406 protein-coding genes, 1 tRNA gene and 2 riboswitches (2 of these 409 only partly in view) are annotated in these 461373 nt (G+C 55.3%); of the genes, 190 read left to right on the top strand and 217 right to left on the bottom strand.

Annotation, left to right across the window (positions count from 1 at the left end):
* Both acnA and ONV78_RS02795 read left to right on the top strand, forming a co-directional pair.
* Positions 1 to 425, top strand: the end of a protein-coding gene (gene acnA / locus ONV78_RS02800; protein WP_279500916.1) for an aconitate hydratase AcnA. The gene continues 2248 nt to the left of window position 1, outside the view; 425 of the gene's 2673 nt are visible here — the last part of the coding sequence; its start codon lies off the left edge, out of view; the stop codon is at positions 423 to 425.
* A gap of 300 nt (positions 426 to 725) precedes the next feature.
* Complete coding sequence (locus ONV78_RS02795) at positions 726 to 992, top strand: hypothetical protein (protein WP_216736588.1); 267 nt, start codon at positions 726 to 728, stop codon at positions 990 to 992.
* Between the two features lie 138 nt (positions 993 to 1130).
* Here the strand turns inward: ONV78_RS02795 and ONV78_RS02790 are convergent, their stop codons facing one another.
* From ONV78_RS02790 to ONV78_RS02770, 5 genes are all read right to left on the bottom strand, one after another.
* Entirely contained in the window at positions 1131 to 1757 is a 627-nt protein-coding gene (locus tag ONV78_RS02790) for a PEP-CTERM sorting domain-containing protein (protein WP_216736589.1), read from the bottom strand.
* A 594-nt stretch (positions 1758 to 2351) separates the two neighbouring features.
* A complete protein-coding gene (locus tag ONV78_RS02785) occupies positions 2352 to 3692 on the bottom strand; it encodes a hypothetical protein (protein WP_279500911.1) in 1341 nt (446 codons plus the stop codon).
* Between the two features lie 130 nt (positions 3693 to 3822).
* Positions 3823 to 4584, bottom strand: a complete 762-nt coding sequence (locus ONV78_RS02780) for a M48 family metallopeptidase (RefSeq protein ID WP_216736591.1) — start codon at positions 4582 to 4584, stop codon at positions 3823 to 3825.
* 169 nt (positions 4585 to 4753) lie between these two features.
* Positions 4754 to 5353: a YigZ family protein gene (locus tag ONV78_RS02775; protein WP_279500908.1), complete on the bottom strand. Its 600-nt coding sequence runs from the start codon at positions 5351 to 5353 to the stop codon at positions 4754 to 4756.
* A 37-nt stretch (positions 5354 to 5390) separates the two neighbouring features.
* Positions 5391 to 6143, bottom strand: coding sequence for an SDR family NAD(P)-dependent oxidoreductase (locus tag ONV78_RS02770; protein ID WP_279500907.1), 753 nt, complete (start codon positions 6141 to 6143; stop codon positions 5391 to 5393).
* A 12-nt stretch (positions 6144 to 6155) separates the two neighbouring features.
* Here ONV78_RS02770 and ONV78_RS02765 point away from each other — a divergent pair, with 12 nt between their 5' ends.
* Positions 6156 to 6476, top strand: coding sequence for a hypothetical protein (locus ONV78_RS02765; protein WP_279500906.1), 321 nt, complete (start codon positions 6156 to 6158; stop codon positions 6474 to 6476).
* On the opposite strand, the gene ONV78_RS02760 is transcribed toward ONV78_RS02765, so the two are convergent.
* The gene (locus ONV78_RS02760; RefSeq protein WP_279500904.1) at positions 6452 to 7072 is read right to left on the bottom strand and encodes a class I SAM-dependent methyltransferase; all 621 of its coding nucleotides are present in this window, start codon (positions 7070 to 7072) and stop codon (positions 6452 to 6454) included. The genes ONV78_RS02765 and ONV78_RS02760 overlap by 25 nt on opposite strands.
* Before the next feature lie 133 nt (positions 7073 to 7205).
* Here ONV78_RS02760 and ONV78_RS02755 point away from each other — a divergent pair, with 133 nt between their 5' ends.
* Together ONV78_RS02755 and ONV78_RS02750 are read left to right on the top strand one after the other, a co-directional pair.
* Entirely contained in the window at positions 7206 to 7889 is a 684-nt protein-coding gene (locus ONV78_RS02755; RefSeq protein WP_279500901.1) for a Sir2 family NAD-dependent protein deacetylase, read from the top strand.
* Positions 7890 to 8055: 166 nt separating this feature from the next.
* A complete protein-coding gene (locus tag ONV78_RS02750; protein ID WP_279500900.1) occupies positions 8056 to 8823 on the top strand; it encodes an MBL fold metallo-hydrolase in 768 nt (255 codons plus the stop codon).
* Positions 8824 to 8842: 19 nt separating this feature from the next.
* On the opposite strand, the gene ONV78_RS02745 is transcribed toward ONV78_RS02750, so the two are convergent.
* Complete coding sequence (locus ONV78_RS02745; RefSeq protein WP_279500898.1) at positions 8843 to 9535, bottom strand: DUF4336 domain-containing protein; 693 nt, start codon at positions 9533 to 9535, stop codon at positions 8843 to 8845.
* Between the two features lie 147 nt (positions 9536 to 9682).
* Positions 9683 to 11104 carry a PEP-CTERM sorting domain-containing protein gene (locus tag ONV78_RS02740; RefSeq protein ID WP_279500896.1) on the bottom strand — a complete coding sequence of 474 codons (1422 nt, stop codon included), beginning with the start codon at positions 11102 to 11104 and terminating at the stop codon, positions 9683 to 9685.
* A gap of 595 nt (positions 11105 to 11699) precedes the next feature.
* Between ONV78_RS02740 and ONV78_RS02735 the strand changes: the two genes are divergently transcribed.
* On the top strand, positions 11700 to 11942 hold the full coding sequence (locus ONV78_RS02735; protein WP_127974222.1) for a DUF1653 domain-containing protein: 243 nt from the start codon (positions 11700 to 11702) through the stop codon (positions 11940 to 11942).
* On the opposite strand, the gene ONV78_RS02730 is transcribed toward ONV78_RS02735, so the two are convergent.
* Positions 11922 to 12665 carry a sulfite exporter TauE/SafE family protein gene (locus ONV78_RS02730; protein WP_279500893.1) on the bottom strand — a complete coding sequence of 248 codons (744 nt, stop codon included), beginning with the start codon at positions 12663 to 12665 and terminating at the stop codon, positions 11922 to 11924. The genes ONV78_RS02735 and ONV78_RS02730 overlap by 21 nt on opposite strands.
* Before the next feature lie 122 nt (positions 12666 to 12787).
* Here ONV78_RS02730 and ONV78_RS02725 point away from each other — a divergent pair, with 122 nt between their 5' ends.
* Positions 12788 to 13393: a DUF1287 domain-containing protein gene (locus ONV78_RS02725; protein WP_279500892.1), complete on the top strand. Its 606-nt coding sequence runs from the start codon at positions 12788 to 12790 to the stop codon at positions 13391 to 13393.
* Here the strand turns inward: ONV78_RS02725 and ONV78_RS02720 are convergent.
* From ONV78_RS02720 to ONV78_RS02665, 12 genes are all read right to left on the bottom strand, one after another.
* Complete coding sequence (locus tag ONV78_RS02720; protein WP_279500891.1) at positions 13378 to 15072, bottom strand: glycoside hydrolase family 9 protein; 1695 nt, start codon at positions 15070 to 15072, stop codon at positions 13378 to 13380. The two genes, ONV78_RS02725 and ONV78_RS02720, sit on opposite strands and share 16 nt — an antisense overlap.
* Before the next feature lie 21 nt (positions 15073 to 15093).
* The gene (locus tag ONV78_RS02715) at positions 15094 to 16059 is read right to left on the bottom strand and encodes an ABC transporter ATP-binding protein (RefSeq protein ID WP_279500888.1); all 966 of its coding nucleotides are present in this window, start codon (positions 16057 to 16059) and stop codon (positions 15094 to 15096) included.
* On the bottom strand, positions 16056 to 17054 hold the full coding sequence (locus ONV78_RS02710) for an ABC transporter ATP-binding protein (protein WP_279500885.1): 999 nt from the start codon (positions 17052 to 17054) through the stop codon (positions 16056 to 16058). Before ONV78_RS02710 ends, ONV78_RS02715 begins: the two co-directional genes overlap by 4 nt.
* Positions 17047 to 18012, bottom strand: coding sequence for an ABC transporter permease (locus ONV78_RS02705; RefSeq protein ID WP_279500883.1), 966 nt, complete (start codon positions 18010 to 18012; stop codon positions 17047 to 17049). The genes ONV78_RS02710 and ONV78_RS02705 overlap by 8 nt, the downstream gene beginning before the upstream one ends.
* Positions 18009 to 18995 carry an ABC transporter permease gene (locus ONV78_RS02700; RefSeq protein WP_279500882.1) on the bottom strand — a complete coding sequence of 329 codons (987 nt, stop codon included), beginning with the start codon at positions 18993 to 18995 and terminating at the stop codon, positions 18009 to 18011. Before ONV78_RS02700 ends, ONV78_RS02705 begins: the two co-directional genes overlap by 4 nt.
* Before the next feature lie 22 nt (positions 18996 to 19017).
* The gene (locus ONV78_RS02695) at positions 19018 to 20739 is read right to left on the bottom strand and encodes an ABC transporter substrate-binding protein (RefSeq protein ID WP_279500881.1); all 1722 of its coding nucleotides are present in this window, start codon (positions 20737 to 20739) and stop codon (positions 19018 to 19020) included.
* 40 nt (positions 20740 to 20779) lie between these two features.
* Positions 20780 to 21784 (bottom strand): LacI family DNA-binding transcriptional regulator, encoded by a 1005-nt coding sequence (locus tag ONV78_RS02690; RefSeq protein WP_279500879.1) that lies wholly within the window; start codon positions 21782 to 21784, stop codon positions 20780 to 20782.
* Positions 21785 to 22146: 362 nt separating this feature from the next.
* On the bottom strand, positions 22147 to 23241 hold the full coding sequence (gene ugpC / locus ONV78_RS02685; protein ID WP_279500877.1) for a sn-glycerol-3-phosphate ABC transporter ATP-binding protein UgpC: 1095 nt from the start codon (positions 23239 to 23241) through the stop codon (positions 22147 to 22149).
* Positions 23242 to 23294: 53 nt separating this feature from the next.
* Positions 23295 to 24611, bottom strand: coding sequence for a GH1 family beta-glucosidase (locus ONV78_RS02680; protein ID WP_279500876.1), 1317 nt, complete (start codon positions 24609 to 24611; stop codon positions 23295 to 23297).
* A gap of 38 nt (positions 24612 to 24649) precedes the next feature.
* Positions 24650 to 25489, bottom strand: coding sequence for a carbohydrate ABC transporter permease (locus ONV78_RS02675; protein ID WP_216736612.1), 840 nt, complete (start codon positions 25487 to 25489; stop codon positions 24650 to 24652).
* Positions 25490 to 25502: 13 nt separating this feature from the next.
* Entirely contained in the window at positions 25503 to 26504 is a 1002-nt protein-coding gene (locus ONV78_RS02670) for a sugar ABC transporter permease (protein WP_279500875.1), read from the bottom strand.
* Positions 26505 to 26562: 58 nt separating this feature from the next.
* Positions 26563 to 27801, bottom strand: a complete 1239-nt coding sequence (locus ONV78_RS02665) for an extracellular solute-binding protein (RefSeq protein ID WP_216736614.1) — start codon at positions 27799 to 27801, stop codon at positions 26563 to 26565.
* A gap of 319 nt (positions 27802 to 28120) precedes the next feature.
* Here ONV78_RS02665 and ONV78_RS02660 point away from each other — a divergent pair, with 319 nt between their 5' ends.
* Complete coding sequence (locus ONV78_RS02660; protein WP_127974236.1) at positions 28121 to 29173, top strand: substrate-binding domain-containing protein; 1053 nt, start codon at positions 28121 to 28123, stop codon at positions 29171 to 29173.
* Between the two features lie 23 nt (positions 29174 to 29196).
* On the opposite strand, the gene ONV78_RS02655 is transcribed toward ONV78_RS02660, so the two are convergent.
* A complete protein-coding gene (locus tag ONV78_RS02655; protein WP_127974237.1) occupies positions 29197 to 30201 on the bottom strand; it encodes a serine/threonine dehydratase in 1005 nt (334 codons plus the stop codon).
* A gap of 210 nt (positions 30202 to 30411) precedes the next feature.
* Between ONV78_RS02655 and ONV78_RS02650 the strand changes: the two genes are divergently transcribed.
* The 8 genes from ONV78_RS02650 to ONV78_RS02615 all read left to right on the top strand — a co-directional run bounded on the left by ONV78_RS02650 (position 30412) and on the right by ONV78_RS02615 (position 41858).
* Positions 30412 to 32004 carry a serine protease gene (locus ONV78_RS02650; protein ID WP_279500869.1) on the top strand — a complete coding sequence of 531 codons (1593 nt, stop codon included), beginning with the start codon at positions 30412 to 30414 and terminating at the stop codon, positions 32002 to 32004.
* A gap of 23 nt (positions 32005 to 32027) precedes the next feature.
* Positions 32028 to 32423: a hypothetical protein gene (locus ONV78_RS02645; protein WP_279500867.1), complete on the top strand. Its 396-nt coding sequence runs from the start codon at positions 32028 to 32030 to the stop codon at positions 32421 to 32423.
* A 79-nt stretch (positions 32424 to 32502) separates the two neighbouring features.
* Positions 32503 to 33237, top strand: a complete 735-nt coding sequence (locus tag ONV78_RS02640) for a response regulator transcription factor (RefSeq protein ID WP_279500865.1) — start codon at positions 32503 to 32505, stop codon at positions 33235 to 33237.
* A gap of 2 nt (positions 33238 to 33239) precedes the next feature.
* Positions 33240 to 34637 carry an ATP-binding protein gene (locus ONV78_RS02635; RefSeq protein ID WP_279500863.1) on the top strand — a complete coding sequence of 466 codons (1398 nt, stop codon included), beginning with the start codon at positions 33240 to 33242 and terminating at the stop codon, positions 34635 to 34637.
* A complete protein-coding gene (locus ONV78_RS02630) occupies positions 34634 to 36331 on the top strand; it encodes an amidohydrolase (protein ID WP_279500861.1) in 1698 nt (565 codons plus the stop codon). Before ONV78_RS02635 ends, ONV78_RS02630 begins: the two co-directional genes overlap by 4 nt.
* A 110-nt stretch (positions 36332 to 36441) precedes the next feature.
* The gene (locus tag ONV78_RS02625) at positions 36442 to 38481 is read left to right on the top strand and encodes a DUF3857 domain-containing protein (protein ID WP_279500859.1); all 2040 of its coding nucleotides are present in this window, start codon (positions 36442 to 36444) and stop codon (positions 38479 to 38481) included.
* Entirely contained in the window at positions 38478 to 39674 is a 1197-nt protein-coding gene (locus ONV78_RS02620) for a hypothetical protein (protein ID WP_279500857.1), read from the top strand. Before ONV78_RS02625 ends, ONV78_RS02620 begins: the two co-directional genes overlap by 4 nt.
* 396 nt (positions 39675 to 40070) lie before the next feature.
* Positions 40071 to 41858 carry a PKD domain-containing protein gene (locus tag ONV78_RS02615; RefSeq protein WP_279500856.1) on the top strand — a complete coding sequence of 596 codons (1788 nt, stop codon included), beginning with the start codon at positions 40071 to 40073 and terminating at the stop codon, positions 41856 to 41858.
* Positions 41859 to 41970: 112 nt separating this feature from the next.
* Here the strand turns inward: ONV78_RS02615 and ONV78_RS02610 are convergent, their stop codons facing one another.
* From ONV78_RS02610 to ONV78_RS02585, 6 genes are all read right to left on the bottom strand, one after another.
* Entirely contained in the window at positions 41971 to 42885 is a 915-nt protein-coding gene (locus ONV78_RS02610; RefSeq protein WP_279500854.1) for an AraC family transcriptional regulator, read from the bottom strand.
* A gap of 39 nt (positions 42886 to 42924) precedes the next feature.
* On the bottom strand, positions 42925 to 43770 hold the full coding sequence (locus ONV78_RS02605) for an SDR family NAD(P)-dependent oxidoreductase (protein ID WP_279500852.1): 846 nt from the start codon (positions 43768 to 43770) through the stop codon (positions 42925 to 42927).
* 376 nt (positions 43771 to 44146) lie between these two features.
* Entirely contained in the window at positions 44147 to 44458 is a 312-nt protein-coding gene (locus ONV78_RS02600; protein ID WP_279500850.1) for a hypothetical protein, read from the bottom strand.
* 337 nt (positions 44459 to 44795) lie between these two features.
* Entirely contained in the window at positions 44796 to 46004 is a 1209-nt protein-coding gene (locus ONV78_RS02595) for a ribonucleotide-diphosphate reductase subunit beta (protein WP_279500848.1), read from the bottom strand.
* Positions 46005 to 46032: 28 nt separating this feature from the next.
* Complete coding sequence (locus ONV78_RS02590) at positions 46033 to 48894, bottom strand: ribonucleoside-diphosphate reductase subunit alpha (RefSeq protein ID WP_279500846.1); 2862 nt, start codon at positions 48892 to 48894, stop codon at positions 46033 to 46035.
* Positions 48895 to 49018: 124 nt separating this feature from the next.
* Positions 49019 to 49241, bottom strand: a riboswitch (cobalamin riboswitch).
* A gap of 78 nt (positions 49242 to 49319) precedes the next feature.
* Positions 49320 to 49619 carry a hypothetical protein gene (locus tag ONV78_RS02585; protein WP_279500844.1) on the bottom strand — a complete coding sequence of 100 codons (300 nt, stop codon included), beginning with the start codon at positions 49617 to 49619 and terminating at the stop codon, positions 49320 to 49322.
* A gap of 246 nt (positions 49620 to 49865) precedes the next feature.
* On the opposite strand from ONV78_RS02585, the gene ONV78_RS02580 reads away from it, so the two are divergent.
* The 3 genes from ONV78_RS02580 to ONV78_RS02570 are packed head-to-tail and all read left to right on the top strand — an operon-like array spanning position 49866 to position 52331.
* A complete protein-coding gene (locus ONV78_RS02580; RefSeq protein ID WP_279500842.1) occupies positions 49866 to 50837 on the top strand; it encodes a pilin in 972 nt (323 codons plus the stop codon).
* Between the two features lie 3 nt (positions 50838 to 50840).
* Positions 50841 to 51821, top strand: coding sequence for a hypothetical protein (locus tag ONV78_RS02575; RefSeq protein WP_279500840.1), 981 nt, complete (start codon positions 50841 to 50843; stop codon positions 51819 to 51821).
* A 24-nt stretch (positions 51822 to 51845) separates the two neighbouring features.
* Positions 51846 to 52331, top strand: a complete 486-nt coding sequence (locus ONV78_RS02570) for a pilin (RefSeq protein ID WP_279500837.1) — start codon at positions 51846 to 51848, stop codon at positions 52329 to 52331.
* A 13-nt stretch (positions 52332 to 52344) separates the two neighbouring features.
* On the opposite strand, the gene ONV78_RS02565 is transcribed toward ONV78_RS02570, so the two are convergent.
* Together ONV78_RS02565 and ONV78_RS02560 are read right to left on the bottom strand one after the other, a co-directional pair.
* Positions 52345 to 52728: an MmcQ/YjbR family DNA-binding protein gene (locus ONV78_RS02565; protein WP_279500835.1), complete on the bottom strand. Its 384-nt coding sequence runs from the start codon at positions 52726 to 52728 to the stop codon at positions 52345 to 52347.
* Between the two features lie 20 nt (positions 52729 to 52748).
* Positions 52749 to 53363, bottom strand: a complete 615-nt coding sequence (locus ONV78_RS02560; RefSeq protein WP_279500833.1) for an FMN-binding negative transcriptional regulator — start codon at positions 53361 to 53363, stop codon at positions 52749 to 52751.
* A gap of 187 nt (positions 53364 to 53550) precedes the next feature.
* Between ONV78_RS02560 and ONV78_RS02555 the strand changes: the two genes are divergently transcribed.
* From ONV78_RS02555 to ONV78_RS02545, 3 genes are all read left to right on the top strand, one after another.
* The gene (locus ONV78_RS02555) at positions 53551 to 54066 is read left to right on the top strand and encodes a GNAT family N-acetyltransferase (protein WP_279500832.1); all 516 of its coding nucleotides are present in this window, start codon (positions 53551 to 53553) and stop codon (positions 54064 to 54066) included.
* Positions 54067 to 54177: 111 nt separating this feature from the next.
* Entirely contained in the window at positions 54178 to 54453 is a 276-nt protein-coding gene (locus tag ONV78_RS02550; RefSeq protein ID WP_216736635.1) for a PepSY domain-containing protein, read from the top strand.
* Positions 54454 to 54463: 10 nt separating this feature from the next.
* The gene (locus ONV78_RS02545) at positions 54464 to 54991 is read left to right on the top strand and encodes a cytochrome b/b6 domain-containing protein (RefSeq protein WP_216736636.1); all 528 of its coding nucleotides are present in this window, start codon (positions 54464 to 54466) and stop codon (positions 54989 to 54991) included.
* 24 nt (positions 54992 to 55015) lie between these two features.
* On the opposite strand, the gene ONV78_RS02540 is transcribed toward ONV78_RS02545, so the two are convergent.
* Positions 55016 to 55768 (bottom strand): transporter substrate-binding domain-containing protein, encoded by a 753-nt coding sequence (locus tag ONV78_RS02540; protein WP_279500829.1) that lies wholly within the window; start codon positions 55766 to 55768, stop codon positions 55016 to 55018.
* 214 nt (positions 55769 to 55982) lie between these two features.
* Between ONV78_RS02540 and ONV78_RS02535 the strand changes: the two genes are divergently transcribed.
* Together ONV78_RS02535 and ONV78_RS02530 are read left to right on the top strand one after the other, a co-directional pair.
* The gene (locus ONV78_RS02535; protein WP_216736638.1) at positions 55983 to 56855 is read left to right on the top strand and encodes a MaoC/PaaZ C-terminal domain-containing protein; all 873 of its coding nucleotides are present in this window, start codon (positions 55983 to 55985) and stop codon (positions 56853 to 56855) included.
* Between the two features lie 166 nt (positions 56856 to 57021).
* On the top strand, positions 57022 to 57963 hold the full coding sequence (locus ONV78_RS02530; RefSeq protein ID WP_279500825.1) for a GGDEF domain-containing protein: 942 nt from the start codon (positions 57022 to 57024) through the stop codon (positions 57961 to 57963).
* Positions 57964 to 58097: 134 nt separating this feature from the next.
* Here ONV78_RS02530 and ONV78_RS02525 read toward each other — a convergent pair whose 3' ends face one another.
* Genes ONV78_RS02525 through ONV78_RS02515 form a run of 3 tightly spaced genes read right to left on the bottom strand, consistent with a single transcriptional unit; the run spans position 58098 to position 64005 of the window.
* Positions 58098 to 59540 carry a TolC family protein gene (locus ONV78_RS02525; RefSeq protein ID WP_279500824.1) on the bottom strand — a complete coding sequence of 481 codons (1443 nt, stop codon included), beginning with the start codon at positions 59538 to 59540 and terminating at the stop codon, positions 58098 to 58100.
* Positions 59533 to 62706 carry an efflux RND transporter permease subunit gene (locus ONV78_RS02520; RefSeq protein ID WP_279500822.1) on the bottom strand — a complete coding sequence of 1058 codons (3174 nt, stop codon included), beginning with the start codon at positions 62704 to 62706 and terminating at the stop codon, positions 59533 to 59535. Before ONV78_RS02520 ends, ONV78_RS02525 begins: the two co-directional genes overlap by 8 nt.
* A gap of 12 nt (positions 62707 to 62718) precedes the next feature.
* Positions 62719 to 64005 carry an efflux RND transporter periplasmic adaptor subunit gene (locus ONV78_RS02515; protein WP_279500820.1) on the bottom strand — a complete coding sequence of 429 codons (1287 nt, stop codon included), beginning with the start codon at positions 64003 to 64005 and terminating at the stop codon, positions 62719 to 62721.
* 178 nt (positions 64006 to 64183) lie between these two features.
* On the opposite strand from ONV78_RS02515, the gene ONV78_RS02510 reads away from it, so the two are divergent.
* The gene (locus ONV78_RS02510) at positions 64184 to 65173 is read left to right on the top strand and encodes a LysR family transcriptional regulator (protein WP_216736643.1); all 990 of its coding nucleotides are present in this window, start codon (positions 64184 to 64186) and stop codon (positions 65171 to 65173) included.
* A gap of 28 nt (positions 65174 to 65201) precedes the next feature.
* Here the strand turns inward: ONV78_RS02510 and ONV78_RS02505 are convergent, their stop codons facing one another.
* Positions 65202 to 65759 (bottom strand): DUF1439 domain-containing protein, encoded by a 558-nt coding sequence (locus ONV78_RS02505; protein ID WP_127974268.1) that lies wholly within the window; start codon positions 65757 to 65759, stop codon positions 65202 to 65204.
* Between the two features lie 93 nt (positions 65760 to 65852).
* Entirely contained in the window at positions 65853 to 66293 is a 441-nt protein-coding gene (locus tag ONV78_RS02500; protein ID WP_279500816.1) for a GNAT family acetyltransferase, read from the bottom strand.
* A 60-nt stretch (positions 66294 to 66353) separates the two neighbouring features.
* On the opposite strand from ONV78_RS02500, the gene ONV78_RS02495 reads away from it, so the two are divergent.
* The 3 genes from ONV78_RS02495 (at position 66354) to ONV78_RS02485 (ending at position 70291) form a co-directional block, all read left to right on the top strand.
* The gene (locus tag ONV78_RS02495; protein WP_279500815.1) at positions 66354 to 66899 is read left to right on the top strand and encodes a DUF1439 domain-containing protein; all 546 of its coding nucleotides are present in this window, start codon (positions 66354 to 66356) and stop codon (positions 66897 to 66899) included.
* Between the two features lie 291 nt (positions 66900 to 67190).
* Entirely contained in the window at positions 67191 to 68690 is a 1500-nt protein-coding gene (locus ONV78_RS02490) for a trypsin-like serine protease (protein WP_279500814.1), read from the top strand.
* A gap of 350 nt (positions 68691 to 69040) precedes the next feature.
* Positions 69041 to 70291: an outer membrane protein transport protein gene (locus ONV78_RS02485; protein WP_279500813.1), complete on the top strand. Its 1251-nt coding sequence runs from the start codon at positions 69041 to 69043 to the stop codon at positions 70289 to 70291.
* Positions 70292 to 70367: 76 nt separating this feature from the next.
* Here the strand turns inward: ONV78_RS02485 and ONV78_RS02480 are convergent, their stop codons facing one another.
* From ONV78_RS02480 to ONV78_RS02460, 5 genes are all read right to left on the bottom strand, one after another.
* Positions 70368 to 70880: a M23 family metallopeptidase gene (locus ONV78_RS02480; protein WP_279500810.1), complete on the bottom strand. Its 513-nt coding sequence runs from the start codon at positions 70878 to 70880 to the stop codon at positions 70368 to 70370.
* 312 nt (positions 70881 to 71192) lie between these two features.
* Positions 71193 to 73175: an alpha/beta hydrolase-fold protein gene (locus ONV78_RS02475; protein WP_279500809.1), complete on the bottom strand. Its 1983-nt coding sequence runs from the start codon at positions 73173 to 73175 to the stop codon at positions 71193 to 71195.
* A gap of 599 nt (positions 73176 to 73774) precedes the next feature.
* Positions 73775 to 74245, bottom strand: coding sequence for a DUF2269 domain-containing protein (locus ONV78_RS02470; protein WP_216736651.1), 471 nt, complete (start codon positions 74243 to 74245; stop codon positions 73775 to 73777).
* A gap of 15 nt (positions 74246 to 74260) precedes the next feature.
* Entirely contained in the window at positions 74261 to 75571 is a 1311-nt protein-coding gene (locus ONV78_RS02465; RefSeq protein WP_279500805.1) for an NAD(P)H-binding protein, read from the bottom strand.
* Positions 75568 to 76047 carry a TetR/AcrR family transcriptional regulator gene (locus ONV78_RS02460; protein ID WP_279500803.1) on the bottom strand — a complete coding sequence of 160 codons (480 nt, stop codon included), beginning with the start codon at positions 76045 to 76047 and terminating at the stop codon, positions 75568 to 75570. The genes ONV78_RS02465 and ONV78_RS02460 overlap by 4 nt, the downstream gene beginning before the upstream one ends.
* Positions 76048 to 76144: 97 nt before the next feature.
* Here ONV78_RS02460 and trpB point away from each other — a divergent pair, with 97 nt between their 5' ends.
* Together trpB and trpA are read left to right on the top strand one after the other, a co-directional pair.
* Complete coding sequence (gene trpB / locus ONV78_RS02455; RefSeq protein WP_279500801.1) at positions 76145 to 77416, top strand: tryptophan synthase subunit beta; 1272 nt, start codon at positions 76145 to 76147, stop codon at positions 77414 to 77416.
* Positions 77406 to 78185 carry a tryptophan synthase subunit alpha gene (trpA, locus tag ONV78_RS02450; protein WP_279500799.1) on the top strand — a complete coding sequence of 260 codons (780 nt, stop codon included), beginning with the start codon at positions 77406 to 77408 and terminating at the stop codon, positions 78183 to 78185. Before trpB ends, trpA begins: the two co-directional genes overlap by 11 nt.
* 13 nt (positions 78186 to 78198) lie before the next feature.
* On the opposite strand, the gene ONV78_RS02445 is transcribed toward trpA, so the two are convergent.
* Positions 78199 to 78651: a YaiI/YqxD family protein gene (locus ONV78_RS02445; RefSeq protein WP_127974280.1), complete on the bottom strand. Its 453-nt coding sequence runs from the start codon at positions 78649 to 78651 to the stop codon at positions 78199 to 78201.
* Positions 78652 to 78823: 172 nt separating this feature from the next.
* On the opposite strand from ONV78_RS02445, the gene ONV78_RS02440 reads away from it, so the two are divergent.
* The 4 genes from ONV78_RS02440 to glpK all read left to right on the top strand — a co-directional run bounded on the left by ONV78_RS02440 (position 78824) and on the right by glpK (position 84069).
* Entirely contained in the window at positions 78824 to 79627 is an 804-nt protein-coding gene (locus ONV78_RS02440) for a flagellin (RefSeq protein WP_279500796.1), read from the top strand.
* 101 nt (positions 79628 to 79728) lie between these two features.
* Positions 79729 to 80505 carry a DeoR/GlpR family transcriptional regulator gene (locus ONV78_RS02435; RefSeq protein WP_216736658.1) on the top strand — a complete coding sequence of 259 codons (777 nt, stop codon included), beginning with the start codon at positions 79729 to 79731 and terminating at the stop codon, positions 80503 to 80505.
* A gap of 375 nt (positions 80506 to 80880) precedes the next feature.
* The gene (gene glpD / locus ONV78_RS02430; protein ID WP_279500794.1) at positions 80881 to 82410 is read left to right on the top strand and encodes a glycerol-3-phosphate dehydrogenase; all 1530 of its coding nucleotides are present in this window, start codon (positions 80881 to 80883) and stop codon (positions 82408 to 82410) included.
* Positions 82411 to 82563: 153 nt separating this feature from the next.
* Entirely contained in the window at positions 82564 to 84069 is a 1506-nt protein-coding gene (glpK, locus tag ONV78_RS02425; RefSeq protein WP_279500793.1) for a glycerol kinase GlpK, read from the top strand.
* A 63-nt stretch (positions 84070 to 84132) separates the two neighbouring features.
* Here the strand turns inward: glpK and ONV78_RS02420 are convergent, their stop codons facing one another.
* Entirely contained in the window at positions 84133 to 86070 is a 1938-nt protein-coding gene (locus ONV78_RS02420) for a sigma-54-dependent Fis family transcriptional regulator (RefSeq protein WP_279500792.1), read from the bottom strand.
* 357 nt (positions 86071 to 86427) lie between these two features.
* On the opposite strand from ONV78_RS02420, the gene ONV78_RS02415 reads away from it, so the two are divergent.
* The 6 genes from ONV78_RS02415 (at position 86428) to ONV78_RS02390 (ending at position 92506) form a co-directional block, all read left to right on the top strand.
* A complete protein-coding gene (locus tag ONV78_RS02415) occupies positions 86428 to 87516 on the top strand; it encodes an ABC transporter ATP-binding protein (RefSeq protein WP_127974286.1) in 1089 nt (362 codons plus the stop codon).
* 3 nt (positions 87517 to 87519) lie between these two features.
* Entirely contained in the window at positions 87520 to 88617 is a 1098-nt protein-coding gene (locus ONV78_RS02410; RefSeq protein WP_279500790.1) for an ABC transporter ATP-binding protein, read from the top strand.
* Entirely contained in the window at positions 88614 to 89483 is an 870-nt protein-coding gene (locus ONV78_RS02405; protein ID WP_279500788.1) for a sugar ABC transporter permease, read from the top strand. Before ONV78_RS02410 ends, ONV78_RS02405 begins: the two co-directional genes overlap by 4 nt.
* Positions 89484 to 89586: 103 nt before the next feature.
* Positions 89587 to 90387: a carbohydrate ABC transporter permease gene (locus ONV78_RS02400; RefSeq protein ID WP_305858151.1), complete on the top strand. Its 801-nt coding sequence runs from the start codon at positions 89587 to 89589 to the stop codon at positions 90385 to 90387.
* Between the two features lie 11 nt (positions 90388 to 90398).
* Positions 90399 to 90671 (top strand): DUF2160 domain-containing protein, encoded by a 273-nt coding sequence (locus ONV78_RS02395; protein WP_041599056.1) that lies wholly within the window; start codon positions 90399 to 90401, stop codon positions 90669 to 90671.
* A 74-nt stretch (positions 90672 to 90745) separates the two neighbouring features.
* Complete coding sequence (locus tag ONV78_RS02390; RefSeq protein WP_279500785.1) at positions 90746 to 92506, top strand: ABC transporter substrate-binding protein; 1761 nt, start codon at positions 90746 to 90748, stop codon at positions 92504 to 92506.
* A 47-nt stretch (positions 92507 to 92553) separates the two neighbouring features.
* Here ONV78_RS02390 and ONV78_RS02385 read toward each other — a convergent pair whose 3' ends face one another.
* Entirely contained in the window at positions 92554 to 93444 is an 891-nt protein-coding gene (locus ONV78_RS02385) for a transporter substrate-binding domain-containing protein (protein WP_216736666.1), read from the bottom strand.
* 246 nt (positions 93445 to 93690) lie between these two features.
* On the opposite strand from ONV78_RS02385, the gene exbB reads away from it, so the two are divergent.
* From exbB to ONV78_RS02370, 3 genes are read left to right on the top strand one after another with little or no spacing between them, the layout of a single operon-like run.
* The gene (exbB, locus tag ONV78_RS02380) at positions 93691 to 94128 is read left to right on the top strand and encodes a TonB-system energizer ExbB (protein WP_279500783.1); all 438 of its coding nucleotides are present in this window, start codon (positions 93691 to 93693) and stop codon (positions 94126 to 94128) included.
* Positions 94129 to 94135: 7 nt separating this feature from the next.
* Positions 94136 to 94516 carry a TonB system transport protein ExbD gene (gene exbD / locus ONV78_RS02375; RefSeq protein WP_279500781.1) on the top strand — a complete coding sequence of 127 codons (381 nt, stop codon included), beginning with the start codon at positions 94136 to 94138 and terminating at the stop codon, positions 94514 to 94516.
* Complete coding sequence (locus ONV78_RS02370) at positions 94513 to 95349, top strand: energy transducer TonB (protein WP_279500780.1); 837 nt, start codon at positions 94513 to 94515, stop codon at positions 95347 to 95349. The genes exbD and ONV78_RS02370 overlap by 4 nt, the downstream gene beginning before the upstream one ends.
* 91 nt (positions 95350 to 95440) lie before the next feature.
* On the opposite strand, the gene ONV78_RS02365 is transcribed toward ONV78_RS02370, so the two are convergent.
* The 5 genes from ONV78_RS02365 to ONV78_RS02345 form a co-directional block, all read right to left on the bottom strand.
* Positions 95441 to 96259 (bottom strand): GntR family transcriptional regulator, encoded by an 819-nt coding sequence (locus ONV78_RS02365; RefSeq protein WP_279500779.1) that lies wholly within the window; start codon positions 96257 to 96259, stop codon positions 95441 to 95443.
* An 82-nt stretch (positions 96260 to 96341) separates the two neighbouring features.
* Complete coding sequence (gene ugpC, locus ONV78_RS02360; RefSeq protein ID WP_216736671.1) at positions 96342 to 97493, bottom strand: sn-glycerol-3-phosphate ABC transporter ATP-binding protein UgpC; 1152 nt, start codon at positions 97491 to 97493, stop codon at positions 96342 to 96344.
* A 70-nt stretch (positions 97494 to 97563) separates the two neighbouring features.
* Entirely contained in the window at positions 97564 to 98448 is an 885-nt protein-coding gene (locus ONV78_RS02355; RefSeq protein ID WP_253938288.1) for a carbohydrate ABC transporter permease, read from the bottom strand.
* Positions 98449 to 98462: 14 nt separating this feature from the next.
* Positions 98463 to 99392, bottom strand: coding sequence for a sugar ABC transporter permease (locus tag ONV78_RS02350; protein WP_216736672.1), 930 nt, complete (start codon positions 99390 to 99392; stop codon positions 98463 to 98465).
* 144 nt (positions 99393 to 99536) lie between these two features.
* Positions 99537 to 100811 carry an ABC transporter substrate-binding protein gene (locus ONV78_RS02345; protein ID WP_216736673.1) on the bottom strand — a complete coding sequence of 425 codons (1275 nt, stop codon included), beginning with the start codon at positions 100809 to 100811 and terminating at the stop codon, positions 99537 to 99539.
* A 293-nt stretch (positions 100812 to 101104) separates the two neighbouring features.
* On the opposite strand from ONV78_RS02345, the gene nagB reads away from it, so the two are divergent.
* Genes nagB through nagA form a run of 3 tightly spaced genes read left to right on the top strand, consistent with a single transcriptional unit; the run spans position 101105 to position 103904 of the window.
* Positions 101105 to 101890, top strand: coding sequence for a glucosamine-6-phosphate deaminase (gene nagB / locus ONV78_RS02340; RefSeq protein WP_279500764.1), 786 nt, complete (start codon positions 101105 to 101107; stop codon positions 101888 to 101890).
* A complete protein-coding gene (locus ONV78_RS02335; protein WP_241566929.1) occupies positions 101887 to 102771 on the top strand; it encodes a BadF/BadG/BcrA/BcrD ATPase family protein in 885 nt (294 codons plus the stop codon). The genes nagB and ONV78_RS02335 overlap by 4 nt, the downstream gene beginning before the upstream one ends.
* On the top strand, positions 102765 to 103904 hold the full coding sequence (nagA, locus tag ONV78_RS02330; RefSeq protein WP_279500761.1) for an N-acetylglucosamine-6-phosphate deacetylase: 1140 nt from the start codon (positions 102765 to 102767) through the stop codon (positions 103902 to 103904). The genes ONV78_RS02335 and nagA overlap by 7 nt, the downstream gene beginning before the upstream one ends.
* Before the next feature lie 61 nt (positions 103905 to 103965).
* Here nagA and ONV78_RS02325 read toward each other — a convergent pair whose 3' ends face one another.
* The 8 genes from ONV78_RS02325 to pnuC all read right to left on the bottom strand — a co-directional run bounded on the left by ONV78_RS02325 (position 103966) and on the right by pnuC (position 113856).
* Complete coding sequence (locus ONV78_RS02325; RefSeq protein ID WP_216736676.1) at positions 103966 to 104892, bottom strand: glutaminase; 927 nt, start codon at positions 104890 to 104892, stop codon at positions 103966 to 103968.
* Between the two features lie 153 nt (positions 104893 to 105045).
* The gene (locus tag ONV78_RS02320) at positions 105046 to 106074 is read right to left on the bottom strand and encodes a hypothetical protein (protein ID WP_279500759.1); all 1029 of its coding nucleotides are present in this window, start codon (positions 106072 to 106074) and stop codon (positions 105046 to 105048) included.
* Positions 106075 to 106095: 21 nt separating this feature from the next.
* On the bottom strand, positions 106096 to 106563 hold the full coding sequence (locus ONV78_RS02315; RefSeq protein ID WP_216736678.1) for a CesT family type III secretion system chaperone: 468 nt from the start codon (positions 106561 to 106563) through the stop codon (positions 106096 to 106098).
* Positions 106564 to 106886: 323 nt separating this feature from the next.
* The gene (gene fusA, locus ONV78_RS02310; protein ID WP_279500756.1) at positions 106887 to 108923 is read right to left on the bottom strand and encodes an elongation factor G; all 2037 of its coding nucleotides are present in this window, start codon (positions 108921 to 108923) and stop codon (positions 106887 to 106889) included.
* A gap of 637 nt (positions 108924 to 109560) precedes the next feature.
* Complete coding sequence (locus ONV78_RS02305; protein ID WP_127974303.1) at positions 109561 to 110940, bottom strand: nicotinate phosphoribosyltransferase; 1380 nt, start codon at positions 110938 to 110940, stop codon at positions 109561 to 109563.
* 81 nt (positions 110941 to 111021) lie between these two features.
* Entirely contained in the window at positions 111022 to 112095 is a 1074-nt protein-coding gene (locus ONV78_RS02300) for a bifunctional nicotinamide-nucleotide adenylyltransferase/Nudix hydroxylase (RefSeq protein WP_216736681.1), read from the bottom strand.
* Between the two features lie 131 nt (positions 112096 to 112226).
* Positions 112227 to 113240, bottom strand: coding sequence for an AAA family ATPase (locus ONV78_RS02295; protein WP_279500755.1), 1014 nt, complete (start codon positions 113238 to 113240; stop codon positions 112227 to 112229).
* Positions 113227 to 113856: a nicotinamide riboside transporter PnuC gene (gene pnuC, locus ONV78_RS02290; protein WP_279500754.1), complete on the bottom strand. Its 630-nt coding sequence runs from the start codon at positions 113854 to 113856 to the stop codon at positions 113227 to 113229. The genes ONV78_RS02295 and pnuC overlap by 14 nt, the downstream gene beginning before the upstream one ends.
* A gap of 124 nt (positions 113857 to 113980) precedes the next feature.
* Here pnuC and ONV78_RS02285 point away from each other — a divergent pair, with 124 nt between their 5' ends.
* From ONV78_RS02285 to ONV78_RS02245, 9 genes are all read left to right on the top strand, one after another.
* Complete coding sequence (locus ONV78_RS02285; RefSeq protein ID WP_279500752.1) at positions 113981 to 114721, top strand: NUDIX domain-containing protein; 741 nt, start codon at positions 113981 to 113983, stop codon at positions 114719 to 114721.
* 15 nt (positions 114722 to 114736) lie between these two features.
* Positions 114737 to 115216: an NADAR family protein gene (locus ONV78_RS02280; protein WP_279500750.1), complete on the top strand. Its 480-nt coding sequence runs from the start codon at positions 114737 to 114739 to the stop codon at positions 115214 to 115216.
* Entirely contained in the window at positions 115194 to 115349 is a 156-nt protein-coding gene (locus ONV78_RS02275) for a hypothetical protein (protein WP_279500748.1), read from the top strand. The genes ONV78_RS02280 and ONV78_RS02275 overlap by 23 nt, the downstream gene beginning before the upstream one ends.
* Before the next feature lie 18 nt (positions 115350 to 115367).
* Positions 115368 to 115541 (top strand): hypothetical protein, encoded by a 174-nt coding sequence (locus ONV78_RS02270; RefSeq protein ID WP_279500747.1) that lies wholly within the window; start codon positions 115368 to 115370, stop codon positions 115539 to 115541.
* Positions 115542 to 115627: 86 nt separating this feature from the next.
* Positions 115628 to 118948, top strand: coding sequence for a DEAD/DEAH box helicase (locus tag ONV78_RS02265; protein ID WP_279500745.1), 3321 nt, complete (start codon positions 115628 to 115630; stop codon positions 118946 to 118948).
* Between the two features lie 11 nt (positions 118949 to 118959).
* On the top strand, positions 118960 to 119895 hold the full coding sequence (locus ONV78_RS02260) for an ADP-ribosylglycohydrolase family protein (protein WP_279500743.1): 936 nt from the start codon (positions 118960 to 118962) through the stop codon (positions 119893 to 119895).
* A gap of 28 nt (positions 119896 to 119923) precedes the next feature.
* Positions 119924 to 120688, top strand: coding sequence for an alpha/beta fold hydrolase (locus ONV78_RS02255; RefSeq protein ID WP_279500742.1), 765 nt, complete (start codon positions 119924 to 119926; stop codon positions 120686 to 120688).
* 269 nt (positions 120689 to 120957) lie between these two features.
* On the top strand, positions 120958 to 121827 hold the full coding sequence (locus tag ONV78_RS02250) for an RNA ligase family protein (RefSeq protein WP_279500740.1): 870 nt from the start codon (positions 120958 to 120960) through the stop codon (positions 121825 to 121827).
* The gene (locus ONV78_RS02245; protein WP_279500738.1) at positions 121824 to 122966 is read left to right on the top strand and encodes an AAA family ATPase; all 1143 of its coding nucleotides are present in this window, start codon (positions 121824 to 121826) and stop codon (positions 122964 to 122966) included. Before ONV78_RS02250 ends, ONV78_RS02245 begins: the two co-directional genes overlap by 4 nt.
* 68 nt (positions 122967 to 123034) lie before the next feature.
* On the opposite strand, the gene ONV78_RS02240 is transcribed toward ONV78_RS02245, so the two are convergent.
* Positions 123035 to 124882 carry an ABC transporter ATP-binding protein gene (locus tag ONV78_RS02240; RefSeq protein WP_279500736.1) on the bottom strand — a complete coding sequence of 616 codons (1848 nt, stop codon included), beginning with the start codon at positions 124880 to 124882 and terminating at the stop codon, positions 123035 to 123037.
* Between the two features lie 268 nt (positions 124883 to 125150).
* Here ONV78_RS02240 and ONV78_RS02235 point away from each other — a divergent pair, with 268 nt between their 5' ends.
* A complete protein-coding gene (locus ONV78_RS02235; protein WP_279500735.1) occupies positions 125151 to 125729 on the top strand; it encodes a class I SAM-dependent methyltransferase in 579 nt (192 codons plus the stop codon).
* A complete protein-coding gene (locus ONV78_RS02230) occupies positions 125726 to 127033 on the top strand; it encodes a DUF3883 domain-containing protein (protein WP_279500733.1) in 1308 nt (435 codons plus the stop codon). The genes ONV78_RS02235 and ONV78_RS02230 overlap by 4 nt, the downstream gene beginning before the upstream one ends.
* A 75-nt stretch (positions 127034 to 127108) precedes the next feature.
* Here ONV78_RS02230 and ONV78_RS02225 read toward each other — a convergent pair whose 3' ends face one another.
* Positions 127109 to 128269 (bottom strand): RNA ligase (ATP), encoded by a 1161-nt coding sequence (locus ONV78_RS02225; protein WP_279500731.1) that lies wholly within the window; start codon positions 128267 to 128269, stop codon positions 127109 to 127111.
* Between the two features lie 268 nt (positions 128270 to 128537).
* On the opposite strand from ONV78_RS02225, the gene pepQ reads away from it, so the two are divergent.
* Complete coding sequence (gene pepQ, locus ONV78_RS02220; RefSeq protein WP_279500729.1) at positions 128538 to 129854, top strand: Xaa-Pro dipeptidase; 1317 nt, start codon at positions 128538 to 128540, stop codon at positions 129852 to 129854.
* Positions 129855 to 129881: 27 nt separating this feature from the next.
* Here pepQ and mddA read toward each other — a convergent pair whose 3' ends face one another.
* The 3 genes from mddA to ONV78_RS02205 form a co-directional block, all read right to left on the bottom strand.
* Positions 129882 to 130646 carry a methanethiol S-methyltransferase gene (gene mddA, locus ONV78_RS02215; RefSeq protein ID WP_279500727.1) on the bottom strand — a complete coding sequence of 255 codons (765 nt, stop codon included), beginning with the start codon at positions 130644 to 130646 and terminating at the stop codon, positions 129882 to 129884.
* Between the two features lie 238 nt (positions 130647 to 130884).
* A complete protein-coding gene (locus tag ONV78_RS02210; RefSeq protein WP_279500725.1) occupies positions 130885 to 131412 on the bottom strand; it encodes an HD domain-containing protein in 528 nt (175 codons plus the stop codon).
* A gap of 39 nt (positions 131413 to 131451) precedes the next feature.
* Positions 131452 to 131967, bottom strand: coding sequence for a hypothetical protein (locus tag ONV78_RS02205; RefSeq protein ID WP_279500724.1), 516 nt, complete (start codon positions 131965 to 131967; stop codon positions 131452 to 131454).
* 139 nt (positions 131968 to 132106) lie between these two features.
* On the opposite strand from ONV78_RS02205, the gene ONV78_RS02200 reads away from it, so the two are divergent.
* Positions 132107 to 132991: a LysR family transcriptional regulator gene (locus tag ONV78_RS02200; protein WP_279500722.1), complete on the top strand. Its 885-nt coding sequence runs from the start codon at positions 132107 to 132109 to the stop codon at positions 132989 to 132991.
* Here ONV78_RS02200 and ONV78_RS02195 read toward each other — a convergent pair.
* A complete protein-coding gene (locus ONV78_RS02195) occupies positions 132988 to 135303 on the bottom strand; it encodes a CPBP family glutamic-type intramembrane protease (protein ID WP_279500720.1) in 2316 nt (771 codons plus the stop codon). The genes ONV78_RS02200 and ONV78_RS02195 overlap by 4 nt on opposite strands.
* 71 nt (positions 135304 to 135374) lie before the next feature.
* Positions 135375 to 136490 carry a cyclic nucleotide-binding domain-containing protein gene (locus ONV78_RS02190; protein ID WP_279500718.1) on the bottom strand — a complete coding sequence of 372 codons (1116 nt, stop codon included), beginning with the start codon at positions 136488 to 136490 and terminating at the stop codon, positions 135375 to 135377.
* Positions 136491 to 136611: 121 nt separating this feature from the next.
* On the opposite strand from ONV78_RS02190, the gene ONV78_RS02185 reads away from it, so the two are divergent.
* The 4 genes from ONV78_RS02185 to ONV78_RS02170 all read left to right on the top strand — a co-directional run bounded on the left by ONV78_RS02185 (position 136612) and on the right by ONV78_RS02170 (position 146649).
* Positions 136612 to 137496: a CPBP family glutamic-type intramembrane protease gene (locus ONV78_RS02185; protein WP_279500717.1), complete on the top strand. Its 885-nt coding sequence runs from the start codon at positions 136612 to 136614 to the stop codon at positions 137494 to 137496.
* Positions 137497 to 137506: 10 nt separating this feature from the next.
* Entirely contained in the window at positions 137507 to 137920 is a 414-nt protein-coding gene (locus ONV78_RS02180; protein WP_279500716.1) for a hypothetical protein, read from the top strand.
* 413 nt (positions 137921 to 138333) lie between these two features.
* Complete coding sequence (locus ONV78_RS02175) at positions 138334 to 144456, top strand: alpha-2-macroglobulin family protein (protein WP_279500714.1); 6123 nt, start codon at positions 138334 to 138336, stop codon at positions 144454 to 144456.
* A 9-nt stretch (positions 144457 to 144465) separates the two neighbouring features.
* The gene (locus tag ONV78_RS02170; protein ID WP_279500712.1) at positions 144466 to 146649 is read left to right on the top strand and encodes a transglycosylase domain-containing protein; all 2184 of its coding nucleotides are present in this window, start codon (positions 144466 to 144468) and stop codon (positions 146647 to 146649) included.
* Between the two features lie 23 nt (positions 146650 to 146672).
* Here the strand turns inward: ONV78_RS02170 and ONV78_RS02165 are convergent, their stop codons facing one another.
* Positions 146673 to 147314: a YopT-type cysteine protease domain-containing protein gene (locus ONV78_RS02165; RefSeq protein ID WP_279500711.1), complete on the bottom strand. Its 642-nt coding sequence runs from the start codon at positions 147312 to 147314 to the stop codon at positions 146673 to 146675.
* Between the two features lie 857 nt (positions 147315 to 148171).
* On the opposite strand from ONV78_RS02165, the gene ONV78_RS02160 reads away from it, so the two are divergent.
* Complete coding sequence (locus ONV78_RS02160; RefSeq protein WP_279500709.1) at positions 148172 to 149476, top strand: DNA cytosine methyltransferase; 1305 nt, start codon at positions 148172 to 148174, stop codon at positions 149474 to 149476.
* On the opposite strand, the gene ONV78_RS02155 is transcribed toward ONV78_RS02160, so the two are convergent.
* Both ONV78_RS02155 and ONV78_RS02150 read right to left on the bottom strand, forming a co-directional pair.
* The gene (locus ONV78_RS02155; protein WP_279500707.1) at positions 149432 to 150355 is read right to left on the bottom strand and encodes a hypothetical protein; all 924 of its coding nucleotides are present in this window, start codon (positions 150353 to 150355) and stop codon (positions 149432 to 149434) included. The two genes, ONV78_RS02160 and ONV78_RS02155, sit on opposite strands and share 45 nt — an antisense overlap.
* Positions 150352 to 152712, bottom strand: coding sequence for a sensor histidine kinase (locus ONV78_RS02150; RefSeq protein WP_279500705.1), 2361 nt, complete (start codon positions 152710 to 152712; stop codon positions 150352 to 150354). The genes ONV78_RS02155 and ONV78_RS02150 overlap by 4 nt, the downstream gene beginning before the upstream one ends.
* Positions 152713 to 153133: 421 nt before the next feature.
* Between ONV78_RS02150 and ONV78_RS02145 the strand changes: the two genes are divergently transcribed.
* Positions 153134 to 153256, top strand: coding sequence for a hypothetical protein (locus ONV78_RS02145; protein WP_279500703.1), 123 nt, complete (start codon positions 153134 to 153136; stop codon positions 153254 to 153256).
* A 562-nt stretch (positions 153257 to 153818) separates the two neighbouring features.
* Here ONV78_RS02145 and glmS read toward each other — a convergent pair.
* The 22 genes from glmS to rpmH form a co-directional block, all read right to left on the bottom strand.
* Positions 153819 to 155654 (bottom strand): glutamine--fructose-6-phosphate transaminase (isomerizing), encoded by a 1836-nt coding sequence (gene glmS, locus ONV78_RS02140; protein WP_279500701.1) that lies wholly within the window; start codon positions 155652 to 155654, stop codon positions 153819 to 153821.
* 111 nt (positions 155655 to 155765) lie between these two features.
* A complete protein-coding gene (gene glmU, locus ONV78_RS02135) occupies positions 155766 to 157124 on the bottom strand; it encodes a bifunctional UDP-N-acetylglucosamine diphosphorylase/glucosamine-1-phosphate N-acetyltransferase GlmU (RefSeq protein WP_279500699.1) in 1359 nt (452 codons plus the stop codon).
* A 225-nt stretch (positions 157125 to 157349) separates the two neighbouring features.
* The gene (locus ONV78_RS02130) at positions 157350 to 157775 is read right to left on the bottom strand and encodes a F0F1 ATP synthase subunit epsilon (protein WP_011400732.1); all 426 of its coding nucleotides are present in this window, start codon (positions 157773 to 157775) and stop codon (positions 157350 to 157352) included.
* 28 nt (positions 157776 to 157803) lie between these two features.
* A complete protein-coding gene (gene atpD, locus ONV78_RS02125; protein ID WP_127974366.1) occupies positions 157804 to 159183 on the bottom strand; it encodes a F0F1 ATP synthase subunit beta in 1380 nt (459 codons plus the stop codon).
* Between the two features lie 80 nt (positions 159184 to 159263).
* Positions 159264 to 160127 (bottom strand): F0F1 ATP synthase subunit gamma, encoded by an 864-nt coding sequence (gene atpG, locus ONV78_RS02120; RefSeq protein ID WP_127974367.1) that lies wholly within the window; start codon positions 160125 to 160127, stop codon positions 159264 to 159266.
* A 75-nt stretch (positions 160128 to 160202) separates the two neighbouring features.
* Positions 160203 to 161747: a F0F1 ATP synthase subunit alpha gene (atpA, locus tag ONV78_RS02115; RefSeq protein WP_011400735.1), complete on the bottom strand. Its 1545-nt coding sequence runs from the start codon at positions 161745 to 161747 to the stop codon at positions 160203 to 160205.
* Positions 161748 to 161808: 61 nt separating this feature from the next.
* Positions 161809 to 162345 (bottom strand): F0F1 ATP synthase subunit delta, encoded by a 537-nt coding sequence (locus ONV78_RS02110; protein WP_216736709.1) that lies wholly within the window; start codon positions 162343 to 162345, stop codon positions 161809 to 161811.
* Positions 162346 to 162357: 12 nt separating this feature from the next.
* Positions 162358 to 162828, bottom strand: coding sequence for a F0F1 ATP synthase subunit B (locus tag ONV78_RS02105; protein ID WP_011400737.1), 471 nt, complete (start codon positions 162826 to 162828; stop codon positions 162358 to 162360).
* 57 nt (positions 162829 to 162885) lie between these two features.
* Complete coding sequence (gene atpE, locus ONV78_RS02100) at positions 162886 to 163140, bottom strand: F0F1 ATP synthase subunit C (RefSeq protein WP_011400738.1); 255 nt, start codon at positions 163138 to 163140, stop codon at positions 162886 to 162888.
* 69 nt (positions 163141 to 163209) lie between these two features.
* Positions 163210 to 164040: a F0F1 ATP synthase subunit A gene (gene atpB / locus ONV78_RS02095; RefSeq protein ID WP_127974369.1), complete on the bottom strand. Its 831-nt coding sequence runs from the start codon at positions 164038 to 164040 to the stop codon at positions 163210 to 163212.
* Between the two features lie 29 nt (positions 164041 to 164069).
* Positions 164070 to 164573 carry a F0F1 ATP synthase subunit I gene (locus tag ONV78_RS02090; protein WP_279500690.1) on the bottom strand — a complete coding sequence of 168 codons (504 nt, stop codon included), beginning with the start codon at positions 164571 to 164573 and terminating at the stop codon, positions 164070 to 164072.
* A 246-nt stretch (positions 164574 to 164819) separates the two neighbouring features.
* On the bottom strand, positions 164820 to 165695 hold the full coding sequence (locus ONV78_RS02085; protein ID WP_279500689.1) for a ParB/RepB/Spo0J family partition protein: 876 nt from the start codon (positions 165693 to 165695) through the stop codon (positions 164820 to 164822).
* 29 nt (positions 165696 to 165724) lie between these two features.
* Positions 165725 to 166516 carry a ParA family protein gene (locus ONV78_RS02080; RefSeq protein WP_127974372.1) on the bottom strand — a complete coding sequence of 264 codons (792 nt, stop codon included), beginning with the start codon at positions 166514 to 166516 and terminating at the stop codon, positions 165725 to 165727.
* Complete coding sequence (rsmG, locus tag ONV78_RS02075) at positions 166517 to 167170, bottom strand: 16S rRNA (guanine(527)-N(7))-methyltransferase RsmG (protein ID WP_279500687.1); 654 nt, start codon at positions 167168 to 167170, stop codon at positions 166517 to 166519.
* A 2-nt stretch (positions 167171 to 167172) separates the two neighbouring features.
* On the bottom strand, positions 167173 to 169062 hold the full coding sequence (gene mnmG, locus ONV78_RS02070; protein WP_279500684.1) for a tRNA uridine-5-carboxymethylaminomethyl(34) synthesis enzyme MnmG: 1890 nt from the start codon (positions 169060 to 169062) through the stop codon (positions 167173 to 167175).
* Between the two features lie 524 nt (positions 169063 to 169586).
* Complete coding sequence (locus ONV78_RS02065) at positions 169587 to 170363, bottom strand: transporter substrate-binding domain-containing protein (RefSeq protein WP_279500683.1); 777 nt, start codon at positions 170361 to 170363, stop codon at positions 169587 to 169589.
* A 114-nt stretch (positions 170364 to 170477) separates the two neighbouring features.
* Positions 170478 to 170822 (bottom strand): multidrug efflux SMR transporter, encoded by a 345-nt coding sequence (locus ONV78_RS02060; RefSeq protein ID WP_279500681.1) that lies wholly within the window; start codon positions 170820 to 170822, stop codon positions 170478 to 170480.
* Between the two features lie 514 nt (positions 170823 to 171336).
* Positions 171337 to 172701 carry a tRNA uridine-5-carboxymethylaminomethyl(34) synthesis GTPase MnmE gene (gene mnmE / locus ONV78_RS02055; protein WP_279500679.1) on the bottom strand — a complete coding sequence of 455 codons (1365 nt, stop codon included), beginning with the start codon at positions 172699 to 172701 and terminating at the stop codon, positions 171337 to 171339.
* 98 nt (positions 172702 to 172799) lie between these two features.
* On the bottom strand, positions 172800 to 174503 hold the full coding sequence (gene yidC / locus ONV78_RS02050; RefSeq protein WP_279500677.1) for a membrane protein insertase YidC: 1704 nt from the start codon (positions 174501 to 174503) through the stop codon (positions 172800 to 172802).
* Positions 174504 to 174518: 15 nt separating this feature from the next.
* Positions 174519 to 174803 carry a membrane protein insertion efficiency factor YidD gene (gene yidD, locus ONV78_RS02045; RefSeq protein ID WP_127974378.1) on the bottom strand — a complete coding sequence of 95 codons (285 nt, stop codon included), beginning with the start codon at positions 174801 to 174803 and terminating at the stop codon, positions 174519 to 174521.
* On the bottom strand, positions 174766 to 175158 hold the full coding sequence (gene rnpA, locus ONV78_RS02040; protein ID WP_279500675.1) for a ribonuclease P protein component: 393 nt from the start codon (positions 175156 to 175158) through the stop codon (positions 174766 to 174768). Before rnpA ends, yidD begins: the two co-directional genes overlap by 38 nt.
* Before the next feature lie 31 nt (positions 175159 to 175189).
* Positions 175190 to 175324, bottom strand: coding sequence for a 50S ribosomal protein L34 (gene rpmH / locus ONV78_RS02035; protein WP_083769858.1), 135 nt, complete (start codon positions 175322 to 175324; stop codon positions 175190 to 175192).
* Between the two features lie 887 nt (positions 175325 to 176211).
* On the opposite strand from rpmH, the gene dnaA reads away from it, so the two are divergent.
* From dnaA to gyrB, 6 genes are all read left to right on the top strand, one after another.
* Entirely contained in the window at positions 176212 to 177615 is a 1404-nt protein-coding gene (gene dnaA, locus ONV78_RS02030; RefSeq protein WP_279501757.1) for a chromosomal replication initiator protein DnaA, read from the top strand.
* 102 nt (positions 177616 to 177717) lie between these two features.
* On the top strand, positions 177718 to 178821 hold the full coding sequence (gene dnaN / locus ONV78_RS02025) for a DNA polymerase III subunit beta (protein ID WP_279500672.1): 1104 nt from the start codon (positions 177718 to 177720) through the stop codon (positions 178819 to 178821).
* 130 nt (positions 178822 to 178951) lie between these two features.
* Positions 178952 to 180229 (top strand): AarF/ABC1/UbiB kinase family protein, encoded by a 1278-nt coding sequence (locus ONV78_RS02020; RefSeq protein ID WP_279500671.1) that lies wholly within the window; start codon positions 178952 to 178954, stop codon positions 180227 to 180229.
* A gap of 72 nt (positions 180230 to 180301) precedes the next feature.
* Positions 180302 to 180904, top strand: coding sequence for a MarC family protein (locus ONV78_RS02015; RefSeq protein ID WP_347815405.1), 603 nt, complete (start codon positions 180302 to 180304; stop codon positions 180902 to 180904).
* A gap of 15 nt (positions 180905 to 180919) precedes the next feature.
* A complete protein-coding gene (gene recF / locus ONV78_RS02010) occupies positions 180920 to 182047 on the top strand; it encodes a DNA replication/repair protein RecF (RefSeq protein ID WP_216739825.1) in 1128 nt (375 codons plus the stop codon).
* A 23-nt stretch (positions 182048 to 182070) separates the two neighbouring features.
* Positions 182071 to 184488 (top strand): DNA topoisomerase (ATP-hydrolyzing) subunit B, encoded by a 2418-nt coding sequence (gene gyrB, locus ONV78_RS02005; protein WP_279500666.1) that lies wholly within the window; start codon positions 182071 to 182073, stop codon positions 184486 to 184488.
* A 64-nt stretch (positions 184489 to 184552) separates the two neighbouring features.
* Here gyrB and ONV78_RS02000 read toward each other — a convergent pair whose 3' ends face one another.
* The 7 genes from ONV78_RS02000 to ONV78_RS01970 form a co-directional block, all read right to left on the bottom strand.
* Positions 184553 to 185080: an adenylate kinase gene (locus ONV78_RS02000; RefSeq protein ID WP_279500665.1), complete on the bottom strand. Its 528-nt coding sequence runs from the start codon at positions 185078 to 185080 to the stop codon at positions 184553 to 184555.
* A gap of 371 nt (positions 185081 to 185451) precedes the next feature.
* Complete coding sequence (locus ONV78_RS01995) at positions 185452 to 185778, bottom strand: hypothetical protein (protein WP_279500663.1); 327 nt, start codon at positions 185776 to 185778, stop codon at positions 185452 to 185454.
* On the bottom strand, positions 185754 to 186728 hold the full coding sequence (locus tag ONV78_RS01990) for an oligopeptide/dipeptide ABC transporter ATP-binding protein (RefSeq protein ID WP_279500661.1): 975 nt from the start codon (positions 186726 to 186728) through the stop codon (positions 185754 to 185756). The genes ONV78_RS01995 and ONV78_RS01990 overlap by 25 nt, the downstream gene beginning before the upstream one ends.
* Complete coding sequence (locus ONV78_RS01985) at positions 186725 to 188629, bottom strand: dipeptide/oligopeptide/nickel ABC transporter permease/ATP-binding protein (protein WP_279500659.1); 1905 nt, start codon at positions 188627 to 188629, stop codon at positions 186725 to 186727. Before ONV78_RS01985 ends, ONV78_RS01990 begins: the two co-directional genes overlap by 4 nt.
* Positions 188626 to 189573 carry an ABC transporter permease gene (locus tag ONV78_RS01980; RefSeq protein WP_279500657.1) on the bottom strand — a complete coding sequence of 316 codons (948 nt, stop codon included), beginning with the start codon at positions 189571 to 189573 and terminating at the stop codon, positions 188626 to 188628. Before ONV78_RS01980 ends, ONV78_RS01985 begins: the two co-directional genes overlap by 4 nt.
* A gap of 555 nt (positions 189574 to 190128) precedes the next feature.
* A complete protein-coding gene (locus tag ONV78_RS01975) occupies positions 190129 to 191697 on the bottom strand; it encodes an ABC transporter substrate-binding protein (protein ID WP_279500656.1) in 1569 nt (522 codons plus the stop codon).
* A gap of 288 nt (positions 191698 to 191985) precedes the next feature.
* On the bottom strand, positions 191986 to 192423 hold the full coding sequence (locus tag ONV78_RS01970) for a DoxX family protein (protein ID WP_279500654.1): 438 nt from the start codon (positions 192421 to 192423) through the stop codon (positions 191986 to 191988).
* 109 nt (positions 192424 to 192532) lie between these two features.
* Between ONV78_RS01970 and ONV78_RS01965 the strand changes: the two genes are divergently transcribed.
* Complete coding sequence (locus ONV78_RS01965) at positions 192533 to 193453, top strand: LysR family transcriptional regulator (RefSeq protein WP_279500652.1); 921 nt, start codon at positions 192533 to 192535, stop codon at positions 193451 to 193453.
* A gap of 81 nt (positions 193454 to 193534) precedes the next feature.
* On the opposite strand, the gene ONV78_RS01960 is transcribed toward ONV78_RS01965, so the two are convergent.
* Complete coding sequence (locus ONV78_RS01960) at positions 193535 to 194821, bottom strand: hypothetical protein (RefSeq protein WP_279500651.1); 1287 nt, start codon at positions 194819 to 194821, stop codon at positions 193535 to 193537.
* Here ONV78_RS01960 and ONV78_RS01955 point away from each other — a divergent pair.
* Positions 194820 to 194966 (top strand): hypothetical protein, encoded by a 147-nt coding sequence (locus tag ONV78_RS01955; protein WP_279500650.1) that lies wholly within the window; start codon positions 194820 to 194822, stop codon positions 194964 to 194966. The genes ONV78_RS01960 and ONV78_RS01955 overlap by 2 nt on opposite strands.
* A 130-nt stretch (positions 194967 to 195096) precedes the next feature.
* Complete coding sequence (locus tag ONV78_RS01950; protein WP_279500648.1) at positions 195097 to 195471, top strand: metalloregulator ArsR/SmtB family transcription factor; 375 nt, start codon at positions 195097 to 195099, stop codon at positions 195469 to 195471.
* Between the two features lie 43 nt (positions 195472 to 195514).
* On the opposite strand, the gene ONV78_RS01945 is transcribed toward ONV78_RS01950, so the two are convergent.
* The 8 genes from ONV78_RS01945 to glyQ all read right to left on the bottom strand — a co-directional run bounded on the left by ONV78_RS01945 (position 195515) and on the right by glyQ (position 205300).
* A complete protein-coding gene (locus ONV78_RS01945; RefSeq protein ID WP_279501756.1) occupies positions 195515 to 196864 on the bottom strand; it encodes a class II fumarate hydratase in 1350 nt (449 codons plus the stop codon).
* 46 nt (positions 196865 to 196910) lie between these two features.
* Positions 196911 to 197285, bottom strand: a complete 375-nt coding sequence (locus ONV78_RS01940; protein WP_279500646.1) for a hypothetical protein — start codon at positions 197283 to 197285, stop codon at positions 196911 to 196913.
* A gap of 80 nt (positions 197286 to 197365) precedes the next feature.
* The gene (locus ONV78_RS01935) at positions 197366 to 198922 is read right to left on the bottom strand and encodes a Na/Pi symporter (RefSeq protein ID WP_279500640.1); all 1557 of its coding nucleotides are present in this window, start codon (positions 198920 to 198922) and stop codon (positions 197366 to 197368) included.
* 91 nt (positions 198923 to 199013) lie between these two features.
* A complete protein-coding gene (locus ONV78_RS01930; protein ID WP_279500638.1) occupies positions 199014 to 201149 on the bottom strand; it encodes an SO2930 family diheme c-type cytochrome in 2136 nt (711 codons plus the stop codon).
* Positions 201150 to 201549: 400 nt separating this feature from the next.
* Positions 201550 to 201626 (bottom strand) — tRNA-Pro (locus ONV78_RS01925).
* Between the two features lie 51 nt (positions 201627 to 201677).
* Positions 201678 to 202253 carry a D-glycero-beta-D-manno-heptose 1,7-bisphosphate 7-phosphatase gene (gene gmhB, locus ONV78_RS01920; RefSeq protein WP_279500636.1) on the bottom strand — a complete coding sequence of 192 codons (576 nt, stop codon included), beginning with the start codon at positions 202251 to 202253 and terminating at the stop codon, positions 201678 to 201680.
* A gap of 19 nt (positions 202254 to 202272) precedes the next feature.
* Positions 202273 to 204348 carry a glycine--tRNA ligase subunit beta gene (glyS, locus tag ONV78_RS01915; RefSeq protein ID WP_279500634.1) on the bottom strand — a complete coding sequence of 692 codons (2076 nt, stop codon included), beginning with the start codon at positions 204346 to 204348 and terminating at the stop codon, positions 202273 to 202275.
* 4 nt (positions 204349 to 204352) lie between these two features.
* Positions 204353 to 205300: a glycine--tRNA ligase subunit alpha gene (glyQ, locus tag ONV78_RS01910; RefSeq protein WP_011394022.1), complete on the bottom strand. Its 948-nt coding sequence runs from the start codon at positions 205298 to 205300 to the stop codon at positions 204353 to 204355.
* A gap of 230 nt (positions 205301 to 205530) precedes the next feature.
* On the opposite strand from glyQ, the gene ONV78_RS01905 reads away from it, so the two are divergent.
* Positions 205531 to 206427, top strand: a complete 897-nt coding sequence (locus tag ONV78_RS01905; protein ID WP_279500629.1) for a lysophospholipid acyltransferase family protein — start codon at positions 205531 to 205533, stop codon at positions 206425 to 206427.
* 23 nt (positions 206428 to 206450) lie between these two features.
* Here ONV78_RS01905 and ONV78_RS01900 read toward each other — a convergent pair whose 3' ends face one another.
* Positions 206451 to 208115 (bottom strand): hypothetical protein, encoded by a 1665-nt coding sequence (locus tag ONV78_RS01900; protein WP_279500627.1) that lies wholly within the window; start codon positions 208113 to 208115, stop codon positions 206451 to 206453.
* Positions 208116 to 208389: 274 nt separating this feature from the next.
* Between ONV78_RS01900 and ONV78_RS01895 the strand changes: the two genes are divergently transcribed.
* Positions 208390 to 209340, top strand: a complete 951-nt coding sequence (locus ONV78_RS01895; protein WP_279500626.1) for an alpha/beta hydrolase — start codon at positions 208390 to 208392, stop codon at positions 209338 to 209340.
* On the opposite strand, the gene ONV78_RS01890 is transcribed toward ONV78_RS01895, so the two are convergent.
* The 5 genes from ONV78_RS01890 to def form a co-directional block, all read right to left on the bottom strand.
* Complete coding sequence (locus ONV78_RS01890) at positions 209315 to 210763, bottom strand: TrkH family potassium uptake protein (RefSeq protein ID WP_127967792.1); 1449 nt, start codon at positions 210761 to 210763, stop codon at positions 209315 to 209317. The two genes, ONV78_RS01895 and ONV78_RS01890, sit on opposite strands and share 26 nt — an antisense overlap.
* Positions 210764 to 210796: 33 nt before the next feature.
* Positions 210797 to 212170 (bottom strand): Trk system potassium transporter TrkA, encoded by a 1374-nt coding sequence (gene trkA / locus ONV78_RS01885; RefSeq protein WP_127967793.1) that lies wholly within the window; start codon positions 212168 to 212170, stop codon positions 210797 to 210799.
* 1 nt (position 212171) lies between these two features.
* Positions 212172 to 213515 carry a 16S rRNA (cytosine(967)-C(5))-methyltransferase RsmB gene (gene rsmB, locus ONV78_RS01880; protein WP_279500622.1) on the bottom strand — a complete coding sequence of 448 codons (1344 nt, stop codon included), beginning with the start codon at positions 213513 to 213515 and terminating at the stop codon, positions 212172 to 212174.
* A gap of 1 nt (position 213516) precedes the next feature.
* Entirely contained in the window at positions 213517 to 214473 is a 957-nt protein-coding gene (gene fmt, locus ONV78_RS01875; protein WP_279500620.1) for a methionyl-tRNA formyltransferase, read from the bottom strand.
* A 68-nt stretch (positions 214474 to 214541) separates the two neighbouring features.
* Entirely contained in the window at positions 214542 to 215048 is a 507-nt protein-coding gene (def, locus tag ONV78_RS01870; protein WP_279500618.1) for a peptide deformylase, read from the bottom strand.
* Positions 215049 to 215211: 163 nt separating this feature from the next.
* On the opposite strand from def, the gene ONV78_RS01865 reads away from it, so the two are divergent.
* The 8 genes from ONV78_RS01865 to ONV78_RS01830 all read left to right on the top strand — a co-directional run bounded on the left by ONV78_RS01865 (position 215212) and on the right by ONV78_RS01830 (position 222005).
* A complete protein-coding gene (locus ONV78_RS01865; RefSeq protein ID WP_279500616.1) occupies positions 215212 to 216240 on the top strand; it encodes a LysM peptidoglycan-binding domain-containing protein in 1029 nt (342 codons plus the stop codon).
* Between the two features lie 59 nt (positions 216241 to 216299).
* Positions 216300 to 217469, top strand: coding sequence for a DNA-processing protein DprA (gene dprA, locus ONV78_RS01860; RefSeq protein WP_279500614.1), 1170 nt, complete (start codon positions 216300 to 216302; stop codon positions 217467 to 217469).
* An 89-nt stretch (positions 217470 to 217558) separates the two neighbouring features.
* Positions 217559 to 218113 (top strand): Sua5/YciO/YrdC/YwlC family protein, encoded by a 555-nt coding sequence (locus ONV78_RS01855; RefSeq protein ID WP_216735259.1) that lies wholly within the window; start codon positions 217559 to 217561, stop codon positions 218111 to 218113.
* A 10-nt stretch (positions 218114 to 218123) separates the two neighbouring features.
* Positions 218124 to 219029, top strand: a complete 906-nt coding sequence (hemF, locus tag ONV78_RS01850; protein ID WP_279500611.1) for an oxygen-dependent coproporphyrinogen oxidase — start codon at positions 218124 to 218126, stop codon at positions 219027 to 219029.
* 48 nt (positions 219030 to 219077) lie between these two features.
* On the top strand, positions 219078 to 219890 hold the full coding sequence (aroE, locus tag ONV78_RS01845; RefSeq protein ID WP_279500610.1) for a shikimate dehydrogenase: 813 nt from the start codon (positions 219078 to 219080) through the stop codon (positions 219888 to 219890).
* Positions 219891 to 219999: 109 nt separating this feature from the next.
* Positions 220000 to 220788: a MotA/TolQ/ExbB proton channel family protein gene (locus ONV78_RS01840; protein ID WP_127967801.1), complete on the top strand. Its 789-nt coding sequence runs from the start codon at positions 220000 to 220002 to the stop codon at positions 220786 to 220788.
* On the top strand, positions 220785 to 221612 hold the full coding sequence (locus tag ONV78_RS01835; RefSeq protein ID WP_216735262.1) for a flagellar motor protein MotB: 828 nt from the start codon (positions 220785 to 220787) through the stop codon (positions 221610 to 221612). Before ONV78_RS01840 ends, ONV78_RS01835 begins: the two co-directional genes overlap by 4 nt.
* Positions 221613 to 221696: 84 nt before the next feature.
* Positions 221697 to 222005 (top strand): PA4642 family protein, encoded by a 309-nt coding sequence (locus tag ONV78_RS01830; RefSeq protein WP_279500609.1) that lies wholly within the window; start codon positions 221697 to 221699, stop codon positions 222003 to 222005.
* A 74-nt stretch (positions 222006 to 222079) separates the two neighbouring features.
* On the opposite strand, the gene ONV78_RS01825 is transcribed toward ONV78_RS01830, so the two are convergent.
* Positions 222080 to 222529, bottom strand: coding sequence for an Hsp20/alpha crystallin family protein (locus ONV78_RS01825; RefSeq protein WP_279500608.1), 450 nt, complete (start codon positions 222527 to 222529; stop codon positions 222080 to 222082).
* A 229-nt stretch (positions 222530 to 222758) separates the two neighbouring features.
* The gene (locus ONV78_RS01820; RefSeq protein ID WP_279500606.1) at positions 222759 to 223301 is read right to left on the bottom strand and encodes a gamma carbonic anhydrase family protein; all 543 of its coding nucleotides are present in this window, start codon (positions 223299 to 223301) and stop codon (positions 222759 to 222761) included.
* Between the two features lie 208 nt (positions 223302 to 223509).
* Between ONV78_RS01820 and prlC the strand changes: the two genes are divergently transcribed.
* A complete protein-coding gene (prlC, locus tag ONV78_RS01815; protein ID WP_216735266.1) occupies positions 223510 to 225543 on the top strand; it encodes an oligopeptidase A in 2034 nt (677 codons plus the stop codon).
* Positions 225544 to 225611: 68 nt separating this feature from the next.
* Positions 225612 to 225851 carry a YheV family putative zinc ribbon protein gene (locus ONV78_RS01810; protein ID WP_127967807.1) on the top strand — a complete coding sequence of 80 codons (240 nt, stop codon included), beginning with the start codon at positions 225612 to 225614 and terminating at the stop codon, positions 225849 to 225851.
* A gap of 37 nt (positions 225852 to 225888) precedes the next feature.
* Here ONV78_RS01810 and ONV78_RS01805 read toward each other — a convergent pair whose 3' ends face one another.
* Together ONV78_RS01805 and ONV78_RS01800 are read right to left on the bottom strand one after the other, a co-directional pair.
* Positions 225889 to 226536, bottom strand: a complete 648-nt coding sequence (locus tag ONV78_RS01805) for a hypothetical protein (protein ID WP_216735267.1) — start codon at positions 226534 to 226536, stop codon at positions 225889 to 225891.
* 93 nt (positions 226537 to 226629) lie between these two features.
* Positions 226630 to 227964: an MATE family efflux transporter gene (locus ONV78_RS01800; RefSeq protein ID WP_279500604.1), complete on the bottom strand. Its 1335-nt coding sequence runs from the start codon at positions 227962 to 227964 to the stop codon at positions 226630 to 226632.
* 247 nt (positions 227965 to 228211) lie between these two features.
* On the opposite strand from ONV78_RS01800, the gene coxB reads away from it, so the two are divergent.
* From coxB to ONV78_RS01785, 3 genes are read left to right on the top strand one after another with little or no spacing between them, the layout of a single operon-like run.
* Entirely contained in the window at positions 228212 to 229333 is a 1122-nt protein-coding gene (coxB, locus tag ONV78_RS01795; RefSeq protein ID WP_216735269.1) for a cytochrome c oxidase subunit II, read from the top strand.
* A 39-nt stretch (positions 229334 to 229372) separates the two neighbouring features.
* Positions 229373 to 230953 carry a cytochrome c oxidase subunit I gene (gene ctaD / locus ONV78_RS01790; protein WP_216735270.1) on the top strand — a complete coding sequence of 527 codons (1581 nt, stop codon included), beginning with the start codon at positions 229373 to 229375 and terminating at the stop codon, positions 230951 to 230953.
* Positions 230954 to 231006: 53 nt separating this feature from the next.
* A complete protein-coding gene (locus ONV78_RS01785; RefSeq protein WP_216735271.1) occupies positions 231007 to 231891 on the top strand; it encodes a cytochrome c oxidase subunit 3 in 885 nt (294 codons plus the stop codon).
* A gap of 75 nt (positions 231892 to 231966) precedes the next feature.
* On the opposite strand, the gene ONV78_RS01780 is transcribed toward ONV78_RS01785, so the two are convergent.
* Positions 231967 to 232170 (bottom strand): twin transmembrane helix small protein, encoded by a 204-nt coding sequence (locus ONV78_RS01780; protein ID WP_164887160.1) that lies wholly within the window; start codon positions 232168 to 232170, stop codon positions 231967 to 231969.
* Between the two features lie 132 nt (positions 232171 to 232302).
* Here ONV78_RS01780 and ONV78_RS01775 point away from each other — a divergent pair, with 132 nt between their 5' ends.
* From ONV78_RS01775 to ONV78_RS01755, 5 genes are all read left to right on the top strand, one after another.
* Entirely contained in the window at positions 232303 to 233037 is a 735-nt protein-coding gene (locus tag ONV78_RS01775; protein ID WP_279500595.1) for an SURF1 family protein, read from the top strand.
* A complete protein-coding gene (locus tag ONV78_RS01770) occupies positions 233015 to 233638 on the top strand; it encodes a hypothetical protein (protein WP_279500593.1) in 624 nt (207 codons plus the stop codon). Before ONV78_RS01775 ends, ONV78_RS01770 begins: the two co-directional genes overlap by 23 nt.
* A gap of 96 nt (positions 233639 to 233734) precedes the next feature.
* The gene (locus ONV78_RS01765; RefSeq protein WP_279500591.1) at positions 233735 to 234823 is read left to right on the top strand and encodes a COX15/CtaA family protein; all 1089 of its coding nucleotides are present in this window, start codon (positions 233735 to 233737) and stop codon (positions 234821 to 234823) included.
* A complete protein-coding gene (gene cyoE / locus ONV78_RS01760; protein WP_279500589.1) occupies positions 234820 to 235719 on the top strand; it encodes a heme o synthase in 900 nt (299 codons plus the stop codon). The genes ONV78_RS01765 and cyoE overlap by 4 nt, the downstream gene beginning before the upstream one ends.
* A gap of 116 nt (positions 235720 to 235835) precedes the next feature.
* On the top strand, positions 235836 to 237101 hold the full coding sequence (locus ONV78_RS01755; protein ID WP_279500587.1) for a serine hydrolase: 1266 nt from the start codon (positions 235836 to 235838) through the stop codon (positions 237099 to 237101).
* A 29-nt stretch (positions 237102 to 237130) separates the two neighbouring features.
* On the opposite strand, the gene ONV78_RS01750 is transcribed toward ONV78_RS01755, so the two are convergent.
* On the bottom strand, positions 237131 to 237487 hold the full coding sequence (locus ONV78_RS01750; protein WP_216735276.1) for a hypothetical protein: 357 nt from the start codon (positions 237485 to 237487) through the stop codon (positions 237131 to 237133).
* A gap of 301 nt (positions 237488 to 237788) precedes the next feature.
* On the opposite strand from ONV78_RS01750, the gene ONV78_RS01745 reads away from it, so the two are divergent.
* On the top strand, positions 237789 to 238028 hold the full coding sequence (locus ONV78_RS01745) for a hypothetical protein (RefSeq protein ID WP_127967819.1): 240 nt from the start codon (positions 237789 to 237791) through the stop codon (positions 238026 to 238028).
* Positions 238029 to 238045: 17 nt separating this feature from the next.
* On the opposite strand, the gene ONV78_RS01740 is transcribed toward ONV78_RS01745, so the two are convergent.
* The 3 genes from ONV78_RS01740 to ONV78_RS01730 form a co-directional block, all read right to left on the bottom strand.
* Entirely contained in the window at positions 238046 to 239134 is a 1089-nt protein-coding gene (locus ONV78_RS01740; protein ID WP_279500584.1) for an SMP-30/gluconolactonase/LRE family protein, read from the bottom strand.
* Between the two features lie 41 nt (positions 239135 to 239175).
* Positions 239176 to 240945: a hypothetical protein gene (locus tag ONV78_RS01735; RefSeq protein ID WP_279500583.1), complete on the bottom strand. Its 1770-nt coding sequence runs from the start codon at positions 240943 to 240945 to the stop codon at positions 239176 to 239178.
* Between the two features lie 442 nt (positions 240946 to 241387).
* Complete coding sequence (locus ONV78_RS01730) at positions 241388 to 242137, bottom strand: hypothetical protein (RefSeq protein ID WP_279500581.1); 750 nt, start codon at positions 242135 to 242137, stop codon at positions 241388 to 241390.
* Between the two features lie 98 nt (positions 242138 to 242235).
* Here ONV78_RS01730 and ONV78_RS01725 point away from each other — a divergent pair, with 98 nt between their 5' ends.
* Together ONV78_RS01725 and ONV78_RS01720 are read left to right on the top strand one after the other, a co-directional pair.
* Complete coding sequence (locus ONV78_RS01725) at positions 242236 to 243372, top strand: M14 family metallopeptidase (protein WP_279500580.1); 1137 nt, start codon at positions 242236 to 242238, stop codon at positions 243370 to 243372.
* A gap of 181 nt (positions 243373 to 243553) precedes the next feature.
* Positions 243554 to 245029 (top strand): FAD-binding domain-containing protein, encoded by a 1476-nt coding sequence (locus ONV78_RS01720; RefSeq protein ID WP_279500578.1) that lies wholly within the window; start codon positions 243554 to 243556, stop codon positions 245027 to 245029.
* 77 nt (positions 245030 to 245106) lie between these two features.
* Here the strand turns inward: ONV78_RS01720 and ONV78_RS01715 are convergent, their stop codons facing one another.
* The 3 genes from ONV78_RS01715 to ONV78_RS01705 form a co-directional block, all read right to left on the bottom strand.
* Entirely contained in the window at positions 245107 to 245493 is a 387-nt protein-coding gene (locus ONV78_RS01715; RefSeq protein ID WP_279500576.1) for a Spy/CpxP family protein refolding chaperone, read from the bottom strand.
* A 103-nt stretch (positions 245494 to 245596) separates the two neighbouring features.
* Positions 245597 to 246268: a response regulator gene (locus ONV78_RS01710; RefSeq protein WP_279500574.1), complete on the bottom strand. Its 672-nt coding sequence runs from the start codon at positions 246266 to 246268 to the stop codon at positions 245597 to 245599.
* A gap of 40 nt (positions 246269 to 246308) precedes the next feature.
* Positions 246309 to 247691 (bottom strand): ATP-binding protein, encoded by a 1383-nt coding sequence (locus tag ONV78_RS01705; protein WP_279500572.1) that lies wholly within the window; start codon positions 247689 to 247691, stop codon positions 246309 to 246311.
* Positions 247692 to 247928: 237 nt separating this feature from the next.
* Here ONV78_RS01705 and ONV78_RS01700 point away from each other — a divergent pair, with 237 nt between their 5' ends.
* Positions 247929 to 249269, top strand: coding sequence for an SPFH domain-containing protein (locus ONV78_RS01700; RefSeq protein WP_279500571.1), 1341 nt, complete (start codon positions 247929 to 247931; stop codon positions 249267 to 249269).
* A gap of 66 nt (positions 249270 to 249335) precedes the next feature.
* On the opposite strand, the gene ONV78_RS01695 is transcribed toward ONV78_RS01700, so the two are convergent.
* Positions 249336 to 249947 (bottom strand): LysE family translocator, encoded by a 612-nt coding sequence (locus tag ONV78_RS01695; protein WP_279500569.1) that lies wholly within the window; start codon positions 249945 to 249947, stop codon positions 249336 to 249338.
* Positions 249948 to 250073: 126 nt separating this feature from the next.
* Between ONV78_RS01695 and ONV78_RS01690 the strand changes: the two genes are divergently transcribed.
* The 3 genes from ONV78_RS01690 to ONV78_RS01680 all read left to right on the top strand — a co-directional run bounded on the left by ONV78_RS01690 (position 250074) and on the right by ONV78_RS01680 (position 253514).
* The gene (locus tag ONV78_RS01690) at positions 250074 to 251060 is read left to right on the top strand and encodes a helix-turn-helix domain-containing protein (RefSeq protein ID WP_279500568.1); all 987 of its coding nucleotides are present in this window, start codon (positions 250074 to 250076) and stop codon (positions 251058 to 251060) included.
* Positions 251061 to 251184: 124 nt separating this feature from the next.
* A complete protein-coding gene (locus ONV78_RS01685; RefSeq protein WP_279500566.1) occupies positions 251185 to 252153 on the top strand; it encodes a glutathione S-transferase family protein in 969 nt (322 codons plus the stop codon).
* A gap of 167 nt (positions 252154 to 252320) precedes the next feature.
* Positions 252321 to 253514, top strand: a complete 1194-nt coding sequence (locus tag ONV78_RS01680) for an ABC transporter substrate-binding protein (RefSeq protein WP_279500565.1) — start codon at positions 252321 to 252323, stop codon at positions 253512 to 253514.
* A 27-nt stretch (positions 253515 to 253541) separates the two neighbouring features.
* Here the strand turns inward: ONV78_RS01680 and hypE are convergent, their stop codons facing one another.
* From hypE to ONV78_RS01620, 12 genes are all read right to left on the bottom strand, one after another.
* Positions 253542 to 254570: a hydrogenase expression/formation protein HypE gene (gene hypE / locus ONV78_RS01675; protein WP_279500563.1), complete on the bottom strand. Its 1029-nt coding sequence runs from the start codon at positions 254568 to 254570 to the stop codon at positions 253542 to 253544.
* Positions 254570 to 255682: a hydrogenase formation protein HypD gene (gene hypD, locus ONV78_RS01670; RefSeq protein WP_279500561.1), complete on the bottom strand. Its 1113-nt coding sequence runs from the start codon at positions 255680 to 255682 to the stop codon at positions 254570 to 254572. Before hypD ends, hypE begins: the two co-directional genes overlap by 1 nt.
* Positions 255679 to 255945 carry a HypC/HybG/HupF family hydrogenase formation chaperone gene (locus tag ONV78_RS01665; RefSeq protein ID WP_279500559.1) on the bottom strand — a complete coding sequence of 89 codons (267 nt, stop codon included), beginning with the start codon at positions 255943 to 255945 and terminating at the stop codon, positions 255679 to 255681. The genes hypD and ONV78_RS01665 overlap by 4 nt, the downstream gene beginning before the upstream one ends.
* The gene (gene hypF, locus ONV78_RS01660) at positions 255936 to 258293 is read right to left on the bottom strand and encodes a carbamoyltransferase HypF (protein WP_279500557.1); all 2358 of its coding nucleotides are present in this window, start codon (positions 258291 to 258293) and stop codon (positions 255936 to 255938) included. The genes ONV78_RS01665 and hypF overlap by 10 nt, the downstream gene beginning before the upstream one ends.
* Entirely contained in the window at positions 258260 to 259009 is a 750-nt protein-coding gene (hypB, locus tag ONV78_RS01655; RefSeq protein ID WP_279500555.1) for a hydrogenase nickel incorporation protein HypB, read from the bottom strand. Before hypB ends, hypF begins: the two co-directional genes overlap by 34 nt.
* 128 nt (positions 259010 to 259137) lie before the next feature.
* Complete coding sequence (locus ONV78_RS01650) at positions 259138 to 259911, bottom strand: EAL domain-containing protein (protein ID WP_279500553.1); 774 nt, start codon at positions 259909 to 259911, stop codon at positions 259138 to 259140.
* Between the two features lie 65 nt (positions 259912 to 259976).
* The gene (locus ONV78_RS01645) at positions 259977 to 260849 is read right to left on the bottom strand and encodes a hypothetical protein (protein WP_279500551.1); all 873 of its coding nucleotides are present in this window, start codon (positions 260847 to 260849) and stop codon (positions 259977 to 259979) included.
* Between the two features lie 2 nt (positions 260850 to 260851).
* Entirely contained in the window at positions 260852 to 261466 is a 615-nt protein-coding gene (locus ONV78_RS01640) for a hypothetical protein (RefSeq protein ID WP_279500549.1), read from the bottom strand.
* A gap of 11 nt (positions 261467 to 261477) precedes the next feature.
* Positions 261478 to 262641 carry a glycosyltransferase family 4 protein gene (locus ONV78_RS01635; RefSeq protein ID WP_279500547.1) on the bottom strand — a complete coding sequence of 388 codons (1164 nt, stop codon included), beginning with the start codon at positions 262639 to 262641 and terminating at the stop codon, positions 261478 to 261480.
* 10 nt (positions 262642 to 262651) lie between these two features.
* Positions 262652 to 262936, bottom strand: coding sequence for a hypothetical protein (locus tag ONV78_RS01630; protein WP_279500546.1), 285 nt, complete (start codon positions 262934 to 262936; stop codon positions 262652 to 262654).
* Positions 262937 to 263066: 130 nt separating this feature from the next.
* Positions 263067 to 263918: a hypothetical protein gene (locus tag ONV78_RS01625; RefSeq protein WP_279500544.1), complete on the bottom strand. Its 852-nt coding sequence runs from the start codon at positions 263916 to 263918 to the stop codon at positions 263067 to 263069.
* Positions 263919 to 265097, bottom strand: coding sequence for a glycosyltransferase (locus tag ONV78_RS01620; protein WP_279500542.1), 1179 nt, complete (start codon positions 265095 to 265097; stop codon positions 263919 to 263921).
* 278 nt (positions 265098 to 265375) lie between these two features.
* Between ONV78_RS01620 and ONV78_RS01615 the strand changes: the two genes are divergently transcribed.
* Positions 265376 to 267001, top strand: a complete 1626-nt coding sequence (locus tag ONV78_RS01615) for a methyl-accepting chemotaxis protein (RefSeq protein ID WP_216735301.1) — start codon at positions 265376 to 265378, stop codon at positions 266999 to 267001.
* 69 nt (positions 267002 to 267070) lie between these two features.
* Here the strand turns inward: ONV78_RS01615 and ONV78_RS01610 are convergent, their stop codons facing one another.
* The 3 genes from ONV78_RS01610 to ONV78_RS01600 all read right to left on the bottom strand — a co-directional run bounded on the left by ONV78_RS01610 (position 267071) and on the right by ONV78_RS01600 (position 273567).
* Positions 267071 to 269449 (bottom strand): glycoside hydrolase family 9 protein, encoded by a 2379-nt coding sequence (locus tag ONV78_RS01610; RefSeq protein WP_279500539.1) that lies wholly within the window; start codon positions 269447 to 269449, stop codon positions 267071 to 267073.
* 112 nt (positions 269450 to 269561) lie between these two features.
* Positions 269562 to 271796, bottom strand: coding sequence for a glycoside hydrolase family 6 protein (locus ONV78_RS01605; RefSeq protein WP_279500537.1), 2235 nt, complete (start codon positions 271794 to 271796; stop codon positions 269562 to 269564).
* Positions 271797 to 271956: 160 nt separating this feature from the next.
* Positions 271957 to 273567 (bottom strand): cellulase family glycosylhydrolase, encoded by a 1611-nt coding sequence (locus tag ONV78_RS01600; protein ID WP_279500536.1) that lies wholly within the window; start codon positions 273565 to 273567, stop codon positions 271957 to 271959.
* A gap of 709 nt (positions 273568 to 274276) precedes the next feature.
* On the opposite strand from ONV78_RS01600, the gene ONV78_RS01595 reads away from it, so the two are divergent.
* From ONV78_RS01595 to ONV78_RS01580, 4 genes are all read left to right on the top strand, one after another.
* A complete protein-coding gene (locus ONV78_RS01595) occupies positions 274277 to 276469 on the top strand; it encodes a marine proteobacterial sortase target protein (RefSeq protein WP_279500534.1) in 2193 nt (730 codons plus the stop codon).
* Positions 276466 to 277089: a class GN sortase gene (locus ONV78_RS01590; RefSeq protein ID WP_279500532.1), complete on the top strand. Its 624-nt coding sequence runs from the start codon at positions 276466 to 276468 to the stop codon at positions 277087 to 277089. Before ONV78_RS01595 ends, ONV78_RS01590 begins: the two co-directional genes overlap by 4 nt.
* Positions 277090 to 277772: 683 nt before the next feature.
* Positions 277773 to 279380: an autotransporter domain-containing protein gene (locus tag ONV78_RS01585; RefSeq protein WP_279500530.1), complete on the top strand. Its 1608-nt coding sequence runs from the start codon at positions 277773 to 277775 to the stop codon at positions 279378 to 279380.
* Between the two features lie 13 nt (positions 279381 to 279393).
* Positions 279394 to 283749 carry a Calx-beta domain-containing protein gene (locus ONV78_RS01580; protein WP_279500528.1) on the top strand — a complete coding sequence of 1452 codons (4356 nt, stop codon included), beginning with the start codon at positions 279394 to 279396 and terminating at the stop codon, positions 283747 to 283749.
* A 52-nt stretch (positions 283750 to 283801) separates the two neighbouring features.
* On the opposite strand, the gene ONV78_RS01575 is transcribed toward ONV78_RS01580, so the two are convergent.
* The 4 genes from ONV78_RS01575 to udk form a co-directional block, all read right to left on the bottom strand.
* Positions 283802 to 284545 carry a hypothetical protein gene (locus ONV78_RS01575; RefSeq protein WP_279500526.1) on the bottom strand — a complete coding sequence of 248 codons (744 nt, stop codon included), beginning with the start codon at positions 284543 to 284545 and terminating at the stop codon, positions 283802 to 283804.
* On the bottom strand, positions 284532 to 285464 hold the full coding sequence (locus ONV78_RS01570; RefSeq protein ID WP_279500525.1) for a DUF692 family multinuclear iron-containing protein: 933 nt from the start codon (positions 285462 to 285464) through the stop codon (positions 284532 to 284534). The genes ONV78_RS01575 and ONV78_RS01570 overlap by 14 nt, the downstream gene beginning before the upstream one ends.
* A gap of 63 nt (positions 285465 to 285527) precedes the next feature.
* A complete protein-coding gene (locus ONV78_RS01565) occupies positions 285528 to 285890 on the bottom strand; it encodes a hypothetical protein (protein ID WP_279500524.1) in 363 nt (120 codons plus the stop codon).
* A 224-nt stretch (positions 285891 to 286114) separates the two neighbouring features.
* The gene (gene udk / locus ONV78_RS01560; protein ID WP_011394096.1) at positions 286115 to 286741 is read right to left on the bottom strand and encodes a uridine kinase; all 627 of its coding nucleotides are present in this window, start codon (positions 286739 to 286741) and stop codon (positions 286115 to 286117) included.
* Positions 286742 to 287052: 311 nt separating this feature from the next.
* Between udk and ONV78_RS01555 the strand changes: the two genes are divergently transcribed.
* The 4 genes from ONV78_RS01555 to ONV78_RS01540 all read left to right on the top strand — a co-directional run bounded on the left by ONV78_RS01555 (position 287053) and on the right by ONV78_RS01540 (position 291793).
* On the top strand, positions 287053 to 288363 hold the full coding sequence (locus ONV78_RS01555) for a hypothetical protein (RefSeq protein ID WP_279500520.1): 1311 nt from the start codon (positions 287053 to 287055) through the stop codon (positions 288361 to 288363).
* 697 nt (positions 288364 to 289060) lie between these two features.
* Positions 289061 to 289864 (top strand): rhodanese-like domain-containing protein, encoded by an 804-nt coding sequence (locus tag ONV78_RS01550; RefSeq protein ID WP_279500518.1) that lies wholly within the window; start codon positions 289061 to 289063, stop codon positions 289862 to 289864.
* Positions 289865 to 289991: 127 nt separating this feature from the next.
* Positions 289992 to 291308, top strand: a complete 1317-nt coding sequence (locus ONV78_RS01545) for a sulfite oxidase (RefSeq protein WP_279500517.1) — start codon at positions 289992 to 289994, stop codon at positions 291306 to 291308.
* A 155-nt stretch (positions 291309 to 291463) separates the two neighbouring features.
* Positions 291464 to 291793: a hypothetical protein gene (locus ONV78_RS01540; RefSeq protein ID WP_279500516.1), complete on the top strand. Its 330-nt coding sequence runs from the start codon at positions 291464 to 291466 to the stop codon at positions 291791 to 291793.
* 28 nt (positions 291794 to 291821) lie between these two features.
* Here ONV78_RS01540 and hypA read toward each other — a convergent pair whose 3' ends face one another.
* The 8 genes from hypA to ONV78_RS01500 all read right to left on the bottom strand — a co-directional run bounded on the left by hypA (position 291822) and on the right by ONV78_RS01500 (position 298791).
* Complete coding sequence (hypA, locus tag ONV78_RS01535; protein ID WP_279500514.1) at positions 291822 to 292163, bottom strand: hydrogenase maturation nickel metallochaperone HypA; 342 nt, start codon at positions 292161 to 292163, stop codon at positions 291822 to 291824.
* A complete protein-coding gene (locus tag ONV78_RS01530; RefSeq protein WP_279500512.1) occupies positions 292156 to 292632 on the bottom strand; it encodes a hydrogenase maturation protease in 477 nt (158 codons plus the stop codon). The genes hypA and ONV78_RS01530 overlap by 8 nt, the downstream gene beginning before the upstream one ends.
* An 18-nt stretch (positions 292633 to 292650) precedes the next feature.
* Positions 292651 to 294123 carry a Ni/Fe hydrogenase subunit alpha gene (locus ONV78_RS01525; protein WP_279500510.1) on the bottom strand — a complete coding sequence of 491 codons (1473 nt, stop codon included), beginning with the start codon at positions 294121 to 294123 and terminating at the stop codon, positions 292651 to 292653.
* Between the two features lie 11 nt (positions 294124 to 294134).
* Complete coding sequence (locus ONV78_RS01520) at positions 294135 to 294698, bottom strand: NADP oxidoreductase (RefSeq protein WP_279500508.1); 564 nt, start codon at positions 294696 to 294698, stop codon at positions 294135 to 294137.
* Positions 294695 to 295453: a 2Fe-2S iron-sulfur cluster-binding protein gene (locus ONV78_RS01515; RefSeq protein WP_216735319.1), complete on the bottom strand. Its 759-nt coding sequence runs from the start codon at positions 295451 to 295453 to the stop codon at positions 294695 to 294697. The genes ONV78_RS01520 and ONV78_RS01515 overlap by 4 nt, the downstream gene beginning before the upstream one ends.
* Positions 295450 to 297285, bottom strand: coding sequence for an NAD(P)H-dependent oxidoreductase subunit E (locus ONV78_RS01510; protein ID WP_279500504.1), 1836 nt, complete (start codon positions 297283 to 297285; stop codon positions 295450 to 295452). The genes ONV78_RS01515 and ONV78_RS01510 overlap by 4 nt, the downstream gene beginning before the upstream one ends.
* A 147-nt stretch (positions 297286 to 297432) precedes the next feature.
* Positions 297433 to 298110 (bottom strand): NAD-dependent deacylase, encoded by a 678-nt coding sequence (locus ONV78_RS01505; protein ID WP_279500502.1) that lies wholly within the window; start codon positions 298108 to 298110, stop codon positions 297433 to 297435.
* A 138-nt stretch (positions 298111 to 298248) separates the two neighbouring features.
* Positions 298249 to 298791, bottom strand: coding sequence for a glutathione peroxidase (locus ONV78_RS01500; RefSeq protein WP_279500499.1), 543 nt, complete (start codon positions 298789 to 298791; stop codon positions 298249 to 298251).
* A 209-nt stretch (positions 298792 to 299000) separates the two neighbouring features.
* Here ONV78_RS01500 and ONV78_RS01495 point away from each other — a divergent pair, with 209 nt between their 5' ends.
* From ONV78_RS01495 to ONV78_RS01480, 4 genes are all read left to right on the top strand, one after another.
* Entirely contained in the window at positions 299001 to 299771 is a 771-nt protein-coding gene (locus tag ONV78_RS01495; RefSeq protein WP_279500497.1) for a glutathione S-transferase N-terminal domain-containing protein, read from the top strand.
* A 407-nt stretch (positions 299772 to 300178) separates the two neighbouring features.
* Positions 300179 to 301108, top strand: a complete 930-nt coding sequence (locus ONV78_RS01490; protein ID WP_279500496.1) for a hypothetical protein — start codon at positions 300179 to 300181, stop codon at positions 301106 to 301108.
* Between the two features lie 103 nt (positions 301109 to 301211).
* Positions 301212 to 302096 (top strand): DUF3365 domain-containing protein, encoded by an 885-nt coding sequence (locus ONV78_RS01485; protein WP_216735325.1) that lies wholly within the window; start codon positions 301212 to 301214, stop codon positions 302094 to 302096.
* Positions 302097 to 302443: 347 nt separating this feature from the next.
* Positions 302444 to 303877, top strand: a complete 1434-nt coding sequence (locus ONV78_RS01480; RefSeq protein WP_279500493.1) for a serine/threonine-protein kinase — start codon at positions 302444 to 302446, stop codon at positions 303875 to 303877.
* 54 nt (positions 303878 to 303931) lie between these two features.
* Here ONV78_RS01480 and ONV78_RS01475 read toward each other — a convergent pair whose 3' ends face one another.
* Positions 303932 to 305296, bottom strand: coding sequence for a substrate-binding domain-containing protein (locus ONV78_RS01475; protein ID WP_279500491.1), 1365 nt, complete (start codon positions 305294 to 305296; stop codon positions 303932 to 303934).
* Between the two features lie 286 nt (positions 305297 to 305582).
* Between ONV78_RS01475 and ONV78_RS01470 the strand changes: the two genes are divergently transcribed.
* From ONV78_RS01470 to ONV78_RS01460, 3 genes are all read left to right on the top strand, one after another.
* The gene (locus ONV78_RS01470; RefSeq protein WP_279500490.1) at positions 305583 to 306338 is read left to right on the top strand and encodes a DUF1566 domain-containing protein; all 756 of its coding nucleotides are present in this window, start codon (positions 305583 to 305585) and stop codon (positions 306336 to 306338) included.
* 93 nt (positions 306339 to 306431) lie between these two features.
* The gene (locus ONV78_RS01465; protein ID WP_216735329.1) at positions 306432 to 307436 is read left to right on the top strand and encodes a serine/threonine protein kinase; all 1005 of its coding nucleotides are present in this window, start codon (positions 306432 to 306434) and stop codon (positions 307434 to 307436) included.
* A gap of 271 nt (positions 307437 to 307707) precedes the next feature.
* Positions 307708 to 310938, top strand: a complete 3231-nt coding sequence (locus ONV78_RS01460) for a DUF2339 domain-containing protein (protein ID WP_279500488.1) — start codon at positions 307708 to 307710, stop codon at positions 310936 to 310938.
* A 3-nt stretch (positions 310939 to 310941) separates the two neighbouring features.
* Here ONV78_RS01460 and ONV78_RS01455 read toward each other — a convergent pair whose 3' ends face one another.
* The gene (locus tag ONV78_RS01455) at positions 310942 to 311802 is read right to left on the bottom strand and encodes a dienelactone hydrolase family protein (protein WP_279500487.1); all 861 of its coding nucleotides are present in this window, start codon (positions 311800 to 311802) and stop codon (positions 310942 to 310944) included.
* 182 nt (positions 311803 to 311984) lie between these two features.
* Here ONV78_RS01455 and ONV78_RS01450 point away from each other — a divergent pair, with 182 nt between their 5' ends.
* The 4 genes from ONV78_RS01450 to ONV78_RS01435 all read left to right on the top strand — a co-directional run bounded on the left by ONV78_RS01450 (position 311985) and on the right by ONV78_RS01435 (position 317791).
* On the top strand, positions 311985 to 313901 hold the full coding sequence (locus ONV78_RS01450) for a PhoX family phosphatase (RefSeq protein WP_279500485.1): 1917 nt from the start codon (positions 311985 to 311987) through the stop codon (positions 313899 to 313901).
* A 176-nt stretch (positions 313902 to 314077) separates the two neighbouring features.
* Positions 314078 to 315037, top strand: coding sequence for a fatty acid desaturase family protein (locus ONV78_RS01445; protein WP_279500483.1), 960 nt, complete (start codon positions 314078 to 314080; stop codon positions 315035 to 315037).
* A 273-nt stretch (positions 315038 to 315310) separates the two neighbouring features.
* Entirely contained in the window at positions 315311 to 316930 is a 1620-nt protein-coding gene (locus ONV78_RS01440; protein WP_279500481.1) for an endonuclease, read from the top strand.
* Between the two features lie 168 nt (positions 316931 to 317098).
* The gene (locus tag ONV78_RS01435) at positions 317099 to 317791 is read left to right on the top strand and encodes a DUF2461 domain-containing protein (RefSeq protein WP_216735335.1); all 693 of its coding nucleotides are present in this window, start codon (positions 317099 to 317101) and stop codon (positions 317789 to 317791) included.
* A 20-nt stretch (positions 317792 to 317811) separates the two neighbouring features.
* Here the strand turns inward: ONV78_RS01435 and ONV78_RS01430 are convergent, their stop codons facing one another.
* Positions 317812 to 318603: an SDR family oxidoreductase gene (locus ONV78_RS01430; protein WP_279500479.1), complete on the bottom strand. Its 792-nt coding sequence runs from the start codon at positions 318601 to 318603 to the stop codon at positions 317812 to 317814.
* A gap of 38 nt (positions 318604 to 318641) precedes the next feature.
* Positions 318642 to 319265, bottom strand: a complete 624-nt coding sequence (locus ONV78_RS01425; RefSeq protein ID WP_216735337.1) for a LysE family translocator — start codon at positions 319263 to 319265, stop codon at positions 318642 to 318644.
* A 136-nt stretch (positions 319266 to 319401) separates the two neighbouring features.
* Between ONV78_RS01425 and ONV78_RS01420 the strand changes: the two genes are divergently transcribed.
* Complete coding sequence (locus tag ONV78_RS01420) at positions 319402 to 320142, top strand: hypothetical protein (protein WP_216735338.1); 741 nt, start codon at positions 319402 to 319404, stop codon at positions 320140 to 320142.
* Here the strand turns inward: ONV78_RS01420 and ONV78_RS01415 are convergent.
* On the bottom strand, positions 320139 to 320699 hold the full coding sequence (locus tag ONV78_RS01415; protein WP_279500476.1) for an RNA 2'-phosphotransferase: 561 nt from the start codon (positions 320697 to 320699) through the stop codon (positions 320139 to 320141). The genes ONV78_RS01420 and ONV78_RS01415 overlap by 4 nt on opposite strands.
* 19 nt (positions 320700 to 320718) lie before the next feature.
* Complete coding sequence (locus tag ONV78_RS01410) at positions 320719 to 321447, bottom strand: pyridoxine 5'-phosphate synthase (protein ID WP_279500474.1); 729 nt, start codon at positions 321445 to 321447, stop codon at positions 320719 to 320721.
* Positions 321448 to 321625: 178 nt separating this feature from the next.
* Here ONV78_RS01410 and ONV78_RS01405 point away from each other — a divergent pair, with 178 nt between their 5' ends.
* The 3 genes from ONV78_RS01405 to ONV78_RS01395 all read left to right on the top strand — a co-directional run bounded on the left by ONV78_RS01405 (position 321626) and on the right by ONV78_RS01395 (position 327101).
* Positions 321626 to 323389 carry a hypothetical protein gene (locus tag ONV78_RS01405; protein WP_279500472.1) on the top strand — a complete coding sequence of 588 codons (1764 nt, stop codon included), beginning with the start codon at positions 321626 to 321628 and terminating at the stop codon, positions 323387 to 323389.
* A gap of 18 nt (positions 323390 to 323407) precedes the next feature.
* Positions 323408 to 325180, top strand: coding sequence for a hypothetical protein (locus ONV78_RS01400; protein WP_279500470.1), 1773 nt, complete (start codon positions 323408 to 323410; stop codon positions 325178 to 325180).
* A 148-nt stretch (positions 325181 to 325328) separates the two neighbouring features.
* Complete coding sequence (locus ONV78_RS01395; protein WP_279500468.1) at positions 325329 to 327101, top strand: DUF4153 domain-containing protein; 1773 nt, start codon at positions 325329 to 325331, stop codon at positions 327099 to 327101.
* Positions 327102 to 327171: 70 nt separating this feature from the next.
* On the opposite strand, the gene ONV78_RS01390 is transcribed toward ONV78_RS01395, so the two are convergent.
* Both ONV78_RS01390 and ONV78_RS01385 read right to left on the bottom strand, forming a co-directional pair.
* The gene (locus tag ONV78_RS01390; protein ID WP_279500465.1) at positions 327172 to 327612 is read right to left on the bottom strand and encodes a hypothetical protein; all 441 of its coding nucleotides are present in this window, start codon (positions 327610 to 327612) and stop codon (positions 327172 to 327174) included.
* 2 nt (positions 327613 to 327614) lie between these two features.
* A complete protein-coding gene (locus ONV78_RS01385; RefSeq protein ID WP_279500463.1) occupies positions 327615 to 328043 on the bottom strand; it encodes a hypothetical protein in 429 nt (142 codons plus the stop codon).
* 319 nt (positions 328044 to 328362) lie between these two features.
* Here ONV78_RS01385 and ONV78_RS01380 point away from each other — a divergent pair, with 319 nt between their 5' ends.
* The 9 genes from ONV78_RS01380 (at position 328363) to ONV78_RS01340 (ending at position 337774) form a co-directional block, all read left to right on the top strand.
* Entirely contained in the window at positions 328363 to 328728 is a 366-nt protein-coding gene (locus ONV78_RS01380) for a hypothetical protein (RefSeq protein ID WP_279500462.1), read from the top strand.
* Positions 328729 to 328740: 12 nt separating this feature from the next.
* On the top strand, positions 328741 to 330567 hold the full coding sequence (locus ONV78_RS01375; protein ID WP_279500460.1) for a DUF4105 domain-containing protein: 1827 nt from the start codon (positions 328741 to 328743) through the stop codon (positions 330565 to 330567).
* Between the two features lie 82 nt (positions 330568 to 330649).
* A riboswitch (TPP riboswitch) is annotated at positions 330650 to 330754 on the top strand.
* 109 nt (positions 330755 to 330863) lie between these two features.
* Positions 330864 to 332795 (top strand): phosphomethylpyrimidine synthase ThiC, encoded by a 1932-nt coding sequence (thiC, locus tag ONV78_RS01370; protein WP_279500458.1) that lies wholly within the window; start codon positions 330864 to 330866, stop codon positions 332793 to 332795.
* Entirely contained in the window at positions 332785 to 333849 is a 1065-nt protein-coding gene (gene thiO / locus ONV78_RS01365) for a glycine oxidase ThiO (protein WP_279500456.1), read from the top strand. Before thiC ends, thiO begins: the two co-directional genes overlap by 11 nt.
* Positions 333839 to 334048: a sulfur carrier protein ThiS gene (thiS, locus tag ONV78_RS01360; RefSeq protein WP_216735350.1), complete on the top strand. Its 210-nt coding sequence runs from the start codon at positions 333839 to 333841 to the stop codon at positions 334046 to 334048. Before thiO ends, thiS begins: the two co-directional genes overlap by 11 nt.
* Before the next feature lie 47 nt (positions 334049 to 334095).
* Entirely contained in the window at positions 334096 to 334887 is a 792-nt protein-coding gene (locus ONV78_RS01355; protein WP_216735351.1) for a thiazole synthase, read from the top strand.
* A gap of 51 nt (positions 334888 to 334938) precedes the next feature.
* Entirely contained in the window at positions 334939 to 336402 is a 1464-nt protein-coding gene (thiE, locus tag ONV78_RS01350; protein ID WP_279500452.1) for a thiamine phosphate synthase, read from the top strand.
* A gap of 67 nt (positions 336403 to 336469) precedes the next feature.
* Positions 336470 to 336877, top strand: coding sequence for a DUF1330 domain-containing protein (locus tag ONV78_RS01345; RefSeq protein ID WP_216735353.1), 408 nt, complete (start codon positions 336470 to 336472; stop codon positions 336875 to 336877).
* A gap of 99 nt (positions 336878 to 336976) precedes the next feature.
* Positions 336977 to 337774: a transporter substrate-binding domain-containing protein gene (locus ONV78_RS01340; RefSeq protein ID WP_279500448.1), complete on the top strand. Its 798-nt coding sequence runs from the start codon at positions 336977 to 336979 to the stop codon at positions 337772 to 337774.
* 40 nt (positions 337775 to 337814) lie between these two features.
* Here the strand turns inward: ONV78_RS01340 and ONV78_RS01335 are convergent, their stop codons facing one another.
* The 4 genes from ONV78_RS01335 to ONV78_RS01320 all read right to left on the bottom strand — a co-directional run bounded on the left by ONV78_RS01335 (position 337815) and on the right by ONV78_RS01320 (position 342601).
* A complete protein-coding gene (locus ONV78_RS01335; protein WP_279500446.1) occupies positions 337815 to 339620 on the bottom strand; it encodes an ABC transporter ATP-binding protein in 1806 nt (601 codons plus the stop codon).
* Positions 339621 to 339817: 197 nt separating this feature from the next.
* A complete protein-coding gene (locus ONV78_RS01330; RefSeq protein ID WP_216735356.1) occupies positions 339818 to 340492 on the bottom strand; it encodes a hypothetical protein in 675 nt (224 codons plus the stop codon).
* Positions 340493 to 340654: 162 nt separating this feature from the next.
* Positions 340655 to 341911, bottom strand: coding sequence for an endonuclease/exonuclease/phosphatase family protein (locus ONV78_RS01325; RefSeq protein ID WP_279500443.1), 1257 nt, complete (start codon positions 341909 to 341911; stop codon positions 340655 to 340657).
* A gap of 267 nt (positions 341912 to 342178) precedes the next feature.
* A complete protein-coding gene (locus ONV78_RS01320) occupies positions 342179 to 342601 on the bottom strand; it encodes a DUF4399 domain-containing protein (RefSeq protein WP_216735358.1) in 423 nt (140 codons plus the stop codon).
* Between the two features lie 275 nt (positions 342602 to 342876).
* Between ONV78_RS01320 and ONV78_RS01315 the strand changes: the two genes are divergently transcribed.
* Positions 342877 to 343533 carry a DUF2959 domain-containing protein gene (locus tag ONV78_RS01315; RefSeq protein WP_279500440.1) on the top strand — a complete coding sequence of 219 codons (657 nt, stop codon included), beginning with the start codon at positions 342877 to 342879 and terminating at the stop codon, positions 343531 to 343533.
* 125 nt (positions 343534 to 343658) lie between these two features.
* On the opposite strand, the gene ONV78_RS01310 is transcribed toward ONV78_RS01315, so the two are convergent.
* On the bottom strand, positions 343659 to 343991 hold the full coding sequence (locus tag ONV78_RS01310; RefSeq protein WP_279500438.1) for a hypothetical protein: 333 nt from the start codon (positions 343989 to 343991) through the stop codon (positions 343659 to 343661).
* Between the two features lie 323 nt (positions 343992 to 344314).
* Here ONV78_RS01310 and ONV78_RS01305 point away from each other — a divergent pair, with 323 nt between their 5' ends.
* Positions 344315 to 344788 carry a thioesterase family protein gene (locus ONV78_RS01305; protein WP_279500436.1) on the top strand — a complete coding sequence of 158 codons (474 nt, stop codon included), beginning with the start codon at positions 344315 to 344317 and terminating at the stop codon, positions 344786 to 344788.
* 19 nt (positions 344789 to 344807) lie between these two features.
* On the opposite strand, the gene ONV78_RS01300 is transcribed toward ONV78_RS01305, so the two are convergent.
* From ONV78_RS01300 to ONV78_RS01285, 4 genes are all read right to left on the bottom strand, one after another.
* A complete protein-coding gene (locus ONV78_RS01300) occupies positions 344808 to 345224 on the bottom strand; it encodes a CBS domain-containing protein (RefSeq protein ID WP_127967898.1) in 417 nt (138 codons plus the stop codon).
* Positions 345225 to 345249: 25 nt separating this feature from the next.
* On the bottom strand, positions 345250 to 346692 hold the full coding sequence (locus ONV78_RS01295) for a dihydrolipoyl dehydrogenase (protein ID WP_279500433.1): 1443 nt from the start codon (positions 346690 to 346692) through the stop codon (positions 345250 to 345252).
* 82 nt (positions 346693 to 346774) lie between these two features.
* Positions 346775 to 347509, bottom strand: a complete 735-nt coding sequence (locus ONV78_RS01290; RefSeq protein WP_279500432.1) for a glutathione peroxidase — start codon at positions 347507 to 347509, stop codon at positions 346775 to 346777.
* 333 nt (positions 347510 to 347842) lie between these two features.
* A complete protein-coding gene (locus ONV78_RS01285; RefSeq protein WP_011394151.1) occupies positions 347843 to 348115 on the bottom strand; it encodes an RNA-binding protein in 273 nt (90 codons plus the stop codon).
* Positions 348116 to 348779: 664 nt separating this feature from the next.
* Here ONV78_RS01285 and ONV78_RS01280 point away from each other — a divergent pair.
* Positions 348780 to 350924 (top strand): ricin-type beta-trefoil lectin domain protein, encoded by a 2145-nt coding sequence (locus ONV78_RS01280; RefSeq protein WP_279500429.1) that lies wholly within the window; start codon positions 348780 to 348782, stop codon positions 350922 to 350924.
* A 166-nt stretch (positions 350925 to 351090) separates the two neighbouring features.
* Complete coding sequence (recQ, locus tag ONV78_RS01275) at positions 351091 to 352902, top strand: DNA helicase RecQ (protein WP_279500427.1); 1812 nt, start codon at positions 351091 to 351093, stop codon at positions 352900 to 352902.
* 5 nt (positions 352903 to 352907) lie between these two features.
* Here recQ and ONV78_RS01270 read toward each other — a convergent pair whose 3' ends face one another.
* Genes ONV78_RS01270 through ONV78_RS01255 form a run of 4 tightly spaced genes read right to left on the bottom strand, consistent with a single transcriptional unit; the run spans position 352908 to position 356813 of the window.
* The gene (locus tag ONV78_RS01270; RefSeq protein WP_279500425.1) at positions 352908 to 353642 is read right to left on the bottom strand and encodes an ABC transporter permease; all 735 of its coding nucleotides are present in this window, start codon (positions 353640 to 353642) and stop codon (positions 352908 to 352910) included.
* Positions 353642 to 354709, bottom strand: a complete 1068-nt coding sequence (locus ONV78_RS01265) for an ABC transporter ATP-binding protein (RefSeq protein ID WP_279500423.1) — start codon at positions 354707 to 354709, stop codon at positions 353642 to 353644. The genes ONV78_RS01270 and ONV78_RS01265 overlap by 1 nt, the downstream gene beginning before the upstream one ends.
* Entirely contained in the window at positions 354706 to 355839 is a 1134-nt protein-coding gene (locus ONV78_RS01260) for an ABC transporter permease (RefSeq protein WP_279500421.1), read from the bottom strand. Before ONV78_RS01260 ends, ONV78_RS01265 begins: the two co-directional genes overlap by 4 nt.
* A gap of 50 nt (positions 355840 to 355889) precedes the next feature.
* Positions 355890 to 356813, bottom strand: a complete 924-nt coding sequence (locus tag ONV78_RS01255; RefSeq protein WP_279500420.1) for an ABC transporter substrate-binding protein — start codon at positions 356811 to 356813, stop codon at positions 355890 to 355892.
* Between the two features lie 486 nt (positions 356814 to 357299).
* Between ONV78_RS01255 and ONV78_RS01250 the strand changes: the two genes are divergently transcribed.
* From ONV78_RS01250 to ONV78_RS01230, 5 genes are all read left to right on the top strand, one after another.
* Positions 357300 to 357536, top strand: coding sequence for a hypothetical protein (locus ONV78_RS01250; protein ID WP_216735369.1), 237 nt, complete (start codon positions 357300 to 357302; stop codon positions 357534 to 357536).
* Positions 357537 to 357857: 321 nt separating this feature from the next.
* The gene (locus ONV78_RS01245) at positions 357858 to 358202 is read left to right on the top strand and encodes a hypothetical protein (protein ID WP_279500417.1); all 345 of its coding nucleotides are present in this window, start codon (positions 357858 to 357860) and stop codon (positions 358200 to 358202) included.
* A gap of 71 nt (positions 358203 to 358273) precedes the next feature.
* The gene (locus ONV78_RS01240) at positions 358274 to 359011 is read left to right on the top strand and encodes a tetratricopeptide repeat protein (protein ID WP_279500415.1); all 738 of its coding nucleotides are present in this window, start codon (positions 358274 to 358276) and stop codon (positions 359009 to 359011) included.
* Positions 359012 to 359013: 2 nt separating this feature from the next.
* Positions 359014 to 359400, top strand: coding sequence for a 1-deoxy-D-xylulose-5-phosphate synthase (locus ONV78_RS01235; RefSeq protein ID WP_216735372.1), 387 nt, complete (start codon positions 359014 to 359016; stop codon positions 359398 to 359400).
* Positions 359397 to 359732: a hypothetical protein gene (locus ONV78_RS01230; protein WP_279500414.1), complete on the top strand. Its 336-nt coding sequence runs from the start codon at positions 359397 to 359399 to the stop codon at positions 359730 to 359732. The genes ONV78_RS01235 and ONV78_RS01230 overlap by 4 nt, the downstream gene beginning before the upstream one ends.
* Positions 359733 to 359800: 68 nt before the next feature.
* Here the strand turns inward: ONV78_RS01230 and rtcA are convergent, their stop codons facing one another.
* The 5 genes from rtcA to ONV78_RS01205 form a co-directional block, all read right to left on the bottom strand.
* Positions 359801 to 360802 carry an RNA 3'-terminal phosphate cyclase gene (rtcA, locus tag ONV78_RS01225; protein ID WP_279500412.1) on the bottom strand — a complete coding sequence of 334 codons (1002 nt, stop codon included), beginning with the start codon at positions 360800 to 360802 and terminating at the stop codon, positions 359801 to 359803.
* A gap of 49 nt (positions 360803 to 360851) precedes the next feature.
* Entirely contained in the window at positions 360852 to 362090 is a 1239-nt protein-coding gene (locus ONV78_RS01220; RefSeq protein WP_279500410.1) for an RtcB family protein, read from the bottom strand.
* 202 nt (positions 362091 to 362292) lie between these two features.
* Positions 362293 to 363882, bottom strand: a complete 1590-nt coding sequence (gene rtcR / locus ONV78_RS01215; RefSeq protein WP_279500409.1) for an RNA repair transcriptional activator RtcR — start codon at positions 363880 to 363882, stop codon at positions 362293 to 362295.
* A 176-nt stretch (positions 363883 to 364058) separates the two neighbouring features.
* Positions 364059 to 365423, bottom strand: coding sequence for a sodium:alanine symporter family protein (locus ONV78_RS01210; RefSeq protein WP_279500408.1), 1365 nt, complete (start codon positions 365421 to 365423; stop codon positions 364059 to 364061).
* A 226-nt stretch (positions 365424 to 365649) separates the two neighbouring features.
* Positions 365650 to 366900 (bottom strand): D-amino acid dehydrogenase, encoded by a 1251-nt coding sequence (locus ONV78_RS01205; protein WP_279500406.1) that lies wholly within the window; start codon positions 366898 to 366900, stop codon positions 365650 to 365652.
* 583 nt (positions 366901 to 367483) lie between these two features.
* On the opposite strand from ONV78_RS01205, the gene ONV78_RS01200 reads away from it, so the two are divergent.
* The 4 genes from ONV78_RS01200 (at position 367484) to ONV78_RS01185 (ending at position 370985) form a co-directional block, all read left to right on the top strand.
* Entirely contained in the window at positions 367484 to 368239 is a 756-nt protein-coding gene (locus tag ONV78_RS01200; RefSeq protein ID WP_279500405.1) for a nucleotidyltransferase domain-containing protein, read from the top strand.
* Positions 368240 to 368385: 146 nt separating this feature from the next.
* Positions 368386 to 369309: a GGDEF domain-containing protein gene (locus ONV78_RS01195; protein WP_279500403.1), complete on the top strand. Its 924-nt coding sequence runs from the start codon at positions 368386 to 368388 to the stop codon at positions 369307 to 369309.
* Positions 369310 to 369441: 132 nt separating this feature from the next.
* Positions 369442 to 370080: a hypothetical protein gene (locus ONV78_RS01190; protein ID WP_279500402.1), complete on the top strand. Its 639-nt coding sequence runs from the start codon at positions 369442 to 369444 to the stop codon at positions 370078 to 370080.
* Positions 370081 to 370187: 107 nt separating this feature from the next.
* Complete coding sequence (locus ONV78_RS01185) at positions 370188 to 370985, top strand: carbon-nitrogen hydrolase family protein (protein ID WP_216735381.1); 798 nt, start codon at positions 370188 to 370190, stop codon at positions 370983 to 370985.
* A 2-nt stretch (positions 370986 to 370987) separates the two neighbouring features.
* On the opposite strand, the gene ONV78_RS01180 is transcribed toward ONV78_RS01185, so the two are convergent.
* A complete protein-coding gene (locus tag ONV78_RS01180; protein WP_279500400.1) occupies positions 370988 to 372640 on the bottom strand; it encodes a phosphatidylinositol-specific phospholipase C domain-containing protein in 1653 nt (550 codons plus the stop codon).
* Between the two features lie 369 nt (positions 372641 to 373009).
* Between ONV78_RS01180 and ONV78_RS01175 the strand changes: the two genes are divergently transcribed.
* Positions 373010 to 373297: a hypothetical protein gene (locus tag ONV78_RS01175; RefSeq protein ID WP_279500398.1), complete on the top strand. Its 288-nt coding sequence runs from the start codon at positions 373010 to 373012 to the stop codon at positions 373295 to 373297.
* A 119-nt stretch (positions 373298 to 373416) separates the two neighbouring features.
* Here ONV78_RS01175 and ONV78_RS01170 read toward each other — a convergent pair whose 3' ends face one another.
* From ONV78_RS01170 to ONV78_RS01150, 5 genes are all read right to left on the bottom strand, one after another.
* On the bottom strand, positions 373417 to 374169 hold the full coding sequence (locus ONV78_RS01170; RefSeq protein WP_127967920.1) for a helix-turn-helix transcriptional regulator: 753 nt from the start codon (positions 374167 to 374169) through the stop codon (positions 373417 to 373419).
* Between the two features lie 143 nt (positions 374170 to 374312).
* The gene (locus ONV78_RS01165) at positions 374313 to 375473 is read right to left on the bottom strand and encodes a DUF1513 domain-containing protein (protein ID WP_279500395.1); all 1161 of its coding nucleotides are present in this window, start codon (positions 375471 to 375473) and stop codon (positions 374313 to 374315) included.
* Position 375474: 1 nt separating this feature from the next.
* Positions 375475 to 376587 carry an imelysin family protein gene (locus ONV78_RS01160; RefSeq protein ID WP_279500393.1) on the bottom strand — a complete coding sequence of 371 codons (1113 nt, stop codon included), beginning with the start codon at positions 376585 to 376587 and terminating at the stop codon, positions 375475 to 375477.
* A 12-nt stretch (positions 376588 to 376599) separates the two neighbouring features.
* Positions 376600 to 378024, bottom strand: a complete 1425-nt coding sequence (locus ONV78_RS01155) for a di-heme oxidoredictase family protein (protein WP_279500392.1) — start codon at positions 378022 to 378024, stop codon at positions 376600 to 376602.
* Positions 378025 to 378213: 189 nt separating this feature from the next.
* Complete coding sequence (locus tag ONV78_RS01150) at positions 378214 to 379593, bottom strand: imelysin family protein (RefSeq protein ID WP_279500391.1); 1380 nt, start codon at positions 379591 to 379593, stop codon at positions 378214 to 378216.
* A gap of 224 nt (positions 379594 to 379817) precedes the next feature.
* On the opposite strand from ONV78_RS01150, the gene ONV78_RS01145 reads away from it, so the two are divergent.
* Entirely contained in the window at positions 379818 to 380450 is a 633-nt protein-coding gene (locus ONV78_RS01145; RefSeq protein WP_279500390.1) for a flavin reductase, read from the top strand.
* Between the two features lie 16 nt (positions 380451 to 380466).
* On the opposite strand, the gene ONV78_RS01140 is transcribed toward ONV78_RS01145, so the two are convergent.
* The 5 genes from ONV78_RS01140 to ONV78_RS01120 all read right to left on the bottom strand — a co-directional run bounded on the left by ONV78_RS01140 (position 380467) and on the right by ONV78_RS01120 (position 384481).
* Entirely contained in the window at positions 380467 to 381045 is a 579-nt protein-coding gene (locus ONV78_RS01140) for an AAA family ATPase (RefSeq protein ID WP_279500389.1), read from the bottom strand.
* A gap of 50 nt (positions 381046 to 381095) precedes the next feature.
* Positions 381096 to 381437 carry a ParD-like family protein gene (locus ONV78_RS01135; protein ID WP_279500388.1) on the bottom strand — a complete coding sequence of 114 codons (342 nt, stop codon included), beginning with the start codon at positions 381435 to 381437 and terminating at the stop codon, positions 381096 to 381098.
* A gap of 102 nt (positions 381438 to 381539) precedes the next feature.
* Positions 381540 to 381902 carry a translation initiation factor Sui1 gene (locus ONV78_RS01130; protein ID WP_279500387.1) on the bottom strand — a complete coding sequence of 121 codons (363 nt, stop codon included), beginning with the start codon at positions 381900 to 381902 and terminating at the stop codon, positions 381540 to 381542.
* Between the two features lie 43 nt (positions 381903 to 381945).
* Complete coding sequence (locus ONV78_RS01125) at positions 381946 to 382962, bottom strand: alpha/beta fold hydrolase (protein WP_279500386.1); 1017 nt, start codon at positions 382960 to 382962, stop codon at positions 381946 to 381948.
* Between the two features lie 91 nt (positions 382963 to 383053).
* Positions 383054 to 384481, bottom strand: a complete 1428-nt coding sequence (locus tag ONV78_RS01120; RefSeq protein WP_127967930.1) for a PLP-dependent aminotransferase family protein — start codon at positions 384479 to 384481, stop codon at positions 383054 to 383056.
* A 199-nt stretch (positions 384482 to 384680) separates the two neighbouring features.
* On the opposite strand from ONV78_RS01120, the gene ONV78_RS01115 reads away from it, so the two are divergent.
* The 6 genes from ONV78_RS01115 to ONV78_RS01090 all read left to right on the top strand — a co-directional run bounded on the left by ONV78_RS01115 (position 384681) and on the right by ONV78_RS01090 (position 387929).
* Complete coding sequence (locus ONV78_RS01115; RefSeq protein WP_279500385.1) at positions 384681 to 384908, top strand: DUF1127 domain-containing protein; 228 nt, start codon at positions 384681 to 384683, stop codon at positions 384906 to 384908.
* Positions 384909 to 385104: 196 nt separating this feature from the next.
* Complete coding sequence (locus ONV78_RS01110; protein WP_279500384.1) at positions 385105 to 385719, top strand: LysE family translocator; 615 nt, start codon at positions 385105 to 385107, stop codon at positions 385717 to 385719.
* 130 nt (positions 385720 to 385849) lie between these two features.
* Positions 385850 to 386170 carry a hypothetical protein gene (locus ONV78_RS01105; protein WP_216735395.1) on the top strand — a complete coding sequence of 107 codons (321 nt, stop codon included), beginning with the start codon at positions 385850 to 385852 and terminating at the stop codon, positions 386168 to 386170.
* A gap of 39 nt (positions 386171 to 386209) precedes the next feature.
* On the top strand, positions 386210 to 386947 hold the full coding sequence (locus ONV78_RS01100) for a YafY family protein (protein WP_216735396.1): 738 nt from the start codon (positions 386210 to 386212) through the stop codon (positions 386945 to 386947).
* The gene (locus tag ONV78_RS01095; RefSeq protein WP_279500381.1) at positions 386940 to 387356 is read left to right on the top strand and encodes a hypothetical protein; all 417 of its coding nucleotides are present in this window, start codon (positions 386940 to 386942) and stop codon (positions 387354 to 387356) included. Before ONV78_RS01100 ends, ONV78_RS01095 begins: the two co-directional genes overlap by 8 nt.
* 3 nt (positions 387357 to 387359) lie before the next feature.
* Entirely contained in the window at positions 387360 to 387929 is a 570-nt protein-coding gene (locus ONV78_RS01090; RefSeq protein WP_279500380.1) for a class I SAM-dependent methyltransferase, read from the top strand.
* Here ONV78_RS01090 and ONV78_RS01085 read toward each other — a convergent pair.
* From ONV78_RS01085 to ONV78_RS01075, 3 genes are all read right to left on the bottom strand, one after another.
* The gene (locus ONV78_RS01085; protein WP_279500378.1) at positions 387909 to 389354 is read right to left on the bottom strand and encodes an LruC domain-containing protein; all 1446 of its coding nucleotides are present in this window, start codon (positions 389352 to 389354) and stop codon (positions 387909 to 387911) included. The genes ONV78_RS01090 and ONV78_RS01085 overlap by 21 nt on opposite strands.
* Complete coding sequence (locus ONV78_RS01080) at positions 389351 to 389791, bottom strand: hypothetical protein (RefSeq protein WP_279500376.1); 441 nt, start codon at positions 389789 to 389791, stop codon at positions 389351 to 389353. Before ONV78_RS01080 ends, ONV78_RS01085 begins: the two co-directional genes overlap by 4 nt.
* A 146-nt stretch (positions 389792 to 389937) precedes the next feature.
* Positions 389938 to 391359 (bottom strand): DUF6880 family protein, encoded by a 1422-nt coding sequence (locus ONV78_RS01075; protein WP_279500374.1) that lies wholly within the window; start codon positions 391357 to 391359, stop codon positions 389938 to 389940.
* Between the two features lie 123 nt (positions 391360 to 391482).
* Here ONV78_RS01075 and ONV78_RS01070 point away from each other — a divergent pair, with 123 nt between their 5' ends.
* Positions 391483 to 392058: a DUF924 domain-containing protein gene (locus tag ONV78_RS01070; protein WP_279500372.1), complete on the top strand. Its 576-nt coding sequence runs from the start codon at positions 391483 to 391485 to the stop codon at positions 392056 to 392058.
* An 18-nt stretch (positions 392059 to 392076) separates the two neighbouring features.
* On the opposite strand, the gene ONV78_RS01065 is transcribed toward ONV78_RS01070, so the two are convergent.
* A complete protein-coding gene (locus ONV78_RS01065) occupies positions 392077 to 393759 on the bottom strand; it encodes an alpha glucosidase (RefSeq protein WP_279500370.1) in 1683 nt (560 codons plus the stop codon).
* A gap of 328 nt (positions 393760 to 394087) precedes the next feature.
* On the opposite strand from ONV78_RS01065, the gene ONV78_RS01060 reads away from it, so the two are divergent.
* From ONV78_RS01060 to hspQ, 8 genes are all read left to right on the top strand, one after another.
* Positions 394088 to 394495, top strand: coding sequence for a glyoxalase superfamily protein (locus ONV78_RS01060; RefSeq protein ID WP_216735403.1), 408 nt, complete (start codon positions 394088 to 394090; stop codon positions 394493 to 394495).
* Positions 394496 to 394611: 116 nt separating this feature from the next.
* Entirely contained in the window at positions 394612 to 395889 is a 1278-nt protein-coding gene (locus ONV78_RS01055; RefSeq protein ID WP_279501755.1) for an ABC transporter substrate-binding protein, read from the top strand.
* 59 nt (positions 395890 to 395948) lie between these two features.
* Complete coding sequence (locus ONV78_RS01050) at positions 395949 to 396866, top strand: sugar ABC transporter permease (RefSeq protein WP_127974392.1); 918 nt, start codon at positions 395949 to 395951, stop codon at positions 396864 to 396866.
* 1 nt (position 396867) lies between these two features.
* Positions 396868 to 397713 carry a carbohydrate ABC transporter permease gene (locus ONV78_RS01045; RefSeq protein WP_216735405.1) on the top strand — a complete coding sequence of 282 codons (846 nt, stop codon included), beginning with the start codon at positions 396868 to 396870 and terminating at the stop codon, positions 397711 to 397713.
* A 54-nt stretch (positions 397714 to 397767) separates the two neighbouring features.
* Positions 397768 to 399390 carry an alpha glucosidase gene (locus ONV78_RS01040; protein ID WP_279500366.1) on the top strand — a complete coding sequence of 541 codons (1623 nt, stop codon included), beginning with the start codon at positions 397768 to 397770 and terminating at the stop codon, positions 399388 to 399390.
* 73 nt (positions 399391 to 399463) lie between these two features.
* The gene (ugpC, locus tag ONV78_RS01035) at positions 399464 to 400492 is read left to right on the top strand and encodes a sn-glycerol-3-phosphate ABC transporter ATP-binding protein UgpC (RefSeq protein ID WP_279500364.1); all 1029 of its coding nucleotides are present in this window, start codon (positions 399464 to 399466) and stop codon (positions 400490 to 400492) included.
* Positions 400493 to 400531: 39 nt separating this feature from the next.
* Positions 400532 to 401374, top strand: a complete 843-nt coding sequence (locus tag ONV78_RS01030; protein WP_216735408.1) for a helix-turn-helix domain-containing protein — start codon at positions 400532 to 400534, stop codon at positions 401372 to 401374.
* A gap of 74 nt (positions 401375 to 401448) precedes the next feature.
* Positions 401449 to 401760: a heat shock protein HspQ gene (gene hspQ / locus ONV78_RS01025; RefSeq protein ID WP_127967948.1), complete on the top strand. Its 312-nt coding sequence runs from the start codon at positions 401449 to 401451 to the stop codon at positions 401758 to 401760.
* Here hspQ and ONV78_RS01020 read toward each other — a convergent pair.
* The 3 genes from ONV78_RS01020 to yeiP all read right to left on the bottom strand — a co-directional run bounded on the left by ONV78_RS01020 (position 401757) and on the right by yeiP (position 405158).
* Positions 401757 to 403283 carry an ATP-binding protein gene (locus ONV78_RS01020; protein WP_216735409.1) on the bottom strand — a complete coding sequence of 509 codons (1527 nt, stop codon included), beginning with the start codon at positions 403281 to 403283 and terminating at the stop codon, positions 401757 to 401759. The genes hspQ and ONV78_RS01020 overlap by 4 nt on opposite strands.
* 28 nt (positions 403284 to 403311) lie before the next feature.
* Entirely contained in the window at positions 403312 to 404445 is a 1134-nt protein-coding gene (locus tag ONV78_RS01015) for an ABC transporter substrate-binding protein (protein ID WP_279500358.1), read from the bottom strand.
* A 143-nt stretch (positions 404446 to 404588) separates the two neighbouring features.
* A complete protein-coding gene (yeiP, locus tag ONV78_RS01010; RefSeq protein WP_127967951.1) occupies positions 404589 to 405158 on the bottom strand; it encodes an elongation factor P-like protein YeiP in 570 nt (189 codons plus the stop codon).
* 137 nt (positions 405159 to 405295) lie between these two features.
* Between yeiP and ONV78_RS01005 the strand changes: the two genes are divergently transcribed.
* Genes ONV78_RS01005 through ONV78_RS00995 form a run of 3 tightly spaced genes read left to right on the top strand, consistent with a single transcriptional unit; the run spans position 405296 to position 407707 of the window.
* Positions 405296 to 407140: a carbamoyltransferase gene (locus ONV78_RS01005; RefSeq protein WP_279500355.1), complete on the top strand. Its 1845-nt coding sequence runs from the start codon at positions 405296 to 405298 to the stop codon at positions 407138 to 407140.
* On the top strand, positions 407133 to 407555 hold the full coding sequence (locus ONV78_RS01000; RefSeq protein WP_279500353.1) for an SxtJ family membrane protein: 423 nt from the start codon (positions 407133 to 407135) through the stop codon (positions 407553 to 407555). Before ONV78_RS01005 ends, ONV78_RS01000 begins: the two co-directional genes overlap by 8 nt.
* Entirely contained in the window at positions 407555 to 407707 is a 153-nt protein-coding gene (locus tag ONV78_RS00995; protein ID WP_279500352.1) for a DUF5989 family protein, read from the top strand. The genes ONV78_RS01000 and ONV78_RS00995 overlap by 1 nt, the downstream gene beginning before the upstream one ends.
* 43 nt (positions 407708 to 407750) lie before the next feature.
* Here ONV78_RS00995 and ONV78_RS00990 read toward each other — a convergent pair whose 3' ends face one another.
* The gene (locus tag ONV78_RS00990; RefSeq protein ID WP_216735414.1) at positions 407751 to 408590 is read right to left on the bottom strand and encodes a pirin family protein; all 840 of its coding nucleotides are present in this window, start codon (positions 408588 to 408590) and stop codon (positions 407751 to 407753) included.
* A 131-nt stretch (positions 408591 to 408721) separates the two neighbouring features.
* On the opposite strand from ONV78_RS00990, the gene ONV78_RS00985 reads away from it, so the two are divergent.
* On the top strand, positions 408722 to 409618 hold the full coding sequence (locus ONV78_RS00985) for a LysR family transcriptional regulator (protein WP_216735415.1): 897 nt from the start codon (positions 408722 to 408724) through the stop codon (positions 409616 to 409618).
* Positions 409619 to 409677: 59 nt separating this feature from the next.
* On the top strand, positions 409678 to 411135 hold the full coding sequence (locus tag ONV78_RS00980; protein WP_279500350.1) for an aminoacyl-histidine dipeptidase: 1458 nt from the start codon (positions 409678 to 409680) through the stop codon (positions 411133 to 411135).
* 90 nt (positions 411136 to 411225) lie between these two features.
* On the opposite strand, the gene ONV78_RS00975 is transcribed toward ONV78_RS00980, so the two are convergent.
* Entirely contained in the window at positions 411226 to 411672 is a 447-nt protein-coding gene (locus tag ONV78_RS00975; protein ID WP_011394211.1) for a CBS domain-containing protein, read from the bottom strand.
* A gap of 255 nt (positions 411673 to 411927) precedes the next feature.
* On the opposite strand from ONV78_RS00975, the gene ONV78_RS00970 reads away from it, so the two are divergent.
* Positions 411928 to 412461, top strand: a complete 534-nt coding sequence (locus ONV78_RS00970; RefSeq protein ID WP_279500347.1) for an outer membrane beta-barrel protein — start codon at positions 411928 to 411930, stop codon at positions 412459 to 412461.
* 16 nt (positions 412462 to 412477) lie between these two features.
* Here ONV78_RS00970 and recD read toward each other — a convergent pair whose 3' ends face one another.
* Genes recD through recC form a run of 3 tightly spaced genes read right to left on the bottom strand, consistent with a single transcriptional unit; the run spans position 412478 to position 421175 of the window.
* Complete coding sequence (recD, locus tag ONV78_RS00965) at positions 412478 to 414415, bottom strand: exodeoxyribonuclease V subunit alpha (RefSeq protein ID WP_279500345.1); 1938 nt, start codon at positions 414413 to 414415, stop codon at positions 412478 to 412480.
* The gene (gene recB, locus ONV78_RS00960) at positions 414412 to 417957 is read right to left on the bottom strand and encodes an exodeoxyribonuclease V subunit beta (RefSeq protein WP_279500343.1); all 3546 of its coding nucleotides are present in this window, start codon (positions 417955 to 417957) and stop codon (positions 414412 to 414414) included. Before recB ends, recD begins: the two co-directional genes overlap by 4 nt.
* Entirely contained in the window at positions 417954 to 421175 is a 3222-nt protein-coding gene (recC, locus tag ONV78_RS00955) for an exodeoxyribonuclease V subunit gamma (RefSeq protein ID WP_279500342.1), read from the bottom strand. The genes recB and recC overlap by 4 nt, the downstream gene beginning before the upstream one ends.
* Positions 421176 to 421645: 470 nt before the next feature.
* Between recC and ONV78_RS00950 the strand changes: the two genes are divergently transcribed.
* The 9 genes from ONV78_RS00950 to ONV78_RS00910 all read left to right on the top strand — a co-directional run bounded on the left by ONV78_RS00950 (position 421646) and on the right by ONV78_RS00910 (position 432752).
* Positions 421646 to 424627: a M14 family metallopeptidase gene (locus ONV78_RS00950; protein WP_279500341.1), complete on the top strand. Its 2982-nt coding sequence runs from the start codon at positions 421646 to 421648 to the stop codon at positions 424625 to 424627.
* 447 nt (positions 424628 to 425074) lie between these two features.
* Positions 425075 to 425932, top strand: a complete 858-nt coding sequence (locus tag ONV78_RS00945; protein WP_127967962.1) for an outer membrane protein OmpK — start codon at positions 425075 to 425077, stop codon at positions 425930 to 425932.
* Positions 425933 to 426060: 128 nt separating this feature from the next.
* Positions 426061 to 426549, top strand: a complete 489-nt coding sequence (locus ONV78_RS00940; protein ID WP_216735423.1) for a GNAT family N-acetyltransferase — start codon at positions 426061 to 426063, stop codon at positions 426547 to 426549.
* Between the two features lie 108 nt (positions 426550 to 426657).
* Complete coding sequence (locus ONV78_RS00935) at positions 426658 to 427308, top strand: GTPase domain-containing protein (RefSeq protein ID WP_279500339.1); 651 nt, start codon at positions 426658 to 426660, stop codon at positions 427306 to 427308.
* A 24-nt stretch (positions 427309 to 427332) separates the two neighbouring features.
* Complete coding sequence (locus ONV78_RS00930; RefSeq protein WP_279500337.1) at positions 427333 to 428520, top strand: ATP-binding protein; 1188 nt, start codon at positions 427333 to 427335, stop codon at positions 428518 to 428520.
* Positions 428521 to 428527: 7 nt separating this feature from the next.
* Complete coding sequence (locus ONV78_RS00925; RefSeq protein ID WP_279500335.1) at positions 428528 to 430765, top strand: ATPase, T2SS/T4P/T4SS family; 2238 nt, start codon at positions 428528 to 428530, stop codon at positions 430763 to 430765.
* A gap of 502 nt (positions 430766 to 431267) precedes the next feature.
* Positions 431268 to 431582 (top strand): hypothetical protein, encoded by a 315-nt coding sequence (locus ONV78_RS00920; protein WP_279500334.1) that lies wholly within the window; start codon positions 431268 to 431270, stop codon positions 431580 to 431582.
* A 308-nt stretch (positions 431583 to 431890) separates the two neighbouring features.
* Positions 431891 to 432460, top strand: a complete 570-nt coding sequence (locus ONV78_RS00915; protein WP_279500332.1) for a peptidoglycan recognition family protein — start codon at positions 431891 to 431893, stop codon at positions 432458 to 432460.
* Positions 432441 to 432752 carry a hypothetical protein gene (locus ONV78_RS00910; protein WP_279500330.1) on the top strand — a complete coding sequence of 104 codons (312 nt, stop codon included), beginning with the start codon at positions 432441 to 432443 and terminating at the stop codon, positions 432750 to 432752. The genes ONV78_RS00915 and ONV78_RS00910 overlap by 20 nt, the downstream gene beginning before the upstream one ends.
* Positions 432753 to 432933: 181 nt before the next feature.
* Here ONV78_RS00910 and ONV78_RS00905 read toward each other — a convergent pair whose 3' ends face one another.
* The 6 genes from ONV78_RS00905 to ONV78_RS00880 all read right to left on the bottom strand — a co-directional run bounded on the left by ONV78_RS00905 (position 432934) and on the right by ONV78_RS00880 (position 437437).
* Positions 432934 to 433125: a hypothetical protein gene (locus ONV78_RS00905; protein ID WP_279500328.1), complete on the bottom strand. Its 192-nt coding sequence runs from the start codon at positions 433123 to 433125 to the stop codon at positions 432934 to 432936.
* 61 nt (positions 433126 to 433186) lie between these two features.
* A complete protein-coding gene (locus ONV78_RS00900) occupies positions 433187 to 433777 on the bottom strand; it encodes a hypothetical protein (RefSeq protein WP_216735428.1) in 591 nt (196 codons plus the stop codon).
* A gap of 195 nt (positions 433778 to 433972) precedes the next feature.
* The gene (locus ONV78_RS00895; RefSeq protein ID WP_216735429.1) at positions 433973 to 434305 is read right to left on the bottom strand and encodes a hypothetical protein; all 333 of its coding nucleotides are present in this window, start codon (positions 434303 to 434305) and stop codon (positions 433973 to 433975) included.
* A gap of 111 nt (positions 434306 to 434416) precedes the next feature.
* A complete protein-coding gene (locus ONV78_RS00890) occupies positions 434417 to 435553 on the bottom strand; it encodes an ABC transporter permease (RefSeq protein ID WP_279500325.1) in 1137 nt (378 codons plus the stop codon).
* The gene (locus ONV78_RS00885; RefSeq protein WP_279500323.1) at positions 435547 to 436476 is read right to left on the bottom strand and encodes an ABC transporter ATP-binding protein; all 930 of its coding nucleotides are present in this window, start codon (positions 436474 to 436476) and stop codon (positions 435547 to 435549) included. The genes ONV78_RS00890 and ONV78_RS00885 overlap by 7 nt, the downstream gene beginning before the upstream one ends.
* Complete coding sequence (locus ONV78_RS00880; protein ID WP_279500322.1) at positions 436469 to 437437, bottom strand: HlyD family efflux transporter periplasmic adaptor subunit; 969 nt, start codon at positions 437435 to 437437, stop codon at positions 436469 to 436471. Before ONV78_RS00880 ends, ONV78_RS00885 begins: the two co-directional genes overlap by 8 nt.
* 250 nt (positions 437438 to 437687) lie before the next feature.
* Between ONV78_RS00880 and ONV78_RS00875 the strand changes: the two genes are divergently transcribed.
* The 4 genes from ONV78_RS00875 (at position 437688) to ONV78_RS00860 (ending at position 441776) form a co-directional block, all read left to right on the top strand.
* A complete protein-coding gene (locus ONV78_RS00875) occupies positions 437688 to 438131 on the top strand; it encodes a hypothetical protein (protein WP_279500321.1) in 444 nt (147 codons plus the stop codon).
* Positions 438132 to 438203: 72 nt separating this feature from the next.
* Positions 438204 to 439244, top strand: coding sequence for a selenide, water dikinase SelD (gene selD / locus ONV78_RS00870; protein ID WP_279500319.1), 1041 nt, complete (start codon positions 438204 to 438206; stop codon positions 439242 to 439244).
* Positions 439245 to 440384 carry a tRNA 2-selenouridine(34) synthase MnmH gene (gene mnmH / locus ONV78_RS00865; protein ID WP_279500317.1) on the top strand — a complete coding sequence of 380 codons (1140 nt, stop codon included), beginning with the start codon at positions 439245 to 439247 and terminating at the stop codon, positions 440382 to 440384.
* A gap of 42 nt (positions 440385 to 440426) precedes the next feature.
* Positions 440427 to 441776, top strand: a complete 1350-nt coding sequence (locus ONV78_RS00860) for a hypothetical protein (protein ID WP_279500315.1) — start codon at positions 440427 to 440429, stop codon at positions 441774 to 441776.
* 1 nt (position 441777) lies between these two features.
* On the opposite strand, the gene ONV78_RS00855 is transcribed toward ONV78_RS00860, so the two are convergent.
* Positions 441778 to 442404, bottom strand: a complete 627-nt coding sequence (locus ONV78_RS00855; protein WP_279500314.1) for a YopT-type cysteine protease domain-containing protein — start codon at positions 442402 to 442404, stop codon at positions 441778 to 441780.
* A 571-nt stretch (positions 442405 to 442975) separates the two neighbouring features.
* Between ONV78_RS00855 and ONV78_RS00850 the strand changes: the two genes are divergently transcribed.
* Positions 442976 to 443404, top strand: a complete 429-nt coding sequence (locus ONV78_RS00850) for a hypothetical protein (RefSeq protein ID WP_279500313.1) — start codon at positions 442976 to 442978, stop codon at positions 443402 to 443404.
* 37 nt (positions 443405 to 443441) lie between these two features.
* Here the strand turns inward: ONV78_RS00850 and ONV78_RS00845 are convergent, their stop codons facing one another.
* Entirely contained in the window at positions 443442 to 444260 is an 819-nt protein-coding gene (locus ONV78_RS00845; protein WP_279500312.1) for a DUF1186 domain-containing protein, read from the bottom strand.
* A gap of 122 nt (positions 444261 to 444382) precedes the next feature.
* Positions 444383 to 444796, bottom strand: a complete 414-nt coding sequence (locus tag ONV78_RS00840; protein WP_279500310.1) for a hypothetical protein — start codon at positions 444794 to 444796, stop codon at positions 444383 to 444385.
* A gap of 7 nt (positions 444797 to 444803) precedes the next feature.
* Here ONV78_RS00840 and ONV78_RS00835 point away from each other — a divergent pair, with 7 nt between their 5' ends.
* Complete coding sequence (locus ONV78_RS00835; protein ID WP_279500308.1) at positions 444804 to 445193, top strand: hypothetical protein; 390 nt, start codon at positions 444804 to 444806, stop codon at positions 445191 to 445193.
* Positions 445194 to 445266: 73 nt separating this feature from the next.
* Here the strand turns inward: ONV78_RS00835 and ONV78_RS00830 are convergent, their stop codons facing one another.
* The 6 genes from ONV78_RS00830 to ONV78_RS00805 all read right to left on the bottom strand — a co-directional run bounded on the left by ONV78_RS00830 (position 445267) and on the right by ONV78_RS00805 (position 453948).
* Positions 445267 to 445842 carry a YceI family protein gene (locus tag ONV78_RS00830; protein ID WP_216735443.1) on the bottom strand — a complete coding sequence of 192 codons (576 nt, stop codon included), beginning with the start codon at positions 445840 to 445842 and terminating at the stop codon, positions 445267 to 445269.
* A gap of 453 nt (positions 445843 to 446295) precedes the next feature.
* Positions 446296 to 446919 carry a hypothetical protein gene (locus ONV78_RS00825; protein WP_279500304.1) on the bottom strand — a complete coding sequence of 208 codons (624 nt, stop codon included), beginning with the start codon at positions 446917 to 446919 and terminating at the stop codon, positions 446296 to 446298.
* 24 nt (positions 446920 to 446943) lie between these two features.
* Complete coding sequence (locus ONV78_RS00820) at positions 446944 to 447546, bottom strand: hypothetical protein (protein WP_279500302.1); 603 nt, start codon at positions 447544 to 447546, stop codon at positions 446944 to 446946.
* A 137-nt stretch (positions 447547 to 447683) separates the two neighbouring features.
* Positions 447684 to 451262 (bottom strand): pullulanase-type alpha-1,6-glucosidase, encoded by a 3579-nt coding sequence (gene pulA / locus ONV78_RS00815; protein WP_279500300.1) that lies wholly within the window; start codon positions 451260 to 451262, stop codon positions 447684 to 447686.
* Between the two features lie 321 nt (positions 451263 to 451583).
* Positions 451584 to 452843 (bottom strand): ABC transporter substrate-binding protein, encoded by a 1260-nt coding sequence (locus ONV78_RS00810; protein ID WP_279500298.1) that lies wholly within the window; start codon positions 452841 to 452843, stop codon positions 451584 to 451586.
* A gap of 517 nt (positions 452844 to 453360) precedes the next feature.
* The gene (locus tag ONV78_RS00805) at positions 453361 to 453948 is read right to left on the bottom strand and encodes a cysteine hydrolase family protein (RefSeq protein ID WP_279500297.1); all 588 of its coding nucleotides are present in this window, start codon (positions 453946 to 453948) and stop codon (positions 453361 to 453363) included.
* 155 nt (positions 453949 to 454103) lie between these two features.
* Between ONV78_RS00805 and ONV78_RS00800 the strand changes: the two genes are divergently transcribed.
* Together ONV78_RS00800 and ONV78_RS00795 are read left to right on the top strand one after the other, a co-directional pair.
* On the top strand, positions 454104 to 455093 hold the full coding sequence (locus ONV78_RS00800; RefSeq protein ID WP_279500296.1) for a helix-turn-helix domain-containing protein: 990 nt from the start codon (positions 454104 to 454106) through the stop codon (positions 455091 to 455093).
* A gap of 86 nt (positions 455094 to 455179) precedes the next feature.
* Entirely contained in the window at positions 455180 to 456736 is a 1557-nt protein-coding gene (locus ONV78_RS00795; RefSeq protein WP_279500294.1) for a PAS domain-containing methyl-accepting chemotaxis protein, read from the top strand.
* On the opposite strand, the gene ONV78_RS00790 is transcribed toward ONV78_RS00795, so the two are convergent.
* Both ONV78_RS00790 and ONV78_RS00785 read right to left on the bottom strand, forming a co-directional pair.
* Positions 456726 to 458150, bottom strand: coding sequence for an HDOD domain-containing protein (locus ONV78_RS00790; protein WP_279500293.1), 1425 nt, complete (start codon positions 458148 to 458150; stop codon positions 456726 to 456728). The two genes, ONV78_RS00795 and ONV78_RS00790, sit on opposite strands and share 11 nt — an antisense overlap.
* A gap of 116 nt (positions 458151 to 458266) precedes the next feature.
* Positions 458267 to 459169, bottom strand: a complete 903-nt coding sequence (locus ONV78_RS00785; protein ID WP_279500291.1) for an SDR family oxidoreductase — start codon at positions 459167 to 459169, stop codon at positions 458267 to 458269.
* 131 nt (positions 459170 to 459300) lie between these two features.
* Here ONV78_RS00785 and ONV78_RS00780 point away from each other — a divergent pair, with 131 nt between their 5' ends.
* The 3 genes from ONV78_RS00780 to ONV78_RS00770 all read left to right on the top strand — a co-directional run.
* Positions 459301 to 460227, top strand: coding sequence for a DMT family transporter (locus ONV78_RS00780; RefSeq protein WP_279500290.1), 927 nt, complete (start codon positions 459301 to 459303; stop codon positions 460225 to 460227).
* 162 nt (positions 460228 to 460389) lie between these two features.
* Positions 460390 to 461145 carry an RDD family protein gene (locus ONV78_RS00775; RefSeq protein WP_216735453.1) on the top strand — a complete coding sequence of 252 codons (756 nt, stop codon included), beginning with the start codon at positions 460390 to 460392 and terminating at the stop codon, positions 461143 to 461145.
* Positions 461142 to 461373, top strand: the beginning of a protein-coding gene (locus ONV78_RS00770) for a stage II sporulation protein M (RefSeq protein WP_216735454.1). The gene runs 734 nt beyond the window's last position; 232 of the gene's 966 nt are visible here — the first part of the coding sequence; the start codon lies at positions 461142 to 461144; its stop codon lies off the right edge, out of view. The genes ONV78_RS00775 and ONV78_RS00770 overlap by 4 nt, the downstream gene beginning before the upstream one ends.

Raw genomic sequence — 461373 nt, 5'->3', positions numbered from 1 at the left:
CCGCCTCACGCTACCGGGAGAATGGGACTCCGCTGATTGTCATCGCCGGAAAAGAATATGGCTCCGGCTCAAGTCGCGACTGGGCCGCTAAAGGGGTCAGTTTGCTTGGCGTGCGAGCGGTGCTGGCGGAAAGCTATGAACGGATTCACCGTTCCAATTTGGTTGGCTTCGGCGTTTTACCTCTCCAGTTCAAGCCCGGCGAATCAGCGCAGACATTGAACCTCGATGGAGAAGAAACATACTCCTTCGGTTCTCTGGAAGATTCACCCAAATCAATTACTGTCACTGCCGTAGATAAAGAAGGTTCGAAGAAGACTTTCGACATGGACGTACGCATTGATACGCCAACCGAGTGGGATTACTACCGCCATGGGGGAATTCTGCAATATGTGGTGCGAGATCTGGCCAGCAAGTCGACGTCCTGAAGCTCAAGCCACGTTCAAATCGCGTTAAGAGATTATCCAGGCCGCACAGCGACGCCGCGGCGGCCTGCTTGAACGTTCGCCTCTCCATGCTCGTGTTTTCGAACACTTAATAGCCAGTTTAAAAAATATTGATAACTTGATGTTTTTATATCATATTCATACAAGTGTTATTTACCGCGTCTTTATGGCCATAGCACTATTCCCTAACGCTGAGAGAGGCGGCATTGCAGCTAAGCTCGCCTGTTAAGTCTGGGAAGCTCTACTCAAAACCAACACTCAGCATGACCAAGTACGGTGAACATGACCACCAAGAAAACATCTCCGGAGTTTGAGCGACAGCTGTTTCGCATGGTGCGGGAAGCCAGGTGTATCGGGCGCTCTAATGGAGTTTTCAAAGTCGGCCCTGAATTCTCCACGAAACGAATTGAAAATGTGTTAAGCCGGCTGGGATACAGCTTCGCCTCACACCGCTCAGAGAAAGAAGACGGCGTTTACTGGGAGCTTTGCCTGATGGTTCCAGAGATACTGGAAGAAAGAATTATCCCGACGCATTTGCGTTCAATGTAACGAGACGTCGAAAAAGGAGCGAGTACTTCATGGGCGCTAACGCAGTAGCGCACTCTCGCGAAAATGGAAAGGGAGTTTTTGAGCTAACTCCTGGTTCAGGCCGACGTCTCCGCCGGCCTATTCCATCGGTTAGATCGATTACGCCTGAGAAGATCTCCTGCGCATCGACAAACCGAGCATGCCCAAACCTAGCAGTGCGAATACTCCCGGCTCGGGAACTTCGCTGGTCTCAGCCGCGTCTTTGTCCTTACCGGCGACTCCTGTGAAAAAGAGTTCGTCCAAGCTGTAAGTTTCAAACAGCGCAGCAAATGAGCCTTCCAGGAACTTGATCGAAGAGAAGCCTTGGTCCAGGGCGAAGCCCCAGAAAGTGCCGCTCAACGTCGGAGCCATTTCTTCGACAACCTTGCTGCCGTCCAGCAGCTCAATTTCCATCTTGATGCCAGTCCCCTCTCCTCCGGGGCCCGCCAAGTCCCAAATCCCGCCAAAAGAGGTGGCGCCGCCTTCAAAAGTGAAAACGGTGGGCGCATAGGTGTCGCTAACACGGTCATAGAACTTCCCGCCGCTGACCGTGGAGTGGCTCCATCCTGAAGAAATACTTAGTCCTGAGGTTAACGCGTCCCGGTCGAAACTTTCGACCTCATAGGCTCCTGTTGTTAACGCCCAAGCAGCTTGATCCGTGTAAATGTCTACAATGGCGGCTTGAGCAGACCCTACAAAGGCCACTGCACTACTTGCTAGAAACAATGCATTAATAACCTTGTGCATGGTTACTCCTTATAATTTTGATTTTGGAGTTACCCGAAAGGCACAAAGTATTCCCTGGTTTAAAAATATAATAAAAAACATATCGTTATATTTTTAACCAATATAAAAGTACATTTTCTCAGTAAAGTTAATGGACACGGCCTTTAGATATAGGCCTGACAAAATTTGATCAAACGAGCCTTTCACATTTAAATAGTCACAAAAAAAGATATAGGCCCTAATGAATAAGCCCTATATTTTCATGGATCACATACATAGACTTTTGGGATTATTCTTTAGGAACTATATTTTGGGTTCTATTCAATCAAACCTTTAAAAACAGATAAAAACCCAATAAAGATGACAATGTGCCACGTATTTTGATTAAGGATATCGCCGATTAAACATACAGTTATTCTCTGATGAGATTTCGCGGGAATAACGACACAAAAATCGTCAATATTTTTTACACTTGCAGTTTGCACACTAAAAACAAGTTCCTCTCGCCTTTTAACCTGCGATTCTGATCACAAAATCAGCAGTTAAATGGGGAATCTGCCGCGATTTTTCCCTCATTGGAAGCCTTGGCGACGATCGCGCGCAGCGAAAAACAGATCAAACCATGTCCAATGCAACAGGGAATCTGCGCAGATTTTCATCCAACGACTTTATCCGTTCCGGGCTATCGCCTCGGAAGTAACAGTAGAGTCTAGGCGTTTTATCCGCATTATCGCCTTCTAATTGATAAGGATTGCGAGAGGTCCCCTGGGGTGCGGAGAGGTAATCGCTGATGGCGTACAAATAGTGCTGGTTCAACAGATGTCCCCAGGCGTCGATATCCGTACGCAGGTAGAGGGGTCCGTCAATATCAATGATGGATGAACCGGATTCCCGCAATGGTGAGATGACGCCAAGGCGGGCGACCAGATCATACTGATTGGCGAAGTTTTCGATATAAGGCAGCGCGGTAACGCCACCGCCCATCTCAATGGGCATGTTTACTTTGGCGATATAGGTCATGGTATTGGCGCAATTGGCGAAGGTGTATACCTCAAGCTTCTTGAGCAATTTAATGGCGTAGGCGTTAAAGCCGCTCTTATCCATGAGGCCAAACTGATCCGGCGTAAGATGCGCCAACGCCAAACGGTCAATAAACTCCAGGTTCGCCCAATCATTGCATTCCGGGTTATCTTTCAGTTTCTGCAACGCTTTCAAAGCCCGACTGATTGCGCGTAACACATTGGCTGCGATGATGGTTCCCTGTGAATGGCAGAGTAGCACCACCCGCTCCAGCGCCGGATTTTTCATCGCCTCCAGCAACGCTATCGTCGCCTTAACGTCCGGTTCAGTCATGGTTTGCGGAATATCCAGATCCGGATCGATCTTGAAGCTTTTTCCGACTGCGCACTGAAACAAATCCAAGAGAAACGAGCTGGTCTGGTTGTGGATAACTGTCACCGGGCGCTGAAACATCTGGCTGATCAGCTGCGAGTTAAGCTCTGCAATAGGCTTGTTGGTTAGAATACCGTTGAGGAAAAACCAGCGTTCGTGACTGAATGAGGTGACGGAGTCAAAGGGGTCCGCCTGCTGGAAGTAGCCGCTTGGCCGCCAGAACAGCCGGTTGACGAAGGGCGGAAGAAAGGTCCGCGCCCATTTGTTGGGCAGATGGGAATAGGCGGGGATATTGGCGTCCGCCAGAAATCCGAGCGTACGCTTTAAACGCCAGAGGTCGAGTATGGTGTATTCCGACAGCTCACGATGCGGCGGCGGCCAGCTTGAAATTGGCCCAAAGATGGACTGCAGATAGAACGGCGGAAACATGTTCAACGCGCCGCGCACCACCTTGGCCAGATTGCTCCAGGCGTTTTCTTCAGGAAAGGGGAGAAAGTTGGGTTCGGTATAGCCGGAATCCGGTTCGGCTTTACTGATTACGGGGCTGATTGTTGTCGCGGCCATCACACACTCCCTGCGTCTGGTTGAGCTTTCTTAAGCGTAGTCCCGCTTCGCGGCGGCGCCAAACCGGCGTCCGCCGCACAGCTTGTCGACTCAGGCTGGGTCTTCCCTGCTCTGGGCCGAATCTTATCTTTTACAGACGTTTGATCTCTTCCTGGATTTTTTCCAGTCGCTTCTCATTGGACGGATGCGAACTCAGAAAGCTGGACTCGCCGCCGACTTTTTTCTGCAACGTTTCGATGGAGCGCTTCATTGCATAGGGATCTTTGCCCAGTCTGTGCAGTGATTTCACGGAATACGCGTCAGCTTCCAGTTCGTCCGCCTGAGAAAAACGCGCATTCACTGCCGCGTATGCGATTTGCCCCAATTGCGATTGGGTCAGCTCGCCTACTGTGCCGCCGGCTGAAACAACCGCCTGAAATGCTGCGTCCGTCAGCATTTTCTCACGCATCTGCTTGTAGCTGTGTTTGAGTTTGACGTGGCCAATCTCATGCTGCATGACCGCCAGAACCTGATCGTCAGGCATCACGTCCATCAGTCCGGAGTAGACCCGCACGGTGCCGTCCGCCATGGCGAAGGCGTTGATCTGATCCGACAAATAAACCTTGTAGTTCAGCGTCAGCCCGTCCGCATTTTTCAGATTGCGGGTAATGGCGTCCAAACGCTTGGCGTATTTGCTGCTGGACGGAGCCACTTTATTTTCTTTATCCATTTTGTCCGCCGCCTGTTGGGACACGGACACCACTTGATCTTCCGTGAGGGTGGTGGCCTGCAGCACGCCAGCTCCCAGCGTCAATGCGGAGTCGGTGTAGGCGCCGCTATTGGCGCAACCGGACACCAGGCCCAGGCTCAAAATAGGGGCGGCGACTAAAGGCAATAGATGTTTTCGCAACATTCTCAGGCTTCCTCAGCTATAGTTGAACGAACCCGCCCACAAGCAGGTCCGGATTAAATCATTCAGTCTGATTATCTATTCGGGCGCTAGCGCGACCATTAGAAATTATGCGGACGCCGCTGGCAACCATCCCATAAGCGCCGTCCGCAGGTTACAGCTGCTACTTTGTTTATTCCACAACCGTCAACGTCACTCCCAAGCCGGCGGAGAACTCCTGCAAAGCAGTCAGCTTATCCTGCGACAACTCAGCGCTGAGCATGACATGCTCGGCATATTCCGCAGCCACATTGCGGGCGCCATGTTGATCCAGCCATAAACGCAATACCTGCTCATGGCGGAAGTCACAGCTCAAGCTGATGCTGGCCAGAGTTTCGCGAAGCTGTACCGGCAGTTCCACCATCGCCTGCTGGGCCGCGCCGGAATAGGCTCTCACCAATCCGCCCGCTCCCAGTTTGACGCCGCCAAAGTAGCGAATGACGATCACCATGACATCGCCGACGCCCTTGTGTTGCAGCACGTTCAGTATCGGCTTTCCCGCCGTGCCGCTGGGTTCGCCATCATCAGACATCGCCGCGCTCTGTGCGGATTTCGGATTGCCTAACAGATAAGCCCAGCAATGATGTCCGGCGTCGGGGTAGTCCTGCTTCGCCTGGGCCAGCATCATCATCGCCGCCTCGCGGCTGTCCGCGTATCCGGCGCGAGTGATGAAGCGGCTTTTTTTCACTTCAGAGACAGTTTCCACAGCCGCCGCCGGGGCAAAATAAGACATCAGTCCTCACTCTTGGTATTCCAGTTCAACGCAACAATCAGGTAAGCGACAGGCCTCCGTCCACCACCAGCGTGTGGCCGACCACATAACTTGCACTCTCAGAGGCCAGCCAGACAATGGCTTCCGCCACTTCTTCAGGATCGGCGAAGCGGCCAATAGGCGCCGACGAGGCGGCTTGCTCCTGTTGTGGATTATGGCCGTCTTGCAACCGCGAGGTCCAGCGCGGGGTGCGGGTGGCGCCGGGAGCGACCGAATTGATGCGCACGCCCCGCGTAATATACGACAGCGCCAGAGAACGGGTCAGACTCTCCAGCCCCTGACCAGCGGCGGCGTTGAATGGGTCCGGTTGCAGGCGGAAGCGATTGGCGGAGCTGACATTGACGATAGCGCCGCCGCGCGACATGAGTTCAAGCTCATACTTGAGACATAGCGCCGGCGCCCAGAGTTCGTTTTCCAACGGCCCGCGCAATTGCTCTTCCGACATATCAGTGATGGCGCTCGTGGAGCCGGTTCCCGAGGCGGCGTTGTTCACCGCCATATCCAATGCGCCATAGCGACTCTCGATGTATCCGAACAGGCGGCGCAGGGAGCGGCGATCCGTCAGGTCGCAGGCGTAAAAATCCACCGCATCCAGATCTGGATGCACGGCCTTCGCCTCTTCCCAGTTGGCGTCGTTTCTACCGCAGGTGACCACGCAATCCCCCTGACGCAACAGTTTCTTCACCACGGCCAGTCCGATACCCTTACTACCTCCGGTTACTAACGCAATCCGAGCATTGTCTTTATCCATGAGATCATTCCTTTGCTGAGTAATAACGAACATCAAGACGCCATCGCGGCGCTGCAGGCTGCGATGAAAGAACTTTGGGACGCTTCCTATGCAGAACTGCTGCAGCGCGCCGGAAGCCACAGTGAAACGACTTTCATGTCGGCTGCCGGAAACCGCTATCTGATAATGATTGATATAGCGCGCCCCAATCAACTGGAATGCGCCGTAGAAGTCAGTGGATGTCTGGCGAAGATACAAGATGGCGTCGCGGTTAAAAGCCGTATCGGGGCCAGCTTTTACGTCACGCCGGATGATCTCAAAGTCGGTGACTATTTGGTCGCCAGCGCGCAGTAGAACGTCATTTGCCGGCGTTTTTCCTGCAATATTTCAATGCGGGAAAAGCCTGCCAGACGCAACAGCGCCATGACGCTGTCTTCAGAGCAAAGCGCATAATCAGGTCGTGAGAGCGGCTGCCCGTCGGGCGGATTCTCCGAACAAAACCCCAGCGCCAAAGTTCCGCCATTGGTCAGTACGCGAAACACCTCGCGAATATTCTCTTCCGGGTCCGGCCAGAGATGTAGCGTATTGGCGCTGCACACTTTGGTGAAAGCCGCATCATCAAAGGGAATGCTTTCAACGGAGGCGTTCACCAGCGTCACCCGGCCGGAGGAAATGAGTTTATGATTATTACGTGTCGCCCGGGACACCATGGCGGTCGAAGTATCAACGCCCGCTACCCCGCCGTTGGTGGTGATATGCGCCATTTCGCGAATCAGTTTGCCGGCGCCGAAGCCGATTTCCAGCACGCGGTCGGAAGGTTCCAGACACATGGCCTGTTTCATGAACTGATTCAGCTCGTCATGAGCGTTACTCATCCAACTGGCGAGCATTCTGCCTAATGATCCCTGCGAGTCCCTTAAGCGGCGCGCAACAAAAGCGTCGAAACTCATTGCCTCTCCTTGTGAACGATTGACGCTGGCGTAACTCCGCGTCAGGGATATTCCAGGTTGCCTGGACAGCGTATTGTTTGGCATGCTGATTCGCACGCTCAGTGCCCTTCTCCAATATTGAAGTACGTTTTTTATGAAGCATATCGTGGTAATTACAGGCGCCGGAATCAGCGCCGAAAGCGGCATTCAAACTTATCGCGGCGAGGACGGTCTGTGGCGCGAGACCGACTATAACGAGGTCGCCTCGCTGACAGGCTGGCGTAAAGATCGCGAGAAAGTGCTGACCTACTGGAACGCGCAACGCCGCATCATGGCCGCCGCTCAGCCCAACGCCGCGCACTACGCCCTGAGCCAGCTGGAGGAGTGTTATCTGGTGTCCATCATCACCCAGAATGTGGATAACCTGCATGAGCGCGCTGGCTCCAGTCAGGTGCTGCATATCCATGGCGAGTTGATGAAAAGCCGCAGCTCCGTGAACCCTAAGCTGGTTTACCAGCATGGCGATCGGGACATTAACATTGGCGATAAATGTGAAAAAGGCAGCCAGTTACGACCAGACGTAGTCTGGTTTGGCGAGCCGGTGCCTTTGTTCTCTCAGGCGCAGAAAATCGTCCACAGCGCCGATATCATGCTGGTGGTGGGGACGTCTCTGGAGGTGTATCCCGCCGCCTATCTGGTGGAGAAACGCATGCGCGGCGTCCCTATGTATATCGTTGATCCTAACGCCGACCCAGAGGCGCACGACGCAGTGGTGGTAAATGAACCCGCCACCCAGGGTGTCGTCACTCTGGTCGAACAGCTACTCGAACAGGCCTGAGCCCCCTATTTTCCTTGATATCTTTGTGGTTCAGGCCCTCCTAATCTCTCCATTTTGACCTATATCAGAGCCGCATCGGACTTGCCACGTACAATACGCCGCTTTCTTGTCAGGTTGTCTTATTTTTAACCGAAGGCGGCCGGCGCCGAATGGCTATGGAGGGAATATGAGCCAAAAAGCAATGAAGTTGTATGATAAAAACGGGCATGTCTGCCTGTTCCTGACCGGTCTGGTCGAAGGGGAAGCGATTCCCAGCAATCAATTGGTCATCGTTGATCATGGTGAAGCCGCGCTCTTTGACCCCGGCGGCGAACTGACTTACACGCCGCTTTCCATCGAACTGTCCAAACACATTTCCATCAAGTCCTCCCTGCGTTATGTCTTCGCCTCGCATCAGGACCCGGACATCATCACTTCCTTGCCGCGCTGGCTGATGCACACCGACTGCCAGGTAGTGACCTCACGTCTTTGGGCGCGCTTCCTGCCGCACCTGGTGTCGGAGTTCGTCTCCGGAAAAATGAATAAGTCTCTCAGTCACCGCATGGTGGAGTTGCCGGACGATGGCGCGCAGATCCCCTTGGGTAAATCCCAGATCCGCGCGGTGCCTGCGCACTTTCTGCATTCGGTGGGTAACTTCCACTTCTACGACCCGATCAGCAAAATTCTGTTCTCCGGGGACGTCGGCGCCGCCATGACTCCAGGCTGGGATCATGAACCCGTGCAGGATATGGCCAAGCATATCCCGTTAATGGAAGGTTTCCATAAGCGCTATATGGCTTCCAACAAAGCCTGTCAGGCATGGGTAAACCAAGTACGCAAACTGGATGTGGAAATGATGCTGCCGCAGCACGGCAAGCCGTTTTTCGGCAAAGACAAAATCGGCCAGTTCCTGTCCTGGTTCGAAGACCTGAAGTGCGGGGTCGACCTGATGTAGACGGCCCCGCGCCGACCGGCTATTTAAGCCAGGAAAAAGACCGCGCCAGAAATTCAGAGCCATGGCCGATCACACATTCGCCATGGGCAATGATAATGTTGTCCGGTCGCCACGCCTGCATTTTGCGCAGCGCGGCCCTGGCTTTCGACCTGCCGAATATAAAAGTAAGACGCCAGTCTATCGGCGTCTTACCATGAGGCGCGATAATCCCCGTCAGCAAAGCGACCCAGCGGCGCCAACCATGGAAGTGGTCCACTCGGAAGTTTTCGATCAAATCCCCGAGGATCAGAGTACGGCTGCTGCGGTGAAAGAAAACCGCTTCTTTCATGGCGAAACTGCCGCGAAACAAAGTCTGGTCCACATCCTTTTCCCACCCTGGCTCCGGATTCTCGCCCAGTAATCCGTCAAAAGAAATATCCTTACGTTTTTCCTGCAAGCCTGGAGTGCCGTAGCAGGCGGCGTCGGGAAAATGCGCCATCCATTGAGGCAAAAACAAATGATGAAGTTTATTCGGCGTCACCAGATATTTGACCGGACCCAACTCGGCGACTTCCCGGGCCAAATTTTCATCGTAACGCGTGGGAGAGTGAACAAGAATATCACCGTTGGACAAACGCACTACCGTCATACGGGTGGTATACGCCAACCCCAAATAAGGCACCGCTTCGCCGTTGTAGATCCAAAGGTTTTCCGCCATTGAGATGAGACTCATGCTTTCCTCCTTGTATGAGTGTTCAAACACTATCCAGACTTATCCTAAGCCACACCCTAACCCAAGCGCCAAAAAATTTTGTGGGCATAGCCCACTCATCAACCACATCTGACGAGCGAGCCATACTTGAAAGCGACTTGAGCCTAATTACACCGCTTTACGAAAACGCCTCGCGCCAGCGAATCCAGCCAGGCCGATGGTCATTAGAACCAGGGTGTAGGGTTCGGGCACGGAATGGCCTTCCACGACTTTCAGGCTGAACCTCTCTTCACCATCTTCGCTAGATTCGACCTCCTCGATTCCCCATGTCCAGGCAAGTCCTGTGTCTAGTTCCGGCAGTACAAAATTACTGAACATGCCTTCGAATCCCGCTCCTGCGAATATCAGCCTAAACTCATCACCCAGTTTCGGTTTGAAGCTCTCCCACAAATCGATCTTAAGCGTACCATCCAAAACAGCATCGCCCTCATGTAGGTAAAGCCTATCGTACCCAAGAAGATCTTCTTCCCCCAGGGTAATCTCCAAGGTGCTTGTAATGTCTTGGTCATAGCCTCCAGCGAAGGTGTATATTCCTTCTTCACCAATAGAGACAGTTCCATGATTTACATTCATCAAATGACCTTCAATCGCGCCAGATGCTTGATATCTGCCGCCATCCACCACTACAGGCCCTCCTGTCATCCACAAAACTCCATATCTGTCCTGATCCAGCACGCCACCGGAAAGCACAGTAATCGAATGGGCGTCAAAAATCGTTCCAAATCCTACAGACACATTGCCAGTTATTGTCACATCTTGAGCAAATACATGTGAGCTCATACCATCCATTTCCAAGTTTCCACTTATAGCTAAATCTCCCGTGTAAAAGTCACCGTTACTTAGAACAGACATATCGCCATTAATGACAGTGCGATGCTCAAAACCGTTCATATAAAAGGATCCACCATCCTCCACTACGACTTCACCATCAAATATAGTAACCCCGCCTCTGTCATCATTATCTCCTTCCAATGTTCCCGATACCCTTATGCTTCCTCCTTTCTCTAAAGTGATACCGTTGGAGAGCTCCAAATGGGATCCATCAGATATAACTATTTCGCCCTCATTTCCGATTAAGGCGGAATGCGCATTTACCCAAGCCCCCTCCAGAGCCAGACTGCCTTTTGCGCCAGACTCACTCGCGACCCAAATTGTTGCTTTCTCGGATCTTTCCCTGTCCCAAACACCATTTTTTAGGGTTAATCTACTATCTGTATGGCCATTTACGGAGATGCTCGATTGCGATATCAAATTATTTCCATTCAAATCAATAACGACATCGTCATTCTGGACTGAGACCTCATGAATACGCGTATCTTCAGACACGGACACGGTATAGGAACTATCCGCGTTCGTGTTAAAAGACGCCGTATCCGATGCGCCGGGAGCCGTCCCTCCCGCCCAATTTGCGCCATTATTAAAATCACCGCCGCTTGTATTGCTCCAATCAATGACTGTCGCATGCGCAACAGACGCACAACTTACAAACACTAATGAAGCTAAAATTCCCAGACCTTGAGTCGTCTTCACTGTTACACCCCTTGTGTACTGATTTGTTTTATATAACTCAGATATTTCATCTCTATTCGAGTCGCTCTATTTTTATAATCAATAAAACAAATCCATTTCAATCACTCGAAAGACATTTATTAAAATTATTTAAATTTATATAAATCAAATAGTTAATTAAAAACAAAACCATTAAGTAAACTTGCAAATAGTCACCTTATTACATGATTAATCTTCACGTTACATGTTCCGGCGGGCTAGCTCTAAATGGCGGCTCAAATAGCGAGATGAATGAACTGCTTTGTCGCTATATTTGTTGGAAAAAGAGGGTTATCCAGAAACAGAGAACTGCTTCTTCTGGTGAATGCGAGGGCGGTACGCTGATGTGAATCAGGTTGAAAGCGCAGATTGCATACTATTTGTCTGCAACGACAGGGCCTGCACTGATCAGTACCCTGTCTCCCGCGGCTAACCACCGCGCAGGCGCATCCATGCGCCTGATTATTAACATGCCAGTGCCATCACAATGTTAATAATGCGCTATTATTCCCCGCCAACAAGACAGCCGTCCATCACAGGGCTTGTCCATACAAAATGAGACTCAAAGGATTCCTGCATGCACTTACCCAAAGGCATCTACCAGCATTACAAAGGACCCCGCTATCAGTTATTGGAGGTGGCGCGGCATTCGGAGACGGAGGAGTGGTTTGTGGTGTATCGCGCGTTATACGGCGATTATGGCGTGTGGGTGCGGCCGTTGGCGATGTTTGATGAAACCATCGAGAAAGACGGGGTCAAAGTAAAACGTTTCGCCTATGTGGGCCCGGCGGACGCGGACTCAGAGCGCCCGCAGCAGTAGCCATAATCCCGCTACGCCAGTCATGATCAGGGCGATGCGGTTAAACCATTGTTGTGGTATCCAGACCAGAAAACGGCGTCCGGCGTAGGCGCCGAGCAACACCAGAGGAACTGTCGCCAGATAGCTCAGCAGGTAATAATCCTTGAGCACACCCAGATAGGCGTAGACCGGAACCTTAGTCAGATTGACCGTTAAAAAGAACACCGCCGCCGTACCGATAAAACCGTTCTTATCGATTTTCAGCAATAAAAAATACAGGGTGAGAATGGGACCGGCGGCGTTGCCGATGGTCGTCGCGACACCCGCCATGATCCCCGAGGAATAGCGCACGGCGTTCAGCCGCCGCATCGCCCAGGCGGTGATATAAGGCCGCAGCGGCTCCATCGCCACCAGGAACAGAATCAAGGCGCCGATGACAGGCCCCAGACTCTCGTTGTCCAGAAACTGCAACGCCAGAGCGCCAAGCCCAATGCCGATAAAGATGGACGGCAGCATCTTGCCCAGCTCACTCCAATGCGCCTGCCGCCAATATAGGCTGACAGCCACCACATCCCCCGCCAGCAGATACAGCAAGGTAATTCCCAGGGCGTCTTTGGGAGGAAACACCAGCGCCATGGCGGCGGAAATCAAACCGCCCAACGCCGGCACGCCCGCTTTGACGAAGCCAGTGAATATCGCCACGGCGGCGAGAAAAGCCAATATTGAGGGATCCAGGAGCGTCATAGAAAAGAGACTGTCCGACAGGCTGCGGCAAGCGTCGAATTATTCGCTGAAGTCGAATGGTTTTCCATTGCACTTTCCGCCATGCTGACGTCTGAATGAATTAAGAAGCAGATGTTATCCATATGGGTTGTATTGTCCATTGCAAAGCGCGCCTTTTCCTGTTCGCCACCATGACGTTCTGCTCTGCGTTGACGCAGGCCGATGGCGATTTTTCTCAACGCCTGTCCACCGCGGCGCTTGAGCGAACCAACCATCAGGTCGTGTATGACGGCCGCTATCGCTCAATTCCTTACCCCAACGGCGACGTGCCTGCGAACACCGGCGTCTGCACTGATGTGGTGATACGCGCCTACCGTCAATTAGGCGTGGATCTGCAAAAAGAAGTGCATGAGGACATGAGTCAGTATTTCTCGCTGTATCCGAAAATCTGGGGACTGCAGAAACCGGACGCCAACATCGATCACCGCCGCGTTCCCAATTTACAGACCTATTTTTCCCGTCACGGCCAATCGCTGCCCGTCACCGACAAGGCGGAGGATTATCAGCCTGGCGATCTGGTGACCTGGATGCTGCCGGGCAATCTGCCTCACATCGGCATCGTCGTGGATAAAAAACACTGGCTCAGCAGCCGACCGATGATCGTGCACAACATCGGACGCGGTCCCAAACTAGAGGACATGCTGTTCGACTATCCCATCACCGGGCATTATCGCTACGAAACACCCTGATCCTCCATGGAGAAGGCCAACAGCCACCAGGCGGCGTGGGGCAGCCATTGCTCGCTCCAGCGCCAGCTGTGCAGAGGGTCTTCCGTCTCCATCATGGCGACGTCCATTTCATCATGCAGGCTGGAGGTAATGCCGTTGCAAACCCCGCCTTTGGAAGCGGGATAAAGTTCGCTGTATTGCGGGTTGTCATGGCCCACGCCCTCCACCATGCAGCAATTGAACGGGTTAAGTCCCAATAGCCAATTCTGCAAATTCTGTTCGAATCCACGCAGCTCCGCCCGCAGGCGTTCGGGAACATCATTCTGCCGTCGATACCAGCGGGACGCCGCCGCCAGCGAGCCGAGTCGCGCATTCTCTCCCTGCCACCAATAGCCGGATTCATTGCTGTGAGGAAAGAAAAACTGCGCCCGCGGACGTTGTTTAAGGGGCTTCACCAGCTGCCGGGGATAGCCGAAAGGGTTGTCCACATCCCGGCTGATAGAGAGATAAAACTCCAGCCCACGGCGCACAAAGAACTGCAGCGGGATGTCGCTATCCATCACCTCCTGCGCTCTCAGCAGGGCGATGATGGGCAGCCCTTCATCGGAGGCGTGGAAGAATGGTCGGTCATTGTCTTCCTCCACCCGCCACCAGCCTTCGTAACCATGGCCGCAACTCTGTTTATTGACCAGATTGCGGACGCGCGCCGTGGCGTACTGGCTGTATCGCTCCTGTCCGGTTAACTGATACAGCTCCACCGCCGCCAGCAAGGCGCAATAGTCATCGATGATGTTTTCCTTGCCGTTATCCAGATAGGCGAGATTGTTTTCCTGCAGATGCGCGAAGGCGCGCTCAGCGATGCGCCGGTAGGGTTTGTCATATACGCCAAGCGCCACGCTATACTGCGCCGCCGCGGCCAATGCGGCGATGGCAATGCCGCCGCCCTGACGCAGGCTGGCCTCCCAGCGCTCGCTCTTGTAGCCTTTCTGCGTGGCGTAGTTGCAGATATTGCGCTGCTCGGGGTCCTTGCTCCAGCGGTCAAATACGATCTGATAAAAATATCCCTCGTCCTCGTCGAACATCCGGCATAGAAAGTCCGCGCCATATAACGCCTCTTCCCCCGCCAGAGCCTGAACAGCCTTGGGCAGACGCGGCGCCGCCGACAGCAGGCTCCACACCACCAGCGGCGTCTGTTGCGGAGACATGTAGTTGGCGTAAGAAAGATGACTCAAATATTTGCTGACATCTCCAGAGGCGTCGTACCAGCCGCCGCTGACATCGACGCGTCCGGATTTACGCTGGCCAAAAAACGGCAGATTGCGATCGTAGTCGTCATAGCGCCCCTGACACCGCACCAGCCGGAAATACTCCGTCATCAGGGGCGTCAGTCGTTGTCCGATTCTCGGATCTATGTCAAACCAGTGCGAGCGCACGCGACCGCCGTCCGCCTCACAGCCATCCATTTCAAAACGATAGCGGCCCGCTTCCGTAACCTGACTGAAGTCCAAAACGTAACAGTCGCCGGTATGCCAGCCCGCGACGCGCATGGGATCTCCCAAAGCGAATCTGGCCACGATCTCGCCGTCCTCACAGATCAGTTGCGCCATCGAACCGGTTAATCGCTCCCGGCTTTGGACGATGCACCGTTTGACGGCGTCACAGGAATAACCAAGATGGTTCACGAGCAAGCTGGTCGACATAAAAGCGTTCCGAAAATGAGTTCAATAAAGATGACAACGAATGGCGTGGTTATCCGCCAGCTGGCGCAACGCCGGCATGACTTCCCTGCATTCGGCGAGGGCTTGCGGACAGCGATGGACGAAAGGACAACCTTTGGCGTCCGGCTGACGCATAGGCGCGTCCGTCTGCGCCGGGGCGGTCGAGGGATCATCGCCCGCGCCGGGAATGGAGTTCAGCAGCAACCGGGTATAAGGGTGCTGCGGATTCTGTGTAATGGCCTCACTATCGCCCTGCTCCACCAATGAGCCGCCGTAAAGGACAGCGATGTCGTCAGCGAAATAGCGCGCCGAAGCCAGATCATGAGTGATGAACAGAAACGCAATGCCCTGCTCCTGCTTTAGATCCAACAGCAGATTCAGAATGCCGATGCGCACCGACACATCCAGCATGGAAGTGGGTTCGTCCGCCAGAATCACTTCCGGTTTAACCGCCAGCGCTCTGGCGATGGCGACTCGTTGACGCTGACCGCCGCTCAGCTCATGAGGCCGTTTCGCGGCGGTCTCATCGGCGGGATGCAGGCCGACCCGCTCCAGCAAGATGCGGGCTTGTCGGGCGGCGTCGGCCGCGTTGTCGACAACGCCGTTGGCCAGCAGGGGCCGCTCAATCTGATAACCGATAGATAACGCCGGATTAAGAGAGCTGAATGGGTCTTGAAAGATCATCTGCACGCTACGACGATAAGCCGCGGCCTCTTTGGATTTACGCTGCCCCAGACCCGCGCCGCGCCAATAGATATCGCCTGCCGTCGGCTGGTGCAGCCCGCTCAACAGACGCGCGCAGGTGCTCTTACCGCTACCCGACTCGCCCACCAACGCCAAGGCCTTTCCCGGCCGCAGAGACAGGCTGACCTCACGCAAGGCGCGCAAGACGGATCGGCGCCCCCATGTTCCGGTTTTAAAATCCAGGGACACATTTTCCATGCGCAGCAATGCAGATTCTGACGTCATGAGACCTCCGCGGTTTGCGTCGTCGCTACGAGCGGACGGGAAACTCTGGCGCAGGCGACGATGCGTCCTTCCGTTAAAGACGCCAACGCTTGCGTCTGGGTAAGACAAGTCGACTCCGCCTTCTCGCAACGGGGCGCAAAAGCGCAACCCGCGATCGATTCCGTCAGACGCGGCGGCGCGCCGGGAATGCCCTGCAGGCGTCTGCGAGGGCCGCGCAATGACGGAAAGGAGCGCAGCAGCGCTTGCGTATAAGGATGCGCCGGTTGCTCTCCGACCTGCCGCGCCGTTCCTGCTTCCACCAGTCGACCGGCGTACATGACCCCGATGCGGTCGCAAAACTCCAGCATCAATCCCAGATCGTGGGAGATAAACAGCACTGAGAAGCCAAACTCCCGCTGCAATGCGGAAATTTTGCCGATGATGTCGCGCTGCACCACCACATCCAATGCCGTGGTCGGCTCATCCATGATGATCAGCCGGGGCCGCAACGCCAGCGCCATGGCGATACAGATACGCTGCCGCATGCCGCCGCTGAATTGATGGGGATAATCGTCCAGTCTGCCGGGATCGATGCCCACCAGGGCAAACAGCTCCCTGGTTCGGGAGCGCGCCTGATCCTCATTCACACGCTGGTGGGCGCGAATGGCGTCGCAGACCTGTTCCGACACCCGAATCACCGGATTCAAGGCGTTCATGGCGCTCTGCAGAACAACGCTGGTCTGCGCCCAGCGAAACGCCCGCAGCCGTTTTGCGTCCATGCGCAACACGTCCTCCCCCTCGAACAGCACTTCACCATCAGAGACGAAGCCCGGCATGCGAATCAATCTGGCGATAGCGAAAGCAGTGGTGCTCTTGCCGCAACCGGATTCCCCCGCCAGACCGAATACTTCCCCCGCACGGATATCGAAACTGATCTCGTCCACAGCGCGGGCGACGCCTGCGTCCGTCAGGTAATCCACACACAGATTGCGAATGCTCAGTAAAACGTCAGTCATTGGCAGGCAATCCCTTCTTGCGCAGGTAGGCGATGACCGCTTTTTCCCCGCGCCGCTTACGCAGCAACGGGTTGGCGATTTCATCCACTGTGAAGTTGATCAATACCAGCGCCGCGCCGGTAAGCATGATGGCGAAGCAGGCGGGCAGAATTTCCCACCAGGCGCCGACTTGCAGCGCCGAATTCTGCTGCCCCCAAAACAAAATGGTTCCCCAGGTCACCGCGCTGGGATCGCCAAGGCCGATGAATTCCAGACCCGCCTCCGCCAGAATGGCGTAGATGGTGGTCAGCACAAAGCCGCTCACCACCAGAGACAGCATGTTGGGCAGGATATGCGCCGCCAGAATGCGCCACCAGGGCTCATTCAACAGTTGGGCGGCAAGGATGAAGTCTTTATGACGGATTTGCAGGGTCTGCGCCCGGATAATGCGGGCGGTCCAGCCCCAGCCGGTGGCGGCCAGCACCAATCCGATGACCATGGGACTGGCGCTGTCGACAAAGCTGGCGATCACAATAATCAGCGGCAGCGCGGGAATCACCAGCGCCACGTTGACGATGAAACTGATGACGTCATCCAGACGGCCGCCAAAATAACCCGCGCACATCCCGACGAATACGCCGATCAGCGTCGCCAGCGCCCCGGCCAGCAACCCCACTGTCAGACTGGCTTGAGCGCCATACAGCAATTGCGCGAACACATCCTTGCCCATGCGCGTGGTTCCCAGCCAATGGTCGCCGTCCGGCGGTAAGTGCGGCATGGCGCTCATGCGATCAGGGGGAAACTCCGTCAACCAGGGCGCGCCCAAAGCCGCCGCCGTCAGCAACAGTAGAATCAGCAGACCCGCAACGCCGCGCTTATCCGCCAGAAACACCCTTAGAGGCGCCGGCGCCCGATGAAGCAGCCCATCCGTTTGTAGGTTGTCCAGGCCCAGTTCGACCTGTAGATCATGCAGTTTCACGCTAATTCGCTCCTGTCGCGCAACCGGGGGTCCAGCAGCAGATTCAGCAGATCCGCAATCAGGTTCGCCAACAACACGGTGAATGTCAGCAACAACAGTTGTCCCTGAATGAAGGCGTAGTCTCTTTTCTCAATCGCCGCGAGGGTGAACTTGCCCAGTCCGGGATAGTTGAAGACCACCTCCGTGATCAAGGCGCCTCCCAGCACAAAGCCGAAGGTCAGGGCCAGTGACGTGATCTGCGGCAGCATGGCGTTGCGGGCGGCGTAGCGGAACAGAATACGGCGACCGCTGAGCCCTTTGGCCCGCGCCAGGGTGATGTAATCTTCGTTGAGCAGATTGATCATGGTGTTGCGCATGCTCAGGTGCCACCCGCCAATGGCGATGATCACCAAAGACGCCAGCGGCAGTACGCTGTGATACAGGACACTGCCCATGAAGGCCATATTCCATGCCGGTTCCAGATCAATGTCGTAGGCCCGTCCCAAGGGAAACCATTCCAGTTGCAGGGCGAAGCCGTACAACAGGAGCAACGCCACCACCGCCGGAGTAAAGGCGTTGAGCATGACATTCACTGGCGTAAACAGCGTGTCGAAGAAGGAGCCGCGCCGCCAGGCCGCCAGCATTCCAAATAAAATGCCCACGCCAAAACTCAACAAGGTCGCAACGCCCACCAGAAACAAAGTCCAGCCGGCGGCGTATAACAGCATTTCCGAAGCAGGCTGCGGAAAATTGACGGTGGAGACGCCCAGATCGCCATGCAACAGCCGGATCACATAGGCGACGAACTGATCCCACAGACTGCCGTCAAACCCATAGGCGGCGCGCATGGCGTCCAGGCTTTGCTGCGACATGCGCCCGCGCAGGCTGACGAACAGCGTAGCCGCCGGGTCCCCGGGCATCAGACGGGGGATAAAAAAGTTAAGGGTCAACGCCACTGCAAAGGCGGCGCAGTAAAACCCGAGACGGCGAAGAATAAAGCGCATCTGCACATCTCCCTGACGGACGCTATTGTCGCGCCACTTGCGCCGCCGCTTCTTTACGCAGAGACAGGTTCAACACATGCACGCCCCGCTCCGGCACCCCAAGATGCAGCATCGGCCGCACATAGGGATTGTCCTGGGTTACCCAGCCCTGAAAGCGGGAGTCGTTGTACTGATACCAGTCCGGGTTGGCGAACAGGGTGATGACCGGCAGTTTCTCCGCCACCTGTTTATGCACCTGCGTCAGCCATTTTTTCTGTTCGGCCCGATCCTGGGTTTGCGCAAATTTGTCCAACGCCTGATTGATCTCCGGGATAACCATGCCGTGCATGTTCTGCTCCAGCCGCCGCCCTTCCGCCAGCCCATCCGTGGCGAACATCAGACTGTAGGTTCCATGAGGCGTCGCAGAAGGTTTGGTCCACATGATGTAAACGTCGAAATCGCCCTGGGTGGTTCCCGCAAACCAGGTGCTTTCGTCCTGGGTGCTGAGATGGGCGTTGACGCCGATGTCGCGCAGGTTTTCCGACACCGTCATCATGGTGTTGACCCAATCCGACCAGCCGGAGGGCACCGCCAGTTTGAACTCAATGGGGGAGCCGTCCGGATTGTCGCGCCAGCCGTCGCCATCGCGATCAACAAATCCGTTATCATCCAACAGGGCCTTGGCGCGCTTGGGGTTGTACTCCATCAGGTAGCGATAGGGTTGCAGGGCCTGCGCGTCGTACCAGTCCTTGTACAGTTCGCCGGTGCCGATAGGAAACTGGGTTTCCGTGGTCAGGCCAAAGGTGGCCACATCCAGAATAAAGCGGCGGTTGAGCGCCATACTGAGCGCCTGGCGGAACGGCAGACTGTTGAACGGCGCTTTACGGGTGTTCAAATGCAAATTGGCGTTGGCGCCGGCGGGAAACCAGTATTTGTTATGCTTGTCGCCGTTGACGTAGGTTTTTTCCGGGTCCGACATGCCGTCTCCCAGCCAGTCGATTTTGCCGGCCCGCGCCGCCAGCATGGTCTGGTCATTGCCGGAATACTGCGGGAACTTCAGGCAGTCGATGTAGGGTTTGCCGGCGTCCCAGTATTTCTCGTTCCGGCATACTTTGAACTGGGACATGCTGAAAGAACGCACTTCCGTAAAGGGTCCGGTGGCCACCGGCTCCGGATTGGCGAAGGTCGTTGGGTCCTGCACGTCTTTCCAGATATGGCGCGGTAAGGGATACATCACGCCGATATGTTCGTGCGCCAGTGCGCTGGGCTTGCTCAGACGCGCCACAAAAGTGAGGTCGTCGATCTTTTCCATGCTGACGATCAGCCCGTTGGGGTTGCTGTCGGACTGGATGTCCAGACCAACTGGAAAAGCCGGGTGGGATTTCGCCAGTTCGAAGGTAAAGATCACATCGTCCGCGCTGAAGGGCTGACCATCCGACCATTTTACGCCTGGGCGCAGATGATAGGTGACGGAACGCAGGTCATCCGCAGTCTCGAAGGAGACGGCGAGACGGGGGAAGTCCTGGCCGGGATGGGCGATGTTGTAAATCCAAAGGGGTTCGTAGATGAAGTCCTGGGCGTAAAAAGCGCCGACGGAAAAATTATAGGGGTTGAAGTTACGCACATGGGCGTTGGTCTGGGTCGGGGCCAGCACCAGTTCGCCGCCGTGAATCCTGTTTTGATCCGCCTCCGCCGCCTGCACCGAAGCCGTCAGCGCCAAACAAGCGATTAAAGACCGCGTTTTTATTTTTGTCGTCGCTTTCATTCGTCTTCCCATTTCCTGTTTAAGTTGAACCCCTGACGATTCAGTTCAGATCCCTCACTGAATCCCGTTCGATCAGCTTGGGCTCCAACACAACGTGCTTCTCCGCCATGGTCGGATTCTCCAAGCGTTCAATGAGCAGTTTTACCGCCGCCTCGCCCATCTCCATTACGTCCTGCCTGACAGTGGTCAGGGCGGGACACATTAATTTGGCGTGGAAATTATCGTCATACCCCACCACCGAGATCTGCTCCGGTACGCTGACGCCCCGCTCGCGCAGGGCTTGATATACCCCCGCCGCCATATCGTCATCGCCGGCGCAAATAGCCGTGAAACGGGCGCCGCCATCCAGCAGCCGCAGGGTCGCCTGATAGCCGAACGTTTCTTCGTAGGGACCGGACAGAATCAGATAGTCGCGCTCGGTCAGGCCGTGCTCCGCCATGGCGCGCAGGAAGCCGTCCCGGCGCAGTCGAGCGTCCAGGTAGCTCTCCGGCCCCATCAGATGCGCGATGCGCCGGTGTCCTTTCTCCAATAAATAACGCGCCGCCAGATAGCCGCCATGCAGGTTGTCCACCCGCGCCGACCATTTGGAAATCCCCGGCAGCATGCGTCCCATGGTCACGATGGGATAATTGCCGGGATGTACGCCGGCCAGACGCTCCAACGGCACCTCGTTCTCCACGTACAGCAACAGACCGTCGCAGCGGCGATCCAGCAATGAGTTGATCACGGCGACTTCCCGGTCCAGATCGCCATAGCCGCTGGTGACCACCAGGTGTTTGTCGGAACCGGAGATGTAATCCTGTACGCCGCTCAGCATCTGCGCATAGAAGGGGCTGGCGAGGTTCACCACCACCACGCCGATGATGTCGGACTTGTTACTTTTCAGGCCCCGCGCGAAATGATTGGGACGGTAGCCCAGCTTGCGAATGGCGTCCTCCACCCGCTTACGCGCAGCGGGAGAAACAGACCCTTTGTTTGACACCACCCGGCTGACCGTGGACTTCGACACATGGGCCAGCTCCGATACATCGATAATTGTTGGCATGACAGGCTTCTACAGTTGGGAACGTCCCCAAAATCATGTTGCAGGGGGGTATTAGGGTCAAGGCTGCGGCGGCTTAACCAGGGCGTTATAAAGCAACAGTCTGTCACCCCGAGGTAAAACCCCGCTTACGCCAGAAGCCCGCAACAATAATTCATCTTATTGAAATAATTAATATTTTCAGATGGAAAAGAGCGTTTATACAGAGACTGAAAACAAGAAAGGCGACGATTCCCAATTTGTTCCCAAATTGACAACCGTCGCCAAGACGGGCCTATTCTGGCCGCGTCGATACGCAAATCGCCCCCAAAGCTCTCTGCGTACTTCGGGCTGTTCCCTGCCCCGCAATCGCGTCGGAAACAGGCTCAGCCCAAAGACAGGTTAACCCCTTGTTGATTGAACAGATGGCAGCACTCCAGCTCGGCCGCAACGCCGACCTGACCGCCTTCATAAAAACCCATGGCGGAGGAAGGCGTCTTCACCACCAGATGTCTTTCCAGCCCCGCCACATGCAGATAAGCCACCGCGACATCGCCCATTTCTTCAATAATGTCCACCCGCGCAGGAATCCCCTGATCCGGCGTCGTCAGACGCACATGCTCGGGCCGCACGCCCAGACACACCGGTTCGCCAGCCACACGACCGGAGGGCGCGGGAATCTGCAAGGGACGCGGCGATGAGCCTATCTGCACCGTCGCGCCCCGTTCACTGCTGGCCTGCACGCGACAAGGGAGAAAATTCATCTTCGGCGAGCCGATAAAGCCCGCCACAAATTGATTGCCGGGCCGCTCATATAGCTCCATGGGACGGCCGGTCTGTTCAATATGGCCGCCGTTAAGCACGACGATGCGGTCCCCCAGAGTCATGGCTTCAGTCTGATCATGAGTCACGTAGACCATGGTGGTTCCCAGTTGCTTGTGGAGCTTGGCCAGCTCCAGCCGCATCTGGGCGCGCAGCGCAGCGTCCAGGTTTGAAAGGGGTTCATCAAACAGGAAGATGCTGGGCTGGCGCACAATCGCCCGGCCGATGGCCACCCGCTGGCGTTGACCGCCGGACAGCGCTTTGGGTTTACGCTGCAGCAGGTGGGTGATCTGCAGCACTTCCGCCGCCCGCTCCACCGCCTGCGCCACCTGGGGTTTCGGCAAACCAGCCATCTTGAGAGAGAACCCCATGTTTTCCGCCACGGTCATATGGGGATACAGGGCGTAACTCTGGAACACCATGGCCACGCCGCGTTCGGACGGAGGCAGCCCTTCCGTGCGCTTGTCGCCGATCAGGATATGGCCCGCGGTAACCTCCTCCAGCCCCGCAATCATGCGCAGCAGAGTGGATTTACCGCAGCCGGAAGGGCCAACCAACACCACAAACTCGCCGTCCTCCACAAACAGGTCCAGCTTTTTGATGATGCTGACGCCGCCTTTGTAGCTCTTTTCAACGCCAAGCAATTGTAAGGACGCCATGCTGTTCTCCCCTCGTCCCGCGTTAGTGTTTCACTCGCTTGCGCCCACCGCAGCTAGGCGCGCTGGCGGGCAATAAAATCCCGATACCAATGGCCGCTGGCCTTCAAAGTGCGCTGCTGGGTGGCGTAATCCACGTAAGTCAGCCCGAAGCGCTTGCTGTAACCCCAGTTCCATTCGTAGTTGTCCGCCAGGCTCCAGTAAAAATAACCGCGGATGTCCGCGCCCAACTCCATGGCCTGATGCAGCGCCTGCAGGTGAGTCTCCAGATAATGAATGCGCGCCGGGTCCTGCACTTCGCCATTCTCCATGCGATCGGGGAAAGCGGCGCCGTTCTCGGTGATGTAAATCGGCGGCGGCAGGTAGTCGCGGGTGATTCTCACCAAATGCTGCGCCAAACCTTGCGGATAGACTTCCCACCCCATGTCGGTCAGCCCCATGGCCGCCGGCGCCGGGGTTTGTGGGTTAGCCTGGCTGAAGTAGCCGCGGGTGTAGTAATTCACGCCCAGGAAATCCAGCGGCTGCCTGATAATATCCATATCGCCGTCCGTGACCTTGGGCGCTTTGTCCCCCAGATAGGCCAACACATCCTGGGGGTAGGCGCCGCGGAAAATCGGGTCCATGTACCAGCGAATGTTGGTTCCATCGTCCAGACGCGCCAGTTGGCGGTCGGCTTCCGAATCCGGGTTGGCCGGATACGTAGGGGTATGGTTGAGCACGATGCCCACTGGCGTCTCGCTGTTCACCGCACGCATGCTCTGCAGCGCCAAACCGTGCGACAACAACAGATGATGAGACACCTGATAGGCCATCGCCTCGTCCTGATAACCCGGCGCGAACTGGCCGGTAGCGTGTCCCAGGGTGGCGGTGCACCAGGGTTCGTTATGGGTGGAAATCGTTTTCACGCTATCGCCGTAACGCCGCATGAACTCCGCCGCATAGTCGGCGAATCGATAACAGGTATCGCGATTGCGCCAGCCGCCCAGGTCTTCCAACGCCTGCGGCAGATCCCAATGATACAGAGTGACATAGGGCTGCAAGCCTTTGACCAGCAGCGCGTCGATCAAGCGACTGTAAAAGTCAAAGCCGGCTTCATTCCAGGCGCCTTTGCCGTCCGGTTGCACCCGCGGCCAGGCGATGGAAAAACGGTAGGCGTCCACACCCAATCCAGCAATAAGATCCACATCTTCCTGGTAGCGATGATAGTGATCGCAGGCGACGTCGCCGGTCTCGCCATTCACCGTCTTTCCCGGCGTATGAGAGAAGGTGTCCCAGATGGAAGGCCCTCTTCCGCCTTCATTGGCGGCCCCCTCAATCTGGTACGCGCTGGTCGCCACGCCCCAGGTAAAATCCTTTGCAAATTTCTGATTCATAAAATACAAGCCTCTTATTGCTTTCTAAATCGCCGCTTCTATCCCTTCAGCGCGCCGGCTGTCATACCTTCGATCAGCCTCCGCGACGCCAATATGAATATGACGAGAAGCGGCGCCACGGCGATGGAGGAGCCTGCGCAAATGGCGCCCCAGGGCACTTGCCCGGAGCCCTGTAGCGCGCGCAGCGCCAACGGAACCGTGTACATTTCCATGTCCCGCATGACCACCAGAGGGGTCATGAAGTTGTTCCAGGATGTGATAAAAGTGATCAGCCCAAGGGTGCCCATGGCGGGCCCCGTCAGCGGCAGCACGATATGACGGAAGGTGGCGAATTCGCCGCAGCCGTCCATGCGCGCCGCTTCCAGCAACTCCCGGGGAATCGCCGAGCTGATGTACTGACGCATCAAAAATACGCCTAAGGCGCTGCAAGCCATGGGCAGATACAGCGCCCGCGGCTCATTCATCCACCCGAACAGCGTCATGATCAGGGTGGTGGGTATCATGCCGAGAAACGGCGGGATGAGGAGCGTGCTCATGACAATCATGAACAACAGATTCTTGAAGCGGAACTCATAGGTGGCGAAAGCGTAGCCCGCCAGGGAACAGAAGAACAAATTCAACGCCGTGGTGATGATGGCCACATAAAAGCTCACCCCCAGGTTATTCCAGAAGTAAGGCAGTTTCTCCAGCAGCACCTGCACGTTCGCCACAAACTGACCGCCAAACCACACTGGCGGCGGCACGGAAAGAATATCCGTGTTGCTGTGAGTCGCGAAAACGAACATGAAGTAAAAAGGCCCCAACATGATCATCGCGCCAACCGCGACGACCATGAATGCGATCCACTGACCGGGGTCCAGGATGATACGTCTTTCCATTGCCTGCTCCCGCCTAGGATTTTTCTTTGAAGGCTTTGTTGTTGGCCCAGGTCATCATCGCGATGATCAGGAACAACAGCCATGCGACTGCGGACGCTGTGCCGAAATCGCTCTCGATATAAGCGGTGGCGTACATATGCATCGCCGCCGTTTTACCCGCCTGATCCGGCCCGCCGATACTGGTGCCGCCCGGTCCCAGCCCGCCAGTGAGAATAAAAGGCTCCTCGAAAAGCTGCAGGTTGCCGATGATGCTAAGCGTGATCGCCAGGAACATCATGGGCCGCAGCAACGGCACGGTGATATGCCAGAACTGTTGGCGGCGGCTGGCGCCGTCGATGCTCGCAGCTTCATACAGATCCTTGGGAATGGTCTGCAGCGCGGACAGGTACAACACCGTGTTCCAGCCCACGTAACGCCACCAGACCACGAAGGAAATCACCCACTTGGTGTAACCGGGATCGTTCCAGTCAATGTTCTCTGTTGGAAACACCCAGCTCAAAGGCCTGAGACCGGCGACTTCCCACTGTCCCATTTGCGTCAGCAGCACATTGATCAGCCCGTAGTCGCGAGAAAATAACGAGGTGAACACCAGGGAAATCGCCACCGTGGAAGTGATAAACGGCAGGAAATACAGCCCCACCACCGCATTGCGCCAGCGCGATAATCGGGTGTGCAGGAAAAACGCCAGCGGTATCGCCGCGAGGTGTTGGGGAACCCCACTCACCAGTGCGATCCAGAACGTGTTGTAGAGCGACTTGTGAAACCAGTCGTCCGTGAGCACGAACGTGAAGTTCTCAAAACCGACCCACTTCATGCCGCCCAAACCCGTGGACGGGTCCCAATAATGAAAAGACAGATAGATCGTGAACAGCAACGGAAACAGCCCGAATACTGCGAACAGGATGAAAAACGGGCTGATAAACACATAGGGCGCCGTTTTTCGGGTCAGCCATCTGCGTCTGCTTTTTACTGGCGCCGCCGCTGGCGTCTCCCGCCGCTCCATAACCGCCGACATTACCGGGCCTCCACTAAGTCTGACAGGGACTTTGGTTGTTCGCGCATCTCAGGCCCGCTCAGTAGCGGACCCTGCGTTTGATGAGCTTGTGCGCATCCGCCAGCGCTTCCTTGATATCTTTATCGTGCAGCAACACTTTATCCAGCTCGGCGTTGACGATCTCATCGGCGATGGTGTCGTACTTATTCACAGTAATGGCGGGAATGCGGTCGGCGGCTTCTTTCCACTGAACGCGGGCCTTTTGCCCCCCCAGAAATTCGATGGGCTGTTGCAGAAACTGATCGTTCTGCGCCGTAACCAGGGCGGGAAAAGCATCCAGCTTATGAAACGCCTCCAACTGCATACTCTTGTTTAACGCCAGAAAGCGGATAAATTCCCACGCCTCATGTTTGTGCTGCGCCTTGGCGGGAATGGCGTAAAAAGAGCCGCCCCAGCTGGCGTAGACATTGTCGGGCAGTTGCTTGCTGCGCCACAGTCCGGCGGACTCCGGCGCTATCCAGTTGGCGAGATGCCCCGCCACCCAGGAACCCATCATCTGCGTAGCGATCTGCCCCCGTCGCAACCCTTCCGTCCACTCGCTGGTCCAGGCTTTGACCTTGGCGTCTATGCCGGCGTCACGAGCCGCTTTCGCCACTTTGAACGCTTTTTCGAAGCGCGGACTGGTCACCAGGGAGTTGTTTTCCTTGTCAAAAAAGATGCCTTCACCGTCTTCCAGATCCGAACGGATGATGATGTCCTTCAGATCGCCGGCGTGCGCCACCATGTACGCGCCGGTTTTTTCCTTCACTTTTTTCCCCGCCTCAATAAAAGCGTCCCAATTATTTGAGAAAGCGCTTTCATCCACTCCCGCCTTTTGTAGCAGGTCCTGGCGGTAAAACAAAGCGCCCGGACCGATATCCACCGGAATCGCCGCCAGATTGCCTTCTCCGCCGGTGGCCTGCGGAAGGGTGAACCTGGCGAATTGATCCTGATATTGCATGGCGTTGTAGGGAGGCTTGGATAAATCTTCAATGCCGCCGGACGCGGCGAATTTGCCGATAAATCCGACTTCCACAGCCATGACGTCAGGCAGGTTGGAGCCGGTGGCGAGAGAGGTGGTCATCGCATTGTGGTGATCGCCGAAAGCCAGACTGACCAGCTTGATCTCCACGTCAGGATGCGCTTCCTGATATAACGGTATGGCGGCTTTAATGCCTCTGTCCAGATCTGGAAATGAAGCCACTTCCAGAGTCACTGTTTGCGCGGCGACGCTTCCCGACATGGCCGCGCTCAACAGAAGAGCATGCATGATCTTCATCTTATTATTCTCCTGGGCCGGAGCCCTTACATCGAGGTTGGTTTTTGTGCTTATTCTATTCATCAATGCGCTGTGTTATTTTGACAAAAACGTAATGAAAACGTTTTCAAACACAGCAATTTTATAACGTCGTGCAAATACGCTTGTCAATAAAAAAATGAAAATATCCGGAAATTTCATTTATTATCAGAACCGTACGAGCACACGCCGGGCACGAATCCGTTCTTATACGATTCAGCGGCCGCATGCGAAGTGAAGAGTGACGTATGCGCATATCTTCCAGGGAATGACAGGATTCGACGGGCTATGGGAGTTTAGCTTGGAACAGACAATCAGAAAAAATACAGTAAAGAAGAAGCGACTCGGCGCACAGCCGGCGGCCTCCACCGTCACCGAAGTGGCGAAGCGCGCGGGTGTTTCCGTCAGCACCGTTTCCCGTATTCTCAACGGCACCGCCCGGGTTTCCGATGACAAACGCAGATCCGTGGAGCGGGCGATTGAGGACCTGAACTTCAAGCCCAATGTGCTGGCGCAAAGCCTCAAAAGCGGCCAGTCCATGACGATTGGCGTTATCACTCAGGCGGTGGAAAGCCCCTTCTTCAACGAGCTGCTCAAAGGCATTGAGGAAGGTCTGCAGGGATCAGGCTACGCCTCACTGATGGCCAGCGGCCACTGGAACAGCCAGAGTGAAATAGAACGCATCCGTCTGCTGATCGCACGACGGGTGGACGGCATTATTCTGTTGACCGGCAATCTCAACAACGAACAGATACTGGATCTGGCCTCACAGACTCCCATCGTCGCCGTCGGGCATACCGCCCACTCGGATAACGCCGCCTCTATTTTTATAGACAGCCGCATGGGCGGTTATCTGGCGACCAAGCATTTGATCTCTCTGGGCCATCGCAGAATCGCGCATATTCAGGGCCCCCAGGAACAGCACGACGCCAGTAACCGGCTGCATGGCTACAAAATGGCGCTGGAAGAAGCGGGCATCGCCTTTGACGAAGACTTGCTGGCGCAAGGCGACTTTATCGAGCCCGGCGGCCTGATGGCGATGAACCGGCTGCTCGACAAAGGCGTTTCTTTCAGCGCCGTCTTCTGCGCCAACGATCAGACCGCCTACGGCGCCCGTCTGGCCCTGTACCGCCGCGGCATCCGCGTGCCTGAGGACATGTCACTGATCGGCTTCGACGATCTGCCCATGTCGTCCTACACCACCCCTCCCCTCACCACGATCCGGCAACCGGTTTATGAAGTCGGGCAAACCGCGGCGAAGCGGCTGCTGCGCCTGATTCGCGGCGAAGGCGCGGAGTCCGTCAATTTGAATGTGGAGCTGGTGATCAGAGAGTCCACGCGTCGCCTGGGCTAAAGGCCTAAGCGACGCGTTCGGCGTTAAAGCTCGAACTCATTGAGATAATTGTCCCGCCACAGCGCCGACATCATTCCCTGATCGACGTTGCCGCCGGTCAGGATCACCAGCAGGCGTTTTTTGCCGCTGCGGCCTTTCAGCCACTGGCGCACGGCGTCCATGGTCATGGCGCTGGTGGGTTCGATATGCAGCTTGAGCAAGTGCGTCAACCATTGCGTCCAAAACGCAATGCGCTGCTCTTCTACTTCATACAGGGCATCCAGTTGTCGAATATATTCAAAAGTGATGTCGCCCACCGCCAGGGTTCTGGCGCCGTCGGCCAAGGTGTCCGGAGTGGCGCTCAGGCGGTGAATCCTGTTTTCCCGCAGAGAAATCGCCGCATCATTGGCCTGTAAGGGCTCCGCCGCGATCATCTCCGCTTTCGGCGCAAGCGCCCGCGTCGCAATCAGTGTGCCGGAAACCAGTCCGCCGCCGCCGCAGGGCGCAAACACCGCGTCCACTTCCCCTAGTTCATGCAGCGCCTCATAAGCCGCAGTGCCCTGACCGCAGATGACCTGCTCGTGATTGTAGGGGGGAATCCAATACACGCCGGGGTCCTTGGCCGCTTCCAGCACACGCTCGTCCACTTCGGCGCGGGTCGCGCACAAGGCGACTTCGGCGCCATAGGACTCCGTGGCGCGGGCTTTAACGCGGGAGACATTCTCCGGCATGAAAATCGTCGATGGGATGCCAAACAAACTCGACGCCCAGGCCACCGCCTGCGCATGATTGCCCGAGCTGTTGGCGATGATGCGCTCTGGTCTGCGACCGTTCTCCAGCAGCCAGCGCACTGTGTTGCACCCGCCGCGGGCCTTGAACGCGCCTACTTTCTGCAGGCATTCAGCTTTGAAATAAACCTCATGTCCCAGCCACTGGTTCAGCAAAGACGAGCTGACTAACGGCGTTTCCAGGGTATACCCGTGTATTCTGCGTTTGGCTTGCGCAATGTCTGCGATGCCCAAAGTCCGATCATGCTCTAACGTCGTCACTATCCTGTCCACCTTAAATCAGCGTTACTGAATTCATTCCTGACAAGCGTCGCCCCACCGGCTCCCTCGTTCCTGTACGTTCTGATACAAAACCGAGATAGAGCTCTACATGGCCAGCCACTTAAATAGCGCCGTCGGTGGGCGCTGCCTCACCAACAAATTAGCTTACGCCGGGAAAAGCGTAAATCTGTTTTTGAAGTGGAGTTTGGAATGAGTCCTCATAAAGTTCTGTCCTTGAGCGCAATGCTTGGCATGGTCGCCCTGTCTCACGTCGCGCTTGCGAAGGAACCCGTTACGGCCAGAATCATCGGCGGCGATCAATCAGCCGGCGGCTATCCCTGGATGCTGTCTATCCAGAATTCGACCCTGGGCGATCATTTTTGCGGCGGCAGCCTGATCGCGGAACGTTGGGCGTTGTCCGCCGCGCACTGTATTGGCGACGAGCCGGCTGACTCGGTGTTCATCGTCGCTGGCGATTTTGATCTCAAATCGCAGGACAAAGGACAACAGCGCGTCGGCGTAAAACGCTTCGTGCATGCCTTGGGCGATCCTTATGGCGACCTGATGCTGCTGGAGCTGAAAGAAGCGGTCAAACATCCGGTCATTCCCCTTGCGGACGAAGCAACAATGGCCTCGCTAGCCCCTGATGCGACGTTTAAAGTCATGGGCTGGGGCAATATGTCCGCTGACGGCGCCGACTACCCTGACAAGCTGCGCCAGACAGAGGTTCCTCTCTACGATCAGGCCGGGTGCGCAACCGCCTATAGCGCAATAGGAGGAAAGATAGACAACACCATGGTGTGCGCCGGCTACCCAAAGGGGGGAAAAGATACCTGCGACGGCGACAGTGGCGGCCCCATGCTATGGGACAACCATGGCGTCCTGACTCAGGTTGGCGTAGTCAGTTTTGGCGAAGGCTGCGCCAAAGCTGGTTTTCCCGGTGTTTACGCCCGGGTCGCCACCTTTAATACGTGGATCAAAGAGCAAATGGCGCAGGCGGACGGTCTTGCGATCAGCCAGACAGACTTCAGACAGATCAGCGCCGGTTACAAGCTGCAGAAGACGCTGACGCTCACCAACAACAGCCAAAAAGATATGGTATTACAGGGGCTCAGCTTAACCGGAGACGGTGGCTATCAGATCGACGCCGCCGCCTGCGACAATGCGATGCTGAAACCTGGCGCCGTCTGTAATCTGGTCCTGACGCTCCAGCTCGCGGAAACCGGGCGTAAAACCACAAAGCTGACAATCAACAGCACGGACAGCGCGCATCCGAACTGGACCTACGTCTTCTCGGCGCAGTCCATCCACAGCGCCGACTTCAAGCTGGGGCAAAACGCCACCTTCGTTTGGGGACAGAGCCAGGAAGGCGACTGGACTCAACGCGAAGAAGACGGCAAACAGACGCTGACCGCAGAGTTGAGTGAGGATAAAAGCGAGTCGTTGCTGCTAACCCACTTTAGCGGCAAAGGCGTTTTCAGCTTCGAATGGAAAATCGATAATGGCGCCGCCGAGGACCTCAATTTATACATCGATGGCCAGCGCATATTTGACGCCAAAGCGGAAGGCGAATATAAGCGAATCAGTCACACCCTGAACGATGGCCAGCATACAGTGTCCTGGTCGTTCCAGGACGTCACCGAACAGACCTCGGGCGAAAACAAACGCGCCCATATTCGCGCCATCGCCCTGAACGCTTCTGACAGCCAAGGTAAAAAAGGCGGTGGCGGCGCCATGGGCTTTCTGTTGCCGGCTCTCGCCCTGCTATGGCTGGCGCGCCGCAGCCTGAGCAGCCATCGTTAATCCAAATGCAGGAGGTCGTCGCAATGAGCGATTGCTATTCTTACCAAAGAACGAAAGCGCACCGCAGAATAATATTAGCCCTGGGAATGACGTTATCTATGGCGGCGACGTCAGGATACGCCGAAGATACAGAGACGCCGCAAACCGGCGTTCCCCTGAGCCGACCCGCCGTGCTGCAGTCCGTGTCGATTCAACTGGATCAGTTGGTCTTCAGCGTTAAGAGCACGGGATGCACGCGGCGGGATGATTTCCGGCTTTTCTGGGAAGGTCCAGATCTGACAGTAGTGCGCTTGAAGCCGGATTTATGCCGCAAAAAGGCCCACTGGGCGACCTTTTCCTTACCCTTGACCGACCCGGAGCTACAGGAGTGGGAAAGCCTGTATATCAATAACCCTTTGGTTATCCACTCCGGGCCCTGATGCGAACGCGCGCCCGGTGACGACGCATAGCCCGGGCGTTGACCTGATGTCAGCGGAAATAGAATGGAGAAAACGAAGCATGAAAGTAACTGAGCGGCTGCTACTGGTGGATGACGACAAAAGCCTGACCCGGCTGGTTCGCCAGTTTCTGGAGCAGAACGGCTTTTCCGTCCATGTGATTCACGACGGAGAGTCCGCCGTGGCCTGGCTGGAGCGCAATCAGCCGCAACTCATTATTTTGGATGTCATGCTGCCGGGCATGGATGGTTTATCAGTGTGCCGGGAAGTCAGAACGCACTATAAAGGCCCAATCATTATGCTGACCTCCCTGGATGACGACATCGACGAAGTCGCTGGACTGGAGGTCGGCGCCGATGACTATCTGGCCAAACCGGTCAAATCCAGGGTACTGCTGGCGCATATCCGCGCTCAGTTGCGTCGCGTCGAAACCTACTCCGCACAGGATTCGGACGCCGCTGCGTCACAGGAAAGCGCAGCCGTTCATATCGGGGATCTGGTCATCAATCCCAACGCCAGAACGGTAGTCAAAGCCGGAAACGCCATCGACTTCACCACGGCGGAGTTCAACCTGCTTTATTACCTCGCCCGACAAGCGGGCTCAGTGATCTCACGCGACCTGGTGTATCGGGAAATATTCAACCTGGAATATGACGGACTTGATCGCTCTATCGACTTGCGCGTCTCGCGTATTCGCAAACGTCTTGGCGACGATCCCAAACACCCGCGCATGATCAAAACCGTCCGAGGAGAGGGCTATCTGTTTGTCGACAACGCCGATACAAGGGAGAGTTAAGCATGTTTCTGCGTTTTTACGCCGCCCTGGCGTTGTTGTTTTGCGTATGCTTTATCGCTTACGACTGGGCGTATCCCCTGTTGTGGTGGGAGAGCGCGCTTTCCGCCGAGGAATCCCGTCGCCATTCAGGAGAAGGCCTGCGGGAAGTCGCCGCGGAGCTGTCCGAGCAGGAAGCCACTGCGGCGGGCGACCGTTTGCTGGCCGCCGCCTCGGACCTGCTGGAAAGCGCGGACATAGCGCTGCAGCCCTCGTATGAGCTGATCGAATACTCCATTCTGGAGAACAAGGACATGAGTCTGACCCTTGATCAGCGTCGTCGCCTGATGGCGGGCGAATATCTGGTGACGGAGCGCAGCTCCCCGGATTCCTGGAGCGTGCAAACCGCCATCCCTGACAAAAATATGACGTTGGAGGCGGTATTCAAAGAACAAGGCGACGGCGGTTCTTTCTATAGCTGGCTGGCGGGCTACGTTGTTCTTTACCTGAGCCTGTTGGCGGTAGTCCTGTACCTGCTCCTCGCCAGCGTGAAGCGGCCATTACGGGAATCCATCTCCCAGGTCAGCGCCGCACTGCGTCGCATCAACGGTCTCTTCAATGGCCCCACCGGCCCCATTCAGTCCGCCGACGCGCCAGCGGAGTTGCTGAAGCAGGCGTCAACCGTGGAACGTCATATCGCCCGGGAAAAAGAAAGCCGCGCCCGCCACTATGACGATCTGCGCGACCTGCTGCATGGCGTCGCTCACGAGTTCCGCAGCCCGATGGCGCGCATCAGCTTCGCGCTGGATCTGGCGGATGACGAAACCACGAAAACCGCCCCGGATGCGGAAAATATCCGCACACTGCATCAGGAGATCAGCGGCGCGTTGGATGAACTGAGCGGCCTGGTGAAAGAAGTGCTCAGCTACTCCCGATTGGAGCATGGCCGCGGCGACCTGCAATGTGAGCCAGTCGCCGTATTGGATGTAGTAGAGGAGATTCTGTCCAAACAACGCAAAATGCATCCTCAGGTGGAGTTTGTTACGCCAGCGGAGCCGACCACACAGGAAATTCAGGTGTGGGCGGATCGACGCTTATTCTCCCGGGCATTGGTGAACCTGATCCGAAACGCCGCCCGCTTCGCCGACCACAGTGTCAGAATCAGCTGGCGCCTGACCGATACTCACTTCGAAATTCAGGTGGACGACGACGGCCCCGGCGTGCCGCCAGGCAAACGCCAACGCGTCTTCGAGCCATTCACTCGTCTCGACCCCAGCCGCTCACGGGATTCCGGCGGCGCCGGACTGGGTCTGGCGATTGTAAAAAGCATTTCCACGTTGCATGGCGGAACCGTAAGCGTAACCGACAGCCGACAAGGCGGCGCTTGCTTCACCCTATGCTGGCCCAAGGAGCAGACACAATGAATCCAATCCATAAATGCGCCCCGATTGCGCTGGCGCTTTCCTTATGCGCGGCAACCACTGAGGCGGCGACTTCCAACGACAGCGCAGCCGATCTGGCTTTCATTAACGCTGTGGTTTATACCGCCGACGCGCAGAAACCCATGGCGCAGGCGGTGGCGACGCGCAACGGCGTCATTCTCGCAGTGGGAGACACGGCGGAGATTGAATCGTTAATGGATGAGAATACACAGGTTATTGATATAAAAGGCAGGCTGCTGCTACCCGGCTTTATCGACAACCATAATCATGTCTTCGAGGCCGCTTCCTCCGCTGGCGGCGATTGCGAACTCGCCCCGGACCTGACGCCCAGCGAACAGCTGCCTTACTTACGCCAGTGTCGTGAAACCTCGCAGCCGGACCAGTGGGTGATCGGCTGGGGCCATACCATCGACGCCACCTTGGACGGAGAAGGCCCCACGCCCCTGCAAGTGATCGACAGCGTGTTCCCGGATCGCCCCGTGGTGATCATGGAGCAGACTTCACACTCCATGTGGGTTAACTCCGTCGCCCTGCGCCTCGCCGGCATCAATGCGGATACGCCTGATCCACAAGGGGGCAGGATCATGAAAGACCCGGAAACCGGCGAACTGAATGGCGTCATCGTGGATAACGCCGGCGATATCGTCATGGAGCAGGCCTGGAACAGTTTGCGCAACAAGTTTGAGGTCAGCTACGACGGCCTGTTAAGTGGTCTGGCGGAGGCCGCGCGTTATGGCGTCACCACCATCGGCGACGGTCGCCTGTACTGGAAGCGCGGCTGGTATGACGTGTGGCGCGCCGTGGCGGCGGATGGCGAGCTGACGGCCCGCGTCTCGCTGCGACCCTGGATTTACCCTCATGTGCCGCAACAGGAGCAGTTGGACTTTCTGAGTTCGATTTACAATCCAGACCCCAACGGGCTGTTGATCGTCAACCAAGTGAAAATGTACAGCGACGGCATTCTCGTCAATGGCACGGCGAAGACTCTGCAGCCTTATGATTTCACCTATTTTCCGCAGTCGCCCTATGGCCTTAACTACCTGCCCCAGGCGGTCATGCAGGACTGGCTGGTCAAGCTGGACCGCCTCGGCTATGGCGCGCATATCCACGCCATTGGCGACGGCGGGGTGCGCGAAAGCCTCAACGCAATCGGCGCCGCCCGTCAGGCCGGCTCACAACGCCGCTACAACATGACCCATCTGGAACTGGTGGACGCCAGCGATATGGACCGCTTCAAAGCGCTGCAAGTGGATGCGGATTTTCAGGTTGGCTCCGACTATATCGGCGCGGCGGACCATAGCTGGGCCGAGCCGCTTATTGGGAAGCAGCGGGCGCATCGTCTCATTCCGCTGGGAGAGGTATACGCCAGCGGCGCCAATGTCACGCTCAGCAGCGATTGGAACGTGAACCCGATCAATCCGATGGCCGCCATCGCCAATGCCGTGCAGCTTAAGGAACGTGGCTTGCCCAACGTCCGCGCCGCGCTCGACGCCTACACCATTAACGCGGCGAACGCCCTGGGACTGGAGGCGATCACCGGCTCCATCCGCGTCGGCAAGTCCGCGGATTTTGTCGTGCTGGATAGAAATATTCTCGATGCCGCCCCCCAATTCATTCGTCAGGCCCAGGTCATGATGACCTGGCTACGAGGAGAAGAAGTTTACGCCGCGGAATAACGCTCGACATTCTTAATTTGTTTACAATTTGACCACTCACATGCCGCCGGGTACGTGGTAAACTGCGCCGCCTACCCTTTTTTTGATTGATGTACTCACAAGGAAGACGAATGAATCGCTTCTCCGGCAGACTTTATGGCCTTCTCGCCACCCTGGGCGTTATGCTCGCCTGCCAGGCCAACGGCCAAACATTTAAATCCAATGGTTACGCCTACGACATCTCCGCCGCTCCGAAGTGGGTGGAGTCTGTGCAGGCGCCTGCCGCTCCTGAACACGACAACGGAGCGGTGGAGTACTTACTGGTGGACCGCCAGACCAGCGCCGCCACGCGCTCGCCTCAATACTTCTATCACTTTGTCGAACGCGCCAACAATCTGGACGGCCTGGAGGAAATTTCCCACCTCAAGGTCACCTTCAACCCAGACTTTCAGCAGTTGGTCTGGCACAAGCTGAACGTTATTCGCGACGGCAAAGTCATTGATCGTCTGGACCCGCAAAGCATCACTTTAATCAGAGAAGAAACTGAGCTGAACCAGGAAATGTTCAGCGGTTACGTCACCAGCGTGGTGTTCGTCAAAGGCACTCGCGTGGGCGACGCCGTGGACTTCAGCTACTCCATCGTCGGTCGTAACCCCGTCTTCGGCGACCATTACTTCCAGGGCATTTCCATGTCCTGGCAGGTGCCGGTGCATCGCCTTTATACCCGCGTTATTGCGCCGCCCAATCGCGAACTGCGCATGTCCGCCGTGAAATACGACACCCAACCCAGCATCAGCGCCTACGGTAAATCCAAAGCCTATGTGTGGGATGACGCCAATGTCGCCGCCTACTACAACGAAGGCGATTACCCTCTGGACTATGAGCCGGGCAGTTTTATCAGTCTGACGGATTTCCCGGACTGGGATGGCGTGATTCGCTGGGCGGAGCCTCTGTACGCGGCGCGTCCCATCAAATCCAAAGAACTGCGCGACCTGCGGGATGAGCTGAAAAGCATGCCCAAAGAGCAGGCGGTAATCGCTGCGCTGCAGTTCGCACAGGAACAAATCCGTTATCTGGGCATCGAGCTGGGTCAGAACTCCCACCTGCCCCGGGCGCCGGATACGGTCATCGAAAACCGCTACGGCGACTGCAAAGACAAAACCCTGCTGCTGGTGTCCCTGCTCAGAAGCATCGGCATCGACGCCTACCCCGCCCTGGTGTCCTGGGAAATCGCCTCCGGCATCGATAAGATCGCGCCCTCGCCCGGCGGTTTCGACCATGTCATCACCCTGGTGGAGCTGGATGGACAGCGTTACTGGCTGGACCCCACCCGTCGCTACCAGAAAGGCTCGTTGAGCACCCTGGGATACTACGATTACGGCAAAGCGCTGATCATCGGCCATCCCAGCGAACGGGAGCTGGTCAAAGTCGGTCTGCCGGAAGTGGCGGCGACTCCCAGCATGATCACCCGCGAGCGCTTCAAGGTAATTGATTACAGCGCGCCTGTGGAACACTTCATCACCACGGAATACACCGGTATTGAGGCGGATCGTATGCGCCAGCGTCTGGCCAATAAATCCATACGCGAGTTCAGCCAGGATATGCTGAATTACATGCAAAAACTGTATCCCGGCGCGGAACAGCTGGAGCCAGTTCAAATCACCGACGACAATGATAACAATCGCTTTGTTATTGATGAGCACTACCGCATCAATGAATTTTATGCGCCCGTGGACGACGTGCAGGCGACCCGCTTCTACGCCTACTCACTCTTTGAATACGTAAAAAGCCCGGCGGTGACGCGTCGTTCTGGGCCGCTGACGCTGCCGGGACCAATCAGGGTGGTGCACGATATTTCCCTGGAATATCCCTACAGTCTCAAATTTACCGATCAGGCCGCCAAGGTCAGCCTGAGCAACGACTACTTCAATTACTTCTATCAGGAAGATTATCTGGGCCGCACGCTGAACCTGCATCATGAGCTGGAATTCAAACGCGCAGCCATGCCTGCGGCGGAAACTCAGTCATTCCTGGACCTGAAGAAGCAGATCAACGATTCCGGCGAGCACTATTATCAGGTGACGCGCAGCGAGGAGACGGATAAGTCACGTTTTGCGGATTTCATCTCGTCCATTCAATCAATGGTTTATGGTTTGGAGACGCCGCAATGATCCGCTCCGCAAAATGGCTCGTTCAACACTGCGCGACGCTCGCCGTTCTGACGTTTTCCCTCTTCATCGTTGGTTGCGCCACGCAGTCCGCATCTACGGATGGCGCCGCCGCTGCGGAGGAGACGCCAGGGGAGTATCCTTCCCGTCCCATCAACGAGTTCGCCAAGCAATTGCGGGATCTTCTGAACCTGCGCAACGCCGACAAAATCGTCGAGATGGTGGACATGCGGGATCTGCTGGGCAAAGCCGTAGATCGCTCTGATCTGCCCGTCGCGTTTCGTCCCAGCGCCAAGAGTCGGCTCATTGATACGCAACTATCCAACTATCGCGCCATCGTCGCCGGCAGTCTTCTCGATATGCCGTCGGAGAACGGTTACTACGACATCGCCAGTATTAATCCTGAGCAGTCTCAAATTACCTATCGATTGGACGACGAAGCCTTGGGGTATTTGACGGTTTACTATCGCAGAGACGCATCAGGGGAATATCGGATTACCGATTTCCACAACTGGCTGTCGGTGTACGACCTGAGCTATCGCATCGCGCAAGGGCTGTCCTTGAGCTATCGCATCAATCTGCAGAGCAATCCCACCAAACAGGCATTACTCCTGCAGCTTGGCAAAGTCTCCAAGTCCGACGATATCGCAGAGATTCATCGCGTCTTTGAAGGCCTCGCAGACGAGCGCCGCAACGATGACTACCTCCAGTTGCTCTATGCAGAGGCGCTTCTCAACGCCAGCGATTATGCGGGATTTATAGAGCAGAGCGCCGTACTGAATGAGCGTCTGGGAACCTCCCCCAACTATCAGTGGCTGCTTTATTACCGCAGCCTGAACCAGGAAAACTACCAAGCGGCGGCGGAGCACTTGCAGGCGCAGATTGAACAGACGGGGCTGAAGGACGCAGGCATTCTGGACGAGCTGGCGCGAGTCAAACTGCTCAACGAAAAGTACGAGGAGGCGATTCGTCTTTCCTACGAAGCTATTCGCAGCGATTCTTACTATGAACCGAGTTATTCCACGCTGACCTTCGCCCTCATCAAGACTGACCGGCTCGATATCGCCTGGGAAACCCTGAAAGTCTTGAAGGAACGTTTCAGCTATGAATTTGATGAAGCCGCTTTGCGTGAAGACGGCCGCTTCGGCCCCTTACTGGAACGGGAAGATTTCCGTCACTGGCTGAAGCAAGGCTAAGGCCTCACACGCTCGTCATATCCACTGACAAAAGCGCGTTTCACGTCTTAACTTAAAACGCCGGCCGCTTGTATGAGCGGCCGGCGTTTTTGTATTCAGCGTTAGTGTCAGCAGGCCGGCGGAAGCCTGAAACCGGCCTCCACGCCATGTCGCATTCGACAGGTCGTTCAAGCCGCCGTTCATTCCTTTCGAGCATAAACGCCCCGCCCTTTAGACTAAATTGTAGAAAGTATCACTTCTTTTCTAACTGCTCGAATAAGTTGGCTATCCTGTACCATTAGAATACCAATAACTATAAATATTCCGTTTGAGTATATCCATTCACGTAAGAGGTAGGGTTAAAACCGCCGCTAAGGCTAGGAAAATGGAATTAACTATCTAATGTGAGAGGACCTTATGAAAACAAAAATAGCTTGGGTCGCCGGGCTTGCTTTGTCCTTAACACTATCCGCCAACTTGCAGGCGGCGTCAGATGACGCCATCGCAGCTCCCCAACCACCCATAACCATCGCTTCAGAAACGCCTTTCAAAGGGCTACTGACGGATGAGAGCCAGCTAAGGAGGGAAAGCGTCGCCGCCTATCAGGCGGTCAGTGATCGCCGTATAAAAATACACAAAGAAAACGCCAGCTTCATCAAAGTGCATTTCTCCCGTTTCGACATACCTGAGGGAAGCTACGTCGTGGTGCGTAACGCCCAGGGAGACATCGCGCATCGCTACGGCGGCGACAATCCATCACTGCATACGCTGCGCGAAGGCGATGATGGAGCCAGCTCTTTCGCCGCGCTTTCCGTCATTGGGTCAACCGCGATCGTGGAGTACTTCCCCGGCGTCAGCGGCCAGGCGTCTTACAGTATTGAAGTCGACTCCGTCATGGAGGGCTTTCCCCAGGAAGAGATCGACGAACTCATGAGTCAGCAAACAAGCAGGTTCTCCACCTGTGGCGTCAACGAAAGACGCGACGTGCAGTGCTGGGCGGACAGCCACCCGGAAGAGTACGAACGCACACGCCCGGTGGCGCGCATACTGGTCAACGGCTCCAGCCTGTGTACAGCTTGGCGCGTGGGTCCTGACAACCGGATTTTCACCAATAACCATTGCGTCTCTTCCCAGTCCGGCGTGGCCAACACGGAAGTCTGGTTCAACTATCAGCGCACCAGCTGCGGCAGCGGCTCGTTAGCGGGAACGAAGGTGGTCACCGGCGCCAACATGCTGGCCACCAACTATGAGCTGGACTACACCCTGTTTACCGTCAACAACTTCTCTTCCATCCAGTCATTCGGCTACTTCGGTCTGGACGTGCGTCCCGCCACCAATCAGGAACGCATCTACATACCTCAGCACGGCAGCGGCAATCCCAAGGAGCTTTCCATTGAGAGCGACCAGAACAGCGGCGGTTTGTGCCGGGTGGACCAGCCTTCCGTCAACGGCCGCGGAACCGGCACCGACATGGGCTATAACTGCGACACCATCGGCGGCAGTTCCGGATCGCCCGTCCTCGCAGGACAAACCAACCGCGTCATCGCACTGCATCACTTTGGCGGCTGTCCCAACCAGGGCGTGCTGATTCATAAGATCTGGCCGCAAGTGGCCAGCTACTTCAACAATCAGATTCCCGCCGGCGATAATGAAACGCCCAATGGCGACCCTGTCGCAGACTTCTCTTTCTCAGTGGATAAACTGGAAGTGCGTTTCAGCGACGAAAGCTCCGACAGCGATGGCGAAATCGTCAGCTGGCAATGGGATTTCGGCGACGGCAATTCCTCCATCTCGCGTAATCCGACCCACGCCTACACCAGCGCAGGAGGATATAGCGTCAGCCTCAGCGTAACGGATAACGATGGCAACTCCGCCAGTACAACGCAAACCGTCACTGTTGGCGACACCCCCAGAATCGAGGAAAAGAATCTCTCCGACAACACCGGCGACTGGAAGCACTTCAAGCTGTCCGTCCCCTCCGGAATGAGCAAACTCACCGCCACCATCTCCGGCGGCTCTGGCGACGCTGACCTATACGTCCGCCAAGGAGCTCAGCCCACCACCTCTCAGTACAGCTGCCGTCCCTACACCAACGGCAACAACGAAGTCTGCACCCTCAACAACCCCGCCGCCGGCGACTGGTACATCAGCATCCGCGCCTACCGCGATTACTCAGGGGTTGACCTAGTCGGCGAACTGGAGTGACTCGCTAGCTAACCCTCGCACCGTCTCAGTCGCCTGACGCAACAGGCCTGAGACGCAAAGAAGCCGACTGTCTCTGGACAGTCGGCTTTTTCATATAAATCAAACTAACCAACTACGGCAGCCAGTATTCGGAAGCCCCGGCGTTCTTTATGCGCGTCAGGTCTTTGGAGGGTGGAAGGCCGAACAGGCGGGCGTATTCGCGGCTGAACTGTGAGGGGCTGTCGTAGCCGACGCCATAACCGATGTTGGCGATGTCCTGGTCGCCCAAAAGCAGTTGCCGTCGCGCCTCCAGCAGCCGCAGTTGTTTCTGATATTGCAGCGGCGTCATATTGGTGGCGGCCCTGAAATGCTGGAAAAACGAGGACGCGCTCATGCAGGTAAGGTGCAGCAGCTCTTCCATGTCGAAAGGCTGATTAAAGGTGGATTTTATATGCTGAACGGCTTTGCTTATCTGTCGTAAGCGACTGTCACCGTTAGTGATTTCACGCAGAATGCCGCCCTGATCGCCATTCGCCAACCAATACAGGATCTCCTTTTCCGCCAACGGCGCCAGAACGGAGATGTCTTTGGGCTCGTCGTTCAGCAACGCAACCAGCCTGATCAATGCATCCAGCAGTCGTGGCGTCACCAGACTGACGCCGACGCTTTGCTGAGGCGCGTCGGCGCCTGCGGACTTGGCGTCCAACATCAGGTCGCCCAGGATGGCTAGATCCAGATCCAGCCGCATGCACAAATAAGGTTGTTCCAGCGACGCCTGCATCACCTGGCCAGCGATGGGCAGGTCCACCGACACTACCAGATAGTGGGCGGCGTCGTACTTGAATAGCTGTTCCCCGGAGATGACTTTCTTCGCGCCTTGCGCCACGACGCAGACCGCTGGCTGATGAACGGCGAGCACCGGCTCTGTAGGAGATGACGAGCGAATAAACGAGAGTCTGGGGATGTCGCTTTCATGCACGCCATCTTTAGGACAGTGCTTTTGAATCAGACCGGCTAATTCTTTAATTCGATCGAATATTTCCGACATACCCAGCATCCCGTTGAACTCGCGCGTCTGCGCGGCGACTTATTCCACAAGATCCGTCGAGACGGATAACGACGCCCAATTATCCAGCTCACTCAGTCGAACGTTGTACGCCTGGCTGAGGTACTGCACCGCGTCGGAACCTGCAGCGAATCTGAGCGGGCTGTTTTCCTCACGGGACAGCTTCACCAAAGCTTCGCCCAACTTGGCCGGGTCGCCAGCCTGTTGATGATTGCGACTGCGGTAGGCTTCCGCAACGGCGGCGGAATACTGCTCGTAATCGCCGATTCGCTGTTCGCCGTACTGGACTGAACTGTCATCCAGAAAGTCGGTGCGGAAGAAGCCGGGCTGAACGATGGTGACGCCAATGCCGAACTGCCCCACCTCTGCGGCCAGGCTTTCAGAAAAGCCTTCAACGGCGAACTTGGCGGCGCAATACGCCGATGCGCCCTCAAAGCCGATTACCCCACCGATGGAGGAAAGATTAAAAATCCGGCCCTGACGTTGTTGTCGCATATAAGGCAATATTGCCCGGGTTACCCCCATCATTCCAAATACATTGGTCTCAAACTGCGCGGAAATTCTCTCGGGCGCCACTTCTTCGAATACGCCCAACTGACCATATCCTGCATTATTCACCAGCACATCGACGCCGCCAAAGCGCGCCGCCGCCTGCTTTGCGCAATCCTCCGCCTGAGACTGACTACAGACATCCAGCGCCAGCAATAACAGGCGATCGTCAGACTCATAAACCTTACGCAGCGCATCCAGGCTACGCCCGGTCGCCACCACATTATCCCCCGCCGCCAAGGCCGCGACAGCGATCTGATATCCCATGCCGCGAGAGGCGCCAGTAATAAACCAGGTTTTGTTTTTTCCATCGGACATGTGCAACCTCCAAAATCTATTCAACTGTAGAAACTGAATATCAGAATGCAGGTTACAGCGTTCAAAGGGTTAGCAAGATCCTCTTAACTCTTTGCACAATACTCCGACCTTGTTGAGCAAAATAACTCATGCAGTCACTCGCGTATCGAGAAACCAAAACAGGAATTTATTTAGGCTAAGGCTGATATTAGAGCAAGCGGAATAGCGCGAGATTAAGCACGATAAGAAAGGTTTTCATAGGCAAAGGCTGAATCGGTAGCTATGCAGCTAACAGAAATCAGCCAGAACTATTTACAAGGCCGTAAAAGCAGAAAATGGCTTCCATTCAAAAACACAAAAGCAAGCTGAAGTAGGCTTTACTCTTGCGCCCTTATGCTCAGCCACCGTTATTTAGATCTTTACACTGGGAAGCTGCGCCTTCAAATTGACTCCCTTCGTAAATTTTCTTACGAATACACTGCCAATATTCCGCTGATTGGCCATTTTCGGTGCAAGCCGAAGCTATATCAGGCACTTTTCCTCGGGCAATTTGCTGTTTCTGCTCCTTTTGCGCTTCTTGCTCCTTGGCGTAATAAAGTCTCATCACACTTTCGCACTCTTTTATTGCCAGCTCCTGCTCGGCAGCCTGAGCAACCCCCAAAGAAGATAAAAATAATAAAAACGAAGCCAGCGTCAATCTAGTCTTCATTGTATCCGCCTCTTATATCAAACTGAAATGTTGTAAATGCTATCTATAACCAAACTTGATTGGAAGAGCGTGCAAGAAACAGCTTTCAGAAGTCAAATGAATAAAATTACGAACTTGAATTAAAGCTCCACAGGCTTACTCAATAGTATGAAATATAGCGAAGAAACGATCTGAGCACACATGCGTGAAAATTCTAATGGGGACCACGGCGTCACTGATTGAAGAAAGCCATTAGTTAATCGGGTATAAGCTATTTGTAAAAATATCGACCTCGTCATAATGACGAGGTCGCCTGCCGTTCAAACAGATATCTCTATTGCCCAATTTTTTGCCGAACTCACCACTGCAACGACGCCCCGGTCTGATATTCCGTCACGCGGGTTTCGAAGAAGTTTTTCTCTTTGCGCATGCTGGCCTGTTCGTCCAGCCAGGGCAGTGCGTTACCGGCGCCGGGGAATGGTTCGTCCAGTTTCAGCTGCTTGGCGCGGCGGTTGGCGATGAAGCGGAATTGTTCGATGTGGTCTTCCGCGGTATAGCCCAGGATCGGTTCTTTCAGCAGGAAATGGGCGTAGCCGGTCTCCGCTGCTTCCGCTTCTTCCCACAGCGTCTTGATGGCTTTGGGATCGAGGGTGACGCCTTCTTCCTTGATGATCTGTTTCACCACACGGATACCGAAAGCGCAGTGCATGACTTCGTCGCGCATGATGTATTGCAGCTGCTCGCCGGTGCCTTTCATCAATCCGCGGCGCTGCAAGGCGAAGATAGGGCTGAAGCCGTTATAAAACCAACAGCCCTCGAAAATACCGGCGAAGAAAATATACGCCATCACGAAGGTTTCCAGGTCGTCGCGGTTACGCAGATTGATATCCGGGCGCAGTAGCGCGCTGATACGCTCGTTGCCCATCTTGATCTTGCGATAGATCGCTGGCGTGACGCGGTAACGGTTATAGATCTCGCTCTGATCCAGACCAATGGTTTCGATACAGTGCTGATAGGTCCAGGTATGCAGGGATTCTTCGTATACCTGACGCGCCTGATAGATCTGCAATTCCGGCGCGCTCATTTTCTCCATCACCGCCAGACCGATATTACGCATGGCCAGAATGTCGGACGTGGTCAGATAAGCCAGTACGTTCTCATACACATGCTTTTCTTCCAGCGTCAGCTTGTGATGATAATCGTACACATCCTGGGACATGTTGATGTCCAGAGGCGTCCAGTGGTTTTTGTTGGCGTTGAGGAAAAACTCCCACGCCCAGGGATACTTGAACGGCGCCAGCTGGTTGATGTCGGTCATCCCGTTCACCACCCGCTTGTCGTCGGGATTGACCGGGTCCAGCTTTTGTAAAACCTGTTCTTCCATCGCCTCCTCCGCCAGGGCTGCGGGCTCCGGCTCGTTGTCAGGGGCTCCCCCGGCGGCGGGAGAGGTGGAAACGGGTGACTGCGGAGAAACAGCAGAGGATGTGGACACAGCAGGAATCGCCACCGCCAGAGGATCGTCCCAGTCCGACAAGGTCGCAGTCTGCTTCATCAGTTCGGTATTCATGGTCATAGCTCCTGGTTGTTATCGTCGCTTACTGACAGGCTTCACAGTCCGGATCGAGAATCGAGCAGAACTTCGGTTGCGGCTCCTGACTCTCAGTGTCGTCAACATCAGGTTTGGCGCTGTCGCTCTGGGAAGCGCCGGAAGAGATTTTCTCCATTTGCGTAGCGCCGAGAGAGCGCAGGTAATATGTCGTTTTCAGGCCGCGGGACCAGGCCAGCTTGTACAGGTTGTCCAGTTTTTTACCGGAGGGTTCAGCCATGTACAGGTTGAGGCTCTGCCCCTGATCAATCCATTTCTGGCGACGGGAGGCCGCTTCCACCAACCAGCGAGGATCAATCTCAAACGCAGTCAGGAACAGCTGCTTGACGTCTTCCGGAATACGGTCGATCTGTGCGACGGAACCATCGAAATATTTGAGGTCGTTGACCATGACGGAGTCCCACAGTTCCCGCGCCTTCAACTCCTGCACCAACCAGGGATTGATCACGGTGAACTCGCCGGACAGGTTGGATTTGACGAACAGGTTCTGATACGTCGGTTCGATGGACTGGGAAACGCCGACAATATTGGAAATCGTCGCTGTAGGCGCGATCGCCATGACATTGGAGTTACGCATGCCCTGCTTTTTCACCAGTTCACGCACCGGCGCCCAGTCCAGGCTGTGACCGCGATCCAGCGTGCAAAACTCCGCGCCGCGTTCCTGCTCCAGACGATCCAGAGAATCGATCGGCAGAACGCCCTGATCCCACAAGGAGCCTTCATAGGTTTCGTAGCGGCCGCGTTCTTTCGCAAGATTGGAGGACGCGGTGATCGCAAAATAGCTGATCAGCTCCATGGATTGATCGGCGAAGCGCACCGCTTCGACGCTGCTATAGGGCAGGCCAAGCTTATACAACGCATCCTGGAAGCCCATCAGACCCATGCCTACAGGACGATGACGCAGGTTGGCGTTGCGCGCCTGGGGAACCGCGTAATAGTTGATGTCGATGACGTTATCCAGCATGCGCACGGCGGTATACACGGTGTTGCGCAGACGGCCGTGATCGATTTCGCCATTGCGTATGTGGTTGACCAGATTGACTGAGCCCAGGTTACACACCGCAATTTCGTCCTGGCTGGTGTTCAGCGTGATCTCCGTACACAGGTTCGAGGAGTGCACCACGCCAACGTGTTGCTGCGGCGAACGCAGGTTACAGGGGTCCTTGAAGGTCACCCAGGGATGGCCTGTTTCGAACAACATAGAGAGCATCTTGCGCCACAAGTTCTGCGCAGACACTTTCTTGAACAGGGTGATAGCGCCGCTTTCCACCAGAGATTCATAGTGGGTGTAGCGCGCTTCAAAAGCGGAGCCGTATAAATCGTGCAGATCCGGCGCATCGCTGGGTGAGAACAGCGTCCACTCCTTGTCCTCAAACACCCGCTTCATGAACAGGTCAGGAATCCAGTTGGCGGAGTTCATGTCATGGGTGCGGCGGCGTTCATCGCCGGTGTTTTTGCGCAGTTCCAGAAACTCTTCGATATCCAGGTGCCAGGACTCCAGATAAGCGCATACCGCGCCTTTACGTTTGCCACCCTGATTCACCGCCACCGCCGTGTCGTTCACGACCTTAAGAAACGGCACCACGCCCTGGGACTTACCATTGGTGCCTTTGATGTGGGAGCCCAAAGAGCGCACCGGCGTCCAGTCATTACCCAGACCGCCCGCCCATTTGGACAGCAGGGCATTGTCCTTGATCGCGCCATAAATACCCTCCAGATCATCCGGCACTGTGGTCAGATAGCAGGATGACAATTGCGGACGGTTGGTGCCGGCGTTGAACAGCGTCGGCGTGGAGCACATGTAATCAAAAGAGGACAACAGGTTGTAGAACTCAATCGCGCGGGCGTTGGGATCATCTTCCTGCACCGATAATCCCATGGCGACGCGCATGAAAAACGCCTGCGGCAATTCCAGACGGGTCTCGCGCCAGTGGATAAAGTAACGATCGTAAAGGGTCTGTAATCCCAGGTAGGTGAATTGGCGGTCACGCTCAGGCTTCAGCGCAGCGCCCAGTCGTTCCAGATCGAATTCGAGCAGACTAGGCGACAGCAGTTCATGTTCGACGCAGCGTTCAATAATGGCGCGGAACGCAGTCGGATACAGTTCCGCCATTTCAGTTTCCGTGGCGGACGCTGCGATATTGAGATAGCTCAGCGATTCTTCACGCAAACCGTCCAATAACAAACGGGCGCACACATAGGAATAGTTGGGCTCTTCTTCGATCAGCGGACGCGCCGCCATGACCAGCGCAGCGTTGACGTCTTTGTGTTTGACGCCGTTGTACAGGTTTTTCAATGCGCCCTGCAGGACTTTCTCCTCGCTGACGCCGTCCAGATCCGCGCAGGCATCGCCAATCACCGTGCGCAAACGTCCCATGTTTAGCGGCGCTTCCGTGCCGTCGGCGAATTTCACATTGATATCAGGATGCGTCTCCCCCGCCTGCTCGCTTGGCGCTGGCGCACGCTGACGGGCATGTTCTTCACGATACAACACATAGGCGCGAGCCACTTTGTGGAAGCCGCCGCGCATCAGGCCCAATTCCACCAGATCCTGAATTTCTTCGATGTGCACCGAACCGCCTTCGGGGCTGCGGCGACGCAGACGCGCCACGATATCTTTAACCAGTTTTTCTACGGAATCCCGCACACGGGGCGAGCCGGACGCGGATTGTCCTTCCACCGCCAAAAACGCCTTGGTCACCGCCATAGCGATTTTGCGGTCGTCAAACGGCGCGGCCTGACCGGTGCGTTTGATCACCTGCAGCAGGGCGTTATGAGTGTGTGACTCGGATGATACAGATGGGGAGCTGGAGGCGCGCGCCTCGCTGGGGGACGAAAAACTGCCGGTCATGGAATTGTCCTCTATCGCGTGTTCTGGCCGAACCTCCACGATTAGGGACATAAAGCGACGCGCAGACAGGACGAAAATCGCCTCGCACAAAGCGGCGCTTTATCATTACCCTGAGTCGCGAAGGCATGAATAACTTCAGCATGGCAGGTCTTCGGACTCGGGGGCGTTTACACGTTTTTGCGAACCTACGGCGACCGCTTCCCATCCTCTTTCAGGACAGTGCGTGGGCGTTTCCACCCGCGTCGCTTTCGTTCCCCCACACCGCTGCGCGTCAGTACCGGACTCTCACCGGATTCCCTCTTAGCACAACCTTTGAACAGGCGTGAACCATAGCTGAGGCACAATATATTGTTTTGACTACTAAAAGTAAATACTAGATGTAGAGGCAACGCCATACAGCAAAACCGTGGGCGTATGGGGTGAAATCAGGCCAGAATGACAGCGAATAAGAACTTTTTCAGTAGCGCTTGGACGCCTACGCCGATGATGATAAGAATAAAAATCTCTGAATAGGCATCCGCTTTGGTAATCAGCTTCAACGCAACCAAATAGAACCCAATAGCGAGAAGAAAACCAGGCAATCCATAGACAAAGTGTACAATCAAAGCCGCCGTAAGAACGATCAAGAATGCCTCAATGAACGCCAGCGAGACTTTCAACAACTTGGCCGCAGCGAACAGGCAAGCGCCCTCTATCAAAGCGCCTATGATTAGATTCAAATCCATGAGAATTCCCAAAAGGCGGTCATTCTAAACAGTAAACCGACGCAGTCAATACAGCTAAGCCACACTGACATCCCTAACGGCGAAGTTCACACATCCACGATTTTCATGGCGGTCGAGCAGCCGAAGTTTGCCCAACCTCATTGTCATCCCCAGAAAATAAACAGGTAATTACCTGAATCAAAAGTAGTTCAGGATGCAAATCAGCTAAACTGCTAATAATTTTCTTCTTCGCATTAAGGACTGGCTTTGCCTGAACGCCGCCGCTTTTTCAAAGAAACACTGACGCCCTATTTTGCGCCGCCGATGTGGTTGCACTGTCTTTTGTACGTGTTAACGCTGGGCGTGTACGAACTATTCTGGCATTACATGAATTGGCGCAAGTATCGGCTTATATCGGGAGATCCTATCTGGCCGCCGCTGCGCGGGCTGTTCTTTTATTTTTTTATTCCTTCTCTGGTTAGTAATCTCGCGCGCAGTTCCTCCTTGGCGGGCCGCTCTGATCCTTTGCTTGGTCCATGGACCAGCGCGTTATATCTTGCGGTGGCGATAACCGCCGCTACGCTCGCACAAGCATTGAATCCTTTATTTATACTGCCCTCCTTCTTCTTCCTGACCTATTTGAATTGGCGGGCGCGGTGGATCAATCAGCAGTTCATAGCTGTTCCAGCCCAGTCGAGCGCCGACGTCTCTGCGCTCAGTGTCAGCTCACCACAGCAACCAAATGGCGCTTCCCTCGTTTTTAAACCGTCTTTTCAGGCTGTCGGTAGCTTTCGTTGGCTGGAGATTCTTACCTGTATCGCCGTGATTTGCATCGCTTTGACTGTCGCACTAGACGCCGGGCGTCACGCTACGATTAAAGCCCGCCTGACCGAAGCCTTTGGTTTATTGGAAGGAATCAGAGTGGACATGGCGGAAAAATACGCCTTCTCCGGGGCCTGGCCGGAGCGAGAAGAACTACATGCGCTGAGTAACGTCGAGGCGATCTACTTCCAATCAACGGAGCTCGATTCAAGCGGCGCCTTGCACTTCACCCTTTCCCCTCGAGCGGGAGAAGCGCCAAGGACCATCAGCTTTCGACCGGTCGTCAGCAATCCCGATGGCGCATTGCGCACCCTGGGATGGACATGCGCGTCAGCGCACTCGGGTCCACGCAAAATCTACGGCGACGACAAAAGCTCGCTGCCTCCGGAGCAACTCCCTTATATCTGTAGAGGTTAAACCGTGATCCTTATTTCTTCGCCAAACTCAAATCTGAGCCAATTGTTGCGACATTTGAACCATCAGGTCCAACAAGGGCTTTCTCTGGAACAGGCGCTGGCCAGACTGGAGCCTCTCCTGCCGGCTCACGCACAGCCTCAGGTTGAGCAACTGAAAAAAGTATTGCAGGGTGACGTCAGCCTACATGCGACGCCTTACCAGGACAGTCCCTTCTACGACATAAGTCGCCTCGCCGCCATTGTGCGCGCCAAAGGCGGCTCGCTTCCCGGTTTTCTGGAACGCTATATCACTCACTCTCACGCCATGGAAGTCTCTTGGCGAGGCGTTTGGGACGGATTGCAAAGTCTGCTTGGCTACGTCTTTGCTCTGCTAATCATCACCATCTTTGTTTTCAGCATCCTGCTCATCAAGGTGTTGCCTGGATTTCAAGCGTTCTACAGTGAAACAAACACGGAACTGCCAGCATTTACGATGGCGCTGATATCCGGCTTAGAGTCGTTTCAGTCGGTTTGGATCTTCGTATTGATCGGTTTGATTCCGCTATTTTGGATTGGATTCAAGACAGTCGGTTGTATTCGACGATTGAGGCCCATGCCGGATTTCATACAACGCCTCCCAGGCTTGTCCTCCATCGCCAAAGCCCATCTACGTTATCTCTGGCTCGCCAACGCCTATCTGCTTAACCGCTCCGGTCTGGATGCGGAAACGTCCTTACGTGAAGCGCTGCAGCTCTGTTCCAGCGCCAGCCTGGAAGAAACACTCTCACAACCAGAATACCTGGATCTGATGATCGCCCTGAAAACTGACGCGCTGGAACAGGAGTTGGAGTATCAGTTCGAGCGACTCAACGTCGCGTACGCCGCGGCGCTGGCGTCCTTCAAAACCAAATTCGTCGCAGGCGTCAGCACCCTCATCGCCATACTGGTGGGAGCGGCCATCATCGCCGTCTACCTCCCGATATTCGGCTTAGGATCCGCTATTTAACCGTTATTTATCAAAGGCAGAATTATGACTAACACAACGCAAAACGGCTTCACCCTCATCGAATTAATGATCGTGGTCGCCATCATCGGCATTCTGGCGTCCGTCGCCTTGCCCAGTTATCAGGTTTACGTCACGCGGGCGCAGGTCACCGAGGCGGTCACCATCGTGGGCGAACTGCGTGATCAGGTGAAAGAGTATTACAAATACAAAGGCGATTTTCCGACCGACAACGCCGCCGCGGGCATGCCTGCGCCCAACAAGTTATTGGGGAATTTTGTGAAGAACATCACTCTGGAGAACGGCGCCTTTCATGTTCAGTTGGGCAACAAGGTGAACAAAAGTCTGCAGGACAAATATCTCACCATTCGCCCCGCCATCGTGACCGGCAGCCCCGCCAGCCCAATGACCTGGTTGTGCGGACATAGCCCCGCCGTCGAGGGCATGGAGGCCGTCGGCGCCAACAAGACGGATATTGATCCGGCTTACCTGCCCTCCAACTGCCGGTTCTGAACGCCGAAAACGCTTAGGCGGGGAACAGGGTTTCCCTGCCGTAACGCAGCTCCAGCGCCTGACGCTCCGCCTTGGTGAGACCTTTAACCACCAGCGCGTAGGAATTATCTATCATCCGACCGATCTCTCCGAGCGGCACACCGCCATCCAGCGCCAACGTATTCCAGTGTTTTTTATTCATGTGATAGCCCGGCGTGACGGAGGGGAAGATATCCCGCAACGCCAGCGCTTCCACCGGATCGCACTTCAAGTTCATGCGTCCTTCGCCGTCTTCCATGCCAAGGGTCGCGAACATTTTGCCCCTGATCTTGAACACCGCCACCTCGGGTCCAAACGGAAAATCCTCAATGGCTTCGGGTTTACTTAAAAGCGCCTGTCTGGCCGCTGCGTAGTCCATATCATCGCCTCTGATTAAAGTCAGCTATCCTGCAGCAACTGCATCTGCTGCGCGATCACCCGGGAGTTTTCGTCCGGCTGCCTCGACAGCCCGGCGATCACCCCGGCCTGATCCTGCGGGTTACGATTCTGGCTGAGTTTGAACTTGCCGTTCAAGGTTTCGATATCAATGCTGAAACCGACAATAGCTTTCATCATCGCCTCCAGCCTGGCTGGCGGCACTTTACTCATTTTCCAGGGGTTGGCGAACGCCGCTTCGTGTTTGTCGCTCAACTGCTCCAGCAGCCAGGGCAGACGTTCAGGGGGCAATAATTCCGAGTGCCCCCGCGCCTCCACGCTCATGAAGTTCCAGGTAGGCACCATTCCCGTGCTTTCATACCAGTCCGGCGACACGTACGCATGCGGTCCCTGAAACAGAACCCGTGTTTCATCGGCGCCGTCCAGCTCCTTCCATTGATCGTTCTGGCGGGCCAGATGGCCATACAAGCGGTTATTCTGGCGGTCCAGTATAAAAGGGACTTGATTGACCTCCAGCACCCCGGCTTTCAGCGTCATCAAAACACCGAAGCTCCAACGGTCAATAAAATCCAGCATGGCGGAGCGGTCCTCCACCTTGAATGAAGCGGGCATGTACATAGTCGAAATATACCTGACTGCACGGACTGTGGGTAATACGTCGCGCCGGCTGGCGTCTAACGCATCGGATTGAATAATATAGCGTTTTTAACCCGCGCTGACACAGTTCGTCAGCGGGCTTTTCGAAAATAACGTTTTGCGCTATAACGGCTGGGCGTTTCACACATCTCATGGTTAAGGACCTCACATGCTTAACGCCGTCTTTGAGGATTTCCAGTTACGTCCCGCACAAGAGGCGGACCTGCAAGCCGTTGTCGATATCTATAATTCCACAGTCGCTTCCAGACAAGTCACGGCGGATACTGAAGAGGTTTCCACAGCGAGTCGCCAGGACTGGTTTTTGCGGCATACCGAAGAACGTCCCTTGCTGGTGGCGGAACGAGCGGGCCAAATTCTGGGCTGGATCAGCTTCGAGCCCTATCATTCTCGTCCTGCATATCGACACACGGCGGAATTGAGCATCTATCTGGCGCCGGAGCAGCGCGGCAAAGGCATGGGCGCACGCCTGTTGAGTCACGCGATAGCGTTGGCGCCGCAACTTGGGGTGACGGCCCTCGTCGGGGTGATTTTCTCCCACAATGCGCCCAGTCTCGCCTTGTTTCGCAAGCACGGCTTTCAATGTTGGGGAGAATTACCCAATGTCGCCGAAATGGACGGCGCGCTCTACAGTGTGACGCTGATGGGCCTGTCGCTGCCTCAATAAGCCCAACAAAAAATATTTTCTTTATCGTGCATTGACTTAAGCCTCCCTTAAGCTTCGCCCCTTAATCTGCTCCTTGTCGTTAAACAAGACATTCACACAAGGAACAGATTTATGAAACCAACCTCAATCGCCTTATTCGCCGCCGCTCTGAGTCTGACCGCAGCCACCGCGTTTGCAGACCCTACCTGCACCACAGAGCCCAAGTCCGCCTGGCAGGATCAGGACGTTTTCAAACAGTCGCTGCTGGACCAGGGTTACAAAATCAAGAAGTTCAAAGAGACAGACACCGGCTGCTATGAAATCTACGGCTGGAACAACCAGGGTCAGAAAGTGGAGATCTACTTCAACCCGGTTAACGGCGAAGCTGTCAAAACTGAAATAGATTAAGGAGTTTCCCATGCAAACCGTTCGTGTCTGGGACCCTCTGGTCCGCTTATTTCACTGGACGTTAGCCACAGCGTGCATTCTGAATCTGTGGGTACTGGAGGACGGAAGTTCCTGGCACGAATGGGTCGGTTATTACGCCGGAGGCGCGATTGCGATCAGAGTCTTATGGGGTTTTATAGGGACGCCCTACGCGCGCTTTCGGTCTTTTTTTCCTACGCCGACACGGCTTAAAAACTATGTAGGCGCACTCCTGTCCGGCAAGCCCACCGAAACGGTAGGCCACAATCCGATGGGCGGCCTGATGATTCTGGCGCTCATGTTCCTGGTGGCTGCGCTGGCGGTCAGCGGCTGGATGATGAGCCTCGACGCCTTTTGGGGCGAAGACTGGCTGGAGGAGATTCACGAGGGCTTGGCCAACGCATTAATGGCGCTCATGCTTATTCACATCGCTGCGGTGAGCCTGTATTCACGCTTTGGCAAAGAAAATCTTATCGCCGCCATGGTCACCGGCAAAAAGCAAATCAGCAAACCGGAATAATCACCAGACGAAGCGTCGTCAGGATTATTGATACTTCTTCAGCAAGGCGGCGTAAGTGCCGTCTTCCAGCATATGCCGCAGGGTTTCTTCCATCAGCTTGAGCAATTCCGGATCTTTGGCCAGCGGCGATTTTCTGGAGATAATCAAATGGGCGGGGGTATCCGATGCGACTTTTGTCGGCAGCCCTTCTATCTTCTCTTCCAGGCCCAGTTCCCGCGCCATGTAGTCCACTTCCAGGGCATTGCCAATCACAGCGTCGATGCGCTGCGCGGCAAGCAGACGCAGATTATGGCTCATGCTCTTCTCGATCACCTCAAAGCGTCCCCGTTTTTGCGCATGATCAAACTCCGGATTGATGGAAAAGCCCAGATTCTTGCCCAGTACCTTGCCGTCCAAATCCTCCAGACTATAAAAAACGATAGGCCGCTCCGGGTTAACAAACACGCAATAGGTGCTCAGGTGAATCGGCGGATCGAGAAAAATCGCATACTCCTCCCTTTCCGGCGTACGAAAAGCGGAAAAGCCGCCATCAATGGACCCCGCCGCCACCTCATGCAGCACTCTTTTCCAAGGATAGAGCTTGATATCGACCTTCCAGCCCAGACGACGCGCCATTTCTTCGACGATATCCACGTCCAGGCCTTTGACCTGATCGCCATCGCGCCATTCATATGGCTTGAAGTCCTCCTGTGAAGCCAGCACCAGCGACATTTCCGCCGCTGACGGCTGCATCAGTAGCGCGAGCAGCCCACTAAACACCCATACTGACAGTCTCATTTGGCCTTTTCTCCGCAATGATAATAGCGCCTTATCATCCTTTCGGCCGACCCTACCAACCCAAAAGCCTATTGTAGCTGATTCTTTTTTAATCTATTTATATAGCAACTTTACAAACGGTTACATATTTACAACAGACAACTTTATAACAGACAACCGGGATGTCACGAATGAGCGCATTCGACCACCGGCCGGCGGCGAGAAGAGAACAGTTATGCACGTAGTAAGCTACACCGAACCCCAACTCCCTGATTTACTGACGCTTTACGCAAAGACCTTGCTAAAGCGGGAGCTGACATACACTCGCCTGCCCGAATTATGTGTTGAGGTTTTCGATATCACTCTTTGCCGCAGCCATCTGGAAAAATATCTGCACTTCTTTGAGTTTAGTCCGCAATACCGACAAACTGAACGCGCGCCCCTGCCGTTTCTGTATGTTTTTACCCAAAAACCCCAGCTGACCCTGCTGACCCGGCCGGAATTCCCTCTCAAACTGCTGGGTCTGGTGCACCTGGGCGTCAAGTTTATCCAGCGCTTTCCAGTATGCGCCCAGGACCGATTGACTGTACGCGCGTATTTATCCGGTCAGGAAGAATGCGCGCATGGGCAAAGCTTCACGGTGACGACGGAAATCTGGACCCGCGGTCAGGTGGCGGTGGAAATGGTCAATCATTACCTGAGCAAACGCCCTGGCAATCATCGCCCCGCCCGTAACGGACCGCGCACGCCTTTTTCCGACGCGGCTCCGCAGACGACCTTCTATTTCGGCAGCGCCGATATTCGCCGTTATGCGCGACTGTCCGGCGACTTCAATCCGATCCACCTGTACCAGTGGACCGCGCGTCTGTGCGGCATGAAGAAACCGATAGTGCATGGCATGTATTCCGTCGGCAAAATCATGGGCTATCTGAGCAATCAGAATGAACGTGAGATTCGCCAGGCGTCATTTAAATTCACCCGTCCCGTCTACGTGCCCAATGACTTATCCTTGTGGACCCACGCTTTCGATAATCGCACCATGGTGACCCTGGGCAGCCGCTCCAACGCCCCCAGCGTCTCCGCCGAGATCGAATACAAGCTGGGCTGAACCTGCTCCGCCGCGTCCTGCGGCGGAATAATCCTGAAAAGTATGCTACTTAATTAATAGGCGTTATTTTTGATGCGCCGCATTGCGTCGCGCCGGCATCAACGGCGGAAAGCGCGCAACGCCTTATTCCAACTTATTTTTTGCACCCGCTGTGGAGCCTTTATTCATGTCCAGCGAAGTCAACGATCTGGCGCATACGCTGTTCGCTTTTATAGAAAGCAGCGACGAAGCTTACGCCCTCTTCAACGACCAGGATCTTCTTGAGTACTGCAACGCCGCTTTCGCCCGGCTTTTCAATGCTGAATGCGACTTTCTCGCCGGTTTCAGCTTTCGTCGTCTGGCGGAACGTTGCTACGACACCCGGCAAGGGATTCACATTGAGTCCGACGATCTTGAGGGGTGGTTGCGATACGCACAGGAATTACGTCGCACGCGCCAGTTCCGCAGCTATGAGGTGGAGATCAGCGGCGGTCGCTGGTTCTTATTCTCGGAGCAGATCGACAAACAGGGCCGCATGCTGGTGCGCGCCCGCGACCTCACCGCGCAGAAGCAACTGGAAGGCCGCATCAATCACGCCAACCAGAAGTTACGCCATATGGCGATGACGGATGAACTCACGCATGTCTCCAACTATCGCGGCTTTTTCGAAGCGGCGGAAGCGGAGGCGAATCGCTGCTGGCGCACCGGTGCGCCCATGACGCTGATGCTGCTGGACATGGACCATTTCAAAAAGGTCAACGACAACTATGGCTATCCGGTGGGTGACGCAATATTGCGCCGCATCGCGGAAATGACCCGGGACGCGTTGCGTGAATATGATGTGTTTGGACGTATCGCCGGCGAAGAATTCGCCATTTTCCTCAGTCAGGCCAATGATAAGGTCGGCATGCAGATCGCTGGACGCCTCATCGAATCCATAGCCGACATGGTCTTCACCGGGCCCGAGGATGGCGATCCGGAAGTACGCGTCACCGCGTCTATCGGACTGTGTATCGGAGAGTGCGATACGCCGTTCGAGCAGCTTTTCAAACAAGCGGAAGTGGCCTTGCAGCAGGCCAAAGATCAAGGCAGGAATCGTGTGGAGGTGTTCCACATGAAAAAAAACTGACAGAGGTTTTCCAGAATTAGAAAAAGGATCTGCGACCATCCGCCGTCAGTGTCGTGCCCCTTGCGCTTGTCATGAGATCGCAAAAAGGACCGCAAAGCGCGCGACGACGTCAGATGGCCGCAGAAAACAGGGGGCTAGCCTCGTGTGAACGCCTCCGAGCCGGTCGCGGCGACATTATCCGCCGACGCTTCCCAGCCGCCGCCCAAAGAGCGGTAAATTTCCACAACGCCTTTCATGATATCCGTCTCCGCCTGCATGGCTGCGTCTTCCGCCGCCAGACGGGTGCGCTCCGTGTCCAGCAACACCAGCAGGTCGATAAAGCCTTCCTTGTATTGCGCCTGGGCGATTTCCTGAGCCCGCGCGCTGCTCTCCACCTGCGCCTGCAAGTGCAGATAACGCTGTTGGCTCTGATGATAATTAACAAAGCTGAGCTGTGCGTCTTCCAAAGCCCGCAGAACCGTCTGTTGATAGTCTTCCAGGGCCGCTTCGTTCTGCGCCTCGGCCACTCGCACCCGCGCCTTCAGGGAAGCCCAATCCAGCACCGCCCAGTTCAGGCTGGGCGCCACGGACCATGCGCCGGAGGAGGATTTCAGCAGTTCACTGCCGGAGCCGGAAATAAAGCCCAGGAAGCCTGTCATCTCCACCTTGGGAAACAGGTCCGCCGTCGCCACGCCAACTCGGGCGGTGGCCGACGCCAAACGCCGTTCAGCGACGCGCACGTCAGGACGGCGACGCAACAAGGTCGCGGGGTCGCCAATAGCCAGCGCCGTGGCCACCTGGGGAATGGGCTGATAACTCAAGTCCATCGCCAGCTTGCCGGGCTCGGAGCCAGTCAGCACCGCCAGCCGATATTCATCACGGGCGATACGAGCCTCTAATGGAGCCAGAGTGGCTTGAGCGCCGGCATACTGCGCCTTACTGCGCACCACATCCAGCTCTGCGCCGACGCCCGTCTTGTACTTGGCTTCCGTCAGATCCACGACGGATTTCAGATTCTCCAGATTGCGCTGCGCCACTTGAATCTGCGCCTGGGCGCCGCGCAAGTCCGCATAGACGCGGACGACTTCGGCGATGATCTCCACCTGCACATTGCGTAACGCCGCGTCACTGGACAGCGCTTCCGCCTCCGCCGCTTCCATCAGCCGCGTCACGCGGCCGAAGAAGTCCAGATTCCAGCTCAGGTTGCCTCCAGCGGAATACTGCTCCACCTTGGCCGCGTCAGAGAAAGTCGGCGCCGACTTGGCGCGCGAGGCGCTGTAATCGGCGCCCACGCCGCCTTTCGGAAAGCGGTCGTCGCGACTGTCGTCAAAGGCGGCGTAAGCCGCCTTCACATTGGCCCGCGCCTTGGCGATGTCATGGTTGTCAGCAAGGGCGAGATCCACCAGTTTCTCAATACGGGGATCGTTGAATTGTCCCCACCAGTTTTCCTCCATACGCTGGAAGTCGAACTGCTGCTGATTAAACGTCTGCAATTGCGCCGCAGGCTGTTCCGGAGCCTGATAATCAGGCCCCACTGTCATGCATCCCGCCATAGCCAGAGTCAGCGCGGAGACCAGGAAAAACTTCGCCTTACGCATGAGCCGCCTCCCCTTGCGCTGCGTCCTGTGGATCGCGCTTTTTCACCCAGCGACGAATCAGGTGATAGAACAACGGCGTCAGCAACAATCCAAAGATCGTTACCCCGATCATGCCGGAGAACACCGCAACGCCCATGGCGTGACGCATTTCCGCGCCAGCGCCGCTGGAGTACACCAATGGAGCCACGCCCATGATGAACGCCAGAGACGTCATCAGAATCGGACGCAGACGCAGGCGACAGGCTTCCAGAATGGCGTCCATCAGACTGAGACCCGCATCCTGACGCTCCTTGGCGAACTCCACGATCAGAATCGCGTTTTTGGTCGCCAGTCCCACCAGCACGATAAGTCCAATCTGGGTGAAGATATTGTTATCGCCGCCGGACAGAATCACCCCGGTCATGGCTGACAACAACGTCATCGGTACGATCAGAATAATCGCCAATGGCAACGACCAGCTTTCGTACTGCGCCGCCAGCACCAGGAAGACCAGCAGAACAACCAGCGGGAAGACGAATATTGCCGTGTTGCCCGCCAGAATCTGCTGATAGGTCAGCTCGGTCCACTCAAAGGTCATGCCGTTGGGCAACTCGTCTTTGAGCAGCTTCTCAATCGCCGCCTGGGCCTGACCGGAGCTGTAGCCCGGCGCCGGCGCCCCATTGATTTCCGCGGTAGGGTAACCGTTGTAGTGCATGACCCGATCCGGACCCGCCGTATGAGTGACGTTCACAAAGGAACCGATGGGGATCATGTCGCCCTGGCCGTTGCGCACTTTCAAGCGGCTGATCTGATCCGCCTCCTGACGGAAGTCATCCTCCGCCTGCACATTCACCTGATAGGTGCGGCCGAACTGGTTGTAGTCGTTCACATACAGCGAGCCCATGTAGACCTGCATGGTTTCGAACACATCGTTCAGAGACACGTTGTGCGACTTGGCCTTCTCGCGATCCACATCCACATCGATCTGCGGCACGTTGACCTGGAAGCTGCTGAACAGGCCAGTCAGTCCTGGGGTCGCCCAGGCTTTCTGCACGATATTCTGGGTTTGCGCATACAGCTCGTTGTAGCCCATGCTGGCGCGATCTTCGACCTGCAGGCGGAAACCGCCGATAGTGCCCAGCCCCATGACCGGAGGCGGCGGGAATATCGCCACAAAAGCTTCCTTAATGGCGCTGTATTCGCCGTTCAACTGTCCTGCGATAGCGCCTGCGGACAGAGAGGGGTCCTTACGTTCTTCGAAGGGCTTCAGCGTCACGAATACGATGCCGCTGTTGGGGGCGTTCACAAAACCGTTCACGGACAAACCAGGGAAGGCGACAGCGGATTCCACGCCGGGATGCTTCAGCGCGATGGCGGACATTTCCCGAATCACGTCTTCCGTTCGATCCAGCGAGGCCGCGTCCGGCAACTGCGCGAAGGACACCAGATACTGCTTGTCCTGCTGCGGCACGAAGCCCACGGGCGTGGTCTGGAACTGATGATAGGTCAGGCCGATCAGACCGCCGTACACCACCAGGATCACCAGGCCGCCGCGAATGATGCGCTTCACGCCCCAGGTATAGGCATTGGAAGCCTTCGCAAAGAGCTTGTTGAAAGGCGCGAACAACCAGCGTCCCAGCAGGCCGTCGATCATGCGGCTCAGCAGATCTTTCTTGGCGCCATGCGGCTTCAGCAACACTGCGGACAACGCCGGACTCAGGGTCAGGGAGTTGATGGTCGAAATGATCGTGGAAATCGCAATGGTCAACGCGAACTGTTTATAAAACTGCCCGGTCAGCCCGGAAATAAACGCAGTAGGAATAAACACCGCGCTCAACACCAGAGAGGTCGCGATAATCGGACCAGTCACTTCTTTCATGGCCTGCTTGGTGGCGTCCACCGGCGTCATGCCCAGCTCGATATTACGCTCGACATTTTCCACCACCACGATGGCGTCATCCACCACGATGCCGATGGCCAACACCAGTCCAAACAAGGACAACGCGTTCAGAGAGAAACCGAACAGATACATTACTGCGAAGGTACCCACCAGGGATACCGGCACCGCCACCAATGGGATAATCGAGGCGCGCCAGGTCTGCAGGAACAACACCACAACGATAACCACCAGCAGAATGGCTTCCAGCAGGGTTTGCACCACCGCTTTGATAGAGCCTTTTACGAAAACGGTAGGGTCATAAACGATGGAGTAGTCCACGCCTTCCGGAAACGACTTCTTCAATTCCGCCATGGTGGCGCGCACGTTGTCGGAAATCTCAATGGCGTTGGAGCCAGGACGCTGGAATATCGGCAACGCCGCAGCAGGCTTGTTGTTCAGCAAAGAGCGCAATGCATAAGTGCTGGAGCCCAGCTCCACGCGGCCGACGTCTTTCAAACGGGTCATTTCCCCATTCGGGCCGACGCGGACAATGATGTTTTCAAACTCTTCCGTGGATTCCAGGCGGCCTTTCACGTTGATCAGCAACTGGAAATCACTGGCGCTGGGAGACGGCGGCGCCGCCAGGGTGCCCGCCGCCACCGCGCGGTTCTGTTCACGAATGGCTTGCAGCACGTCGCTGGTGGTCAGATTCAACGCAGCCACTTTTTCCGGGTCCAGCCAGATGCGCAGAGAGTAATCTCCAGCGCCGAACACACGTACTGCGCCCACGCCTTCAATCCGCGACAGCGCGTCTTTCACGTTCAAGGTGGCGTAGTTCGCCAGATAGAGCGTGTCGTAACGGTTATCCGGCGACACCATGTGCACAACCATGGTCAGGTCCGGCGAGGATTTCTCCGTCGTCACGCCTAGACGCTGCACTTCGTTGGGCAGGCGCGGCAATGCGCGACTGACGCGGTTCTGCACGTCCACCTGCGCTTCGTCCAGGTCTGTGCCCAGCGCGAAGGTCACCGTCAACGCCATGCGGCCGTCGGAAGAGGCCTGGGAAGACATATAGAGCATGTTCTCCACGCCGTTGATCTCTTGTTCCAGCGGCGAGGCGACAGTTTCAGCAATAACCTTGGGATTGGCGCCGGGATAGGTGGCGTTCACCACCACCGTAGGCGGAACCACTTCGGGGTATTCCGTAATAGGCAGCTCGAACACCGCCAATGCGCCGGCGATAAATATCATTATCGACAGCACGCCGGCCAATATGGGCCGATGGATGAAATATTGCGACAGATTCATAACTGCTTACCTTTAGCCGCGAGGCTGTTCCAGTGCGGCGTTGGGAGAGGCTTTCGCCGGGGCGGCCGCTTGCGCCGCTTCCAGACGGGCCTGCTCCGTCAAATACTTTTCCACGATCTGTTGTTGCGCGTAGAAACGCTCCAGCGCAGCGGGCTCCGCCATGGCGGTTTCCTGCGGCGTCACTTCAGCGCCGGGACGCACCCGTTGCAGACCATTCACCACGATTTTCTCGCCGGGCTGCAGCCCCTTGCGGATCAGACGCAGGCCATCCACTTTCGGACCCAGCTCCACTGGACGGTAGGTCACCTTGTTATCTTCGCCGAGCACCAGTACGAATTTGTTGCTCAGATCCGTATTGATGGCGCGATCGTTGATCAAGATGCCTTCATGACGGCCACTGGCGATAATTCTGACGCGGGCGAACAGACCCGGCGTGAATTCATCGTTCTGGTTATCGAACACCGCCCGTCCACGAATAGTTCCAGTCTCGGGATTTACCCGGTTATCCAGGAAGTCGATGTAGCCGGTATGAGAATAGTCCTGCTCGTTCGCCAGACTCATCAGCGCAGGGTTATCGCCGTCACGGGCGCTGGGACGATCGCCCCGGGCGACCTGATCGCGGTATTTCAGATACGTGCGCTCATCAGCGTCGAAATAGGCGTAAACCTTGTCCGTAGACACCAATGTTGTCAGCAGGCTCTGACCTGCCTGTACATAGTTGCCTTCAGTAATCACCGCGCGGGAGACGCGACCGGCAATCGGCGCCGTCACTTTGGTGAAGCTCAGATTCAACTTGGCCGATTCAAGCGCAGCCCGAGTAGACTGCACCTGGGCGCGAGCCTGACTCAACTGGCTCTCGCGGCTGTCCACCTGCTCTACGGAAATCGCGTTCTGCTTTTTCAGGCTTTGCGCCCGCTTCATGTCGCGATCGGCAAGTTCCAGGCGCGCCTCGGCGCTGGCCAGATCAGCGTTCAAGCGATTCACTTCCGCCTGAAAAGAGCGAGGATCGATTTCAAACAGCAGATCGCCTTTGTTGACTTGCGCGCCTTCTTCGAAGGTCACCTTATCGATGTAACCTGACACCCGCGGGCGCAACTCAACTGTTTGCGTCGCCTCCAGGCGACCGGTGAATTCGTCCCATTCCGTAACGGGCTCGTTCAGCACGGTGGCGACGTCCACCATTGGCGGCGCCATAGCGTGGCCTTGCTGTTGTGGAGGTTCAGCGGGCTGGCAGGCGCTCAACAGGACTGCCGCCGACACTGCCGCTCCGTATAGAATGAGAGATCTGGAAAATTTCATGACAAGCTCCTTTGACTGACAGGCGCACAATAACCGGCCTCTACTGACAACCTGCTGTCAGTAGCTCCGTTAGCGCCTCAGGTTTTTTGCGATGCTTGCATTCTGTTCGCAATCATTGATATCGTCTAATTTATATTTGATATTCGATACATCATTAATTTTTATATGAAGGCTCGATATGCGTAATATAGATTTGAATTTGCTCGTTATTTTCGACGCCATCATGACCGAGAACTCCATTAGCGGCGCGGCGGAGCGGCTTTCCATGACCCAGCCCGCGGTGTCCAATGCGGTGGCGCGTATGCGTCAGGTCTGGAACGATCCCTTGTTCGTGAAAAACGGGCGCGGCATCCAGCCCACCACCCACGCGCTCAGTCTATGGCACCAGGTGAGCGGCCCATTGATTCAACTGAAGGACGCCGTCAACCCGCAGGATTTCGACCCATCATCGACTCGCAGACGCTTCCGCGTGGGCATGAGCGATATCACGACGGATCTGATCTGGCTGCCCATGCGCAGAATGGTGGAGACGGAAGCGCCTAACATTGATCTGCATGCGGTTCCCGCCAACGGCAATAACTCGGAAAGCATCCTGACCAACGGCGAAGTGGATATTATCGTGGGCGTGATGCAGGAGTTCCGCACTTCGTTCCGCAACGATTTTCTGTTTGAAAGCGATTATGTATGCGCCATGCGCAAAGACCATCCATTGGCGGCAGAACCGCTGACCCTGGAGAAATATCTGAAGGCGGATCATTTGCTGGTGTCTTTAACAGGAGAAGCCACCGGTTTCGTCGATATTACGCTCAGCCAGCAGGGGTTGAGTCGTCGCGTGGCGATGACGGTGAATCATTTCGCCTCTGTGCCGGCGCTGTTGGAAGGCAGCGACCTGATTTCCGTCGTTCCCAATATGGTGATCGCCAAAGGCGCCAAATGCGGTTCGCTGCATGTCACCAAGCCGCCTCTGGAGATACGCCCCACCCCCGTATCCATGATCTGGCACGCCCGCCATGATCGTGACCCCGGGGTGCTGTGGCTGAGAGAGAAGATCAAGTTTTTCACTATCGCCGAGTGGCTTAAATACCTGCCAAGCTGTTGTCCGCAGGTGTGTCATTTACATCAATGGAATGATGTCGAGGCGGAAGGGGAAGCAGCCATCATGGACTGACCGCCGCAGGCGGCCAGTCCGACGGAAATTATTTGTCGGAAGGTACGAACACCAGCTTGCCCGGCGCCACTTTCAAATCCATATTGGTCAGAGACATAAACTGCCCCGCCAAGTTAGCGTCATCCAGGCGGTACACAGGCATGGTCTCCAGCATTTGCGCCAGGAAGCGCATGGCGTTGTCCGTCACAGGTTTGAAATCGCCCTTGAAGTAAGGGGAGTCGATACGGCTGTCCAGCAAGCGCAGGCGACGGATATACACCGCTTTCTCCTGGCTGTTGTAATAAGGCGCGCCCTCTACTTTCAGGAAAACGCCCACCGGCAGTTTCGCCATCAGCGCGTTGACCGCGACTTCTCCGTTCAGCTCCAACACCGCTACATCACGGCCTTCCGGCCCCAGGGTGACATCCACTTTATCCAGCGCCAATGACAGTGGCGACCCGGATTCCAGTTGCTGGCGGTCGTAGCGACTCACCTGCTCCTGCATGTAACTCTCCAGTGTGGCCTCGCTGATGCTGAAAGGCGATAACGCCGCACAACCACTCAACAGAGACATCAAAACCAATATCGGTAAAAACAGTTTTTTCATGTGGATTATTTCCAGAGTTCTTTGTCGTCCATCCTGCAATATGCCGACGCAGGGAGCAATAGCGTATAACCACGTCGCCCGCAGGGAGATGAATCAGTCCGGGATCAACCGCTTGCCCATGCTGATGGACTGATCCTCCAAATAGCCCAGGGCAGTATAAAACCCGATGGCGGCCAGATTATCCTTACGAATCTGTAAGTTTATTTTCGGACACCCCAGCGCCAGCAAACGCCTCTGCAGCTCATCCATCAATGCGCGCCCCCAGCCCAAACCCTGATGTTGAGGGTCCACCGCCAGATAATTCACCCAGCCGCGATGCCCTTCATAGCCGCCCATTACCGTCGCCGCCGGACGTCCACGCCACTCTCCCACCAGAAACAGATCAGGATCGACTTTAAGTTTGCGGTGAATATCCCTGCGCGGATCGTTCCAGGGGCGCACCAAGTCGCATTTTTCCCATAAAACGACGACCTCGTCCTCATCTTTCAACTGGAAAGTTCTTATTATCAGTTCAGACTCATTACTGGTTACCATGATCAAACGTCTCCACCGGGGATTGAACATGGCGCTTAAAACAACATAATCAGCAGCGGTATGCAAAATTTAAGGCTCGCGTGGACTTATAAAATCAGTCGCAGCATCGTCAGAGCGCTGGCTTACAGGCTGGCGCTGACCGAGCTGGATTTGCAGCGCTATCTCACCGCGCACTTCCCTATTGAAACCAGGAAATACCTGTTGGGAGTCAGACTGCATGATCCCTGGGTGCGCCTGGACGACGCCCGCAATCGCATCGCCGTGGGAGCGAGGGTGGAATTGCAACTTCCCGGCGGCTTTATCTCCACTGGCGTCGTGGAAATGGAGGGCGTTCTCTCCTACTCGCCGCAGGAAGGCGCGTTTTATCTCTTCGACCCGCAAATCACCGACCTACAGCTACATCCCATCCCCGGCCGCTACCTCAAACCGGCCCGCGCCGCCGTGCGTATTGCGCTATCCCGTTATGTCGCCGGCGCCCCGGTTTTCCAGTTCCGCATGGATAGCCTGCGCCACCGACTGGCGCGCGCTCTGGTGAAGAACGTAGAGGTGCGTCGCGGCAAGCTGCGCGTGCGCTTTCGGGCCTCACGACAAAACTACGAGACCTGAGTCAGCGGCGCCTAGGCTATACAGGTGATACATAGTCTCAAATTCACCGCTATATTGATTTGCAGGCCAAGCCGATAAGACCCTGACATAGACCCCTGAACCTAAGACATTCGACCGAATTGAAGGCATTCAGAGGTGGATGTATGGTTTATTATCTGAACACCAATAAATATAAAGGAGCCGCGGGAGCGCAGTCCCCTCTCGCCTTGGTGCACAGCCGACGGGGAGCAATCAGTACAACTAAGAAAAAGCTCTCTTTAATTAAAACAATCTCATGCAATGGAATCGACAATGAAACTGTGCAAAAAACCCCTGCTAGTAGGGATGATGACCGGACTGACGTTCGCCGCCAATGTCTACGCCAGCGGTCCCGACAATATTGAATCCTACCGTAGCATTACCGCGAAAATCGTGGGCGGAGAAGAAGCGTCTGAAGGCGAATTCCCGTTCATGGTGTACCTGCAGTACAACGGAGGACAATGGTGCGGCGCATCCGTAGTCAGCGACTACTATGTCCTAACCGCCGCCCACTGTACATCTGGACGCTCCGCCAGCAGCTTCAAGGCGGTTGTTGGTCTGCACCGTCAGAACGACATGAGCGACGCCCAGGTCATACAGGTGACGGAAGTCATCAACCACCCGGGCTATAACTCCAACACCATGCAAAACGATATTGCGTTGTTGAAAGTCGCGCAAAAAATCGACGAGAAATACACCCGCATCACGTTGGGCGCGCCCAACGATATCTACGACGGCCTCATGACCACAGTCATCGGCTGGGGAGATACGTCCGAAGGCGGCAATTCTCCCAACGCTCTGCAGAAAGTAGATGTGCCGGTCGTGTCTCTGGATGAGTGTCGCAGCGCCTACGGCAGCAGCAATATCCATGACCATAACGTCTGCGCAGGCCTCAAACAGGGCGGCAAAGATTCCTGTCAGGGCGACTCCGGCGGTCCGTTGTTCATCAACCAGGCGGGCGAATTCCGGCAATTGGGCGTCGTCAGCTGGGGCGATGGCTGCGCGCGGCCGAACAAGTATGGCGTCTATACGGCGGTGCCCAGCTTCGCCAGCTGGATCAACACTCATACCGGCGGGGATGACGGTGGAGACGACGGCGGCGATGATGGCGGAGATAACGGCGACGCCACCAGCCTGAGCAACGGCAAAGCCCTGACGGATCTGAGCGGTTCCGCTGGCAGCTCAAAATACTATGTGCTGGATGTGCCTGCTGGCGCCAGCGACATTTCCTTCAAAATTGCAGGCGGCTCAGGCGACGCCGACCTCTATGTGAAGGCGGGCGAGAAGCCGACTTCCTCCAGCTATGACTGCCGTCCCTACAAAAACGGCAATGATGAAACCTGCTCCGATCTGCCTGTTAAGCCCGGCAAATACTACGTCATGCTGCAGGGCTACAGCGCCTACAGCGGGCTGAGCCTGACCGGTTCATACAGCGGCGGCGGTGATGACGGCGGAGACAACGGAGACGACAGCGAAGGCAATGGCGTTGAAAGTGGTCTGAGCGGCGGTTCTGGCGAATGGCTGCATTTCAGCGACGTCATCCCAGAAGGCGTATCCACACTGACCGTTAAGATCTCCGGCGGCAGCGGCGATGCAGACTTGTACGTGCGCAAGGGCAGACAGCCCAGCGGCAGTCGTTTCCAGTGTCGTCCCTATAAAGACGGCAACAACGAGTCCTGTGACATTCCTAACCCTTCAGCCGGCGAATGGTTTATGAGCCTTCGCGGTTACACCGATTTCAGCGGCGTCACGCTGGAGTGGACCTCTCAATAATCTCTCTCAGGCGGCGCTCAAGCGCCGCCTTTTCTCCTCCATTTCTCATGTTAGCGCCCTGTTCCGATACGCAAGTTTGCGGGAAGAGTGCAGCCGTCCGCCCCTGCATCGCCACGTTTCAGGTAGTTCAAAAGGCGTAGTTAATAAAAATTAACAAAATTAATGTTTTAGCAAAACCCAGCAACCACGCGCCTTCTCGGGCAACACGCCTAAAAAACAAACAGCCACGGTAATTTACGCCAATTGGCGGAAGCGGGCCTCACGCCTACCCTGTATCCTCTCTTTTCAAGAGACGGGTAAATCGCCCGTTACACGACATCGTAAAAAATCTAAAAAAAGCGTGGAAATTGATGAAGCACTTTCAAGATAAAGTAGTTAGATCTCTAGTGACTGGCGCAGCGCTGGCGCTGAGTAATTCCGCCCTGGCGGCAGGTTTCCAACTTGTGGAGCACAGCGCGTCAGGTATGGGCCGGGCATACGCCGGCGAAGCAGCAATCGCCGATGACGCCAGTGTACTGGCGGCCAACCCGGCGGCAATGTCACTGATCGAAAAAACCACATTCAGCGGCGCATTGAGTTATATCGATCCTAACGTTGAGGTTGATGGCACTCGTAACTTTGGCGCTGGACCAAATCTGGATGCAGGTAAAGATAGCGCAGCCCCAAGTGCTCTAGTTCCGGCCGTTTATTTTGTACACCCCTTAAACGATCAGGTAACTCTAGGTATCGGCGCATTTTCCAACTTTGGTCTGGAAACTGAATACGGAAATGATTACGGCGCTAGTGATATCGCTAACAAAACGAGCATCAAAACTGTCAATATCAACCCCAGTGTTGCTTATAAATTGAATGATCAGCTCAGTCTGGGCTTTGGCGTTAACTACATTAGAGCTGAAGCGGAGCTTATTTCTTCTGTTCCAAAAACAAGCCCACTGTATTCTGGCGCAACTCTAGTAGACCTCTCTGGAGATGGAGATGCATGGGGTTGGAATGCGGGCGTGCTTTGGAACCTAAGCCAGAATACACGCTTGGGCTTGTCTTATCGCTCCAAGTTATCTGTGAAGCTGGAAGGCGACATGGAATCAGCTATCGTACCCGGCTACAACGATAGTGGGTCTTTAACAGTTGACCTACCTGATATCACCGAACTGTCTCTTTTCCAACGTATTAATGACCAGTTAGCCGTTCATGCCAGCGTCACTTATATGGGGTGGGAAAATTTCGACAAATTAGAAGTTAAGCTGAATGGCGGAGACGATATTGTCCTGAAAGAAGAGAATTGGGACGACTCCATCCGCTATGCTATTGGCGCCACTTACAACGTCGATAGCTACTTGACTTTAAGAGCTGGCTTAGCGCTGGATGAAACGCCTGTTGCGGAAGAAAACCGCAGCCTGAGCATTCCAGATGCAGATCGCATGTGGTACAGCATCGGCGCTACCTATAAAGTTAACGCCAATTTGAGCGTAGACGCGGGTTATACCCACCTGAACGGTGACAAGGTTTACCTTTCTGATGAATCTAATTTCCGTGGCGAATTCAATGGCTCGTCCGAAGGCGACGCCAATCTGTACTCCGTACAGTTGAACTGGGTAATGTAGTCCCTTCCTTCAAAGCGCCTGTCTCACAGGCGCTTTACCTCTTTCTCTCTAATTTTCGCTCTCTTGGACTGCAGCCTTACTTAACATCCAATACTTCATTGGGATCAAGGAAGAACATTTTCTTCCAGCCCTGGGTGGCGTCGTCCGCTCGCCATGGGTAAGGAAGCAATGTCACAGCCGAGTAGTGCAAATGCGGCGGCTTGCCTTTTGCGTTGCCGGTATCTCCCACAGATCCTACCTTCGTTCCCGAGCGCACCAGATAGCCGGGATAAACCGACTGATCTTTGAGGTGAGCGAAGTAGTGTATTCGCCATTTTGGCCCCAACACCGCCACGACTTTCCCGCCCAAACCGAGTTCGCCGCGGAACACCACCACACCATAGGTGGGCGACACTACCGGCGTTCCCGCATCGGCGAAGATATCAATCCCCTTATGCACGCCTGATTTACCCCAGGGCTCGTACCAGAAGGCATTGGGATGCCAGTCTTTACTGGTCGCTCCCTGCACCGGTATGGTCGGAGACTCCGGCGCCGCCATCCAGACAATGAATACTCCCAATAGAATTAACAGCGCGCGTTTCTTTTTCACAAGTCATTCCCGGTTACATTTAGGCGGCTTCACTGGCGATAGCCAGGGAACCTCTGAAAAACTTTGGCGAGGCCGCCAGTGCAAGGAAAAAGTCGGCGAAAAAGCGCAGTTTATCGTAAATAAATGAGCATTTTGAGCCGACTTTTGACGCAGCAATGGCAACGCAGGTAGTTTTTCAGAGGTTCCCTAGGTCGCGAAGCAGGATAGTAGCGCAGACCTTACAAAGTCCCTGGACCAGGCGCAACCGAAAGTAGAGAGCGTCAGAGTTAACGCCGCCGCAATACGGCGACGTTAAAGAGAGGAAGTTAAGACTTAAGGCCGTGAGCCAGAATCTTCGGCCTTGCCAAGAAACAGGGTGACGCCGGCGTCGCGGATCTGCAGCCCTTCAATGGTGATCAAACCATTTGGGTCCGCCTTTGCCAACCCGCTCTGATAGATTTCCGAGGGGTTGTCCGGATTGGTCGCTTTATACAGATAAACGCCTTTCGGTTCCGCCTCGAAACTCTGCAGACCACGTAAGCTGACATCCGCCGTCACAATGCTGGAAGGGGCGTTCGCCCTGCCCATCTGCAGGCACTCCCGCTCTGGATTAAAGCGAACGCACTTACGCAGGCTGCGCAGCTTCAACGTCATGCGAAAACGCACTGGCGTATCGACAATCGTATGCGTCTCCCACGTCAAATACCCATTGAGAACGCCCACTGCGTCGCCGTCCATTGGCGAACCGGAGCCAGGATTATCCGCGCCCTGTACATGGGTGAACACCGGGTAACTCTGATTCTTGCGATAGGCGTAAATTGTAGAGAAGTCGACCATGGGGTCCCACTCACCGCCCACGGGCGTATGGGTCTTACCGTTTTTGACGCGCTGGTCCCAAAAGAAATAGCCCAACTGCTTATTGGCTTCCATCGTCTGGTAGAACTCCGGTTTTTCATCCCAACTGACGACGTTATCGTTCTTACCATTGATGACATACATAATCGGTAAGTCTACGCGGGCATGATCCACCAGATAATTCAGGTTCAGACGGTCGTAAATCCATAATCCATCCGGGTCGACAAATACCGTACTGGAAGGCATATCCCCCCATAAATGATCGCCGTAGCAGCGCTCGGTTTCCCCAATATCCCATTGGTCGGACTGCTCGCTGTAGGAAGCGGAGAAATTGAATTTGGGCGCACTGGCCATGACCGCCGCAAAGACGTCCGGCGACGCCACCGCCGTAAACAAAGCGCCGATCCCCCCCATGGAATAGCCGCCCGCGTACACTCTATTAGGATCAATGACTGACTTCAGTTCGCCGTCGTTCTTGACCAATAACCCCTTCAGCCAGCCAATAATATGCAGCACCCGCTGGCGACTGTAATCGCGGATAATCACTTGTCCGTTGCTATTACGAGGCAGCTCCTGCGCGCTGCAATTACGAATGCCGAGGCGATCAGGATAGCCGTACCAGAAGTCATTCACGAACTCGACCGGTCCTCTTTCACAGGAAGGTTGAGTGTCGTCTCCGCCACAGGCGTCGAGCAGGTTAGTGTTGAAGTCTTCCGGATAGTAGACAATCTCATCCTCGGCAGGATTATCAAAAGAGCCTGGCTTCACTTCAAATTCAGGGGTCTTGGTCGGGTCCGCCCGGCGCGGGTGGAAGCCGACAAACAAAGGCTGGCCGGTCTTGCTGAGATCGCCTTCAATGCCAAAGGTGAATGGAGAGCTGGGCGTGTTGGAGAAGGCTTTCTGCACGGCGGTGTCATAGTGCGCGCCCCAATGAGTAAAGTATCGCACGCCCCCTACGTTTTCCTGCAGAAAAGGCACGGTTTTCGCGACGCTCTCATTACTGACCGCGCAACCGAAGGAGACGTCCTCTACAGACTCCAGGCGCTGACCGCCGCGATTGGGAAATACGGCGTAATAAGCGGTGGCGGTATCCTGCCTGATCGTGTGCACATACAGGCCTTCGCCTTTGGTCATCGGAAAGAACGGCGTGAGGTACGGTCGTCCCGACCTTCGCTTATTCAACCCTGAAGCGAAGGCGGCATCGCCGAGCAGCTCGGCGTCTCCCACTAATACAGTCTGTGAAGCTTGATCCACCTGAAACGGCTGCGTTCCCCGATATATCTGATAGCGGACGCTGGGATCGTTGATTTCATTCCATTTGAGAAAAGTCTGGCCATCGCCATAAGCGCAGACGAGGTCTGCGGCGAGAGCCGGGGCGGATATCATGGCGGTGATAAAAAAAGCGCCGACAACTTTCCTCAAAGCCAGACGTTCGCCTGACTTCTCCTGATCCATGTTCATAAATCATTCCCTTCTTGTTGTGATATGACATCATCGGTAAGACGCGTCGGAGATATCCAACCGTCTACAAAGGGAACGTAAACCGCAGACTGCGAACTTCTAACCTGGACCGGGTCGTCGCATCCATTACTACGTTAACAACTCATTCGTCACTGCTCAGTGGGCGGTCACAATATTACGTACGCATCCCACAGGGAGAGATTTCCTTCCTCCCCGGTCTCCGGGCCGTCGCCGTTCGCGTCCCCATCTGACCGACATCATGTTTCATTAACCAGGCAGACAAATAGCCTCCTTCTGTTTGTCTGCAACGACAGGGCCTGCACATGCCGGTCCTGTCTCCCGCGGCAAAGCGCCGCGCAGGCGCATCCATGCGCCTCACTATTAACAAGAAGCTGACTGCTGGGACTGTTCCTTCGCGCCATCCTCAACGATTGGAAGATGTCCCCAGCCTCATCGCAATTGTAACGGGGTAAAATGATAATTCCACTCTTTTCAAAAGCTTAGCAAAGATCAGACCGATATACGGAGACTCCGTGTTTTTTACCCAAGCATTGACCGCAATCCCTCGCCTTTTCACTCGTCAGCGCGCCAACGCCTTGTCACCAGCCCTGTTTGGTCACCATCAGATAGAAAATACCCATAACGGCGATAAAGGCCGGCCAACCCAGCGCATACCAGATACGCATGTAGGCGCGGTGGGGATAATTAAATCCTGTCCCCTCCCGCACCGCCGCTTCCGCTCCGCGGGCGACCTTTATCTGCAGCCAGACCACGGGCAGCCAACACAACCCCACCAAGACAAACAGCGCCAGACTTATCCCTATCCAGGGCGTGCTATATGGAATATTCAACCAATGCAGCATCAGAAAACCGGTCAACGGCTGGATGATCACCGCCGGAGTGGTGAACAGCCAGTCCGCCAGCACCACGTTGCGAGCCACTACGGCGATAACCCGCACATCGCCGCTACAGTCCGCCCGCCACATGTAGAACGCCGTCCCCAGCCCCGTACCAAACAGCAAGGTGGAGGAAAGAATATGAATCAGTTTGACCAGGGGATACCACTCCATACGACAACGCCTCTTTCAACGCAGCTTTTCCACCACCAGAAATACACTCAGCAGGCACAGCAGCGGTAAATTCTTCAACAACCCGCCCAGAGGCTCCAGCCATACAGCCGGCGCCAGCAGGCCCAGCGCCAGCGTATATCCCAACGTGCACGCCAACATCAGCTGCCCCGCCAACGCCATATGACGGCGGCTCAGCAAAAACGCCCCCAGCGCGAGATCCACTGCGCTGGTGAACCAGACCATAGGACGCCATAGGAATTCGGGTAAGCCCATCGCCTTCAATATAGGCGAGAATGTCTCGGGTTGAGCGACGAACCCCGCGACGCCGGACAGCAGCCACACCACAACCAGCGTCAACCATATGGGCTCCCGCAACAGGTACAGTCTGGCGTGCCAGCGGTCCTGCACAAAACTGGCGGACGTTTGCAAATATCCCTTTACTGAACACGGCGCATAGTCGAATTTTTCACAGGAACGTTCATAGGCTCCCGACTCGGCATAGTTACCCCGCTGCAGCATGCCCCATACCGTATCATTTAGCGGTCCGGCCCCTAGTCTGCGCCCAATCCATACCGCCAGCCCCACCAATGAAAGCGGAACCGAAACTATCCGCGAATCGGGAAACTTCAACCAGCGCCTCACCAAGGTAAGATACTCTTTCAGCGTAACGACTTCCGGCCCGACGGTATACGCCACGCCACTGGCTTGCTCCAGACTCTGCGCATCGCTGGCGCCGGTCGCCGCCTGTGCAACCACGTACGCCAGATCCTCCAGCAGGATCGGCTGAATCTTCTGGTCGCCATCGCCAGGAACGAACAGCGCACCAGGTAAAGCCGCCAACGCCCGCAACAGAGAGGTGCCGCCATATGAGCCTCTCTCTGACAACACTACGGATGGCCGCAACACCACCGCCGTGGGCAGCGCCCGCATCAGGTAATCATCAAACTTGTGCTTGGAGGTGATAAAAGCGCCATCCAGCTCCGTTCCCAGGGCCGAAATTTGCACAAATCGCTCTACGCCATTCTGTATGCAGGCTTCCGCCAACGCTTTCGGCGCATCAAAGTGCACCAGCTCGAAGTCGCCCTTGCGCGTCTCCCACAGGATGCCCGCACAGTTAATGACGGCGTCCACACCGCGCAGCATGGGGGACCAGTCTTCCATTCGGGTCAGGTTCTGCAAATCCGCCTGGATAAAACTGACTGCTTCAGATGCGGGAATGTTCGCACGCCGCCGCGCCACCGCCACCACCTGACATCCCTGTTCCAGGAGTTTCTCCAGAACGACACTGGCGATAAACCCGCCTGCGCCAGTTAAAAGAATTTTCATGACCGCTTTCCTCCGTCACTGAGCCGCGTCCACAATTCATGGCTGACTTTGGCTTGCAATACGTCGACTGCGTCCGCAGTAAAACTCTTACTTTTCCCGTATTTTCCTACATAATCACGCCATTTTGCGTCATATTCGCGCCAGAACCGCTGTGCAGCCTCATCGAAGCGCCAGCCTTCGCCAATAATCAATCGATACATGGCGATAGCTTCATCACGCCACCAGTTTTCGCTTAGCACGCACCACAGGGCGGATTCATCCTCACACTCCGGCATAACCGGGTTTTGCGCCCTGAGCCAGTCATCGATGACGGCGTCAATGAGCTGGGATTTGTCGGGAAAATGGTTGTATACCGTGGGTTTGGATACTTTGCAGGCATTGACCACCATATCGATCGATGTGCCCTTGAAGCCCTGCTCCAGAAAAATCCCTGTCGCCGTCTCAACAATAAAATCTCGCTTCGATGCTCTTGCCATGCTCAGAATTTCACTTTATTTTAACTAAACAGTTTAGTTTAATTTTAACTGTTTCCATTATGCCTTATGGGCCCGAATAATACAGGAGAAAATCGCCATGATCCGCAGCAACAACGGTATGTTCGGCAGCTTCGGCGGCCGTTACGCCCCGGAAATACTGACGCCCGCTCTGATGGAGCTGGAACGCCTATTTTTCAGTTTGCGCGACGATCCTGACTTTTGGCGAGAATATCAGACCCTGGCGCAGCAATTCAGCGGCAGGCCCACGCCTCTCACGCCCTGCGAACGCCTGTCTAAGGCGATTGGCGGCGCGCAAATCTGGTTAAAACGGGAAGACCTCAACCATTCCGGCGCCCACAAAGTGAATAACGTATTGGGCCAAGGCCTTCTGGTGCGGCGTATGGGCAAGCGCCGGGTAATCGCAGAAACCGGCGCAGGACAGCATGGGTTGGCCACGGCGATCATGGCCGCTCGCCTGGGTCTGGAGTGCCGCATTTATATGGGAGCGGACGACATTGAGCGTCAGTACGGCAATGTATTCTGGATGCGGCGCCTGGGCGCAGAAGTTATTCCGGTCGCCACCGGCGCTCGCACCTTGAAAGAAGCCATGGACGAAGCGCTGCGCGACTGGGCCGCCAGTTTCGAAGACACCCATTACGTGCTCGGCACCGCCTGCGGACCTGCGCCTTTCCCGGAGCTGGTGGCTTATTTCCAGAGTATTATCGGCAGAGAGCTACAGCAACAGGCTCTGTCCCAAATCGGTCGCAATCCTGACAGCGTCGTAGCCTGCGTCGGCGGCGGCAGTAACGCCCTTGGCGCGTTCGCGCCGTATATCGATCAAGGTGACGTCGAGTTGATAGGCGTAGAAGCTGGCGGACGCAGCCGCGAAGAAGGCCAGCACTCTATCCGGCTTCAGGAAGGAACCGGCGAAGACGGCATCGCCCAGGGCTTCAAAACACTTTTCTTACAGGACTCCGACGGACAACTTGGACACACGCACAGCGTAGCGGCGGGACTGGACTACGTCGGCGTATCGCCAATTCTGGCGGACCTCGCTCAACGCGGGCGATTAACGCCAGATTCCGCAACCGACGAGGAAGCCCTGACGGCGTTTGAGACATTACTGCGCCACGAAGGCATCATCCCTGCGCTGGAATCCTCCCACGCATTGGCGGGCGGGTTCCGCCGCGCCGCCCAGATGTCGCCCAGCGAACATGTGGTGATTAATTTGAGCGGACGCGGCGATAAAGACATTTTCAATGTGGCGCGCGCTTTCCCGCATCCGGATTGGTCCGCCTTCCTGCAACGCGAGCTGGCTCGCCAACCTGATTTCACAACGCAAGGGGAGAATGCCGCCGATGTTGCCTGAGAAAAAACCACAAGAACTGCTAGTCATGTCCCATGCGGTGGTGGGCTATCCCTCTCTTGAAGCCAACCTGCCTGCGATTGACGGATTGGTCGCCGCTGGCGTGAAAATGATCGAGCTGCAAATTCCATTCAGCGACCCGGTAGCGGACGGCCCAACACTGGCTCACGCCTGCCATGTCGCCCTCAAGAACGGCGGCGGCGTCAAACAAGCGCTGGCATTGGCGGAGCAAGTCTCACGACGTCACCCACAGGTGAGCTTTCTATTGATGAGCTACCTCAACCCTCTCTACCGTTACGGCCTTGACCGTTTATTCACCGATGCGGCCGAAGCTGGCGTAAAAGGGTTGATCATCCCCGACCTGCCCGTGGAGGCCCTGGAGCCGCACTTGCCACTGCTGGATAAGCTTGATTTGGCGCCGATCATGATGGTGACGCCCGTGACGCCTCCCGAGCGCCTGCAACGAATCAGCGCCGCCGCCCGGGGCATGGTGTATGTCGTAGCGCGCACTGGCGTCACTGGCTCACAAACCCGCTGGGACGCCGAGTTCGATGACTATATCGCGCGCCTCAAGCGCTACACGGACCTGCCTCTCGCCGTCGGTTTCGGCGTGCGCAGCGCAGAGGATTTGCGCCAGTTACGCGGACGCGTGGAGGTAGCTGCGGTGTGTTCCCGCTATATAGAATGGCAAGGAAAACTAGGCAGTGACGCCGCCGCGGAGCGCATGGCGGAGCTATGTGAGGCGGCGGGCGGAATGGAGGCGACGGCGTAAGCCGTCGCGCCGATCAAGGCTTACTCGCTTTCGCCAGAAAACGGTCCAGTTGATTGGCGAACTCCATGCGGTCGCCGTGATTGAACGCGGCAGGACCGCCTGTGTGCTCGCCGCTGCTGCGCATGGTTTCCATGAAATCTCGCATCATCAGGCGCTGGCGAATGTTTTCCTTGCTGTAAAACTCGCCCCTGGGATTCAACGCATGAGCGCCTTTGTCTATCACTTCCGCCGCCAGGGGAATGTCAGCGGTGATCACCAGCTCGCCCTGTTCGACATGCTGCACGATATGGTTATCCGCCACGTCAAATCCCGGCGCCACCTGCAAACTGCGGATATATTGCGACGGCGGCGTCTTAAGCGGCTGATTGGCCACCAGAATCAAGGGAACTTTCACCCTTTCCGCCGCCCGGAACAGAATCTCTTTGATGACGTTCGGGCATGCATCGGCGTCTACCCATATACGCATGATTATTTCTCTTCAGTAAAACGTTAAAACACAGAGTCTAAGCGATGCCGCTCAGAAACGGAAAAGAAAGCTGCGTGCGCATAAGGACGGGGCTCGTAACGATATAAGGTAGTCGCAATTGATTATTTATTGATCTAAAATGGCCTAAGGCTATGGATTATAGAGGTACTTCATGGCGATCTCGATTAACGGCCCGGCGCTACCTTCGCCGAACGACGCGCAAATTCAGCGGAGCTTCGCCCGCATCAGTTCCGGTTCGCGTATTAACAGCGCGGCTGACGACCCCGCCGGTCTGTCCATCGCCACCCGTATCAGCAGCCGTATCAGCGGTTTCTCCACCGCTATTCGCAACGCCGGCGACGGCATTTCCCTCTCCCAGACAGCTCAAGGCTCATTGGGTCAAGTGACCGACAATCTACAGCGTATCCGCCAGCTCGCCCTGCAAGCCAGCAACGGCGTATACAACGACAGTGACCGCGCCGCCTTGCAACAGGAAGCCGCACAGATTCTGGAAAGTACGCGTCAGTTGCTGAAGCAGTCCAACTTCAACGGCGTCAATCTGTTCGATTCCAGTGATGAGCACCGTTTCCAGGCTGGCGCAGAAGGTGGAGAACAGATCGTTCTGGAAGGCCGTAATCTGGTGCAGGAGTTGAGCAACTTCGGTTTGGAAAGCCTAGATATCTCCAGCCAACAGGGCGCCATCAGCGCCGTATCGGTCATTGACGACAGCCTGCAAGCGACGGTCGACCGGGCGGCGCAATTCGGCGCCTTATCGAACCGTTTCGAGGCTGGCATACGCGAACTGGAAACCGCGCATCTTAATGCGACCGAGGCGCGCAGCCGCATCGCGGATACCGATATCGCCGCCGAAAGCGCTAATCTGGCGACCCAAAAAATACTTACGCAAGCCCAGATAGCCATCCGCGCCCAGGCCAACGCGCAGGCGAGATTCGTTCTTAACCTGTTGTCCGGATAAGAATTCCCGCCTTTTCGAGGGAAGTACTATTACTGGTTTCGCCCTGGGTAATTTTCTACTAACATTTCGTTTTATCATTTGCGCACGAAAATAAAACGAACATGTCCGCTGACAAGCCTTTAAATGCGCGGCAAACCGCGATTCTCAAACTCATCGAAAAGAACGGCGTCGCCACTATAGACGAACTGGTGGAGGCCTTCGACGTCACTCCCCAAACGCTGCGACGGGATCTTAACCTGCTGGCGGATTACAATCTGATCCAACGCTTTCACGGCGGCGCCACCTCCATTACGTCTACGGAGAACTTGTCCTACCAGGACCGACAAATCCGCAATCTGGAGGAAAAGGAAGCCATCGCCCGGGAAATTGCGCTGCATGTTCCTGATCACAGCAGTATGTTCATCAATATCGGCACCACCACCGAAACCATCGCCAAAGCGCTGATGAACCACAAAGGTTTGCAGGTAGTGACCAACAATCTGCACGTCGCCAGTATGATGAGCCAAAAGGAAGACTTTCGCGTGATCGTCACCTCCGGCGAGGTTCGCGCGCGAGACGGCGGCATTGTAGGTGAAGCCACCATGGACTTCGTACAACAGTTTCGCCTGGACTTCGGCATCATCGGCATCAGCGCCATTGACGAAGACGGAGCCCTGCTGGACTACGATTATCGCGAAGTGCGCGTCGCCCAGGCGATCATCCAGCAAAGCAGACATGTGTTTCTGGCGGCGGACCACTCCAAGTTCGGTCGCAGAGCCATGGTGCGTCTAGGCAGCATCACCCAGGCCAACATGTTCTTCACCGATCAGCGTCCCAGTGAAGAAATAGAAACCATGATGAAGAATCACGACGTACGCCTGCATATCTGTACGCCTTAACAGCGTCACCCTGGAACGGGCCAGGGAACGCCCGCTCGCCATTACTGCTTTTACCACTCACAGACCTATCTTCGTTTTTTTTCTTTTCTCTCCGCATCACGTCTATTCCGCCGCCACAGAGCAATTAATCCACTTCCGACTATCGACCTGACGTTTTGTTTTCTCTTCCTCGAAGCAATTCGCAGTCTGTTTTTGAGGCCATCGCTAACTTGCTGAATTTAATAATTTATTTTCATTTCACTTCATAATGGCGCTCTAGAAAGTAGAAAATATTTAGAAACTGTCACAAAATAATTCGTAAATTTTCCTTTTATTTTCTTTTTTCTTTCGTTTAAACTTTAGTCAATTTTTAACCGCATGGAAAGGTTCCGAATAATGAGTGAGAAAATTTACGATCTTCTCGTAATCGGCGGAGGCATCAATGGCGTCGGCGTCGCCGTAGACGCCCAGGGCCGCGGATTGCAAACCGCCTTGGTGGAAATGCGCGATCTCGCATGGGCCACCTCTTCCGCAAGCAGCAAATTGATTCATGGCGGCCTGCGCTACCTGGAACATTACGAGTTCCGCTTGGTGAAAGAAGCGCTGAACGAGCGCGAAACGGTCTACCGCAAGGCGCCCCATATCGTAAAACCCATGCGGTTCCGCCTGCCTCATCGCCCTCACCTGCGTCCCGCCTGGATGATTCGCATCGGACTTTTCCTGTATGACATGCTGGGCAAACGAGACATTCTTCCAGGCAGCAAATTCATTCGTTTCAATCAGCCTGCCGCAGCGTTGAAACCAGAGATCACCAAAGGCTTCGAATACTCAGACTGTTGGGTGGATGACGCGCGTCTGGTGGTGCTGAACGCAATGCAATTTCGTTCACTGGGCGGAGATGTTTTCGTACAGACCAAATGCGTGGGCGTATCCCAGGAAAAAGGCCTGTGGCATGTACAATTGCGCAATGAAGTCACCGGCGAAGAACACACCATGAAAGCCAAAGGACTGGTAAACGCCGCCGGCCCCTGGGTTAAGACGCTGCTGACGAAAGAAATGCATCGCACTAGCCCGCGCGGCATTCGCCTGATCAAAGGCAGCCATATGGTGGTTCCAAAACTACATGACGAAGATGAAGCCTTTATTCTGCAAAACGAAGATGGGCGCATTGTGTTCGTGATTCCTTATCTGGATGAATTCTCCATCGTCGGCACCACGGATGTGGAGCACAAAGGCGCGCCGGAAACCGTCGCCATTTCCAATGAAGAAATAGATTACCTTTGCGACATAGTGAACGCTCACTTCAAGAAGCAGATTTCACCGGCTGACGTAGTGTGGACCTATGCTGGCGTACGCCCTCTGTGCGACGATGAATCCGACTCCGCCCAGGCGATCACCCGCGATTACACCGTCGAACTGGAGACTGAAGGCGAACTTCCGCTGCTCTCCATCTTTGGCGGCAAGCTGACCACGTATCGAAAACTGGCAGAGTCAGCTCTGAAAACTCTCAAGCCGTTCTACCCACAAATGGGCGCGCCATGGACTGCTGACAGCGTATTGCCAGGCGGCGACCTGCCCGGCACAGTCGCCAACTACAGCCAGGGGCTGCAGAATCGCTATCCGTTCCTGACCGCACGCACCGCAAAACGCTTCGCCACGACTTATGGCAGCCGCTGCGAGATGTTCTTGAAAGACGCGCAATCAGAAGCGGATATGGGTCAGAAGTTCGGAGAAGGCTTTTTCCAAAAAGAGGTGGACTATCTGCTAGAGTATGAGTTTGCGATGAACGCTGACGATATCCTGTGGCGCCGCACGAAGATGGGTCTGTTCCTGAATGAAGATCAACAGGCCGCCCTGGCGGAATACCTCGCGGGTAAGCGCCCCCGGGCCGCTGAGCCTTATCAGCCCATGCAAGCGAGCGCATGAGCGGGAGGACAAAACAGAGCGGATAAACGGAACTGACGGAAAGTAACGCAAGCGACCGAAAGGGTATTGAACAATAATAAGCAGACCGCGGCGGCCGGGTGTTAATTTCCAGACTGGCTTGCGTCGCCGTGGCCAAACATGAGAACGACGACTGTGAGCAAGTACATATTAGCAATCGATCAAGGCACGACCAGCAGCCGCGCCATTCTGTTTACCCGTGAAGGCCTGCCCGCATACAGCGTGCAACAAGAATTCGCCCAGCATTTTCCGAATGACGGATGGGTGGAGCACAATCCGCATGATTTGTGGGATACCGTCAAGCGCGTTTGCAGCGCCGTTATGAAAGAGGCCGGGATCTCCGGCCGCGACATCACCTGCATCGGCATCACCAACCAACGAGAAACCACCGTGGTGTGGGATCGTCACACCGGCGAACCCATTTATAACGCCATCGTCTGGCAGGACCGCCGCACCTCCGCTTTCTGCGCCGAGTTGTATGAAAACGGTCGCGAGTCCATGGTCCGCGAGAAAACCGGGCTATTGCTCGATCCTTATTTTTCCGGCACCAAGATCCGCTGGATTCTCGACAATGTGGAAGGCGCACGGGAAAAGGCGGAACGCGGCGACCTCCTGTTCGGCACCGTCGATACCTTTCTTATCTGGAAGATGACCGGCGGCTCTGTGCACGCCACTGACGCCACCAATGCTTCCCGCACGCTTCTTTTCAATATCCACAGTCAGCAATGGGATGATGAGCTGCTCGATATGCTCAATGTGCCCAGCACTATGCTGCCGGTGGTGAAAGACAGCTCCGACGATTTCGGTATGACGGAGCATCAGTTCCTGGGGTCGGAAGTCCCCATCACTGGCGTCGCCGGCGACCAACAGGCGGCCTTGTTTGGCCAGGCCTGCTTCGCGCCAGGCATGTGCAAGAGCACCTACGGCACCGGTTGTTTCATGATCATGAACACCGGCGATGCGCCACTGGAATCCAACAATAAACTGCTCACTACCGTTGGTTACCGGCTTAATGGAAAACCCACTTACGCAATTGAAGGCAGCATCTTTATGGCCGGCGCCACCATGCAATGGCTGCGCGATGGCATCAGTCTGTTGAAAAGCGCCGGTGAAAGTATAGGGCATGCGGAACAAGTCGGACCCGACCATTCCGTATATCTGGTTCCCGCTTTTACCGGCCTGGGCGCGCCCTATTGGGAACCCAACGCTCGCGGCGCCATCGTCGGTCTGACCCGGGACACCGGCATCGCCGAAATTGTCACGGCGGGCCTGCAGTCTGTGGCTTATCAGACTCGCGACCTGCTTGAAGCGATGAAGTCGGATGGCGTGGAAAATCTGGCGGCCTTACGCGTGGACGGCGGCATGGTGGTGAACGACTGGGCCATGCAATTCCTCGCGGATATTCTGGACGTGCGCGTGGATCGTCCCTTCGTCACCGAGACAACCGCTTTGGGCGCAGCGTTTCTGGCGGGTCTGAAAGCTGGCGTTTACTCGTCACTGGAAGAGGTGCAGGAACTTTGGCAATGCGAAAAGACATTCCCGCCAAGCATGGAAGAAGCCGTTGCCGACCGCCTTTACAAAGGCTGGCTCAACTCCGTGGAAGGCGTGCGCAATATGGCCAAGGCCGCCCACAAGAAATAATTTCTTCATCAGGGTCTGCTGACGTTTCCGCAAGCAGACCCTCGTCATCCGCTGGGCGCAAGCCTAGCGGATATATTTATACACAGTGTTGCGACTGACGCCCGCCGCTTTGGCGGTCTGGCTGACGTTGCCACCGTATTCTCTGTATAACCTCACGATTTTCGCCTCCAATTCTTCTTTCGGATTGCGTATCGCCGGTCCATCACCGAAACCATCGACATCTTCGTTCAGGCTATCTCCGTCCGGCTCCGCCAGACCAAGGCCATTGAGGTCGTCATAAAAATCATCAGGAATGTGCCAGTCTTCGATCGGGTAGCCATCCGCCATGGCCAGCGCCACGCTTAGAATGCTTATCAACTGGCGCACGTTGCCCGGCCAGGGGTGGTCCGCCAGCATCGCGAGCACGTCAGCGCTCAATGGATGATAGGTCTCCCCGGCGCTGCGAGTCAGTCTGCCATGCACATATTCGATCAGTCTGGCTTTATCCGCACGCTCCCGTAATGGCGGCAACTCCAGATTGAGGCCGGAAATACGGTAATACAGGTCTTCTCTAAACGCGCCCCGTTTGACTTCTTCTTTCAACACCCGGTTAGTGGCGGAGATCAATTTGATATCCACAGGGAAGGTTTCCGTGGAGCCCAATGGCGTCACGCAGCGCTCCTGCAGCACCCGCAACAGACGCGCTTGCACTTTGAGGGGCATTTCGCCGATCTCATCCAAAAATAATGTGCCCCGGTGCGCCTTGCGGATCAGTCCGATGGAGCCTTTGTTGCTGGCGCCGGTAAACGCGCCTTTTTCATATCCGAATAATTCAGACTCCACCAGTTCCGCTGGAATGGCCGCGCAGTTCACCGCCACCAGCGGAAACGCCTTACGGGAGCTGTGGTAATGCAGTGAACGTACGAAAATTTCTTTGCCGCTACCGGTCTCGCCATGGATCAGAATGGGAATATCTTTTTCCATGATGCGGTTGGCCTGTTTCGCCATCCGCGCCACCCGTTCATCGCCATGCTCCAGTTCATGAAAGGGAATGACATCGTCCGGCAGTTCTTCCTCCACTATTACCGGCGCTGGCTTTTCCTTCTTACGATAATCTGGAGCGATAATCGCCGCCTGAGGAGGGCGTTTAATCATCAAGTGCATGCGGTATTTGCCCAACGCGGAGACCTCCATCGGCATTCCCTCTGGATGATGCCGCAATTCCCTCAGCTTGCAATTGAAGATGTCTTCGATGTTCGCCAAAGCCAGATCATGGGCCAGCATCACTTCCGCGCGACGGTTGGCGGAAATAATGCGACCTTCTTCGTCGATCACGACCAAACCTGACCACGGGCTTTCCAACGCAGCGATATTCGTGTTGAAGGTGATCAACAGGTGTTCACGCTGGAAGGCGTTGTGAATCAACCGGTTCTCCACACTCAGGGTCATCAGCTTGACCATTCCCAGGGTATGATCCTGAGGCAGATAAGCGTCGGAAGAAATGTCCAACACGCCCACCATCTCTTTCTGCGTGTTGAATATCGGCGCCGCGGAGCCGACCATGAAACGATTGGCGCGCAAGAAATGTTCATCCCTGCCCACCTGCACCGCTGCGCCCGTGGCGATCGCAGTGCCAATGGCGTTAGTGCCCGCCCCCACCTCCGTCCAGCGGTTGCCCACTACCAGGCCATGGGCGCATTCCAACGGCGTAAAGCGCTGTTCGCCCCAGGTGTTCAGCACATGGCCGCGCCGATCCGCCAATACGATCAGGCAATTGGAGTTGGACAAAATATGGTCGTAATAAGGCAACACCTCTTTCTGCGTGGTGTTCACCAATAACTGATGCTCCTCCAACAGCGCTGACACGTCGCCTCTTCTCAACGCGCCGTATTGCGGGACGCTGTTATGAGTCAGCCCGTATTCTTTACAGCGACGCCAGGAATCCTCGATCAACTCCCTATGAGTTCGCGCCGTCCCCTCAGCGGCGAAGACTGATGCGTTTTTATTTTCATCTGAGTCCATAGGACCCTCGTCTTTCTGAATGGTGAGCTCGCATGAGTGTTCAATTCGGTGTTCAGGACAGTGTTCAACTGTTCACAAAACAGTCAACCTGTTCAATCATTGTTGTTAAGTGTGAACAGTTGTCAACACTTTTCGAAATGGAAAATTGTTGTCCAAGCGTTACCTTTCTTTCTCAGCGGCAGCGTTCGCCTCTGCAAATCATTGTTATACATATCTAATTTGTTCAAGTGGTGACAAACGACGGATTTGCAAAAAAGTTGGCCCGATGTTTGTATATATACCTACTCGAAAAAAACAAATTGTTCAAAAGAACATTTACGAACATATTCAAACAAGAACAAAGGTGGGATTAGCAAGATGTCCCTTGAGCTTAGAAATGTCAGTCGTATTGTTGACGGCGAGACCTGGATTAACGATGTGAACCTCACATTGAAACCCGGCTCCTTCAACGTACTCCTAGGCCGCACCCTCGCCGGTAAAACCACCCTCATGCGTTTGATGGCGGGGTTGGATAAACCCAGCAGCGGCAAAATCTTCATGAACGGCGTAGACGTTACCGGCGTGCCGGTAAAAGACCGCAATATCTCCATGGTCTACCAGCAGTTCATCAACTACCCCAACCTGACCGTCTACGAAAACATCGCGTCTCCTTTGCGCCTCGCCAATATGAGCGAAGCCAAGATCAAGGAGCGGGTGCGTGAGACGGCGTCGATGCTGCACATTGAACCCTACCTGGACCGGCTGCCTCTGGCGCTTTCCGGCGGACAGCAGCAGCGCACGGCGATGGCCCGCGCCCTGGTCAAGGACGCCAACATGGTTCTGTTTGACGAGCCGCTGGTGAACCTGGACTACAAGCTGCGCGAAGAGCTGCGCCAAGAATTACGGGAGCTGTTCAAAGAACGCAACACCATCGCTGTCTACGCCACCACTGAGCCCAACGAAGCCCTGGCTCTGGGAGGCACGACGACAGTTATTCATGAAGGGCGTGTTCTCCAACACGGTCCGACCGCGGAAGTTTACCACCGTCCGCAGGATATTCTCACTGCGGAAATGTTCAGCGAGCCGCCTATCAACGTAGTTGAAGGCCTGGTGACTGACGAAGAAGTCACCTTCGACGAAACTGTTCATTTCCCGCTGAATCAGGATTTGCGCACCCTGAAGCCAGGGCGCTACAAGTTCGGCGTCAGAGCCTCCCATATCGGGCTGGTGCCGCAGAACGACGATGACCTGGAGCTATCCGTCAATGTCGATCTGGCTGAAATCAGTGGTTCTGAAACCTTCCTGCACGTTCGCAACGATCATATGAGCCTGGTGATGCACCTGTCCGGCGTACACGCTTACGACGTTGATGAGAGCATCAATATCTATTTCCCCACTCATAAATTGTATGCGTTCGATATGAGCGGACATCTGGTGCAAGCGCCGGTAAGACGCGTTGGAGTTTAAGCCATGGCAGAAATCAGACTATCTCAGTTGGCGCATTCCTATGCGCCTGTCCCCCAAAGCGACGACGACTACGCCATCCGCAAGATGGACCACGTCTGGGAGCAAGGGGGCGCTTTTGCTCTGCTAGGCCCTTCCGGCTGCGGCAAGAGCACCCTGTTGAACATTATTTCCGGACTGCTGGCGCCTTCCGATGGCGACGTGCTGTTCGACGGTAAACGCGTTAATACGCTGCCGCCGGAAGCCCGTAACATCGCCCAGGTTTTCCAGTTCCCGGTGATTTACGACACCATGACCGTGTTCGATAACCTGGCGTTTCCCCTGCGTAACGTGAAAACGCCGGAACACAAGGTCAAAAGCAAAGTTCATGAGATCGCGTCCATTCTGGATCTGACGCCATTGCTGGATAAGAAAGCCAAGGGCCTGACCGCGGACGAGAAGCAGAAAGTCTCCATGGGGCGCGGCTTGGTGCGGGATGATGTATCCGCCATCCTGTTCGACGAGCCCCTGACGGTGATTGACCCGCACTTGAAGTGGAAACTGCGCCGCAAACTGAAGCAGATCCACGAACAGTTCAACATCACCATGGTGTACGTCACCCACGACCAGTTGGAAGCCTCCACTTTCGCCGACAAAATCGCGGTGATGTATGAAGGCCAGATCGTGCAGTTCGGCACGCCCCGCGACCTGTTTGAAGCGCCTAACCACACCTTTGTCGGCTTTTTTATCGGCAGCCCGGGCATGAATCTGGTCAGCGTGGAGCTGACGGAGAATGGCGTCACCTTCGGCGGCGTCGAATTGCCCCTGCGGCCGAAGCTGATGGAGCGTCTGAAACAGATCCGCAGCAACAACGTCAAAATCGGCATCCGCCCCGAATTCGTCCATGTCTGGGATGAAGCCAACGACGAAGCCATGCAGGTTAACGTCAGGTTTGTGGAAGATCTGGGCACCTACAAAATCATGACCTTTTACCTCGGCGGCGTGGAAATGAAAGCGCGCCTGCAGGAAGACCAGAAAGTGCCGCAAGGCGTCGCTTTCATCAGCTTCCCGGATCAATGGCTCAAGGTCTATGTGGATGAATTCCTGCTGGAGGGCGACCAATGAACAAGGTAGAAAACAATAAGGCCTGGTTTCTGGTATTACCGGTATTCCTGATTGTAGCTTTCTCCGCCATCATTCCGTTGATGACGGTGGTCAACTATTCCGTGCAGGATATTTTTGATCAGAACACCGCTTACTTCGTCGGCGTTGAGTGGTTCAAGCAAATGCTGAACGACGCGCGTCTACATGACGCCTTGGTGCGTCAGTTCCTGTTTTCCTTCGCCGTACTGCTGATTGAGATTCCCCTGGGCGTCGGCGTGGCGCTGCTGATGCCGACCAAAGGCAAGGCCGCTTCCCTGAGCCTGATTCTCATCGCCCTGCCTCTGCTGATTCCCTGGAACGTGGTCGGCACCATCTGGCAGATTTTCGGTCGCGCCGACATCGGCCTATTTGGCTGGGGCATCAACGCCATGGGCATTGACTATAACTACGCTGGCGACCCTGTTGACGCATGGCTGACCGTATTGTTGATGGACGTCTGGCACTGGACTCCGCTGGTGGCGCTGCTGTGCTACTCCGGTCTGCGCGCCATTCCTGAAGTGTACTACCAGGCTGCGCGCATCGACCGCGCCTCACGCTGGGCGGTGTTCCGCTTCATCCAGTTGCCGAAGCTCACCAACGTACTGATCATCGGCGTGCTGTTGCGGTTCATGGACTCTTTCATGATTTACACCGAGCCGTTCGTATTGACCGGCGGCGGTCCCGGCAACTCCACCACCTTCCTGAGTCAGTCGTTGACCAAGATGGCGGTTGGACAGTTTGACCTGGGTCCCGCGGCAGCGTTCTCCCTGATCTACTTCCTCATCATCCTGCTGGTTTGCTGGTTGTTCTACACCACCATCATGCACATCAGCCGCGACGACCGCTAATGAGGAGTAGGTAATGAGTCAACAAAACGTAAATCTGGCGGCCAACGTGGCCGCCGAAACAGGCGCCAGGGACTCCGCCAAAGCAACCAGAGGGGTAATGTCTATGTTCAGTCGCAGCAAATTCGGATTGGTGGCTTACATCGCCTTCGTGCTGCTACCGATCTACTGGCTACTCAATATGTCTCTGAAGACCAATGCGGAGATTCTGGGCGGTTTGAGCCTGTTTCCACAGGACATCACTTTTGACAACTACATCAAGATCTTCACTGATCCCAGCTGGTACATGGGGTACGTAAACTCCATTTACTATGTGTCTCTGAACATGATCATGAGCCTGTTGATCGCGCTGCCGGCGGCCTACGCCTTCAGCCGCTACAAGTTCATCGGCGACAAGCACATGTTCTTCTGGCTGCTTTCCAACCGGATGGCGCCGCCGGCGGTATTCCTGCTGCCTTTCTTCCAGTTGTATTCCTCTGTCGGCCTTTTCGACACCCATCTCGCCGTCGCGTTGGCGCACTGTTTGTTCAACGTGCCGCTGGCTGTGTGGATTCTGGAAGGCTTCATGAGCGGAGTGCCTCGCGAAATCGACGAAACCGCCTATATTGATGGGTACAGTTTTCCGAAATTCTTCATCAAAATCTTCATCCCCATGATCCGTTCCGGCATTGGCGTCACAGCATTCTTCTGCTTCATGTTCTCATGGGTGGAGCTGCTTCTGGCGCGGACGCTGACCTCTGTGGACGCCAAACCCATCGCAGCCGTCATGACGCGGACCGTCTCCGCATCCGGTATCGACTGGGGCGTGCTCGCAGCCGCAGGCGTTCTCACTATTGTTCCTGGCGTATTGGTGATCTGGTTCGTCCGTAACCATGTCGCCAAAGGCTTTGCTTTGGGTCGTGTGTAAGGGGGTTTTGTATGAACTGGATGGCGTGGACTGTACCAACGGCTAGCTTCTTCACCACCATCGTGCTCATTCTGATTGCGATGACGGTTTGGGAGCTGAAGTCACCAAGTATTGAACGTAGAGGTTTTCTGCCGCTTTTGACCACCCGTGGCGACCGTCTCTTTATCGGGTTGCTCGGCAGCGCCTATATCCACCTGGCATTTGTAGGCTTCACCAGCATGGCGGTGTGGATAGCGACGATCATTTCCCTTCTTTGGATGGGAATTGTAATGAGGTGGGGGTAAACCGCCCCCTGCGTCATAGGGATTCAAATGGACTTTGCATGGAAGCCAACCAACTAACAATTAGAGAGGTAGACATGAAAAAAAATAATAAGGTTAAACTGCCCACCGGACCAATGAAGCTACGGCTGGCCAGCTTAGCTGCGGCAGTGGCGATGGTCTCAAGTAGTGCGAGCTGGGCGGACCAGTATAGTGACGCAGCGAAGAAATGGGTGGATAGCGAGTTCACCGCTTCAACGCTGTCGAAAGAAGAACAGATGAAAGAAATGGCGTGGTTCACCGAGGCGGCGAAGCGTTTCCGCGGTATGGAAATCAACGTTGCTTCCGAAACCATCACCACTCACGAGTACGAATCCAAAGTACTTGCGAAAGCATTTTATGAAATCACCGGCATCAAGATTAACCACGACCTGATTCAGGAAGGCGACGTGGTCGAAAAACTGCAGACTCAGATGCAGTCCGGCCGCAACATCTATGATGGTTACATCAACGATTCCGACTTGATCGGCACTCACTTCCGCTACGGAAAAGTTGTCCCTATCTCCGACATGATGGAAGGCGACGGCAAAGACCTGACTCTGCCGACCCTGGATCTGCAGGACTTCATCGGCCTGTCCTTCACCACTGGGCCAGACGGTAAAATCTATCAGCTACCAGACCAGCAGTTCGCCAACTTGTACTGGTTCCGCTATGACTGGTTCCAGCGCGACGACCTGAAGAAAAAGTTCAAGGAAATCTACGGCTATGAGCTGGGGGTTCCCAAGAACTGGTCGGCCTATGAGGACATCGCTGAGTTCTTTACCGACAAGGTCAAAAACATCGACGGTCAGCGCGTTTACGGCCACATGGATTACGGCAAGAAAGACCCCTCCCTGGGCTGGCGTTTCACTGACGCCTGGTTCTCCATGGCGGGCGCGGGCGACAAAGGACTGCCTAACGGACTTCCCGTTGACGAATGGGGCATTCGAGTCGACGGTTGCCGTCCAGTGGGCTCCAGCGTAGAACGCGGCGGCGCCACCAATGGCCCGGCGGCGGTTTACGCCACCACTAAATACGTAGACTGGCTGCGTAAATACGCGCCGCCTGAAGCACAGGGCATGACCTTCTCTGAAGCCGGTCCGGTTCCTGCGCAAGGCAACGTCGCTCAGCAGATCTTCTGGTACACCGCATTTACCGCGGACATGACCAAGCCTGGTCTGCCAGTAGTTAACGCAGACGGCACGCCGAAGTGGCGGATGGCGCCATCTCCCAGAGGACCTTACTGGGAAGACGGCATGAAGCTGGGCTATCAGGACACCGGTTCCTGGACTTTCTTGAAGTCCACTCCGGATGATCGTCGTCTGGCGGCATGGTTGTACGCGCAGTTCACCGTAGCCAAAACCGTTTCTCTGAAGAAAACCCTGGTGGGTCTGACTCCTATCCGCGAGTCCGACATCCTGTCTGAAGACATGACCACTGTAGCGCCGAAACTGGGCGGTCTGATCGAGTTCTATCGCAGCCCGGCTCGTACTCAGTGGACGCCTACCGGCACCAACGTGCCTGACTATCCGAAACTGGCCCAGTTGTGGTGGCAGTTCATCGCGGAGGCCGCCAACGGCGAGAAGACTCCGCAGCAAGCCTTGGACGGTTTGGCGGAAGCACAAGACCGGGTACTGCAGCGCCTCGAGCGCGCCAATGTACAGGGCGAGTGCGGTCCCAAGCTGAACGAGAAGAAGGACCCGAGCTATTGGCTGAATCAGCCTGGTTCTCCGAAAGCCAAACTGGCTAACGAGAAACCTAAAGGCGAGACCGTCAGCTATGACGCTCTGATCAAGTCCTGGGAGGACGCACGCAAGTAATTGAAACCTGCCCTCAGCGTTTCAATATCCTGGGAGTTTGCCGCTTCTCACTTTGAGAAGCGGCTTTTTTTCGTTCTAAGGGAGGAAATTTCTGAGATATCGATGGCTGTGGCCTGTTTGCGCCATAGCGTCATATAGCGCTCCACCAGACTCTCCGGCGCTTTCTTATCCACCAGCTCACGCAGTCTCTTGTTAAGGAAATCAATCAGTTCCGGATTGTGACAAGGAGATTTTTTCGACACGGTGTAGTAAAGCCCTTCCGAGCTGATAGGGGTCGGCAAATGCTCGATCTCACCTTTGAACCCCCTGACCTCGCCGATAGCGTAGCCCTGATACAACTCATAGATCACATAGTCAGTGCGCCCCAGCAACAGGCGCTCAAATGCAAACTCAATTGAACGGACTTCTTCAATGTTCAATTGGCGCTCAGCGAATTCATCAAACTCCTGGCCAAAGCTGTTGTTGATCAGAGTATCGCCATGGCGATCTTTGAGGTCCAGCCAGCTGTTCATTGGAAAGGCTTTGCCTTTTTTTACAAAAATGACGTTGGGCATAATCATCATGGGCGGCTTGATATAGTCCATATAAGTCTGCCGCTCTTCGGTGATAAAGGCGCCGGTAAGCATATCCACCCGTCCCAGTTGCGCCTCCACCTGGGCCCGGGACCAGGGGCCGACATAACGTGATTCGACTGTGATGTTTTCCGGCTCCAGCGCGATCTCCAGCAACCTTACGGCTACTCCGATGAGCTGATCCGGGTTATCGCGATCCCGCCATAAAAATGGCGGATATTCGGGATTGCCGGTCACATTCAGCGTATCGCACACTCCCACGGAAGCGGCGGAGGCTGAGGTGGCGGACAACAACAGCGCTAACGCCAGACCGGCAAGGCGACGAGGCGTACGGCTATAGCGGTGAAAACGAGGTGGTGCGCCCATAATTCCCCAAATAAAGCCTTGATGATTTAATTAAATAGTAGTCGATAAATCCCATTCCCGCGTCGGACCTGGTTGGCCCCCCCAAAAGGACATTTCCACGCTATCGTCGCCTCAGCTACTTATTGATAATCATTTTCATTTGTGTATGATTATTGTTTTTCGTCTTTGATCCCCAAATTAGTCTTGCAGCCCGGCGATCCACTCCATCGCAACAGCGTTTCAGCGCCGGACGCAAAGGGAGGCGTAGTGGAACTTCTTTCTGAATACCTTGATCTCACCATTTTCGGCATCCTGGGCCTGATGAGCTTCACCGTCGTCTGGCTATCCATTGAGCGCTGGCTGTTCATGCGCGCCCTGTCGCTGCCGGATTACCAGAATTTCGATCGACTCACCGTCGACCTGACCAAGCACCTCACCACTATTTCCAGCATCGGGGCCAACGCCCCTTATGTTGGCCTGTTGGGCACCGTCGCCGGCATTCTGCTGACCTTTTATCAGATCGGCCAAGGCGGCAATGTGGAAGTGGGCGCCATCATGAGCGGTTTGGCGCTGGCGCTGAAAGCCACCGCCCTGGGCCTGCTGGTGGCGATCCCCACCCTGATGATTTACAACGCGCTGACCCGCAAAGTGGAAGTCACACAGGCGCTATGGCGCGCCGACAGAGATACCCGCCAGGGGAGCTAAGCCCACGATGAAAAAGTTTGATCAGATCAACGTCATTCCGTTTATCGACATCATGCTGGTGCTCCTGGCCATTGTGCTGACTACCGCCACCTTCGTGGTGCAGGGCAAAATCCCCATTGAGTTGCCCAGTGCGGAGAACGTTTCCAACAAATCCGCGCCGGAACACGCGGTGAATATCGTTATCGACAAGGAAAATCTTTACTACTACCAGGATGAAGCCGCGTCTCTGGAACAATTGGAAAATCGCCTGAAAGCACTGGGGAAATCCAGCCCGATCACTCTCAAGGTCGACAGTCAGGCGGATTTCAAAAGCTTTGTAGCGGTCGCCGACCTGCTGCAGAAATATTCACTGACCAATTTCTCCGTACTCGCCAGTCGTAACCAATGAAACGCCATATCATCGGAATCACCGTCGCTCTATGTCTGCACGTATCGCTCGCAGCCTGGCTGATTTCCGGCGTCTCCTCGCCAGCGCCGACTCCCATCGCCGCCGCGCCAGTGTCCCTGGTGCTGTCGCAAATGCGCATCGTCGAGCAACAGGTAGAGGCGAAGCAACCGGAAGCGGAGCCAGCGCCAGAAGTGGAAGAGGTGGTGGAAACCGAACAGCCGGACATTGAAGAGCCCGAGCCTGAAATCGTAGAGGAAACGCCTACACCGGTGGAGACGCCTCCCGAGCCCAAACCGGAGGTGGCCAAGGTGGAAAAGCCGGCAGAACCCAAGCAACCGGTTAAGAAAAAGCCTGAGCCGAAAAAAGTCGTCGAGAAGGTGAAGACGCCGCAGCCCACCAAAAAAGAGGAAGTCGCCAAAGTCGACCCTGAACCCAACAAGGAAGTGGCGGAAAACCCCGTTCCTTCACCAGACCCGCATACGGATATCTCCACGGCTCCAGCCATTGCGGAGCAGCTGCAGCTAAGCTCAGCGCAGATCGTCAGTATTGAACAGGCCTATATCAATGCGTTGCAACTGGCCTTGGAGAAGAACAAGAGATACCCACTGAGCGCCAAGCGCCGCCGCCAGGAAGGCACCAGCACGGTGGAGTTCACTATTACGAAAAGCGGCGATATTGCGGAAGTGCGTTTGCGGGACAGCTCCGGTATTTCCCGTCTGGACGAAGCCGCCGTCAAAGCGCTGGTCACCTTGGCCCAGTTCGAGCCTATTCCAGATGAGCTTGAGCGCACCCATTGGAAAATGGCGGTGCCGATTCGGTTTCAGTTGAATTGATTTGGCGTGATAAAAAATAAGGTGGAGCCGGCTACCGCCGTCCACCTTACTTCCACTCTGTCCGAGTTAAATACGACCCGACTCAGCGCGCTCAGTCCTCGTCGTACTCCTCAACGCCATCCGACTTGTGAAAGCCCACTGGCGCATAGTGAGATACGTTGCGAATCTCCGCGACGAAGTCATAAGCGTCGCCAGGGAAATAAGAACGCGTGAACTCGATGGGAACGCCATCTTCCAACAAGCCTAAACGCTCGATATAGAGAACGGCGCTGTCCACAGGAATATCCAGCAACTTGGCGCGGGTTTCATCAATGGAAATAGCGCGCAGACGCTGCAACGCTTTAACCGGACGCAGCCCTTTTTCCGCCAGCGCTTCATACAGCGACCCGGTGACTTCAAACGGATTGTCCAGAAACTGTCGCGGTATCGTCGCCACTTCCAGCCCCATGGGTTTATCATCCGCCAAACGCAGACGATGGAAACGCACTACTTCACTATCCACCGCCAGTTTCAGCGCCACGCGTTCATCTTCGTGGGGCACGCCAACGGAGCGATCCAGCCAGCGTGAGCCCGGCTTTTTGCCGCGCTCCTGCATGATCTCAGAGAAGCTCTTGAGATAGTTCAGCGGCTGTTCCACGCGCTCGGTCACAAATGTTCCCGCACCCTGGCGCTGGGTCAGCAGGCCTTCTTCCACCAGATCGTCGATGGCGCGCCTCACCGTGACGCGGGAAACTTTCATGGCGGCGGCGATTTCACGCTCCGCGGGCACCACATCGCCGGCGCGTAGTACGCCAGCGTCCACCGCCTCGCGGATCTTGGTCTGCAATTGCAGATACAACGGCGCGGAGTGCCGCGAGATTTGCTCCGGAATTCCGAAGATTTTGGTAATCAGACTGTCTGGTTTGCTCATAGCGTCTTGACGTAGGTTCTTAGCAGTAGATTTGCTTTTTGAGCTGCGAGAAGACGCTAGCATAGCAGAAACTTGAATAAAGTCAGGTATTTCCACCGGCTGCCTGCCTAATCATGGCAGCCGCCGGCGCATCGGCTTCCGCTGCCGTTAATCGTTTGAAAGCCAGTCCCTGCGCATTGAATACATGAACGTTCTGCGGTTGATAGTCAGCGTATATCTCTTCGCCCACTTTCACTTCCGTTTCGCCGTCTCCACGCACGACAACTTCAGATCCATCCGTCAATGTCATGTATATATAACTGACTTCACCCAAATGCTCGACCAGGTTAATTTTTCCTTTTAACCGGCCTTCGCCGTGAAGGCTTTCCTGCAAATGTTCAGGTCGCACGCCGACCGTCACTTCTTCGCCAACAGCAATGGCGCCGCTTTCCACGCGGGCTTCCACTTCAACGCCGTCAGCCAGTTTCACATAAATGGAGCCCTCTGTTTTTACAGAGACTTTCCCTTTCATGAAGTTCATTTTCGGCGAGCCGATGAAGCCGGCGACAAACTGCGTGCGAGGATGACGATACAGCTCCAGAGGCGAACCGCATTGCTCCACCCTGCCCTTGTTCATTACCACAATCTTATCGCCCAGTGTCATAGCCTCAACCTGATCATGGGTGACGTAAATGATGGTTGCGTCCAGGTCTTTGTGCAGCTTGCCGATCTCCACCCGGGTTTGCACCCGCAAGGCGGCGTCCAGGTTGGACAACGGCTCGTCGAACAGAAACACATTAGGATCGCGCACGATCGCGCGCCCTATCGCCACCCGCTGACGTTGACCGCCGGACAGTTCCCGGGGCAAACGCTCCAGCAGATGATCGATTTGCAGAATCTTGGCGGCGTGCTCCACTTTTTCCCGCACAAAGTTCTTGTCCTTGCCTGAGATCTTCAGGCCAAAAGCCATGTTCTTGAACACTGACATGTGCGGGTATAGAGCATAGGACTGGAACACCATGGCGATGCCGCGCTTGGCGGGCGGCTGATGATTCACCACTTTGTTGTCGATCAACAGTTCGCCGCCGCTAATGTCCTCTAAACCGGCGATCAGGCGCAGCAATGTGGATTTACCGCACCCGGACGCGCCCACCAACACCACGAACTCGCCGTGCTTGATGTCCAGATCTATGCCGTGCAGGACATTGACCTGGCCGTAACTCTTCTTAATCTGTTTAAGTTGTACGTCAGCCATTACTCACCTCTTGTCCGACATAGCCCCGCCGGTGCGCCGGAACGCAGGCCACGAATATAGTTTACGCCGCTCATTTCACCGCTCCCGCCGTCAGGCCGCGAATCAATTGGCGTGAAAAAACCAGATACAGCACCAGCACCGGCGCAATCGCCAGCGTCAGAGAGGACAACACCGCATTCCAGTCCGTCACGAACTGCCCGATAAACTGCTGCACACCCAATGTAATGGTCTGCGTGCTTTCGCCGGGAGCCAGAATCAGCGGGAACCACAAATCGTTCCAGATAGGAATCATGGTGAACACCGCCACTGTCGCCATCGCCGGACGAATCAAAGGCAGCACGATCTGGAAGAAGATTTTGTACTCGCTGACATTATCGCAGCGGGCCGCCTCTTTCAGTTCTTTCGGAATGGTGCGTATGAATTCCGACAGGATATACACCGCCAGCGGCAGCCCTTGCGCGATATACACCAAGACAAGGGAGGTGCGGGTGTTCACCAGATCCAGGTCCACCATCAGCTGCAGGATGCTCACCGTGCCCAGACGGATGGGAATCATGATGCCCATGGCGAATAGCGCCGCGATAAACAGCGCGCCGCGAAAACGGTACTCCGTCAACGCCCAGGCCGCCATGGCGCCGAACAACAACACGAAGAACAGCGACAACACTGTCACGATCAGGCTGTTGAAGAAAAACACATCGAACGAGGAGCGCGCCAGCACTTCCTCAAAACCGACCAGCGTGAAGCTGCTCGCGTCCGGCAACCCGAGCGGGTCGTTAAAGATCGCCTTACGGGTTTTGAATGAGTTGATCAGAATCACCAGAATCGGGAACAAAGCGATGACGGTGTAGGTCAGCAACACTGCGTGCACCATCAACTTTTTACCGAGATCCGGCTTTAACGTCAGTTTATTCATACCGCTCCAAGGCATAGTCAGCGTCATCTTGTTTAGCATAGTTCGCCTCCCCGTTACAGTTGGAAGCGCTGGATGCGCCGTTGTACGAAGAACAGGTAAATCGCCACGCCGATAAGGATGATCAGGAACATCAGCGTCGCCACCGCCGCGCCCATGGTGGGGCTACCCTGCTGCAGCTGGAAGCCGAAGAAGGTGCGGTAGAACAAGGTGCCCATGATGTCCGTGGAGAAATTGGGGCCCGCCAGCGCGCCTTTCACTGCGTAGATCAGTTCAAAGGCGTTGAAGTTGGCGACGAAGGTCAGTATCGACACCATGCTGATGGTGGGCAGCAACAAGGGCAGTTTGATATTCCAGAAGATCTGCCAGCTATTGGCTCCATCCACCACGCCAGCGTCATTAAGATCCTCAGGAATATTCAGTAGTGCGGCGTATATCAGCATCATGGGAATACCGACGAACTGCCACACGGAAATTAACGACAGCGTCACTAACGCCGTGCCTTCTTTCCCAAGCCAGGCGTCGAAATAATCGCCCAGCCCGATGTTGTACATGAAGTCTTCGGAAATCCCCCAAAGCGGGCTCAGCAATAACTGCCACACGAAGCCGACAATCACCACCGACAACATGGTCGGCATGAACAGCAGCGTACGATAGGTTCCGCTCAGGCGCAGCCGCGGCGAGCTCAATAGCAGAGCCAGCAACAGACCAATAGGGTTCTGCAGCAGCATGTGGATAACGAAGAACATTAAATTGTTTTTCAGGGCGTTCCAGAAAGGCTCCGACCAGACCTCGCTAAACAGGAGGTTGGCGTAATTCTGCATACCGACAAAAAAGGTGGCGCCGCTTTCGTCTTCACTAAAAAAGCCCAGTCTTAGCGTATCCAGCAACGGGTATACGCTGACAGTCAGATAAATCAGCAGTCCGGGTCCCAGAAAGACCAGGATGTGCCATGGAAAAGGTTTGCGTATATCAGAGTGAGTCATAATAGCTACACCAAGCCGGTGAGAGACGGAAAGCCCGCCCCGGTTTGCCTTTGCACAGGCGATAATGCGTCTGCGGCTGTGTTTATTATGCGCCCGGCGCTCCTTATCACGGAGCGCCGGGGCGGGATCTTCACTAACGGAAGATTACATGTGCGGCTGATACCAGGTTTTCAGGCCTTTTTCGACTTCTTCCGCCGCCGCTTTGGGCGCCATGGAGCCGTTCAGCACTTGCACGGTCACGTTCCAAAGCTGGTTTTCCATATTGGGCGTGCCGCGAGACAGAATCTGGTAAGAGTTGCGAATGGTCTGTTCGCACTGACCGCGCCAGCTCAGGAATTCGCTCGCCACAGGATCTTTGATGGAAATCTTGTGGTTGCCCAGCGGGAAGAAACCTGGCAGCTGGTTAGCATAAAGCTCCGCGAACTCCGGACCCGCCATCCAGGATAGGAAAATACGGGCTTCCTTCTTGTTGGCGGATCCTGCGTTCAGGCCCATGCCGATATCAGTGTGATCGCTGATGTAGCAGGTTTTCTGGCCATCTGGAGTTGGCGGAGGAAAGGCGCCGAATTCAAAGTCGGCCTGCTCGTTGAAGGTGGTGATATCCCAGGAGCCGGCGGGATAGATAGCGCCGCGTCCCAGGGTGAACAGGTTCTGCGAATCCGCATATTTCTGCGCCTGATAGCCCCGGCCCAGGAAAGGTTTCCATTTCGCCAGATGCTCCCAGACTTTCACGTACTCAGGGTCGGTCAGCTTCTCTTTGCCGTCGATCAGGGCCTTGCGTCCTTCTTCCCCTTTCCAGTAGTTGGGACCGACATTCTGGAAGCCCATGGTGGCGGCTTCCCACTGGTCCGCAGTGCCCATTACCAGCGGTGTATAGCGGGATTCATCCTTGATCTTCTCCAACACCTTGAAGAAATCGGACTCCGTCTTGGGTACGGACAAACCAAGTTCTTTGAAAATTTCCTTATTGTAGATATAACCGTGAATGACCGAGGCCATTGGCAGGCAGAATACATCTTTACCGTCGTCAGTGGACCATGCGGTTTTGGCGACTTCAGGGAAGTTATTCATGCCTTCAAGATCGTTCAACTTCTCCAGATTGCCCTTCTGATAAAGAGCCAGGGACACGTCAAACGGACGGCAGGTGATCAGATCGCCAGCCGTGCCCGCCTGAAGCTTAGCCTGTAGAGCCGAGTTGTAATCTGCGGGAGGTGTAGGGGTAAAAGTGACTTTGATATCGGGGTGACTTTTGTTGAAGGCGGGAATGATAACGTCGTTCCAGACTTTGGCGTCGTCGTTGCGCCAGCTTTCGATGACCAGCTTGTCGCCGGCTTCTGCAGTTAATGTCGTCAGGGCGAAGACGCCCAACCCGATCTTCGCCGCATGGCGAAACGCACCCTTTATTGTTAAAAAGCTCATCGCTTGTTTCTCCCATAGAGGTTGTTAGTGATTCAACAGCTCGTACTCAATACCGGAGAATAATTGGTATTTTTATTTGACAATACCAATATAAACCCATTGCAAAGTGGTAATCAAGCCTTCCTAGCGCTGAAATTTAATACCTTTGTCCAAAAATGGCGCCTTTATCTAAATTTGGGGCTGTTATTCGTCCGCATGTGCGCTTATTATATTAATGGTATTAAAAAGGTATTGTCTTCGATCGAACGTCCCGGATGCTTGCTTCAGAGGGCGTTGAATCAGCAGGAGATCTTATGCGCGTCATCATCGCAGATTCCCCGGAAGCAGTGGCCCGGATGGGCGCCGAACAGTGCATTCGTTTATTACAGGACAAACCGGCTGCGGTCTTGGGTCTCGCCACAGGCAGCACGCCCATTGCATTGTATGCACACTTGATTCAGCGGCGCCAGCAGGGAGAGGTGAGCTTCCGTCAGGTACGCACCTTTAATCTGGACGAGTACATTGGTATTGCCCCGCAACATCCGCAGAGCTACCGTAGCTTCATGCAGAAGCAGTTATTCGACCACATTGATATTCTTCCCGAGAATACTCATATCCCTAGTGGCATGGGCGATCCCATGGCGGAGTCCCGCGCCTATGAAGATAAAATCCATAGCGCCGGCGGCATTGATCTGCAGATACTGGGGCTTGGCCGTAATGGTCATATCGGTTTTAATGAGCCCACTTCCAGCCTGAGCTCTCGCACCCGCGCGAAAACCCTGACCCAGGAAACCATTCGCGATAACAGCCGCTTTTTTTCCGCTGACGAAGAGCAGCCGCATCTGGCCATCACCATGGGCATTGGTACGATCCTCGATGCGCGCAAAGTCATGCTGCTGGCGGCGGGCGCCGCCAAAGCGGATGCGGTCAAAGCCATGGTGGAAGGGCCAATCAGCGCCATGCACCCGGCTTCCGCCTTGCAGATGCATCCGTCCACACTGGTGATCGTGGACACGGAAGCCGCCTCCAAACTGGAGTTGATCGACTATTATCGTTGGGTGCAGAGCGAAACTTTACGCGTACAGGGGGCCTATTTGTGACGCAGCAACCTATGTATCTCGGCGTCGACGGCGGCGGCACCTCCTGTCGCGCCCGTCTCTGCGCCGCCGATGGCCGCCTCCTCGGCGAAGGCTTTGCAGGGGGCGCCAATCCGCGCCTGGGCCTTGACTTCGCCTACGCCAATATTATGCTGGCCACCCGTCAGGCGCTGACGGCGGCGAATCTGGATGACGAGGCGCTGCCTTATATTCACGCGGGCTTTGGTCTGGCTGGGGTCGCGCAGAAGAAAGAACGGGAACTGGTATTGAACCATCCTCACCCGTTCGCGGATCTGGCCCTGCTTACCGACGCTCATACCGCCTGTCTGGGAGCCTTCAATGGCGCCAACGGCGGCATATTAATCATGGGCACCGGATCCTGCGCCGTAGCCACCATAGATCATGAATTTCATATACTGGGCGGCTGGGGTTTCCCGGTATCGGATTGCGGCAGCGGCGCCTGGCTCGGCCTGAACACGCTGCGTCACTCCCTGCTGGCGTTCGAAAGACTGCAGCCGGCCTCGGCTTTGACCGACGCCGTCATGCAGCGCTTCGACAACAACCAGGAAAACGTCGTGGCCTGGATGGATCAGGCCAAACCCAGAGATTACGCCGCTTTCGTTCCACTGGTGTTCGAGCACGCCCGCCTGGATGACCCCGTCGCTACGCAGTTATTGGCGAAAACCGCCGATGAAGCGGCGTTGATGATTCGCGGCCTGATTAATCTGGGCGCGCCCGCCGTCTGCATCATGGGGGGCCTGAGCGAAGCCATTGTCCCCTGGTTGCCGCGGGATATTACGCCTTACCTGACCTCTCCTTTGGGGGACGCGCTGGACGGCGCCATCTTACTGATCAAACAGAAGTCCGAGATAAGCGAATGCTAACAGCCTTAACTGATGGCCGGATTTTTACCGGCGAGACCCTACTCTCGCAACAAGCGTTAATCATCGAAGGCGGACGCATTCACAGCATCACGCCCGAGCATCAAATTCCCGCAGATGCGGTCCGTCTCTCTCTGAATGGAATGTTGTTGGCCCCAGGATATATCGATGTTCAGGTCAACGGCGGCGGCGGCGCTCTGTTCAACGACAACCCCAGTCCAGCGGTGCTGCGGGAAATGGGCGCCGCCCATCGGCGCTATGGCACCACCGCCTTCATGCCGACGCTGATCACTGACACCCGCGACAAAATGGAAGCTGCGGTGCGCGCGGTGGAAGCCGCATTACGCGAAGGCGCGCCGGGGGTGCTCGGCATTCATTTGGAAGGACCTTATCTGAACGTCGCCCGCAAAGGCGTTCATCGGGAATCGGTTATTCGCGAACCAGAAGCGGACGCCCTGCAGTTGCTCAGCAGCCTCGGCGACATTGGCGTCACCATCGTCACCCTGGCGCCGGAAAAAGTGCCGGAAGGCTTTGTACGCAAACTGCGGGAGCGCGGCGTTCACGTCTGTCTGGGACATACCGCCGCCAGTTATGAGCAGGTTCATCAGGCGCTGGCGGAAGGGGCGACAGGTTTTACTCACCTGTTCAACGCCATGACGCCGCTGCGCAATCGCGACCCTGGCGTCGTCGGCGCTGCGCTGGATGACGCTGACAGCTGGTGTGGCCTGATCGCGGACAATCATCATGTGCATCCGGCCACCATACGTATCGCCCTGCGCGCCAAGGCCCAGGGAAAAATCATGCTGGTCACCGACGCCATGCATTCTGTCGGCATGCCGGGTGAAGAGTTCGAGTTGCTGGGCGAGAAACTGGTGCGCTGTAACGGTCGACTGGCGACGGAACAAGGCGTGCTGGCGGGATCAGACCTGGATATGGCCACCGCCGTGCGCAATACCGTCAGCGCTATTGGCCTCGACGTAGAAGAAGCGCTGCGTATGGCGTCGCTGTATCCCGCGCAATTCCTGGGTATCGATGACGAGTACGGCCGTATTGCGCCGGGATATCGCGCTGATTTGGTATTGTTGAATGACCAATTAGAGGTCGAGGGAACCTGGATAGGCGGGGTGAAAAACTAAATACCTGGAGCGCCCCGCTGACGCCCCTTCCCACCCATGCAGACTCTCAGGATGAGTGACGTCAGAAGATAGAACTGCTGGTGTAATGAGTGAGTAACTCCAGCGCCTTCTGACCCAGCACCGAGTTGCCGTAGTTATCAAGTTCCGGCGACCACACCGCAACGGAGAAATAGCCGGGCAACACCGCCACAATGCCTCCTCCCACACCGCTCTTGGCCGGCAAACCCACCTGATACGCAAAATTACCGGCGGCGTCGTACAGCCCGCAAGTCAACATCAAGGCATTGACCCGTTTGTCCATGCGTTCGCCATGAAACTGTGTGCGGAAACTGGATTTGCCTTTATTGGCCAGACTCTCGGTGGCGCGCGCCAGATCGAGACAGCTCATGGTCATGGAGCACTGCTTGTAATAACTGTCGAGCACTACATCCACTTCACCTTCCAGATTACCCAGCGCCTTAAGCAAGTTAGCGATGGCGGCGTTGCGATAACCGGTGCGCGCCTCCGCGACATAGACCTCCGGGTCGTACCGGTTGAATACATTACCGGACAGCGACGCCATGAACTGCTCCAGACGTTTCACCGGCGACGCGCTGTGATTAACGATGGTGTCGGTCACCACAATGGCGCCGGCGTTGATAAAAGGATTGCGCGGAATGCCGTTTTCATTCTCCAACTGCAACAACGAGTTAAAACGCATACCGGAAGGTTCGCGTCCCACCCGCTTCCATAAGTCGTCGCCCACGATGTCCAAGGCCAGCATGAGGGCGAACAGTTTGGAGATACTCTGAATGGAAAAAGGCGTCGAGGCTTGGCCCACCGTAAATTCATCACCATCGACAAAGCGAATCGCCATGCCGAACTGGCGCGGATTCACCCTCGACAGCGGAGGAATGTAATCCGCCGTCTTACCTACGCCATACAAAGGCGTCACCTCAGAATAAATACGCTCAAGCAATGCAGGGAGTTCGGACTTCTGTAACTTCATGGACTCAGCAATGTCAGGTTAATGTGCCGGGCCGAAAAATATAGGCGCCGCATCCAGCCCAGACAATGCGCGGATGTACGCAGTGCCGGGCGCTTAACTTATGCTAGGTCCCAGGTTGAGTCATTGCCAGTCCCTGGCGGCAAATCCTATCAGTTAAACTTTTTGGTCTTGCTGATCCGTCTGTACTGCAACGTCTGCTGTCGACGGCTTGGGCGGTTCTGCAAAGTGAAGTCTGGCGCCATGCAAGGTCTTCTCTTTGCCCGTTGAGCCGTATTTAGAGTCAGACAATATTTCCGTCTGATTGCCTGAATAAGAAGAAAGCCTGGATGTTTCCGCTAAGTAGCTTTCTTTGATGTCGCCTATCGCCCCCAGCCAGCCATATGAGGTATCGGAACCGGCGCGCTGCGTCGCCACTGCGTCCTGGTTATAAAATATATCTGACTCGATTTTGACGCCCTTTGTCTCCAAGTGAGCTTTCAGAGAGACAGTGAACGCTTCCAAGCGTCCTTTACAACCATCACAGGGCCCCTCGTTGCCATGAAACTCCAAGCGAACGACATCTCCCTTTTGTAAATTGCCGCTGCCAATAATCTTGCTCTTCACCAAGTCTTGCATCTGCGACAACATCAACGCCTCAGCGTCCTGTTTGGAGACATTAGCTTCAAATGACGGAGTGTTGCGGGAATTATTCCCTTTATGAATATCTCCTCGTCCCGTTCCCCAGGCATCCTCTTTAGTGAGCGCCGTATTATCCTTAACCTGATCTTTGGTGTAAGTCTTGGCCGGACTATCCGACGAACCGCCAGCATCCCACATTTTAGTTTTGGTCTGCCCCCGTTCAGAAATCTTCTCCATGACTTGCGTATGGGCAACCGACTTCTGCAGTTCCGCGCCATTTCTAATGACGCTGACTCTGCCTTGCGACGTTATTCCCACGCCCTGGGAATGAGATTTTTCCAAATGACTCAGTTCCATAGAGTCTGAACGGCGCAGAGTGGGTAAAAGGTTATTCAGCGCGGTTTGACTCATTGAGCCTGCATTATCCGGAGCCGTGTTGGCGCTGGGTGGCGAGGCGCTCAAACCGGCATAAGGGTGTGAGGCCTTAGTAGTCGCATGCGTTACTACTTCCGGGGTCGCCCCGGTTTGGGTCTGAACAGATTGCGTTGAATGACTGACTTGCATAGCTTTATGCCTCCAGAACGCTTAAAAACGTTGGTAAAACATGGGTGGCTTATGCTCTGGCGCAGCCGTTTCCGCAAAAAAGTTATCCTGCAGTTCCTTATAGCTGTGGGTGGCGTAGGTAATGAAATTATTCAGGATATTGCCGAACAGATCCTTGTCTAGAAATGCGACGGGAAAACTGTACTGCAGATATATCCGGTCCTCCCGGGTATCCAGACTAAATACGGCGCCGAGATTGTTATGAAAGTAGAAGTTCCCTTCCAGCAGATGCTGCTGCAATTCCCGACGCTGATCATTCAGTTTCGGCATGAACTGCATTGGACTGGCGATAAACACCAGAGCGCTGTGCTCAGGCGCTTCAATCAGAAATTTAACGCCCTCAGGGTTTTCAAAAGCGCAAATTCCGTTTTCATTCAGTTTCAGAAACGACAGATTCAACTGGCTGGCGAGATCTGACAGTAACGCGTTGACGGTTTCCCGGGTAGACATAGTAGTGATCCTGCAGGTTGAATGAATATGAAGATCAAGAAATACGGGCGACAGTCTTAGCGGCTGTCATGGCGACTTTCTTGTTTTCTTCTCCCACGGTAGGTCCATCTACGACGCACATGATTGGAAACACATGCGGACTAATAACCAGTAAGAAACATCTTGCAGGGCAAAGTTGCGCGCTTGAAAACGCGATGGAAAAGATGACGGGCAGCTTGAATCGCTATCTCGATTTATCGATTGGAAAATGAAAGAAAAAAGGAGTCCGGAATAACTCCGGCTCCTTTTGAGTGTGGAACACAGTTCGCACTGGGTGATTAAGGTCAATCGGCGTTAAGTACCGAGTCGGCGACTCCCTGTGGCGTTTCCGCGTAGTGCGAGAACGTCATGGAGAAGCTGGCTCGTCCTGCCGTCATAGTGCGCAGGTCGCCGATATAGCCAAACATTTCCGCCAGCGGCGCTGCCGCGTTGATGACGCAGGCGTCGCCTCGGTCCGCCTGGTCGAGGATCGAACCACGACGTCGCATGAGGTCGCCAATACAGTCGCCGACGTGGTCGCGAGGCGTCACAATCTCAACCGCCATCACGGGCTCCAACAGTCTGGGCGCCGCCTGCGCCATGGCTTCCTTGAAGGCTTCCCGTCCGGCAACGCTGAACGCCAGCTGCGACGAATCCTGCGCATGGTAGGAGCCGTCCAGCAACACCGCCTTGAAGCCGCCGCTGGGATAACCGCCCAATATGCCAGAGCGCGCAGCCTGTCTGACGCCGTCTTCCACTGAGGGAACATATTCCCGCGGGATGGCCGCGCCGACGATTTGGCTTTCAAACTCGATGCCGTCACCGGCGATGGGTTCAAAGCGCATGCGCACTTCCGCGAACTGACCGGGTCCGCCTTTTTGCTTCTTGTAGACATAGTCCACAGCAGCCAGTTGCGTGATCGTCTCCCGATACGCCACTTGCGGACGCCCAACAGTCACAGCGATGTCAAAGTCCGTGTGCAGCCGATCCACCACAATTTCCAGATGCAGCTCGCCCATGCCTGACACCAGCGTTTCTCCTGCCGCGCCCGTGCTGAGGCGCAGGCTGGGATCTTCGCCAACAATCGCACGCAATGCGTCACCCAGACGATCCTGGTCCTGCCTGGATTTAGGCTCGATCACGATATCCATAACCGGTTCCGGCGCATTGATTCGCTCTAGCACCAAAGGCGCTTCCGGGGCGCACAATGTATCGCCGGTCTGCGTGTGCTTCATGCCAACCAGCGCCACAATGTCGCCGGCGCCGATACGATCACGCGCCACCTTACGGTCCGCGTGCATTTCGTATATGCGGCCAATGCGTTCATATTGACCGACATTGGCGTTCAACACCCGCGAGCCTGCTGCAAGCGAACCCCGATAAACCCGTGCATACGTCAAAGCGCCGTGTTTATCGTTCACCACTTTAAAGGCCAATGCAGCGAAGGCGCCTTCGATGTCCGCTTCCACAACCTGAGCGCCATCGACGGTTTCCACGCCTTTCACATCCTGCGGCGAAGGCAGGTAATCAACCACCGCGTCCAGCACCATCTGCACGCCTTTGTTCTTGAATGCAGACGCGCACAACACAGGAACGAATGCGCCACTGACAACGCCCTGACGAATCAGTCGTCGCAGATCATCAGTCTGCAAGGGGGCTCCATTGAGCCAGCCTTCCAGGAGCTCATCATCCAGCTCAACCAGGGTTTCTTCCAGTTGCGCCCGATAATGCGCAGCCTGTTCCTGATACTCAGGCGTAATGTCTTCGGACGAATATTTCCAGCCGTCATCCGTGTTCCAGCGATGCAGGGTCATGGTCGTCAAATCGATCAAACCGACATAGATTTCATCGACGAAGACCGGCAAGTGAATTACCAGCGGCCTGGCGCCAAGCCGGTCGCGAATCATGTTCACCACGCGTAAATAATCAGCGCCGATGCGGTCCATTTTATTGACCAGACATATGCGCGGCACGCCGTACTGATCCGCCAATCGCCAGTTGGTTTCCGATTGCGGCTCAACGCCGGCTACGGAGTCGAAAACCACGACTGCGCCGTCCAACACGCGCAACGAGCGATTCACTTCGATGTTGAAATCGATGTGACCAGGCGTATCAATAATATTGATGCGATGATCCCGCCAACCCACTGTAACCGCCGCGCTGGCGATAGTGATGCCTCGTTGGCGTTCCTGAACCATGTGATCGGTGACGGTTCCGCCATGATGCACTTCGCCCATGCTGTGCAGAGCGCCAGTAAAGTGCAGCAACCTTTCGGTCAGAGTGGTTTTGCCTGCGTCAACGTGAGCGATGATGCCAATATTTCTTAACTTTTGAAGTTTCATAACAAACCTCTAAAAACCTGAAATCTCTCTTCCGGACAGGTTTTTCTGAATACGCCCGGAAGGTCTTACTCCCAGGGCGCAAGAGGCGTCATGGGAGCGTTAAGTTGTTTCCCGGTCTTTTGGCGTTCCGCGCTTACCCATAACAAAAACAGGACGAACAAGCGTGGAAAAAGTGGAAGCTCCAAGGGGTAGGCGCGAGAACTCCGGCCCTTGGGCTGGGACTATTGCTGCGATGTACTTGTCGTAAGTTCTCATAACGAAACCATTGCTTGGCGATGTTGAATAAGCGTCCGAAATTTTTCGGAACCGAAAACGAAAAAACCCCGGGAGGCGGAGGCCTACCGGGGTTTTTTCACACTGCAACCGGAGGCCTATACACCTCCGCCAGCTATAGCGAAGGCTATGACTTCAATACCAAAATGCACGCGCTGTCGCGAACGATGGTGATCGCTCCGACACGGCCGCTGATGCTGGTAGTGGTGAATGTCATAACCTTACTCTTCAGATAAATTCGTTTAGTGGGCGCGGATATTAACAAGCCTTTGTTTAGTATTCAATCCGCTTTTATCGAGAAAATGACAACGTCCAGAAACGCAAAAAGCGGAGCCGGAAAACCGTCTCCGCTGTAGCGATGGGCTTATTGCGCTGCGTTGGCCCTGACTTCGTCGAAGGTCCATTCCTTCATCAGGTCGCCATTACGGAAGACAGTGACCAGTTGATCTTCCCGGTTGCCCAGATCCTGCCGGCGCACTGTCTGAAAGCCGCCATCCAGGTCTTTAACCAGCGCCAGAAGTCCTTTCTTAGAACGCTTGCCCTGATCGGTGATGGGGTCTTTGTAAACATCTCTCCAGATGCCTTTCACGCATATCGCAGACGCTTTCATCGCGAATTTCAACGTATCCCGGTTCACCTTCTGAAGCAGCTCTCCACCCATGCCGAAAGCAATATTTTCAGCGCTTTGCTTGCGCGCTTTCATCGCCGCCAGAATGGCTTCGATCGTGTGCAAAGAGATGCCGTCGCCTTGAATCACCCGGATGCACGCCGGCAATACCCGGTATCCTTTGCTGTTGACGGTGAAGCCGAATTTCCGCATCAGTCGTTCGATGGTTTCGGTCACAATCGCGACAGGATCGCCACTGTCAGGACGCACTACCAAGGTGCCGCCACTGCGCTCAATCTTGGTTTTCAACGCTTCGCCCCAGAGGTTGTCGATAGCGTTCCACAAGTCATAAGAGTCGCTGACCACCGCCACCAGTTTGCCAGGCTCGGCGAACTGCTCCAGCATGTTGGCGTAGGCGTCCACTTCCGCTTCTTTGCCCCAGCTGGTAATAGTGCTGTGCTCCGCCGCAGGGATTGAGAAGCCCGCCATATCAGCGCCGTAGTAGCGTCTCGCCGCCATGATGCCGCTAACGGTGTCAGTGCCCATAAAGTTCACCAAGTGAGCGGCCCCGCCAATCGCTGCGGTTTCTTCTGAACTCGCGCCGCGAGCGCCGAAGTCGTGCAGTTTGAATGGCAATCCTTCGATAGTGTCCGCCGTTTCTTCCAGGTAACGCTTGATGATGTTGCGGCAGCTCCAGGATACGGTGGCGACCGTAGTCGGATACCAGACCGCTCTCAACAAAGCCGTTTCCACATAGCTGGTCAACCAGGCGCAATTGCGGTCCGTGTTGATCACCTGCACCATCACGTTTTTCACATCCATGACAGTCCCTTCCGGCGCTGCCTGGATTTCTATCGGCAGATAACCCTCGTGCTTGTCCAAAATATAGCGCCAGCCTTCTTCATTGAAGGGAACGCCGTGGGCTTGGTACACCAGCTTGGCTTCTTCGATATCGTCCGCGGTAATCGGCTTGGTCAGGTATTCTTTGATGAACATCTGCAAGCCGAAGAACACCGCCTTTTCAAACGCGCCGCCCCGTGATTCGATGTAGCTGGAAACCTGCGTGGCGCCAGCTGGGTACTGCAGGTAGTGAGAGGTTTTATAAGAATCTACGTTTAAGATAATGCTGTTTTTCATGACGGAAATCCTCCGGTCAATGTTTGGGTAAAGGGTGTTGCGGTCTATCCGCGTCCCTCGTTTGTCTTAATAATTTTCCGGTTAGATACCGGTCATTTCCTGAATGATAAAGTAGTGATCTTCATATAATTTGCCTGGGTCCAGTTCCGCCAGCGGCACCCACATGGCCTGTCTGGCGTCATCGCCGCCTTTCACTTTCGGCAGCTCGCTGCTTGGTTCCAGTTCAATGTGAAATGCATGAGTGATAGTGCGTCCTCTGGCTGAACGATGAGGATCATCGAACACTTGCTGCGCTTTGATTGAGCCCCTCAACACCGGCGCCGGCACTTTCAGTCGGGTTTCTTCCCGCAACTCTCTCAGGCATGCATCCAGTAATTTTTCATTCTGATCTACGAAGCCACCCGGCAACGCTAACAACCCTTTACCGGGACGCGCCTTGCGCTCCACCAGCAACACATGTCCGCTTTGTACGATAACTGCATCGACCGTTACAAAAGTCGGCGCGTAAGGCGCGGCGCTCCAGGCGCGTTTGTACTTGGCGATGAAATCATGTTCGTATTTGATTTCCTCATAGTCTTCGCTGAGACAGAATTTCGCCAGTTTCTCCCGCACCGCTGTCGGCAACACCTGCGCGGCTTCATCGCTATCCAGGTAATTCAAACCACCGCGACGATCCGTCTGGTTAACGCCGAAAATCGCTTCTCTCACCGGCGTGGCGCTGATGCCATCCACGTTTTCCACTTCAACATTCCCCCATTGAGGGAACAACTTCAGGTAGAAAGAGCTGTGATCCTTGCTGTGGCCAATCAAACCCACCTTGGCGGATTTGTGCGGCATGCCGTGATGAGCGGTGACCAGTCCCTGAACTGTGGACTGTACGTTTCGGACCCAGATCTCATCGTTGTAGACAATGTCCATCAGCGGCGCGATATGTACGCGTTGGCTATCTTCTTTACTGAGGGCGCTGCGTACCATGTCTTCGCGTTCGCTGACGCTCCAGGGGTTGCGTGTGGAGCGGGGCTGATGCGCCGATCCGCATAAGACGATCATTTGACGCGCTTTACGCAGTCCCTGTTCAATCACCGCAAGGTGGCCGCGATGAAAGGGTTGGAAACGTCCGATAAATACTAAAAAGTCGTATTCGAAATTTTGCATATCAGCAATCTCCTTGCTGTGGTTGACGGGAACCCGGTCTTTCCAGGTCCGCTTAAATCTTTTTCTCCGTGGATTCATGAGTCCCATGAACCCTGTCGATGGACACATAGTGTCATAATGCCACTATGTGGTCAAGCGCTTTTTTTATCCTCTTTCAGAACTTTCGTGACCTGCCGGATTCTCGCTTCCACATCGCCTTCCAACAGCACAAAATCAATCTTTCTGCGCTCCAGCTCCGCAATGATTTCCCGCTGAAAATCTCCGCGATTTACTTCCCCTGAACGATCCCAGGTATCTTCGTAGGGGATATCATCAGCGCACAAAAATACGCGGTCGTATCTTGGCGCCGCCGCATCCGCCAAGCGTTCGAGCTCGGGCAATGCGAACCCATGATAATAATGAGCGAAATGACGCGTCGTCAGGGCATTGGTGTCTACAAACAAATAGCCATTACTATCCAACAACAGGTTCTCTTCCCGCTGCAGATGACCTTCTGCGATCTCCACCAGTTGCTCGGGGGTCAGACGTCTCTCAATCTGATTTTCCTCCCAATACTCCCGTCCGTACTCCGGCATCCATTGCGTATTAAAGCGCGCCGCCATTGCCTGCGCTAACGTGGTTTTACCGGTTGACGGCGCTCCCAGAAACACCACTTTCTTCACCAGGTCCCGGTACACCAGCGGATGCAGCCAGTCTCGGGCGGCGAAGGGGTTATTACGCACCTGAGTCGCGGAAATGGGTACGATCTTTCTGGCTTCATCCACGCGACAGTCCTGTGCGTTGAGATAACGGCTGACATGATCGCCGTAGAATTCACTGCAGAAAAAATGAGTCACCCGTCTGCCAGCCAGGCATTGCCCGATGTAATCCTCCTGCTTCCGACATATCTCCGGTGTATCGCCCACTTCCTGAGGTCCGTCCGGCGCCAGAATGACTTCCGCTTGCGGGTACAGTGTTTTAATCCAGGACGCTCGCCGTTCCAGCGGAACATCAATCACATCTGGACAGCCGTAAATCATCACCAGCAGGTGATCCACCTGCTCCAACGCCTGTTCTATCAGATACTGATGCCCTTTGTGCAGCGGCGCGAACTTCCCTAACGTCAGGCCAACCCTGCGCTCCGCATCAAACTCAGGCTTTCGCATATTCCGCTTTCATCTCCAGCATTTGTGTTTGATAGCGGCGCAACCAGACCATAAGGCCAGCGCTCGCCATAACAAGGAAGGTCGCATAAAGAACCGTCGTCGGGTACAGACCTTTCTGCCAATACACGCCGATGGCGACTATATCTACGGCAATCCAGAATCCCCAGTTGATCAGCTGGCGTCTGGACAACAACCATTGCGCCACCAGACTGGCGACTGTCGTGAAGGCGTCAGGGTATGGCAGCGACGCGTCGGTATAGGTAGACATGACGTAGCCCAGGCCAAAGCTGCCGAGAATGGCGACCGCCACCCACAGCAACGTCATCGGCAGGGCTGTGGGCAACACCACCAGATCATCATCCTGTCCCCTGCCCTGCAGCCAATACCACCAGCCATAAAACTGCATCACCACATAAATGCCATGGAGAATGAAGTCGGAGTAAAGTTTGGCGTCATAAAACACAATCATATACAGCGCCACCTGCACCAACCCGATGGGCCAGCACCAGATATTGCGCCGAATGATCAGGAACACGCAGATAAAGCCCGCCAGGGATGCGATGATTTCTATCGCGGAGCCGCCGAAGAAGCCGACCAAAAAGGATTGTATGTCCATGGTATTACTCTGGAGTTTGGATATGCTTTTATTGTTAAAGCGATTGCGTCTGTTTTGACACCATCGTTCAGTGCCGCTAATATTAGTGGCCTAATGCCACTAATATTAGTATGTTTTTCAGGTTATGCAAGATCACGCCTCAGAAAAAGACTTTCTCGCCGCTTACAACATTCATGACTACGAAGTGCCTCTCACTTCCGTGGACATGGCGATATTCAAGCTCAGGGAGCAGCAACTCGAAGTGTTGCTGGTGAAGCGCTCGCAACACCCGGCCAAAGATACATGGGCGCTGCCGGGCGGGTTTATCGACCTGAAGAAAGACAATGTCCTTGAAGACACCGCTCATCGGAAGTTAGTGGAAAAAACCGGGGTAAAAAGCCCCTATTTGGAGCAGGTCGCCACCTTCGGCGGTAAGCAAAGGGACCCTCGCGGCTGGTCGGTGACAGTGGTGTACTTCGCTTTGGTCGCCCATGAGGAGATCGGTGTCGATCCCAAAGGCGCCAAAGAAGAAACGCGCTGGGTTTCGGTAACCGAAGCCTTAAGCGACTATAAACTGGCGTTTGATCACAACGAGATTCTGCGCCTGTGTCGCGAACGGCTGACCAGCAAGGTGCAATACACGGCGCTGCCGATTCACTTGCTACCTGAGGAATTTACGCTGACGGAGCTACAGAAAGTATTCGAAGTGATTCTGGGCAACGAGGTAGAGAAAAAATCCTTCCGTCGCCGTATCCTGGATGCGGATATTCTGGAGGAAAGCGGCGCCATGCGCACCGGCAGCAACCGACCTGCAAAACTGTATCGACTCAAGCGCGGCGTGGAGAATCATTTCTTCCCCAGAACCATCGAAGGACCGCGCAGTTAATGTCGGAGAGATGTAATGACTGAGAAGAAAACCATTAACTTTTACCTGGCCAATGGCGAATACGGATGCTTTTCCAATTTCTCCCGCGACCCGGTATATCTGAAAGACAAGCGCTGGCCTACGTCCGAACATTATTTTCAGGCGCAGAAATTCGCAGGCACTGAGCACGAGGAAGCCGTGCGCATGGCGTCAAAGCCCATGGAAGCCGCCAATATGGGACGCGAACGCACACGTCCCTTGCGGCCGGATTGGGAGGAAGTCAAAGACGACATCATGCGCGAAGCAGTCATGGCCAAATTCGTTCAGCATGAAAAACTGACTTCTATACTGTTGGAAACCGGCGACGCCGAGTTGGTCGAGCACACCGCCAATGACCGTTATTGGGCGGACGGCGGCGACGGGAGCGGCCTGAATATGCTGGGTAAAATTCTGATGGAAGTGCGCGACGCAATTCGACAAGGTAAGAGCAAATATGAAAACGGCCACTTTATTTAGACCCACAGGTCCGAATGAGCTGGCGTTGGTGGAAGAAAGCGGTTTTAAACGCTGGCCGCCGCGTTTGTCGGAGCAACCCATTTTCTACCCGGTCTGCAACGAAGACTACGCCCGTCAAATCGCCCGGGACTAGAACGTCAGAGACTCTGGCGTGGGTTACGTCACTCGTTTCGACGTGGATGCGGAATACCTAAGCCAGTTCGACATCAAAGTCGTCGGCGGTAAAGAACACGCGGAATACTGGATTCCAGCGGAGCAATTGGAAGAGTTCAACGATCATATTATTGGCGACATTGAAGTCATCGCCACTTATAGAGACGAATAGACAAAAAACCTATCATGCGAATCCACTACGGGCGCTCTTGTAAGTCCGTCATTTCATATTAGTGCTTGAAAAGGTAGTGAATTCACATGTTGGTAAAGGAAAGCCAGATAGCTAAAGAGCTTGGCCACACCTATTTTGAGCGAGGCGTAAAATATTTCAAACAACAACGCGTCACTCTGGTGGAATATGGCAAGGATCACGCCGCAGCGAGCGTGCAGGGTTCTGGTAACAGCATTTACCGGGTCTTGGTGCGGCTTGAAAATGACGCCTATGGTCAGAGTATAGAAGGGGAGTGTTCATGTCCTATCGGCTACAACTGTAAGCACGTTGCAGCGACACTACTCGCCGTAAACGAAAGAAGCCAAGCTCCAACCCAGCAAGATACAAACTCAGGCCATTACTCCGTTCACAGCCCAGAAGAAACACTGGACTTTGACGTCCGGCGTTGGCTTGCCCAATTGGTTGACACCGCAACAGAGGAAACGACTCGTGAGAGCGCCAATCAGGTTAGCGTGCTCTATTTGTTGCAACACAACCATATGAACGGGAATGTCTGCGTCAATGTTATCCAGGCGCGCACTCTAAAGTCCGGCGAATACTCCAAAAAAACTCAGCGTTACAATATCAACGCCGCCTTTAATCAGAGCAAGCCAGCCGCCTTCCTGACCAAAGCCGATTTGGCGATCTTTAAACGCCTGTTATGGTCGCGATGGGATTCTGTCCTACCGTTAACGGAAGAAACCGGAGCAGACGCCCTTCAACGCATATTGGCGACGGGGCGCGCGTATTGGGAATCCCCACAAGGGCCGAAATTATTCGAAGGCGCTCCAGCGCGGGCGGAGTTTCAATGGCGAGTAGATAAGGAGGGCGGACAAACACTGGAAATGGTCCCATCGCACCTAATGATGGTCGCTACTGATCCGATCTACTGTATCAATACCAGCACTGGAGAATGCGGTCAGCTGCTTAGTGAGCTGCCGCCGTCCGTGCTGGCGACGCTTAATCGCGCGCCCAGGTTATCCCCGGATCAGGCGGGAAAAGTACGCTCGCTTCTGGAGCAACGACTCCCCAGCGCACGACTTCCCATGCCCATCGAGATAGCCATCGAGAAGGACATAAAAGTCAGGCCACAGGTGCATCTCACCCTTGGGGCGGCAAGCCCTTCTCAAGCTGGCTATTTTCCATTTAGAACCAATCACACCGATATTCCCTGCGCCAGGCTGGAGTTTTCCTATCGCGATGTCCGCGTACCTTATCACTCCGATATTGAGCAAGTGATTACGCACAAAGACAGTACCCACCTCATCATTCCCCGGGATTTTCATGCTGAAGAGACGGCACTGTGTAAACTAAGAATTCTGGATATGCGCCCGCTCAATACCATCGAAAGCTATCCGCCCGTCGATGAGGCGCATCAAATGGACCTGAGCTTTCAGAGCGTCGGAGAGTGGCACGGGTTCGCCCAGTACGGCATCGCCCTGCTAGAGAAACAAGGATGGATTATTACCATTGAAGAGGACTTTCCCTTCCAGTACCTCAATACAGAGGTTGAAGATCTCTCCTGGTATTCCAGTCTGGAGGAAAGCGACAGCGACTGGTTTGATTTCGACCTCGGCGTGGAAATCGGCGGTGAGCGCATCAACTTGCTACCCGTCCTGTACAACCTGATTAAAGACGCGCCGGAAGAGTGGGAGCTTCAGACACTGGCCGATTATCCCGGAGATAGCGATGTTCTGCTCCAGGTCGCCCCTGGCAAGTGGATCAAGCTGGATGTCGAGAGAGTCAGGAGCCTGTTAGGCAGTCTCATTGAGCTGTACGACCATGATCCTCTGGTGAACGATAAATTCCGCCTGGATCGGGGACAGGTTGGCCAGCTTCTGGCTATCAACGACGCCATGACTTCAGTCGGTCTGCGCTGGCTGGGCGCCGATAAACTCACGCGCTTAATTGATCGACTGAAGCATCAGGAGCAAATGAGCCATGTCTGCCCCCCCGACTGGTTCAACGCCACCCTCAGAGACTACCAACAAGAGGGTCTGAACTGGCTTGGTTTCCTTAGAGAAATCGAAATGGGCGGCATCCTGGCTGACGACATGGGGTTGGGGAAAACCATACAAGCCCTCGCCCTGCTCTCAGTGGAAAAAGCCCAGGGGCGGATGGATCGGCCCTGCCTGATCGTCGCGCCCACCAGCTTAATGAGCAATTGGCGTAAGGAAGCGGAAAAGTTCGCGCCAGAGCTAAAAGTGCTCGTTCTGCACGGTCCTCAACGCGCCGGACGTTTCGAACGCATAGCCGACAACGACCTGGTTTTGACGACATATCCGCTACTGTCGCGAGACAGCGAATATCTGCTGCAGCAGAACTACCATTATCTTATTTTGGATGAAGCGCAAACCATCAAGAATCCAAAGGCGCAGGCCACCCAGCTAGTACACAGGCTTGAGGCCCGACATCGGCTGTGTCTGACTGGAACGCCCATGGAAAATCATCTGGGCGAGCTGTGGTCGTTGTTTAATTTCCTTACGCCGGGCCTGCTCGGGGACGATAGAAAGTTCAACACCCTGTTCCGCACTCCTATCGAAAAGAAGGGCGATATTGAACGACAACGCTTGTTATCAAAACGCATCAAGCCGTTTATGCTGCGCCGCACCAAACAGGAGGTCGCGACGGAGCTGCCGGAGAAAACAGAAATACAACGCACTGTTTTGCTGGAAGGAAAGCAGCGGGATCTTTATGAAAGTATTCGCGTCGCCATGGATAATAAGATTCGTGACGCTATCGCGAAGAAAGGCGTTAAACGTTCTCATATAGAAATTCTGGACGCATTACTGAAGCTGCGCCAAGTGTGTTGCGATCCATCGCTGCTTAAATTGGACAGTTCGCGTAAAGTGAAAAGCAGCGCCAAGCTGGATACGCTGATGTCCATGTTGCCCAGCCTGCTTGAGGAAGGCCGCAAAATACTGTTGTTTTCCCAGTTCACTTCTATGCTTGGATTGATTGAGGCGCAATTAGACAAAGCCGGTATCGAGTACATAAAACTGACAGGCGCGACGAAAGACAGAGATACGCCTGTCAGTCGATTTCAAAACGGAGAGGTCTCTTTGTTTTTAATTAGCCTTAAAGCAGGCGGCGTGGGTTTAAATCTAACCGCAGCGGATACCGTCATCCATTATGACCCCTGGTGGAATCCCGCCGTTGAAAACCAAGCGACCGACCGCGCCTACCGCATCGGCCAGGATAAGCCGGTGTTCGTTTACAAGTTGATCACAGAAGGAACCGTGGAAGAAAAAATCGTCGAATTACAAAAGCAGAAACAAGCGCTGGCGGATAATCTACTTGCGGACAAGGCTGAAAAGTTCACCTTCGATGAAGAAGAACTGCGTAAGTTATTCGCCCCGGTTGAATAGGGTAAAAGTACATGACTGGACAACCAGATAGAAACAATCTCGACAAATACCAAGGCTGCCTGCTGGGTCTTGCGGTGGGCGACGCCGTGGGCACGACGTTGGAGTTTCGTCCGCGCGGTTCTTTTGAGCCTATCGACGATATGGTCGGCGGCGGTCCATTTGGGCTGCAGCCGGGACAGTGGACCGACGACACTTCCATGGCGTTGTGTCTGGCGGAATCCCTGCTGACCAAACAGGGCTTTAACGCGGCGGATCAGATGACCCGCTATTGCAACTGGTGGCAATGGGGCTATTTCAGTAGCACCGGAAACTGCTTTGATATCGGCAATACGGTGCGCGGCGCTCTCCAGCGCTTTCTGGACAGCGGCGAGCCCTACTCCGGCTCGCTGGACGCGCATAGCGCCGGCAACGGCTCCATTATGCGTCTGGCTCCGGTCGCCATGTATTACAGCCCTCGCATCGAGCAGGTCGTGCAATACTGCGGCGAAAGCTCACGCACCACTCACGGCGCCGATGAGTGCATCGACGCCTGTCGTTTGATGGGGGTCATCCTGCATCAGCTGTTGACTGGCGACGCCAAAGAAGATGTGCTGGAAGATCCCATGTATGTGCCCTACACCGACAAGGTGGCGCAGATCTCCGTGGGGGATTACCTGAATAAAAGCGAAAGCGAAGTGCGCGGGACCGGCTATGTGATTGACGCGCTCGAAGCCGCCCTATGGTGTTTCGCCCATACGGACAACTTTCAGGACGCAGTGCTGAAAGCGGCCAATCTTGGCGACGACGCCGACACCACCGCAGCCATCGTCGGCCAGTTCGCAGGCGCTTACTATGGCGTTAACGGTATTCGCCAGGACTGGCTGGACAAGTTGCACATGCGCGACGACATCGCCGCCATGGCGGAGCAGTTGTACACGGCGCAGCCAGCGAAAGAACCGCGGGCATAACGTCCGACATCTAGACAAGGAGTTTAGAATGCCACATCCCATGCAGGATCGCTGGTTCATGCCCACGCCCCAGGCGGGCAAATCGATCAGACTATTCTGCTTTCCTTACGCTGGCGGAAGTCCCAATGCTTTTCGAAGCTGGGTGAAGCGTTTTCCAGACGATATTGATGTCGTGGTGGTGCGTCTGCCCGGCCGAGAAAACCGTATCAGCGAAGCGCCTTTCAGCGAATGGCCGCCATTGGTGGAAGCCGTGTTGCAAGCGATTGTTCCCTACCTGAACCAGCCTTTCGCTTTCTTCGGCCACAGCCTCGGCGGCCGCGTTGTCTTCGAATTGACCCAACGCCTGCAATCCTATGGCGGGCCATTGCCGGAGCATGTGTTTATTTCCGGCTGTCGCTGCCCTCATCTGAGCAGTCGCCAGCCGTTCATACACCAGCTGCCAATGGAAGGGCTGATCGACAGAATCCGTCAAATGAACGGAGCCCCCGAGGCGGCGCTACAGGACCAGCAACTGATGGCGCTGTTAGAGCCCATGCTGCGTGCGGACTTCAAGCTTTCCGAGTGTTGGAGCGGCGACAAATCGCAGACATTATGGGTTCCCATCACTGCTCTAAGCGGACAGGACGACCCCATCGATGCATCCGCGCGCATGCACGAGTGGGAAGATTACACCAGCGGTCGATTCCAATTGCGCACGTTCCCCGGGGACCACTTTTTCATCCGCAGCAGCGAACAGGAAGTCACAACCTTTATCAGCCAGGTACTTTTGGAAAACGCATTGCTTCCGGCTTAAGGCTGGACGCATGCGTCAATCCCGACTGGAACCTTTGTCTCAACGCCGCTAAACTTTTGCGTTTTCCACTTCAGGTTTACCCAGTTCACATCGGATACGGTCATGTAATGGCGATCGCACCCTCAACATCAGCTTTTGCTACGGCGTCTTAACTGACGACACTATTGCTTCGTCTCTTCTTCAGCGCATAGCAAGCTGACTCTTTTGAATCTTCGCAGGACGTTTTCTTGCGGAGGAATCAATACGGATTTTGTTTTTGAGGAGGCGGTATGTTTATCCGCAAATATCCCCGTACGCCCCACCTGCAAGGGTCACGGCTGCAACCGGGGGACAGCGCATCGGATCAGGTTCCCTATTCGCAACTGGCCGGGCGTTATCTGGTCATCGAAGAAAAACTCGACGGAGCCAATGCCGGCGTCAGCTTTGACGCATCCGGCGCACTGCGTCTGCAAAGTCGCGGGCATGTGCTGACCGGCGGCGGACGCGAGTCGCAATTCGCGCAGTTTAAGTCCTGGGCCACAGTGCATCAGGAGCATTTGTTCGAAATTCTGGGAACCCGTTACACCCTGTACGGGGAATGGATGGCGTCAAAGCACACGGTGTTTTATGACCGCTTGCCGCATCTATTCGCTGAATTCGATATTCTCGACACCGAGACGGGCGAGTTTCTCTCCACATCGGCGCGTCGACGCATGCTAAAGGGTTCACCGGTGCTTTCCGTTCCGGTTTTATATGCCGGACTGGCGCCCAGGCGCTTGGCGGAACTGCAAAAACTGGTGCGCCCATCGCTGGCGAAAACCACACAATGGCGCAACAGTCTGGAACAGGTCGCACATCAGGAAGCGCTGGATTTTGATCTGGTTAAACGGCAGACCGACGACTCAGATTTGTCTGAAGGCCTGTATATCAAGATCGAAGAAAACGGTCATACAGTCGGCCGCTTGAAGTGGGTGCGCCATGATTTCATTCAGGCCATTCTGGACAGCGGCAGCCACCATCTGAACCGGCCTATTTTCCCCAATCAGTTGGCGCAGGGGGTGGATATGTACGCCCCGCAGCTAACCTTGAAATGGGAGGATCTCGGCCACTCTGAGCCGGATTCACAGGAGCCGGGCGCCACAGGGGAGATATGCTCATGATCAGCTACCAGCAATTCCAGAACTGGATGCCCGCCGATGGCGCCGAGCCGGACTGGCGTGCATTGTGGGAAGGCCTGCCTGATCTGCAGCCTTTGGCGAGCACGCCCCAAGACCCGTATTACCATGCGGAAGGGGACGTGTGGACACACACCAAAATGGTAGTGAATGAGCTGTTGGCGGGGGAAACCTATCAACAGGCGGATGCGGAACAGCGCTTTGTGCTGTTCTACGCCGCCCTGTTGCATGACATCGCCAAACCAGCCACCACTATCGTGCGCCCGGACGGCGGCGTCGGCAGTCCACGACACTCCCGACGCGGCGCGGTGGACGCCCGGATACTGTTGTGGCGCGCCGGCGTTCCTTTTGCCTTGCGGGAACGCATTTGTCGCATTATCGCTCAGCATCAGGTTCCGTTTTTCATCTTCGACGACCGGGCGCAACGACGCCCCGAGTTTCTGGCGCATCGCATGTCCTGGGAGGTGAGCCTGCAGGAGCTTTATGCGGTGGCGCTGGCGGATATGAGCGGCAGAACCTATGAGAAAAAAGCGGACAGCATCGCTGATATCGCACTGTTCCGTGAGCTGGCGCTGCAAGAGTCCTGCTGGGAGCAACCCCGCGTCTTTCCCGACGAAGTAGTGCGTCAGCAATACTTTCGCTCCGACGGCGCCACAGCGGCGGATTATGGATACCAGCAACCGGAAGGCTCTGAGGTGGTGTTGTTATGCGGACTTCCCGCCTCAGGTAAGAATACCTGGGCGAGCCGGCATCGACCTGACTGGCCCACCGTCTCCTACGACGACGCCCGTGAGGAGATGGGCCTCAAATACGGCCAGAATGAAGGTAAGGTGGCTCATCACGCCATTGATATGGCCAAAGAGCATTTACGGCGCAAGCAGCCCTTTGTGTGGAACGCCACGCACCTGTCCCAGGAAATGCGCAGTAATGCTCTGGACCTGTTGTACGCCTACCACGCGAAAATCCACATCGTCTATCTGGAGGCTGGAGAGAAAACCCTGCGCGCCCGCAATCGCAAACGGGATAGCACGGTCACCGACAAAGTGATCGATCGCCTGCTATATCGCTGGGAAATCCCATTGCCGAGCGAAGCGCATTGGGTGGAGTACGTGGTGGAGGATTGATGGCGGCCAAATAAGTCCAACCAATGCATCCCGTTTATCGCTGGATGCATTGAGTCAGACCCATGAGCTCAGGTAACGAGTTCCCCCTCTTCAATCCCCAAAAACCCGCCGGTCTGATGCGCCCATAACTGGGCGTAGATACCGCCGCTATTGATCAAATCCTGGTGTGAGCCCTGTTCGATGACCTCACCGTCATCTAGCACAATCAGGCGATCCATAGCGGCTATTGTGGAAAGACGATGCGCAATGGCGATAACGGTTTTACCTTCCATCAGTTCATACAGACTGCGCTGTATCGCTGCTTCCGCCTCGGAATCCAGGGCGGAAGTGGCTTCATCCAGAATCAGGATCGGCGCATCTTTCAACAGGACGCGGGCGATGGCGATACGTTGACGCTGTCCGCCTGAAAGTTTCACTCCGCGCTCGCCGACTTGAGCATCGTAGCCTCTCCTTCCTTGAGGGTCCGACAAGGAAAGAATAAAGTCGTGGGCCTCGGCTTTTCTGGCGGCGGCGATCATCTCTTCTTCCGTGGCGTCGGGACGGCCATAGAGAATGTTATCCCGTACAGACCTGTGCAGTAGCGAGGTATCCTGGGTCACCATACCGATATGCTCACGCAAACTCTCCTGGCTGACTTCGCTGATATCCTGGCCATCAATAAGAATGCGTCCCTGCTCCAGATCGTAAAAGCGCAGCAGCAGATTCACCAGGGTGGATTTACCGGCGCCGGAACGCCCCACCAGGCCGACTTTCTCGCCTGGCTTGATATCCAAGGACAATTTGTCGATGACGCCCTCGCCTTTGCCATAGTGAAAGCCGATTTTGTCGAACTTGATATGCCCCTTGGTCGCCTGTAACGTCGCGGCATCGGGTCGATCCGTCACTTCCTGCGGCTTGGATAAGGTTGTGATGCCGTCCGCCACCGTCCCGATATTTTCAAATAGCGCGCTGACCTCCCACATGATCCATTGCGCCATGCCATTCAGGCGCAGCGTCAGACTCACCGCAATCGCAATGGCTCCAACCGTGAGAGCCCCCTGCGTCCACAGCCAGATCGCCAGCGCGGTAATCACGAATGTCTGTAGATAGTTCAGGGTATGCACACTAACGTTGACGCCTGTTACCAGACGCATCTGCCTGCGCACAGTAGTAAGAAACCCCTGCATGCTTTCCTGTGCGTAATCCGCCTCCCGCTGGGTGTGAGAAAACAGTTTTACGGTAGTGATGTTGGTGTAACTATCAACGATACGGCCCGTCATCGCAGCGCGCGCGTCCGCGTTTTTCATGGAGTTACGCTTGAGCTTGGGGACAAAGTAAAGCTGCAGACAGACATAAGCGCCCAGCCAAACCATCATGGGAATCAATAAGCGCGTATCCGCATTGCCGATCATCACCAGCATGGTGCTGAAATACACCAGTACGTACACCATGATGTCCAGCAGCTTCATCACGGTTTCCCGCACCGCCAGAGAGGTTTGCAACACCTTGGTGGCGATGCGGCCAGCAAAGTCATTCTGATAGAAAGACACGCTCTGCTTAAGCAAATAACGATGCGCCTTCCAGCGAATCTGCATGGGATAATTCGCCAGCAATGTCTGATGAATCAACAACGCCCGGAATAAGACCCCAATAGGCAGGCCCACCAGAACCACCAATGTCATGATCAGTAAACGGCCGCCCTCCTCCTGAAACAACGTCTCAGGATTCTTGTCCACCAGCCAATCCACCAACTGCCCCATAAACCCAAACAGGGACACCTCCAAAAACGCCAGAAACGCGGAGGTCAGAGACATCAGGAATAACGGAATCTCCATTCCCCGCGTGTAATAACGGCAAAACGCAAACAACCCAGTAGGCGGCTGCTCCGGTTCCTCAGGGGGAAAGGGCTTAATAAACTTTTCAAACAAACTCAGCATAGAAACAATCCACATCCATCGGATCAAACAACAGGGTTATCAGTGTAAGCAGCGAAGAACAAAGAGCGACCGGCGCAAGCATGGCGCCCGGAAAGTGCGGCGTAAAGCCAGAGACAAATCAGATTAACCAAGGATAGAGGGAAATGTAAGGCGGGTTATTGCTTACCGCTATAAACAAAAAGTACGCCTTTGGTCGGGACTGACGCTATCTTATGGTATTAACCATCTCATAGCCTCGCTGTCCTCGTTATTCCGCGACAAAAAAGTAATGATCAAACAACTCTCCTCTACCGATTTCTACAACCTCAATAGCGAGCAATTGTTTCATCAATATCAAAGCCTGCCCTTCGAACAAGTGCATGCAGCCTGGCTGGATTACCTGCCCGCAACTCCCGAGCGCGCCTTGGACGTCGGCGCGGGTTCCGGCCGCGATGCAGGATGGTTGGCGAATAAGGGATGGAGCGTGACCGCCATTGAACCTTCGGACAAACTTCGCGCTAAGGCCATCGCGCAACACGGTGAGAGTCAGATTCAATGGTTGTCGGATACGCTTCCAAGTTTGGAGACGCTTTGCGACAGTAAAAGCTATCACCTCATTCTGGTTAGCGCGGTGTGGATGCACCTTACACCTGCGCAACAGACTCAAAGTTTGCAAAGGCTAAGGCGACTGCAAGCTCCGGGCGGTGTAATCGTCATTACATGGCGAAATATCGCCGATGAGCAAGAACGACGCTTTCATCCAATCGAAATGAAAAACTTTGAACAAGCGCGGATTTATTCAACGAAAGATATCGGGTTACGCGCAAACGTTGAGTGGACAACGGCTGTATTCAGGGAGAAGCCATGAGCCTGGCCTACTACGAAGCAAAGTTCAGCGAGCTGAATCCTAATCGTAGAAAAGGCGCGACCAGCCCACATAAAATCGCTATGTTGCTGGCGGTAATGGAGCTGATCGAGAAAGACGAGCTACAAGAAAACCGCATCTATTTTGACGCTACGCTGACTGAAGCGTTTACCCGCCAGTTTGACAAACTAAAGACCAGTGCAGACCGCAATAACCCTCATTGGCCTTATCTTCACCTGCGTAGCAGTGGAATTTGGCATCATCATCCAAAGCCCGGGCAAAGAGAAAACTGCGCCAAGATGGCCCTGTCCGGACCAGGAGCGATCCATAAACATATCGCCTTTGTCTCTTTGGATGATGAACTGTTCGAATTAATGCAAAGTAGTTTCGTCCGGGAGCTTCTAAAAGCAGCTCTTGAGAAGAATTTCAAGATTGATGCGAGCAGCAGGAAAAGCATTCTAAGTGAGGGCGATGGTTGGGACTGGCTGGAACGAGAGGCGGTCGTTCAGGATTACTTTTCGATGCTCAACAAGGAGCTGAGGTCTGAACCCTATACCAAAGCAGCCCACCGTAGGTTACTGCAAAGCAAACTCGATAACCGCTCAGAGGGCGCTATTGAATTCAAACATCAAAATATCAGCGCAGTTCTAGTGGAACTGAACTTGCCTTATATCCTGGGCTACAAGCCGGCCTTTAACTATCAAAAGTCGCTGAAAACCACCATTCTGGCCCACCTCGCGGGCAACCAGACGGAAATCGATATTCTCCATCAGTCCGCAGAAGTCGAGCCCCAATCCAATACCGGCATTGTCGACTGGAGTTCCGTTCTGGATCACGATATTCCAGAGAGAGTACACGCCGCCGCAGAGCAAAAACGTCCCTACCTCGCACGCAAACCCAATTACGCCGCCAAAGAGGCGAACAATCGCAGGCTGGGAGAAAAAGGTGAGGAGTTTGTACTTCAGTTTGAACAATATCGTCTTACGAATCTGGGACGGCCGGATCTCGCTAAAAAAGTAGAATGGACCAGCAGAGAACAAGGCGACGGTTTGGGCTTTGATATTCTCAGCTTCGACCCTGTGGAGAATAAAGAATTATATGTCGAAGTGAAGACGACCAACTCAGGCAAGTATCAGCCGTTTTATATCAGCGACCGCGAACTTACGTTTTCCCAAGAGATGGCGGCGTCTTATAAGCTCTATCGCGTTTATGAGTGGCGTATGAAGCCCCGGCTCTTCATTTTGTCCGGGGCGGTGGATGATTACGTCAGTTTGCGGGCCCGAAGTTACGAGGCCAGGTTTAGTTAGCCCCACAAGCCGCTTCCAGGATATCTCACAGATAAGTAGAAAAAGGGGTATGACTCGGTCTCCCCCTTTTGCCCATCAACTAAACTCCGTCCCACCCTTCCGGCACAAATACGCAGCGCTCACGGACTTCAAACAGACACGACCGAGTTCCGGGTCGCGTCTTTCTTTGGTCGGAGTGATGACGATGCCTTCGCGGATGTGATCGGCGTCGAGTTCGGTGGCGCCGTCGGTGAATGCTTGCATGACTTCCTGTGAGAACGGGCCGCGGTAGAGAACAGGGGCGGTTTGTACGCCGAGTTGCTCCGCCATCGCCTGCAGTTCGTCGAAGTCGTGGTAGCGTTGGGCGCCACGGTAGCCGCTGGCGAGGGCGAATAGGCGGAAGCCGAGTTCCTTGCCATACGCCAGATCCTGAACGCCCGGACCAAATGTCTCACCCAGGATAAACAAGGGCTCATCCTCCACCCGCAATTCACCGCTCGCCAGCAAGGCGTCGATCACCGCCACCATGCCGGTAGTGGCGCGTACGTAGACATTCGCGCTGTTGCCATCGGTATTGGCGAGCACCAGGCCTTTGGCGCCCAGACCTTTGGAAAAGATCAACACGTTGCGCTTAACGCCAAACGCCTCTGGGCGAGCGTCTTTTTCCGGCAGAATGGCGACGCCAGTGAATGTGCCGTGCAGTTTTTCGGTGAAAACCACTTCTTCGCCGTCCTGCAGAATATCCGGATAGGACTTCCAGTTTTCCACATCAAAATGGACCGTTAAGCGCTGTCCCGCGTTGAAAATATCACCCGCCATGGAAGTGGGAATCGGCGGCTCATATTTTTGTACGCCCAACAGCTCTGCAACGCACTGGCCCTCTTCCACCGGGCTCAAGCGCATCAACTCAGAATCCCCGTCGCTGTGTTCAATCACGGCGGTATCGCCTTCCATATGCACGGGATAGCAAACACCCTGGCTCAGCTCACCGCGCAGTTTGATCGCAGTAATACGATTGCCGTCTTTGCCGTTCAGACGTCCAACGCCCTTCTCGGCGTTCCAGAAATTCAGTTTTTTCAATAGCCACTGCGGCAACAGCGAAGCCTCTGGGATGTAAGCGATCAGGTCCCCGGCTTGGAACTCGCCTTTCTTGACGATGGAGCGATAGCCGTCGATTACGGCGAACTCAATGGCGTCCGCATTCGGGTGCGGCTCAATTTGGCGTATACGTTTTATAGGTACAGAAAATTTAGACATAAAAATTAAGCGTGCCTGCTTCATACCCGGCGAACAGCACAAACGGCGGGATACTAAAAACCGAAAAGGGGCTGTGCTTTTGCATGGCAATCTGTGATTGCGCCCCGCATTGTATGCGTTGCGCAAAAAATCTTCTAACTATTACTGTGACAGGCTTCCGTAATCCAAAAGCAAAAGCGCATCTTTGCGAGTTGGACGCCCCACTTTCACGCACGGCGCCAACAAGAGTAGACTTGTTCCTTTTCGGGATCAGGCAGAGGCTTTTTCAATGAGTGATTCGGCATATCAAAACCATTTATCTATCCTGCGTAAGCGCTTTGATCAGGCTCTGCTTGAGACGGACTTCGACGGCGTCATCCTGGCGTCAGGCCGCTTGACCTATTATTTTGGCGACGACCACTCTCACCCCTTTCATCCCTACGCCATGGCGCAACAGTGGGCGCCTTTCGATCTGATGCCGGATGTGTTTATCCACCTTCAGCGTGGCGAAACTCCGCGCCTGTTATGGCCGGCGAAACAGGATTTCTGGCACGTGGTGCACGCTGTTCCAGAGGGCGGTTGGAGCGATCAGTGGCGCATAGAGCCTGTCAGTTCCCTGCAGGAATGGCTGCCGCAGATCAGCGGGAAAACCGCCTGGATTGGCCCGGAATATAACGAGGCGCCGGGGCTTAATCCGAATCTGAGCGTCAACCCGGAAGCGCTGCTGCATAGACTGAATTATCAGCGCGCCTATAAAACCGAGTTCGAAATTGATTGTTTGTGGCGCGCCAACCAGGCTGGCGCCGCGGGGCATAAAGCCGCCCAGGCCGCGTTCCTGGCGGGTAAAAGCGAATGCGACGTTTATCGTGATTTCCTCGCCGCCAGCGGACAGTTGTCCAATCAGGAGCCCTATCCCGGCATTGTGGCGCTGAATGAAAATGCGGCGGTGCTGCATTATGAAAAGAAAAATCCTCTGCAACCGGAAGCCGTGCGCACGCTGCTGATTGACGCCGGCGCCGCTTTTGGAGGATACGCCAGCGATATCACCCGCACTTATACGGCGGGCCAGGGCCTGTTTGCAGAGCTGATCGAGCGGGTCAACACACTGCAATTGTCCATCGCAGCTCAAGCCGTGCATGGCAAAGCCTTCAGCGAATTGCATCAGGCCACCCTGGCGGGCGTCGCCAGTATTCTGCATGAGACCGGTATTTGCTCACATGGCGTGGAGGCGCAGCTGGACAAGCGCATCCCGCAGGTATTTTTCCCGCATGGTCTGGGTCACTTACTGGGTCTGCAGGTGCATGACGTAGGCGGCCATCAACAGGATAAAATCGGAACCCTGCGTAAACCGGACGAATCAGCGCCCTTCCTGCGTCTGACCCGCACATTGGAAAAAGACATGGTGATCACCATTGAGCCGGGGCTGTACTTCATTCCCATGTTGCTCGATAACATGGTGAACAATATCGCCGGACATGGTTGTGATTTAGACCTGATCGCCACCTTAAAACCTTACGGCGGCATTCGCATCGAAGACAACGTGGTGGTGCAGGAAGGACGCAGCCGCAACCTGACCCGCGAGGCGTTCGCCGAACTTCAGGCTTAACAGTCCTCTCGCTGGCGAACACGCCCTCTATCGGCGCGCGTCGGTTTTCTCCCGCTTCGGCAAGGGGAACAACATACCGACGCGCCGCCTGTAATCGAGATAGGTCCGCCCAAACTCGCGGACCAGATCCCGCTCTTCAAAATACAGCCCGATCAGGATATAGAGCGTCATGCCGCCGGCGAAAACACAGTGCCCCACCGTGGCGACCGAAGTAGACCACATACCCACCAGAATGCCGCTTTGAATGGGGTGACGCACGACGCGATAGAACTGGGTGACGCGAAATTCAGACGCCGGCGCCGATTGTCCCCGAAATTTACGCCAAGGCTGACGCAGGCCAAACAGTTCAAAGTGATCGAGCATGAAGGTGGCGAGAAACATCACGCCCCATCCAGCGAAGGCCAAAGTCAGAAAGAATACTCTGGCCGACCCTCCGTCTATCGACCAGACCACCGTGGGCAGCGGCGCCCAGAAATAAAAGATCACCGCAAAAACCAATGTCGTGGCCAGACAGTAGGTCGCACGCTCAATCGTGGGAGAAATACGCCGCGTCAGCCAGCGTTTGAAAGACTGGCGCGCCATCAGACTATGTTGAACCCCAAACAATGCAATCAAGCCCAAGTCGAGGCAAAGCGCCGTCGTCATATCTAATGCAGGCCCATCGTTGATGGCCTTCGGAACCGGCAGCCCATTAATGAAGGCGATGAAATAAAACATCGCCCCCACGGCGGCCAGATAGCAAACAGCGGCGTAGGCCAGCTCAGCAAAGACGGTGATGCGGGAATGTTTCATATCAGGCCAACTCCCTGGCGCTCAATGTTTGTGGTTATTATTAATATGGCGCATGGATGCGACTGCGCGGCGGCTAGCCGCGGGAGACATGGCCTGACATGTGCAGGCCATGTCGTTGCAGACAAATAGAAGGAAGCTATTTGTCTGCCTGATTAATATTAGACAACAACGCGTTGAACATTGTGACAATGGAGGGGCGACTGAACCAGGGCGAGAATTACTGGCGGCGGACGCCGCCTTACTGCGTCAGCACTGGCGCATAATATCCCCGCGCCGCGGCCTCCTCTAAAAACCACGTCAGCGCCTTGTTAGCCGTCCAGCCGCCGGGGCAATCGACGCGGTCGGCGATCATGAACAGACACAATAACTGTACGTCCACTTTCAACGCCATCTTCCGCCAGGCTTTATCGCTGGGCGGTTGTCCTTTGGTTTTGGAGATATACCAAGGCAAATTAATGTCGTGGTACTTCACCAGATTAACAAAGCTTTCCTCAAACTCACCGTATAACGATAAATTTTTAAGCGACTCCTCCGGATTGGCGGAGCCGTTGATCTTGCCGATGTCATGTACTTTAGCCAGCGCCTCCAGAGTTCGCTTCTCTTGCTCCGGACACCCATTCAGATCCGCCAGTTGCAGCGCCCGGGACGCCACCATTTCACAGTGGGTCAATGCATTCTCCGCCGTATGCCTTTCCGGGTTAAGCGTTACCTTTGCCAGCTGTGCGTAGTCCCGCTGAAACGCGGGAGTATTCAATGCGGTAAACATGTGATGACTCCTCTTATTCTTGCTCTTGCTCGTGCTCTTTCAATCCAGTGACCGACAGATCGCGGTAAATGCTTCGTCCCAGTTCAACGTAGGCTCAACCCAATCGGGCGCTGGTTGTGATTTAAGCTGCTCGCCGAACAAGTACAGGTGCGGCGCCAGCCCTTGCAGATGTCGCAAGACATCCAGGCGATCATCAACAAAATGGGTCAGACCCAACTCAGCGCAATGCCCTGCTTTTTCGTGCCTTTTAAAGCAAAACCGCAAGTGATGAGCTGACATGCCGGTCCGCTCAAAGAACCGATGATGCGCCAGCCACAGCCGCGTTTTGTGCTGAGTGTTCTTACCCGCTTTGGACACCAGCCAGACCCGCCCTTCAAACACCTCGACCAGGCGAGTCAGTCTTTCAATCGCCCCTTCCGCCGGCGGCGTCTGCAGCGCCTGTTCAATGCCTCCCGATAAAAACGCCGTGTCGGACTTCCCATCTTTCACGGGAGAGATAATTACTCGGCCGATATCGACCCCTAATTTGTGTATATGTTCTATTCTCGTATTCATGTGGAAATCATATCGGCGCAGACTCTAGACAAGAACTATTGTTTATGTAGCGACTATATAAATAAGTTATAGTTGGCCATTTATTCCGAACCCTAACGCCAGCCACATTAATGAGCAGCGCCCTGAATAAAATGGAACTATGAAAAGCGACTGGATTGAGTCTTTTTTAGTGTTTAGTGAGTGCATGAACTTCACTCACGCAGCCGAACGCCTACACATCTCTCAGCCCGCATTGCACGTGAAAATAAAGAAGTTGTCCGAGCAGTTGCAGACGCCGCTCTATCGCAAGTCCGGCAAGGAACTGGTGCTGACGGAGGAAGGCAAAAAAGTACAGACCTTCGCCAGAGAAATACGCGATCGCTCCAGCACCTTCTTTGAAGAGCTTCGCCATGGCGGTTCAGCGCAGCCCGTTGTGCTCGCCGCTGGGGAAGGCGCTTTTCTGTATTTGCTGGGCATGGCGATTCAGGATTTCAAAAACATAAGTGAGCACCCACTACGCCTGATAACCTCAGATAAAGGAGCGACGATCAGCGCCGTGGAAGATGGATCGGCGCATCTCGGCGTCGCTGCGTTAAGTGCAAAACCGGAGGGACTGGAGCTGACCTTGCTGACGGAAGTGGAGCAGACCTTAGCGGTCCCCAGGTCACACAGGCTGGCGAAACGACGGCAACTCAGCCTCAAGGACCTGAACGGCGAGAAGCTGATTCTGCCGCCACCAGGCATGCCGCAACGCATGGCGGTAGAACAGGCGTTGATGAATAACGGCGTCGCCTGGACGCCTTCTGTGGAGGCGCGCGGATGGGAGCTGATGCTGCACTTCGTAAAGCTGGGGGTGGGCGTCAGCATCGTCAATGGTTGCTGTAATATTCCGTCCGCCCTGACCGCCATCCCCATTCAGGACTTACCCAAAATCTCCTACTACATCATCGAACGCAAAGGCCGGTGGAAAACCACCGGCGCGCAAGATTTAAAAAGTTGCCTGTTAAAGCACAAGGGGGACTGGCGGGAGCGGCGTGGGGGCTAGAGCGTTACCTCATGAACGATTGGTTTTCCTTCACGATAAAGCTGTAACTGATTTTCCATATTTTCGAGGACATCTTTCGCATCGGAATTGTCTTCCTTAAGCTTTTCTATAGCCGATTTCTGCAAAGATACCGCCGATTCATAACGTCCATCACTGGCATAGGCTGCGGCTAACGTATCAAGCACCGAGCTATTTCGCATTTCATTTGGAATACCTTCCGCTATGGCGATCGCCCGCTTTCCATCGCGGATGGATGAATTGCTCGACGTTGCCAGCAGCCACGCAAAATTATTTCGAATACGCTCATCCCCTCCTTCCAGAGCGCGTTCATACCACGAATAGGACTCTTGAAGATTTCTAACAACAAATTTTTCCGTGAGATATAAGTCCGCAATGTAGCCTTGCGCTTCGGCTTCACCTTGCAGCGCGGCAGGGAAACAGCTTAAAAACGCCTTTTCATGCTGCGCATTCTGCACGCCTTGTTCACATTCCAACAGCGCCTGAGATTTGACGCCGTTATCAGCAACTACGCCGAAAACCAATGTTGTCACAGCAATAAAATTAACAGCCATATGCATCAGGATTGGCGCATAGAGACCTCCAATGTAGCGATACAAGATCGCAGCGATAAACCCTAAAACAAAGTAATACGGATAGAGGCTTTGGTTACTATGCATCGACATAAAAATCGCGGCCTGGATTATGTTGGCGAACCAAAAGCCGACATAACGCTGGGTAGCGTTGAGGATCACTCCCCGACATAGAATTTCTTCATATATTGGAACCATGACGCCGAACAGCAGCAGGCTGACGGCTAATCCATAGGCCTCATAAGTGGACTTGATATAGTCGTCGACATCTGCGATCACGATTAATTTCAGATCAGGAAGACACAGTATCGGCGTCATAAACAACAGCCCTACCGCTAACGCTAAGGGTGTCACAATTCCAAGTAAAACGTGGCGATAGCTATGGAATATTCCTCTGCGTAAAGTTCTCCCCGTCACACAAATGACGCTGACAAACATAACCAGAACAAAGATCACCATATAATTCGGACCATTGCCGCTGGGCGCCTGCATCACATTCTTTTGGCTGGTCGCTCCGGGATAGAAGTACTCATATAAAACGCTGGAAACCACTAATACCAGTCCCAGTAAAAGCCACGCCTGAGCCAAGCCCCACCCACTAAATATTGGCTCATTCGGTGAGTTTAGGAACTTGTTCCTGCGCATCCGCCATAGCCCTATGTAGTGCACTGGTAAAAATATGCACAACGGCGCTAGAGCCAGAGCCAAATAACGACAAAGGCTATATAAAAGTACTTGAGGGTTTTCGACGAATAGTTGTGCGGCCGCCCCAGGATACTTTGTCGCCAGGTCGAACCAATACAGCAAAAAGGGGTCTCTCGAGTAATGACCGACCGCAAAGGCGCGATAGGCTTTGACAGCATTCTCTTCATCGCCGGATTCAACCTCATAATCGAGCCAAATAGCGCTAAGTTCGGGACTCTTACTGTGGTAGGCGCTATCGAGTTTCTCTTGCATCAACTCACGTAACGCGGCACTTTCCTTGAGGTGCGCCAACAATCTGGCGTGCGATAAGGTGTGTAGATTTCCTCGCTTTTCTTCATCAAGAATAGCGAATATTTTCGCGGCTTCTTCGAGCAAGCCGGCTTTAACGAAAATTTTAATCGCCAATGTTCTTTCTTCTTCAGAAAAGCTCATCGGTATGATTTTTTCCGCAAAAAGCTTTGCATGCTCTACTTCATTGTTCTTTGCGTAATAATCAACAATCGCCTCCGCCAGCCGCACAGTGGGCTTTTTTTGAAAGGCGGACACAGCATAAACAACTGATTGAGCCTTATATTCCTTGTCATAACGAAGGGAGTACGCCAGTTGCTCATACAGCTTGGCGATATCCGTAGCATCCCAATCTTCAAGCGCAATTCTGTTTAGCTCCACAGCCTTATCCAATAGAGATTCGCCATACTCGCTTTCCAATAGATACAACTGAGTGACGGGCTCCGAAGAGTATCGGGACGATAGTTCATCCAGGCACTTGGAGTAATCTTCCTCCGCGGGCTCAATATAGAGGTCTTCAAGGTAGGTCGCGTTTTCTATGAACTGGCAAAGCGCAATCAAGTCCTCTGCGCGCTTAAACGTAGCAGTATCAAGACTGGATAAAGGCGCCACCTCTTTCTGATAAAGACGCGTTACTTCCTTTTCAAAATCAGCAAAGTCGGGAGTCGCGCCAAAGGCGGAGCCGGCGTAGAAGAGCACGCCCAGCAGCAGGGAGAGAACAACTTTCATGGGATAGACTGCGTTGGTTCAAGGAACCGGCAATCTACCCCAGCGCAGTGAGGGAAACCAGCTTGTTTGTGTTACTCGTCCCTGATGACGAAAGCCTGGATTCCGTTTTGATAGAGAATATGCGCGGCGACGTCGTTGCGACGTCCGCCTTCCTGCGACAGATAATAGGTGGCGGACTTGTCCAGGCCGGCTATTTTGTCGCGAAGGTCCGCCAGAGGCACATGCAGACACTTGGGCAGAGGGGAATGCTCAAACTCCGCGGTGGAGCGGATATCCAGCAGAGTGGATTTGGAATCTTCCGCCGCCCGTTTGCGATATTCAGCCAGAGACACATAATTCACCAGCGGGTCATGTAGCAGGCTTTGGAAAGACTTCTTATCCAGTCGCGCCAGCACGCCGTCCTCGCTCATGATAATCGTGGCGGAGCGTACGGTATCAGACACTAAGGCTTCTTCACCGAAATACGAGCCTTTGCTGACGCGAATGGGCTTGCTTTCGTCCCCTCCAATGAGCACTCGCGCGCCGCCTTCGATCAGCAGGTAGAAATAATCGCCCTCGTCCCCCTCTTTGATAATGACCTGACCTTTATTGACTTCTATCCTTTCAAAGCGGGCGAACACTTTTTCCACATTGGCGGGCGGCAGGTTAAAGAACAGAGGGAATTCCAGCAGGCTGGCCATCCAGTCAAAGTAGGCTTCGTCAAAATCCGCGCCGTCCTCTTCAACGACTTCCGCCACGTCTTCCTCTTGTTCCACTTGCAGCGGCGGCTGCTGGACTTTCTCCGCCTTGGCGGCCTTTTCCTCCTGATCCTGCCTGGCTTCCGCTTCCGTCCACGCCAGGGCGCGATCCAGGAATACGCCGTCCACCGCCAGCATGTGGCCCGGCTCCTGCGCGGTCACCGTCACGCCCTCTGGCATCTTGCCATTCAAGGGAAACAGGCAATCCGGATCAGCGCTGTCGATGGTGGTGGAGGAAATAATATTCTTCTTTATTTTCAACGCGCCCTTGAGCAGATAGTAAGTATCGGTACGCTTGGCGGATTTATCGAAAACGACCTCTCCACCGCCAAAGGTCATGACTTTGCTGCGCTTGATCACTTGGTTCAGGTATTTCTTGGATAACTGACTTAATGGGGAGTACCTGGACATCAACTGATCGGTGATGTTCATACTGGCGTGTAGCGACATGGGGACTACTCAACTTATAGGTGAATCAGTGTTGTCTACAGAATTAAAAATAGCATCAAACTCAGGCAACCGTTAACCTGCGTTTCTCGCGCCCCGCTCTACTACGGAGATCAACTCTGACATGGTTTCGTTCACCCTGACGCCAGCGGTTATCTGGGTCTTCAGCCTCTATGCCCTGTCACTGGCCAGCTTGATGGCGACGCGCTCCAGCCAGCTTCCCGCTTATGCCTGGACGCTTCCCGCCGCTGCTTCGCTGGGGGTCGCATTTTATTTCGGTCTCGCAACCTGGATCGCATTACTGCCCTTGACGGCGTTATGGGCCGCCGGGCTGGCTATGCTGAAGCTGTCCGGCTGGAAAAAGGCGCTGGCCTGGTTGGCGACGGCAGTGCTGTCCTTGGCGTTAGCGCTGCATCTGACGCCAGGATTCACGCATCAGACGGTGATACCCACTCTTCATCTCGGCGCCGCCACTTTGCCGTTCGCGCTGAGCGCCAAACTGGATAAAGCGCTGGCGGGACTGCTGCTGGTCGCCCTTTTTCTTCCCTATCTCCCTACATTACGACAAACCGGCGCCGACCTGCGTCGCCATTGGCCTCTGCTCGCCGCTTCCCTGGTGGTTATTTTCGGGACTGGTGCGCTACTGGGGGTTGATCTGGACCCCAAGACCGGAAGTTATATCCTGGTCTTCGCATTCTTTAATCTTTGGGTGACCTGCATCGCCGAAGAGACTTTTTTCAGGCTGTTAGTGCAACGCAGTTTTGTTTCCTGCTTTGCCAATCTGAACAAAGTGGGACTATGGGGCGTGTGGGTGGCGGGAACGCTGTTTGGGCTGGCCCACTTCCATACAGGCCCGGGCGCAGCGCTACGTATGGCGCTGATTACCCTGGCGGGCTATTGCTACGCCTGGGTTTACTACAAAACGCAAAATTTCTGGCTGTCGGTGCTGCTGCACTTCCTGGTGAATATCATTCATATCAGCCTGTTCGTATACCCTGCGGACTTTTAGGAGCGACCTCATGTCTCCACGCCTGTTTTCTGTGTTATCGCCCATGTTGCTGGGGCTCGCAGCCTGCGCCGCCGACCCTGCGCTTACCCGCCCCCAAAAGAATCCGACTTTTTCCGAACTGCGCCTACAGCCGAAGATCACCGACCTCAATGGCTTGCAGTGCGGCCCCGTTAATCCCGAGGATTTACAGCACATACTGCAAACCGGCGAGTTCGTCACTCATCGCCAGATACACGATGAATACTCCATCTCCGGCTGCTCTATAACGGGCGCCATCAAACTCGATGGCGTTTCCACTCCCTTCAGCTTCGACTACAGCGGCATATTCTACTTTGCGGACGGACGCATACTGGCCTGCGCAGAAGCCTGCTGCGACGCGGGTTTCGAGCACTGCGGCTGGTATGATCCGGCGACCCTAGATTAGAGATAAGCATTTGGATTTGAAGCAAAAAAACAACAAATTTCCGCGCCATAATTCGCCATTTTTCTGCCATAATGCGCCCCCTTTCATTTTGAAATGCAGGTTATACTCATTATTAACATGGCAATGATATTGGCCCGTTAATAATCAGGTGCACGGATGCGCCTGCGCGGCGGCTAGCCGCGGGAGACAGGCTCTGACATAGGCAGGACCTGTCGTCGCGGACAAATAGAAGGACGCTGTTTGTCCGCCTGATTAATAGTTCATAGGGTCATTTAACGCCTGCAGCAAATATTCCCGCGCTTCATCCGTAGTACGCTTTCAATTCGTCTACGCCTCATACGACTGAAGGGCTGGGAGGCTCGGCACACACCTAACATTGTCGCTCACGCGTCTTCCGGGGGTTTTACAAGGACATGACAAGCGCAAGATCCGGTTTTCTATTTCTACTCGCTATTAGCGCCAGCGGCCTGACCTGGGCCGGGCAGCCCAGCTTCAACTGCGCCAAGGCGTCACAGCAGGTGGAGCACATCATCTGCGACTCGGAGGCCCTGGCCGCCCAAGACGCCAAACTCGCCAAGCTGTATGGCAATGTCATGAAAAGCCTGGACGGAAGCGCCAAGGACAAACTGAAGTCCGAACAAAGGGAGTGGTTAAGAAACCGCAACCGGGATTGCGACCTGAACGGCGACGCCGGCGAGTCCTGCCTGCTTGGCCGCTATCGTCAGCGCAATGCGGAATTGTCAGCGATGCTGGCGTTTGACTCTTCCAGCCAGCCTGCTGACGGCGAACTTCGCATCATGCGCATTACTCCCAGCGGCGCGGATGTCCCCGCCGCCCAGCAAGTGGTGTTTCAGTTCGACCGTCCCGTGGTTCCCATCGGTCGCATGGAACGGGACAGCAAAGATATTCCTGTCACCATCACCCCTGCGCTCAAGTGCGAATGGCGTTGGCTCAATACCAGCGCGCTGGCCTGCCAACTGCGCAATGAAGACAAAATGCAGCAGGCGACCTATTACGAAATCACCATGCGTCCCGGCATCAAAACCGTTACCGGCGCGCAGCTGAAACAGCCAGTGGAGCACAGCTTCACCACCGCTCGTCCCAAAGTCACCTACGAGCGGTTCGTCAACTGGCTGTCGCCTGGCGCGCCGATGATTCAGATAACGTTCAACCAGCCGGTCACCAAGTCGTCCGTGGAAAAAACCTTGACCATGAGCGCAGAAAGCACCGGCCTGCCGCCAGTTAACGTCATCGCCTATCCAGACAACCTTCCCCGCCAACAACCCTGGTGGATGGCGATCGCCAACGACGAAGAGCAGCCCAAGGTCAACGACCAACTGACCCAGTTAGATGGCGACGAAGCCCGCTCCGTCTGGGTCATCGAGCCGAAAAAAGAATTGCCGCTGGATCAGAACATCACCTTGCAGATCAAGCCTGGCCTGATTTCCAGCGAAGGTTCTGAGCCGGGTGCGGAAAACCGGATACTGGAACGGTTCGACACCTACCCAGACTTCCGTTTCGTCGGCATTCGCTGCACCCCCACGGGCGCAAACGAAGCAATGGACATAGAACTGGATCTCTTGCTCACCATGCGCGAAGGCTATGAGGAGTTTATCCAGTGCGCCCCACTGCGCTCAGTGGCGCTGCTGTTCACCTCGCCAGTGACCAATTCCATGGTGCGGAACCAAGTGACTTTCGAGCCGCCTCTGAACGGGGGTCGTAAAGATTATGATCCTTGGGAAAATACCCAGGACTGGACTCACCTGACCTCTCCCCATCGTAACGGACGTTTTTACCAGGTCTGGTTGCCGGAACTACTGAAGGCGGATCAAAAGTACGCCATTAATTTGAATATCAGCGACCTGACCGACGAGTTCGGCCGCAAACTGAACAACAAAGTCAGCTTCAACTTTTTCACCGGTCACCGGGAGCCCAGACTTGAAGTGGCCCATGACGTGGCGGTATTGGAAAAAGGCGTGGAAAGCGACGTGCCTCTGTACGTCACCAACCTGAACAAAATCGATATCGCCTACAACTCCCTGGGCGCTAACCAATCCGGACGCAATCAGAGAAAAGTAATTCCCGTCGCCCCGGCGGAAGACATTTCCTACGCCACTCCCATGGGCGTCAGGGATCTTCTGGGCGACGCCAGCGGCGTGCTGTTCGGTTCCCTCACACCCAGCCCGACGCCACCGGACTGGTACTACGATCCCAAGATCTTTGCGGAAGTCACGCCTTATCAGGTGCACTTCAAACTCGGCCACTTCAACTCCATGGCCTGGGTGACCTCGTTCAGCAGCGGCGAGCCAGTGGCTAACGCCAACGTCTCTCTGTGGTTCGGCTCGTACGAAAACCTGCCCGGCCTGCGCAACCTGAACATCACCGCCAAAACCGACGCCAACGGCATGGCGTCAATGCCTGGTTTGGAGCAGATTGACCCGCAACTGGAGAGCATCTACGGCGGCAGAAGCGCAGACCGGGAAGGCTTCTTCGTGAAAGTGGAGCAAGCGGGCGATATCGCCATCGTGCCTCTGAACAGCAACTTTTCCGTGTGGGATCGGGACCTTTATCCCAGCCTGCAGCGCAAGGGCGGTCACGCCCACGCCTGGGGAACCACGGCCCAGGGCGTTTACAAACTGGGCGACAAAGTGCAGTTCAAAATCTATGTGCGCGAGCAAAGCAACAAGCACTGGGTTGAGCCCTACGAGTCAAATTACTCTCTGAAAGTATTCGACCCGCAGAACAAGGTCGTCTACGAACGCAACAACATCGGCCTGAACAAGTTTGGCGCTTTCGACGGCGAGTTCACCTTACAGGAACAGGGCGCCGTCGGCTGGCACCAGTTCCAGCTGACCCTGAACGCGCCTTCCGGCAGTGAAGTGCAGGAAACGTCCTGGACGCCAGTGACCGTATTGGTCAGCGACTTTACGCCTTCTCCATTCAAAGTGAAGACCGAACTGAACGGGAATCTATTCCGCGCCAACGATTCGGTGCAAGTCACCTCTCTGGCCACGCTGCACTCTGGCGGCCCCTATACGGAAGCGGAAGTACGCCTGACCGCCAAGCTGACCCCAAAAGAGTTTTCCAGCAGCAATCCGGTCGCCAAAGGCTTTACGTTTGGCGGAGACAATAACGCCGGCGGCGAGAGCAACTTGCTCGATATTCGTCGTCAGCTGGACGACGCCGGTCAGTACGTGGAATCCTTTACCCTGCCGGACAGCGGCGTATTCTACGGCAACCTGATGGTGGAAGCGGCGGTGAAGGATGAGCGCGGCAAGTTTGTGGCCTCCTCTACGACAGCGGATTACGCCGGCAGAACCCGCTATGTCGGTCTGCGCAATACTCAGTGGTTGTATAAAAAAGACGAGTCTGCGCGTCTGGAAACCTTAGTGGTGGATCAAAGCGGCGCACCAGTCGCTGGCGCGCCTGTGCGCATCGCCATTAATCACCGCGAGTACAAGGCGTCACGGGTGAAAGGTCCCGGCAACGCCTATCTGACGCAGAACATCATGGAGTGGGTGGAAGAAACCCAATGCGAGCTGAAGAGCGATACAACCGCCGCCACCTGCGAATTCAAGCCGCAGAAGCCGGGGTATTATCAGTTCGTCGCCACCGTCAAGGACACGGAAAACCGGGAACACAGCACCACTTTATACGGCTGGGTGACCGGCAGCGGCTCCGTGGTGTGGGATCAGAGCAACGACGCTACCTTGCAGATCGTTCCCGAGCAGACCAAGTTCAAAATCGGCGATACCGCCCGTTACCTGATCAAAAACCCCTTCCCCGGCGCCAAAGCGCTCATATCAATAGAGCGTTACGGCATTCTCGATAGCTGGGTGCAAACCCTGGATTCCAGCACGCCGGTCATCGAAGTGCCGGTGAAAGCGGACTATCTGCCTGGTTTCTACCTGTCCGTCGTCGTGGTGTCGCCACGGGTGGAGAAACCGCTGGGGCCGGGCCATGTGGATCTGGGCAAACCCAGCTATCGCATGGGCTACGTCGCCGCCAAGGTAGTAGACCCGTTGAAAGAGCTGGATATCAGCGTCGCTACCGACAAAGAGGTGTATAAGCCTCGCGAGCAGGTGAAGGCGAAAATCCGCATCAACCGCAAGAAAACCGATCCCGCTGAGGGCTACGAAATTGCGGTGGCGGTTATCGACGAATCCGTTCTCGCGCTCAACCGCAGCGGCGACAACTATTACGATCCCTACGCCGGATTTAACCGTCTTGATCAGCCTGATGTGTACAATTACAACCTGATCAGCCGCTTGGTGGGTCGTCAAAAGTTCGAGAAAAAAGGCGCCAACCCTGGCGGCGGCGGCGCGGCTTCCGCGCAACTGCGTAACGAATTCAAATTCGTGAGTTACTGGAATCCGGCCATCGAGCCCGATGACAACGGCGAAGCGGAAATCGAGTTCAAAGTGCCCGATAACCTCACCGGCTGGCGCATCTTCGCCTTTGCGGTGACAAAGGAGGATCGTATGGGACTGGGCGACGTCACCTTCAAAGTGAATCGTCCGACGGAGATCCGCCCGGTCATGCCTAATCAGGTCATCGAAGGCGACCGCTTCAAAGCCGGCTTCAACGTGATGAACCGGACCGACAAAGAACGCACCATCAAGATGGATGTTCGCGTCAAAGGTCCTCTGGCGGAAGGCGCGGAACACGCATTCACCCGCGAGCTGAAAATCGGCCCGTATAAACGGGAAAATATCTGGCTGCCGATCGACACCAAAGGCGGCGGTGAACTAATTTTCACCGCTAAAGGCGGCGACCAGCTAGATACGGACGCGCTGGAGCACAAAACCATCGTGAACAAGAGGCGTTCACTGGAAACGGCGGCGACCTATGGGACCACCACGGCAGCCAGCGTCAGTGAAAACGTCCAGGTTCCGGAAGGCATATTTGAAGACGTCGGCTACATCGGCGCTGTCTTGTCGCCTTCCGTCATCGGCAATCTGGATGGCGCATTCGCCTATATCAGAGACTACCCCTATATGTGCTGGGAACAACGCCTGACCAAAGCCGCGATGGCGCGTTCCTATCTGGAGCTGAAGGAATATCTGGCCGAGGATACGCAATGGCCGGAGGCGCAGAAAGATATCGACAGCGCCATGAACGCCGCCGCCAACTTCCAGGCCCCGAATGGCGGCATGGCTTACTGGGTGGCGTCCAACGCTTACGTCAGTCCTTACTTGTCCGCCTACACCGCCATGGCGTTCAACTGGATGCGCGCCAGTGGGCACGAAGTACCCGTCGGTGTGGAACAGCGACTGCATGAGTATCTGCTGACCTTGCTGCGTCAGGACAGCTTCCCCACCTTCTACAGCAAAGGCATGTCCTCATCTGTGCGGGCAGTGGCCCTGGCGGCGTTGGCGGAAGCTGGCAAGATCGATCAGAGCGACGTCAGTCGCTACGAGCGCCACACGCCGGAAATGGACCTGTTCGGCAAAGCCCACTTCCTGCAGGCGGCAGTGCGCACTGAGCATGTTCCGCAAAGTGTCGTGAGCAAATCCATGGACGATATTTTGAGTCACGCCAGTCAAAGCGGCGGCAAGTTCCAGTTCAATGAGCCCTGGGACGACAGCTACAGCTATATCCTGGCGACGCCGCTGCGCTCCAACTGCGCCATTCTGAGCAGCCTGCTTGGCGCACAGACCGAAGGCGGCATGGGCGCCGCCATCGGCGACATCCCCTTCAAACTGGTCAGAAGCATCACGCAGAGCCGCGGCTCCAGAGACCATTGGGAAAACACGCAGGAGAACGTGTTCTGTCTGAACGCGCTGGTCAATTACGCGTCGATTTATGAGAAGGAAGACCCCGCCATGAAAGTCTCCGTCAACTTTGACGGCAAGGACCTGGGATCTGCATCCTTTAACAAGAAATCAGACCCCATGAAGACTGTCAGTCGTCCTCTGACCGCTGCTGATCCGGGCAAAGCCGCCACCCTCACAATTGAAAAAGAAGGGGAAGGCAGGCTGTACTACTCCGCCCGTATCGCTTACGACCTGAAGGAAGACAACGCCGCGCGCATCAACTCCGGCATTGAAATTCGTCGGGAATATTCCGTTGAGCGCAACGGCAAGTTCGAGTTGCTGAAGAGCCCCATGCAGATCCGCCGGGGCGAGTTGGTGAAAGTGGATCTGTTCGTATCCATTCCTACCGCCCGCCATTTCGTGGTGGTGAACGACCCTATCCCCGGAGGCCTGGAGCCGGTGAACGCCGATCTGGCCACCGCGTCACAGGTGGATGCGGATAAAGGCGAGTTCAAGGCCGCGGATGGCTCCTGGTTTTACACTTTCTCGGACTGGTCCTACTACGGACGTTATTTCTGGAGCTTCTATCATAAAGAGCTGCGCCATGACTCAGCCCGCTTCTACGCAGACTATCTGCCGGCGGGTAATTACTTCCTCTCCTACACGGCCCAGGCCATAGCTGAAGGCGAATTCAGCGTCATGCCCGTGCACGCAGAAGAGATGTACGACCCCGACGTCTACGGCAAAGGGTTGCCAGCCACGTTGAATGTGGGGGAGTAGTTGGCGCCTATGTTGAAAAAACTGATGCGCGCCAGGAAAAAGCTCGCGGCCGGCGTCGCAGTGACAGTCACCCTGTCCTGCGCCGCCCTAGCCGGGGCCACCTATTTCGCCATCAAACCTCTGCCGGAAGATCTTTCCTCCGTCATTGCAAGCGCCAGTAAGAACACCTATCTGGACCGGCGCGGCAAGCGCTTGAACATCACCTACGAGAACGAGTGGAATATCTACGACGTCAACGATTTCCATAATATTCCCGAATTCCTGCGGCGGGCGTTTGTCCTGTCGGAGGACAAGCGTTTCTTCTCTCATGGCGGCGTGGACTGGCTGGCGCGACTCAACGCTGCGCGCCAGAACGTCATGTCCGGCGGCGTGGTGCGCGGCGCCAGCACCATCAGCGAACAAGTCGTGCGGATGCTGCATCCGCGGCCGCGCACGCCCTGGTCGCGCTGGATAGAGGGCTTTGAAGCCGCCGATCTGGAGGCGCAATTCTCCAAGGTCGAAATCCTTGAGTTTTATCTGAACCAGGTTCCCTACTCCGCCCGCCGCCGCGGCGTCATACAGGCGGCGCAGTATTACTTCGGCCGCGATCTCTCAACGCTGAATTACAAGGAAATGCTGGCGCTGGCGGTATTGGTGCGGTCGCCGCGCTGGCTGGACCCGCAACGTCAGCTCCGCAACCTGAACCGGGCCATCGACAACCTGTTGGACAGGCTTGAGCTTGATGACGATGAACGCGCCGCCATTGCAGCGCAAACTTTGGAATTGCAGAAGTCGGACATCCACTATGATTTGTCTCACTTCATTCGCTTCGCAGAGAACCGGCTGAACGCGCAAAACCTGGAAAACGGCGCCGTCTACACCACCATCGATACGGAACTGCAGACCAAGATCCAGCAAACCCTGGACAACCGTTTGGATAATCTCGCTTCTTACCGTGTTCAGAACGGCGCCGTCCTGGTGATTGATCATGAGAGCAACGAGATATTGTCCTGGGTGGTGGGCTATGCCGGTCGCGACGACAAGCCCTTCAATCGTATCGATGCGATTACTACGCCTCGCCAACCCGGCTCAACCCTAAAGCCTCTGCTGTACGCCAGCGCAATCCGTAAAGGCTGGACCGCCGCCACCATGCTGGACGATTCGCCGTTGCAGGAGAGCGTCGGGCTGGGCATGCACACCTATCACAACTACAGCCGAGGTTATTACGGCCGCATTTCACTGCGGGAAGCCCTCGGCAACTCTCTCAATATTCCCGCCGTCCTGGCCATTCAATACGTAGGACCGGGTGAGTTTCTGAACTTCCTGCACGATCTGGGCGTAGACAGCCTGTCCGGCCACCCCAACGTTTATGGCGATGGCCTGGCCCTGGGCAACGGCGAGATGACGCTTTTCGAATTGGTGCAGGCGTATTCCGTTCTGGCCCGCATGGGCGACTTCAGACCTCTCTCGTTCACAGAGGGCGGTCGGGGTTACCAGGGGCATCGCGTGCTGTCCGAGGATATCTCCAGCCTGGTGGCCGATATCATGTCCGACCCGGCGGCGAGAGAGAAAGAGTTTGGCTGGGATTCCGTGTTGAACTTCCCTCATCAAACCGCCGTCAAAACCGGCACCTCCAGCGATTATCGGGATGCCTGGTCGGTGGGCTTCAACGACAAATACACCGTAGGCGTATGGATGGGCAATCTGGATTACGCGGAGATGAACAAAGTCACCGGCTCCATGGGGCCAGCGTATGTACTGCGTTCAGTATTTAATGAGTTGAATAAAAACCGGGAAGTGAAGCCGCTTTATCTCAGCAACAATCTGCAAAAGCTATCTGTCTGCATCAGCACCGGGGAGTTGGCCGACAACGGCTGTGAGTCCCGGGACGAGTGGTTTCTACCTGGAACCACACCGGGAGACATCAATAAAGATACCGGTGAAGTGAGGATTCGCAAACCCAGCAAGGGCCTGTTGATGGCGATGGACCCTCGAATTCCGGATGAATCCGAGTATTTCGAATTCGCCCTGACCGAAGCCGACAACATCGCAAGCGTGAAGTGGTTCATCAATGGCCAGCTGATCGCCACCACTGACAAGCCCACCTACAACTGGAAGCTGTCCAAGGGCGATTTTTCCACCAGAGCGGAAATCGCCTTTACGGACGGAGCCCAACCTGTCATCACGGAAGAAATTCAATATCGGGTAAATTAAGCGGCGAAATCACGCCGCTTCTTTCAACCCACGTGGTGAAACTGAACTTCTCTGAACTTAATATCCGTAGCGACGCCAGAGGCGGACACATAGGTGTGATACTGAGCCGTCAACTGCTTGAAGAAGTCGAGACGCTTGCCTGTCGTGCAACGATACTCGCCTGAGTTGGGATCGAAGAACTTCATGCCGTCAGCATCCACGTAGAGCCCGCAAACGTGGTTGGTGGAAATACCTTTGCCGCTCAAAACCATCATGACAATGTGATGACCAGGGTTATTGCTCAGATGCTGAAGCGCCGAGCCGTAGGTATCGTAGTTCTTTTCAATAACGACCCCACCATGGCGCATTCCCAAGGAAGTCGGCGCTACAGCAGCAATACGGTCGGCGTACGAGTGATGCTTGGTGTTATTGAAGTAACTAGCGAAGTAATCCGTATTTTTCCAGGCGATATCCGTGTTCAGATAGGCAATACGATTAGCGGGAGTTTCACCGCGCTGCCGTTGATGGCGCTGTATCCAAGCGAACGATAAGCCAGTGCAACCGCCAATTTGAATATTCTTCATCTGCTGCAAAAGCGGGCGCGTCATAATTTGACGACGCTGTTTGAATTTAGCAACACGAAACTCTTTAAGTGCGGAAATGGTCTTCCAGGAAGTAAAGGACATTAGGACTCTCTCATCAGATAAACAAAAAGCCGGAACGTCCATTTCCGATGAAAGTTAAAACTAACGGGCGATCTACCCGACGAAACAGGTAAGCGCCGACCTGATCAAAGCGCCGTCAGCTTTATGTGTAAAGTTTTGTAAAATGGCGGAGAAACTGCGGCTAAATGCAGTCAATTGAGTGGAAATTCAAGGTATTACAGTACTTTTCCCTGTTGAAGCGGATTGTCTCCACGTCTTCTCCTAAAGTTAGGGCTGGAACGTTCCTACTCTATTCAGGACGGGTCAGAGATGAAAATACAGTATAATTATATCCTCTTAGCAAACCGAGCCACCGAGACCAATTTCAACTCTGATCGATAGGACAACATCTGGGCCGACTTCCCCACTATCATCAAAGAGCTGATGGGCAGAGAACTACCGTACTGAGTTTGGCTGGTAGAAAGATGATTATCCCGAAAGCTCAGCCTCAACTCACCGTCATCTACCTCCTTCCCGAAATCCATGCGTTCAAATATACCAAGGAAGGCTTACTCGAGAAGAGACGATACTCACGGCGACGTATTTGATTATATTGACATATTTTACAATCTGGTTAGGCTCCATCTTTCCAATGGTGGACTATCGACGGTAGAGTTTTAAAAACAGTTCAATGGTCAAAAACAGAATATCTATAATACCCAGAGATATTCACGCAATAGCTGTACTTGGGACTAAGGAAATTGCGGCCTAATGCCGAATTGGGGATGCTGCGCCTCCAACCCCGCAAACCGCGATAGTCACAATGGTGCCTGGCTATCTGATGTAGGTCCGGGCATAATTAACCGATAACCTAACAAAAAACCAAAGAAGTAAACACGATGCCACGATCATCCAATAAGCCACTGACATTCATCGACGCTTTCGCGGGTTGTGGTGGTCTTTCTCTTGGTTTGATGCAAGCAGGGTTGATTGGTTGCTTTGCAATTGAGCGTGACGCCTTCGCCTTCGATACACTAAAGACAAACCTTTTAGCTGAGGGGGCTCCCCATAGGTACAGATGGCCACGTTGGCTCCCTAAGAAGCCGATTGGTATCGATGAATTGCTTAGTAGTTACCAAGAACAACTCAAGAAAATCTCGGGAAGCGTCGACTTACTGGTTGGCGGCCCTCCATGCCAGGGCTTCTCTGCTGCGGGACGTCGACAACATGATGATCCGCGTAACCAGCTATTTGATTCTTATTTGAAGATGGTCGATATCATTAAACCTAAGGCTGTGTTGATCGAGAATGTGCGTGGGTTTACCATTGATTTTAATGCTGGTGATGAGATAAAGAATTTTTCCCAGCTCCTCAAGGATCGGCTGTCTGATGGCTATATGGTTTATGAGCAGCTACTGGACTTATCAATCTTTGGCGTGCCACAGGCGCGTACACGTTACTTTGTCATAGCTTTTCGTTGTGAGCTGAATGTGCCGAATCCATTCTTGCACCTTAAAAATCGACTTCCCACTTTTTTGCGTTCACTGCGCTTGACGGCACCAGTCTCATCAGCTACTGCTATTTCTGATCTTGAAGTTGCTCGAAATGGAAAACAACCATCACTTGAGAGCAAAGGCTTTGAAGAGATCTGTTATGTAAGCCCGCTTACCCACTTCCAAAAGCTAATGAATACAAAGGGACAAACTCCTACCGATTTGCGTCTAGCTCGCCACCGCGAGGATATTGTCAGCCGCTTTAAACAGATCATCGAGCTGAGCCATGCCGAAGGCCGTTTGAATAAGAGTGTTGGGGCTGAAATACGTGAACGCTTTGGTCTCAAGAAAATGGCTTTGCGTGTACTTGATCCCGATAGCCCATCGCCAACGATAACAAGCATGCCTGATGATTTACTGCATTACTCAGAGCCGCGCACATTGACTGTTAGGGAGAACGCGCGACTACAAAGCTTCCCTGATTGGTACTCGTTTCAAGGCAAGTACACATCAGGGGGCCACCGCCGAAAACAAGAAGTGCCTCGTTTCACACAAGTGGCCAATGCTGTACCACCGCTGGCTGCGCGCGCGATTGGGGAGACATTAGCGGATCTGTTCAGAAGCCAATCCATGAAGACTAATGTAAGAAGCGACCATAAGGTCGGCTCAAGTCTGCATAGCGTCCAGCAGAGTGCGGAAGTCAGCGCGTAATTTCAGAATCAACTTGCGCAGCTCCCGCATCTGCTCTATGTCGATGACCTTGCCAGCATTACCAGTGACCATGCTGGGTTTTCCCTGAGGGACCAGAATTGCATGTCCGAGGATGTTGCGCTCACCCACGACACCATCACGATATGATGTAACTGTCGCTACTCCAGTTGCATACGCAGTAAATTCGTCCATGCCCAGAATTTTTGCCAGCATACGAAGGCGATGGTCCGACGTAAAAAGCATGTGCGCCCTGAAAAGAGCTTCAACGCTAGGGGCGGCCTTAATCTTCTCTCCTTGCTTTACGATATTCCCCACTTGCGCATCCACGCGTCTCATCGCATCCCTGATGAATTGTTCTCTGCCTGCGTCATCAAGCTTGTCATGTGCCAAAGTTAAGCAAGTGTTAACCATATGGTCTATGTCACTCGTGGCCCCCATTACAATACCGCGGGTATGATCAAGATCGAGGACCTTCTTGATCAATGACTCAAAGACGCCTATCACTTCGTCGATAAGGTCCGCGCGACCGGCGCAGTAGACCCCTTCTAGTTGCTTTTCATAGGCCTTCTCTCGTAACTCTACAACCGCTGCCTGTCCGGAATAGAAGACCACGTCTTTGTACTGAACGATATGGCGAATACGTTCGATTGCATCCTCGCCGTGCTCATTGTTACCAAGGTCCCAATCCACCAGGATGAGGTCGACTTCATCCGTGAATACGTCATCGGAAATGGCCTCTTCCATTTGAGCGATCGTCGTGCATAAACGAGGATTGAACTCGAACCCTTCGTTAGCCATCTTCAACGTAATGCTCTTGATTTGATGGGTCACACTATCAGGCTGGTCGTCAACCCACAGCACATTGAAGTCTAGTCTCATGCTTTTCTCCCCTTCATGGCGATTTTTATAAGAAGACCCAGACCCTTTTCTATGCTTTCATCGAGTTCAATACTGCCTCCCATTTCTCCAAGGGCTTGTCGGACATGATAGAGACCGAGGCCTGAACCCAATGTAGTCGTATAACCCATCTCAAAAATGCGAGCGTGGTCCGTGCCTAACGCCAGACCACGTCCGTTATCACTCACATGGATCGTAAGGCCGCTCTTGTTCTCTTGTGTAAGAACAAATTTAATCTGAGATGCTCTGGCCTTCCTCGCATTACTGACTAGATTGTCAACAATGATAGACGCATCGATCGGATTGAAGCGTAGTTTCATACCAGGATGAGCGTTTTCAGCTTCAATCTGCAACCGGGCGCTACCCGTGGTGCGAGCAATCTGCTCGATGTAGTCATAGATGAACGCAGCAAGGTCAGTCTCGATCTTCTCTGAATCGAGCTTGAAATTCGCTTTCGCCGCAAACTTAGTTACTGACATTACTTTCCTATTGAGGAAGGCCATCTGCTCCAATGTTTTGAGAACTGTGTCGCGCGGTATCGATGTTTTGTCGGCTGTCTCGGTCAAAAAATTTTCTATCTGCTGCGCAATGTCCACGGCATAGATTGTCACCTGATGATGCAGGTTTAGGATTGTGGCGGAATCTACGTTGACGAATGACTCTAGAAAATGCGCACGCCGCCGCTCAGTCTCTATCTCCGCCTCGGCCGTTTCTGCGCGGCGGTTTGCGGCTGCGGCGGCCGCCAGCGCCTTGTCGGCGACTCGGCGTGCATCGGCCTCAGACTTCTTCAAGTCGTCGAAGCGACGCTCGGCTGCGTCAAGCCGATCAATCATCTCCGTATCGTCCGTTTTTTCGGCGATCGCACGCAGACTGACCAGAGATTTCTCAAAATCGCTGGAACGCTCATTAATCAAGTCGACAAGCCGCTTACTGTACTCGATTAGCCGCACCTTCTCGTTATCGACGAGATTGGCGACCGCTGCTGTTACACGCGCGCGCCCAGGATCTGTCATTAATCTAGAAAGGTCGTCGGTGTTAGCATCCGGTTTGTCTACCCAAGATACCGGAACCACATACTTCTCAAGTCGTTTCAGGCAATGCTCCATGACCGCCTTACGGAGCTGCTCGACAGCAGGAGTATCAATCAGGCCTTGGTTGCGACTCGAAGCTTCCTGGAAGTCTTCATCGGCTCCAGAAACGTCGACGCGCCCAATGACCTCACGCGTACCTAAAAAGCGCGCATAGCCTTGCTGCTTACGGCGACTGAAGCCGAACCAATCGTCTCCATCTTCGCCGATCGGATAGACGCGGAAACTGTTCCTAAAAAGAAAAACGGACCCGAACTGAACTGACGGCAAGCCAACGCGTCGAGTGAATGTAATCTTCGCAGACTGGTTAAGGTAGTAAATCTCGCACCTGAAACCCGCCGTCGATAGATGTTGATATGGATTTGGCTCGACAATCCGGTAGATAACTTCGCCACGATCCGTAAGTGCCGTATGCAGCTCATCACCATCAATGGATACCCGAATGAATGTCGTCTTGTCTTGCAATGTGGCAAAGATGAAATTCCCGATTTGCCCATTCACCAGATCTTTGGGCAAAACTTCTTTCCCCTCCTTTGCTTGAGAGGCAATAAATCGCTCGTCCTTTGCCTCCTCGGCCGGCGCAGTGATATAAATGCCGAAGCCGTCTGTGTCCTCACCAAAAGGATTAATCAGTTTTGCTAGCGACGCCTTAAGATCCAGGATGCGCTGTCGCGACCAAGACAGCCTCAGCCGCTGAATAGCGACCACCGTGCCATGTTTGAGAGTCGACTTGAACTCACCCAGCTTGGTCGGCAGCTCAAAAGCATTCTGCTCAACATATCGGACGGGGACTTTCTCGAAATGCTCCTTGTCGTCCTTCTCGAACAGCTCCCAATCGACAGTCAGTCGGTGGACCAAGCTAGCTTCGTCTCGCGGGCGACTTTGTATGACAACTTCCTCGCCCAAGCGATCAGACGAAAAGCGGCCAATGCCTTTACTGCCAGCATAGTGCCGACGCTCGGCGGCAATATTGCGGAAGTCATCAGCAGGCCGATCGCTGCGTTTTGACGAGTATGCAACGAACAGCCATTTATTCGTGAGATCTTCGTAAGACATGCCAGAGCCATTGTCCGCGATGATAATAAGGTCATCGCCGAAGTATAGCTGTACTCTGTCTGCACCAGCATCGAATGAGTTTTTGACGAGCTCGAAGATCGCAACTTCGTCATCAGTGATGAGCTCCCGACCCAAAACGCGTTTTAGGCCAGTACTGACATCAAAGTGTAGATTTCCTTTTGCCAACAAATTCATCGTCCTTTGCCTGAACTCGACCAGTTCTTGATGTATTTTATTAGATTAGATTTTTTAATTGTAAGTAATTAGTGTAATCATCATACATTTTCTCGATTTCGTTTACACTGTTCTGATGAATGCAAGTATATTCATGCCGAGATTTAGTCCTCTCTAAATGTCGAGTGGTTAACTAAATCTGAACATATTACAGCCGTGGCACATCGCCAAGTGCCATCTATACCCTACCCCAGCCTCCATATCCAGACATCAACTCCTGCCTGATGTTGACAAGTTGGGCTTTTTTTGAGGTAACTTATAGAAGGACTCGGAGACCTTCTCCATGGGGACTGGCCACCTCAGAGAGAACTTCAACGCCACTTTTAGGATCCTATTAACGTTATCTCTAGCGATTGTTTCTATCCGGAAGATCAAGATTCGGGTGTATAATCCCTCCCTGCAATACTCCAACCTGAATCGGGCCATCAAGTACCAGCAAGGCGTACCTTCGTCCTCATGTTTTACCTTCAAGCAGCATCTGGAGTACTGGTGGTTTCGCCTCTAGCACTAGTCGCTCTATGACTTCAGTTTTCTTTTAGTTTGTACTGTATTTTCCTTGGGGTGCTATCGCCGGGTGTGTCGGATTATCCATATTTATCAAGGAACCGTAACTACCACCTGAGGAATTTCCTGAAACTTACCACTAAGGAGTCCTCGAGCTTCAGCAATACGAATAGTATCTTCAGTCCGAAGAAAACAGCTCCCAGATATTGATGACCTTTGGAGACCAGTTCAGAGAGGGGAAATACAGATGAACTCTGTGTCAGATAGAATGTGAAGCACACTTCGGCATTTATTACCGAGTAAGCGGTGAGAGCATCTCAAAAAAGAGACATATCTGGTATAGATGAAGACCTGTTGTCAGAACGCAGGTCTTGACCGCGCCCTTCCTTCAGCCTTTTATCAATCTGATCCTGAGCCAAACACTTGAATATTTCACCCATATAAAAAGCCAACGTCCTAGTTGATACCTTCAAGCTAGTGCACATTGGCTTAGGGTGAAACTATATGTTCAAAAATAGTACTTTATTTTAATACAACGGCTTTTTAAAGGCGCGAAAGTATTACTACTCCACCGTGACGCTCTTCGCCAGATTTCGCGGCTGGTCTACGTCGGTGCCTTTTAGAACGGCGACGTGGTAGGACAGCAACTGCAGTGGCACGGTGTAGACGATGGGCGCCAGGATGTCGTGAACGGCGGGGATGGGGATGACGTGCACGCCGGGCTCTTCTTCCAAGGCCACGTCCGCATCCGCAAATACATATAGCTCACCGCCACGGGCGCGAACTTCCTGCAGGTTGGATTTCAATTTCTCCAGCAACTCGTTGTTCGGTGCGACGGTGATAACCGGCATATCCTTGTCCACAAGCGCCAGAGGGCCGTGCTTCAACTCACCCGCAGGGTAGGCTTCGGCATGAATGTAGGAGATCTCCTTTAGCTTCAGAGCCCCTTCCATCGCAACGGGGTACATTGAACCGCGCCCCAGGAACAACGAGTGGTGTTTCTCTGCGAAAGCTTCTGAGGTCTTGTTGATAACGTCATCCAAATCCAGCACTTTCTGAATCAGATCTGGCAGGGCTTTAAGGCCTTCCACCAATTCCGCTTCTTTCTCTTTGGTCAGACCATGACGTCTTCCCAGCGCGATCGTAAGAATCAACAGAGCGACCAACTGCGTGGTGAACGCCTTGGTTGAAGCGACGCCAATTTCAGGGCCAGCCTGGGTCATTACGGTCAGATCGGATTCGCGCACCAGGGAGCTGCCAGGCACGTTACAAATCGCCAGCGCAGATTTGAAGCCGGCCTTTTTAGCCTGACGCAGCGCAGCCAGCGTGTCAGCAGTTTCACCAGACTGAGAGATGGTGACAAACAGCATGTCCGACTGCACGACATGTTTGCGGTAGCGATACTCACTAGCGACTTCCACTTGGCAGGGAATGCCGACCAGTTCTTCGATCCAGTATCTGGCGACAAGGCCTGAGTGATAGCTGGTGCCGCATGCAACGATCTGTACAGAGCCTACGCCGTCGAAGACATTAGCGGCGTCTGCGCCCAATACCTGCTCAAGAATGTGGTCTCCGCTGATGCGGCCTTCCAGAGTCGCCTTAATAACCTTAGGCTGCTCGTAGATTTCCTTCATCATGTAGTGGCGGTATTCGCCTTTTTCCACACTGTCGAGTCCACCGTGTTCAAAGCGAACAACCGGGCGCTCTACTTTGGCGCCGGAGCCGTCCCAAACGGTGATCTTTTCCAGGGTCACTTCGGTGATATCGCCTTCTTCGAGATAGATAAAGCGGTCTGTCACCTGCAACAGAGCCAAGGCGTCGGAAGCCAGGAAATTCTCGCCGATACCCACGCCAACCACCAAAGGACTGCCTTCGCGAGCAGCCAGGATACGGTTAGGCTCGGAAGAGTGTACTACCGCCAACGCATAAGCGCCGTGCAGCTGCGCAATGGTCTTCCTGAACGCCTGCATCATATCGCCAGTTTCCTGATACATGCTGTCGATCAGGTGTGCGACGACTTCCGTATCCGTCTCGGAGGTGAACTCGTAGCCTTTGTCACGCAGATCCTGGCGCAGGGCTTCATAGTTCTCAATAATGCCGTTATGCACGATAGCCAGATTTTCGCCTGACATGTGTGGGTGAGCGTTGGTGACACTAGGCTTACCGTGAGTCGCCCAACGGGTATGAGCAATACCCGTGCGCCCAGGCAAAGGATATTTGGTGATGGCTTCTTCCAGCGCGGCGACTTTGCCCACTTCACGCTGACGCTGGATTTTATTCGCCGCTTCAACAACGGCCATGCCTGCGGAATCATATCCGCGGTATTCAAGACGTTTCAGGCCTTCTAGCAGGATGGCGGAGACATCCCGCTGGGCTATCGCCCCAACTATGCCACACATATGTTTTCCTTGTTTCGGATTGGATTAACTCAATAAACGAATCTTAGTACGTTTTATGCTTTTTTAGAAAACGAGGCAGCAAGGCCTCGCTTAACGTTATTTGTGCTCGGGCTACTTCTTCACCGGCCGCGTCCAGCCATCTATGTTGCGCTGCTGCGCGCGCGCAACGGCAAGCTGCTTGTCGGATACGTCCTTGGTCACGGTAGAACCAGCGCCAATCGTCGCCCCTTTACCTAAGGTCACCGGAGCCACCAGCGCCGTATTGGAGCCAACGAAAACATCGTCCTCTATAAGCGTCTTAAACTTATTGGCGCCGTCATAGTTACAGGTGATGGTCCCTGCGCCAATATTGACGTTAGAGCCTACCGTAGCGTCACCGACATAGCTGAGGTGATTCACCTTGCTGCCAGGACCGATATCGGCTTTCTTGATCTCTACAAAGTTTCCGACTTTGGCTTTCTCAAACAAATGAGCGCCTGGACGCAGCCGCGCAAACGGCCCCACTGTGGCGAAAGCGTCAACACGAGCGTCTTCTATGATACTGCTGGCTTCGATCGTTACGTCATTAGCGATGACCGCATTTCGTATCACGCAATTCGGTCCGATTTTAACTCTGTCTCCCAGAGTGACGTCACCTTCGAAGACGGCATTCACGTCAATTTCCACGTCACGGCCGACATTAAGCACGCCGCGCACATCAACACGGGCGGGATCGCGCAGGGTCGCGCCGGCCAGCATCAACTCTTCGGCAACCTGTTGTTGGTATGCTCGCTCCAGTGCGGCCAACTGAATCCTGTTATTAACGCCTTCTACTTCATGGAGAAAGCTTGGCTGCGCAGTGACAATGTCTACGCCGCTTTCAACAGCCAGGGCGACGATGTCCGTCAGATAGTATTCACCTTGAGCGTTACTATTGGAAAGCTTGGGTAACCACTCTTTCAATCGACTGGCCGGCACAGCCATGATGCCAGTGTTAATTTCATTGATGGCTTTCTGTTCTTCCGTCGCGTCTTTCTGCTCAACGATGGCGACCACTGACCCGGCGTCATTGCGGACAATACGGCCATAACCAGCGGGGTTGTCCAATGTCACAGTCAAAACGCCCAATTTTCCGTGGCTGACGGCGAGAAAGTTCTTCAGTGTAGCGACGGAAGTGAGCGGCACATCGCCATATAAAATCAATGCCTGGCCATCATCAGATAAATTCTGCAGCCCTTGAGCTACCGCATGTCCCGTGCCTAACTGTTCCGCCTGATGCGCCCACAACAGACCAGGGCCAGTTACCCCTGCCTGAACTACATCGCCTTTGTGGCCATATACGACAGTAATGTTTTCCGGCTCCAAACGACGTGCAGTGTCGATGACGTGCTGAACCAGGGGTTTGCCGGCGACGCAATGCATCACTTTCGGCAACTCGGATTTCATTCGCGTACCTTGGCCGGCTGCGAGAATGATGATGTGCAGACTCATATCGGTCTCCGAAGAATGGATAAAGTAGTTAAACCGGTAACAGCTTGGCTGTTAATTGAAATTGTATTAATCGACACTTTAAGGGATTAGGAAAAAAATTTCCTGCCGTCCAGATAGACTAGTAAAGTCGCGCGCAGGCGCCAAGTTTTGGCCCTTACTTGGGCATTCAAATACAAAAAAGGGGAAGACTGTGCTTCCCCTTGTTCGATCTTGCAATCTTTGCTGTTAGCGCTTCAACTTATTACGCATCTGCTGAATGGTGCGAAGCCTTGCAGCGGCCTCGGCCAACTGCGATGCAGCTCTGGAGTACTCGAAGTCTCCGCCGCGATTGGCCAGGGCCTTCTCGGCTTCTTTCTTCGCTTCCAGAGCAGCGGCTTCGTCCATATCGCCCGCACGTTGCGCGCTATCCGATAGGATGGTCACCATGTTCGGCTGTACTTCGAGGAATCCGCCAGTAACGAAAAATACTTCCTCTTCACCGCCTTGCTTGATGATCCTAACCGGACCGGGGTTTAGCGCAGTTAGCAGGGGGGTGTGACCCGGCGTGATGCCCAGGTCGCCTTCGCTGCCGGCGGCGATAACCATCTCCACCAGGCCAGAGAAGATCTCCTGTTCCGCACTAACGATATCGCAATGCACACTTATACCCATTTGGTTAGGCCTCTATCCTATTCGGATATTATTTAGTCTTCTTGGCTTTCTCAACCGCCTCTTCGATACCGCCTACCATGTAGAACGCTTGTTCTGGAAGGTGGTCGAATTCGCCATCAAGAATACCTTTAAAGCCGCGGATAGTGTCTTTCAGAGACACGTATTTGCCTGGAGAACCGGTAAATACTTCCGCAACGTGGAAAGGCTGGGACAAGAAGCGCTCGATTTTACGCGCACGGGATACGATCTGCTTATCTTCTTCAGACAGCTCGTCCATACCCAGAATCGCAATAATGTCTTTCAGCTCTTTGTAACGCTGCAGTACGGTCTGTACGCCACGCGCCACGTCGTAATGCTCCTGACCGATAACCAGCGGGTCCAGCTGACGGCTGGTGGAGTCCAGCGGGTCGATCGCAGGGTAGATACCTTTTGCGGCGATATCCCGGCTCAATACAACAGTCGCATCCAAGTGGGAGAACGTGGTTGCTGGAGAGGGGTCAGTCAAGTCATCCGCAGGTACGTATACGGCCTGAACGGAAGTGATGGAGCCAACTTTAGTGGAAGTGATACGCTCCTGCAGAACGCCCATTTCCTCAGCCAGAGTCGGCTGATAACCTACCGCGGAAGGCATACGACCCAGCAGAGCCGATACTTCTGTTCCCGCCAGGGTGTAACGATAGATGTTGTCAACGAACAACAGAACGTCACGACCTTCGTCACGGAACTTCTCCGCCATGGTCAGACCAGTCAAAGCAACACGCAGACGGTTTCCTGGGGGCTCATTCATCTGCCCGTAAACCATCGCTACTTTGTCCAGTACGTTGGACTCTTCCATCTCGTAGTAGAAGTCGTTACCTTCACGAGTCCGCTCACCAACACCCGCGAATACAGAAAGACCAGAGTGCTCTTTCGCGATGTTGTTGATCAGCTCCATCATGTTTACAGTCTTACCTACGCCCGCGCCGCCGAACAGGCCGACTTTACCACCCTTAGCGAAAGGACATACCAAGTCGATAACCTTGATGCCGGTTTCCAGCAGGTCACGAGAAGAAGACTGATCTGCGTAACCAGGAGCGTTACGGTGAATCGGCATACGCTCTTCTTCGCCGATAGGACCTTTTTCGTCGATCGGGTTACCCAGTACGTCCATAATACGGCCCAGAGTCTGGGTCCCGACTGGTACTGAGATAGGAGCGTTGGTGTTTTCCACTTGAAGACCGCGGCGTAGACCTTCGGTGCTTCCCATGGCGATTGTGCGCACGATACCATCGCCCAGCTGCTGCTGAACTTCCAGTGTTGTGGCTCCGCCTTCAACTTTTAAAGCATCATAGACTTTGGGCACTGTATCGCGCGGAAATTCGACGTCGATAACCGCCCCGATAATCTGCACTATTTGTCCGCTACTCATTGTCAGTTCCTCACTGAATCTTAAATCTGTTCTGCCTGACTCCGCCGCCTTTCAGGCGGCGCGTCCAAATACCAAGAAACCTATACCGCCGCTGCGCCGCTCACGATCTCAGAGATCTCTTGAGTGATCGCCGCCTGACGAGCTTTGTTGTAAGCCAACTCCAGCTCGTTGATGATTCCGCCGGCGTTGTCGGTCGCGCTCTTCATAGCGATCATCCGCGCGGCCTGCTCACAGGCGTTATTTTCCACGACAGCTTGATATACCTGGGACTCAATAAAGCGGGTCAGTAACCCATCCAACAAGCCTTTAGCGTCAGGCTCGTAAATGTAGTCCCAATGGCGACGTATCATTTCATCATCTTCCGCAGGGGGAAGAGGCAACAGCTGCGCCACGGTAGGCTTCTGCGTCATGGTGTTTACGAAGCGGTTATGGACCAGGTACAAACGGTCGATCTTGCCTTCCGCATAAGCGTCCAGCATGACCTTTACGGAGCCCACGATCTTGGTAAGGGATGGTTCATCCCCCAAGTGGCTCAATGCAGCGACGACGTTACCGCCGTAGTTACGGAAAAAGCTGATCGCTTTTTGCCCTACAGCGCACAAATCGACTTCCGCGCCTTTATCGCGCCATTCTTTCATGGAGCGCATCATTTCGCGGAAAGCGTTAACGTTCAAACCGCCACAGAGTCCGCGGTCAGTAGAGACCACGATATAGCCAACTCTTTTAGCTTCGCGTTCTTGCAGATACAGATGTCGATATTCTGGATTCGCAGTAGCGATATGGCTTATGACGCTGCGTATGCGATCAGCATAAGGCCGACCCGCCGCCATTCGCTGTTGAGCTTTACGCATTTTACTGGCGGCGACGAGCTGCATCGCGCTAGTAATTTTCTGCGTGCTCTTAATACTTGCGATTTGGGTTTTAATCTCTTTTCCGACGGCCATATTTACCTGCCTTTCGTTAATCCTGAACCTGTTGAACAACCAGTCGCCGCAGAAGCGGCGACGGTTAGGAGTTCATTACCAGGTTTGAGTGGATTTGAACTTCTCGATACAAGATTTCAGGCCGGCGGCGATTTCGTCGTTGTAATCGCCTGCTTCGTTGATCTTCGCCAGAAGATCGCCGAATTCGCTCTTGGCGTAAGAAAGCAGAGCCGCTTCGAAGGGAACTACTTTCTTGGCGTCGACATCGTCCAGGAAACCTTCGTTTGCAGCGAACAGAACCAAGCCCATTTCAGCAACGGTCATCGGCGCGAACTGCTTTTGCTTCATCAGTTCGGTAACACGCTGACCGTGCTCCAGCTGCTTACGAGTCGCTTCGTCAAGGTCGGAAGCGAACTGTGCGAACGCAGCCAGTTCACGATACTGAGCCAGGGCCAGACGGATACCGCCACCCAGCTTTTTCATGATCTTGGTCTGTGCGGCGCCACCTACCCGGGATACAGAGATACCGGCGTTCATCGCAGGACGGATACCCGCGTTGAACAGGCTTGTCTCAAGGAAGATCTGGCCGTCAGTAATAGAAATTACGTTAGTAGGAACGAACGCAGATACGTCACCGGCTTGGGTTTCAATGATAGGCAGAGCGGTCAAAGAACCGGTTTTGCCTTTCACTTCGCCGTTGGTGTACTTCTCAACGTATTCCTCGTTAACACGGGACGCACGCTCCAACAAACGGGAGTGCAGGTAGAATACGTCACCGGGGTAAGCTTCACGTCCGGGCGGACGACGCAGCAACAGGGAGATCTGACGATACGCCCAAGCTTGCTTGGTCAAGTCGTCATAAATGATCAGTGCGTCTTCACCGCGATCGCGGAAGTATTCGCCCATGGTACAACCGGAGTATGGAGCCAGGAACTGCATGGAAGCAGGATCCGCAGCGCCAGCGGCTACAACGATGGTGTGATCCATTGCGCCGTGCTCTTCCAGCTTGCGCACTACGTTAGCGATAGAAGATTGCTTCTGACCAATCGCTACATAGATACACTTAATGCCAGTGCCTTTCTGGTTAATGATCGCATCGATCGCCAGAGCAGTCTTACCAGTCTGACGGTCGCCGATAACCAACTCACGCTGACCGCGACCAATAGGCACCATGGTGTCTACGGACTTATAACCGGTCTGCATCGGCTGACCAACGGATTTGCGGGCGATAACGCCCGGCGCCACTTTTTCAACAGGCTCAGTCAGAGTCGTTTCCAGAGCGCCTTTACCGTCAATCGGATTACCCAGTCCGTCAACGACGCGACCAAGCAATTGTTCGCCTACGGGTACTTCCAAGATACGGCCGGTTACTCTTACCTTTTGACCTTCCGCTAAATCTTTGTAGTCGCCCAATACAACGGCGCCCACGGAATCACGCTCTAAGTTAAGAGCCAGACCGTATACGCCGCCTTCAAATTCAATCATCTCACCGTACATTACGTCGGCAAGACCATGGATCAGTACGATACCATCAGAAACGCTTACGATAGTGCCTTCTGTTTTTGCTTCAGAAGAAATATCCAGCTTCTCAATGCGCTTCTTGATGATTTCACTGATCTCAGATGGATTCAGTTGCTGCATGCCTTTATCCTCAAAAACCCTTCAGTTACCTTTCTGCGGAAATTCAGCCGCAGGCGCCAGTTCAGGAATTCACTGCCTCAGCCAGCTTAGCCAAGCGACCGCGTACGGACGCGTCAATCACCAAGTCACCTGCACGCACGACAATGCCCCCGATCAGCTCTTTATTAAGCTGGGAGCGCAAATTGACGTTGCGAGATAGTTTCTTTTGCAGAGCTTGAGCAAGCTTGTTTTCCTGCTCGCCATTCATTTCGAATGCGCTCTCAATAGTGACTTCGATTGTGGCTTCTTGCTGCGCCTTTAACTGCTCGAACAGTGCCGCGATTTCCGGCAGCAGGACCAGACGGTTGTTTTCAGCGAGAACTCTAACAAAGTTAGCTCCCGCTTCATTGAGTTTGCCTTCGCAAACGTCAAGGAACGTCTGACCTTTCTGAGCGCTGGTCAATGCAGGGTGATTTAACACCTTATGCATGTTGCTGTCTTCAGCAACAGCGGCGGTCAGCGCTAATAACGCTGACCATTCCGACAATTGACCCGCGTCCCGAGCTAATTCAAAGGCCGCTTTAGCATATGGCCGGGCGAGTGTAGTGCTTTCCGCCATAATGCAAACCTCTTATAGTTCCGCAGCTAGTTTATCTAGCATGTTGCTGTGCGCACCTGCGTCCACAGAGGTTTCCAGGATCTTCTCAGCACCCGCCAACGCCAGCGCAGCGACTTCAGCACGCAGCGATTCCTTAGCACGGTTCTTTTCCTGGTCGATTTCAGCTTTGGCTGCAGTGATCAAACGTTCGCCTTCAGTACGCGCCTGGTCTTTTGCTTCTTCCAGCATCTGATTGGCGCGCTTGTTGGCCTGTTCGATAATTTCAGCCGCTTGCTGTTTGGCTTCACGCAACTGCTTGGCAACTTTTTCTTGGGCTAGCTCAAGATCCTTTTGCGCGTGCTCAGCAGCCTGCAAACCATCGGCAATCTTTTTCTCGCGTTCCCGCAGAGCCTGTATGACCGGCGGCCATACATACTTCATGCAGAATACGACAAAGATAAAGAAAGCAATCGCTTGCCCTATCATTGTCAGGTTGATGTTCACGTTGACACCCCTCGCTTATCAGTCGAATAAAATGACTCGTTTGCCTAAAAGGTGTAATTACTGAACCAAAGCAATGAACGGGTTAGCGAAAGTGAAGAACAGAGCGATACCAACGCCGATCATGGTTACGGCGTCAAGAAGACCGGCCACGATGAACATTTTAACCTGCAGCATGGGCACCATTTCAGGTTGACGCGCAGCGCCTTCCAGGAATTTACCGCCCAGCAAGCCGAAACCAATTGCAGTACCTAACGCGCCCATGCCGATCAAAAGAGCTACAGCAATCGCGGTCATACCAACTACAGTTTCCATTGTCTCTCCTAAATTTATCAGTTAGTTAGTGGATAGAAAGTTTTTAGTTTTGATGGAAATTTCTACTTCTTAATGATCTTCATGCGCCATGCTCAGATACACGATGGTCAGCATCATGAATATGAACGCCTGCAGCACAATAACCAAAATGTGGAAAATCGCCCAGGGCACTGATAGCACCCATTGCACCCACAACGGCATCAACGCTATCAGGATGAAGAGCAGCTCGCCTGCGTACAGGTTACCGAATAGACGCAAAGCAAGAGAAATAGGTTTGGCGATCAAGCCCACGCCTTCCAAGAGCAGGTTGAATGGCAGCATCCACTTACCGAATGGCTGCAGGGTCAGTTCGCCGAGGAAACCGCCCACGCCTTTGACTTTAATACTGTAATAAATGATCAGGAAGAAAACGGACAACGACATTCCCAGAGTCACATTGACGTCAGTGGTGGGAACGACTTTAAAGTAAGCATGTTCATTGCCGGTTACAACTTGGAACAGTCTTGGCAGGAAGTCCACAGGGACCAAGTCCATCAGGTTCATCAGGAAAATCCAGCAGAAAATAGTCAACGCCAAGGGAGCGATGACCGCGTTTTTGCCGTGGAAAGTTTCCTTTACGCTCTTGTCGACGAAGTCGACCATAATTTCAACAAAGTTCTGCAGTCCGCTTGGAACGCCACTGGTCGCTTTTACCGCTGCTTTGCGGAACAACCAGACAAACAAAGCGCCCAAGGCGATTGACCAACCCAGACTGTCAACATGGACGGCCCAGAACCCCATTTCTTTGGCTTCCTGCGCAGTGTGCGCAAAACTCCAGCCATGCTCTGGGTGGTTACCAAAGGTCAGGTTTTGAAGATGGTGCTGAATGTACTCCGACGCTGTAGGATTTTCGCCTGCCATGTTTCACTCTTAATCGATTGTTGCAATTGTTATTTACGCTGCCGCCTTCCGACAATCAGCGGCGCGAACCAATGCACTGACTGCACACCTAGAAAAGCCAGAAATAAACTTGCCGGCTCCAAAGGCTGGATAAACTTAAAAGCCAGGCCAAAAAAAATGGCCGTTAATCCTAGCTTAACCGCCTCTGCTTTATAAATAGATTGTACGATTTGCCTGGCTGCTTGAGCCCCTTGATAGAGAAAGGCGCGGTGGGCGAAATACATGTTTGGAACAGCGCAAATCAGTCCCCCGACCAAAGCCGAGTACGCATGCACGCTGCTCCATCTCCACGCGATTAAAGATATGAGGACCGTGGCTATTAATTGTAATCCCACAATCCTAAAGACTGGCGGCCGCTTAATAAGCGAGCGAGCTGCACTATTCAAATCACGTTTCTGCCTAGTTCTTGTTACCCCCCGCCCTCGCACTACAGAGACCCGTAGCTTTAGGCGCAGGTGATTATATTGTGTCGATGTAACGCATTCAACCGCCATGAAAACAAAACTGTATAATTTCCATACACATGGGTGCGTTAACAAATTTTAAGCAAATCAACATTTGGTACTAAATATGCTGTATTGAAAATCCAGACACCAAATGTTGTGTTTGAGCTAATTTTATACGCAGCATGGATGGCATGCAGTTTTAGTGATCCAGGCCTAAAAAAGAAACAAAACCAAGAGGAAGAACGCCAACCTGTTCTTCATGCGGACGGATTGGCGAAAAGACAGAAAGAGGCCTTATTTAATATGAGCGAGAATACCGTCCAACTCGTCCAGAGAGTTGTATTTGATGACAAGCTTGCCTTTGCCTTTGCTGTTGTAATCGATTGTGACTGGCGAACCCAGCCTTTCCGCCAGACTTTCCTGCAATTTGCGGACATCCGCATCCAGGGCTTTCTTGATTTTTTCCTTCGGATTTTCCTTTTCCTGTAACAGCTTTCTCACCAGAGCTTCAGTTTGTCTAACCGACAAACCTTTCTCGACAATGGCGTTCGCCGCAGCCAATTGCGTTGGCTCATCCAAAGGCAGCAAAGCTCTGGCATGCCCCATTTCCATATCGCCGCGCTCCAACATAGTTTTCACGTCAGCATGAAGGGCGAGGAGGCGTAGTAAATTGGCTATAGCCGGGCGGGATTTTCCAACCGCTTCCGCCACCTGGGACTGGTTCAAACCAAATTCGTCCTGCAAGCGCTGTAGCGCCATGGCCTCTTCTATAGGATTAAGGTTTTCCCTTTGTATATTCTCAATCAACGCCATTGCGATGGCCGCTTCATCGGGAACATTGCGAATGATAACGGGAATTTTGTCTTTACCGGCGATCTGAGTCGCACGCCAGCGGCGCTCGCCAGCGATAATTTCATAGCGGTTTGGGGCAATCTCCCGCACCACGATGGGCTGCATGACGCCTTGTTGACGAATAGACTGCGCCAGCTCCTCCAGCGACTCGGGGTCCATGTCCCGACGAGGTTGATATTGCCCACGCTGGATCAGTTCGACTGGAAGCTCTTTTAAAACGCCATCCTGTTTAACGTTTTCTTCTTCCTCATTGGTGCGTGTGCGCGACCCGGCCAACAATGCGTTCAGTCCGCGATCGCCTAGACCTCGTTTTTTCATTATTCAGGTAGTTCCCCAAAATCGCCCATTCAGGCTGGAACGGCTTCTTTCGCCGCCTTCCTGTCTTTGCGAATAATTTCTCCCGCCAATGCCAGGTAAGCAATGGCGCCTCTTGAGCTTTTATCGTACTTCAGCGCTGGCACGCCATAGGAAGGCGCTTCCGCCAGCCTTACGTTACGCGGAATAATTGAGCGATACACTTTATCGCCAAAGTAATCCGTAATTTGCCGCGATACATCCAATGTCAGGCTGTTGCGGGGATCGTACATGGTGCGCAACAGACCTTCTATTTCCAGACTAGGATTAACCGTCTCGCGAATTTGTTCGATGGTGTTCATCAACGCCGCCAATCCCTCAAGCGCGTAATACTCACACTGCATGGGAATCAAGACGCCATTGGCCGCCACCAATGCATTCACTGTCAATAAGTTCAACGCAGGAGGGCAGTCAAGCAGCACATAGTCATAGTTCGCCGCCACTTCCTTAATAGCGTTGCGCAAACGGTACTCACGACCGATCTCGTTCATCAGCTCGACTTCCGCCGCCGTGACATCGCCATTGGCGGGCATTACATCGTAACCTGCCGCTTCAGACGTCTTTACTACCTGGGCGGCGTCCGCCTTTTTAGTGAGTACATCGTATACGGTGTGTTCAATCGTGTTTTTATCGATACCGCTTCCCATCGTCGCATTGCCCTGTGGATCAATATCCACCAGCAATACTTTGCGCCGGGTAGCGGCTAAAGAGGCTGCCAGATTGACGCAGGTCGTGGTTTTGCCGACACCGCCTTTTTGGTTGGTTACAGCTAATATTCGCGCCATTTATGAGCCTCCGGTATTTCCACTACGCGCAATAATAAGCAAATGACGTTCCCCATCACAACCGGGAACCTCCAGCTTATGCCATTCCACAACTTCAAAGTCCGCCGGCATGGCTTCAATCTCGTCATGGGGATAAAGGCCTTTCAACGCATAAATGCGCGTTTCGGGAAGAATTAGATCACGGCATCCGGCAATCATATCGCCAATCGTCGCGAAAGCTCTGGATATTATTCCGTCAAACCTGGCTTCGGGCGTGAACGCTTCGATCCGAGTATGTTCGACCTGAAGATTCGTCAGCCCCATATCCATCCGGCACTGATCCATGAACCGGGTTTTTTTGCCGTTGCTATCCAACAATGTCCAGTGGGAATCCGGCTGCGCAATGGAAAGCGGAATACCCGGTAATCCTGCGCCAGCGCCCACATCCAGAAACCGGACGCCTTTTAAATAGGGAAGCGCGGCCAGAGAATCAAGTATATGACGGCTCACGTGCAATGCGGGATCGCGCACAGCAGTGAGGTTGTACGCCTTGTTCCATTTGTGCAGCAATTCCAGATAACGCAGAATTTTAGTTCGCTGCGCCTCCGTCAAACTCACTCCCATCGCCTTTAAGCCAGACGCCAGCTGCTCCGTTTGATTCAAAATCAACGCCATACTCAAGCGCTCTTCCGCTGAATGGAGCCACGCTTCTTCAAATGAACCAGCAACAGAGAAACCGCCGCTGGAGTAACGCCTGGAATCCGGGAGGCCTGAGCCAGGGTTTCCGGCCTAACTTCAGTCAGCTTTTGTTTGATCTCATTGGACAAGCCCTGAATTCCGCTGTAGTCGAGATCTGCAGGCAAAGCCATGTTTTCATTACGCCGCAAGCGCTCAATTTCTTCCTGCTGACGATCAATATATCCAGCGTATTTAACTTGAATCTCCAACTGCTCAGCCACTTCAAACGGCGTCGTCGCCACTTCCGCATCCAGCAAAGACAGCTTTTCCCAAGTCATTTCCGGACGCTTCAGCAGATCATGCAATGAATACTCTCGCGTTAGTTCCGTCTCTAACAGCTCCGCCGCTTTCCGGGCTTTTTCCGTCGCCGGCTGAATCCAGATAGACTTCAAACGTTGCTGCTCGCGAGCGATAGCCTCCCGTTTCTCACAGAAAACACGCCAGCGTTCATCGTCTATCATGCCAAGCTCGCGGCCTTTTTCTGTCAACCGCAAATCCGCATTGTCTTCTCGCAGAAGCAGCCTGTACTCAGCGCGACTGGTGAACATACGATACGGCTCTCGCGTGCCCATCGTGATCAGGTCGTCCACTAAAACACCGATATAAGCTTCATCCCGGCGTGGACTCCATGCTTCTTTATCCTGCGCGCGCAGAGCTGCGTTCATACCCGCCAGAAGGCCTTGCGCCGCTGCTTCTTCATAGCCTGTTGTGCCGTTAATCTGGCCAGCGAAAAACAGGTTATCGACAAACTTGGTTTCCAGAGAGTGCTTCAAGTCCTGGGGATTAAAGAAATCATACTCAATGGCGTAGCCGGGTCTGGTGATATGCGCGTTTTCCATGCCCTGGATGGAATGCACCAATTCCAGCTGCACATCAAAAGGCAGGCTGGTGGAAATACCATTGGGGTACAGCTCGTGAGTACTCAGTCCCTCAGGTTCAATAAATATCTGATGTGAATCCTTGTCAGAAAAACGATTCACCTTGTCTTCAATAGAAGGACAATAACGAGGTCCAACACCCTCAATCACTCCCGTATACATAGGGGAGCGATCCATCCCTCCACGAATAATCTCGTGAGTACGCTCATTGGTGCGAGTGATAAAGCAGTTCACCTGACGTGGATGCAGGTCCGCCGAGCCCATGAATGACATGACTGGAATTGGCGTATCGCCAGGCTGCGCCTCCATCACCGAAAAATCCACAGAACGCGCATCAATTCGCGGCGGCGTTCCCGTTTTCAAACGTCCAACACGGAAGGGCATTTCCCGCAGCCGTTTCGCCAAAGCGATGGAAGGAGGGTCTCCCGCACGGCCGCCGGAATGGTTTTCCAATCCAATATGGATAACGCCGCCAAGGAAAGTGCCAGTCGTCAGTACGACTGTCTTACTATGAAAACGCAGACCCATTTGGGTAACGACGCCGGCGACGCGGTCGCCCTGCATGATCAGATCGTCGGCAGCCTGCTGAAAAATGGTGAGGTTAGGCTGATTTTCTAAAATTTCGCGGATCGCCGCTTTATACAGCGCTCTATCCGCCTGAGCGCGAGTTGCGCGCACCGCCGGGCCTTTTCTGGAGTTAAGCACCCGAAATTGAATCCCCGCCTGATCCGTTGCTAATGCCATGGCGCCGCCAAGCGCATCCACTTCTTTCACCAAATGGCTTTTACCGATGCCTCCAATCGCGGGGTTACAGGACATCTGTCCAAGGGTTTCAATGTTATGAGTCAACAGCAGAGTCTGGCGCCCCATGCGCGCCGCCGCTAATGCAGCCTCGGTTCCGGCATGCCCACCGCCTATCACTATGACGTCAAAACTTTTTGGAAAGTCCATAGACTTTTACACCCTCATCGGTAACGGACCTGAAACGAACCGCGTATTTTACTATGTGGACAGGGCAAAAATAAGAGCGCCATATAAAAAATGTTTAAAAAACGCTCAAAACATCTTGTCTCGGGAGCTTTATGACTTGGCTTTGTCACACAGATTAAAAAATAGCCTAGCCTTTTCAGAGAGTTAGCAAAAATATTTTAGACAAGTTATTAATAAAGTTATCCACAAGCAAAACCATTGCCCGACTAAAATTATCAACTAACAAGCTATTGTTTTATAAAGACAAAAAAAATGCTCTTCGAATGGGTTGACATATGACCCATAAAGTTATCCACAGTGCGTCGAAGTTATTGACAGTGGATAACTCTGCTCAAATTAAGGGAAAAAAGAGCACTCCGGGTGCCTTCCTGAGAGTGAAATATTAATGCAACTTTCTGTGGTTTTATGAAGAGTGTATGTCTGATCGCAACGTGATTTGCACAGCCTAAAAACTCTTTTCCACTATAAAGCCACGGCAAGTTGATTTAGGGAGCAGTAAATTCTCCGCGATAAAAGGCTTCCCATATTTCATCAAGTCGCCCGCTTTGCTTCAGCTCACTCAATCCAGCATTGAATATTTCCATAAAACGAAGACTGGCGTTGGATTTACGGGAGAAAATCATATGGTACGGCCAGCTTTCCACGGGGGCTGTATAACCTATTTTTTCTCTTTCTTGAGCGGTGAATTGTGACTGCAGATTGAACAACCCCACAGCTTTATTTTCATCTAAGGCGTCAAAACGCCCTGCGAGCAGTTTTCTGAATACGAGGATATGATCAACTCCCACATCGTAACTGACCACGCCTTCCTTTTCCGCTTCCTCCAGTGGTTTAGCCTTGGCGCTGCCGAGAGGGAGGCCAATAGTGAGACCTTGAATGTCCTCTTTTGCTCCGGTCCAAACAACGGGTCTACTTTTGAGATAAAAGAGAACAATTTCTCCCGTATAGACCGCATCGGAAAAATAACAGTCCGCCTCTCTTTCGGGCGTCTTTCCCCAAATTGCCGAGGCGTGCCATTCCCCTCTTTGCACCAACGTGTAGGAACGCTTCCAAGGGAAAAAGCCATAAACCACTTTCACTCCCGCTTTTTGATAGATCTCCGAAACAATATGAGGAACGACACCGTAGTCAGGATAAGACTCGCTCATGAAAGGGGCCCACTCGCCGATAGCGACTGTTATTTCTTCCTGCGCAACAGCGTCAACTGCCCGGCAGAGAAAAAAAACAACAATAACCCAGCGTATCAGCCCATCTTTAAGCACTCAGACACCTTCCTATCTGCTTTAACTCACTCGCCTCGTTCAGTGAAAAGGAAAAGAAACGTGTGAACCTGAATAGTCAGTTTAGTAGATAGGGGCGTAGAGCGTTGCAGCAGGTCAGTGCTTAATGGAGTTAGAAAATACGTTGACGATAATAACTCCTGTGATGATAAAGCCTAAGCCGATCATCGCTGGAAGATCCAACGTCTGTCGAAACAGGAAATAGCCAATGGCCGAAATCAGTACAATGCCAAGACCGCTCCAGATAGCATACGCCAGGCCGACAGGAATTGTTTTGAGGCTATAAGACAGAAAGTAAAAGGCGCCCAAATAGCACAACGCCATGAGTATCGTTGGCGTCAATTTACTGAACTGTTCCGACTTTTGCAGAAAAGTGGTGCCAATCACTTCCAACAAAATAGCGGCGGCCAAGGCTGCGTAGGTCAACCAAATTGGCGTCATAGAATCTACTTCCCGTAACAAAGAGCCAAGCACATAGTATTTAAAACATTAGCGAGCATAGGGAGTTCTATTTTGCGCTATCAACATCTGTCTACCATAGCCCTCCTTCCGAAGTAATCCAGGCGGCTAATTGGATATCTTCTTGCGCGCTAAACTTTGTTGATATTTTCCCCATTCTCGCCGTCACATTATCGTCTTTAACCAAGTCGCCCGGTCTGTATGGGTATATTGCGATAGTCTCTGTATTTCCCAGCAGCAATTCCTCTGAAACCTGCGAAGCCAATTGCTGTGCTCTACCTTCCGAGGATGAACAAACTATCCAGTAAGCAATGTAGATGTCAGATCCATCTACCCTTACGTAAAAATCGGTAGGGTTAGTGTGTGCCGACTCAACCACCCACAGACTAAAGTCATTCATTTTTCTGTCGCCAGAGGAGTTAAGTTATTTGACTGACCAGCTAAGGGCTTCCCATGAAGTAGCTGAAGAAGGTGACTGAGCCTTTTTAGAATAGGCTTACTTGCCGATGCAAAACGACGAGAAGATACGCCCCAGTAAATCATCGGAGGTAAAGGCTCCGGTAATTTCCGATAACGCATTCTGCGCAACCCTCAGATCCTCCGCCACTAATTCCCCGGCGTTCGCATTCAGCAGCTGACTCTTGGCGAGCTTAATGTGTTTTTCTGCATGGGTAAGGGCTTCCAAATGACGACGTCTCGCCATAAATCCTCCTTCCGCATGACTTTCAAAACCTACGCAGGCTTTTAAATGTTCGCGCAGCTGGTCAATACCAAGCCCGGCTTTGGCCGACAGGCGGATGACAGGGTGGGACAGCGACAGGTCAATGCCTTGTTGCTCTTCGCTCAAATCGATTTTATTGCGAACTACTGTGATATGGTCGTGGTGTTCTATACGTGCATAGAATTCTGGCCAAATCCGCTCGGGAGACATTTCTTTGGTCTGCGTTGCATCCACCAGAAACAGAATACGATCAGCCTGATCAATTTCTTTCCAGGCGCGTTCGATGCCGATTTTCTCTACGACGTCGTCGCTATCCCGCAATCCTGCCGTATCTACAATGTGCAGAGGCATGCCATCGATATGGATATGCTCTCTCAGTACATCCCGAGTAGTACCTTCAATTTCTGTCACGATGGCGCTTTCTCTTCCCGCCAGCGCATTCAGCAAACTGGACTTACCGGCATTGGGGCGACCAGCAATCACGACTGTCATCCCTTCACGCATCAAAGCGCCTTGCTTGGCGCTGGCGAAGACAGATTGCGTCTGACTGAGGAGAGTATCCAGATCGTTTAATACCTTGCCGTCAGAGAGAAAGTCTATTTCTTCCTCGGGAAAATCAATCGCTGCTTCAACATAGATACGTAGTTGAATAAGACTCTCGATCAGCTTTTCAATTTCTTTGGAAAACTGGCCTTGCAGAGATCTCATTGCACTATGAGCGGCTTGTTCTGATGTTGCCTCGATCAAATCTGCAATAGCTTCCGCCTGCACCAGATCAAGCTTATCGTTCATGAATGCTCTTTCAGAGAACTCACCAGGACGCGCGAGTCTGGCGCCAGCTGCAACTAGACGTTTTACCAGCAAATCAAGAACGACAGGCCCGCCGTGACCTTGGAATTCAATAACATCTTCACCAGTAAAGCTATTGGGGGCTGTAAAAAGTAGCACAATACCGCTATCGAGAATTTCCCCTTCTTCAGTAAAAAAAGGACTGTAATGCGCGTGTCTGGGCTTAGGGTTATAACCAAGAACCAGACTCGCCAGCGCTCTTGCTTTAGGGCCAGAAACTCTGACAACGCCAACGCCGCCTTTCCCTGGAGGGGTTGCGATTGCGACTATCGTGTCATTCTCAGCGTACATGAAAATTCTCGCTTCACCATAAAAAAGCCCGTTGTTAAAACGGGCTTTTGTTTAAAAGTAGCTCAGGCTACCACTGACTGACAAACCTATCCAGAAGGCTATTTTTTCGCAGCCAGCGCCTCGTTTTCGATCTTCTTGGTGATGTACCACTGTTGAGCGATAGAAAGAATATTGTTGACCAACCAGTACAGTACCAGACCTGCGGGGAACCAGAGGAAAAAGACCGTAAAGATAATCGGCATCATCTTCATCACACGCGCTTGAATAGGATCTGGAGGCGTTGGGTTCAAAGATGTCTGCAGGAACATCGCAGCGCCCATCAGCAGAGGCAATACAAAATAAGGGTCTTTAATGGACAAATCCTGAATCCAGAAGAAGAACGGCGCCTGACGTAACTGAACGCTTTCCAACAATACCCAATACAGAGATATAAACACGGGCATCTGCACAATCATGGGCAAACATCCGCCCAAAGGATTTATTTTTTCCTTCTTGTACAGTTCCATCATCGCCTGAGACATACGCTGACGATCATCACCATGCTGTTCCCGAATTCGCTGCATTTCGGGGGTCACTCTGCGCATGTTCGCCATGGAACGATAGCTGGTGGCGGACAAATGGAAGAACAAAGCTTTAATCAGTACAGTCAACAGGATAATGGAAATACCCCAGTTACCGACGAAATCGTGGATAAACTCCAGCACCAGATACAGAGGCTTGGCGATCAGCCATAACCAGCCAAAATCGACAGTCAAATCCAGATTTGGAGCCACTTCTTTAAGTGTTTCCATGATCTTGGGTCCAGCATACAGCTTGGCGCCAACGGTGTGTGTTTGCCCTGGCTCGACAGTAAATCCAGGATCAACGAACCCCATCAGGTATAAGCCGTTATTCACTCGAGTCTGATAGGTGTGAGTATCGCTAGTTAGAGGCACCCATGCGCTAACAAAATAATGCTGAATAAACGCAATCCATCCATTTGGAGAGTCTACTTTAGCGCCGTCGGCGCTGCTCTCGTCCATGTCCTTGAAGTTAACCTTCTCATAGGGCTTTTCTGGCGTTGAGACAACTGCTCCTAGATATGAAGATGCTCCGAATCCGCCAGAAGAGGAAGGATCCGCTGACTTATCTCGAACCAACTTGGCTGAGAAGTTGGCTTTCCATGGGGCATTTGATTGATTATTGATCTGAAAAGCGACGTTAATGGAATAACTGGACTTTTCAAACTCATAGTGTTTGATCACAGTAACGCCATTACGTTCTGTTTTTAGATCTATACCTAACTTGTTTTGTCCGTCTTGCAGGAAATAAGCGTCTTTGTCCGTCGTATAAACTGGGCTAGCGCCATTTTTTGATGCATCAAATCCATTGGAACCAATCAGACCGCTTTCTGCAACGTAGTAGACTCCGTTGTTTTTCTGCATCAGATCTAAAGGGGTCGGATTCTTTAATGAAATGGGATACTCAAGTAGGGACGCTTCAACAATATTTCCACCGCTCAAGTCAATTCTGACACGAAGAACGTCAGTGGTGACGGTGATGATCTTACCTGTTGAGGAAGCGGAAACTGATCCAGTGTCGTCGGTAGTCGCAACAGGCGCTGAAGCCGATTCTGGCGTATCCAGTTCACCAGAGCTCGCGCTGTTTGTAACGCTTGAATCTGAATTGCTGCTGTCTATTGAGACAGAAGCGGTTTGTGAGACAGGTTGCTGCTGGGGGATCATCTCCTCATTCCATTCCAATACCAACAGGTAGGAAACAACCAATAAACCGACTATGAGAGAGGTTCTTAAAAAGTCCATAAACTATTCAAACTTTTATTCGGATGATGAATGAGGGCAGCGTTTGTGAGACAGGCTTTCTGGCACTGGATCAATACCCCCTGTTGACCAAGGGTGGCATCTTAGCAGACGACGGACGGTAAGATAACTCCCTCGCAGGAATCCATACTTGGAAATTGCTTCATATCCATAACTTGAGCAACTTGGATAAAAACGGCAGTGCTGTCCTAACATTGGACTGATCGCGTATTTGTACGCCTTTATCAAACCTAAAAGTAGGTATTTAGGTAGCTGAGGAAGAGTCTGCTTTAGTGAGGGCATTGGCATGTTGCTGACCAATTCGTGAGTACAATTTGGTTAGACATTGAAAAACTTCTTCATTATTCATGTCTGCAACAGCTTTGCGGGCCAGAACGACAATATCGACGTTTGGAATATTTGCTTGCTGAAGACGAAAGGCTTCCCGGATAAGCCTTCTAACTCTGTTTCTTCCCGTCGCCAACTTGATATTTTTTTTGGCGATGACAAGCCCTACTCGAGGATGAGGTAGTTGGTTAGGGATAGCAAGGAGCAGCAAACCAGGATGGCCTGCTTTAAAGCGAGCATCATTAAATACGTTACGGAAATCCCCCGGCTTCAAAAGTCGAAGTGATCGGGGGAATTCGTAACCAGCCATCTATAGATTGCTTTTAAACAACAGACGACAATTAAGCTGAAATACGCTTACGACCTTTAGCGCGACGGCTGGCCAGAACTTTACGGCCGTTTGCGGTAGCCATGCGGGCACGGAAACCGTGAGTGCGTTTACGCTTAAGGACGCTAGGTTGGAATGTGCGTTTCATATCCGACTCTTTAGCAAATAACTGGTTGAAATTCGTTCTAGAAAACAGGGAGCGGAATTGTAGGGAATTTGGAGGAAAATAGCAAATGGGAGTTGCGGAAATTTTCAACACGGTCTTTTTAGCAAGAGTTGAAACAAGGTCTGTGGATCAGTGTGAGTAACTTTTTGCTTGGAGTTGGGCCTGTTAATTCATGTGGAAAAGCTTTAGATCAAAGTTCAAGCAGCGTGAATGGATTTTTGAAATCAAAAAAGCGCTCACTCACCTGTTATTAAATCTTAGGTTTTTAAGAAAGGATGGTTATGAAGACTTATGATTAGTCAGCCATTTTTCTGTGGATAAGTGTGGAAAAGTTTTATGTATCATTTGTTTATAGAATGTAAAAGAGCTTGGCAAGCTAGGGATTAACCTTTGAAAAACTGATGAGAACCTGGGGAGGAAACGAAGAGTTTTCCACAGGCTAAAGTTGTCTCCAGGACCACAACAAGTTATCCACAGGGAATCACAAGGGTTTTGGATATGAGCAAAGGTTCTAAAAATTTTTTTACAGATAAAAATGTTAACAAGCTTGTTAGTAACTCAGTAAATTAATGAAATTAAAAACAAAAATAATCCACAGGGGTTCTAATAAGATTTATTTTCGAGGTGGTAAAGGAAAGTCATTCCAGCTAGAATTTTCCCCTACCTGTTTAGGTTCAGTCTGATTTCGTTGCTTATTTGTGGGGAGCGACGAAGAAAAAGCGTCTTTATTAGCCGCCTGATGTGGGTTTTGGCCACAGGGTTTTGTTTTCTCTGAAAAACATCAAAATTCGGTTTTCCATATATAGAAAGCCGCCGTCTTTAATTTGCGCAAAAAAGAGCGAGCATGTACGAATTCTGGAGGTTTGGAAGTGACGTCTGAGCTGTGGCATCAATGTCTGGGCTATTTAGAGGACGAGTTGCCAGCACAACAGTTCAACACTTGGTTACGCCCTTTGCAGGCGAAAGGTTCTGAGGAAGAGCTGCTTTTGTTCGCGCCAAACCGGTTTGTACTGGACTGGGTTAACGAGAAGTACATTGGCAGGATCAATGAAATTCTCAGTGAACTGACGTCTCAAAAGGCTCCGCGTATTTCTTTGAAGATTGGCAGCATTGCCGGCAGTAACAAAGGGATGCCGGCAAGTAAAGATACGGGAACTGGCGCAGCAAGGGTTACGGCTCCTTCCAAGCCTGTTATCGCCGATGTCGCTCCGTCCGGAGAAAGAAACGTCACGGTGGAAGGGGCTATCAAACACGAGAGTTACCTGAATCCTACGTTTACCTTCGAAACCTTTGTTGAAGGTAAATCGAACCAATTAGCGCGGGCGGCCGCGATGCAAGTGGCGGATAATCCGGGTAGCGCCTATAACCCCCTGTTTTTATATGGTGGGGTAGGTTTAGGGAAAACGCACTTGATGCAGGCGGTAGGTAATGCCATTTTCAAGAAAAATCCCAATGCGAAGATTCTTTATCTGCACTCCGAAAGATTTGTTGCAGATATGGTGAAAGCGTTGCAGCTGAATGCTTTCAACGAGTTCAAGCGCCTCTATCGGTCCGTCGATGCGCTGCTGATTGATGATATTCAGTTCTTCGCACGCAAAGAGAGATCTCAGGAAGAGTTTTTCCATACATTTAATGCTTTGTTGGAAGGCGGTCAGCAGATGATTCTGACTTGCGACCGTTATCCAAAAGAGATTGACCACATGGAAGAGCGCCTGAAATCCCGCTTCGGTTGGGGACTGACGGTGATGGTTGAGCCGCCTGAATTGGAAACCCGTGTAGCGATTTTGATGAAGAAGGCGGAGCAGGCCAACGTCCATTTAAGCAGTGAGTCCGCTTTCTTTATTGCGCAAAAAATTCGCTCTAACGTTCGAGAACTGGAAGGTGCGTTAAAGCTGGTGATTGCAAATGCCCACTTCACTGGACAGGAAATCACGCCGGCGTTTATTCGCGAATGTTTGAAGGATCTGCTGGCGCTGCACGAGAAGCAGGTCAGCATCGATAATATCCAGAGAACGGTGGCGGAATATTACAAAATTCGCGTTGCGGATATTTTGTCAAAGCGTCGCACCCGCTCAATTACCCGTCCAAGGCAGATGGCCATGGCGTTGGCTAAGGAGCTGACTAACCACAGTCTGCCGGAAATTGGCGAAGCGTTTGGGGGACGGGACCACACCACGGTATTGCACGCCTGTAAGGTCATGATAGAACTTCAGCAAAACGATCCCACTCTGCGTGACGATTATCAGAATTTTATGCGCATGTTAACCAGCTAGTTAGGCGAAAATATGCGCCGTCAGCTTGATGGCGACCCAAAGATTTAGTTTAAAATAGCAACATTTTCAGTGATTTAAGAGTTTATAGAAACGGGATATTACATGAAGCTCACTATAACCAGAGAGGCGCTTGTCACGTCATTGCAAATGATTTCTGGGGTGGTTGAAAAACGCCAGACCATGCCTGTGCTCGCCAACGTATTGCTTGACGCCAGAGACGGAAAGCTGGTTATCACCGGCACAAATATGGAAGTGGAGCTGGTTGCGGAAATTAGCGACGTAAACATTGAGCATGAATCCAGAATCACCGTTCCCGCCAAGAAATTTACAGATATCTGTCGCGCCCTTCCTGAAGGAGCCGCTATCGGTATTGAACTGAAAGACGGACGTTTGAACGTTCGTTATGGCAGCAGTCATTTCATATTGTCTACATTGCCTGCGGAACACTTCCCCAATGTGGAGGAAGAACCTGAAAGCGTTAAAGTTATGTTGCCGCAAAGAGAGCTTAAGCGCTTGATTGATGCAACGGCCTTTGCAATGGCCCAGCAGGATGTTCGTTATTATTTGAATGGCATGTTGATGGAGTTGGATGAGCAGGGTCTGCGCGCTGTCGCAACAGACGGCCATCGCCTCGCCCTCGCCAATGTGTCCCTTCAAACTGGCGTTAGTGAAAAGCGCCAGCCTATCGTACCGCGTAAGGGGATTTTGGAGTTGGGTCGCCTTCTCAGCGATACAGATGAGTCCTGTACCCTGGTGTTTGGCGATAATCATGTGCGGGCCAGCGTAGGGCATTTTACTTTTACGTCTAAGTTAATTGACGGAAAATTCCCTGATTATCAAAGGGTTATTCCAAGATCCGGGGATAAGGTGATGATCGCGGACAGGGTCCTGTTGAAAGGCGTTTTGTCGCGCGCAAGTATCTTGTCACATGAAAGCATCCGTGGCGTACGCCTGCAGTTTGAAGATGGACTGTTAAAAGTATTTGCGAATAATCCAGATCAGGAAGAGGCGGAGGATAGTCTGGAAGTCGTATACCCGCATGAAGCACTGCAAATTGGCTTCAACGTGGGTTACCTGATTGACGTGCTTAATGCACTGGACGATGAACAGGTCAAAGTGACGCTTTCCAATGCGAATAGCAGCGCTTTGGTGGAAGGCGTCGATACCAGAGACGCCGTGTATGTCGTCATGCCTATGAGGCTATAGTCAGTTAAACTGATAGCGCCGTGAATCTGTTCGAGTTCGAAAGGTTACGGCGCGTCGCCTGACGCTTGGCAAGGATGTATCGCCCCTGAATGCAGACAGAGTTTGAATCTCAGCGAGAGTGGAAAAGCTTATGGGAAAAATTGTTAACGCAGTAAAGGGAGCCGCCAGGATTGGTCAAACGGCGGCAGTCATATCCAAGGTTGGCCTTGGCTGGTTGAAGGGAAATCGCGCGCCTGCGCCGAAGCTTTTGCGACAGACTTTTGAAGAACTGGGCGCCACTTATATCAAGCTGGGGCAATTTATCGCCAGTTCGCCAACGTTTTTCCCTGCAGATTATGTTGAAGAGTTTCAGCTGTGTTTGGATAAAACCAAACCTCTGCCCTACTCGCAAATCGAGAGAATCCTGAAGGAAGAATTCAAGCGGCCATTGCAGTCGATATATTCGCATATCGACACCAAGCCGTTGGCTTCCGCATCCATCGCGCAGGTTCACGCGGCGCGTTTGGTGACAGGCGAGGATGTGGTTATCAAGGTTCAGAAGCCAGGCGTTCGCAATGTTCTGCTGACTGATCTGAATTTTCTGTATGTAGCGGCGCGTGTAGTCGAGTATTTAGCGCCAAAGCTGTCCTGGACGTCACTATCTGGCATTGTGGAAGAGATACAGCGAACCATGATGGAAGAGTGTGATTTCTATCAGGAGGCGGCCAATCTCAAAGAGTTTAGAGAGTTCCTGGTGAATAGCGGCAACGACCAAGCGGTTGTGCCCACTGTATATGAGCAGGCCAGCACCATGCGGGTGTTAACCATGGAGCGCTTCTATGGCGTGCCTTTGACAGATCTGGAAACGATTCGCAAATATTGCCCGGATCCAGAGAAGACGTTGATTACGGCGATGAATACCTGGTTCGCGAGTTTAACGCAGTGCGATTTTTTTCATGCTGATGTTCACGCCGGCAACCTGATGGTGTTGGAAGATGGTCGCATCGGGTTCATTGACTTTGGCATCGTGGGGCGTATTGGCGCTGGAACCTGGCAGGCGGTGTCTGACTTTATCACGGCGATAATGATGGGCAATTTCCACGGTATGGCTGACGCTATGTCGCGAATCGGCATCACCAAGACTCAATTAAGCGTGGATGACCTCGCGGCGGATATCGTAGACGTCTACAAAAAAATGGATGCGATGACGCCTGATATGCCGCCGATATATTACGACCAGCAAACTGGCGATGATGAAGTTAATAATATTTTGATGGATCTAGTGAAAATCGGTGAGCAGCACGGTTTGCACTTTCCCAGGGAGTTTGCGTTGCTGCTAAAACAGTTTTTGTATTTCGACCGTTATGTACATGTGCTGGCCCCAGAGCTGGATATGTTTATGGATGAAAGGCTCAGTCTGATCCAATAACGGCGGTTCACTTGCGTAGTTAAAGAACCTAGCACATTGTTGTGTTAGGTTTTTTTGTTTAAGGGGAAGTTGATGGATATCGTATCCGCGTTGACGTTGTTAATCGTGGTCATGGACCCATTGGGAAATATTCCTTTGTTCTTGAGTATTCTTGAGCGGGTGGACGTCAAGAGAAGAAAGAAAGTATTGTTCAGAGAACTGCTGATCGCTTTGGCGATTCTGCTGGTGTTCTTGTTCTGTGGACAGTACTTGCTCAAGATATTCAGCCTAAGCAAAGAGTCCGTAGGCATCGCTGGCGCTATCGTATTATTTATCATTGCATTGCGTATGATCTTCCCCGCTAAGCGGGAGTGGCTTGAAGACCTCCCTGATGGCGAGCCTTTTATCGTGCCGTTGGCGATCCCCTTTGTGGCGGGTCCCTCAGCCTTGGCGACCTTGATTCTGATTTCCACCCGGGAACCGGAAAGAATGATGGATTGGTCTATCGTGGTATTGTTGGCTTGGTCCGTCACCGCCGTCACGCTGATGAGTTCCACCTTTTTATATAGAGTACTCCGCAAGCGAGGCATCATCGCCATAGAGCGTCTTATGGGGATGCTGTTGATCGCGGTATCGGTAGAGATGTTCCTGATGGGCTTACAGCCTCTATTGACTAAATTGACCCACGTATCCTGACGTTGGATTGTTGGAATGGGTCTTAGTCGTATTGCATTCACCAACTTGCGTAATATTTCCAGCCTGAAGTTGGATACCTCTGCGAGATTACTGTTATTTCACGGGAATAACGGAAGTGGAAAAAGTAGTCTTTTGGAAGGCGTTTACCTGCTGGGACGGGGGGCGTCATTTCGTACTAAGGAACTGGATTACGCTGTTTCACATCTATCTGATGAAATGGTCTGTTTTGGCGAAGCCGTCAATGAAGACGCCGGCAAATCATTCCGCATTGGCGTCAGCCGTCAAAAGACAGGCAAACTAACCAGAGTCAGAATCAACGGCGAGAGCGCCAGAACCTTGTCTGAGCTGGCGGCGGCCCTCCCTATCTTGATTGTTACTCCTGATACCTTTGGGTTTATTAATGGAGGCCCAGGGGAAAGAAGGCGCTTTGTCGACTGGGGAGTGTTTCACGTGGAACACCAATTCAAAGTGGTCTGGCAGAACTGGCGCAAATTGCTATTGCAAAGGAATAAATTGCTGAAAAGTGGTAATATTAGCCGTTCTGAGTTAAGTGCATGGGACAACCAATACGTAGCGTATTCAGACGAGATAAGCCGTTATAGAGACGCCTACTTCGCTGAATTGAAGGAAATCCTCATCGAATCTCTGAAAGAGTCCAGTGAGCAAACCAGGGATATTGGCGACAAGCTGACGATTACGCTTAGCAATGGCTGGTATCAGAATGATGTCATTCACATGGAGCAACTGGCTTCGTCAGTCGAAAGCGACGTAAAAAAGGGATTCACGACTTTAGGCCCACACCGGGCGGATATTAAGGTAAAGGTCGGTGGGGTTCACGCGAAGGAAGTGTTATCAAGAGGTCAGCAAAAAACCTTGATAACCCACCTGTACTTATCACAATTGGAAATATTACGGCGGCGGACAAATCAAAGGCCCATTGTGCTGATTGATGATGTTGGAGCGGAGCTGGATACCGGAAATCAGGTAACACTGTTAACGAGAATGTTGGAGAAAGGGGCCCAGGTGTTTGTGACGGTCCTGGATAAACAGCAGTCAGAATATTTGTTCGGCCATTTTAATCAAGAATACGACACGCAAATGTTTCACGTGGAACAGGGTGCTGTCACCAAAGTCCACAATTAGCGTGTGACGGTTAGGAGAGATATATGTCCTCATCGGGAAATTATGATTCCTCAAGCATCAAAGTGTTAAAAGGCCTGGATGCGGTAAGAAAGCGTCCAGGTATGTACATTGGCGACACTGACGATGGCACCGGTCTTCACCACATGGTGTTCGAGGTCGTTGATAACTCTATCGACGAAGCCTTGGCCGGACACTGTAAGGAAGTGAAGATCACGATTCACGCCGATGAATCAATCACGGTTAGCGATGATGGCCGTGGCATCCCTGTCGATATCCACGAAGAAATGGGCGTTTCCGCCGCAGAAGTTATCATGACGATGCTGCACGCTGGCGGTAAATTCGACGACAACAGCTATAAAGTATCCGGCGGTCTGCACGGTGTGGGCGTATCAGTTGTTAACGCGCTTTCAAAAGAACTGCGCCTGACTATTCGCCGCGACAACAAAGTACATGAGCAAGTTTATAAGCATGGCGTACCACAAGCGCCTTTATCTGTGGTTGGCGAAACTGACCGTTCAGGTACGGAAGTTCACTTTTTCCCTTCCGCAGAAACGTTTAACAATATCGAATTCCACTACGATATTCTGGCTAAGCGTCTGCGCGAACTCGCCTTCTTGAACTCTGGCGTTAAGATCACGTTGCACGATGAGCGCTCTGCAAAAACAGAAACCTTCGAATATGAAGGTGGACTAAGAGCCTTCGTTGAGTATCTCAACCAGACCAAAAACCCGATTAACAAAGTGTTCCACTTCCTGAAAGAAAGAGAAGACGGCATTACTGTAGAAGTGTCACTGCAGTGGAATGACTCCTTCCAGGAAAATATTTTCTGCTTTACCAACAACATTCCTCAGCGTGACGGCGGCACTCACTTGGCTGGTTTTAGAGCCGCCCTCACCCGCTCTCTTAACAGCTACATTGAAAAAGAGAGCATGCTGAAAAAGACCAAAGTGGCTACCTCTGGCGACGACGCGCGTGAAGGTTTGACTGCGATCATTTCTGTTAAAGTGCCTGATCCGAAGTTCTCTTCTCAGACCAAAGATAAGCTGGTTTCCTCTGAAGTTAAGACTGCGGTTGAGCAGGAAATGAATACTCACTTTGCAGACTTCCTGGCGGAAAATCCCCAAGACGCGAAGAACGTAGTCAACAAAATGATCGATGCGGCTCGCGCCAGGGAAGCTGCCAGAAAAGCCCGTGAAATGACCCGTCGTAAAGGCGCGCTCGATATCGCCGGATTGCCAGGTAAACTGGCTGACTGCCAAGAGAAAGATCCTGCTCTGTCTGAACTGTACATAGTGGAGGGTGACTCGGCGGGTGGTTCCGCCAAGCAGGGGCGTGATCGTAAGACCCAGGCTATTCTGCCGTTGAAAGGTAAGATCCTGAACGTGGAAAAGGCCCGCTTTGACAAGATGCTGTCTTCCGCTGAAGTAGGCACCCTGATTACAGCCCTGGGCTGTGGTATTGGTCGTGAAGAGTTTGATGTGAACAAGCTGCGCTATCACAGCATCATCATCATGACGGATGCGGATGTGGACGGCTCGCACATTCGTACCTTGCTGCTGACCTTCTTCTTCAGACAAATGCGCGAAATCATCGAGAACGGCCACGTTTATATTGCGATGCCTCCTTTGTACAAGGTGAAAAGAGGCAAGCAGGAGCAATACGTAAAAGATGAGAAAGCGCTACAGCAGTACCTGACTCAGAGCGCGCTTGAGAACACGCAGTTGTTCGTAAATCCAGAGGCGCCGCCCATTATCGGGACTGCGCTGGAGACGCTGGTGACAGACTACCGTATGGCGACAGGCGTCATTGATCGTATGTCCAGAGCCTACCCCAAAGGCGTGCTGAATCAGCTTCTTTACGTGCCTCGATTGACTCAGGAGCAACTCAAAGATAAAGCCGCCGTTGAAGGCTGGGTCGCCTTGCTGAACGAGAAGCTGGGCTATGACAACAGCACTGGCAATAACTACGTTATCAGCGCTGTGGAAGATGCGGAAAGAAGCCTGTTCCTGCCTCAAGTAGAGTTGGTTCAGCATGGTGTGGACTATAAATACACCTTCAATCAGGACTTCTTTGGCTCCAGCTCTTACGCCAATATTGCCGATATGTCCGAGAAACTGGATGGTCTGGTTGAGGCCGGCGCTTATGTGAAGCGGGGTGAAAAGACACAGGCTATCGAGACTTTTGACGACTCATTGGTCTGGTTGATGAAGGAAGCCCAGCGCGGTTTGAACATTCAGCGCTATAAAGGACTGGGTGAAATGAACCCTGAGCAGCTGTGGGAAACCACCATGGACCCTGCCGTACGTCGTATGATGAAAGTTACTATCGAGGATGCGATCGCTGCGGATCAGATCTTTAATACGTTGATGGGCGATGATGTTGAACCTCGTCGTGATTTCATCCAGACCAACGCGCTGTCTGTTATGAATCTGGACGTGTAACTAATCCCCCCTCTCTAATAGTAAAAAGGGCTGCAATCGCAGCCCTTTTTTTCTCCATCGTTTGTTAAGAGCCCCATGAAAGCAGGCAGCTCTCCATCTCTTTCGGAGAACGAATCCGAATAAAGCGGATGTGAGCGTATCGCGGATCTCTCATTATCGACAGGTACTTTTTGCGGTTTTTCTTATAGGTAGTCATGGTCCAGAGGACGATGGAGTCCCTGCTGAACAGCTTGCGTAGAGATTCTTTATTGCCTGTGCCCGCCCAAAGTTCCCTTTTTGTGATGATGCGGGTTAATGCTCTTCTGATTGCCTGAAAGAGTGTGCGTGGGAAAGAGTAGTCTATCCAGACGACTATCTGAGCCCTCTCCCACTTTAGCTTCGTTCTGCTGTTGTAATTACCGTCCAATATCCAGTCTTCCTGCTGCAGCGCGTGCGCAACCCGGGCGCTGAAGATCTCATCTGGATGGTTTCGCCAGTCGGGCCCCCAATATAGGGCGTCCATTTCTATATAAGGAATGTCGAGCTTTTCTGACAGCCTTTTACTGAAGGTGGACTTCCCACTGCCACTGGTCCCAATTACGTTAATTCTCATCTTCACTCCTTATATTCAGAAAAGGTTAAACAGGGGTGAAGCAACGCGGGAGCGACATTATAGAGCTCTCTGACCAGACGTATAGATGCTGTAACGAGTTTGCTTACCTAATGCCGAAATTACTCATTATTTGACACAAAGCTGGGTAATAAAAAGCGGCTTCATCGAGCCGCTTTGCACATGAGGATTAACTGGGTTTTGCTACCAACTATCGTGAGGGTCTTCGCCTTTGGTAAGAGAGGTCATCATCTGACAGCTCCAGGAAATTGCTTCCCGCGGAGACTGTGTTGGAATTGTCCCAGGGATTCGATACGAGATAGCAGCTCTCCTCATTCGTCGACCAGGCGTGTATCGAATCGCTTGCCTACCCCTCAGTCAGTCCAACTCAATGCGACGCTTCCGCCTTCTCTATCCGGATGCTCTTCAATAATGTTACCTCTTACTTCCACATTCTGAGAGTTTGATAAGAACAACTGGCCGCCATAAACAGCGCCATTGCGTCCCACAAGATTGTTCAGCATTTTCGCATCGAAACTGATCTCGTGAAAAAGGCCGGCGGAGAGGTTGTCGAAAACTATATTCCATTGATAGATCGTTTGTTCGTTACTGACGTCGCTCCAAAGCCCTGGGCCTTTATTATCAAATATCCCCATAGACGACAGCGTTTTCGTAATCAAAATACCAAAGGAAAATGACACGCGGCTATGCGCTCCTCTCCTTCCATAGGACGAAGTCTGGGTTGCTCATGGCGACATTTGTCTCGCGCGTTGACGCACCGGGGAGCGAATGGGCATCCCTGGGGTGGTGCGGCGGGATCGGGGAGCTCTATGGTTTCGCTCTCGCCTCGCAAACCTTTCTTACCGGGAAGCGGGATAGAATCGAGCAGCAAACGGGTGTAAGGGTGTTTCGGAGACCTGAACAGTTCACCGGCGGGCGCCTGTTCTACGATGCGCCCGAAATACATGACTGCGACGACGTCGCTGACTGCTTCCACGACGGCCAGGTCATGGCTGATAAATACGTAAGCGAGGCGATAGCGTTGCTGGAGATCCTGCAGCAGATTCAGCACCTGAGCCTGGATGGAGACATCCAGCGCGGAAACCGGTTCATCCAGAACCAGGATCTGTGGTCGCGCCGCCAACGCCCGTGCTATGCCGATCCGTTGCGCCTGACCGCCGGACAATTCATGTGGATAACGCTCCAGTAGCTCCGGCCTTAATCCAACGGCCTCCATAAGCTCCTGTAGACGCCTGTAGCGAGCGTTTCTCTCCATCCCCAGAAGATGATCCATCGGCGCCTCTAAAATCGCTCTGATCGTCTTACGGGGGTTGAGAGCGCTAAGAGAATCCTGAAAGACATATTGGGTCTGGCTATGCAGACGCTTTCGTTCGCTACGGCTCTGATCAGGCCATGATTTCCCGTCTAGCAGAAAATGGCCTGCGCTGGGTTGATCAAGGCCTACCAGCATGCGCGCGAGGGTAGATTTGCCACAACCGGACTCACCTACAATGCCCAGGGTGGCGCCGGGTTGAATACACAGGTCCACGCCCCGCACTGCCTGTATCAGCGGCTTGCGTCGACCGAGCCAACCGCGCCCGCCGCCATAGTGACGAGTGAGATTACTGGCGGTCAGAAGAGTCGAGCTCATGAATCGGTTTTCCATAGCGGTTTGATACAGCGGGCGAAACGATTTTCGCCCAGTGGTCGTAAGCGGATATCGCCGTTCCGACAGTCGCCTTCCGCAAAAGGGCACCTATCCGCGAACGCGCATCCTGCAGGCAGGTTATTAACCGCGGGAGGAGAGCCGGGAATAGCGGGCAGGCGATCCTGGTTTCGACAAGGAATCGGGACGCAATCGATGAGCAGGCGAGTATAGGGATGGGCGGGCTTGTTCAATACTTCCCCAGCGGCGCCGACTTCCACTATGCGTCCAGCGTACATGACCGCCACACGGTCACAGATTTCGGAAACGACGCCAAAGTCGTGGGTGATGAACAAAAGCGCCGCCGCCTCATTTTGTTTGCGCTGCTGGTTCATCAATTTCAACACCTGAGCCTGAACCGTGACGTCCAGAGCGGTAGTGGGTTCGTCCGCCACGATGATCTGTGGATGATTGGCGAGAGCCATGGCGATGCAAACCCGTTGTCGCATGCCTCCAGAAAGCTCATGGGGATAGCTGTGCGCTATTGACGCGGCGTTGGGAAGGCGCACTTGTTCCAGCAGGCTCACAGCGGCCCGCCACGCCTCCCTATGAGAATAAGGTTGGTGCGCTTGAATCGCCTCTGCGACCTGGGCGCCGACACTAAAAAGCGGGTGAAGACTGGAGAGAGGGTCTTGGAATATGTAAGCGATTTCCCCGCCTCTGAGCGCCTGTATGCGATGCAGTGGGAAAGAGAGTAGATCTTCCCCACTCCGCCAGATCTGGCCGCTTACGATGCGTCCTGGGGGCGTAGGCGCCAATCTGAGCAGAGACATCGCCGTAACGGATTTACCGGAGCCGGATTCGCCTACCAAACCCAGGCATTCCCCCTTACCCAGTTCGAAGCTGACGCCGCCTACCGCCTTGTAAATGTCTGTCCCAACCAGAAACTCGGTCTGTAAATTTCGCACCGCCAGGGCGACCTGCGCCGCACTGATGTCAGGGGAGCTTTGAGCGTTGGCGTTCTGCACTTCCGTCATGGCGGAGGGGCGTGTCAAAGAGCCTGACTTTAATTTGGGATCGAGCACATCTCTGACGCCATCGCCAATCAAATTGACGCTCATGACCAGCGCGAAGATCATCAGCCCGGGAATCACGGACACATGCGGCGCTGTAAACAGCAATTTGCGTCCCTCCCCCAGCATGGCGCCCAGATCCGCTTGCGGCGGTTGCGCGCCCAAACCGAGAAAACTGAGCCCTGCGGTTTCCAATATCATCCAGCCCAGGGTTGTCGACATGGTGATGACGATGATGGGAGCTACATTAGGCAGTATTTCCGTAAGCAGAATGCGCAGAGGACCTTTGCCGGAAAGCCTGGCGGCGTCGACAAAATCCCGTCTTGTCAGGCTCAACGTTACGCCGCGGATATTGCGGGCGAAGAATGGAATATTCACCAGGGCGATGGCGTAGAGAGCGTTTGATAACCCCGGCCCTAATGCTGCGACGATCGCCAGCGCCAGTAAAATATAGGGGAAAGCCATCAGCATATCGACGCCGCGCATCAACACATTATCCGTTCGTCCGCCTGCGAAACCCGCGATCAAACCCAATGCAGAGCCGATGACGGAAGCGATCAGCGTGGCGGATAAACCCACAGAGATGCTAACGCGGGCTCCCCATATCAAACGAGAGAGGAGATCTCTTCCCAGATGATCCGTTCCCAATAAACGGCCTTCGCTTAATGGACGCAGTAAACGCTCCGCCGGGGCAGTGTCGTTCGGCGCTGATAACGGAAGTATGGGCGCCGCTAGAGCGATGACCGTTACTAGCAAAAACAGGCAGAGACCAAAAAAGGCAATGTGGTTATGCCGGAATAGTTTCCAGGCGCTGGGGCGAGATGAGCGAGTCATGAGGTCAGTCTTGGGTCGAGTCGATGCTGAGCAACATCCGCAGCCAGATTAAAAAGGACGTATGAGGTGGCGACTACCAATACTCCCCCTTGCGCGAGCAGAATGTCCCGGGTGGCGATCGCCTGCACCAACATGCGACCTATTCCGGGCCATTGGAATACGGTTTCGATATAGACTGCGCCGCCAAGCACGAAGCCAGCCTGAATGCCCAATACAGGGATAATGGCGACCAGCGCGGCCTTAAAAGCGTGGCGATAGATCACGCGGCGCTCACTTAGCCCTTTGGCGCGAGCCGTGCGAATGTAATCCTGCCGCAGTACCTCCAACATGGCGCCTCGGGTTAGACGGGCGATAACGCCGGTTGCGATGACCGCCAGCGTAATGGCCGGTAACGCGAGATGGGAGAGCAGGTCCTGAATATCGCCACCGCCGTATATCGCGTACATACCGCTGGCCGGCAGCCATTGCAACTCGACGGCGAAAACCAGTATCAGCAGCAGTCCCAGCCAGAATGACGGCGTTGAAATTCCAATCAAAACCAGCAATGTGATCACTCTGTCAGTCCAGCTGAACTGGCGCGCTGCAGAGACGATTCCCGCCAGTAGTCCGAACAGAGAGCACAGCAGAAAGGAGGCCCCGGCGAGCGTCAATGTGGCGCTGAAGCGCTCTAATACCTCATCCAGAACGGGGCGATTCAAGCTGTAAGATCGGCCTAAATCTCCTTGCAGAATGTGTCCTAACCAGATTAAATATTGTTCAAATAGGCTATGATTTAACCCTAACTGACGGTTAATTCGTGCGATATTTTCAGGCGTTGCATAGGCGCCGAGAATTGCGGTTGCGGGATCTCCCGGAATCATGGCCATGATCAAGAAGACGATCGCGGTCATTCCGAACAGGACAGGAATGACGAAAAGGAGACGTTTGGCGATATAGCTCCACATGGGGGTTAGAGTTGTTCTTTGACGATGAGAAAATGGAAGACGGAATGTGACAAAAAATCCTGTTTCCTCCTGCATTTTTCCTTGCAAGAAATCTTGTGAGTGCTCGGAGAGTTTGAAGGGGAATTTTGGTCAAAAATGGGGTTTGGAGAGGCCTCTTTTCCATTGCTCATTGAAAGGGTCCTTTTGAAGTCCTGATTTGAGGTGAGATAACTTGGCTTCAGGTCGTTATTTCTTCATTTTCATAACGGCAAAAAGTGCTTTTCTTGCTCGTTTTTTGAACATATTTTATGGGGTTAATAACTGAAAATTCTCTTCAAGGTAAAATCTTGCCGATTTAATCTGGCGTTAAATATTTTCGCTATTAAAATAACTTAAAATATAACTGGCGGAATTTTTCATAATTTAAAATAAAGTTTATAACTTAATGTTTTTATTTTGTTTATTTCTCTAAAACGTAACGATTACGAACGTCATCACAGAAATGCCATTTTTTCTATGAAGATGTGACCGATATGAGTTTTTAAAGATATGCCGGTTATAGAATCATGATAAATCTCATGGCTTTTTCACCTCTCTTAAATCCAGAAAAAATGAAGGCTGTAACCTGAAGTTTTTAACGCGTGACTGACTGACGGCGTTTTGTTTCCAGTTGGCGATAAAAGCCCAGGGGGCGTCTTCTTGTACGATGACCTGCATTTCTTTGTAGAGTGCGGCTCTCTGGTTTTGGTCTGTAGCGCGACGCGCTCGTTCAAGCAGATCATCCACTTTGGGGTTGGCGTAGTAACCGGAGTTGAAGCCGCCCTTATCCGGCCAGGCGTCGCTGCGTAATGCGAGATAAGGCAAGGTATCGGGGTCGTTGGTCATCCAGGCCATTTCCGCCATATCGACGCCTTCCGGTAATCCGGGATTCACTTTGCTGAGAAAGGTATTCCACTCATAAGTCTCTATCTTTACCTGAAGACCCACTTTGGCGAGGTCCGCCTGAATCGCCGCGCCCATGGCGACGGGCTCCAGCATCCCTGAACCCCCTTCCGTCACGTAGAAAGTAAGCTGAGCGACTTCGTGTCCCGCCGCTTTGATTAGTTCGCGCGCCTTGTCGGGGTCATATGCGTAAGCGTCCAGGTTTGGGTTATACGCCCAGGCGAAAGCGGGCGGGATGGGTCCTTTGGCGACTTCTGCGGTGCCTTGCAACACGTTTTCCACCAACGCTTTCTTATCAATCGCGTAGTTGATCGCCTGACGCATGCGGCGATCCGCCAAGGGACCTTTTTTGTTGTTGAGAATGAGAAACCATAAGTGCGGTCCCGCCTGCTGATAAACCTGGAATCCAGAATCTTTCTCGAATACGGTCAGATTATCCGGCGGGGTTTCCACCATGAGGTCTACGCCGCCTGAGAGCATTTCCGCCATACGCGTGTTGGCGTCGGTAATGGGGCGGAACACCACTGCTTCCAGAGGCGGTGCGCCGCCCCAGTATTTGTCGTTGCGGACAATAACGACCTTGGCGTTGCTGACCCACTCGGCAAAGTGGAACGGGCCGGTTCCCGCCGGATGACGACCATAATCCTTACCGTACTTTTTCACTGATTCGGGTGAGATTATCAGACCGGTTGGATAGGCCAGGTTGGAAAGAAACGGGGCGTAAGGCTCTTTTAATTCAAATCGAACGTGGAGGTCGTCAATCGCTTCCACCTTCTCTATCGGACTGAAGAAAAACGCCAATGGAAAAGGGCCGGTGTCATGATAAGGATGTTTTTCGTCAAGCATGCGCTCGAAATTGAACTTTATCGCCTCTGCGGTGAGAGGCGAGCCGTCATGAAATTGCACGCCTTTGCGCAGGTTGAAGGTGTAAGTCTTGCCATCGTCGCTGATCGTCCAGGACTCCGCCAACGCCGGCTCCACCTCCAAGGTTCCATCCTTGAAGCGCACCAGCCCGTCATAGAGATTGATCAGTATGCGAAAGTCATTGAGAGCTGTGACGGCGTGAGGATCCAGAGATTTGGGCTCGGCGATCTGGCCGACCACTAAAACATTGGCGGGAGTCTGCGCCACGCTGGGCGAAGTTAATGTAATGAGTAAGAGGCAGCAAACGAGGACGCGCAGTACGCCCGACAGCCGGTCCATGAATCCCTCCTTGTGCGGAAGCGTTACTTTCGCGTCTCCGCGCCTCTCTCCTTCCTGCCCATCCGCTTGAACGTCACTGACGACGTCCGGCATGGCGCTGAGAGGCTCGGTACTGTCCCTGACGCAGCCTTATTACACCTTAAAGAACATTTCCCACAACCTCAATGCCTTAACGCCGGATGAGACAAGTCGCCGACAGGAGGTCTATAACACGGGGTCTTGAGGATGGATCTTTGAAGCCGCTGAGGCCGTCCTGTTGCTGCGACGGCCCGTCAATAGCGAAAGCGATTAGCGGTTTCTTCCATCCAGACTGAAGCGCCCGGCCCCGAATGCCGCGATTTGCAATAATCCTCCGGCCATGGCGATGTTCTTGAAGAAATGAATGAACTGGTTCTGATCGCCAAGCTGATTATGAAAAGCCAGGGCGGCTGCGACAGTGAAACCCGCCAGTATGAGCGCAGTAGCGCGGGTGCGGTAACCGGCGATCAAGGCTATCCCTCCAGCCAGCTCCACCAACACTGCGGCGGCGAAGCCCAAGGTGGCGAATGGCAAACCGGCGGACTCGATATAAGCGATGGTTCCCGCCGGCGCGCTGATCTTGGCGATGCCTGAAAGAACAAAGATGATGCTTATAAGCACTCTGCCAACGAGGGCGGAGACGGAGGCGATATCGAAAGCGCCGTTAATGGAATGAGCTGAATTCGCATTGTGGGTCAGTTGAGTCATGTTGGCTTGCTCCAGTAATGAGTGTCGTTGCTTGATGGAACCACTATATTGCGACTACTCTTTTCGCAAAACTGGGATAATTTCAGTCATTTTATTCGAGAAATTAGGCATGTTATCAAACCCTGGCGCACCGACCCTGGATCAACTGAAAGTGTTTTTGGCCGTGGTGGAAGTGGGCAGTTTCGCTGGCGCTGCGCGTAAACTGCATCGAGCGACCTCAGTGGTCAGCTACTCCATCGCCAATCTGGAATCCCAGCTGGGCGTGCAGTTATTTGATCGTCATACCACGCGAAAACCTCAGTTGACTGACGCAGGACGCCTGGTTCTGTCGGAAGCGCGGCTGGTGCATAACGGCGTCAACAGCTTGCGCTCCAAGGTGAAAGGGTTACTGCAAGGCCTGGAGGCGGAGGTGCGTCTGGCGGTGGACGTGATGTTGCCCTCCAGCAGAGTGGTGGATGCGCTGAAGGCGTTCCGCGAGCAGTTTCCTACCGTATCTCTGAATCTGCGGGTTGAAGCTCTGGGTGGCGTTACACAGCTGGTGCTAAACGGCGAAGCTTCCATAGGCGTCAGTGGACCGCTCAATCCGGTGTTGGACAGGGTGGAAAGAATCAGCGTGGGATCTGTCGCCCTGATTCCTGTCGCCGCGCCTTCACACCTTCTGGCGACGGCGGGGCGCAATGCCCCTGGCGCGGGCAGAGAGCATACTCAGTTAGTCTTGTCTGATCGCTCTTCCCTGACCCGCAATCAGGAATTTGCGGTGATCAGCGCCCATACCTGGAGGCTGGCGGATCTGGGCTCTAAGCATATGTTGCTGAAAGAAGGGATAGGCTGGGGAAACATGCCGGAACCGATGGTGAGGGAAGACCTGGCGAATGGGCGGTTAGTGCGTTTGGATATGCCGGACGCAGCCTCCGTCACTTATCCGTTTGATGTCATCTACTTGACGGAAAACCCGCCAGGACCTGCCGCCGCCTGGCTCATCGACAGGCTGGCTCAGCAGGCCGTTGCGGGTGGCGGCGGCGCGACTTAAGCGGACTTCCTTCGGTGATATACAGTCTGGGCGTCAAATACCCAGGGTTAGTTAGTGTGTGCTCACAATCTGGGATACTCTTTATTTCCCGGTAAAAAAGCGCTTCATTACGGGAGTGAGCTTATCGTTGTAACGGGAAAGAACCTCATCGTCTGACGTCAGAATGCGCAGATATTTCCAATACTTCTCACCCTCTTGAACGGCCAGATAGGACACATATAAGGGCATGGGGTCTGCGTCCTCAACCAGGGCGGTGAAAATGGCGACTCGCTTGTCCAGTTTCCATTCTTCATCGTCCAGGTCTTCTCCCAGAGAAGTCAGATCGGCGCGTACATAGTCCTCAAATTGCTGCGTAAAAGAATCTTTGTTGCGTCTCAGGCTGTCGCTGAACGCCAAACGAAGCACTTCATCCTCTTCCAGATTCTTCGGTTCATAGAAGCGATCCTCGTTGATGTTCATCACCAACTCAAAGTTCCGGGGAAGGTCTTCCTCCAGGTCCGACTCATCCATCCAAAACACGCCGCCCTCCAAAAAGGGACTGGTGCGATCGTTATAGCAGAAGCCAAATAATTTTCGCTCCTGCTCGCCATTATCGAAGTTCAGCGTCAGGGTATATCCGGAAAGTTCATATTCTCCACGGTTTTTGGAACCGTCTCCGCCTTTCTTTTGGGAGTGGGTGAAAACGCCGGAGCCTGATCCCGCCGCCAATGACTGATCTCCTGATGCGTCGCTGCTCGATTGCGCATAAACGGAGGTTTCTGTCATCGCGGAATAAGCGCCGCCGCTACCGGCGAGGCTGGAGCGGCCTTTGGTGAAGCGTCCGTCGCCCCGGAAAGTCCAGCGACGGGTGTTGACCGTGCTGCTCATACTGATCCCCGCCATGCCGTAAGCGACCATGTGGTAGAGGCGTCGGTGCAGGCGTTCGCCTTCGCGGGCGGGAACCAGACGGTCCGACTTTGAGAAAGTGCGCCACTCTTTTTCGTCATCAGGAATTTTCACCCGGTAACCGTCGTCATCGCTTTCCCAGATTCCCCAGCGCGCAGGCTGTTCTTCCCGCGATGTTTCCACATCGAAATCTTCCGGCGGTACCCCCAGGGACTCATACGCGGAGCCGTCCTCCATCAGCAGTAGAATTTTATAATCCACCCGATAATTGGAAGCGACTATGCCTGACGTCGACTCACATATCAGGGCTTCGTACGCGTCAGGCAGTTCATACATCGGAAGCTCCGCATTGTTAACCGGTCCTGCCTGGGAGCCGGATTCTTGAAACGGAAGAGCCTCTTCTTCATCGCTGTCTCCCCAGGAAAAGTAAACCAGTAAAACCAGGACGGCGATGGCGATATTGCGATAAGCGGTCGATGACATGTTCAAGTTCTTCTCCTTGCGGCAGGGCGACGCCGATGAGGAGGGCAGCGGCGTCTGGATGATTAAACAGGGCGATGATTACAGCATATTCTCGGCGCAGGTCATCTGGGAAAAACCCCAGGTTTTTCACCCCTGTGGAACTTGAAGGCCTAACGATGGTCTGTAAGAAGGAAGTGCGGGGGCGTGCGTTAACCATTGATTTACCCCCCGGGATGGTTCTATATGAACCTTGTCGTTAAAAACAATTAGAACTGATAAGCGTAGTAGGGACTATTATGAGTACGGATAATGTGTTTAAGGCTCTGTCCTCCACCCCCCGTAGAAGAATTCTGGCGTACCTCTCCAAGTCGCCGCTGACCGCGGGAGAAATCGCCGACCGATTCGATATCTCCAAGCCGGCTATCTCCAAACATCTTTCCATATTATTGGCGTCCGGGCTGGTGCAGGAAGAAAAAAAAGGACTTTATGTCACTTACTCTTTGGTAGAGGAAAATGTCGCTAACGCACTGATGAGCTTTCTTTCCGAAGTTTGCTCACTTAATCGTTTTACCCAAGAGGAGAGCGCAGATAGCGACGTTTTGTGTGAACCTGCGCACGAAGAGTCCGAAGGCGAACAGGACGCCCTTACGGCGATCGTGGAAAAGTCGTGACGCTCAGGCGCCACGAGACTTTTCTCAAGCGGTAAGGCGACGCTTACAGGCCGCCGTGGGTCAGTTTGGCGGGGTCCAGTAACTTCTCCAGTTCCTGTCGGGACAGATCGGTTTGCTCCTCCGCCACATCGATGACCGGGCGTCCTTCTTTGTACGCCTGTTTGGCGATTTCCGCCGCTTTCAGGTAACCGATGATCGGATTCAGCGCCGTGACCAGTATGGGGTTGCGGGACAGCGCTTCCTGCAATTTGGCTTCATTGACTTTGAAGGTGGCAATGGCCTTGTCCGCCAGTAACTGGCTGACGTTGGACAGCAGTTCAATACTCTGTAGCAGGTTGCGGGCGATCAGCGGCAGCATAACGTTCAGTTCAAAATTACCGGACTGGCCGCCGATAGTAATCGCGGTGTCGTTGCCGATAACCTGCGCCGCCGCCATGGCCGCCGCCTCAGGTATGACCGGGTTGACCTTGCCGGGCATGATGGACGAGCCGGGTTGCAGCGCCTCCAGTTCAATTTCGCCCAAACCCGCCAGCGGACCTGAATTCATCCAGCGCAAGTCATTGGCGATTTTCATGATGGCGACGGCGACGGTCTTCAATTGACCGGACAGAGAGACGGCGATGTCCTGCGAGCCAATATGGGAGAAGAAATTGGCGGCGGGTTTGAAGCTAAGGCCTGTCATCTCACTGAGCTGGCGATTGAATTCCGCGGCGAAACCCGGATGCGCGTTGATGCCGGTGCCCACCGCCGTGCCGCCTTGAGCCAGGGTGTGCAGCGCCGGTTGTGTCGCTTCCAGTGCAGCGATGCTCTGCTCAATTTGTGCGCCCCAGCCCAGCAGACTCTGGCTCAGACGCACCGGCATGGCGTCCATCAGGTGGGTGCGGCCGGTTTTGATGTAGCCGTCGGTTTGCGCGGCTTTGTCCTGAATGGTTTTTAACAGGTGGCGCAGCGCCGGCAGCAACAGCTTGTCCAGCTCCAGCGCGGCGCTGATGTGGATGCTGCTGGGGATGATGTCGTTACTGCTTTGCCCGTAATTGATGTGGTCGTTAGGGCTGACTTTCTCGTCCAGAATGCGGCTGGCGAGGCTCGCCAATACTTCGTTGGCGTTCATGTTGGTGCTGGTGCCGGAACCGGTCTGGAACACATCCACCGGGAAGTGAGTCATCATGTCGTCGGTGGACAGCAGCTGCTGCGCCGCTTCGCAGATAGCGTCGCCCATTTTGGCGGGAATCAGCTCCAATTTGACGTTAGCGCGCGCCGCGGCGGATTTCGCCAGCAACAGGGCGCGAATGAAAGCCTTGGGAAGGCGCTCCCCGCTGACGGGGAAGTTGTTGACGGCGCGCTGGGTTTGCGCGGCGTACAAGGCGTCCGCCGGCACTTGTAACTCGCCCATGCTGTCTTTTTCGATACGGGTTTTCACACGGTCTCTCCTGAGTGTTTCAGCCGGTCAGGCTGGCTTGAAAGAAATGGCTGGTGGTTCTGAGTTCGTAGAGGAACTCATTTAGCTGGCGGCGGCGGGACTCGCCATCGGCGATGCGGCTCAGCGCCGCCAGGGGGCGATAAATCTGATCCATGCACAGCGTTCGCCAGTGGCCGGGAATCAGGTCGTCCGCGAGCGTGTCCAACAAGAGCCGGAACTCTGCGGCGTACAACCGCCAGCGACTGGCGACGCAGGCGGGCGTCAGGGTTTCTTCCATCGACAGCCACAAGGGCAGTAACTGCGGATTGTCCGCTTCTGTGGCGTAGCGGATCTTGCGGCGTAGTTCGCGGATCGCCGGCTCTTGTGTGTCGAAACCCTGAAGTGTCCCTGTCATGGATCGGATGTTAAGTTATTAATTGATAATGATTATCATTTAACTATTAGCCGAAGCGGACTGTCAAGCCGGGACGTCCATTAAGTCCCGGGTTTCAGGCCCGCCACCAAGCGGGCGGCTTTTAACATCTGCTCCTGCATCCGCTTATACAGGCTCAATCGCTGCAGAGCCTGATTCATCGTAGTTAACTTGAGCGTTTTCTCCAGTGCGTCGTCCAGCAATCTCTGCTTGGCCTCACGATATGAGAGTTCCGCCTGAGCCGCGCTGTCAGCGCCTTCCTGCGCCGTTTCCGTCACAATGGAGGGATGGCAATACAGATTCAGCCAATCGTTCATAGGGGCGGTCAGAGAGCGATCCAGCGATGGTTCCTGCTCTACTTCATCCAGCGTCTCCAGGAGATTATAGGCGTATTGAATTACTTGCAGGCACTGAGGCAGCTGTTGCGTCAGCGGCAGTCTTAGCGGCTGATGCAGAATATTAGTGATGTGCTGGTTGAGTTCATCCAACAGCTCTCTCAGTTCGCGACGGGTTTCCAGCGTGCGGTGGTCTCCGGGGTTGAGCAGCGCATTCTGGATATGGGCGGACAGCAGCCCCTGAAAACGCTCCAGCTCCATGACGACGGCGTGAATAGCGACGTCCGGCACCACGATGGCGCTCTTATCAAGATGTTGCAGGGAGAGCACTTTGCCGCCTTTCTGAAAGCGGGTTTTCAACCACGCGGTCATTGGCGTCCCCAACGGCCACATCAGAGCGACGCCCAACAGGTTGAAAACAGTATGGAAGGCCGCCAGCAAAACTGCAGGGTTATTCAGGTCCTGGCGCATGCCGCTAAGCGCTCCCAGCGCCCAGAGAAACAAAGGCAGCATCGCCAGGGCGGCTGCGCCGGTGATGAGGTTGAATAACACATGCGCCAAAGACAGACGTTTCGCGTTGGCGGTGGCGCCGAAGGAGGCAAGAATGGCGGTGGAAGTGGTGCCGATATTCGCCCCAATTACCGCCGCCGCTCCCGCTTCCAAGGGCAGCATCTTGCCTGCGATGGCGGTCAGAATAATGGCGATAGCGGCGCTGGAGGATTGCATCAGCACGGTCAGCACGATGCCGACCACCACCATCCATAGCAGAGAGAGGTTGTCTCCAAAGTTGAGGTTATCCGTAAAATTAGCGCCCAATCCTTCAAAGGCGGACTTCATGGCGTCGATGCCCAAGAACAGCAAGCCGAAGCCGGCGATGGCGGTTCCTGCGGCTTTCAGTCGGGGGCTGCGACCGCCGAGATGAATGAAGGCGCCAATGCCGATTAACGGCAAAGCGTAAGCGTCGATTTTAATACTGAAGCCCAGTAGCGCCACTAGCCAGGCGGTCAAGGTGGTGCCGACATTACTGCCGAAAATGACCCAGGTGGCGTGTTCAAACATCAAGAGTCCTGCGTTAACGAAACCCAGGGTCGCGACCGTGACGGCGCTGGAAGACTGCACCAGGGCCGTGATGGCCACGCCGCTGGCAAGGGCTCGCGATCGAGTTGATGTCCAGCGACTGAGCATGACCTCCAGCGCGGGACCGGCGGCGAGTTTGAGGCCGTCCGTCAACAAGGTCATTCCCAGCAAAAACAGGCCGACGCCTCCCAAAAAATGCGCGAGCATTCCTTATTTCTCCCCTACTACGTGTTTTATTTATGTGGCGGACAAAAGTCGTGTCCGCCTGTTTGTTAATCAATATAGATAGCCATAAAGTTCAGTCGCATGAAGTCAGGCTGTTGATCCAGTCCTGAATCAGGGCGCCGCCTTCCGCGTCGACTTGATGACTCGCCAGCGGCGGCATCCGGTATTCACCAGGGTGGGTCATACGCAGATAAATCAGCGACATGGATGCGTCTCCCGGAGAGATCAGCTTAGCATTGTCGACGCCGATATCGCCGTTCAATGGCTCCTGGTCGCAGGCCTGGGTTGAAGACAGCGCTGTCGAAAAGCGCAGGTCCATCGTGCTCTGCGACGTGCCGCCGGGTTGATGGCAATTGGCGCAGTTACTGTGCAGATAAGCGCGGGCGCGATGTTCCAGAGTTGCGTTGTCATTGCTGCTGGCGGGAAGCGCGTTGGCCAGATGCGCGTCGCTTAGTGGCGCTGAGAAGACGTTGATATGCGCCAGAGTCTGCAGCTGGTTGGCGCGTATGCGGCTTTGTGGATAGATCAGCTCCCGATTCAACTGCATTGTCTCCAGGCCCAGGCTGAAACCCGCAGCGCTCGTGTGGCATTGAGCGCATTCGCCTGAACCGGGAAAGCGCCAGGTTTGTCCGCTGTAATCCACGTCCTTGCCTTCCGCGACCAGCGTGGCGTCTGTTTTCGTCTCATTCCACTGATAACTGTAGCCGCGCCAGTCACCTTCCGCCTGTTTCATGAATAGGCGGGTTTCGATAATGGCGCCGTTGAGGTAGAAGTGTTTGACCAGCACGGAGCCATCGGGAAACAGAAAGTCGCCCGCAGCGTTGACGTCAATATAGGTATTATTGGGCAGCGCGAAAAAACGTTGTTTGTCTGCGCCATCGGACCAGAACGGCTCAATGACGGTGTAGGGAATAAGCCCGGATGCAGGCTGTGTGGGATTATCGGGATTGACGCAGCCGGTTTGCGAAAGCAATTCCGGGACAGAGTCTGAGTCGGTATCCGTGTCATCCGGGTCGATACGGAAGAGCCCGGAAAAGGTGACGACGTAGAGTTCTCCATCCGCTCCTTCTGCGAAAGACGCGACGTTGCGGCCGCTTTCCAGCAGAGTCTCCCGGTCATAGCCGCCGCTGCCATTGGCTCTCAATCCCCAAAGGATACCCGAACCGAAGTCGGCAAACACATAGACGCCTTTAAGACCAGGAATGGCGTCGCCGCGATAGACATAACCCCCTGTGATGGATATGCCCTCGGAATGGTCGTATTCCGCCACTGGCGCTATATAAGGGCCAGTGCTTGTGCAACTGTTACCGGTGCGGTGCATGCCTTCGTAACAGCGCCAACCGTAGTTACCGCCAGAGGTGATGATATCCACCTCTTCATACTGACCCTGGCCGACATCGCCCAACCATAAGTCGCCAGTGTCCCGATCAAAACTCCAACGCCAGGGATTGCGCAGACCGTATGCGTAGATTTCCGGTAGCGCGCCGGGCACGTTATTACCGGAGGCGGGAGAGCCATCGTCATTCAAGCGCAACATGGAGCCTAGTAGTGTGGAAACGGTCTGACCATTATTGTCAGGATCGTTGCCGGAGCCGCCGTCACCCAGGCCGTAATACAGCAAATTGTCTGAACCGAAAGCGATGTGCCCGCCGTTATGGTTGGAATAGGGTTGGCTGACTTCAATTAGATTGTCCCGCAGCAGATCGCCGCCGCTATCGGAACGAAGAGTCTGGCCGTTGTCCGCGCTTTCGAATCGGGCCACAAAGGAGGTCATGCCAGAGACGTTTTCCGTGAAGGAAAAATAGAGATAGCCGTTCTCGGCGAAGTTCGGGTGAAACGCCATGCCGAGTAATCCGCACTCGCCGCAAGTACTGAGATCGTAGTGCTCGGAGAGATCAATCAGCGTGGTGCGGGTGTTGTCGTTGAGGTTCACCCGGTAAACCCGCCCACGTTGTTGCACGACATAAAAAATATTAGTCAGGCTGGGATGGGGCAGCATCAGAATCGGGCTGGAGAAGTCCAGACCCGATGCGATAGGGGTGAGTTTGATGGCGCTGGAGCCGGTATTGTTGAAAGCCAGACAGGTGGCGTTATCCGGTCGCTCTGATATGCCGACGGGCGTATTTGCGCCTTGATCCGATCCTTCTCCAGATCCGCATCCCGACGTAACCAGAACTAAAGCAGAGACAAACAGAACACGCAGCATCATGCATTCCTCCTCCGGCGCTTTATTAAGCGTAACGCATACCACCAGGGGAATCAGTATGGAATTTGGCCGATTATGAGGGGGAATTTGGAGGGTGGTGATCTGGATTCTGTGAATGCTCTGGAAAGCCCTTCGACAGGCTCAGGGCGAACGGGGATTATGCGAGAAAGGGCGATAAACAATGATTGGGGTATATGAATACAGTCGGCGGGAGGGGACTCAACGCGCCGGGCTTCCGGGTCCGACCCCGCTGGAGTTTTCTTGGATAAATAGGATGAAAACGATGGGTTGGGATGTGGATATGGTCGGCGTGAGAGGATTGAACGCGCCGGGCTTCCGGGTCCGACCCCGCTGGGTTTTTCTTGGATAAAGTAGGTGTAAACGAGAGGTTGGGATGTAGACATGGTCGGCGTGAGAGGATTCGAACCTCCGACCCCTTCGTCCCGAACGAAGTGCGCTACCAGGCTGCGCTACACGCCGTAAACCGTGCCGCATAACATAGATAATGCGGCGGTTAAAATCAAGCTTCGTTTAGCTCTCTGAATGGCTCTCTTTGAGTCTTGCGATGGCATAGTTGGCGAAGTCCGCCAAGTCGGTAAAAACGGGGACGCAGTCCAGTTCTTCTGGCGCTAGTTTGACCAGGGTGCGCTCGCCTTTGCCGGTTTTCACCAGCACAGGCTGGCAACCTGCAGCGCGGGCGGCGCCGATATCGCCGACGTTGTCGCCGACAAACCAGGCGTCAGCGGCGGACATGCCGGTTTCTTCTTCAATTCTGCGCACCAGACCGGGCCTGGGTTTGCGGCAGTCGCATTGATCGTCCGGCACATGGGGACAGAAGGCGATGGCGGCGACGGCGCCGCCATGCTGCGCGACCAGATTGAGCAATTTGGCGTGCATCCTGCCCAGCTCGGCTTCATCGAAATAGCCGCGTCCCAGACCGCTTTGGTTGGTGGCGACGGCGACGGTGAAGCCCGCAGCGGATAAGGCCGCGATAGCTTCAATACTGCCCGGAATCGGCCGCCATTCCTGTTCCGACTTGATGTAGTCGTCGGAGTCTTCATTGATGACGCCGTCCCGGTCCAATATCAGCAGTGTATTGATGCTCACCCGCTCTTCCCTGTGTGGTTTACGCTTTGTTTTGCAGTAAGGAGATGTCCGCGACCTGCAGGAACACGTGACGCAGGCTGGCCAGCAGCGTCATACGGTTACTGCGGATAGCCGGATCATCCACCATCACCATGACCTTGTCGAAGAACAGGTCGATGACGTCTTTCAACTCCGCCAATTGCTGCAGCGCCTGAGTGAAGTTGCGTTGTTCGATAAACGGACGCGTGGACTCGGATTTCTCCTGCAAGGCGCGGAACAGGTTCTTCTCCGCTTCCTCGGTGAACAGCTCTGGATTCGCCGACTCTGCGGAGATTTCCACCTGCTCTTTGCTGAGGATATTGGATACCCGCTTGTTCGCCGCCGCCAATGCCTGCGCTGCGTCGAGCTTCAGGAACTCCGCCACCGCCAGCACGCGTTGATCGAACTCCACTGGTTTGGTGGGACGACGAGCCAGCACGCTCAGGAATACTTCAGTAGGCACGCCGGCTTCTTCGTACCAAGCGCGGAAACGATCCAGCATGTAGTCAACCACAGCCGTTTCCAGGTTTTCCGCCGGCAGATCGCCGTGCAGTTCCTGCGCCCATTGCACGCACTCGGCAAGGTCCAGATCCAGCTTTTTCTCCACCAGAATCCGCAGTACGCCCAAGGCGGCGCGACGCAGACCAAACGGGTCTTTAGCGCCAGTTGGCGGTTGATTGATGCCGAAAATACCGACGATGGTGTCCAGTTTATCCGCCAGGGATACCGCGCAGCCGGTCAAGGTTGTTGGCAGCTGATCGCCGGCGAAACGAGGCAGGTACTGTTCTTCCTGGGCTAGGGAGACTTCTTCCGGCTCACCGTCGATAGCGGCGTAATAACGGCCCATGGTTCCCTGCAGTTCCGGGAATTCCATGACCATTTCCGTCGCCAGATCGGTCTTGCTGAGTTCGCCTGCACGCTGCGCCCATTCAGGGTTGCTGTCGATCTTCGCCGCGATTTTCGCCGCCAGCTTGCCGACGCGAATGGCCTTGTCGTACACCGTTCCCAACTGCTGCTGGAATACGATGGGTTTCAGGTCTTCCAGGCGACTCGCCAGAGTGCGTTTCTTATCCGTGGAGAAGAAAAACGCCGCATCGCTGAGACGGGGGCGGATGACTCGCTCGTTACCGTCGATAACCTGTTGCGGGTCTTTGCTTTCAATATTGGCCACGGTGATGAAGTAAGGCAGCATGCGGCCTTCCGTATCCACCACATGGAAGTATTTCTGGTTGCCTTTCATCGTGGAGATCAAGGCTTCCGCCGGCACTTCCAGGAAGCGATCCTCAAAGCGTCCCATTAACGCGGTTGGCCATTCGTTCAAGCTGGCGACTTCTTCCAATAGCGCTTCGTCGATAACGGCGACGCCGGAAGTTTGCTTGGCGATGGCTTCCACTTGTTGTCTGATCAGCGCTATGCGCTCTTCAAAGTCCGCCATGACATAGCCGGCTTTCAACGCCTCTTTGTAATTGGCGGGCGTGGCGATCTCGATAGGCGCGGGGTGGTGGAAACGGTGGCCCAACGTGGTATTGCCCGCTTTCAAACCCAGAATTTCGCAGTCGATGACTTTTTCGCCGAACAGCATGATGATCCAATGCACAGGACGCACGAATTCCGTGCGACGCGCCCCCCAACGCATGCGCTTGGGAATCGGCAGCGCCGCCAGGGATTCTTCAACGATGGCCGGCAACAGACCGGTGGTTGGCGCGCCGGACTGCTTGCTGCGAAACACCAGCCAAACGCCTTTGTCCGTTTCCAGCTTCTCCAGTTTGTCCGGCGTGGTTCCGCAGGAACGGGCGAAACCTTCACAGGCTTTGGTGGGCGCGCCGGCGGCGTCGAAAGCCGCTTGCAGAGCGGGGCCGCGTTTTTCCACTTCCAGATCCGGCTGCTTTTCCGCCAGTCCTGAGACATGCACCGCCAGACGTCTGGGGGCGGCGTACCATGTCAGGTCAGAGAAGGACAGTTGCGCTTTTTCCAGACGCTGGCGGATGCCTTCTGCGAAGGCGTCCGCCAATTGACGCAAGGCTTTCGGCGGTAGTTCTTCAGCGCCGATTTCTACTAAAAAATCCTGGTGGTTCATTGACTTACTTCTCCCCTTCGCTGGCTAGCACTTCGTCACGGATAGAGGCTTCGGCCAATGGGAAGCCCAATTGTTTGCGGCGGTCAAAGTAGGCTTGCGCCACATCTTTGGCGAGGCCGCGCACGCGCAGGATGAAACGCTGTCTCTCAGTGACTGAGATCGCGTGCCGTGCGTCCAGCAGGTTAAATGTATGCGACGCCTTCAACACCATTTCATAAGCGGGCAGCGGCAGACCTTTTTCGATCAGACGCTTGCTCTCGCGCTCGTAAGTGTCGAAGTGACGGAACAGTTCGGTGGTGTCTGCTTCTTCAAAGTTGTAAGTGGACATCTCCACTTCGTTTTGGTGAAACACATCGCCGTAAGTGACCGGGCCTTGCGGGCCATGGGTCCAGATCAGGTCGTATACGCTGTCGACGCCCTGCAGATACATGGCGATCCGCTCCAGACCATAGGTGATTTCGCCGGTCACGGGATAACATTCCAGACCGCCCACCTGCTGGAAGTAAGTGAACTGGGTTACTTCCATGCCGTTCAGCCAGACTTCCCAACCCAGTCCCCAGGCGCCGAGTGTTGGAGATTCCCAGTTATCCTCCACGAAGCGGATGTCGTGCACCAGAGGATCAATGCCCATTTCCCGCAGAGAGCCCAGATACAGCTCTTGAATATTATCGGGAGAAGGCTTCAGCACTACCTGATATTGGTAGTAATGCTGCAGGCGGTTGGGGTTTTCGCCGTAGCGGCCGTCAGTGGGACGGCGGCTAGGCTGTACATAGGCGGCGTTCCAGGTTTCCGGACCGATAGCGCGTAAAAACGTGGCCGGGTGAAAGGTGCCTGCCCCTACCTCCATGTCCAGCGGCTGCAAAATGACGCAGCCCTGACGAGCCCAATAGTCTTGGAGAGTTCGGATTAATCCCTGAAAGGTTTTTACATCTGGCTTGTTTGTATCAGTCACGGTTTACACCACTTGCTGTGCATGTTTGGTTCTTTAGCCGCAGGCGCTTACTTGTCAGGACGTCGCCGGCCTGTAGAATAAAGCGGCAAATTATACTACGTGTGCGCGCCGATTGCAGATAGCCATAGGATATAGCCGCGAAATTACGCGAAAATTGCTGTTTCTGCGGAAAAAAGACGCTATCTGACGCCAGTTTAAGGTGACGTACGCCCCGAATTCACAGGTATCTCTTGAACAAATCCAAACTCATCGCCACGCTGATCATCTTTCTGATTCGCTTGGTTTCCAAACTGTCCCTGCGCTGGGCGCAGCGATTGGGCGGTTGGCTGGGCGCCTTGACCTGGCGCTGCAACGCCGGTCCGGCGCGGGTGACGCGCACCAATCTGCAACGTTGTTTCCCTGAAAAAAGCGCCGCTGAAATCAACGCGCTGGGCGCCGCCAGTATGCGCGAAACCGGTAAGGTGGCGTTTGAAACTGGCGCGGTGTGGGAATGGCCCGCTGAGAAGACGCTGTCTTTGATCAAATCCATTGATGGCGAGCACCTCATCAAAGAAGCTGAAGACGCCGGCAAAGGGTTGATTCTGCTGGCTCCGCACCTGGGCAACTGGGAAGTGGCGGGGTTGTTTTTCGCTGCGCGTTACTCCATGGCGGCGCTTTATCAGCCGCCTAAAATCGAGGAACTGGACGACTATATGCGCGCCGTGCGCGAGCGCAATGGCTCAGAGCTTGTTCCCGCCAATAAGCGCGGCGTCATGCGTTTGTTCCATATTTTGCGGGAGCAAGGCGTAATCGGCATTCTTCCCGACCAGGAACCGGAGCTCAGCGGTGGCGTATTCGCCCCTTTCTTCGGCATTCCCGCCAATACTATCAAGCTGGTCTCCAAACTGATTGAACGCACCGACGCCAAAGTGCTTTGCGTCTACGCCAAGCGTTTACCGGAAGGAGAAGGTTTTGTGATGACGGTGCGGTCAGTGGCTGCGGATATTTACTCCGAAGATCTGGAAACCTCCGCCGCTGCGTTGAACGCCACGGTGGAGGTCTGCGTGCGGGAGACGCCGGAGCAGTATCAATGGGAGTATAAGCGGTTCAAACGGCGTCCGGACGGCGAACGCCATTTCTACGATTGAATGCCCCAACGGACCGGAAACCCTTAAAAGCGGTTGCCGGTCCGCAGTGGCGAGCGCTGGGACAGGTCGCTTTCCCGCAGCACTTTTTCATCGATTGAGCCAGAGCGGCTGATATTTTTCAGAGAGCTGGCCAGAGACAGGTTGAAATAAATCACGTCAGCGAGTTCATCGCCGTTGTCTGGATTGTTCTCCATGGTGAACAGGCCGTGCGTCTGTTCCACAACGCCTGTCTGGATAAGTTTGTTCTGACCGTTCAGGCGGCCAAGGTTGAGCACAGGCAAGCCTTCATTCAGGTTGTACGAAGTAAAAACCGGGCGGTTGTAGTAACCGTTTTCAAAGGCGGGTACATAACTGTCGACGGAGTCGTCCGGATTCGGGTCTGGGGTTTCTTCTCCCGTCATCAACACTGGCGCGTAGCCGATCCCTACTTCCTTGAAGGTCTGGAAATACAGCCAATGGGCGCTTTCCGTGACTGCGCAGTGATCGCCCGGGCAAGCAGTTGCAGCCATATCCAGATTCACCAGATAGGCGCTGGCGTTGCTGGCGTCTTGATAGTTAGCGTAGATGCGAGAAGCGCCGGTCAGGTAATCGCCGCTGATAGGATTAATGATTTCCCGCGACTCCCCTGTCACTTTATCCACCAAATACAAACGTACATTATCCAGAGCGATAACCAGATAATCCGTTGTTTGCGCCAGACGACCAGTAATAGAGCCCTCACTGGTGAAGTCATGCAAGACGTCATTGGCGCCGCCTTCCAGAGCGATTTTGCGCACCAGGGCGCCATCAATCAGGTATACAGTGTCGCCGTCTACGACCGTTTTTGCAGGGTCCATGACATTGGCGTCGATAGAGGCCAGCGCCGTCAACGCCATGCCTGTATCCAGTAGTTCGGCGCCGCTATTAGCGAAGACCTGGCTGTCTGTGGTCAGTAACATATCCAGTTCGCCGGTGGTGAAGGCGTAATCGAAGTCAGCGCTTGTCAGTCCGTCGATGCTACGCGCCAGAGCGCCTTGCGCGTCCAGTATCTCCAGGGAATCGGCCGTGGACCGCAGGTAACCCGCCAACGCCCAGTTGGGTTTCCAGAAAGGCGTCAGGTTGAGGTCGTTAGCGGCGCCATTGCCGGGCGCGTCAGTGACCGCAGCATTGAGTGGAATTTTGAAGTAGGCGTCGTCCTCATTGGCGCATGTGGCGTCTACGCCTGGCGTACGCACGGTGATTTTAGACTTGCCGTAACCCAGACCTTCCGGCAGGACGGCGGCGGCGCAGACGGTGGAGGCGAGTGTACTGACCTGGGTCAGGGAGGATTGATCAGGTTTCCCCAGGAATAGTTTTCCAGACTCGATCATCAGCATATAGCCTGCGCTGGCGCGGCTTTTCCCCAGCGGAATTACCGGAGCCAGGGTGGAGGTCGGTTGACTGGGACTTTGCCGGTATACGCTGCCGGCGGCGATGTCATAGCGGAATGCGAAGTTCTTTTCCGTATCCTCACCAGGGTTTTGCAGCCCTGAGAAAAACAGGTTCTTGGTGACAGGAAAAGGTTCTTGAGGCTCCTCTACAATGACATCCGGCGGTTCCACCACCACTGGCGGACTGGACTCATCTTTCTTTTCACTACCCCCACAGCCCCCCAGCGCGAGGGAACTTAAGCACAAAGACAACAAAATGTTGCGCTGGAGTTTATCCATACCTGCCTCGCATGACGCCGCTATTTTTATTGGTTTGTTAACGTGCAATAACTAACAAACACATAAATTTACAGTAATTTTCGTCGTGAAAATTTGAACCAGCCTTGGTTCTGGCGTGTTGCTCATAGCCCTGACAGCCTGCTGGTTAGACAATATGAAGCCCTTTGCTATATTTTGTGATGCGATCCGCATTCAGGGTTTGGAAGCGACCGGTGATCCCGGACGCTGTTGCTTAAGTAGTTGGAAGAAGTAGAGAGGTAAGGCATCCATGAACATGCCTTGGCGAAGGAATGTATCCCCCCTTCCCGCAACAGGCGCGCTCAACCTGTTGCAACTCCCCGGCCAGCGAACCCTCGCCTATGGCGAATGGGGCGACCCCGCTGGAGCGCCGGTTTTTTACGCTCACGGCGCGCCCGGCTCGCGTTTGGAAGGCGCTTTTTTTCATGACGCGGCGCGCGCCGCCGGGTTGCGCTGGATTGTCGTTGATCGTCCGGGCATGGGCGCATCTTCCCTGGCGGACAATTACACGTTGCTGGATTATCCCAGAGACGTCAGCGCCGTCGCCGATGCGCTGGGGATTTATCAGTTCGCGGTGGCGGGTTGGTCCAGTGGCGGCGCCTATGCTTTGACCTGCGCCTTTGAGATTCCCAAACGCATCGCCTTTGTCGCAGTCATGGCCAGCTATACCAATTTTGGGGAAATGAGCGCGGCCAAAGATTTGCTCTGGCGTAATGAACAACGCGGTCCGAAGATCGCTGAAGTCAGCACGGGGTTGTTTCGTACTTTATTATCCCTGCTGAGGCTGACGGAGCGATACAGCCCCAAGCTGTACCTGAAGTTTATTGAAAGCTCGAGTACGGAGCAGGATCTCGCCTTGTTGCGCGATGCAGGCATCTTGGAGCGTTTCATGGACAATCAACATGAAGCTTTTAACCAGGGCGTACAAGGCGTGATGTTGGATTTGCTGGCGCAGTATCGACACTGGGGTTTTTCTTTGTCGGAAATCCGTTTGCCGACTCATATTTATCAGGGGGTGAAAGATCGTTTCGTTCCCTGGCGGTTCGCTCAACATCTGGCGGATAACCTGCCGTTGGCGGATTTGCGTATGATCACCGACGCTGGCCATATGTTTCCGTTGGAGGCGGACTTCCAGCGTGAACTGATGTCCGCCATCCGGCGTCATTTAGTGGCGCCTGAGACTAGCGACGCCAGAAAGCAGGCGTAAACAGAATCAGCAGCGTAAACACTTCAAGACGACCCAGCAGCATGGCGAAGCACAGTATCCACTTGGCGGGCTCATTCAGCTCGCCGTAATGCAACGCCACGCCACCTAAACCTGGTCCCAGATTATTGATACAGGCGCCGACGGCGGACCAGGCGGTGACCTGGTCCAGCCCGGTGGCGAGCAGGCCCATCAACATGAACACGAACATGAACATGTAAACCGAGAAGAAGCCCCATACCGCCTCCAGCACCCGGTCCGGCACCGGCTTGCGCCCCAGTTTTACTTGCAGCACGGCATTGGGGTGTACGATGCGCTTCACTTCCCGCATACCTTGCTTATAAATCAGCAGTACCCGGATGACTTTCATGCCGCCCCCTGTCGAGCCCGCGCAACCACCGATAAAGGCGACGACGAACAGCAGGAACGGTAACAGGTGCGGCCAATGGGCGAAGTCCGCAGTGGCGAAACCGGTGGTGGTCGCCACGCTAACCACTTCAAACACGCCGCGGATAATGGCGGTGAAGGGATCGTAGGTGGAAGTGCCAATCAATACGCCGACGGTGACGATGGAGACGCTCAACAGAATCAGCGAATAAAACACGACCTCTGGATCTTTCAGGTAGACCAGCACTGAACGGCGACGCCAGGCGAAAAAGTGCATGGCGAAATTGATCCCGGCCAGGAACATGAAAACGATGCAGATGATCTCAATCAGCGGGCTGTTGAAGTAGCCGATGGAGGCGTCATGGGTGGAGAAACCGCCGATGGCGATAGTGGCGAAGCTGTGTCCGATGGCGTCGAATGCGTCCATGCCCGCCCACCAGTACAACAGTGCGCACAGCGCAGTGAGTGAGACATAGATATACCAAAGCGCTTTTGCTGTTTCGGTGATTCTGGGCGTAAGCTTGTTGTCCTTTACCGGACCTGGGGCTTCCGCCCGATATAACTGCATTCCGCCGATGCCCAGCATCGGCAGGATCGCCACCGCCAAAACGATAATTCCCATGCCGCCCAGCCACTGTAGTTGCTGCCGATACCAGAGGATGGATTTGGGGAGTATGTCGATACCGGTCATCACGGTGGCGCCGGTGGTGGTCAGGCCGGATACTGATTCAAAAATAGCGTCGACCAGACTGAGGTGAGGATGCTCGCTCAGATAAAGAGGAACCGCTCCACTCAAACTCAGCACTACCCAAAACAGCACCGTGACCACGAAGCCGTCGCGTATACGTAGTTCGCTGGTTTGGCGAAATACGGGCAGCCATACCAGGAGTCCGGTCAGAAAAATACCGCACATGGCGGTAAGGAAAGGCTGCATGTGGCCGTCTTCGTAGATCAGCGACACCACGATGGGAGGGATCATGGTGGTGCTGAACAACATCAGCAGGACGCCCAGAATTTTAGCTATCGCCGAATAATGCATTGAACTGTTGTGCGCTTATTTTTGGTATATGCGTTAAAAGAATGCGAGTCCCACTTGGAACAGGCGCTCAACTTCGGCGATTCTGCGTTTATCCACCACGAACAGGATGACGTGGTCATCCGGCTGGATGCGCAGATGGTCGTGAGCGATCAATACCTCGCCCCGTCTTACAATGGCGCCGATAGTAGAGCCTGCGGGCAACGAAATTTCATCCAGCCGCTTGCCCACCACTTTGGAGGAGCGATGGTCGCCGTGAGCGATCGCCTCAATGGTTTCAGCCGCTCCGCGTCGAAGTGAGTGTGCGCTTACTACGTCACCTCTTCTTACGTGCGTAAGCAAACTGCCGATGGTGGTTTGCTGCGGCGAGATAGCGACGTCGATTTCGCCGCCTTGAATCAGGTCGACGTAATCCGGGTTGTTAATCAAGGTCATCACCTTACGCACGCCAAGCCGCTTGGCCAGCATGGAAGCCATAATGTTGGCCTCGTCGTCGTTGGTGACGGCGCAGAAAACATCCGTGTCTTCGATATTTTCTTCCAGCAGCAGCTCCTTGTAGGCCGCATTGCCGTGTAGCACGATGGTCTTGTTCAGCTCTTCGGAGAGCTGGATGCAACGGTCCTGGTTGTGCTCAATCAGTTTGACCTGGTAGCGCCCCTCCAATGTTTCCGCCAGCCGCGCCCCGATATTGCCGCCACCGGCGATCATGATGCGACGATACGGCTTCTCCAGCGGCTGCAGCTCGCTCATGACCTTGCGAATGTTATCCCGCGCGGCGATGAAGAAGACCTCGTCATTTTCCTCAATGACCGTATCGCCCTGAGGGATAATGGCTCTGTCCTTGCGATATATGGCCGCGACGCGGGTATCGATATGCGGCAGATGCTGGCGCAGGTAGGCCAATTCATGGCCGATCAAGGGGCCGCCTTTGGTGGCTTTGATGCCCACCAGCCGCACCAGTCCTTTGGAGAAATCCAGCACCTGCAAGGCGCCGGGGTTCTCAATCAGTCGGGTGATGTGCTCGGTTACTACCTGCTCCGGGCTGATAATGACGTCAATGGGAAAGGCTTCAGTGTTGAACAGGCCTTTTTTGGTGAGGTATGCGGAGGTGCGCACCCGGCTGATTTTGGTCGGCGTCTTGAACAACGTGAAGGCGACCTGACAGGCCACCATATTGACTTCATCGCTGTTGGTGACGGCGATCAGCATATCCGCGTCGTCCGCCCCCGCCTGTTTCAGAATGTTGGGATAGGAAGCCTGTCCCTGCACGGTGCGGATATCCAGCCGGTCCTGCAATGAGCGCAGGCGCTGGGGATTGGAGTCCACTACAGTGATGTCATTCGCCTCGCTGGCCAGGTTTTCCGCGAGGGTTCCCCCAACTTGGCCGGCGCCAAGAATTATGATTTTCATGCTAAGCGTCCACAGCTGAGACTTTCAGAGTTGGTTGTTTCCGCAATCTGGCGTAGAAAAAGCCGTCATGGCCGCCGGTTACCGGCAAAAGCTGCACTCCGAAAGACGACTGAATTCCATATTTCCCTTCAATCGGTAAGACCTCCGCGTCCGTAGCGTCGGCGATAAAGCGTTCAATTATATGCTCATTCTCTTCTTTAAGAATAGAACAGGTCGCATAGACTAATAGGCCCCCAGGCTTCAGGGTAGTCCATAAAGTTCGCAGCAGCTTTAGTTGCAGCGCTGCAAGCTGGGGAATATCTTCACTGCGGCGCAGCAGCTTGATGTCTGGATGACGGCGTATCACACCTGTCGCGCTGCACGGGGCGTCGAGCAGAATGCGATCGAATGGCGTCCCATCCCACCATTGTTGCAGGTCGCCGACATCCGCTGTGCGCACCTCCGCGTCCAACTGCAGGCGCTGCAGCGTGTCGCGAGTACGAAGTTGGCGTTCGGGGTCTACATCTACGGCGGTCACGGAAATGTCGGGACAACGTTCCAACAGCGCAGCGGTTTTGCCTCCCGGCGCGCAGCAGGCGTCAAGCACCTGCTCGTTGGGCTGAGGGTCTATCAGGGCAGCGCTGAGTTGCGCCGCTTCGTCTTGTACAGAGCACAAACCGGCGTCGAAGAATCCCGGCAGACGGCTTACATCCACCGCCTGTTCGCACTGGATGCCGGTTTCCACCCATTCACAGAGGTGGGCGTCCACTTCAGCCTGGCGCAATTGCTCCAGATAGTCTTCCCGCCGGTTTTTCTGTAAGTTGACTCGCAGCGTCAGCGGGGCCTGGGCGTTACTGGCGGCAAGCAACTCGTCAAGTTGTTGAGGATAGGCGGCGGCCAGTTTGTCTAATAGCCACTGTGGCATCGCGTAGCGGAGACTGAGGTCCGCTTCGCTGTGCGCCAGCAATTCGTCCTTACGGCGTTGAAAGCTGCGGAGTACGCCGTTGACCAACTTGGTGGCCCAGAGCTTATTGAGCTCCTTGGTGACGTTAACAGTTTCATTGATGCTGACGTGAGCGGGTTTATCCATAAACGCCAATTGATGCAGACCGCTGAGCAGCAGGAAATGAATATCCCGTTCTTTGGCCTTGATGGGCTGACGCAATAACTGCCCCAGCCAATGCTCCAAGGTCAGATAATGTCGACAAACGCCATAGCACAGCGCTTGCAGAAAACTGCGGTCATTTTCTTCGACCTGTTCCAGAGCCGGCGCCATTGCGGCGGACAGAGAACGTCCTTCTTCCGCCACTGCGCGCAGGGTTTTGGCCGCCGCTGCGCGGGCGCTGAGAGTTTTGCGTCGCTTCATATCAGCCGTTTATCCCCAGGATCTGGCCCAATTGCATCAAGGGCTTGCCGCCGTTGATCAGGTCCTGGCAACTTATGGGCTTGCCGCCGGGCAGCTGCAGGCTGGTAATGGATAACACGCCTTCGCCGCAGGCGACTTTGACCGCTTCCGCTGTGCGCTCAAGAATCGTCCCCGGTTGCGCCTTGGCGTCTTCGACAGAAGCGCTCGCCGCCCAAATGCGGATAGTTTGTCCGTTGTCTTCCGTGAAACACACTGGCCAGGGATTAAAGGCGGCGATTTTGCGTTGGATCAGCGCCGCAGGCTCTGACCAATCGATACGAGCTTCCTCTTTTTGCAGCTTGTGGGCATAGGTGGCCAGATCGTCTTGTTGCCTTTCACCCTGAAGTTCGCCTTCCTGCAAGCGCGACAGCGCTTCTACAATTGCAGCTCCGCCCATTTGCGCCAGACGGTCATGCAGTGTGCGGCCTGTGTCGTCAGCAGTGATTGGAGTGACAGTTTTGAGCAACATCGGTCCGGTATCCAACCCCGCTTCCATTTGCATGATCGTGATGCCGGATTCTTCATCTCCCGCAATAATCGCACGCTGAATTGGCGCGGCTCCGCGCCAGCGCGGCAACAGCGAGGCATGAATATTGAGGCAGCCGTGTTTGGGAGCGTCCAGCACCGCTTGGGGCAGGATGATTCCGTAGGCGGCTACGACCATCACGTCAGCGTCATAATCGCGCAGGCGTTGGCGATCTTCTTCATTTTTGAAGTTGAGCGGCTGCTCCACTGGAATTTCGTGCTTTAGCGCAAGCTGTTTTACAGGACCAGGAAGAAGCTTGTTGCCACGGCCGGCGGGCCGGTCAGGTTGAGTGTATACGGCGACGATCTGATAGTTGGCGTCCAGCAGCGCTTGCAGTGCGGAAGCAGCGAAGTCTGGGGTGCCGGCGAAAATGACTTTCAGGGGTGATGACATGAAGTTTCAGGCCTTAAAAACAAAAACCGCCATGGTGGGCGGTTAAAAAATCTTTCGGAAATGTGGACTTATGCGCGCATTTTATGCTGCTTTTCCAGTTTCTTCCGGATTCGAGTCCGTTTAACATTACTCAGGTAGTCGACGTACAGTTTGCCGTTGAGATGGTCAACCTCATGTTGGAGGCATACCGCGAGCAGGCCGCGGGCTTCCATCTCGTAGGATTCGCCGTTACGATCCTGTGCTCTGATCTTGACGTGGGGAATCCGTGTGACCGACTCGTAGAAGCCCGGGACGGACAAGCATCCCTCCTGCATTTCTTCGGGGTCGCCGTCCAGTACTTCGATGTCGGGGTTGATAAAGACCATTGGTTCGGATTTGTCCTCGGACACATCAATCACTACGATGCGTTTGTGGATGTCCACCTGGGTGGCGGCCAGCCCGATGCCGGGGGCCTCGTACATGGTCTCAAACATGTCGTCGATTAACTGACTCAAAGCCGCGTCAAAAGTTTGTACCGGCTTGGCCACAGTACGCAGCCTAGGGTCAGGAAATTCAAGAATTTGGAGCTTACTCATAATTAAATTTGTGAAAAAATTTCCATTACAGATTGGATAACGCCTGCTAGTATTATCTATTAGTGTAAGAATGAGTACAAACTAAACAAAATTGAATAGGCTAATCGTCATTATAGCCTGATTTCATCCCAAACTGCCCGGTTATGACCTAAGGGAATGTATCATGAGGAAACTGCTGTCCTTTGTGTTCGTAGTGATGCTAACGTTGAGCCAGTTTGCGCTGGCCGCGCCTGAGCTACGCGACGACCATCCAGATCGCTACACTGTCGTCAAAGGTGATACTTTGTGGGATATATCTTCGCGCTTTTTGCGGAATCCCTGGTATTGGCCGGAGATCTGGCATGTTAATCCGCAAATAGAAAATCCCCATTTGATTTTCCCTGGCGACGTGCTGGCCTTGGTGTATATCGACGGTAAACCTCATGTCACCATCGCGCAGCGTGGCGATATCGGCCGTACGGTGAAACTGTCCCCGAAAAAACGTATTACGCCGCTGGAAAGCGCCATTCCCGCTATTCCCCTTGAAGCCATCAACCCTTTTCTTACTGACAGTCGCATAGTAACGGAAGAAGAGTTAAACAATGCGCCTTACGTGTTGTTGGGTAAAAAAGGTAACTTGATTGTAGGTTCTGGAGATCAGGTATACGCAAGAGGCGACGCTGTAATGGAAGCATCCTACGGTATTTATCGTCGCGACGAAGTGTACGTTGACCCCGATACTAAAGAGTTTTTAGGTATACAGGCGCGCTCAATTGCTGTTGGGAAAGTGATCGCTCAGCAGGATGATGTGCAGACTGTGCAGATTCGCCGCTCCAAAGAAGAAATTCGCCAAGGCGATCGCTTGCTGCAAGAAGAAGACCGTGAAATTAGTTCCACATTTTACCCAAGTAACCCGGATGGTGACATTGATGGAAAAATGATTTCGGTTATCGATGGAGTAAGCCAAATTGGTCAGTATGATGTAGTTGTTATCAATAGAGGCGAGCGTGAAGGTTTAAAAGTAGGGAACGTTCTGGCTGTATACAAAGCAGGTGAACAAGTTCGTGACCCCTATACTAAGGAAATCCTCTTACTGCCCGCTGACCGCGCAGGCCTGTTAATGGTGTTCCGCACATTTGAAAAAGTCAGCTACGGTCTGATCTTAAAAGCTGACCGTCCGCTTGCTATAATGGACGAAGTTCGTAATCCATAGTTTGTTAATGTTCTGAGACGTCGTAGTTTTCGACGTCTCAGCCGATCAAGGATGATCTAATGTCTACTCTTACTCCTATTGTCTGGTTAAACCTCACTACAGTTCCTTCTTTGGGCGATAGTCGTCTTGCCCTGCTTGCACAGCATTTTGAAGAGTCGTCACAGACTGACGATTTTCAATTAGGCGTTTCCTCCAACCTGTCATTTTCCACTGAACTGTGGCGCGCCATAGAGAGAGTGATTTCATATGGCGACCGTCCCATCAATGCTCAGGTGGCGAGCACTTTGAGATGGAGCGAGCAGATGGGGAACCGTCTGTTTCTGTTACCTGACTCTGATTACCCCAGTCTGCTGCGTTTATTGCCTGATCCTCCTGCGGTGTTGTATGCACGAGGCCGATATGAGCTGATTCATCAGCCGCAGATCGCCATGGTGGGTTCTCGCAACCCAAGTGTGCATGGTCAGGAAACGGCGCGGCAGTTCGCTCGCTCTCTGGGAGAAAGCGGTTTTACCATCACCAGTGGTCTGGCGGCGGGCATAGATGGCTCCGCTCACGCGGGCGCATTGGGAACATTGGGATCGACAATAGGTGTGCTGGGGTCGGGTTTGAATGTCATCTACCCCGCGAAGCATCGCGACCTTGCCCAAAAAATGATGGAAAACGGTTTGCTGGTTAGTGAGTTTCCGCCGGATACTCAACCCAGGTCGCAGCACTTTCCCAAGCGGAATCGCATTATCAGCGGCTTGTCGCTGGGGACGCTGGTGGTGGAAGCCAGTCTGCGCAGCGGCTCGTTGATTACGGCGCGCAATGCCCTGGAGCAACACAGGGAAGTCTTCGCCATACCCGGCTCTATCCACAATCCCCAGGCGCGTGGCTGTCATCACCTGATCAAGCAGGGAGCGAAGCTGGTGGAATGCACCGACGACATACTCGCCGAACTGCCTGCGTTGATGGGGCTGTACCGCTCTCTCAATGAGCCATGGACGACGGTGTTCGCTGCAGAAGAGTTCCCAGGCCAACAGAGTCAGCCTGAGCCGACGTCTCTGGCGCCCTTGTCTGAGCAAGCGGAGGTGGTGCTCAACGGGATGGGGTACGATTGTACGGCTCCGGATGCTTTGGTGGAGCGGACGGGTCTGTCTATCGCGGAAATCAGAAGCGTATTGATTGAATTGGAGCTGGAAGGCTGGGTGCAGGAAGTCGCGGGAGGCTTCATTCGCAACGCCCGTTAGTTATCCATCTCCCATAGATACCCTTAGAGCTTGCCCCCACGGTCGCCTTCGGTTACTTTGCGCCAGATTGGTATCTGGAGGGGCAAAACTTGTCAGCATGGTTTATTCAGAAAGCGGTGTCCGTTCTCAACCGCGGCGGCGTGCTCGCTTATCCCACTGAAGCGGTATGGGGTCTGGGCTGTGATCCATCTTGCGAAGACGCGGTGAATCGCATCCTGCAGCTTAAACGCCGGCCATGGCGCAAAGGCTTGATCTTGGTGTCAGGTCAGATTGAACATTTTTCCCAGTTACTAGACCGATTGCCGCAGCAACAGAAAGATCAGATGCTGGCGTCCTGGCCCGGACCGGTTACCTGGGTTGTCCCTGATCCTGGCGTCTATGCGCCATTGGTGCGTGGCGCCCACGACGCCATCGCTATTCGGGTGACGGCGCATCCCCTGGTGGCGGAACTGACCAAGGCGTTTGGCGGACCTATCGTTTCAACCTCCGCCAATCCTGCGACGAGGGAGCCGGCCCGCACTCTTTTCGACTGCCGTCGCTATTTTAAATCCGGCGTCGATCACTATCTGCCCGGAAAGCTGAGCGGACTGAATAAACCCAGCCAAATTCGCGACGCCGCCACCGGCGCCATCCTCAGACAATAAAGGCGACTTCATGCAGCAACAGATTACGCAGGTTAAAGACTATCTTCTGGGATTGCAGGACGAGATCTGCAATGGGTTAGCCGCCATTGACGGTGGCGAGGGATTCGTTGAGGACGCCTGGAAAAGAGAGGAAGGCGGCGGTGGACGCACGCGGGTGCTTAGCGAGGGCGGCGTGTTTGAGAAAGCCGGCGTCAATTTCTCTCATGTCAGTGGCGCGCGCCTACCCGCCTCCGCCAGCGCCGCCCGGCCGGAACTGGCGGGACGCAGTTTTCAGGCCATGGGCGTCTCATTGGTCGTGCATCCGCGTAACCCCTATGCGCCGACCTCTCACGCCAACGTACGTTTTTTTGTGGCGGAAAAAGAGGGTGAAGAGCCGGTATGGTGGTTCGGCGGCGGTTACGATCTGACGCCTTATTACGGCTTTGATGAAGACTGCGTCCACTGGCATCGCACGGCGGCGCAGGCGTGCGAGCCCTTCGGCGCAGAGACTTACCCCAAATACAAAAAGTGGTGTGACGATTACTTTTACCTGAAGCATCGCGATGAGGCCCGCGGCGTGGGCGGACTGTTTTTCGATGATCTCAACGACTGGGGATTTGAGCGCTCGTTCGATTTTATGCAGGCGGTCGGGAACAGCTATCTGCCCGCCTACCTACCCATTGTCGAGCGCCGCAAAGATATGGCTTATGGCGAACGGGAGCGTTCATTTCAGCTTTATCGACGCGGTCGTTATGTCGAGTTCAACCTGGTCTATGACCGGGGCACATTGTTCGGTTTACAGTCCGGCGGCAGAACGGAGTCGATCCTGATGTCTCTGCCTCCGCTGGTGCGCTGGGAATATGCCTGGACGTCGGAGCCGGGCTCGGATGAAGCCCGTCTGACCGAGTATTATTTGAAGCACAGAGACTGGGTGTAATCCCGCAACGCCAAAACCTTAATCAGCGCAAATAAAGGCAGGTATAGCATGGATATGTACGCGGTGGTCGGTAATCCGGTCAGCCATAGCAAGTCTCCCAAAATCCACGGAATGTTCGCGCAACAGACCGGCGAGAGTTTGGAATATACGGCGATCCAGGCTCCTCTGGACAGCTTTAGAGAGACGGTGGAGGCATTTTTTATCGGCGGCGGCAAAGGCCTTAACGTTACAGTGCCATTCAAGGAACAGGCTTGGAATATTGTCAGTGAGCGCTCGCATCGAGCCGAGCTTGCCGGCGCCGTCAACACCTTGCTGCAACGGGACGGACGTCTGTACGGCGACAATACCGACGGCGAAGGCCTGGTGCGCGATATCTTCGTCAATCAGGGCGTTGCGTTAAGCGGTAAAAAGATTTTGCTGGTCGGCGCCGGCGGAGCGGTGAAAGGCGTTATGGCGCCGTTGCTGGATGAAGGTCCCGCCTCTATCGTGGTCGCTAACCGCACTGTTTCCAAGGCGGAGGATCTGGCGCGTATCTTTGGTCGCAATGGATCGGTCAGTGCTTGTGCGTTCGCGGATTTGCAAGGTCCTTTCGATGTCGTGATTAACGGCACTTCCGCGAGTCTGGCGGGGGATATTCCTCCTCTGCCGGATATCGTCATCGCGTCTCACACCTTTACCTACGACATGATGTACAGCCTGCGTGACACGGCATTCGTCGCCTGGGCCAAAGCGCGCGGCGCAGGACAATGCTGCGATGGGCTCGGCATGTTAGTCGAGCAGGCGGCGGCGGCCTTTTATCTGTGGCGCGGCGTGCGTCCAGATACCGCTCCGGTGCTGGCTGCGCTAAGACAGGGAGATTAGCGCCACCGCCAACTTTGACTATGCTTAAGCTAATGATTTTAAGCGCTTAGGTTCGCTTTGGGCGAATTCGGGCCAGTTACTTGAGCATCGCGAAGTATGGACGGTCAACATGGATATACTCACCTGGGTGGGACTTTTGTTCGGAATGGGCGTGGTGCTGGGAGCAGTGGCTTCCGGCTCCGGGCTTTGGGACTTCGTCAATGTTCCCGGGTTGATGATAGTGGTCTTCGGCTCTTTCGCCGTCACTTTGGTGAAGTACCGCTGGCGTAACTTTTTTGGCAGCGTGCGGCTTGCCTTCTCAACCACTTTTCTTGAGAAAACCCAGGACCCATGGGACCTGTATCGCGAAGCGCGGCAACTGGCGGATGTTGTGCGCAAGCAGGGACTGCTGGGGTTGGATCGGGTTGAAATTACCCATCCGTTTCTACGCAAAGCTGTCGGTCTCGCCGTTGACGGCCACCCCCCGGAATTTATAGAAGAAGTACTGCTTGAGGACACCCACCAGTTTGTCGAGCGCCTGCAGACAGCGGAAAAGGTGTTTCGCGGTCTGGGTGAGTCGGCGCCGGCGTTGGGCATGCTGGGCACCCTGGTGGGACTGGTGCAGATGCTGAATAACATGCAGGACCCCTCTTCCATCGGACCTGCTATGGCGATCGCCTTGCTCACCACGTTTTACGGCGCCTTTATCGCCCAGATTATTGTTCTGCCCCTGGCGGACAAGCTGCAGCTTAAAACCCAGGATGAAGTCCGTAACCGCATGATCGTGATCAGCGGCATTCTGAGTATGGTGAAGGGGCTGAACCCGCGCATTATCAAAGACGTGTTGGCATCTTATCTGCCTGAGCTGGACGCCATGGAGGACATCCATGAGTCGGCGTCCGCACAGGAAGAGACATGATCAAGCCGCGCAAGCAATCCGGTGGTCTGTTGCCAGTCGGCGCGCCGGTCTGGATTGTCACCTTCGCTGACCTGATGACGTTGCTGCTGACCTTTTTCATTCTGCTGTTGAGCTTTTCCAGTCTGGATGCGGAGAAATACCGCGCCATCGCCTACTCCATGAGTAAGGCCTTTGGCGTGGCCTGGGTTCCTTCGTCTCAGGGCGCGCCGGATATGTATCCTCTGGGGGGCGATATCACGCCTACCGTGCCCATGGAGCCAGTGATCCGCGATAAGGGCGACACAGAGCAGCCGGCGCCTCAATCCAACGTAGAGCCCAGCCTGGATTTAAGCCAGGAGGTGGTGAGCGAGGCGGCGTATATGGAGAACGACCGCCTGGCCTCGCGCATGATCAGTTTGCTGGAGAATGAAATAGAAGATCAGGCGGTGGCCATCAAGTTTGACGACCAGGGGGTGGTGCTCAGTTTTACCGAGCGCGCCACGTTCGCCTCCGGCAGTGAGGAGCTGAAGCTATACATGCTGCCGGTGCTGATGAAAGTCACTGACGTGCTGGCTGATTGCAAGGGAGACATTCTGGTGACGGGACATACGGATGATCGCCCTATCGACTCAGCGAGATTTCGCTCCAATTGGGACCTATCGGCGGCTAGAGCGGTAAGCGTGGTGCATCGGCTGGTGCTGGATGGACGTCTCGACGCCAGTCGCGTGAGCGCTATCGGGCAGGCGGAGACGCGTCCCCTGGTTCCTAATGACAGCGATGAGCACCGGGCGCAAAACCGACGGGTGGAAATTCATATCGAAAACGCCGAATGCCGCATGAGCTAAGCGCTTACAACCTTCATTATCCGCGCTGGATCGGGGTAGAATGTGCGGCCCGGTAAATAACTATGATAGACAGGTGAATACGATATGAGCGGTCCTTCACAACCGAAGGTAGTGGATGAGGAATGGAGCGATGAACGGGTTCAGGGCTTTTTAGAACTGAAGCCACGGGATGAATCTGATCCCGATTATCATGTTCTGCGTCAGGCCTATGAATACATGCTGGCCCGCGATTACGCGCGTTTCGTGGCCTATTTCGCGGAAGCTGACCGCAATATCAATGCGTTGAGTCCAGAGGGCGAAACCATGCTGGATCGCGTTGATGAGCATGCTCGTGGCGCGGAATATGCGCAAATCCTGCGCGACGCCGGCGGTAAAAAAGCGGCTGAGCTGTAAAAAGCAGGCTTAAAAAATAAGGGGCGAACTATGGGTCGCCCCAGATGGTTTGCGGTGATCGTAAGTCGTTCGACTTACTGTACGTTGATCTCGATCGCTTTCGGCTGCGCCTTTTCCACCTTGTTCAGATGCAAGGTGAGGATGCCGTCCCGGTACTCTGCGCGAATGTTGTTTTCATCCACATTATCCGGCAGCGTGAAGGAGCGTGCGAAGTTTCCGTAAAAGCGTTCTACGCGATGATGTTTCTTGTCGCCTTCTTCCTTCTCCAGCTTGCGCTCGCCCTGAATAGACAGCACGCCTTCGTGGACAGCCACCTTGACGTGGCTTTTATCCACGCCAGGCAACTCAGCCTTGATCAAGAACGCTTCTTTGGTTTCCGTGATATCCACGGCAGGAGCCCAGTCGGCTTTGCGGATCACTTCTTTGCCGTTTTCGCTGGTGCGAGCCTGACCCTGCAAAGAGCGGTTATAACGGTCGAGAATATCTTCAAATTCAGAAAACGGGTTCCAACGGGTAATCGCCATAGTTCTATCTCCAAAAAGAGTTTAAGTACAAATCGGTTGGCCTGATGCGACAGGCCCTCTGTAATCATTTACACCTGAAACTGCTGATTGGGGTGACGTCTTGCCCCGGTTACGCTGCGTATCGTGATAATAGAAATAATGGCGTTAAAAATGTTTTCAAGGGGCGCCCTAGTGACAAAAAAATCATATTCTGATTTACGTCAATTTCCACTGCGTCCCTGAAATGCGGCTACTCGCCCCAGTTTTCCTGCAAATGCCGGTCTTTCAATTTGACGTAATTGGCGGCGGTGTACTGGAAAAATTTTTTTTCCTTGTCGCTGAGCGGACGGGCTTGTTTCGCAGGCGCGCCAACGTACAAGTAACCGCTTTCCAGGCACTTGCCGGGAGGCACAAGCGTACCGGCGGCGATCACCACATCGCTCTCCACATGGGCTCCATCCATGATGATGGTGCCCATACCGACGAGGATGCGGCTCTCAAGCGTGCAGCCATGCAAGATAGCCTTGTGGCCAATGGTGACGTCCTCACCGATCGTCAGTGGATAGCCGTCGGGGTTGAAAGGTCCGGCGTGGGTGATATGCAGCACCGATCCATCCTGCACGCTGGTGCGCGCGCCGATGCGAATTCGGTGCATGTCGCCGCGTATCACGACGGTCGGCCAGACGGAACAGTCGTCGCCCAAGTGGACGTCGCCGATGACGACGGCGGTGGGGTCGATAAAGACGCGCTCTCCCTGCGTCGGGGTGATTCCCTGATAAGTGCGCACAGGCATGGTGGACTCCAAGCATCAAAAATCTGAAGCGCCGTAGACGGGCTCAAGGGCCCGAATGGCGGATTGTTACTTTAGCATTGATCGGACTATTCTAAAGCAGGATTCAGCGGCGCATTACTTGAAAGCGGCCCCGCACGCCCACATTTTGTTTGCTCGGGGGCGTTGCGATCAGCAACCCCGGAAGACTCGTCAATTCAGGAATATTTCAATGACCAATCCATTGCTCGCCGATACGGCGTTACCCCCGTTCTCACAGATTCGCGCCGAACATGTCAAAGAGGCGATGGACAAATTACTTGCCGAAAACAGACAGCGCATCGCCGAGCTGGCGGCCCAGCCCAGCTTCAACTGGGATAATCTGGCGCAACAAATGGATAACATGTCGGACAAGCTGAACCATGTGTGGTCCCCGGTCAGCCATCTGAACAGCGTGCTCAACAGCGAAGCGCTGCGTGAGGCTTACAACGCCTGTATCCCCGAGCTGTCCCGCTACGGTACGGAAATCGGTCAGAACAAGGCGCTGTACGACGCTTATCACGGCATTAAAGAATCTGATGAATTTAGTTCGCTCAGCGAAGCGCAGCGTAAATCCATCGACAACACCCTGCGCGATTTTCATCTGGCCGGCGTTGATCTGCCGGAAGATAAGAAAGCGCGCTATATGGAAATTTCGCAGCGTTTGGCGGAGCTGGGCAGCAAGTTCAGTGATAACGTGCTGGACGCCACTCAGGCATGGACCAAACATGTGACGGATGCCGCTCTGCTCAAAGGCATGCCGGACTCCGCACTTGCTGGCGCGCGCCAGGCCGCCAAGTCCCGTGACAAAGAAGGCTATGTGCTGACGCTGGATTTCCCCAGCTTCTACGCGGTGATGACCTACTGCGAAAATCGCGAATTACGTCAGGAAATGTACGAGGCCTACAACACCCGCGCTTCTGAACAAGGGCCCTACGCCGGTCGCTGGGACAATTCGGAAGTGATGCAGGAGATCCTGGCGCTGCGACTGGAGAAGTCGCGTCTGCTGGGTTTTAACTCCTACGCTGAATACTCCCTGGCCACCAAAATGGCGCGTACGCCGGATGAGGTGCTGGGCTTCCTGAACGAGCTGGCGGAGAAGTCTGTAGCGGTGGCGCGTCAGGAGTTTGCAGAGCTGCAAGCGTTCGCCGCGGAGCAGGGACAGACGGAACTACAGTCCTGGGATGTCAGTTTTTATTCAGAGAAGCTGCGTCGTCACCGTTATTCCGTGTCTCAGGAAGAGCTGAAGCCTTACTTCCCCGCTTCGAAAGTGATCAATGGCATGTTCGCTGTGGTGCAGCGCCTGTTCGGCGTTACTCTCGACGAAATTACGGAATTTGATAGCTATCATTCAGACGTGCGCTACTTCAAAGTGCGTCGTGACGGCGAGGAAATCGCCTCTATCTATATGGATTTGTTCGCGCGGGAGAACAAGCGCGGCGGGGCCTGGATGGCGGATTACGCCGTACGTCGTCGTTTGGACGACGGCTCTGTGCAGAAACCTGTGGCGTTCATCACTTGTAACTTTGCGCCGGCGACGGAGGAGCATCCCGCCCTGCTGACGCATGATGAAGTCACCACGCTGTTCCACGAATTCGGTCACGCTCTGCATCACATGCTGACCACGGTGGATTGCAACGATGTTTCCGGCATCAATGGCGTGCCTTGGGATGCGGTAGAATTACCCAGTCAGTTCCTGGAAAACTGGTGCTGGGAGGAAGAAGCCCTGGCGCTGATTTCCGGTCATTACCAAAGTGGCGAGCCGCTGCCGAAAGAATTGCTGGAAAAAATGCTGGCGGCGAAAAACTTCCAGTCCGGCATGCTGATGGTGCGCCAGCTTGAGTTCGCTTTGTTTGATTTCCGTCTGCATCATGAATACGACGGGTCGGCGGATTTCGCCGTCCAGCAGGTGCTGGACGAAGTGCGGGATAAAGTCGCAGTGATCAAGCCGCCCGCTTTCAATCGTTTCCAGCACAGTTTCAGTCACATTTTTGCTGGCGGATACGCCGCAGGCTATTACAGCTATAAATGGGCGGAAGTGCTGGCGGCGGATGCGTTTTCCTTGTTTGAGGAAAATGGCGTGTTCGATCCAGAAACGGGTCGACGCTTCCTGCATTCGATTTTGGAAAAAGGCGGCAGCCGCGAGCCGATGGATTTATTCATTGAATTCCGCGGGCGTCCGCCGGAAGTGGAAGCGTTATTGCGTCAAAGCGGCATCGCCGCCTGAGAGAACCAGCAAGGCCTGCGTTGTGGGCCTTGTCGACATTCAGCAATCGTATTTACCTGGTAGTGCATATGGTGAAGCGTTTTATCGCGGGGGCGGTGTGTCCCCGCTGCGGAGAGATGGACAAGATCGTCAGTTACGCTGACGAAGATCAACGGCAAGTGCGTGAATGCGTGGCTTGCGGTTTTTTTGAAAAGCTGCGCGAAGCTGACGGTCCGGCGGAGCTGCAAACCCGCGTCACCCGCCCGAAACAGGCGGAGGCGCAAGTGCAGACGATCAAGTTCTATCCCCGTCCCAAGAAAGAGCAATAACGACGATATGAGCTTTCAGCCCCGTTGTTGACACCTGTCAGCAACGGGGCTGAAAGCTCATGCGGATGTGATGCTTGTCCAACAGGTTCAGCCAATCCTCGTTCAGAGGACGCCAGCGCTGGGTGTTGGTCTTCGCCAGAAAGGGCGACAGATCCAAATGGTAGAAGTCCGGTAAGCTTACCATCTGGCGCACGGTCAGATGGGTGGCTTGATCCAGTTCATTGGCGAAGGGTTCGCCGATCAGATGATGGGCCAACAGATTGGCCTGAGTGGCCTGCAGATCGCAGATGGGACTGTTGCGCAGGCTGCGATTGTTTTCATAAACCTCCTCCACCAAACGATGGCTTTGATAGGCCATGATCAACAGGCAGTCCAAACCGGTATGGCGCAGCACCAGCACGGATGGGTGCGCGAAATAATGGATGGATTTCTCGATGAAGGGCGCGAACAGCTTTTCCGTCTGGCTCGCAGCGGCGCAATGCGCCACGCACTCCACTAAACGCGGGGCGAGTTCGATATAATCGATGACGAAATGAATGAGGTCTTCAACCGGCTGTGATCCGTTCAGTTCAATGACTCGGTGCAGAGAATCCAGTTGCTGGCGAAGCCACTTGGCGTAATTTTGAGTTTTAAGCTCTGCGGCCTTAGCCTGATTGATGATCTCGTATACTGCAGCGAGGCTCATCTATAACGATTTCCCTAAGTGACAACTATAAAAAACTGTTTCAATCCGGACGCATGACTTCAGTGTAGTCAAGGGTTAGCAAAGTGCGTAATACTAATTTGTAATGAACCACTTTTCATGCTGACAAAATGTTTTGTACAGCCACGCCTGATAGGCGCCTCTGGCCGCCAGAAACAGACAGAGTGAAAACCAGAGTCCGTGATTGCCCCAACCCTGAGTGAGCCACCAGCTGGGTAAAAACACCAGCAGTGTCGCGACGATGATTGTATCCCGCATTGCCTTGCCTTGGGTAGCGCCGACAAACACACCATCGAACAGGTAACTCCACACGCCGATCAAGGGACACAGGATCAGCCAGATCAGATAGCGGCTCGCTTCAGTGCGGATGACTTCCAGGTCGGTGAGGCGGTTGATCAGCCAGTCGCCTCCCAGCCAGAACGCCAGCGTCAGCAGCAGTGCGGTCACCAGGGACCAGACGCCCCCTATTCTGGCGGTGCGGCGCAGCATGGCCTGATCGCGCTTGCCTACGGCTTCTCCACACAGAGCTTCTACGCCATTGGCGAAACCATCGAGGGCGTTGGAGATGATCATCAGAAAAGTCAGCAATACGGCGTTGGCTGCCAGAACGTTGGTTCCGAGCTGTGCGCCCTGCGCGGTGAAGAAAGCGAAAGTGAACAGCAGCAGGATCGTGCGAATGAAAAGGTCGCCATTCAGCTTGAGCAGCTTGGCGAAGGCGCTGCGCGCCCACAGCTCAGGGTTGCGTAACTGCGCAAGGAAATTCCCCGCATCACCGCGAACGACGAAATAGAGTCCTAGGACCAGACTGTAATACTCAGCGATGAGTGACGCCCAAGCCACGCCGTCGGCGCGCATGCCGAAGCCGACCACGAACAGCAGGTCCAGCGCGATATTCACGATGTTGGCGCTGACCGCCAGAATCAACGCGCTGCGGGTGCGTTGGCAGCCTATCAGCCAGCCCACGACACAGTATTGAAGCAATACGGCGGGAGCGCTGAAGATGCGAATTTCCGCATAGTTGTGGGCCTGCGTCCAGATGTCGCCAGTGGCCTGCATCCATTCCAATCCCAGGGGCAATATCCAGGCGCGATTGAGGATCATGAATAACCCGATGCCGAGCGCGATGGCGGCCGCCCGCAAAAACTCGCGGATCAACCTGCCCTGGTCTCCAGCGCCCCAGGATTGCGCCGCCAGTCCGGTGGCGCCCATGCGCAGAAAACCGAACGCCCAGAACAGAAATGTGAACAGATTTCCCGCCAGCGCCACGGCCCCGAGATAGACCGGAGAATCCAGGTGTCCCAGTACGGCGGCGTCCACCAGACCCAGCAACGGCGTGGTGATATTACTCAGAATTAACGGCCAGGCGAGGGCCCACAAACGCAAGTGAAGCGTTGCCGGGGGATTGCTCATGAAACTCCTGAAGATGTGGCGGTCAGATCACTGAAAGTGACCAGATTTGTGCATGAAATCAGCTGGATAGCTTTTTTACCTAAACCATGACTGAACAATTGCCAGCCCGATCCAAGTTTGTCTATACTGGCGCTGTACCTTGCATTTGACTTCCTACAAACGTAGTCGACGGACCGCTGTAGGCGGGCCGTCTTGCAGGAAGTGTCCGGCAGTAACAATAAAAACTAAGCTGTGGAGACACAATAATATGATGTCACGAAGACGCGCAATAGCGGTGGCTTCGCCCGTTCCGTTTGTATCTGCGTCCGCTTCGGCCGCCTGGGAATTGAACATGACTCCCGGGGTGACTGAAGTGAGTCAGTCAGTATACAGCCTCCACATGACTATTTTCTGGATCTGCGTGATCATAGGGATAGTGGTGTTTGGAGTAATGTTCTGGTCGATCTTCAATCACCGCAAAAGTAAAGGGGCGAAACCCGCCCAATTCCATGAAAGTACGACAGTCGAGATTATCTGGACTGTTATTCCCTTCCTTATTCTCATTGGCATGGCCATACCCGCGACCGGCACTCTGGTCAAAATGTATGACGCCAGTGAAGCGGATATGGATATCAAGATCACCGGTTACCAATGGAAATGGCGATACGAATACCTGAATCAGGACGTCAACTTCTTCAGTAATCTGGCGACCTCCCAGGACCAAATCTACAATCGCGACGACAAGGGCGAACACTACCTGTTGGAAGTGGACGAGCCTCTGGTGTTGCCGATAAATCAGAAGATTCGTTTCCTGGTCACCTCCGCCGACGTCATCCACTCCTGGTGGGTGCCCAGTCTTGCAGTCAAGCGCGACGCCATTCCCGGCTACGTTCGCGAAGCCTGGACCGTTATCAAGGAGCCCGGTATTTATCGCGGTCAGTGCGCTGAACTGTGCGGTAAGGACCATGGCTTCATGCCTGTCGTGGTGAAAGCCGTGCCTCAGGAAGAGTATCAGGAATGGCTCCTGGCCAAACAGGAACTGGCTCGTCAGGAATACGAGTTGAAGAACAAACAATGGACGATGGAAGAATTGGTTGCACGCGGGGAGAAATCCTATGCGTCCAATTGCGCAGTGTGCCATCAGGCCAATGGCGCCGGTCTGCCGCCGACATTCCCTGCTCTTGCTGGCAGCGGCATAGTCAAAGGCCCGGTAGAGAAGCACGCCGAAGTTGTATTGCACGGGGTGTCAGGCACCGCCATGCAGGCGTTCGGAGCGCAGCTGAGTGAAGTTGATATCGCCGCTATCGTGACCTACGAGCGTAATGCTTGGGGCAACAAGATGGGCGACATGATTACTCCGCAACAAGTTGCAGAGTTAAAGAACAAGTAGTTCTCAGCGACACACAACCAATTTAAGAGGAGTTTGACCATGAGTGCGGTACTAGGCGCTGACGCGCATCACCATCACGGTCCGGCTAAAGGCTTCAAGCGGTGGCTCTTCACCACCAACCATAAAGACATTGGCACCATGTACCTGTGGTTCAGTTTCGCCATGTTTCTCATCGGGGGCACCATGGCCCTGGTGATTCGGGCGGAATTGTTCGAACCAGGCATGCAGATCGTCCATCCGGAATTTTTCAATCAGATGACCACCATGCATGGTCTGATCATGGTGTTCGGGGCGGTCATGCCCGCCTTCGTAGGGCTCGCCAACTGGCTGATTCCCATGATGGTCGGGGCGCCGGATATGGCGCTGCCCAGAATGAACAACTGGAGCTTCTGGATTCTTCCATTCGCTTTCGCCATGTTGTTATCCACCCTGTTGATGGAAGGCGGCGGTCCTAACTTCGGTTGGACTTTCTATGCGCCTCTCTCCACCACCTACGCGCCAGCGAGCGTGAACTACTTCATCTTCGCAGTGCACATGATGGGGATCTCCTCCATCATGGGAGCCATTAACGTGATCGCGACCATTCTGAACATGCGGGCGCCGGGCATGACCCTGATGAAAATGCCTCTGTTCGTGTGGACCTGGCTGATCACCGCCTTCCTGCTGATAGCGGTTATGCCGGTGCTGGCGGGCGCCGTCACCATGATGCTGATGGACATCAACTTCGGCACCAGCTTCTTCAAAGCGGAAGGCGGCGGCGATCCGGTGCTGTTCCAGCACGTATTCTGGTTCTTCGGCCATCCGGAAGTGTACATCATGATCCTGCCCGCCTTCGGCGTGGCATCGCAGATCATTCCAACTTTCAGCCGCAAACCGCTGTTCGGGTATCCCTCCATGGTGTACGCCACGGCGTCGATTGCGATCCTGTCATTCGTGGTATGGGCGCACCACATGTTCACCGTCGGCATTCCGCTGGCCGGAGAACTGTTCTTCATGTACGCCACCATGTTGATCGCCGTCCCCACTGGAGTGAAAGTGTTCAACTGGGTCAGCACCATGTTCCGCGGCTCACTGACCTTTGAAACCCCGATGCTGTTCGCGGTGGCCTTCGTGATTCTGTTCACCATCGGCGGCTTCTCCGGTTTGATGCTGGCCATCGCGCCGGCGGACTTCCAGTATCACGACACCTATTTCGTGGTGGCGCATTTCCACTACGTGCTGGTGCCGGGCGCGATCTTCTCCATCTTCGCCGCCACCTATTACTGGTTGCCGAAATGGTGCGGCAACATGTACGACGAAACGCTGGGCAAAGTGCACTTCTGGATGTCGTTCATTGGCTTGAACATGACCTTCTTCCCGATGCACTTCGTGGGGCTAGCCGGCATGCCGCGGCGGATTCCTGACTACGCTCTGCAATTCGCCGACTTTAACCAGATATCCAGTGTTGGCGCGTTCGTTTTCGGAACCACGCAACTGCTGTTCCTGTTTATTGTTATCAAATGCATCCGGGGCGGTAAGAAAGCCACCGCTCAGGTCTGGGAAGGCGCGGACGGACTGGAATGGACGTTGCCGTCTCCGGCTCCCTACCACAGCTTCTCTGAGCCGCCTACTGTGAAGTAGGCGCGCAAGGGTATTGAGATAACAAGAACAAAATAACTGCCACGGGAGGACCTATGGCGACTCAACAAAGTTATTACGTACCGGAACAGAGTAAGTGGCCCATCATTGCGACGGTGGGGCTGTTTTTGACCCTTTCCGGTCTGGCGACGGTGATGGTGAACAAAAGCGGCGGCGACACCAGCACCGGCTGGTGGATGTTCAGTATCGGCGTTGCAGTGATGGTGTACATGCTGTTTGGCTGGTTTGGCAATGTAGCCAAGGAAAGCATGGCTGGATTGTACAACGCTCAAATGGACCGCTCGTTCCGCTGGGGCATGTCCTGGTTTATCTTCAGCGAAGTGATGTTCTTCTCTGCTTTCTTCGGCGCGTTGTTCTATGTGCGCTTCCTGGCCGTGCCCTGGTTGGCCGGCGAAGGCGAAGGCACTATGAACACCCTGCTGTGGTCGAATTTCGAGGGCTCCTGGCCCTTGCTTCACAACCCGGATCCGAAGGTGTTCCCAGGGCCGGAAGCGGTCATTAATCCCTGGAGCATTCCGCTGCTCAACACCGTGTTGCTGCTGACTTCCAGCGTCACTATCACCTTCGCCCATCACGCCATCAAAAAGAATGATCGCGACAAAGTGAAGTTATGGCTGGCGTTGACCATTCTGCTGGGTGCGGTCTTCCTGGGCTTTCAGGTTTACGAGTACATAGAAGCCTATCATGAGCTGAACCTGACGCTGGATTCCGGCATTTATGGCACTACGTTCTTTATGCTGACCGGCTTCCACGGCATGCACGTGACGCTGGGGGCGATTATCCTGACCGTTATTTTGCTGCGCTATATGAAAGGCCATTTCTCGGCGGAGCATCACTTCGGTTTTGAAGCCGCCGCCTGGTATTGGCACTTCGTGGATGTGGTTTGGGTGTGCCTGTTTGTGCTGGTTTACATCATGTAGTCTGATGACCGACCCGATGCTTGCGTCGGGTCTTTTGACCTCGCCGGAGCCGTGACTCCGGCGGCGTCCCAACGATTAGTGGGGCGTCGGATTCAACTGCAAATGCCCGCTGAACATCAGGACGAGCAGCACGACGATGAGGGCGACGGAAAAGCCCACACGATAGGTGAGCGCTTTAGCGGTGCGTTTACTGGTGCTGTCATCCTTGACCAGAAAAAACAAACCGCTGAAAAGACTGACGACTGCGCCTGTAAGTAGTAACAAAACAAGGATTTTCATGGGTTCCCTCTTATTTTTTCAGCCCACTATAACAAAGACATTGCAGACAAACTATGCGCGCAGCATCCGCGTGAAAACGCCGCTGGCGAAAATGTCTGCGGGCTTCTGGCCGGCATGTCGGGATGGGAATGAGTGAACTGGAAAATCCTGCTGTTCAGCCTGTTATTACTGCCGGTTTTGGTCGGGCTGGGTTGCTGGCAATTGCTGCGGGCGCAGGAAAAAGAACAGTGGTTGCAGGCCTATCAGAGCATGCAGAACAAGGCGCCGCAATCTCAGGACAATCTGCAGGAGCCGCCGCGCTATGCGCGAGTGTCAGTGTCCGGCGTTTACTCTGAGTCAGGCGACTGGCTTTTGGACAACCAGATACGGGAAGGCCGCTTCGGATATCGGGTATTTACGCCTTTCTGCCTTCGCGATGACGCATGCGTGCTGGTGGAGCGGGGATGGATACCGGGAGATTTGGACCGAAGCGTGCTGCCGACGATTCCTTCCGCGCCGGGACGGCTGACTTTGGAAGGACGCGCGGATCAGCTCACGGACAGCTACTCCATGGGCGCGAATGAAACGTCAATCTCCGCGCCCTATCGAGTGCAGACGCTCAAGCTGGAGGAAGTCCGCGAACGCTTGCCTGGCAGGTTGGCGGATTGGGTGTTGCGGCTCGACCCGAACCAGCCTGGCGCGCTGATGACTGTCTGGGAGCCCGTGGTGATGGGCCCGGAAAAACATTATGGCTACGCCGTGCAATGGTTCGCCATGGCGTTAGCGCTGGTGGCGCTGACGATCTGGAAATGGCGTCGCGGCGATAGTGAAGATAAGCAATTACAAGCAGCAGGAGAGACAGACATTGGAACAACTGGCCATGGTTGAAAACGCGCCTCCGTCCCGTGGGCGACTCAAACTCTGGGGCATCATCCTGGTGGCTGCGACCCCCCTTATTGCTGCGATGGTGATGTATTTCGGTCGCATTGGCATTCCGTCCGGCACCACCAATTATGGCGACCTGATCATTCCTCCTCTGGACGCCCTAGAGATCGGCGTGAGCCTGCCGGAAACGCGGCTGGATGAAATCACCCAGGCTGACGGCAAACGGCAATGGCTGATGGTCACCGTCGCTGGAGACGCCTGCAGTGAGCGCTGTTTGCAGGCGTTATACCTGTCCCGTCAGATCAATGTCGCGCTGGGAAAAGAAGCGGATCGCGTGGGCCGGGCGTTGCTGGCGGGAGCCGGCGACGCGGCGCTGCAACAAGCATTGAACGACTATCCCCGTATGCTGCCGGCGTCTTTTTCCAGCGCCGACATGGAGGGGCTGCGCGCAAAGTTGGACAAGCACAATATTCAATTGCAACCGTACGATATGCTGTTGATGGACCCGCTGGGCAACATCATGATGCATTACTCAGAGAAGCACGACGGCAAGGCGATCCTGGAGGATCTTAAGCGGCTTCTCAAAGTATCCAAGATTGGTTAGAGTGAGTCTGAAGACTTCCTCAGGGAGCCGTTGAGCCGGCAGTAAAATCAACGTCTTCCGAATGCAGTAACAACAATAACAAGAGGCGTTTGGAAAATGGACTATGTCGCCCCGCCGGCGCTAGTGACGTCGGCTGTCGTAAACCCGCGTCTGCAGTGGCTGCGTCGCCTGGTTATCCTGACCACGGTCTGGGCCTTCTGTGTGATTCTGCTCGGCGCATACACCCGTCTGGTGGACGCCGGTCTGGGATGCCCTGACTGGCCTGGCTGCTACGGCTTTCTTACGGTGCCGAACGAGGCGCATGAGATCGAAATTGCCGAAGCCCGTTTTCCCCACGCGCCAGTAGAGGTGCATAAGGGCTGGCCGGAGATGGTGCACCGCTACTTCGCCAGCGGTCTGGGCCTGTTGATATTCGCCATCGCCGCGCTGTCCTGGCGCGATGTTTCCCCCAACTCTGTTCCTGGCGCGCGTCGGCCGCCTCGCAAACTGACTCTGTTTTTGTGCGCCCTGGTGGTTCTGCAGGGGCTTTTCGGCATGTGGACTGTCACGCTCAAGCTCTGGCCGCAAGTCGTCAGCGCGCACCTGCTCGGCGGCTTCTGCACACTCACCCTGCTGGCGCTGACGGCCATGCGGCTCCTTGATAGACCGCTGACGGTCTCTGCGGAAACGCTGCGGCGCTGGCGTCGACTCAGGCCGCTGGCGTTGCTCGCCGTGGCGTTATTGGCCACACAGATTTTTCTGGGCGCCTGGGTGACGTCGAACTACGCCGCTGTCGCCTGTCCCGATTTCCCAACCTGCCAGGAAAAACTGTGGCCGGAGATGGATTTTCAGCACGGTTTTAATCTCACTCAGACCATCGGCCCCAATTATCTCGGCGGGCTGATGCATAACGAGGCCAGAGTCGCGATTCACATGACCCATCGCCTGGGCGCGGTGGTCGTGCTGCTGGTATTGGGCGGCTTTCTGATCGCCGCCTGGCGTCGCTCCCAGGGATCGCCTCTCCGGCGCAGCCTGGGTCTGACCGGAGCGCTGCTGCTCCTGCAGATTGCGCTGGGCGTAACCAATGTGGTGGCGCTCGTGCCATTGCCTGTGGCGGTGGCCCACAACGGCGTGGCGGCATTGCTGCTGATTTCCCTGGTATGGGTGACATACCGTTTATGGACTGCCAAAGAGGTGCGCTCATGAAAAATACCGCTTCCACTACGGCCGCCGCCGGCTGGCGCGATTACTACGAACTGTGCAAGCCCCGGGTGGTGGCTCTGATGATGCTGACCGCGGTGGTGGGCATGCTGCTCGCCAGCGACCAGGGCATGCCCTGGAATGCGCTGATTCTGGGTAACCTCGGCATCGCTTTGCTGGCGTCTTCCGCGGCGGCGATCAACCATATCGTCGACCAGAAAATCGATGCGGTGATGGCGCGTACGCAAAAACGTCCGATTGTGCAGGGGCGCGTGGATAACCTGCACGCTTTGACATTCGCCTTCGCTCTGGCGGTGGTGGGCATGGCGATTCTGGCCTGGGGCGTGAATCCCCTGACCGCCTGGCTGACCCTGGCGTCGCTGATTGGCTACGCGGTGGTGTATACCCTGTTCCTGAAACGGGCCACGCCGCAAAATATCGTGCTGGGCGGGCTGGCGGGCGCTGCGCCGCCCCTGTTGGGCTGGACCTCTGTGACCGGAACCGTCGACCCTCACGCGCTGTTGCTGGTGCTGATCATTTTCGCCTGGACGCCGCCGCATTTCTGGGCGCTGGCGGTGCATCGCAAAGACGAGTACGCCAAAGCCGGCGTGCCCATGCTGCCGGTGACCCATGGCGACCGCTACACCAAGCTGCACATTCTGCTATACACCTTTATGCTATTCGCCGCCACCATGCTGCCATTTATCACCGGCATGTGCGGCTGGATCTATTTTGTCTCCGCGCTGGCGCTGGGGTTGCGCTTCCTGGACTGGGCCTGGGCGATGTGGCGGGATTCGCGCAAGCATGCGGCCATCAAGACATTCCGCTACTCCATTACCTATCTGATGCTGTTATTCGTGGCGCTGCTGGCGGATCACTATATTCCGGTGACCCTGTCATAGCAGGCCACGCAGACGCTCAGGGAAAGACGCTGTCTCGCTCTGGGCATCTGCGTAAAAGCGTCTAGAATTTAACAGCTACGTGGGACGTTTTTTTCCGCCAACGTGGAAGTGCTGTTATGTTGAGTCTACTGCGAAATCCTCTGCGCTTGGCGGAGGTCGCCGCTGATCCGGCGCAGGTGAGCGTCATCGATGAGGGTCTGGAAGTCTGTCCGGAACGGGTGGATGTGGCGCCGGAAGGCGTACAGCAGATCTGGCGAGCGGTGGAGCGTCTATACGCCACTGGCACCCAGCCGGCGATCAGCTTGTGCGTGCGCCGCAAAGGCCGCGTCATTCTCAATCGCGCGATAGGTTACGCCAGCGGCGGCGGCCCCGGCGACGCGTCTGATGAGTTCCGCCAACCCATGACCACCGCCACGCCGGTATGCCTGTTTTCCGCTTCCAAGGCGGTGACGGCGGTGTTGATGCACAAGCTGGCGGAAGAGGGTCTGATCAATCTGCTGGACCCGGTCAGCTTCTACTTGCCGGAATTCGGCCAGCGCGGCAAACGCAATATCACGATTCACCAGATTCTCTCTCACCGGGGCGGCATTCCCGGTCTTCCCACCCACGAATCTCTCGACACGCTGTACGATCAGGAGCAAGTGTGGAAACTGTTGTGCGCAGCCAAACCTATCGCGGTGGACGGCGGCAAGCTGGCTTACCACGCCATCACCGGCGGTTTTGTGCTGCAAAGGGTGCTGGAGAAAGTGACAGGCGCTGGCATTACGGAATATCTGGAGCAGACGCTGCGTGCGCCGCTGGAGATGAAGTACTTTACCTTTGGCCTGGAGGAAGCCGGGAAGCATGCCGTCGCGCGTAATTACGCCACCGGTCCCGAGGCGCCGTTTCCCGTGTCCTGGGCGCTTAAACGCGCTCTAGGCGCGGACATGTCGGCGGCGGCGAACATTTCCAATGAGCGACGCTGGATGGACGCCATTATCCCCGCCGCCAATCTCTATGCGACAGCGGAGGAAACCTCGCGCTTTTTTCAGATGCTGTTGAATGGCGGCGAGTGGCGTGGACGGCGGATTCTGCAACCCGTCACCGTAAAACGGGCGACGCAGGAGTTCGGCGGCTGCACCTTCGATCGTACGATGATGATCCCCATGCGCTACAGCGCCGGCTTTATGCTGGGGGGAGATCCGGTGGGTTTATGGGGACCGCGCACGGAGCGCGCCTTCGGTCATATCGGACTGATCAATAAGTTCTGTTGGGCGGACCCGGATCGGGAGATTTCCGTGGCGTTGCTGACGTCGGGTCTGGCTTTGCTGGCGCACCATCTGCCGCGATTGGCTGCGTTGATCCGGCAAATCAATCTGCAATGCGCGCCGCTCGCACTGTAGTCGGAGCGACGCGAATTCGGGGCGTGGAATTACTCGTGACTGGACCAGCGGTTAGCCTGTTGTTCGATAATCAACATGACGTTTTTCAATAACTGACGCAGTCTGACCTGGGTCTGGGTGCGCTCCACCACCTGAGAGACGGACGCCTGCAAACGATGCAGTTTGGGGCTGACCTGTCGAATGCCTTCGGTGATCATCTCATAGGGATAATGGTGGTCCTGGATACTGAGCTTATTCAGCTCCGCCGCTTCCTGCTGGAATACGCTCAGCACATCATAAATCGTATCCTTGTTAGTGATGGTGGACGCCTCCCAATAGGCGTCGTCCAACACTTCGATCAAGCTGAGGAACTCGGTGCAGGCATCGGATATTTTTGCGGGTGTCATGTGCGCCTCAAATTTACGGATAAGCTTGGAACGTTCTACATTCAGCATAGCAAAAACTGGCGCAGGCGCCTGAAAACTGGACGCTCTCGCCCCGTCCTGGCGTCAGGAAGGCCTGTAACGTTAGTTTTAGCGAGGGTTAGCGTTATGTAACTGCACTGTGTGTGTTACGGCTAAAAATGTGTATTAAGGTTAAATTTTGAACTATTTCTCCAATTGTGGAAGGATTGTGGATATACTGGTTTTTACCTATCCCGACGGCGGGCGCTACGGGAGGCCAAACAACAACAGGAAGTCGTAAGCCATGAACACCCTTGAGGCTCAGCGTTGTCGCTTGCAGGAAGAGTTAGCGTTGGCGGAAAAAGAACTCGAAGAGTTATTACGCACCCCGAACCCGAACAAAACGATGGTGAATTTCTACAGCGATCTGCTGGTGCGCAACCGCGAGCTGATCCGCATGATTGACACTCACCTTAGTCAGTCGTCCCATTGGATTACTGACAGAGCGAACAGTATCGCCAAACTGGCGGACGGCGTCGCTTAATCTGTTTGCGGGTCCGGTTAAAGCCCCGGACTTTCGCTTTCACTGCGGGTTAAAGATAAACGGCCGATCCGGTCTCCGGTCAAGGTGCCGAACAACAGGATGTCGCCGACTTGCTCCACGGATGTAATGGTGTGCAGGCGCTCGCCCTCCGGGTCCTGCAGGTTGTGTAAAACCTCCCCCTGCTCATTAATTCCCAGCACGAATCCATAACGCTCCGCCTGCGGTTGCAGAGCTTCCGGCAGCTTGGACATGCGGCTTTTCAGCCAGGGAAACGAGTGGATGAAATCCAGTATCCCGTTGCGCGGCGCTATCAGCGCGATCCAGAACTCTCCCGCTCCGTTGCTGGAGACGCCATCGGGGAATCCGGGCAGATTCTCGATCAACATATCGCTGGTCCCCTGTTTGGGACCCTGCAGCCAATAACGACGCACCCGGTAGCGCCCGGTTTCGCACACCGCCACAAAATCCTCGTTTTGCGACAGCGCCACGCCGTTGGCGAAGTACAGGTCGTCCAGCAGAACCGTGGTGGCGCCGGTGGCGGGATCGTAACGGAGCAGGCGTCCGTGTGGACGGCTCTCGATAAGATCGAAGCGATGCTCATGCACGCCCCAGCGCCAACTGGCGTCGCTGAAGTAAATCACGCCGTCTTTGGCGACATCCACGTCGTCCGCGACGCCGAAAGGCAGATTGTCCGCCTTGCTGGTCAGCACGGTGAGTTTGCCCGCTTTATCGAGTTGTAATAATCCTTTTGCCGCGTCAGCCACAATCAGATCGCCGGCCGGATTGAACTCAATGCCCAGCGGACGTCCGCCGGTATTGGCGAGCACTTCAAATTCACCGTCTTTGTTGATGCGAATGATGTCGCCGTTGGCGAGCCCGGCGTAAACGGCGCCCTCGGCGTCCTGATCCACGTCTTCAGGGCCGTCCAGTCGCCCCTGGCCGATTAATTCCGCATCCAACAGCTTTTGATTCGGGGCGTAAGGCCCTTCCAGATCCGGCGCCGATGGGGCGTCATAGGCTTCCGGATCAATGACCGCAGGCGAGAATAAAAAGTAGGTCAGTAAGATGACCCCCACCACCGCCAGTAGTCTGAGAGAAGCTTTCATTATTCTGCGTCGGTTCCTGTCCGTTTATGGAAGCGGATAGGTTACTCCATCAGGCGATGTAATGCGTCATACTCGTAAGTGACCAGCATAATGACGTCGCCCTCTTCGCCCTGGGGTTCGGCGTCCACGGAGTAACGTTCCAGATAGACGTAATCCAACAGCCCATCCTCCCGATACGCGTAGTGTTCGCACCATTCGAAACCGGGGTCATGAATGTCGGTATAACGTCGTGTCAGTTTGCGGCCGTCGGCGTCGTAGGTAAAGTTGGAGGTCGCTATCTCGCACCCCGGCTCCGTAACGCAGGAACTCTCTGGCCTGTCCGTAAAGGTGCGCATGCCGTTCAGTCTGCCGTCGCTGGCGTAGGCGTATTGCGTGTTCAGCTTTTCCAGATTGTTATCGTAGGTGTCATTGGACAAATGTCCGTCGCCGTCAAAGACGAAAGCGCGTTTGACCAGCACCTGATTGTGGGTCGCGCTGTCGGTAGAATAGGAATTGATGCGTACGAGCCCCGCGCCTGCGTCTTTTTGCGGTCTCATCTGGCCGGTAACCGTCTCGCTGGTGCGCTGGCTCAATACAGCGTCGCCGACCTTGCTGAACGTTTCCACCCAACGACCGCGATCCAGCATCAGTGTGTTGACGACGTCCCACTCGCCGTCCGCGGGTGAAATTTCCGTATACAATGGGTCCAGGGTCAGGGAAGAGACATAGGCGTCCAGAGACAGGGCGCGACGGCTCATATCCACGCCGCCATCCAGACGCACCGCCGCCACCGCGCCTTTGGAATCGTAGGTCAGTCCGGCGCGACCAACGTGCTTGCGTTGCGGGTCCTGCACGCCGGCGAGGGCGAGCAGCTTCACATCGTTGTCATTGCGTCCCTCCAGCGCCGCGCTTTCCGTGTCCGGATGCACGTACCAGTTGATTTGCTTGATCGAAAGGGGATCGTTAAGGGCATTTTCATACTGCAGCGATGTTTTCCAGAGAGAGAAATCATAGGCCGCAAAGTCTTCCGTGGAGCGTATATCCTTCATGACGCCCGTCGCCGCATAGGCGATTTTCGGCGCGTTGTGCAGCAGACTGGCGCCCATGACTTTCACTTTGGTGGCGTCCAGATTGTCGAGACGCTGGGCGGCGTCAATACTTTGCGCCTCTTCCGTCATCATGTTCTGTAACGCCATGGCGAAAGCCTTGGCGTAGACGTGGTGGCGATACTGTCCGCTTTTGACGTAATCGAACAGATAATTGTTGTTAAAGCCCACACGCTCACGGGCGCGCTGGTGCGCCTGCTCGACGGTGGCTTCCGGGTTTTCCTCCCGCATCAGGTCGTACTGCATGCGCACCAGCGTGGTCAGCGGGGAAATGACCGGGCTTCCGGGCGGCGCCATCAGAAAATAGGCTTTATCCACCAGTCCCGGTTCGCTGGATGCGCAATCCGTGGCGGGAGAGACGGCGGCGTTCATCAGGTCTTCATCCTGAGTGATGCAGGGAAGCGCGTAGGCCATGAGCGGGTAGAGCTTGGGATCGTCCACGCCAGCTAACTGTTCCGCTGTGAACTCATACTCTCCACCGGCGCCGCTCATCACCGCAGGCTCGTCATCGCCAGCGAGATAATCTCCATTCAAATCCAGCCAGACTTTGGCCTGACGCAGATAACCGTCCAGCACCACACCGTGAAAGTTGGCGCTGGGCGGTGGCGGTTGCTCCGGCTCGCGAGGGTCGCGCAGAGTGGATACATCGGATTTCTCGCCGCCGCAGGCGCTCAGAAGCGGCGTCAGCAGACTGACGATAAGCAGTGCGCCACAGTGGATTCGCATGGTGTTCCCTGTCCTTTTTGTTTTTGTGAGCGAGTCAATCTAGCGGGGAGCAAGCGGAAATTCGTTGATAGGCTTAACAAATGCTTACAAAGGGCGAAAGTAGGGGAAAGAAGGCCGGCGGCGTCTGGCGCGCAGACAAAAAAATGCCTCGCTTCCGGGGTGTCCCTATTAAAAAGTCCATCCTGGTCCCATCGCGAGGCTTAAGGCACGAGCGTAGAGGTAACAGTCGTTGTACAAAAGAAGTACCCTGACTATTGATGAAGAAACGTTAAGCCTGTAACAACTTAGCGAAATCTCTTCACCCTGTTTATCGCACAGACTGTGCCAACCTTGCCATGCCTTATTAACCAATTGATAAATATGAATTTTATTTGATTCTGCGTAGATTTTACGGAGATCGAAGGGAAGATTTCGTGCCCTAAATCTAATCCTGACCGCTCCATTACGGTGCATTTTGTCTTTTTGGACAGGTTTTAATATTTGGACCGGTTTTAATGGCGGGGGCGTCCAGGTGCGGACGCTGACGATAGCCCAGACGACGCCAGATCATGGCGGTGAAGGCGAAATAAGTGGTCATGCTAGATGCAAAAAACCACTCAATGACATTCTCCCAACGATCCTTCGCGGGATTTTGCAGTACCAGGCTGTTGGCGACGCTGGCCAGACCCAGCGCCAGCATCCACCAACATAGCCAGGATTTCGCCCGCAGCCATGTCTGCACGCGGACGCTGGCGGGCCAATCGGAGGTGTGCGACAGGGTCAGGAGACTTCGCAATAACAGCATCTGCGCCAGCACGGTGAAAGAGAAATAAATGGTGACGCCGTACTGGCGTAACAGTCGGTAAATGCGTCCGTCCACGCCGAGGAAGTCTGCGTATAACACCAGAAACAGCGCGCCGATGGCGCCCAGGCACTGCATGGCGCGGACTACGCTGCTCGAAGACTGATGCAGCTTGAGGAAAGCGCCCGCCTGTAACCAGAAGGCGAGCAGTAAGACAGCGTGAATGATCATGCCGGCGCGAAACAGATACAGGGCGTCGCTGGAGCGCGCCGCTTTGCTGATGGACACGCAACCATCCCAGTACGGCAGACACCCATCGATGGCGCCGAGCAGAGTGCTCCACAGCCAGGCGGCATGGGCCACCAGCACAGGCAGTAAAAAATTGCACCAGGCGATTCGCTGCGGTTGCATGGCGGCCCACTTTGGCATCGCGTTTAGCTATTACTTTAATGCTATAGTGCGCACTTGACGACTGCGCTATTGAAGGCATGGAATTTATTCAGAGGTGAATGATGCGAACCGAGCGTATTCAATTGATGAGCCCGTCCCCCGGCACCCGTCGGGAATTGCTTGTCCATCGGCTGGGACAAGCGGATGCGCGCCCGAAAGTGTATTTTCAAGCCGGTCTGCATGCGGATGAGTGGCCGGGTCTGCTGGTGCTGCAGCATCTGCTGACCTTATTGCAGGAGGCGGAGCGCCAGAACGCGATTCAGGGTGAAATCATCGTGGTCCCTTACGCCAATCCCGTTGGACTGTCTCAGAATGTATTCGGCTATGTGGCGGGGCGTTTCGACCTGACCGGCACCGGCAATTTCAACCGCAACTTTGCGGACCTGTATCTGGACGCTCGCGACAGTGTGGAAGGTCGACTCGGCTCTGATCTGGAAACCAACAACGAACTGGTGCGCGAGGCCTTGCGCGCCGCCGTGGCGGCGGAGCTGGCGGAAGATGAAACCACCGCATTGAAGAAAACCCTGCTGGCGTTGTCCATCGACGCGGACTACGTCTTCGACCTGCATTGCGACGATCACTCCAGCGCCCATGTGTATTCCGTCAAACGTCAGGCGGAGAAAGCGCAGGACCTGTGTCGCCATATTGGCGCCCGTTATCTGTTGACGGAGGACCTGGACGGGGTCGTCGCCTTTGACGGCTCTCACCTGCAACCCTGGCACTGGCTGCAGAAGGATTTTCCCGATAATCCCATGGAAATGCCGAAGCTGGCGGTGACGGTGGAGTATCGCGGTCAATACGACGTCTCCGATGAACTGGCCGCCGTCGACGCCGCCAATCTGTTCAATTATCTGGTCAGTGAAAATCTGATTCGGGGCGACGCGCAGGTTCCGCAACTGGACGACATTCATGTCAGCCCATTGGAGTCCGTGGATTCCATGAAAGCGGAAGCCGCCGGTTTGCTGGTGTTCCAGAAGCCGTTGGACGCCTGGTTGGAGCAGGGTGATGTCTTCGCTGAGATCGTTAGTCTGGATGGCGGCGAGCCGAATCAACGGACGCCAGTGCGCGCGCGCACGGCGGGTTATCTGATGGCGCGCACTCACCGTCGGCTGGTGCGTCCGGGAGATCAGATCGCCAAGGTATGCGGCGAAGAACCGCTACCGCATCGCAAAATCGGCAATTTGTTGCAACTTTAGGCGTCATTGCCGACACTTAAATTACAACTATTTATTTGGCTGTGAACGCTTAAACGCGGTAGAAAGACTGCGTAAGGCGAAGGAACACTCCGGCCCGCGCATAAAACGGATAGCGGGTCGGGACAGTATAACGGGGAGTCTAAGCGTTTTGATGGTGTGAGTCTGATCAGGTGTGGAGTCAGTGACAGTAAGGGTTGTCTGGTTTAAACGTGACCTCAGGGTCACCGATCATGGGCCGCTTTATCACGCCGCCCGACAAGGTCCGGTGGCGCCGCTGTATGTGGCGGAGCCGGAGTATTGGGCGCAGCCTGACGCTGGCGAACGGCGTTGGGGATTTGTGCGGGAAACGCTGCTGGAGCTTGACCAGACGTTGAGCAAGCTGGGGCAACCCCTGTGGTTCATGCATGACAGCATGATCAACGTGCTGGAATACCTGAAAAGCCGCTTCGGCGTCTTTGAGCTGTACTCCCACCAGGAAACCGGTGTGCAATGGTGTAACCGGCGCAATCAGATTGTGCGGGAATGGTGTCGTCGCAACGGCGTGCTGTGGCGGGAATGGCCTGTCTGCGGCGTGCTGCGGCGAGCCACCGGCGCAGAGCGTTGGCAGACCGCCTGGAAGGATTTCATGGCGCAGCCCCGTTATCCTAGCCCCAAAACCCTGCCGATGGTGGGCACGTCGCCGCTCAAGCCGGAAGTCTGGCCAGAGACTATCGGCGCCGACCCTACCCCCTGCGTGTTGCGTCAGGCGGGTGGACGCGCCGCCGCCGCTCAGGAGCTGAAGAGTTTCCTGCAGGCGCGTGGGCAAAACTACTTCCGTGACACTCACTATCCCGCCACGGCCTTTGACGGCGGTTCGCGCCTGAGTCCTTATCTGGCTCACGGCGTCATTAGCTTACGCGAGACGGTGCAGCAATCCCGACGCGCGTTGCAGACCTATCATTCCCGCCGCTCCGCGGACTGGGTGAAGTCCATAAACGAGTTTCTGTCCCGTTTGTACCTGCGCAGCCATTACATGCAGCAGATGGAGGATGAGCCGGGCATGGAGTCGCTCAATCTGCATAAAAGCTTCAACGGGTTGCGTGAGCATCAGTTCGAAGAAGCCAAGTTCGACGCCTGGAAGAACGGCGAGACCGGCTTTCCTCTTATCGACGCCGCCATGAAGGCGCTGATTCAGTACGGCTGGATCAACTATCAGTTGCGTGGGCTGTTGATGTCCTTCGCCGCCAATCAGCTCTGGCTGCACTGGCGTGAACCGGCGTTGCATCTGGCGCGGCTGTCTATCGACTATGACCCCGCGGTGCATTTTCCGCTGACGCAGCAGTTCGCCGGCACCACGGGGATGTTTGAGCAGAAGATTTACAACCCGGTCACTGAATCCCACCGACTCGATCCCGCCGGCAAATTTATCCGGGCGGAATGTTCGGCGTTACGGGAAGTGAGCGACGCGTATCTGCATGCGCCCTGGAAGATGCCTCATGCGGAACAGATCATGTCCGGTTGTGTGATCGGACAGGATTACCCCATGCCTATCATCAACAACGAAGACGCCACGCTTGTCGCCGGGCAGCGCTTGAAAGCGCATCTGGAAGAGCGACTTGATCCCATGGAGACCGCTCGCGTGCGCGCTGCGCACCTGCGCTCCATCAAACTGGACTAAGCATGGCGCAGACGTAAAAAAGCCGGCGCGCCCTTGGGGCGGCCGGCGAAGAAGGGGAGCCTGCAACGGAAGCGGTGTTATACCTCTTCGTCGTCGCCTTTATCGCAGTTCTCAGGATGAGGGCGACGTTCTTTGTGCTTGCCGCGCGCCTCATGCATTTCTTTCAGTTTTTCCATCTGCTCCGCGTTCAGTACGGCGCCCAGTTTGGCGTCGGTTTGCGTGCGCAGATTTTCCATCGCCGTGTGCATTTCTTCACGTTGCGGTTTGTATTGCTCCATCAGGGTGTGACGTTGCTCGCGGCTCTCTTCCATAATGGTTTCGAACTGCGTTTTCTGGTCATCCGTCAGCGCCAGCTCTTCCGCCAGACGGTCAATGTTCGGGCCTTGATGGGGGCCGCCCTTGGCCAGTGCGAATCCGCTGGCGGCGATTAAACATGTCAGGGTGAATGCAGCGAATTTTTTCATAACCTTTTTCCTCAATTTCCTGTTTGGCTTTGTGTGATTATCAATCTAAGCCCGAAATGTGCAGGAATTGTGGAGGCATTAAGGAACAGGGATTACAGCGCTGTCATCCTTCGTATTTATAGCCCAGACCATAGACGGAATGGATGTAGTCATGGTCGGGAGAAAGCTCGGCGATTTTCTTGCGCAGCTTTTTGATGTGGCTGTCCACCGTGCGATCGCTGACGATGCGGTGATCCTGATAGATGCCGTCCATGAGCTGGTTGCGGGAGAAGATACGGCCGGGCTCATCCGCCAGCATTTTCAGCAATTGAAACTCTATGGCGGTCAACTCCAGCGGCTTGCCCCGCAGGACCGCTCGGTAACGGGACGGGTCCAGCGCCAGGGCCTGTTCTTCTCCCGCAGGCGCACCGCGCACGCGCCGCAGGATGGCCTTGACCCGGGCCACTACCTCACGCGGGCTGAAGGGTTTGCAGACGTAGTCGTCCGCGCCCAGCTCCAGCCCAAGCAGACGATCGATTTCCTCCACCCGGGCGGTCACCATGATGATGGGCGTATCGGTGAAGCGACGCGCTTCCCTACACACGGACAAGCCGTCCAGACCTGGCAGCATGAGATCAAGCAGAATCAGGTCAGGCGCGCCAGCGCGGATTTTTTCCAACGCCTGCTGTCCATCGCCAATGATGTCGCATTGGTAGCCTTCCTGTTGCAGATAGTCCTTCAGCAGACTGGCGAGCTTTGGCTCATCTTCCACGATGAGTATACGGTTCTGAGGCATGTGCGTTGTCTCCGCTGTATTCAGATAAGGTCGGCCGGCGTCACTCGTGATAAGCCGGCAAAGCCACGTCGATGGCCAGTCCGCCGAGTGGTGATCGCGAGGCGCTGATATCGCCTTCATGAGCTTCGACGATTTTGCGGCAAATCGCCAGTCCCAGACCGGAGCCGCCGGTGTTGCGGTTGCGCGAGTTCTCCACCCGGTAAAGATGGTCGAACAGCTTGGGCAGGGCTTCGTCCGGCGCGCCGGGACCGGAGTCCTCGATGCGCAGCCGCACTTGATCATTCTCGATATTGAGAGAGACGCGCACCTGGGCGCCGGGGTCGGCGTATTTGCAGGTATTGCTGAACAGATTATCCAGCAACTGGCTTAATCGCGTGGCGTCCGCCCACACCATGGCGGGGCTGGGGGCCAGATCGTGGATCAGTTGAAAGCCGGCGGCGGTGAAATTGGCGTGATGCCTGTCCAGTGCGTGCTGCAGAATCAGACGCAGGTCCTCTTCGTCTTTTTGATAGCGCAGAGCGCCCACTTCGGCGTTGGTCAACTCGTACAGGTCGTTAATCAGTTTTTGCAGGTGTTCGATTTCCTGTTGGATGGACAGCAGATTGTCGCGGTTGGTGGGGCGAACGCCGTCCACCAGCGCCTCCAGCTCGCCCTTGGCGATGGCCAGCGGCGTGCGCAGCTCGTGGGAAATATCCGCAATCCAGCGTCGCCGCGCGGTTTCATTGGACTGAAGCGTTTGCGCCAGTTGATGGAAATCCCGCGCCAGTTGTCCCAGCTCGTCTTTGCCCGAGACTTTCAGCTCCACGTCATAAGCGCCCTGGGCCAGCTGTCGTGTGGCGACGGCGAGGCGTTTAATGGGGGTGACGAACTGACGCGCCAGGGGCAAGGCGATAAGCAGGGCGATAGCCACCATCAGCGTACTGATAACTAGGAACGCCTTATCCTGACTCTGACTGAACGCCAGATCATTTTGCTCCGTCACTCGCACGCGCGGGGGCAGCGCCAGCCAGCCGACGGTCTGATCGCCCAGCTTGATTGGCGCCATGATGAAATCACTGCGGAAGCGGCCCGTCACTACCTGCTTGTCTGCGTCCAGCAAGGTCGGCGGACGCGGCGGGTGCGGGCGGTCGGGGCGATCATCCTCGTTGCGACGAGGCGGTCGCCAGGGTTGCTGGTCGTCGTCTTCCGCCTCTAACAGCCGCCGCCACAGATTATGATCGCGGCGCAGGGGCTCCCAGCTGCCGGTTTGTCGATAGAAACGCTGGAGATTGTTGATCAGCGTCTCCTGCCGCTGCAGATCGCGACGATTCACGTAATCCAGGAAACCGCGGTCGAAGCTCCACTGCATTAGCGAATACATGGCGGCGAACATGGCCGTGGTGGCGATCAACAGCGCCAGAATAAGTTTGGATTGAATGCGCACGTCGGTTTCCGGTTGGCTTGGTCGGGATAGGTCGCTTCACCAGATAATCTAGCGGCTTTTCCCGGCGCCGTTAAGCTCAGTGGCGCTCTGAGGGCGTGATTTCCTAAGTTTTTCCATATTCGTCGGCTTGCGGCGGGAGTGTGAAGACGGTCATAAACCCAATGATCGGCGTTATTTACCAAAAATTAATTTTTCTCTAAGATACGCCGGTTTTTTTACCTACCTTGTGGAATCCCCATGCGCAATTTATCAATTGGATTGATATCCGTTCTGACTGGCATTGTCCTGACTGTTGTCGTTACCTGGAACAGTATTTTTTACGCCGAGCCCGGCTATGTGTATCACGTGAGAACCATCTTAGGCGATGAGCACGTGGTGTCTGACGTGGGCTATCAGTTTTACCTGTGGGGACGCTGGAACGCCTGGAAACGCGCCCTGACCGTGCAAGCGGTGAAAGGCGGCGACAGCACCGTTTCCTACGTCGAAGTGGAAAACTCAGAAACCAGCGCCGCGCTGCCGCCGCTGAAAATCATGTTCTTGGATCAGGTGGACGCTGCGGCGGAAGCCACCGTGCGCTTCAGCATTCCCACCGATCAGGAAGGCTTCACCCGCCTGGCCCATGAATACCGTACTCCCGCCAACCTGTTGCGGACGGCGTTGATTCCGGCGTTCAAGGAAACCCTGCAGGCCACGGCGTCGCTGATGAGCGCAGAGGATTACTACAGCGGCGGACGCACCGAGTTCAACACGGAATTTGAAAACCAGATGTCCAACGGCATTTACATCGTTAAACGCGAAGAAATGCTGATCAGCTCGCAGCGTAAAATTTCCGGTTCCGCCAACGCTTCGATGGGAGCCTCTCAGGAAGAATATGGCGACGAAGCCAAAGCGGTGTTCGTTGTGCGCAAAGTCACGGACGCCAACGGAACCCCTCGGCGCAAGGACCAGAAGTTCACCCAGTTTGGCATCAGCGTGGTGGATGCGCGCATCACCGACATGACGCCCAACAACCGCTTTGTCGAGCGTATGCAATTGAAGCAGAAAGCCAGCGCGGACCGCGCTATTGCCCGTGAGCAGCGGATTCAGGAAGAAGAACAGCGCCTGTTGGCGATCGCCCGCGGTGAGCGCGAAGTGGCGGAGCGTCAGGCCAAAGCCAAGGTGGATCAGATTCAGAAAACCACTGAAGCGGAAACCGATAAGCAGCTGGCGGTGACCTCTGCGACCAAGATGAAAGAGCAGGCCCGCATCGAGAAAGAAACCGCCGAGATCAATCTGGAAAAAGCCCGCATTGAGGCGGAAACCAAGCGCACTCTGGCGGAAGCGGAAGCCTACCAGAAAGAAGTGATCCTGAAAGCGGATAACGCGTTGGCGCAAAAACTGGATGCGGAAATCGAAATTCACAAGCTGTGGGCGGACGCGTTCGCTCGCCGTTCCGTGCCGACCAACGTCTTTGGCGGCGGAGCCGGCGCTGGCGCTCCACAGGGCTCCGATACGGAAGTCACCGCCTTTATGCAGATGTTGACCCTGGACGCCGCCAAGCGTCTGGCTTATGACCGGGAGATCGGTAAAGGCGAGTGATCTTACTCGCCAATACCCGTCGTCAAAGGGGCGCCCGCTGAGCGGAGCGCCCTTTTTTATGCCGCTTCAGCGAGAGAGCGGCAAGGCGAGACCAATGAGAATAAAGAGGCCGCCGCAAATCTGATTGAAGCGCTTGCCATGTTTCTCCAGCTTCGGCCCGATACGGTGCGCAGCCTGCGCCAGCAGCACCTCGACCGTAAATTCGATCAGGGCGAAGGTCAGCGCCATGATGGCGAACTGGCCAGGCAACCCCTGCTGCGGATCGACAAACTGCGGCAAAAAGGCGGCGAAGAAAATCAGCACCTTGGGGTTGGACAGCGCGGCCAGCGCGCCCTGACGAAACAGGCGCGCATTGTTCTTGCGGGCGGCTTCGTCCTGTAACTGCAAATGCAGCCCCGGCGCGCGCCATTGCTGTATCCCCAATCCGATCAAATAAGCCCCACCCAGCCATTGCAGCACGGTCAGAGCCGTCTCCGAGGACTGCAATAAGGCGCCGACGCCGAACATGGACAACAGCATCAGTAGTAGAAATCCCAGCACGCCGCCGACAATGGTAAAGACGGCGCGGACGCGTCCATAAAGGGCTCCATGGGTCAACGCGAGCAGACCGTTAGGGCCGGGTGAGCAGGACAGGCCGGCGGTGGCGGCCAGAAACAGAAGCCAGGTTTGCAGAGTCATTGCTAACGCCTTGGTGAATAGGTGATGTGAGCAGTCTAAGGCGCAAGGGCGGATTTCAATGGTAATTATTGGACGTATTAAGGTAGATTTTGGTCATTAGGACTCAAGGAAACTCCGCGCCTGAATATGACTCAACCTGCACCCTCCGTCCCGGACGTACGTTTTCTTTTGCTGCCGCTGCCGGAGTTCACCATGCTGCCTTTCGGTGGATTTCTGGACAAGCTGCGTTTCAGCGCTGATGAAGAGGATTACAGCGCGCAGCGTTATTGCGCCTGGCGTGTGCTGGGCCTGGAGCCGGGCTCGATCGTTTCCAGCAGCGGCGTCGCCATTGAAGTGCAGGAAACAGCGGCGCAGACGCGGCTCACCGACTTTGACTATCTGGTGGTGTTCGGCGGCCGCACCGCCCGTCGCAGCATGGAGCTTGCCGGTGAATACGGACCTCTGCTGCGCAAGGCCGCTGCACAGGGATTGTCGCTGGTCAGTATCGACAACGCCTGTTTCCTGCTGGCCGCCGCAGGTTTGTTGCAAGGCGCCAAAGTGGCGATGCACTGGCGCCATGTGCAGGAATTCCAGGTCGCTTTTCCCCGTATTGAAGTCCGCACCGGGCAGTTGTATTGCTTCGACGGCAAGCGCATTAGCTGTGCGGGAGGCGTCGCCGCGGTGGATCTGGCGGTGGAGTTGTTGGCGCGTCATTGCGGGAGAACCCGGGCCCTGAAAGGCCTGGCGGATATGCTGGTGGATGAGGCGCGCAGCGAAACCCATCCGCTGAGATCGCTGTCCCGAGAGAGCGGACTCGGTCGCAGCGTCGGGCGCGCGACCAGCCTGATGCGCCAGTGGCTGGGAGACGCCTTCAACGTGGACGCTATCGCCGCCGCCATCGGGGTCAGCCGTCGTCAACTGGATCGCCTTTTTATGACCGAGTTCGACTGTACGGCGCGGGCTTATTGGCGGGAAATGCGCCTGCAACATGTGCGTTGGCGTCTGCTGAATTCTCATCACAGCCTGGCTGTGCTGGCGGATGAAATCGGCGCGCAGGATGTCAGTCATCTCTGCAAAATGTTCCGTCAGCGTTTCGGCGTCAGTCCGGACGCATTCCGTAAAAGTGGCGGTTGAAGCCGCTGTCCACGCTTAGCTCCTTTCCCTTTATTCGAACCTTTTAACGCAATTTTTAAGCTTTTTATTCAATGGCATAGCTTCTAAGGTGAGTTTTTGACAGGTTTATTGGAGGAAGGGGATTATGGGGTTGCTGGTCGACGGAGTCTGGCGTGATCAATGGTACGACACGGCCAAGAGCGGAGGCAGGTTCGAGCGTGAGGCGTCCCGCTTTCGTCGTCGCGTCAGCGCGGCGGCGGACGATGAATTTCCGGCGGAGTCGGGTCGTTATCATCTGTATGTCAGTCTGGCCTGCCCCTGGGCTCATCGCACGCTGATTTTCCGCAAGTTGAAAGGACTGGAGCCGCATATCAGCGTTTCCGTCGTATCTCCGGACATGATGGACAACGGGTGGGAATTTGACGCCGCCAAAGGGCTGCCGGATCACCTGTACGGCGTTGATTTCATGTATCAGCTTTACCTGAAGGCGCATGCGCAATACAGCGGCCGCGTCACCGTGCCGGTGTTATGGGACAAGCAGTCGCAGACGATCGTCAATAACGAGTCTGCGGAGATCATCCGCATGTTCAATGACGCCTTTAACGATCTGACCGGCAATCACGCCGACTTTTACCCCGAACAGCTGCGTGAGCGTATCGACGCTGTGAACGAGTGGGTGTACGCCCAGATCAACAACGGCGTGTACCGCTGCGGCTTCGCTACCACCCAGGAAGCCTACGAAGATGCGTTCAGCGGACTCTTCGCCGCCCTCGACAGAGTGGAGGAGATTCTGGCGCGGCAACCTTTCCTGGCGGGGGAGTTTTTGACGGAGGCGGACTGGCGTTTATTCACTACGCTGATCCGTTTCGACACCGTTTACTACGGTCATTTCAAATGCAACCTGCGGCGGATCGCCGACTTCCCCAATCTCAGCCAGTACATGCGTCAGCTGTATCAGCATGAGCAAGTGGCGGAGACCGTCAATCTGGCGCATATCAAGCGCCATTACTACTACAGCCACATCACCATCAACCCCACGCGCATCGTTCCTGTGGGGCCGGAGTGCGTGTTGAACGGACCGCATGACCGTGGACCGGTGCGGGTGATGGCGTAAGGCGTCGGGTGGCTGGATGCGCCGACAGGGTCTAGGCTATTAGCGGTTACCTGAAATAATACGGAGCGGCGCACGAATCCACTGCGTCGCCTGGAGGGCGAAACGGCGCTATGTTAGGCGGCAAGGATAGAAGGTGGTTATTCGCGTTCCTGTGGCTGGCGTTTGGAATGTCGATTCAGATTCATGCAGCGCAGGCGCAGGAACTCAAAGTGGCGCTGATGGTGTTCAGCGGCGATCAGCGGGCGGCGTTCAACGAATTGTCCCGGCAGTTCGAGAAGGAAAACCCCGATATCAACGTACGCTGGCTGGCCTACGACGAGGACGCCTATAAAGGCGGCATTGAGCGCTGGCTGAGCAAGAACGAGCCTGCAGACGTATTGTATTGGCAGGCGGGAGAACGGCTGCTGCAATATGTGCGTCAGGGGTTTGTGGAGCCCATCGACGATCTGTGGCGGGCGCAAAACTTTGACGCGGATTATACCGAAGCGATCAAAGACACGGTCTCCTGGCGCGGCCGTATTTATGCGGTTCCTTATTCTTACTATCAATGGGGACTTTATTACCGCCAGTCCCTGTTTCGCCGTCTGGGTCTGCAACCGCCGCAAGACTGGGATAGCTTGCTGAAAATGTGCGGCGACATGCGCAAAGCCGGCGTCGCTCCCTTCACGATCGGCACCCATTATCACTGGACCGCCGCCGCCTGGTTTGATTACCTCAACTTGCGCATCAACGGCCTAGCTTTTCACCGGGAGCTGACCGGCGGACTCGCTTCCTATATGGACCCGCGCGTGCGCGATGTGTTCGAGCACTGGAAAACCCTGTTGGACAAGGACTGTTTTATCGACCATAAACTGCATCGGGAATGGGACTGGAAACAGTCATTGCCTCAACTTTATCGAGGACACGCCGGCATGTTGTTAATGGGTAACTTTTTCAGCAGCACATTGCCGGAAGATCTGGCGGCGGACTTCCGCTTTGCGCCGTTCCCGGTCATTAATCCTGACATCCCACGTTACGAAGAGGCGCCGACGGATGTCTTTCTGTTGCCGGTGAATTCCGTCAATAAAGAACCGGCGAAGAAGTTCCTGGCGTTTATCGGCAGGGCGGACGTGCAGGCGGCCTTGAATAATAAGGTCGGTAAAATTTCCACTAATCTGCGCGCTACCCATGGCGACGATTACTTCATTCGCACGGGGGCGGAATTACTGCAATCCGCTGCAGGCATTTCGCAGTTTTTTGATCGTGATTCCCCTAAAGCGATGGCGGACGAAGCAGTAAAAATTTTCACCGAATTTATGGTGGTGCGGGATATTGAACGCACTCAGACGGCATTGGAGCGAGCGCGGCAGAAGCACTACTAGCGTTTGTCGCCGAGACGCCGCCGGGCGCTAACAAATGCGCGGCAGCGGGTCGCCGCTGCGCCAGTCCACCACTCTTTCTCCGCCGAACCCGGTGCGCAGACGCACCAGGCGGCGCTCGTCCTCGATAACTTCACCGATGATGGCGGCGTCGCGGCCTTTCGGATGCGACCACATCGCCTGAAGCAGGGCGTCCGCCCGTTCCGGCGCGCAGAATGCGACTAATTTGCCTTCGTTAGCGACGTATAAAGGGTCCAATCCCAGGAACTCACAGGCGGCGAGCACTTCCTGTCGAACGGGAATGGCTTTCTCATGTAAACGCATGCCCACCTTCGCCTGCTGCGATATTTCATTGAGGGTCGCCGCCAGACCGCCGCGGGTGGGATCGCGCATGCAATGCAAATCCGGCGCAACGGCGACCATCGCCGCCACCAGATCATGCAGGCTTTGACTGTCGGAGCGCAGATTGGCTTCAAAGGTCAGGTTTTCCCGCTGAGACAGAATCGCTACGCCATGATCGCCAAGGAAACCGTTAACCAGAATTTTGTCCCCCACCGCCACCCGCGCCGCGCTGCAATGGACCTGATCCGGCAGGCGTCCGACGCCGGTGGTGGTGATGAAAACGCCGTCGCCTTTACCCCGCTCCACCACTTTGGTGTCGCCGGTCACGATGGCGACGCCCGCCTCCCGGGCGGCGGCGGCCATGGATAAAACGATGCGGCGCAAATCGCGCAGAGGAAAACCTTCTTCCAGTATGAAGGCGGCGGACAGATACAACGGCGTCGCGCCAGACATGCAAACGTCATTCACCGTACCATGCACCGCCAGGGCGCCGATATCGCCGCCGGGGAAGAACAAAGGGGAGATCACGTGGCTGTCGGTAGTCATGACCATGCGTCCCGGAGCGACCTGAAAACAGGCCTGATCATCGCCGGCGCGCAGCAGAGGATTATCGAAGGCTTGTAGGAACAGATCGTCAATCAGACGGCGCATGGCGCGTCCGCCGCCGCCGTGAATCATTTCCACGCAGTCATGGGCGAAATCGGTATCCAGACTCATCAGCGGGCATGTCCGTAGCTGTAATGGGCGGCGCAAGCGCCTTCGGAAGACACCATGCAGGCGCCGATGGGATTGTCGGGGGTGCATACGGTGGCGAACAGCTTACAGTCCGTTGGCGATTTGGCTCCGCGCAGCACCGCCGGACATTCGCAGGCTTTGTTTTCTCTGGCGTCGCTGGGGCTCAGCTCGAATCGCGCTTCGGCGTCGAAATCCGCGAATTCCGGCCTGATCCGCAAGGCGCTGTGCGGCATCCAGCCCAGGCCGCGCCATTCGAAACGGTCACGCAAGGTCATGGTTTGCGCCACCATGGATTGGGCCTTGGCGTTGCCGCAAGCGGTGACCGCTCTCGAATATTGGTTTTCCACGTCATAGCGGCTTTCGTTGCATTGGCGCACCAGCAAAAGGATTGCGTGAAGGACGTCGAGCGGCTCGAAGCCGGCGATGACAATCGGCGTGCGGTAGCGACGGGCAAGGGATTCATAAGCTGCGCCGCCGGTGATCACGCTGACGTGGCCGGGGCCGACCAGCCCCTCAATAATGAGCTCGCCAGCCTGCTGCGCCGGCTCCAGGATGCCGGTGATCGCCGGAGGCGTCAGGACATGGTTGCAGAAGACGGAAAAGTTCTTCAGCGCCAGCTGGCGCGCTTTCAGCAGCACTGCAGCGGTGGGCGGCGTAGTGGTTTCAAAACCGATAGCGAAAAAAACCACCTGGCGTTGTGGGTTTTCCTGGGCGATGCGCAATGCGTCCGCCGGGGAGTACAGCATACGCACGTCGGCGCCTTGGGCTTTCGCCTTCAACAGGCTGGTGCGATGGGCGCCGGGAACCCGCAGCATGTCTCCGTAACTGCACAGAATGACCTGATGACGCACGGCCAGCTCGATGGCGGCGTCAATGCGCGCCATGGGAAGCACGCAAACCGGACAGCCGGGTCCGTGAATCATGTTTACATTGGCGGGCAGCAGATCCGGTATGCCATAGCGGAACAACGTGTGAGTGTGGCCGCCGCAAAACTCCATGAAGCGATAGCGCCGTCCCGGATCGGCTTCTGCGTGAATGCGGCGCGCCACTTCGGCGGCGTAATCGCCGTTACGGAATTCGTCGATGTATTTCATTGGTGGCCGCCCTCGTCGGACTCCAGATTCGCGCCCAGCTCTTCTTGCAGCGCCTGCATCTCGTCAAAAAGCGCGAGGGTGCGTAATGCTTCATCCTCGTCGATTTTACTGAGCGCGTAACCCACGTGAAGAATGACGTAATCGCCGACACATACGTCTTCCACCAGCGCCAGGGAAATGCGTTTTTTCAGGCCGCCGATATCCACCAGGGCTTCGTCGTGGTCCAGCAGGCTTTCCACCTGCACCGGTATAGCTAGACACATGGGGAGGAGTCCGTTTCTGTCTGAACAATAGAGTGGGTTTGGGGCGCATGGGCGTTGAGATAAGCATACCAGACCTGCCCCAGACTGATCCCGCTGTCGTTGGGCGGCAGTTGGCGGGGGACGTGAACCTGCATGCCTCGCGCGCGCAATTCGGCCATGAGCGATTCACGCAGGACGCGATTAAGGAAACAGCCGCCGCCCAGCACAATGGTATCTATACCCGTCATGGCGCGTGCGTTGTCCACCCAGGCCAGCAGTCCGCGCACCAGTACGTCGTGGAACAGACGCGCGCCGGCGTGCGGGGCGCAGTCAATCAGAGCCTCCAGCAGAGGATAAAGATCCAGAGCGCCTTGAGAGGTAATCTCATACAAGGGCGGTATCTCTGGCGTTGGCGGTGTTTGTCGGCATAAGGCTTCCAGTGCGATCGCCGCATGGGCTTCGTAGTCCGTGTGATGGCGTACGCCGAGGATCGCCGCGGCGGCGTCGAAGTACCGTCCGGCGCTGCTGGTGAGGGGACAGTTGACGTTCTTAGCCAGCATCTGACGCAGGACCGTATAACCCGGATACGCGCCGAACAGACGCTCTGCGTCCTGCTCACAGCCCTGTGACAGCAAGACGGCGCCGCCGAGACGCCAGGGCTCACGCACGGCGCTGTCGCCACCAGGAAGCGGCAGCGGGCGCAGGCCGCCGAGTCGTTGATAACCAGCGCCTTCCACCAGCAATAATTCGCCGCCCCAGAGTCCGCCATCGTCGCCCAGCCCCAGTCCGTCCAGCGCTAGTCCCAGCACGGGTCCCCGCAATCCCGCCTCCGCCATCGTCGCCAGACAATGGGCGTGGTGATGCTGCACCTGCAACAGCGGAACGCCCAGTTGTTGGCTCATACGGCGGGCGGACTGGGTGCTGTAGAAATCGGGGTGCAGATCGCAGGCGATCACATCAGGTTGAATGGCCAGGGTCTCCAGTAAGCGTTCCGCGGCGAGATCCAGATCGCGGCAGGCGGCGGCGCGATCCAGATCGCCGATATAAGGCGAAACATAAGCGCGATCGCCCTGGCTGAGGCAAAGCGTATTCTTAAGAAATCCGCCGAACGCCAGCACCGAAGGCCCTTCCTGGGCCAGTTCAATGATATGGGGCGCCAGTCCGCGACCTCGTCTGACATAAACGACGGGTTGTGAGTTCTGCAGGACGGAATCGTCGCTGCGCGCAAGGATTTCTCTGTTGTGCAGCAGAAAACCGTCAGCGACCCCCTGCAAATCCCGCAGGCATTGCGCGTTGTCGATGATTAGCGGCTCGCCGCTGAGGTTGGCGCTGGTGACCACCAGGGTCAGAGGGTGCGCCTGTTCCAGCCAGCCTGCGTCCGCAGGACGGTTCAGGGCTTCATGAAACAGCAGATAGTGCGCTGGCGCATAAGGGGTCATGATCCCCACCTCTGCGCATTGCGGCGCGAGACCAAGTAAACGGCTGTCGCAATCTGGGCCTTTGGGCGTTAACGCGATAGGCGCAGCGGGGCTCTGCAGCAGGTGTTCCGTGTGGTCATCCATGTCAGCCAGTCCCGCCAACGAAGCCCGATTCAAAACCATCACTGCGAACGGCTTATGGGGCCGCTGCTTGCGCTGACGTAAGGTCGCCACCGCCTGGGCGGAGCTTGCGTCGCACACCAGATGGATTCCGCCTACGCCTTTGACGGCGATAATTTGTCCCTGACGCAGAGCCCGCCAGGCTTCGGCCACAGGATCAACGTTATGCTGTAGCTTCCCGTTGGCGTCATGCCACTGCAAGGCCGGGCCGCAGGCGGCGCAACTGTTGGTTTGCGCGTGATAGCGACGATGCGTCGTATCGCCATACTCCTGCAGGCAATCCGGGCATTGCTGGAAAGCGCGCATGCTGGTGCGGACGCGATCGAACGGCGCATGGCGCATCAGGCTGTAACGAGGCCCGCATTCCGCGCAGGTCATGAAGGCATAACGGTAGCGACGGTTCTGGGGATCAAATAATTCAGCAAGGCATTGAGCGCACAGACGCAGGTCAGTAGGGAGCGCGCCATGCATGCCGCCGGGTTGGGAAGCGGCGATGGCGAAGCCGTGCTGATGAGGAAGGGGTGGCGCTGGCTGAGCATTCAAGGCGCGCACCTGCGCTTGCGCGGGTTGGTGCGCCAACAGTTGTGTTTTATAGGCCTGTAGTTGGCTGGGCGATCCCTGAATATCGATCAGCAGATCGCCGCCCTGGTTCCACACTTTGCCGACGACGCCCAGCGTGGTGGCGAGACGATGGGCGTGAGGGCGGAAACCAACGCCCTGCACCACGCCGCTGAGAGTCAGGATTTCCCGGGCAGACGCTGTTGCAGCCATTGTCGCCACTGCTCCATTCCGGCGCCGGTTTTAGCGGACAGAAGAATGATCTCGATCTCTGGATTGACCCGCCGCGCAAACTCCTGCGCCTTTTCCACATCGAAGTCGACGTAGGGCGCCAGATCGATTTTATTGATCAGCATGAGCTGGGAGGCGTGGAAAATATCCGGGTACTTGAGCGGTTTGTCTTCTCCCTCGGTGACCGACAAAATCGCCACCTTGGCGGCCTCTCCCAAATCGAAACCGGCGGGACAGACCAGGTTGCCGACGTTCTCGATAAACAGCAGGTCAAGATCCGGCAATGGCAGTCGCTCCAGGGCGTGGCCCACCATGTGAGCGTCCAGATGGCAGCCTTTGCCGGTGTTGATTTGTACGGCTTCAACGCCGGTGGCGCGGATGCGTTCGGCGTCGAACTCCGTCTGCTGATCGCCTTCGATGACGGCGATATGAAGCCTGTCCTCAAGCTCGGCGATGGTGCGGGTCAGCAGGGTCGTTTTGCCGGCGCCGGGGCTGGACACCAGATTGAGCGCCAGGACCTGATGGGCGCCCAGGCTGTCGCGATTGGCCATGGCGAACTGGTTGTTCTTGTTCATGACGTCCTGCTCGATCAGCACCATGCGTGTCTGACTCACCCCGGGCGCGTGGCTGTGAGCCGGCGCCAGAGGACGGCCGTTGAGGCTGGTGTGTTCATCGCCGCATCCGCAAACGCCGCACATGTTGGTCTCCCTCTCGCTAGCCCTTTACTGGGCGGTTGGCGTCACATTGTACCCGCTATTGAGGAATTTGGGGCGCGCATCTGGCCGCATCTTGCCTCAGATCAAGCGCTGCGCCATGACGGCGGAGTTCAGAGGCCGGCGAAGATATGCGCCGGCGGATGAAACAGTGACTGAAACTGCGGTTTGGAAAAGTAATAGCCCTGCTGCAGATGAATGCCCAGATCCAGCAGCGCCTTGGCCTCATCCAACGTCTCCACGCCTTCGGCGATGACGGTGATGTCCAGCTCCCGGCACACTTCTGTGATGGCTTTGATAATGGCCTGGCGCGTCTTGTGATGATGCAGCTCACGCACCAGTTGCATATCCAGTTTGATGATGTCGGTCTCCAATTCCGCCAGCAAATTCAAGCCGGAATAGCCGGAACCGAAGTCATCAATGGCGACCAGAAACCCCTGTTTTTTGTATTCGTCCACGATTTCGCTGACATGGGGTAAATCCTTGATTTGTTCGCCTTCGGTGAATTCAAAAATGATGTGTGAAGTGGGGATGTTGTGAGCCCGGGCGCACTCCAGGGTGGTGCGAATGCAGAGTTCGGCGCGATACACCGCGTTGGGCATGAAATTGATGCTGACCCGCGTATTCAGATTCAGCTTGGCGGTCAGTTCGATGGCTTTGACCCGACAGGCCTGATCGAAGCGGTAGCGGTTGTGGTAATCGATCTGTCCCAGAATAGACGTGGCGCTTTCATTATTGAGGCCCCGCACCAGGGCTTCTTGCGCGAACACATTGCGCTCGTGGAGATTGACGATAGGCTGGAACGCCATGGAAAAATCGAAGTTCAAACCCGCACCATGCGCGCACTCCGAACAGCTCAACGGCTTGAAATTATGCTGCGCCTTCATCCCCCGAAAGCCTCCCTTGGTGTTAGTCGCGACCTGTAGTCAGTTTAGTACAGTCGAAGGGTTTTTCAGGATTGATCCCAGTTTCCTGCGCGCAGGGCGGCGGCGCGGGCGAACTGGTCGTCGAAGCGACGGGGAAAGGGCAAGAAGCGGTGTTTATGCCGGTATGGCTGCAACTGGCGGACGGTGTTGAAGCCGCAGGCGCTGAAGATGCGGTGCGCTTTGGCGAACCAGGGCGTGGCGGGATACACGCAGCGATGATCGATCTCGGCGGGCAGTTCCTCTGGGCGCTGCGGCGACAGCAGCACCAGCTTTGGGGACGTTTTTTCCAGGGCGGCGCTGTCCTGGGCCAACGCTGCCAGCTCCAGAATTTCCTCGGTCGAGCCAGCATGTACAATCAGCCACAGCGGCGGCTCCGATGAGTCGATCTGTACTGAATGCGACGCAGGAGGATCGAAAGGCGGATCATTCAGGCGCAGAGAGTCGATACTGTCGCAGCAGGCGCTTAACGCCGTCATATGATCATCGCGGAGCGGCTCCAGGCGAAAGCCCTGTCGATAACGAGGCAAGGCGCCGTGCAGCAGCGCGCTGTAGCGATCCCAATGCAGCAGTCGGGCGCAATGGATCAGCTCCGCGTCAGGAGGAAACGGGAAGTCGCACAACTCTCCCAGCAGGCCCCCAGGAAAGGCGTCAATGATGATTCGGCGGTAGGTTTTTTGCGCCAGCGCAGCGGACAGCCAACGGCGCACCTCTGCGGGATCTTTGCTGATTTCCCAGGGCGCCCGCAGAGGGTTGAATTTTGAGGATAAAGGCGGCTCCGTCTGGTTCCAGGAGGAGCTCATCGCGAGCGTGACGGGCTCATCGAAGCCGAGGGTGTGAATCAGCGCCTGGGCGCGGGTGATATGACCCAGACCGCCCCCCAGCGCGTAGAAGAAGATCATGGCTACTGCCGCATCAGGATTTCCGCCATCAGGATATAGCGATACTCCGGCAGGATGCGTTCGTCCAACAGCAGGCCGTAGGCGGACGACAGGCGGAAATCATTGATCCGGTAACGCTCGTCCTTGTCCGCGTCTTTGACTTTGATCTCTTTCCTGTCCTGACTCAGTTGCGCCTGACCGATAAAGATTTCCGATTCGCCGGACACGCGATACACCTTGAGCTTGTCGTCTTTCGTCTTGATTTTTACCGGGCGTTTTTCGTCGCCGTTGACGACGATCTTCAGCTTTTCGATGTCCCCTTTGACTTTGATCTCGCCATTGAGGCCGTCCGCCCGCAGCTTGAAGTCGTCGCCCTTGCTTTTGACTTCCGCCACCAGCGCGCCATTCGGGCCGTAATATTTCCGTTTGTCGTCTTTCAGCCTGGAACTGAGGCGAGTCATGACGCCGTGATCCCGATAGCGGATGGAAAGGTCGTCATAGTTCAGCGTGAATTCCACTACCAGATCGCCGCGGTCGTCTTCGACCGTGAGCGCCTGGGCGGCCGCTTGATGAGTCCAGAGGGCGGTCAGCAACACCAGCCATAGCATGCGCCAGGGTTGGAAAAGCGGATGAGACATACAGATATTCCTCAAAGACTGTGCAGGTGACTGACTTTCTGTTCCAGGGCGATGACCTCGCGGAACAGGGTTTCATAACGACTGATTTCCGTATCCAGATTCAGGCGTTGCGCAGCCAGCTCGCGGCAGGCGTCGGCCATCTCCTCCCGATGCGCCGGCGCAGCGGCGAATGCGCGCTTGATCGCGGCGACGCAGGCGTCAGTCTGACCGGGTTCAAACAAGAATCCATGCTGGTTGTCTTCCAGCACATCCGCCATGCCGCCGGCGCGGGACGCCAGCATGGGAACGCCAAGGGCGGCCGCCTCCAGCATGACGTTGGGCATACCGTCGTAGTAGGACGGGATGCAGACGTAATCGCAGGCGAGATAGTAGGGCAGCAACGTGTAACGGTCTGCGAAGGGAACGTGGCTGTAATCCAGCTCTGGCGCGTTATCGAGTTGCTCTTGCAGCATCGGCTCCATATCGCCCACCACCAACAGGTGCGCCTTGTCCGCCAGACCTGACCGCAATAGCGCGTCGATGAAGTAATCGCCGCCTTTTTTACGTTTGATGTGACCGAACATGCCCAGGGTCAAACGCGCCTCTGCGCCGATGCGCTCCTGACGCAGCGCCTGCGCCTGGTCGTAGTCGGATTGAATCGGGCTCCATGAAGCGAGATCAATGCCGTTGGCGACCCATTCCACGGCGGCGCCCGGCCATAGATGCTGAATTTTGGCGACCTTATCACGGCTTACCGCCGCCACCCGGGCGCAGGCGCGAATCGCTTTGTCCAGCACGGCGGAGCGTTTGGGGTCGAACACGGCGGCGTCAAAGTCGTTGCCGCGAATCAGCACCGACAGCGGTTTCTGCAGCCAGGCGGCGTACACCGGACCCGCCAGCATGGGTACATAGCCGCCGAAGGCGACCACGCCATCATAGCTTTCCGCGCCGAGGTGAGGCAGCGCGCACCAAAGACGATTCAGAGTATGGCTGACGTCCGCCTCCAGTGGACAGCGGATATTGACTCCGCCCAGCTTGCGCTGCGCATTCAGGTCGCGCCATTTGCTGCTGAAATGAACCAGATCGATACGCCAGCCCTGGCGACGCAATCCCGATACGATACGGTCGCAGCTTTGCGCCATGCCGCCCTGTTGTGGGAAATGATTCTGGGTCAGCCAGAGTAAGGTTCCGGTCATAGGCGCGCCTTTAGCTGTCGAACAGGTCGGCGGAATCATCGTCGCCGCCCAGGTCGTCCTGCATATCCAGCATATCGGCCCCGACGAAAGCGGCGGCTTCGTCCGCGCCGAATCCGTGGTCTTCCGTCAGCATATCGGCGTCGCCGGTGTCGGTGTAATAGTGCTGACGATAGTAGTAAAACCAGCGCGCGGAATTACCGCCGTCGTCGTCCGCATAGGCATCGTCCTCCATGTAGCCTTCGTCATCGCCAGTGTCGCTGTCGCCTTGTACGGCGCCGCATTCAGTACACAGCATTTCGCCTTCCACACTCATGGAGTGCCGAAGGCACATAGGACGCTGGCAGATGGAACATCTTAGAGCGGAGGGGGCTTCACATGGGCGCAGTACGAAAAATCCGGCTTTTACTTTACAGTTAATCATTGCATCACCCTACCGGTTTTAAACTCTTGTAAATCGCGGACACACCAACCAGAAACTCTTTGAGAGCCATTTTCTCGCCCGGGCGGGAGCCGCCCGGCGCCTGGCGGCGACATCTGAGCACGCTTCTGCGCTCTCCTTCTTTCTTAACCTGCGGCGCCGCGGCGCCCCGGCTGACCTGAGCCTGATAACGGTCGTTCTTGTAGCTCAGGCTGACGTCCATGCGGGTCTTGATCTTGTACTTGGTTTTCATTTTGATTTTGCCGCGCGGGTTGCGCTTGCGAATATTGCGGCGACGCACCATATCCAGCACTTCCCAGTTCAATACGCTGCCGTCGGCGAGGCTGAGGCTGCCCTGAAACCAGGGATCGCTGAACATGGATTCCTCCACTTTGGGATATTTATTCCCGGCTTTGACAAAGTTAATGCGCTTTGACAATAACTCGGGCCCTAATAGATCCACTTTCAGCTTCAACGGCGTTTCCGCATCGGCGTCCTGGCGCAGAATCGTCAGCAAGGGCAGCACGGAGTCGCGCAATCGATTGGGAATATCCTTGCCTTTCAAAGAAAAGAAGGCGATGAGACTAAAGACGAAGGCGACCGCAGAACCTGCGGCGGCGGGTGGAAACTCAGCGATAAGCGAGCCGATAAAGCCTACCACCCATAGGGCGATGGAGATACCCACCCATTTCCTGACGCTATCTCCGCTTTTGTCGCGAGCGGCTATGAAGCGTAAGCGCTTGAGCCATTCGTCGATGCTGAATTCCCCTTCGAGCTTTTTCGTGCGCATGGTTTCACGAAGGTATTTTTTTAACTCTGGGGTGGGCGCTGGCGCCCTTTGTTGCTTTGTTTTAGCCATCTACTTCCCCGATATCAGTTCCACATGAATTTTTTGCAGCGCCGCATTGGCGTGGGACCACTGCAGTCCCTCCGCGATTTTGCGCTGCGCCGCCGCGCCCATTTGCGCCACGGTGTCCGGATAGTCCAACAGCACCCGCAGTGCGCGGGCCAATTCCGCTGGCCGTTCCGGCGCCACCAGATAACCGTTCTCACGATGCTCCACCAGCTCCCGCACCACGGGAAGATCGGAAGCGATGACCGGCACGCCCGCTCCCATGGATTCCAGGATCTTCAGCGGGCAACATCCTTGATCGATATTGCGGGCGCACTCCGTGAGCGGCGCCACGCTGACGTAGGCGTTGCTGACCCAGGGCGCCAATTCTTCTTTGTTCAGACGGTGCAGCCAGGTGATCCGCTCCGCCACGCCCAGCTTTTCCGCCAGTTTTTGATACCCCTTCGCGCGTCGGGACTTCACCGAACAACAGATCACCAGATGCAGGTCCGGGATATCCTGCAGCCGTTGCAACGCCCGTAACAAAACATCCAGTCCCTGCCACGGCTGCACCGCCCCAAAATATAAAATATAGCGCTTTGGCGCGTCTTCGGGGCGGGCATGTCCAGGGTTAAGTTCCGTTCCGTTGGGAATCACGCTGACGCGTTCAGGCGCCACGCCGCGTCGCGCCAGGTTGTCGCGGATGACGCCGGAGGGGACCACAATGTGGTCCGCACGGGTCAGACACTCGTCCTCCAGCGCGCGGATTTTCCCCAGGGTGGCGGCCCCGACATTGGGGTAGGCCATGGGCAATTCCACGGAAGGCAGGCCGTTGACCTCGTAAACGGTGCGATAGCGTCCTGTGGCGTGGCGAACCAATGGGATACCGCTCCATGGATCGCGGAACTGGGCGATTTGCAGACTGTCCTGCATCCCGCCTTCCAGCACGCCCTGCAATTCGGCGCTATAGGCCAGCGCGCGATGCAGATAGTTATCCAGCAAGCGTCCGAAGCGCAGGATTTCCACAGCGCCTTCCCGTTGAAAGCGAGGTAGGCGCTCATTTCCCAGCACATAGAGCAGTCCGCCGCCTGCGGCGTCAAACAATGTATGCGCGGCCTGTTGAATGTGCGTGGCGGCGCCTTTGGCGGAAGGATAAACATCGAAAGCAGCGTACAGTGCGGGATGAGATTGCAGAGGTAGATTCACGTTGTTGCGCTTATTCCATGAGGCGGTTGTAGAGCGTTTTTTCTGAGGTTTGTTGACATTTTGTGCGCCCGCGCATGGGAGCGTTAGCGGATACTAGCAGAAACCGGCGCCAGGTCTCCACTACACTACGGGACTATAGGCGCGCCGGACAATAACCTCCCATGGCGTTGTGCTTTTCCGCAAGAGATATTTGTTTTTCCAGCAAATTCGGCTTTAAGAAACCAAATCCCTGTCTAGACTTAGAGAAAACGCTCATATCTTTTTCCGGGGTTGTGAACATGCACTTTAGACGTTTCAAAATCGGTCATCGCACCGCCGCCGGGTTTGTGGTCGCTCTCGCCTTTATTCTGGGGCTGGGCCTGTTTTCATTGAAGCAGATGTCGGCGATCGCGCAATCTTCAGCTGAAATTGCGGAGGACTGGTTGCCGCGCCAGCGGGTATTGGGAGAGATCCAGTCGTCCCTGAATTTTTTCCGCACTCAGGAGCTGCTGCACGTAATGGCGGAGTTCAATCAGGAAATCATCGACGCCGATGAACGCATGAAAGCCGCCCAGGATAAACTGGAAGGATTGATGGCGGACTACAAGAAAATGCTGGATTCCGACCAGGAGAAAAACCTGTTTGAAACCCTGACCGCCTCCTGGAAGAGCTACCTGGAAACCCACGACGAAATGATAGGTTTATCCCGGGTAAAATTTAAGGAAGAAGCGCGCGAGATGATGACCGGGCCCAGTAATGAAAGACTGGAGCAGCTGCGCAAGGTCTATGTGGATCTGTCCGACTATGTGGCGTCCGGCGCCGACTCCGCCAAAGGCCGCGCCAGCGAACTGTACGCCGCGACCAAGGAACTGATGATAATCGCTATCGCGCTGGCGGCGGTGATTACTTTCACCTTCGCGCTGGTGCTGACCCGCAGTATCAACAAACCGCTTAAATCCGTGCTGTCCGCCGCCCGGCGCATCGCCCGCAACGACCTTACCCAGACAATCGAAGTGGAAGGCCAGGATGAGATTTCCGACCTGCAGAAAGCCCTCGCGGAAATGCAGGATCGATTGCGTAAAACCCTGCAGAAAGTCACCTCGGCCGCCTCACAGGTGGCCTCCGCGTCGGAGAATTTGAACTCGCTGACGGAGGACGCCACCAACGCTCTGAATATGCAAAACAGTGAGATTCAGATGGCCGCCACCGCCGTCACGGAAATGTCCACGGCAGTGGACGACGTGGCCAAGCACGCCAACGACGCGTCGGAGGCCTCGCAAGCGGCGGAGTCCGCGTCCACCAGCGGTCGCAAGCAGGTGGGCGAAACCAAGCAGTCTCTGGAAGAGTTGACCAATTCCGTCACCAGCACGGGAGAAGAAATTCAGGCGTTGGCCACCCAGGTGGGAGAAATTAGCCGCGTGCTCGACGTGATTGGCTCCATTGCCGACCAGACCAACCTGCTGGCGCTTAACGCCGCCATTGAAGCGGCGCGGGCGGGGGAACAGGGACGCGGTTTCTCGGTGGTGGCGGATGAAGTGCGCGCACTGGCTCATCGCACGCAGGAATCCACCCGTGAAATCACCCAGATGATCGACAATATTCAAAGCGTCACCCGCAACGCGGTAAGCTCCATGACCGCCAGTAATGAGCACACGCATAAAACCTTGTCGCTGGCGGAAGCGGCGGATGGCGCGTTGGAGGAAATCATGCGTATGGTGGGACGCATTAATGAGATGAACCTGAGCATCGCCAGCGCGTCGGAGGAACAGGCGCATGTGGCCCGGGAAGTGGATCGCAATCTGGTGAATATCCGCGATGTGGCGGACCACACCGCGGAAGGCGCGCAGAAAACGTCGGCGGCGAGCCATGAGCTGGCGGATCTGGCCCAGGACCTCAACGGCATCGTCGCCGGGTTTAAGCTGTAGCCAGTAGTTATTTCGTAGCCATCGCGCTCCGCCACCTCTGCATGTCGAGGTGGCGGAGGTGTTCTCGCGCTATTGGCAGACGTCGCCTGTAACAGTCGGTGTTTGCGCCGTAGCGGACCCTTTCTGACCTACCATGCCGAACTCCACGTAAGCGCCGGGCTGGATGGTTTTATTCCAACCCAGAGGGCTCGCCTTGTAGGGATTTTGCCCGGAGAAATTGGCGTTCCACTGATTGTTGATCTGGGTTCCATCGCTGTATTTCCAGCTGACTTCCCATCCTTCAACTGGCGCTGATCCCTGATTGTGAATGCGGATCAGCGCGACGAAACCGCTGTTCCATTCGTTCTGCACAATGTATTCGCATGAGCCTTGCGAAGGCGCGTCCGTCAATGTCGCCTGTTGCGTTACACTGCTTGCGCCGCCGCGGCCGTCGGCGATCTTGAGGGTGACGTTATAGACCCCCGGCTCCGCGTAATCATGGCTGGCGGTCCGGCCTGAGCCGACGGCGCCGTCGCCAAAGTCCCATTGGTAAGTCAGCGCGTCGCCATCGGGGTCGCTGGAGGCGCTGGCGTCCAGGTTCAGCGTCAGGCCGGAGGCGTTGATTGAAAACGCCGCCACGGGATCATGGTTGGGGTCTGGATCAGGGTTATCGCCGCCTTCCGCGAGATCGTTGACGAACGCCAGGGTCCACACCAGCGCGCCGTTCCAGTTGATGGTGATTTCATTGGTGGACCAGGAGCCGATGTCGTCAATGAAGCAGGTTTGCGGTTTGCTTTCGCAGCCGGATAACGCCGCTTTCGCCACATCATCCTCTAAACCGGGGTTAGGTCCTCCCGCCAGTGCGCCGGGGGGCGCCCAGGGATAACTGCTATTGAGAACGCCGGCCCAAAAACGATGATGAGGCTGTTTGACTGCATGCGCGCCATGTCCGGTGACATAGGACAAAGACAGGGCGTTGCGGCCGAACAGGTAATCCACGGATTTCAGCGTAGCCTGAGCGTATTTGTCCTCGCCGGTGAAATCATAGGCCAGGGCGGTGATAGCCAGTTTGTTGGCCAATACATTATTGGAGCCCCAGTAATATTCCTCGTTCCCCAATGGCAGCAGATACCCTTGCGAATCAATGACTGCGACCAGATTGTCCGCCAGTGACACCAGCGTACCTCGGGCCCGCTCGCGCAAGGTCGCGCTGTGATCGCCGGGAACCATGGCCAGGGACATCAGAGCGGGAATACGGGTTTGCGGCCAGGCCCAGTCGGGCGCCAGATCCTCATCCCATTGAATGTCGTTCTTGTAGCTGGCGTCGCCGGTGGTGACGAACAGCTCCGCCGCCGCCCACACGAATTCATCGCTGACATCCTGATCCCCGTATCCGCCGCCGCCATTGTTGAAGTCGTCTTTGTAGATGACGTCAGGGTGCTGGTTGGCGGCTTGCCAGGCCCGTTGCGCAGCCGTCAGACAGCGGGCTGCGAAATCCGGGTCGATGTCTTGCCATATCCGCGCGCTCTGCGCCGCCGTGGCGGCCAGATTCAGGGTGGCGGCGGTGGAGGGGGGAACCAGATAGCGCTGACGCGGGTCTTCATGAGGCGCCAGCGGCAGGCCGGTCCAGTTTTCATCATGCATTTTGTGATGAACCATGCCAGCCAGGGCTTCGCCTTCCGGAACCTGCATCGCCAGCAGGAATTCCATCTGCCAGCGGGCTTCGTCCAGCAGGTCGGGGACGCCGTTGCCGCTTTCGGGAATATTCAGGGTTCCGTCGGCGAAAGCCTCTTTATGCTTGGCGAAGTATTGATTGCGTTCATAGGCGTTCAACAGCTTCCACACGGAAATACCGCCGTTGACGACGTATTTCCCATGATCGCCGGCGTCATACCAGCCCTTGGAAACGTCCAGGGAGTAATTGCAGGTTCCCGGCCAGCAGGGGACGTTGTAATCACCCAGGTTGGGCGCTACGCCGATGTGTCCCGCCGGACGCGCCAGCTTGGCGTCCGGCGCATAGCTGCTGCGTCCGCCGCCGGTAAACTGGGGTTCGATCTCAATGCCGCTGCGGTTGTGATAGTAGTAGCGGATGGCGTCGTACAACGGGCCGGAAAAGACCTGCTCGTCAATGGCGAAGGGATAACTGCGGTCGCCGCCGACCTTCAGTTCATAGCCTTCTCCTTCGATATCCACATTGGAAAAATCGATCTGGTGCAGGCGTTCGCCGGAAGCGGCGTCGGCGCCTTTGGGGGTGGTCATGCCGGACGCCACCAGGGCGCCATTGCGCCATAATTCCCAGGTTTGCGCGGTGTCATTTGCGGTGGCGTATACAGCGACTTTGGGCGCTTCCGGCAGATAACCGCGCTGGTTGACGCGAGGGTTGCCGTCGGCGGAATAAGCCTGGATCGGGGTCATGGCGGCGGCTAGGGCCAAACTTATAGAACTTAATAAAAACATTGGCGTGCGCATAATCAGCGTCTCCTTTTCAGGTTTTTTGTTGGTCCTCAGGCGATCCTCCCTGATCGCCCTGTTTCAGGTTCGTGCAAGCGGACCGAATCACCGGTCTGGCGTTTAATGCGATTTATTCAATCGGCGGATAAGCGTTCTCCACCAGCATGCGGAACTGCTCGTGGAACCAGTGTCCCGCCGCGGGTGCGCCCGCTTTGGCGCCGGTGGGGTACCCGGATTTGCCGACGTAATCGGGGCTGCACATGGGGTCGAAGCTCTTGCCTTCATCATCCGGCGTGGTTTGAGATGGATCGCTGGTGCCGTCTGACTCGCCGGGGGGCTTGATCCAGATGAAGGCGTCCACGGGCGCGTCGGCGCCGAATGGAGCAGCGCGGGGACGTTCGCCCACCCCGGCGCCGTCGGCGTTACACCAGTTGCCGCGATGGAAACGACGATCCAGGCGGGCGGCGGTAACATAGTTGTCCACCGTGCTTGCGGAGGCGTCCGGTCCCGTGGGGCGTTCGTCTCCACCCCAGCCGTTGCGGCTGGTGTCGATCAGCAGGCCGAGATCGCTGGGGAAGCCGGCGTTGACGAAGGCTTGATGCAGGTTGTTGGCAAAGCCTTTTTCGTCGAATTGAAGGTTCCACTCATAGAACTTGGAAGAGCGAACTTCCTGCCCGTTGATGCGCAGGCTCGGATCAGGCAGATAGACTTCCTCTGTTGGCGTGTAGTTGGCGACGTTGGAAACGAAGCCGTCAATGACGCTTAAATCGCCGCCGGAAGCCCCTTTGACCACTTGCGTAAATAACTGCACGGCGGGGCCGAAGTTACTTTCCCAACCCAGCCAGCCGGAATGGGCGATATCCAGATAGAGATAGACATTAGGCAGTTGCGACAGACGACTGATGGCGTACTGTACGCCGTCGACGTAAACGCCGTTTTGCGCCACCTTGGCGCACTCGGGAATATCGCGGTTGGTGACCAGATTCGGCAACGAGTCCGGCTCGATCACCGTGACGATGCGGATATCGCGGAAGCGGGGATCGGACATGACGTCATAGATCACGTCAATGTAGTCAGACTTGTAAATCGCCAGGCCATTCTGGTCTGAATGCAGCGTGCCGTTGGACGCCAATGCGGCGCAGTCCCGATCCGGCAGGTTGTACACCACAAAGGTGGCGGTGATGGGATCATCGCCGTCTTTTTGCGCCAGCGCCGCTTCCAGATGCTGTTCAAGGCTCAGACGACCGCCGTTGACGTCGCCGCCGTAGATGGCGTCGATACGGTCCAGCCATACTGCGGTGGGGGTGTCTTTCAATGTCGCCATTTTCGCAGCCAGAGAGGCGTCTACTTTAGCCATGGAAGCGTCCACCTGCTTCGCATAATCCGGGTTGATATAGGCCTTGGCGCCGGCGAAGGGATTGCTGACGTGCGCCGGATCGTCGCCGGGATCGGTATCGCCTTCCTCCACGGTGACGCTTTTGCTGGCTCTATCGCTTTGTTCGCCGTCGCTGACGGTGAGCTGGATGCTGTAGGTTCCCGCTTCCGCATAGGTATGGCTGGCGCTGACGCCAGAGGCCGTGGCGCCGTCGCCGAAGTCCCAGATATAGGTGAGATTGTCGCCGGTTGACGCGGCGGCGTTCACGCTGACGGTTTTATCCACCACGCTGCTGGTGAAGCTGGCGGTGACCGGGTCAGCCGTATCCGGCTGTTTCACGCGAATGCTTTGGGAAGCAGTGACGGACGCTGCGCCATCGCTGACAGTCAGAGTGACGTTGTAGTCGCCAGGATTTACGTAGTCGTGGGAAACCTTGACGCCCGTCGCGCTGGAGCCGTCGCCGAAGTCCCACTGGTAACTGAGCGCATCGTTGTCCGGGTCGCTGGAGGCGGAAGCATCGAAAACCACTGGCAATGGCGCGTCGCCAACGCTGACGGAGGCGGTGAAGGCGGCGACAGGGGGATGGTTATCCGGTGCGCCACTATCATCGCAAACGTCTCCAGTGACGACGGGAACCGGGGCGGCTGCGGCGCCTTTAGCGCCCTGCATGCCGAACTCGATGGTCTGGCCGGGAGCGATACGCCCGTTCCAGCTCATATTGGCGGCCCGATAAGGATTGGCTCCGGATAACTGGGCGCTCCAGGAGTTGCTTAGCAGCGAGCCGTCGTCATAACGCCAGGCGACGTCCCAGCCGTTGATTTCGCTGGCGCCGGTGTTGGTGATTTTGATCAGCGCCACGAAGCCGCTGTTCCACTCATTCTGCACGACATATTCGCACTTGGCGGCTTGTGCGAGAGGACTCTGCACGGCGGCGAATCCCAGGGAAAGAGCGGCCGCAAGGCCGTATCCCGATTTCATTGAAAGTTTCATTGGCGTTCCCTTTTTGGAGAAATAAGTCAGTCCGATATTCAAGCTTTTCGCTTTGTCGTTAGGGGCGCGGTGCGCCAGAAAAGCGCCTCAGGGCGCAATGAGCGGCGGCGATACCGCTGAACTCGCCGCAGTAAACAGAAACCAGAAAAATGCGCACGCCTCAGTTCGCTCCGCACTGGATAACGCGGGGTGTGCTGGCGGCGTCCCCTTTGACGCCCTGCATGCCGAATTCCACGCTGGCGCCGGGAGGGATCTCCGCATTCCAGCTCATACTGGAGACGTGATAAGGGTTCTCGCCGGATAACTCGCCGTTCCACACGTTGACGATGCGGGTTGCGTCTTCGTAGGCCCAGTCTGCTTCCCAGCCATGTAAGGGCGTTGTGCTGGTATTGGTGATGCGCATGGATGCGATAAAACCGGCGTCCCACTCGGCGCCCCACTCATTGACGAGTCTGTAGTCGCAGCTGACTTTGGCGTCGGTTGACGCTTCCACGCTTATGTCCACGCGCGCGGGAGTTGAGCTCAGGCCGTCATTGTCCAAGGCGACATAGGTGAAGCTATCCTCGCCGACAAAGCCGGGCGCGGGAGTGTAGGTCCAGAAACGGTCGGCGCCGACGAGCACGCCATGGCGGGGCGGGGCGTCAACCTGAAATGCGACGACAGCCCCGTCCGCGTCGCTGCCGAAAAGCGTTATGTCGAGAGAGCGTCCTTGGGTGACCTGTAAGGACTGAGGAAGCGTTTTAGGCGGCTGGGGTCCGGTTTCTCCGCCGGTGAAAACACTGGCTGGCTTGGCGGTGGCGCGGATGCCGTAGGCGCTGTTGATGAGAAAATCTCCCCAGGGCGTCAGGCGGTTGGCGTCAAAATCATGGGTAATGTCCAGTGATTCCGTACCGCCGCTGTTGCCTGACCAGGACCAGCCCAGGTAACCGATGCGATAGAAATCCGCCAGCTCCAAGATGGCGGCTTCATCCACCTCTTCCCCTTGGTGATCGGCGCCAAACTCTCCCACCACCAATGGCAACTTGTGGACATTGACGAAGGTGGACAGGTAGTTGTCGATTTTGCTGCGCTCGGCGTACACCTGATACATGTGCACGCTGAACACCAGATTTTGCAGCGGATCTGTAGCGAAGACTTCCGGCGCCTGCTGCAGCATGGTTTCCCGCCAGTCCTGACCCCAGGTGGGCGCGTCCACCATTAGCGTGTGGGTGAAGCCCGCATCGCGCAGACGCTGTATCGCTTCCTGGTGAATCTGCGCCCAGGCGGTGGTGGGAACATTGTTGCCCAGGGGCTCATTGCCAATGTTGATGATGACGTAATCTTCCTGGCCCATGAGTGTGTCTTGAATGCTCAGCCAGTAATCCACGGCGGCGGACAACGGCGCCGCTTCCGGCTTTTCGCCATAACCGGTGACGTCATGCACCTCCAGTACGGCGATCATTTTTCTGGCTTTGCATTTGGCGATGATGCGCGCGACTTCCTCGGCGGAAGTGCTGGGCCATTGGTGGCCGGAACCCAGGACGATGCGAACTGCGTTGGCGCCTGTGGCGGCGATGTCCTTTAACGCTTGCTCCGTACGATAGGCGTACCAGACATGAGGATGATTGATCCCGCGCATGACGAAAGGCTTGTTGAAGCCATCCAGCAACTGTCCTTCATGCACGTGGAAACCGGCGTAAGCGCCCGGCGAAGCGAGCGTCGTCGCCAGACAGCCCAGCAGTAATTGGCGTGGTTTGCAGCGGGTTAGTCTCTTAAATAGCTTTCCTTTCATACAAGATTCCTCATTTCCTGGTCGCCACTGCTCAATGGAGATATCGATCGGAGTGGCGTATATGAAAATGTTTTCAAAAAATCCCATGAATTCCCTGTGCTTTATACGTTTTTCCCGTCTTATAGGAAGACTTTCCTGATTCATGAAATTTATTGGTATTACAGTGGTATCTGACTATCTGCCTAAGCAATGCGAGGCGCTTTAGTTAGACACTTGTCTATTTGAAAACGTTTTCAAATTAATTTCAAAAAAATGCCCGAATCGAAGGGCTTTAACAGTAAAAATCCTAGACCCAGGTCCCCAATCCCGCAATAGCCACTTTGGGTTAGGTTTTATGGGTGGCGCTTGAGAGATATCTCACACGCTTTGCAGACAAGTCGGCTATCTCTCAAACGGCGAGATGACTAGTATAGAAAGCGTAGGGACACGGATGCCAAAGTAAGGAAACGCAGCAAGGAGGCGACAAGGAAGATCTTAGTCAAAAGGAATGGATCAGGAAGGCATCAAAATCAAAAGGCGCGGCAAGGAGCTGCGCCTTTTCTTTTTGCGTTTAAAAACATCCATTTGAAGTTTTACCCCAGCCAATATTCTCTTCGCCACATTTCGTCATAATTCATCCTTTCACCTGCCTTAATTGGCCCGGTGGCCGCCTTTTGTGAGCTACATACTGCAGGCACGCTTCGCTCTAAAAGAAAAAAGGAACGCCTGCATGCTAAACGCAACCTATATCCATGCCTCCCTGTTTCGGGGATGGGTGGTTTTCGCCTTGCTCTTATCGACGCTTTGTTGGACCAGTCTCGCCCGCGCGGTAAATGGCGACTGGTCGGATGTCGGCTCTGGAGAGTTATTCTTCCTGGAAAACGACGCCTCCTCACCGAACTATCTTCCCGCCGTCACTTTGTCCACCAGCTATGACGCCAATGTGGCGGGCCTGATCGCCACGACGGAGATGACGCAGACATTCCGTAATGACTCTCAGCAATGGCGGGAGGCGGTATACGTGTTCCCATTACCGGAGGATGCTGCGGTATTCAGCATGGAGATGCAGGTGGGAGACCGGCTGATTGTCGGCAAGATCGAAGAAAAGCAAAAAGCCGAAAAGGTGTATCAGCAAGCAAAAGCACAAGGCAAAAGGGCGGCGGTTGTGCATCAGCAGCGTCCGAACCTGTTCACCCATAAGGTCGCCAACATCGGTCCTGGAGAGATGATCACACTCACTTTGCGGTATCAGCAGAATATCCGCTACCGCGCTGGCGCATTCTCGTTGGCTCTGCCCTTAACGGTGACGCCGCGATACATCCCCGGGTCGTCAGCAGCGCCTGCCTGGTCTGAAGAAGATAAAAACCGTCTGCGCAACGAGTTGCGCTCTCATGAGCGCACGTTGATTAACGACAGCGGCTGGGCGCCGTCGACGGATCAGGTAGCCGATGCACCAGAAATCACGCCGCCAACAATTATGGCGGAGGATTTGGCGACGCCTTCCCATCAAGCGCACATCCGCGTACACCTGAATCCCGGTTTGCCTCTGGAGTCGATTGAGAGTGCTACGCATCGTATTCAATGGGTGCAACAAACCAACGGCTACGAGGTTTCTTTGGAGTCTAACAAAGACATCCTCATGGACCGGGATTTCACATTGACCTGGCGCGTGAGGCAGGGAGCGGAGCCGGAGGCGGCGTTATTCAAAGAAGTGGTGGGCGATGATGTTTACGCGCAATTATTGTTGATGCCGCCGCAGTTTTCCGATGAAGGCTTGAGTCTGCCGCGAGAGCTGATCTGGGTGATTGATACTTCCGGCTCCATGGAAGGCGTGTCTATCCAGCAGGCGCGTGAGGCGTTGCTGCAAGCACTGGATACGCTGACGCCGCGAGATCGTTTCAATGTGATTGAATTCAACTCCAGCGCCCGCAAACTGTTTCCACAAGCGGTCCCCGCTCAGGAACGCGCACTGCAACAGGCGCGCCGCTTTGTGCGCAGCCTCAAGGCTGACGGCGGCACGGAAATCGCCGAGGCGCTGGACCGCGCTCTAAGCGATGCAGCGCCGGAAGGCTATGTGCGTCAGGTTGTGTTTCTGACCGACGGCAGCGTTGGCAATGAAATGGCGTTGTTCAAGCAGATTGATCAGCAGCTTGGGGATTCGCGTTTGTTTACTGTGGGCATTGGTCCATCGCCCAATCGCTTTTTCATGCGTAAGGCGGCGCAATTCGGCCGTGGCGCGTATAGCCACATCAACGATACGTCGGAAGTCAGCGCCAAGATCGAGGAGCTGAGCGACGCCTTGCGGCAACCGGTGTTGCGGGACGTGCGCCTGGAGACCCCCGTCACGCCGAACGCAGAAGTCTATCCTGTGGCGATTCCTGACTTGTATCGCGGTGAGCCGGTGCAGTTGTTGTTCAAGGTGGAAGACGGCGCAGGGATGTCAGAGCTGCCCGCTTCGATTCAAGGATTCGGCGTAGGATTGCTGCAAGACGAACAGCCTTTGTGGCTACGCAGCCTGGATCTGCAACAGGCTGCGCCAAGTCAAGGCGTAGCGCGGGCCTGGGCGCGTCATAAGATTGACCACTGGCTGGATCGCAAAAGCATGGGTGAAACGGAAGAAAGTGTGCGAGACACCGTGCTGCCGCTGGCCTTGGATTTCGCCTTGATGAGCCCCTATACCAGCTTTGTGGCGGTGGAAGAGACGCCAGCGCGTCCCAGAGACAGTGAGCTGGAGAGCAGCGCCGTTCCTAACTTGGCGCCACAGGGCCTGTCTCCGAATATGGCGCGTATGCCCAGAACCGCGACCGCTTCGCCTCTGATGATCCACGTGGGTGTATTCTGCCTGACGGTGGCGGGTCTGCTGGGCTGGAGGGATATACGGGAGCTGAGAAATCGTAAGCATCGTCTCGGGAGGCGCGTATGACTTTGCCAAAGCGCGCCGCCGCGTTGATATTTCTTCTTGTCGGCGCGGTGAGTCTGGGCGGTGGCGGATATATCCAGGCCAAGGCCTGGCTGGCTCAGATACTGCTGGAGCAGGCATGGCGGGATACCCTGGCGGCACGCGCTTTCTCAGGTGAGGAAGCCGTGGCGTACAAACCCTGGCCCTGGGCGGACACCTACCCAGTGGGACTGATGGAGGCGCCGCGGTTGGCGGCGCGCTGGGTGGTGTTGGAAGGCGCCAGCGGACGTAATCTGGCCTTTGGTCCGGCCCATATGGAAGCCAGCGCAGTCGTAGGAGAGCCAGGCATGGCGGTGGTCAGCGGTCACCGCGACACTCACTTTCTGGCCTTGCGCGATCTCCGTGAGGGCGATGTGGTGCGCTGGCAGACGCCTGCGGGCCAATGGTTGGAGTTCAGCGTGACCGGGGCCCAAGTAGTGAATGCGGATGAAGTCATGCTGGCGCTGCCCGGAGCGGATGCCGCATCGTCGGCGATGCCGCCGCAACTGGTGCTGACGACCTGCTACCCCTTTGACGGCCCGGTAGGGGGACCGTTGAGGAAGCTGTTTTATCTGGAGCCCGCCCCCCAGACTGTTGCGTTATAGATGAAAAACAGGAGCTTACGATTGCCGTGTGAGATATGGCGCCGGTGATGGTGAGACATATCTCAAGGCGATGAGTGAATGTCTCACAACAGGTAGCGGATATGTAGCCTGTTGCGATCCAGGGCTGCTGACTAATATAGAAAGCGTAGGGACACACACCAGACGTAAGGACACGATGCAGGGAAGCAACAAGGATGAATAACGAGCCATAAGGAACGGCAAGGGAAGCATTTGATGCGGAAGCGCGGCACGGAAGCCGCGTTTTTTATTTCAGTCCGGCTCGGGCGCCTTTTTCCTGTCACGTTTCAACCTTTCGCTAAGCTCGTATTCATCAGCTCTGAGAGAACGGCTTCCCATTCCTGTCATTTTTAATCTTCCTTCTGTAGAGTTAATGTAAATTTTCGTTAACTTTTTTGACGCCTTTGCATACAATCCCTCGCTATAGGTGATTGATAAAGCCACTAATTCAAAAGTGGCGGTTGCTATAGCCGGTTTAATCAATCGGTTACGGAGTGTGGTGACAATACGGAAGTTGAAGGGTTAATCACTTTATCGCCCTCAAAATAATCACAATTTCAGTTCACACTCACTTTCCACCCTGCAAGACGAGACTGCGCCAATCATGGCGGGTTTTTCTGCGGGCGCGCGCCGCCACCACAAATAGTTTTAGATCAGGGTGTCAGATGATCAGATTCGTATCTCGTGTTTTGCATGCCGGTTTGACTTCCAGAAGCGCCATTCTCGTGGGCTCATGCATTGTGTCGCAGTCATTGTGGGCGACTCCTCCCAGCGCGGTCGATGACTCGCGTACTATGGCCTCTGACAGCAGGCTTACCATCAATGTATTGGCGAATGACTTTGACTCCGATGGCGACGCTATCCGACTGGTCAGCGTTGGTTCGCCGGATAACGGCTCCACCACCGCCAATGCGGACGGCAGCGTGCGTTATATCCCCAATTCAGGCTTTATCGGCTCTGATACTTTTACATATGTCATTGAAGACGACGCGGAACCTGCCACCCGTTCTACCGCCACGGTCACCGTCACCGTCGTCGACAGCTCTGTGACGCCTTTGGCTGATGGAGATAATGATCGCAAGGTCGCGCAAGCCTTTGAGAGCGCTTGTGGCAGCTTGAATTCGCAGACGGATGATGAAATTTCCGCTGGCGGCAGCTTGCTGTTGGCCCGCTGTGAAGGTCTTTCCCAGTTAGGCATTAATAATCCTGAGCTGGTGGCGGAAGCGCTGAATAAGATCGCGCCGGAAGAGACCTCTTCGCAAATGCGGAACTCCGCATCCTCCAGCCGTTCGCAAAACAGCGCCGTCAGCCAGCGTCAAAAACTGCTGCAGAATGGCGCTACGGGCTTTTCATTAAATGGCGTTGCCTGGAATGGCGCCGCCAGCGGCGGCGCAGCAGGTGAAGAGTCCAGCCCCTGGTCGCGAGTGGGCGTGTTCGCCAACATCCAAAGAGAAGGCGGTGAATACGATAAAACTGGCCTGGAAAGCGGTTATGACTATTCCGGCGTGGTGCTGACTCTGGGCGCCGACTACGCGTTGCGTCGTGATCTGTTTGTCGGCGGCGCTTTCGGTTGGACCCACACTGGCGTCGATTACGCCAACCAGGGCGGCGAACTGGACACGGATATCTATACCTTCCTTGGCTACGCCAGCTATTTTGTAGGCGATTTCAGTTTTGACGTGCAGATGGGTTACGGCGCAACCCGTTTTGACTCCAAGCGTCGCATCGCCTACACCGATCCTACCGGCGATGTAGACGTCACTGCTGTTGGCGACACCAGCGGCGACCAGTTTCTCTTCAATACCCGCGCGGAATGGCAGTGGTCGCGCAATGCGCTAACCCTGAGCCCCTATGTGCGTTTAGATTATCTGAATAGCAATATCGACGGTTACGGCGAGAATGGCGCAGGCGGTCTCAATATGACCCTCAGCGAGCAACGCATTGATCAGTTGACGCTGGCGGCGGGCGTGCAGGGAACCTACGCCATCAGCCGCGACTGGGGTGTATTGATTCCTTCTTTCCAGCTTAGCGCTCTGAGTGAAATTCATTCTGATCGCGATGCGGTGACGGGACGTTTTTCCTACGACCCAGATCCGAACAATCGCTTTGATCTGCAAGCGGACTCTGAGGAGTCGCTGTTTTATCAGGCCGGCGTAGGAACCACTGCTGTGTTGCCTCATGGCCTGTCAGTGTTTTTGGAATATCAGCAGATATTCGGATACGAGCATCTCACCGCCTATCAGGTGCAGACCGGCGTGAGATACGAGCTATAACAGGGAGTCAGTCATGCTTAAGAAATGCCTATCCTTTTTCTCATTATTGATATTACTGCTGTCGCTGTCCGCCTGCGGCGGCTCTTCCAGCTCGACGGACGACGCGCCGGCGACGACGGATGGCGGCGCGACGCCGACAGAACCGACAGACCCTACTGATCCCGGCTCGCCCACACCGGGCGGCGATTCGGGCGCAGCGCCTAAAGTCAGCGCCGGCGGCAACCAGTATGCCGACCCCAATGTCGTGCTGTCTCTCGCGGGAACGGCGGAAGCGCTGGAAGGCGCTGAAATCGTAAGCACTACCTGGACTCAGGTGTCCGGGCCGACGGTTTATCTGTCCACGCCCAGCAGTCTGAGCAATATGATTCTGGCCCCTGACGTCACTAAAACCCAGACCTTGAGCTTTAAGCTGACAGCGAAAGACACCAAGGGCAAAGAAAGTTCGGATATCGCCAGTATTGTGGTGGAGCCGCTCGCCAGTTTCGTGCGAGTGACTGGCTCCAGCGTTGATGAGGCGGCGGGTCAGGCGACTTTGAAACTGATCCTGAACCGAGCCTCCAATGCGCCGGTCACGGTGCAATACATGACTCAGGATGGCGCCGCCACCAGTGGCGTGGATTATGTCGCCGCTTCCGGCTCGGTCACCTTTGAGCCCGGCGAAACCGAGAAGACGATCGCCATTGAAATCATTGATGACGAAGATGAAGAAGCGGACGAGCCCTTTACCGTTCGTATTACTGCAACGGAAAACGGCGTGGTCGCCTCAGCTGTGGGCACAGTGGTCATTCGTAATGGAATGGATACCGCGCCGGAACTGAAAGAGCAGAATATCGCCTTTGTTTCCGCCGGCCCCTTGAACGGTTTGGTTGGCGGCAGCCTCACTAATGTGATCGACGAGGAGGCGGCGCCAGGTTCGGGCGCCGTTTCTTATGCGACCGCTGACGAAAGTATCGCGACCGTGGATATTTCCTCCGGCGTGGTGCAACTCAAGTCCGCAGGCTCCACCGTGATTACCGCCGTCAAGGCGGCGGATTCTGAATACAAAGCCGCGCAGGCGACTTATACCGTTGTCGTAGAAAAGCGCCCTGGAGAGGTCACTTTCGCGACATCTGGGCCATACGCCGTCGCCTATGAGGATTCCTTCACCAATATCGCTACAGGTATTGGCTCTGGCGAAGTACGCTATGCTTCCAGCAATCCGTCCGTCGCCAGCGTCACCTCTGGCGGCGTTGTGACGATTGTGGGCGTGGGCAGCGCCGTCATTACCTCCACGCAGCTGGCGGATGACGTCTATCTGGAGGCGACCGCCACCTACGCTATCGAAGCGGACAGAAAAAACCTGAGCCTGTCTTTCAAAGATGTTGGCCCTGTAGCGGGCGTCATTGGCGGAACCTATACCAACACCTTGTTGGGTAATAAAGGCTCTGGAGCGTTGAGCTATCTCAGCAACAATACCGAAGTTGCGACCGTGAACGCTGAGACCGGCCTGGTATCCTTCGTAGGCGAGGGTAATACGCATATTTCGGTAATCAGAGCGGATGACGACCTCTACAAAGCGTCCACGGCCACTTACTCTGTTTCGGTGGGTAGAAAAATCCAGAGCATTGCCTTTGTAAATCCTGGGCCAGTGGAAGGAGTCTATGGGGAAACGGTTAGTAACCCCATCGCGGAAGGCGCTCCCGGCAGCGGCTCCGTAACTTACTCCTCCAGCAATACCTCTGTGGCGTCCGTTAATGTTGAAAGCGGCGTCGTACAACTCGTTGGCGCAGGCTCCGCTGTGATCACGGCGGAAAAGGCGGGCGATTCCGTCTACAGCAGCGCAATCGCCAAGTACACCCTGACTGTCAACAAGAAGGCTCAGACGCTTTCGTTAAGAAACCCAGGGCCTATCGAAACCAATGTTGGCAACATCGTGACCAATGGCGTGACTGTTGTTGAGGGCGGCTCCGGCGCCTTGTCCTATAGCGCTGATGCGGAAACGGCGATTGAACTGGACAGGGAAACCGGTGAAGTGCACGCCGTCAGCGTAGGCGAAGCCCTGATCACCGTCACCAAAGCCGGCGACGCTAACTATAACGCGGCTTCCGTTAGCTATCAGGTCATCGTTGGCAAAGGCGTGCAGACCATCGCCTTTACGACGTCAGGCCCTGTGGCGTCCACCTTTGGCGACACCTACACTAACGTCATTACCAGCGGGGCCCCAGGGTCTGGCGCTTTGACTTATGCTTCCAGCAATGAAGGCATTGCGACAATAAACAGCGCTACCGGCGAAGTGACAATGGTCGGTGTCGGCAGTGTAGTGATTACCGCCACCAAGGCGGCGGATGCGAATTATGAAAGTGCAGAGGCCAGCTACACCATCAATGTGGCGAAGAAGACGCCTGCCCTTACTTTTGGCAGCGCAGGTCCATTGAGCCTGACTATTGGAGAGACCCTGACCAATGCAGCCACCAGTACGTCTACTGGTGCAGTGACCTATAGCGTTGGCGATTCCGCCATTGCGTCAGTCGATGTGGAAAGCGGCCTGGTGACGGCGCTGGGGGTTGGAAGCACATCCATTATGGCGACACAGGCGGGGGATACGAATCACAACGCCGCCAGCGCCAAATATTCGCTGAATGTCAGCAAGAAAACGCAAACTATCTCCTTCACGCAGCCAGGCCCTCTGGACGGCGTTTATGGCGATACGCTGACCAACGCCATTAAAGAAGGCGCGCCAGGAACCGGCGCTCTTCTCTATGCTTCCAACAATACCAGCGTCGCGACGGTAAATAGCGAAACGGCTGTGGTGCAATTGGTAGGTGTTGGTACGGCGACGATCACCGCCACGAAGGAAGCGGACGCGACCTATGAAGCCGCCACCGCCAGCTATACGATTACCGTGGCTAAGAAGGACCAGGTTATTACGTTTGAAAACCCAGGGCCAATCTACACGATTGTTGGTGATGCGATAAATAACCCCGCTGGCACAGTTGAGGGGGGCGTGGGAGTTATTACATACAGCGTGGATAAGCCCAGCGTACTCGAACCTGGCGCCACCGCTGGCGTCTATAACGTGGTGGGAATGGGAGAGGCTGTAGTAACCGCGACCAAAGCTGGTGACGCTAATCATAATCCCGTCTCGCTGAAGTACTCTGTCTCCGCAATAAGCGGCACGGTGAAATTCGTAGCATTTTTAGGCGAAGTGGAAACGGAAGTAAGAGTGAGCTCTGATGTCCTTGACGCTTCCATTGGTGAACTCTCCCTCTTTAGCTCGACTGAAGCTGGATGCGATATTACTAATCCTAGTTTATGTGAAAACGCAACAACGACTTCTATCGCTGGCGTTAGTATCACAGAGCCGGTCGCCAGACTTGATAGGACTGCGTATTACTGGTTAATGAATGGAACGAGCCCCAGCTCCAGCGTAAAAATTGCTCAGGGTGAAGGCGAAACCGCGAGTGAATTTGAAACGGTGAATAGTGTTCTTCCTCAACGATTTAATCATCAAATTGTCGAGTTCAAAAACAAACTATGGCTGATTGGTGGGATGCAACCAGCAGGGGAGGTCAGCGAGCCTCAAAATGATGTTTGGAACTCTTCTGATGGCGTTTACTGGAGTAAAGTGGCGACGATTGGATCGGAAGGCCTAAGCGAGCACGATGTGGTAGTTTTTAACGACCAGATCATCGTCTACAACAACGCCAATATATGGTTCTCCACAGATGGCGTGACATGGAATAAGCGCGATACTGATGCGGAGTATGGAGTTAGAAAAGATCAGGGATATGTGGTGTTTCAGGGCGCGGTTTGGAGTGTCGGTCATGCTTCTGGAGATGATTTCCCTTCCATATGGAAAAGTATTGACGGCATAAACTGGCTCAATCAGGCCGATTTGGAGGGCATGTCATTACGGGGAGATTACAAGCTTGCCGTGATGAATGACAAGATCTGGATGGTAGCGGACGCTGCGGAGGGCAGTGTTCTCAAAAGCGATGTTTGGGAGACTCCCGACGGCGTTAATTGGACGCAAGTTTTGCCGGAAGGTGAAACGGCGTTCGGAGGCCGAATTTCCCACACATTGTTTGCCTATGATGGAAAACTCTGGGTGATTGGAGGTAGTGGGTCTGGGGTCATCTTTAACGACGTCTGGACATCTACGGACGGCAAGACATGGGTGTCTGACCCCAAGGCATCCGACTTTGATGCAAGATATGGGCATCAGTCACTACCTTTCGGAGGGCATTTATGGATATTCGGTGGGACTGTTGATTCTCTTAGCTTTTCCTCTCGTGTCGGCACTTGGCGCTCAGTAGATGCATTGGATTGGCGTCGTGTAGTGCGAGGCGCTTTCTCCTACCTGTCAGAAGGCGAACCCACGCCCATGTAATCCAAAGGATTGTCATGTTCAAGAAACGCCGGCCTCGCGCCGGCGTTTTCATTTAAACCAGACGCAAGGCCCGCTCGGAGACCAGCCTTTCCACCACACGAATTTTATGTGGGCCATTCTCTAACAGGCGATCAAGAGGCTGTGGCGCTGCGCATTGTTGTAGAACGTCTCTTTCCGTTGCGGTAGCGGCTCGCCAGTACTTTCTGACGCCGGGGGCCGCCAGTACTGGATGGCTTCCTTCGGCGGCAGGCAGAGGTTGGTTCAACATCAGGGCGCAGAGTAGTTTTTCCGGCGCTGCGGGAAACTCGATTAATTGCGACATAGGCGCGATGACTACGGAAAAATTACGACAGCGATTACTGTTCGGCTCCATAGGGCTGACGGGAGAAAGTCGATATTCGTGAATCGCCTTCAGTGCGCTCTCGAACGTGGCCAGCGCCTTGAGCAGGGGATCCGCCGTATGCTCGCAGATGAAAGTTTTGAACGACATCGCCTCCGGTACAAAATAGAGGGAACGGCAGGGCGTCGCCCGCATATATTCCTCCACCAGCGCTTGTAACTGTAAACGTTCCAGCAGACGTAAAGTCAGTGGCGCTGCGATTTGCAGCCTGGCTTTACGCCACCATTTTTGTACATCGCAGGTTACCTGAAACCCTTTGGACAGACTGAGTTCATGCAGCCAGGTGCGCTCCGCCTCATTTAAGTTCAGATGACTTAGATCGACCTCGCCCGAGCAAGCGGAAGTGTGGGAGTGAATCATCTCCACCATCGCAATTTGCAGATTATGTAACGGCATAGCGGCGCTCCTCTTTTACGGGTTGGCGATGACGCAACCAGATTTCTCGGGCTGTTTGCAGTTGTTGCTGAACGCCTCGTTCGCTGACGATATCCAACGCCTGCTCCAGCAACTCGTAGGTGATTGCATTGGCGTTAGGCGCACGCGGCAGAGTCCAGTCCAGCAACTCCCACACTGGCTGCGGCGTTTTGTCACTGTGTACGTCCAGTTGCAGGCCCTCATGGACAGCGCCGCCCGCTACGTGAATCTCGACCACCCGGCTCATATCCAGGCGACTTAATGCTTCATAGACATCAAACCCAAAATTGATCGCGTTGCAGTAAAGGTTGTAGAGATCAAGCAAGAGACCGCAGGAGGTTCGTTCGGTGATGCGATTAAGGAATTCAATCTCGTCCATGCCGGCGTCATGGGGCATATTCGGGAGGTAATAAGTCGTGTTCTCCAATAGAAACGGGACCTGATAACGCTGCTGTATCGCTTCTATTCGCGGACAAATGATATTCAATGCTTCCTCCGTGAACGGCACGGGTAATTGCACGCCAGCGTGTAAGCCTGCGCCTTCTGCGGTGCGTATTTGCAGAAATCCCAGGTGTTCGCTGTGCCAGTGAAATGGCTGCACGTCCGCAAAGTCATCCAGAATACGGATGTAGTCCTGAGTCCAACCGCTGGCGGAGCCTATCGACAGACCGAGGCCATGCACGACGACGGGATACAGTCGACACCACTCGATGGCTGCGCTGAGCCGATCAGGGCTGAAGCCAGTGCGCCGTTGCGCGCCGTCCCAGTACTCCTGGCACAAAATGTCAGGACTGACTTCAATAAAGTCGATCACGTCCTCACAGCCGCGTAGAAGAGGAATAAACTCCGGCTGATAGTTAATGCCGACGCCCAACTTGGGCAAGGAAGATAAAGCGTTCATGGCAAAGGCTCCGGCTGCTGTCCCGCCGGTCCGGCAGACCGGACCGGTTGAGTTAATTGGCGCTTATCCGCCGTACAGAGTGACGTTGACGGGAATCTTTGACTGGATTTTGACAAGGGGGTCCAGTCCCAGGCGCAGATCGAGACCGACCAACCCGCAGGTAGGGCAGCCTGACTGGTTCAGAATCTGTTCCAGAATATTCTGCAAGTCCCAGATGCTGACTTCGTACTGCGGATCGAATGAAGCGCTGACAGTTTTACGGTCGCGGGATACGCCACTGTCGTCCGCGGCGGAAGCGACGCCGGAAAGACTGGTGATAGAGGCTGCGCCAGTCACCAACGCGGCGTTACGAAGAAAGGTGCGGCGATCGCTTTCGCTGGCTTGTGGACGAGTGCTTGCGGATACGTCGTTAGTTGTGTCGGACATCGTGTCTCTCCTTTGCGGTTGTGTTGTCTGGCGGGGTCGGGCGAAAAATGGAAATTCCCGTTTAACAACCCCTGAAGACAGAGCTTAAATCCAGAGAGACGACAGAGCAGCGCAATGTGGCGCAAAGGAATTGTGAAATACTCACGTTTGAGACTTGCGAGAGGAAGACAAGTTTGGCGTTAGGACCCGTTGTCATCGTCAACGCAACAACGGGTCTTTAAAAATTAGGCGAGTAGCTGCTTGATGCGGGCCTTCAGCATCTCGATGGCGACTCGGTTTTTGCCGCCTTTGGGGACGATGATGTCAGCGTATTGTTTGGTGGGCTCTACAAACTCGAGAAACATGGGGCGGACAGTGGATTTATACTGTTTGATTACCGATTCCATGGTTCTGCCACGCTCTTCTATATCGCGCTGCAAACGTCTCAGCAGGCAGATATCCAGGGGCGTGTCGACAAAAATACTGGTGTCCAGGCGACTGCGGATATTTTTATCCGACAGCAGCAGAATGCCTTCAATGATGATGACCCGACGCGGCTCCATGGAGATCGAATCTTTAGCTCGGTTGTGCTCTTTGTAGTCATAGACCGGTACATCAATGGCGCGCTTTTCCTTGAGCTGGTCCATGTGACGCACCAACAGACCGTGGTCGAATGCGGAGGGATGATCGTAATTGGTCTTCAGCCTTTCCTCCATGGAAAGGTGAGTTTGGTCCTTGTAGTAAGAGTCTTCTTTGATAATGCCGATATGGTGGGCGCCAACTTCTTCTTTCAGTTCGTCATAGATTGTGACGGATAAAAGGCTCTTGCCGGATGCGGAGGCTCCGGTGATGCCAATAAAAATGGGAGACATGCAGGAAATATCCAAATGTGGTCAGACCCGCCTAGTTTAATGCCTTGCTCCTGAACTGTCATGAACAGGGTCAATATTCCTGCCAGATTCCTTGTAAGCGGCATAGGGTTCGCCCCAGGTTATAGCCTGTCGTTTTAACGTGTAAATTAAGCGCTGCAGAGATAAGTTATATAAAAAACAATGTGATATGCCAGATCTGGCGTCCTTTTAGAGACTGCGTTCCAGCAGTTCGTCACAACCCATCCATCTCTGCGGACCTATGGCGAAGGCTTTAATTCGCTAAGCAATTATCAAGGAAATATGGAGTTTATATGATATCGACGAATCCCAAGAAACCGTTCGCTTACCTGGCTGTAGCCGCACTTTCCACTTTTGCTGCTGCGCCTGCTATGGCGGCCCCTGCGCCCACGCCTCATCATTTTGTTATTGAGCAGGATTTTGAGTCAGGTATGAGGACCTTTGATCCTGTTGTTATCGATGGGGTAAAAGTTTTTCGCTGGTGGGGAAATCCTCCTAACCCTTCAGTGAGTAATGAGAGGCCGAAGGATGGGAATTATTCAATGAAGTTCCGATTCGATGGTGGAGGGACAGATAAAGGGGCTGCGTCTGAGCAGAGATTCGAAATTCCTGGAGGAACATCGTCACTTACAATTCAATATGACCTATTCGTTCCGGAAAACTTCTATCACCGAAAAACGGGGAGAGGTATAAATAACAAATTTTTAGTTTTATGGTCTGGGTTGTATGGATCTTCCGTCGCAAATAATTCGGCTGCATTTGAATATTGGCCTTCCCCAATTTCGGAAGGAGACTCAAGATTATCTTACCATTTAGGCTATGCAAAAAAAGACACGAGCCATGAGTACCCATCTACTGATTTAATCCTCAATCAGGCTGAAGCGGGGCAATGGGTAAATATAAAAGTTAAAGTTAAGCTATCAGAGCCAGGAAAAAGTAACGGAGAGTTAACAGTCTGGAAAAATGGCTCTGTATATCTGAGTAAAGCTGGCCTTGATAATTATTCCTCCTATGGAAATTATGTTGATAGAGGTTATTTATTTGGCACAGCCAATAGTGGGTTTGATGAGGACACAGAATTTTTTATAGACAACTTAAGAATAGAATTGGATAACTATATTTATAGAAACACCAAACTGATTAATTTCCGAACATATACAGTTACAGGCTACGATCCAGATCAAGACCATGGCTTAGCCGATACCAAGCTTCAAGGGCATGACTTTCTCTCGATTAAGCTGACTGGTAATGCTTGGAAGAAGATAACATTTCCATACACTATCACTCCAAATACGGTTATCGAATTCGATTACTCTAGTGACGCTGAAGCTGAGATTGAAGCCATTGGCACAGCTAAGGCAGATAAATACGATCAGGGAGCTACTTTCAAGCTAGCTGGCACGCAAGGGAGCTCCGCTGGCATCAAGGATTTTGATAACTATCCTGGCAATGGAATCAAGCATTATGAAATTCCTGTAGGTCAATACGTTAACGGAGAATATAAATACCTAACCTTTATCCGAGATAACGACGTAGCGTCACCAACAGGCTATAGCTTATTCAGTAATATTAGGTTTTACGAAAAAGAAACAACGAACAACTAAACGCGCACTATACAGCTTTAGTTGTTTAACCTGAAAAAGTATGGCGGGCTGACTTGTGTTTTGTCGGCCGTCAAGTTTGGCGTTAGCCATACATAAACAAAAGCGCCTCTGATGTTGGTGATTAGCCTGCGTTAGAGGCGCTTTTTTATTGTTGGGAATAAAGTGGGAAATTGATGAAAAACAGGTAGTAATGTAAAGAAATGTTTCAGAATTGATTTAAATGTTACTTAACAGCGTTAATCTCAATAAATTCTGTTATTTCAGTTGATCTGCACGCATCAATTGTTTTATTAATGTTCGCCACGAAGTATCACGTTAGATGACGCGGCTTCGCTTCTCTGCAATCATAACGGACGCGTGCAGCTCTGTGAGCGGCGCGCTTTTTATTAATGGAAAACGAGGATATAGATGGATTTGCCCATGGACAGAATACTCTCGACCTTGCCCCTGACCTGTTTCGCTCACTCAAGCTTCTCCAAATTGACCATTTAGTCCGTAAGGCTGTCTTGGACTCACTGCGGTTCGGATAATTTTCGGCGTTTTTGCTGTGCAGACGCAGAGTCTGCGCGGGTATTGCTACGCATGTGCGCCGCACCAACGCTTTGAGGAAAGCATGCCTGACGATTCGCCTGTTCGCGCTTGATGTTTGCAAACATAAGTTCGGTATAAACAGCTTTATAACAAAGGACGTCATAAGATGTTTACATGTTCGCCACGCAATCTGGCATATATTGTATTTCTTCTTTTCACCCTCTCGGCCCATGCGGAAGAAGACGAGTTTCCCGGTCGTCGCCAATATCCGGCCGTAGATTTCATTGAACTCCAGGAGTTTTATCAGCAGCTGGCTGCTGGCGAAATCGTCGCCGTCGACGTAAGGACGGACTATGAGTACAACACGCTGCATATAAAGGGCGCTTTCAACGTTTCATACACATCCCATAACTTCGCGGAGGAAATGCAGGCGTTGCAGAAGCAGCATCCCGGCAAGAAGCTGGCGTTGTATTGCAACGGTAAAACCTGTCTCAAATCCTACAAAGCCGCCAGCAAATGCCGCAAATACGGCATTGATAACGTCATCGTCTACGACGCCGGGGTGTTTGATTACGCCAAAGCGTACCCGCAAGACACCAATCTGTTTGGCGAAATCCTGGGCGATCCCGCTCGCCTCATCGGCAAGGACAAACTCAAGGCGCACACGATCACTGTGGCGGAGTTTGAAGATAAAATCGTCAAAACCGATGGCATTGTTCTGGATGTGCGCGACAAGCAGCAAAGAGAAGGCATCGCTATCTTTTTCATGCGTGAAAAACGCGCGCCTTTGGATCGTCCGGATTTGATCGACCGATACATCAATCAGGCGAAGAAACGCAACGTGCCGCTGTTGATCTACGATCAAGCGGGCAAGCAGATCCGATGGCTGCAGTACTATCTGGAGAAGCAGAACGTATCTTCCTACTACTTCATGGCCGGAGGAATCGACGAATACTATAAAACGCTTTAGGCGGACCAGACCGGCCGTGCGGAAGCGCCTGTCGGGCGCTTTCCGCGCCGCCTGAGCGTAAATGAGCGTCGTTTCCAATTTATAAAACCACCCTAGGCAAGGGACATAAAAAAAGTGAGGAACCACCATGACGGATGATAAGAAAGAACGGGGGCTGTATGAGTTATACGCGGATGATCCAGAACGCGCGGACTATCTGGTGTTTGGGCGTCGCGCCCACTCTGATCGACGCGGCTTTTTGAAAGGCGCCGGCCTGGGCGCCATGGGGGCGATGCTGGGAATGGCGATTCCTTTTCATCGCAATTTCCCCTCCGGTCTGATACCGGCTGCGATGGCGGAAGACACGGAAATCGGCTTATTCGGCGGTAAAGACGGACTGACCTTGCTGAACGACCGTCCTATCAACGCGGAAACCCCCGCTCACTTGCTTGATGACGCGGTTACGCCCACCAGCCGGCATTTCGTCCGTAATAACGGCGTCGTGCCGGAGATCGCGCATCGCATGGATGCGTCGGACTGGAAGCTGACCATCGACGGCGAAGTGGAAAAAGTGCTGGAGCTGTCGTTGGATGAGCTCAAGTCCAAGTTCAAACCGGTCACGCTGAAGCTGCAGTTGGAGTGTGGCGGTAATGGACGCGCGGCGTTCAATCCCCCGGCGAAGGGCAATCAGTGGACAGTGGGCGCTATCGGCAACGCCGAGTGGACCGGGGTGCGTTACGCGGATTTATTGAAGGCGGCGGGCGTCAAACCGTCAGCGATTTATACTGCGCATCACAGTCTGGACGGACACTTGTCCGGCGATCCCAGCAAAACCCCGATCTCCAGAGGCGTGCCTATTTCCAAGGCGATGGACCCTCACTCCATCATCGCCTATGCGATGAACGGCGAGCCTCTGCCGGCGCTGCATGGCTTTCCAGTGCGCACCATCTGTCCGGGTTGGCCGGGCTCCACTTCGCAAAAGTGGCTGAGCCGAATTCAGTTGCGGGATGTGGTGCATGATGGCCCCAAAATGACCGGATCTTCCTATCGCGTGCCCAAATTCCCGGTGGCGCCCGGAACGCATGTTGCGGACGAGGACTACAAAATCATTGAGTCCATGCCGGTCAAGTCCCTGATCACCACGCCACAGACAAACCAGACCATCAAGACGCGCACTCTGAAAGTGCACGGCCATGCCTGGGCGGGGGATAACGTGGTCAAGCGCATGGATATCTCTTATGACTTCGGCGTCACCTGGGTGCAGGCGGATCTGAAAGCGCCACCCAATCCATACTCCTGGCAGGAGTGGTATGCGGAAGTGACTTTCCCCACTCGCGGATACTATGAAATCTGGGCCAGAGCCACGGATGACAAAGGCAACATGCAGCCTTTCGCTGTGAACTGGAATCCAAAAGGGTACCTGAACAACAGCATGCACCGTATTGCGGTGATCGTGGACGCTTGATCCGGGATAGTGGTTAGCGCCCAATGATGTTGGGATGCTGACAGATGCGCCCTGGCTTTTCTCTCATTGGAAAGAAGAGCCAGCGGCGTGCTTGTGTAACCCTGGCTAACCCAGATATTTACGTCTTTAATCCTCCCTTAAAAAGAGGAAAAACCATGACAATAAAAACTCTGACTCCTCTCCTGTTCGCCAGCGCATTGAGCCTGACGACTTCTGCAAGCGGCGCGGAGTCTCCATTCGGCTCGGACTGGCCGGAAGGCCCTGGATCGCAGGAAGCCGGCGCATTGTGCGGCGCCTGTCATTCCCTGGCGCTGGTGAAACAGCAGGGACTCAGCAAAGAAAGCTGGGATGAAGTGCTCACCTGGATGCAGGAAGAACAGGGCATGCCAGAACTCAATGCGGAATTACGCAGTCTGATTCTGGAGTATCTGTCGACGAACTTTAATCCGGAGACGCACGCCCAGCGTCGCAATAACGCGCCATGACGGCGCCCATACAGCGCCGGATTCAGGCTTATTCCACCTCTACGCCACGCACGCGTACTTCCATACCGGCGGTGACTTGTACGCCAAACTTCCCGCAATGAGCGCAGGGATCGTAGAGTTGGTGGAGTGGGGTGGCCTGGCGGCAGTGCGGGCATTGGCCTGCGCCGGGTATGGAGAGGTATTCCAGTGTGGCGTTTTCAACAACCGTGCCTTTGGCGACGGCGTTGAAGCAGAAGTCCATGGCGCTGGTCTCGACGTGCGACAGTTCGCCGATTTCCAGCACGATTTTGACGACCCGCTGAAAGCCTTCCTTTGCCGCGCTGTCCTCAATCAATTGCACGACGTTCTCCATGATCGACAACTCATGCATGACCGCGATGTTTCTCTCTGCTCTGCAACCAGCTCGCCAGATAGTCGAAAGCCTGATTGAGGTTGTGTTGCGCTTCTGGCGACAGCGCTTCTTCGAATCGATCGAAAGCATACCCGCGAATGCCCATCAGGAAGGCTTCCGTGTCGGCGCTAAACAAGGTGCGGGACAAGGTCACAACCGCTTGCGGCGACAACACATGGCTGCTCATGGGGCACTCGTCGTCCGCTTCGATTTGCTGAAGAAAAAAAGGTTTGCCGCCACGTAGACTGGCGTCGATAAAGACGACCTGCTGATAGCGGCTCAGCTCCAGGGCGTCTTCCACCGTGAGCTGGTAGTTGGTTTCCACCGTCACGCCAGCAAGATTAAGCTCCGCAATGCGGTCCGCGCAGGCGGGTCCGAGTCCGTCATCCTGGCGGCCGGGGTTGCCGTAACCAATCACCAGGGTGGATAGATTGATGTCCTTGGTCATTGCTGGGCTCCTTTGAACTCAGTCTGAGGGAATGCCCTGTCCCATATGCTGGCTGTTGCTGTGAACGAGCGTTCCGTCAGCATCGAACAGCTCCACGGTCAGCGGCATTTGCCCCAGAGCGTGGGTGGCGCAGGACAGGCAGGGGTCATAGGCGCGTACGGCGACTTCCACATGGTTCAGCATGCCCTCCGTGATGCGTTTCTTACCGCTCAGATATTTTTTCGCTACATCCGTAACGGCCCGGTTCATGCCGTTGTTGTTGTGAGTAGTGGAAACAATCAGGTTGCAGTAAGTGATCTGATCGTTTTTGTCGACTTTGTAGTGGTGGAATAAAGAGCCGCGCGGCGCTTCGATAACGCCGACGCCCTCTTCCCGGCGTTCTCCAGTGACTCGGAGATCAGCGCCTTGCAGGTCCGGGTCCAGCAGCAGCTCGTGAATCTTCTCCACGCAGTGCAGCACTTCGATCATCCGCGCCCAGTGATAGGCCAGGCTCATATGGTTGGGCTTATTGTGGGTCAACGCCCTGAATTCTTTATGCTCGGCGTTCGCCAGGGGCGTATCGATAAAGGCGACATTATTCAGGCGGGACAAGGGGCCGACGCGATACCAGCCATCCAGCGCGCCGCGACTTTTTATGAAGGGAAATTTCATGTACGACCAGGGCCGCACTTCCTCCATGATGTAGTCATTAAAGTCCTGATAATCCACGTGATCGAAGATAATATTGCCAGCGGAGTCAGTGGCGCGCAGGCCGCCGTGATACAGATCCAGCGCGCCGTCTTCGCGCACCAGGGACAAATGACTGGAGTTGAAGTTGGCGAACTGCTCCACCTGAGACAGGTGCTCAAGCGTGTACCGCTTGGCGACGTCCACCGCACCTTTGGCCCAGACTTTCATCTGCTCAATGTCCTGCAACAACAGATCTCTTTCCTGCAGAGACAGATTTTTGTTGATGCCGCCGGGGATTGCGCCGGTGCCGTGAATTTTCTTACCGGCGGTATGCAGAATCACCTCTTGGCCGTATTTGCGCATCAGCACGCCCTGTTTGGCCAGATCGGGAAACTCTTTGATGACGTTGAAGATATTACGCTTGCCGCGAGGCGCGTCGAAACCAAATAACAGATCCGGCGAGCTCAGGTGAAAGAAATGCAGGACGTTGCTTTGCATCACCTGACCGTAGTGCATCAAACGGCGCATTTTCTCCGCTGTCGGCGGCAGTACGTCGGCGCCGACGATCACATCCATCGCCTTGGCGGCGGCGATGTGGTGGCTGACCGGGCAGATGCCGCAGAGACGCTGTACGATCACCGGCGCCTCCCATAACAGGCGTCCGCGAATGAAACGCTCAAAGCCGCGAAACTCCACAATGTGCAGGCGGGCCTCCGCCACGTTGTTGTCGTCATCCAGGTGAATGGTGACCTTGCCGTGACCTTCCACGCGGGTGACCGGCTCGATTTCCACAATGCGGGTTTTGGGCTTATCAATATTCATCAGCGCCAGTCCTAGTCGTATTTGATCATGTGGTATTCCTGCAGCGCCGGCTCGCCTTTGATCAGCGCCGCCAATGTGGCCCAAAGCACTTCACCAGACGGTGGGCAGCCGGGAATTTGGTAGTCGATTTTGACCACTTCCGCGCAGGTGTATACCTTGTCCAGCAACAGCGGCAGCGCTGCGTCATTGGGAATCTGATTGTTGGGGTTATACACCTTGGCGCTGCTGGAATAGGCTTCTTCCAGGCACTCCCGCAATGGGTCTTCCGAATGCATGATAGCGTTACGCATCACCGGCAGGCCGCCCATGATGGCGCATTGCCCCACCGCCACCAGCACGTCGCAGTGCTTGCGGAACTCCTGCAGGGTGTGGACGTTTTCTTCATTGCAGCAACCGCCCTCGATCACGCCGATATCGCAGCGGCGGGAAAAGGTTTTGAAATCGGTCAGCGGAGAACGGTCAAACTCCGCCAGCTCCATCAATTCCAGAATGTGCTCATCCATGTCCAATAAGGACATATGGCACCCGAAACAGCCCGCCAGAGAAACCGTGGCGATGCGCTTTTTACGTTTCATGACTGTTCCTCGGACGGATCGATCTGATGCACGGCGATACGGTTTTTATGGCGGGCTTCAATTTCCCAACCGATGGGTTTGTTGTCGAACTGGCGTTGGCCTATTGGGGCGAAAAAGCCCTCTCTTTTACGAATGATACAGCCGACCGGACAGACCTCCAGAGACATGGCGTAGTCGTCAATGGAGGCGTCGCTGGCGGCCAGATTCTCCGCATTGACGCCAATCCGCTTATGAATGCCGCGCCCCACATATTCAAAGATATTCTTGCCGTCCACATCCCGGGAGGCGCGAATACAGCGCCCGCATAAGATGCAGCGGTTGGTGTCCAGGGCGATATCCGGGTGGGAGGCGTCCACCGGGCGCACCGGTTGCAGATAGGGATACAGGCTGTCCTGGGAAATGCCCAGGCGATAAGCCATGGCCTGTAGCTCGCAGCGACCGCTGGCCTCGCAGATCGGACACAGATGATTGCCTTCGTGAAACAGCATGCGCACCAGATCGCGGCGGTAACCCTGGACTTGCGGCGTATCGTTTTCCACCACGACGCCAGGTTCCGCAGGCTGTGTGCAGGCGGCGGCAGTGCGACCGTTGACCTTCACGGTACAGACGCGACAACTGCCTTGTGGAACCAATCCCTCCACGTCGCACAGACGGGGAATGTAAACACCGGCGTCGTCGCAGGCGTCCATGATGGTCTGGCCGGGCTTGGCGACGACGGTTTCTCCATCTACGGTGAATTCGAACTCTGTGCTCATTCCTTGTCTCCATAAGCCGGGTCATAGATGAGCGAGCGCCGCTTGGCGATGATTCTGGCCTCGTCCAGCGCCTTTTGAATATTGAAACCCGCCTGCATGCCGTCAGGTCGTTCCTTCACCATGGCGGAGTATACCAGGGGGAAATATTCCATGGTGGAGAGAATGGGGTTAGGGGAGGTGTGCCCGAGTCCACATCTGCTGGTGGCGATGATGGTGTCGCTCAGGTTGCGCAGATAATCCAGATCCTCCGGTTCGCCCTCTCCGTGCATGATTTTTTCCAGCCCTTTTTTCAGGAAGACGTTGCCCACGCGACAAGGCGTGCAGTAGCCGCAGCTTTCCTCAATGAAAAAGTCCATGTAGTAGGCCGCGGCTTCAAGAATGTTGCGGGAGCTGTTGAAGCAGACAATGGCGCCGGCGGAGGCGAGATCTTCAAAACACAGGCGGCGGTGAAATTCGGTGCGCCCCACTATCTGGCCGCTGGCGCCGCCCACAACGATAGCGGCGGCGTCCTGGGCGCCGGCCTGCTCCAGAATCTCTGCGAGAGTGACGCCAAAGGCGACTTCATAGATGCCGGGACGCGCACAGTCTCCGCTGACGCTGAGCAATTTGGTTCCGGAACTGCCCGTGGTTCCCATGCCGCGAAACCAGGGTGCGCCTTGCTCCATGATGCGTGGAACGCAGCTCAGGGTTTCCACATTATTGACCACGGTGGGATAGCCCAGATACCCCGATTGCACGGGAAACGGCGGGCGATTTTTGGGTTCGCCGCGCTTGCCTTCGCAGGAGCTGATCAGAGAGCTTTCTTCCCCGCAAATATACGCGCCGGCGCCCATCTGAATCCGAATATCGAAAGTAAAATCCTTTCGTCCGAGAATGCCCGAGCCCAGTAAATTCTGTTCCCGGCGACGTTGCAGTGTTTCTTCCAGGTAGGCGCGCAGATAGCGGTATTCGCCGCGCAGATAGAGAATGCCGTGGCGGGCCCCTACCGCGTAGGCGGCGATTGTCATGCCGGCGAACAGCAAATCAGGTTTTTCGGTCAGCAACACGCGATCCTTGAACGTGCCGGGTTCGCCTTCATCCGCGTTACAGATGACATAACGCTCTTCGGCGGGAGTGTTCGCCGCCAGCCGCCATTTTCTGCCAGTAGGAAACCCGGCGCCGCCGCGTCCGCGCAGCAGCGACTCTTCGACCTGGGCGATCACCTCTTGCGGAGATAACTGCAAAGCGGCGCGTAGACCCTGTTCTGGATCGGCGTCGGTCAAAAGGACCGGCCCGGGCTGGCGAATATTATTGTGCACCATGGCCTGAACCAAAGGGTGGCTGTTAGCGCCATCGCCGGTCTTGCCGATCAGCGTTTGCGGGTCTTTGGTCTTGCGCAGAGTTCGCAGAATACTTTTGACTTTGGCTGGCGTCAGACGGGTGACGACCACATCGTTGATCAATGCCGCGGGGGCCTGATCGCACATACCGATGCAGGGGGTAAACTCCAGGGAAAAAGCGCCGTCGGCGCTGGTTTCGCCCGGCTGGATTCCGAGAGCGCCGGAAAACGCCTCGGCGACCGCCTGTGCGCCGGCATGACGGTCAATGATGTCATCGCACAAGCGAATGGTGATATCGCCTTTGCGTTTGTCGGAAAAAAAGGCATAGAAACTGACGACGCCTTCCACTTCCACCCGATAGGTTCCGGTAAGCGAGGCGATTAGCGACATCGCCTCGCCATCAATACAGCGCAGCTTGTCCTGCACCTGCCACAGGATGTCCATCATCCGGCGCGGATCGTTGTCATAGTCGGCGCAGGCTTGCTTGATGAGAGTTGCGTTATCGTTATCCATGCTTCGTCCCGTCGGCGCGTGCGAGATTTCCCGATTGGGTTGATGACGCTGAGCGGCGAACGCAGGTCGCATCGCCGCCCAGCGTATTCCATAGTATCGTCAGTCAGGGAAGGTATTTTGACGTGCGTCTGTTTTTCCCTGAAAAATCTATAGCTTAAGAGATGCGATCCATTCAGGCACACCGGCGCAGGCGGTTTTACGGATAATCGTGGCGCCTTTGACTTTCACATCTTCGCCGGGATCGATCACCGTTATTGGACAACTGGGCGGCGCGGCGTACGCCAATCCTGCGGCGGGATAGACCTGCAGAGAGGTGCCCACCACCAATAGAACGTCCGCCGTGGCGACGATATCCGCAGCGGCCTCCAGCATCGGAACCATTTCTCCGAACCAGACCACATGCGGTCGCATTTGTTTGCCTTGAGGACATAGATCGCCCAGCGCAATATCCCGGTCATCCAGATCAACCAGATAATGTTCATCGACACTGCTGCGCGCTTTCATGATTTCACCGTGCAGGTGGACGACGTTGCTGGACCCTGCGCGCTCGTGCAAGTCGTCGATGTTTTGCGTAATGATGGTGACGCGATGTTGCGATTCCAGCGCGGCGAGGGCCATGTGTGCGGCATTGGGCTGGGCTTCCCGGGCTTGTTGGCGACGGGTGTTGTAAAACTCCAGCACCAATTGCGGATCGCGTTCCCAACCGCCGGGGGACGCCAGATCATGTACGCTGTATTGTTTCCATAGTCCGCCCACGTCCCGGAACGTAGGCAGGCCGCTTTCGGCGCTTATGCCAGCGCCGCTGAGCACGACGATATGAGCCACGAACTTTCCTCAGAGTATGATTAGCTGTGCATTCGCCGGCATGTACGCCGGCCCGAACAGGACCGCTGACGTTAAGCGGCCCAACAAGGCTAAACATAGCCCGGCGCGGCGCCGGGGTAAAGCTCGGACGAATCGGGCTTAGAGAACGCTCTCCACGGCGGCGATGAAGTCCGGGTCCTCCGGTGTAGTGCGGCTGGGAAATGCGGCGACAACGCGACCTTCTTTGTCTACCACATATTTATGAAAGTTCCATTGCGGAGGCTTCCCGGTCTGCTCCGCCAGATTACGGAACAAGGGATGCGCGTTGGGTCCTTTGACGGGGTGAGCGTCCGTCATGGTGAAGGTGACGCCGTAATTAACGAAGCACACTGCCGCAGTTTTTCCTGCATCGCTGTCTTCCTGATTAAAGTCGTCCGAGGGCATGCCGATGACTTCCAGGCCTTGTTCCCGATAGCGCTTATACATCGCCTCCAGCCCTTTGAACTGAGGGGTAAAACCGCAGTAGCTCGCCGTATTAACGATCACCAGCGGCTTGCCGGCGAAGCGTTCGCATAAATTGATGGATTGACTGGAGTGCAGCTTTTTGACGTCGCCGTCCAGCAAGGCGGGACAGGCCGCCAGCGCTGACGCGCTTTGACACAGTAAAAGGCTTAGTAAGGCTGTTTTGATGAATCTGGGCATGACCGTTTTCCTTGTTAGTCAGTACTGACTGATTGTGCGGCAGGGCGCTGGCGAAAGTCTATGATGACCGAGTGCGCGCGGAGTAGCCGTCCCCAATAAATACGGAGCCGGTCTTACTATAGATTGCGAGTTGTTTGCTCGCGCCACTTGAACCGGTGAAAAAAGCCGGCCTAGAATAATTGACCTTTGGTCATTATGAGGCGTTAGCCATGTTCAACTCTCACAATTTTGATGTGCTTGGCTCCACGTTGGCGTCCACCCTGCGGCGTTGGCGGGGCACGATGGGCAGCCGCAAAACGGCGCAACCCGAGAAAACGCCAGAACTGTTTGATCGCGAAGGCTGTCCGCATTGCCGTCTGGTGCGGGAAGCGCTGACGGAGTTGAACCTCGACGCCATGATTTATCCGGTTCCGCAAGGCGGCGTGAGGCATCGTCAGCGTTTGCAGGAACTTTCCGGTGGCGACGCGGTCCCATTTCTGTACGATCCAAATACGAATGAAAAAATCGCGGGCGCGCAGGCTATCGTCACATACCTGTTTCGTCAGTATCGCGCCAAACAGCCGCCTGCGGCGTTGAGGGAATCCTTCATCAATCTGACGGGCTCCAGGCTGGCGACTTTGGTGCGTGGAGGGAAAGGCCTGAAGGCGGCGCCCTCCAATGCGCCGAAGAAACCGTTGGCGCTGTACAGTTTTGAATCCAGTCCCTTCTCGCGGCTGGTGCGCGAACGCTTATGCGAATTGGAAATACCCTATCTTCTCGTCAACCTGAGTAAACAACAGTTGGCGGACCTGGGGCCGGCGGCGCAACGGCTGCATTTGGGCGAATACAAACCTTTGCCGGGAAGTAAAAGAGAGACTTTTCTCAAGGAACATGGGCGTGTACAGGCGCCGTTTCTGGTGGACCCGAATCGCGGTGAAGGCGCAGGACTGTTTGAATCCGCGGAAATTCTCAAGTATCTGAACGCCGCTTACGCTGTCTGAACCTGCGGATTGTGCTGATAATTACTTGAAAGCATTCATATTCCCGCCGCGCTATACTGTCGCTCCTTAACCTATCGCGCGTCCCTGCAACCTAATGGACGCGCGCCGCGTGTTCTATCAGGGAGAGTCCTTTCTTTGGGAGTGGGTGAAATGAGGAGGGCGTTTCGCAACAAACTCTCATGACTATCAAAATAGGCATTGAAGCCAACGCGGGCAATTGCCATGATTAGCAGCTCGGCCTGCGCCGCTTATCGCGGTCGGATGCGCCAATTATGGAATCTCGAACAACTATCTGGATGAATGTGCTAGGGCTAGAAATGAAAAATAAGTTGTCTGCGAAGGACTTGTGCTTCTCTATACCGCGTAATTTGCTTCTGGTGGGGGCGGTTGCTCTCAGCGGTTGTAACATGTCTTCAATCAAACCCTCGACGGACTCCGGCGCCAAGACGGAAGACAAGCAGTACGCCACTCCCTCTACTACTGAAACGACAAATGCGACGACTTCGCAAGAAGCGGCGACGTCAACCACGCCAGGCATGACGGACGCAACCTCGGAAGCGGGATCTGCGACGATGGAAAGCGCCGATGGCGCTGATCAGACAAACGCTGGCAAGACGGCGCAGAAGACCACATCGACTGCAAAACAGAAAACCACTACGCCCGCCGCTAAAAAGACCGTAAAGGAAAAAACGGCGACCAAGAAAACCGCCAGCTCCTCAAACGGCGCTTCTGCGAAAAAGAAAGAAGCGGAGAAGCCGCAAACCAAGCCGGCGGCGACTAAAGATAAAGAAAGCGTAAAGAAAGACACTGCGAAAAAAGAGACAGCGGATACCAGCGCAGAGACAAAACCTGTCGTTGAGACCGCTATGCTGTCGCAACCAAAAGAAACATCAGGACTACAGATTACCGGTAGCATGCTGCCCTATGATTTCGGCGGCTGGATGCTGGAGAAGGATTGGGATAGCGCGCACATCGGCGTATGTCGACTGCGTTCGGAGCGTCATCCGATATTCGACGGCTATGAAAATTCCAATGTATGGATTGAGGTGTTGGCCAAGGAGATCAACGTATACACCAGATCGAACCTTGACCTGACCTATCCCGGCGTCGGCCTGCAATTAGCGGAACAAACCGTTCTGGACTTTAATGAAGTGTTTCAGGAGACAAACGCGCGGATAAAAGGAGACCATAGCCGCGCGCTGCAAAACGCCAACAAACTGACGGTTAAATTAGGTTTCTGGCCAAGCTGGCCGCAAACCCAGACCCAGCAGGCGGTGATACCGGCGACGGTGTTGAAGCAGGCGATACCGGTTTTTCTCAACTGCAAAAACCTGTAATCACGCATTAGACACGGAACGAATGGCGGCGGCGTCAAAGGTAATTGTTACGACCGCCCAGCCGAACGAAAAAAGTAAATCATAGCTGAAGGATGTTTCGGGGATGACCTTAAGACTTAAATTTAACCTTGTATTGGGTTTGGCTTCTTGCGCCGGCATCGCTCTGGCGGCCTTTCTGGTTTATGAACTGTTGCAGAAAAACGCGCGGGAAGAGGTGCTCGACAGCGCCCGGATCATGATGCAGAGCGCGTTCGCCGTACGCGGTTACACCGTTGATGAAGTGCGTCCATTGTTGGCGTTGCAGCAGAAGCGCCAGTTTTTACCGCAGACCGTGCCGGCTTATGCGGCGCACCGCTATATTGGCAAGCTGCAGAAGGAATATCCTGAATACAGCTACCGGGAAGCCACGCTGAATCCAACCAATCCAGCGGACCGCGCTTCGGATTGGGAAGCGGACATTATCAACCATTTTCGCAACAACGATGGCGCGCCGGAACTGGTCGGCACCCGGGAAACGCCGACAGGTCCCTCTCTCTATATGAGCCGCCCAATCAAGATCACTGACCCGAAATGTCTGGCCTGTCACAGCACCCCCAGCGCGGCGCCGCAGACCATGATCGACATGTACGGCAGCTCTAACGGTTTCGGTTGGAAGCAGGATGAAGTGGTCGGCGCCCAGATCGTATCGGTGCCTATGTCGCTGCCGCTGCAACGGGCGGATGAAACCTTCAAACTGTTTATCGGCTTGCTGGTAGGCGTCTTCCTGGTGATTGCGGTGCTGCTCAACGTTATGCTGGACTTTGTGGTTATCCGTCCGGTCAAAAAATTGTCCGATAAAGCTAACGAAGTCAGTCTGGGCGCGTTGGAAGCGGAGGAAATGCCGGTGAAAGGCAACGATGAGATTTCTTCTCTGACTCAGTCCTTTAACCGTATGCACCGCAGTTTGGCTAACGCTGTCAGATTGTTGGACGAAACTGGCGAGCCTTGAGCATAAAGTAGCCAGTTCAGGCGAGGCATCGATGCGCCCGCCGACCATGTCGGGCGCGTCTGCATTACAACCTTTTAAGTGGCCGCTATGGCGATGACGTGAAGGTTCGCGCTATATTGGCCGCATTGTAAGTCAAGTCCGGGACCTCTTCTCAAACTTACAAAAATCAACGAATTGGTTTGTATGGTTCAAGTAAGCGTAGAGTAAGCTTACCTATACTGAAGGACTTTTGGGGATACGCCGCACTGCTCTGTGCGCAGGCGGGTTAAATCGGATGTTACACGGAAGACGGCTGTCGGCGCCCGCTTAGCGGCGTGGCGGTTTGCTTTGCTCAGTACGTAAGAACTATGTCGACGAAACCACCATTTGACGTAATCGGAAAATATAGCGTTGAGTCCACCATCGGCCAGGGCGCAATGGGCGTGGTGTACAAAGGCCATGACCCGGACATCGATCGCCCGGTCGCTATCAAGATGCTGCACGCCCACCTGATGGTGGACCAGACTGACGGAGGCCTGCTGGCCCGTTTCCGTCAGGAAGCCCAGGCGGCGGCCCGCTGTCTGCACACTAATATCGTTACCGTCTTTGATTTCGGCGTCTTCAAGAACTCGCCCTATATGGTGATGGAGTTCGTCGACGGCATCGATCTGCGTTCTTTCCTGCGGGAAAACATGCAGCTTTCCGTACGTCAGATTGGCGACTTGGTCATTCAGGTGCTGGAAGCTCTGGATTACGCTCACCTGAAAGGGGTGGTGCACCGCGACGTTAAACCCGCCAATATTCTTTTGCTGGAATCCGGTCATGTGAAAGTGACGGATTTCGGCGTCGCAAAACTGGATACCTCCGAGCTGACTAACGTTGGCGACGTAATCGGCACGCCCAGTTACATGTCCCCGGAAGCGCTGCGCGGCGACCGGGTTGACGGACGTAGCGACCTGTTTTCCGCCGGCATCGTCTTACTGGAGTTGATCGCCGGTAAACGTCCGCAAAAGGGCGGCTTGCCCTGGACGGAGAAAGAAATTCTGCAATTCATCGCCGATAGCCCCACGCTGCCGGTGCAATTGGATCGCGCCTTCTCTGGTCTATTGGCTAAGGCATTGACCGCAGAACCGAAAGACCGTTATGAAACCGGACAGGAATTCGCCATCGCCTTGAAGACGCTGTTGGCGCCTAATCAGGTGTATGTGCCGGATCTCAATGATCTTGCTGCGACGGTGATTCAAAGCAAGGTTACTTTCGCTGGTCGTCAGACGGACCAACCTTCCACCTACAGCTCCGCGTCAAGCTCCCAGATAGCGCTGTCGCCGGAAGTGTCTCTGATTTTGAGTCAGACGCTGGCGCCGTTTCTGGGGCCGGTGGCGCATCATATGATTCGCAATGCCGCCGCCTCCTCGACGAGTCTGCAGGAGATGATCGAGAAACTTTCCCGCCATATTCCCAATGAAGTCGAGCGGCGTAATTTCCTCAACACGTTGAATCGTACTGGGATTCGCTCCATGCCCAGCGAAACCACTGGCAGTGGCGCATCGCGCATCACCACCATTGGTACGCGTTCGTCCATCAGGCCAGGCCAGGCCGGTCCGTTGACGTTGAGTGGAGAAACCTTGCAGAAGCTGACTCAGTTGCTGGCGCATCATGTCGGCCCACTGGCTTCGCGGCTGGTGCGTAAATCGGTGAAAAGCTCGTCGGATATGGAGACGCTGTTCAAGGACTTGGCCAACAGCATTCCAGACGAATCGGAACGCACCCAGTTTATCTCCAAGGCGCGTAAGTCGATCTAGAAATCTAAAAGGCAGGATCGCCGCTAGGGAACCCAGCGGCGATTGGTTGTTCTATTACTTCGCGTCTTTGCGCACCCAGACTTCCACTCGTCCGTTACGGCTTGCGCCATGCTCGCCGCCGCTGGCGCCAACAGACATGTACTGTCCATAGCCGGTTACCGCCTTGACCTCTGCGCCGCGCTCTTTCAACGCCCGGTTAACTGAGTTAGCGCGCAGCTCGGACACCATTTGCGAGCGCAGCTCATCTCCGCTTTTGTCTGCGAAACCAATCAGCATCAGATCTGCTGGCGAGCGACCGCTTTGGCGCAAATACTCCAATAATCGCTCCAGATCGCGCTGGGCTTTGTTATCAAGCTTGCTGCGTCCGGCGGCGAAGCGGAAGTTCACCGTCAACCGATTGTAATTGCGGGTTAACTGGCGGAAAGATTCCGGGACGCTGTTATCCAGTTTGGGATCGACTTCCACAATATTCTGAGAAACAAAGCCGCTGTCCGCGACAATGTCCTGGCCCATGGCGGAGTGTGTGAAGTGGATAAACCCATCAATGGCGGCTTTATCCGGGCGCCCACTGGTGTAGAAGAACAAGCGACGCGCCAGGGGATAGTCTTCCGTCGCCAGACTGAGTTGATCCGGCGCAATGGCGGGGCTGTTCGCCTCGGCGATGGCCAAAGCTTTGCTGCTGCGCACAGAAGCGAAGCCGCTGAAACCAATAGCGCCGCGATCTTTGCTGACGTCGTCGGACAACTGATCGTTGGATTCATAACGTTTGGCGGTTTTCACCAGCTTATAGGCATCGCCGAGCACTAAACTGGAGAAGGTATCCCAGGTGCCTGAGCTTTCGTCTCGGGCGTAAACGGTCACTGCCATATCCGGGCCGCCGACCTGCTTCCAGTTGTTGATTTTGCCGGAAAACAGCTCCGCTACCTGAGTGGTGGTGAGAGACTTCACCGGATTGCGCGGATGCACCAGTATGGCCAGTCCGTCAACGGCGATGACGTGCTCTGAATCCAGCGCTTTCAGGTCTGCGCCCTTCTTATGTTCCTGCGCTTCGGAGTCTTTGACGGGGCGGGATGACGCCCACACGTCCGCTTCTCCGGATTTTAATGCTTTATAACCGGTGCTGGAGCCATGAGCGGCGACTTTGACGGCGATGGATTTGCCTTGCACGGTTCCGCTGACGACGGCTTCATTTTCTTTGCCGGCGCTTTTCACCGTGACGTTCTGCGCCCCGCGCTCTTCTAAGTAGCGTTTTACCAGAGCCGGGGCCAGGGCTGCGCCAATGGTGTTGGAGCCATGAACTTCGAATAAATATCCTTTTGTGGGAACGTCTTCCTGACTGAATGGGGTTAACGCATAGACACGCAGGCTGGCGAAGATTAGCGCCAGGCTTATGAAAGCGGTGAACCGACGTGCGCGCACAATTTTTATATCTCTCATTTGAAAAGAACAGTGTGTCAGGTTGGAAAGGAGCGTAGATGCTATTAAGTATTTATGACAGAAATATGACAGAACTGTAACAAAAGGTTCCGAATTGGAAGCCGCATCGTTTCAGCTTCGTCATGCATTTATGACGAAGTATAGTTCAAATAAATGAATAAAATATGATAGGCAACGAGCGTACTTTCTCTGAGAGTCCATACTAATTTGGGTATAGGTTATGCTCAGGGACGAATCTCCTGCTTGCTGAATATGAGTTGAGCCTGATATGCGTCGATCTGTTGCTTGGGCCACGTTCCTGGAAGTGGTGTGCGCGATTCTGCTGTTGGCGGCGCTGATCGCCGCGTTGTTGTATATCTTCAACACCCCTGAAGCCTCTCTGCAGGATGAGGCGGTGGCGCTTGATCAGAAAAATCCGGAACTACCCAATACTGTAAATGGTTCGGGCGAACAGGAGCAGACTCCTGCTGGCGCGGATGAGGGTCCTCGATTCGTTAAAATAGACGCCGGCGGCGCAGAGCTGTCGCCAGAGGCGGGGGAGTGGTCCTGTGTATTTGATCGCAGTACCGGGCTTTTGTGGGAAGTTAAGCGGACTGACGGTGGTCTGCAGGACGCGGAGCACACCTACTCGTGGGCGCGGGAAGGCGACTTGCCGGACGCGGATGCGGAGCCAGACACGCCGCCGCCGGGAGGCAGCGTCTATAACCGTGGACTGTGCCTGTATTCTGAATGCGATACCGCCGCCTATGTGAGGGAGGTGCAGGAAATAAGTCTGTGCGGCGCTTCCAACTGGCGTCTGCCTGAGGCGGCGGAGCTGCGGACCTTGGAGCACCCCACCCGTTATTATCCGGATATCGATACGGACTTCTTTCCCAACACCATCTCCGGCAATTACTGGACCTCGACGGAAGTGGAAAAGGCGAGGACGCTGGCCTGGTCCGTGGACTTTAATAATGGCTTTCCCTATATCGCGGAAAAGCGCTTGGCGCATCACCTCCGGCTCACTTCCGGACCCGTTCGCTAGAGGCGCTAACGCAATTCCATGTGGGTAAGGTTCACTATCGCTGAACCGGTTCAGATCTGATATGTTGGGCGCACTTGGATACAGGATCTCAACATGACTGCGCCGAACACACATCCTTTCGATGCTTTAACCCCCGAATTTATCATGGACGCCGTCGAGAGCCAGGGCTATTTATGCGACGGACGTATCTTCGCCCTCAATAGCTACGAAAACCGCGTTTATCAGGTGGGCGTAGAAGGCGCCGATCCCCTGATCGCTAAGTTCTACCGGCCGAATCGCTGGAGCCGGGAACAAATCCTCGAAGAGCATGAGTTCTGTTATGAACTGGTGGAGGCGGAGCTGCCCGTGGTGGCGCCGCTACGCCTGGACGATGGCGGAACGCTGCCGCAGGCGGGAGAGTTTCACTTCTCTCTGTTTCCCCGCAAAGGCGGCCATGCGCCGGAACTGGATAATTTCGACAGCCTGCTGACCTTGGGTCGTCTGTTGGCCCGTATTCACGCGGTGGGAGCGGTCAAGCCCTTCCAGCATCGTCCGCGCATCGATACGCAAAGTTTTGGCCGCGACGCGGTGGCGTTGGTGCAGGAACAATTCGTTCCCAGTGAATTACGCGCTTCCTATGATTCATTGACGCGTGATTTATTGCAGGCGCTGGAAGAAATCATTGGTGATGGCGGCGACTATGTTTATATCCGCACTCATGGCGACTGCCACGTAGGCAACATGCTGTGGCGCGATGACGCCGCTCATTTCGTGGATTTCGACGACACCCGCATGGCCCCGGCCATACAGGATCTTTGGATGTTGCTGTCTGGCGATCGCGCCAATCGGACGGCGCAGTTGGTGGAAATCATTGAAGGGTATAACGAATTCTATGATTTCCGTCCTTCTGAACTGAGACTGGTCGAAGCGTTGCGGACGCTGCGCATGTTGAACTACTGCGCCTGGCTGGCCAGCCGTTGGAGCGATCCCGCGTTTCCGCGCAACTTCCCCTGGTTCAATTCCGCGCGTTATTGGGGAGATCATATACTGGAGCTGCGTGAGCAACTTGCGGCGCTAAACGAAGAGCCACTACGACTCCCTTCCTATCAGGTTCGCTAAAGCGCGATCCAGTCAGATTGTATCGCCATGTAGGTATTGAAACCCGATACCTCGCATGGCGGATTCCGACACTTTCCGGTTTCAGCTTCCGCTTTTTTCAACGCTCCTACATGTTGAGAGATGGCTGAAATCAGCTCTACCGTTAATAATTGATGTAAAAGAAAAAAACGTTGCTTTGCGCTAATTGCCGGCGTAGAGGCGGCGCGCGGACGGTGAGTTCAAATAGGCGATTCAGCTTTGCTCGTAAAACTATTCAAGGTGCGTGGTCAGCATGGACATTCTTATTCTTCTGATAGTCGGCGCGGTGGTCGGCGGAGCCGCTTTGCAATCCTTCGGCGGCGCGTTGATGGGCGCTGCGTTGGGGGCTTTGGCGGCCAGCTTTCATCGCCTGCAGATGAAAGTGCAAAAGTTGGAGAAAAAAGTCAGCGCATTTGAAAAGGCGCGCTCAGAGCCTATCGCCGCACCGCCGCCAACGGTGGATGTCCCTCTTGCCTCAAACATGGAAACAGCGGTCTCATCGCAGCCTGTGGCGACGGCCTCGACCACTGTGACGCATAACGTGAAGACGTTGGATGAGGTCAAAGAAAAAGAGGAAGATGTTTCCCTTGATATCAGCGACCTGCAACTGGATTTAGAACCGTCTCCAGCCCCGGCAGTCGCGATGGAGCAGGCGTCCGTTACCCCTTCACCAGTGACTGAGACTGAATCGCCGCTGGAAGAACCTGTCGTTGCGTCAGAGCCGCCCGTTGCGGTTGCTCAACCTGAACGTTTACGCCCCACACCTTCTGAGCCGGCGCCTCCCAATGTGGCCGATAAGCTGGTCGCCTGGGTGACTAACTATTTCACCGGCGGCAATATTGTCGTGCGGGTGGGCGTCATTATTCTGTTTTTCGGCGTGGCCTTTCTATTGAAGTATGCGTCGCAAAAAGTGGTTATTCCTCTGGAGCTGCGTTATCTGGGCGTGGCGGCGGGAGCCGCCGCCATGTTCGCCATCGGCTGGCGCTTGCGTCGCAAAAACCAGGGCTATGGCCTCATTATGCAAGGCGGCGCGATTGGCCTTTTGTACATCACTATCTTCGCCGCTTTCCGCCTGCATGGCTTGCTGTCTTCGCTGACCAGTTTTTCTTTGATGGTGGCGGTGGTTTGTTGCGGCGTATTGATCGCCGTCTTGCAAAACGCGCCGGCGCTGGCGGCGGTCAGCGTCATTGGCGGTTTCGCGGCGCCTATTCTTGCTTCCACCGGGCAGGGCTCGCATGTGGAGCTGTTTACTTACTATTTGCTTCTCAATCTGGGCGTTACCGCCATCGCCTGGTTTAAGTCCTGGCGCACGTTGAACTGGCTGGGGTTTGTTTTCACCTTCGGCATTGGCATGGTGTGGGGGGCGCAGTATTACACCCCTATGTTCTTCCATTCCACCGAGCCTTTCCTGATCGCTTTTGCGGTGATGTATAGCTTGATCGCCCTGCTGTTCGCCTCGCGTCAGCCCCCCAATTTGAAGGGGCTGGTGGATGGAACCCTGGTGTTCGGTACGCCTACGGTATTTATCGCCCTGCAATCGTTGATGGTTAAAGACACGCAATACGCCATGGCCTGGAGCAGCGCAGGCGTGGGTATTTTTTATCTGGCCTTGAGTTTGCTGGTGCGCGCGCGGCCTCAGATGCGCTTGTTGTATGAATGCTACCTGGCGCTGACGATTGCGTTTCTCACTCTGGCGATTCCACTCGCCTTTGACGGGCGCGTTACGTCTGCGCTGTGGGCGGTGGAAGGCGTGGCCCTGTTTTGGGTGGGCGCGCGCCAACAGCGGCTGTTGCCGCGCTTTTCCGGACTGGGATTGATGCTGTTTGGCGGCGCGATGTATCTCACTGAGCCGCCATCCCAGGAACCACAGTGGTTTGCGTTGAACGCTGACTTTATTGGTACTCTGCTGGTGACAATCGCAGGCGGTCTCGCCGCCCGCATCGCGACGCGTTATCAGGATCGTCTGTTGCGTCAGGAAGTGCAGTGGGCGCCGATTATTCTGTCTCTGTGGGCTTATGCATGGTGGATGGCGGGCGGTTTATTTGAGATTCATCGCCACATCGCCGATACGCACCTGCCGATAGCTGGCAGTCTGTTCACGGTGTTGACGGCGATGGCCTGTCAGTTTTTTGCGGGAAGATGGCGTTCGCCGCATTTGCCCTGGTTGGCGATGGCGAGTTTTGTCATTGGCGTGGTTTATCTCTTTACTCACTATCAAGTAGACGCACGCGCTATCGCGTGGCTGAACGCGGATTTCCTGGCGCCCATGGCGTTGGTGGCGTATGCGTTATGGGCGGGGATATTCGCCTGGCGCGGCGAGCAGAGCCGGTATTTTGCGCCGGCGGAAATGGTCAATGCGCTGGTGTTGGGCGTGGCGGTGGCGTTAGGGTCGCTGGCGGGCGGAACCGAGGCCATTGAGCAATATCCGTCAGCGCTGGAGCCTGCGGCGTTTCTGCTGTTCTATACGCTTTTCATCGGCGTTTTTGCGCTTTCTTTCATGCGTTTTAAATGGGCGATGGCGGCGTATCCGGCGTTACTGCTGGCGCCGGCGATACTGTATGTTTTGTTCGTCTACGTGGTGGAATACCAGGCGCTGTACGCCAATGTCGGTTGGCTGGCGTTCCCAGTGGCCTGGGCGGCGCATTTCGGATATCTGCGTTTGATGCAGGACCGTGTCCATGCGCCAATTGGCCTCTTTCACTGCGTGATGCTATTCGCTCTGGTGTTTGCGGTCACCTGGCAGATTCATTTTGAAATCACTGGCGCATTTGACCCTGAAACCATGGCCGGGCAGGCGGTGTGGGGATTGATTCCGGCCCTTGCGCTGTTGCTTTTGCGGCGCGCATTGACCGCTATCTGGCCCTTCGCGCGCTATCCGCGTGAGCTGTTGCAATGGCTGCCACGCGCCTTGCTGGCGAGTGTTGGTTTGTGGCTGCTGTGGAGCAATATGGTTGCGCCGGCGAACAAGGGCCTGGCGTTGTTGAATCCGCTTGATCTGGTCAACCTGCTGGCGTTGTGGGTGCTCTGGTCGGAAGTGCGCCGCCATGGCGCGCTGAATGCGTTGCAACAGAGAGTGGCTGCTTATGGTGTGGTGGCGGCGTTTTGCTTCCTGTGGCTCAATGCGGGCCTGTTCCGCGCTTTCCATTTCAGTCTGGCGATACCTTACCGCTTCGATGATATGGTGTCGTCCATTGTGGTGCAGAGCGGCATGAGTCTGCTGTGGAGCATTGCGGGCATGCTGTGCATGCTGGTCGGCGCGCGCAGGGCGCATCGCTCGGTGTGGATGGTCGGCGGCGGCTTGATGGTGGCGGTAGTCGCCAAACTGTTCCTGTTTGATCTTTCCGGCACGGGCACCGTGGCCCGTATCGTCGCCTTTATCAGCGTTGGCGTAGTGTTGTTGCTGGTGGGCTATTTCGCTCCGGTTCCGCCTCGGGAAAGCGCTGAGAAAGCGCCTGCGTCGGAAGCGGAAAGTGGCGCGGAATAAGCGTCAGGCCAATGCCTGTTTAAGGAAGGCGATGGTGCGCTCCCAGGCTAACTGAGCGGCTTTCGCGTCATAGCGGGCGGCGTTGGCGTCATTATGAAAGGCATGATTGACGCCTTCGTACATGTGCAGCTCATAGCGCGCGCCAGCGGCGTCCAGGGCTTCACGATAGTCGGGAATGCCCTGGTTTATGCGGTCGTCCAGACCCGCATAATGCAGTTGCAGCGGGATTTTGATCCTGGCGGCGTCAGCGGCGCTCACCTGCCTGCCGTAAAAGGCGACGGCGGCGCCGAGATCCTGAGAGTGAGCCGCCAACTGGTTGGCCAAAGCGCCGCCCCAGCAGAAACCGATGCAGCCGACCTTACCGTTACAATCCTTGTGCTTTTTGACATAAGCCACTGCAGCTTCGAAATCCATGCGGGTTTTTTCTCCATCCAGCTGCGCGATCATACCTCGGGCCTTGTCCTGATCGTCCGGCGTGCCGCCCAGCGGGGTTAAGGCGTCTGGAGCCAGGGCGACGAAACCCGCCAGCGCCGCGCGTCTGGCCACATCTTCGATATGCGGATGCAGGCCCTTATTCTCATGGATGATGACTACGCCGGGCAGCGGTCCGGATGAGGTTTTGGGCTTGGCGAGATAAGCGCGGATTGCGCTGGCGCCGCCTGGGTATTCGACATATTCGCTGCTGATGCGCGCGTCGTCTTTGGCGATGGTTTCCGCTCGCGCGTAGTTGTTTTCCAGCAGGGGAAGAAGCGCCATGGCCGCAGTGGTCCCGCCAGCCAGTCTGGTCAGACGGTCAATGAAGGTTCTGCGGCTCATGGTGGAGTGCGTGTATTTGTCGTAAAGCTGGATGAACTTTTGTTCCATGGAAAGCTCCTTTTCTTGTTGATCAGCTGTTGATCCGCGACTTGTCGCCGCGCAGGCGCATGCTTGTTTTTGGGTACTGCTTTCCTAACGAAAATCTTTAGCCGGAACAGGCGTGGTTCACGAAACTGTCATTTACTTGCAGTAAAAGTGCTGTCGGATCAACGCTGTTAAGGTATAAAAAAATGACTGTACAACATCCTCAATATGGTTGGGAAATAAAAGACTCTGATGACATTCCCTCCAGTCCTGAGCAGGGTCGGAGCTTCTTTGACATCCTGCAGGCTCGGACTTCCCGTCGTAGCGTACTGCGCGGTTTCGCTGCAGGCGCGGCGGCTTCAGGCGTTTCTCTGACTGGTTGCAGCGCAATCATGGCCGGCTCGGACAAGGGTGAGCTGACTTTCACGGAGCTGCCTCACGGACAGGACGAAACATTCCACGTGGCGCCCGGTTATGAACACGATGTCCTGATCAGCTGGGGCGATAAAGTGTTAGCGGATGCGCCAGCGTTTGATCCCCGTAACCAGAGCGCGCAAGCGCAATCCAAGCAGTTTGGTTACAACAACGACTTCGTTGGTTTCCTGCCATTGCCGTTGGGTTCCGACAATTCGGATCACGGCCTGCTGGCTGTGAACCACGAATACACTATCTCTGAGCTGATGTTCCCCGGCTCGCCGAAGACGGATCAGATGAGCAAGGCGCAGGCGGATATCGATATGATGGCGCATGGCCTCAGCATCATCGAAATCAAGAAAACCGACGGCAAGTGGGCGGTGGTTCAAGGCTCAAAATACAACCGTCGCATTACTCCGGTAACGGAAATGCGTATGACAGGTCCCGCCGCCGGCAGCGACCGTTTGCGCACCGCGATTTCCCAGGATGGCGTGAGAACCCTGGGCACCTATGGCAACTGCGCTGGGGGCGTGACGCCATGGGGCACGGTATTGACCGCCGAAGAAAACGTGCAGAACTATTTCAAAGGCGATCCGACCAAAACCAAAGAAGCGGAAAACTACAAGCGATTCGGCCTGTCCGGCGAACATGAATACGCCTGGGCTAACTTTTATGATCGCTGGAATCTGGCCAAAAGCCCCAACGAGCCGCTGCATGTGGGCTGGGTGGTGGAGATCGATCCGTTCGATCCTGACTCCAAGCCGCAAAAGCGCACCGCTTTGGGCCGTTGCAAACATGAAGGCTGCAATGTCTTTGTGAACAAGGACAATCGAGTGGTGGCCTACACCGGCGACGATCAACGCTTCGAGTATGTCTACAAGTTTGTGAGCAAGAACAAATACGACCCCAGCAATCGCGCCGCCAATATGCGCCTGCTGGAGGAAGGAACCCTTTACGTGGCGGAGTTCACCGACGGCGGTCTGGTGACCTGGCGTCCGCTGGTGTTCGGCCAGGGCCCGCTGACGGCGGCCAACGGTTTCCGTAATCAGGGCGACGTGTTGATCGATATGCGTAAGGGGGCGGATTTACTCGGCGCGACGCGCATGGACCGCCCCGAAGATGTGGAAGTGAATCCGCAGACGGGCTCGGTGTTCGTCATGCTGACCAACAATAGCAAGCGTAAGGAAGGCGACACCAACGCCGCTAATCCGCGCGCCAAGAACCAGTCCGGCCATATCATCGAAATGACGCCGCCGGACGGCGACCATACTGCTGATCGCTTTATGTGGGATATGTTCATTGTCGCTGGCAATCCGCAGACGGAAGGCGCTAAATATCACCCGGATATTTCCGCCAACGGCTGGTTCGCCGACCCGGACAACTGCGCTTTCGACAATCACGGCAACCTTTGGATCGCCACTGACGGCGCCTACAAAGACGGCGTCGCTGACGGCGTATGGGCCTGTGCGGTGTCCGGCGAAGCGCGCGCGCTGACCAAGCATTTCCTGCGTACGCCCTTACAGGCGGAGCTGTGCGGGCCGTTCTTCACCCCGGACAATCAGTCTTTCTTCTGTTCGGTGCAACACCCCGGGGAAGAAGGTACTTACGATCAGCCCACCACCCGTTGGCCTGACTTCCGCAACGATCTTCCGCCGCGTCCTTCCGTGGTGGCGATCAATAAGTCCGGCGGCGGCCGCATCGGTAGCTGACGCATCGATCGCATCATCTGAAAGTAACGAAAAAACCGGCGCTGGAAACAGCGCCGGTTTTTTTTATGGATGAGTATTTATTGAGCGTTTTCGCCAATGGTTTGGAAGATTACGCCATTCTCCGACGCCGGTAATCTTAATAGTATGAATCTGCGTTCACACTTTAGATGACGGCTATGAAACTCGACAGCTATCTCACCAAACAAGAACAACAAGAATTAAGACAGGGCTCCAATTTTCGGGGCATGATGGGCTTCGTGACTACTTGGGGGCTGATCGTCGGTGTGAGCGCGCTTTTTGCCCTCTATCCTAATGTTTTCACTCTGATTCTGGCGCTTGTCGTGCTCGCCAACCGGCAATTGGCGCTGGGCATTCTGCTGCATGATTGTTCGCACCGATCCTGGTTTCGCAGTCAGTGGCTGAATGATCAGTTGGGGCATTGGCTGGCTGGCGCGCCGGTGCTGGCGCCGTTGCCTTTCTATCGTAAATATCACTTTATCCATCACGTTAAGACCGGAACGGATGATGATCCGGACGTAGGCAATATCCGCAGCTATCCGGTCACAAAAACCAGTATGCGACGTAAGATTTTTCGTGACTTCACTGGGCAATCCGGGCTGAAGAATGCATTGGCGCTGTTGCTGTATGTGAATACCGGCAGACCCGGCAACGCGGTATCTATGGGTGTGCAGACACGTCAGGCGGATAAGGCGGAGGTGCGTCGCACCACGCTGCGTAATTTCAGTCATCTGCTATTGGTTCACGGCGGCTTTTTGGGGCTTTGCCTGGCGTTGGGCCACTGGGAGGTCTATCTGCTGTGGTGGGTCGCCTATATCTTTACGTACCCCTTTATCATTCGCGTGCGTCAGGTCGCCGAGCATGGGGCCATGCCAGCGTTGTCCTCCGATGACGTGCGCGACACCACGCGCACCACGCTGGCGCGTTGGTGGGAGCGCCTCTTGTTTGCGCCGCATTATGTGAATTACCACTGCGAGCATCACGCGTTGCCCACTGTCCCTGGTTATAACCTGCCTCGCATGCATCAGATGCTGCGTGAGCGCGGCTTCTATCAGGATAAGCCCGAAGCATTGGTCGTCGGTTATCCTGAGATCATCCGTAAAGCGGCTTCCGCCTAACTCTCTATTTCCTTCATATCTGTCTTTTCTCTTTTTGTTTTTCCTGACTTTGCGCACCCCCTGCGCGCTTTTTGCGTGCGCGTAAGCCGTCCGTAACTCTCTGTCTTAGCAGTCTTAGTCCATATAACGTCTACCATTTCACCTGTACGGCCTATTCTTTGCTGCCCAGAAACCGGCTATCAATATCGTCACAAAAATAACCATAAGCTGTCATAGCGGCCACGTAGGGTATTCCAGTTGTACGCCCGGCATTACTAACCTGGAGCCAGTTAAATGAATAAGAACGTATGGATGATCCTGCTGGGGGCGATGGGGCAAATGATTTGCCCGTCTTCTCATGGGGAATTGTTGATCAGTGAAGTGTTGTACGACGCGCCTGATAATGATGCGTCGCAAGAGTGGGTGGAGATATTCAATCCGTCCTGCCAGAACGTCAATCTGGCGGACTACAGTTTGCAGGACAACGGCGGCGCTTATCCGTTGAGTGGCGTGATTGGCGCAGGAGCCTACGTCAGCGTGGCGAAGAACTCTACTGGATTCCAGGGCCTGTTCGGGATGAATCCGACGCTTTCCGGGATGTCTCTGAGCCTGGGCAATTCCGGGGACTTCGTCAAACTGATGAAAGGCTCCCAGGAAGTGGACATGGTGGCCTGGGAAGGGGCGGTGTCCCAGTGGTATTTGAATGCTCAGAATGTGTCTCTGATGCGTTTCGCCAGCGATGACACGGACACCCAGCAGGACTGGGTCGCCGCCGCCACAGCGGGCGCCCCGGGCGTGGGCGATCTTGACGCCGGATGCGATGGGTCTGATCAAGGCCCTGGCGATGACTCTTCCTCGACGGCAACGCTCGTCAATGGCGTGGCCAAAACAGGACTGGCGGGCGCGGCGGGCTCGAAGACGTTCTATGTCGGCAGCGTTCCCGCTGGCGCCGTCAGCCTCAAATTCGAGCAGTTCGGCGGTAAAGGCGATGCGGATTTGTTCGTGCGTTTCGGCGTGGCGCCGACCTCCTCCGTTTATGACTGTCGCCCCTATGTGGGCGGCAACAACGAAACCTGTGAATTCAAAGGCCCCGCCGCGGGGGATTATCACGTGATGGTGAGCGGCTACAGTGATTACAGCGGGCTCAGCCTGCGTATGAGCTATAGCGCCGACAGTGGTGGCGATGATGGATATGATGACGTCGACGGTTATTACTCTTCCGCGATGGGTAAAACTGGAGCGGCGCTGAAATCCGCGCTTAATGGGATTTTGCGTAACCATACAGCGATGAGTTACTCCCAGGTTTGGGACGCTCTTAAGTACACCGATGAAGACCCTGACGACAGCAGCCATGTCATGCTGCTCTATTCTGGTCGCTCCATCGACAAGGACGACAATGCCGGCCAGTCCAATTCCGGCGACGCCTGGAACCGGGAGCACGTATGGCCGAAGAGTCATGGTTTCAGCAGCAGTAGCCAATACGCGCATACGGACATCCATCACCTGCGGCCGGCGGATGTTTCCATAAACAGCGCACGCGGCAACAAAGATTTTGACCTGGGAGGCAGCGCGATTGGCGAAGCTCCAGAGAACAAGACCGACGCAGACAGCTTTGAGCCCAGAAATGCGGTGAAAGGCGATGTGGCGCGCATGATTTTCTACATGGACGTGCGTTATGAAGGCGGCGATGACAGCGGTACGCCGAATCTGCAGCTCGTCAATTATTCTGGTACGGGGACCAACGATCCCAAACTGGGCAAGCTATGCCAGCTATTGCAATGGCACAACCAGGACCCGGTGGACGCCTGGGAGAAACGCCGCAACCAGCGTATTTATGAACGCCAGGGCAACCGCAATCCGTTCATTGATAACCCGGGATGGGCGCAGGAAATCTACGCGGCTTCTTGCCAGTAACGCTTATCAAAAGTGTAAAGGCGCGCCGCGGTCGTGGGGATCGCGGCGATTTATCCACTCGCTATATTCGCCATAGTCGAAGCGGGAACTTTCCTGCTATAAACGTGGGTTTATGCTTTTGTACTTCGAATTCAGGCGAGCACTCGCAAAGAAGGAGGCGGCGTTACCATGGCGGAATTTTCTGGATTTTCACCGGATTTTTTTAAGTTTTTTCAGCAGTTGCAGGCAAATAACAACAAGGAATGGTTTGAAGAGAACAAAGCGCGCTTCAAACAGGAGGTGCAGCAACCGCTAGTGCGCTTTATTGAGGCCATGGCGCCGGAGTTGATGAAAGTCTCTCCCTATTTTGTAGCGGACCCGCGATTGAACGGCGGCTCGATCTTTCGTATCTACCGGGACACCCGTTTCTCCAAAGACAAGACGCCCTACAAAACCCACGCCGCCGCGCAATTCCGGCATCAACAATACAAGAACGTGCATACCCCCGGCTTTTATGTGCATCTGGCGACAGACGAAATTTTCTTCGGTGGCGGTATCTGGATGCCGGAGTCGCAAGAGCTGTTGAAGATTCGCGAGCGTATTCGCGATAAGCCGAGCGCCTGGGAAAAGGTGTTGGCGGATAAGAAACTGAAGAAAGTGCATGGCGGCGTAACCGGAGATGGGCTCACGCGGCCGCCGAAAGGCTTTGACGCCGACGCTCCCCATATTGAGGACATCAAGCGCAAGAGCTTTTTCGCCATGACGCAATGCCCTGTGGATGCGGCCATGGAGAAAGACTTCCATAAACAGGTCGCCGCCGGTTTTGCGGCGGCGGGACCTTTGGTGGAGTTTTTGTGCGGCGCGATGAACGTGCAGTTCTAGCCGCCGCTTCATGAGAGAGGCTAGAACAGCGTCTTCATGGTTCCACCGTCCACGACCAATGACGCCCCGGTGATGTAGCTGGCGGCGTCGGACAGCAGAAATACCGCTGCATTGGCGAACTCCTCCGGGCTGCCGTAACGGCCCAGGGGGATGCTGGAGGCGGAAGCGTCGCGCTGTTGTTCCACCGATACGCCTTTTTTCGCTGCGGCGGTGGCGTCCAGGGATTGCACCCGAGGCGTATCGATGCGACCGGGAATCAGATTATTGACGCGAATGCCTTCGCTCGCGAGGCTACGGGATAAACTCTTCATCAGGCTGGTCACCCCGGAGCGCATGACGTTGGACAACAACAGCATGTCGATGGGTTCTTTCACCGAAGATGAGGTGATGCTGAGAATGCTGCCTTTGCCCTGTCCGCGCATGGCGGGCAGAACCGCGCGCACCATGCGCACGCTGCTCATCAGGGTCAGTTCAAAAGCGTCGCTCCAGGCGGCGTCGTCAAAATCGTCGAATTGCCCCGCCGGTGGGCCGCCAGCGTTTACCACCAACCCCTGTGGGGCTCCCAGTTCATCGGCGGTGCGTTGCGCCCAGGCGCTGATGGCGGAGGCATCTTTGGCGTCCACGGACATCGCCAGCACCTTGGCGCCGGTGGCGGCGCGGATTTTTTCCGCCGCCGCGTCTATGCCTTCCTGCGATCGGCTCATAATGGATAAGCGGGCGCCCTGACGCGCGCACTCCATGGCGATCGCGAAGCCCAGGCCGGAGCTGGCGGCGGCCACCATGACGGTCTTATCCTGCAAACCAAATTCCATCGTCGGTTACCTCTTTTATTGATAAGGATTGGCTGGCTTTAGCGGCTGGAGCCAGCCATCACCAGGCCGAAACTGATGAATACGCCACCGGTGATTTTGTTGAAGCGATTCATGATTTTTTCTTTGCGCAAATAGGCGCGGAGCCGGGTGGATAAGGCGGCGTAAAAAGACAGGAAACCAAATGAACACACGGCGAAAGTCAGCGCCAGGGGCGGGAACTGTTGAATAAAGGGCTTGGATACGTCGATGAACTGGGGAAACAGCGCGGTGAAAAATGCGATGGCTTTGGGATTGCTGATGCCTGTCAAAAAGCCTTCCCGATACAGCTCCCAGCGGCTGTATGTCAGGGTTGAGACTTCGCCGTCCGCGTCGATGGGCAAAGCGCCTGTGCTGCGCCAGGCTTTTACGCCAAGGTAGATCAAATAGAGTCCGCCGAGAACCTTGATGATAGTGAACAAGGTGGCGGAAGCCAGTATCGCGGACCCCAGCCCCAGGGCGGAGACCGCCGCCAGCAACAATACGGCGGTGACGTTGCCAGTGATGCTGACGCTGGCGCCTTTAAGGCCGTATTTGGCGCCGTTTTTCACCGCCAGAAATACCGCCGGCCCAGGGCTGGCGATAGCGGTGGCGACAATGGCCAGGAATATCAGGTATTCCGTCATGCTTTATTCTCCTTGTTATCTATAGCGCGCCAGCGTTTATCTGTGGTTGCTTCGTTTTTTCCGTCCTGTTGTCGCGCTCACCCCAGGCAGGGCAACTATACTGAGAGGGTCTGACGGCAATTAAAGGCGGCCGGAAATGGAACCCATCAAAATCGGATATCGGTTCAAGCTCGATAAGTCGCGCAGCGAAAATTTTGAAATCACGCTCGATGAGAACAATGTAGAAGTTCTTGATCGAAATATAAAAGACTTTCCAGAGTGGACTCAACTGGATTGTCATAAATGCCCCCATTGTCCACTCGACTCCATGTACCATCCTCACTGCCCGGCGGCTTTAAGCCTAGTGGAGGTGGTGCAGCGCTGCCAGGATATTATGTCTTACGAGCAGGTGGATCTTGAGGTGGCGATAGGGGACAAGAAAATCAGCCAGCATACCTCGGCGCAGAAAGGCTTGAGCGCTCTGATTGGCCTGCTGATGTCCACCAGCGGCTGTCCGCATCTGGACTTCTTCCGACCTATGGCGCGCCTGCATCTGCCGATGGCGACGGAGCAGGACACCGTGTTTCGCGCCGCCGGCATGTATCTGCTGGCGCAGTATTTCCGGTCTGCGGAAGGTCGGGATGTGGATTTGACTCTGCGCGGACTGAAGACGATTTACCGCAATCTGCACCAATTGAATCTATGCATATCCAAACGCCTGCGCGCTGCGTCGGAAGCGGATTCTTCCGTGAACGCCGTGATTCTGCTGGATCTGTTCAGCACTGTAATTCCCATCATCATCGAAGATAATCTGGAAGACATCCGCGAGTGGTTCGACCCCTATATGTCGGAGCTGTTCGACAGAGTGCTGGAGCAGGCGGGTAAAGAGCCGGATTAGCCTTGCGGTGAAGCGTTGAGCAGGCTCAGAAACTGTGGCGGCACTGCGTCGGTGAGCCAGACTTGGTTGGCGGAGAGGTAGAACCCATGCCCCGCCTGAGACAACGCTCTGGCGTCGATGCGAAAAATCACGGGTTTGCCGTGTCGGCTTCCCACTTTATGTGCTGTCTCCATATCTGCGCTCAAATGCACATGACGACGCTGGCCGGGCTGTAATCCCGTCGCCAGGATAGCGTCCGCGAATCGTGTGGCGGAGCCGTGATACAACACATCCGGCGGCGCCACGGGCGTCAACTGCAAATCCACATCGATGGAATGCCCCTGACTGGCGCGAATGCGTCGTTTGTCCTCGGACAGGGCGAAGCGCTGTTTGTCATTGGTGGCGACGATTTCCAGCACGTCCTGAAAACTGATATTTACGCCCTGACGGGCGGAGCCCGCCAGCAAAACCGCTATATCCGCCCAGCCATTGGCGTCCAGAGGAAGCTGGATCAGTTCCGGCTGATGCCGCAACACCAAGCTGAGGAATTTGCTTTTCGACTTCAACGCTTTATCCATGGACGCCAGACCTGTGGGGTTAGGAAAGAATATCGACGTATTTCTGAATTACCTGATCAAAGCCCATTTCCAGCGCTTCCACCGTTAACGCATGGCCGATGGACACTTCCGCAATCGTGCCTTGCGCCACCAGCGGCGCCAGATTTTCCAGATTAAGGTCATGTCCGGCGTTCACCGTCAGCCCCAGTGACACGGCGTACTGAGCGCAGGCCAGATACTTGGCGGCGACGGCTTCGAATTGTGGCGCGCCATAAGCGTGGGCGTATTCTTCGGTGTATAGCTCGATGCGCTTGGCGCCGGTGGCGTGGGCCAGTTTGATCTGGTCTTCGTCAGGGTCCATGAAGAGGCTGACGCGTACGCCGGCCGCCTGCACTCTGTTGACGATATCCGTGACAAACGCATTGTCCTGGCGCAGATCCCAGCCGTGATCGGAAGTGATTTGATCAGGCTTGTCCGGGACTAAGGTAAATTGGTGCGGCTTGTAGCGCAGCACATACTCAATCAGCTCTTCTTCCGGGTAACCTTCGATGTTCAGTTCGGCTTCTCCGAACTCCTTCACCAGCTCGCTCAGTTCAGAGATATCGCTGTAGCGGGCGTGACGTTGATCCGGTCGTGGATGAATGGTGACCCCACCGGCGCCCGCCTGCAACGCGCGGCGTCCGAACGCCTTCACGCTGGGATAATCGCGCCCTCTGGAATTGCGGATCAGGGCGATCTTGTTGAGGTTTACGCTCAGAACGGTCTTCATATCTGCTGGGTCCTTATAAAACTGTCACGCGACGTTGCTGGATCATAGCACCCCGCCGCGGACAAACCCACTGCGACGCCCTTTACGCCCCGCCACCAAGGGTTTCCCCCAGAAGTTTGTAAGTACTTATTATGCTTCAATAAAGCACCCAATAACCGCTACTGAGGACGCCCATCCCATGAAACCTCGACTCCTCCCGCGATGGATATTACGCATCGCCAGACGCAGCGCCGTAATGCTCGCATTCCTGCTCTCCTTTTCCGCTCTGGCGGCGCCGGATGGATGGAACGTGCTAGTGGAAAACGGCGAAGAGCTGTTCATTCCTGGCGATCTGAAAGCGGACGAAGAATACCGCCTGTTTATTTCAGTGGCGGAAGACGTGCCGCAAAGTAAATATCGGGGTTGGTTCGAACGTGTGCTGAAAGAAGACGGCGGCAAGCTGGGTGAGGTTATCGACACATTGGCGGTCAAAGAAAGCAAAGGCGGCGTACTTAGCTCTACCGTGATGATGCAGACTGAGGGTAAGGCGCGATTCGTCCACTATATGGCGTTTTACGGTAAGGGGAAGGCGGTATACATGCGCATTTTCGCTTCAGACGGCGCTAAATTAGTTACCCGCTACAGCGCAGGCATGCAGCAGGTAATGAAGGAAAATCTGCCGCTACGGCTCAAGGGCGTCGCCAGTCAGTCAGGCGCTGCGACTCCGGCTCAGCCTGTGACCACGCAGAAGTCTGCCCAGAGCCTTCCTGCATCAACTAAAAGAACGGATGTAACCCCAAAAACGAATATTCAAAAAGTCGATAACGGCGCGTTGCCTCGCTACTCTTTGCCCAATACCTACGAGGCGCTGGTGTGTGATTACACGACGGGCATCTCCAACTCCAACTACAAAGTGGATAACTTTGTTTATCTGTTATTTAAAGACGGTAGCGCATACAAGCGTTTGAAAGTTCCCCCTGAGGATTTCAATGTCGCCAAAGCGCGCAAAGAAGATCCGAAAAACTGGGGCGTATGGAAGAAGAGCGGCGATGGTTACAAGGTTAAGGTCGGCGGCGACTGGCGCGAGCTTAAGCGCAGCGCCCTTCTGGAGCCGGCGCGAATTGGGGAACGACTGAACCGTTACATCTACATCATGAACGCGCATGGTATGGCGGGTATCTCCCCCACCAGCAGCGTGTACACCAACAGTTGGACCTTTCACGGCTCAGGGCGCTTCACCAAAGGTTCATCCAGCCTGCATGGCTCGGGGGGCGCGGCGTCAGCCTTGACCGGCACCAGCGTATACGCCTCCAGCAAAAGCGACGAGCATGGCGATAGCTCTGTGGCCGGCGGGATCGCGCCGGGGATGGTGACTTCTACAACCAGAGGCAACAAAGACGGCGCTAAAAACCGGGGCGCCTATCAACTGAACGGCTACGCCATGAATCTGAGTTTCGATAACGGAGAAAAACAACGCATGCTGTTTGGATTTTGCCACGGCGACCGTACCGATCCGTTCCTGGGGGGGACGATGTATTGGATGAAGGAGTCTGAAGCCGAGCGTGATTTGCCAGTCGACTGGAAAATGGTGATCACTGAAAATGAGGACCAGTTTTATGTCCCCGGCGATCTCAAGGAAGGAGAAGTTTTCCGTTTGGTGATCTCTCCGAAAGTGGAATTAAACGGGCGCTCGATGGAGGACTGGTTCAAAGAGACCGTGACGGAAAACTTGTCGTACCTCGGTGATCCGCTGCTCGCGTCTAATTGGAAAAGCCAACAGGGACTTCACCAGTACTACAACGCGTTTAAGGAAAATGGCGGAGATCTTTATGTGTTGTATTACGGCATGAAGACTCGCAGTCGATTCGGGCGTTTCGTCCGCCTCGTAGTCTCTGACGCCGCCATGGCGGAACGTTATACCAAGGAGCTGCAGCCGGCTTTCAAAGAGGCTTTCCGCCAATAGTCGTCAGGGGTTAGAAAATTGAAAGCATCGTGCTTGGTCGAAACTGTACGTAGGTTGCTGGTGTTTGTCTTTGCGCTGTCGTTCATGCCTCTCGCATCTATCGGCCATGCCGCTCCAGACGGTTGGTCTGTCCTGGTCGAAGACGGGGAAGAGATATTTATACCCGGTGATTTAGCTGCTGAGGAAGATTACCGGATGTTTGTCGCCTTGGCGGAAACGCTCCCACAAAGCGAATATCCGCAGTGGTTCAAAAAGCGCATCGATCTGGACGCCAGCAAGTGGGGCGAAGTATTGGCGGCGCCGGAACCCAGGCGGAATAATGGCGGCGTATTGACGGCGACCTATGCGCTGCAAAGGCAGGATGGCGTACTCCGTTATGCGCATTACATGGGGTTCTTTGGACAAGGCAAAGCAGTGTATCTGCGCATCTTATCTTCAGACGTGACGACGCTGGTGTCCCGTTACGCCAGTGGTATGCAGCAGGTAATCAAAGAGACGCTGCCGCAGCGCCTGAAGGGCGTTGCGATCTCGCAGGCGGCGTCTAACGCGCCGGTTGAAACAACTACGTCTGGTGTAACCCCTATGGCTCCTCCAGCCAAACCCGCTAACCAAGCCGCCCCACCGGAATTAAAACGCATCAATAACGCCTCCGCGCCAGAGTATTCGCTGCCTGACAAATACGAGGCGTTGGTATGCGACTTCACTGAAAACAGAATCGATGACACCTACGACGACTACGTGATTCTGTTACTCAAAGATGGCACTGCCTATAAAGGGCTGACCGTGCCGCCGGAAGATCTGGACGTCGCCAAGTCTCGCGAGGAATACTCCAATAGCTGGGGGATTTGGAAGGATGATGGCGGAGAGAGCTATAAAGTGAAAATTCCCGCCAGCAAGAAGGAATGGAGTTCATTATTTAAGGGGCGACATTTGGCGCCGGCGCGAATGGGCGAACGTCTGAATCGCTATATTTCGAAAACCACGATGGTGAATATGGGCATGATTGGGGGAGGTAGCTCCTATACCAACAGTTGGACTTTTCTCGGCGCCGGCGGCTTCTCGAAAGGTTACTCCAGTCTGTTCTCAAGCGGGATGATGTCTTCCATGACGACAGGAACCAGTGTTTACGCCGCATCATACAGTGACGACACCGGAGATAGTTCAATTGTCAGTGGCAACTCTCCTGGCGTTGGCGTCACATCTCAGAAAAAACGCAATAATGGTTCCAATAACCGTGGTCGATACAGCTTGAATGGGTACGCCATGGAACTGGCCTACGATAATGGCGAAACGAACAGAAGCCTTTTCGGCTTCTGTTATGACGACCGCACGCAGCCTTTCTTGGGGGGAACGCTGTTTCCGATGCGAAAATCAGGCCCGGCGGAGAAGTTACCCTATGAATGGCGTATGCAGATCAGTCTCAACGAAGAGCGTTACTATGTTCCGAAGGAACTAAAAGAGGGTGAAATCTTCAGAGTGGTCTTCTCGCCCATGGTGGAGCTAGAAGGCGCCGCGATAGAAGATTGGTTCAAAGAGGCGGTCAGTCAGAATTTCACCTATTTGGGCAAGCCTGTTATGGAAGGAGAGTGGGGTAACGATAGAGACACGGTCTATTCCTACTACAATGCATACAATGACGAGGATGGCGCGCCTTTGGTCGTGTTTTATTACGGTGCGAAAGTGGAAGAAAAGTATGGGCGTTTCATGCGGATTATCACATCAGATTTGAAGCTTAATAAGCGCTTTAAGGAAGAAATGAAGCCCGCTATGCTGCGCGCCTTTATGCCTTAAACTTTAACAGGGCGTCGTATTTCGATTCGTCTCCCCGAGGATGAAGTAGCGGCGCCATAATTCGCCATAATCCCACCTCTCGAAAGTCAGTATTGCTGAGTATGCTGGCGCTTTATCCCGATTCTGATTTTATTTGGCCGTGGACATTATGACCTCTCAAGAAACTCGTTTTCCCTTTTACTCTACTTTGTTCGCTGGTATAGCGACGGGCGTGGCGGCCTGGCTGGGCTCCGAGCATTGGCCGGACGGTCTTATGGCCCAGAAGACCGTGGCTGTCGCGATAAGCTTCGTTTTTGTCTTCGCCGGCGCATTTTTGTTTACCGCCAGAACACGCAGGAGCGCCCCGAATTGGGCGCTGGCGGCGGGCATTGCTGTCGCTATCGGGTTATCCGCAATCTGGTTAATCGCCAACACTTTCAAACCAGAGGGCGGTAGCTACGAGGGCTCCTCAGGTCTGGTGACCTCATGGTGGGTGACAATTGTGCCGCTGCTATTTGCGCTGCTGCCCTTTGTGCAATGTGATTTTCAGAAGAATCAGAGCTTTATGAGCGATATTCTCAGTGTAGAGCTGTATCGCAAGTATTGGGAAAACCTGTTTATTCTGGCCTTTGCGGGGCTATTGGTAGGCATCTACTGGTTGGTTGCAATGCTGGGCGCTTCTTTGTTCGATATCCTGGGAATTAGGGGGCCGGGCCGCTTTGTTGAGTCTCCTCCAGTGGGATGGACCGCCTCGGCGATCATTTTCGCCTTGGGCATCAGTCTGGGGTGTCGCTACCCAAATTTATTGAGCATGCTGAGCGGGCTGATCGCCACCGTATGTCGCGCGATTCTGCCGCCAGTGGCGGCGTTCATGATCGCCTTCGCTGTCACCCTGCCGATTGTGGGCCTGGAGTTGATCTGGAGTACTGGCCGTTCCACACCCATGCTGCTGGCGATGATTCTGGTAGCGGTGGTGTCATTGAATGGGGCGGCGCTCTGCGGCGGTGATCGTAGTCCGTATCCACAATGGCTACGGGCGGGGATTTATGTATTGGCGGGCTTGTTGCCTGTATTCGCGCTGTTGGCCGGGTACTCGCTCTATCAGCGTATCGAACAATATGGTCTGACTCCAGACCGTTACTATTCCGCGTTGTTTGTGGTGTTCGCTTTGGCTCTGACACTAAGTTATAGCGTTATCTTTTTGGCGAAACGCACCTCCTGGCGGGCGATGCTGAATTCGGTGAATACCCCGATCATTCTCTCCGCAGTGTGGGTGGCGCTGCTTACGCTGACGCCCTGGCTGAATCCTCAGGAAGTGAGCGCCAGCAATCAGTTCGCCAGACTGAAAGCCGGTGAAATCTCTGTGGAAGACATCGATCTTGGATTGTTTCGCTATCATCTGGGCCGATCAGGCGAAGAGAAGCTGGCGCAAATCAGGGCGTTGACGGAAAAGGAAGGGGCGTTGTCAGAGGCGGAAGCGACAGTCTTGGCGCAACGGTTGGACGTGCTTGAGAGCGCCCAGTATTACTATGACTGGGAGCAAAAACAGCGCCTGGCGGAACTTTACTCGAAGCAGGCTGGTGTGGAATGGCTTAACGAAGGCGTAGCCGATAAGGCCGCGTTTGAGCGTAGCATAGAGCCGGAGTTGTGCCGGGAACAATTGTGTTTCGCCTTAACTGTGGACCTGGACGACGATGGTGAAGAGGAAGTCTTGATCGCCGATAGTCCCGAGTATATTTACGATCTCAAAGTTTATGATTCGGATGAAGCGGGCGCATGGAATAAAGTGGGTCGGTTGATCATGCCCAGCTCCTCGTATTATTACAACGAAGATTTACTTGGCGTACTCAAGAGAGGCCAGTACCGCCTGGAGTTGCCGCGTTATAAGTCAATTCATTTTGGCGGTACGGTGATGTCCTTTTCGCCAATGCGCTCTGAATAGAATACGGAGCTGCGACTGGCCTCTCCGTTTTAAAAACGAGGGAGGCCGGTAGTCAGGCGTTAAAAACAGGCTAATTCTTCACATTAACGCGGGTTTCCTCAGGGCATTTGGCGGCGGCGCCGAATGCCTGCTCCGGCTCAAGAAACACCACATTCACGTCATCAATCAGCCACTCGGCGCCTTCCTGCACATAAGCCAGATAAAACGTTAACGGCTCTCCGCCGATGCCGTAGCCATTGACCGTCAGGCAGCCGCTATCCTCTCCAACCGCGGCGGAATGGGAGTGCTCCCGCAGCATGTAGGCTTTGAATCCTAACTGTGCGAACGCCGCCTGATCGCCCGCCACCTGGTCCACGACCCGCCGGGAAAAGTACAGCGGATAGTCTGCGCTCAGCGCGTTGGCGTCGACGGCCTCCGCGTACAGGCGATAATTCGGATACAAGGGATCGAGCTCACCAACGGATGCGCATCCTGTTGCCAGCAGACATAGAATCAGTCCCCAGATTTTCATGCTCAGTTCCCCATGATGTTCCGTAGTTGTTCGTCATAGGCGTGATTACGTTGCTGCATGGCTTTGGCGGCGCGGCACAGCAGACCTGAGCAGGAAGTAATTAACGCCTCAAGATCAAAACTGCCGCCTACGGTGATACTGATAAGTCCTATCGAGAACGTGGCGTTGTACTTGATCAAATTACCTTCGCCATTGGCGAACGCAATGCTCACCCATTTCACCTTGGCGCCAATCGCCTTTAACGCCGGCTCGCCGCTGAAGGTCAGCACTCCCGCCGAACCGGACAGCGTCGCCTTGCCATCCTGATCCACCGCTAACTTAAACGGCCCCTGACTACGCACGATCTTCGCTGTCAGTCCCTTGTCCGTCGAATAAGCCGTTTCAATCAACTTGGCGACAGAAATCTTCAACTCAGCCCGCGTCGGATTCATCTCATGTTTCCTCAAAAGCCTGTTAAATTCAATTTTTATTGGCAATAAATATTGTTTTTAAGAAAATAAAGCAGGAGAAAGCACAATAGAATCGGTGTTTTGGTTTAAGGAAAAGCGACTAACCGGAAATGCCGAAAAGCGGGCTTGGTAAGCCTGATTGGTTGATGAAACTCATATTTAAATCAATGGATTAACTAAACACATACAAAGCTAAGGCATAAAGGTGAGAACTTAACCTATTCCCCAAAAAGCAAGTTATGTATACTGCCCGCCCCTTTTAAATGGGGTTAGGAAAAAGAAAAGTTTTAGAGGAATTAAAATGTTAGTTAAGGCAGTAAAGGCAATCGCTCTTACCTCAATGGTTTTCTCAGCAGGTTGCGCATCTATCCTGAACGAAGACACTCAGAAAGTTAATGTATTGTCCACGAGCGGAGAGAAGTTCTCCGGTACTATCGACGGCGTTCCTTTTGAAGGTCCTGGCGTTGTTGAAGTAAAGCGTGCGAACAGAGACAAAGTCATCGTTGTGGACTCATCTGAGTGCGCCAAAGAAACCGTGATGACTAAAAGTGTTGATCCGGTATTTTTCGTGAATGTTCTGTCTGGCGGCGCTTTTGGTTCCACCACTGACTACTCAACTGAGAAAATGTGGAAGTACCAAGATTCGATCACTGTTAGCTGTAAATAATTATTTTTCGCGATGAAAAATACTTTTAAGGGAGGCTTAATCGCTTCCCTTTTTTTAGCATCATCTGTATTCGCCGCGTCTGTTAAAGAGGTGGTTGACCTCGCCTTAGAAAAAGAGCTTTATCAGGACCCTGCCTGGAAGTCGCTGATTCACTTTCAAGATGGCAATACGAAAGTTAATGATAATTCTTTTATACTGTCCGGATCAGACTTTAATCCTAAGAACGAGCTTGTACTTACCATAAACTATTTATTGAATAGCTCGGTAAATAATCAGGCAATATGCCGCTTTCCTGCTCGCTACTATTGGCTTGGCGAGAAACTGTCGATAGATACTGCTAATTTAGAAAATTGTTCTGACCTGAAAGAATATATTAGTCGCGCTCCAATTGATGATATAGATCTGGTCTATTCATCTGAAAATCTGTCGCAGCCATCGAGTATGATGGGACATATATTGCTAAAGATTTCCGGAAAGAATGATGAAGGACGCATAGTCGAGCATGGCGTTTCCTTTTTTACCGAAGTGAAAGGCGTTAACGTTCCTAAAATAATGTTTGATAGCCTGGTGGTGGGTAAACCTGGTTATTTTGCGCTGACGCCATACTCTGACAAGCTGGATCAGTATCTCAGGCGTGAACAGAGAAATGTCTGGGAATATCGCCTGGATTCAACTGAGTTCCAAAGGAAATTAATTCAGTACCACATATGGGAATTAAAGCAGACAAAATTGGATTACTTTTTTCACGACTATAACTGCGCAACGCTAACCAGTTTTATGGTTTCTTTTATTGATCCCAGCGTATTGAACATGGATGGCCTATGGATGACGCCGCTTGATGTAGTGAAGCAGGCGCATCAGGCGGGAATTATTGACCACGTTTCGGTATTACCGTCAAACAGATGGAAAATTCGCATGCTGGAGGAAAGTCTTCCTCGTAGCGTGGCCGATAGCGTCAAGAAGTCAGTTGAGCATAATGAAATTAATGACCTTCCTGATTCGGATAACCCAGAGCAAGATTTTCTTATGCTTCAGCTTGCTGGTTATTACACTGATTACCTGCATGAAACAGACCTAATTGATGCGCGCTCTTGGCGTAATCTATCGGATAAAGTGGAGCAGAGAAAAGCGAGGCAAGAGGAAGTCTACGAAATAGATATTTCGGAATATAAGAACCCTGTAAAAACGCCAAAGGACAGCCAGTTGTATAGCGGTTTAGCGTTAATCGATGATGAGGCATTCATTAGAGTAGGCTTTTTGCCTGCATCTCATGGCATCGAAGACGATAATCGGCAATTTTTCAGTGAAAATGAACTTAAGCTCGGCGATCTTTCTTTCCTGGTCTCACCTGAAGACGGGAAAGTTAAACTGGATAGGTTTCAGTTATACTCAGTCTCATCCTTGATCCCTTGGGATAGCTTCACGGGAGGCCTGTCTGGCCGCCTGGAAGTTGGGCTGGAGCAGCATTATGACGAACATATACGTCGACATAGCGCAGCCAATATCAGCGGAGGTCTCGGAATGACCTTTGCCTTAGACAGAGATATGAGTGTTTACTTTCTTGCGATGGGCGGATACGGGTTTGGAGATGGAACTTCTTATTTATACCTGGATCCAGAAGCAGGAATGATCATCAATGAAGTCTACGACATGAAATCCATCATCTCTTATCAGACAGTATGGAATCAGCTTGACTCAGGCGAGGCCTACCACTCTTTCAATCTGAAGCAGTCAAAGTTCATTGGCGATGACTATGCAATCATTCTTGACTATGAGCGGCGTTGGAACGGTTCTTACACCAGTGATGGCGTAGAAGCCGTATTTAAATATTATTTTTAGTCGATGGAACGACTTCTCTCCCTAACGCGTGTTGAGTCACGCCCACTTGCCATCCACCCGCCACCAAGCCTAAACTAATCGGCACATCTTGTCGGGGTGCCTGGAGTAACAGGCTGAGACCACAACAGTGGGGCCCGTAGAACCTGATCTGGTTAGTACCAGCGTAGGAAACAAGTAGTTCATCAAAAGTTCTTAGCGGCGCTCCATCATTGTGACGCGGGCCCGATTGCAGACCAAGACGTTGATGCCCTCTCTCCTCCCTGGTGCTACCCCATACAACCAAATAGGAGAGTACTGTGGGCGGCACAATCGATATCAATAAAATCAGCAAACTCAGTGAGTCGGCGCAGGTGGATGCGCTGTCCACGCAACCGTTTCCCGCTTCCCAAAAAATCTATGCTGAAGGCAGTCGTCCCGACATCCGGGTGGCGATGCGCGAAATCACGCTGACGCCGACGCCCTTGCAGGATGGCGCTACGGAACAGAACCCACCGCTGCGGGTATATGATACTTCCGGCCCCTACACGGACCCCGCTGTCGAGATCGATGTGCGACGCGGTTTGCCACGCATGCGCGAGGCCTGGATCAATGAGCGCGGCGACACGGAACATCTTCACGGCTCGTCTTCGTTTTACGCCAAAAGCCGGGAGCAAAATCTGTCCCTGGACAATCTGCGTTTCGAGCATCGTCACGCTCCCCGTAAGGCGCGCGCCGGGGGCAACGTCAGCCAGCTGCATTACGCCCGTAAAGGCATTATTACGCCGGAGATGGAATACATCGCCATCCGTGAAAATCTGGCTCTGGAGCAGGCGGAAATCGAGAACGCCATGCGCAGCCAGCATCCCGGCATGAACTTTGGCGCCAACACGCCCCGTTACATCACCCCGGAGTTCGTACGTCAGGAAGTGGCGGCGGGACGGGCGGTGATTCCCTGTAACATCAATCACCCGGAAGCGGAGCCGATGATCATCGGCCGCAATTTTCATGTGAAAGTAAACGCCAATATCGGTAATTCCGCGGTAACGTCTTCCATCGAAGAAGAAGTGGAGAAGCTGGTGTGGGCGACCCGTTGGGGCGCGGATACGGTGATGGATTTATCCACGGGTAAAAATATTCACGAAACCCGCGAGTGGATCATCCGCAACAGCCCGGTTCCTATCGGCACAGTGCCGATTTATCAGGCGCTGGAGAAAGTCGACGGCGTCGCCGAAGACCTCAACTGGGAAGTGTTCCGCGACACCCTGATTGAGCAGGCGGAGCAGGGGGTGGATTACTTCACCATTCACGCCGGCGTGCTGTTGCGTTATGTGCCCATGACCGCCAAGCGTCTGACCGGCATCGTCTCGCGCGGCGGCTCCATCATGGCGAAGTGGTGTCTGGCGCATCACAAGGAAAATTTCCTCTACACCCATTTCGAGGAAATCTGCGAGATCATGAAAGCCTATGACGTCAGCTTTTCGCTGGGAGACGGACTGCGTCCCGGCTGTATCGCCGACGCCAATGACGAGGCGCAATTCAGTGAGCTGCGCACATTGGGCGAACTCACCGAGATCGCCTGGAAGCACGACGTGCAGACCATCATTGAGGGCCCTGGCCATGTGCCCATGCACATGATCAAGGAAAACATGGAAGAGCAGCTCAAGCACTGCAAAGAAGCGCCCTTCTACACGCTGGGGCCGCTGATCACGGATATTTCCCCAGGCTACGACCATTTCAGCTCCGGCATCGGCGCCGCCATGATCGGCTGGTACGGTTGCGCCATGTTGTGTTACGTGACTCCCAAAGAGCATCTGGGGCTGCCCAACAAGGACGACGTCAAACAAGGGCTGATCGCTTACAAGATCGCCGCCCATGCGGCGGACCTGGCGAAAGGCCACCCGGGGTCGCAGCTGCGGGATAACGCCATGTCCAAGGCGCGTTTCGAATTCCGCTGGGAAGATCAGTTCAATATCGCCCTGGACCCGGACACCGCCCGCGCGTATCACGACGAAACCCTGCCCAAAGAAGGTCACAAGCTGGCGCACTTCTGCTCCATGTGCGGACCCAAATTCTGCTCCATGAAAATCACTCAGGATGTACGCGATTATTCCGCCAAACTGGAGGCGGAGAAGGCGCAGGCTGAGGGTGCGCAGGCTGAGGGCGCGTCGCAGCAGGAAGCGGAGCAGGGCATGCAGGAGATGTCGCAGAAGTACAAAGACGCGGGGCGGCGTCTGTATCATGAAATCTAAGCTGCGTATCGGCATCGCTGGCGGCGGTCTGCTCGGGCGCTTGTGCGCCTGGCGGCTGGCGCTGATGAACCATGAGGTCACTCTGTTTGACGCTGGAGACTTCGAGCGGCCTAGCGGCGCCTGCTGGACCGCGGCGGGCATGATTTCTCCTTTGAGCGAGCTGGTGTCCGCAGAGCCAGAGGTGTACCACATGGGCATGCGCAGCCTGGATATCTGGCCCCGATGGATCGCCGAGCTGGAACGTCAGACCGGCATGTCGGCCAGCTATCGTCAGGCGGGCTCGGTGGTGGTGGCGCACCCGCTGGATAAGGCGGAGCTAGCGCAGTTTCAGCGTGACCTCAACGCCAAACTTCCAGCCGACGAAGCCTTGCAATGGCTGGATCGAGAGGGCGTCGCCAGGTTGGAGCCGGGGCTGGCGGATCATTTTGAGCAGGGCCTTTACCTGCCTTCGGAAGCTGACGTCAACAGTCGCCTGTTGCTCAACGCGCTGCTCACTGCGCTGCGACAAGGCGGCGTTCGCCTGGTTTCCGACACGCTGGTGGAGTGCTCCGCCCACCGTATGCATTGGAGCAGCGGCAGCGAGCGTTTTGACTGGGTCATCGACGTACGCGGCCTGGGCGCCAGTCGCAATATGACGGGACTGCGCGGCGTGCGCGGAGAGGTCATGATCATTGAAACTTCCGAAGTCAGCCTGAATCGTCCTGTTCGTCTGATGCATCCCCGCTATAAGTTATATGCGGTTCCACGCTTGAATGGCCAGATCATTATCGGCGCCACGGAAATTGAAAGCGCGGATATGTCGCCGATCAGTTTGCAATCCACGCTGGAGCTGAGCAGCGCTCTGTATGCGTTGAATCCGGCTTTTGCGGAGGCGAGGGTAGTGGAGACCAGCGTCAACTGTCGTCCGGCGTTGCCAGATAACCTGCCCAGGGTGACGCGAGAGCCGGGGCTGATCTGCGCCAATGGTTTGTATCGCCATGGCTATCTGTTGGGGCCGGTGGTGGTCGGGCAGGTGCTGGACCAATTTCACAGCGAGAAACAATATGCCGCCTGAAATCGAAATTACGTTGAATGGCGAACCTACCCAGGTGCGCGACGACGCCCTATCTGAAGTGCTACAGGCATGCGGCTACGCGGGCGTAGGTTTCGCCGTCGCCATCAATGGCGAGTTCGTGCCGCGCTCCGCTTACGCGCAAACCAAAGTGAGCGCAGGAGATCTGGTGGATGTGGTGGCCCCGGTGGCGGGTGGCTGACGCGCCTTGAAACAAGTACAGGTGGCCATCGCCACCGGAGGTAAATCGTGGATAAGCTGTCTCTGTATGGAGAAACTTTTGCGAGTCGTCTGCTGATCGGTTCGGCGTTGTACCCGTCGCCGGCCATCATGCTGGAGGCGGTGCGCGCCAGCGGCGCCGAGATCATTACATTGTCCCTGCGGCGACAGAATCCGGCGCACCAGGATGGCAAAGTCATTTGGGACTACATCCGCTCCAGCGGCTGTAAACTGCTGCCCAATACCGCAGGCTGTAAGTCGGCGAAAGAGGCGGTGACACTGGCGGAAATGTCCCGGGAAATCTTTCAGACGGACTGGCTGAAACTGGAGGTTATTGGCGACGATTACAGCCTGCAGCCGGACCCTTATGGACTGGTGGACGCCGCGAAAGAGTTGAGCAAACGGGGCTTCAAAGTGCTGCCCTACTGCACGGAAGATCTGGTGTTGTGTCGCCGCTTGCTGGACGCAGGCTGTGAGGCGCTGATGCCCTGGGGCGCGCCGATAGGCACCGGCCAGGGTTTGCTGAATAAATACAATCTGCGCATGTTGCGGGAACGTTTACCGGATACCCCGATGATTATCGACGCGGGTCTGGGCGCGCCTTCCCACGCGGCGGAAGCGATGGAGATGGGCTTTGACGCCGTGCTGCTGAACACGGCGGTCGCCAAGGCCCATGACCCAGTCGCTATGGGCGGCGCATTCAAAATGGCGGTGGAAGCCGGTCGCGCTGGCTACAACGCAGGCCTGATGCTGGCGCGGCAGACCGCCAGCCCCAGCACGCCCACCATAGGCATGCCTTTTTGGCGGCGGCAGTCGCAATGAGCCTTCCCTTACGCCACGTTTGCTCGATCACTTTGAGAGATAACCGCCGCTATGACTGACCCGAAGCCGAAAGTATGGATCATCGCCGCCTCAGATAGCGCGGGCGCCTCCGGAGTGCAGGCGGATCTCGCCACCTTGCACGGGCTGGATGTCCATGGCGGCGCTGCAATCACTGCCGTTACCGCACAAAATTCGCAGGAGGTTGTCAGCATCAACCCCGTTTCCGCATCAGCATTACGGGACCAGTTGCAGGCCCTGCGTGCGGACGGCGATGCGGCGGCGATTAAGATGGGTCTGCTGGCCGATGCGGAACAGGTAGAGGTACTAAGGGAGTTTTTGCGCGACTTCTCCGGCTTGGTGGTGCTTGACCCGGTGTTAGGCAGCACGACAGGCTCCCATTTCGGCCTTGCGGTGGCGGCCTTGAAAACGCTGCTTCCTCATGTCGATGTGGTGACGCCGAATATTCCCGAGGCGGAGCAGTTAGTGGATATGCGCATCAGCGGCCCGCCGGATATGCTGTCCGCCGCCGGTCGGCTGCGTGAACTTGGCGCCAAAGGCGTCTGGCTCAAAGGCGGTCATTCAGCGCAAGACGGACCCTGTCTGGATTTAGTGTGGCTGTCCGAGCAACCCTGCTGGTTTGCGCAACCGCGCCTGTCTGTACGTCATAGCCGCGGCACGGGCTGCACGCTCGCCAGCGCATTGGCGGCTTTTGTCGCTCGGGGAGAAGCGCTGACGGATGCGGCGGCGTTGGCCAGCGCTTATGTGAGACAGGGGTTGCGTCAGGGTTACGCCATTGGCCCTGGACCCGGCCCCATTGCGCGCCTGGGCTGGCCGACACAGATGACGGATTTTCCCAGAATTGTCGATCGCCTGGACTGGCTGGACTATTCCGCTTTTCCCGATTGCGGCGAATCGCCTTTGGGATTGTATCCGGTGGTGGACTCGGTGGAGTGGCTGCGTAAGTTATTGCCGCTAGGGATTGATACTTGTCAGTTGCGCATTAAAAGCGATGACCTGAGGTTGCTGGATGCGGCCATCAAGGACGCGGCGGAACTAGGTCGGCATTATAGCTGTCGCCTGTTTATCAACGACCACTGGCGTCTTGCGATCAAGCATGGCGCTTATGGCGTGCACTTGGGCCAGGAGGATATTGCTGACGCTGATCTGGACGCTATCCGCGATGCCGGTTTGCGCCTGGGCGTGAGCACCCATGGCGACTTTGAGTGGGCCCGTGCCGCGTCGATAAAGCCCAGCTACATCGCCATAGGAGCGATCTTTCCGACGCAAACCAAGGAAGTGCGCATTGTCGGTCTGGAGAAGCTGTCCCGCTGGGTTAGGTTACTCAACCATCAGTATCCACTCACCGCCATCGGCGGTATAAATCTTGGTAATATCGAAGCGGTCCTGAGCACCGGCGTCAGCTCTGTAGCGGTAGTGTCCGCGATTACCCAGGCGCAGGATTTTCGTGAAGCCGTGGCGAACCTGAACCGCAAACTTTTGAAAGGAGCGGAATAACGCGGCATTATGCTGACCCAGTGCGACACAGGTCGATGGAAGCCTATGATTTAATGGAGAAAAAACGATGGCCTCGATTAATCCTGACTGGGAAGAACTTGCCGAATTGATAGCCCGGATGCCAGCGGATCAGCCCGTTGTAATGCTGAACCTGCTGAAGTTTCATGAGGTCGCCGCCTATGCGGACGCCTCCGTCCATTGCAGTGGTAGAGAAGCCTACGCCACCTACTCACAAACCGCGCTGCAGAAAGTGCGCGAAGTCGGCGGCGAGTTGCTCTGGATGGGACGGGCCCAGGCGTCTGTGATCGCGCCTGCGGGTGAGACATGGGATGAGGTTCTGTTGGTGCGTTATCCCTCCATCCAGGCATTTCGCCGCATGTTGTCCATGCCTGACTATCAAGCCTGCGTTATTCACCGCACCGCCGCGTTGGCTGATTCCCGTCTGATCGCCACCACAGAGCATGATCCACAATGAAATTGCGGAGGTCGTCAGGATATAAATTGAACAATTTGTGTTCAGGGTCAATACTAAAAACGCCTGAAATGGAAAATCACAGTATTCGGGATCAACGCAATGACCCTTTCTAGCGGCGAATACAGTCGGAGAACTGGCGTTCTGGGCATACTGCTATGCTTGGCGCTCACCAGTGCGGCGCTTGCTGATTGTGATCGTCCATTATCCGTTGGCTGGGAATCCTGGCGTCCCTACATGTACAAGAACGAGGAAGGGAGCCTGAGCGGTCTGGACATTGAGCTGATTCAGGCGGTGGCGGATCGAATGGGGTGTCAGCTGGAGTTTTCCGAAATCCCCTTCAAGCGGCATCTGCTGCAATTACGTCAGGGTAAAATTGATCTCGCCACCTCGGTGCAGAAGACGGCGGCGCGTGAAGAATATGCATGGTTCTCACAGACCTATCGCACCTCCGCCTCCAATCTGATTATCCGCCGCGAAGACGCCGACCGTTACCATTTCAAATCCTTCAAGGAAATGACTCAGAGCCGTTTCAGGCTGGGCGTGACGCGGGGTTATTTCTACGGCGATGACGTCAACAAGTACATTGAGAAAGACGATGGACCGCTACATGTCGAAGACGTGGTGTCTGACGAACTGAACTTGATGAAGCTGCTGGCCAGGCGGGTGGACGGCATCTTCGCCGACCCCATCGTGATCTACAGTCTGGCCAGAGATATCGGCAGGAAAGACGAGATTGCGGTGCACCCTCTGGGCCTGGTTTCCGACACGTTTTACATCATGGGGAGTAAGGCTTCGGTATCGCCGAAAACTATGGAAAACCTGAATCAGGCATTGCAGAGCTTGCAACAGAGCGGCGAATTCGACGCTATCGTTAATCGCTATCTGGAGGGAAGCTAAGGCGTCTCAGCATGGACGCCTTAACTTTCTTACGACTTCCTCAGGAGAACACCGTCTCCACTTCCGCTTCGCCGCCGGTCTGCACCTGCCATTGCGACCAGTACATACCCTTACGCTCCAGCAACTGGCGATGGCCGCCTTGCTCCACCACCTTGCCGTGATCGACCACTACGATATTATCCGCGTGGACAATCGTTGAAAGACGGTGAGCGATCATCACTACCGTGCGGCCATGGGCGATGTGTTTCAGCGAGCGCTGAATCGCCGCTTCGGTCTCGTTATCAACGGCGCTGGTGGCCTCATCAAGCACCAGAATTGGTGGATCTTTCAACAGCGCGCGCGCCAAAGACAAGCGCTGGCGTTGGCCGCCGGATAGTTTGACGCCGCGTTCGCCGACAGCCGTATCCAGACCTTCAGGCAGACGCGCGATGAACTCCCAGGCTTCCGCCGTTTTGGCTGCGGAGATGATCTCCTCTTCGCTGGCGGTGGGACGGCCATAGGCGATGTTGTCGCGAATGCTGCCTTCGAACAGGAACACATCCTGACTGACCAGACCAATGGCGCCGCGAAGCTCCTTGAGAGGCAGCTGTTCGATAGGCACGCCGTCCACCAGAATCGAGCCCTGCTTAGGTCTGTAAAAGCGCAGCAGCAACTTGATCAGCGTCGACTTGCCAGACCCGGTGGCGCCGACCAACGCCAGGGTGGCGCCGGCTTTGACCTGCAAGTTGACGTTTTCCACGCCGCCCGCGCCAGCGGAGTATTCGAAGCTGACATTCTGGAAGTCCACTTCGCCGCGCACAGGCTGCGGCAAGGAGCGCGAACCTTCATCGCGTACGTCGATGGGGGTTTCTATCACGCCCAGGATGCGTCGGGTGCTGGCCATGGCGCGTTCAAACAGATCCACGGTTTGCGCCAGATTGGTCAACGGCCACAGCAGACGCTGGGTCAGGAACACCAGAACGCCATAAGCGCCGGCGTTGAGTTCGCCGGACAAGGCCTGCATACCGCCTACGGTGAAGGTGGCGAGAAAGCCCGCCAGAATCGCCATCCGAATAACCGGAATGAAAGCGGAGCTGACTGCGATCGCCTTGCGGTTGGCCTGAACATAGGCGTCGCTGGCTTCGCGCAGGCGTTCGGATTCCTGCGCTTCCGCGGTAAAACTCTTGATCGTGGCGATGCCGCCAATGTTATTAGCCAAACGGGACGCCAGCCCGCCCACTTTCTCACGCACGTCTGCGTACAGAGGATTGGCCCGCTTCAGGAAGAAGAACGCGCCCCAGATAATGATAGGAATCGGGGTAAAGGCCAGCATGGCGATAAAGGGAGATATCGCCAGGAAGACGCCGCCGACGGCTACTACCGTGACGAAAACCTGAATCAGGTTATTGGCGCCGCCATCAAGGAAGCGCTCCAACTGGTTGACGTCGTCATTGATGATGGAGACGAGCTGCCCGGAGCTGCGCGACTCGAAGAACGCCATATCCAGACGCTGGACATGGTCATAGGCGTCCTGTCTGAGATCCGCCTGCAATACCTGACCCAGGTTGCGCCACATGATCAAGTGGAGGTATTCGAAAATGGACTCGCCGGCCCAAATGAAAAACGTCAAAACCCCTAACGCAAGGATTTGCTGCTGTGGGGTGTTGAATCCCATCGCGGCGACGAAACTCTGCTCTTTGTTCACCACGACGTCGATGGCGATGCCGATGAGGATTTCTGGAGCGATGTCGAAGAGCTTGTTGATGATTGAACACGAACCGGCGGCGATGATGCGTCGCCGGTAGCCACGAGCGTAGCGCAGCAGGCTCAGCAGCGCCTGAAAGCTGGACTGGGATTGCGAGGCCATAGGATTCCTTGTGTACAGACTGGAAGGGACGCGCCGCGCGCGGCGCGACAGACTCATCAGCCTATCCTGTGCCGGCGTAAATGCAAGTGGTAATTATTCTAATGAAGACAAGAAGATGGCGCTTAACGCCGGAGGGCATATTCAGGACGAAAAAAAACCGGAGACCATGCTCCGGTTTTCGTACGCCGCGGTAGGGATCAGGCTTTGTTGGTTGCGCTTTTGCGGTTCAGTAAGAAGGCGCAGAAAGCGATCGCCAGCAGCGCTGGTACGCCGGGTTCGCTGACCGGTACGGACTCGGTTTCCAGCTTCAGTTTGATGTTGCCGCCGTTATAGCCCTTGTTGGAGTAGCCGAACAGGAAGTCAATGCCGTCATTGGCGGTGATCAGGCTGCCGCCCAGGGCGAACAGGTCGTTGGCTGCGTTCAATGCAGTCAGCGCAGCGCCGTTCAGTACGATGTCGATGTAGCTGTAGTTGCTGCTCCAGGATACGCGGGTAGCGCCGAACAATTCGCCTGAACCCAGGTCATTGTATGCGTTAACGCCGCCAAAGCCAGACAGCAAGGTGCTGATATCGGTGTTCACGTCAAACAGGGCGAACCACTCGGAATAATCGTTGGATTCGTAACCGTTGCATGGATTGAAAATGCTCAAGGTGGCGGACACGATGGAGCCTTCCACTTCACTCATGTCGAAGGCGAAGAAGTTGTTGTGCTTCTTGTCCGTGTAATAGTTGGTGTTGCTTGGCGAATGGTAACCGTTGGACTTATACCAGCCGGAGTCATAAGCGTTTAAAACAACAGGCGTCGCCTGAGCGGCGCTGCTCAGGAAAGCGGTCAGCAGAAGCGAACAGATTGCGGCGTACAACTTTGACATGCGTTACCTTTACAAAAGCAGTTAGAAAGTCACGTTATAAAACTGGCGGCAATTGTACGCGTTAGTTATTTAAATGTAGGTTAAACAATGTCAAACGCAGTTACTGAGTGTAACTGCGTTTTTAAGAAGAAAATCAGAGAGAAATCAGGAGAGGGCGCCTGCTCAGCGCAGACGGATATCCACCCAGACCAGGCGGTGATCGGAGCTGACGGCGCCGCCTTCGCCAACCAGGCGATACAGCTCATCGTCAGCGCTGGGCCAGAACATGCCGGAGTTGACGATCGTCAGGTCGGTGGAGGGCAATACATAGTCCGTGCGCAGGTTGCCCGGATTGGCGTCGGTAAAGTCTCCGGTGTCCTGCGCGCGGTTGCCGATCTGCAGGGCGTTGGCCTCTCCCTGCCTGAACGCGGCGTCCGCCGAGCCCGCGCTTAGAGGCGTATGTTTAACATTCACCCGTGGGTGCTCCAGCAATTGCGCCATGGGATTCTGGGTGGCGTCGCCGTCAAACGGGTCTGCGTTTTGGTCGCCCATGATCACAAAGCTTTCCCTATCGCTCAGCCCGCCACGGCGACCTTCGTCATCCACAATGTAACGGCTGACGCGACGGCCGGAAATGTAGTCCGCCCAAAAACGGATTTCATCATGATTGCGGGTTCCGTTGCGGTCTTCCGGACCATCGAAAACAGGAGGCGTGGGGTGGCTGACCAGCGCGTGAATACGACGTCCACGAATATTGATCGGCGCGTCCCAATGACTCTTGGAAGACAAGCGCACCACTTCCAGCTCCTCGGGACTGAACCAGTCCGCAGGCGCGTCTGTGTCGGGATTGTCCGGCAGCAAGGCGTTGGGCATGTCCCGCCAGAGAAAATGCTGAAACGTGCGTGCCCGTTGCTCCTGAATGGGGTATTTGGATAACAGCAACATGCCGTACTGGCCTTCGAAGACGCCAAAGCCGAAAGCGTCGTTGGCCAGCTCGAATCCAGACTCGCCGACGACGCCGTCGTTATTGAGGTCAAAACCGGACGCCACGCCGGTGTTGGATGGCGCAGAGTAAACGTAAGGGTAGATTGCCGGCGCAGCGCCATTCTGGCTGATCGACAGGTAATTCTGCTGGAATAGACGAGCGGCTTCTCCCGCGGCGTCGTAGTCAAATTCATTGATCAGCAGCACGTCCGGCTGGGTGCGCTGAATAATCTCCGCCACCGCCTGTATCTGGGCGTTGTCGCCGCTGTTCAGATCTGCGATGAGTTCTCCCGGCGCGGAACGGTTCAACGAAGCATTGAACGTGGCGAATCTCACCGTTTCCGTGGCGTGACGGTCACGCCAATGAGATTCAGCGGAAGCCAGGAAGGGATGAGCCGCCAGTGCGCCGCCCAATAAAAAGCAGGCTGCTGTCCCAAGCAGTTTGGACGCATTCATGATAATCCTCTTTATGCAGCAATATTTGACATGTACGAAATGCGAACGGCGCGTCGCACTCTGGTCTTGCCAGATGAGAGCGGGGTTGGAATCGAGCCGTTGCGGGAAGACAACCAATGTCAAAGAGCCGCCGGGCCTGCTTACAGCTCGAATGGCAGGCCGGCGTTCGTTTCTAAGGGGCGTCGTCTCCAGTTATAGAGACGCATTATTAAGAAAAGATGATAGCCGCAGGGCTACCGCTTCGTTTTCTAAATAACGGTTACGCCCTTACTTTACGGTGATGGTGACTTTGTCAGACACTACAGGATGCGCGTGGGGCTGGTGCAAATGATCGCCCAGGATCAATTGCAGGGTGTGCTGTCCAGGCGGCAGTTCCAGTGTGGTTTCAGTCTGGCCGCCGCCAAAGTGTTTGACGTCCGCGCCCAGGGGCATGTTCATGTCCGGCATCTTTTCGCCGTCGATGAGCAGGTGATGATGTCCGGTATTTTCGCGTTCAACGCCAGCCGGCGCCACGCCCATGCCTTCCAGACCGAAGCGCACCACGAATTTGCTGGACACAGTTTCGCCGTCGGTTGGCGAGATGATATAGGCTTTGGCGTTTTCAGGGTTGGCGGTTTTGGGAAGGCCTGCGGCCATTGCAACGCTGCTGAGGCCAAGCAAGGATACGGAAAGTAAATGACGAATTTTCACGGATTATCTCCATTATGTATGGTTGAGGTTGTTGCAGAAACTGTCGCCGGCCTGGTTATGGTTATAAATGCGTGGCCGATCTTCTTTGTGTCGCGCGTTAACGCGCGGGCTTTACTCCGAAGCGACATAATATCGTTTTCCCCGTCAGGGTGGGTATAAATAGTTTAGGCGCGCAGAGCGCGGGCTTCCGCGGTCGGCGGCTGATTTGCAGCTCTAGTAGTCAGCGCCTACAATCCCCGGGCGCACTGTTATGAAATCAGGATAAGGAACTTGCCATGTCTTCTCTGTTACTCCGTCTACCACTGCTGATCTGTCTATTGCTGGGACTGTCCGCGTGTCAGAGCGCCTATTACAGCGCCATGGAAAAAGTGGGCGTGCATAAGCGCGACATTATGGTGGATCGCGTCGGCGCGGCCCGTGACGCTCAGGAGGAGGCCAAAGGGGAGTTCAAGTCGGCGCTGGATCGTTTCCAAAGCATGTTCGGCAAAAAAGATTCCACGTTGCAGAAGCAATATGATCAGCTCAGCGCGGCGTTTGAAGACAGCGAAGACGCGGCGGAAGAGGTGAGCAAACGCATCGATGCCGTGGAGGACGTATCCGAAGCCTTGTTCGAGGAATGGGAAGAGGAGCTGGAGCTTTACACCAGTCCCAAGCTGAAACAGGACAGCGCCGCCAAACTGGCCGCCACCAAGAAGAAATATCAGCGCCTCATCACCGCCATGCGGGCGGCGGAAAACCGCATGCAGCCGGTGCTTAACGCACTGCGTGATCAGGTGTTGTATCTCAAGCACAATCTTAACGCGTCTGCGATCGATGGCTTGAAAGGGGAGCTGCGCTCAGTCGAGAGCAATGTGTCCAGACTGGTTGCAGATATGGAGAAATCCATCGCCGAAGCGGAGTCTTTTATCGCGACCTTGGGCGACAAGGGCTGATATCAGGATCAGGCGGTTGGGAGCGACGAGGAGTGGGAACGGATGGGATTTCGCTCTGCCGGGCCAGCTGCAAGCATGCGCTGAAGGGACAATTCCTATTGTCACCCGGCGGACGGAGATAAGGCTCACGCGGTGGCGCGCCCCGGCAGGACTTTCAAATGAGCTTCCTGACTGGCCTCTATGCGGCCGCGAATGGATTCACCGTGAAAATTCGCAGGCAGGTGCGCGGCGGGGTGATTGTCGCGGCCTTCCAGCTCCACCCGGCTGACAGGGGTACCCGTCATTTTCAACAAAGTGTGCGCCATATCCTTGGTCGTGCTGACATCGGAGAGTTTGGCGAATTCGACGACGTTCTGCAGAACATCGGGATCAGTGAGACGCAGGGTTCCCAGGTTCTCTTCTTTGAAACGGCGACGCAGGGTCTTCAGAATATTAAACATTTCGTTGGTGTATAACATTGCCCGCTCCTTGTATCGGGCGGCTCAGCGCCCGCAGTTGAGTTCTTTACTGTCCCGGACTCCCTTAGCCGCCGGGAGCGTTCCTGCAAATAAACTCGGGTTGATGTCATCCCAGGATTGCAAAAGATCCTGAGTCACTATGCAGTGTAGACAGCGGCAAGTCCCTATTTCCGTTGTGTTTTTGCTTCAAAAATCTGAAAAACGTAATCTTGTTGGATGAGTTCACATAAATCCGGTTTGCGTTAATCTAAAAGGGCTGCTACCGGTTCCCCATAGCCGGCGGCGACAGCCTGTAAACCAACAAGAAACGGAAAAAACGTGAAATGACCTATGTCGATGCAATCAGTTGGGACATGCTTAACCCCTTCATCATGCCCATCAAAGTCCTTGAGCCGCACACAGACCGGCTGGGACACACCAACAACACGACTTACCTCAATTGGATGGAGGAAGTCAGCTGGCGCCATATCGACCCGCTCGGGATGAGTTGGGCCGCCCATGAGAAATTGGGTAAAGCCATGGCGATCACCCGTACGGAAGTGGATTACCTTGCCGCTTCTCATGCCGACGATGAGTTGTATATCGGCACCTGGATTACGGCGTGCGACGGACGCATACAGTCCAGCCGTCACTTTCAGATATTTCGCCCTGCGGACGGCAAAACCATTGTCCGCGCCAACAGTTATTACGCCTGTATCGATATGAAGAGCGGCAAGCCGACGCGAATGCCGAAAGAATTCGTCGATGCGCACCGCAAAGCCATGGAAGCCCATGGCCTTGCGCCAGCGTCGGGTTGAGCGATGACGCAGGGATGCGTCAGGAGTGTTGACTGCACTGTAACTGCTTTTGCTTGAGCGCCATCAGTACGTGAGTGCGGCTGATGACCCCGACCAGCTTGCCATCGTCCACCACCGGATAGACTTTGGGACGATGGTCGTCCATGTAGTTGGCCAGGTCGACGATGCTCGCCTCGGGGTCCACCGTCACGGTGGCCTTGTGCATGACCTCGCCCACTGTGGCGGGGGCGTCGCAATGGTAGCTGCTTAGCAGTAGTTTCTTGATGCAGTCCTTCTCGGATATAAAGCCGATCACATGCTTGTGTTCATTCACCACCGGCGCGCCGGATATCCCTTTTTTCAGAAGGATGTCCACCGCCTCGATAATGGAGGCGTCGGCGGCGACGAACGCGGGCTGCGTGTCCATAAAGTCGCTGATTTTGATATCTGCGTTCATAGCTTTCCTCCTGTTAGTGATTTGCTTAGGCGCCGGGTCCGCAATCAAGACAACGCTCGATGACGTCAGGCCCCAAGTGGAGTTTGCTGTTCAGATCGCGTAGCGCCGTGCGCACGCCTTCTTCTATCACCGGGTGGTAAAAGGGCATCTCCAGAATCTGACTGACCGTCAGGCGCTGCTGTACGCACCAGCTCAGCAGGTGAGCGATATGCTCCGCCGCGGGACCAAACATTTCCGCCCCCAGAAACAGGCCCGTGCCTTGTTCGCCGTACACTTTCAGCAGGCCGAGGTTTTTACCCATCACCCGACTGCGTCCTTGATCTTCGAAAGACACTACACCTTCAGCATAGCAACTGCGGCAGCGTTCTTTCACCTGATTGATATTCAGCCCCAAAGACGCGATCTGTGGATCGCTGAACACCACGCCAATGGGCGTCCGTCGTTTGCCAGCGCGAATATCAGGATAGCGGCCGGCGTTGTCTCCGGCGATGCGGCCTTCATCAGCGGCCTCATGCAATAGAGGCAGATCATTGTTGGCGTCGCCGGCGATGAAGATGGCGCTGTCGCCGCATTGCATGGTGTAACGATCAAACACCGGCATGCCTCTGGCGTCCATTTGCAACTCCGCCTTTTCAATGTCCAGATTGTCGACGTTGGGACGGCGTCCGGTCGCGGCGAGCACATATTCGAACATTTCCGTGATCTCTCCCTGTTCCTTATCCAGGAAGGTGATCGCCACGCCCTGGTCGGTGCGCTTCACGCTGCTGACTTTGGCGTCGGGGTCCAGAGGAAACTCACGGTTAAAGACTTTCTCCGCGTAGTCGCGAATCTCCGGGTCCTGAATCGGTCCAATGGCGCCGCCGACGCCAAACATGCGTACTCGCACGCCGAGGCGACTCAAGGCCTGACCCAATTCGAGACCAATGACGCCGGGGCCAAACACCGCAACGCTGGAGGGCAGATCGCGCCATTCAAACAGGTCGTCATTGATAATCAGGCGGTCGCCTGCGTTTTTCAAAAAGGGCGGCACATTGGGGCGTGACCCAGTGGCGATGACGATGCGCTGCGCTTCAACGATAAGGTCGTCATCCACCTGTAATCGATGTGGTGAAATAAATTTAGCTTTACCGCGTACCTTATGTTCGGCGGGAAATCCTTCCACGGAATCGACGACGAATCCGGCGAAACGGTCTCGCTCATTGCGCACTCGCTCCATGACCTTGCGGCCGTCGATATGAGGGTTGTTGGAAGCAACGCCGAACAGATCAGAATGACGATGGTGATGGGCGGCTTCCGCTGCGGCGATTAACAGCTTGCTGGGCATGCATCCGACGCGGGCGCAAGTGGTGCCGTAGGGTCCGCTTTCAATCAATAGCACATTTTGCGTGTGCTCGCGCGCGGCGCGGTATGCGCCCAAGCCTGCAGTGCCGGCTCCAATAATTGCTACGTCCACTTTGCGTGTTTGCACTGGGTTATCTCCCCTGCTTGCTGTATTCCTGGTCAGTCGGTCCGGTCTGGTTATACGCCGGACCGACGTTGGCTTGCGTGCGTTACACGCCGAAGTGGGCTTCCAGATCATCAGCGCCGCCGATGCGCTGTCCGTCAATGTAAATCTGCGGCGTGGTGCCTTGGCCCGTCACAGCCTGCAGTGTGCTGTAGCTAAGACCGTTTGCGCCCAGAACGATGTTCTCAAAGCTGATGCCGCGATCGTTCAACAGCTGGTGGGCGCGGGCGCAGTGTGGACACCCTGGCTTGCTGAATACGGTGACCCGGCTGGGCAGCACGGCTTCTTTATTAATGTAGTTGAGCATGGTGTCTCCGTCGCTCACCTTGAAAGGGTCGCCCGGTAGTTCAGGTTCGATGAACATTTTCTCAATCACGCCATCCCGCACCAGCATGCTGTAACGCCAGGAGCGTTTGCCGAAGCCCAGTTCGCTTTTTTCCACTAGCATGCCCATGCCTTCGGAAAACTCACCGTTGCCGTCCGCGAGGAAGTAAATATTTTCTGCTTTCTGGTCCGCCTTCCAGGAGTTCATGACGAAAGTATCGTTAACGGACAGACAGATAATCGCGTCGATGCCGTTTTGTTTGAACACGGGCGCCAGCTCGTTGTAGCGCGGCAAATGCGTGCTTGAGCAAGTGGGGGTGAAGGCGCCCGGCAGTGCGAATACGATAACGTTTTTGCCTTTGAACAGATCGTCGGTGGTCACCTGAACCCATTTTTCTCCTTCACGCAGATTGAAAGTAACGCTGGGTACGGTTTGTCCTTCTCTACTCTGTAACATTTATTGATCCTCTATATTTCGTTTTTCATTCACTTGAGCTGGTAGCTAAGTGCTTAATCTTTAAGACGAGGAGCAGTGTCGCAGAGATGGGCGATTGAATAAATTTATAAAAAAATATCAATTCAATTACTAATTGCTATCGAAAGGGGCGTATTGATAGATAGGCGCTAACGGGCTTTAAGAGAGAGCAGAGTTGAGAGCGTTAAGCTAAGCGTCGGGGAGATTAGAAAGAGAGAAAAGTGGGGAGGGGAATTCAAAAGCCTAAAAACAAAACGGGCGCCGAAGCGCCCGCCTTGTCAGTCTGCCGAAACTGCGCAGACCGCAGTAAACTGCTTAGTAACGTGGTCTGCGAGCTGGACGCTCTTCACGTGGCTTAGCTTGGTTTACTTTGATATTGCGGCCTTTCAACGCTGTGTCGTTCAGACCCTTGATAGCGGCGTCCGCTTCAGAGTTGTTCGACATCTCGACAAACGCGAAACCTTTGGACTGGCCGGTATTACGGTCAATGATCAGGTTAGCGCTGGTAACTTCTCCAAAAGAGGAAAAAGCTTCTCTCAATTCTTCTTCAGTGACGCCGTAGGCCAGATTTCCAACGTAAATATTCATATCGATCTCGTGTGATTTATGCGTTTTCCACAAATAAAGTGACACCGCAAGCAAACGCACAAATTCGCGGAGTCGCCATTAGCTGATTAAGCCAACAGAAAGCAGTCTAGCAGTAATCTTTAAGGTTGTATGCATTTTATTCAGGTTTTTATTAAAAAAGTTTGATGTGTCTATTAATTATATGATTTTAAACAAAAAAACTAAAAATTAGAGCCCGATTTTCAGCCCTAAAAACAGCCTTTTAAACAAAAAAAGGGCCGCTTGGAGCGACCCGGAAAATAACTCCAACTGGAGTTTTAGCATTCGTTGCTTCCGCAAAGCGCAAGCGGCGGATTAATTAGCGTCGCTTGTAGGAAATTCAAGGGCGGCCATTGTCGCAACATATAAATAGCATCTTTTTTATCCAGATCAATTTTTCAGCGATTCAGTCTGAAAATGGTCCGTTATGGATAACTCGTCACGACAGGCCAACCGGGGAGCATTAAGACGGAGTTATGTTAAGGAATGATGACGCGGGGGACAGCGTTGGCACCCGGAAACAGGCCGTATTTGTTAGCCCGAGGCTTAAGAGACTAGGCCCTATTGTCGTTTCGCGAGGTTGTTTCTTCACCTAAAATTAAGGTTTTTTCATACTTGCCAAATACTTAATTCCGGGATGACCGCGATGACCACGCTCAGAAGGACGCTTACGCTAACTCTGCTTACAACCCTGCTCGCCGCCTGTAGCGACGGACCTAAGGTGTCGCAGGACGCCAAGGTGATCGAAGACGCTGGCGCGTTGCGACCAGAAACGGTGGGCTCCTCTGAGATGGTGTTTGAGTCGGAGAAGGCTGTTGCGGACGTGAAGCCCGGTTCGGTGATTGTGTCCGGCGCTTCGGACAATGCGCCTTATGGTTTTCTAAAGCGGGTCAAGAGTAAGTCTGAAGTAGATGGCTCCACGGTCTTGTCGGTGGAAGACGCGCAGCTGACTGATGTCGTGGAAGAGGCTGACGTTTCACTGAGCGGCGCCTTGAATCCCAGCGCGTCCCCAAGGCCGCGATTGGCCGCCAAGGGACTGGATTTATCCGCGCGGGGCATCACCGTATATGCTCCTGGAGAATCGGCGGACCTGCCTGACGCCTGTGCGGACAAAGATTTCCGCGTCGCTTTCGAGGCCACTGAGGCGGCGCCTTATGTCACCGTCACCGGGTGTGTGGGTTTCAGCAGCAACTTCATTTTTGATCTGGAAATTGAGCACTTCCAAGCGACGCGTGCGGAGTTCGTCGTGGACAGCAAAATCGGCAGCGCTTTGGCGTTGAAATCTGATGTCGAGCTGGCCAGCATCAATCAGAAGACTGAATTGGCGCGTTTTGATGTGGACCCGATCAATTTCCAGATTGGGCCAATACCGGTGGTGATCGTGCCGGAAATCGTGCTGGTCATGGGTGTGGACGGCAAAGTCGACGTCAATGTGGACATCAGCGCCAGCCACGAGTTAAGCGCTCAGGTGGGCTTATTGTACGCGGATAATCGCTGGTCCACCGTCAACGAAAGCCAACAGAAATTCGATATGCCTTTGCCTCAGGGCGATGGCTCCGCCAATGCGCGCGTGTACGCCGGTCCAGAAATGGAGTTCATGTTCTACGGTGTCGCTGGTCCTGGCGCCAATATTTACGTCTTTTCCCGCATGAATGCCGATGTGGACGCCGTCAATCCCGCCAAATCCAACTATGAGTTGTGGGCGGGCGCTCAGGCCGGGGCTTCCTTCCGGGTGGAAGTGTTCGATAAGACGTTGTTCAAGATTCACGAATCCAACCTGATCGGCTATGAAGGCTTGATCGCTTCCTCGGAGTATGACGGTCTGGCGCCGCCGGGCGCAGGCCGAGTGATTGGCGTCATTGGCGACGCCATGCAAGGCAAGCTGGTCAGCGGAGACGACATCCTGCGCGATAACCTGTCTGGAGAACTGGTGGACTTGCTGAAAGGTCTCGCCGCTAACGAAGATGATTCCGATGGCGGTTACACGGTGGCGGAAGCCAACGCACGCCCCCGCTGGCGCGAATTGAAAATCGCCGGCCGTTGTTTGCAACCTGATTATGTCGGTCATCTCGCGATGATTCGTCCGGTTGCCTGCAATGGGGGCGATAAGCAGAAATGGTGGTGGGACACTAATGGCGCAGTGCATCCCAAAGCCAACGCCAAGTTATGTATGGATGGTCTTGGCGTCACGCCAGGCGTCAATCTGGCGCTTTGGGGATGTCATGGCGGCGACAACCAGGAGTGGATTTTTGAAGATGGCCGTATGCGCAACAAGCGCAGTGACTCCCTGTTTGTCACCTATGAGAAAGATATCTTCAATTGGCTTGATTACGCCCAGCTGAAAAGCCTGAAAGAAAACACGGAGAAACAGTTCGCTCAGTGGGGGCAGGAAGAACGCGTCAACGGCGTCGCCGCTTCCCATTTCCGTCCGTTAAAAAGTGCGCGTAGCGGACTGTGTCTGGGTGTGCAAGCAGGGAGTGCATCCCCTGAGTTGCAGGCATGTGGAAACGCATCACAACAGCTCTGGTTCTACGATAGTGTGGCTCGAACGTTGTACAACGCGGCGGGAGACTGTCTAAGCCACCATAGCGAGAACTACAACGGCGCGACCTTATTCGTGGAGACTTGTTCTACGTCCGCGAATCAGACATTTGATTTCGCTGACGGCGCTCTCAAAACGACGTCGGACGCGGCGATTGTCGTCGACGCATATGGCTCGGAGGATGGTGCTATGGTTGGTCAGTGGATGTTTCACGGCGGCGCCAATCAGCTTTGGCTGTGGGGCGAGTGAGTCTTTGTCGACTCATCTTTCCGAACTTTTGTCTTTTATCGTTCCGTCTTTATGACCACGCTCAATGGATGAGTTTCGGAGACAATCCGTCGCGTAGACCCTGACGGTCATCCGCCAGGGTTATCTCTACTGTGAGCCCTGACTGCAACCTGTATAATGCGCGGCTATGAAACGCATATCATCTTCTCTTCAATCGCCACTGCAGGCTTTGCAGACCTTATTCGGGTACGACGCATTTCGCGGCCCGCAGGAAGTCGTCATCGGGGAACTGATGGCTGGCCGGGACGCCCTGGTTTTGATGCCTACCGGCGGCGGTAAATCACTTTGCTATCAAATTCCCGCTATCTTGCGTAATGGCGTAGGAGTGGTGATTTCTCCTTTGATCGCATTGATGCAGGACCAGGTGGACGCTCTGAGACAGGTCGGCGTTAACGCGGGTTTTCTGAATTCCAGCCTCAGTCTGGCGGAGTTGCGGGATATGGAGCGCGCGCTGCTGGATCAGGAGCTGGACATGCTCTATATCGCGCCAGAGCGTTTGACTCAGGAGCGTACGCTGGAGCTGCTGCAACGCACGCCTATCTCCCTGTTCGCCATTGATGAAGCCCACTGTGTGTCGCAATGGGGCCACGATTTTCGCGCGGATTATTTACAACTGAATCTACTGCAGGAACGATTCCCTCACGTGCCCAGGGTGGCGCTGACAGCCACCGCCGACGAGCGCACCAGAAAGGAAATCGCCGAACGCCTGGGGCTGACGGAGGCGCAGCATTTCATCAGCGGTTTCGATCGCCCCAATATCCAATATCGCATTACCCAGAAACAAAACGCGCGGCAGCAGTTATTGCGCTTTTTACGCGCTGAGCACGCCACCGACGCAGGCATTGTTTACTGTTTATCCCGTAATAAAGTTGAGCAAGTGGCGGAATGGCTGTGCAAGGAAGGCTTCAATGCGTTGCCGTATCACGCTGGATTGCTGGCGGATGTGCGACAGGAGCATCAGCAGCGTTTTTTAAGGGAAGACGGCGTTATCGTCGTGGCCACCATCGCTTTCGGGATGGGGATTGATAAGCCGGATGTGCGTTTTGTCGCTCACCTGGATCTTCCCAAAAGCATTGAATCCTATTATCAGGAAACCGGCCGCGCGGGCCGTGACGGACTGCCTTCCACCGCCTGGATGGCCTACGGGCTGCAGGATGTGATTAAACTGCGGCAGATGATGGAAGGCTCTCCGGGCGCGGAGCAATTCAAACGGGCGGAGAGACAGAAACTCGACGCCATGCTGGGACTGTGTGAAATCGTCAGTTGTCGCCGTCGCGCGCTGTTGCGCTATTTCGGTGAGACCGCGCCTGAGCAATGCGGTAATTGCGACGCCTGTTTGAACCCGGCGGAAACCTGGGATGCGACGGTAGCGGCGCAGAAGGCTTTGTCCTGTATTTATCGCACGGGGCAGCGCTTTGGCGTCAATCATCTTATTGATGTCGTGCGAGGCGAACTGACCGACAAGGTGAAGCAGTTTGGTCATGAGAGCCTGCCCACTTTTGGCGTCGGCGAGGATATGGATGCGGCGCAATGGCGTTCGGTATTGCGCCAGCTAACCGCGCGGGGACTGTTGAATGTGGATCTGGATGGCTTCGGGGCTTTGAAGTTGACGGAATCCTGCCGACCCATTTTGCGCGGCGAACAGGAAGTGCGGTTGCGGCGCGACGTAAAAGAAGTGGTGTCGAAAGCGCCGCGACGCAGTGGCGAATCCCTGCGTGAAGAAGATCAGCCATTATGGGATGCGTTGCGTATCCGCCGTAAGGAGTTGGCGGAGGAACAGGGCGTGGCGCCTTACATGATTTTCCATGACGCTACACTGATGGAAATCTTGCGTCATCGTCCTCAGAACGAGATGGAGTTTTTGGCTCTCAACGGCGTCGGCAAGAGCAAGCTGGAGCGCTACGGCGAGGACTTCATGGAAATTGTCCGCAACGCCTGAGCCTGTCAGGCGGATGCGTTTTCTATGCGTTCGAAAATAGCGTCCGCCGCCACAGCAAGCAAAGCCACCAGGATGGCTCCTTGTAATACATAGGCGGTATTGCCGTTGATCAAACCCGCCACGATAGGATCGCCGAGGGTTTTGGCTCCGATGGTGGAGCCGATGGCGGCGGTGGCGATGTTAATGGTCACAGAAGTGCGTACGCCCGCCATGATCACTTTGAAGGCGAGAGGCAGCTCCACCTTCCATAACACCTGCGACGGCGACATTCCCATACCGCGCGCCGCCTCCAGCACTGCGCCGGAGACGCCTTCCAAACCAGCAATTGTGTTACGCACCACGGGCAGCAAACCGTAAAGCGTTAGTGCGACTACGGTGGGCGCGCCGCCAAAGCCAGTCATGGGAACCGCCAGCGCGAGCACGGCGACGGGAGGAAACGTTTGACCAATGGAAGCGACGTTATTCACCAGAGGAAGGAAATCCCGTCCGGATTCCCGGGTCACCAATATGCCGGAAACCACGCCAACCGCCGTGGCGATAAACCCGGACAGCAGCACCAGACCCGCGTGGCTCAGTAACAGGCGCCAAAAGCTGTCGCGGTCATACACCACTTGTGATGCATCAGGCTGCAGCCAGCGAAAGAGCGTTTCCATATGGGGAAACAAGCTGGCGCATAGAATTAACAGCAGCGCGGGCGTCAATGCCCTCCAGGGCGCGCGGCGAATAGAGGCTCGCCGCATCAGGCGCAGCCTCCTACCAAATCCGCCATGCGCACTTCCGCCAGCAAGGTTCCATCAGAAGATAAAACTGGCAATGCAGCGACTTTGCGCCAGAGCATTTTGGAGATCGCCAACTTGACGCTGTCTTCCACCTGCAGGCCCATGTCTGGTGTGACCTCGATTTCCCGCCAACGATAGCTGGCGTCGCCGTCCACAGCTGCCTGCAGTAACCGCACCGGCGCATTCGCGCCATCAACCGCCCACAGTCTTCCTGCGCCCTGGCATGGCGGCGCGGCGCCCTGTACTCGCGGTGGATCGGGGCGCATGATGTCGCGCACCTGCTTGCAAGACGCCGCTTTCAGGCCGCGGTCCTGGCTGCCGATAATATTCTCGACAAAGTGATTCGCGGGGCGGTGCAGAATGTTTTCCGGCGTGTCGTATTGGATGATCTGACCGGCGTCCATCACCACCATGCGAGTGGCGAGCTTCAATGCTTCTTCTATATCATGAGTGACGAATACGATGGTTTTCTTGATCTGCGACTGAATCCGCAGCATCTCTTCCTGCAGGCTTTCCCGGGTGATGGGGTCGAGAGCCCCAAAGGGTTCGTCCATGAGCAAAATATCCGGGTCCGCCGCCAGCGCACGCGCCACACCAACGCGTTGGGCCTGTCCACCAGATAATTCATGGGGCATTTTGTCCGCAAAAATGGCGGGATCGAGCGCGAACAGCTCCAGTAACTCATTGACCCGATTGTGTATGCGTTGCGCATCCCATTTGAGCAGACGAGGAACCACCGCGATATTTTTCGCCACGCTCCAGTGAGGAAACAAACCGATGTTTTGAATGGCGTAGCCAATCCGCCGACGCAGCGCGTTGATCTCAAAGCTGGCGATTTCCTGATTATTGATCAGAATGCGCCCTTCACTGTGCTCCACCAGTCGGTTGATCATTTTTAACGTGGTGGATTTGCCGCAGCCGGAGGTGCCTACCAGCACACAAAAGTCGCCGCTGGCGATGTCCAAAGAGAGGTTGCGTACGGCGTATTGCTCGCCGTATTTCATGGAAACGTTGTCCAGTCGGATCATGGGGCGCCTCGGATTGTGGCGGTCAAGAATGCGAACAGGGCGTCTGCGGCGAGGGCGAACAGGATTGTGGGAATGGCGCCCAAAAGCACCAGATCCATCGCCGCCTGACCCAGGCCCTGAAAGATGAAGGTTCCCATACCTCCGGCGCCGATTAGCGCGGCGACGGCGGTTAGGCCGATGGTTTGCACGGTCATGATGCGCAGTCCTTCCAGAATCACGGGAGCCGCCAATGGCAGGCGCACCTGCAGGAATACCTGGCTTTCACTCATTCCCATGCCGCGAGCGGCCTCCAGAACCGGTTCAGGAGTACCGGTGAGAGCGACGTAAGCGTTACGTGTCATGGGCAGTAAACTGTAGCCAATCAGGGCGATCAACGCGGGGGTGAAGCCGATCCCCTGAACGCCGATAGCGCGCAGCCACTCATACTCGTTGGCGAGGTAACTCAGAGGTGCGATCAGTAGGCCAAAAAGCGCCAGGCTGGGAATCGTCTGCACCACGCTAAGCACCCCAAACAGCCCCCGTCGGGCCTTTTCCGAGCGCGTCGCCCAGATAGCGAGCGCCATGCCCATCACCGCGCTGGGCAGCATTGACCAGAAAACGAGGTTGAAATGCGCGCCCATCTCCGTCACAAACTGGCGTTGCCTGACATGAAACTCTTGCGCCAGGGATAACTTCTCCAGTACGCCAAAGGAGTAGGCGATTGCGATGCCCGCGACGACGGCGATGACGCCGGCGAGTTTCAGCCAGACTCCGGCCTGTAGCTTGTGGCAGGCTTCAATCATGATCAGCGCCATGAAGAAGCCCGCCAGCCAAAAGCCGCTACCCAGCGCCGCACGGCCATGTTGCAGCCCTTCACTTGCTCGCTCTAGCCCAAATACGCCCGCCATCACAGGCAAGAAGGCGACCAGGGTGGTCGCCGTCAGCAATATGGCAAGATAGGCATGGCGGTTCGGGCGCCAGGATAACAAAGCGATAGCGAGCGCGCCGGCGAAAACCGGCAGGCTCCACCGAAGGGAAAGAGCGTCCAGCAAGGCAACGCCCTCCCCAGGCAGTATGCGGTTCGGTTGAAAGGACGCAAAATTCAGAAACAGCAGCGCCGCGATGGCCAGGACGGACATGGAAAGCGTCACGCGATTTGCGCCTTGCAGCGCGCTGCGGTCTCCCGCCGGCAATATATGGGTTAGAGCAGTCCGGCGGATTTTAAGAACTCCCGGGCCACTTCTTTGGGGTCGAGACCATTAACGGCGACATCTGCGTTGAGACGTTGCAGCGTGGTCAAGTCGAGCTTTTCGAATATAGCGTCGATCATCGGACCTATGTCTGGATTCGCTTTCAGTATCTCGCCGCGCACTACCGCTGCCGGCTCATAGACCGGCTGCACGTTGCGCGGGTCCTGCAGCACCACCATATCCAGTGCGCTCAGGCCGCCGTCGGTGCCATACGCCATCGCCGCATTGACGCCATTAGTGCGTAGGGCGGCGGCGCGAATGGTCGCAGCGGTGTTGCCGCCGGACAATACCAGCAGCTGATCGGCGGTCAGCTCAAACCCATAGGCTTTCTGAAAGGCGGGCAGGGCGAAATCCGACTCCACAAACTCGGCGCTGGCGGCGAGCTTTATTTCTCCGCCATCTTTCAGAAAACGGGAAAGGTCATCCAGGGTCGCCAGTTTTTGCTCTCGCGCCAAATCGCCGCGTACGCTGATCGCCCAGGTGTTGTTTGCGTTAGCGGGATGCAGCCAGACTAGATTATTGGCGGCGAGATCTTTTTCTTTTGCTGTGGCGTAGGCTTTGGCCGGGTCTTTCCAGACAGGGCTGTCCGCCATGTCGAAGAAAAACGCCGCATTGCCCGTGTATTCAGGGTAAACGTCTATCTGGCCGTTGATCAGCGCGGTGCGGACGATTTTGGTGGCGCCAAGTTGGATGCGATCTTCTACTTCATAGCCGGCTTTTTCCAGCCGAAGCAAAATCATGTTGCCGAGCACGGAGCCTTCCGTGTCGATTTTAGAAGCGACGACAATCTTGTCTTTGGCCGCGACGTGAGTGGCGATGGACAGGCCCAGTACGAGGGCGGCGGCAAGTCGTCCAAGTCTGCTCTTGCGGTTCACGATATGTCTCCTGTCGGTCAGGTCGGTAATTCAATCAGGGAAGCGGCATGAGGATCTTATTCGTTTGATGCGCCCGCTTTTTCCTGCCGGGAGGCAGCAGTGTCCCCCATGGCGCGCCTTGATTCAACCTTGGCCCGGCAATGCGGAGTGGGATTGGTAGTTTGTGAGATCCAGTATGCGAAAACCGAGACTACACATATAAGTGGTTGACATGGCGGAACTAAATGGAGTCTGATAGCCGCTCAGTACACGCAAGAAATGCAAGGGAGGAGCCACATGATGACTCAATCAACTCATCAAAAAAGAGCCAAGGATCTGCGATCTACTCAAGGTTGCTCTGTCTCCTTAGCTTTCCGTGTGCTGACGAACCACTAAATACTATCTATCAGCCGCGGAACTCATCGCGGCTGGTTGGATATGCGCCTGAAGTACCCATAGATACCCTTCCTTCCCGATGTGTTCCCGGCGATAACCGAGGAATACACGATGAAAAAGTTTTTCGTTCGCATTAACACTGCAGCACGTCGTATTTTTGTTGGAACTCCACGTATCGAAGGCTTGTATGGTATGAGCGACCACTTGCTGAGAGATATCGGAATGGAGCGAATCAGCGGAAAAGGCCTGCAGCCAATGGTGAACCCAGAGTCCACTATCGAACGTAAGCGTCCTGCCCGTGAAAGGGCGGAAACGCCTCTTCCGATACCTGAATTGACGAAGATATAGACCACCGCGCCGCAGCCGATCTGGTTGCGGCGCTAATCTATATGTCCTCGCCTTCACTTTAATACTTATAGTACTTAGATCCCGTCTTTCGCTTTTCCTCTTCGTTTGCAACGTCTCTCTAAGCATGCCCATGCTTTTTCACTTTTAATGAACGACGTCACAGACCGCTCACCGTAATTTTGAAGTAATTACGAACTCTTTTATTAAATATCGGTTAGAATGCGCGGAATTTTTTTCGCCCCTCATATTCAGGGAGAGCGCCGGTCAATCGCATTGCTTGCTAACGGCGTTTATAGGATTTAGATATCAAAGCGTTGGCTTATGCAAAAACTCACCTCATTTTTGTTCGTCTTTTTGGCCGCTGCCGGCATTCTCATACAGGCGTTCGTCTCCTGGTATTGGATGAATACGGAAGCGCCGCAGCAATTTTTGGACTTTTTCACATCCCTTTACGGTTACGCGCCAGCTTGGTCGGAATGGGCGTTCGGCTTTAAGCAGAACTCCTGGTGGCCCCCATTGGTCTGCGTAGCGCTGTTGATCCTGGCTATCACTAACCGGCGGGCGCAAAGTCTGCTGGGTATGGCGGCTGGAGTTTCCCTGTTGTTTGCAGGCGGTCTGGTGTACGCCATGTATCCCCTGCATTTGATGATGCAAGCGCCGGTCTAAGCTCTCGTTTATTCGGGGCCGCAAAACTGAGCACTTCTATTTACCTGATGTTATAGAGTAAGAAGTTAGAAATGCCTATTTTCGCAATTTCCATTATTTTTCAAGTTGCTCTGGTCATGCACATAGTGAAGACGGGGCGTAGTACAACCTGGATCTGGATTGTGGTCATGTTGCCCTTCGCAGGTTCTGTCGCTTATTTTCTGGTGGAAATGCTGCCGGAGCTGGCGGGAAGCCGGACCGGCAGAAACGCGCAGCGCAAAATGCAGTCTATCGTTAATCCCGACAAGGCGGTCAAACAGGCGGCCTTCAACTACTCCGTTACGGACAGCGTGGAGACCTCCATGCGGTTGGCGGAAGAATGGTTGGAGAAAGGGATGTTCGGGGAAGCCAAGGCGATGTATGAAAAGTCCCTGAAGGGAATTCACCAGACTGACCCTCACATCATGTACGGTCTCGCGAAAGCGGAATTTGGCCTGAACAACTATGGCGCAGTCCGTTCTGTGATGGACGATCTGATCCGCCACAATCCTGATTTCAAAAACGCGGAAGCGCATCTTCTATACGCCCGTGCGTTAATGGAACTCAACGAAACTGCTGCAGCGAAGCACGAGTTTGAAGCGCTGGAAGCCTACTTTCCTGGCCCCGAAGCCAGTTATTGGTTTGGGATGTTCCTGAAAGCCCAGGGCAGGGAAAGAGAATCGCAGGAGCAGTTCAAGAAAATTCTGGAAAAAGCGAAGGTCTCCGGCAGACATTACCACTCATACCACAAAAAGTGGCTCAAGCTGGCCAAGCAGGAATTTACGGGTTGATCATGAGATCTGAGTTGGACAGGCGAATCGAATACCAAAAGCTGAGATTGGATCAGAACAACACGCCGCCGCAAGAGATGAGAGAGGCGCGATCCAGAATCATGTATATCGAAGACAAGTCTCTTGGTCTTGAAGGCTCAGCCCGCATTGGACGTGTTTATTTTTCCAAGAGTGGGAAGACGCTCTATTATCGTGGAAAAACGTTTCAAAGCCTTAAAGGGCGGGGCTACAAATCAAATTTTTATGATATTGAAAGCGGTGACGAATATTGGATTTCTGGTCCAAGAAAGGACCGTAGTGACCGTTTGTATGGTGGCAATGACGGAGTAGTGGTGGATGAGGACATTGCGCAGGAATACTTTGCGTACGTGAGTGGCGCTCTTAAATGATTGAGTTTTCAGAACATAATCGGAACGCACAAGCTCTGGCGCTGCATTATGCGCGCAGTCTGGGAGATGATTATGTGGTGGCGGTCATGTCTTCGCAGGCGGAGATCGCCACGTCTGAAGAGGCGCTAAGGGTGGCGGCCTGCTTTTGGGAAATGACCGATCTGGCGGTTGAAGACGATAATGCGGAGCGCACAGTCGACGGCATCGACGATCTGCAGTTCTGGATGTATAAACTGTTTAATCAGGTTTATGGCTATCTAACCAAAGCGGGCTTTATTGATGAATGGAAACAGGCTTCCCGAGAGCAATATCAAGAAGGGTCTTATCAATAGAAAGCTGCAATCAAAATAAGGAGAGGCGGGGCTCCTCTCCTTTAGTATTTCCATGAATAGTCGCTTCATCACACCATCCACATGATGGCTCCGTCACATTCTATTTTGCGTGACGTGAACAGTTCGATGACTTCCGCATTGGTCTGGGCGTGCAGAGACCATTCTGAAATGGAGAACCTGCCGCCTCCGGCCACCAGCATGGGCAGCATCATCTGATCCGTCAGATGCTCATCCAAGACCGCGTTGCTGTCCAGGTAGGTTTTCACCTTCTGGCTGAGCAACTTGGACACCAGCTCCGCCCGTCTTCGCACCTGACCCAGTTCGGAAAGACAGATACGATGGCCGTCGAATTGCAGGTCCACCGCCAGCAGATTGCCGGCGCAGCCTGCTTCCGGCTTGCGTTGCCGTGACTCATGCACCGGGTGTTCGCGCAAAGATAAGTACGCCTGTACTTCCCGCTCTCCCACCTTGCCGGGAATGTTATAGCAGTAGGCGGTCAGGCGGCTGTGGTTCAGCTCGCCGCGCTCTAGCCGCTCAATCGGCTGCAAAGCTTCCGGCTGTATGCGAATGCGCCATTTACCGCCGCCAGCGGGCATAAAGCCCCAACGCTCTGTTTCCACTTCGATTTTAGCTCCCATATCCCGCAGCAGCGGCAGGAAGGAGCGTTCAATTTCCGTAAGAGGCGGTGCGAACGGGTTATGGGTGCCGCCGCCGAATTCCACGGTAGAGGCTCCTTCCGCCTGTAACAGAGGCAGTAATACGGTTTGGAACACCAGCGCCGTGCTGCCTGCGCTACCCACATCGAATTTGTAGTCGCCGCCCTTTATCGGGCCGGGTTTGAACGTCAACCGGGAGGAGCCCAGTTCCGCCCCGTCTACTTTGGCGCCGCATATCGCCTGGGCGGCCTTAACGCAGGTCAGATGCTGACGCATCAGGCCTGGTTTGGGGCGCTTGCCGCGAATATGGTTAATTTCTATTTCTTTGCCGTACAGCATGGCCAGGGTCAGGGAGGATCTCAGAATCTGTCCTCCACCTTCGCCCATGCGTCCGTCTATTACTACTTTATCCATCTTAAATACCGTACAACTTATTGCGTCAGCGGCATGACGCCGCCTCTCTTCAACCTTTTACGCAAACCACCTGTCTCAGCGTATGCACGACTTCAACCAGGTCGGACTGCGCCGCCATCACGGCGTCGATGTCTTTGTAAGCGGAAGGCGTTTCGTCCACTACCGCCGCGTCTTTTCGGCATTCCACATGCGCTGTGGCGCGAGCGTGCTCTTCTACGGATACGCGCTTTTTCGCCTCGGTGCGGGACATCACTCTTCCTGCGCCATGGCTACAGCTACAGAAGCTTTCCGCGTTGCCTTTTCCGCGTACGATGTAGGAACGGGCTCCCATGCTGCCTGGGATAATACCCAGCTGGCCTTCCTGTGCGCTTACTGCGCCTTTTCGGGTCAACCACACGTTTTTCCCGTAGTGGTTTTCCTTCTGCACATAGTTATGGTGACAGTTCACCGCTTCCAGCTCGGCGATTACCGGCTTGTTCAACGTAACCGCCAAGGCGTTCAGCGCCCGTTGCATCATCGCCTCACGGTTGATGCGCGCGAAATCCTGCGCCCAGCCAACGGCTTGCACATAGTCGTTGAAGTAATCGGTTCCCTCCGCCAGATAGGCCAGATCTTTATCCGGCAGGTTTACGAAGAAACGCTCCATTTCCTTCTTCGCCAGCTTGATGAAATGCTCGCCGATACGATTCCCAACGCCGCGGGAACCTGAGTGCAGCATAATCCATACGTCGTTATTCTCATCCAGACACACTTCGATGAAGTGATTACCGGTACCCAGGGTTCCCAGGTGGTTCACGTTGTTGGTGTTTTTCAAAACCGGGTGCTTTTCGCACAGGATTTTAAAGCGATCCGCCAGTTCATGAGTCCAACGAGCGCCTACATCCTCTGGAATATCATGCCAGGAACCCCGGTCGCGTCGTCCTGGCTGACGGCCATGGGGTATCGCCGCTTCTATCGCGCTACGTAGCGCTCCCAAAGAATCCGGCAACTGCGTTGCATGCACGTCGGTTTTCACCGCCATCATTCCGCAACCAATATCCACTCCCACCGCAGCGGGAATAATGGCGCCGGAAGTGGGAATAACAGAGCCGATGGTCGCGCCTTTACCTAAGTGCACGTCCGGCATCGCAGCCACCCACTTATGAATAAACGGCAGGGACGCAATGTTTCTTAATTGCTTACGCGCTTCCGGTTCGAATGGAACGCCGTTGGTCCAGCTTTTGATCGGAACGCCTTTTTCTACGTTAGTTACTTCGTAGGGCATTTGGGGTTTTGTGCTTTGCATCATTCTCAAACCTTTTTGGTGGGACTCGCTTGTCCCGGAGCAACTGTATTTGGATGAATCGCCTTGCAGCAGGTTCATCTCGATACCATTACTATTACAAAAGCTGGGCCAACTTTTCTCATATACTTAACTATATGAAAAATAAGAATATATATAAAATTGTCGAAATATGTCGTTGAAGAGATATATCTATTTAGATAGAGATTTATGTTTTTAGATTATCGAATTCCAGATCGAACTTACTCAGATACTGCCGTAGACGATGAGAGTCGTTACTGGAGCTTTTACGCAATCTTGAGCGGTTGAAGAGCTGGCGTCCCGCCTCAGACAAAGAGCGGCTGTCACGACAGAGCGCAATCACACTGCGTAACTGATATTGGTCGAAGGCGTCAATTTCCGCCACCTGTTCAGGGGACAGGTAGTCTTCCAATGGCGGCAGAGACTCCTGAGCGCTGCTGCGTCGCCAGAATCGCCGTAGACGCTCGCACTCTTCATCCACCAGCGTTTCGTTGATGCGACCGCCTTCAGAGAGTGTGGCCATACGCTGTACACAGGCGTTCAGGTCGCGGAAATTGCCCTGCCATAAGGAGTCCGGCTGTTGGGCGAAATGCAGGAATCTGGCACGGGCGGCTTTATTGAAGCTGACCTTATGACCTAGCTGCTGCTCGGCTTTTTGCAGCTCATACTCCAGGTTAGGCTCTATGTCTTCGCGACGGTCTTTTAATCCGGGGAGTTCATAACTCCACAAATTGATGCGGGTTAACAGGTCCTCCCGAAAGCTGCCGTTGTCGACCTGTTTCTGCAGATCGCGATTGGTGCCGGCAATAAGCTGGAAGTCGCTGTGCGCAGGGTTGTCTGAACCGACGGGGTAGAAGCGCTTCTCTTCGATGGCGTGTAACAACATCGCCTGTTCATCCAGGCCCAGTTCGCCGATTTCATCCAAGAACAGCAATCCTTGATCGGCTTTGGCGAGCAGGCCCTTGCGAGCGGTTTGTGCGCCGGTGAATGCGCCCTTGTTGTGGCCAAACAGCGCCGACATAGCGCTGTCGCCACGTAGCGTGGCGCAGTTGACTGACACAAATTCACCTCTGACGGAGCCGCGGATTTTCTTCAGCTCAAAAATCTTGCCAGCGAGCTGGGATTTGCCTGCCCCAGTGGGGCCGGTGATCAGAATCGGCGCCTGGGAGCGAATCGCCACTCGCTCGATTTGCTGGATCATGGCGTTGAAGCGGGCGTTGCGGGTGGCGATGCCTGACTTGAGAAACTCTGTCCCTTCCAACTGCTGGCGCTTGAAGCGTGAACTGATGGCGTCGTATTTGGAGAGGTCGAGATCAATCAGATGATATTTCCCTGCGGCGACGCGTTCGCCTCTGTCTGGAGAGGTCTGCAAAATCTGCGCGGGAATGTAATTCGCTTCACATAGCAGGAACCAGCAAATCTGCGCAACATGGGTGCCGGTGGTGATATGCAGTAGATAACGCTCTTCATCTGGCTTGAAAGGATAGTTTTCGGCGAAATCCAGCAACGTGCTGTAAACCTGTTCGAAGTCCCAGGGATCGCTGAAACTGACCTGGCGCAGGCTCACTTCTGTATCCGGCGATACAGTCTCGATATCCGCGCCCACGTTATTGGCCAGGCGTGAGTCTCTGGCGTCATGCAGCAGCTCTATGCGATCAATCAGCAGGTCCTGTTGCATGAATATGCCGACGGTCGGCCGCCAGGTTTCCCAGCGCGCAGGCCCCTTGCCGCGTTTATCCATGGTGGTGCCCAGCAGACCGATGACTACGTTTTTCATATGATCTTTTTCGATAAATGGTTACAGACAGCGATCATATTCTCCGAAGGCCGCGAGGAAGGCAACTTGATAGCTGGAGTGTATGTTTGCAGGGATTAAGGTGGAGAGGGGTGGGAAGTCTATGGATGAGTATAAAAAAGGCCGCACAGAGGCGGCCACAGGGGTTTATGAGATCGTTAAGTTCTAACCGCCGCCATTTTGACGGTGGCGAAATGCTCATTGGTCAACTTGACCAGAATGGGCGACAACAGCAATAGCGACAGCAGGTTGGGGATGGCCATGAAAGCGTTGAAGACATCGCCGACCAACCAGACGAATTCCAGCTGCGCCAGCGCGCCGATCATGACGCACAGGGTGCTTAGCAGACGGTAAGGAATAATCGCGGCGGAGCCCATCAAGTACTCCCAGCATTTCTCGCCGTAATAAGCCCAACCGAGGATGGTGGTGAAGGCGAAAACGATCAACTGGATCGCCAGCAGATATTCGCCGAATCCCGGCATCGCCGCGGCAAATGCGCTGGCGGTGAGCGCTGCGCCGGACACGCCGCTTTCCCAGACGCCGCTGGTGATCAACGCCAGGCCGGTCAGGGTGCAGACAATAATGGTGTCGATGAAAGTACCCATCATGCCGATAAGACCAGAGGTCACCGGGTCAGAGGTTTTCCCCGCCGCCTGCGCGATACCTGCGGTGCCAAGGCCGGCTTCGTTGGAGAAAATGCCTCGGGCGACGCCGTAGCGAATCGCCATCATCACTGCAGCGCCGGCGAATCCGCCTGTAGCGGCGGTGGGAGAGAAAGCGTGGGTGAAGATCAGGTCGAAAGCGTGAGGGATACGATCAGAGAACGTGAACAGGATATAAAAGGCGCAGAGAATATAGGAGATGCACATGGTGGGCACCAGCGCTTGCGCCACGGCGCCGATGCGTTTGATGCCGCCGAGCAATACGAAGCCGATCAGCACGGTCATGACGACGCCGGAGGCGGCGGCGGGGATGCCGAAGGAGGTGTTCATTACCTCTGCGATGCTGTTGGATTGCACCATGTTGCCGGCGCCGAATCCCGCCAGTCCGCCGAACAAGGCGAAGGCTCCGCCCAGCCAGGCCCATTTGGGGCCCAGGCCGTTTTTGATGGCGTACATGGGGCCGCCAACATATTCACCGTTCTCGTCTTTTTCACGAAAGCGCACCGCCAGTACGACTTCCGCATATTTGGTCGCCATGCCCACCAGAGCGGTGGCCCACATCCAGAACAGCGCGCCAGGACCGCCGAGCGCTAGCGCCGTAGCGACGCCGGCAATGTTTCCGGTGCCCACTGTCGCAGCCAGGGCGGTCATCAGTGCGGCGAAAGGGCTGATTTCCCCAGGGTCCCGAGTATCCGGCTTACGACCTCTCCATACCAGTTGCAGGCCCAGCTTGAGCGTAAATAAGGGCATGAACTTCAAACGGCATTGTAAAAACAGCCCTACGCCCAGAATAAGAATAAGCATGGGGGGCCCCCATACGAAATCATTCAGGTCGGATACCAGCTTATGAATAGTTTCCAAGGGATTTTCTCCTCTCTTTATTTATCAGGCGGCGCTGTGGAGGGCGCTGCGCTGCTTCCCATACGTTTTTTGAAAGACGCGGCGTCGCGTCGGGTCACAGCTCCCGACGTGCGCCAGACACAGGATATGGATCAAGCGTGCGTCCAATGGTTCGCCGTCCTCATTGAGAACGGCGGCGAAGCGGAGCTCCATCCGCCAGCGACGGTCCCTCAAATAGCAGTGGTTATCAGTAGCGGTCTATTCCCAGTCCCTCAGTGTCAATCTCGGGTTTGCGTCCAGATACAATATCCGCCATGACGCGTCCCGTTCCCGCCGCCATGGTCCAGCCCAAGGTGCCGTGGCCGCTGGCGACATAAAGTTTGTTGATGGGCGTCGCCCCAACGATAGGGGTTCCGTCCGGAGTCATGGGGCGGAGTCCGGTCCAGAATTCGGCTTCGCCATTGGCGTAGCCGGTTCCGAACAGGTCGTCCGCCACAAACTCCAATGTGTTCTTTCTGGCTTGATGCAGGCGCAGGTCGTAGCCCGCCAGCTCCGCCGTTCCTCCGACCCGTATACGGTCGCCCAGGCGGGTGACGGCTACTTTGTAGGTTTCGTCCAACAGCGTCGACTCGGGCGCCCGTTCTGGGTTTTTTACCGGCAAGGTAATCGAATAGCCCTTCACCGGAATGATGGGGGCTCTGAGCCCCAAGGGCTTCAGCAACAGTGGCGTATAGCTGCCGAGCGCGACGATATAAGCGTCCGCCTGCAACGGGCCTTGATCCGTTTGCACAGATACGATTGCATCGCCGTTTTTCTCCAGCCCACGGATGACCACGCCTTGTTTAAATACGACGCCTATTTCTTCCGCTAATGCGGCTAAAGCTTGCGTGAATTTGAAGCAGTCCCCGGTCTCGTCGCCGGGCAGACGCAGTCCGCCGCTGATCTTGTCTCTGACAGAGGCGAGTCCTGGTTCGTACTTGATGCAGCCGTCGCGGTCCAGCAACTCATAAGGAACGCCAAAGGATTCCAGAATTTGGGTGTCCGCCAAAGCGGCGTCGACCTGCTGTTGCTTGCGGAATAATTGAATGGTGCCGCGGCTGCGTTCGTCGTAACTGACGCCAGTGTCGGCGCGCAGCTGTTTGAGTACGTCGCGGCTGTATTCGGCCAGTCGCAACATGCGTGATTTATTCTGGTGGTAGCGGTGAGAGTTTGCGTTAGCCAGGAATTGCGCTGTCCAGCGCCAAAGGTCGGGGTTCAGACTGGGGCGAACTACCAGTGGACGATGCTTCATACACAGCCACTTGATCGCCTTTAACGCAATCCCTGGCGCCGCCCAGGGCGCAGAGCAGCCGGGGGAAATCTCGCCAGCGTTGCCGTAACTGGTTTCCAATGCAGGACCGGTTTGACGGTCGACAACAGTTACTTCATGACCCAGCTGAGCCAGATGATATGCGGTGGAAACGCCGATGACGCCGCTGCCCAGGATAATTACACGCATTTATTGTCCTTGTTGTCTCGCTTTGACTTCGCTGCGCGGCTCGCTGGACGCGCAGGCTGCGCCATTAAATAACAACCGTATATAAATCTGCATAAGTAATTCCCATAGTTGTGCATGGAGAATTTGGCGTTTAGGTTGCCGAATTGTGCAATAAATAACCTGATCAAAAAAGATAACTAGCTATTCACTTTGATAACATATTCTCACTTTGGGATTGATCTCTTACATGCTTCGCGTGCAAAAAAATTCAGATAAATGCTTTTAAAACATAAACATAAAAAAATATTCGTCGCTCTAAAAAATATTGGCGCGATCTTTGTTATGTGAAGGGCGAGAAGAAAGGGCGCGAAGGCGAAAAGGCGAGCCGCCGGCAAACGATTAAGGCGGCCGGTGAAGGGTAATACCGAGACCATTTGGCGTATTGACGAAATTTGAGGATGCAGGTCCGGGCTCGTTGTGGGGTTCGCGACTGGCGCGCGTTGTAGGTCAATACCGCTTCGGAGTAATGCCTGAAGTTTTGGTTATTGTGGGTTCGAGTCCCACCGCGTCCACCATATTAGAAGTAACAATAGGAGTGGCGACAATGGAAAAGCGGATACAGGAAACCCTGGAGCGGATCGAGTGGGAGCACGATGTGAAGGTGCTTTACGCGTGCGAATCAGGCAGCCGGGCCTGGGGATTCGCTTCCCGGGATAGTGATTATGACGTTAGATTTATCTATCAGCGCTCACTGTCCCACTATTTATCGTTAGGCAAGCGGCGGGATGTGATTGAACTCCCGATAGATGATGAACTGGATGTCAGCGGCTGGGATATCAGCAAGGCCTTGACGCTGTTACGCAGCGGTTCAGCGACGCTGCAGGAATGGCTGAACTCGCCAATTGTGTATAGTCGGGACGTAGTGTTCCTTGCGCAGATGAAGTATCTGGCGTCGCTGTCCGCGCGTCCAGCATCCTTGTTTTATCACTACTTCTCCATGGCGCGTAATGAGCGCGAGAGGCTGGCGGCGGGCGAGGTCAACGCCAAGCGTTATGCCTATATGCTGCGCACATTGCTGGCGGCGATGTGGGTGGCGGAATATCGGACGCCTCCACCAGTGCGCTTTTATGAATTGAAGGCGCGTATGCTGGGCGGCGGTCCGATAGTGACGGAAGTTGATGCATTGCTGGAGCGCAAGGCGATGGGGAATGAAAAGGAAGTTATCAGACCTGTCTTAGCGATAGACTGCTTTGCGGATGCTCAGTTTGAAGCGTTGGAGACAGTGCGTTTTGAACCTGTGGACAAGCTCGATCTTGAAACCATGGATCGATTTTTCATGCAGATGCTAAACGCCGCTTAGTCTCTACAATCAGGGCCGGAGTTTTTCGGCCTTTCCCTCCACACACTGTTCTGTGACTGCGAAGCATTGGCGCAGCGCGCATTTCGGCTATACTTTCATCAGAATTCTCTTTAAATCTGAGCCATTTAGCAGTTGAGAAACGGTGGGTGCAAACAGATAGCAATAACAAGAGGCAACTCAACAAGCTCGTGGTGGGAGGCGTCGTCCTGGCGTTGACGATTCTGACCATACTGGCGTATTGGTATCATCGGCGCTCAGCGGAAGTTGAATGGCTGGGGCTTAATCCCGATCCAGATGCGCAGACGCTGGTGTCTCCTTCGCAACCTCAGGGACTGCCGCCGGATATCTTCACTGCCGAGCCGCAACACCGCACATTTGATGGCGATGTCGTCTACGTCACGCCCTTGCCGGGCGGTCAACTCTGGCTGGCTCGCCGCAACCCTGCGTCCACGTTCGTCTTGACGGCGATTCTGCGCACTATCCCGGTATTGCTGTTACTGGCCAGTCTTGTGGTGCTCGGATATTACATCTGGAAAACCCGTATTTTCGCGGAACGGGTGAAAGAGCTGATTATGTATGACCCCGTCACCAAAGTATTGAACTGGCGATTTGCGGAAGAGCGCTGCACGCAGATGGTGAAGCATTGTCGGCGCTACAAGGAGGAGTTCAGTTTTCTGGTGCTGGATGGCGACCACTTTATCTGGATCAACGACAACTTCGGGCCGGAAGCGGGGGATGAAGCGTTGATATTCCTGGCGGAAACCATCAAGAACGTGATTCGCGAGGTGGATATTCTGGGACGCTACGGCGGCGAAAAGTTTGTGATTGGGTTGCCTTCTACCGACCTCAATGGCGCGGTGGTGGTCGCGGAGCGCATCCGGCAACTGTTTGAACAGTGCAAACCCACCAGCTACGACGTGCGCTACAGCGTCAGCATCGGCTGCGCCCAACTCATTCGCAATGAAGACCTGCATGACACCATCAAACGGGCCACCCACGCCCTGTATCGGGCCATAAAAGGCGGGCGCAATCGCGTCGCCGCCTCCAAGAACCATGAAGCCGCCGCCTGACGGGGGCTTGTTTTAAACTCTCCTTTCGCATTTGCGCGTCGTCGCGAACTATACTTGGATTAACTGCTGGTTGAACGGATAAGACGACCTTTATCCAACTTGCCTTTCACTTGCGGCCATGGAGGACGTCACATGAACGCCGGGACTACGCTGTACAGACGCGTCTTTCTCAAGCTTGTGCTGGGAGCGTCGTTGTGGCCCTTGCGTGGAGCGTGTGCAGATGATCTTGATAGCGATTCTTGCAGCGTCACGCAGGCGGCGCCGGAAGGCCCCTTTTATGTGCGCAACGCGAGAGAAACCGCCTATATCAACTACCGCAACCTTCCTGGTCGCTTGATGAGAGTAGAGGGAGAAGTGCTAGGAGGCCCACTGGGCGATCTTCCTTTGCCGGAGGCGCGTGTCGAGATCTGGCACGCTGACGGCGATGGTCGTTATCACCCTGCGGGCGACGGCGACGTCAGTGAGTATTCTCTGGATGCAGTGAACCTGCGTGGCGTGGGTTATACCGACGCCATGGGCCGCTATGCGTTCCACAGTATTGTCCCGGGAACCTATGGGGGACGTCGCAGGCATATTCATTGGAAGTTCAGCGCGCCGGGATACCGCACCCTGACGACGCAAAGCTATTGGCGTGAGGATCAGGGTGGCGCCCAGGCGTTAACGGATGCAGTTGATCGTAATCCGGACCGCTGTCGCTGGTTGGACTTCTCGCTTGATCGGAAAGGCATTCAGGTCGGCGTCTTTAATGTGGTTTTAAAGCCGTTGCAGTAACCTTCGCAGTTGATTTACACCGCCAAGCTGTACACAGCTCGTGACGTGCGTGGATGCGCGTCGACGGGTTTATAAAAAAGGACGTACGCATACAAAAGGATTGATATATGAAAATTGCATTGGCATCTCCGCCGATCCCGAAGTCTGTCGATAATGCGCTGCAGTGGGTGGACCGTCTGGTCACGGAGGCGACCCTGTCGAAGGTGGACCTGATATGTTTTCCAGAAGCTTATGTGCCGGGAATTCGAGGCATGGACTTCAAAGTTGAAAACTGCTCGCCAAGGAAAATGCAGTCAGCGCTGGACCGAATTTGCGATCTGGCGCGTAAAACCTCCACAAACATCATACTTCCCATGGAATGGCCAACCCCAGAAGGGCGTCGCAATGTCGCCTTTGTCGTGGATCGCCGCGGCGTGCTGTTGGGACGGCAGACGAAGAATCACCTTGAGCAGGGGGAAGAGGCCTATTTCATCCCGGGGTCCCGGCGCCAGCTGTTTGACGCGGATGGCGTAAAGTTCGGCATTGTGATCAGCCATGAAGGGTGGCGTTGTCCTGAAACGGTGCGATGGGCGGCCAGTCGCGGCGCCAAGATCGTCTTTCATCCCCATTTTACGGGCAGTCATTTCAAAGGAGTGAAGCTGACGCAATGGGGAAAGCTGGAAAACCCGTTCTACGAGCGGGCCATGCAATGTCGCGCTATCGAAAACACGGTTTTTTTCGCCAGCGTCAACTACGCCATGGATTTTCAGGGCTCCGCCACCACATTGATCGCGCCTGATGGCGCTTGTGTGGCCTATCAACCTTATGCGGAAGTGGGTGCGTTGGTGATTAATATCGACGTCAGGGACGCCACCGGGATTAACGCCCGGCGCTACGCCCCTGAACGGGATCTGGAAGAGGCCTGAGGTCAGTCCCAGCTCCAGCGCTGTGACTTGCCGCCGTGATATTCCCACAAATGCGCGCGTTGGCCATCGCCCCAGAACGGGTCTTTGATGTCCAGCGCCATGTTTGTGGCGTTGGAGATGCGGAAGCTGTTGCTGGGCCCTCGCAGCCAAACCTGATTGGACCCGCCGTGGCAACTCCAGAGCACGATGCGGGTTCCTTTCTCAGTACCGGCGCCGGACACGTCGATGCACTTGTCCGGCGCTGATTTGGCGTGGATCATGCCGTATTGATCCCGCCACCATAGCTGACTATCGGCGCCGTGACAGGACCATTGATGGATTTCCACGCCGTTATGGGTTTCGCGGCCTTCGAGGTCCAGGCATTTGCCTTTGTCATTGCGCAGCTTGCGCCACACTACGGCGCCATCGTCTCCCGGCAGGGTGACCGCAGGCTGATCGCCCGGCGACCAGACCCCTTCTTGCGCCAAGTCAGAATAATTCAGCCACACATTGGCGTAGCCCATTGCCGCCTTGGCGTTCTGCAGCATTTGGTTCTGGTAGCCGTTTTTCGGTGTGGCGAAGCGATAATCGCCGCCGAACTCCTGTTGGCAGAAGAACTCGCCCTGTTCCCAGATTGCATTGCTCTGCGTAACCGCCCAGGCGTCGCTGGTTTTGCTGTAACAGGCGAAAGGACGCACGTTGCTACAGGCGGCGTCATTGAAGCGGCCGTTGCCCCATTGCTCGGCGCAATGCTCGTTGTTATTGGCATTGTTGGGCTCATTCTGGTCCCAACTCCACACCGCGGCGGTCATGCGTTCGTCAAAGGCTTTCAGCTGATCCAGACCGACGATTCCCAGGCTGCAGCGCGCGGCCTGGGCCATCAACTCAGGAGTGATCGGCTGAGGTGGATCGCCGAACACGTCGGATAGACGGGTGCTGTCCTCAAAGATGCGAACCAGATTATTCTGAACGAAATTCACATCGTACTTGTCCGTGCGGCACTCTGGGTAGGGATGGAAATGGTCATTATCGGTGGGAAAGCCATAGTTGTAGACCGTCTGCGCCCAGGCGTCCGAGCCGCAATTACCGCCGATCAGCAGCACCTGCCCGCCGCTGTTGAGAATGTCCGCTTTGCTGATGTTCATGGGCAGCGTGGCGCAATTGCCCGGCTTGTATAGCAAATCCCCCATCTGCCGGTTTAGCGCCGCCACGACGTCATCGTAGCGACCGTCCACATGCTCTTCGAGATAGATGATCAACACTTCACCGCGATTGCCGTCCTGTCGCAACCAGGTAGCGACCTCTTTCAGACCGTCCTCAAAGCGACGATCAAAAGCGGAGCAGCCAGTGTGTTCATTGGTTCCATGACATAGCTTCAGGTCGCCGTAGGTGTAATGAACGTCCAGTTCCAGAGCGCGGATGCCCATATCCAGCTGATCCACCAGACTGTAAATGTGGTTGGGGTCCCAGTAGCTGCCCAGGTTGGCGTAGGCGGAGGAGTTATAACTGTTATGTGTATAAGGAAAGTTAGCGCGGCCCAGTGGTTCTCCCAGGTCCAGGGTGCGTTGGTGCGTTAGGGCGCGGTAAGTCCAGCTGTTGCGGAAGTCTTCAATCTCGTTGGCGCAGACCGAAGACGCGACCGCCGCAATCACTGCGGCGTATGCGAGTTTTTTCATGAGAGGTATCCCTATCTTATCGTTATTTTGCCAGGGGCTTTTTATATCCAGCTCAGGTTACAACCCGGGTACAGGCTTTGACTGTGCGGATACAAAGATAAGGTTACAAAGTGTTCTATTTTCTTCCAATGCAATGGGCTTGAAATGCTTGGCGGGTCACAAATTGAGCGGTATTTGGTCTGTATGACTATGCATCCGCTATGCCACACATTGTTACAAATACGTACGCAGGCCGCCGCTTTTTTGTGAACAAAAATTAACCAGTTTGCGGGCGCCAACTCGCGGAATTTATGGTCCAAACTGAAAAAGAGACCGTAATTTTTGGCGCAGCAGGAACAACAAAACTCCCGAAAACTGAGGAGGTGACGTATGTGTACTAAACAATCAGTAGGCTTTATCGCTGGTTTAGCGCTAGCGTTGGCCAGCTCTCTATCGGTCGCAGGCGATTTGAGCATCGCAAACCAGAAATCCGAAAATGTTGAACATCAGAACCTTGAACAGCTGGTGACAGATTTTTATCTGGAATACGGCGAGCCCACAGCAGCGGGCCCCGGTATGATGAAAGATGGTAAAACCATGCGCTATGACCGCACCATGATGGACGATGATTCGTCAGCGCGTGATATTAAATGGGAGAAATTCGGCAGCAACGATTAACGCCTGCGAGGGCGCCTGTAACCTCCTAGTTTAGGTGTGCAGGGATGATTGCCCATGATTGATGATTGGCAGGGACCGGCTGCAAAGTTGGTCCCTGCTGCGCTTTGAGGGAACGGCGCCTAGAACTTCTTCGTAGAAGGTTCGCGACGCAACCTAGTGAAAGACTGCGGCTCCCAGGGTCGAATCGCCATGACGAAGGCGGTGCCAAATTTATCGTTCAGCGGGATGGCTTCATCCTCCGCCACCAAGGCGTGAAACTCCGCCGCCAGACGTTGCATGCGACGCTGAATTTCCGCGTTCGAACGTCGTGACAGCATTCCACTCAGGAAAAGTCGACTTTCTCCATTCTTGTTGAAGCGCGATTGCAGAAATTCGTTTTGCACTTGTTGTTCAAAGAATTGCTGGATGGGGCCATGAGGGCGCCAGGAGAAGTGTCGGGAGATTTTCAGCTTCACCCGGTTGCCCGGCAATAATTCAATCAGCTTCATACGGTCCAGCTTGGCCAGTAGCCGCACGCCTTCCAGTTCTTCGATTTGATAGGTGCTGATGATTTCTTTGAAGGTCCATTTATTCAGTAGCAGTTGCGCGGTGAGCAACAGATTGATATCGCCGGCCAGATCCTTTTCCTGCTCCTCAGTCAGTTCCGTAATTTCTCCAGAACTGTTTTCCATACTGCGCACCAGATCGGATATTTCGATACCGAGGAACTCGCAAACCCGGTCCAGCCGCTGCAGCGAAAAGCTGCGTTCGGAGAATAAGCGCTTGACGCTGGCTTCGGATAATTCCAACGCGGCGGCGACGTCAGCGTAGGTTTTCCCTTGGGCTTTGAGGGTGCGTTTGAGAGTGTCGATCAAAGCGATGGTCTGCGGCATAACAATCCTTCCGGGGAGACAGCGGACCCAAATAATAGCCCTGTCACAGAGTGACGTCGAGAGAGGAGGAAGATTGGGCCCAGCTTGAGCGCGCCAGGGTCGTGCTGACCCTGGCGGAATAAAAGCGCTGACGGCTTGCGGGGCTAGCCCGCCAGCGTCATGTGGTTATCCCAGCGGGTGCCGGCGACAGACCAATGCTGTTCAACTTTCATCGTTGTCGGGTCGACGCGGATGACTTCCCCTTCGCCGCTGCTGGCCAGGAATTCTTTGCCGTCAGGCGTCAACGAGAGTCCGCAAACATCCGGCAGGTTGATCTTCCCAACGCATTTATGTGCGTCCAAGCTCCATAAGGTGATGGAGTCCCCTCTGGGAGAGGTGATGCCCGCCACGCGCAGCTGTGAATTGATCACCACGCTGCCGGTGTAATTCTTCAGGCTGCGCCACAGACTGTATTCAGCCGACGCGGCTTGAATTGGCGAACCGGACTTGTGCATGTAGACCAGCGGTGGCGTATCCGTGGGAGGGCCTTCGTACTGGCAGCCGAAGCAGACTGTGCCGTCGTCGGCCACGTCCAAATGGCGAATGCTGAGCTTTTTATCTTCCAGCTCCCAGCGCTCCAATAACGCTCCGCTGGCGATGTCGATATAAGCCAGTGAAGGTTCCATGGCGTCAGGATTCATTTTTTCCCGTGGATTATCCGGGTGAGTCTGGATGCCGCCATTGGCCACTACCAGGGCTTTGCCATCCGCAGATAAACGCAGCTCGTGCGGTCCGACGCCGCCGCTGGACCACTCACCCACCTGACGGTAGCCGTCCTGGGCGTCGCGAACGCCAATGACGCCGCGGCCGCTGGCGTAATCGTTTTCCGTGGTGTAGAGATAGCGACCATCGCGGGAGTAGCAGGCGTGACCGAAGAAATGTCTGCCTTCCGCGCTGGAGAACTCTTCATAGCTGGGTTCGCCATCCGCCTGGCGGCGCACTACCGCCGCAAAGCGGGCGGGACGACGGCCGACCAGGACGAACTCCTCGCCGGAGGGATGGCGCGCCACGCCGTGCCCGCGTCCGGGTAGGGCGTGCTCCATCAGGACGTCGCCTTGCAGACTCCACAATATCAGATGGGAGTCGCCGCCAGCGCCATTCACGGATGAAAACAGCGCGCCTGTAGCGACGCTGCCGCTGGTCGACTGTTTGGCGGCGAAGGCCCAGCCAGGGACAGCCATAGCCAGTCCCCCGAGCGCGAGTCCGCGAGCCAGTTGCCGACGGGTCAAGGTAAGTTGGGAGTGGTGATTGGGTTTGGTGCGCATATCAGTCCCCATCCTCGCTGTTGAAATCCCGGGTGACGCCGATAGCGGGAAACAGTTCTTTTTCCACGGTCGCCTGCAATTGGCGGAGGGCTTCATGCAGCTTTTTAACCTTGGCGGTTTTTTCCGCGTCATTCACGGCGTCTTCCAGAGCGAAGTCGATCTGCGCCAGTTGCGCATCAACCTCATCCAGCAGTCCGGTGACTTTTTTATGCATGGCTGCGTTATCGCGGGAGAGCAGGAAGTCGTCAAAGCCATAACCGTCGCCGCCCATATAAAAGCGTCTCAGCGCACTGAGATTGTGGCGGATATTGGCGATGGAGTTGCGGCTGTGGAAGGACTCCAGCGCTTTCAATTTGGCGGCGCGACCTTCCAGACCCAGTGGCGCCGCCACTTTGTTGGCGGTGATTTGCTGGATGCCGGTCATGAGCCCGTTCAGGTATTCATCGACGCCTTCCTGGGGCACGCTGAGATCGCCATCGGCTTCAAAGGGATTTTCGAAATTGTCGCCGAAGCCGTCTGTCCATTCCTTTTCCAGCTCCGTCGCCAGCGTAACGCTGTGGTCGGCGATCGCCGTCAGGGCCTGACAGCGGCGCGCGCCGTAATCGGCGGACTGCAGTTTATTCAGGGCGTCTTTGCCGAACAGCAGGTATTCAACTGCAGGCAATCCCTGGATAGCGATACTGCCGTTGTTGATGGCGTCCAGCAGCGGGTCTGATCCAGACGCAAGTCCTTCTACAGCGCGCTCCAGCAGTTTTTCCCGGATTGGCCAGCTTTGCATACGCAGGCGGCGGTCCTGCTCCTGGAGTGGACCGAACTGGATGAGCGATACGCTCATCCAGGTTTGCATGACGTCGCGCCATGCCTGTTGCGCTTGCTCAAGAGACTGCGCGTTCGTCGCCTCGCACAGAGCGGACGCTTTGGCCTTGAGCGTCTGGACTCTGGCGCTGAGCTCTCGGTGGGCGGGAACGATCATATTGTTTCTGGCCTGCTTTAGAATCTGCAGGTATTCCTTCTCAAAGCTTTCTCCCGCGGCCACTGAGGACAGCGACAGCGCGGACGCCGTCAGGACGCCAGCGCGGAACAGTCTGAATAGACTTGTCGATTTAGAATTCAAAAGCGGACTCCTCTACAGAGATTCCAAAAACTTCACCAGCGCATCACGATCATCCGCTTTAAACGCCAGCACTTTATCCCGTGATTGCTGCGCCTCGCCGCCGTGCCAAAGCACGGCCTCCAGCAAGGTGCGCGCGCGCCCGTCATGCAGATATGTCGCCTGTGGATTGACGACCTGGCTCAACCCTATGCCCCAAAGCGGCGGCGTGCGCCATTCCGTTGCGGTGGCGTCATGCTCCACCACTTCGTCAGCAGGCGCGGGAGAACCGTTCAGTTTCAGGTCCGCCAGATCCGGGCCCATATCGTGGAGCAGCATGTCCGTGTAAGGGAAAATAGTCTGCTCGGATTGTTCGATATGATCTTTGCCCAGCTTCGCGGTGACGAAAGACTCATTGTGACAGGCGTTGCAGCCAGCTTCTCGAAACAGACGGTGGCCTGTTTGTACGATGCTGTCCTCAATGTTACGACGTGCGGGAACCGCCAGATTGCGGCCGTAAAAGGCGACGAAATCGAGGATGTCGTCGCGAATTTCAATGCCGTTTTCATCCGCGCCATTGGGCGCCTTTTTGCACGCGCTTTGGGCGTCTGTGCAATGGTCTGTGATAAACAGGGAGGACGTGAGGCCCATGTCGCCATTGAAGGCGCCGGCCGTCTGCTGTTTGACGGTGGGTTGTCCGGCTTTCCAGCCAAAGCGGCCAAGCGTTTGCGCTTTTTGCTCTACGTCCCAAACTTGGTTGGTGCGCCCGGATACGCCGTCATGGTTGCTGTCCTGCGGGTCCGCCAGAGCTTCAATATCCGCCTGGGGAATAGCTTCCAGCAGGCCCAGACCGATTACCGGCGGAGCCACTCGCAAAGACAGAGTCAGGTCGTCCGCAGGATCGCCATAGGCCCAGTTGCGCAGACGCCATTCCGGCCGTCGCAGACTGACCTTGAAGCCGTCAGCGAAGCTGACGGTCTCTTCGTTGTAGCTGACTTCAATATGGGCTTCCGGCGACACTCCTGGAATGGCGCGGTCCTGCAACTGACCGCCGTAAACCGGATCGCCCAGATTGGCCACGTCGGGTTTGTCCAATAACGCCTGCTCTTCAGCGTTACGCGCGGGTCGGCTCAAACGGATCAACAGGCTATCTGCGTCATCCGCAGCGTTGGCGGGAGCATGGCCGCGACCGTCATTGAAGTGACAGCTTTGGCAGGCGCTGACGTTAAACAGCGGTCCCAGACCGTCGCGCAGATCGGTAGTCGCTGGCGCGATGACCCAGGGGTCTTCAAAAAAATCGTTGCCAATCAGGAAGTCGCCTTTGCGACGGGAGCTCATGTTGGCGGAATTCAAACTGAAGGCGCCGGCGTGCGTCGCCGGTACAGTCGTGTCTCCGCCGGACTGCTTCTGGGTGGCGAGATCGTATTCCACCGCAGCGGCGCAGGAGGACGCGGTGATCAAAAAAGCGCCCTGTATAAACGCAAAAAAAGCGCCTTGGCGCTTCCCGGGGAGTTTAGATAATGGGTGTGGGTAAAAGGGTGTTGGTCCCGATTTTTTCATTATTTCATCACAGCTAATTATTCAGAGATTACGGCGGTCGGCCAGGGATTTTACCCAATTTTCGCCCGACCGCCGTGATTTATATCAGGATCAGGATTCGCAGTCGCCCACGTTTTCAGTTGGACAGGTGCCGGCGTCGAATTCCTGCAGGCTCAGAGCCAGCACTTTGGACACGCCTTCGCTCAAAGGTTCTTCCAGGCTGACCAGCGCCGCAGCGGCGTCCAGCACCAGTTTTTTGTCTTCTGCGCTGCCGCCGACCAACTGGTCGAACTTCTTACCGCCGGACTTCGCTTCCGCTTTGTCGACGATAGCGCGCATGCGGCTCTCGATCAGATTCATGTGCTCATCCATTTGCTGTTTGAGCACAGGGTTTTGATGCGCCACCAGATCCGCCAGACTGGGTCCGCTGACCACGCTGCCGTCAAGGCGGGTGTAGCTGCCGCGGTATGAGTCCACGACGCCCATCGCGTTGTTGTAGATGGCGATGTGGGTCAGGTCGCTGAAGCAGTCGTGTTCGTCTTCAGTGCTGCCGAACAGGATGGCGACTTTCATACGCTCGCTGGCCAGTTCTCCGATAGCCAGATCGCCCATGGAGTCCAGAATGCGCTGCAGGCCGTCGCCACGGGTCAGGAAGTCGTTACGCAGGGTGCCTTTTTGCGTACCGGCGGCAGGCGTCCACTCCGCCTCCATGGCCTGTAAATCGTTAACCAGCAGGTCTGCTGCGGCTTTCAGGTACTGCGCGCGACGCTGGCAGATCTTGTAGTCGGATTTTTTGTCGCCGCTGGTGCAGGCGCCCTGGCTGGACTTGGTGAAGTAATCGCTGACGGGACGTGCGCCGGCTCCAGGTCCAGTACCGTTAAGATCCTGGCCCCACAGCAGGAATTCAATCGCATGCACGCCGCTGGTGACGTTGGCTTCCGCGCCGCCAATTTCATTCATGCCGGCGATCAGTTCCGGAGTAATGGTCGAGATGTCAACGCTCTGGCCGCCAACGGTGAAAACGCCAGTGCTGTTGATGATGTTCTTGGGTGAGTTGTATTCGCCTTCATAGTAGCCGGAAACGTAGTCGATCAGGGCTTCGTCCAGCGGCCATGCGTTAACCTGACCTTCCCATGCGTCGATGCTGGCGAGGCCGCCATCTGCGTCCAGGCCTTCCGTTACATGGCCGTTCTCTACGTCAAAACGCAGAACTTCACTTTGCTGATAAGGAACCCGCGCCTGTGCGTAGGCGGCTTTGGCTGCATCCAGATTGGCCTGGGTGGGGTTGGCCAGGAATACGTCGATGGACTTGTTCAACTGCGTCGCCGCCAGCAAAGAATCTTCATACATGGCGTGAGCCATGTTAGCGAAGTGATCGACAACTTGTTTCGGTTCAACAACTTGGCTGGTGCTGGAAGTCTGCTGCCCGGCGCAGGCGGACATAAACAGCGGAACAGCGAGAGCTGCGGCGAGTTTGCAAGGGCGCATCATGGGATCGGTTCCTATTGGTGAATAATACTAAGAATGTAAATGATAATAGTTACTATTATTTCATTATTCAATAACACCGAAAGATAGCGGCGATAGATGTCCTGATGTCTATGGGAGCAGGTAAGCCAGAGGGGCCCCTGTAGCAGTAGGCTGAAGTGAACCTGAAACGGAAAATGCGCGTATAGTGACTGGTTCGCCGTCATTACTTGCAGAATGGGAGTTGTATGCTGATCAACCGTGAAGATATCGAAGCGATGCCGCACTTGTATCGGGTGGCCTTTATCAACTCCTTGTCCGGGTTCAAGAGCGCCAATCTTGTGGGCAGTGTGGATCGGGAGGGGCGCACGAACCTCTCTATTGTCAGTTCCTGTACGCATATCGGGGCGCATCCGCCATTGGTGGCCATGATCATTCGACCCCATTCGGTTGAACGGCATACGCTGGAAAATATTCTTGCAACAGGGCATTACACGCTGAATCAGGTGCATGAGGGTATTTACAGGCCCTCTCACCAGACTTCCGCCCGCTACCCCAAAGAGGTCTCGGAATTCACCGCCGTCGGACTGACTGAGGAATGGCGGGATGACTTCGTCGCGCCCTTTGTGAAAGAAAGCAAAATTTCGTTGGGGATGGCGTTGCGGGAACACCACCATCTCAGCATTAATGGAACCGAACTGGTGATTGGCGAAATTCTGCAGGTGCAGTTGCCGTCAGAGTGTCTGATGCAGGATGGTTTTGTGGATATCGAAAAAGCCGAAACCGTGGCGCTGTCCGGCCTAGACAGCTATCACCGCAGCCAGCGTCTGGCCCGGCTGAGTTACGCCAAGCTGGACGCGCCTTTGCAGGACTTAGAGTAACGCCGGAGCGCTGACGCTAGTCCGCAATCATGCGCAGCGCCCAGTCTGGCGTGGTCTCTCCCCACTGTACTGGACGGCCATGCTCCAGTTTGACGATAAACTGATAGGGCGCTTCCGCGCTGGTGTTATCGAAGAAATACGCGAAGTCGACAAAATTGATGGCGGCGCTGACGTTTTCCCGTAGCCTCGGCAGCCGGCGGCGCAAACGCTCTTCCGGCACGTCGTGGCCGCCAGCGCGCACGCGCTGGGAGACTCTGTTGACGTGCAGATCTTCCAGCAGCAGATGAATGTAAACCAGCGTGATTTCATAGCCATGGCGCTTGGCTGACAGCAAAAGATCGACTTTGGAAGGGTGGGAAAATACGGTTTCCATGCAGAAGGAGCGCCGCTCGCGCAGGAGCTGTTCGCGCAGCGCTTGCGCTTCTTGCGCCGCCCGTAAGGTGACTTCGTCATCAATGGTCTGAGCGTAACCTTTGGCGATCTCATCCGCGTTGACGAAAGGGATGTCCAGGTGTGCGAGTTTGTGCTTGTAAAAAGTGCTCTTGCCTGCGCCGTTGCCGCCGACGAGGACCCATAAAACCGGTTTACGTCTCACTCTCCGTCCTTATTGTTGTGTTTCCGTATGATGAATGACTTTCGGGTCAGTCAGGGCTCATAACGCTTGATTGATTCGCCGTCCTCGCTGCCGTAATAACTGTCATCGCGGTCTTTCAGTTCGTCCGTCACCGAGCTGAAGTCGTCGTCGATGAACTGGTCGAACAGCGTGCGGGACGCCATCAGTCGCTCGTCGTTGTTCAGGTTGTCTATCGGCATCTCGCCGGACAGGAAGCTTCGGATGCGCTCGTAAGATAAAACGCCGGAACGCTCCACCATCTGGCCAATCTTGGCCCAATGTTCAATCTGGCCCTGGACGGAGCGGTGCGCGCCTTTGGCTTCACGCCTGGCGCTGTCAATGAGAAGGTCGTCGATTCGGACGGACTGGGGCATGGCGGGCTCCAACAACTTGAGTGTCGATAATGAACAAATTATAGACGTAATCGCAAAATGCGATCAAGCTGTGATTAGCGCGTCGCCATGCTTTGACGCTCATCAGCCCCCTGCTTTTTTGGCGGTAAATCCTTTCTTTTTCAGCTCTTCCACGATCAGGTCGCGATGATCGCCTTGAATTTCAATTACTCCGTCTTTGACTGTGCCGCCAACGCCGCATTTCTGTTTCAGATGCTTGGCGAGATTCTTTAATTCTTCGCCCGCCAGCAGCACGCCTTTCACAACGGTGACGCCTTTGCCTTTTCTACCTGCGGTTTCGCGGCTGACTCGCACCACGCCATCTCCCTGGGGGACGCCGGCTTGACCGCAAACGCAGGCGTCCACGGGTTTGCCGCATTCCGGACACATCCGACCAAACTCTGTGGAATAAACCAGCCCGGAGTTTTTTGCGCTTTTCTTCGACATAGGTAATTCGTGCCTGTTCAAATCATGTATTCAGCGAGAGGGATCAGCGTTGCGCATCCTCCCCCAGGAAGTCGGCGATATAACGGTCCGCCCAGCTTTCCATTTTGAAATTTTCGATAAATCCGCAGTGGCCGCCGTAGGGGGAGCGCACTATTTTCAATAGCGGGTTGCCGTTGAGGTGGTCCAGGTCCCGCGCGGGGATCACTGGATCGTCTTCGGCCAGCACCAGACGGGTTTCCACCTGAATCTCGCGCATACGCTCGCCAGTGACGGCGTAGCCTTTGAAGTATACTTCGGAGTTGGCGTAGGGCGTATGGGCGCCGACAAAGTAGTCGCTCATTTCCGTCAGACTTTTACGATCATAGAAGGCGTCGTAGTCGATCAACCCGGGATGGTTGTCCGCTTTTTTGCGCAACGAACGTAACCATTTCTTGCGGAAATAACTGCGATAGATCGGCAGACCATGCTCCAGAGCCCATAAAGTGTGCATCGGCTCCAGAACGGGGGAGATCGCCGCCACTTTGCTCAGTTTAAGCCCAAACTCCTGAACTTTCGTCGCCACTCTTAGAGCGAAATTGCCCCCCAGAGAAAAACCGGCCAGATACCATTGTTCCGGCTCCAGTTGCGTCTGCATTTTATTGAGAGCTTCACAGACTTCGTCCAGGCGGTTGGCGTGGAACAGCTCTTCAGTTAAATGATGGGTAGGACCGTGATCGCGCAGATGCAGACGGAAGATATCGTAACCGGCGTTATACAGGTGCGCTGCGAGGGAGAGTATATACAGCGAATCGGCGCAGCCTTCCCAGCCATGAATCAATACGGCCAGCTTGCGCGGCTTGTTTTCCCGACAACTGAGCAGGCCATGAATTTTGCCTCCTTCAGCGCAGTCGAAGATATAAGGCTGGGCGCGATCTAATACCTCCTGAGCGCGTTTCGCCATCATGGGACGTCGCAGTTTCACCGACGCGAACAGCGACTGAACGTGCCGGTTGCGCAGGCCGAACTGGGGTTTCCATTCGGCGGTTTCTTCACTATGGCGGTCGTCTGTGGCGTCGTTCATGGCGGCGATACCCTGCTGCAGAGTGGTCTTGAGAGCGTCCAGTATAAATCCTGTGAACGCTCCCGTCTCTGAGACTTGCGCAGGGGTAGGTTCAGGACGACTGTAGTTCTTCTTTCACCCACTGGCCGATCTTACGCACCGCCAGCTCCCGCTCCGGCGACCAGCCCTGGGCGTAATTCAGGCGGAAGCAGTGGCGGTACTGGCCCGAAATAGAGAACAGTTCGCCGGGCGCCAGCATGACGCCTTCCGCATGGGCGCGGTGATACAGTTGCGTGGTGTCGATCTTGCGCGGCAGTTCGAACCAGGCCACCAGTCCGCCCTGGGGACGGGAGATGCGGGTGCCCTCGGGAAAGTGTTCGTTGACCAGGTCCAACAGCCGCGCGAAGCGTTGCCGATAGCACTCCCGCGCCTGTCTCAGGTGGCGGTCATACATGCCTTGGGAGAGCACCTCCGCCATCACCATCTGCGGCAAGGTCGGCAGTGCGATGCTGTTGATGAACTTGCGATGGCTGACCGCTTCGAAGTAGCGGCCCGGCATCACCCAGCCGAGACGCAACTGCGGGTCGATGGTCTTCGATAGCGAAGAACACAGCAGCACCCGTCCGTCTGGGTCAAAGGCTTTGACCGCCTTGGGTCGGTGATCGCCGAAATAGAGGTCGCCATAGACATCGTCCTCAATCAGCGGAATATCGTAACGGCCTAGAATTTTCACCAGCTCCGCTTTGCGCTCATCGGGCATCAGCGAACCAATGGGGTTGGAGAAAGTGGCGACGGTCAGCACGACTTTGATCGGCCATTTCTCCAGCGCCAGTTGCAGCGCCTCCAGGCTCAGGCCGGTTTGCGGGTGAGCGGGAATCTCCAGCGCTTTGAGGCCGAAGGTCTCGATCATCTGCAGCAGACCGTAGTAGCAGGGGGATTCCACCGCCACGATATCGCCGGGTTGGGTCAGCACGCGCAGGCATAACGCCATGGCGTTCTGGCAGCCGGCGCTGGTGATGATGCATTCCGGGGAGATAAAAACCCCTGCGTCCACGGCGCGGCGGGCGATCTGATGACGAAACTCACGCACGCCTTCCGGCGAGTCGTAGCCAATGCCCAGAAACGTCTTGCTGCGCGCCATTTGCGCGAAGGTACGCTGTACTTGCTTGAGAATAGGGAAGTCCAGGGCGGGAATCGCCGCGCTCATGCTCACCCCTTTGCGGGCGGCGGCGTCGCGCTGCACTTCCATGACCAACTGTGAGGTATTCGCCGGACGGGGTTTGGGCGTGTGGCGAGTCTGGGTCGGGGTGGCGAGCCGGTCCTCTTTGCGTTTGCGCACGTAGTAGCCGGACTTGGGACGCGCCTCTATCCAGCCGCGATCCTCCAGAACGCCGTACGCGGTGTTGACGGTGGAGATGCTGACTTGTTGTTTCTTCGCCATTTGACGTACGGAAGGGAGTTTGTCGCCGACGCGGAACACGCCTTCGCGAATCTGATCCGCCAACTGGTCGGCCAGACGCGCATAAAGATTCATTTCCATAAGCAGTACAGATTTAGCCGGTTAACACCATAACAGAAGGGTAATTAGGAAATCTGTTATGGTCAACATGTTTGGTTTTTGAATCTGTAACGGCTCAAAAAAGGGCGATAAAGTATGCATCCTAGATTGGTGGCGAAAATTAAGGCGCGACCAGGAGTACAGATTTGTCCGGATCGCGTCCGAGCAGAGGAGATGAAGCATGGCCGTAGCACATTTTGGAAAATTCGGTCGGAATGCGACGCCTTCCGACAGTCATGGCGTACATGACGCCGCAAGACATGGTTTGAGAGATTTGATTGGCAAATGGCGCCGCAATATCGATACCCGGCACCAACTGTCATTGATGTCAGACAGTATGCTGGATGACATCGGTCTGACCCGCGAAGCGGCGGAAGCAGAAGCCAGGAAGCCCTTCTGGCGCGACTAAGGTCGCACTGAGGCGAGATCGTTAAGCATTTTTGTCTTCCCATACGAGTTTACCCTCGTATTTTTCGCCTCCGGACGCCACGTCCGGAGGCTTTTTTAACCCTTACAGTTTTGCAAATCCCTACGCGCTTCGGGTTTCTATTAACTCGCGCATCCCGGTAGTTGCAGTTATTCCGCTTCGGCGGGGAGTCGTCATCATGGAATTATTTTTCGCCGTACTGTTGTTTGCTGTTTCCACCACTGTCACCCCCGGACCGAATAACATCATGGTGATGGCCTCCGGCGTTAACTTCGGCGTGCGCCGCACTCTGCCGCACTTCCTCGGTATTTGTCTGGGCTTCCCCTCCATGGTCGCCGCAGTGGGGCTGGGTCTGGGAACCGTATTCGCCCAGGCGCCGGCCCTGCATATCATCGTTAAAGCAGTGGGCGTGACTTATATGTTGTATCTGGCCTGGAAAATCGCCACGACGGATACGTCTATCCGCGCGGATAAAGACATCAAGCCCATGACGTTCTGGCAGGCGGCGGTGTTTCAATGGGTAAACCCCAAAGCCTGGATCATGGCGATTGGCGCGGTGGCGGCTTTTACTACGGTCAGTGGCGATATGAGCGCGCAGGTGGCGGTGATCGCCCTGGCGTTTCTCTCTGTCAGCTTTCCCTGTGTCGGAGTGTGGATGCTGTGCGGCGCCATTCTGCAAAAAGTGCTGACTCAACCCAAACAACAGCGCGTGTTTAACCTGACTATGTCGTTTCTCCTGGTAGCCTCCATTATGCCGATGATCGCCGCCAACCTCAGCGACGTTCCGGTTTGACTCAGCGCGGCCACTGCGTCGCGCAACGTTTTTATCCTCAACCCCCATTTCTCCTGACAGTATGCTGTCAGGAGCTCTTTTTTATGCTGTCTCCGTGTTCTTAATATCACTTCCACAAAGGAGACTGAGCATGAGCCAGATCGTAGAACTTGTAACGTTTAAACTACTGCCTGACGCGGACAAAGGCGCATTCGCCGCAGCCAGCGAGGGCGTCAACGCTTTCGTCAGAGACCGTGACGGCTTCCTGTATCGCAGCCTGTGCGAGAACCCTCAGGAAAACAGCTGGACTGACATTGTGTACTGGCAGGACATGGACGCTGCTAAACAGGCAGGGGAAATGTTCATGACCTCCGAGCTGACGCGCGGCTTTATGAGCTATATTGATCCGACTTCCGTTACAATGCGGCATCTGCAGGTGGCGAACGATTCCGGTTGTTCAGCGACCGCCTGAGAACCGAAATCTCCCATGTCGTGAGGAATCCTTTCCCGGATGCGCAGAGCTGATCGTCTTTTCCAAATCGTGACCATTCTGCGCAGCCGGCGTGGGGCCACCACCGCCAGGATTATCGCGGAGCAGTTAGAAGTGTCGGAGCGCACTGTCTATCGCGATATCCAGGCGCTGATGGTGTCCGGCGTGCCCATCGAGAGCGAAGCTGGCGTGGGATATCGGTTGATGAGGGGCTTCACCTTGCCGCCGCTCAACTTTCAAGAAGATGAACTGGAAGCGCTGTTGCTGGGCATGCGTATGGTGCAGGCCTGGAGCGACCGCGCCATGGGCCGCGCCGCCACTCACGCCTTGCAGAAGATTCTGGCGGAGCTTCCCTCGCACCTGAAACGCATGGGCGAGCAGACCCAGATATATTCTCCGCAATTTTTTGTCGACGCCAAAACCGCCCAGTTTGGCGAGGAGCTGCGCGCTGCAATCAGACAAAAAACCTTGATCTGGGTGCGCTACAAACGGGTCGATGGGGTTGAAAGCGAACGCTGGCTGGAGCCGTTAGGCATGTTTTTCTGGGGGCGCACCTGGACCCTGGTCGCCTGGTGTCGTCTCAGGAAGGAATATCGCGAGTTTCGACTGGACCGTCTGCTGGAGCTCAGGGCTGCGCAAGAGACTTTCGAGACCCAAAAAGACAAATGTTTAGATCATTACCTGGATCGTGTAACCTCGCTGTATAACGAATACTTTCAGGAACATTCCAGAACAGATCAGCCCAATCCCAATGAGTGACGCCCCTTCCCCAGGCGTAATCGGCGATTTTCCCGGCAAACGCTGGTTGAAGATAGCGCTGCGTACGCTGCATATTCTCAGCGTCGCCGGCGTGTGCGGCGGCATCTGGTTCGGCCACGGGCAGGAAGAATGGCGCGGCTTCTGGATGTTCGCCCTGGCCAGCGGCCTGGCGATGCTGCTCCTCGATTTGCTCTCCAACTGGCTATGGCTGGTGCAGGTCCGCGGCGCGGTGATTCTCTCCAAGTTCGTTCTGTTCTCAATGCTGGGCGTGTATCCCTCTGCGGATCGCTGGCTGCTGACCGCGATCATCGTGGCTTCCGTGGTAATTTCCCATGCCCCGGGTTCAATTAGATACTATTCTTTATTACATCGGCGCGTGATGCGTTCACTCTCGGATATGAAAGGATGACAGATGTATTGTCATGATGAAGAACCGTCGCCTTTACTGGTCAGTTGGCAAGATGCGTTTCGTGATGCGCCGGTAGCGCCGGTGCTTGATCTTGCCTGTGGACATGGCCGTAATGGGTTGTGGCTGGCGCGCCGGGGGCGGGACGTGGTCTTCGCCGACCGGGACGCCGAAGCCCTTGACGGCATCGCCGAGGTGTTGTCGCAGGAAGGGCTGCCGGGACGTATCTGGTGCATCGACCTGGAGACGCGCCTGCCGGACCTGGACGACGATAGTTTTTCCGCGATTCTGGTGTTCCGCTACCTGCATCGTCCGCTATTTCCCCTGTTAAGACGCGCCCTGGCCCCTGGCGGCTATCTCTTCTATGAAACTTTCACATGGGAGCAGCCGCAGTACGGCCGTCCCTCTAATCCTGACTTTCTATTGCAGCCCGGCGAATTGCGACGGGAGTTCTGCGCCTGGGATGAAGTGCATTATTTTGAGGGCGTGGACCCTGAGAAACCCCAGGCAATTTCTCAATGGGTCGGGCAAAAACCCCGCCTCTCTATAGCGGAACTACCGCCATTGCCAGCTTGAGCGAGGAATCGTCATTACCTGAGCGGGATTCTTGTTGGCGTGCCAATTCAGAGCGGCGGCGCCATCGGACTCGATATAGTCAATCAGATCCGTATAGGCCAGTCCCATGTCGGTGCGCTCCGTCGGGGGCGACCAGGTGTCCGGTAGGATCAGGCCGAAGGGGTAACCCTGATCGTTCACGAAATCCATGCCGGCGTAGACGGTCTGGAAGTTAGGGCGCACATAAAGATAGGGGCGGAATGCGTCGGGAGAGAATGCCTCCATGGGCGTATCCAGTGCAATCGTAAAGGTGAAGCCTGGCCCTTGAATGATGGGTTGCGCTGGCTCGGTGTTGATAAATTGCGCGCCAGCGATCGGGCTCCATAAACTTTTAATTGCCGTGAACAAAGGCAGGTCAGTCTGGCCGGACACTGTTGTTGCAAGGCTCTCTTCCTCTATGGCTACGCCGGTCTCAGGAGATAGTACTTGTGTCGTGGCGGCGCCGCTGATAGCCCCCAGATTAAAAGACAGCCCCCAATCCAGGTCATACTCCGCGCCTTTGGCGATCAGAAAACCTTCGCCAAATATCTGCACCGCTTTACCGTATTTGTTGAAACCGGCATTGACGCGATAAGCGACCACCAAATCATTGAAGTCATAGTCGCCCCGTTCCGGATAACAATCCTCAAAGGCAACGATGTAGTACTGGTTGGCGCTGGGAAAGTACTGCGCGCTCGCCATCGTCAGGTCGGAATCGCCTGGCCTGATCACCAATGGCGCCTCCAGCCAACCGGCCTGCAATTGATCCAAAAACGCAGCGTCTTCGGCGGAGATGATGGCGATGTCTTCATAGCCATTGGAGTAGTCGTAGAACGCCTCCGGGTCGCCCAGTTGCACTTGCGTATCCATGAATTGGATATTGAGTGTGACCGAGGCTGCTCCGGTCAGATCAATATCGACCGGGACATAGACTGTGGCGTCGAAGTCCGATCCATAGATATCGCTGTCCGTATTGGGGGTAATGCGGCTGGAGCCGGTGTCGCCAATCAGGGTGTAGCGCAACTGGCGCTGTTGCTCGCCTTTGGGCGCCAGCATGCTTTGGCTTTGGCTCCAGAAGTCGGTGAAGACATGGGTGACGCCCGCAGACTCCACGATCAACTCCAGATTTTCGATGGCGACGCCCTGTGAGGACGCTTTTTCCGTGCCGTTAGCGGCTTCATTGACGTCGATGGCGAAGACCAGGCGGCCGCCGTTGTCCAGGCGGAACGCCTCCAGCTCGGCGCCTGTCAGATCTGGCTGGCTGCCAGCAATGTCCATGACATTAATATTGCCTATTCCTCGTGACTCAATCACATCATTCAGACGTTTGGAGACGGTGGCTGCTGAGACCGACGCGTGGATCGCCAACAGCGACAGGCATAAAACAAGGCGGTTGTAACCTCTCATAGCGTAATATCTCCTGTCACAGTGGCAACGGCTCCGCTGACGCCAAAGAGGTCGTAATGAAGCTGACTTTGGCCTTGTAGTAGACTGACTTCCAAGCGGTATTCGTAGAGCAGTCCGTTCTGGACCGGGATAATTTCACCCAGAAAAAGCGGCGCGTTGGGATCATCGTAGAGTTTCAGAAACAGGCGGGATTCGACGAGCAGCGAATCGGGGATGGTCACGACCGCCAGTTTGTTAACGTAGGCGTCCAGTGAAGTCCTGCTATCGTTGATAATGGCTGAGAGGGTAGAGGGTGTGCTGGAATCTGTCGTCTGCGGGGCAGGGGCGCTGTCGGTCGTAGACGAACCGCTGGCGCCGCCTCCACCGCCGCATCCCTGCATAAACAAGGATGAGATCGTCAGCGTTAAAGTAAGCGCTGTAAGTCGGGCATGAGTCATAAAGGGTTGCTCCATTAAAGCTTTACCAATAATGGGCAAGACTCAGGCCACTAATAGACCTCTTCTAAAACAGATACTTATGATGTCGCGCCAGACTCGCCGCGCATTGCGCTAAGCACTTTGAAAAGCGTATGTGCAAGCTGCAATCAGACGCTGCGCAACAATACGGAGCCGTCCACCCGGCTCCAGAATCCGGCTTTATCCGGGTGCATGCGGCGCAGCTCCGCCAGAAACGCGCCGTGGTCAGGCGTAGTTTTATAGTCCGGCGCCGCGGCGTCCAGCTCCGCCAGCTCTTTCATGTAATCGGCGGCGTAAGCGTAAGCCTTGGCGTAACTGCGATTGAGAATATCCTCCAGCAGGGCGCGATAACAAAGAATGGCCCCTAAACCAATGCGATGCTCTTTGAATCGCTCCGCCAACGCCAACAGGTCGCCATGATAATACTGCTGTAGCGCTGCGCCTTGTTGTTGCAGCAGCGCCAGCGCCCTTTGCGGCTGTTGCAGCTCCAGCAGCAAGCTGGCCGCCAAGGCGCCGTCGCCGGCTTGCTCAGCGCTTTGGATGGCGTCGTCGATGATGTCTTCGCGCTCCTCGCGCGGAGCCAGCTGCAGCAGCGCCTGCAGGTGCTCCGGCGTGGGCTCCAGATTGAACAGGCGTTGCAAAGCCTCGCGCTTGCTGGCGCGATCGCCGAGCTGTTCATAAGCCAGCAGGCGCATTTTCAGCAGATCTGGATTCTCTGCTTCGGGCGCATCCAGACAGGCCAACGCTTTGTCCGGTTCGGACGCTTTCAGATAATTTTCCGCCAGTTCGATCTTCAAAAAATCGCTCAGTTCGGGATAGGCCAGCTTTACCGCCTGGGCGTACAGATCCGGGTCGTTCATCGCCTGGGCTGTTCCCTGTAATCCGGCTAAGGCCTCGCGAAAGTAATCGTCCTGGGGCGCCAGTCCTTTTTTCACCGCCTGACGTAGCTGACGTTCATAACGCCAGGCCAACTGACTCAATTCGCTGTCCGTAAAACAGGCTTTATCTGAGGCCAATAAGCCAAGCAGGAGATTACAGGCGTCCTTATTGCGCCATTCGGCGAAACGGCTTAACCAATAGCCTTCAGGAAAGCGCTGACGCCGCCGCGCTGACGCAATGGCTCTGGCCATCATGGCGACCGCTTCGCGATAAACATCGCTGATGGCGCCGGCGGAGTCGTCGCTGCGCACGAAGACTTTTTCGTGAGTGGTGATGAACTCCGCCAGTATGTCGCAGGCTTGCAGCGGATATTCATCCATCAGGCTCGCGTCGATATCCTGCAACAATTGCTGTAACTGCGCCGCATAACCAAAGGTTTCGCCATAGCGGATAAACTGCCGACTTTGCCCAATCGCCTGGATACGCTCGCTCAGGTTGGCGGACAAGGCGGCGGGTGAGCGCCGGAGCAGGAACAAATCAATAAAGGCGTCCACCTCTTCATGTCTGCCGTGCAACTCCAGCAATAACTGAGTCAGCTCGCTTTTGCTCAGCTTTTTGAGGCGGCGCTGAAGATCGCGGGAGTTATTAAGATCCTGGGAGTCGGAGGACATGAGACACCTTTGCTTGCAGGACCCCTGACGAGTTGCGTCACAGGCGTCCGATTAGTGGCGATGACGGTCAGCGTGTAAACTGCCTTATGTTATTAATTTTAGACAAAGTGCAGAGGGATGGACATGACGAAAGAGTCAGGTTTGCAAAATGCGCCGTCGCTGACCGCCGATGAGGTGCTGCGATTCTGGTTTGAAGAATTGAGCCCCGCGGACTGGTTTCGCAAAAGCGACGCGCTGGATCGACGCATCGCCGAACGCTTCAGCGCTTTACTGACCGCAGCGAGATCAGGTGAACTGGCGCACTGGCGTGACGAGCCGCGCGGTCGTCTGGCGGAGGTGATCGTACTGGACCAGTTTTCCCGCAATATCTATCGCGATCAGGCTGAGTCCTTCGCGGCGGACAATATGGCGCTGGCGTTGGCTCAGGAAGCAGTGCGGGCGGGAGCTGACGGGGAACTGCAGAAAGAAGAGAAAAGTTTTCTGTACATGCCCTACATGCATAGCGAATCCGCTGTGGTCCATGAACAGGCTGTGCGCTTGTTCAGTCAGCCTGGACTGGAGAACAACCTGGATTTTGAGCACAAGCACTTGGCGATTATCAAACGGTTTGGTCGCTACCCCCATCGCAACGGGATTTTGGGGCGTGAATCCACGCCGGAAGAGCTGGCGTTTTTAAAGGAGCCTGGGTCAGGCTTCTAAGCCGCCTGCGCCGTTTGCTCAGGGCAAACGGCCAAAGAACGCTTCGTAGGGGGGTAGATAAATCCGATTGTCCCGTAGCTCGCCAGCGAAGCCATGACCGTTTAGGACTTCTGGTGGTTGCGGCAGGTTAAGCTCAATCTCCGCCGGTTCATAGGATACATTGAAGGCGGCCAGCAACCGCCCTCCTTTATGCTTGCGCAGCAACAGCAATACCGACGCGTCTGCGTGAATGATCGACATTGAGCCCAACAGTATCTCCGGCTGCTCTTCTCGCCACTGAATGAATCGCTGAACCCGACGCAAGACGGATTCAGGGTCTTTTTGCTGCACATTAATGGCGTGGGACAAGTGCCGCGGATCGATGGGCAGCCAGGGCTTATGGGTGGAGAAACCCGCTTGGGGCAGGTTGTCGTCCCAGGGCAACGGCGTACGACAACCGTCGCGTCCCATGTACTGTGGCCAGGACAGCTTGCCGTAAGGGTCGCACAGGTTATCGAAAGGAATGTAGGCTTCTTCCAGACCCAGTTCGTCCCCTTGAAACAGGACCGGCGTTCCCCTCAGTGACAGATGCAGAGCCAGCACAATGGCGGCCAGGCGGGGCGCGTCATGATCGCCTTCCCAGCGTGACACCAGTCGGGCGACGTCATGGTTGTTCAGCATCCAATAGGGCCAGACCTGATCGCAGTTCTCCTCGAAGGTTCGCACGACGTCCACCAGACCGGGCAGGTTGCAGACGCTGGGCAGAGCCTCGTAAATATTCGCCATCTGCAGGCCTTCCTGCGAGCCGCTGTAAATGTTCAGCATTTCAAAGGTGGCGCTGCTGGTGACGCTGCCCAGCAAGGCGGCTTCATAGCGATCACACAGGCGGCGGATGCGGGCCAGCGTCGGCAGGGTTTCGGGGCGGTTCTGGTTATAGATCTGCAATTGATATTCGAACGGGTTGATCAGCGCTTCTTCAGGAATCGCCGCCATATTGCGCCGCGCCGGGTTATTGCGCAGCTTTTTATCATGGGTATACAGGTTCGGGCAGTCCAGACGGAAACCGGCGACGCCGCGCTCCAGCCAGAATTGCAGAATATTGAGCACTTCGGCGATGACTTCGCTGTTATGGAAGTTGAGGTCCGCCTGTCGGCTGGTAGCGTTATGCAGGTAGTACTGTCCGCGGGTGGAGCTCCATGACCAGGCGGGGTGGCCAAAGGTCGTCTGCCAGTTATTGGGAACCGTGCCGTCCGCTTGGGCGTCCGCCCACACGTACCAGTCCGCTTTCGGATTATTTCGATCCTGCTTGCTTTCCAGGAACCAGGGATGCTGCACGGAAGTATGGCTGATGACGATGTCGAGCAACACGCGCAGGCCGCGTTTATTCGCTTCGCGGATCAGCGCATCGAAATCGTCCAGATCGCCGAAAGCGGGATCAAGGCTGTAGTAGTCGCTGACATCAAAGCCGAAGTCGCTCATGGGCGAGGTAAACACTGGCGTCAGCGCGATGGCGGCGACGCCCAGTTCGACGAAATAGTCCAGTTTTGCGGTCAGGCCTTTGATATCGCCGACGCCATCATTATTGGCGTCGAAAAAGCTGCGCACATTGACCTGATAAATAACGCCGTATTTCCACCAGTCATCCTGTGTGTCTGCAGGTCGTTGCGTCTGTGGCCGCTGATTGTTCCGCTTTCCCTGGAGTTGCGGATCGGATGATTTCATAAAGCGCTCGCGTTGCCGGATTCCTGGCGCCGAATCTTGCTGTTCGGATTATCTGTCTGACGCCCGTAGCGCCCAGTGTACGTGCGCGACAGAGGCTTGTCCACGTAACCCGGAGTCGTGGAAATTTGGGCTATGTAAAAGTCGACGCTTGTGTTGCAGAAAACTTTTTGTTAACTTCGATCTTCACAGGTGTTGATATGCGCCTGCCGCCCACACAGGCAAAGTCGAGTACGACATTATCTACAAATCTATGAGTGTTATAGGTTTAGTGACTCATGAGACAAGATGTGAGTGGGCCGCGTCATTGCCGTTGTAGCGAGACATTGCTATGAATCATGCGACCTGCAGACACGTATCAGAAACCACGCTGAAGAATTTCAAGCGTGACGCCAAGAAAATCAAACGCAGCCAAGGAATCTCCCACGCCCAGGCGTTGGATCTTGTTGCTGTGGAACATGGATTCCGTTCCTGGTTTGATGTTCTAAACCGCGCCAAAGATCTCTCCTCAGCGCGTCAGCAGCCGCAGAAGCCTCAAACAACGAATCGCGCCAGCGTAGTCGTAAATCCTTTCGGAAAGCACATTTCCCTGTTCGCAGAATCTTTCGCTCATGCGGTGCCATACAGTTGGCGCATCGCACGACGCAGTATTGGCTCCGGCGTCGCCGGCCATGAGGGGCGTCGCGAGGGTTCAATCCATTCCGTAGTCGTATCTCCCAGCGCCTGGTCTTTGATCTGACGAGGGTTTGATGCCGGCGGCGTCCTCACGGTCGCTCCGCATACGGTGTATCTTTATTTTCATTCTCGCAATCCACGTAATGTGCTCCATATAACAATAACTCGGAGGAATCCATGATGAAAAAAACCATAATTAACGCTATTGGTACGGGTGTATTTCTGTCCGCCGCTTTCAGCCTGCAAGCGCATGCGGAAACGCTGACCATTTCCTGCGGCGCTGTCGGCGCGGAACTGGAGTTGTGTAAAGAGGGCGTCAAGGCCTGGGCGGAGAAAACCGGCAATGAGGTGAAAGTGGTGTCCACTCCCAACTCCTCATCCGAACGTCTGGCGCTGTACCAGCAATTGCTGGCCGCAGGCAGTCAGGATATCGACATTTTCCAGATCGACGTGGTGTGGCCGGGTATGCTGGGTCAATACTTCGTCGACCTCAAACCTTTCAGCAATGGCGCTGAAAAAGATCACTTCGAATCCATCGTCAACAACAATACTGTCGACGGCAAACTGGTGGCCATGCCCTGGTTCACGGACGCCGGTGTGCTGTATTACCGCAAAGACCTGTTGGAAAAATACAACCAGCAGCCCCCGGAAACCTGGGCGCAATTGGAAGCTTCCGCGAAAATGGTGCAGGAAGGCGAGCGCAAGGCCGGCAATGACAAAATGTGGGGCTTCGTCTGGCAGGGGCGGGCTTATGAAGGGCTGACCTGTAATGCGACGGAGTGGGTGGCCAGCTTCAACGGTGGCACAGTGGTGGACGAGAAAGGCAAGATCACCATCAACAACCCGCAGGCCGCCAAGGCCCTGAACACCGCCGCCGGCTGGATTGGAACCATCAGTCCGCAGGGTGTGACCAACTACGCGGAAGAAGAATCCCGCGGCGTGTTCCAGTCAGGCAACGCCGTGTTTATGCGTAACTGGCCTTACGCCTGGTCGCTGGCGCAGGCGGAAGACAGCGCCATCAAAGGCAAAGTGGGCGTAGTGGCGCTGCCGAAAGGCGATGAAGACGGTCGCCACAGCGCTACGTTGGGCGGCTGGCAGCTGGCGGTGTCCAAGTACGCCAAAAACCCGAAACTGTCCGCGGATCTGGTCATGTATCTGACCAGCTATGAAGAGCAGAAGCGCCGCGCTATCAAAGCGTCTTATAACCCCACCATCAACGCCCTGTACAAAGACAAGGACGTGCTGGCGGCGACGCCTTTCTTCGGCAGCCTGTATGAAACCTTCGTCAGCGGCGTGCCGCGTCCCTCCAGTGTGACCAAGAGTAAGTATAACCAGGTCAGCACCGCTTTCTTCAACGCCGTGCACAGCGTTGTATCAGGCAAGGAAAAAGCCGAAGCCAGTCTGGCTCAGTTGGAAGGCCAACTGCGTCGATTCGCCCGTAACGGAAAATGGAAATGAAACTCTCTCAATCCGGCGCTGCATCTGCAGCGCCTCCCCGGCCTGAGGTAAGCGACAAGATGTCCCAGTCGTCCCGACAACGCCAGCGCGCCCGCAGCGCCTGGCTGTTCCTGGCCCCGATGATCTGTACGCTGCTGTTGGTCGCCGGTTGGCCGCTATTACGCACGATCTGGTTCAGTTTTACTGACGCCAGTCTGACAGATCTCAACGCAGCCGAGTTCATCGGCTGGGGGAACTATTTATACAAGGAAGATGGCGAGTGGTACGGCCTCCTGGCCGACGCCGTATGGTGGAAGTCAGTATGGAACACCTTGACGTTCACACTGATTTCCGTGTCGGTGGAACTGGTGCTGGGCATGATCGTGGCGCTGGCCCTGAACGTGAACTTTGCCGGTCGCGGTCTGGTGCGCGCCGCGGTGCTGATTCCCTGGGCGATTCCCACCATTGTCTCGGCCAAGATGTGGAGCTGGATGCTGCACGACCAGTTTGGGATTCTCAACGACATGCTGATGGGAATCGGTCTGATCTCAGCGCCGCTGGCCTGGACCGCGGATGCGGACTTGTCGATGGTGGCGGTGATCATGGTCGATGTCTGGAAGACCACGCCTTTCATGGCGCTGTTGATGCTCGCCGCGCTGCAGATGCTGCCCAAGGATTGTTATGAAGCGGCGAAAGTGGATGGCATTCACCCGGTAAGGGTTTTCTTCAGAGTGACGCTGCCGCTGATTATGCCGGCCGTCCTGGTGGCCGTGGTGTTCAGGGCTTTGGACGCGCTGCGGATCTTCGATTTGATTTATGTGCTGACTTCCAACAGTGAAGACACCATGTCCATGTCCGTTTTCGCCCGCCAGCAACTGGTGGACTTCCAGGATGTGGGATACGGCTCCGCCGCCTCGACGGCGTTGTTCCTGGTGATCGCATTGCTGACGTTGGCCTATCTGTATCTGGGGCGCAAGTACATGCGCGTGGGGGACTGACATGAGCCAGACTGTCGATGCAAAACAGTTGCTGCGTAAAACCGCTTTTTACCTGCTGGTGGCGGTGATCGTGGTGTTTTCCGTGTTCCCCTTTTATTACGCAATTCTGACGTCATTCAAATCCGGCAGCGAATTGTTCGTGGTGGACTACTGGCCGACCTCGGTGCAATGGGGGAACTATATCTCCGTATTCAAAGGCACGGCTTTTGGGGAAAACATCCTCAACTCGGTGATGGTGTCGAGCGCGGTGGTGCTGGTGTCGCTGATGCTGGGTCTGACCGCCGCTTTCGCCCTGGCGCGGATCGATTTCCGCGGTCGCGGGCTGATGCTGATTGCGATTCTGTCGGTATCCATGTTCCCACAAGTGGCGGTGCTGTCCGGCCTGTTCGAAGTCATTCGCGGCCTGGGTCTGTACAACAACCTGCTGGGCCTGGTGCTGGCGTACCTGATTTTCACGCTGCCGTTCACGGTGTGGGTGCTCACCACTTTCATGAAACAGATGCCGAAGGAAGTGGAAGAAGCGGCGATTCTGGATGGCGCGTCCAACCTGACCATTATTTTCCGGGTATTCCTGCCGATGATGTGGCCTGCGCTGGTCACTACCGGACTGCTGGCGTTCATCGCCGCCTGGAATGAGTTTCTGTTCGCCCTGACGTTCACGCTCACCGACGCGCAGCGCACTGTGCCGGTGGCCGTCGCGCTGATCAGCGGCAGCAGCCAGCATGAGCTGCCCTGGGGCGTGATCATGGCCGCATCGGTCATCGTGACCGTGCCGCTGGTGGCGCTGGTATTGGTGTTTCAACGTCGCATTGTGTCCGGCCTCACCGCTGGCGCAGTCAAAGGTTAAACGGGCGCCGCGTGGCGACGCCTGCAGTTATAGATTGTTTTAGGAGTTTCTCTCATGTCGAAGGTTGAGCGGGATTGGTGGCGCGGCTGCACCATTTATCAGATTTATCCGCGTAGCTATCTGGATTCCAACCAGGACGGCATCGGCGATTTGCCGGGCATCGTCAGCAAACTGGATTACATCGCCGGTCTGGGCGTGGACGCGATCTGGTTGTCCCCATTCTTTACATCGCCGATGAAAGACTTTGGCTATGACGTATCCGACTACCGCAGCGTCGACCCCATTTTCGGGGACCTGGACGACTTCAAGCGTTTGGTGGAAAAGTCTCATGCCCTGGGCATGAAGGTCATGATCGACCTGGTGATGAGCCACACCTCGGATCAGCACCTCTGGTTCCAGGAAAGCTCGCAGGATCGCACCAATCCCAAAGCGGACTGGTACGTCTGGGCCGACCCCAAGCCGGACGGCACGCCGCCGAATAACTGGCTGGCCATGTTCGGCGGCTCCGCCTGGGCATGGTGCGCCAAGCGCCGTCAGTACTATATGCACAACTTCCTGAGCAGCCAGCCGGACCTCAACTACCACAATGCGGAAGTACAGGATCAGATGCTGGAGGAAGTGCGTTTCTGGCTGGACCTGGGCGTAGACGGCTTCCGTCTGGACACCGTCAACTACTACTTCCACGACAAGCAGCTGCGCGACAACCCGCCACTGCCGAAAGACGCCAAGAAGACCCTCGGCGCGCCGGAACAGAACCCGTATTCGTTGCAGCTGCATGTCTATGACATCAGCCGCCCGGACAATATTGGCTTCCTCAAGCGTCTGCGTGAGTTGCTGGATCAGTACGAAGGCATCACCACGGTCGGCGAGATCGGCGCTGACGAGCCGCTGAAAATCATGGCGGACTACACCGCCGGCAGCGACAAGTTGCACATGGCGTACACCTTCGATCTGCTGAATGTGTTCCATGAGCCCACCTATATTCGTGAAGTGGTGGAGCGTCTGGAGAATCAGATTGGCGACGGCTGGGCCTGTTGGGCGCTGTCCAACCACGACGTAGTGCGTTGCGCCACACGCTGGGCCAACGGCCGCGATCGCGCGCCTTTCGCCAAGCTGTTGCTGGGTCTGCTGCTGTCTCTGCGCGGTAGCGCATGCATCTATCAAGGCGAAGAGTTGGGACTGCCGGAGGCGGATGTTCCCTATGAGCGCCTGCAGGACCCCTACGCCCTGCCGTTCTGGCCGGAATACAAAGGTCGCGACGGCTGCCGTACGCCGATGGTCTGGGAAAGCGACAAGCCCTACGGCGGTTTCTCCTCCATCGACCCCTGGCTGCCGGTGTCCGAGGAGCATCTGGGGCTGGCGCCGGATGTACAGGAGAAAGATCCGGATTCCGTGCTCAACTTCTATCGCGGCTTTATTCACTGGCGCAAGCAGCAATCCGCACTGAAGGCTGGCGCGATTCGCATGCTGGACGCGCCGGAAGGCGGCTTGCTGTTTGAGCGTAGTGATGAAGAGCAGCGTATCGTCGTCGCCCTGAATATGACCGCGGAAACCATTCGCACTCCTTGTCGCATGGCCAATGTGACGGCGATGAGTGGGCACGGCTACAGCGGCGTGCTGGAAGGCGAAGATATCGTATTGCCGCCGTATCAGGCGTTTTTCGGCGAGCTGAAATAGCTGAGACAAATAGCTGAAATACAAGGCGCGTGGACGCGCCTTTCGGCACAACAAATACAAGAGACGAGATGTTATGGCTGAGCTTAGATTACGCAACGTCAATAAAGTTTTTCAGCAGACCCATGTGCTGCATGACGTCAACTTGCAAATCGCAGACGGCGAATTTGTCGTGTTTGTCGGCCCCTCCGGTTGCGGCAAGTCCACATTGCTGCGCACCATCGCGGGTCTGGAGGACATCACCTCCGGCGAGCTTTATATCGGCGGCGCGCTGGTCAACGATGTGGCGCCGGCCAAGCGCGGGGTGGGCATGGTGTTTCAGTCTTATGCGCTGTACCCGCACATGACGGTGTATGAAAACATGGCGTTCGGATTGAAGCTCGACGGCGCGGGACCGGATGAAATTCGCAGCAAAGTGGAAGCGGTGGCGCAAACCCTGCAGTTGGGCGCGTTGCTCAAGCGTAAGCCGGCGGCGTTATCCGGCGGTCAGCGGCAGCGGGTGGCCATTGGACGCGCTATCGTGCGCGAGCCCAAGGTGTTCCTGTTCGACGAGCCGCTGTCCAACCTGGACGCGTCCCTGCGCGTGCAGACCCGGTTGGAAATCGCCAAGCTGCATGAACGTCTCGGCTCCACCATGATTTACGTCACCCACGATCAGGTTGAGGCCATGACCCTGGCGGACAAGATTGTAGTGATGAATCAGGGACGCATAGAGCAGGTAGGCACGCCGCTGGAACTGTACAACCAGCCTGCGTCTGAGTTCGTAGCCACTTTTATCGGCTCGCCTCGCATGAATATGCTCAAGGGCAAGGCGGCGGAAGATCTCGGCGCCGCCACCCTGGGCATTCGTCCAGAACATCTGCAGGTGCGCATTCAGGGCGAAGCCGGCGACTGGAAAGGCGTGTTGCGCATGGCGGAGCATCTGGGCAGCGACACCTACGTGTATGTCGATGTCGCAGGCGTTGGTGAAATGACGGCGCGCATCGTGGGGGAAATGGAGCTGGAGCCGGGGTGTGAGCTGTACTTGCATGCCCCCTCGCAACATCTTCATCTGTTTGATGCCCAAGGTAAGCCAGTGGACGCTTCGTTGCGCCGCTCAGCCTGACGTTAAGTCAGAGATTAAAACAACAACAAACGTCATCTCATGAAAACAGCAAATGCATCGGCGGCGGCCGCTCCCAGGGGCGGCTCTCCGCACCATTATTTCGGCGCGCTGGCGGACTCTCCCAGTCTGACGGACGCCGCTCATTTTGAAGTCGCCATTTGTTGCGCCGGCGGCGCAGTGCTGTGGGACGCCCGCCGGCGCCTGGTGCTGCAACCATTCAGTCTGGTGTGCTTTTCTTCGCTGCACGGCGCCAAGCAACTGCACAGCGATGCGGAAGCCTGGGGATTACGTTTGTGGTTGCCCTTGTCCTTTCTGGCGGAGCTCTGCATCCCGCACCGGGTGAAACAGAAGCTGCTGCACGGCGAGATTTGCGTGGCGGACGCCGCCAAGGCGCTGGAATCGGAAACCGTCGCGCGTTGGGCGGAAGAGCTGGCCTGTCAGGATGACTATTTGAAAGATCTGGTCTGGGACGAAATAGCCTTGTTGCTGCGGCGTCTGTTCAAAGACGCCTTGGGGCCGGACGCCTGCGTCGCCAGGCCTGCGGCTGAACCCACGGGTTCCTGTCGTCATGTGCACAAGATGGTGGAGTACATGAACGAGCGCTATTGCGAGTCCATCTCCGTCGCGGATGTCGCCGCGCATGTGCGACTGCACAAAAACTTCGCCATGGGATTGTTCAAGCAGGTGCTGGATATGACCATTCTGGAATATCTGACCCAGCTGCGAGTGAATCACGCCGCCCGCTTATTGACCACGACATCCCTGCGCGCCAGTCAGATCGCATTTGAAAGCGGATTTTCCTCCATCACCCGTTTTTACGAAGTATTTGCCCGCAGCTTTAGCCAGTCCCCCTGCGATTACCGTAAGTCGCGGCGGGTGTAAGCGACTCTCCCGCGACTCGACACTGCGTCAGCGCGTCCCGCCAAGCCCGACTATAATTAGGGACAGGAGGGGATATGGCGCAAGCACACTTTTTTGTCGGCCAGTTGGTTGAACATAATTTATTTGGTTATCGCGGCGTGGTGATCGGCGTCGATCCGACGTTTAACCATACCGACGCCTGGTATGAGAGCGTCGCCAAGTCGCGTCCGCCGAAAGATCAGCCCTGGTATCATGTGCTGGTGCATGAGAGCGACCATATGACCTACGTGGCGGAACGCAATCTACGAGTCAGTCTGGATACGACCCAGATCGACCATCCGCTTTTGGGCGCTTATTTTGACCGTTACGACGGCGCGCGCTATTTTCCGCGACACTCCATGCATTAATCCGCCGCGTCCGGCGCAGGCATGTAGGGCAGCTCCAGATAGAAGGTGGCGCCGGTCGGCAGAGTGGAGTTGCTGGAAATTTCCTTGGCGATGGATTCGAAGTAAATCTGTCCGCCCTGCAACTCCACCAACCCTTTCGCCAACGTCAGGCTGAAGCCGGAGCCCAGGGAATCGCTGCTGGCCTCGTCACTGCGCGCCAGCCCTTCGAACAGATAGGGGCGGATTTTCTTGGGAATGCCGGGGCCGTTGTCGCTGACCGACAAGCTGATCAAAGCGCCCTCCCGGCGCAGATGAACGCTGATCTCGCCGCCTTTACCGGAATGCCTGACAGCGTTGCTGAGCAGAATATCGATGATCTGCTGCAGGCGCTTTTCATCGCCGCGCACCCAGGCTTCCGCCACCCCGCTTTCGAAGTGCAGGTTTTTGCTGGTTTGATAGGCCTTGTTGCGCCAGATTTCCGTTTGCGTCCGCGTCAGCTTGAGCAGATTGACCGGGCTTAAATTCAGCGAGAGAGAGTGGTTCTGAATCTGGTAGATATCGAACAGCACCTCAATCAATTTTTGCATACGTTCGCAGTTACGCTCCGCAACATGCAGCATGTGCAAGGTCTTCTCCTGTATCTCTCCCGTCAGACCGTTTTTGCACAGCATGACCGCACCCTGAATCGCGGTCATGGGGGAGCGAATTTCCTGCGACACCATGGCGAGCAGGCGGGCGCGCACCGTATTGTCATGAGCGCTGTCTTCCCGCACCTGTTTTAACTGACGGGTCTTCTCCGCTACATTGAAGGTGAGGGAGTTTTGCAGGTCGTATAGAAGTCGACTGTTATCCGAGAATTTCACCAGCGCCCGCGCCACATTGCCGATTTCATCGTTGCGTTGAGTGTGGGGAATGCGCTGTTCCAGATCGCCGTCCGCCAGCCGGGTGATGGCGGCGGTCAGCTCCTCCAGCGGTTGCGTCATCCAGCGGCAGGCGAGGTAAATGGCGACCAGGCAGATAATCAGCGTGGCGCTGAGGGTGACGGAGCGTTCCGTCAGCTTGACCAGCATGGAGCTTTCCACCTGGCTGATATCGATCACAATGTTGAGCGTGCCGATCTCCTTTTCTCCGGCTTGATCCCAGAGCAGCGGCCGGGTGATGCGCATCTGCGCGGCGCCGTCCGACAGCTTGCCGGCGGAGGCGATGACCTCGCCATCTGGATAGCGAATTGCGACCTGCATGATTTCCGGCATGGAGAACAGGTTGTTGACAGCGTTGTTGATAATGTCGAAATCAAAGTTCCAGACGGCGGCGGCCAGCACCGATCGCTGCGCGTCCGCCAGCAGATAGGCTTCCTTCTCCAGGTTGGCAAGTTGCGCCCGGTAGTCGTACCAGGCGGTCACCGCCGCCTCCAGCGCGAACATGGAGACAATGATGATGGAGGTCAGCGTCATCAACCGGCGACGCAGGTAGGCGCTGTGTGGATGACGTTTTTGTTTCCGATCCTTGGAGGGCTCTTCGTTGATGGACTGATCTGGAAGCATTATGTCGTCACGTCTCGCCAAAATGAGTTCACTGCTGCTGAAGCAGCCGTTCTAATGAAAAGTCATACTGCTTGAGTTGAGGATTCAACGCTTTTGAAAAGCGGGTGAAGTCAATTTCACTCCAATTGACGCCGACAATGAACTTTAAATATCTGTCGACGTTTTCCGGCGTGAGCAGCCCCATGTTGGAGTGAATGGACACACCGACGTCATCCGCGAAATCCCGACCATGGTGGTAGTCGTACATCAGCACGAGGCTCCAGGCGCCCTGCATGAAATGGCCGCCGAAAGAACCGGTAAGCTTGCCTTCCCGGATATACTCCAACGCGGAAGGGCTCCAGTCGATGCCGGCGATAAGCAGGTTTTCCCCGGGCTTATAGCCGAGGCTCTGCGCGCCCCGCAGGGAGCCGACGGCGATGGAGTCGTTGGCGGCCCAGATCACCCGGGTGCGAGGGTAGCGTTTCAACAGGCCGACCGCCTGCTTATACGCCAGCTCCTCGTCCCAGCGGGCGGACACCAACTGTTGCAGCTCCACTTCAGGGCGTTCCGACAGGGAGCGATGCAACCCCATTTCCCGTTCGATGGCGGCGTTGTCCGTGGGCGTGCCGCCTATCGCGAGAATGGGCAGCACCTGACCGCCGCGCAGCAGCTCACGAGAGGCGGCGGAGGCGAACAGCATATTGGCGAGGGCGTAGCCGGCGTTTTCATCGTTGGGCAGCATTTGCCCGACCCATTGTTTGAAGCGCTCCCGCGGGTGTCCGTATCGTCGTTCCTGCTCCACATTGAGGCCGGAGTTAAAGATGAAGGAGCGCACCTTGGCCTCCTCCGCCAGCGCCAGCAACTCCGGGGCATTGCCTTTAAAATTCTTGTACATGATGAAGTCTGGCGGGTCGCTGGAGAGAATATGCTTGATCTGCTGGCGCATGAGCAGGCGGTCGTGATTGGCGCTGAATACATCCAGACGGATATTGAGATCTTCCGCGGCGGCGCGGGCGAAGCGAATCACCTCGGACCAGAAGGTGTCGTCACTGCTTTGTGGATTGAAAAACACCACATGCATCGCCGGCGTCATGGACGGGGCGGGGGCGGCATTCGCCAGCGGGGACGCCAACAGCCAAAAAAGCAGCCAAAGCGCGCCTTTGCAGGACAACTTATAGAGCATCGTTTCCGGCCGGACCAAGTTAGAATTCATTCACTCAGTGTAGCCGCAAATCCGGGGATGCGCTTTTAGCGCGGAGAGGGGCGTCAGGGGAGAACGCAGCGACGACGGCGCGTCGCTGCAACGGCGATCAAAGGCGGCGCAATTTAGTCCGCGCGACCCATGAAACGCTTTTCTGCGGTGTGAATTTTGACGCGCTCGCCCTGTTCCAGATATTCAGGAACCTGAATCGTCAGACCAGTGACGAATTTGGCGGGTTTGGTGCGGGCGCTGGCGGAAGCCGCTTTCATGGCGGGAGTGGTTTCGATGACTTCCATTTCCACTGTTTGCGGCAGCTCCAGTGAGATGACCTGACCATCCACCATCAGCACTTGCAGTCCCTGGGTTTCTTCGGTCAGGAACAGCAACTGGTCTTCGATGTCGTTCTTTTTCAGCATGTATTGAGAGAAGTCTTCGTTGTCCATGAAGACGTAATCGTCGGCGTCGATATAAGAGAAAGCGACCTGACGACGCTCCAGCTGAGTGGTGCTCAGCATGTCGTCGCCTTTGAAACTTTCTTCATATTTGAGACCGGTGCGCACATTGCTGAAGCGCATTTTGTACAGGGTGGCGGCGCCTCTGGCGCTGGGGCTGTGCACTTCGATGTCTTTAACAATCAGCAATTGCCCGTTTAAATCAACGACTTCGCCTTTCTTAATCTCACTGGCCCGCGGCATATGGGTGTCTCCGGAAAAAATGGTTGCGCGCATTTTATGGCATCAGTAGTCTTAAGAAAACTATAGCGATAGCAAAGACGGCCCCTTCCCGGCAGGTCATACCTCATACTACGCATAACGGATTGGCTTCCCTTTCAATGACCACGATTTTAGGCATTTCCGCTTATTACCATGACGCTGCGGCGACGCTGGTAAAGGACGGCGTGATTCTGGCCGCCGCCCAGGAAGAGCGATTTACCCGCAAGAAACACGATGCGGATTTCCCCCGTCACGCCATTGAATACGTTCTCGACGCCGGCGGCGTCGCTCTGGACGAAGTGGATAGGGTGGTTTTCTATGATAAGCCGCTATTGAAGTTTGAGCGGCTGCTGGAGACCTATCTGGCGTTCGCGCCGCGAGGTTTCCGTTCTTTCGCCACGGCGATGCCGGTGTGGCTCAAGGATAAGCTATTCCTCAAAAGTGAGTTGAAGAAGGCGTTGAGAGGCCTGTTGCGGGACCCCAAGGCCGCGCTGCCGCAGCTGTTGTTCGCGGAACATCACCAGTCTCATGCGGCCTCCGCCTTCTACCCCAGTCCGTTCGCCAACGCGGCGGTTCTGTGTCTGGATGGGGTGGGGGAATGGGCGACCAGTTCCGTGTGGGTGGGCGAGGGCGCTGCTTTGCGCCCGTTGTGGGAAATCGAGTTTCCCCATTCTCTGGGTCTGCTGTACTCCGCTTTTACCTACTTTTGCGGCTTCAAGGTCAATGCCGGCGAATACAAGTTGATGGGACTGGCGCCCTACGGGGAGCCGAAATACGTCGACTTGATCATGCAGCATCTCATCGATGTCAAAGCCGACGGCACTTTCCGCTTGCACTTGCGTTACTTCGATTTCATGACCGGTCTGCGTATGACCAACCAGCGCTTCGCAGAGCTGTTCGGTCTGCCCCGGCGGGAGCCGGAAGCGCCGTTGACGCAGGCGTATATGGATCTGGCGCGTTCGGTCCAGGCGGTGACGGAGGAGATTGTGTTGCGCCTCGGGCGGACGATCGCCGAGGAGACGGGACAACGTCATTTGTGCCTGGCCGGTGGGGTGGCGCTGAATTGCGTCGCCAATGGCCGCCTGCTGCGGGAAGGCCCGTTTGACGATATCTGGATTCAACCGGCTTCCGGCGATGCGGGCGGTTCTCTCGGCGCCGCCTTGCTGGCCTGGCATCATTATCAAGGCGAACCCAGAACGCGTCCCCTGGCCTCAGGAGAACTGGACGCCATGCAGGGCGCTTATCTGGGGCCACAATACAGTGATGAAGAAATTCAACGCTATTTGACGGAAGCCGGCGCGACCTTTGCGGTGCTGGAAGATGATGCGTTGTACGCGGACATCGCCAGTGATCTGGCTGACGGCCAGGTGGTGGGCTGGTTTCAGGGGCGCATGGAATTTGGACCCCGCGCTCTGGGGGCGAGGTCCATTCTGGGCAATCCGATGGACCCGGCCATGCAGACCAAGATGAATCTCAAAATCAAATTCCGCGAATCCTTCCGCCCCTTCGCTCCTGCAGTGGCGGTGGAGCATTGCTGTGATTATTTCGATTTGGACAAACCCAGCCCCTACATGCTGCTGGTGGCGGATGTTCAGCAACCGTGGCGCAAATCCGCCGAACCGGGCCTTGAGGGGCTGGAGCGTCTGCGCCAGATTCGCTCGGATTTGCCCGCCATCACTCATGTCGACTATTCGGCGCGGGTGCAGACGGTGCATCAGGAAACTAATCCTGAGTTTCATCGTCTAATAAAAGAGTTCGCCAAACATAGCGGCCATCCGGTGTTGATCAACACGTCCTTTAACGTTCGTGGCGAACCGCCGGTTTGTTCGCCGGACGATGCGTTTCGGTGTTTTATGGCGACGGAGATGGATGTATTGGTCTTGGGACGCTGCATATTGCGCAAGGCCATGCAGCCGGAGGCGTTAGTGAATAAAGATTGGTCTCGGGAGTTTGAACTTGACTAACTCAATGCAACAGGACTTTGCCTCCGCTCCGGAAGGGGAACTGAGAAAGTTCGGCCTGGTTATGGCCGCCTTTCTTATTCTGGTGTTTGGATTGTTTTTGCCTTGGGTGTTTGCGTTGAGCCTGCCCCGATGGCCTTATCCGGTTGCGGCGGTGTTCGCCGCCCTGGCGATGGTGAAACCGGGGCTGCTGCGTCAGGTATATGTCCTGTGGATGCATTTCGCCTTAAGGCTGGGCAAGATAAACAGCGCTATCATTCTCGGCGCCGTATTCGTTGTTCTGGTGGCGCCGCTGGGATGGGCGCTGCGGCTTGCGCACAAACTGCAACTGCAAAAGCGCATCGATCCGCTGGCGACCTCTTATCGAACTGTACGCGACGAACCTATTACCCCTGAGTCCATGGAGCGACCATTCTGATGTGGGAATTTCTAAAAGACCTTTGGGCGTTTATGCGACAAAGGAAAAAAGTGTGGCTGTTTCCACTGATATTAACCCTGGTGACGTTGGGCGGCCTGATTGTGATCACCCAGGGATCGGCGGTGGCGCCCTTCATCTATACGTTGTTTTAACGGCGGCGCCCACATGAAAACGGCCTCTTTGGAGGCCGTTTTGCTATGCCGTCAGCTTCCCTTCCTGATAATCCTTCACCGCAGTGAGAATTTCGTCGTGGGTATTCATGACGAAAGGACCGTAATGCGCCACCGGCTCATGTAAGGCTTCTCCCGCAAGTAACAGGAAGTCCGCGCCGCCTTTATCCGCGCTCAGTTGCAGGCGTTCGCCTGGGCCAAGAATGCCGAGCTGGCCTGCCTGCAACACTGAGCCCATGTGCACGCGACCGTTATAGACGTAGATCGCCGCCTGCCGGTCTTGCTCCAGGGGCAGATCCAGCTTGCCGTTGGGCAGCAGGGATATATCGAGCAGGCCGGCGGATTGCGCCAGTCGATTCAAGGGTGAGGTGCTGAAATTATCCTGAATGCGCCAGGAGCCGGCGATGACCCGAATCTCGCCGCAACTCAGAATAATAGAGGGCAGTTCTTCCGGCTGCGCGTCGCGCCACTCCGGCTGCTTCATTTTCTGCGTACGGGGAAGGTTGATCCAGATTTGAAAGCCGTGCATACGTGCGGCTTCCGGTATCGGCATTTCCGAATGGATGACGCCTTTGCCGGCGGACATCCATTGCGCGCCGCCGCTTTTGATGGCGCCCTGGTTGCCCATATGGTCGCGGTGTTCGAAGCCGCCTTCTTTCATATAGGTCAGAGTTTCCAGGCCGCGATGGGGATGTTCGGGAAAGCCGGCGATAAAATCGTCCCGTTCGTCGGAACGGATTTCATCAATCATTAAGAAAGGTTCCAGATCGGTAGCGGAAAATCCTGCGATCCGGGAAATCCTGACTCCCGCGCCGTCGGTCGCCGGGCTGGCGTTAATGATGCGCTTGAGTTCTCGTACAGCCATGGTGGTGTCCTCCCACTCCATTGCATGATTTGCATATCCTGCAAGCAGTCTTCTCATTGTTGCATTATGCATCGTAAAATTCGAAAATAAATTGCAATTATTCGTGTCTAAATTTCGATAAATTAGAATTCATGCCTAAATCAACGTTGGAACAATGGCGTATGCTGCACGCCGTGGTCGCCCACGGCGGCTTCGCCCAAGCGGCGGAGATGGTGCACAAAAGCCAGTCCACGGTGCATCATGCCGTACATAAGCTTGAGGAAATGCTGGGCGTACAGATTCTGCAGGTGCAGGGGCGCAAAGCGACGCTGACCGAGGCGGGAAAACTGCTGCTGAGGCGTTCGGAAAACCTGCTGCAACAGGCGGAGCAGCTGGAATCCGTGGCCTCCGGTCTGGCCCAGGGCATTGAAGCGCACATCCAGATCGCGGTGGAGATTATCTATCCCCAGGAAGCCCTGTATTGCGCGCTGGCGGAGTTTTCCGAGCAGTATCCCAATACTCGCATCGAAATTATCGAAACCGTGTTGTCCGGCGCTGAAGACCTGCTCAAGCAGGGGGTATGCGACTTGGTTATAACTCCATTCGTACCGCAGGGATTCATCGGCGATCTGATTACCAATATTCCGTTTACCCCGGTGGCGAATCCAGAGCATCCTTTGCATCAGCTCAATCGCACCCTGAATAAAGATGACCTGGCCCGACATCGGCAAATCGTCATTCGCGACTCCGGCGCCGTGCGTCGTAATTCCGGTTGGCTGGGCGCGGAGCAACGCTGGACGGTGACGCACATGAGCACCTCGGTGAACATGGTGAAGCGCGGACTGGGCTTCACCTGGCTGCCGGTTTCCTGGGTGGATGCGGATATTCAAAGCGGCGCCCTGAAGGCGCTGCCGCTGCAGGAAGGCGGCGATAGAGAAGTCCCGCTGTATCTGGTCTACGGCGATATGGACAGACAAGGTCCCGCCACGCTTTATCTGGGAAATCAGCTATTGCGACGGGGACGTGAATGGACCAGATTTCCTGAATAGGCCTCTTGGCGCAGCGCCTTGAGGAACTCCAGAACAATCAACAACAATTTGGCGACATTATGAGTTTAAGCGATCTGAACCCGCAGCCTTTGTGGCGTTTTTTCCAGCTATTGTGCGACACCCCGCGGCCTTCCAAACAAGAGCAGTTGCTCAAGTCCCGCATCAGAGAAGCCCTGGCTGAATATGAGTTGGAAATCATCGAGGATCAGGTCGGTAATCTGATAATCCGCAAACCTGCGACGCCCGGCTACGAAGACGCGCCTGGCGTAGTGATGCAGAGCCACCTGGATATGGTGCCGCAGAAGAACGAAGGTTCTACCCACGATTTCAGTAAAGACCCGATTCAACCCTATATCGACGGCGACTGGGTGCGCGCCCGCGGTACTACATTGGGCGCGGATAACGGCATTGGCGTGGCGGCTATTCTGTCCGTACTGACGTCCAAAGACATGATCCATGGACCGCTGGAAGGCTTGCTGACGGTGGACGAAGAGGCCGGGATGACCGGCGCCAAAGGATTGCAGGGCGGCGTATTGCAGGGCTCTTTGCTGCTGAATCTGGACACGGAAGAAGAAAACGAACTGTATATCGGGTGCGCCGGCGGCGTGGATATCGGCGGACGCTTCACCTATCAGGCGGAGCCCCGGGACGACCGCCGTCAGTATTGGCGCATTGCCCTAAAAGGATTGCGTGGGGGCCACTCCGGGCTGGATATCCATTCTGGACGCGGCAACGCGTTGAAGCTGGTGAATCGCGCTTTGGATCAATTACGCAAACAGTTTCCCGCCTTGCGCGTGGCGTCTCTGACCGGCGGCACCCTGCGTAACGCCATTCCGCGCGAAGCCTTCGCCGTGGTTGCGGCGCCGGCGGAGCAGGGCGAAGCGATCGCCCGCCGCATCAGCGAGCTGCAGCAGCTGTTTATGCAGGAGCTGAAATCGGCCGAGCCGCATTTGCATCTGACCATCAGTGAAACGGATGCCGCCGATTTGTTGCCGGAGGATATGGTGGACCGCTTACAGCGCGTGATTTTCGCCTGCCATCACGGCGTATTCCGCATGAGCGCGGATTTCCCCGGCGTGACGGAAACCTCCAATAATCTGGCGCGGGTGGTGATGGATAACGGCCATATCGAAGTGCACTGCCTGGCGCGCAGTCTGGTGGACTCTTTGCGGGATGACGCGGCGCAATCTCTGGCGAGCGTTTTTGAACTGGCGGGGGCGGAAACTTCGGTGGGTAACTCTTACCCCGGATGGGTGCCGGACAAGAACTCTCGACTGCTGGATAACCTGACCCGTCTGCATGAGGAAGTCGTGGGCGTTGTTCCCAAAATCCAAGTGATCCATGCAGGTCTGGAGTGCGGTATTCTGGGCGCTAACTATCCCCACTGGGACATGATTTCTTTCGGGCCGACCATTCGCGGCGCGCACTCGCCGGATGAGGCGGTGCACGCGCCAAGCGTAGCGAACTTCTGGAAATTTCTGGAAGCGGCGCTGGCGCATCTGGCCAAACCCGCCTGACGCAGTTAATGACATAGCGGGCGCCGATACTGGCGCCTGACGACAGGCTGCGTTACTTCATGGGTTTCGCACGCCTGTCGCGCTTCTCCCTCAGCTGGGTTCTTCTTCTGGCTCCACTTCCACCAGATCCAGCAGATTAATCGCGATCTTGATAAAGTCGCCTCCCGTCAAAATGCCCACGACATGACCATTTTCCACCACGGGCAGACAGCCGTATTTCTTGGTTTGCAGAAATTCCGCCGCTTTACGGATCGGCGTGTCCAGGCTGGCGGTAGCGACTTTGGTCCGCATCACCTGGGTGACGGGAATTTCGGATTCATGGGCCTCCATCAACTCCGGGGGCATGTCATATACGGAGGAGTCCATGGCGGCGAAGACGTCGCGCTGGGTGACGAGCCCTTCCAGTTTGTTTTTGGCGTTGACGACTGGGATGTGGCGGATGCCCTGTTCCTGCATCATTTTGCGCGCATCGGCCAGGCTGTTCTCAGTGCTCAACGTATGCACGGGGTGGCTCATTACATCTTTCATCAGGATCATGCTTACCTCCAATTGCGTAAGCTTTAAGGTAATGGAACCGGCGTCGGTATGGCTTGATGCGAGTCAAACCCGCCGCTACCCAGGGCTTGGCGATATTTCAACGTTGTTCCAGGAAGTATAGCCAGCCTCGGCGTATGGAGCTTTGCGGCGCTGACGCTGTTACACAGACAACCCCTAGTGTATGCTTCGGCGCGCTATGGAGATAGCCCGAATATTGTTTAAAGAATATTCCGTAATGAGAGGGTGAAAGTGGTAATGAAAAGACTGGTTTTAGGAGTCTGCTTGAGTTTGGCCATGGCTGGTAACGCATCAGCAGAAGGCTATGGCGCACTGGGGCTGGATTACATGCACGCCTCTTCAGAAAATCTGCATGACAATCTGATGTTGAACGGAACATTAGGTTGGAGTCTTACGGACTTTTGGGGATTAGAAGGACGCCTGGGCGTTGATTTCTTCTCTCTGATATTCGATGACGACCCTCTGGATGACTCCGGCGCTTTCATGGACGCCTACGTGGCGGGGTACAACCGCTTCACTCTACCGCTTAGCAATGCAATAAGGCTTTACGCGCTGCTGGGTTGGCAAGGCGCCAGCGTCAGTGTGCAGAATTGTTATGCTCTGGCTGGCGGCTGCGAGAAAAACCATGAAACGCACAGCGGCTTTGCGTACGGCGGCGGCGTGGATTTTCGTATTGAGAAAGGGGTTTACCTGAAAACGGAAGTAACGCACTTCGAGCATAATGAAGTGCGCTTCAATACCTTCAGCGTTGGCGTGACGGGCGCGTTCTAATCGCCGTCTGCGAGGCCTACCACAAATCCAGTTGCACGCCATCGCCGGAGGCTGCGTCCGGTGGATTATCCGCGCTGGGTTCGTTCGGCGCCGAATCTCCCCAGATTCTGCGGGAGAGTCCGGACATCCTCTGAGTGGGGCGCTTGATGGACTTGATCAACAGATGACGCGCCCCCCACACGCTGATCCTTTTCCTGGCGCGAGTGACGCCCGTGTATAGCAACTCCCGCGTCAGCACCGGTTGATCGGTTTCAGGCAGCGCCACCACGCAATGGTCGAATTCAGATCCCTGACTTTTGTGTATCGTCATGGCGTAGACCGTTTCATGCGCGGGCAGGCGGTATAAAGGTATGCTGCGCAGGGGGCCGTCAGCGTCCGGAAACCAGGCGCGCAGCTGCCCTGATGCCGGATCACGCCAGATCAGACCCACATCGCCGTTAAACAAGCCCAGACTATAATCGTTGCGGGTCACCATGATGGGGCGGCCGTGGTAGTGCAGTTGGTAACGCGGCGCCAAGCCTTTGCGTTGCAGCGCGGACTCCACCCACTGATTGATTTCCTGTACGCCGCCATGGCCTTCCTTCACGGCGCAGAGAATGCGGAAGCGATTCATGGCGTCCAGGGCGGTTTCCACCGAATCGGCTTTGAAGCAAGTTTCGTAGGCGTTGGCGGCGGTTTGCTGGATGATTGCCTGCAGTTGCGACGGCGGCAGGTTTTCCCAGTCCGCGTCTTCGAATTCCGGCTGTTTGAATACCTGCAGAGCCGCTTCCGGATCGCCGGCGTTGATCGCCTGCGCCAGTCGGCCGATGCCGCTACGGGCGTGAAAACGATGACTCACTTCCAGACGGATGACGCAGTCCGCCACTGGCGCGGCTTCCTTGTCAGCCGGGTAAGGCGGCGTCAGGCCAAGCTGGCTCAGGTAATCCGCCATATCCGGGCTGACGCCGGCGGCGCTTCGTTGCGAGCAGATGTCGCCAATGACGCTGCCGGCTTCCACGGAGGCGAGCTGTTCGCTGTCGCCCAGCAACATCAGGCGGGCATGGGGAGGCAGCGCCTCCACGGTGCGCAGCATCATCGCCAGATCCACCATCGACACTTCATCTATCAATAGTAAATCCACAGGCAGCGGGTGGCCGGCGTGATGCACGAAGCCTTTGCCGTCGCCCCGTACTTTGAGCAAGCGATGCAAGGTGTAGGCGGTATCTGGAATACGCTCGGGATGAGGCAGGCGTTCCGCCAACTGCAATTTGGCGTTGCGGATAGACTCCATCAGGCGTGCGGCGGCTTTGCCGGTCGGCGCCGCCAGGGCGATGCGCAGAGGCGGGTCGGCGAGTTCTCCCAACATGCCCAACAGCTTGGCCACGGTGGTGGTTTTGCCGGTGCCGGGACCGCCGACAATGGCGGTGAAGCCCTGACGACAGGCCACGGCTGCGGCGATAGCCTGGCGATCCTCTGCTTCAACGGAAGGAAAAAAGCGCAGCAACGCCTGGCGTACTTTTTCTGGTGGAAAAGAGGCGTGATTCAGGATGCGTTGTTGCAGCCGTTCCGCGAGCTGGCGTTCATATTCGAAGTAGCGGGCCAGATAGAAGCAATTGCGGTCGTCAAGCACGCACGGGCTGATCGGGCCCGCCTCGCCGACCTCTGCGTCCGCCTGGGTCAGGCCGCTGGCGAGCAGCGCTTCGCGCCATAATGTGAGGGATGGAGCGATAAAGGCGCGTATGTCCTCTTCCGCGGAGTCCGGCCATAACGAGCGGCCGGCGTATTGCGACAGGTCAAGACAGGTGTGGCCATTGGCCAGGGCGTTGGAGGTCAGCGCCACGGTCAGCGCCAGCAGCTCCCGTTGTTCTTCTGTCGCCGACATCGCCATGTCCGCGAACTGATGGCCAAGATAATAGTCCAGTGGCCGCAGCAGGTTACTTTGGCGGGCGGCGTCAATCAGATGGGCGATGCTCATGCCGGTTCCCCCTGCAGAATCTCAGCAAACGCCGTCACCGCCGCCTGGGAGGGACGATCGAAAAATACGCCTAATTCTGGTTGGTGCTGACTGTGCATGCCCCGCAAAAACAAGTAATACACGCCGCCAAAATGGGTGTCGTAATCGTAGTCGGGCAAGCTGCGTTGTAGGTAGCGATGCAGCGCCAGCGTATAGATCAGGTACTGCAGATCATAGCGGTGCGCGAGTATTTCGTTGTGTAGATTTTCCGGGGCGTAGCTCTCGCGTTTTTCTCCCAGCCAGCTGCCTTTGTAATCGACGATATAGAAGCGTCCTTCATGCTGGAAAGTGAGGTCGATAAAGCCGTGCATCAGGCCTTCGTTCGAGGCGACGTTCAGGTTAACCGGCGTTTCTGAAGCGGAGTAATCCGCGAGGAAGCGCGCAAGCCGCGTTTGCTGAATCAGCGTCACGGGGAACAAGAACTCCATTTCCACCTGCATATTGGCCTTGTCCAGTTGCGACAGCGCAAAGGGCTCGGCGCCGGTTATGCTGAGTGGGGTGTTCACCACCTGCCATAACTGTTCCGCCACGCAGGCCACCCACTCTTCGCCAAAGCCATGTTGTTGCAGGCTGTGGCTGGTGAGTTCATGCAACACCTCGGCGTTTTCCGCCTGAAACGGCATATTCTCCAGAATATGGTGGAAACACTGACCCGCCCAGGCGCCTTTGGGAAACTGAAAAATATCGCTGACGTCCGGCTGCAGGCGGGGTTGTACTTCCTGCAAAGGCGCAGCCTCGTCCAAAGGTTCTTCGTGATGGCGGCCGCCGCCACCGGCGGCCAGCTGCGAATAACTGGAGAGACGCCAGTTTTGTTCGATTGTGCGCTGGGCGGAGCGCGCCCGCCACTGACCGGCGCCTTCGCCGGGATGATGGCGCTGATGCACTGGCTCAGGAGCGGGGCTCCAGCAGAAGTCCGTCTGCGCGGCAAGGCGAGTCAGAGGCTCGGAAAGTTGTGTATCGTCCAGATTTTTCAGGGACGTCAGCCAGTCGGTCAGGTTGTCCGTCGCGCCGCCATAAAGCAGCCACGCCATAGCGGCGTACTGGAACTCATTCACAGCGCCCCAGGCCCAGACACAGAGTTGTTTGGCCCGGGTCAGCGCGACGTAAAGCAGACGCAGATCTTCCGCCAAACGTTCCCTCTCCGCCTGCTCCTGTAAGCGGTCGCCGCCGCTGAGATCGAGCACCTGTCGGTGCTCCCGCTCGGGGTCATGACACATCAGATAATCGTCTTTGCCGCTGCGGCCGAATCCCAGAAAAGGCAGAAACACCAATGGATATTCGAGTCCTTTGGAACTGTGGATGGTGACGATTTTCACCAGCGCCTCATCGCTTTCCAGACGTAACTGATGGTCATCGCCGCGCCCGTCCGCCTGTTCCAATTGCCCTTGATACCAGGCCAGCAGGCGTTCGGGCGTGGGGTAGTCGCGTCCGGCCTGTTGCAACAGCTCCGCCAGCTGCAACAGGTTGGTGAGGCGGCGCTCGCCCTCCGGCAGGCCCAGTAGTCTGGCGGCGACGCTAAAGGTTTGCAGCCATTTCTGAAACATGGGCATGAAGCCGGCGTCCTGCCACTCCTCTCGCAACTGGTGCAATGAGGTCAGCATGTTTTCCCAACGCTGCTCGTCCCGCGCCAGCGTCTCCAGCTCCGCCGCCGTCCATCCCCAGCTCAGGGTCACCAGCGCTGCGCGCAGGCGGCGTTCGTCATTAGGCTCCAGTAAGGCGCGCAACAGGCGAAGCAGATCGGTGGCCTCTTCGCTTTGATAGACGCTTTCCCGAGTCAGAAACACGCTGCTGACGCCGACGGCGGACAGCTTTTCCGACATGATGCGGGCCTGATTGTTATCCCGCACCAGTACCGCGATATCGCCGGCGCTGAGAGGGCGCTCGCCCAGACGGGCGCGTCCGCATTCTCCCAGGTTGAGCCAGTTGGCGATTTCACTGGCGGTAATTTGCGCCAGCTGAGGGCGCGCCTGGTCTTTACTGATGGCTTTGCCGCCGTCTTCCCGGCCGAGCAGCCAGGCCTGCAATGGCGTCACGGGGACGCCGTCCAGGGTCAGGACGGAGGCGTCAGCGGCGCCAGCCGCCTGCACGGGAATGAATTCGATATCGCCGGCGAACAGAAACGGATTGGCGCACTGTTCGAATAATCCATTGACCGCCGCCACCAGCTCTTTACGGGAGCGCCAGTTGGTGTCCATGGTGTAGCGGTTATCCTGGGGCGTGCGCTGTTTGGCTTGCAGGTAGGCGTAAATATCCGCGCCCCGGAAGCTGTAAATCGCCTGCTTGGGGTCGCCGATCATAAACAGGGTGGCGTTATTGTCGGCGGCGTCATATAAGGAGGAAAAGATTCGATACTGGGACGGGTCGGTATCCTGAAATTCGTCAATCAGGGCGACCGGGTAGCGGCGTTGCAGCGCCAGGCGCAACTGGGGGCCGGTGGCGGCTTCGAGGGCGTCTTTGAGACTGCCGATCAGGTCATCGAAGCCCAGTATTTCCGCCTGGGTTTTCAGGCGTCGCAAGACGTCTCTGAAGGTGGTCAGCGTCGCGCCCACCAGCCAGGCGTCCAACTGCGCCTGTTGGCTCAGAAACTGGTCCAGGGCGATGAAGAAGGCATGCTGCGGCGCGCCAAGACCTTTGTCCGCCGCTTTTTTCAGCACGGATGCGTCAAGGACGCTCTGGCTGAACAGAGCTGCGGCGGGCGGCAGCGTCATTTGTTCTTCCGTGCGACTCCAGATAGTGAGGCTGAGAGCCGCATCGTTCAGTTTGTCTTCCCGGTAAGTTTTCTCCGCGCGCCCCAGAATTTTGTTCTCCGCCGCTTCCCGTACAGCAGTGATGAGTTCGTCGCCTTGCTGGCGCCATTGGGCTTTGAGTTCGACGGCCAGATTGTTGAGGGTTTCTGGCTCCACATCCGGGTGGATCAGTTCCAGATCGCTTTGCGCCAGATAACTGCGCAGTCCATTCAGCATCTCCGCCGGCTCGCCCCACTTGGCTTGCGCCAGCTCCGCCAGCAACCGGTCGGGATAGAACAGCTTGCGCCAGGTGTCCTCCGCCGCTTGTTGCAACAACGGGCCCAGGTCTTCCTGCAGACGCAGATCAAACAGGAGTCCGCTTTCGAATGCGTTGTCCTGCAGGGCGCGCTGGCAGAAACCGTGAATGGTGAAAATGGACGCCTCGTCCATGTTTAACAGCGCCTGCTGCAACAGGGCGAGAGCGTCTTCGTTGCGTTCCGGGTCGCGCCAGGGCGTCAGCCATTCTGGCGTTTCCGCTTCCGGCGGCGCCTGCAAGGTCTGCATGACCTCGCGGATACGCTGACGAATTCGCGTGCGCAGCTCTTCCGTGGCGGCGCGAGTAAAGGTAACCACCAGAATCTGCCTGACGTCGAGCTGGCGCTCCAGCAGCAGACGCAGATACAAGGTGGTGATGGTGTAGGTTTTCCCGGTGCCGGCGCTGGCTTCAATGAGCTGCACGCCCTGCAGGGGAATGGCGATTGGGTCCAGCGGCCTCATGCGGGCGCCTCCCAATGCTCCAGCGCGGGTTCCCAGATGCTTTCCGCCAGCGCCACGAAGCGTTCGTTCAAGGTTTCCGCTTCAAAGCGCCACACCAGAAAATGATGCGCGTCCGCCAGTTCGCCCGGTTGCCATTCGTTGCCCAGCCAGCATTGCTGCGCGGCATTGATGGGCTCGCTGCGACTGCGCGGATTATTCTTGGTTTCCACATACTTTAAAGAGGTCTTCGGGAAGAAGCGCACCGGTTCATTCTCACTCTGCGACAGCAGATCCATAAGCTCCGCCAGTAATTTTCTGGCCTGATCTTGCGCGACCTGACGATAATGGCCAACGCCTTGGCGGCACACCAGAAAACTGGGTCGGGCCAGAGGGTCGGCAGTGACGCTGCATAGCGCCAGATGCTCCAGCCATAACAACAGCATGCGGGAAGCGTTGCAGCCGGCGGTGGTCAGATGCAGCAGGCCGCGCGGGCCAATACCCGCCACTGCGCCGCGCAACGGCAGACCTGATTTTTCCGGGGTAATTTCAATACGATCCTTGCCATACAGTTCACGGGCCTGCTCGCGCAGCGCTTCCAGTTGTTGCCGCGTCTGCTTGCGGCTGATGGCGCCGACAGCGCCGCCGGGCAGCAGCCCCTTGGCCTCCAGATAGCTTTCCGCCTCTTCGTCCGTCGCCGCGTTCATCAGTTCCTGCAGCCATAGCTCTTTCACCTGGAAGCCGTGCAGACCGCCCAGGTCGAAAGGTTCCCGGTCCTGAGTCAGGTCACTGGCGTCCAGCAATATATTGAGCCGCTGCTGCACGAAGTAGCGGGTGGGATTGCGTAGAAAGCGTCGCAGACTGTCCAGCTCCACCGGGTGGTCGGCGGAAAACGGCTCCCGTTCCCGGGACGGCAGCGCTTCCGGGCAGAACGCCTGATACTCCTGCTTGCTGTGGCGACCGTGCAGGGCGGGCAGCCATTCTGACTGATAGCTGAAGTGGCCGCCGTCGGCGGTAAAGTAATGCGGGCTGAAGGGTTGCAGTGGATGTTCGGTCAGAATGCGCTCCATGGCCGCCTCGCCGCCTTGTTCCTGAATCGTATCCAGCAGCTCGCTGAGAATGACCGAGGGCGCGCACTCGCTGTTGTCGCGGATGCTGCGCCCGACATAACTCAGATAAAACACGTCGCGGGCGGCCAGTAGGGCTTCCAGAAACAGGAAACGGTCTTCTTCGCGGCGGGCGCGGTCGCCTTTGCGAGGATACGCAGCGATCAGATCGAAGCCCGGCTGCGTCTGGCGGCGCGGGAACTGATCGTGGTTCAACCCCAGGACGGCGACCACCCGAAAGGGAATACTGCGCATAGGCACCATAGCGCAGAAGGTCACTGCGCCGGTAAGGAAACTTTGACGCCGTAACGGGCTGTCCAGACGGCGGCGCAGATCCTGTTTCACCACCGCCAGCGGCAAGGGTTGATCGAAGCCAGCGGTCTGGGTTTCCTGCAGCCACTCCTGCACCGCCTCGCGGGCGACTTGCAGCGCCTGCTCTTCATCCCGATCAGGGTCGAACAGGTCGTTCATCCAACTGTGCAGGAGGTCCGCCCATTGCTGTGGCGTCTGGCCACGGGAGATCTGTGCGCGCCAGCGCGCCAGGGTATCGATCAGTTGCGACAGCGCGCCCAGGCTGTCGGCATCGCCGCCCTGAATATGAGGATAAGGTGCGACATCCTGATACATCTGCATCGCGTCGGGCAGGGCGAAGCCCAGCAGCAGGCGTTTGATGCCGGCTTTCCAACTGAACTGATCGGCGCAGTCGACGCCGTACGCCTGCTGCGATTCGCCATCTAGCCCCCAGCGAATGGACGCCTCATGCAGCCATTGGCGCAGGCGCGATAATAATTCTTCATCCAGCCCGAAGCGGCGTCCCACGGCGGGGATTTCCAGCAGGCCGAGCACTTCCGAGGCGGTGAAACGGCCTGGCAATAAGTCGAACAATTGCAGTACCGACTGCACCAAATTGAAGTCACTGTAGCGGCTCAGGTCGGCGAGCGACCAGGGGATGCGGCGTGGACCTTCCTGCGCGCCGAATACGGCTTCAACCAGAGGCGCGTACTGGCCGATATCCGGCGTCATCACCACGATATCCCGGGGTGACAGGCTGTGATCAGTCTGCAGCAGATCCATCAGTTGATCGTACAGCACTTCCACTTCGCGCAAGGCGCTGTGGCATAGATGCACTTGCAGAGAGCGGTCGTCAGCGGCGCTTTCTGGCCATGGCTCCTGACGCAGGTCGAAAACGTCCGCCTGCAGGCGTTGCAGCAAGGTTTGCGGCGGCGCTGGCGGGACGTAGCAGTCGGCTTCCGTGACGGACACGTCCTGCAGCACATCCAGATAATCCCGCAGCGGTTTGCCCCAGGACGCCAGCAGTCGGTGACCTTCGTCATACAGCCCGGAGACTTCCGCGCCATCGCGGGTGCGAATGCGGCTGATGTCTTTGCGGGAGGCGATGTCGCCCCAGTAATGCTCCGTAGGGTTCCATTGATACATATGCACTTCTATATGGCGTGCGGTGTTCTGCAGCACGTCCAGATACGCCGGGGCCATATAGGGAACGCCAAAGACAAACAGGCGCGGCGGCAGCTTATCCACATGCTGCGGCAGCTGCTCCGCCAGCTCCTGCAATACGCGGGCGCGGTGGGGCGCCTCGCTGTCACGGGTCAGGCCGCGCCACAGCTCAATCTGCCAGGCGTGTTCGCTGGCGCTGGCTTCAGTGGGCAGGCCTTGCTCCCATTCGGATAACCAGTCCGGGCGATACATCAGATAGTGGTCAAAGACATCGGCGATGCGTTGGCTCAGCTGATAATTACGCAGCAGATCCGGCGACTTGCGATCCGGGCCGGTATGAAGATAACGATGCAGGGCGTCGAATTCGCCGCTGTCTGGAAGCGTGGGTGCGAGCTGCATCAAGCGCCAGGTCAGAATGGATTTGTCGAAGGGATGCAGCTCCGGCAAGTCGTCCCGGCACAGTCGCGCCAGCCGCCAGATCAATTGCGCCGGCAGTTGAAACTCCAGGTTGGCGGCGACGCCGTTGAGTTCCGCCAGTTGCTGGCTCAGCCAACGGCTCATGCCCTGGCTCTGCACGATCAATATGTCGCTTTGCAACGGGTTCGCCTTGGGACGCGCCAAGGCGTCGGCGAGCAGTGCGAGCAGCTGTTCCTGACGGTTGCTGTAGTAGATTTTCAGCATGAAGGAGGCGTAAACGGTGACAGTGAAATTGTGTGTGAGCTATTTATCATTTTCGCTAGGAGTATAAGGAAATCCAAGGATGGCTGCATGGATAAATCATTTTCCTGGTCAATCGGTCAAACCCGCGGCGTACGTCGTCTCAGCGTCGTCGTTAGATGTCCGTCCTTATATTTAATTTTGTTATAAGGATATAGTGGAAAACCGCTATATCAAGCTGAGTTCCTATCACATATAGAGGTAAGTGCAGTCCGTTAGCGCCTGCTGTTAGGTTTTCCCAAAAAACGCCGCTCCCGCCGGTTACCCCATAACACTGGAATAGCGACGTTGACCCAGCCGGAAACCTCTCCGCAAAAGGCCTGTAACGGCACATGGATCGAGTGCTTAGGGCTCCCCCTCACCCCCTTGGCCGTAGTCTAGCAGTAGTCCGAACTAACTTTCCGTTAACGATAACCATGAATAAGGAAAACATCATGAAATTAGTTAGATGGCTAGCCTTGATTTGCACGATACTGCCGGGGGTCGCGCTGGCCGGGCAACTTAGCATGGCGCGAATCACCCTCAACAGCGGCGATGAATTGAAATCGGCCAAGAAGCTTGGCCTCGACATCGTCCACTACCACAAACTGAAAAATCTGACCGCGGGCGTAAAAGGGGAATCTTTTACGGTGGAAGCGGTGCTGTCTCCCGTTGATAAGGAAAAGCTGAATAAAGCCGGTATCAAGTGGGAGCCTATGCAGATGCCTTCGCAGTTCCGCTCGGCTTTCTCCGCCAGCGGCGAAACCGCTTATCACAGCTTTGACGAACCTGAACTGGGTATCGAAGACCGCCTTTACGCTCTGGCGGAAAAATACCCCGCGCTGGTGACGCTGTATAAGATCGGCGAATCCCATCAGGGACGCCCTTTGATCGTCGCCAAACTGTCCCGTAAAACTTGGTGGGACCGCTGGTTCGATCGCGGCGGCGACCTGAAGGACGGCTATGGCGTCAGTCATCAGCCTCCCGGTCGTAAAAAGCCTGAAGTCTTCTACGTGGCCACGCATCACGCCCGCGAATGGGTGGCGACGCAAATGGCCATGCGTTACATGGATTACCTCACCGAGAACTACGGCAAGATTGAGCGCATCACCAAGCTGCTGAATCATAACGAGCTGTGGATCATGCCGGTGGCTAACCCGGACGGCTATGAGTACACCTTCACCAACGAACGTCTGTGGCGGAAAAACCTGCGCGATAACGATGGCGACGGCCAGATCACGCTGCAGGACGGCGTCGACCTGAACCGTAACTTCGGCGAGCATTGGGGCCTGGACGACGAGGGCTCCAGCCCGGTGATGTCCGATCAGACCTATCGTGGACCTTCAGCGGGAAGCGAGCCGGAAACTGTGGCGCTGACCAGCTTTATTCAAGCCCATGACTTCCGTTTCACGCTGTCGTATCACACCTACAGCAACCTGATTCTGTATCCTTTCGGATGGCAGGTGCAGACCCCCAGCTTCGATAATCCGATCTTCGTGGCGCAGGCGGGTACTGACGACAATCCTGCGATCTACGACAGCATTATCGAAGCGGGATATGATCCCGGCGTGAGCGCAGACCTGTACACCACCAATGGTGATTTCACCGATTGGTCCTATGGCGCGTTGGGCATTCCTTCCTACACGGTGGAGCTGACTTCCGGTCAGGACAAAGACGGCAACGCTTACGGCTTTGAATTCCCGGACGATGAAAAAATGCTGCAGGCGGTTTTCAACGACAACCTGGAGTTCGCTCTGACCATCGCGGAAAGCGCGAGAAGACCAGATGATCCTGTTTCCGCCGTAGGCATCGAAACAGAAGACGTCTATCACGAGCCGCTGACCACTTCCTGGGGCGCAACTCAGTCTGTGGACATGCTGGCCAAGCGTCGCATCGGCGACCGCAGCTTCCTGGTGTACCAAGTGGACGGCGGTTCGCCCAAGCTGACTCGCTTCCGCAGAAAGTTCGGCGACCGTTACAACACGGAGCAGGGAACGTACTTCAATCGCTATGAAGCGAAGATTCGCGGTCAAGCCGCCGGCAGCACCGTCACTTATTGGATCAAAACCGTCAAAGGCGAGGAGTTCGGTCCCTACAGCTACACCGTAGAAAAAGCCAGCGGCGCCAAAGTGCTGGTGGTTGCGGCGGAAGATTACACTGGCGAATACCCTGTGTATGAGAACAACACCGCTCCTAACTACCTCTCTTTCTACACTGAAGCCCTGGACGGCGCCGGTTACTCCTACGACGTGTGGGACGTTGACGCCAGAGGCGCGGTGCCGCCAGCTCGTGAAGTCATGAGCCACTACGACGCGGTGATCTGGTATACCGGTGACGACTTTGTGTCGACCGTTCTGGAAGGCTTCCAGGCGCATGAACAGATGAAGCTGCAGGCGCGTGAATACATCAACTACTGGGACGGCAAAGTCATGGCCACCGGCCAGGGCCTGTCAGAAGCGTCTACTGTCTACGCACAGTTCAACGATGACTTCTTCCAGTACTACATGGGCGCCTTCCTGCACCTGGAGACATCCGGTCTGGGCAAAGAGGGCAATGCGCTGGACGTTGTAGGGCAGGATGACGATCCCATCATGGCGGGTCTGCGTTTCTCCCTGAACGGCGGCGACAGCGCCAACAACCAGCACACTCCTGACAGCTTCCTGGTCACCAGCAGCTTTGTGGACGAGTATCACCAGACTCTGGCGGCGACCTATGATCGCCCTGGCGGCGGCTTCAACCCCACTTCCGGCACGCACTATGTGTACAGCCAGCAAGCGGATCAGAGCTTCAAACGTCTGGGTGGAACCATCGAAGTGCCGGCGGATGCGCCGTACATCACCTTCAACATGGCGCATGAAACTGAAGCGGATTGGGACTTCGTGTTTGTGGAAATCGCCGAGCAGGGCAGCGATAACTGGACCACTCTGCCGGAAGCCAATGGTTTGACCAGTCAGGATACCGGCGAAAGCTGTAAATCCGGCTGGGTTGACCTGCATCCGACATTGGCCCATTACATGGACGCCAGCTGTAATCCTACTGGAACCACTGGTCAGTGGAACGCCATGAGCGGCAGCAGCGCCGGTTTCCGCACCATGTTGTTTGACCTGTCCGCCTATGCTGGCAAAACCGTTGAAATCTACATTTCCTATGCCTCCGATTGGGGTACTCAGGGACTGGGCGTTTTCGTCGACGATGTGAAAGTCGGGGAAAATGACGCAGAAGATTTCGAAGACGGCTTCGGTCTGTGGCAGCCAGGCGCTCCCGATGGCGCGTTCAACATCAATAATTGGGATAACATCGAAGGCGCAGGCTTCGTTGACGGTCCCGTCATCCGTGACGAAGACACCATTTATATGGGCTTCGGTCTGGAAGGCGTCGATGGTTACGAAAACCGCGTTAAGCTGATTGAGCGTTCAATGAGTTACTTTGGTCTGTAATTTCAGACAATTCCAATCTTAGAGAGGGGCGCCCGCGTTCGCCGGCGCCTCTTTTTTCTCCTCACTTTCTTGCAGACTTCGACTTTCGTCTATATCCTTCGCCGCCTTTTACGCGCTGCGCCGATTTGGGGCCAAGTTAGTTTTCGCGCCCTGTTTTCAGGCATGAATGTGATATTTGGCTGCGCGTAAATCATTCAAATTGTGCATTTAAATTGCAAATTGTTGACTAAAAGGTCAATATTTGCCGGTCATCATTGTCGTTGGCGCGCATATTGCTCTTCTGCTCCCTGTCAATAAATACACACAGCGCGGGGAGACGACTGCATATGTGGGGCGATGGGTCGGAAAAGTCCGGCTGCGTCGCAGGGGGGCGGTGGCTTTCCCCGCGCGGTGATGTATTTGCAGGAAAACAATCAAAACAAAGCAAACACAGAAGTAGGAGTATTCATGACTCTCAAGAAACAGTCGGCCCTGGCCGCAGCAAGCGGCGCGTTGGTCGCCGGTCTGCTTTTTTCTTCAGCTGCGAGTGCTGTAGAAGTTCCGGAAGATATTCACGCCGCGGACTACCATTGGATGAACTGGCATCTGTATCGAGGGATTGATCAGCGTGGCGGACCTTACAAGTTCGACGACACCTATTTCGAAATCGAGTTCGGCGGCCGTTCCGGCGCCCTGGACTTTTTCGGCTACGTGGATTTTCTGGATATTTTAGGCGACTCAGGCAATTCCGATAAAAATCGCGGCGATAACTTCTTCGCGGATATCGAGCCCCGTCTATCCATCGACTATCTGACCGGAACGGATCTGTCTGTCGGCCCGGTTAAAGAATGGTATTTCGCCTTTGACCTATTGATGGCCGATGCAGGCGAATTTGGCGGCCTGCAGGTATTGTGGTCGGGTATCGGCACAGATACGGAGCTACCCTGGTTGGGTAAAACCGGCATTGCTGTCTACGCTCGTTATGTGGGTGAGAACTACGGCGCCAAGAATGAAGGCAGTTGGGACGGCTATGTCGCCCACATCAACTGGTTCAAGCCTTTTTACCACATCGGCGATGATTTCATTGCGTTCCAGGGATATACAGATTACGAGTTCGCCTCTGATCTGGGCGATGAACCGGGCCGTTCCTCCGACTCATTACAGTCCTACCTGGGCATCTGGTACCATTCCAAGCAATGGGCGGTAGGGTATGGCGCGAAGGTATACCGCAACATGACTCAGTTCGAGGATGGTGCAGAAGGGTTTAATGGGCCGCAGGACACTACTGGCGTTGGCCATTACTTCAACCTGACCTACAAAATCTAGCCGCCGTCTATGCGCCGAATGACGTGGCGCTGGATTTCGGAGACGAATCCGAACGACCTGAAGACGCACCGACGTCTTGGGGTTCGTCTCCTTTTTCAGGCAGGGAAACGACTTCAGGAAAGGGAACAATGCAGACAGTCTCCACTTACTATTTGGAAATGACCTCTCCTTCTGATCTACAGGCGAAAAGCCCGGTGGGAGAGTTGCAGATCATGGAATGCGCAATCCGGCAGTTTGAGTACAGCCGCTTTCTCTACACGTTGGTAGGCGGCGCCTGGGGATGGACGGACAAGTTGTCCTGGAGCGACGATCAGTGGCGGGATTATGCGGAGAACGAGAACCTGCGCACCTGGGTCGCTTACGTCAAAGGCTCGCCAGCGGGTTACTTTGAACTGCAGAAACAGCCTGAACGACAAGTGGAAATTTCCTACTTCGGACTGGCCCCTAAATTCATTGGCCAAGGGCTCGGCGGCTATTTGCTCACCCAATGCATTCGCGAAGCGTGGAGCTGGGGAGCGGAGCGGGTGTGGGTGCACACCTGTACGTTGGATCACCCTGGCGCGCTGGCCAACTATCAGGCCCGCGGCATGCGTCTGTACCTGACGGAGACGGACTGACGCGTCTGTTTGGCTCGCCGCCATTAAATGCGGCGCCTCCGAGGAAGTCTTCTATACTGAGGGGATAGGACTATCCCAGCCGGAGAAGTCTTGCCGGGAAGGAGCATTATGGCGGAGCTGGATGAACAGACGAATCGACTGACCTTAAAGCTGGTCTATTATGGCCCGGCGCTGAGTGGGAAAACCACGAATCTGGGCGCGCTGCACGAACTGTCTTCGCCGGAGTTGAAAGGCGAAATGATGGTGCTGGAGACGCAAAAAGACCGCACGCTTTTTTTTGATCTGTTCCCGCTGGGTTTTGAAGCGCCCAGCGGTCTGTTGATTCAACTCAAACTCTATACCGTTCCGGGGCAGGTGCAGCATGACAGCACCCGCAAAGCGGTTTTATCCCGCGCCGATGGCGTCGCCTTTATCGCCGATTCCCAGCATAACCAAAGCCATACCAACCTTGAGGCGTTTGAGAATCTCGCCGCCAACGCCGGCCGCGTGGGCATAGACTTCGAACGCCTGCCACTGGTGGTGCAATTCAATAAGCGCGATTTGAAAAATATCCTGAGCGAGCAAGAGATTCGCGAACGCTGGGAGCCCAGTCCCTGGTGGCCGGTGGTGTTTGCCAGCGCTTTGCAGAATCAGGGCGTGCTTGAGACGCTGGAACTGTTGCTGCAACGGGTATATCCAGAGCTGGATGAAGAATACAAGCTTAGCTCCGCGCATCAGTTGAGCCGGGAGGCGTTTGTCGCCAGCTTGTTGGGGAAATAACGGAAGCAGGGGGGCTGCATCGTCGTGAAGGACATTGATCCGGAATTCACGCTTGCCGATTTACTGACGCCGAAAGACATTGAGTCGCTGCAAAATCGATTGCCGCCGCTGTTGGAGACGTCCGCCAGTATCGTCCCTGTACAGGATAAGCCGGACGCTGACGCCTGGCCTATCCGCTATCAGATTCGCACGGTCGCCTACTTAGTCGCCTCCGCCCCCAAAGAAAAAGCCGAAGCCGCCTGCAAGCTGCTGGAGGCCATACTGCATCAGGCCGCCCGCTACCGGCTGGCGGCTTCTCTGCATCATCATGTCGTGGAGCAGGATTATGAGGAGCTGCAGCTAAAGCATCAGGCGCTGCAGGAATCGGAAGCCCGATATCGGGAACTGGCGGAGCAGCTTGAACGCAGGGTGGAGGAGCAGGTGGCGCAGATCGAGCTGCGTCGCAAGCAGGTCTATGAAGCGGAAAAACTGAGCGCATTGGGGCAGCTCGGCGCCGGCGTCGCCCATGAGATTAATAATCCCCTCGGATTTATCCAGTCCAATCTGAACTCAGGTAAAGGCTACCTGCAGGATATCAGCGATGCGCTGACGGAAATGTCGCGCGGCCACGATGTGAAGGCGATTTTCAGCCGCTATGAATTGGACTTTGTTATCAAGGATCTGCATATCCTGATGGGCGACACTCTGGATGGCGTGGCGCGGGTCGCCAAAATCGTCAAGGATCTGAAAGGCTTTGCCGGCACGGATGGCGGCTCCAGGCAGAAAGTGGCCATGGAGGAGCTGATGGAGAGCGTCTGCAACCTCGCCAAACCATTGATGGGCGGCCACATTCGTCTGCGCAAGGAGTATGAGCCGACGCCGCCGGTGTGGTTGGATTATTCGGCGTTCTGTCAGGCGGTGTACGCGATCATGCTGAATGCGGTCCAGGCCATTGGCGAACGCGGTGAGGTGCTGGTGCAGTGCGGTCCCGGCGCAAGCGGGGTGCGCATTGTGATTGAAGACACCGGCTGCGGTATGGACGCGGAGACTCAGAATCGTATTTTCGAACCGTTTTTCACCACCAAACCGGTGGGCTCCGGCACCGGACTGGGCATGACCTTATGCCGGGACATTATCCGCGCTCATGGCGGCGAGATTCAGGTCGCCAGCGAACCGGGCAAGGGCAGCCGCTTTTGCATTGAGCTGCCGGTGACGGAGGAGGCTCCCGGATAATTCATTTATGTCGAAATTCGCTTCTCTATTCGTCAATAACTCTGCTTCCGATCAGGATGAGGATAAAGGCAAGCCCAAAGTGTCCTACAGCGTTTTGCTGGTGGACGATGAGCCTGCCGTACTGAATGCCTTAAGTCGGGTTTTTCGTAAGGAGAGTTACGACATTCTCACCGCCAAGAATGCGATGGAAGCCCTGGAGATCATCAGCCAGCGCCGTATTCATTTATTGATTTCCGACTATATGATGCCGGGGATGACGGGAGCGGATCTTCTGCGCAAGGTGAAGGAGCAGTCTCCCGACACCATCCGCATCATGCTGACCGGACAGGCGGACACTACTGCGGTGATGGCCGCCATCAACGAGGGCGCGGTCTATCGCTTTATTCTCAAGCCCTGGAATGACGACGACTTACGCGTCACCGTCGCCCTGGCGCTGGAACAGTATGATCTCATTCAAAAGAACAAAGAGCTTGAGAAGACCAACGCCAAACAGCAAAAAGATCTGCAGGCGTTCAGCAAGCTGGCGCAGCAAAATCGCAGCCAGCTGGCGATCATGCTGCATAAACATAATCTGCTGAACAAGCAGCAGGTGCAGGAGGTGTTTAAGTTGCAGCAAAGCCGTAAGGAGACGGTGATCAAACTGCTGCTGGAAAAGCAATGGATTGAGGAACGCAAGCTGGTGCAGCTCCTGAAGAAGGAAATGTTCTTTGAAGAGGTGTCGCTGGCGGAGTTTCAGATTGAGCCGGCGACTTTGTCGCTGATCCCCACGTCACTATGTCAGAAGCAACTTATCATCCCTCTCCGGGTCAGCGGCAAGCGCCTGTTATTGGCCATGGCGGACCCCCTCAACGTGGAGCTGATCGATGAACTGGGCTTTACCACGGGCATGCAGATTGACCCCGTAGTCGCCACGGTGAGCGCAATGGAAATGAAGCTCTCCGAGTTGTTTGCGGAAGAGGAAACCTCCATCAAAGAGCTGGAAAGCGTGGTGATGGGGGTTGATCCTTTCGAAGGCATCGAAGTGGTCATCGAAGACGATGATGACGATTCGCTGGAAGACCTGCTCAGTCAGACCGAACAGCCGCCGGCGGTGCGCCTGGTTAATGCGATTATCATTGAGGCGTTGCGCCTGGGCGCCAGCGATATCCATATCCATCCCCGCACCAATCAGGTCATTGTGCGTTATCGCATAGACGGCGTGCTGGAGGATAAGATCCGTATTCCGCACAACATGCACATGTCCCTGGTCTCCCGCATCAAGGTCATGTCCGAGCTGGATATCACTGAACGCCGCCGTCCACAGGATGGGCGCATTACGGTGAAAACGCCGATGCGGGTGGTGGATTTGCGCATTTCCACCCTGCCCACGTTGAACGGGGAAAAAGTGGTGATGCGGGTGCTGGAGCGTAACTCCTCCGTGAAAAACCTGACCCACCTGGGACTGTCGGAACTCAACGCCAAACGCATGGAAGCCGCCATCAACAAACCCCAGGGCATGATTCTCGCCACGGGGCCTACCGGCAGCGGCAAAAGCACGTCGCTCTATGCGCTGCTGCAGCATAACGCCACGACGGAGAAGAATTACGTCACCATTGAAGACCCGGTGGAGTTTTATCTGGATATGGCCGGGCAGGTGTCGGTGCGGGAGAAAATCGGCTTGAGTTTCGCCTCCATTTTGCGCGCTATTCTTCGTCAGGACCCGGATATCATTCTGCTGGGAGAGATTCGTGACTTCGAGACGGCGGAAGTCGCGCTGCATGCGGCGCTGACCGGACACCTGGTGTTCTCCACCCTGCACACCAATTCCTCTATCGGCACTATCGCCCGTTTGCTGGACCTGGGCATCAAACCTTTCGTCGCAGCGCAGGCGCTAGAATGCATCATCGCGCAGCGGTTAGTGCGGCGCATCTGCGACCACTGCCGGGAAGAAGTCACCCCCAATGAGGAGGAGATTTACCTGCTGGGACCGCTTTTCGACGATCCGCAACTGAAAACCTTTCACGGCCGCGGCTGCCACAAATGCAACCACGGTTATAAAGGCCGCATTGGCCTGTATGAAGTCCTCACCATGACAGAAGAACTGCGCCACCACATCGCCGGCGGCGCCTCCAGTAAAGAACTCCACGAAATCGCCGTCGCCAACGGCCTCGTCACCCTCGTCGACGACGCCAAATCCCGCGTCCACAACGGCCTCACCACCACCTACGAAGTCCTGCGAGTGCTGGGAACACAGATAGAGGTGTAGCCTCAACACTCTCGGTCCTGAGAGTTATCTGTATAGCGCAAGATTGCTTTTTGACGATGCTTTAAAGGGTATACTTCGCCTTCAAAATCAATGTGGTTGATGGGAGTATTGAAGGAGTTGCGGCGGCTAACCACGGGAGACAGGCCCTGTCATTTCAGACAAGTAAAAGGAAGCTATTTGTCTGCCTGACTAATAATATAACCGGAGCCTCTAAGACTTTTTAAAAATAACTACGAAGCCTTTCCGTGAGCAAAATTATTGCAGTCAAACCTGGGAAGAAAGTGTCTGCAGTTAGTGATGTCATCTGACGATATACTTATATTTTCCACATTGGACGAGTAGTGAACCCCTATGTTGTTGAGGATCTCTATTGTGCTCTCGTTAAAACTTTTGAGCTGATTATTGGCGCCACAATGGCAACACAGGTAGTTTGTCAGAGGTTCCCTAGTATAGTGGGAGCATGTACGTGAAACTCACGGAAATAATATGAGTGATATTTATAATGCCTGAAAGCGTGTTAAATTTTGTTTTAATAGTGGGTTATGGAGTTAAGCTTATTTCTGCTGTTGTGGCTATCTGTGTTTTTCCATGGATTGCTCTATTATGGAGGAGGTTGTACTTACATGAAAAATCCAAGGGGGGGGATGATATTGGTTATTTTTATATCCTTTTTTGTGATGATGAGAAGTTAAGTGAGTATGGTAGGAGCAAAAGGAAAATATTGATGCTTCTTGTTAAGTTTGTACTGTTTTTTTCTGCGGCTCTTATCTTGTCGTTAGGGTTTGAAGGAGAGCTCCATAGGGTTGGGCTTCTGTGATTTGTCAATACGTTTATATAAAGGTGAATCGCCCCGAGTTTATCGCTTCAAAGATTGGTTGCACTCCTGAGACACTGCGCTCGTGGATCAACCTTCACGGTGCAGAGTTTAATCAGGTCGGGCGTTGTAAGTGGCCTATTTTATTAGAAAATTTTTATTTGGCTACATAATGGAAGCCGGACTTAACGTTGGCGAGATCCCACTGGAACAAAATATTGAATGTAAATGGCGGGTTGATTCTCCAGAGCTGATCAACAACAATCTGGTCGATGGCCACTGCGAAATCTGCAGATAAAGGACAGGAGTCAATGACACTCATTAATGTAAATCTCGAAACGTTTATCAGAACCACAATCAATCAGAAGCACAATGTGATTGAACGCCACAAGTGGGGCACCAAAACGCCTGTTGCAAACAAGTTGGTAAAGGACTGGAATTTCGATAGTATCGTGCTTCACCATTCTGGCAATGATGGTAAGACTGATCCGGTAGAAATCGAACAGTACCACATGACAAAAAAGGGCTGGGATGATGTTGGGTATCATTATTTAATCCATTCAAATGGCACGATCTATGAGGGCCGTAAAATATTTCATAAAGGTTCTCATGTCGCCGGTGCGAACACAGGGAAAATCGGAATCCTGTTAATGGGTGACTTCGATGAACAGTGGTGGGATGTGGATGACAACCTTTCAAAGACGCATTTGGCTGCCACGAATCGTTTAATCGCGACGATTAAATCACAATTTCCCCACAGTATTCGAAAGCTGGGAGGCCATAAAGAGTATCTACCCAACAAAGGTTACAGCTGCCCCGGTAACCAAGTCATGGATAAAATCAATGAAATGAGGAAGAAGCATGGTTTATCTAAACCGTAGTCTATTAGCCATCGCCGTGTTTCTAGCTGTGATTAAAGTGTTTACGGCCGTTATTTTCTTAGCGGATGATCCCAGTGTGTTTTTAGTGGTTGGTTTTCCGCTCTTCTCGAATGAGTTACTCATACAGCCAGAACAGTTAAACCGGTACTATGTGCTGTTGGCTGATGAAAATGGGTTTGTGGGCGAACATATTTACTATCTTATCGTCAACTATGCCTGGTGGTTGACCATGTTAAGCGCGTTAGCTTTGCGGTGGTACACAAAATCGAAATCGCAGCAGACATCTAGTTAGTCGAGGAAAGTAAGGTGTGGATACATTTCTGCTTATTCTCCCTTCTGTATCCGCTCGCAGAATCTGTTTGTCTGCCAGCGCCAGTTCATGGTTGTACTGAAGCACCGCTTTCCGGTTACGAGGCGTCGCTATTTTTAGCTCATAGGTAAGCCGGAATTGCTGATTCGTACCTGCCGTTAAATCAACATACTTGCCCATACGGAGCCACTTTTTCTGAAGCCAGCTCCACATTCCAAGGTAATAGGGTTTCCAGTTCCTCCAGCGTATACGCCTCACCAATCTGATTCGGTACGATGATGTTTGCCTTTACCACCTCTGATATTTGAAGGGAAAGTTGGGAAATAGTAAGCATAAGATCCTTTACTCTTGTCATATTGAATCCCGCCCTCCTTGGCGAGACTCATCGCTTTTAGTCCCGTAATTTTCCCTGTACCTCAACAAAGATCCGCATCCTCCACTCTTAAAATCGCCAGGCCGGGGCTGCCGGCCGTGCTGGTTCGGCTGAGGATGGCTTCGATGTAGTAAGCGTTTTGCGTGAAGTCGAAGCTGGTGGTCCAACAGCCGTCGCTGACGCTGTGGGTCTGGTAGGCCGCGTTGGCGGGACGGGTGTTGCTGTCCAGCGTCAACAGCGTAGTGGTGACGCCGGTGTTGTAGTTGTACTGGCGGAGAGACAGCACGACTCTGGCGTCGCTTCCGTTATCGCGGAAACGGGCGCTGAGGCGCTTGTTGACGCCGCCATTATCGAGATCGGCGATGGCGGTGACGTTGTACCGCAAAGTAACGCTGCTGGATGCCGGCGCAGCGCCATTGATCTGGGCGACGCCGCTGGAGAAGTTAACCTCCGCCGCATCCGCCTCGTCGACAATCCCGGTGGAGCCGACCGCCGTCCACGGCGAAGCCGCCCAGGCCGCGCCCACAAAACCGGTCGCGAATGTGAAAGCGCTGGCTTGCAACAAAGTCGTCAGTTTCTGTGATGGGCGTAGCCACTGAATTAAATGGCTGAGAGATCCGCTGACTCGTTCCATATTTGCTGTCTCCGTTTTTTAGGGGCGGCGTGTCCGGCCGCCGGGCGGGCTCCGGCGCGTGGCGCCGGAACACAGCAAGCTTAGACCTGAGAGGGAGACTGTGCGTGGGAATATGTCGCAGCTGGGGCGTTAAAAAGTACCTCGACAAGTGCGTTACACCTTGGCGTAACGCGCTGACGGATCAACTTTGCGGGTTTATTGTTGCAAGGCCAGAATCATTCCGCCGCCAACCGCCAGGCTGATAAGCATGCCCAGGGCGGGAGCGTAAAACTGCGGTTTTTTATAGTGCTTGTACAGGTTGATAAGAATCAGCGCGACGAAGGCGATCAAGGCCAGTGACAGGGCGGGAATCGCCAACGGCTTGAACATGACGGAGGCGGTGCCGGCGATCACCAGTCCTGCGAGGAAAACCAGCCCCATTTTGGCGTCATGAAAAAAGATCTGCATGAACATGAAACTCGCGCTGGCGAAGAAGATCACGAACAGGACGGTGAACAGATTGAGGTTGGTTAAAACTACTTCGGACATGTGCATTCCACGCGCTGGTTGAGCTGAAGGTCTGGTGCGAGCCCGACGATCATAATCCACCCTGACGAAAATGCAATTCCGGGTAGGGCGTATTCGTAAACAGCCCTAAGTCTAATCCAGAGTGCGCCGGTACCGGCGTAAGCCAATCGCCATCATCACCGCGGTGAAGGCCAGTAATGGCCATAAGTGCTCCCAGGCGAACGTCCATTGATTGCCTTTCAACAATAAGCCACGGATAAAACGCAGGAAATGCGTCAGCGGCAGCGCTTCGCCAATAACTTGGGCCCATTGCGGCATGCCGCGAAACGGAAACATAAAGCCGGACAGCAGGATGGACGGCATGAAAAAGAAGAACGACATCTGCATGGCCTGAGCCTGATTACGTGCAACGCTGGAAATGGTGATGCCAACGGTGAGGTTGGCGAGGATAAACAGCAACACGCCGAGCATCAACAGTAACGCCGAGCCCAGCATTGGCACATGAAACACCCACAGGGCGGCGGCGAGAATAACGAGCACCTGAATGTAGCCGATCAGGATATAGGGCGTGATCTTGCCGACCATGACCTCCAGTGGCTGCACTGGCATAGCCAGCAGATTTTCCATGGTGCCGCGTTCGTGCTCGCGGGTGATGGCCAGGGAGGTCATCATGATCATCGTCATGGTCAGAATCACGCCCATCAGGCCGGGCACGATGTTGTACTGGGTGACGCCCTCAGGGTTATAGCGGCGATGGATATCGATGGAAAACGGCGCGCCTGCGCCCTGCAAGGAGGCCAGTGGGCCGTTGAGGTCGTGCGCCAGCGCGGTGTTGGGAATCTGCTTGATCGCCGCCAGGGCGTTGGAGGTAGCGGCGGGGTCGGTGGCGTCTGCTTCCAGCAGCAGGCTTGGGCGTTCTCCGCGCAACAGGCGACGGGTAAAGTCAGCGGGAATGTTGATAACGAACTGGGCGGCGCCGCGGGCCAGGATCTCATTGGCGGTTTGCTCGGAGTCGGTAATCTCGGTGACATTGAAGTAACGGGTGTTGACGATGGCCTGGATGATGCTGCGGGTATAGGCGCTGCTTTCCGCACTGCGCACCGCCATGGGCAACTCTTTGGGGTCTGAGTTGATGGCGAAACCGAACAGGGCGAGCTGAATCAGGGGAATGCCAATGATCATGGCGAAAGTCAGCCGGTCGCGGCGCAACTGAATAAACTCCTTGGCGACTACCGCCCACAAACGGATGGGAGAAAGGAGCGTCACCATCTCTTTTCCTCCGAGCTGCGCATCAGCTGAATAAACACGTCTTCCAGCCGCGGCTGGGTGCGCTCAGGATTGACGCCTTCCTGTTCTGCGAACGCGCTCAGGTCCTGCTCCAGTTGCTGGGCGTCCGTGCCGGACACAAACAAACGGGTTCCAAATGGCGCCACCTGTTCCACCGCGTCGATACGCTTGAGCTTTTCCGCCACTTGGTGAATGTCGGCGCTTTCAATACGCCAGGTGGCCAGTCCGGAATCGGCGATCAGAGACCGGGGCGACCCTTCGCCCACCAGGTGGCCGTAAGCAATATAAGCGAGGCGGTTGCAGCGCTCGGCTTCGTCCATGTAGTGCGTGGACACCAGCACAGTGACGCCTTCATCCGCCAGGCGATGGATCTCCTCCCAGAAATCCCGCCGGGCTTCCGGATCAACCCCGGACGTAGGCTCGTCCAGCAGCAACAGCTTGGGCTTGTGCAGCATACAGGCGGTCAGCGCCAGCCGTTGTTTCCAGCCGCCGGACAGTTCCCCCGCCAGTTGCGTCTGGCGGCTTTTCATCCCCAGATTATCCAGCGCCTCGTCCACCGCTTTGCGGCGCTCCTGCAAATGGTACATGCGGGCGACGAACTCCAGATTCTCCCGCACGCTGAGGTCTTCATAAAAGCTGAAGCGCTGGGTCATGTAGCCGACCTGGCGCTTGATATGACGGGCTTCCTTGATAATGTCGTATCCGAGACAGCGGCCTTCTCCCTCATCCGGCGTGAGCAATCCGCACAGCAGGCGAATGGTGGTGGTTTTGCCGCTGCCGTTGGGGCCCAGAAAGCCGAAAATATCGCCCTTGTATACACTGAGGCTGACCTTATCCACCGCCACCTTACCGCCGAAGGACTTCGACATGTCCTTGACCTTGATAATCTCCTCGCGGTTATTCATGCGCATTCAGCCCGGGCGGCGCTACGTCCACGGGTTGCCCCGGATGCAGTTGCGGCGATCTGTCTGCGGCGGGCCAGGCTTTCACCAGATACACAAACTTGTCCCGACTCTCTTTGCTGTAGATATAGGGCGGCGTGAATTCCGCGTTGGGGCTGATATAGCGCACGGTGGCCATAAACGGCGCGCCGCAGCCGTCACAATGGACGCTGACCTGATCTCCGGTTTTTATTGCATGCAGCGCCGTTTCCGGGACGAAAAAGCGCACGTTGATCCGCTCCGGCGGCAATAGCTCCACCACGGGCTGTCCGGCGGGCACAAATTCACCCGGGCGATATAGTACCTGCCGCACCAGCGCCTGCGTCGGCGCCGCTTGTTGTTTTTGCTGCAGACTCCAGCGCGCTTCCCGCAGGCTGGCCTGTGCCGCCGCCACTTGTGCCTTGGCCGCCTCCAACTGGTCGGAACGGGCGGCGAGACGGGCGGAATTCAGTTGCGCTTCAATTTCCTGAATCTGGCGGAGATTACGTGTGTGGGCGGTCTCCGCTTCGTCCAGGCTGGAGCGGCTGGCCAGTTTGTTGGCGTATAGATCGCGCGTGCGCAGCAGCTGTTTGGAGGAGAGTTCGGCGGCGGCCTGGGCTTGTTCGTATTGGGCTTCGATCACCGCCAGTTCCTGCGGCCGTTTGCCCTTCTCCAAGTCCGCCAGTTCGGCGCGGGCGCGCTGTAATTGCGCCTCGGCCTGTTGCTCCGCTGCGCGTTGGGGCTCATCGTCAATGCTGAACAGGTGGGCGTCGGCGCTGACTTGATCGCCTTCCTCCACCGCAATCTCCGTGAGCGCGCCAGCGGAGGGCGCTGCGATAAATATCGAGTCGCCTTCGACATACCCCTGCCAGTGTTCGCTCGCGGCGGAGTCGCAGCCTGTCAGCGCCAGCAGGGCCGCCAGCACGGCAAAATGTCTGTAATCCATAGCTCAGCTCCTTGAACCGGAATAGGCGCCGCCTTGAGGGAGAACCGTGACGGCGATCGACTGTGATCAGCATCGCTCGTTGTAACTGTTTGATCAATACAGACTTTTGACTAACCTGGAAAAAATTGACGTAAATACGTCCCGGCTGTATCAGAACATACTCTGCCGATGCGCGACTGTGATAGCCTAGTCGCCGGGCAGGCGCACCCATGCGCCTTTTACCCTTAAGCCTTCAAGGAGTGATTTTTTCGTGTACGAAATTCTCGACGCTATCGCCGACAGTTATAACCCGTTGCTTGGTCTGGTGACGCTGATGCTGTTGGCTTACACCCTGTGGCGTCGTCGCTGGGCGGCGGTAGGCCGATTGGCGCTGACGTTGTTTGGCGGCCTGGCTATCGCCTACACGGTGCGGTGGGTTGATCACACCCTGGATATATGGCCCGCGCTGGGCATGGATTACAGCACGCACTCTGCTGTGGCGTTCGTCATCACTCTCAGCCTGATCGCCGCCGCGCCCCGTTTGCGTATTCCCGCCATGAGCGGGTTGCTGGGATACGCATTGCTGATGCTGTATCAGGAGTACCATAGCGTCGCCGATATCCTTTCCACCGCTCTGGTCATTGCGCCCTTGTGGTGGTGTGTGTTTTTGCTTTCCCGCGCCGTCTCCAGGGAAGTCGCGACGCAGTCGGCATAGCGGGGCTCAGCGCTGTGACAAGGCGCTTGCGAAGACCTATCATACGTCCTTCCATCGTCAACGGAGGGGCGTATGCAAGACGCATCGATCAAGCTCACGGAATTCAGTCACGGCGCTGGCTGCGGCTGTAAGATTTCTCCTGCAATTCTCGACCGTATTCTTCTTTCTCAATTGCCGCCCATCAACGATCCCCGGCTGCTTGTGGGCAATGCGTCGAAAGACGACGCCGCCGCCTATGATCTGGGCGACGGTCGCATTATTCTCAGCACCACGGATTTTTTCATGCCCATCGTCGACGATCCGTTCGACTTTGGACGCATCGCCGCCGCCAACGCCATCAGCGACATCTACGCCATGGGCGGCGAGCCTTTGATGGCGGTGGCCATCCTCGGTTGGCCGGTGAATACCCTGCCAGCGGAGATCGCCCAGCGCGTGGTGGAAGGCGGACGCCACACCTGCCATGAAGCGGGAATCATGTTGGCGGGCGGGCACAGCATCGACGCGCCGGAGCCCATTTTCGGACTGGCGGTCACCGGCTCCACCACACTTGCACACCTCAAACGCAACGACGCCGCTGTCCCCGGCAGTCTGCTCTATCTCACCAAGCCACTGGGCGTCGGCGTGCTGACCACCGCGCAAAAGCAAAAGAAACTTCAGCCGCAACACGACCACTTGGCCCTTGAGCAAATGTGCGCGTTGAACCGGGTCGGCGCGGAGGCGGCGCGCTTGACGGAAGTCTGCGCGATGACCGACGTGACCGGGTTCGGACTGATGGGGCACTTGCTGGAGATGTGCGAAGGTTCCGGACTGAAAGCGCTATTGAATTACGCCGCCATTCCCCGCCTGTCGCCAGTGTTGGACTACATCCAGCAAGGCTGCGTTCCCGGCGGCGCGCGACGTAATTTCGACAGTTACGGCGCGCGTCTGGGAGAGGTGACGGAGGAACAGCGCTTGTTGCTCTGCGATCCCCAGACCAGTGGAGGACTGCTGATCGCTGTCGCCCCTGAAGGCAGAGACGCGCTGGAGCGCATATTGAAGGACGCCGGCATTGCGCCTGCGCTGATAGGAACTTTGCAGCCCTATCGCGACGGGCCGCGCATCGAGGTGGCGTGAATGACCGAATCAGGTGACAGACAGGATACGGACGACTACCTCAATGTGTTCCTGTCCGGCGCGCCGCTGCTCGACACCCGCGCTCCGGTGGAGTTTCACAAAGGCGCTTTTCCCGACGCCGTTAATCTGCCGCTGATGACCGATGACGAGCGGGCGCAGGTGGGAAGCTGTTATAAGCGTCATGGCCAGCAGGCGGCGATAACGTTGGGACACCGGCTGGTGCATGGCGAGGTGAAAGAGGCGCGGGTGCAGGGCTGGCGGGAGTTCGCGCAGCGACATCCGCAGGGATATCTGTATTGTTTTCGCGGTGGTCTGCGTTCCAGTATTTGTCAGCAGTGGCTGGCCGAAAGCGGCGTGGCGTACCCTCGTATTCTGGGTGGATACAAGGCTATGCGACGCTTTCTGATTGAGTCACTGGAAAGGATTTGTCAGGAAGCCCGGTTCGTTCTGCTGGCGGGACATACCGGCGGCGGCAAGACTGACTTGCTTATGCGCCTTCCGGGAGCGGTGGATCTGGAGCGTCTGGCCCATCATCGCGGTAGCGCCTTTGGCCGTCGTGCTGAAGGGCAGCCCTCACAAATCGACTTTGAGAACGCCCTGGCGGTGGCGGTATTGCGCCAGCGTCACGGCTTTGCGGACGCGCCGCTCTTACTGGAGGACGAAAGTCATCTGATTGGTCGCTGCGCATTGCCGCAGTGTCTAAGGCGGGCCATGGCGCAAGCGCCGCTGGTGGTGGTTGAAGTCGCGCTGGAACAACGAGTGGAGCACAGTTTTCGTAACTATATTCTGCATAAATTGCACGAGTGGCGACGCAGCCAGGGCGAGGAGGAAGGCTTTGAGCGTTTCGCCGACGATCTGCGTCAATCGATGTTCAACATCCGCACGCGCTTGGGCGGGCTGCGCTATCAACAACTGAGCGAGATGCTGGAAGCGGCGCTGGCGCGACATCGGCGGGGAGATCCCGCTTTGCACCGGGATTGGATCAGATGTTTATTGGAAGACTATTATGATCCTATGTACGCCTATCAACTAAACAAGCGTGCGGAGCGTATTTGTTTTCGTGGGGATGCGGCGGCGGTGTGCGATTATTTCGCGCACGCGTCGGCAACGATGACGACAGCGAGGGACGAGCGACTTTGACCGACGTGTAGCGGTCGCAATGCCGAAGGGCGGGAGAGAGCGATGGCGGACAGAGAGACAAAACCTCTGGATTGGCGACGTTGGGGCGGCCTCGGGCAGGCGGCCCTGAACGGCGTCTTCGGCGATTATCTGGCGCGACGGGGCAATCCGTTGGCGATTGAGATGGATTTCTATCATCAGCGACGGCCGTTGCCGTTGGATGAGACGCTGGCGTTACGCTCCGGGCTGGTGCTGTCCAACAAAATCGTCGTCTTGCTGCACGGGCTCACCAACCTGGAAAGCATCTGGGATATCAAACCCCGCCAAGCCGAGGCGGTTATGGAGCCCAAGCCGGATAACTATGGCTTGAGGCTGCAACGTGATTTCGGCTACACCCCCCTGTTTCTACGCTACAACAGCGGGCTGCCGGTGAAGGAGAACGGACTGCGTTTTTCCCGGTTGATGACGCGTCTGTTCGCCGTCTATCCGCTGGAAATTGATGAACTCATCCTGATCGGTTTCAGCATGGGCGGACTGGTGATGCGCAGCGCGCAGAAATCGGCGGATTTGTCCGACGCTCCCTGGTTGCCGAAACTCAAGCGCTGTTTCTACATTGGATCTCCGCATGAGGGCTCGCCTTTTGAACAGATGGGCCATCGTTTCAGTGCACTGGTGCGTGAGTTCCCCCGGGATTACATCAGTCAGTGGGCGGATTGGATCGACGGCCGCAGCGAGGGCATCCGCGACCTGCGCGAGGGGCTGGACCCGGCGCCGTCGGCGACGCCGGGACGCGGCTTTTATCCCGGCTCCAGACACTGCTTTATCAGTGGGTCGGTGTCTCCGAAAAACGGCAGTCTCATTAACAAACTGGTCGGCGACAGTCTGGTCACCCAGACCAGCGCCCATCCCCGCGCAGCGCCGGCGGACAGCCGCTTCGCTCATTTCGAGGGCGTGCCGCATATTCCCCTGGCGCACTGCAATCGCGTATACCGCCAGATTCAGCAATGGTGTGAAGAAGACGCGTCCCAAGGAAGCGCGCAGCCGTTGCGACAAACCATTTCACTGACGCCGGTTGCTGCGCCTGAGGCGGCGGTGTGGCGGGACGGTCGGCTGGCGGCGGGCGTGGTGGATTTACTGGCGGATGGATATTTGCAAACGGTGGGGGCGGTGGAATCCATGCACCGGGCCATCGCTCGCGATCCTCATGAGGTGCTGGCCAGAATACCCATTGTACGGCCCGTGGCGAGAGTGGTGGATGAGACCCACAAAGGCGTCGCCGGCGTTGTATACGGTTCGCTGAAATTAGGTGGGAAGCTGGTGCAGGGGGGAACCCGGTTTGTCGCCGGGCGCTGGGCTGGCAAGAGGTCGGATGGACGCCGCCAGGAAGGCGACGATCCGACCGTCGACGAGTAAATCAAATCGGCGCCACGCACTTCACCATATGCGAGGTGACAGTTCCGCCGTAGTACGTTCTGAATTTACGGAACCACTTATGGAATTCCGCTTCCGGCACGTGAAACTCACCGTAGTTGGGATCGAACACGACGATGGTGGCGTCATTGGGAACGAGCTGTCCCTGGCGACCAGATACGGAGCGGAAGAAGCCAATCGTATGCGCGCCGTCGGCGCCGACCACCTTCATCGGAAACCAGAAAGAATAGATGTAACCGGCGTATTGCGGCGTCATCAGCGTGCTTTCCAGCCAGCGCTGGCTGAAGTGAGAGTAGTCTTTGAGAAGCGCGACTTCTTTCAGGCCGCGTATCTGTATCATCAGTTTGTCCGCCATCTTGTAGGAATTGCCGCCTTCTCCCCAGCGATCCCCAAAGGCCTTCTGCAGCACTGGGTTACCTGCGCCGGAACGCACTCCCAACTTCGCCATCCGCTGCTTGGCGCGCGTAATGTCGCCGTTGTCCTGAAACATCAGGCTCAGCCAGTTGATGGTGAAGTTATGGCAGGCGCCCTCCGAAGCGGCCTGAGATCGTCCCGTCAGTCCCGACATGGCCACCGTCTGGTCAAACTCCGCTATCCTTCTGATAATCATGACTACCTCTACTACTCAAAAAAAGACGATGCGCGTGGAGTCAGCCTGACGGCGTCACTCAGTGCGCAAAACTTCGACTTGGGGTTTCTGAGGAAGTTCCTAAGCGAATGAAAAATAAGCGTTAAATAAATTTAATAGTGATCAATTAACTTGGGTGTCTATGGGGGCTTTTAATTGGATAGAACTGCAAGAGCGCTGTCCCGCTTGCCGGCAGGTAACGAAAATTCATGCTCAAACCCACATGTGCTCCGACTTTGATGGGGACGAGTCAGGGCGCTTTTGCGATCGGACCTATCAAGTTGGGCAAAGAATGGCGTGGTGGTCCGCCTCCGACCCCAGGTTTAGCGAATGGAATGCTGGCCGCACTGCTATAGGGGATGACCATCGGGATCTCGAATGCTGTTACAGCACTTGCGCCTCCTGCAGTGCAAGCTTGTATGTCCTGCTGGCTTTTAACGCTTGCACGCCGAGCAAAGTGATTGAGATAGGTCTGGAGGAACAATGGCCGAAGGAGCACTTGAGATAACCCTCTAGGCTTTGACTAGCGCATACTCGTGGATGAGATAAAGTGATGAACGATAAAGATGTTTTTTTAAAAATCGCAGCGGAAATAAGCACTATGAACGCCTGTGATCTGGCGTCCGTCTCCAACAACAAAGCGGTGCTACAGGAGAAGCTGGCGTTGATGAAGTCTGTGATGAGCGAGGAAGGCGTCAGGTTTTGGGATGATTTTCTCTATGAATGCGAGGAGGCGATGGAGGATCTGGAGCTGGAGGAAGACTTTGAGGGCTGGGATCGTCAGCGGTTATCCAGATATATTGCGGCCGCGATTCATGAAAGCGGCGTCTTTAACCTGCTTGGCTTTCCTCAGAACCAGACCGCGTCCTTGTTAAATCTGCAAGACATGGCGGAAACGGAAATAGCGGAAATTTATGAGCACATCGAGAAAGTGCAGTGGCGCATCATGGAGCTGTGCGTGGCGGAGCGTATGACGGCCTGACATCTATGATCAGTCAGGCCGATAGCAAGCGAGTCGCTTAGCTCATCCCACAACACTTTTTGTATTTATTGCCGCTGCCGCACACGCAGGGATCGTTGCGGCCGATTTTGCGATTGATGGGAAGCGGCGGTGGTTCGGGCTCTTCCTGTTGGCGTTGCGCGCCATATTCTTCCAGGTCCAGCAGTTCCTCGATGCTGAGTCTGGGCGTGGATCGCTCTTTGCGGAAGCCCAGGCTGATTTCCGCATCCTCCAGATCTCCGCCGCAGATCAGATCCACGCAGTTGTGCGCATATAACCGGCGGATGCCGTCGATGGCTTGAGTGGCGTTCAGCTCCAGCAGGCGCGCCACCAATATGCCGTTGAGGACTTTGGCGGCTCGGTTTGGAAACTCCATGTATTCGCGGAAAATCTCCACCACCTGATCTTTGTGCGCCGGTTGTGCGACGGCGATAGCCGCCAGCGCCTTGATCGCCAGTGCGGGAATCAACTCGTCTTCTGCGGGTTCCTGCAGCTTCCTCGCCAGCGGCGCGATGGCCACCGGGCCGATCATGGCGAAGGCGCGATGAATTTCCGACAGGGCCCAGTCCTGAATGTAGAGAAAGTCGAAACTGTGCAGCAAAGGCATAACGGCCCGTTCCGCCTGTAACTGCCCCAGCGTACGACAGGCGTGCAACGGAGCCCATGACAGGCTGCTGTTTTCGTCTTCGAGATTAAGGCTCTCGTCCGTCAAAACCTGGATAAGTTCGGGGATGTCATCCTGGTTAAAACCGTACTGCGCCACGTAGTCCGGCCAGTCGAAATCTTTGGGAGGGCCGATATTCAGCAAGGCTTTGATTTTAGGATTATTCGTGATCATAAAATGCGTTGGTTCCAACTTATCCTTCGGTCGGGAATAAAAGGGCGTTGCGCGCAATTGAGTCGCGCCCCGAAAAAGTGCTTAAATGCGCGGCGGAAGGATATCAGGTGAGATCGCGACGCTTAAGTGGAAATTGCAAACTTCAACAACGCGGATGCGGAAGCATGCCCTAATCGATCAGAAAACCGGCGCAGCAGGCTGTTTTGGGCGGCGACGCTGAGTTCCGTACTGGCGCATTTGGGATTTTTGTTATTACCTTCGCTGGAAAAATCACCGGCTCCGCGAGTGCAAACCTCCACAATCAGCGTCCAGCTGAATTTCTCCACAAGTCGTCCGCAGGCCCCTGTAGAGCCCTTGGCTGAGCCGGAAGCTCCCGCGAACGATACGCCGGTGGCGGAATCCGAGCCCGCGCCGCCAGCGACCGCGCCTCCGCCAACCCCTAGACCGCCGCCAACGAAGCCCGCCGAGCCCAGGCAGAGCGTCGCTAAAGCGCCAACGCCCCCCACTGAACCTGAGACGCCGCCGACACCGGACACACAGCAAATGAAGCCTGCCGTGACGACCTTGAGGGTGCAGGACGCTCCAGCCGTAGAACCACCAAAGAAAAGGCTGCTGGATAGCGCCCTGGGATACGCCCGCGACAATGCGACGGCTGATGACGATGAGGCGACGCCAAAACATTTTGACCGTCGTCTGGATCAGGCGCTCACAGACGCCAAAATCTATAACCAGGAGGGGGAATACCCGCCTGACGCCGTGGAGAGTTTTGAGGACAGCGCCGGGCGCCGTTTCGTTAAAGTGCAGGGCGGCGGTTGCTTTGAACTGGTGGCAGGGGAAATGAACCGGCGCAAAGGCGACGTCTGGTACTTTTCCGACGGTTGCGGAGGCTCCGATGACGATAAAATCCAAATCGACTTTAAGAATCTGAATTAGGAAGGGGTGTTACGGCGTGGCCGAATACACGCAGAAAGCGTGATCCCCCGCCTGGGCGGGGGATGCGGCCGCCTTATTTGGCGTCAAACGTCAAATTGAAGGTGACGGGAACGGAAATGCTGATGGAAGGCAACTTGGCGAGATCCTTCAGCTTCATGACGCCGTCTTTCAGAGCGAAATCTGCGGCGTTGATAACCAGCGGCTGCAGCGTGGAAACCACGACCTGCTTGTCGGAGACTCGATTGATCACGACCTCGGCTTTCACTTCTTTCTTCACATCGTGCAGTTCCAGAGAACCGTCAATGCTGGTGATGATGGACGCGCCGGGAGTGACTTTTTTCAGCAGCTCAGGATCGAGTTTTACGCTGTAGGTCGCTTTCGGGAACTGTCCGGTCTGGAAAAGCTCTTTCTTCATCCGCTCATTACGGATGTCGATGCTGGTGGCCACGCTGTTCAGGTCGATTTCCAGTACGGCGTCGCCGGCGTCGCTGATGCTGCCGCTCAACTGACCGAAGTGGTGCACTTCCGCCACGTCGGTGGCCTTGATGGAGACAAAGCTTAACTTAGATTCTTCGTTGTTCAGCTGCCAGCTTGCGAATACAGAGCTGCTGATGCAACACAAACCCGCCAATAACCATTTTGCTTTCACGTTTTCACCTCGCTGTGAATGTATAAATTAATCCCTGGTTTCGGAACGTAACTGGGGATGGGTACTGCAAAAGGCGGTTACTGTACCAGAAAATGACCTGGATTAAATAAAGTAAAAATATAAAGCTTTTGTTAAATTTTACTAATATTCAATGGGTTGCAAGACGGCTTGTTACTTTTTCAGGGCGGATTAGGCAAGATGAAACGACCCTCTGAAGGGGCCAATTAGAGGCGTGGCGCTTTCTTAAGTCGGTCGGGAAAAAGAAGTAGCTCGAAAAAATGTAGGTTGGAAAAGCGAAGCGCCTTCCAACGCTGCTGACTAGCCAGTGATCCGTTCCCAAGTCAGTATTAAGTTGGCGGTTGTGAAAAACGGGGCGTTGGATGGCGCGTTGCTTATCCAACCTACGTTTCTCTAAGACCCTGGTTTGCCAGATCGCATTGAAAGAAGAAAATACTATGGGCACTGGAATGGGTGTTTATCCAAATACTCTTCTAATCCGAACTGATTTTTCCCCTCCAGCACGTCTGCTTTTAACCCGACATAGTAAGACTGGTATGTCACGCTGCAGGGAATGCTTGGGTCTGAATAAACTCCTGCGCCGCCGCCAAAAATTGTAAGCTCAGGGTCGTTTCTGTTTTCTGGCGTATCATCCAGGCTCGTTGTCCATCTGCCTTTAATTTCTACGCGCTGGCCGTCTTCCCCGACGTAGTAATATTTTACGTCTTCTGCGGCTATCCAACCTTCGTTCAGCTTCCCTTGGCTTAGCAAAACGCCTGATGGGGGAATTTCATAAACCCGACTCTCTTTCTCATGCCTGACAGGCTCTCCAGCAGGCGTGTTAAACAGGATATAAAACTTACCCACAAATTTATCAGGCAGTAGATAGATTTCTGGTTCTGGCGGAGCCGCTTTTTCTCCGCAGGCGGCAATAAGCGACATGGCGGTCAGCAAGAGACAGAGAGGTAATTTATTCATTAGCTTTGGGTATCGATACTGGGTGACATGCAGTATTTTGGAGAAGGTGGTCGTCTTCAATGGACTAAAAGCAAGCCGCCGCTTGGCCGTTGTTGGCGTCAAGCGTGAAAGGCTTGCCTGATGAAGTTATTTCATCGGGCACTGGAATGAGTGCTTATGCAAATACTCTTCTAATTCGAACGGATTTTTTCCTTCCAGCGCGTCTGCTTTCAGCCCGACATAGTAATACTGATATGTCACTTCGCAGGGAATACTTGGATCTGAATAAACTCCTGCGCCGCCGCCAAAAATTGTAAGCTCAGGATCGTTTCTATTTTCGGGCGTATCATGCAGGCTCGCTGTCCATCTTCCTTTAATTTCTACGCGCTGGCCGTTTTCCCCGACGTAGTAATATTTTACGTCTTCTGTGGCTATCCAACCTTCGTTTAGCTTCCCTTGAGTTAGCAAGACGCCTGATGGGGGAATTTCATAAATCAGACTCTCTTTCTCATGTCTGACAGGCTCTCCTGCAGGCGTGTTAAACAGGATATAAAACATACCAACAAAATTATCTGGCAGAAGATAGGTTTCTGATTCTGGCGGAGCCGTCTTTTCTCCGCAGGCGGCAATAGGTGACATGGCGGTCAGCAAGAGGCAGATGGGCAATTTATTCATTGGCTTTGGGTATCGAGTCAGGGTGACGTGCAGTATTTCGGAGAAAGCCGTCGCCTTCAATGGACTAAAAGGCATAACGCATACGTAGGCGAAGAAGGGGCGAGGATAAAAGACTGAGAAAAGAAGTGGTTGGCCTGCGAGGAAAACAAACCGACGCTTGAGCCATTGCTGGCGCCAAGCGTCGGATGGAATGAATGGCTTGTCTGAAGAGGTTACTTCATTTCAGCCACAGTGGCAGTGGTCAGGGTCAGTGTGGTCGCATCTTTGTCGGATGCGTTGAAGCGGAAGGTGACTTGGCTTTCTTCCGTCAGGGTCAGGCTGAGGTTATCGCCGCCGGCGGTAAGTGCGGCGGTTTCCCCCGGCGTCAGCGTCAGGCCACCGCCGAAGTTGATGGCGGCCCAGTCCGCATCGGCGATTTTCAGGCCGTAGCTTCCCGCCGCCAGGGTCAAAGTAGCGACATAGTCGCCATTGCTGCTGAAGGTCAGGGGCGTATCAGTGCCCCAGCCGTTCATGTCGCCGCGCAGATACAGGGTGGTCGGGCCGTACGGTGGAATCGCAGAGGGGTCTTTGTTGTCGTAATTCACCGGCAGGCCGGCGCCTTGCGACGCGCCCTGGGGTTTGACGAAGACCGCGCTGGTGAGGGCTGGGACGGTGAAGCTGTCGCCGCTGCTTGTTGCGCTCGCCGCCACAGGATCGGCGCCGGACGCCTGCGCGTCGATCAGTTGGAAACCGCTGGCGCCGGGGACGGCGATGGTTTGCTGCGCGCCGCTGGCGTTGATGATGACCACGATGGCGTCATGGTTGGGGTCCAGGTCGGTCAGGCCGGCTCCATCGTCGATGGACATGGCGATCAGACCGGGAATCTGGCTTGCACCCACATTATGGAAGTCTACTCGCGCTTTGATATCGGCGGCGTTCTCCAGACGGAACAGTTTGCTGCCGCTACGGACGCGCAGGAAGTCGCGGAATACGGCGGCGGCGTCAGTGATCTGCGCGGTGGACGCCTGCGCATTGATGTTGGCGATCACATTCTGGATCAGCGGCCAGTTGGCGCCGTCTTTGTCTTCTCTGGGTAGACCGACGTTCCAGTTATTGTCGGTGTAGCTGAAGTCCACTTTATTGAACCAGTCGCCGGAGTCGTAACTGTCGCGCTGCATGGATTTGGAGCGAAGAATGTCCGATCCCATGTGCAGGAACGGCACGCCCTGACTGAGCAATGGAATGCTGAGCGCGAGCATTTGCATGCGTACGCGATCCTGGGCGCTGACGTCCGAAGCGGCCTTGTATTGGTTGTTATCCCACAGGGTCTGGTTGTCATGCTTGGAGACATAGTTGATGGTGTCGGCGGGATCTTTCGCATAGGCGGTGGGCTGCCCGTTGTAATCCAGGTTGGAGCCGACATTGGTGGCGCCGGAAGCATCTACCAATACGAAGTCGGTGAGGTTGCCGGCCATGCCGACGCGGATATTATCGCTCAGGTGCAACAAGGAAGATTTCTCCGCCTCAGAACCACTGTTGAGCTCGTTGGGCAGGTTATACAGTCCGTTAGCGAAGCCCTGGTTGGCGCGCAGGCTGTCGGCGGAATCGAAGGGGCCGCCGCCGCGAACCGCATCCCGCAGGCGGTCGGTGAAGGTGCCGATCTGGCTGCCGCCGAGATTGAGCTGCGTTGCCTGGACGAAACGGGCGTCGTTCTGCACTTCGCCGAAGTTCCAGCCTTCCCCATAAAAGTAGACGTTGCTGCGCACGGCGCGCACTTTGGCGAGGGCGGACTCGATGCCGGCCTTGGGATGGTGACCCATCAGGTCGAAGCGGAAAGAGTCAATGTGATAGTCACGAGCCCACACCACCAGAGAGTCTTCCATCAGCTTCTGGAACATGGCGGCTTCGGTGGCGGTATTGGAGCAGCAGGTGGAGTTCTCCACCGCGCCGGATTCAGGATTCAGGCGCTGATAATAACCGGGAACGATTTTATCCAGCACTGATTTTTCCGCCGCGCCGGCGGCGTTGGTGTGGTTGTACACCACATCCATCACCACATTCAGTCCCATGTCATGCAGCGCTTTCACCATGCGACGGAACTCCAGAATGCGCGACGTTCCTTCCGGATCGTTGGCGTAGCCGCCTTCCGGCGCGGTGTAATGATATGGATCGTAGCCCCAGTTGAAACTGTCCAGCGCCCGCAGATCGTTCATCAAGGCCTGGGCGCAACCGGTGGCGGGATCACAGGCTTCCAGTACGCTGCGCAGCGTGGCGGAGTCCGCTACGGCTCCGTCGCCGCACAGAGCGGCCGCACTGTTGAGGGCGCAGAACTCCGCTTTGGTGCTGTCCAGATCGGCGCGGGAGCCGCTGCGCTCATCAACGGTGGCGATGTCGAAGACCGGCAACAGGTGGACATGGGTCAAGCCGGCGTCTTTCAGCGCCTGCAAGTGCGTCATGCTTTCACGGCCAGGCTCGGTGTAGGCCAGGAACTTGCCATTGTAGGCGGCTGTGCCGTTCTTATCCGCACCGCTGAAATCGCGTAAATGGGTTTCGTAAATGATGATGTCCTCCGGCGCTGACACGGCGTAAGCGGAGGTGTCGGCGTCTGCGCTCCAGCCGCCCGGTTGCAGGGCGACGTCGCTCAAATCCGCCACCTGACTGTATTCGCTGTTGGTGGAGAGACTGAGGGAGTAGGGATCGGTAACATCTAAGGTTTCCACGGCGCCGGTCTGGTAGTGGTAGACCTTTACTTCATAGCGGTAGTAGCGGCCGTTGTCGTTCTGATCGCTGGCGAAGGTCCAGACGCCGCTGCTTGGGTCTGCGGCCATGGCGTCGGCGGAAAGCAGATTCTTATCCGCGTCGTAGCGTTTTACTTTGACGCTTTGCGCGGTGGGCGCCCAGAGTTTATAGGTGGTGTTTCCGGCGGTGACCGCGCCCAGTTGCGCATCCGCAGCGGCGTCCGCATACAGCGCGTCCAACGCGCCGCGGGTCTGCACTTGCGTGGCGCCGCGTAATTCGCCGCCAGCGCTGAATTGCGCCACGATCAGTTGTTCTTTCAGCAACGCTTTGGCGTCGGCGGAGTCGGGCAAAGTCCAGGCGCTGTAGGAGGCCAGATGCGGAAAGCGGGCTTTGACCTGATCGCTCAGGCTGGCGGAGGTCAGTTCTATCGCATCGCCGCCGCTCAGCTCGCCAGTGGTGGCGTTCACGGTGATCGCGGCGCTGGCGGAGTGATACAGACGCACGCTGCCGGAGCCGTTATAGGCGATGAGGTTGGCGTCCAGCCAATGGGCTTTCGCGCCTTCCAATGCGACGGGAGGACTCTCCAGCGGGTCAGGGTAGAGCACGGCCACGCCGCTGAAAGAAAAGGCGTCGTCGCCCAGCGTCGCTTTGCTGTAGGTGTGGTCTTGGCCGCCAAGATCCTTGTCGTCGCCGTTGTGCATGATCAGATTGAATGAGGACCAGGCGGCGCTGTCGAAATCCACCACATAATAGGCGCCGTATTTAGTGCTCACGCCCGTGGCGGGCAAGGGCTTGGACCAGCTGGTTTCGCCGCCGCTGATATAGTCGCCGGGGCTAAAAGCGGCGCCGGAGGCGTTCCACAGGTGGAGTCCCCAGCCTTCGTAGTTATTGTCATCGCGTTTGTAGTAAATAACGGCCTGGGAGGCGGTGGGAGTGTAGAGGCCGTCGTCGCCGTTCGAGGAGCCGTCGCCCTTGTCGCCGCCCCCGTTGGAGCAACCGAACAGGGCCAGAAGTGTTAACGCCAGCAAAGCGCTGACGCCTTGCCTGCAGTTCCATGTAAAACAACGTTTCATAGAGGTACGCCTTTCCGATTATATTTGTTGTTGCTTTGAGTGCGTGTGGTGGAGCTATGCTATAGGCAATACGCGACACCCACCAAGCCGCCGTCCAAGCCGTGCTGGCGTCATATTGTATTTGTTAATCAATGGGTTACGTGGTTTCTACGGAAGGCGTTTAAATCCAGACAGTAAAATTCCCCCCTAAAATCCCCCCTGGAGGAGATGGCGCAGTCTTATCCTCCTTGCTGGCGGCGCAGGTCGGCGTAAAAAAGATGAAAATACGCCCCCGAGGTCATCCCCCGGAGGCGTTAGTAGGCAGTGTCGTCTTGGAGGGCGTCAGTTGATGGCGTAGGAGCCGTAGCGCATGCGCTTCGCCAGAGTAACAGTGGCTTTTTCCGGGCTCATGCCGGGATCGTGCAGAAATTCATGCAACACGGCGTAGAACTCTTCCTGCACCCGCGCGGTAGTGGCCATGCCGTGGGCGATGCTGGGCAGTAGGCCGCCGCTTTTCTCCGCCGCCAGAAAATCCGCGCGGCTCAGGCGGGCGCAGTCGTCGAACTGATCCAGGCTGACGTCCATGCGCGCAGGGATGGAGCCTTTTTTCAGATTGAAAACATTCTGGAAGGTCTCGCTCATGATCGCGTCCGCCAGATCCTGCTGGGCGGCTTGAGCGTCTGCGGATTTGAGCTGGAACATCACCAGCGTGTCGATGTTGTAGAGAAACTGGTTGGACGTGCCCGGCATGGGCGCGCAGACGAAATCTTTACCGGCTTTCTGGCCCGCTTTTTCAAACTCGCCTTTGGCCCAGTCGCCCATGAACTGGAACGCGGCCTGACCATTGATGACCGCCTGGGTGGCGACGTTCCAATCCTGGCTCTTCAAGTCGGTCTTGAAATAAGGCTGCAGGCGACGAAACTGCGCCAGCACTTTAGTCATGGTGTCGCTTTTGATAACGCCATAGTCGTTTTCTACAAAGGCCAGACGGTAGAACTCTTCGCCGCCCACCGCCAGCGCGACGGACTCAAACACGGTGGCGTCCTGCCAGGATTGATCGCCATGGGCGATGACCGGGTAGCCTTTGGCCTGAATTTTTTTCGCCGCGGCTTCGAATTCTTCCCAGGTGGTGGGAACGGCGACGCCGACGTCATCAAGGATACGCTTGTTGATCCACATCCAGTTGACCCGGTGCACGTTCACGGGCGTGGAGACGTAATGGCCGCGAAACTTCGCGACGTCCGCAATCACGGGGGGAAGCTTTTCATCCCAGTGCTGCTTTTGCGCCAATTCATCCAGATTCTGCAGAAAACCCAATCTGGCCCAGCGTTCGATATCCGGGCCCTTGACCATGGCGGAAGCGGGCGGTTCGCCCTGGATCACGCGTTTTTTCAGTTCGGCGTTAGCGCTCTCGCCGCCGCCGCCCGGCACCACGAAGTCGCGCCAGGTATGTCCGCGTTTTTTCACCAGATCCTTCAGCACGTCGATGGCGGCGGCTTCCCCCCCGGAGGTCCAGTAGTGCAGCACCTCGACTTCGCCGGCCGTTGCGGCCTGACTTTGCCAGCATAGCGCCAATGAGAGAAGGATCGTTTTCTTATTCATGGGTTTTCTCCTCGTGCGAACTTAAACTGCAGTTCAATAGAGCCACGCTGCTGATTTCCGAAACGACGCCCAACGCCGCAGCCTTTCGGCCCGGCCTCTTAATCGTTTAACGTGCAACGCCCGCACTGCGGCGAGCCCTGGCGCTTTTCCCCGCCTGCCTCCCTGCATTCCGGACAAACTACAAGTGCAATTCGGGCCGGCGTCCGTACCCGCCGCCGACGCTCCAACAGGAAAAGAGTCGGTCCGGCCAGGTTTGCGCGCTTTGTGCGGCTACCTCCCCACGCTAAAGGGGAAACGGGGAAAAGACTTACGGCTTTTGGGGAATTTCATTCGGGAAAGTAATCTGCAGGCAGTCCATGAACTGTCCATACTGTAAAACGCCGGTCATGTGCGGCGACTCTCTCCATCAGGCGGCAAAGGTAATGAAAAGCGGCGGCAATGCAATCGGAAAATGCGGCCGGGCCGCCTGAATGTGACAGACAGCCCGGTTTTCTGTTTTTTCTTACAGGGTAGGGAGTTAGATCAGGTTGTGTTGTTGCAGAAAGCTATCCGCTGTCGTGACCTCGGCGAAGAAACCGATAACGCTGGCGAGCATGGCCTTTTGCACATGCGCCGCCGGAACGCTTTCTCCGTCGAGAATAAGGTCGCGGGTGGCGGTGGCGTCGCCGATCAGGGTGACGCCGTAGCCGTGCTCCGCTGCGGCGCGCACCGTGGTGTTGACGCACATGTGAGTCATCATGCCGACGATCACCAGATGCTTGACGCCCTGCTTCTCCAAGAGTTGATCCAGTTCAGTGCGAAGGAAGCTGCTGGGGTAGTTTTTCACGACGACAGTTTCATCCGCTTCTGGCGTGACGGAAGCGTGAATCTTTTGTCCTTCCGTGCCGGGAAGAAAAAAGCCGCGGTCGCCAACCATTTCGTGCTGGACGTGGATCACCGGCAAGCCGGCGCGGCGAAATCCGCTCAACACGCTGGCGGCTTTCGCCGCGGCCTGTTCGGATTGATGCAGCTCCATGGCGCCGCCAGGGAAGTAGTCGTTCTGGATGTCGATCAAAAGCAATGCCGTATTGGGTAGGCTAGTCGCGGGCAGGTTGGTCGCAGTCATATTCGTCTCCTTTCATCTTCATTTAGGGTTCAGGTAGCCTGCGCCGCCGGATTGCTGATGGGGATTCGGCTGGCTGATCAGGTTGAGGACTATCTTAGGGACTGGGCGCGAGGTATGCTGATGTCGTAAACGACAAATGCGGGGTGGATTACGACATGGCGCAAACCCAATCAGGCATCAAACGTTACGAGGTGGGCGTGCTGCTTTATCCCACGTCCATGCAGTCGGCGGTGTTTGGACTGAAAGACTTGTTATCCGTGGCGGAAGAATATCGACGTCAGGCGGCGTCGCCGCATTGGCCCGAGTTGCAGATCAGTTTCTGGCGCACGGGAGAAGACGCCAGCCAGCCGGGGTTGGCCTCCCGTCCTTTGCATGAGGCGCTGCAGGCGGCGCCGGATGTGCTGATCGTACCGCCCTGTTTTGACGCCCTCGCGGTGGACTGGCGCCAACCGGCGCTGACAACCGGATTGCAGGCGTTGCATGAGCAGGGAACCATCATGACCTCCGCCTGCGCAGGCAGCTTCGCGCTGGCGGGCGCCGGATTACTGGATGGCCGCAAAGCCACCACCCATTGGCGGCTGGCGAAAGATTTTCAGGCGATGTTTCCATTGGTGGAACTGGTGGAGGATGAGCTGCTGGTGGATCAGGGCGACATCGTCACCGCAGGCGGCGTCAGCGCCTGGATGGATTTGGGCCTGCGCATGATTCAACGGGTGACGTCCGCCTCCCTGACCATGAACCTGGGCAAATTCTTCCTGGTGGATACCGGCCCGCGACGCCAGCAGTATTACCAATTGTTCGCCCCGGATTTCTCTCACGGCGATGGCGCGGTGCGCAAATTACAGTTGTGGCTGCAGGAGCACATGGCGGAGGAGGTCGCCCTCGAAGACATGGCCGCCGTGGCCCGCGTCGGCGAGCGCACTCTGCAGCGACGTTTTCGCAAAGCCCTGGGGATGTCGCCGCTGCAGTACGTGCAGCAACTTCGCATCCAGCGCGCCAGAGAACTGCTCGAGACCAGCATAACCCCCGTGGAGCGCATCATCTGGGATGTCGGTTATGAAGACCCCAGCTCCTTTCGCAAGCTTTTCAAACTCGCCACCGGCCTGACCATGACGGAATACCGCGCGCGCTTCCAACCTGCCTGATTAAAGTCAGTTGCTATAGTTGTATTTTGAAAAACAGTTTTGCCTTGCAAAACGTTTGAGAAATACAAGCAACCGAAGGTGTGACTATGCGAAAGAACCTTCCTGTCACAATGAAAGAAATCAAATTCACGCCGGAGCAAAAGCTGGTGTCCGCCACGGATCTGAAAGGCGTCATCACCCATTGCAACGATGTGTTTGTGACGATCAGCGGATACACCAGAGAAGAGTTGATCGGCAAGCCCCATAACCTGATCCGTCACCCGGATATGCCGCCTGCGGCGTTCAAGGTGATGTGGGAGTGTCTGCAAGCGGGAAAGCCCTGGATGGGGCTGGTGAAAAACCGGGCCAAGAGCGGTGATTATTACTGGGTGAACGCCTACGTCACCCCGGTGACCGAGAATAACCGGGTGGTCGGCTATGAGTCGGTGCGCACCTGTCCCGCCCGCAAGGATGTTGAACGTGCGGAAGCCTTGTATCGCAAGATCAATCAAGGAGGCAAAGCGCGGGGTTGGCGTCCGCCGCCGTTGGAGTACGTGGCGCCCGTGGTCGCGACCCTGGCGTATCTGTTCGCCTGGATAATGGGCGCTGTGTCCGGCTGGGCGGGACCGGCGCTGCTGGCGGTGATGTTGCTCTGCGCCGGTATGGCCGCGTATCGACGCAAACATCTGGTCGCTACGCTGCAAAAACTGCTGGAGCGCTCATTCAGTCATCCTCTGGCGGTGCTGTCTTATACCGACGGCGACCCGGAAGAGGGAACGCTGGCGGTGGCCATCATGAGTTTGAAAGCGCGTCTGGACGCGGTGTTGACCCGTATCGAGGCGGAGTCCGCCCGGATGTTCGAGCGCTCGGGAGAGGGGTTGCATAGGGCGGAAATGGCCAGAGAACGTCTGCGCGACCAACAACGGGAAACCCAGGAAGTGGCGGCGGCCATGCAGCAAATGACCAGTGCGATCAGCTCCGTGTCTGAGCATGTGCAGGAAACCGCGGACAAAGCGGAAGAGTCTTCCGAGCTGGCCAAAAATGGCCGTGAAGTGGCGGTGGGAACGCGTCGGGCGATCGAAGAATTACACGGCGTCGTGGAGGAAATCGGCGGTTCGGTGCTGGAGCTGGCGTCGCAGTCGAAACAGATCGCCCAGGTGGCGCAGATGATCAATCAGGTGGCGGAGCAGACCAATCTGCTGGCCTTGAATGCGGCCATTGAAGCGGCGCGGGCGGGAGAGCAGGGACGCGGCTTTTCCGTTGTGGCCGATGAAGTGCGGCATCTGGCCCAGCGTACGCAGGAATCGACCAAAGAAATCCATCAGATTATTGAAACGCTCACGGCATTGGCGCAGCGTTCCGTCGCGGTGGCGGAGAGGGGCAAGGCCAGCGCGGGCTCAGGTCTGGAGAAGATGATCGAAGCGGAAACCATGTTGAGCGGCATCGCCGACGCCGTCAGCGCTATCGCCGGCATGGCGATCCAAATGGCGGCGACGGCGGAGCAGCAGGCGCAGGCGGCGGAGGAGGTTAACCGCCAGGTGGTGAACATCTCCGACTTGGCGGAGGCGAGCTCTACCGCTGCGGGAGAATCCACCGCCAGCATTGAGCAACTGCGGGGCGTGGCCGCTAATTTGTATGAACTGGTGACCCGTTTTAAGAACTAGGGTTTTGCGTCTGCTCGGTTAACTGCAACAAGCCAAGCTGGGCCTGCTGGGTGAAGTGGCAGAAGGAAAAAAACTGCTCCGGGGACGGACGCGTGCGACAGTCTGCGTTATCGGCGTAAATCAGTCCGACAATGCGCGGACCTACGCGCAGCGGGGTGAACATGCTCGGCGTGCGACCGATCAGGCGGTCGAAATCCGGTCCCCGCAGAATCCGCCAGGCGGGATCGTCCGCATTGGTGAAACAGCCGCTTTGCAGCGCTTTCGCCATGGCGGCGAGCAGGCTGTCGGACTCCAGATTGACGCAGAAGTTTTCTTTCCAGTGATCGGTATGCGGTCCCAGCACCTTTTTCGGAACCAGTTGTTTCTGGCTGCGATCAGTCATCAGCAGCGCCACGCGGGTCAGGCCGACGGCGCGGTGCAGGCCTTCCACCACCGTCATCAGTATCAAGTTAATGTCGGGTTTTTCCGTCAGCATCACCGACAGGTCGCGCAGAATCTGCAGCTGCAACGTTGGGTCCGCAGGTTGCGGCGGCGTCTGCTCGCCGGCGTAGCGGGCGTTATGGCCAGGGATATGATTGACGATCTGTTTCATGCCGATGGCCGCGGCGATTTTGGCCGCCTCCTGGGCATTGGTTTTCAGGCGCTGCTCCAGGTTGTCCGGCTGCTCGTTCAGCTGCGAGGCGACATGGTTGATGGATTGCCGCAATGTGGGGGAATTCCAGCCTTGTTCGGCTTCTTCCACCAGTCCAACGATACTGCGGATCAGCGTCACCATCTGGTTGTCCGCTTTGTTGCCACTGACCACGGCCTGTAGCAGCGGTCCCAGTTTCCAGCAGTCCACCAGACCGCGGGTGATAGCGGGGAAGGTGGCGCCGAGAACCTGTTTCTGGGCGGTGACCGGTTCTTCCCGCACCAGCAGTTCGTCAAGGGCGTCCGCCTGCGGCGTGCGGCAGGACCAGAACGCCAGTTCGCCGATATTGCTGAGCAACGCGGCGATAAAAATCTCTTCACTGCGCGAGGGCGTAAACTTGCCCAGCAGACGCTTGGCCTGCACCGCCGCATGCAGCGCGCGGGCCAGACTTTTCTGCAAATGGATGCGCGGCGATTTGCTTAACAGCGCGTCAATCACCAGGGATGACACGGCGATTGAGCGAACGGTTTCGAATCCCAGCAGCATAATGGAGCGACTGATGGTGCTCACCGGCTGACAGGATGGATTATAAAAGGCGGTGTTGGACTGACGAATGACTTGCGAAGTCAGGTCGGCGTCTTTCAAAACGACGTCCGCCAGCTGCTGTACGGAACAGTCGCCGGTAGCGGTGAGCTCGTTGATTTCCCGCATGGTTTCAGAAAGTACGGGCAATTCGACTCGGCTCAGAAAGTCGACCCAGGCTTGGCAATTCTTGGCGATCATTAAAGGTCCCCCCTGTCGCTCAGTATGACCGGCGCAACAGGGGAATTCCGTAACGGTTTTGCAACCGGACTCGTACGGAAGGTGAGAACTCTGTGCAGATTTGCGTTTAAAAGTGACTAAATGTTGCGCAATTCCGCCAGCATTTCATCCATGAACGGGGTCTTATAGCCAAGTCCCCTGGCGCGGCGGCTGTCCAGACTGACATCGCGGGGGCGCTTGGCCGGCATGATGACATCCCTTTGTTTTTGTTCCTGAACCAGGTCTTCATCAAGTTCAAACGTGCGCGCCAGCGCCTTGAGAAAGTGATGACGGGAGACAGTTTCAATACCGCCCAGATGCAGAGTCAGGCCCTGTTGCATCTGGAAAAAGCGCACGATGCCCTGGGCGGCGGTGGCGTAATCCACGGCGGAGCGATATTCGTCGACAAAGCCGGTGAGCGCATCGCCCTGACGCAGGCGCTCCAGCCATTGCGTCACGCCGCTAGGCTTGAGCAGACCCAGTCCGAACATCCAGGGCAGGCGCACAATGGTGGCGAGGGGATGGCGTTCGCGGATCGACTCTTCCGCCAACGCCTTGTGCTCGCCATAGCGATTGATGGGGCTCACCGGATCGCTTTCCCTGTATACGCCCTGGCGGCCATCGAACACCAGATCGGTGGAGGTGAACAGCAGCGGTATATTTCTCTCCGCGCATAAGGCGGCGAGCAGACGTGTCGCTTCCACGTTCACCTGCAGAGAGCGTTCTGGTTGCTGCTGGCAGGTATTGGGATCGGACAAGGCGGCGGCGTGGATCACGGCGTCCGGCGTCAGATTGCGGAACATGGCCTGCGTCAGCTCTGCGTTGCACAGATCCTGGCGCACTCGAAACGGCGCCAAGTCCTCCGGCAATGTCAAATGATGGCTCTGCGCCAGCACTTCGTAATCCTGATTCAGCGCCCGGCAGATATGCGCGCCTAAAAAGCCGCTGGCGCCGGTGACCAGCACTCTGGGTTTTTTGGCTTCGTTGGAAAAAAGTTGCATGGAAGTCCCTTGTTTTTTGGCCTGAGCCTGTTAACGGCAAGTCTGCCATTTAAGGCGGTTGTGATACAATCGGCGGTTTGTTTGCGGCCTTTGGACTTTTATATTTTCCCTGGGGATTATGGAGGTAGTTGATGAGAGTCGGCGCGTATCGTTCGGAAGCGATGTTGATTGTCGCGGCGGCGATTTGGGGATTCGCCTTTGTCGCCCAGGTGGCGGGCATGGAGCACGTAGGCCCCTTTACTTTCAACGCCGCCCGCTTTGTGCTCGGCGGTCTGTCACTGATTCCTCTGCTCATTATATTGCCGCGTTTGCAGCGGGTGGCTCCGGCCAAACCCAAAGCCAAAGGTCTGTTGCTGGGAAGCTGTCTGGCGGGCTTCTTTCTGTTCGCCGGCGCCTCGCTGCAACAGGTGGGGCTGCAGTACACTACCGCCGGTAAGGCGGGTTTTATAACCGGGTTGTATATCATTCTGGTGCCACTGATCGCGTTATGCTGGGGACAGCGCGCCGAGGCCAAAATATGGTTTGGCGCCGTGCTGTGCGTTATTGGCCTGTTCTACCTCAGCGTGCGCGAAGACTTTACTGTTTCCTATGGCGACTCCCTGCAACTGATCGGCGCCGGTTTCTGGGCGGGACATGTATTGATGATCGGATGGCTGTCTCCCCGTTTTAACCCTTTGCATATTTCCATCGTGCAGTTTCTGGTCTGCGGCCTGGTGAGCTGGGCCGTGGCGTTCGCCATTGAAACGCCCACCTGGAGCGGGCTGTGGGGCGCGTCCTGGTCAATCGCCTATGCGGGCTTCATGTCCGTGGGAATCGCCTATACTTTGCAAGTGATCGGCCAGCAGCATGCGCCGGCGACGCGGGTCGCCATCATCATCAGTCTGGAGACGGTTTTCGCGGTGCTGGGAGGGTGGCTGATGCTGCAGGAAGTCCTGGACGAAAAAGCCATTTACGGATGTGGTCTTATGCTGGCCGGCATGATAGTTTCGCAGCTGAATTTCAACCGTGGCCGCACCCGTGAGAGAGAGTTGCTGGATTCCGGCGCGGCGGGTTCCTGAGCAGGCCATTCGCAACGAACGCAACGCCTGGAAACGCCTGTTGGACTGCGCGAGACGCCCATTGGGCTGTGCGAAACGCCCTTTGGGCTATGCAAGTCCGCCAACTACTGTAAAATACGGGGCCCTTTTTGATGTACTCCTTAGTAAGGTGATTAAGCCGGGATGCTGGATACTTCCATCGCAATAGAAACGCCGGAAGGCGTGGATTTCGATCTCACTCCCGCCGGGCCACTTTCCCGCGCGCTGGCGTACATGGCCGACTTCCTCATTCGGCTGGGTGTTGTCTTGGCCTGTATGATTGTCCTGTCTATTTTTGGAGAAGCCGGCGTCGGCATCTCGCTGATTATTTACTTCGTGCTGGAGTGGTTTTACCCGGTGTTGTTTGAGGTCTACCGGGCCGCGACGCCGGGCAAAAAGTGGATGAACCTTATCGTCGTACACGATGACGGCGCGCCCATTACCTTTTCTTCCTCGTTGTTGCGCAATCTCCTGCGCACGGCGGACATTCTGCCCGTGTTTTACGCGTTGGGGCTGGTGTCCATGATGTGCAACAAACAATTCAAGCGTCTGGGCGACATCGCCGCCGGCACGGTGGTGGTCAGGGCGCGTCGCCCGGAGACCCTGACGGCGCTGGCGGAGCCGGGCGTGCGGGCGCCGAGCGTTCCCCTCAAACCGGAAGAGCAGAAGGCCATCGTGCAGTTTGCGCAACGGGCGGGCGTGCTGTCCCAGGCGCGTCGCCAGGAGCTGGCCAACATTCTGGAGCCGTTGCATCACGAAAAAGACGAGGCGGCGGTCGTTAATCTCAATCAGATGGCGAACTATCTGCTGGGTAAAACGCCGGGACCCGAGCCTGTGCGGGAGCCTTTCGCACCGGAGCCGTCATCATCCATCGCGCAACCACCTGAGGAGCGGCAGTGAAGCAGGACGTATTTGAGCGCCAACAGCAGCATTTTTGGAGCGAGTACGCAGTATTACTGCAAAGGCTGGAGACAGGCGACACAACGGGCTATCGCAATTTCGCCAGTTCCTACCGGCGTCTGTGTCAGCACTTGTCCGTCGCGCGCCATCGCAGCTATTCGCCGCACCTGATTTCCTATTTGAATGATCTGATGCTGCGCGGACATCAGATGTTGTATCGTCGCCCCA

This window comes from Hahella sp. CR1, from assembly GCF_029813005.1.
Taxonomy (GTDB): Bacteria; Pseudomonadota; Gammaproteobacteria; order Pseudomonadales; family Oleiphilaceae; genus Hahella.
Note: the sequence above shows the minus strand (reverse complement) of the source record. Positions and strands in the feature narration are given on the sequence as shown.

Excerpts from the sequence above, each read along its gene's own strand:
- trpA (WP_279500799.1), top strand. The coding sequence starts at position 77,406 with ATGTTGCCTGAGAAAAAACCACAAGAACTGCTAGTCATGTCCCATGCG.
- hemF (WP_279500611.1), top strand. The coding sequence starts at position 218,124 with ATGCAGCAACAGATTACGCAGGTTAAAGACTATCTTCTGGGATTGCAG.
- ONV78_RS01595 (WP_279500534.1), top strand. The coding sequence starts at position 274,277 with ATGCTAAACGCAACCTATATCCATGCCTCCCTGTTTCGGGGATGGGTG.
- thiE (WP_279500452.1), top strand. The coding sequence starts at position 334,939 with ATGACTGACCCGAAGCCGAAAGTATGGATCATCGCCGCCTCAGATAGC.
- ONV78_RS02600 (WP_279500850.1), bottom strand. The coding sequence starts at position 44,458 with ATGAAGACTAGATTGACGCTGGCTTCGTTTTTATTATTTTTATCTTCT.
- ONV78_RS01270 (WP_279500425.1), bottom strand. The coding sequence starts at position 353,642 with ATGCGGCGAGCCTCTATTCGCCGCGCGCCCTGGAGGGCATTGACGCCC.
- ONV78_RS01450 (WP_279500485.1), top strand. The coding sequence starts at position 311,985 with ATGACTGTACAACATCCTCAATATGGTTGGGAAATAAAAGACTCTGAT.
- ONV78_RS02680 (WP_279500876.1), bottom strand. The coding sequence starts at position 24,611 with ATGAATCAGAAATTTGCAAAGGATTTTACCTGGGGCGTGGCGACCAGC.
- ONV78_RS01145 (WP_279500390.1), top strand. The coding sequence starts at position 379,818 with ATGCTGATCAACCGTGAAGATATCGAAGCGATGCCGCACTTGTATCGG.
- ONV78_RS01305 (WP_279500436.1), top strand. The coding sequence starts at position 344,315 with ATGACCTATGTCGATGCAATCAGTTGGGACATGCTTAACCCCTTCATC.
- ONV78_RS02150 (WP_279500705.1), bottom strand. The coding sequence starts at position 152,712 with ATGAATTTGTTGGCAAAAGGAAATCTACACTTTGATGTCAGTACTGGC.
- ONV78_RS01430 (WP_279500479.1), bottom strand. The coding sequence starts at position 318,603 with ATGGAATTTGGTTTGCAGGATAAGACCGTCATGGTGGCCGCCGCCAGC.
- ONV78_RS01735 (WP_279500583.1), bottom strand. The coding sequence starts at position 240,945 with ATGCGAATCCACTGTGGCGCACTGCTTATCGTCAGTCTGCTGACGCCG.
- ONV78_RS01150 (WP_279500391.1), bottom strand. The coding sequence starts at position 379,593 with ATGATGCGCCCTTGCAAACTCGCCGCAGCTCTCGCTGTTCCGCTGTTT.
- ONV78_RS02495 (WP_279500815.1), top strand. The coding sequence starts at position 66,354 with ATGCAAAATTTAAGGCTCGCGTGGACTTATAAAATCAGTCGCAGCATC.
- ONV78_RS01055 (WP_279501755.1), top strand. The coding sequence starts at position 394,612 with ATGAAAAAAACCATAATTAACGCTATTGGTACGGGTGTATTTCTGTCC.
- ONV78_RS00850 (WP_279500313.1), top strand. The coding sequence starts at position 442,976 with ATGAACGATAAAGATGTTTTTTTAAAAATCGCAGCGGAAATAAGCACT.
- rsmB (WP_279500622.1), bottom strand. The coding sequence starts at position 213,515 with ATGAAGCGACGCAAAACTCTCAGCGCCCGCGCAGCGGCGGCCAAAACC.
- ONV78_RS01435 (WP_216735335.1), top strand. The coding sequence starts at position 317,099 with ATGGCGGAATTTTCTGGATTTTCACCGGATTTTTTTAAGTTTTTTCAG.
- ONV78_RS00900 (WP_216735428.1), bottom strand. The coding sequence starts at position 433,777 with ATGGAACGAGTCAGCGGATCTCTCAGCCATTTAATTCAGTGGCTACGC.
- ONV78_RS00895 (WP_216735429.1), bottom strand. The coding sequence starts at position 434,305 with ATGTCCGAAGTAGTTTTAACCAACCTCAATCTGTTCACCGTCCTGTTC.
- selD (WP_279500319.1), top strand. The coding sequence starts at position 438,204 with ATGCAAGACGCATCGATCAAGCTCACGGAATTCAGTCACGGCGCTGGC.
- ONV78_RS01940 (WP_279500646.1), bottom strand. The coding sequence starts at position 197,285 with ATGACAGGGACACTTCAGGGTTTCGACACACAAGAGCCGGCGATCCGC.
- ONV78_RS02590 (WP_279500846.1), bottom strand. The coding sequence starts at position 48,894 with ATGACCGGCAGTTTTTCGTCCCCCAGCGAGGCGCGCGCCTCCAGCTCC.
- ONV78_RS01625 (WP_279500544.1), bottom strand. The coding sequence starts at position 263,918 with ATGGCTAAAACAAAGCAACAAAGGGCGCCAGCGCCCACCCCAGAGTTA.
- ONV78_RS01410 (WP_279500474.1), bottom strand. The coding sequence starts at position 321,447 with ATGAAGACCGTTCTGAGCGTAAACCTCAACAAGATCGCCCTGATCCGC.
- ONV78_RS02595 (WP_279500848.1), bottom strand. The coding sequence starts at position 46,004 with ATGAATACCGAACTGATGAAGCAGACTGCGACCTTGTCGGACTGGGAC.
- ONV78_RS01050 (WP_127974392.1), top strand. The coding sequence starts at position 395,949 with ATGTCCCAGTCGTCCCGACAACGCCAGCGCGCCCGCAGCGCCTGGCTG.
- ONV78_RS00890 (WP_279500325.1), bottom strand. The coding sequence starts at position 435,553 with ATGGTGACGCTCCTTTCTCCCATCCGTTTGTGGGCGGTAGTCGCCAAG.
- ONV78_RS01690 (WP_279500568.1), top strand. The coding sequence starts at position 250,074 with ATGACTCAACCTGCACCCTCCGTCCCGGACGTACGTTTTCTTTTGCTG.
- ONV78_RS02635 (WP_279500863.1), top strand. The coding sequence starts at position 33,240 with ATGTTTCTGCGTTTTTACGCCGCCCTGGCGTTGTTGTTTTGCGTATGC.
- ONV78_RS02615 (WP_279500856.1), top strand. The coding sequence starts at position 40,071 with ATGAAAACAAAAATAGCTTGGGTCGCCGGGCTTGCTTTGTCCTTAACA.
- ONV78_RS02175 (WP_279500714.1), top strand. The coding sequence starts at position 138,334 with ATGACAAGCGCAAGATCCGGTTTTCTATTTCTACTCGCTATTAGCGCC.
- ONV78_RS02735 (WP_127974222.1), top strand. The coding sequence starts at position 11,700 with ATGCACTTACCCAAAGGCATCTACCAGCATTACAAAGGACCCCGCTAT.
- ONV78_RS01590 (WP_279500532.1), top strand. The coding sequence starts at position 276,466 with ATGACTTTGCCAAAGCGCGCCGCCGCGTTGATATTTCTTCTTGTCGGC.
- ONV78_RS01330 (WP_216735356.1), bottom strand. The coding sequence starts at position 340,492 with ATGTCAAAGTTGTACGCCGCAATCTGTTCGCTTCTGCTGACCGCTTTC.
- yidC (WP_279500677.1), bottom strand. The coding sequence starts at position 174,503 with ATGGACTTTTTAAGAACCTCTCTCATAGTCGGTTTATTGGTTGTTTCC.
- ONV78_RS01700 (WP_279500571.1), top strand. The coding sequence starts at position 247,929 with ATGCGCAATTTATCAATTGGATTGATATCCGTTCTGACTGGCATTGTC.
- ONV78_RS02400 (WP_305858151.1), top strand. The coding sequence starts at position 89,587 with ATGTTCAGTCGCAGCAAATTCGGATTGGTGGCTTACATCGCCTTCGTG.
- ONV78_RS01545 (WP_279500517.1), top strand. The coding sequence starts at position 289,992 with ATGACGGATGATAAGAAAGAACGGGGGCTGTATGAGTTATACGCGGAT.
- ONV78_RS00805 (WP_279500297.1), bottom strand. The coding sequence starts at position 453,948 with ATGACTGCGACCAACCTGCCCGCGACTAGCCTACCCAATACGGCATTG.
- ONV78_RS01460 (WP_279500488.1), top strand. The coding sequence starts at position 307,708 with ATGGACATTCTTATTCTTCTGATAGTCGGCGCGGTGGTCGGCGGAGCC.
- ONV78_RS01265 (WP_279500423.1), bottom strand. The coding sequence starts at position 354,709 with ATGATCCGACTGGACAACGTTTCCATGAAATACGGCGAGCAATACGCC.
- ONV78_RS01130 (WP_279500387.1), bottom strand. The coding sequence starts at position 381,902 with ATGTCGAAGAAAAGCGCAAAAAACTCCGGGCTGGTTTATTCCACAGAG.
- ONV78_RS01245 (WP_279500417.1), top strand. The coding sequence starts at position 357,858 with ATGCAAAAACTCACCTCATTTTTGTTCGTCTTTTTGGCCGCTGCCGGC.
- ONV78_RS02090 (WP_279500690.1), bottom strand. The coding sequence starts at position 164,573 with ATGGCGGTTGAATGCGTTACATCGACACAATATAATCACCTGCGCCTA.
- ONV78_RS01390 (WP_279500465.1), bottom strand. The coding sequence starts at position 327,612 with ATGAAAATCTGGGGACTGATTCTATGTCTGCTGGCAACAGGATGCGCA.
- hypF (WP_279500557.1), bottom strand. The coding sequence starts at position 258,293 with ATGGCTGCAACAGCGTCTGCCCGGGAAATCCTGACTCTCAGCGGCGTG.
- ONV78_RS02730 (WP_279500893.1), bottom strand. The coding sequence starts at position 12,665 with ATGACGCTCCTGGATCCCTCAATATTGGCTTTTCTCGCCGCCGTGGCG.
- hypA (WP_279500514.1), bottom strand. The coding sequence starts at position 292,163 with ATGCATGAGTTGTCGATCATGGAGAACGTCGTGCAATTGATTGAGGAC.
- ONV78_RS02550 (WP_216736635.1), top strand. The coding sequence starts at position 54,178 with ATGAAACCAACCTCAATCGCCTTATTCGCCGCCGCTCTGAGTCTGACC.
- glmS (WP_279500701.1), bottom strand. The coding sequence starts at position 155,654 with ATGTGTGGCATAGTTGGGGCGATAGCCCAGCGGGATGTCTCCGCCATC.
- ONV78_RS01900 (WP_279500627.1), bottom strand. The coding sequence starts at position 208,115 with ATGGATAAACTCCAGCGCAACATTTTGTTGTCTTTGTGCTTAAGTTCC.
- ONV78_RS02485 (WP_279500813.1), top strand. The coding sequence starts at position 69,041 with ATGAAGCACTTTCAAGATAAAGTAGTTAGATCTCTAGTGACTGGCGCA.
- pnuC (WP_279500754.1), bottom strand. The coding sequence starts at position 113,856 with ATGGACATACAATCCTTTTTGGTCGGCTTCTTCGGCGGCTCCGCGATA.
- ONV78_RS02370 (WP_279500780.1), top strand. The coding sequence starts at position 94,513 with ATGAAACGCCATATCATCGGAATCACCGTCGCTCTATGTCTGCACGTA.
- ONV78_RS02080 (WP_127974372.1), bottom strand. The coding sequence starts at position 166,516 with ATGGCGCGAATATTAGCTGTAACCAACCAAAAAGGCGGTGTCGGCAAA.
- ONV78_RS02395 (WP_041599056.1), top strand. The coding sequence starts at position 90,399 with ATGAACTGGATGGCGTGGACTGTACCAACGGCTAGCTTCTTCACCACC.
- ONV78_RS02185 (WP_279500717.1), top strand. The coding sequence starts at position 136,612 with ATGGTTTCGTTCACCCTGACGCCAGCGGTTATCTGGGTCTTCAGCCTC.
- ONV78_RS02585 (WP_279500844.1), bottom strand. The coding sequence starts at position 49,619 with ATGGATTTGAATCTAATCATAGGCGCTTTGATAGAGGGCGCTTGCCTG.
- ONV78_RS01540 (WP_279500516.1), top strand. The coding sequence starts at position 291,464 with ATGACAATAAAAACTCTGACTCCTCTCCTGTTCGCCAGCGCATTGAGC.
- ONV78_RS00820 (WP_279500302.1), bottom strand. The coding sequence starts at position 447,546 with ATGCCTTTTAGTCCATTGAAGGCGACGGCTTTCTCCGAAATACTGCAC.
- ONV78_RS02645 (WP_279500867.1), top strand. The coding sequence starts at position 32,028 with ATGAGCGATTGCTATTCTTACCAAAGAACGAAAGCGCACCGCAGAATA.
- ONV78_RS01005 (WP_279500355.1), top strand. The coding sequence starts at position 405,296 with ATGACCACGATTTTAGGCATTTCCGCTTATTACCATGACGCTGCGGCG.
- pulA (WP_279500300.1), bottom strand. The coding sequence starts at position 451,262 with ATGAAACGTTGTTTTACATGGAACTGCAGGCAAGGCGTCAGCGCTTTG.
- ONV78_RS00940 (WP_216735423.1), top strand. The coding sequence starts at position 426,061 with ATGCAGACAGTCTCCACTTACTATTTGGAAATGACCTCTCCTTCTGAT.
- ugpC (WP_279500364.1), top strand. The coding sequence starts at position 399,464 with ATGGCTGAGCTTAGATTACGCAACGTCAATAAAGTTTTTCAGCAGACC.
- ONV78_RS00860 (WP_279500315.1), top strand. The coding sequence starts at position 440,427 with ATGGCGGACAGAGAGACAAAACCTCTGGATTGGCGACGTTGGGGCGGC.
- ONV78_RS00970 (WP_279500347.1), top strand. The coding sequence starts at position 411,928 with ATGAAAAGACTGGTTTTAGGAGTCTGCTTGAGTTTGGCCATGGCTGGT.
- hypB (WP_279500555.1), bottom strand. The coding sequence starts at position 259,009 with ATGTGCGGCGTTTGCGGATGCGGCGATGAACACACCAGCCTCAACGGC.
- ONV78_RS02405 (WP_279500788.1), top strand. The coding sequence starts at position 88,614 with ATGAACAAGGTAGAAAACAATAAGGCCTGGTTTCTGGTATTACCGGTA.
- ONV78_RS02775 (WP_279500908.1), bottom strand. The coding sequence starts at position 5,353 with ATGTCTTATTTTGCCCCGGCGGCGGCTGTGGAAACTGTCTCTGAAGTG.
- ONV78_RS02745 (WP_279500898.1), bottom strand. The coding sequence starts at position 9,535 with ATGAGTCTCATCTCAATGGCGGAAAACCTTTGGATCTACAACGGCGAA.
- ONV78_RS01645 (WP_279500551.1), bottom strand. The coding sequence starts at position 260,849 with ATGATCTTCTTCTACGCGCTGGGGGGCGGTCTGGGTCATATCACCCGC.
- ONV78_RS01980 (WP_279500657.1), bottom strand. The coding sequence starts at position 189,573 with ATGTGGAGCTATATCGCCAAACGTCTCCTTTTCGTCATTCCTGTCCTG.
- ONV78_RS01185 (WP_216735381.1), top strand. The coding sequence starts at position 370,188 with ATGAAAATTGCATTGGCATCTCCGCCGATCCCGAAGTCTGTCGATAAT.
- thiS (WP_216735350.1), top strand. The coding sequence starts at position 333,839 with ATGCCGCCTGAAATCGAAATTACGTTGAATGGCGAACCTACCCAGGTG.
- ONV78_RS01425 (WP_216735337.1), bottom strand. The coding sequence starts at position 319,265 with ATGACGGAATACCTGATATTCCTGGCCATTGTCGCCACCGCTATCGCC.
- ONV78_RS02240 (WP_279500736.1), bottom strand. The coding sequence starts at position 124,882 with ATGCTGAGTTTGTTTGAAAAGTTTATTAAGCCCTTTCCCCCTGAGGAA.
- trkA (WP_127967793.1), bottom strand. The coding sequence starts at position 212,170 with ATGAAAATCATAATTCTTGGCGCCGGCCAAGTTGGGGGAACCCTCGCG.
- ONV78_RS00920 (WP_279500334.1), top strand. The coding sequence starts at position 431,268 with ATGCCTGAAAGCGTGTTAAATTTTGTTTTAATAGTGGGTTATGGAGTT.
- trpB (WP_279500801.1), top strand. The coding sequence starts at position 76,145 with ATGATCCGCAGCAACAACGGTATGTTCGGCAGCTTCGGCGGCCGTTAC.
- ONV78_RS02640 (WP_279500865.1), top strand. The coding sequence starts at position 32,503 with ATGAAAGTAACTGAGCGGCTGCTACTGGTGGATGACGACAAAAGCCTG.
- ONV78_RS01385 (WP_279500463.1), bottom strand. The coding sequence starts at position 328,043 with ATGAATCCGACGCGGGCTGAGTTGAAGATTTCTGTCGCCAAGTTGATT.
- ONV78_RS01205 (WP_279500406.1), bottom strand. The coding sequence starts at position 366,900 with ATGCGTGTAATTATCCTGGGCAGCGGCGTCATCGGCGTTTCCACCGCA.
- ONV78_RS00950 (WP_279500341.1), top strand. The coding sequence starts at position 421,646 with ATGAAATTAGTTAGATGGCTAGCCTTGATTTGCACGATACTGCCGGGG.
- ONV78_RS01990 (WP_279500661.1), bottom strand. The coding sequence starts at position 186,728 with ATGAGCTCGACTCTTCTGACCGCCAGTAATCTCACTCGTCACTATGGC.
- ONV78_RS01100 (WP_216735396.1), top strand. The coding sequence starts at position 386,210 with ATGCGCAGAGCTGATCGTCTTTTCCAAATCGTGACCATTCTGCGCAGC.
- ONV78_RS01240 (WP_279500415.1), top strand. The coding sequence starts at position 358,274 with ATGCCTATTTTCGCAATTTCCATTATTTTTCAAGTTGCTCTGGTCATG.
- ONV78_RS01970 (WP_279500654.1), bottom strand. The coding sequence starts at position 192,423 with ATGACTCAACTGACCCACAATGCGAATTCAGCTCATTCCATTAACGGC.
- ONV78_RS01235 (WP_216735372.1), top strand. The coding sequence starts at position 359,014 with ATGAGATCTGAGTTGGACAGGCGAATCGAATACCAAAAGCTGAGATTG.
- ONV78_RS01520 (WP_279500508.1), bottom strand. The coding sequence starts at position 294,698 with ATGAAACGTAAAAAGCGCATCGCCACGGTTTCTCTGGCGGGCTGTTTC.
- ONV78_RS01080 (WP_279500376.1), bottom strand. The coding sequence starts at position 389,791 with ATGACTCATGCCCGACTTACAGCGCTTACTTTAACGCTGACGATCTCA.
- ONV78_RS02275 (WP_279500748.1), top strand. The coding sequence starts at position 115,194 with ATGAAAACGGCCACTTTATTTAGACCCACAGGTCCGAATGAGCTGGCG.
- rpmH (WP_083769858.1), bottom strand. The coding sequence starts at position 175,324 with ATGAAACGCACATTCCAACCTAGCGTCCTTAAGCGTAAACGCACTCAC.
- ONV78_RS00980 (WP_279500350.1), top strand. The coding sequence starts at position 409,678 with ATGAGTTTAAGCGATCTGAACCCGCAGCCTTTGTGGCGTTTTTTCCAG.
- ONV78_RS02650 (WP_279500869.1), top strand. The coding sequence starts at position 30,412 with ATGAGTCCTCATAAAGTTCTGTCCTTGAGCGCAATGCTTGGCATGGTC.
- ONV78_RS02670 (WP_279500875.1), bottom strand. The coding sequence starts at position 26,504 with ATGTCGGCGGTTATGGAGCGGCGGGAGACGCCAGCGGCGGCGCCAGTA.
- ONV78_RS02770 (WP_279500907.1), bottom strand. The coding sequence starts at position 6,143 with ATGGATAAAGACAATGCTCGGATTGCGTTAGTAACCGGAGGTAGTAAG.
- ONV78_RS02440 (WP_279500796.1), top strand. The coding sequence starts at position 78,824 with ATGGCGATCTCGATTAACGGCCCGGCGCTACCTTCGCCGAACGACGCG.
- ONV78_RS02475 (WP_279500809.1), bottom strand. The coding sequence starts at position 73,175 with ATGAACATGGATCAGGAGAAGTCAGGCGAACGTCTGGCTTTGAGGAAA.
- ONV78_RS01495 (WP_279500497.1), top strand. The coding sequence starts at position 299,001 with ATGTTCAACTCTCACAATTTTGATGTGCTTGGCTCCACGTTGGCGTCC.
- ONV78_RS01565 (WP_279500524.1), bottom strand. The coding sequence starts at position 285,890 with ATGTCCGACACAACTAACGACGTATCCGCAAGCACTCGTCCACAAGCC.
- dnaN (WP_279500672.1), top strand. The coding sequence starts at position 177,718 with ATGAAGCTCACTATAACCAGAGAGGCGCTTGTCACGTCATTGCAAATG.
- ONV78_RS01070 (WP_279500372.1), top strand. The coding sequence starts at position 391,483 with ATGACGAAAGAGTCAGGTTTGCAAAATGCGCCGTCGCTGACCGCCGAT.
- atpG (WP_127974367.1), bottom strand. The coding sequence starts at position 160,127 with ATGGCCGTCGGAAAAGAGATTAAAACCCAAATCGCAAGTATTAAGAGC.
- ONV78_RS01455 (WP_279500487.1), bottom strand. The coding sequence starts at position 311,802 with ATGGAACAAAAGTTCATCCAGCTTTACGACAAATACACGCACTCCACC.
- ONV78_RS01570 (WP_279500525.1), bottom strand. The coding sequence starts at position 285,464 with ATGAACGCTTTATCTTCCTTGCCCAAGTTGGGCGTCGGCATTAACTAT.
- ONV78_RS02535 (WP_216736638.1), top strand. The coding sequence starts at position 55,983 with ATGCACGTAGTAAGCTACACCGAACCCCAACTCCCTGATTTACTGACG.
- ONV78_RS00975 (WP_011394211.1), bottom strand. The coding sequence starts at position 411,672 with ATGATCCTGATGAAAGATGTAATGAGCCACCCCGTGCATACGTTGAGC.
- mnmE (WP_279500679.1), bottom strand. The coding sequence starts at position 172,701 with ATGTACGCTGAGAATGACACGATAGTCGCAATCGCAACCCCTCCAGGG.
- ONV78_RS02060 (WP_279500681.1), bottom strand. The coding sequence starts at position 170,822 with ATGACGCCAATTTGGTTGACCTACGCAGCCTTGGCCGCCGCTATTTTG.
- ONV78_RS01665 (WP_279500559.1), bottom strand. The coding sequence starts at position 255,945 with ATGTGTCTAGCTATACCGGTGCAGGTGGAAAGCCTGCTGGACCACGAC.
- ONV78_RS00945 (WP_127967962.1), top strand. The coding sequence starts at position 425,075 with ATGACTCTCAAGAAACAGTCGGCCCTGGCCGCAGCAAGCGGCGCGTTG.
- ONV78_RS02560 (WP_279500833.1), bottom strand. The coding sequence starts at position 53,363 with ATGTACATGCCCGCTTCATTCAAGGTGGAGGACCGCTCCGCCATGCTG.
- ONV78_RS00845 (WP_279500312.1), bottom strand. The coding sequence starts at position 444,260 with ATGATCACGAATAATCCTAAAATCAAAGCCTTGCTGAATATCGGCCCT.
- nagA (WP_279500761.1), top strand. The coding sequence starts at position 102,765 with ATGCTAACAGCCTTAACTGATGGCCGGATTTTTACCGGCGAGACCCTA.
- mnmG (WP_279500684.1), bottom strand. The coding sequence starts at position 169,062 with ATGGACTTTCCAAAAAGTTTTGACGTCATAGTGATAGGCGGTGGGCAT.
- ONV78_RS02345 (WP_216736673.1), bottom strand. The coding sequence starts at position 100,811 with ATGAGCTTTTTAACAATAAAGGGTGCGTTTCGCCATGCGGCGAAGATC.
- ONV78_RS01060 (WP_216735403.1), top strand. The coding sequence starts at position 394,088 with ATGAATCATGCGACCTGCAGACACGTATCAGAAACCACGCTGAAGAAT.
- ONV78_RS01550 (WP_279500518.1), top strand. The coding sequence starts at position 289,061 with ATGTTTACATGTTCGCCACGCAATCTGGCATATATTGTATTTCTTCTT.
- ONV78_RS01575 (WP_279500526.1), bottom strand. The coding sequence starts at position 284,545 with ATGCCGTTACATAATCTGCAAATTGCGATGGTGGAGATGATTCACTCC.
- ONV78_RS01810 (WP_127967807.1), top strand. The coding sequence starts at position 225,612 with ATGGTGAAGCGTTTTATCGCGGGGGCGGTGTGTCCCCGCTGCGGAGAG.
- ONV78_RS02195 (WP_279500720.1), bottom strand. The coding sequence starts at position 135,303 with ATGAAAGTTGTTCTCTCCCTGCTGCTGGGCGTGCTCTTCTACGCCGGC.
- ONV78_RS01580 (WP_279500528.1), top strand. The coding sequence starts at position 279,394 with ATGCTTAAGAAATGCCTATCCTTTTTCTCATTATTGATATTACTGCTG.
- ONV78_RS02235 (WP_279500735.1), top strand. The coding sequence starts at position 125,151 with ATGATCAAACAACTCTCCTCTACCGATTTCTACAACCTCAATAGCGAG.
- ONV78_RS01190 (WP_279500402.1), top strand. The coding sequence starts at position 369,442 with ATGAACGCCGGGACTACGCTGTACAGACGCGTCTTTCTCAAGCTTGTG.
- ONV78_RS01325 (WP_279500443.1), bottom strand. The coding sequence starts at position 341,911 with ATGAATGCGTCCAAACTGCTTGGGACAGCAGCCTGCTTTTTATTGGGC.
- ONV78_RS01965 (WP_279500652.1), top strand. The coding sequence starts at position 192,533 with ATGTTATCAAACCCTGGCGCACCGACCCTGGATCAACTGAAAGTGTTT.
- ONV78_RS01635 (WP_279500547.1), bottom strand. The coding sequence starts at position 262,641 with ATGACCGGAACCTTACTCTGGCTGACCCAGAATCATTTCCCACAACAG.
- ONV78_RS02715 (WP_279500888.1), bottom strand. The coding sequence starts at position 16,059 with ATGACGTCAGAATCTGCATTGCTGCGCATGGAAAATGTGTCCCTGGAT.
- ONV78_RS01020 (WP_216735409.1), bottom strand. The coding sequence starts at position 403,283 with ATGCTTCCAGATCAGTCCATCAACGAAGAGCCCTCCAAGGATCGGAAA.
- ONV78_RS00810 (WP_279500298.1), bottom strand. The coding sequence starts at position 452,843 with ATGAATAAGAAAACGATCCTTCTCTCATTGGCGCTATGCTGGCAAAGT.
- pepQ (WP_279500729.1), top strand. The coding sequence starts at position 128,538 with ATGAGTGATTCGGCATATCAAAACCATTTATCTATCCTGCGTAAGCGC.
- ONV78_RS02180 (WP_279500716.1), top strand. The coding sequence starts at position 137,507 with ATGTCTCCACGCCTGTTTTCTGTGTTATCGCCCATGTTGCTGGGGCTC.
- ONV78_RS02000 (WP_279500665.1), bottom strand. The coding sequence starts at position 185,080 with ATGAGAATTAACGTAATTGGGACCAGTGGCAGTGGGAAGTCCACCTTC.
- ONV78_RS01310 (WP_279500438.1), bottom strand. The coding sequence starts at position 343,991 with ATGTTATACACCAACGAAATGTTTAATATTCTGAAGACCCTGCGTCGC.
- ONV78_RS01930 (WP_279500638.1), bottom strand. The coding sequence starts at position 201,149 with ATGATGCTGCGTGTTCTGTTTGTCTCTGCTTTAGTTCTGGTTACGTCG.
- ONV78_RS01640 (WP_279500549.1), bottom strand. The coding sequence starts at position 261,466 with ATGTCTCATCCGCTTTTCCAACCCTGGCGCATGCTATGGCTGGTGTTG.
- ONV78_RS01780 (WP_164887160.1), bottom strand. The coding sequence starts at position 232,170 with ATGAAAATCCTTGTTTTGTTACTACTTACAGGCGCAGTCGTCAGTCTT.
- ONV78_RS01960 (WP_279500651.1), bottom strand. The coding sequence starts at position 194,821 with ATGTCATCGACCGCTTATCGCAATATCGCCATCGCCGTCCTGGTTTTA.
- ONV78_RS01250 (WP_216735369.1), top strand. The coding sequence starts at position 357,300 with ATGAAAAAGTTTTTCGTTCGCATTAACACTGCAGCACGTCGTATTTTT.
- ONV78_RS01950 (WP_279500648.1), top strand. The coding sequence starts at position 195,097 with ATGAGTACGGATAATGTGTTTAAGGCTCTGTCCTCCACCCCCCGTAGA.
- ONV78_RS01175 (WP_279500398.1), top strand. The coding sequence starts at position 373,010 with ATGTGTACTAAACAATCAGTAGGCTTTATCGCTGGTTTAGCGCTAGCG.
- ONV78_RS01340 (WP_279500448.1), top strand. The coding sequence starts at position 336,977 with ATGACCCTTTCTAGCGGCGAATACAGTCGGAGAACTGGCGTTCTGGGC.
- ONV78_RS01220 (WP_279500410.1), bottom strand. The coding sequence starts at position 362,090 with ATGATGCAAAGCACAAAACCCCAAATGCCCTACGAAGTAACTAACGTA.
- ONV78_RS01745 (WP_127967819.1), top strand. The coding sequence starts at position 237,789 with ATGAACACCCTTGAGGCTCAGCGTTGTCGCTTGCAGGAAGAGTTAGCG.
- ONV78_RS02390 (WP_279500785.1), top strand. The coding sequence starts at position 90,746 with ATGAAAAAAAATAATAAGGTTAAACTGCCCACCGGACCAATGAAGCTA.
- hspQ (WP_127967948.1), top strand. The coding sequence starts at position 401,449 with ATGGCGCAAGCACACTTTTTTGTCGGCCAGTTGGTTGAACATAATTTA.
- ONV78_RS02245 (WP_279500738.1), top strand. The coding sequence starts at position 121,824 with ATGATCAGCTACCAGCAATTCCAGAACTGGATGCCCGCCGATGGCGCC.
- ONV78_RS01825 (WP_279500608.1), bottom strand. The coding sequence starts at position 222,529 with ATGGCGATTACCCGTTGGAACCCGTTTTCTGAATTTGAAGATATTCTC.
- ONV78_RS02365 (WP_279500779.1), bottom strand. The coding sequence starts at position 96,259 with ATGAGCAAACCAGACAGTCTGATTACCAAAATCTTCGGAATTCCGGAG.
- glpD (WP_279500794.1), top strand. The coding sequence starts at position 80,881 with ATGAGTGAGAAAATTTACGATCTTCTCGTAATCGGCGGAGGCATCAAT.
- ONV78_RS00785 (WP_279500291.1), bottom strand. The coding sequence starts at position 459,169 with ATGCAACTTTTTTCCAACGAAGCCAAAAAACCCAGAGTGCTGGTCACC.
- ONV78_RS00780 (WP_279500290.1), top strand. The coding sequence starts at position 459,301 with ATGAGAGTCGGCGCGTATCGTTCGGAAGCGATGTTGATTGTCGCGGCG.
- rnpA (WP_279500675.1), bottom strand. The coding sequence starts at position 175,158 with ATGGCTGGTTACGAATTCCCCCGATCACTTCGACTTTTGAAGCCGGGG.
- ONV78_RS02420 (WP_279500792.1), bottom strand. The coding sequence starts at position 86,070 with ATGGACTCAGATGAAAATAAAAACGCATCAGTCTTCGCCGCTGAGGGG.
- ONV78_RS01345 (WP_216735353.1), top strand. The coding sequence starts at position 336,470 with ATGGCCTCGATTAATCCTGACTGGGAAGAACTTGCCGAATTGATAGCC.
- ONV78_RS01300 (WP_127967898.1), bottom strand. The coding sequence starts at position 345,224 with ATGAACGCAGATATCAAAATCAGCGACTTTATGGACACGCAGCCCGCG.
- ONV78_RS02255 (WP_279500742.1), top strand. The coding sequence starts at position 119,924 with ATGCCACATCCCATGCAGGATCGCTGGTTCATGCCCACGCCCCAGGCG.
- ONV78_RS01525 (WP_279500510.1), bottom strand. The coding sequence starts at position 294,123 with ATGAATATTGATAAGCCCAAAACCCGCATTGTGGAAATCGAGCCGGTC.
- hypE (WP_279500563.1), bottom strand. The coding sequence starts at position 254,570 with ATGAGTCTGGATACCGATTTCGCCCATGACTGCGTGGAAATGATTCAC.
- ONV78_RS01065 (WP_279500370.1), bottom strand. The coding sequence starts at position 393,759 with ATGAAATCATCCGATCCGCAACTCCAGGGAAAGCGGAACAATCAGCGG.
- ONV78_RS01755 (WP_279500587.1), top strand. The coding sequence starts at position 235,836 with ATGTTGAGTCTACTGCGAAATCCTCTGCGCTTGGCGGAGGTCGCCGCT.
- ONV78_RS00925 (WP_279500335.1), top strand. The coding sequence starts at position 428,528 with ATGTCGAAATTCGCTTCTCTATTCGTCAATAACTCTGCTTCCGATCAG.
- ONV78_RS01445 (WP_279500483.1), top strand. The coding sequence starts at position 314,078 with ATGAAACTCGACAGCTATCTCACCAAACAAGAACAACAAGAATTAAGA.
- ONV78_RS01955 (WP_279500650.1), top strand. The coding sequence starts at position 194,820 with ATGTTCAAGTTCTTCTCCTTGCGGCAGGGCGACGCCGATGAGGAGGGC.
- ONV78_RS01085 (WP_279500378.1), bottom strand. The coding sequence starts at position 389,354 with ATGAGAGGTTACAACCGCCTTGTTTTATGCCTGTCGCTGTTGGCGATC.
- ONV78_RS02110 (WP_216736709.1), bottom strand. The coding sequence starts at position 162,345 with ATGGCGGAAAGCACTACACTCGCCCGGCCATATGCTAAAGCGGCCTTT.
- ONV78_RS01555 (WP_279500520.1), top strand. The coding sequence starts at position 287,053 with ATGATATCGACGAATCCCAAGAAACCGTTCGCTTACCTGGCTGTAGCC.
- rsmG (WP_279500687.1), bottom strand. The coding sequence starts at position 167,170 with ATGGCGTTGATTTTGAATCAAACGGAGCAGCTGGCGTCTGGCTTAAAG.
- ONV78_RS02530 (WP_279500825.1), top strand. The coding sequence starts at position 57,022 with ATGTCCAGCGAAGTCAACGATCTGGCGCATACGCTGTTCGCTTTTATA.
- aroE (WP_279500610.1), top strand. The coding sequence starts at position 219,078 with ATGGATATGTACGCGGTGGTCGGTAATCCGGTCAGCCATAGCAAGTCT.
- ONV78_RS01200 (WP_279500405.1), top strand. The coding sequence starts at position 367,484 with ATGGAAAAGCGGATACAGGAAACCCTGGAGCGGATCGAGTGGGAGCAC.
- ONV78_RS01470 (WP_279500490.1), top strand. The coding sequence starts at position 305,583 with ATGCGTCGATCTGTTGCTTGGGCCACGTTCCTGGAAGTGGTGTGCGCG.
- ONV78_RS01740 (WP_279500584.1), bottom strand. The coding sequence starts at position 239,134 with ATGAAAGCTTCTCTCAGACTACTGGCGGTGGTGGGGGTCATCTTACTG.
- yidD (WP_127974378.1), bottom strand. The coding sequence starts at position 174,803 with ATGCCCTCACTAAAGCAGACTCTTCCTCAGCTACCTAAATACCTACTT.
- ONV78_RS02210 (WP_279500725.1), bottom strand. The coding sequence starts at position 131,412 with ATGTTTACCGCATTGAATACTCCCGCGTTTCAGCGGGACTACGCACAG.
- fusA (WP_279500756.1), bottom strand. The coding sequence starts at position 108,923 with ATGAAACTTCAAAAGTTAAGAAATATTGGCATCATCGCTCACGTTGAC.
- ONV78_RS01500 (WP_279500499.1), bottom strand. The coding sequence starts at position 298,791 with ATGCCCAGATTCATCAAAACAGCCTTACTAAGCCTTTTACTGTGTCAA.
- ONV78_RS01105 (WP_216735395.1), top strand. The coding sequence starts at position 385,850 with ATGAGCCAGATCGTAGAACTTGTAACGTTTAAACTACTGCCTGACGCG.
- ONV78_RS01895 (WP_279500626.1), top strand. The coding sequence starts at position 208,390 with ATGCCTTGGCGAAGGAATGTATCCCCCCTTCCCGCAACAGGCGCGCTC.
- ONV78_RS01380 (WP_279500462.1), top strand. The coding sequence starts at position 328,363 with ATGTTAGTTAAGGCAGTAAAGGCAATCGCTCTTACCTCAATGGTTTTC.
- ONV78_RS02435 (WP_216736658.1), top strand. The coding sequence starts at position 79,729 with ATGTCCGCTGACAAGCCTTTAAATGCGCGGCAAACCGCGATTCTCAAA.
- ONV78_RS01045 (WP_216735405.1), top strand. The coding sequence starts at position 396,868 with ATGAGCCAGACTGTCGATGCAAAACAGTTGCTGCGTAAAACCGCTTTT.
- ONV78_RS01730 (WP_279500581.1), bottom strand. The coding sequence starts at position 242,137 with ATGCAACCGCAGCGAATCGCCTGGTGCAATTTTTTACTGCCTGTGCTG.
- ONV78_RS01420 (WP_216735338.1), top strand. The coding sequence starts at position 319,402 with ATGGAACCCATCAAAATCGGATATCGGTTCAAGCTCGATAAGTCGCGC.
- ONV78_RS02490 (WP_279500814.1), top strand. The coding sequence starts at position 67,191 with ATGAAACTGTGCAAAAAACCCCTGCTAGTAGGGATGATGACCGGACTG.
- ONV78_RS01725 (WP_279500580.1), top strand. The coding sequence starts at position 242,236 with ATGATGCGAACCGAGCGTATTCAATTGATGAGCCCGTCCCCCGGCACC.
- rtcA (WP_279500412.1), bottom strand. The coding sequence starts at position 360,802 with ATGGATAAAGTAGTAATAGACGGACGCATGGGCGAAGGTGGAGGACAG.
- ONV78_RS00880 (WP_279500322.1), bottom strand. The coding sequence starts at position 437,437 with ATGGATTACAGACATTTTGCCGTGCTGGCGGCCCTGCTGGCGCTGACA.
- ONV78_RS01335 (WP_279500446.1), bottom strand. The coding sequence starts at position 339,620 with ATGGCCTCGCAATCCCAGTCCAGCTTTCAGGCGCTGCTGAGCCTGCTG.
- ONV78_RS02130 (WP_011400732.1), bottom strand. The coding sequence starts at position 157,775 with ATGGGTATAAGTGTGCATTGCGATATCGTTAGTGCGGAACAGGAGATC.
- ctaD (WP_216735270.1), top strand. The coding sequence starts at position 229,373 with ATGAGTGCGGTACTAGGCGCTGACGCGCATCACCATCACGGTCCGGCT.
- ONV78_RS02155 (WP_279500707.1), bottom strand. The coding sequence starts at position 150,355 with ATGAGACTAGACTTCAATGTGCTGTGGGTTGACGACCAGCCTGATAGT.
- ONV78_RS02630 (WP_279500861.1), top strand. The coding sequence starts at position 34,634 with ATGAATCCAATCCATAAATGCGCCCCGATTGCGCTGGCGCTTTCCTTA.
- udk (WP_011394096.1), bottom strand. The coding sequence starts at position 286,741 with ATGTCTCCCATTTTTATTGGCATCACCGGAGCCTCCGCATCCGGCAAG.
- ONV78_RS02610 (WP_279500854.1), bottom strand. The coding sequence starts at position 42,885 with ATGTCGGAAATATTCGATCGAATTAAAGAATTAGCCGGTCTGATTCAA.
- ONV78_RS02555 (WP_279500832.1), top strand. The coding sequence starts at position 53,551 with ATGCTTAACGCCGTCTTTGAGGATTTCCAGTTACGTCCCGCACAAGAG.
- ONV78_RS01600 (WP_279500536.1), bottom strand. The coding sequence starts at position 273,567 with ATGAAAGGAAAGCTATTTAAGAGACTAACCCGCTGCAAACCACGCCAA.
- exbD (WP_279500781.1), top strand. The coding sequence starts at position 94,136 with ATGAAAAAGTTTGATCAGATCAACGTCATTCCGTTTATCGACATCATG.
- ONV78_RS02190 (WP_279500718.1), bottom strand. The coding sequence starts at position 136,490 with ATGTCGCTACACGCCAGTATGAACATCACCGATCAGTTGATGTCCAGG.
- ONV78_RS01750 (WP_216735276.1), bottom strand. The coding sequence starts at position 237,487 with ATGACACCCGCAAAAATATCCGATGCCTGCACCGAGTTCCTCAGCTTG.
- ONV78_RS02690 (WP_279500879.1), bottom strand. The coding sequence starts at position 21,784 with ATGCCAACAATTATCGATGTATCGGAGCTGGCCCATGTGTCGAAGTCC.
- recB (WP_279500343.1), bottom strand. The coding sequence starts at position 417,957 with ATGAGGCCGCTGGACCCAATCGCCATTCCCCTGCAGGGCGTGCAGCTC.
- ONV78_RS01440 (WP_279500481.1), top strand. The coding sequence starts at position 315,311 with ATGAATAAGAACGTATGGATGATCCTGCTGGGGGCGATGGGGCAAATG.
- mnmH (WP_279500317.1), top strand. The coding sequence starts at position 439,245 with ATGACCGAATCAGGTGACAGACAGGATACGGACGACTACCTCAATGTG.
- ONV78_RS02410 (WP_279500790.1), top strand. The coding sequence starts at position 87,520 with ATGGCAGAAATCAGACTATCTCAGTTGGCGCATTCCTATGCGCCTGTC.
- ONV78_RS02350 (WP_216736672.1), bottom strand. The coding sequence starts at position 99,392 with ATGACTCACTCTGATATACGCAAACCTTTTCCATGGCACATCCTGGTC.
- ONV78_RS01030 (WP_216735408.1), top strand. The coding sequence starts at position 400,532 with ATGAAAACAGCAAATGCATCGGCGGCGGCCGCTCCCAGGGGCGGCTCT.
- ONV78_RS01975 (WP_279500656.1), bottom strand. The coding sequence starts at position 191,697 with ATGGACCGGCTGTCGGGCGTACTGCGCGTCCTCGTTTGCTGCCTCTTA.
- nagB (WP_279500764.1), top strand. The coding sequence starts at position 101,105 with ATGCGCGTCATCATCGCAGATTCCCCGGAAGCAGTGGCCCGGATGGGC.
- ONV78_RS01515 (WP_216735319.1), bottom strand. The coding sequence starts at position 295,453 with ATGAGCACAGAGTTCGAATTCACCGTAGATGGAGAAACCGTCGTCGCC.
- ONV78_RS02470 (WP_216736651.1), bottom strand. The coding sequence starts at position 74,245 with ATGGAGTGGTATCCCCTGGTCAAACTGATTCATATTCTTTCCTCCACC.
- ONV78_RS02020 (WP_279500671.1), top strand. The coding sequence starts at position 178,952 with ATGGGAAAAATTGTTAACGCAGTAAAGGGAGCCGCCAGGATTGGTCAA.
- ONV78_RS01040 (WP_279500366.1), top strand. The coding sequence starts at position 397,768 with ATGTCGAAGGTTGAGCGGGATTGGTGGCGCGGCTGCACCATTTATCAG.
- ONV78_RS01785 (WP_216735271.1), top strand. The coding sequence starts at position 231,007 with ATGGCGACTCAACAAAGTTATTACGTACCGGAACAGAGTAAGTGGCCC.
- ONV78_RS00910 (WP_279500330.1), top strand. The coding sequence starts at position 432,441 with ATGGTTTATCTAAACCGTAGTCTATTAGCCATCGCCGTGTTTCTAGCT.
- ONV78_RS01615 (WP_216735301.1), top strand. The coding sequence starts at position 265,376 with ATGCACTTTAGACGTTTCAAAATCGGTCATCGCACCGCCGCCGGGTTT.
- ONV78_RS01805 (WP_216735267.1), bottom strand. The coding sequence starts at position 226,536 with ATGAGCCTCGCTGCAGTATACGAGATCATCAATCAGGCTAAGGCCGCA.
- ONV78_RS01830 (WP_279500609.1), top strand. The coding sequence starts at position 221,697 with ATGAGCGGTCCTTCACAACCGAAGGTAGTGGATGAGGAATGGAGCGAT.
- ONV78_RS01135 (WP_279500388.1), bottom strand. The coding sequence starts at position 381,437 with ATGCCCCAGTCCGTCCGAATCGACGACCTTCTCATTGACAGCGCCAGG.
- ONV78_RS02790 (WP_216736589.1), bottom strand. The coding sequence starts at position 1,757 with ATGCACAAGGTTATTAATGCATTGTTTCTAGCAAGTAGTGCAGTGGCC.
- ONV78_RS01685 (WP_279500566.1), top strand. The coding sequence starts at position 251,185 with ATGGGGTTGCTGGTCGACGGAGTCTGGCGTGATCAATGGTACGACACG.
- ONV78_RS01945 (WP_279501756.1), bottom strand. The coding sequence starts at position 196,864 with ATGGGCGAGTTACAAGTGCCGGCGGACGCCTTGTACGCCGCGCAAACC.
- cyoE (WP_279500589.1), top strand. The coding sequence starts at position 234,820 with ATGAAAAATACCGCTTCCACTACGGCCGCCGCCGGCTGGCGCGATTAC.
- ONV78_RS00790 (WP_279500293.1), bottom strand. The coding sequence starts at position 458,150 with ATGATCGCCAAGAATTGCCAAGCCTGGGTCGACTTTCTGAGCCGAGTC.
- ONV78_RS02505 (WP_127974268.1), bottom strand. The coding sequence starts at position 65,759 with ATGAAAAAACTGTTTTTACCGATATTGGTTTTGATGTCTCTGTTGAGT.
- ONV78_RS00935 (WP_279500339.1), top strand. The coding sequence starts at position 426,658 with ATGGCGGAGCTGGATGAACAGACGAATCGACTGACCTTAAAGCTGGTC.
- ugpC (WP_216736671.1), bottom strand. The coding sequence starts at position 97,493 with ATGGCTGACGTACAACTTAAACAGATTAAGAAGAGTTACGGCCAGGTC.
- ONV78_RS02250 (WP_279500740.1), top strand. The coding sequence starts at position 120,958 with ATGTTTATCCGCAAATATCCCCGTACGCCCCACCTGCAAGGGTCACGG.
- ONV78_RS00905 (WP_279500328.1), bottom strand. The coding sequence starts at position 433,125 with ATGACAAGAGTAAAGGATCTTATGCTTACTATTTCCCAACTTTCCCTT.
- ONV78_RS01285 (WP_011394151.1), bottom strand. The coding sequence starts at position 348,115 with ATGAATATTTACGTTGGAAATCTGGCCTACGGCGTCACTGAAGAAGAA.
- atpE (WP_011400738.1), bottom strand. The coding sequence starts at position 163,140 with ATGGAAACTGTAGTTGGTATGACCGCGATTGCTGTAGCTCTTTTGATC.
- ONV78_RS01650 (WP_279500553.1), bottom strand. The coding sequence starts at position 259,911 with ATGAAGGCGCAGCATAATTTCAAGCCGTTGAGCTGTTCGGAGTGCGCG.
- ONV78_RS02305 (WP_127974303.1), bottom strand. The coding sequence starts at position 110,940 with ATGAAAAACAGCATTATCTTAAACGTAGATTCTTATAAAACCTCTCAC.
- ONV78_RS01230 (WP_279500414.1), top strand. The coding sequence starts at position 359,397 with ATGATTGAGTTTTCAGAACATAATCGGAACGCACAAGCTCTGGCGCTG.
- ONV78_RS00795 (WP_279500294.1), top strand. The coding sequence starts at position 455,180 with ATGCGAAAGAACCTTCCTGTCACAATGAAAGAAATCAAATTCACGCCG.
- ONV78_RS01095 (WP_279500381.1), top strand. The coding sequence starts at position 386,940 with ATGAGTGACGCCCCTTCCCCAGGCGTAATCGGCGATTTTCCCGGCAAA.
- ONV78_RS02620 (WP_279500857.1), top strand. The coding sequence starts at position 38,478 with ATGATCCGCTCCGCAAAATGGCTCGTTCAACACTGCGCGACGCTCGCC.
- ONV78_RS02285 (WP_279500752.1), top strand. The coding sequence starts at position 113,981 with ATGCAAGATCACGCCTCAGAAAAAGACTTTCTCGCCGCTTACAACATT.
- recD (WP_279500345.1), bottom strand. The coding sequence starts at position 414,415 with ATGAGCATCGCCCATCTGATTGACGCCGCCCGCCAAAGTAACCTGCTG.
- ONV78_RS01695 (WP_279500569.1), bottom strand. The coding sequence starts at position 249,947 with ATGACTCTGCAAACCTGGCTTCTGTTTCTGGCCGCCACCGCCGGCCTG.
- ONV78_RS00995 (WP_279500352.1), top strand. The coding sequence starts at position 407,555 with ATGTGGGAATTTCTAAAAGACCTTTGGGCGTTTATGCGACAAAGGAAA.
- ONV78_RS02500 (WP_279500816.1), bottom strand. The coding sequence starts at position 66,293 with ATGGTAACCAGTAATGAGTCTGAACTGATAATAAGAACTTTCCAGTTG.
- ONV78_RS02200 (WP_279500722.1), top strand. The coding sequence starts at position 132,107 with ATGAAAAGCGACTGGATTGAGTCTTTTTTAGTGTTTAGTGAGTGCATG.
- ONV78_RS01510 (WP_279500504.1), bottom strand. The coding sequence starts at position 297,285 with ATGGATAACGATAACGCAACTCTCATCAAGCAAGCCTGCGCCGACTAT.
- ONV78_RS02015 (WP_347815405.1), top strand. The coding sequence starts at position 180,302 with ATGGATATCGTATCCGCGTTGACGTTGTTAATCGTGGTCATGGACCCA.
- ONV78_RS01120 (WP_127967930.1), bottom strand. The coding sequence starts at position 384,481 with ATGGAAATGAATCTTTATGCGCGTCTGGCCGACCAGTTGGCGGATCAG.
- ONV78_RS02280 (WP_279500750.1), top strand. The coding sequence starts at position 114,737 with ATGACTGAGAAGAAAACCATTAACTTTTACCTGGCCAATGGCGAATAC.
- ONV78_RS01485 (WP_216735325.1), top strand. The coding sequence starts at position 301,212 with ATGACCTTAAGACTTAAATTTAACCTTGTATTGGGTTTGGCTTCTTGC.
- ONV78_RS02625 (WP_279500859.1), top strand. The coding sequence starts at position 36,442 with ATGAATCGCTTCTCCGGCAGACTTTATGGCCTTCTCGCCACCCTGGGC.
- ONV78_RS01315 (WP_279500440.1), top strand. The coding sequence starts at position 342,877 with ATGTCTTCTCTGTTACTCCGTCTACCACTGCTGATCTGTCTATTGCTG.
- prlC (WP_216735266.1), top strand. The coding sequence starts at position 223,510 with ATGACCAATCCATTGCTCGCCGATACGGCGTTACCCCCGTTCTCACAG.
- ONV78_RS02720 (WP_279500891.1), bottom strand. The coding sequence starts at position 15,072 with ATGTCGACCAGCTTGCTCGTGAACCATCTTGGTTATTCCTGTGACGCC.
- ONV78_RS00985 (WP_216735415.1), top strand. The coding sequence starts at position 408,722 with ATGCCTAAATCAACGTTGGAACAATGGCGTATGCTGCACGCCGTGGTC.
- ONV78_RS00855 (WP_279500314.1), bottom strand. The coding sequence starts at position 442,404 with ATGATTATCAGAAGGATAGCGGAGTTTGACCAGACGGTGGCCATGTCG.
- ONV78_RS00990 (WP_216735414.1), bottom strand. The coding sequence starts at position 408,590 with ATGGCTGTACGAGAACTCAAGCGCATCATTAACGCCAGCCCGGCGACC.
- ONV78_RS01395 (WP_279500468.1), top strand. The coding sequence starts at position 325,329 with ATGACCTCTCAAGAAACTCGTTTTCCCTTTTACTCTACTTTGTTCGCT.
- ONV78_RS02315 (WP_216736678.1), bottom strand. The coding sequence starts at position 106,563 with ATGTCTACCCGGGAAACCGTCAACGCGTTACTGTCAGATCTCGCCAGC.
- ONV78_RS02750 (WP_279500900.1), top strand. The coding sequence starts at position 8,056 with ATGAGCCAAAAAGCAATGAAGTTGTATGATAAAAACGGGCATGTCTGC.
- ONV78_RS02570 (WP_279500837.1), top strand. The coding sequence starts at position 51,846 with ATGACTAACACAACGCAAAACGGCTTCACCCTCATCGAATTAATGATC.
- ONV78_RS01165 (WP_279500395.1), bottom strand. The coding sequence starts at position 375,473 with ATGCGCACCAAACCCAATCACCACTCCCAACTTACCTTGACCCGTCGG.
- ONV78_RS00775 (WP_216735453.1), top strand. The coding sequence starts at position 460,390 with ATGCTGGATACTTCCATCGCAATAGAAACGCCGGAAGGCGTGGATTTC.
- ONV78_RS02520 (WP_279500822.1), bottom strand. The coding sequence starts at position 62,706 with ATGAATCTGTCGCAATATTTCATCCATCGGCCCATATTGGCCGGCGTG.
- fmt (WP_279500620.1), bottom strand. The coding sequence starts at position 214,473 with ATGTCATCACCCCTGAAAGTCATTTTCGCCGGCACCCCAGACTTCGCT.
- ONV78_RS01985 (WP_279500659.1), bottom strand. The coding sequence starts at position 188,629 with ATGACTCGCTCATCTCGCCCCAGCGCCTGGAAACTATTCCGGCATAAC.
- ONV78_RS01280 (WP_279500429.1), top strand. The coding sequence starts at position 348,780 with ATGACCACGCTCAGAAGGACGCTTACGCTAACTCTGCTTACAACCCTG.
- recF (WP_216739825.1), top strand. The coding sequence starts at position 180,920 with ATGGGTCTTAGTCGTATTGCATTCACCAACTTGCGTAATATTTCCAGC.
- ONV78_RS02160 (WP_279500709.1), top strand. The coding sequence starts at position 148,172 with ATGCCACGATCATCCAATAAGCCACTGACATTCATCGACGCTTTCGCG.
- ONV78_RS02355 (WP_253938288.1), bottom strand. The coding sequence starts at position 98,448 with ATGCTAAACAAGATGACGCTGACTATGCCTTGGAGCGGTATGAATAAA.
- ONV78_RS02700 (WP_279500882.1), bottom strand. The coding sequence starts at position 18,995 with ATGCGCTTTATTCTTCGCCGTCTCGGGTTTTACTGCGCCGCCTTTGCA.
- ONV78_RS02205 (WP_279500724.1), bottom strand. The coding sequence starts at position 131,967 with ATGAATACGAGAATAGAACATATACACAAATTAGGGGTCGATATCGGC.
- ONV78_RS02320 (WP_279500759.1), bottom strand. The coding sequence starts at position 106,074 with ATGCAAGTCAGTCATTCAACGCAATCTGTTCAGACCCAAACCGGGGCG.
- ONV78_RS02540 (WP_279500829.1), bottom strand. The coding sequence starts at position 55,768 with ATGAGACTGTCAGTATGGGTGTTTAGTGGGCTGCTCGCGCTACTGATG.
- ONV78_RS01835 (WP_216735262.1), top strand. The coding sequence starts at position 220,785 with ATGATCAAGCCGCGCAAGCAATCCGGTGGTCTGTTGCCAGTCGGCGCG.
- yeiP (WP_127967951.1), bottom strand. The coding sequence starts at position 405,158 with ATGCCGCGGGCCAGTGAGATTAAGAAAGGCGAAGTCGTTGATTTAAAC.
- ONV78_RS01765 (WP_279500591.1), top strand. The coding sequence starts at position 233,735 with ATGGACTATGTCGCCCCGCCGGCGCTAGTGACGTCGGCTGTCGTAAAC.
- ONV78_RS01115 (WP_279500385.1), top strand. The coding sequence starts at position 384,681 with ATGGCCGTAGCACATTTTGGAAAATTCGGTCGGAATGCGACGCCTTCC.
- ONV78_RS02265 (WP_279500745.1), top strand. The coding sequence starts at position 115,628 with ATGTTGGTAAAGGAAAGCCAGATAGCTAAAGAGCTTGGCCACACCTAT.
- ONV78_RS02085 (WP_279500689.1), bottom strand. The coding sequence starts at position 165,695 with ATGAAAAAACGAGGTCTAGGCGATCGCGGACTGAACGCATTGTTGGCC.
- ONV78_RS01935 (WP_279500640.1), bottom strand. The coding sequence starts at position 198,922 with ATGCTCGCGCATTTTTTGGGAGGCGTCGGCCTGTTTTTGCTGGGAATG.
- ONV78_RS01125 (WP_279500386.1), bottom strand. The coding sequence starts at position 382,962 with ATGAACGACGCCACAGACGACCGCCATAGTGAAGAAACCGCCGAATGG.
- ONV78_RS01865 (WP_279500616.1), top strand. The coding sequence starts at position 215,212 with ATGAGGAAACTGCTGTCCTTTGTGTTCGTAGTGATGCTAACGTTGAGC.
- ONV78_RS02675 (WP_216736612.1), bottom strand. The coding sequence starts at position 25,489 with ATGGAAAGACGTATCATCCTGGACCCCGGTCAGTGGATCGCATTCATG.
- dprA (WP_279500614.1), top strand. The coding sequence starts at position 216,300 with ATGTCTACTCTTACTCCTATTGTCTGGTTAAACCTCACTACAGTTCCT.
- ONV78_RS00915 (WP_279500332.1), top strand. The coding sequence starts at position 431,891 with ATGACACTCATTAATGTAAATCTCGAAACGTTTATCAGAACCACAATC.
- ONV78_RS02695 (WP_279500881.1), bottom strand. The coding sequence starts at position 20,739 with ATGAAAGCGACGACAAAAATAAAAACGCGGTCTTTAATCGCTTGTTTG.
- ONV78_RS01715 (WP_279500576.1), bottom strand. The coding sequence starts at position 245,493 with ATGAAAAAATTCGCTGCATTCACCCTGACATGTTTAATCGCCGCCAGC.
- ONV78_RS01490 (WP_279500496.1), top strand. The coding sequence starts at position 300,179 with ATGTCTTCAATCAAACCCTCGACGGACTCCGGCGCCAAGACGGAAGAC.
- ONV78_RS02510 (WP_216736643.1), top strand. The coding sequence starts at position 64,184 with ATGCGTAATATAGATTTGAATTTGCTCGTTATTTTCGACGCCATCATG.
- ONV78_RS01015 (WP_279500358.1), bottom strand. The coding sequence starts at position 404,445 with ATGCTCTATAAGTTGTCCTGCAAAGGCGCGCTTTGGCTGCTTTTTTGG.
- ONV78_RS01375 (WP_279500460.1), top strand. The coding sequence starts at position 328,741 with ATGAAAAATACTTTTAAGGGAGGCTTAATCGCTTCCCTTTTTTTAGCA.
- thiO (WP_279500456.1), top strand. The coding sequence starts at position 332,785 with ATGAAATCTAAGCTGCGTATCGGCATCGCTGGCGGCGGTCTGCTCGGG.
- atpB (WP_127974369.1), bottom strand. The coding sequence starts at position 164,040 with ATGGCAGGCGAAAATCCTACAGCGTCGGAGTACATTCAGCACCATCTT.
- ONV78_RS02755 (WP_279500901.1), top strand. The coding sequence starts at position 7,206 with ATGAAGCATATCGTGGTAATTACAGGCGCCGGAATCAGCGCCGAAAGC.
- ONV78_RS02760 (WP_279500904.1), bottom strand. The coding sequence starts at position 7,072 with ATGAGTTTCGACGCTTTTGTTGCGCGCCGCTTAAGGGACTCGCAGGGA.
- ONV78_RS01465 (WP_216735329.1), top strand. The coding sequence starts at position 306,432 with ATGACTGCGCCGAACACACATCCTTTCGATGCTTTAACCCCCGAATTT.
- ONV78_RS01405 (WP_279500472.1), top strand. The coding sequence starts at position 321,626 with ATGAAACCTCGACTCCTCCCGCGATGGATATTACGCATCGCCAGACGC.
- ONV78_RS02385 (WP_216736666.1), bottom strand. The coding sequence starts at position 93,444 with ATGGGCGCACCACCTCGTTTTCACCGCTATAGCCGTACGCCTCGTCGC.
- glyS (WP_279500634.1), bottom strand. The coding sequence starts at position 204,348 with ATGAACCACCAGGATTTTTTAGTAGAAATCGGCGCTGAAGAACTACCG.
- recC (WP_279500342.1), bottom strand. The coding sequence starts at position 421,175 with ATGCTGAAAATCTACTACAGCAACCGTCAGGAACAGCTGCTCGCACTG.
- ONV78_RS01680 (WP_279500565.1), top strand. The coding sequence starts at position 252,321 with ATGTCGATTCAGATTCATGCAGCGCAGGCGCAGGAACTCAAAGTGGCG.
- ONV78_RS02225 (WP_279500731.1), bottom strand. The coding sequence starts at position 128,269 with ATGTCTAAATTTTCTGTACCTATAAAACGTATACGCCAAATTGAGCCG.
- ONV78_RS01480 (WP_279500493.1), top strand. The coding sequence starts at position 302,444 with ATGTCGACGAAACCACCATTTGACGTAATCGGAAAATATAGCGTTGAG.
- ONV78_RS01840 (WP_127967801.1), top strand. The coding sequence starts at position 220,000 with ATGGATATACTCACCTGGGTGGGACTTTTGTTCGGAATGGGCGTGGTG.
- mddA (WP_279500727.1), bottom strand. The coding sequence starts at position 130,646 with ATGAAACATTCCCGCATCACCGTCTTTGCTGAGCTGGCCTACGCCGCT.
- ONV78_RS02300 (WP_216736681.1), bottom strand. The coding sequence starts at position 112,095 with ATGCAAAATTTCGAATACGACTTTTTAGTATTTATCGGACGTTTCCAA.
- ONV78_RS01605 (WP_279500537.1), bottom strand. The coding sequence starts at position 271,796 with ATGAAACTTTCAATGAAATCGGGATACGGCCTTGCGGCCGCTCTTTCC.
- ONV78_RS01075 (WP_279500374.1), bottom strand. The coding sequence starts at position 391,359 with ATGTCCTCCGACTCCCAGGATCTTAATAACTCCCGCGATCTTCAGCGC.
- ONV78_RS02525 (WP_279500824.1), bottom strand. The coding sequence starts at position 59,540 with ATGCGTAAGGCGAAGTTTTTCCTGGTCTCCGCGCTGACTCTGGCTATG.
- ONV78_RS02785 (WP_279500911.1), bottom strand. The coding sequence starts at position 3,692 with ATGGCCGCGACAACAATCAGCCCCGTAATCAGTAAAGCCGAACCGGAT.
- ONV78_RS02325 (WP_216736676.1), bottom strand. The coding sequence starts at position 104,892 with ATGAAGTTACAGAAGTCCGAACTCCCTGCATTGCTTGAGCGTATTTAT.
- ONV78_RS01180 (WP_279500400.1), bottom strand. The coding sequence starts at position 372,640 with ATGAAAAAACTCGCATACGCCGCAGTGATTGCGGCGGTCGCGTCTTCG.
- ONV78_RS02460 (WP_279500803.1), bottom strand. The coding sequence starts at position 76,047 with ATGGCAAGAGCATCGAAGCGAGATTTTATTGTTGAGACGGCGACAGGG.
- ONV78_RS02295 (WP_279500755.1), bottom strand. The coding sequence starts at position 113,240 with ATGCGAAAGCCTGAGTTTGATGCGGAGCGCAGGGTTGGCCTGACGTTA.
- glmU (WP_279500699.1), bottom strand. The coding sequence starts at position 157,124 with ATGAGTCTGCACATCATCATTCTCGCAGCCGGCCAAGGTACGCGAATG.
- ugpC (WP_279500877.1), bottom strand. The coding sequence starts at position 23,241 with ATGGCGTCCTTACAATTGCTTGGCGTTGAAAAGAGCTACAAAGGCGGC.
- ONV78_RS02665 (WP_216736614.1), bottom strand. The coding sequence starts at position 27,801 with ATGAAGATCATGCATGCTCTTCTGTTGAGCGCGGCCATGTCGGGAAGC.
- ONV78_RS02605 (WP_279500852.1), bottom strand. The coding sequence starts at position 43,770 with ATGTCCGATGGAAAAAACAAAACCTGGTTTATTACTGGCGCCTCTCGC.
- ONV78_RS01820 (WP_279500606.1), bottom strand. The coding sequence starts at position 223,301 with ATGCCTGTGCGCACTTATCAGGGAATCACCCCGACGCAGGGAGAGCGC.
- ONV78_RS02465 (WP_279500805.1), bottom strand. The coding sequence starts at position 75,571 with ATGAAAATTCTTTTAACTGGCGCAGGCGGGTTTATCGCCAGTGTCGTT.
- ONV78_RS02165 (WP_279500711.1), bottom strand. The coding sequence starts at position 147,314 with ATGTCCTTTACTTCCTGGAAGACCATTTCCGCACTTAAAGAGTTTCGT.
- hypD (WP_279500561.1), bottom strand. The coding sequence starts at position 255,682 with ATGAAATACATCGACGAATTCCGTAACGGCGATTACGCCGCCGAAGTG.
- ONV78_RS02545 (WP_216736636.1), top strand. The coding sequence starts at position 54,464 with ATGCAAACCGTTCGTGTCTGGGACCCTCTGGTCCGCTTATTTCACTGG.
- ONV78_RS01585 (WP_279500530.1), top strand. The coding sequence starts at position 277,773 with ATGATCAGATTCGTATCTCGTGTTTTGCATGCCGGTTTGACTTCCAGA.
- recQ (WP_279500427.1), top strand. The coding sequence starts at position 351,091 with ATGAAACGCATATCATCTTCTCTTCAATCGCCACTGCAGGCTTTGCAG.
- ONV78_RS01530 (WP_279500512.1), bottom strand. The coding sequence starts at position 292,632 with ATGACCAAGGACATCAATCTATCCACCCTGGTGATTGGTTACGGCAAC.
- ONV78_RS01415 (WP_279500476.1), bottom strand. The coding sequence starts at position 320,699 with ATGGATAAAGCGTTGAAGTCGAAAAGCAAATTCCTCAGCTTGGTGTTG.
- ONV78_RS01800 (WP_279500604.1), bottom strand. The coding sequence starts at position 227,964 with ATGAGCAATCCCCCGGCAACGCTTCACTTGCGTTTGTGGGCCCTCGCC.
- ONV78_RS02725 (WP_279500892.1), top strand. The coding sequence starts at position 12,788 with ATGGGTTGTATTGTCCATTGCAAAGCGCGCCTTTTCCTGTTCGCCACC.
- ONV78_RS00835 (WP_279500308.1), top strand. The coding sequence starts at position 444,804 with ATGAAGCCTGCCGTGACGACCTTGAGGGTGCAGGACGCTCCAGCCGTA.
- ONV78_RS01090 (WP_279500380.1), top strand. The coding sequence starts at position 387,360 with ATGTATTGTCATGATGAAGAACCGTCGCCTTTACTGGTCAGTTGGCAA.
- ONV78_RS00885 (WP_279500323.1), bottom strand. The coding sequence starts at position 436,476 with ATGAATAACCGCGAGGAGATTATCAAGGTCAAGGACATGTCGAAGTCC.
- atpD (WP_127974366.1), bottom strand. The coding sequence starts at position 159,183 with ATGAGTAGCGGACAAATAGTGCAGATTATCGGGGCGGTTATCGACGTC.
- def (WP_279500618.1), bottom strand. The coding sequence starts at position 215,048 with ATGAGTAAGCTCCAAATTCTTGAATTTCCTGACCCTAGGCTGCGTACT.
- rtcR (WP_279500409.1), bottom strand. The coding sequence starts at position 363,882 with ATGAAAAACGTAGTCATCGGTCTGCTGGGCACCACCATGGATAAACGC.
- ONV78_RS02710 (WP_279500885.1), bottom strand. The coding sequence starts at position 17,054 with ATGACTGACGTTTTACTGAGCATTCGCAATCTGTGTGTGGATTACCTG.
- ONV78_RS02780 (WP_216736591.1), bottom strand. The coding sequence starts at position 4,584 with ATGTTGCGAAAACATCTATTGCCTTTAGTCGCCGCCCCTATTTTGAGC.
- ONV78_RS02795 (WP_216736588.1), top strand. The coding sequence starts at position 726 with ATGACCACCAAGAAAACATCTCCGGAGTTTGAGCGACAGCTGTTTCGC.
- ONV78_RS00800 (WP_279500296.1), top strand. The coding sequence starts at position 454,104 with ATGGCGCAAACCCAATCAGGCATCAAACGTTACGAGGTGGGCGTGCTG.
- ONV78_RS02445 (WP_127974280.1), bottom strand. The coding sequence starts at position 78,651 with ATGCGTATATGGGTAGACGCCGATGCATGCCCGAACGTCATCAAAGAG.
- ONV78_RS01630 (WP_279500546.1), bottom strand. The coding sequence starts at position 262,936 with ATGCTGTGTACTGAATGCGGCGCCGTACAAGGCGACAGCGACACTGGC.
- gyrB (WP_279500666.1), top strand. The coding sequence starts at position 182,071 with ATGTCCTCATCGGGAAATTATGATTCCTCAAGCATCAAAGTGTTAAAA.
- ONV78_RS01610 (WP_279500539.1), bottom strand. The coding sequence starts at position 269,449 with ATGCGCACGCCAATGTTTTTATTAAGTTCTATAAGTTTGGCCCTAGCC.
- ONV78_RS01290 (WP_279500432.1), bottom strand. The coding sequence starts at position 347,509 with ATGTTACAGAGTAGAGAAGGACAAACCGTACCCAGCGTTACTTTCAAT.
- ONV78_RS02515 (WP_279500820.1), bottom strand. The coding sequence starts at position 64,005 with ATGAAATTTTCCAGATCTCTCATTCTATACGGAGCGGCAGTGTCGGCG.
- ONV78_RS01710 (WP_279500574.1), bottom strand. The coding sequence starts at position 246,268 with ATGCCTCAGAACCGTATACTCATCGTGGAAGATGAGCCAAAGCTCGCC.
- ONV78_RS02170 (WP_279500712.1), top strand. The coding sequence starts at position 144,466 with ATGTTGAAAAAACTGATGCGCGCCAGGAAAAAGCTCGCGGCCGGCGTC.
- ONV78_RS02230 (WP_279500733.1), top strand. The coding sequence starts at position 125,726 with ATGAGCCTGGCCTACTACGAAGCAAAGTTCAGCGAGCTGAATCCTAAT.
- ONV78_RS02565 (WP_279500835.1), bottom strand. The coding sequence starts at position 52,728 with ATGGACTACGCAGCGGCCAGACAGGCGCTTTTAAGTAAACCCGAAGCC.
- ONV78_RS02260 (WP_279500743.1), top strand. The coding sequence starts at position 118,960 with ATGACTGGACAACCAGATAGAAACAATCTCGACAAATACCAAGGCTGC.
- atpA (WP_011400735.1), bottom strand. The coding sequence starts at position 161,747 with ATGCAGCAACTGAATCCATCTGAGATCAGTGAAATCATCAAGAAGCGC.
- ONV78_RS02415 (WP_127974286.1), top strand. The coding sequence starts at position 86,428 with ATGTCCCTTGAGCTTAGAAATGTCAGTCGTATTGTTGACGGCGAGACC.
- ONV78_RS01170 (WP_127967920.1), bottom strand. The coding sequence starts at position 374,169 with ATGCCGCAGACCATCGCTTTGATCGACACTCTCAAACGCACCCTCAAA.
- ONV78_RS01110 (WP_279500384.1), top strand. The coding sequence starts at position 385,105 with ATGGAATTATTTTTCGCCGTACTGTTGTTTGCTGTTTCCACCACTGTC.
- ONV78_RS01890 (WP_127967792.1), bottom strand. The coding sequence starts at position 210,763 with ATGCATTATTCGGCGATAGCTAAAATTCTGGGCGTCCTGCTGATGTTG.
- coxB (WP_216735269.1), top strand. The coding sequence starts at position 228,212 with ATGATGTCACGAAGACGCGCAATAGCGGTGGCTTCGCCCGTTCCGTTT.